This window comes from Microbacterium endophyticum (assembly GCF_011047135.1).
In the GTDB taxonomy this organism is placed as follows: domain Bacteria; phylum Actinomycetota; class Actinomycetes; order Actinomycetales; family Microbacteriaceae; genus Microbacterium; species Microbacterium endophyticum.
The window spans coordinates 633997-1095369 of the sequence record NZ_CP049255.1 but is presented as its reverse complement, the minus strand read 5'-3'; the positions used below and the strand labels follow the sequence as shown (position 1 = coordinate 1095369).

410 protein-coding genes, 1 tRNA gene, 2 pseudogenes and 2 riboswitches (1 of these 415 only partly in view) are annotated in these 461373 nt (G+C 62.5%); of the genes and pseudogenes, 255 read left to right on the top strand and 158 right to left on the bottom strand.

What is annotated here, in order from left to right:
* Both G6N83_RS05075 and G6N83_RS05070 read left to right on the top strand, forming a co-directional pair.
* Nucleotides 1–508 carry the 3' portion of an NUDIX hydrolase family protein gene (locus G6N83_RS05075; RefSeq protein ID WP_165139967.1) on the top strand. 119 nt of this gene lie to the left of the window's left edge, so the window shows 508 of its 627 coding nt (coding positions 120–627); its start codon lies off the left edge, out of view; its stop codon occupies nt 506–508.
* A 12-nt stretch (nt 509–520) separates the two neighbouring features.
* Nucleotides 521–1345, top strand: a complete 825-nt coding sequence (locus tag G6N83_RS05070) for an AlbA family DNA-binding domain-containing protein (protein ID WP_165139965.1) — start codon at nt 521–523, stop codon at nt 1343–1345.
* Here the strand turns inward: G6N83_RS05070 and G6N83_RS05065 are convergent.
* Complete coding sequence (locus G6N83_RS05065) at nt 1319–2122, bottom strand: class II glutamine amidotransferase (protein WP_165139963.1); 804 nt, start codon at nt 2120–2122, stop codon at nt 1319–1321. The genes G6N83_RS05070 and G6N83_RS05065 overlap by 27 nt on opposite strands.
* A gap of 82 nt (nt 2123–2204) precedes the next feature.
* Between G6N83_RS05065 and G6N83_RS05060 the strand changes: the two genes are divergently transcribed.
* Genes G6N83_RS05060 through G6N83_RS05040 form a run of 5 tightly spaced genes read left to right on the top strand, consistent with a single transcriptional unit; the run spans nt 2205 to nt 8570 of the window.
* Nucleotides 2205–3464 (top strand): aminotransferase class V-fold PLP-dependent enzyme, encoded by a 1260-nt coding sequence (locus G6N83_RS05060; RefSeq protein ID WP_165139961.1) that lies wholly within the window; start codon nt 2205–2207, stop codon nt 3462–3464.
* Nucleotides 3461–4561, top strand: a complete 1101-nt coding sequence (solA, locus tag G6N83_RS05055) for an N-methyl-L-tryptophan oxidase (RefSeq protein WP_165139959.1) — start codon at nt 3461–3463, stop codon at nt 4559–4561. Before G6N83_RS05060 ends, solA begins: the two co-directional genes overlap by 4 nt.
* A 1-nt stretch (nt 4562) precedes the next feature.
* Nucleotides 4563–6092 carry a gamma-glutamyltransferase gene (locus G6N83_RS05050; RefSeq protein WP_165139957.1) on the top strand — a complete coding sequence of 510 codons (1530 nt, stop codon included), beginning with the start codon at nt 4563–4565 and terminating at the stop codon, nt 6090–6092.
* A complete protein-coding gene (locus G6N83_RS05045; protein WP_165139955.1) occupies nt 6089–8035 on the top strand; it encodes a primary-amine oxidase in 1947 nt (648 codons plus the stop codon). Before G6N83_RS05050 ends, G6N83_RS05045 begins: the two co-directional genes overlap by 4 nt.
* Nucleotide 8036: 1 nt before the next feature.
* Nucleotides 8037–8570 (top strand): DUF5134 domain-containing protein, encoded by a 534-nt coding sequence (locus G6N83_RS05040; protein WP_165139953.1) that lies wholly within the window; start codon nt 8037–8039, stop codon nt 8568–8570.
* A 245-nt stretch (nt 8571–8815) separates the two neighbouring features.
* On the opposite strand, the gene G6N83_RS05035 is transcribed toward G6N83_RS05040, so the two are convergent.
* Nucleotides 8816–9532 carry a GntR family transcriptional regulator gene (locus G6N83_RS05035; protein WP_165139951.1) on the bottom strand — a complete coding sequence of 239 codons (717 nt, stop codon included), beginning with the start codon at nt 9530–9532 and terminating at the stop codon, nt 8816–8818.
* 137 nt (nt 9533–9669) lie between these two features.
* Between G6N83_RS05035 and G6N83_RS05030 the strand changes: the two genes are divergently transcribed.
* The 16 genes from G6N83_RS05030 to G6N83_RS04955 all read left to right on the top strand — a co-directional run bounded on the left by G6N83_RS05030 (nt 9670) and on the right by G6N83_RS04955 (nt 28511).
* Complete coding sequence (locus tag G6N83_RS05030) at nt 9670–10614, top strand: PDR/VanB family oxidoreductase (RefSeq protein ID WP_241246289.1); 945 nt, start codon at nt 9670–9672, stop codon at nt 10612–10614.
* Nucleotides 10615–10672: 58 nt separating this feature from the next.
* Nucleotides 10673–12010: an aromatic ring-hydroxylating oxygenase subunit alpha gene (locus G6N83_RS05025; protein WP_165139949.1), complete on the top strand. Its 1338-nt coding sequence runs from the start codon at nt 10673–10675 to the stop codon at nt 12008–12010.
* A complete protein-coding gene (locus tag G6N83_RS05020) occupies nt 12003–13532 on the top strand; it encodes a glutamine synthetase family protein (protein WP_206535826.1) in 1530 nt (509 codons plus the stop codon). Before G6N83_RS05025 ends, G6N83_RS05020 begins: the two co-directional genes overlap by 8 nt.
* Before the next feature lie 15 nt (nt 13533–13547).
* A complete protein-coding gene (locus G6N83_RS05015; RefSeq protein WP_165139947.1) occupies nt 13548–15008 on the top strand; it encodes an aldehyde dehydrogenase family protein in 1461 nt (486 codons plus the stop codon).
* Between the two features lie 48 nt (nt 15009–15056).
* On the top strand, nt 15057–16049 hold the full coding sequence (locus G6N83_RS05010; RefSeq protein WP_165139945.1) for a phosphotriesterase family protein: 993 nt from the start codon (nt 15057–15059) through the stop codon (nt 16047–16049).
* A gap of 18 nt (nt 16050–16067) precedes the next feature.
* Nucleotides 16068–17084: a phosphotriesterase family protein gene (locus G6N83_RS05005; protein WP_165139943.1), complete on the top strand. Its 1017-nt coding sequence runs from the start codon at nt 16068–16070 to the stop codon at nt 17082–17084.
* A gap of 2 nt (nt 17085–17086) precedes the next feature.
* Nucleotides 17087–17713, top strand: a complete 627-nt coding sequence (locus G6N83_RS05000; protein WP_165139941.1) for a cysteine hydrolase family protein — start codon at nt 17087–17089, stop codon at nt 17711–17713.
* A complete protein-coding gene (locus G6N83_RS04995; protein WP_165139939.1) occupies nt 17710–19233 on the top strand; it encodes a GMC family oxidoreductase in 1524 nt (507 codons plus the stop codon). The genes G6N83_RS05000 and G6N83_RS04995 overlap by 4 nt, the downstream gene beginning before the upstream one ends.
* Nucleotides 19230–20651, top strand: a complete 1422-nt coding sequence (locus G6N83_RS04990; protein WP_165139937.1) for an amidase — start codon at nt 19230–19232, stop codon at nt 20649–20651. The genes G6N83_RS04995 and G6N83_RS04990 overlap by 4 nt, the downstream gene beginning before the upstream one ends.
* Nucleotides 20651–22000 (top strand): amidohydrolase, encoded by a 1350-nt coding sequence (locus G6N83_RS04985; RefSeq protein ID WP_165139935.1) that lies wholly within the window; start codon nt 20651–20653, stop codon nt 21998–22000. The genes G6N83_RS04990 and G6N83_RS04985 overlap by 1 nt, the downstream gene beginning before the upstream one ends.
* Nucleotides 21997–23022 carry a phosphotriesterase family protein gene (locus G6N83_RS04980; RefSeq protein WP_165139933.1) on the top strand — a complete coding sequence of 342 codons (1026 nt, stop codon included), beginning with the start codon at nt 21997–21999 and terminating at the stop codon, nt 23020–23022. The genes G6N83_RS04985 and G6N83_RS04980 overlap by 4 nt, the downstream gene beginning before the upstream one ends.
* On the top strand, nt 23012–24433 hold the full coding sequence (locus G6N83_RS04975) for an amidase (RefSeq protein ID WP_165139931.1): 1422 nt from the start codon (nt 23012–23014) through the stop codon (nt 24431–24433). The genes G6N83_RS04980 and G6N83_RS04975 overlap by 11 nt, the downstream gene beginning before the upstream one ends.
* 120 nt (nt 24434–24553) lie before the next feature.
* Nucleotides 24554–25624 (top strand): extracellular solute-binding protein, encoded by a 1071-nt coding sequence (locus G6N83_RS04970; RefSeq protein WP_165139929.1) that lies wholly within the window; start codon nt 24554–24556, stop codon nt 25622–25624.
* Nucleotides 25625–25714: 90 nt separating this feature from the next.
* Nucleotides 25715–26587 (top strand): ABC transporter permease, encoded by an 873-nt coding sequence (locus G6N83_RS04965; protein ID WP_165139927.1) that lies wholly within the window; start codon nt 25715–25717, stop codon nt 26585–26587.
* Nucleotides 26588–26589: 2 nt separating this feature from the next.
* Nucleotides 26590–27456: an ABC transporter permease gene (locus G6N83_RS04960; RefSeq protein WP_165139925.1), complete on the top strand. Its 867-nt coding sequence runs from the start codon at nt 26590–26592 to the stop codon at nt 27454–27456.
* Complete coding sequence (locus tag G6N83_RS04955) at nt 27453–28511, top strand: ABC transporter ATP-binding protein (RefSeq protein ID WP_165139923.1); 1059 nt, start codon at nt 27453–27455, stop codon at nt 28509–28511. The genes G6N83_RS04960 and G6N83_RS04955 overlap by 4 nt, the downstream gene beginning before the upstream one ends.
* Before the next feature lie 26 nt (nt 28512–28537).
* Here G6N83_RS04955 and G6N83_RS04950 read toward each other — a convergent pair whose 3' ends face one another.
* Nucleotides 28538–29029, bottom strand: coding sequence for a RidA family protein (locus G6N83_RS04950; RefSeq protein WP_165139921.1), 492 nt, complete (start codon nt 29027–29029; stop codon nt 28538–28540).
* A gap of 113 nt (nt 29030–29142) precedes the next feature.
* Here G6N83_RS04950 and G6N83_RS04945 point away from each other — a divergent pair, with 113 nt between their 5' ends.
* Genes G6N83_RS04945 through G6N83_RS04935 form a run of 3 tightly spaced genes read left to right on the top strand, consistent with a single transcriptional unit; the run spans nt 29143 to nt 31058 of the window.
* Nucleotides 29143–29919 carry an amidohydrolase family protein gene (locus tag G6N83_RS04945; protein WP_165139919.1) on the top strand — a complete coding sequence of 259 codons (777 nt, stop codon included), beginning with the start codon at nt 29143–29145 and terminating at the stop codon, nt 29917–29919.
* Complete coding sequence (locus tag G6N83_RS04940) at nt 29916–30374, top strand: cytidine/deoxycytidylate deaminase family protein (protein WP_206535825.1); 459 nt, start codon at nt 29916–29918, stop codon at nt 30372–30374. Before G6N83_RS04945 ends, G6N83_RS04940 begins: the two co-directional genes overlap by 4 nt.
* A 3-nt stretch (nt 30375–30377) precedes the next feature.
* Entirely contained in the window at nt 30378–31058 is a 681-nt protein-coding gene (locus G6N83_RS04935) for an alpha/beta fold hydrolase (RefSeq protein ID WP_165139917.1), read from the top strand.
* On the opposite strand, the gene G6N83_RS04930 is transcribed toward G6N83_RS04935, so the two are convergent.
* The 8 genes from G6N83_RS04930 to G6N83_RS04895 all read right to left on the bottom strand — a co-directional run bounded on the left by G6N83_RS04930 (nt 31051) and on the right by G6N83_RS04895 (nt 41806).
* A complete protein-coding gene (locus G6N83_RS04930; RefSeq protein WP_165139915.1) occupies nt 31051–32319 on the bottom strand; it encodes an amidohydrolase family protein in 1269 nt (422 codons plus the stop codon). The two genes, G6N83_RS04935 and G6N83_RS04930, sit on opposite strands and share 8 nt — an antisense overlap.
* Nucleotides 32320–32321: 2 nt before the next feature.
* Nucleotides 32322–33095, bottom strand: coding sequence for an ABC transporter ATP-binding protein (locus G6N83_RS04925; RefSeq protein ID WP_165139913.1), 774 nt, complete (start codon nt 33093–33095; stop codon nt 32322–32324).
* Nucleotides 33092–34813 carry a dipeptide/oligopeptide/nickel ABC transporter permease/ATP-binding protein gene (locus tag G6N83_RS04920; RefSeq protein ID WP_241246288.1) on the bottom strand — a complete coding sequence of 574 codons (1722 nt, stop codon included), beginning with the start codon at nt 34811–34813 and terminating at the stop codon, nt 33092–33094. Before G6N83_RS04920 ends, G6N83_RS04925 begins: the two co-directional genes overlap by 4 nt.
* On the bottom strand, nt 34806–35873 hold the full coding sequence (locus G6N83_RS04915; protein WP_241246287.1) for an ABC transporter permease: 1068 nt from the start codon (nt 35871–35873) through the stop codon (nt 34806–34808). Before G6N83_RS04915 ends, G6N83_RS04920 begins: the two co-directional genes overlap by 8 nt.
* A gap of 38 nt (nt 35874–35911) precedes the next feature.
* Nucleotides 35912–37480: an ABC transporter substrate-binding protein gene (locus G6N83_RS04910; protein WP_165139911.1), complete on the bottom strand. Its 1569-nt coding sequence runs from the start codon at nt 37478–37480 to the stop codon at nt 35912–35914.
* A 541-nt stretch (nt 37481–38021) separates the two neighbouring features.
* Nucleotides 38022–40058: an APC family permease gene (locus tag G6N83_RS04905; protein WP_241246286.1), complete on the bottom strand. Its 2037-nt coding sequence runs from the start codon at nt 40056–40058 to the stop codon at nt 38022–38024.
* Nucleotides 40059–40146: 88 nt separating this feature from the next.
* A complete protein-coding gene (locus G6N83_RS04900) occupies nt 40147–40440 on the bottom strand; it encodes a DUF4287 domain-containing protein (protein ID WP_165139909.1) in 294 nt (97 codons plus the stop codon).
* Between the two features lie 76 nt (nt 40441–40516).
* Nucleotides 40517–41806, bottom strand: coding sequence for an MFS transporter (locus tag G6N83_RS04895; protein ID WP_165139907.1), 1290 nt, complete (start codon nt 41804–41806; stop codon nt 40517–40519).
* A gap of 63 nt (nt 41807–41869) precedes the next feature.
* Here G6N83_RS04895 and G6N83_RS04890 point away from each other — a divergent pair, with 63 nt between their 5' ends.
* The 3 genes from G6N83_RS04890 to G6N83_RS04880 all read left to right on the top strand — a co-directional run bounded on the left by G6N83_RS04890 (nt 41870) and on the right by G6N83_RS04880 (nt 44765).
* Nucleotides 41870–42373 (top strand): RidA family protein, encoded by a 504-nt coding sequence (locus G6N83_RS04890; protein WP_165139905.1) that lies wholly within the window; start codon nt 41870–41872, stop codon nt 42371–42373.
* Nucleotides 42366–43289 carry an amidohydrolase family protein gene (locus tag G6N83_RS04885; RefSeq protein ID WP_165139903.1) on the top strand — a complete coding sequence of 308 codons (924 nt, stop codon included), beginning with the start codon at nt 42366–42368 and terminating at the stop codon, nt 43287–43289. Before G6N83_RS04890 ends, G6N83_RS04885 begins: the two co-directional genes overlap by 8 nt.
* A 138-nt stretch (nt 43290–43427) precedes the next feature.
* Nucleotides 43428–44765, top strand: a complete 1338-nt coding sequence (locus G6N83_RS04880; protein WP_165139901.1) for an HNH endonuclease signature motif containing protein — start codon at nt 43428–43430, stop codon at nt 44763–44765.
* A gap of 86 nt (nt 44766–44851) precedes the next feature.
* Here the strand turns inward: G6N83_RS04880 and G6N83_RS04875 are convergent, their stop codons facing one another.
* Both G6N83_RS04875 and G6N83_RS04870 read right to left on the bottom strand, forming a co-directional pair.
* Nucleotides 44852–45667 carry an MBL fold metallo-hydrolase gene (locus tag G6N83_RS04875; protein ID WP_165139899.1) on the bottom strand — a complete coding sequence of 272 codons (816 nt, stop codon included), beginning with the start codon at nt 45665–45667 and terminating at the stop codon, nt 44852–44854.
* 31 nt (nt 45668–45698) lie between these two features.
* Nucleotides 45699–46304: a TetR/AcrR family transcriptional regulator gene (locus G6N83_RS04870; protein ID WP_165139897.1), complete on the bottom strand. Its 606-nt coding sequence runs from the start codon at nt 46302–46304 to the stop codon at nt 45699–45701.
* 71 nt (nt 46305–46375) lie between these two features.
* Between G6N83_RS04870 and G6N83_RS04865 the strand changes: the two genes are divergently transcribed.
* Nucleotides 46376–46966, top strand: a complete 591-nt coding sequence (locus tag G6N83_RS04865; protein WP_165139895.1) for a biotin transporter BioY — start codon at nt 46376–46378, stop codon at nt 46964–46966.
* Nucleotides 46967–47054: 88 nt separating this feature from the next.
* Here G6N83_RS04865 and G6N83_RS04860 read toward each other — a convergent pair whose 3' ends face one another.
* Both G6N83_RS04860 and G6N83_RS04855 read right to left on the bottom strand, forming a co-directional pair.
* The gene (locus G6N83_RS04860) at nt 47055–48140 is read right to left on the bottom strand and encodes an LLM class flavin-dependent oxidoreductase (protein ID WP_165139893.1); all 1086 of its coding nucleotides are present in this window, start codon (nt 48138–48140) and stop codon (nt 47055–47057) included.
* Between the two features lie 6 nt (nt 48141–48146).
* Nucleotides 48147–48506 carry a cupin domain-containing protein gene (locus tag G6N83_RS04855; protein ID WP_165139891.1) on the bottom strand — a complete coding sequence of 120 codons (360 nt, stop codon included), beginning with the start codon at nt 48504–48506 and terminating at the stop codon, nt 48147–48149.
* Between the two features lie 55 nt (nt 48507–48561).
* On the opposite strand from G6N83_RS04855, the gene G6N83_RS04850 reads away from it, so the two are divergent.
* The 6 genes from G6N83_RS04850 to G6N83_RS04825 are packed head-to-tail and all read left to right on the top strand — an operon-like array spanning nt 48562 to nt 57365.
* Nucleotides 48562–49599, top strand: a complete 1038-nt coding sequence (locus G6N83_RS04850; protein ID WP_165139889.1) for a phosphotriesterase family protein — start codon at nt 48562–48564, stop codon at nt 49597–49599.
* Complete coding sequence (locus G6N83_RS04845; protein WP_165139887.1) at nt 49583–50425, top strand: urea amidolyase associated protein UAAP1; 843 nt, start codon at nt 49583–49585, stop codon at nt 50423–50425. The genes G6N83_RS04850 and G6N83_RS04845 overlap by 17 nt, the downstream gene beginning before the upstream one ends.
* Nucleotides 50426–50435: 10 nt before the next feature.
* Complete coding sequence (locus tag G6N83_RS04840) at nt 50436–51122, top strand: urea amidolyase associated protein UAAP2 (protein WP_165139885.1); 687 nt, start codon at nt 50436–50438, stop codon at nt 51120–51122.
* Nucleotides 51119–54745, top strand: coding sequence for an urea carboxylase (gene uca, locus G6N83_RS04835; protein WP_165139883.1), 3627 nt, complete (start codon nt 51119–51121; stop codon nt 54743–54745). The genes G6N83_RS04840 and uca overlap by 4 nt, the downstream gene beginning before the upstream one ends.
* The gene (locus tag G6N83_RS04830; protein ID WP_241246285.1) at nt 54742–56505 is read left to right on the top strand and encodes an allophanate hydrolase; all 1764 of its coding nucleotides are present in this window, start codon (nt 54742–54744) and stop codon (nt 56503–56505) included. The genes uca and G6N83_RS04830 overlap by 4 nt, the downstream gene beginning before the upstream one ends.
* Entirely contained in the window at nt 56502–57365 is an 864-nt protein-coding gene (locus tag G6N83_RS04825; RefSeq protein ID WP_165139881.1) for an MBL fold metallo-hydrolase, read from the top strand. Before G6N83_RS04830 ends, G6N83_RS04825 begins: the two co-directional genes overlap by 4 nt.
* 2 nt (nt 57366–57367) lie before the next feature.
* Here the strand turns inward: G6N83_RS04825 and G6N83_RS04820 are convergent, their stop codons facing one another.
* Nucleotides 57368–58435: a threonine aldolase family protein gene (locus G6N83_RS04820; protein ID WP_165139880.1), complete on the bottom strand. Its 1068-nt coding sequence runs from the start codon at nt 58433–58435 to the stop codon at nt 57368–57370.
* Nucleotides 58436–58446: 11 nt separating this feature from the next.
* Nucleotides 58447–59874, bottom strand: a complete 1428-nt coding sequence (locus tag G6N83_RS04815) for a DUF6421 family protein (RefSeq protein WP_165139879.1) — start codon at nt 59872–59874, stop codon at nt 58447–58449.
* A 184-nt stretch (nt 59875–60058) separates the two neighbouring features.
* Between G6N83_RS04815 and G6N83_RS04810 the strand changes: the two genes are divergently transcribed.
* Nucleotides 60059–60484, top strand: coding sequence for an Lrp/AsnC family transcriptional regulator (locus G6N83_RS04810; protein WP_420901767.1), 426 nt, complete (start codon nt 60059–60061; stop codon nt 60482–60484).
* Here G6N83_RS04810 and G6N83_RS04805 read toward each other — a convergent pair whose 3' ends face one another.
* The 8 genes from G6N83_RS04805 to G6N83_RS04770 form a co-directional block, all read right to left on the bottom strand.
* The gene (locus tag G6N83_RS04805; protein WP_165139877.1) at nt 60485–61795 is read right to left on the bottom strand and encodes an aspartate aminotransferase family protein; all 1311 of its coding nucleotides are present in this window, start codon (nt 61793–61795) and stop codon (nt 60485–60487) included.
* Between the two features lie 123 nt (nt 61796–61918).
* Nucleotides 61919–63094, bottom strand: a complete 1176-nt coding sequence (locus tag G6N83_RS04800) for an ABC transporter substrate-binding protein (RefSeq protein ID WP_165139876.1) — start codon at nt 63092–63094, stop codon at nt 61919–61921.
* Nucleotides 63095–63151: 57 nt separating this feature from the next.
* Nucleotides 63152–63925 carry an ABC transporter permease gene (locus G6N83_RS04795; protein WP_165139875.1) on the bottom strand — a complete coding sequence of 258 codons (774 nt, stop codon included), beginning with the start codon at nt 63923–63925 and terminating at the stop codon, nt 63152–63154.
* Entirely contained in the window at nt 63922–64734 is an 813-nt protein-coding gene (locus G6N83_RS04790; protein ID WP_165139874.1) for an ABC transporter ATP-binding protein, read from the bottom strand. Before G6N83_RS04790 ends, G6N83_RS04795 begins: the two co-directional genes overlap by 4 nt.
* Nucleotides 64731–65612, bottom strand: a complete 882-nt coding sequence (locus G6N83_RS04785; protein WP_165139872.1) for an ABC transporter permease — start codon at nt 65610–65612, stop codon at nt 64731–64733. Before G6N83_RS04785 ends, G6N83_RS04790 begins: the two co-directional genes overlap by 4 nt.
* Nucleotides 65609–66625: a TIGR03842 family LLM class F420-dependent oxidoreductase gene (locus G6N83_RS04780; RefSeq protein WP_165139870.1), complete on the bottom strand. Its 1017-nt coding sequence runs from the start codon at nt 66623–66625 to the stop codon at nt 65609–65611. Before G6N83_RS04780 ends, G6N83_RS04785 begins: the two co-directional genes overlap by 4 nt.
* A gap of 8 nt (nt 66626–66633) precedes the next feature.
* The gene (hydA, locus tag G6N83_RS04775; protein ID WP_165139868.1) at nt 66634–68070 is read right to left on the bottom strand and encodes a dihydropyrimidinase; all 1437 of its coding nucleotides are present in this window, start codon (nt 68068–68070) and stop codon (nt 66634–66636) included.
* A gap of 29 nt (nt 68071–68099) precedes the next feature.
* A complete protein-coding gene (locus G6N83_RS04770; protein WP_165139866.1) occupies nt 68100–68948 on the bottom strand; it encodes a nitrilase-related carbon-nitrogen hydrolase in 849 nt (282 codons plus the stop codon).
* A 162-nt stretch (nt 68949–69110) separates the two neighbouring features.
* Here G6N83_RS04770 and G6N83_RS04765 point away from each other — a divergent pair, with 162 nt between their 5' ends.
* Nucleotides 69111–70448 carry an aminotransferase-like domain-containing protein gene (locus G6N83_RS04765; protein ID WP_241246284.1) on the top strand — a complete coding sequence of 446 codons (1338 nt, stop codon included), beginning with the start codon at nt 69111–69113 and terminating at the stop codon, nt 70446–70448.
* 4 nt (nt 70449–70452) lie between these two features.
* Here the strand turns inward: G6N83_RS04765 and G6N83_RS04760 are convergent, their stop codons facing one another.
* Nucleotides 70453–70941 carry a hypothetical protein gene (locus G6N83_RS04760; protein WP_165139864.1) on the bottom strand — a complete coding sequence of 163 codons (489 nt, stop codon included), beginning with the start codon at nt 70939–70941 and terminating at the stop codon, nt 70453–70455.
* A 295-nt stretch (nt 70942–71236) separates the two neighbouring features.
* Between G6N83_RS04760 and G6N83_RS04755 the strand changes: the two genes are divergently transcribed.
* A complete protein-coding gene (locus G6N83_RS04755; RefSeq protein ID WP_165139862.1) occupies nt 71237–72781 on the top strand; it encodes an Ig-like domain-containing protein in 1545 nt (514 codons plus the stop codon).
* Between the two features lie 51 nt (nt 72782–72832).
* Nucleotides 72833–75652 carry a LamG-like jellyroll fold domain-containing protein gene (locus G6N83_RS04750; RefSeq protein WP_165139860.1) on the top strand — a complete coding sequence of 940 codons (2820 nt, stop codon included), beginning with the start codon at nt 72833–72835 and terminating at the stop codon, nt 75650–75652.
* A gap of 170 nt (nt 75653–75822) precedes the next feature.
* Here G6N83_RS04750 and G6N83_RS04745 read toward each other — a convergent pair whose 3' ends face one another.
* The 3 genes from G6N83_RS04745 to G6N83_RS04735 form a co-directional block, all read right to left on the bottom strand.
* On the bottom strand, nt 75823–76311 hold the full coding sequence (locus tag G6N83_RS04745; protein ID WP_165139858.1) for a SprT-like domain-containing protein: 489 nt from the start codon (nt 76309–76311) through the stop codon (nt 75823–75825).
* 29 nt (nt 76312–76340) lie between these two features.
* Nucleotides 76341–76868, bottom strand: coding sequence for a hypothetical protein (locus tag G6N83_RS04740; RefSeq protein WP_165139856.1), 528 nt, complete (start codon nt 76866–76868; stop codon nt 76341–76343).
* Between the two features lie 103 nt (nt 76869–76971).
* A complete protein-coding gene (locus G6N83_RS04735) occupies nt 76972–77832 on the bottom strand; it encodes a spermidine synthase (RefSeq protein ID WP_165139854.1) in 861 nt (286 codons plus the stop codon).
* Between the two features lie 224 nt (nt 77833–78056).
* Here G6N83_RS04735 and G6N83_RS04730 point away from each other — a divergent pair, with 224 nt between their 5' ends.
* The 5 genes from G6N83_RS04730 to G6N83_RS04710 all read left to right on the top strand — a co-directional run bounded on the left by G6N83_RS04730 (nt 78057) and on the right by G6N83_RS04710 (nt 88938).
* Nucleotides 78057–78812, top strand: a complete 756-nt coding sequence (locus G6N83_RS04730; protein ID WP_165139852.1) for a 5-oxoprolinase subunit PxpA — start codon at nt 78057–78059, stop codon at nt 78810–78812.
* A 17-nt stretch (nt 78813–78829) separates the two neighbouring features.
* Nucleotides 78830–80413 carry a 5-oxoprolinase subunit B/C family protein gene (locus G6N83_RS04725; RefSeq protein WP_241246318.1) on the top strand — a complete coding sequence of 528 codons (1584 nt, stop codon included), beginning with the start codon at nt 78830–78832 and terminating at the stop codon, nt 80411–80413.
* Between the two features lie 318 nt (nt 80414–80731).
* Nucleotides 80732–84229, top strand: a complete 3498-nt coding sequence (rpoB, locus tag G6N83_RS04720) for a DNA-directed RNA polymerase subunit beta (protein WP_165139850.1) — start codon at nt 80732–80734, stop codon at nt 84227–84229.
* 40 nt (nt 84230–84269) lie between these two features.
* Nucleotides 84270–88145 carry a DNA-directed RNA polymerase subunit beta' gene (rpoC, locus tag G6N83_RS04715; RefSeq protein ID WP_165139848.1) on the top strand — a complete coding sequence of 1292 codons (3876 nt, stop codon included), beginning with the start codon at nt 84270–84272 and terminating at the stop codon, nt 88143–88145.
* Between the two features lie 145 nt (nt 88146–88290).
* Nucleotides 88291–88938, top strand: a complete 648-nt coding sequence (locus tag G6N83_RS04710; protein ID WP_165139846.1) for a hypothetical protein — start codon at nt 88291–88293, stop codon at nt 88936–88938.
* Nucleotides 88939–88947: 9 nt separating this feature from the next.
* Here the strand turns inward: G6N83_RS04710 and G6N83_RS04705 are convergent, their stop codons facing one another.
* Complete coding sequence (locus G6N83_RS04705; protein ID WP_165139844.1) at nt 88948–89544, bottom strand: hypothetical protein; 597 nt, start codon at nt 89542–89544, stop codon at nt 88948–88950.
* 128 nt (nt 89545–89672) lie between these two features.
* Between G6N83_RS04705 and G6N83_RS04700 the strand changes: the two genes are divergently transcribed.
* From G6N83_RS04700 to G6N83_RS04470, 47 genes are all read left to right on the top strand, one after another.
* The gene (locus tag G6N83_RS04700; protein WP_165139842.1) at nt 89673–90665 is read left to right on the top strand and encodes an ABC transporter; all 993 of its coding nucleotides are present in this window, start codon (nt 89673–89675) and stop codon (nt 90663–90665) included.
* Nucleotides 90666–91139 carry a hypothetical protein gene (locus G6N83_RS04695; protein ID WP_165139840.1) on the top strand — a complete coding sequence of 158 codons (474 nt, stop codon included), beginning with the start codon at nt 90666–90668 and terminating at the stop codon, nt 91137–91139.
* Between the two features lie 20 nt (nt 91140–91159).
* Complete coding sequence (locus G6N83_RS04690) at nt 91160–91831, top strand: spermidine/putrescine ABC transporter substrate-binding protein (RefSeq protein ID WP_165143122.1); 672 nt, start codon at nt 91160–91162, stop codon at nt 91829–91831.
* A gap of 145 nt (nt 91832–91976) precedes the next feature.
* Nucleotides 91977–93116, top strand: coding sequence for a serine/threonine-protein kinase (locus tag G6N83_RS04685; protein ID WP_165139838.1), 1140 nt, complete (start codon nt 91977–91979; stop codon nt 93114–93116).
* Entirely contained in the window at nt 93116–99034 is a 5919-nt protein-coding gene (locus tag G6N83_RS04680; RefSeq protein ID WP_165139836.1) for an Ig-like domain-containing protein, read from the top strand. The genes G6N83_RS04685 and G6N83_RS04680 overlap by 1 nt, the downstream gene beginning before the upstream one ends.
* 34 nt (nt 99035–99068) lie before the next feature.
* Complete coding sequence (locus G6N83_RS04675) at nt 99069–100034, top strand: AAA family ATPase (protein ID WP_165139834.1); 966 nt, start codon at nt 99069–99071, stop codon at nt 100032–100034.
* On the top strand, nt 100031–101398 hold the full coding sequence (locus tag G6N83_RS04670) for a DUF58 domain-containing protein (protein WP_165139832.1): 1368 nt from the start codon (nt 100031–100033) through the stop codon (nt 101396–101398). The genes G6N83_RS04675 and G6N83_RS04670 overlap by 4 nt, the downstream gene beginning before the upstream one ends.
* Entirely contained in the window at nt 101395–103863 is a 2469-nt protein-coding gene (locus tag G6N83_RS04665; RefSeq protein ID WP_165139830.1) for a transglutaminase TgpA family protein, read from the top strand. The genes G6N83_RS04670 and G6N83_RS04665 overlap by 4 nt, the downstream gene beginning before the upstream one ends.
* Nucleotides 103860–105449 (top strand): DUF5684 domain-containing protein, encoded by a 1590-nt coding sequence (locus tag G6N83_RS04660; RefSeq protein WP_165139828.1) that lies wholly within the window; start codon nt 103860–103862, stop codon nt 105447–105449. Before G6N83_RS04665 ends, G6N83_RS04660 begins: the two co-directional genes overlap by 4 nt.
* Complete coding sequence (locus G6N83_RS04655) at nt 105446–105982, top strand: hypothetical protein (RefSeq protein WP_165139826.1); 537 nt, start codon at nt 105446–105448, stop codon at nt 105980–105982. The genes G6N83_RS04660 and G6N83_RS04655 overlap by 4 nt, the downstream gene beginning before the upstream one ends.
* A gap of 271 nt (nt 105983–106253) precedes the next feature.
* On the top strand, nt 106254–106622 hold the full coding sequence (rpsL, locus tag G6N83_RS04650) for a 30S ribosomal protein S12 (protein ID WP_013584051.1): 369 nt from the start codon (nt 106254–106256) through the stop codon (nt 106620–106622).
* 5 nt (nt 106623–106627) lie between these two features.
* Entirely contained in the window at nt 106628–107098 is a 471-nt protein-coding gene (gene rpsG / locus G6N83_RS04645; protein ID WP_165139824.1) for a 30S ribosomal protein S7, read from the top strand.
* Between the two features lie 90 nt (nt 107099–107188).
* Nucleotides 107189–109303, top strand: a complete 2115-nt coding sequence (fusA, locus tag G6N83_RS04640) for an elongation factor G (RefSeq protein WP_165139822.1) — start codon at nt 107189–107191, stop codon at nt 109301–109303.
* Between the two features lie 167 nt (nt 109304–109470).
* Nucleotides 109471–110664, top strand: coding sequence for an elongation factor Tu (gene tuf / locus G6N83_RS04635; RefSeq protein WP_165139820.1), 1194 nt, complete (start codon nt 109471–109473; stop codon nt 110662–110664).
* 277 nt (nt 110665–110941) lie between these two features.
* Nucleotides 110942–111469 carry a hypothetical protein gene (locus tag G6N83_RS04630; RefSeq protein WP_165139818.1) on the top strand — a complete coding sequence of 176 codons (528 nt, stop codon included), beginning with the start codon at nt 110942–110944 and terminating at the stop codon, nt 111467–111469.
* Between the two features lie 436 nt (nt 111470–111905).
* Complete coding sequence (gene rpsJ, locus G6N83_RS04625; protein ID WP_045246810.1) at nt 111906–112214, top strand: 30S ribosomal protein S10; 309 nt, start codon at nt 111906–111908, stop codon at nt 112212–112214.
* An 8-nt stretch (nt 112215–112222) separates the two neighbouring features.
* On the top strand, nt 112223–112882 hold the full coding sequence (rplC, locus tag G6N83_RS04620) for a 50S ribosomal protein L3 (RefSeq protein ID WP_165139816.1): 660 nt from the start codon (nt 112223–112225) through the stop codon (nt 112880–112882).
* Between the two features lie 4 nt (nt 112883–112886).
* Nucleotides 112887–113549, top strand: a complete 663-nt coding sequence (gene rplD / locus G6N83_RS04615) for a 50S ribosomal protein L4 (protein ID WP_165139814.1) — start codon at nt 112887–112889, stop codon at nt 113547–113549.
* Complete coding sequence (rplW, locus tag G6N83_RS04610) at nt 113546–113845, top strand: 50S ribosomal protein L23 (protein WP_165139812.1); 300 nt, start codon at nt 113546–113548, stop codon at nt 113843–113845. Before rplD ends, rplW begins: the two co-directional genes overlap by 4 nt.
* Before the next feature lie 24 nt (nt 113846–113869).
* Nucleotides 113870–114709 (top strand): 50S ribosomal protein L2, encoded by an 840-nt coding sequence (rplB, locus tag G6N83_RS04605; RefSeq protein ID WP_165139810.1) that lies wholly within the window; start codon nt 113870–113872, stop codon nt 114707–114709.
* 13 nt (nt 114710–114722) lie between these two features.
* The gene (rpsS, locus tag G6N83_RS04600; protein WP_141929808.1) at nt 114723–115004 is read left to right on the top strand and encodes a 30S ribosomal protein S19; all 282 of its coding nucleotides are present in this window, start codon (nt 114723–114725) and stop codon (nt 115002–115004) included.
* A 39-nt stretch (nt 115005–115043) separates the two neighbouring features.
* Nucleotides 115044–115442 (top strand): 50S ribosomal protein L22, encoded by a 399-nt coding sequence (gene rplV / locus G6N83_RS04595; RefSeq protein ID WP_165139808.1) that lies wholly within the window; start codon nt 115044–115046, stop codon nt 115440–115442.
* Nucleotides 115442–116191: a 30S ribosomal protein S3 gene (rpsC, locus tag G6N83_RS04590; protein ID WP_165139806.1), complete on the top strand. Its 750-nt coding sequence runs from the start codon at nt 115442–115444 to the stop codon at nt 116189–116191. The genes rplV and rpsC overlap by 1 nt, the downstream gene beginning before the upstream one ends.
* A complete protein-coding gene (gene rplP, locus G6N83_RS04585; RefSeq protein WP_165139804.1) occupies nt 116191–116610 on the top strand; it encodes a 50S ribosomal protein L16 in 420 nt (139 codons plus the stop codon). Before rpsC ends, rplP begins: the two co-directional genes overlap by 1 nt.
* Nucleotides 116610–116930: a 50S ribosomal protein L29 gene (gene rpmC / locus G6N83_RS13910; protein WP_165139802.1), complete on the top strand. Its 321-nt coding sequence runs from the start codon at nt 116610–116612 to the stop codon at nt 116928–116930. The genes rplP and rpmC overlap by 1 nt, the downstream gene beginning before the upstream one ends.
* Complete coding sequence (rpsQ, locus tag G6N83_RS04575; protein ID WP_208379728.1) at nt 116930–117289, top strand: 30S ribosomal protein S17; 360 nt, start codon at nt 116930–116932, stop codon at nt 117287–117289. Before rpmC ends, rpsQ begins: the two co-directional genes overlap by 1 nt.
* A 32-nt stretch (nt 117290–117321) precedes the next feature.
* Entirely contained in the window at nt 117322–117690 is a 369-nt protein-coding gene (gene rplN / locus G6N83_RS04570; RefSeq protein WP_165139800.1) for a 50S ribosomal protein L14, read from the top strand.
* 2 nt (nt 117691–117692) lie between these two features.
* Complete coding sequence (gene rplX / locus G6N83_RS04565) at nt 117693–118052, top strand: 50S ribosomal protein L24 (RefSeq protein WP_165139798.1); 360 nt, start codon at nt 117693–117695, stop codon at nt 118050–118052.
* 2 nt (nt 118053–118054) lie between these two features.
* Nucleotides 118055–118642 (top strand): 50S ribosomal protein L5, encoded by a 588-nt coding sequence (gene rplE, locus G6N83_RS04560; RefSeq protein WP_165139796.1) that lies wholly within the window; start codon nt 118055–118057, stop codon nt 118640–118642.
* Nucleotides 118643–118733: 91 nt separating this feature from the next.
* On the top strand, nt 118734–119132 hold the full coding sequence (gene rpsH / locus G6N83_RS04555; protein ID WP_165139794.1) for a 30S ribosomal protein S8: 399 nt from the start codon (nt 118734–118736) through the stop codon (nt 119130–119132).
* A 6-nt stretch (nt 119133–119138) separates the two neighbouring features.
* Nucleotides 119139–119675 carry a 50S ribosomal protein L6 gene (gene rplF / locus G6N83_RS04550; protein ID WP_165139792.1) on the top strand — a complete coding sequence of 179 codons (537 nt, stop codon included), beginning with the start codon at nt 119139–119141 and terminating at the stop codon, nt 119673–119675.
* A 2-nt stretch (nt 119676–119677) separates the two neighbouring features.
* Nucleotides 119678–120037: a 50S ribosomal protein L18 gene (gene rplR / locus G6N83_RS04545; RefSeq protein ID WP_165139790.1), complete on the top strand. Its 360-nt coding sequence runs from the start codon at nt 119678–119680 to the stop codon at nt 120035–120037.
* Nucleotides 120034–120744, top strand: coding sequence for a 30S ribosomal protein S5 (gene rpsE / locus G6N83_RS04540; RefSeq protein ID WP_165139788.1), 711 nt, complete (start codon nt 120034–120036; stop codon nt 120742–120744). Before rplR ends, rpsE begins: the two co-directional genes overlap by 4 nt.
* Entirely contained in the window at nt 120744–120929 is a 186-nt protein-coding gene (gene rpmD / locus G6N83_RS04535; RefSeq protein ID WP_165139786.1) for a 50S ribosomal protein L30, read from the top strand. Before rpsE ends, rpmD begins: the two co-directional genes overlap by 1 nt.
* Nucleotides 120929–121492 carry a 50S ribosomal protein L15 gene (gene rplO / locus G6N83_RS04530; RefSeq protein WP_165139784.1) on the top strand — a complete coding sequence of 188 codons (564 nt, stop codon included), beginning with the start codon at nt 120929–120931 and terminating at the stop codon, nt 121490–121492. The genes rpmD and rplO overlap by 1 nt, the downstream gene beginning before the upstream one ends.
* A gap of 112 nt (nt 121493–121604) precedes the next feature.
* On the top strand, nt 121605–122930 hold the full coding sequence (gene secY, locus G6N83_RS04525) for a preprotein translocase subunit SecY (protein ID WP_165139782.1): 1326 nt from the start codon (nt 121605–121607) through the stop codon (nt 122928–122930).
* Nucleotides 122927–123532: an adenylate kinase gene (locus G6N83_RS04520; protein ID WP_165139780.1), complete on the top strand. Its 606-nt coding sequence runs from the start codon at nt 122927–122929 to the stop codon at nt 123530–123532. Before secY ends, G6N83_RS04520 begins: the two co-directional genes overlap by 4 nt.
* A gap of 14 nt (nt 123533–123546) precedes the next feature.
* Nucleotides 123547–124377, top strand: a complete 831-nt coding sequence (gene map / locus G6N83_RS04515; protein WP_165139777.1) for a type I methionyl aminopeptidase — start codon at nt 123547–123549, stop codon at nt 124375–124377.
* A 9-nt stretch (nt 124378–124386) separates the two neighbouring features.
* The gene (locus G6N83_RS04510) at nt 124387–125061 is read left to right on the top strand and encodes a DsbA family protein (RefSeq protein ID WP_165139774.1); all 675 of its coding nucleotides are present in this window, start codon (nt 124387–124389) and stop codon (nt 125059–125061) included.
* 175 nt (nt 125062–125236) lie between these two features.
* On the top strand, nt 125237–125458 hold the full coding sequence (gene infA, locus G6N83_RS04505) for a translation initiation factor IF-1 (protein WP_047544504.1): 222 nt from the start codon (nt 125237–125239) through the stop codon (nt 125456–125458).
* 61 nt (nt 125459–125519) lie between these two features.
* Nucleotides 125520–125636, top strand: coding sequence for a 50S ribosomal protein L36 (gene rpmJ / locus G6N83_RS04500; RefSeq protein ID WP_165139771.1), 117 nt, complete (start codon nt 125520–125522; stop codon nt 125634–125636).
* Between the two features lie 157 nt (nt 125637–125793).
* On the top strand, nt 125794–126168 hold the full coding sequence (gene rpsM / locus G6N83_RS04495) for a 30S ribosomal protein S13 (RefSeq protein ID WP_165139768.1): 375 nt from the start codon (nt 125794–125796) through the stop codon (nt 126166–126168).
* 39 nt (nt 126169–126207) lie between these two features.
* Nucleotides 126208–126606, top strand: coding sequence for a 30S ribosomal protein S11 (gene rpsK / locus G6N83_RS04490; protein ID WP_165139765.1), 399 nt, complete (start codon nt 126208–126210; stop codon nt 126604–126606).
* 118 nt (nt 126607–126724) lie between these two features.
* Nucleotides 126725–127714 (top strand): DNA-directed RNA polymerase subunit alpha, encoded by a 990-nt coding sequence (locus G6N83_RS04485; protein ID WP_165139762.1) that lies wholly within the window; start codon nt 126725–126727, stop codon nt 127712–127714.
* Nucleotides 127715–127762: 48 nt separating this feature from the next.
* On the top strand, nt 127763–128314 hold the full coding sequence (gene rplQ, locus G6N83_RS04480; protein WP_165139759.1) for a 50S ribosomal protein L17: 552 nt from the start codon (nt 127763–127765) through the stop codon (nt 128312–128314).
* A gap of 274 nt (nt 128315–128588) precedes the next feature.
* Nucleotides 128589–130964: a glycosyltransferase family 2 protein gene (locus tag G6N83_RS04475; RefSeq protein WP_165139756.1), complete on the top strand. Its 2376-nt coding sequence runs from the start codon at nt 128589–128591 to the stop codon at nt 130962–130964.
* The gene (locus G6N83_RS04470; protein WP_165139753.1) at nt 130961–132538 is read left to right on the top strand and encodes a chitinase; all 1578 of its coding nucleotides are present in this window, start codon (nt 130961–130963) and stop codon (nt 132536–132538) included. Before G6N83_RS04475 ends, G6N83_RS04470 begins: the two co-directional genes overlap by 4 nt.
* Here G6N83_RS04470 and G6N83_RS04465 read toward each other — a convergent pair.
* Nucleotides 132535–134406, bottom strand: a complete 1872-nt coding sequence (locus G6N83_RS04465) for an acyltransferase family protein (protein ID WP_165139750.1) — start codon at nt 134404–134406, stop codon at nt 132535–132537. The genes G6N83_RS04470 and G6N83_RS04465 overlap by 4 nt on opposite strands.
* 67 nt (nt 134407–134473) lie before the next feature.
* Between G6N83_RS04465 and truA the strand changes: the two genes are divergently transcribed.
* Entirely contained in the window at nt 134474–135340 is an 867-nt protein-coding gene (truA, locus tag G6N83_RS04460; RefSeq protein WP_165139747.1) for a tRNA pseudouridine(38-40) synthase TruA, read from the top strand.
* 87 nt (nt 135341–135427) lie between these two features.
* Nucleotides 135428–136117 carry an endonuclease/exonuclease/phosphatase family protein gene (locus tag G6N83_RS04455; protein ID WP_165139744.1) on the top strand — a complete coding sequence of 230 codons (690 nt, stop codon included), beginning with the start codon at nt 135428–135430 and terminating at the stop codon, nt 136115–136117.
* Nucleotides 136118–136135: 18 nt separating this feature from the next.
* Here G6N83_RS04455 and G6N83_RS04450 read toward each other — a convergent pair whose 3' ends face one another.
* Both G6N83_RS04450 and G6N83_RS04445 read right to left on the bottom strand, forming a co-directional pair.
* Nucleotides 136136–136705, bottom strand: a complete 570-nt coding sequence (locus tag G6N83_RS04450) for a cell wall protein (protein ID WP_165139741.1) — start codon at nt 136703–136705, stop codon at nt 136136–136138.
* Nucleotides 136706–136803: 98 nt separating this feature from the next.
* Complete coding sequence (locus G6N83_RS04445) at nt 136804–138582, bottom strand: DUF4012 domain-containing protein (RefSeq protein ID WP_165139738.1); 1779 nt, start codon at nt 138580–138582, stop codon at nt 136804–136806.
* Between the two features lie 106 nt (nt 138583–138688).
* Here G6N83_RS04445 and G6N83_RS04440 point away from each other — a divergent pair, with 106 nt between their 5' ends.
* Nucleotides 138689–139312 carry a hypothetical protein gene (locus tag G6N83_RS04440; RefSeq protein WP_165139735.1) on the top strand — a complete coding sequence of 208 codons (624 nt, stop codon included), beginning with the start codon at nt 138689–138691 and terminating at the stop codon, nt 139310–139312.
* Here the strand turns inward: G6N83_RS04440 and G6N83_RS04435 are convergent.
* Together G6N83_RS04435 and G6N83_RS04430 are read right to left on the bottom strand one after the other, a co-directional pair.
* Entirely contained in the window at nt 139309–140424 is a 1116-nt protein-coding gene (locus G6N83_RS04435; RefSeq protein WP_165139732.1) for a GGDEF domain-containing protein, read from the bottom strand. The genes G6N83_RS04440 and G6N83_RS04435 overlap by 4 nt on opposite strands.
* The gene (locus tag G6N83_RS04430) at nt 140424–142094 is read right to left on the bottom strand and encodes a sensor histidine kinase (protein ID WP_165139708.1); all 1671 of its coding nucleotides are present in this window, start codon (nt 142092–142094) and stop codon (nt 140424–140426) included. The genes G6N83_RS04435 and G6N83_RS04430 overlap by 1 nt, the downstream gene beginning before the upstream one ends.
* Nucleotides 142095–142269: 175 nt before the next feature.
* Here G6N83_RS04430 and G6N83_RS04425 point away from each other — a divergent pair, with 175 nt between their 5' ends.
* The gene (locus G6N83_RS04425; protein WP_241246283.1) at nt 142270–142953 is read left to right on the top strand and encodes a fructose 1,6-bisphosphatase; all 684 of its coding nucleotides are present in this window, start codon (nt 142270–142272) and stop codon (nt 142951–142953) included.
* Here the strand turns inward: G6N83_RS04425 and G6N83_RS04420 are convergent.
* The gene (locus G6N83_RS04420) at nt 142928–143959 is read right to left on the bottom strand and encodes a hypothetical protein (protein ID WP_165139702.1); all 1032 of its coding nucleotides are present in this window, start codon (nt 143957–143959) and stop codon (nt 142928–142930) included. The two genes, G6N83_RS04425 and G6N83_RS04420, sit on opposite strands and share 26 nt — an antisense overlap.
* 256 nt (nt 143960–144215) lie before the next feature.
* Between G6N83_RS04420 and G6N83_RS04415 the strand changes: the two genes are divergently transcribed.
* Nucleotides 144216–145622, top strand: a complete 1407-nt coding sequence (locus G6N83_RS04415; protein ID WP_241246316.1) for a glycosyltransferase family 2 protein — start codon at nt 144216–144218, stop codon at nt 145620–145622.
* 7 nt (nt 145623–145629) lie between these two features.
* Here the strand turns inward: G6N83_RS04415 and G6N83_RS04410 are convergent, their stop codons facing one another.
* The 3 genes from G6N83_RS04410 to G6N83_RS04400 form a co-directional block, all read right to left on the bottom strand.
* Nucleotides 145630–146097, bottom strand: coding sequence for a GNAT family N-acetyltransferase (locus G6N83_RS04410; protein ID WP_165139696.1), 468 nt, complete (start codon nt 146095–146097; stop codon nt 145630–145632).
* A gap of 57 nt (nt 146098–146154) precedes the next feature.
* Nucleotides 146155–147153: a response regulator transcription factor gene (locus G6N83_RS04405; protein WP_183408415.1), complete on the bottom strand. Its 999-nt coding sequence runs from the start codon at nt 147151–147153 to the stop codon at nt 146155–146157.
* Nucleotides 147154–147228: 75 nt separating this feature from the next.
* Nucleotides 147229–148269 carry a glycoside hydrolase family 6 protein gene (locus tag G6N83_RS04400; protein ID WP_241246282.1) on the bottom strand — a complete coding sequence of 347 codons (1041 nt, stop codon included), beginning with the start codon at nt 148267–148269 and terminating at the stop codon, nt 147229–147231.
* A gap of 103 nt (nt 148270–148372) precedes the next feature.
* Between G6N83_RS04400 and G6N83_RS04395 the strand changes: the two genes are divergently transcribed.
* Together G6N83_RS04395 and G6N83_RS04390 are read left to right on the top strand one after the other, a co-directional pair.
* Nucleotides 148373–148801 carry a VanZ family protein gene (locus tag G6N83_RS04395; protein ID WP_165139693.1) on the top strand — a complete coding sequence of 143 codons (429 nt, stop codon included), beginning with the start codon at nt 148373–148375 and terminating at the stop codon, nt 148799–148801.
* Between the two features lie 241 nt (nt 148802–149042).
* Nucleotides 149043–149894, top strand: coding sequence for a universal stress protein (locus G6N83_RS04390; protein WP_165139690.1), 852 nt, complete (start codon nt 149043–149045; stop codon nt 149892–149894).
* Between the two features lie 73 nt (nt 149895–149967).
* Here the strand turns inward: G6N83_RS04390 and G6N83_RS04385 are convergent, their stop codons facing one another.
* Together G6N83_RS04385 and G6N83_RS04380 are read right to left on the bottom strand one after the other, a co-directional pair.
* Nucleotides 149968–151785 (bottom strand): amidase family protein, encoded by a 1818-nt coding sequence (locus tag G6N83_RS04385; RefSeq protein WP_241246281.1) that lies wholly within the window; start codon nt 151783–151785, stop codon nt 149968–149970.
* Between the two features lie 56 nt (nt 151786–151841).
* Nucleotides 151842–152585 carry a cohesin domain-containing protein gene (locus G6N83_RS04380; RefSeq protein ID WP_165139687.1) on the bottom strand — a complete coding sequence of 248 codons (744 nt, stop codon included), beginning with the start codon at nt 152583–152585 and terminating at the stop codon, nt 151842–151844.
* A gap of 249 nt (nt 152586–152834) precedes the next feature.
* Between G6N83_RS04380 and G6N83_RS04375 the strand changes: the two genes are divergently transcribed.
* Nucleotides 152835–153845 (top strand): adenosine deaminase, encoded by a 1011-nt coding sequence (locus G6N83_RS04375; protein ID WP_165139683.1) that lies wholly within the window; start codon nt 152835–152837, stop codon nt 153843–153845.
* On the opposite strand, the gene G6N83_RS04370 is transcribed toward G6N83_RS04375, so the two are convergent.
* Entirely contained in the window at nt 153842–155503 is a 1662-nt protein-coding gene (locus tag G6N83_RS04370) for a sensor histidine kinase (RefSeq protein WP_165139680.1), read from the bottom strand. The genes G6N83_RS04375 and G6N83_RS04370 overlap by 4 nt on opposite strands.
* Before the next feature lie 9 nt (nt 155504–155512).
* Nucleotides 155513–157498, bottom strand: a complete 1986-nt coding sequence (locus G6N83_RS04365; protein ID WP_165139677.1) for a sensor histidine kinase — start codon at nt 157496–157498, stop codon at nt 155513–155515.
* 72 nt (nt 157499–157570) lie between these two features.
* On the opposite strand from G6N83_RS04365, the gene G6N83_RS04360 reads away from it, so the two are divergent.
* A complete protein-coding gene (locus G6N83_RS04360; RefSeq protein ID WP_165139674.1) occupies nt 157571–157933 on the top strand; it encodes a response regulator transcription factor in 363 nt (120 codons plus the stop codon).
* Here G6N83_RS04360 and G6N83_RS04355 read toward each other — a convergent pair.
* Nucleotides 157923–158533, bottom strand: a pseudogene (locus G6N83_RS04355) (shikimate 5-dehydrogenase). The gene G6N83_RS04360 and the pseudogene G6N83_RS04355 overlap by 11 nt on opposite strands.
* A 30-nt stretch (nt 158534–158563) precedes the next feature.
* On the bottom strand, nt 158564–159304 hold the full coding sequence (locus G6N83_RS04350; protein ID WP_165139672.1) for a ZIP family metal transporter: 741 nt from the start codon (nt 159302–159304) through the stop codon (nt 158564–158566).
* Nucleotides 159305–159575: 271 nt separating this feature from the next.
* Here G6N83_RS04350 and G6N83_RS04345 point away from each other — a divergent pair, with 271 nt between their 5' ends.
* Complete coding sequence (locus G6N83_RS04345) at nt 159576–160133, top strand: flavin reductase family protein (protein ID WP_165139669.1); 558 nt, start codon at nt 159576–159578, stop codon at nt 160131–160133.
* Nucleotides 160134–160242: 109 nt separating this feature from the next.
* Nucleotides 160243–161880 carry a sensor histidine kinase gene (locus G6N83_RS04340; RefSeq protein WP_165139666.1) on the top strand — a complete coding sequence of 546 codons (1638 nt, stop codon included), beginning with the start codon at nt 160243–160245 and terminating at the stop codon, nt 161878–161880.
* Here the strand turns inward: G6N83_RS04340 and G6N83_RS04335 are convergent.
* On the bottom strand, nt 161848–162366 hold the full coding sequence (locus tag G6N83_RS04335; protein ID WP_165139663.1) for a hypothetical protein: 519 nt from the start codon (nt 162364–162366) through the stop codon (nt 161848–161850). The genes G6N83_RS04340 and G6N83_RS04335 overlap by 33 nt on opposite strands.
* A 123-nt stretch (nt 162367–162489) precedes the next feature.
* Between G6N83_RS04335 and G6N83_RS04330 the strand changes: the two genes are divergently transcribed.
* Nucleotides 162490–162894: a hypothetical protein gene (locus G6N83_RS04330; RefSeq protein ID WP_165139660.1), complete on the top strand. Its 405-nt coding sequence runs from the start codon at nt 162490–162492 to the stop codon at nt 162892–162894.
* Nucleotides 162895–162897: 3 nt separating this feature from the next.
* Here the strand turns inward: G6N83_RS04330 and G6N83_RS04325 are convergent, their stop codons facing one another.
* On the bottom strand, nt 162898–163359 hold the full coding sequence (locus G6N83_RS04325; protein WP_208379725.1) for a pyridoxamine 5'-phosphate oxidase family protein: 462 nt from the start codon (nt 163357–163359) through the stop codon (nt 162898–162900).
* A gap of 162 nt (nt 163360–163521) precedes the next feature.
* Here G6N83_RS04325 and G6N83_RS04320 point away from each other — a divergent pair, with 162 nt between their 5' ends.
* Entirely contained in the window at nt 163522–163890 is a 369-nt protein-coding gene (locus tag G6N83_RS04320) for a DoxX family protein (protein ID WP_165139657.1), read from the top strand.
* Here G6N83_RS04320 and G6N83_RS04315 read toward each other — a convergent pair.
* The 6 genes from G6N83_RS04315 to G6N83_RS04290 all read right to left on the bottom strand — a co-directional run bounded on the left by G6N83_RS04315 (nt 163887) and on the right by G6N83_RS04290 (nt 171171).
* Nucleotides 163887–165293, bottom strand: a complete 1407-nt coding sequence (locus G6N83_RS04315; RefSeq protein ID WP_165139654.1) for a CoA transferase — start codon at nt 165291–165293, stop codon at nt 163887–163889. The genes G6N83_RS04320 and G6N83_RS04315 overlap by 4 nt on opposite strands.
* A 73-nt stretch (nt 165294–165366) precedes the next feature.
* On the bottom strand, nt 165367–167652 hold the full coding sequence (locus G6N83_RS04310) for a right-handed parallel beta-helix repeat-containing protein (protein ID WP_165139651.1): 2286 nt from the start codon (nt 167650–167652) through the stop codon (nt 165367–165369).
* Entirely contained in the window at nt 167649–168884 is a 1236-nt protein-coding gene (locus tag G6N83_RS04305; protein ID WP_165139648.1) for a glycosyltransferase, read from the bottom strand. The genes G6N83_RS04310 and G6N83_RS04305 overlap by 4 nt, the downstream gene beginning before the upstream one ends.
* A gap of 59 nt (nt 168885–168943) precedes the next feature.
* A complete protein-coding gene (locus G6N83_RS04300; RefSeq protein WP_165139645.1) occupies nt 168944–169984 on the bottom strand; it encodes a right-handed parallel beta-helix repeat-containing protein in 1041 nt (346 codons plus the stop codon).
* 15 nt (nt 169985–169999) lie between these two features.
* Nucleotides 170000–170605 (bottom strand): hypothetical protein, encoded by a 606-nt coding sequence (locus G6N83_RS04295; RefSeq protein ID WP_165139642.1) that lies wholly within the window; start codon nt 170603–170605, stop codon nt 170000–170002.
* Nucleotides 170606–170991: 386 nt separating this feature from the next.
* On the bottom strand, nt 170992–171171 hold the full coding sequence (locus G6N83_RS04290; protein WP_165139639.1) for a hypothetical protein: 180 nt from the start codon (nt 171169–171171) through the stop codon (nt 170992–170994).
* A gap of 17 nt (nt 171172–171188) precedes the next feature.
* Here G6N83_RS04290 and G6N83_RS04285 point away from each other — a divergent pair, with 17 nt between their 5' ends.
* The gene (locus G6N83_RS04285) at nt 171189–172622 is read left to right on the top strand and encodes an amidase family protein (protein ID WP_165139636.1); all 1434 of its coding nucleotides are present in this window, start codon (nt 171189–171191) and stop codon (nt 172620–172622) included.
* 32 nt (nt 172623–172654) lie between these two features.
* Here the strand turns inward: G6N83_RS04285 and G6N83_RS04280 are convergent, their stop codons facing one another.
* From G6N83_RS04280 to G6N83_RS04265, 4 genes are all read right to left on the bottom strand, one after another.
* The gene (locus G6N83_RS04280) at nt 172655–174004 is read right to left on the bottom strand and encodes an HNH endonuclease signature motif containing protein (protein ID WP_165139633.1); all 1350 of its coding nucleotides are present in this window, start codon (nt 174002–174004) and stop codon (nt 172655–172657) included.
* A gap of 121 nt (nt 174005–174125) precedes the next feature.
* Nucleotides 174126–174956 (bottom strand): formate/nitrite transporter family protein, encoded by an 831-nt coding sequence (locus G6N83_RS04275; RefSeq protein ID WP_165139630.1) that lies wholly within the window; start codon nt 174954–174956, stop codon nt 174126–174128.
* The gene (locus tag G6N83_RS04270; RefSeq protein ID WP_165139627.1) at nt 174953–176173 is read right to left on the bottom strand and encodes an MFS transporter; all 1221 of its coding nucleotides are present in this window, start codon (nt 176171–176173) and stop codon (nt 174953–174955) included. Before G6N83_RS04270 ends, G6N83_RS04275 begins: the two co-directional genes overlap by 4 nt.
* A gap of 122 nt (nt 176174–176295) precedes the next feature.
* The gene (locus tag G6N83_RS04265) at nt 176296–177054 is read right to left on the bottom strand and encodes a peptidase M23 (protein WP_165139624.1); all 759 of its coding nucleotides are present in this window, start codon (nt 177052–177054) and stop codon (nt 176296–176298) included.
* Nucleotides 177055–177224: 170 nt separating this feature from the next.
* On the opposite strand from G6N83_RS04265, the gene G6N83_RS04260 reads away from it, so the two are divergent.
* The 3 genes from G6N83_RS04260 (at nt 177225) to G6N83_RS04250 (ending at nt 182243) form a co-directional block, all read left to right on the top strand.
* On the top strand, nt 177225–180371 hold the full coding sequence (locus tag G6N83_RS04260) for a lamin tail domain-containing protein (RefSeq protein WP_165139621.1): 3147 nt from the start codon (nt 177225–177227) through the stop codon (nt 180369–180371).
* Between the two features lie 127 nt (nt 180372–180498).
* Complete coding sequence (locus G6N83_RS04255; RefSeq protein WP_165139618.1) at nt 180499–181098, top strand: TetR/AcrR family transcriptional regulator; 600 nt, start codon at nt 180499–180501, stop codon at nt 181096–181098.
* Complete coding sequence (locus tag G6N83_RS04250) at nt 181095–182243, top strand: GDSL-type esterase/lipase family protein (RefSeq protein ID WP_165139615.1); 1149 nt, start codon at nt 181095–181097, stop codon at nt 182241–182243. Before G6N83_RS04255 ends, G6N83_RS04250 begins: the two co-directional genes overlap by 4 nt.
* Here G6N83_RS04250 and G6N83_RS04245 read toward each other — a convergent pair.
* Both G6N83_RS04245 and G6N83_RS04240 read right to left on the bottom strand, forming a co-directional pair.
* On the bottom strand, nt 182233–182757 hold the full coding sequence (locus G6N83_RS04245) for a GNAT family N-acetyltransferase (protein ID WP_241246280.1): 525 nt from the start codon (nt 182755–182757) through the stop codon (nt 182233–182235). The genes G6N83_RS04250 and G6N83_RS04245 overlap by 11 nt on opposite strands.
* Nucleotides 182754–184040, bottom strand: a complete 1287-nt coding sequence (locus G6N83_RS04240) for an NAD(P)-binding domain-containing protein (protein WP_165139613.1) — start codon at nt 184038–184040, stop codon at nt 182754–182756. The genes G6N83_RS04245 and G6N83_RS04240 overlap by 4 nt, the downstream gene beginning before the upstream one ends.
* Nucleotides 184041–184124: 84 nt before the next feature.
* Between G6N83_RS04240 and G6N83_RS04235 the strand changes: the two genes are divergently transcribed.
* The gene (locus G6N83_RS04235; RefSeq protein WP_165139610.1) at nt 184125–184493 is read left to right on the top strand and encodes an ArsR/SmtB family transcription factor; all 369 of its coding nucleotides are present in this window, start codon (nt 184125–184127) and stop codon (nt 184491–184493) included.
* Here the strand turns inward: G6N83_RS04235 and G6N83_RS04230 are convergent.
* A complete protein-coding gene (locus G6N83_RS04230) occupies nt 184484–185119 on the bottom strand; it encodes a bifunctional 4-hydroxy-2-oxoglutarate aldolase/2-dehydro-3-deoxy-phosphogluconate aldolase (RefSeq protein ID WP_165139607.1) in 636 nt (211 codons plus the stop codon). The genes G6N83_RS04235 and G6N83_RS04230 overlap by 10 nt on opposite strands.
* 91 nt (nt 185120–185210) lie before the next feature.
* Here G6N83_RS04230 and G6N83_RS04225 point away from each other — a divergent pair, with 91 nt between their 5' ends.
* A complete protein-coding gene (locus tag G6N83_RS04225; RefSeq protein ID WP_165139604.1) occupies nt 185211–186647 on the top strand; it encodes a gluconokinase in 1437 nt (478 codons plus the stop codon).
* A gap of 5 nt (nt 186648–186652) precedes the next feature.
* Nucleotides 186653–187624, top strand: a complete 972-nt coding sequence (locus G6N83_RS04220) for a phosphoglycerate dehydrogenase (protein ID WP_165139601.1) — start codon at nt 186653–186655, stop codon at nt 187622–187624.
* Nucleotides 187625–187668: 44 nt separating this feature from the next.
* Here the strand turns inward: G6N83_RS04220 and G6N83_RS04215 are convergent, their stop codons facing one another.
* Nucleotides 187669–188367, bottom strand: a complete 699-nt coding sequence (locus G6N83_RS04215; protein WP_165139598.1) for a FadR/GntR family transcriptional regulator — start codon at nt 188365–188367, stop codon at nt 187669–187671.
* A 158-nt stretch (nt 188368–188525) separates the two neighbouring features.
* Here G6N83_RS04215 and G6N83_RS04210 point away from each other — a divergent pair, with 158 nt between their 5' ends.
* From G6N83_RS04210 to G6N83_RS04175, 8 genes are all read left to right on the top strand, one after another.
* On the top strand, nt 188526–189914 hold the full coding sequence (locus tag G6N83_RS04210) for a GntP family permease (RefSeq protein WP_165139596.1): 1389 nt from the start codon (nt 188526–188528) through the stop codon (nt 189912–189914).
* Between the two features lie 31 nt (nt 189915–189945).
* Nucleotides 189946–190713 (top strand): SDR family NAD(P)-dependent oxidoreductase, encoded by a 768-nt coding sequence (locus tag G6N83_RS04205; RefSeq protein WP_165139594.1) that lies wholly within the window; start codon nt 189946–189948, stop codon nt 190711–190713.
* Between the two features lie 53 nt (nt 190714–190766).
* Nucleotides 190767–191783, top strand: coding sequence for a zinc-binding dehydrogenase (locus G6N83_RS04200; protein ID WP_165143108.1), 1017 nt, complete (start codon nt 190767–190769; stop codon nt 191781–191783).
* An 86-nt stretch (nt 191784–191869) separates the two neighbouring features.
* A complete protein-coding gene (locus G6N83_RS04195; RefSeq protein WP_165139591.1) occupies nt 191870–192928 on the top strand; it encodes an iron-siderophore ABC transporter substrate-binding protein in 1059 nt (352 codons plus the stop codon).
* Nucleotides 192888–193952, top strand: a complete 1065-nt coding sequence (locus G6N83_RS04190; protein WP_165139588.1) for a FecCD family ABC transporter permease — start codon at nt 192888–192890, stop codon at nt 193950–193952. Before G6N83_RS04195 ends, G6N83_RS04190 begins: the two co-directional genes overlap by 41 nt.
* Nucleotides 193949–195013, top strand: a complete 1065-nt coding sequence (locus G6N83_RS04185) for a FecCD family ABC transporter permease (RefSeq protein WP_166769985.1) — start codon at nt 193949–193951, stop codon at nt 195011–195013. The genes G6N83_RS04190 and G6N83_RS04185 overlap by 4 nt, the downstream gene beginning before the upstream one ends.
* Nucleotides 195010–195822 (top strand): ABC transporter ATP-binding protein, encoded by an 813-nt coding sequence (locus tag G6N83_RS04180; protein WP_165139582.1) that lies wholly within the window; start codon nt 195010–195012, stop codon nt 195820–195822. The genes G6N83_RS04185 and G6N83_RS04180 overlap by 4 nt, the downstream gene beginning before the upstream one ends.
* Nucleotides 195823–196361: 539 nt before the next feature.
* Entirely contained in the window at nt 196362–200453 is a 4092-nt protein-coding gene (locus tag G6N83_RS04175; RefSeq protein ID WP_165139580.1) for a LamG-like jellyroll fold domain-containing protein, read from the top strand.
* 152 nt (nt 200454–200605) lie between these two features.
* Here the strand turns inward: G6N83_RS04175 and G6N83_RS04170 are convergent, their stop codons facing one another.
* Complete coding sequence (locus G6N83_RS04170) at nt 200606–201991, bottom strand: HNH endonuclease signature motif containing protein (protein ID WP_165139578.1); 1386 nt, start codon at nt 201989–201991, stop codon at nt 200606–200608.
* A gap of 137 nt (nt 201992–202128) precedes the next feature.
* Between G6N83_RS04170 and G6N83_RS04165 the strand changes: the two genes are divergently transcribed.
* Nucleotides 202129–202437, top strand: a complete 309-nt coding sequence (locus G6N83_RS04165; RefSeq protein ID WP_165139576.1) for a hypothetical protein — start codon at nt 202129–202131, stop codon at nt 202435–202437.
* Nucleotides 202438–202462: 25 nt separating this feature from the next.
* Here G6N83_RS04165 and G6N83_RS04160 read toward each other — a convergent pair whose 3' ends face one another.
* The 5 genes from G6N83_RS04160 to gmd form a co-directional block, all read right to left on the bottom strand.
* Entirely contained in the window at nt 202463–203773 is a 1311-nt protein-coding gene (locus G6N83_RS04160; RefSeq protein ID WP_165139574.1) for a UDP-glucose dehydrogenase family protein, read from the bottom strand.
* Between the two features lie 87 nt (nt 203774–203860).
* Nucleotides 203861–204724, bottom strand: coding sequence for a hypothetical protein (locus G6N83_RS04155; protein ID WP_165139572.1), 864 nt, complete (start codon nt 204722–204724; stop codon nt 203861–203863).
* A gap of 174 nt (nt 204725–204898) precedes the next feature.
* Nucleotides 204899–205186 (bottom strand): Dabb family protein, encoded by a 288-nt coding sequence (locus G6N83_RS04150; RefSeq protein ID WP_165139570.1) that lies wholly within the window; start codon nt 205184–205186, stop codon nt 204899–204901.
* Nucleotides 205187–205189: 3 nt separating this feature from the next.
* On the bottom strand, nt 205190–206170 hold the full coding sequence (locus G6N83_RS04145; protein WP_165139567.1) for a GDP-L-fucose synthase family protein: 981 nt from the start codon (nt 206168–206170) through the stop codon (nt 205190–205192).
* Entirely contained in the window at nt 206167–207195 is a 1029-nt protein-coding gene (gene gmd, locus G6N83_RS04140) for a GDP-mannose 4,6-dehydratase (RefSeq protein WP_165139565.1), read from the bottom strand. The genes G6N83_RS04145 and gmd overlap by 4 nt, the downstream gene beginning before the upstream one ends.
* A 795-nt stretch (nt 207196–207990) precedes the next feature.
* Here gmd and G6N83_RS04135 point away from each other — a divergent pair.
* The 3 genes from G6N83_RS04135 to G6N83_RS04125 all read left to right on the top strand — a co-directional run bounded on the left by G6N83_RS04135 (nt 207991) and on the right by G6N83_RS04125 (nt 211014).
* The gene (locus tag G6N83_RS04135; RefSeq protein ID WP_165139562.1) at nt 207991–208407 is read left to right on the top strand and encodes a hypothetical protein; all 417 of its coding nucleotides are present in this window, start codon (nt 207991–207993) and stop codon (nt 208405–208407) included.
* A gap of 292 nt (nt 208408–208699) precedes the next feature.
* The gene (locus tag G6N83_RS04130; RefSeq protein ID WP_165139560.1) at nt 208700–209569 is read left to right on the top strand and encodes a glycosyltransferase; all 870 of its coding nucleotides are present in this window, start codon (nt 208700–208702) and stop codon (nt 209567–209569) included.
* A complete protein-coding gene (locus G6N83_RS04125; RefSeq protein WP_165139558.1) occupies nt 209569–211014 on the top strand; it encodes an oligosaccharide flippase family protein in 1446 nt (481 codons plus the stop codon). Before G6N83_RS04130 ends, G6N83_RS04125 begins: the two co-directional genes overlap by 1 nt.
* A gap of 2 nt (nt 211015–211016) precedes the next feature.
* Here the strand turns inward: G6N83_RS04125 and G6N83_RS13905 are convergent, their stop codons facing one another.
* The gene (locus G6N83_RS13905) at nt 211017–211337 is read right to left on the bottom strand and encodes an acyltransferase (RefSeq protein ID WP_165139556.1); all 321 of its coding nucleotides are present in this window, start codon (nt 211335–211337) and stop codon (nt 211017–211019) included.
* A 271-nt stretch (nt 211338–211608) separates the two neighbouring features.
* Nucleotides 211609–211959 carry a DapH/DapD/GlmU-related protein gene (locus G6N83_RS04115; protein WP_241246315.1) on the bottom strand — a complete coding sequence of 117 codons (351 nt, stop codon included), beginning with the start codon at nt 211957–211959 and terminating at the stop codon, nt 211609–211611.
* On the opposite strand from G6N83_RS04115, the gene G6N83_RS13850 reads away from it, so the two are divergent.
* Nucleotides 211918–212145 (top strand): hypothetical protein, encoded by a 228-nt coding sequence (locus G6N83_RS13850; RefSeq protein ID WP_241246355.1) that lies wholly within the window; start codon nt 211918–211920, stop codon nt 212143–212145. The two genes, G6N83_RS04115 and G6N83_RS13850, sit on opposite strands and share 42 nt — an antisense overlap.
* An 11-nt stretch (nt 212146–212156) precedes the next feature.
* On the opposite strand, the gene G6N83_RS04110 is transcribed toward G6N83_RS13850, so the two are convergent.
* The 5 genes from G6N83_RS04110 to G6N83_RS04090 are packed head-to-tail and all read right to left on the bottom strand — an operon-like array spanning nt 212157 to nt 217365.
* Nucleotides 212157–213500, bottom strand: a complete 1344-nt coding sequence (locus G6N83_RS04110; RefSeq protein ID WP_165139550.1) for a hypothetical protein — start codon at nt 213498–213500, stop codon at nt 212157–212159.
* A gap of 3 nt (nt 213501–213503) precedes the next feature.
* Nucleotides 213504–214343, bottom strand: coding sequence for a glycosyltransferase family 2 protein (locus tag G6N83_RS04105; RefSeq protein WP_165139549.1), 840 nt, complete (start codon nt 214341–214343; stop codon nt 213504–213506).
* A 33-nt stretch (nt 214344–214376) separates the two neighbouring features.
* Nucleotides 214377–215465 carry a glycosyltransferase gene (locus G6N83_RS04100; RefSeq protein WP_165139548.1) on the bottom strand — a complete coding sequence of 363 codons (1089 nt, stop codon included), beginning with the start codon at nt 215463–215465 and terminating at the stop codon, nt 214377–214379.
* Nucleotides 215466–215488: 23 nt separating this feature from the next.
* Nucleotides 215489–216628: a glycosyltransferase family 4 protein gene (locus G6N83_RS13970; RefSeq protein ID WP_165139546.1), complete on the bottom strand. Its 1140-nt coding sequence runs from the start codon at nt 216626–216628 to the stop codon at nt 215489–215491.
* Entirely contained in the window at nt 216625–217365 is a 741-nt protein-coding gene (locus G6N83_RS04090) for a WecB/TagA/CpsF family glycosyltransferase (RefSeq protein WP_165139543.1), read from the bottom strand. Before G6N83_RS04090 ends, G6N83_RS13970 begins: the two co-directional genes overlap by 4 nt.
* A 448-nt stretch (nt 217366–217813) precedes the next feature.
* Between G6N83_RS04090 and G6N83_RS13900 the strand changes: the two genes are divergently transcribed.
* Entirely contained in the window at nt 217814–217939 is a 126-nt protein-coding gene (locus tag G6N83_RS13900) for a hypothetical protein (protein ID WP_260149075.1), read from the top strand.
* A gap of 441 nt (nt 217940–218380) precedes the next feature.
* Here the strand turns inward: G6N83_RS13900 and G6N83_RS04085 are convergent, their stop codons facing one another.
* Entirely contained in the window at nt 218381–218620 is a 240-nt protein-coding gene (locus G6N83_RS04085) for a hypothetical protein (RefSeq protein ID WP_165139541.1), read from the bottom strand.
* Between the two features lie 1537 nt (nt 218621–220157).
* Nucleotides 220158–221525 (bottom strand): tyrosine-protein kinase domain-containing protein, encoded by a 1368-nt coding sequence (locus G6N83_RS04080; RefSeq protein ID WP_165139538.1) that lies wholly within the window; start codon nt 221523–221525, stop codon nt 220158–220160.
* A gap of 167 nt (nt 221526–221692) precedes the next feature.
* On the opposite strand from G6N83_RS04080, the gene G6N83_RS04075 reads away from it, so the two are divergent.
* Entirely contained in the window at nt 221693–223192 is a 1500-nt protein-coding gene (locus tag G6N83_RS04075) for a sugar transferase (RefSeq protein ID WP_208379790.1), read from the top strand.
* Nucleotides 223193–223219: 27 nt separating this feature from the next.
* Here G6N83_RS04075 and G6N83_RS04070 read toward each other — a convergent pair whose 3' ends face one another.
* From G6N83_RS04070 to G6N83_RS04060, 3 genes are all read right to left on the bottom strand, one after another.
* Nucleotides 223220–223393, bottom strand: a complete 174-nt coding sequence (locus G6N83_RS04070; RefSeq protein ID WP_165139534.1) for a hypothetical protein — start codon at nt 223391–223393, stop codon at nt 223220–223222.
* A gap of 76 nt (nt 223394–223469) precedes the next feature.
* Nucleotides 223470–223718, bottom strand: a complete 249-nt coding sequence (locus tag G6N83_RS04065) for a hypothetical protein (RefSeq protein ID WP_241246278.1) — start codon at nt 223716–223718, stop codon at nt 223470–223472.
* A 145-nt stretch (nt 223719–223863) separates the two neighbouring features.
* Nucleotides 223864–224562 carry a TetR/AcrR family transcriptional regulator gene (locus tag G6N83_RS04060; RefSeq protein WP_165139530.1) on the bottom strand — a complete coding sequence of 233 codons (699 nt, stop codon included), beginning with the start codon at nt 224560–224562 and terminating at the stop codon, nt 223864–223866.
* Nucleotides 224563–224774: 212 nt separating this feature from the next.
* Here G6N83_RS04060 and G6N83_RS04055 point away from each other — a divergent pair, with 212 nt between their 5' ends.
* From G6N83_RS04055 to G6N83_RS04020, 8 genes are all read left to right on the top strand, one after another.
* Nucleotides 224775–225851, top strand: a complete 1077-nt coding sequence (locus tag G6N83_RS04055; RefSeq protein WP_165139527.1) for a FecCD family ABC transporter permease — start codon at nt 224775–224777, stop codon at nt 225849–225851.
* Between the two features lie 38 nt (nt 225852–225889).
* Entirely contained in the window at nt 225890–226882 is a 993-nt protein-coding gene (locus G6N83_RS04050) for an ABC transporter substrate-binding protein (protein ID WP_165139525.1), read from the top strand.
* Nucleotides 226879–227664, top strand: coding sequence for an ABC transporter ATP-binding protein (locus tag G6N83_RS04045; protein ID WP_165139522.1), 786 nt, complete (start codon nt 226879–226881; stop codon nt 227662–227664). The genes G6N83_RS04050 and G6N83_RS04045 overlap by 4 nt, the downstream gene beginning before the upstream one ends.
* Nucleotides 227664–228458: a class I SAM-dependent methyltransferase gene (locus tag G6N83_RS04040; protein WP_165139519.1), complete on the top strand. Its 795-nt coding sequence runs from the start codon at nt 227664–227666 to the stop codon at nt 228456–228458. The genes G6N83_RS04045 and G6N83_RS04040 overlap by 1 nt, the downstream gene beginning before the upstream one ends.
* A 133-nt stretch (nt 228459–228591) precedes the next feature.
* Nucleotides 228592–229026 carry an Hsp20/alpha crystallin family protein gene (locus G6N83_RS04035; RefSeq protein ID WP_165139516.1) on the top strand — a complete coding sequence of 145 codons (435 nt, stop codon included), beginning with the start codon at nt 228592–228594 and terminating at the stop codon, nt 229024–229026.
* A gap of 218 nt (nt 229027–229244) precedes the next feature.
* Nucleotides 229245–230072, top strand: a complete 828-nt coding sequence (locus tag G6N83_RS04030) for a nucleotidyltransferase family protein (RefSeq protein WP_165139514.1) — start codon at nt 229245–229247, stop codon at nt 230070–230072.
* Between the two features lie 4 nt (nt 230073–230076).
* Nucleotides 230077–230298 carry a hypothetical protein gene (locus tag G6N83_RS04025; RefSeq protein ID WP_165139511.1) on the top strand — a complete coding sequence of 74 codons (222 nt, stop codon included), beginning with the start codon at nt 230077–230079 and terminating at the stop codon, nt 230296–230298.
* A gap of 99 nt (nt 230299–230397) precedes the next feature.
* Entirely contained in the window at nt 230398–231738 is a 1341-nt protein-coding gene (locus G6N83_RS04020) for an amidohydrolase family protein (protein WP_165139509.1), read from the top strand.
* A gap of 1 nt (nt 231739) precedes the next feature.
* On the opposite strand, the gene G6N83_RS04015 is transcribed toward G6N83_RS04020, so the two are convergent.
* Nucleotides 231740–232411 (bottom strand): hypothetical protein, encoded by a 672-nt coding sequence (locus tag G6N83_RS04015; RefSeq protein ID WP_221188176.1) that lies wholly within the window; start codon nt 232409–232411, stop codon nt 231740–231742.
* Nucleotides 232412–232474: 63 nt separating this feature from the next.
* Here G6N83_RS04015 and G6N83_RS04010 point away from each other — a divergent pair, with 63 nt between their 5' ends.
* Nucleotides 232475–233068: a helix-turn-helix domain-containing protein gene (locus tag G6N83_RS04010; RefSeq protein ID WP_165139505.1), complete on the top strand. Its 594-nt coding sequence runs from the start codon at nt 232475–232477 to the stop codon at nt 233066–233068.
* Here the strand turns inward: G6N83_RS04010 and G6N83_RS04005 are convergent.
* Nucleotides 233049–233714 carry a DUF1028 domain-containing protein gene (locus tag G6N83_RS04005; RefSeq protein ID WP_165139503.1) on the bottom strand — a complete coding sequence of 222 codons (666 nt, stop codon included), beginning with the start codon at nt 233712–233714 and terminating at the stop codon, nt 233049–233051. The genes G6N83_RS04010 and G6N83_RS04005 overlap by 20 nt on opposite strands.
* 162 nt (nt 233715–233876) lie before the next feature.
* On the opposite strand from G6N83_RS04005, the gene G6N83_RS04000 reads away from it, so the two are divergent.
* Genes G6N83_RS04000 through G6N83_RS03985 form a run of 4 tightly spaced genes read left to right on the top strand, consistent with a single transcriptional unit; the run spans nt 233877 to nt 238951 of the window.
* A complete protein-coding gene (locus G6N83_RS04000; protein WP_165139501.1) occupies nt 233877–235403 on the top strand; it encodes an ABC transporter substrate-binding protein in 1527 nt (508 codons plus the stop codon).
* Nucleotides 235404–235446: 43 nt separating this feature from the next.
* Nucleotides 235447–236412: an ABC transporter permease gene (locus G6N83_RS03995; protein ID WP_241246277.1), complete on the top strand. Its 966-nt coding sequence runs from the start codon at nt 235447–235449 to the stop codon at nt 236410–236412.
* On the top strand, nt 236409–237329 hold the full coding sequence (locus G6N83_RS03990) for an ABC transporter permease (RefSeq protein ID WP_165139498.1): 921 nt from the start codon (nt 236409–236411) through the stop codon (nt 237327–237329). The genes G6N83_RS03995 and G6N83_RS03990 overlap by 4 nt, the downstream gene beginning before the upstream one ends.
* Complete coding sequence (locus G6N83_RS03985; protein WP_165139496.1) at nt 237326–238951, top strand: dipeptide ABC transporter ATP-binding protein; 1626 nt, start codon at nt 237326–237328, stop codon at nt 238949–238951. The genes G6N83_RS03990 and G6N83_RS03985 overlap by 4 nt, the downstream gene beginning before the upstream one ends.
* On the opposite strand, the gene G6N83_RS03980 is transcribed toward G6N83_RS03985, so the two are convergent.
* Entirely contained in the window at nt 238938–239888 is a 951-nt protein-coding gene (locus tag G6N83_RS03980; protein ID WP_165139494.1) for a hypothetical protein, read from the bottom strand. The two genes, G6N83_RS03985 and G6N83_RS03980, sit on opposite strands and share 14 nt — an antisense overlap.
* 203 nt (nt 239889–240091) lie before the next feature.
* On the opposite strand from G6N83_RS03980, the gene G6N83_RS03975 reads away from it, so the two are divergent.
* Nucleotides 240092–240670, top strand: a complete 579-nt coding sequence (locus G6N83_RS03975; protein WP_165139492.1) for a phosphoribosyltransferase family protein — start codon at nt 240092–240094, stop codon at nt 240668–240670.
* Between the two features lie 144 nt (nt 240671–240814).
* On the opposite strand, the gene G6N83_RS03970 is transcribed toward G6N83_RS03975, so the two are convergent.
* Complete coding sequence (locus tag G6N83_RS03970; protein ID WP_183408417.1) at nt 240815–244006, bottom strand: carbohydrate-binding protein; 3192 nt, start codon at nt 244004–244006, stop codon at nt 240815–240817.
* Between the two features lie 198 nt (nt 244007–244204).
* Between G6N83_RS03970 and G6N83_RS03965 the strand changes: the two genes are divergently transcribed.
* From G6N83_RS03965 to G6N83_RS03890, 14 genes are all read left to right on the top strand, one after another.
* A complete protein-coding gene (locus G6N83_RS03965) occupies nt 244205–246337 on the top strand; it encodes a glycoside hydrolase family 36 protein (RefSeq protein ID WP_165139490.1) in 2133 nt (710 codons plus the stop codon).
* 47 nt (nt 246338–246384) lie between these two features.
* Entirely contained in the window at nt 246385–247701 is a 1317-nt protein-coding gene (locus tag G6N83_RS03960) for an ABC transporter substrate-binding protein (RefSeq protein ID WP_165139488.1), read from the top strand.
* Between the two features lie 60 nt (nt 247702–247761).
* Nucleotides 247762–248700 (top strand): carbohydrate ABC transporter permease, encoded by a 939-nt coding sequence (locus G6N83_RS03955; protein ID WP_183408418.1) that lies wholly within the window; start codon nt 247762–247764, stop codon nt 248698–248700.
* Nucleotides 248697–249572: a carbohydrate ABC transporter permease gene (locus G6N83_RS03950; RefSeq protein WP_241246276.1), complete on the top strand. Its 876-nt coding sequence runs from the start codon at nt 248697–248699 to the stop codon at nt 249570–249572. Before G6N83_RS03955 ends, G6N83_RS03950 begins: the two co-directional genes overlap by 4 nt.
* Nucleotides 249572–250615, top strand: a complete 1044-nt coding sequence (locus G6N83_RS03945) for a LacI family DNA-binding transcriptional regulator (RefSeq protein ID WP_165139486.1) — start codon at nt 249572–249574, stop codon at nt 250613–250615. The genes G6N83_RS03950 and G6N83_RS03945 overlap by 1 nt, the downstream gene beginning before the upstream one ends.
* Nucleotides 250616–250950: 335 nt before the next feature.
* Nucleotides 250951–258342 carry a family 43 glycosylhydrolase gene (locus G6N83_RS13840; RefSeq protein ID WP_241246275.1) on the top strand — a complete coding sequence of 2464 codons (7392 nt, stop codon included), beginning with the start codon at nt 250951–250953 and terminating at the stop codon, nt 258340–258342.
* A 168-nt stretch (nt 258343–258510) separates the two neighbouring features.
* Entirely contained in the window at nt 258511–259485 is a 975-nt protein-coding gene (locus G6N83_RS03925) for a LacI family DNA-binding transcriptional regulator (RefSeq protein ID WP_241246274.1), read from the top strand.
* 110 nt (nt 259486–259595) lie between these two features.
* Nucleotides 259596–261110 (top strand): sugar ABC transporter ATP-binding protein, encoded by a 1515-nt coding sequence (locus tag G6N83_RS03920; RefSeq protein ID WP_183408419.1) that lies wholly within the window; start codon nt 259596–259598, stop codon nt 261108–261110.
* Nucleotides 261111–261275: 165 nt separating this feature from the next.
* Nucleotides 261276–262277, top strand: a complete 1002-nt coding sequence (locus tag G6N83_RS03915) for an ABC transporter substrate-binding protein (RefSeq protein ID WP_165139480.1) — start codon at nt 261276–261278, stop codon at nt 262275–262277.
* Between the two features lie 147 nt (nt 262278–262424).
* Nucleotides 262425–264020, top strand: coding sequence for a sugar ABC transporter ATP-binding protein (locus tag G6N83_RS03910; RefSeq protein WP_165139478.1), 1596 nt, complete (start codon nt 262425–262427; stop codon nt 264018–264020).
* Nucleotides 264017–265114, top strand: a complete 1098-nt coding sequence (locus tag G6N83_RS03905; protein WP_165139476.1) for an ABC transporter permease — start codon at nt 264017–264019, stop codon at nt 265112–265114. The genes G6N83_RS03910 and G6N83_RS03905 overlap by 4 nt, the downstream gene beginning before the upstream one ends.
* The gene (locus tag G6N83_RS03900) at nt 265111–266163 is read left to right on the top strand and encodes an ABC transporter permease subunit (RefSeq protein ID WP_165139474.1); all 1053 of its coding nucleotides are present in this window, start codon (nt 265111–265113) and stop codon (nt 266161–266163) included. The genes G6N83_RS03905 and G6N83_RS03900 overlap by 4 nt, the downstream gene beginning before the upstream one ends.
* 127 nt (nt 266164–266290) lie before the next feature.
* Nucleotides 266291–268138 (top strand): S8/S53 family peptidase, encoded by a 1848-nt coding sequence (locus G6N83_RS03895; protein ID WP_165139472.1) that lies wholly within the window; start codon nt 266291–266293, stop codon nt 268136–268138.
* Nucleotides 268139–268334: 196 nt separating this feature from the next.
* Entirely contained in the window at nt 268335–269312 is a 978-nt protein-coding gene (locus G6N83_RS03890; protein WP_165139470.1) for a zinc-binding dehydrogenase, read from the top strand.
* A 205-nt stretch (nt 269313–269517) separates the two neighbouring features.
* Here G6N83_RS03890 and G6N83_RS03885 read toward each other — a convergent pair whose 3' ends face one another.
* From G6N83_RS03885 to efeU, 8 genes are all read right to left on the bottom strand, one after another.
* Nucleotides 269518–271719 carry a heavy metal translocating P-type ATPase gene (locus G6N83_RS03885; RefSeq protein ID WP_165139468.1) on the bottom strand — a complete coding sequence of 734 codons (2202 nt, stop codon included), beginning with the start codon at nt 271717–271719 and terminating at the stop codon, nt 269518–269520.
* Nucleotides 271720–271723: 4 nt separating this feature from the next.
* On the bottom strand, nt 271724–271942 hold the full coding sequence (locus G6N83_RS03880; protein WP_165139466.1) for a heavy-metal-associated domain-containing protein: 219 nt from the start codon (nt 271940–271942) through the stop codon (nt 271724–271726).
* A gap of 28 nt (nt 271943–271970) precedes the next feature.
* Nucleotides 271971–272252 (bottom strand): metal-sensitive transcriptional regulator, encoded by a 282-nt coding sequence (locus G6N83_RS03875; RefSeq protein ID WP_165139464.1) that lies wholly within the window; start codon nt 272250–272252, stop codon nt 271971–271973.
* A 99-nt stretch (nt 272253–272351) separates the two neighbouring features.
* Nucleotides 272352–272522 carry a CsbD family protein gene (locus G6N83_RS03870; RefSeq protein WP_165139462.1) on the bottom strand — a complete coding sequence of 57 codons (171 nt, stop codon included), beginning with the start codon at nt 272520–272522 and terminating at the stop codon, nt 272352–272354.
* Nucleotides 272523–272634: 112 nt separating this feature from the next.
* Nucleotides 272635–273231: an arsenate reductase/protein-tyrosine-phosphatase family protein gene (locus G6N83_RS03865; protein ID WP_165139460.1), complete on the bottom strand. Its 597-nt coding sequence runs from the start codon at nt 273229–273231 to the stop codon at nt 272635–272637.
* 568 nt (nt 273232–273799) lie between these two features.
* On the bottom strand, nt 273800–275074 hold the full coding sequence (gene efeB, locus G6N83_RS03860) for an iron uptake transporter deferrochelatase/peroxidase subunit (RefSeq protein WP_165139458.1): 1275 nt from the start codon (nt 275072–275074) through the stop codon (nt 273800–273802).
* On the bottom strand, nt 275071–276303 hold the full coding sequence (gene efeO / locus G6N83_RS03855) for an iron uptake system protein EfeO (RefSeq protein WP_165139456.1): 1233 nt from the start codon (nt 276301–276303) through the stop codon (nt 275071–275073). Before efeO ends, efeB begins: the two co-directional genes overlap by 4 nt.
* Nucleotides 276300–277271 carry an iron uptake transporter permease EfeU gene (gene efeU, locus G6N83_RS03850; RefSeq protein ID WP_165139454.1) on the bottom strand — a complete coding sequence of 324 codons (972 nt, stop codon included), beginning with the start codon at nt 277269–277271 and terminating at the stop codon, nt 276300–276302. Before efeU ends, efeO begins: the two co-directional genes overlap by 4 nt.
* Nucleotides 277272–277403: 132 nt before the next feature.
* Between efeU and G6N83_RS03845 the strand changes: the two genes are divergently transcribed.
* The 3 genes from G6N83_RS03845 to G6N83_RS03835 all read left to right on the top strand — a co-directional run bounded on the left by G6N83_RS03845 (nt 277404) and on the right by G6N83_RS03835 (nt 279836).
* The gene (locus G6N83_RS03845) at nt 277404–278243 is read left to right on the top strand and encodes a CPBP family intramembrane glutamic endopeptidase (protein ID WP_165139452.1); all 840 of its coding nucleotides are present in this window, start codon (nt 277404–277406) and stop codon (nt 278241–278243) included.
* A gap of 139 nt (nt 278244–278382) precedes the next feature.
* Nucleotides 278383–279450 (top strand): lactate/malate family dehydrogenase, encoded by a 1068-nt coding sequence (locus G6N83_RS03840; protein ID WP_165139450.1) that lies wholly within the window; start codon nt 278383–278385, stop codon nt 279448–279450.
* Nucleotides 279447–279836, top strand: coding sequence for an ACT domain-containing protein (locus G6N83_RS03835; RefSeq protein ID WP_165139448.1), 390 nt, complete (start codon nt 279447–279449; stop codon nt 279834–279836). The genes G6N83_RS03840 and G6N83_RS03835 overlap by 4 nt, the downstream gene beginning before the upstream one ends.
* A 23-nt stretch (nt 279837–279859) precedes the next feature.
* On the opposite strand, the gene G6N83_RS03830 is transcribed toward G6N83_RS03835, so the two are convergent.
* Complete coding sequence (locus G6N83_RS03830; protein WP_165139446.1) at nt 279860–281233, bottom strand: FAD-dependent oxidoreductase; 1374 nt, start codon at nt 281231–281233, stop codon at nt 279860–279862.
* 1 nt (nt 281234) lies between these two features.
* Nucleotides 281235–281909 (bottom strand): aquaporin, encoded by a 675-nt coding sequence (locus G6N83_RS03825; protein ID WP_165143096.1) that lies wholly within the window; start codon nt 281907–281909, stop codon nt 281235–281237.
* Nucleotides 281910–282014: 105 nt separating this feature from the next.
* Here G6N83_RS03825 and G6N83_RS03820 point away from each other — a divergent pair, with 105 nt between their 5' ends.
* Nucleotides 282015–282695 carry a metalloregulator ArsR/SmtB family transcription factor gene (locus tag G6N83_RS03820; RefSeq protein ID WP_165139444.1) on the top strand — a complete coding sequence of 227 codons (681 nt, stop codon included), beginning with the start codon at nt 282015–282017 and terminating at the stop codon, nt 282693–282695.
* Between the two features lie 13 nt (nt 282696–282708).
* On the opposite strand, the gene G6N83_RS03815 is transcribed toward G6N83_RS03820, so the two are convergent.
* Entirely contained in the window at nt 282709–283047 is a 339-nt protein-coding gene (locus tag G6N83_RS03815; RefSeq protein WP_165138064.1) for a hypothetical protein, read from the bottom strand.
* Between the two features lie 266 nt (nt 283048–283313).
* Here G6N83_RS03815 and G6N83_RS03810 point away from each other — a divergent pair, with 266 nt between their 5' ends.
* The 6 genes from G6N83_RS03810 (at nt 283314) to G6N83_RS03785 (ending at nt 287909) form a co-directional block, all read left to right on the top strand.
* On the top strand, nt 283314–283754 hold the full coding sequence (locus tag G6N83_RS03810; protein WP_165139442.1) for a hypothetical protein: 441 nt from the start codon (nt 283314–283316) through the stop codon (nt 283752–283754).
* Nucleotides 283755–283834: 80 nt separating this feature from the next.
* Nucleotides 283835–284680, top strand: coding sequence for an NAD-dependent epimerase/dehydratase family protein (locus tag G6N83_RS03805; RefSeq protein WP_165139440.1), 846 nt, complete (start codon nt 283835–283837; stop codon nt 284678–284680).
* A 162-nt stretch (nt 284681–284842) separates the two neighbouring features.
* The gene (gene rplM, locus G6N83_RS03800) at nt 284843–285289 is read left to right on the top strand and encodes a 50S ribosomal protein L13 (RefSeq protein ID WP_165139438.1); all 447 of its coding nucleotides are present in this window, start codon (nt 284843–284845) and stop codon (nt 285287–285289) included.
* 29 nt (nt 285290–285318) lie between these two features.
* Nucleotides 285319–285801: a 30S ribosomal protein S9 gene (gene rpsI / locus G6N83_RS03795; RefSeq protein WP_165139436.1), complete on the top strand. Its 483-nt coding sequence runs from the start codon at nt 285319–285321 to the stop codon at nt 285799–285801.
* 14 nt (nt 285802–285815) lie between these two features.
* Nucleotides 285816–287171 (top strand): phosphoglucosamine mutase, encoded by a 1356-nt coding sequence (gene glmM, locus G6N83_RS03790; protein ID WP_165139434.1) that lies wholly within the window; start codon nt 285816–285818, stop codon nt 287169–287171.
* 216 nt (nt 287172–287387) lie between these two features.
* Nucleotides 287388–287909 carry an NADPH-dependent FMN reductase gene (locus G6N83_RS03785; protein ID WP_165139432.1) on the top strand — a complete coding sequence of 174 codons (522 nt, stop codon included), beginning with the start codon at nt 287388–287390 and terminating at the stop codon, nt 287907–287909.
* A gap of 74 nt (nt 287910–287983) precedes the next feature.
* Here the strand turns inward: G6N83_RS03785 and G6N83_RS03780 are convergent, their stop codons facing one another.
* Entirely contained in the window at nt 287984–288910 is a 927-nt protein-coding gene (locus G6N83_RS03780; protein WP_165139430.1) for a Ppx/GppA family phosphatase, read from the bottom strand.
* Nucleotides 288911–289022: 112 nt separating this feature from the next.
* Between G6N83_RS03780 and coaA the strand changes: the two genes are divergently transcribed.
* The 5 genes from coaA (at nt 289023) to tsaE (ending at nt 294181) form a co-directional block, all read left to right on the top strand.
* Complete coding sequence (gene coaA / locus G6N83_RS03775; RefSeq protein WP_165139428.1) at nt 289023–290009, top strand: type I pantothenate kinase; 987 nt, start codon at nt 289023–289025, stop codon at nt 290007–290009.
* Nucleotides 290010–290280: 271 nt separating this feature from the next.
* Nucleotides 290281–292134 carry a glutamine--fructose-6-phosphate transaminase (isomerizing) gene (glmS, locus tag G6N83_RS03770; RefSeq protein ID WP_165139426.1) on the top strand — a complete coding sequence of 618 codons (1854 nt, stop codon included), beginning with the start codon at nt 290281–290283 and terminating at the stop codon, nt 292132–292134.
* A 51-nt stretch (nt 292135–292185) separates the two neighbouring features.
* Complete coding sequence (locus tag G6N83_RS03765; RefSeq protein WP_165139424.1) at nt 292186–292560, top strand: holo-ACP synthase; 375 nt, start codon at nt 292186–292188, stop codon at nt 292558–292560.
* The gene (gene alr / locus G6N83_RS03760; protein ID WP_183408420.1) at nt 292557–293681 is read left to right on the top strand and encodes an alanine racemase; all 1125 of its coding nucleotides are present in this window, start codon (nt 292557–292559) and stop codon (nt 293679–293681) included. Before G6N83_RS03765 ends, alr begins: the two co-directional genes overlap by 4 nt.
* On the top strand, nt 293678–294181 hold the full coding sequence (gene tsaE / locus G6N83_RS13835; protein ID WP_241246273.1) for a tRNA (adenosine(37)-N6)-threonylcarbamoyltransferase complex ATPase subunit type 1 TsaE: 504 nt from the start codon (nt 293678–293680) through the stop codon (nt 294179–294181). The genes alr and tsaE overlap by 4 nt, the downstream gene beginning before the upstream one ends.
* Nucleotides 294182–294277: 96 nt before the next feature.
* On the opposite strand, the pseudogene G6N83_RS03750 reads toward tsaE, so the two are convergent.
* Nucleotides 294278–295099 (bottom strand): annotated as a pseudogene (locus G6N83_RS03750) (alpha/beta fold hydrolase); the annotation flags it as partial.
* Between the two features lie 75 nt (nt 295100–295174).
* On the opposite strand from G6N83_RS03750, the gene tsaB reads away from it, so the two are divergent.
* Genes tsaB through G6N83_RS03730 form a run of 4 tightly spaced genes read left to right on the top strand, consistent with a single transcriptional unit; the run spans nt 295175 to nt 297877 of the window.
* Nucleotides 295175–295870, top strand: a complete 696-nt coding sequence (gene tsaB / locus G6N83_RS03745; protein WP_165139420.1) for a tRNA (adenosine(37)-N6)-threonylcarbamoyltransferase complex dimerization subunit type 1 TsaB — start codon at nt 295175–295177, stop codon at nt 295868–295870.
* On the top strand, nt 295867–296376 hold the full coding sequence (gene rimI, locus G6N83_RS03740; protein WP_165139418.1) for a ribosomal protein S18-alanine N-acetyltransferase: 510 nt from the start codon (nt 295867–295869) through the stop codon (nt 296374–296376). The genes tsaB and rimI overlap by 4 nt, the downstream gene beginning before the upstream one ends.
* Complete coding sequence (gene tsaD, locus G6N83_RS03735) at nt 296373–297440, top strand: tRNA (adenosine(37)-N6)-threonylcarbamoyltransferase complex transferase subunit TsaD (protein ID WP_165139416.1); 1068 nt, start codon at nt 296373–296375, stop codon at nt 297438–297440. The genes rimI and tsaD overlap by 4 nt, the downstream gene beginning before the upstream one ends.
* The gene (locus G6N83_RS03730; RefSeq protein WP_165139414.1) at nt 297437–297877 is read left to right on the top strand and encodes a hypothetical protein; all 441 of its coding nucleotides are present in this window, start codon (nt 297437–297439) and stop codon (nt 297875–297877) included. The genes tsaD and G6N83_RS03730 overlap by 4 nt, the downstream gene beginning before the upstream one ends.
* An 11-nt stretch (nt 297878–297888) precedes the next feature.
* Here the strand turns inward: G6N83_RS03730 and G6N83_RS03725 are convergent, their stop codons facing one another.
* A complete protein-coding gene (locus G6N83_RS03725) occupies nt 297889–299079 on the bottom strand; it encodes a class I SAM-dependent methyltransferase (RefSeq protein ID WP_165139412.1) in 1191 nt (396 codons plus the stop codon).
* A 156-nt stretch (nt 299080–299235) separates the two neighbouring features.
* Here G6N83_RS03725 and groES point away from each other — a divergent pair, with 156 nt between their 5' ends.
* The 3 genes from groES to G6N83_RS03710 all read left to right on the top strand — a co-directional run bounded on the left by groES (nt 299236) and on the right by G6N83_RS03710 (nt 302082).
* Complete coding sequence (groES, locus tag G6N83_RS03720; RefSeq protein ID WP_165139410.1) at nt 299236–299532, top strand: co-chaperone GroES; 297 nt, start codon at nt 299236–299238, stop codon at nt 299530–299532.
* Between the two features lie 158 nt (nt 299533–299690).
* Entirely contained in the window at nt 299691–300650 is a 960-nt protein-coding gene (gene rarD, locus G6N83_RS03715) for an EamA family transporter RarD (RefSeq protein WP_165139408.1), read from the top strand.
* 160 nt (nt 300651–300810) lie between these two features.
* Nucleotides 300811–302082, top strand: coding sequence for an ABC transporter substrate-binding protein (locus G6N83_RS03710; protein WP_165139406.1), 1272 nt, complete (start codon nt 300811–300813; stop codon nt 302080–302082).
* Nucleotides 302083–302211: 129 nt separating this feature from the next.
* On the opposite strand, the gene G6N83_RS03705 is transcribed toward G6N83_RS03710, so the two are convergent.
* The 4 genes from G6N83_RS03705 to G6N83_RS03690 are packed head-to-tail and all read right to left on the bottom strand — an operon-like array spanning nt 302212 to nt 306225.
* On the bottom strand, nt 302212–302952 hold the full coding sequence (locus tag G6N83_RS03705; RefSeq protein WP_165139404.1) for an ABC transporter ATP-binding protein: 741 nt from the start codon (nt 302950–302952) through the stop codon (nt 302212–302214).
* Nucleotides 302949–303926: an ABC transporter ATP-binding protein gene (locus tag G6N83_RS03700; RefSeq protein ID WP_241246272.1), complete on the bottom strand. Its 978-nt coding sequence runs from the start codon at nt 303924–303926 to the stop codon at nt 302949–302951. Before G6N83_RS03700 ends, G6N83_RS03705 begins: the two co-directional genes overlap by 4 nt.
* Before the next feature lie 34 nt (nt 303927–303960).
* Nucleotides 303961–304941 carry a branched-chain amino acid ABC transporter permease gene (locus tag G6N83_RS03695; RefSeq protein ID WP_165139402.1) on the bottom strand — a complete coding sequence of 327 codons (981 nt, stop codon included), beginning with the start codon at nt 304939–304941 and terminating at the stop codon, nt 303961–303963.
* A gap of 9 nt (nt 304942–304950) precedes the next feature.
* The gene (locus G6N83_RS03690) at nt 304951–306225 is read right to left on the bottom strand and encodes a branched-chain amino acid ABC transporter permease (protein ID WP_165139400.1); all 1275 of its coding nucleotides are present in this window, start codon (nt 306223–306225) and stop codon (nt 304951–304953) included.
* 330 nt (nt 306226–306555) lie between these two features.
* On the opposite strand from G6N83_RS03690, the gene guaB reads away from it, so the two are divergent.
* The 7 genes from guaB (at nt 306556) to G6N83_RS03655 (ending at nt 314169) form a co-directional block, all read left to right on the top strand.
* Nucleotides 306556–308058, top strand: a complete 1503-nt coding sequence (guaB, locus tag G6N83_RS03685; RefSeq protein WP_165139399.1) for an IMP dehydrogenase — start codon at nt 306556–306558, stop codon at nt 308056–308058.
* A gap of 193 nt (nt 308059–308251) precedes the next feature.
* On the top strand, nt 308252–309367 hold the full coding sequence (locus G6N83_RS03680; protein ID WP_165139397.1) for a GuaB3 family IMP dehydrogenase-related protein: 1116 nt from the start codon (nt 308252–308254) through the stop codon (nt 309365–309367).
* A gap of 7 nt (nt 309368–309374) precedes the next feature.
* A complete protein-coding gene (locus tag G6N83_RS03675; protein WP_241246271.1) occupies nt 309375–310205 on the top strand; it encodes an SURF1 family protein in 831 nt (276 codons plus the stop codon).
* Between the two features lie 45 nt (nt 310206–310250).
* Nucleotides 310251–310730 carry a DUF3817 domain-containing protein gene (locus G6N83_RS03670; protein ID WP_165139395.1) on the top strand — a complete coding sequence of 160 codons (480 nt, stop codon included), beginning with the start codon at nt 310251–310253 and terminating at the stop codon, nt 310728–310730.
* Complete coding sequence (gene guaA, locus G6N83_RS03665; RefSeq protein ID WP_165139393.1) at nt 310727–312307, top strand: glutamine-hydrolyzing GMP synthase; 1581 nt, start codon at nt 310727–310729, stop codon at nt 312305–312307. The genes G6N83_RS03670 and guaA overlap by 4 nt, the downstream gene beginning before the upstream one ends.
* 46 nt (nt 312308–312353) lie before the next feature.
* Complete coding sequence (locus tag G6N83_RS03660; protein ID WP_165139391.1) at nt 312354–312815, top strand: nitroreductase family deazaflavin-dependent oxidoreductase; 462 nt, start codon at nt 312354–312356, stop codon at nt 312813–312815.
* Complete coding sequence (locus G6N83_RS03655; protein ID WP_165139389.1) at nt 312808–314169, top strand: glycosyltransferase; 1362 nt, start codon at nt 312808–312810, stop codon at nt 314167–314169. Before G6N83_RS03660 ends, G6N83_RS03655 begins: the two co-directional genes overlap by 8 nt.
* 47 nt (nt 314170–314216) lie before the next feature.
* Here G6N83_RS03655 and G6N83_RS03650 read toward each other — a convergent pair whose 3' ends face one another.
* A complete protein-coding gene (locus G6N83_RS03650; RefSeq protein ID WP_165139387.1) occupies nt 314217–315143 on the bottom strand; it encodes an ROK family protein in 927 nt (308 codons plus the stop codon).
* A gap of 94 nt (nt 315144–315237) precedes the next feature.
* Entirely contained in the window at nt 315238–316143 is a 906-nt protein-coding gene (locus tag G6N83_RS03645; RefSeq protein WP_165139385.1) for a Bax inhibitor-1/YccA family protein, read from the bottom strand.
* Between the two features lie 167 nt (nt 316144–316310).
* Between G6N83_RS03645 and G6N83_RS03640 the strand changes: the two genes are divergently transcribed.
* The 3 genes from G6N83_RS03640 (at nt 316311) to G6N83_RS03630 (ending at nt 319357) form a co-directional block, all read left to right on the top strand.
* Nucleotides 316311–317321 (top strand): glycerophosphodiester phosphodiesterase family protein, encoded by a 1011-nt coding sequence (locus G6N83_RS03640; protein ID WP_165139383.1) that lies wholly within the window; start codon nt 316311–316313, stop codon nt 317319–317321.
* 63 nt (nt 317322–317384) lie between these two features.
* The gene (locus G6N83_RS03635; RefSeq protein ID WP_165139381.1) at nt 317385–318320 is read left to right on the top strand and encodes an ABC transporter ATP-binding protein; all 936 of its coding nucleotides are present in this window, start codon (nt 317385–317387) and stop codon (nt 318318–318320) included.
* Complete coding sequence (locus G6N83_RS03630) at nt 318317–319357, top strand: ABC transporter permease (RefSeq protein ID WP_165139379.1); 1041 nt, start codon at nt 318317–318319, stop codon at nt 319355–319357. The genes G6N83_RS03635 and G6N83_RS03630 overlap by 4 nt, the downstream gene beginning before the upstream one ends.
* Nucleotides 319358–319665: 308 nt before the next feature.
* Here G6N83_RS03630 and G6N83_RS03625 read toward each other — a convergent pair.
* The 3 genes from G6N83_RS03625 to G6N83_RS03615 all read right to left on the bottom strand — a co-directional run bounded on the left by G6N83_RS03625 (nt 319666) and on the right by G6N83_RS03615 (nt 321715).
* Nucleotides 319666–319741, bottom strand: a tRNA-Met gene (locus G6N83_RS03625).
* Between the two features lie 112 nt (nt 319742–319853).
* A complete protein-coding gene (locus G6N83_RS03620; RefSeq protein ID WP_165139377.1) occupies nt 319854–320162 on the bottom strand; it encodes a hypothetical protein in 309 nt (102 codons plus the stop codon).
* Nucleotides 320159–321715, bottom strand: coding sequence for a PspC domain-containing protein (locus tag G6N83_RS03615; RefSeq protein ID WP_165139375.1), 1557 nt, complete (start codon nt 321713–321715; stop codon nt 320159–320161). Before G6N83_RS03615 ends, G6N83_RS03620 begins: the two co-directional genes overlap by 4 nt.
* Nucleotides 321716–321829: 114 nt before the next feature.
* Here G6N83_RS03615 and G6N83_RS03610 point away from each other — a divergent pair, with 114 nt between their 5' ends.
* From G6N83_RS03610 to ligD, 5 genes are read left to right on the top strand one after another with little or no spacing between them, the layout of a single operon-like run.
* The gene (locus G6N83_RS03610) at nt 321830–323035 is read left to right on the top strand and encodes an ATP-binding protein (RefSeq protein ID WP_165139373.1); all 1206 of its coding nucleotides are present in this window, start codon (nt 321830–321832) and stop codon (nt 323033–323035) included.
* Nucleotides 323029–323700, top strand: a complete 672-nt coding sequence (locus G6N83_RS03605) for a LuxR C-terminal-related transcriptional regulator (RefSeq protein ID WP_165143088.1) — start codon at nt 323029–323031, stop codon at nt 323698–323700. The genes G6N83_RS03610 and G6N83_RS03605 overlap by 7 nt, the downstream gene beginning before the upstream one ends.
* A gap of 55 nt (nt 323701–323755) precedes the next feature.
* Entirely contained in the window at nt 323756–326182 is a 2427-nt protein-coding gene (locus G6N83_RS03600; protein WP_165139371.1) for an ATP-dependent helicase, read from the top strand.
* A 53-nt stretch (nt 326183–326235) separates the two neighbouring features.
* Entirely contained in the window at nt 326236–327291 is a 1056-nt protein-coding gene (locus tag G6N83_RS03595; protein ID WP_165139369.1) for an SseB family protein, read from the top strand.
* 52 nt (nt 327292–327343) lie between these two features.
* Nucleotides 327344–328366 (top strand): non-homologous end-joining DNA ligase, encoded by a 1023-nt coding sequence (gene ligD / locus G6N83_RS03590; RefSeq protein ID WP_165139367.1) that lies wholly within the window; start codon nt 327344–327346, stop codon nt 328364–328366.
* Here ligD and G6N83_RS03585 read toward each other — a convergent pair.
* From G6N83_RS03585 to G6N83_RS03570, 4 genes are all read right to left on the bottom strand, one after another.
* Nucleotides 328363–329388 carry an ATP-dependent DNA ligase gene (locus G6N83_RS03585; RefSeq protein ID WP_241246270.1) on the bottom strand — a complete coding sequence of 342 codons (1026 nt, stop codon included), beginning with the start codon at nt 329386–329388 and terminating at the stop codon, nt 328363–328365. The genes ligD and G6N83_RS03585 overlap by 4 nt on opposite strands.
* A gap of 54 nt (nt 329389–329442) precedes the next feature.
* A complete protein-coding gene (locus G6N83_RS03580) occupies nt 329443–330591 on the bottom strand; it encodes an AI-2E family transporter (protein WP_165139365.1) in 1149 nt (382 codons plus the stop codon).
* 71 nt (nt 330592–330662) lie between these two features.
* Nucleotides 330663–331898, bottom strand: a complete 1236-nt coding sequence (locus G6N83_RS03575) for an acyl-CoA dehydrogenase family protein (RefSeq protein WP_165139363.1) — start codon at nt 331896–331898, stop codon at nt 330663–330665.
* 88 nt (nt 331899–331986) lie between these two features.
* Nucleotides 331987–332652 (bottom strand): TetR family transcriptional regulator, encoded by a 666-nt coding sequence (locus G6N83_RS03570; protein ID WP_165139361.1) that lies wholly within the window; start codon nt 332650–332652, stop codon nt 331987–331989.
* 136 nt (nt 332653–332788) lie between these two features.
* On the opposite strand from G6N83_RS03570, the gene sucC reads away from it, so the two are divergent.
* The 6 genes from sucC to purH all read left to right on the top strand — a co-directional run bounded on the left by sucC (nt 332789) and on the right by purH (nt 339248).
* Nucleotides 332789–333952 carry an ADP-forming succinate--CoA ligase subunit beta gene (sucC, locus tag G6N83_RS03565; protein WP_165139359.1) on the top strand — a complete coding sequence of 388 codons (1164 nt, stop codon included), beginning with the start codon at nt 332789–332791 and terminating at the stop codon, nt 333950–333952.
* Nucleotides 333953–333981: 29 nt separating this feature from the next.
* The gene (gene sucD / locus G6N83_RS03560; protein ID WP_165139357.1) at nt 333982–334884 is read left to right on the top strand and encodes a succinate--CoA ligase subunit alpha; all 903 of its coding nucleotides are present in this window, start codon (nt 333982–333984) and stop codon (nt 334882–334884) included.
* Between the two features lie 198 nt (nt 334885–335082).
* On the top strand, nt 335083–335523 hold the full coding sequence (locus G6N83_RS03555; RefSeq protein ID WP_165139355.1) for a nitroreductase family deazaflavin-dependent oxidoreductase: 441 nt from the start codon (nt 335083–335085) through the stop codon (nt 335521–335523).
* Nucleotides 335524–335600: 77 nt separating this feature from the next.
* Nucleotides 335601–337022 carry a cell division protein PerM gene (locus tag G6N83_RS03550; RefSeq protein ID WP_183408421.1) on the top strand — a complete coding sequence of 474 codons (1422 nt, stop codon included), beginning with the start codon at nt 335601–335603 and terminating at the stop codon, nt 337020–337022.
* A 4-nt stretch (nt 337023–337026) separates the two neighbouring features.
* Complete coding sequence (gene purN / locus G6N83_RS03545) at nt 337027–337620, top strand: phosphoribosylglycinamide formyltransferase (RefSeq protein WP_165139353.1); 594 nt, start codon at nt 337027–337029, stop codon at nt 337618–337620.
* A 20-nt stretch (nt 337621–337640) separates the two neighbouring features.
* Entirely contained in the window at nt 337641–339248 is a 1608-nt protein-coding gene (gene purH / locus G6N83_RS03540) for a bifunctional phosphoribosylaminoimidazolecarboxamide formyltransferase/IMP cyclohydrolase (RefSeq protein ID WP_165139351.1), read from the top strand.
* A 136-nt stretch (nt 339249–339384) separates the two neighbouring features.
* Here the strand turns inward: purH and G6N83_RS03535 are convergent, their stop codons facing one another.
* Nucleotides 339385–340809 carry a dihydrolipoyl dehydrogenase family protein gene (locus G6N83_RS03535; RefSeq protein WP_165139349.1) on the bottom strand — a complete coding sequence of 475 codons (1425 nt, stop codon included), beginning with the start codon at nt 340807–340809 and terminating at the stop codon, nt 339385–339387.
* A gap of 132 nt (nt 340810–340941) precedes the next feature.
* Between G6N83_RS03535 and G6N83_RS03530 the strand changes: the two genes are divergently transcribed.
* From G6N83_RS03530 to G6N83_RS03515, 4 genes are all read left to right on the top strand, one after another.
* On the top strand, nt 340942–342507 hold the full coding sequence (locus tag G6N83_RS03530) for an AlkA N-terminal domain-containing protein (RefSeq protein WP_165139347.1): 1566 nt from the start codon (nt 340942–340944) through the stop codon (nt 342505–342507).
* Entirely contained in the window at nt 342504–343010 is a 507-nt protein-coding gene (locus G6N83_RS03525; RefSeq protein ID WP_165139345.1) for a methylated-DNA--[protein]-cysteine S-methyltransferase, read from the top strand. Before G6N83_RS03530 ends, G6N83_RS03525 begins: the two co-directional genes overlap by 4 nt.
* 277 nt (nt 343011–343287) lie before the next feature.
* A complete protein-coding gene (locus G6N83_RS03520; protein WP_165139343.1) occupies nt 343288–345069 on the top strand; it encodes an ABC transporter ATP-binding protein in 1782 nt (593 codons plus the stop codon).
* Nucleotides 345066–346877 carry an ABC transporter ATP-binding protein gene (locus tag G6N83_RS03515; RefSeq protein ID WP_165139341.1) on the top strand — a complete coding sequence of 604 codons (1812 nt, stop codon included), beginning with the start codon at nt 345066–345068 and terminating at the stop codon, nt 346875–346877. The genes G6N83_RS03520 and G6N83_RS03515 overlap by 4 nt, the downstream gene beginning before the upstream one ends.
* A gap of 32 nt (nt 346878–346909) precedes the next feature.
* On the opposite strand, the gene G6N83_RS03510 is transcribed toward G6N83_RS03515, so the two are convergent.
* Nucleotides 346910–347362 carry a GNAT family N-acetyltransferase gene (locus G6N83_RS03510; protein ID WP_165139339.1) on the bottom strand — a complete coding sequence of 151 codons (453 nt, stop codon included), beginning with the start codon at nt 347360–347362 and terminating at the stop codon, nt 346910–346912.
* A 130-nt stretch (nt 347363–347492) separates the two neighbouring features.
* Between G6N83_RS03510 and G6N83_RS03505 the strand changes: the two genes are divergently transcribed.
* The gene (locus tag G6N83_RS03505) at nt 347493–349709 is read left to right on the top strand and encodes an NADP-dependent isocitrate dehydrogenase (RefSeq protein WP_165139337.1); all 2217 of its coding nucleotides are present in this window, start codon (nt 347493–347495) and stop codon (nt 349707–349709) included.
* A 73-nt stretch (nt 349710–349782) separates the two neighbouring features.
* Here G6N83_RS03505 and G6N83_RS03500 read toward each other — a convergent pair whose 3' ends face one another.
* On the bottom strand, nt 349783–351279 hold the full coding sequence (locus G6N83_RS03500; RefSeq protein ID WP_165139335.1) for a L,D-transpeptidase: 1497 nt from the start codon (nt 351277–351279) through the stop codon (nt 349783–349785).
* Nucleotides 351280–351465: 186 nt separating this feature from the next.
* Between G6N83_RS03500 and G6N83_RS03495 the strand changes: the two genes are divergently transcribed.
* The 6 genes from G6N83_RS03495 (at nt 351466) to G6N83_RS03470 (ending at nt 357631) form a co-directional block, all read left to right on the top strand.
* The gene (locus G6N83_RS03495; RefSeq protein ID WP_165139333.1) at nt 351466–352656 is read left to right on the top strand and encodes an ROK family transcriptional regulator; all 1191 of its coding nucleotides are present in this window, start codon (nt 351466–351468) and stop codon (nt 352654–352656) included.
* A 74-nt stretch (nt 352657–352730) separates the two neighbouring features.
* Nucleotides 352731–353999: an extracellular solute-binding protein gene (locus tag G6N83_RS03490; RefSeq protein ID WP_165139331.1), complete on the top strand. Its 1269-nt coding sequence runs from the start codon at nt 352731–352733 to the stop codon at nt 353997–353999.
* An 81-nt stretch (nt 354000–354080) separates the two neighbouring features.
* Entirely contained in the window at nt 354081–355040 is a 960-nt protein-coding gene (locus G6N83_RS03485) for a carbohydrate ABC transporter permease (protein ID WP_165139329.1), read from the top strand.
* Complete coding sequence (locus G6N83_RS03480) at nt 355037–355879, top strand: carbohydrate ABC transporter permease (RefSeq protein WP_165139327.1); 843 nt, start codon at nt 355037–355039, stop codon at nt 355877–355879. Before G6N83_RS03485 ends, G6N83_RS03480 begins: the two co-directional genes overlap by 4 nt.
* 8 nt (nt 355880–355887) lie before the next feature.
* Nucleotides 355888–356859 carry an ROK family protein gene (locus G6N83_RS03475; RefSeq protein WP_165139325.1) on the top strand — a complete coding sequence of 324 codons (972 nt, stop codon included), beginning with the start codon at nt 355888–355890 and terminating at the stop codon, nt 356857–356859.
* Nucleotides 356852–357631, top strand: a complete 780-nt coding sequence (locus tag G6N83_RS03470) for a glucosamine-6-phosphate deaminase (RefSeq protein WP_165139323.1) — start codon at nt 356852–356854, stop codon at nt 357629–357631. The genes G6N83_RS03475 and G6N83_RS03470 overlap by 8 nt, the downstream gene beginning before the upstream one ends.
* A gap of 7 nt (nt 357632–357638) precedes the next feature.
* On the opposite strand, the gene G6N83_RS03465 is transcribed toward G6N83_RS03470, so the two are convergent.
* Together G6N83_RS03465 and G6N83_RS03460 are read right to left on the bottom strand one after the other, a co-directional pair.
* Entirely contained in the window at nt 357639–359000 is a 1362-nt protein-coding gene (locus tag G6N83_RS03465; protein WP_165143083.1) for an FAD-binding oxidoreductase, read from the bottom strand.
* 14 nt (nt 359001–359014) lie between these two features.
* Nucleotides 359015–359383, bottom strand: coding sequence for a YrdB family protein (locus G6N83_RS03460; protein ID WP_375782607.1), 369 nt, complete (start codon nt 359381–359383; stop codon nt 359015–359017).
* A 194-nt stretch (nt 359384–359577) separates the two neighbouring features.
* Here G6N83_RS03460 and G6N83_RS03455 point away from each other — a divergent pair, with 194 nt between their 5' ends.
* Complete coding sequence (locus G6N83_RS03455; protein WP_165139321.1) at nt 359578–360285, top strand: helix-turn-helix transcriptional regulator; 708 nt, start codon at nt 359578–359580, stop codon at nt 360283–360285.
* 75 nt (nt 360286–360360) lie between these two features.
* Nucleotides 360361–360735 (top strand): VOC family protein, encoded by a 375-nt coding sequence (locus G6N83_RS03450; protein ID WP_165139319.1) that lies wholly within the window; start codon nt 360361–360363, stop codon nt 360733–360735.
* Nucleotides 360736–360801: 66 nt separating this feature from the next.
* Here G6N83_RS03450 and nagA read toward each other — a convergent pair whose 3' ends face one another.
* Together nagA and G6N83_RS03440 are read right to left on the bottom strand one after the other, a co-directional pair.
* On the bottom strand, nt 360802–361959 hold the full coding sequence (gene nagA / locus G6N83_RS03445) for an N-acetylglucosamine-6-phosphate deacetylase (RefSeq protein ID WP_165139317.1): 1158 nt from the start codon (nt 361957–361959) through the stop codon (nt 360802–360804).
* The gene (locus G6N83_RS03440) at nt 361946–363451 is read right to left on the bottom strand and encodes a beta-N-acetylhexosaminidase (protein WP_165139315.1); all 1506 of its coding nucleotides are present in this window, start codon (nt 363449–363451) and stop codon (nt 361946–361948) included. The genes nagA and G6N83_RS03440 overlap by 14 nt, the downstream gene beginning before the upstream one ends.
* Before the next feature lie 89 nt (nt 363452–363540).
* Nucleotides 363541–363625, top strand: a riboswitch (ZMP/ZTP riboswitch).
* 39 nt (nt 363626–363664) lie between these two features.
* Here G6N83_RS03440 and glyA point away from each other — a divergent pair.
* The 4 genes from glyA to G6N83_RS03420 are packed head-to-tail and all read left to right on the top strand — an operon-like array spanning nt 363665 to nt 367543.
* A complete protein-coding gene (gene glyA, locus G6N83_RS03435) occupies nt 363665–364939 on the top strand; it encodes a serine hydroxymethyltransferase (protein ID WP_165139313.1) in 1275 nt (424 codons plus the stop codon).
* Nucleotides 364940–364995: 56 nt separating this feature from the next.
* Nucleotides 364996–365883, top strand: a complete 888-nt coding sequence (locus G6N83_RS03430) for a bifunctional methylenetetrahydrofolate dehydrogenase/methenyltetrahydrofolate cyclohydrolase (protein ID WP_165139311.1) — start codon at nt 364996–364998, stop codon at nt 365881–365883.
* A gap of 4 nt (nt 365884–365887) precedes the next feature.
* On the top strand, nt 365888–367204 hold the full coding sequence (locus tag G6N83_RS03425; RefSeq protein WP_165139309.1) for an amidohydrolase family protein: 1317 nt from the start codon (nt 365888–365890) through the stop codon (nt 367202–367204).
* A 51-nt stretch (nt 367205–367255) separates the two neighbouring features.
* Nucleotides 367256–367543, top strand: a complete 288-nt coding sequence (locus G6N83_RS03420; protein WP_165139307.1) for a hypothetical protein — start codon at nt 367256–367258, stop codon at nt 367541–367543.
* A gap of 18 nt (nt 367544–367561) precedes the next feature.
* Here G6N83_RS03420 and G6N83_RS03415 read toward each other — a convergent pair whose 3' ends face one another.
* Nucleotides 367562–368548 carry a PDR/VanB family oxidoreductase gene (locus tag G6N83_RS03415; protein ID WP_165139305.1) on the bottom strand — a complete coding sequence of 329 codons (987 nt, stop codon included), beginning with the start codon at nt 368546–368548 and terminating at the stop codon, nt 367562–367564.
* 191 nt (nt 368549–368739) lie between these two features.
* On the opposite strand from G6N83_RS03415, the gene G6N83_RS03410 reads away from it, so the two are divergent.
* Nucleotides 368740–369996, top strand: coding sequence for an amidohydrolase family protein (locus G6N83_RS03410; RefSeq protein ID WP_165139303.1), 1257 nt, complete (start codon nt 368740–368742; stop codon nt 369994–369996).
* A 20-nt stretch (nt 369997–370016) separates the two neighbouring features.
* Here the strand turns inward: G6N83_RS03410 and G6N83_RS03405 are convergent, their stop codons facing one another.
* A complete protein-coding gene (locus G6N83_RS03405; RefSeq protein WP_165139301.1) occupies nt 370017–370628 on the bottom strand; it encodes a helix-turn-helix domain-containing protein in 612 nt (203 codons plus the stop codon).
* A 40-nt stretch (nt 370629–370668) separates the two neighbouring features.
* Here G6N83_RS03405 and G6N83_RS03400 point away from each other — a divergent pair, with 40 nt between their 5' ends.
* The 4 genes from G6N83_RS03400 to G6N83_RS03385 all read left to right on the top strand — a co-directional run bounded on the left by G6N83_RS03400 (nt 370669) and on the right by G6N83_RS03385 (nt 374972).
* Nucleotides 370669–371991: an FAD-binding oxidoreductase gene (locus G6N83_RS03400; RefSeq protein ID WP_165139299.1), complete on the top strand. Its 1323-nt coding sequence runs from the start codon at nt 370669–370671 to the stop codon at nt 371989–371991.
* Nucleotides 371988–372785: a creatininase family protein gene (locus G6N83_RS03395; protein WP_165139297.1), complete on the top strand. Its 798-nt coding sequence runs from the start codon at nt 371988–371990 to the stop codon at nt 372783–372785. The genes G6N83_RS03400 and G6N83_RS03395 overlap by 4 nt, the downstream gene beginning before the upstream one ends.
* An 11-nt stretch (nt 372786–372796) precedes the next feature.
* Nucleotides 372797–373432: a pyridoxamine 5'-phosphate oxidase family protein gene (locus G6N83_RS03390; protein ID WP_165139295.1), complete on the top strand. Its 636-nt coding sequence runs from the start codon at nt 372797–372799 to the stop codon at nt 373430–373432.
* 67 nt (nt 373433–373499) lie between these two features.
* A complete protein-coding gene (locus G6N83_RS03385; RefSeq protein WP_165139293.1) occupies nt 373500–374972 on the top strand; it encodes an NAD-dependent succinate-semialdehyde dehydrogenase in 1473 nt (490 codons plus the stop codon).
* Between the two features lie 37 nt (nt 374973–375009).
* Here G6N83_RS03385 and G6N83_RS03380 read toward each other — a convergent pair whose 3' ends face one another.
* A complete protein-coding gene (locus tag G6N83_RS03380; RefSeq protein WP_165139291.1) occupies nt 375010–375585 on the bottom strand; it encodes a dihydrofolate reductase family protein in 576 nt (191 codons plus the stop codon).
* Nucleotides 375586–375611: 26 nt separating this feature from the next.
* Nucleotides 375612–377054, bottom strand: a complete 1443-nt coding sequence (locus G6N83_RS03375) for a helix-turn-helix transcriptional regulator (RefSeq protein ID WP_165139289.1) — start codon at nt 377052–377054, stop codon at nt 375612–375614.
* Nucleotides 377055–377175: 121 nt separating this feature from the next.
* On the opposite strand from G6N83_RS03375, the gene G6N83_RS03370 reads away from it, so the two are divergent.
* Nucleotides 377176–379032 carry a phosphoenolpyruvate carboxykinase (GTP) gene (locus G6N83_RS03370; protein ID WP_165139287.1) on the top strand — a complete coding sequence of 619 codons (1857 nt, stop codon included), beginning with the start codon at nt 377176–377178 and terminating at the stop codon, nt 379030–379032.
* Here G6N83_RS03370 and G6N83_RS03365 read toward each other — a convergent pair.
* Nucleotides 379001–379339 carry a hypothetical protein gene (locus G6N83_RS03365; RefSeq protein ID WP_165139285.1) on the bottom strand — a complete coding sequence of 113 codons (339 nt, stop codon included), beginning with the start codon at nt 379337–379339 and terminating at the stop codon, nt 379001–379003. The genes G6N83_RS03370 and G6N83_RS03365 overlap by 32 nt on opposite strands.
* Before the next feature lie 128 nt (nt 379340–379467).
* Here G6N83_RS03365 and G6N83_RS03360 point away from each other — a divergent pair, with 128 nt between their 5' ends.
* Nucleotides 379468–380436, top strand: a complete 969-nt coding sequence (locus G6N83_RS03360) for a DNA topoisomerase IB (RefSeq protein WP_165139283.1) — start codon at nt 379468–379470, stop codon at nt 380434–380436.
* An 8-nt stretch (nt 380437–380444) separates the two neighbouring features.
* Here G6N83_RS03360 and G6N83_RS03355 read toward each other — a convergent pair whose 3' ends face one another.
* The 8 genes from G6N83_RS03355 to G6N83_RS03320 all read right to left on the bottom strand — a co-directional run bounded on the left by G6N83_RS03355 (nt 380445) and on the right by G6N83_RS03320 (nt 389200).
* Nucleotides 380445–382334: an ABC transporter ATP-binding protein gene (locus G6N83_RS03355; protein ID WP_165139281.1), complete on the bottom strand. Its 1890-nt coding sequence runs from the start codon at nt 382332–382334 to the stop codon at nt 380445–380447.
* A gap of 68 nt (nt 382335–382402) precedes the next feature.
* Nucleotides 382403–383893: an MFS transporter gene (locus G6N83_RS03350; RefSeq protein WP_165139279.1), complete on the bottom strand. Its 1491-nt coding sequence runs from the start codon at nt 383891–383893 to the stop codon at nt 382403–382405.
* A 171-nt stretch (nt 383894–384064) separates the two neighbouring features.
* On the bottom strand, nt 384065–384418 hold the full coding sequence (locus G6N83_RS03345; protein ID WP_165139277.1) for a Fe-S protein: 354 nt from the start codon (nt 384416–384418) through the stop codon (nt 384065–384067).
* A 62-nt stretch (nt 384419–384480) separates the two neighbouring features.
* On the bottom strand, nt 384481–384954 hold the full coding sequence (gene ribH / locus G6N83_RS03340) for a 6,7-dimethyl-8-ribityllumazine synthase (RefSeq protein ID WP_165139275.1): 474 nt from the start codon (nt 384952–384954) through the stop codon (nt 384481–384483).
* The gene (gene ribA, locus G6N83_RS03335; protein WP_165139273.1) at nt 384951–386231 is read right to left on the bottom strand and encodes a GTP cyclohydrolase II; all 1281 of its coding nucleotides are present in this window, start codon (nt 386229–386231) and stop codon (nt 384951–384953) included. The genes ribH and ribA overlap by 4 nt, the downstream gene beginning before the upstream one ends.
* A complete protein-coding gene (locus G6N83_RS03330) occupies nt 386228–386878 on the bottom strand; it encodes a riboflavin synthase (RefSeq protein WP_165139271.1) in 651 nt (216 codons plus the stop codon). Before G6N83_RS03330 ends, ribA begins: the two co-directional genes overlap by 4 nt.
* Complete coding sequence (gene ribD / locus G6N83_RS03325; RefSeq protein WP_241246269.1) at nt 386878–387921, bottom strand: bifunctional diaminohydroxyphosphoribosylaminopyrimidine deaminase/5-amino-6-(5-phosphoribosylamino)uracil reductase RibD; 1044 nt, start codon at nt 387919–387921, stop codon at nt 386878–386880. The genes G6N83_RS03330 and ribD overlap by 1 nt, the downstream gene beginning before the upstream one ends.
* Nucleotides 387922–387977: 56 nt before the next feature.
* Nucleotides 387978–388135, bottom strand: a riboswitch (FMN riboswitch).
* A gap of 45 nt (nt 388136–388180) precedes the next feature.
* Nucleotides 388181–389200 carry a LacI family DNA-binding transcriptional regulator gene (locus G6N83_RS03320; RefSeq protein ID WP_241246268.1) on the bottom strand — a complete coding sequence of 340 codons (1020 nt, stop codon included), beginning with the start codon at nt 389198–389200 and terminating at the stop codon, nt 388181–388183.
* 147 nt (nt 389201–389347) lie between these two features.
* Between G6N83_RS03320 and G6N83_RS03315 the strand changes: the two genes are divergently transcribed.
* From G6N83_RS03315 to glpK, 7 genes are all read left to right on the top strand, one after another.
* The gene (locus G6N83_RS03315; protein WP_165139267.1) at nt 389348–391411 is read left to right on the top strand and encodes a beta-galactosidase; all 2064 of its coding nucleotides are present in this window, start codon (nt 389348–389350) and stop codon (nt 391409–391411) included.
* Nucleotides 391408–392340, top strand: coding sequence for a carbohydrate ABC transporter permease (locus G6N83_RS03310; RefSeq protein ID WP_165139265.1), 933 nt, complete (start codon nt 391408–391410; stop codon nt 392338–392340). Before G6N83_RS03315 ends, G6N83_RS03310 begins: the two co-directional genes overlap by 4 nt.
* A complete protein-coding gene (locus G6N83_RS03305) occupies nt 392340–393239 on the top strand; it encodes a carbohydrate ABC transporter permease (RefSeq protein WP_165139263.1) in 900 nt (299 codons plus the stop codon). Before G6N83_RS03310 ends, G6N83_RS03305 begins: the two co-directional genes overlap by 1 nt.
* Nucleotides 393240–393311: 72 nt before the next feature.
* Nucleotides 393312–394634, top strand: a complete 1323-nt coding sequence (locus G6N83_RS03300) for an ABC transporter substrate-binding protein (RefSeq protein WP_165139261.1) — start codon at nt 393312–393314, stop codon at nt 394632–394634.
* Nucleotides 394635–394639: 5 nt separating this feature from the next.
* A complete protein-coding gene (locus G6N83_RS03295; RefSeq protein WP_165139259.1) occupies nt 394640–396703 on the top strand; it encodes an alpha-galactosidase in 2064 nt (687 codons plus the stop codon).
* A gap of 109 nt (nt 396704–396812) precedes the next feature.
* Nucleotides 396813–398543, top strand: a complete 1731-nt coding sequence (locus tag G6N83_RS03290; RefSeq protein ID WP_165139257.1) for a glycerol-3-phosphate dehydrogenase/oxidase — start codon at nt 396813–396815, stop codon at nt 398541–398543.
* Between the two features lie 84 nt (nt 398544–398627).
* Nucleotides 398628–400166 carry a glycerol kinase GlpK gene (gene glpK / locus G6N83_RS03285; RefSeq protein WP_165139255.1) on the top strand — a complete coding sequence of 513 codons (1539 nt, stop codon included), beginning with the start codon at nt 398628–398630 and terminating at the stop codon, nt 400164–400166.
* Nucleotides 400167–400189: 23 nt separating this feature from the next.
* On the opposite strand, the gene G6N83_RS03280 is transcribed toward glpK, so the two are convergent.
* The 3 genes from G6N83_RS03280 to G6N83_RS03270 are packed head-to-tail and all read right to left on the bottom strand — an operon-like array spanning nt 400190 to nt 403493.
* Entirely contained in the window at nt 400190–401977 is a 1788-nt protein-coding gene (locus G6N83_RS03280; protein WP_165139253.1) for a hypothetical protein, read from the bottom strand.
* A 59-nt stretch (nt 401978–402036) separates the two neighbouring features.
* Nucleotides 402037–402900 carry an Fpg/Nei family DNA glycosylase gene (locus G6N83_RS03275; protein WP_165139251.1) on the bottom strand — a complete coding sequence of 288 codons (864 nt, stop codon included), beginning with the start codon at nt 402898–402900 and terminating at the stop codon, nt 402037–402039.
* A 29-nt stretch (nt 402901–402929) separates the two neighbouring features.
* The gene (locus tag G6N83_RS03270) at nt 402930–403493 is read right to left on the bottom strand and encodes a GNAT family N-acetyltransferase (RefSeq protein ID WP_165139249.1); all 564 of its coding nucleotides are present in this window, start codon (nt 403491–403493) and stop codon (nt 402930–402932) included.
* 828 nt (nt 403494–404321) lie between these two features.
* On the opposite strand from G6N83_RS03270, the gene G6N83_RS13830 reads away from it, so the two are divergent.
* Nucleotides 404322–404807: an endonuclease domain-containing protein gene (locus tag G6N83_RS13830; protein ID WP_241246267.1), complete on the top strand. Its 486-nt coding sequence runs from the start codon at nt 404322–404324 to the stop codon at nt 404805–404807.
* A gap of 154 nt (nt 404808–404961) precedes the next feature.
* On the opposite strand, the gene trpS is transcribed toward G6N83_RS13830, so the two are convergent.
* The 7 genes from trpS to sdhC form a co-directional block, all read right to left on the bottom strand.
* Entirely contained in the window at nt 404962–405939 is a 978-nt protein-coding gene (trpS, locus tag G6N83_RS03260) for a tryptophan--tRNA ligase (protein WP_208379776.1), read from the bottom strand.
* A 76-nt stretch (nt 405940–406015) separates the two neighbouring features.
* Nucleotides 406016–406864, bottom strand: coding sequence for an exodeoxyribonuclease III (locus tag G6N83_RS03255; RefSeq protein ID WP_165139245.1), 849 nt, complete (start codon nt 406862–406864; stop codon nt 406016–406018).
* Between the two features lie 39 nt (nt 406865–406903).
* Nucleotides 406904–408121 (bottom strand): YihY/virulence factor BrkB family protein, encoded by a 1218-nt coding sequence (locus G6N83_RS03250; protein WP_165139243.1) that lies wholly within the window; start codon nt 408119–408121, stop codon nt 406904–406906.
* Between the two features lie 61 nt (nt 408122–408182).
* Entirely contained in the window at nt 408183–408962 is a 780-nt protein-coding gene (locus tag G6N83_RS03245; RefSeq protein WP_165139241.1) for a succinate dehydrogenase iron-sulfur subunit, read from the bottom strand.
* Complete coding sequence (gene sdhA, locus G6N83_RS03240) at nt 408962–410767, bottom strand: succinate dehydrogenase flavoprotein subunit (RefSeq protein WP_165139239.1); 1806 nt, start codon at nt 410765–410767, stop codon at nt 408962–408964. The genes G6N83_RS03245 and sdhA overlap by 1 nt, the downstream gene beginning before the upstream one ends.
* A gap of 42 nt (nt 410768–410809) precedes the next feature.
* Entirely contained in the window at nt 410810–411259 is a 450-nt protein-coding gene (locus G6N83_RS03235; protein ID WP_165139237.1) for a succinate dehydrogenase hydrophobic membrane anchor subunit, read from the bottom strand.
* Nucleotides 411259–411693, bottom strand: coding sequence for a succinate dehydrogenase, cytochrome b556 subunit (gene sdhC / locus G6N83_RS03230; RefSeq protein ID WP_167046838.1), 435 nt, complete (start codon nt 411691–411693; stop codon nt 411259–411261). Before sdhC ends, G6N83_RS03235 begins: the two co-directional genes overlap by 1 nt.
* A gap of 217 nt (nt 411694–411910) precedes the next feature.
* Between sdhC and G6N83_RS03225 the strand changes: the two genes are divergently transcribed.
* The 10 genes from G6N83_RS03225 (at nt 411911) to G6N83_RS03180 (ending at nt 423508) form a co-directional block, all read left to right on the top strand.
* Entirely contained in the window at nt 411911–413023 is a 1113-nt protein-coding gene (locus G6N83_RS03225; RefSeq protein WP_165139233.1) for a mannose-1-phosphate guanylyltransferase, read from the top strand.
* The gene (locus G6N83_RS03220) at nt 413020–414009 is read left to right on the top strand and encodes a nucleoside hydrolase (protein WP_165139231.1); all 990 of its coding nucleotides are present in this window, start codon (nt 413020–413022) and stop codon (nt 414007–414009) included. The genes G6N83_RS03225 and G6N83_RS03220 overlap by 4 nt, the downstream gene beginning before the upstream one ends.
* 196 nt (nt 414010–414205) lie before the next feature.
* Complete coding sequence (locus G6N83_RS03215) at nt 414206–415303, top strand: BMP family lipoprotein (protein ID WP_165139229.1); 1098 nt, start codon at nt 414206–414208, stop codon at nt 415301–415303.
* 74 nt (nt 415304–415377) lie between these two features.
* A complete protein-coding gene (locus G6N83_RS03210) occupies nt 415378–416898 on the top strand; it encodes an ABC transporter ATP-binding protein (protein WP_165139227.1) in 1521 nt (506 codons plus the stop codon).
* A complete protein-coding gene (locus G6N83_RS03205) occupies nt 416895–418205 on the top strand; it encodes an ABC transporter permease (protein ID WP_165139225.1) in 1311 nt (436 codons plus the stop codon). Before G6N83_RS03210 ends, G6N83_RS03205 begins: the two co-directional genes overlap by 4 nt.
* On the top strand, nt 418202–419500 hold the full coding sequence (locus tag G6N83_RS03200) for an ABC transporter permease (RefSeq protein ID WP_165139223.1): 1299 nt from the start codon (nt 418202–418204) through the stop codon (nt 419498–419500). The genes G6N83_RS03205 and G6N83_RS03200 overlap by 4 nt, the downstream gene beginning before the upstream one ends.
* Nucleotides 419501–419526: 26 nt before the next feature.
* Nucleotides 419527–419928, top strand: a complete 402-nt coding sequence (locus G6N83_RS03195) for a cytidine deaminase (protein ID WP_165139221.1) — start codon at nt 419527–419529, stop codon at nt 419926–419928.
* On the top strand, nt 419925–421217 hold the full coding sequence (locus tag G6N83_RS03190) for a thymidine phosphorylase (RefSeq protein ID WP_165139219.1): 1293 nt from the start codon (nt 419925–419927) through the stop codon (nt 421215–421217). The genes G6N83_RS03195 and G6N83_RS03190 overlap by 4 nt, the downstream gene beginning before the upstream one ends.
* A gap of 48 nt (nt 421218–421265) precedes the next feature.
* Nucleotides 421266–422381 carry an adenosine deaminase gene (locus G6N83_RS03185; RefSeq protein ID WP_165139217.1) on the top strand — a complete coding sequence of 372 codons (1116 nt, stop codon included), beginning with the start codon at nt 421266–421268 and terminating at the stop codon, nt 422379–422381.
* A 233-nt stretch (nt 422382–422614) separates the two neighbouring features.
* Entirely contained in the window at nt 422615–423508 is an 894-nt protein-coding gene (locus G6N83_RS03180; RefSeq protein ID WP_165139215.1) for a hypothetical protein, read from the top strand.
* A gap of 133 nt (nt 423509–423641) precedes the next feature.
* Here the strand turns inward: G6N83_RS03180 and G6N83_RS03175 are convergent, their stop codons facing one another.
* From G6N83_RS03175 to G6N83_RS03150, 6 genes are all read right to left on the bottom strand, one after another.
* Complete coding sequence (locus G6N83_RS03175) at nt 423642–424793, bottom strand: mannitol-1-phosphate 5-dehydrogenase (protein WP_165139213.1); 1152 nt, start codon at nt 424791–424793, stop codon at nt 423642–423644.
* A 5-nt stretch (nt 424794–424798) separates the two neighbouring features.
* Entirely contained in the window at nt 424799–425236 is a 438-nt protein-coding gene (locus G6N83_RS03170) for a PTS mannitol transporter subunit IIA (RefSeq protein WP_165139211.1), read from the bottom strand.
* Nucleotides 425237–425321: 85 nt separating this feature from the next.
* Nucleotides 425322–427004: a PTS mannitol transporter subunit IIBC gene (locus G6N83_RS03165; protein WP_165139209.1), complete on the bottom strand. Its 1683-nt coding sequence runs from the start codon at nt 427002–427004 to the stop codon at nt 425322–425324.
* A 31-nt stretch (nt 427005–427035) separates the two neighbouring features.
* On the bottom strand, nt 427036–428691 hold the full coding sequence (ptsP, locus tag G6N83_RS03160; protein WP_165139207.1) for a phosphoenolpyruvate--protein phosphotransferase: 1656 nt from the start codon (nt 428689–428691) through the stop codon (nt 427036–427038).
* Nucleotides 428692–428735: 44 nt separating this feature from the next.
* Nucleotides 428736–429011 carry an HPr family phosphocarrier protein gene (locus G6N83_RS03155; RefSeq protein ID WP_165139205.1) on the bottom strand — a complete coding sequence of 92 codons (276 nt, stop codon included), beginning with the start codon at nt 429009–429011 and terminating at the stop codon, nt 428736–428738.
* On the bottom strand, nt 429008–429364 hold the full coding sequence (locus G6N83_RS03150) for a PTS sugar transporter subunit IIB (protein WP_165139203.1): 357 nt from the start codon (nt 429362–429364) through the stop codon (nt 429008–429010). The genes G6N83_RS03155 and G6N83_RS03150 overlap by 4 nt, the downstream gene beginning before the upstream one ends.
* Before the next feature lie 174 nt (nt 429365–429538).
* Between G6N83_RS03150 and G6N83_RS03145 the strand changes: the two genes are divergently transcribed.
* A complete protein-coding gene (locus G6N83_RS03145) occupies nt 429539–431467 on the top strand; it encodes a BglG family transcription antiterminator (protein ID WP_165139201.1) in 1929 nt (642 codons plus the stop codon).
* Nucleotides 431468–431488: 21 nt separating this feature from the next.
* On the opposite strand, the gene G6N83_RS03140 is transcribed toward G6N83_RS03145, so the two are convergent.
* The 3 genes from G6N83_RS03140 to G6N83_RS03130 are packed head-to-tail and all read right to left on the bottom strand — an operon-like array spanning nt 431489 to nt 434644.
* Entirely contained in the window at nt 431489–432073 is a 585-nt protein-coding gene (locus tag G6N83_RS03140) for a GNAT family N-acetyltransferase (RefSeq protein ID WP_165139199.1), read from the bottom strand.
* Between the two features lie 22 nt (nt 432074–432095).
* A complete protein-coding gene (locus tag G6N83_RS03135) occupies nt 432096–433790 on the bottom strand; it encodes a phospho-sugar mutase (RefSeq protein ID WP_165143075.1) in 1695 nt (564 codons plus the stop codon).
* A gap of 20 nt (nt 433791–433810) precedes the next feature.
* Nucleotides 433811–434644, bottom strand: a complete 834-nt coding sequence (locus G6N83_RS03130; protein ID WP_165139197.1) for a purine-nucleoside phosphorylase — start codon at nt 434642–434644, stop codon at nt 433811–433813.
* A gap of 100 nt (nt 434645–434744) precedes the next feature.
* Here G6N83_RS03130 and G6N83_RS03125 point away from each other — a divergent pair, with 100 nt between their 5' ends.
* Nucleotides 434745–436196, top strand: a complete 1452-nt coding sequence (locus G6N83_RS03125) for an NAD(P)H-quinone dehydrogenase (RefSeq protein WP_375782618.1) — start codon at nt 434745–434747, stop codon at nt 436194–436196.
* 39 nt (nt 436197–436235) lie between these two features.
* On the opposite strand, the gene G6N83_RS03120 is transcribed toward G6N83_RS03125, so the two are convergent.
* Both G6N83_RS03120 and G6N83_RS03115 read right to left on the bottom strand, forming a co-directional pair.
* Nucleotides 436236–438002 (bottom strand): acetyl/propionyl/methylcrotonyl-CoA carboxylase subunit alpha, encoded by a 1767-nt coding sequence (locus tag G6N83_RS03120; protein WP_165139193.1) that lies wholly within the window; start codon nt 438000–438002, stop codon nt 436236–436238.
* Between the two features lie 98 nt (nt 438003–438100).
* Nucleotides 438101–438748 carry a Maf family protein gene (locus tag G6N83_RS03115; protein ID WP_165139191.1) on the bottom strand — a complete coding sequence of 216 codons (648 nt, stop codon included), beginning with the start codon at nt 438746–438748 and terminating at the stop codon, nt 438101–438103.
* A gap of 56 nt (nt 438749–438804) precedes the next feature.
* Between G6N83_RS03115 and G6N83_RS03110 the strand changes: the two genes are divergently transcribed.
* Genes G6N83_RS03110 through G6N83_RS03095 form a run of 4 tightly spaced genes read left to right on the top strand, consistent with a single transcriptional unit; the run spans nt 438805 to nt 443072 of the window.
* Nucleotides 438805–440124, top strand: a complete 1320-nt coding sequence (locus G6N83_RS03110) for a class I SAM-dependent RNA methyltransferase (protein ID WP_165139189.1) — start codon at nt 438805–438807, stop codon at nt 440122–440124.
* A gap of 23 nt (nt 440125–440147) precedes the next feature.
* A complete protein-coding gene (locus tag G6N83_RS03105) occupies nt 440148–440813 on the top strand; it encodes a response regulator transcription factor (RefSeq protein WP_165139187.1) in 666 nt (221 codons plus the stop codon).
* Entirely contained in the window at nt 440806–442056 is a 1251-nt protein-coding gene (locus G6N83_RS03100) for a sensor histidine kinase (protein WP_241246266.1), read from the top strand. Before G6N83_RS03105 ends, G6N83_RS03100 begins: the two co-directional genes overlap by 8 nt.
* 8 nt (nt 442057–442064) lie before the next feature.
* Nucleotides 442065–443072 carry a hypothetical protein gene (locus G6N83_RS03095; protein WP_241246265.1) on the top strand — a complete coding sequence of 336 codons (1008 nt, stop codon included), beginning with the start codon at nt 442065–442067 and terminating at the stop codon, nt 443070–443072.
* A 257-nt stretch (nt 443073–443329) separates the two neighbouring features.
* Here the strand turns inward: G6N83_RS03095 and G6N83_RS03090 are convergent, their stop codons facing one another.
* Both G6N83_RS03090 and G6N83_RS03085 read right to left on the bottom strand, forming a co-directional pair.
* On the bottom strand, nt 443330–443563 hold the full coding sequence (locus tag G6N83_RS03090) for an acyl-CoA carboxylase subunit epsilon (protein WP_165139183.1): 234 nt from the start codon (nt 443561–443563) through the stop codon (nt 443330–443332).
* The gene (locus G6N83_RS03085; RefSeq protein WP_165139181.1) at nt 443560–445149 is read right to left on the bottom strand and encodes an acyl-CoA carboxylase subunit beta; all 1590 of its coding nucleotides are present in this window, start codon (nt 445147–445149) and stop codon (nt 443560–443562) included. Before G6N83_RS03085 ends, G6N83_RS03090 begins: the two co-directional genes overlap by 4 nt.
* Before the next feature lie 153 nt (nt 445150–445302).
* Between G6N83_RS03085 and G6N83_RS03080 the strand changes: the two genes are divergently transcribed.
* The 9 genes from G6N83_RS03080 to G6N83_RS03040 all read left to right on the top strand — a co-directional run bounded on the left by G6N83_RS03080 (nt 445303) and on the right by G6N83_RS03040 (nt 456035).
* Nucleotides 445303–446109 carry a biotin--[acetyl-CoA-carboxylase] ligase gene (locus tag G6N83_RS03080; protein ID WP_165139179.1) on the top strand — a complete coding sequence of 269 codons (807 nt, stop codon included), beginning with the start codon at nt 445303–445305 and terminating at the stop codon, nt 446107–446109.
* A 60-nt stretch (nt 446110–446169) separates the two neighbouring features.
* Nucleotides 446170–446748 (top strand): PH domain-containing protein, encoded by a 579-nt coding sequence (locus tag G6N83_RS03075; protein ID WP_165139177.1) that lies wholly within the window; start codon nt 446170–446172, stop codon nt 446746–446748.
* 36 nt (nt 446749–446784) lie between these two features.
* The gene (locus G6N83_RS03070; RefSeq protein WP_165139175.1) at nt 446785–447945 is read left to right on the top strand and encodes a 5-(carboxyamino)imidazole ribonucleotide synthase; all 1161 of its coding nucleotides are present in this window, start codon (nt 446785–446787) and stop codon (nt 447943–447945) included.
* Nucleotides 447946–448079: 134 nt separating this feature from the next.
* On the top strand, nt 448080–448547 hold the full coding sequence (gene purE, locus G6N83_RS03065; RefSeq protein WP_165143071.1) for a 5-(carboxyamino)imidazole ribonucleotide mutase: 468 nt from the start codon (nt 448080–448082) through the stop codon (nt 448545–448547).
* Nucleotides 448544–449989 carry an LCP family protein gene (locus G6N83_RS03060; protein WP_165139173.1) on the top strand — a complete coding sequence of 482 codons (1446 nt, stop codon included), beginning with the start codon at nt 448544–448546 and terminating at the stop codon, nt 449987–449989. The genes purE and G6N83_RS03060 overlap by 4 nt, the downstream gene beginning before the upstream one ends.
* Before the next feature lie 66 nt (nt 449990–450055).
* Nucleotides 450056–451159: a glycosyltransferase gene (locus G6N83_RS03055; RefSeq protein WP_165139171.1), complete on the top strand. Its 1104-nt coding sequence runs from the start codon at nt 450056–450058 to the stop codon at nt 451157–451159.
* Between the two features lie 121 nt (nt 451160–451280).
* On the top strand, nt 451281–454325 hold the full coding sequence (locus G6N83_RS03050) for a hypothetical protein (RefSeq protein WP_165139169.1): 3045 nt from the start codon (nt 451281–451283) through the stop codon (nt 454323–454325).
* A gap of 94 nt (nt 454326–454419) precedes the next feature.
* Nucleotides 454420–455280, top strand: coding sequence for an ABC transporter permease (locus G6N83_RS03045; RefSeq protein WP_183408447.1), 861 nt, complete (start codon nt 454420–454422; stop codon nt 455278–455280).
* 20 nt (nt 455281–455300) lie between these two features.
* Nucleotides 455301–456035, top strand: a complete 735-nt coding sequence (locus G6N83_RS03040; RefSeq protein ID WP_241246263.1) for an ABC transporter ATP-binding protein — start codon at nt 455301–455303, stop codon at nt 456033–456035.
* Between the two features lie 31 nt (nt 456036–456066).
* On the opposite strand, the gene G6N83_RS03035 is transcribed toward G6N83_RS03040, so the two are convergent.
* The 5 genes from G6N83_RS03035 to G6N83_RS03015 are packed head-to-tail and all read right to left on the bottom strand — an operon-like array spanning nt 456067 to nt 461275.
* Nucleotides 456067–456957 carry a glycosyltransferase family 2 protein gene (locus tag G6N83_RS03035; protein ID WP_165139165.1) on the bottom strand — a complete coding sequence of 297 codons (891 nt, stop codon included), beginning with the start codon at nt 456955–456957 and terminating at the stop codon, nt 456067–456069.
* Nucleotides 456954–458384 (bottom strand): sugar nucleotide-binding protein, encoded by a 1431-nt coding sequence (locus G6N83_RS03030; protein WP_165139163.1) that lies wholly within the window; start codon nt 458382–458384, stop codon nt 456954–456956. Before G6N83_RS03030 ends, G6N83_RS03035 begins: the two co-directional genes overlap by 4 nt.
* A gap of 5 nt (nt 458385–458389) precedes the next feature.
* Complete coding sequence (rfbB, locus tag G6N83_RS03025; RefSeq protein ID WP_165139161.1) at nt 458390–459391, bottom strand: dTDP-glucose 4,6-dehydratase; 1002 nt, start codon at nt 459389–459391, stop codon at nt 458390–458392.
* Nucleotides 459391–460263: a glucose-1-phosphate thymidylyltransferase RfbA gene (gene rfbA / locus G6N83_RS03020; RefSeq protein ID WP_165139159.1), complete on the bottom strand. Its 873-nt coding sequence runs from the start codon at nt 460261–460263 to the stop codon at nt 459391–459393. Before rfbA ends, rfbB begins: the two co-directional genes overlap by 1 nt.
* Before the next feature lie 4 nt (nt 460264–460267).
* Nucleotides 460268–461275: a glycosyltransferase family 2 protein gene (locus G6N83_RS03015; RefSeq protein WP_165139157.1), complete on the bottom strand. Its 1008-nt coding sequence runs from the start codon at nt 461273–461275 to the stop codon at nt 460268–460270.
* Between the last annotated feature and the right edge of the window lie 98 nt (nt 461276–461373).

The following is a 461373-nucleotide window of genomic DNA, read 5'->3' as shown; positions in this document are numbered from 1 at the left end:
TTGGCTCACCGATGTCGAACTCGCCGAAGCGCGTCGGCGTATGCCGATGCTGTATGTCGAGGCCATTCCGGTGCGCACCGACGGCATGGGCGCGGTCACCCAGGTGGGCATTCTGCTGCGTGCGACCCCCCTCGGCGAAATGGTTCGGACTATCGTGTCTGGCCGAGTCCGGTACGGCGAGACCGTGCGCGACGCGCTCTTCCGCCACCTCGAAAACGATCTGGGCCCGATGGCATTTCCCATGCTTCCGCCGCAGCCGTTGCCGTTCACCGTGGCTGAGTACTTCCCCATTCCTGGAGTGAGCGCGTTCCACGATGACCGCCAGCACGCGGTCTCGCTCGCGTTTGTCGTGCCCGTCACGGGTACGTGCGAGCCGCGCCAGGATGCCCTCGAAGTGACGTGGATGGCACCGCAAGAGGCGGCATCCGATGCGCTCGCCGCTGAAATGGAAGGTGGCCGTGGCACGCTCGTGCGCTTGGCGCTTGCAAGCGTCGGCGCTCTGCGCTGAGGAAGATCTCGGATGCCTCAGAACACCGTCATGGTCGAGTTTGCGCTCGCCATCCCAGGTTCTTTACTCATTGCGGCCCTGATCGCTCTGCTGATCAGGTGGATTTTCGGCCGACGCCTGTCGCTCTCTTTGCCCGTCATGATGCTGACGTCGCTGCTCGGGTTGAGTCTCGGACTTCTCGCAGCGGGATGGTTCATTGCGGGAGTTCGTATCTGGACTCCGGTTCCGTTGCTCCTCGCTTTTGGCTTCAGTGTGGCGATCTCGTTTATCGTCGCGGCGCTCTTTGCGGCGTCACGGCGGGCTCGGGATCGCGTTGACGTCGATGCCGTACTCTCGGCAGGCGAGTCCGATCGCGTCGAATTCAAAGAGACGGCGCGCTGGAATGTGCGAGAGTCCAAGCGTGATTCGCGCATGGAGCTCGCTATTGCGAAAACCGTGGCCGCATTCTTGAACAGCGGCGGCGGAGTGCTGGTCATCGGCGCCAATGATGACGGCGAGGCGCTGGGTCTGGATCGGGATCTGTCAACGTTGCGAGTTTCTGACGCCGACAGGTTCGAACTCTGGCTGCGCGACCTTTTTTCGACGCTTCTGGGCCGAAATGCCGCCGCCCTCCCGCGCGTGCAGTTCGACCATGCGGCGAACGGCGCGCTCGTGTGCTGTGTGGCGTGTCCATCGTCACCGAGACCGGTTTACGTCACGCAGTCGAAAGACGGCGCATCGACCGACCTTTGGGTGCGTGTGGGTAACTCGACACGCTCATTCGCGATCGATGAGGCCGTCGAGTACGTCGGCCGGCACTGGCGACAACGTTCACTGCTCAGAGGGCGCTCCGGATAGTCGGATTGTGGTGTGCCAGCCCGCGCGAAAGTGCGTGACGGTGTCTTCAGCGAGCGGATGCCACCCGGCCTGATCCACTCCGGTGGTCGAAACGATCGTTTTGCCCGCCGCCGTGCGGAAAGATATCTGGTTGTAGCTCCCGTCGTGGCCGGGCGGAAGCGTGTCGAGAGTGAACCCGCGGCGCTCGAATGCCGCGATCGGTGTCGGCGCGGCGCCTCGGGATTGCACGACAAACAGCTCGCCCGCGTGCAGAACAAACGCGTTGAGGCAGGCCTCCGGAAAGCTCTGTCGAAGCAGGCGCACCGCGCTGGCAACGTTCTCGGCGGGTGTGCCCGCCCCGGTCTCGAGCATGCGCTTCACAAGCGCGAAGTACGCCTCGCTGTCGGTTGTGCTCGTGAGCTCGCGGCGTTCGACCGGTGAAAGGAGCGCCAGCACATCTTCGCGCGGCGAGAGTGCGCCATTGTGGCAGAACGCCACCGACCCGCGCAGGAACGGCTGCACATCCGCGATGTGATGTCCGGATTCTGCGCTCGCGAACCGCAGATAGACCAACCGTGCTGAGGCGGTTTCGGCGCCTGCGGCTGCGATTTCACCGGCGCTAGCGGGCGCGTTGTTCGATCGACTTCCGCTGAGCGAACCATCGCTGCCGGCCCACGCTGTGCCCCATCCATCGGAATGCACGCGGGCAAGCACTGCGCACTGATCGAGCAGTTCTCCACTCACTGCGTCATGCAGCGTCGCGGGTGTAGCAGCAATAACCGCGAGCATTCGAGACATCCTGTCGCCCTTCCATAGTCCACGCTGAAGTTGGATCCATATATGTTACGTTTGGATCCGAACGGGAGGTACTGCAAAACTCATGAGCTCACACCACGCCGCAGACTCGAGCGCCAGACCCGGCTTCGATGCCCGGCTCACGATCGATGTCGCTCATGAGCGCCGCCTGACTACCGGCGTTGCCCACTCCGCGCACTTCAACTCCGCGGGGTCGTCGCTCCCGTCGCACGCCGTCGTGCAGACAGTTGTCGGTCATCTACGGCGAGAAGAAGAGCTCGGCGGGTACGAAGCCGCCAACGAAGTGCGCCCCCGCATCGAGAGCGTCTACGACTCCGCCGCGCAGCTGATCGGCGCGCGTCGCCATGAAATCGCGTTGTTCGACAGCGCATCGACAGGTCTTCGAGTACTGCTCGATGCACTGCGACTGTCTTCGGTGCAGCGCATCGTGGCGTCGACCAGTACATATGTCAGCCACGCGCTCCACCTCATGAGCATCGCTCGCGAAAACGGTGTTGAACTCGTCATCGCACCGGCCGATGCAACGCGCCGGGTAGATCTCGCGGCTCTGGATGCGCTCCTGAGCGACGGCAAGCCCACTGTGCTCACGGTCGCACATGTGCCGACGTCATCCGGTCTTGTCGAACCTGTCGTCGAAATCGGTGTCATCGCGGGTCGCTACAACGCGACGTACATTCTCGATGCGACTCAATCGGTCGGTCAGCTCGAGAGCGATGTCTCGGCGATCGGATGCCACGTGCTCGTCACAACGGGGCGGAAATTCTTGCGGGCACCGCGTGGCACGGGCTTCGCCTACGTCAGCGAAGAGCTCTGTCGCACACTCCTACCACTTGCCCCCGATGTGCGCGGTGCGCACTGGACATCATTGATGGACTGGGACCTTGATGCGTCTGCGCGACGGTTCGAGAGCTGGGAAGCCTATATCGCGGGCCGACTCGGACTCGGAACCGCTATCGATGAGGCGATTGGCCGTGGCATCCGCGAAACTGATCTTTGGATGCGAAAGACAGGTGCGGTCGTGCGAGAGTCGCTGGAAAGCATCACCGGTGTCACGATCGTTGACCCAGAGGGTGCCGACTCAGCCATCATCACGTTCGCGATCGATGGCGTGAAGCCCGCCGACGCCGTGCGCGGACTTGCCGAACGCGGCCTGCGCGTTGTTTCGGTGCCGGCAACGCACGGGCAGTGGGACCTCGGCGATCGCGGAGTGTCATCCGTGATCCGTGCCTCGGCCCATGTCTACAACGACGATGCCGATCTCGCGCTGCTCGCGGAAGGTGTCGGGGAGATTGCCGCGGGAAAGCTTGCTGGGAGTGCCGCGTGAGTTCTCTGGTCACGACCGCCGATGTCATCATCATCGGGCTCGGTGTACACGGCAGCGCGAGTGCGGCGAGCCTCGCGCGTCGAGGTAAGCGTGTTGTCGCGATCGAACAGTTCGGCGAGAGGCATACGCGCGGCTCCTCGCACGGACGCACTCGCATGATCCGTCGGGCGTACCCGAACCCGGTGTGGAACGACTTCGTCGCTCAGGCGTATGACGCATGGGGTGCGCTGGAGCGAGAGACCGGCCACACGCTGTTCCATCGCACGGGCGGGCTCTACGCTCACCGCGGCGAGAGCCAACTGCAGAGCCCGCGAAGTGAAGTTGTTCATGACCCGGCACGCATGGCAGAACTCATGCCTGCACTGCGGGTCCCCGCGGGTTACGGCGCCGTCTACGACCCCGATGCGGGTGTTCTCGAAGCAGAATACGCGCTGGGTGCACTGCGTTCCGTTGCCCGCCGACACGGGGCCGAGCTGCGGTTCGACGAGCCGGTCATCGGCTGGGATTCCACGGCGCACGGAGTCGAAGTCAGAACAGCAACGGGCATCTTCCGCGCCCCGCGCATCGTGGTGTCTGTCGGTTCATGGGCGGCACAGACCTTTTCGCAACTCGCACCGCTGCTCGAAGTGTGGCGCATCCTCACACTTTCGGTGGCGCCTGGGCAAAGGGCCGGGATGCCTCCGCAACTCGGCGCATTCTCGATCGACCGACCCGAGGGGCTCATGTTCGGCATTCCCGATGCCGCGGGGAACGGCCTGAAGATCGGCGTTGACGCCAGCGACGTGTGGGACCCGAACGTTCCGGTCGCTCCGCCCCGTGCTGACGAAATCGCGATGATGCGAGACCTCATGGCGACCCGCGTGCCGGGAATCGATACGACGCCGGCCGAGGCGACAGCCTGCCTCTACACGATGACGGAAGACAAGCGTTTCATCATCGGCCCCCTCGCGGATGCTCCCGACGTCGTCGTCGTGTCGGCATGCTCGGGGCACGGGTTCAAGTTCGGAGGGGCCGTCGGTAACGCTGTCGCCGACATCGTCGAGGGCACACCTCGCGAGGACCTCGATTTCATTTCCACAAGCCGCCGGGGTATCTGACATGGCAATTGCACTCGCCGCTCCTCACCGCGCCGCCGTTTCGGCGGGCGAACGCGCGATCGCGTCGGGCGGTAACGCGCTCGATGCGGCACTCGCCGCGGCCGTCATGCTCACCGTGGTCTACCCGCACCAGTGCGCGATCGGTGGCGACCTCATCGCGCTCGTGCGAAACCCGAACGGTGAGACAAAGGCGGTTCTCGCAGCGGGCACGGCACCTGCGGCAATCGACGAAGTCTCCTCGGGGTGGGAGATCGTGCCACGCCAGGGTGCGCATTCCGTCACGGTTCCGGGGATGGTCGCCGGTTGGCAGCAGATCGCCGGCATGGGTGCGCGTCTAGAGCTCAGCTCGGCATTTGCCGGCGCCGCCGACACTGCGGAGGAAGGCTTCCCGGTGAGCGCGGGTCTTGAGCGCGCCATCACTTCTCGCGCCGAGGCAATCGCCGCAGACGTCGGCTTGCGTGGTGTGTTCATGGCAGCGGGCAGAGCCCTCGCCGAGGGAGACCTCGTGCGCCAACCTCAGCTGGCGAAAACTTTTCGGCGCCTGCAGCACGACCCGTCCGACATCTACTCCGGCGAAACCGCCCTGGCACTCGTCCGCGCGCTCCGGAAGCACGGCGGTACGCATCAGCTGAGCGACTTCGAGAACTACCGGGTCGAGCTCGCCGATCCCGTCACAGCAACTGTCGATGGCAGAAAGTGGCTCGCCGCCCCACCGCCCTCGGTCGGTGCGCTCACACTCGGCGTTGCCGCATACGCGCACGGCGGCGGCGAGGAGCTTGCACCCGCGCTCGTGGCTGCGAGCGTCCGAGCGGTCACGACCCGCAGACTGCACCTCGGTGACCCCGCCCGAAGCGCCGTCAGCAACGATGCACTGCTCCACCTCGACGTGACGACATCCGATCGTGTTCACAATGAGGCACCGGCGCACGGAGACACCGCCGCAGTCGTCGCGATCGACGATGAAGGCTGGGCCGTCACGATCGTGCAGAGTGTCTATCAAACCTTCGGTGCGGGCCTGCTCGACCCGGAGACCGGCATCGTTCTACACAACCGCGGCAGCGCCTTCACCGTCGACCCCGAGTTGCCATCGTGTATCGCCCCAGGCGCTCGACCGCCTCACACGCTCGCGCCCCTCATGATCGACTCTGGCGACGAACTGATCGTGGCCGGATGCCAGGGCGGTCGTGCCCAGCCATGGATACTCGCGCAATTGCTCTCCGATCGCACCGCGACCGCGGGCCCGCTTGCCGACCTTCTCGAGCGGCCGCGATGGGTGATCGGCGATGTCGACCTCGGCTTCGACACCCTGACCCTCGCGTCTGAACCCGGTGTGCCCGAAACGATCATTGCCGAGGCGCGGCGCTTGCACATCGCTCAACACGATTTTTCCGGCCCGTCGGACTCGGCTGGCCACGTACAGCTCGCTCGGCACCGGCGCATTCGCGGCGACATTGAAGCCGCAAGCGACCCCCGAGCCGACGGCCATGGCGCCGTCTTTGCACGCCTGCCACACCGAGGAGAACCATCATGACTGTGACGCGCCACTGGAGTAGCCCTATCACTCCCGCAGAGATCGACGAGATTTCCAACCTGGTCAAGGCCGACACCCGCATCGGCGAGAAGCCACGGTTCTGGGGGATCGCGGTCGAAGAGGGCCTCGCGCGCGCGCTCGCCGACGGTCAGGGGCGCCCCGTGCGGCTCGTCGTGATGAATCCCGATGAGCACGCGGCATGGGAGATCACAGGCTGGTCGTCTGGGATAGACCGTGAAGCATCGCTGTCGGGCTGGAACCCGGTTGACGCAAAGCGCCCCGGTGTCTCCTCGGACGAAGCGCGCATGGTCTCGATCGCTGCTCGCAACAGCCCGATCTTAAAAGAGGCGCTGGCCAAGCGTGGCATCCTCGACTCGTCTCTCGTCTGGGTCGACCCGGAATCGATCACTGGTTTCGAGCCCGAAGACCTGGCTGATCGTCGCCTGTCGTGGGGAACCGTCTGGCACCGCGAGTCTGAGGACGACAATGGCTACGCGCGCCCCGTCGCCGGCCTCGTGCCGATCATCGACCTGGAAACGCTCGAAGTCGTGCGCCTCGAAGACCACGGTGTGCTGCCGATGGCGAGCGAGACAGGCAACTACCGCTCCGGAACGTGGGGACCAGACCGCGAGGTCGCTCCCCTTGAAATCACCCAGCCGGAGGGGCCCGGCTTCAAAGTCGATGGGCACTCGGTTACTTGGCAGAACTGGTCGTTCCGTATCGGCTTCACACACCGTGAAGGTCTCGTGCTGCACGACATCGGCTACCAGGATGGCGACACCCTCCGTCCCATTCTTCGCCGCGCCGCAATCAACGAAATGTATGTGCCGTATCTCGATTCTGACCCGACTGCTTACCGAAAGAACTTCTTCGACTGGGGTGAGTACGGAGCCGGCCCCCTCACCGCGTCCCTCGAGCTCGGTTGCGACTGCCTCGGCGAGATCCAGTACTTCGATTCGCACTACATCGATGGTCAGGGTGATGCGAAGACGATCGTCAACGGCATCTGCATGCACGAAGAAGACGATTCGATTCTCTGGAAGCACGTCAATACCCGCATCGGAGAATCCGAAGTACGTCGCCAGCGCCGCCTCGTGATCTCGTTCTTCGCGACGGTCGCGAACTACGACTACGGCTTCTACTGGTCGCTGTATCAGGACGGCGCGATCGAACTCGAAGTGAAGCTCACCGGCATCCTGTCTGTGTCAGGAATCGACGACGGCGACGAACCCGCCTACGGGCGTATGGTCGCGCCCAACGTCCAGGCGCCGACGCACCAGCACTACTTCGCGATCCGCATGGACACGGCAATCGATGGGCCGAAGAACCGTCTTGTCGAGGTGCACGCCGAGGTCGAAGAAGACGAGACCCTGAACCCCTACGGCAACGCTGTGAAGATGGTGCCGACAACAATCGCTTCTGAAAAAGAGGCGGCACGCGTCAACGATCCATCGCGGGCTGTGCATTGGCGAATCGAGAGCACCGACCGCACCAACCGATACGGGGATGCCACCTCTTTCCGTCTCGTGCTGCCCAATACGACGCGGCTCTTCGCGCGTCCCGGCAGCGTTGTCGAGCGAAAGGCCCCCTTCATCTCGAAGCACCTGTGGGCAACCGCCTACGACGCGTCGGAGCGTTTTATTGCGGGCGAATATCCCAACCAGGCGCCGCTCGGCGAAGAGGGCATCACGGCGTGGCAAGAGGCTGACCGGCCCCTCGACGGCGCTGAGCTTGTCGTGTGGCCCATCGTGGGTGTGCACCACTACGTGCGCCCCGAGGACTGGCCCATCATGCCGTTGCAGCGCATCGGGTTGCGCATGGAGCCCGACGGCTTCTTCGACCGGAACCCGGCTCTGGACGTGCCGTCGTCTGCCGCAGCGCACTGCCACGCGCCTGCTCCGAAGGAATCTGCGCACGGCTCGACCGAGTGCCACTGCCACTGAGATGGCATCGGCCCTTCACGCGCTCGGGCTGATCGCCATGATCGCGGGCGGGTGCTGCCTCGTTGCCGATCGAACGCATCGTCGCACGAGCGGAGTCATTTCGGCAGTTGTGATGATCGCCGCGATGCTCGATGTTTCGCGCGAGACCCCCGCGATCGCACCGATTTTTTGGGCAGGAGCGCTCATTGCATGCGCCGTGGCCGTGACTGTCGTCTCCGGTCGAAACAGCTCACGGAGCGATCGAGGCATCCGTTCGCTCGTTGCCGATGGCGCACTCGGATGCCTCAGCATGGTGCCGATGGTCGCGCTTATGGGCAGTGGCATCCACGACGCGACTGTGAGTAGTGCAAGCGCTATTGGCGGCGGCCACCACGGGGGCACCGGATCGGGGTCGGCGGCGCTGCTTCTGCTTCTTCCTGCCATCTACGGAGCGGTCACTCTCGTGCGCGCCCACCGCGGCGGCTGGACGGCCCGAGCGCAGCACATCACGATGGGGTCGGGCACGCTTCTGATGACAGCGGCGATGCTGCTCTAGCTCCCCTCCGCACCGTCGCCCACCGCTCCCCTCCGCACGGCTCCCCGCCGCACGGCTCCCCTCCGCACGGCTCCCCTCCGCACGGCTCCCCACTGCTCCCCTCCCGCCGCACCGTCGCCCATGTCTCACTTATTCACCTCGCCGAGCCCCCAGAGCTGAATAAGTGAGACATGGGTGGGGGTAAGGGGCTCGGGCGGCGGGGATGCTGCGGGCTCGGGTGGAGGGGGATGCTGCGGGTTGCGGGGTCAGCCCCGGAAGACTGTGGACGAGCGGCGCTCGTACCACCGCGCAAGTTGCTCGCCGGCCTTTAGTACGTGCTCGCGCATTTCGCGCGCTGCGGCCTCTTCGTCGCCCCGCTCGAGCGCGTCGATGATGCGGCCGTGCTCGTGAAAGTTCTCTTCGCGGTGGCGGGCATCGTTCGTGAGGAGTTGTGCTGAGACATTTCGCGGAAAGTTCTCGTTGATCTCATCGATCGACCTGGCCAGCCGAGCATTGCTCGACACGCTCGTGATCGTGGTGTGAAAAACGTCATTGTCGCGGCGTGTTGAGGGGTCTGCAGAAGCATCGCTCTCGGCGGCGGATCGGTCGAACATCTCCTGATTCGCTGTGCGAAGTCGCTCGATTTCGCCGCGGGAGATACGGCTCACAGCGCGTGAGGCGGCGAGAGCTTCGAGCTCGGCACGCACTTCATACGCTTCGCGCACTTCCCATGGGGAAGGAACCCGCACAACGGCGCCACGATTGGGGACGACGTCAATGAGGCCACCCGTTTGCAGCTGGCGGAGTGCTTCGCGAATCGGTGTGCGGCTGACGCCAAAATCGGTCGCAAGTTCTGCCTGTCGCAGTTGCGATCCGATCGGGATGTCACCTGACATGATGCGCGCCCGAATCTTGGCAGCGATCTCGTCAACGAGCGCGTGCCCGCTGGCGTCAGTGACGTCTAGTTGCTCGGTCGACGGCATGGATTCCTCTCCGCAACGCGGCCCACTACCGCGCGTTTCGAACGGTATCAGAGCCTTTCTGCACCATCTTGCACTCGACGGTGTGGCGTCCACAATTCAATTAATTGGATCCAGAGTACTGATGTTAGGATCCAAGAATGACGACGCAAGAAGAGGCTGCTGATCTTCCCGCCCGCGTCCGCACGATGACGCGCGAAGCGGACGGCGTGCTTTCGCTCGAGCTCGAGCCGCTCTCGGGGCACTTTCCGGCGTGGTCACCTGGTGCCCACATTGACCTTGTACTCGCCGGCGCGCCCGTTCGTCAGTATTCGTTGTGTGGTGATCCGGCATCCGAGCGCCTCCGTATCGCGGTTCTCCGTGAGAGCGATAGCCGTGGTGGCTCGAAGGCCATTCACGAAAGCGTTCGCGTGGGTGATGAAGTGACGGTGCGCGGCCCGCGCAATCACTTCGCGCTGACGGATGCTACCGACTACATTTTCATCGCCGGCGGAATTGGTATCACTCCGATCCTTCCGATGATTGCGAGTGTGGCGGCAACCGATGTGGAGTGGCGTCTGCTCTACCTCGGCGCGACACGTGACCGGATGGCCTTCACTGACGAGCTGAAGGCGTATGGCGATCGCGTTGACATCGTTGCGCGCGACGAGAGCGAGCGCGCAGATCTTGCCGCTGTCATCGCCGCGCATCCGACTGCGCACATCTACGTGTGTGGGCCCGAAGTGCTCATGTCTTCGGTTTCGCAGCTGCTGCCTGAAGCGAGTGAGCGCCTTCACCTCGAGTATTTCTCGGCTCCCGAAGTGGAGTACGAGCCGGGTGGTGCATTCACTGTGCGGCTCGCAAGCACGGGCTTAGACCTAGACGTTCAGCCCGAACAGAGCGTGCTCGAAGTCATTCGTGCGGCTGGCGTTGACGTGCTCACTGACTGCGAAGAGGGTATTTGCGGCAGTTGCGAGACGAAGGTGCTCGACGGCGAAGTCGAGCACCGTGACTTCGTGCTGACGCCGCAAGAACGGGCGCAGAACGACTGCATGATGGTCTGCGTTTCACGCGCTAACTGCGCACTGCTTGTGCTCGACGCATAGACTCACCACACAAAGTGGATACAATTACTTACATATCGGATACCGAAGGGCTTAGCTCATGCTGAAACAGGAAGATAACGAGAAGATCACCCGTTCCGGCCCGGGCACGCCGCTCGGCAACCTGCTGCGCTCGTACTGGCAGCCGGCGGCACTCGTTTCCGAAATGCCCGGCGATCGCCCGGTCAAAGCGCTCCGCATCATGAGCGAAGACCTCGTGCTGTTCAAAAAGCGCCAGGGCTGGGGTCTTATCAGCCGGTTCTGTGCACACCGCGGCGTCGACCTCTCGTACGGTCGCCTCGAAGAAGGCGGCATCCGCTGCCTGTATCACGGGTGGCTCTATAACGGTGAGGGCAAGTGCATCGAGCAGCCCGCCGAACCCGATCACAGCCAGTTCCTCGGAAAGATCCGCATCGCCAACTATCCGTGTGTCGAAAAAAACGGCATCATCTTCACGTACATGGGTGCGGGCGACCCGCCCCCATTCCCTGACTACGACTGCTTCGTGGCCCCCGAGGAGTACACGTTCGCCTTCAAGGGACTCTGGGAGTGCAACTGGTTGCAGGGGCTCGAGGGCGGAATCGACCCGAGTCACGTTTCTTTCCTGCACAAGTTCATTCAGGAAGACCCGCGGGAGATGTACGGCCAGCAGTTCGCCGAAGAAGTCGAGGGCACCGGCAAAAAGCTCTCGATGCTCGTGGGCGAGAGCAACCGTCCCGACATCGAGGTCGAAACCGCCGACCACGGCCTGCGCGTATTCGCACTTCGCCAGCTCACGGAAGACATCAAGCACGTTCGCGTGACCAACCTGATGTTCCCGAATGCCTTCGTCGTGCCGTTCGGTAATACCAAGGTCTTCACGCAGTGGCATGTGCCGATCGACGACGACCACCACTACTGGTTCATGATTTGGTACGACTTCGCCGACAAGACCGACAAAGACACCCTCCTGCAGCAGCGGCTCGAGGGGGTCACGCTTCCTGACTATCGCCCCGTGCGAAACCGCAGCAACAACTGGGGCTTCGACCCGCAAGAGCAGAAAGACCTCACCTACACGGGCATGGGTCTCGACATCAACGTGCACGATCAGTGGGCCGTCGAGAGCATGGGCCCGATCCAAGACCGCACGGTTGAGCGACTGGGCGTGTCAGATCGAGCGGTGACGGCCAACAGGCGGATGCTGCTGCGCGCTATCGATTCATTCGCCGCTGGTGGGCAGACCCCCTCTCACCCGGTCAGTGCCGAAGAAGCCGCAGCGCTCACGGGGCCACTCGCGATGGACACGATCTCGGCCAACGAAGCCTGGCAGACGCGCTGGGTTGAACGTGAAAACGAGCGCCGCGCGCAATCGCCGTGGGCAGCGCCGAAGGAGCATGCTGAGGTCACCGTCGATGCATGAGCGGAACGTAGACGAGCGCCCGATCGCTGAAGGCGGCGGCGGAGTGTCGGCACGACCGATGCTCGCAAAAGACCGCGAAGGCTTCATCGGTCGCCATGAGCTCTGGAGCGAAGCGCAGTATGCAGCCGCTGGCCAGATGCGACGAGTCATGGACGAACTCGGCATCGAAATGGTGCGATTCTCGTTCGTTGACCAGCACGGCATACTTCGGGGCAAGACCCTCGCACGCGCGGCGGTTGCGACAGCGCTCCGGTCCGGCGTCACGGCGCCGAGCTCGCTGCTGTTGAAAGACACCTCTGGTCAGTCGGTTTTCTCGGTCTTCTCCGAAGAGACCGGTGTCGGGGTCACCGGCTTCAGCGGAGCTGGTGACATCGTGCTCGTGCCCGACCCCGAAACCTTCCGGGTGCTGCCGTGGACCGAGCGCACCGCCTGGGTACTGTGCTCGCTCAGATTCCCCGATGGGTCGCCCGTGCCGTTTTGCACGCGCACGATTTTGCACAACGAACTCGATGCGCTCGCCGCCCGTGGGTTCGGAATGACGGTCGGGGCAGAACTCGAATTTCATGTCTTTCGTGACGCCGGTGAAGAACTCACTCCTGCGCACGTCGGCGCTCCGGGGCGGCCCGGAAACGTGGTTGAGGCGCACCCCACCACTCGTGGCGCGCAGCTTCTCCACGAAGAGGGGCTCGACGAACTGCAGCCGCTCGTTGATGCGCTGTATCGCGGCCTTACGCTGCTCGATCTGCCGTTGCGTTCGATCGAACTCGAGTTCGGCCCGAGCCAGCTCGAAATCACGATGGAAGCTGGGGATGCGGCGCGCATCGCCGATGCGATCGTGCTGTGTCGCTCAGCCGTCCGGCGGATTTGCGCCGCCAACGGTTATCACGCCACTTTCATGTCGCGACCGCAGGGCGCCGAGGGCGCGTCGACCGGATGGCACTTGCACCAGTCGCTCTACGAACTCGCCACGGGTGCGCACGCTTTTGTACCGGATGCTGCCGGTACGACACTGTCGCTCACGGCTTCGGCGTATCTCGGCGGACTACTCGCGCATGCTGCGGCCGCGGCATCGTTCACAACTCCTACCGTCAACGGCTACAAGCGCTACCAGCCGTTCTCACTTGCTCCCGACCGCATCGCGTGGGGGATCGACAACAAGGGCGCGATGATTCGGGCTGTCGGTGGTGCCGGCGATCCGGCAACACGACTAGAGAACCGTTCGGGTGAGCCCGCCGCGAACCCTTACCTCTACATCGCATCTCAGATCATTAGTGGTCTCGACGGCATGGAGCGTGGGCTCATTCCGCCCGCGCCGACGACCGACCCCTATATGACTGACGCCACACCGTTGCCCGCCTCGCTCTCGGAAGCTGTCGATGCGCTCGTTGTCGATGATGTCTTCCGCGCAGCGCTTGGTGACACCGTGGTGGACTGGTACGCAACCATCAAGCGCGCAGAGTATGCGCGATACATGCGCCACGTTTCTGACTGGGAACAGCGCGAATATTTCGGCATCTTTTGAGCTGAGGAGCACCATATGAGCATTCGCACTGACGCCACGACCCTGCCCGAGTACGAGCCGTTCTTGATCGCTGGTGAGTGGACTGCGCTCGGAGAGCGCGATGTGCGCCAGGTCATTGACCCGGCGACTCAAGAAGTCATCACGACTGTTGCCGACGCGACAGTCGCTGATGTCGATGCCGCCGTCACGGCCGCTGTCGCCGCTCACGAAGATCGCCGGTGGCGGGGACTCGCACCACTTGAGCGCACCCGCATCCTGAACCGCGTGGCTGATTTGATCGAAGAGAACCTCGAAGAGCTCGCGGTGCTCGAAACTCGCGACAACGGCAAACCGATCGAGCGCTCTCGCGCCGACACGGCAACCGCCGCGCGCACCTTCCGGCACTTCGCCGGAGCACCCAGTCGCCTCACGGGATCGGTCATTCCGATCGATGACGGCGGCCACCACGTCTACACCGTCATGGACCCGGTGGGCCCGGTCGCGATCATCCTGCCGTGGAACTTCCCGATCATGACGGCGGCGTTCAAACTGGCTCCGGCGCTTGCCGCGGGATGCCCCGTCGTCGCTAAGCCGGCCGAGGACACCCCGCTCACCCTGTTGCGACTCGGCCGACTGATGGAGCAGGCCGGAGTTCCTGCCGGTGTGGTCAGTATTCTGACCGGCGATGGCCGCGTGGGCGAAGCGCTCACTGTGCATCCCGGAATCGCAAAGGTGACATTCACCGGTTCGACAGAAGTCGGGCGGATGGTGATGCACAGTGCCGCTGATGACTTCAAGCGTTTGACGCTCGAGCTCGGTGGAAAGAGCCCCAACATCGTGTTCGAAGACGCCGACCTCGATGCCGCTGTGCTGACAGCGATGCGGGCATCGTTCGGGCACTCTGGCCAGATGTGCACGGCAGGGAGTCGCCTGCTCGTGCAGCGATCGATTCTGGAGGAAATGACGGCGCGGTTGAGCGCTGCCGTCAAGAAGGTGCCCGTCGGCGACGGCCTAGACGGTGGCATCACGGTCGGCCCACTCGTATCGGCAGAACAGCAGGAGCGCGTGCTCGGCTACATCCAGGTCGGTATCGATGAGGGTGCGACGTTGATCTCGGGCGGCGGCACGCGTGGGCCGGGCTTTTACGTCGAACCCACGCTGTTCAGCAACGTGACGAACGACATGCGCATCGCGCAGGAAGAGATCTTCGGCCCCGTCGTTGGGATCATTCCGTTCGACGATGAAGCCGATGCGCTCCGGATCGCGAACCAGACTGCGTACGGACTCGCTGCAGGAGTGTGGACGCGCGATCTTTCGCGTGCACACCGGATGGCCGCAGGCATCAACGCCGGAACCGTATGGATCAACACATACAACATCTTCGACCCGGCATTGCCGTTTGGCGGCGTCGGCGTATCGGGCGTCGGGCGCGAACTCGGAGACGAGGGCCTGCGCGGATTCCTCGAGCCGAAGAGCATCGTTATGGCGATTTCGTAGCCCGGAGCACACACCGTTATGGATTCTTCGAACAGCAGCGTGAACACGGTGACCGGTCCGATCGGGCCCGATCAGCTCGGCGTCACGCTTCCGCATGAGCACGTCTACATCAACATGACGTTGACGACACCGGCGGATGGCTATCTCAGCGTTGCTGCCGAGATGTCCGAAGAACTGCAGCAGTTTCGAGCGGTGGGAGGCTCGACGCTCATCGATCTCACGAACGGCGAGCTGAGCGACTATGCGGCCCCCATTGGATGGAGTGATGATCTCGCCGTCATGCAGCAGAATCCGCTCACGGGGTCTCGATCGATCGCCAACGTCTTGGCGACGAAAGAGCTGAGCGAGCAGACCGGTGTGCAGATCATCTTGGGTACCGGCCACTACTACGGCACGTACCTCGACAAGAGTTGGTTCGATCGAAATTCCACCAACAAAATCGCCGACTATTTAATCGCTGATCTTCAGGACGAGATTCCCGGTACCGGAGTGCGCGCGGGTGTGATCGGGGAGATTGCATCCGACCTCTCTCACATCAGCACTGCGGAAGAGCGCTCCTTCCGGGCGGCAGCGCGCGCAAGCCGTGAGACGGGGGTGATGGTCTCAACCCACGCCGCCACTTTCCCGACCGGCCTCGCGCAGCTGGAGATCATGACCGAAGAGGGTGTTGATCCGTCGCGTGTGGTGATCGGTCACTCAGACACCGTTAAAAGCGTGGACTACTCACTTGAACTTCTACGCCGTGGTGCGTTCGTGCAGTTCGACTGCCTCATGACGTGCCGCGTAGACGGCATGCTCGTTCGCTCGCAGCTCGATCGACGCATCGACTACCTCCAGACGATGATCGACGCCGGGTACACCGACAAGATCCTTCTCTCGCACCATGTCTGCCAGCGCTCGCACCTTCACGTACTCGGTGGGCCCGGCTACACGTTCTTGTTCACGGAGTTTCGCGACTACGCGATCGCTGCGGGCATCTCGCCCGAGATCCTCGACACGATTCACCTCGACAATCCGCGCCGCGCACTCTTCGGCGCCTAGCGGGGGAGAAAGTACCCGATGCCTATCCACACCGTCCTGGGGCCGATTGCGGCATCCGATCTCGGCCAGACGTCTATTCACGAACACGTGTTGAGCGACTTGCGGCTCTGGGCCAAGCCCGCGCAAGAACCGCGGCCCGTGGGTGTGGAGATGGGGCCGGAGCTTCGGGCGTACCTCGCGTGGAATGCGCTCTCGATCCCCGAAAATCTTGTGCTCGACGACATCGATGTTGCTGTGGCAGAGCTCGCTACCATCACCTCTGCGGGGGGTTCGGCCGTTGTCGAGCTCACTCTCGGCGGCATGGGGCGAAGGCTTACCGACCTGATCGAGGTATCTCGGCGCTCGGGTGTGCACATCTGCGTCGGCGGGGGTACCTACGTCGAAGAAACCTTGACCGACGAGGTCCGCGCCCTGAGCGTCGACGGACTCACCGAACGGTTTCTCTCAGAGCTCCGCGACGGAATCGACGGCACCGGCATCCGGCCGGCGCTTTTGGGCGAGATCGGCACGAGTTGGCCGATCACCGAAGTCGAGTGGCGAGCTGTTCGTGCCGCCGGCCGTGCCGGTTCGCTCACCGGTACCACCGTTTACACCCACCAGTCGTTCCGCGGGGCGGGTGGTGTGCCGGTGCTCGAAGTGCTTCTCGACGAGGGAATGCCGGCTGATCGCGTGATCATCGGCCACCTCGACGAGCTTTGGGACAAAAACTACCACCGCGACATCGCGCAGTCGGGGGCGATGCTCGCCTACGACACGTTCGGCTCCGACTTTTATTACGGCTCGACAGCAATGCGAAACCCGACGGATGCCGAGCGCCTGGCGATGGTGGAGTGGTTGCTGTCAGAGGGGTACGGCTCGCAGCTTGTCATCGGCGCCGACCTTTGGACGCAGGCAAACCTTCACCGCAATGGCGGCAACGGCTACGACCATCTCTTCCGTCGCATCGGACCGGCCATTTCTGCGCTCGCCGGCGACGAAGCGATGGCCGAGCAGATTCTGATTCATAACCCGCGACGACTTCTGGAGCGACCATGACCATGCCTGATTCTGCACGCGCACATATCGTTGGTCGGCCCGTGCTTATCGTCGTCGACATTCAGGGCGGCTCGACCTCCGCGGACTTCGGCGATGGCGGCATACCTTCCATGTCGGGTCGTCAAGAGCGAGCAGCGCGCGTTCGCACTCTTATCGCTAACGCGCGCGCCGCAGATGTACCGGTCGTCTTCATTCAAGAAGTCCACAAGCGATCGCTTGTTGATATCGGCCGTGAACTTGATGGCGCTGAGGGAATTCACTGTCTCGAGGGCGATGCCGAGACCGAGCTAGCCTCATGGCTCGAGCCTCAGCCCGACGAGTTCGTGATCCGAAAGCGTCGCTATTCGGCGTTTTTTGGCACTGAGCTGGAGATCGCGCTCAAGGCGTATCGTGCCGATACCGTCGTGCTCGTGGGAGGTTTGACAGACGTCTGCATCCACTACACGGCGGTCGACGCTCACCAGCACGACTACCACGTGCGGGTGGTGAGCGACGGTGTTGGTGGATCTACCCCGCGGGCTCACGACTACGCACTCGAAGCGATCCGATACCTGCAACGTGATGCTCTTATCGACTCACGGGATATGAACGCGTGGTTCACCTCGCGTTCGAACGGCAGTATCGAATGACGGACACCTTGCCGCGGGAGGCTGAATACGTTGTCGTTGGTGGCGGTACGGCCGGAAATGTTGTTGCTGCGCGGCTCGCCGAAGCCGGCCTCGACGTTCTCGTGCTGGAAGCTGGGCCTGATTTCGGTGCGGAAGGATCGGAGGCGTGGCCTGCCGATCTGATCGACGCGACGCGATTGGGTCGTTCTCACGACTGGGGTTACGACTCCGGTAGCACCTACCCGTGGCCGGTGCGATTCGAACGCGCCAGGGCGATCGGCGGGTCGAGTGACTTCAACGGCTGCACCCAGACGTGGGGCCACCGTCGTGATTACGACTCGTGGGCGGAGCGGGGGCTCGCCGGGTGGTCTGCCGACGAACTTTCTCCCCTGTTTGATGAGGGCACGCGCCGCATGCGGGTGCGTCAGTACCGACCTGACGAGCTAACGCCCTGGCAGAACGCGTGGTACGAAGCGGCACCGTTCGTCGGGATTCCACAGGTACCCGACCTCAATAACCTCGATGAAGCTGTCGGGTTCGCGCCTGAAGCCGTCAACATTCAAGACGGTGTGCGGGTAAATTCTGCTTTTGCCTATCTCGATCCTGCGCGGGGCCTGCATAACCTGACGGTGGTTGGCGATGCGCTCGTAGATCGAGTCATGATCGACAACGGGCGTGCGACGGGAGTTGTCGTTCGACACCATGGCGCGGTGCACACCGTTTACGCCCATACCGTGATTCTTGCTGGCGGTACATATAACTCCCCCACGATCTTGTTGCGCTCGGGGATCGGTCCGTATTCGCAGCTCGCGCCGCTCGACATCGACGTCGTAGAGCATCTTCCTGGTGTCGGTGAGAACTTGCACGATCAGCCGTTCTTGCTCATGAGCTGGGAAGGATCAGATGAGATGACTCGCGCCATGGCCGCAGCTCGCGCTGCGGGATGGGCACCCGATGAACAGGCGATGGGCAAGGCGGCATCGAGCTTTGAGCATGAGGCCTTCGACCTTCATTTCCTTCCGTATAGCCCCACACATCGGGGAGATGCGAAGCGCTGGAGCATCGGCACCTCTGCACTGCAACCGCGATCACGAGGCTTCGTCAGAGTGCAGAGCGCTGACCCGGAGGCGAAGCCGGTCATCGACCATCGGTTCTTGTCAGATAGCGAAGGGGTCGATGTTGCCATGCTGGTTGAAGGAGCCGAAATTCTGCGTGAGCTCGCGGCTTCACCGGCACTCGCACCGCTCGTCGGACCTGAGATTCACCCCGGCCCCGAGAGCTTCTCTCGCGAAGCTCTCGTTGCGCATATCTACCGGCATCCCGATAACTACTGGCACCCCGTAGGCACGTGTGCGATGGGGGTCGCGTCAGACCGGTCTGCCGTTGTCGACGCACGTGCGCGGGTACACGGCATCGAGGGGCTTCGTGTTGCTGACTGCTCGATCATGCCGCAGATCCCACGTGCAACGACCGCGATGCCCGCCATCGTTGTTGGCGAACGAGTCGCCGGTTTTCTCTTGGAAGAGGCAATGTCCAGATGACTCAGCTCACTGAAATGGATGCCGGCGCTCTCGCCGATGCAATTCGCACGAGGGTCACGTCAGCGACAGAAGTCGTGGACGCACATCTGCGTCGCATCGAGCGATTGAACCCGGTGATCAATGCGATCGTGTCACTGCGCGCTCAGGAAGCTCTCGACGATGCTCGCGAATGCGATCGCCTGACCGCACGTGGACTTTCGCGAGGCGCATTCCATGGTGTCCCCATGGCGGTCAAAGACCTCATGGATGTCACGGGGCTTCGTACTACCTACGGATCGCGCATCTATGCCGACAACATTGCGCGCGCGGATAGTGTGATTACCGGAAAGCTCCGTGCTGCGGGGACTGTGTTTGTCGGCAAGACGAACACTCCGGAATTCGGTGTTGGCTCTCACACCTTCAATGACGTCTTCGGCGTCACTCGAAATCCCTACGATCTTTCTCGTTCTGCGGGAGGTTCGAGCGGCGGGGCCGCGGCCGCCGTGACGAGCGGCATGCTCCCTATCGCCGATGGTTCTGATCTTGGCGGGAGCATTCGTAACCCTGCTTCGTTTGGAAATCTCGTCGGGCTGCGTCCGACTGCGGGACGGGTCGCGTCGGCACGACCCGGTAATGCGTGGGATCCGGGTTCTGTTCTCGGCCCCATTGCGCGGAGCGTGCGGGACGCAGCACTGTTCATGTCGGTGGTATCGGCACCAGAGCGTCGAGCGCCGCTGTCCATCGACGAAGACCCATCGCTTTTTCTCTCGCTTCAGCCTCGATCTTTCGAGGGCAAGCGAATCGCCTTTAGCGCTGACCTTGGCGGCTTGCCTCTCGACACCGAGGTCCGCGCGGCGACCGAGGAGGCGGCTCGACTTGCCGAGCGGCTGGGAGCAGAGGTTGTTCCCGTCGACATAGATATGCGCGAGGCCGATTTCGTCTTCGAGACCTTCCGCTCCCTCGAACTGCTCGATGCGCATGACGAAGATGCGCGACTTCGACCGAACCTGGTCAAGCAGACGGTGAAAGACGATATCTCGTGGGCTGATGACTTCACAGCAGACACAATTGTGCGCGCCGCATCCGCGCGTACTCAGCTGTTCCGGCGGTTCCAAGCACTGTTCGAAGAGTTCGATCTCTTGCTTGCACCCTGCGTGCAAGTGCTGCCGTTCCCCGTCGATTGGGAGTACCCGGCTGAGATTGATGGCGTAGCGATGGACAAGTACTACTCGTGGCAGCGGTCCTGCAGTCGTATCACCGCGACAGCGATGCCCGCACTCTCGATGCCGATGCGGTTTTCGGAAGCGGGGCTACCCATCGGTGTGCAGTTCGTCGGGCCATACCGAGGAGATCGGCTACTCCTGGAGTACGCCCTGACCTGGGAGGGCGCCGTCAGCGATGTGATTTCGCGCAGGCCCTTCCCGATTGAGGAGAGCTGATGGATTGTCAAGAGCGTATTGTGATCGCTCCCGTTCTCACGATGGACCCTGAATGTCCACGCGCGGAGGCCATGGGGATCATCGGCGACCGAATCAAGATCGTTGGCACCTATGACGAGGTGCGAGCGGCCATGCCCGACGATGCCGATGAAGTGCACCACGAGGGTGTCGTACTCCCCGGACTCATCGACGCACATTTGCATATGGAGCGCGGCGGACTGAAGGCGCTTGGATATGCGCCCGGCATCGCGAGCGTCGATGAATTGATAAGCGAGATGGCCGAGCGTTTCGATGATGATGATTGGCCCGGCGAGGATGAGCCGACGCTGGAACAGCGTGTTGATGGCCTCCGCCTCGTGCAACCGTTTTTTCATGCTCTCGGGATCACAGGCGTGGTCGATCCTGCGACGACTCCAGACGAAATGCGCGGCTACCAGGAGGCCCACCGGAGCGGCTATCTCACGATGCGTACCGTCGCGATGCCCTATCTAGAAGTCGGCTCTGACGACACACCCGATGTGGACGCCGTCATTGCGCGGCTTTCTGGAACCGGGGTATCGACCGGGTTCGGCGACGACATGCTCCGAATCGGGCCGATCAAGGTCTATGCCGACGGAGAAGCGCTCAAAGGACAAGCGTTCCTGGAGGAGCCGTGGGATGACGGCGGATATGTCGGGCTGCAACGAATCAGCGATGACGATCTCGCTCGGCTGGTCTCGTGGTGCGGAGAGCACGATTGGGGCGTGGGAACCCATGCCGTTGGGGGTGCCGCCGTCGCCGCTGTCATCGCGGCTTACCGCAAAGCCGGCAGTGCCATAACTGATCGACGTTTCCAACTCATCCATGCTTACCTCGAGCCGAGCGCGCAGTCCATAGCAGCAGCCGCCGAGCTCGGGATCGTCGCGTCGCTGCAGCCCTCGATCATCTGGCACAACGGCCGCGGACTCAGGAAAACGCTGGGCGACCGTGCTGAAGTCGCGAACCCGGTGCGCAGCTGGCTAGACGCCGGTGCAATCGTCGCGTTCGGATCCGACGGACCATTTTTTGCCTTCGACCCGCGCCATCTGATGTGGCAGACGGTCACTCGTCGTGTCGCGAATGAGGATCAGCCGCTGAGCGCGACGGAGGCGATCACGATGGGAGAAGCGCTCGCTGCCTACACGACTGGTGCCGCGTACGCGAGCTTCGCAGAGCACTCCAGAGGAATGTTGCGTGCGGGAATGTACGCAGACTGGGCGCTGTGGTCAGACGATCCGACAGCGGTATCGGTAGACGCAGTCCGAGAACTTCGCGTTCTCCACACCGAAGTTGGCGGTCGTTGCGTCTACAGCGAGCGGAGTGCCAAATGATTGAGACAGTCCTTGGCCCGATTCGCCCCGACGAACTTGGTGCTGTTTCGACCAATGAGCACGTGCTCACCGACTCCCGCCACCTTCAGCGCGCTGCGCGTGATGGTTCACGCTTGGACGGGCCGCTGACCATCGACATGCTCGGCGATCTGCGCTGGAACTGGCTGGGTTCTTCCGACAACTTGACTCTCGATGATCGGGACCTCGCCGCTGCGGAACTTGCGAGGGCAGGCGCCGTTGGCCTCACGGGAATCGTCGAAGCTACGTCGTGGGGAATGGGCCCGCGCCACGCCGACCTTCCGGACGTTGCGAAAAGTGCCGGCATACACATCATTTCCGCGTACGGGAGCTACATCGACAAGACGCTTCCCGAGTGGTGGAGGGATCAGACCGAGAGCGAGATGGAGCACGCATTCCGCGTTGCTTTGACCCAGGGCGTACCTGGCACAAACTTTCGCGCCGGAGCGCTTGGACTCTTGGGTACTAGCGCGACTCCATTGGAACCCGAGCAACGTGCGCTCCGGGCCGCGGCCCGGGTGGCGGTTGAAACCGGATGTGCCATCAGCATCCGGCTGGACGCGGCTGCCCGGCGTGCGGGCGAGATCATCGACACGCTTACGGCAGAAGGGGTCGCCGCCGACAAAGTGCTGCTGTGCAATATGGATAAGGTTCTTGACCTCTCCTACATTTTGAGCGCTGTCGACCGTGGCGCAGTGATCGAGTTCGCCTTCGGCAGCGAGAGTAACTTTGCCGACCGCGCTCGCGACGCGACCGATGTCGAACGCCTTGACGCGCTCGTGGCGATCTTGGACCGGCGGCCCGATGCTGCTGTCACTCTCTCGTGCTCGGTCTGGACTAAGGGGCAACTCGCACGCTACGGCGGCATGGGTTACTCGCACGTGGTTCAGCGCGTCGCTCCGACTCTCGAACGGCTCGGCGTGTCGCGCGATCGCGTCCACACGATGCTCGTCGATCGACCCGCACTGCTTTTAGATCGAAAGGACAACAACGATGACAAATGATGAGCCGTTGCACTACTGGTCGGCGACCCGGCTCGCAGCTGGTGTCCGCACGCGCGAAATCTCTGCCGAAGAGGTTATGCGTGCTCACCTGGCGCGAATAGAACAGCACAACGAGGACATTCGCGCGATCGTCGCGATGATCCCAGAATCGGAAGCCCTCGCGGCTGCACGCGATGCTGACCGCGCGGTCGCTCGCGGCGATGAGGTTGGGCCCCTGCACGGGTTACCCACCGGAGTGAAAGACCTCATGGATGCCGCTGGGCTCCCGACGACTCACGGCTCCGCAGCGCACAAGCACGCCGCTGCGGCTACGAGCGATGCAATGGTTGTCGCTCGCATGCGCGCTGCTGGCGCAATCGTCATCGCCAAAACGAATACGCCGGAAGCTGGACTCGGGACGTTGACCTTCAACCCGATTCACGGTGTGTGTGTAAATCCCTACGACACCTCACGCCACGCCGGTGGATCCAGCGGAGGTGCAGCTGCCGCGCTCGCCGCTGGGATGCTTCCGATTGCCGATGGTTCTGACAGCGGCGGCAGCTTGCGCTATCCCGCAGCATTTTGCAATGTCGTCGGAGTACGCCCATCCCCGGGGCGCGTGGCGAGCGGTCGACTAGATAACGGTTGGACCGCGCACGGGGTGCTCGGGCCGATGGCTCGTTCGAGCGAAGATGCGGCTCTCGGTCTCGCGGCGATGGCAGGACCCGACCCGCTGGCACCAATGTCGATCGCAGAGGACCCGAGGCAGTTCCTTTCGGTCGCTGCGTCGCGTCCAGAGACTGTCACTATCGGCTGGAGCAGCGACGCTGGGGGTGTTCCCATCAGCGATGAGATTGCTCGCACTCATGCGCAAGCGCGCGCTGACCTTGAAGCTGCGGGATATCGGATTGTCGACCTCGAACCCGACCTGTCTGGCGCGGAGAGCGCGTGGCAAACGATAGAGCTGTTCAATTTCTTCGCCGCCTATCGCGAAGAAGCGGCGCGGCATCCTGAGTTGATGCGGCCGGATCTGGTTCGCAATATTCGCGAGGGCGAACAGATCACCGCCGCCCAGCTCGCAGACGCGCTCAGTGTGAGAACTGCCATCTTCCGGCGCACCGAGCGCCTCTTCGACGACGTCGACCTACTCGTGTTTCCGGCGACGCCAGTGGTCGCCCCACCCGCCGAGGTCGAGTGGGTAGACCGTGTAGGAGATGAGGTTTTTGAGCGCTACTTCCGGTGGCAGATGCTTGCCAACCGCATAACGGTGACAGCGCATCCGGTCGTGGTTACACCGGCAGGTTTCCACGCAGGCATCCCCGTTGGGATGCAGGTCGTTGGGCGCCATCGTTCCGAAGCTCGCTTGCTGGGCCACACCGCGGGCATAGAGCAGGCGCTGGGGCACATTACCCGTCGCCCACAGCTCGCGTAAGGGTGCGGTTCGGCGGCGTATTTACGTGACCGTAACGTGGTGGATATCGAAAGAGGATCCACAGCAGCAAAGATTGGATCCACTGCACCACTTCCCGACTCTCATCAAGGAGTGCACCACATGCCACGAAAATCACGGATTCGCCGCGTCGCAGCGGTTGGAATTGCCGCCACTGCTGTTCTCACGCTCGTTGCGGGATGCTCAGCTGACGCAGGCTCGACGGAGTCGTCGGCTTCATCGGACCTCAGCGGAAACATCATCTGGGCGGACTATGGCGGTCCGACCAACGAGAGTCGCCAGGTCGCATACTTTGACAGCTTCTACGACGAGACCGGCGTTGAGGTTGTGTCGACTTCGATTGAGGATGCGATCTACCTCGGCATCCTCGACGGCGATTCCCCGGACTACGACATTTTCCAGGCCGGTGCATCCGATGTGTTGCCTGACACCTCCAACGTTCTCGAGATCCCGGAGAGCGCCCAGGGAGACCTGTTGCCCGAAAATATGCAGCCGTACTACATCGGTGGGTTCATCTTCGGCGAGGCCCAGGGGTGGTTGACTGACACGTTCCCCGATGGTGGACCGCAGGATTGGGTCGACTTCTTCGACACCGACAAATTCCCCGGAAAGCGCGCGTGGCCAGGATCGCCGGGAAGCTTTGATGCGTCCTACGAGATTGCCCTCCTCGCAGACGGTGTTGCGGCAGAAGACCTCTATCCGCTCGACATCGAGCGCGCGACGGCAAAGCTCGACACGATCCGTGATGACCTCGTTTTCTATCAGTCATACCCTGAGGCTCAGCAGTTGTTGACGAGTGGTAGCGTCGCGATCGCGGTGACGGTTACTGGGCAGTTCCAGGCGCTCATCAACGCTGGCGAGGATGTCACCGTTCAGTGGAATGAGGCGTTCGCCGTGCCGTCGGGCTTTGTGGCATCGAATCAGGTAGAGAACACCGATGAGGTCATCGCGCTCGCAGAGTGGATGAACGACCCCGAGCGCCAGGCCGTCTTCACTGAGCGCACTGGGTATGGTCCATCGAACTCGGCAGTCTTCGACTACCTGTCGGAGGACGTTCAGGGGAACATCGTCAACTCGCCCGACCACACCAACCTGATCTATTGGGACGACGAGTGGCGCGGCGCGAACTACGAAGACCTCGTCAACTCTTACACCGACTGGCTCGCAGGCTAAAACAGGCCAGTCAACGTGAGGGGTGGTCGTCTTCTGGCGCCACCCCTCACATCCACATAAGCTCTCCCTTCAATCCAGGAGCCTGAACCTGTGACTACGACACCCGTGACCGTGGCAGTGCGAACTGCGTCACGGTCAGCGCGCGCGGCCGGCAGCGCTACAGAGTCGAGATGGTTGCTCTGGCCACCGCTCGTCTTTTTTGCGCTCGCCCTAGGAGCGCCACTTGTGATGCTCCTCATCCAGTCCTTCGAAACTGGTGGTAGCGCATATATGGAGATGTTCGATGTCGCGGCGTTCCCCGCGGCACTCGTGCGCACAGTGGTTATGGCCGCAGTTGTCATGCTCCTCACTATGGTGTTCGGAGCCTTTTACGCGCTCGCGATCATGGGTTCGCCCCTATGGCTCCGACTGACGCTGCTTGCCGCTCTCCTGCTTTCGCTCTGGACCTCAGTTATGGTGCGATCATTCGGCTGGGTGCTCTTGGAACTGCCGAAAGGTGCCCTGTACTGGTTCCTGAACCTGCTGGGCTTGCGTGATGAGCCGCTGGACTTCTATCAGACGACGATCGGCATGTATCCGGCGATGATCGCGGTCATGCTCCCGTTTGCGGTGCTTCCCATGATGTCGGCGCTGCAATCGATCGATCATGAGCAACTCAACGCGGCGCGCGTGTTCGGCGCCGGCGAATTGCTTACGTTCCGAACAGTCACTTGGCCGCAAATTATTCCCGCGATGATTAGCGGCGGCGTCTTGGTGTTCGTCATGTCTCTTGGTTTCTACGTCACTCCGTTGCTTCTGGGGGGTCCATCGAACTTGACGGTTTCGGGTGTCATCAACGCGCAAATCAACCAGGCCAACCGACCTGATCTTGGTGCTGCCATGAGCATTTTGCTGGTCGGCGGCACAATGCTCGTCTACCTGATTGCCGATCGACTCTTCAAAGTCAGTGAGAAGTGGGGCTGATCGTGGCTACGACTATTGGACGCTCGTTGGGTTGGTATCGCTGGCCTATCGCATTCATCGCGGCGCTCACGAGCCTCCTGCTCATCGTCCCCTTCCTGATTTTGGTATCGACATCGTGGACCGAAGGCAGCTTCATCAACTTCCCGCCGGAGGGGTTCTCGCTGCAGTGGTACGCGGAGGTGCTGACTGATAAAGGCTGGATGGGATCGTTCGTTCTCTCGCTGTGGACAGCTTCGCTTTCGACGGCTATCGCCACTGTTCTGGGAGTTGCCGGGGCTGTAGGCATCACCCGAGTAAAGAGCAGGGCGACTCAGCGGTGGCTTCGCACAATGTTCATTGTTCCGATAGCGCTGCCGCCTATCGCATACGCGGTCGGCCTCTACGGCGTGAATTCGAGCCTTGATTTTCTGCGGGGCACCCTCGTTTCGCTCATACTCGGCCACGCCCTGATCGCACTCCCGTACGTGTTTGTCATCGTTTCCGGTGGTGTTGCCCGCATCGACCCCTCCCTGCGGCCGGCAGCCGCGACACTTGGTGCCCGCTGGCCGCTCATCCTCTGGAAAGTCGAGCTGCCATCCTTGCTGCCCTACGTGTTGTCGGGGATGCTGTTTGCCTTCATCGTCGTGTTCGACGAAGTGGTCCTCGCAGTCTTCCTCCTTCCGCCGGGCATGCAGACCCTCCCTTTGCGGATGCTGCACGCGTCGCAAGAGGCGTTTTCGCCTGAGCTCACCGCTGCATCGACACTCGTGTCATTGCTCGCCATCGTGGTGTTGGCGATCATTCCGCTGACGAACGCGGCGCGGGCGCGCAGGCGACGTCGGCCCCGCGCACGACCCAACCAACCTCACCTCGAAGGAGTCGTCGAATGACGATCGCGCTCTCGATTTCAGACATCAATGTGACGCTTGGGCACAATCATGTGCTCAAAGGGGTCACTCTTGACGTGCGCCCAGGCGAATTTGTCACGCTCTTGGGCGCGAGTGGCTCGGGTAAGTCGACCTTGCTCAACGTGATTGCAGGGCTGCAACGTGCCGATTCCGGGCATGTTCTCTTCGATGGCCTCAATGTGGAAGACATGCCGCCGCAGAAACGCAATGTCGGGGTGGTTTTTCAGTCCTACGCGCTTTTTCCGCACATGTCGATCGGTGAAAACGTTGCATTCCCACTGCGGGCCGCACGGCGCCCGCGAAAGGCACGCCAAGATGTTGCGAACGAGATGCTGTCGCTTGTTCAGCTTTCAGACATGAGCGATCGATCGCCCGCATCGCTTTCGGGCGGTCAACGACAGCGGGTCGCACTTGCTCGCGCGCTCGCGGCCGATCCAGGCATCCTTCTGCTCGATGAGCCGATGGCCGCTCTCGATAAACAGCTTCGTGAACAGATGCAGGTTGAGATCACGCGCATTCAGCGAAAAGTTGGCATTACAACAGTCTCAGTGACCCATGATCAGACCGAAGCTTTGACGATGTCTGACCGTGTAGCGATTATGCGAGACGGGCTTCTCGTACAGGTTGACTCACCCGAAGCGCTTTATCGGCGCCCCGTGGATGAATATGTCGCGAGCTTTCTTGGCGAGGCAAATCTTCTGCCGACGGTGGATGGCAAACTCATCGACGAGACGCCCTCGGGCGCCCACGATATCGCGGTGATTCGTCCCGAAGACCTTGCCCTCGTGACTTCTGATCTGCCCGCCCCGGCCTGGTCTATCGAGGGCATCGTGCGATTGGTGAGTTTCCAGGGCACGCGATACCGCCTCGAACTTCTGACCTCAGCGGGGCGCAAGATCGTCTGTTCGCTACCGACCACGATCGACCCAGCTTCTCTCAGCGCTGGAGCCGTTGTACGCGTCGCCTGCAGCGATGCATCGCACGTGCACGTCATCAAAGCAGCATCATCAACCGAGAGCGCTGTCCGCGCGGCCTAGCCGCGCGGACAGCGCTCTCGGTGACGTCAAGATGTAGGAGTCGCCTCGAGGCTCAGCCACAGTTCGAAGCAGTTGTTGCGTGACAGCGCGGTTGCGCCGATCGATGCGCGTCCGACGCTGCCCACTTCGTCACCGAAGACGTCGAGCAGTAGATCGGTCGCTCCGTTCGACACAAGATGCAGGTCCTCGAATCCCGGCGGGCAGACGACGAAACACAGGGCGCGCGACAAGCTCACGACGTTGTTCAACGAGCCAACGGCCAAACGGATCATGCCCAAGGTATGAATTGCGGTGAGGCGCGCCGCAGCGTAGCCCTCCTCGATCGAGACATCGACGCTGACCACGCCGGGATTCAGCCGGTCGCCGACCCGGTTCTCCGGGGTGAGGCCCGCGAGTTCAATGAGCGAACCAATGCGATGGAACGGCTTCATCCGTCCGTATCGTCGCCCGAATGGCGGGTCGGAGTAATCGGGGATATCAAGCCCTAGTTCTTTTACGCGATCTTCTGGTGTCGTCATGAGCTCTCCAAAATATGTATACGATTAAGGCTACTATGGATCCATTCCGGGATGTGGCAGGGTCTTCGCATGGCCTTCTCCGCTACGAAAAGACATCAGAAAGGTGACTGATCGTGATCATTGACGCGTACAACACAACACAGGATGTTCGGGGACGCTCTGACTACCTCACGGGTGCGCGACCCGGCCAGCAGCCTCCCGAGTACGTGCCCTTTGATCCACAGCGGATTCTCGACCGGATGGACGCCGCGAACGTTGACATGGCGATGGTGTGCTCGCTTGCGCAACGTATCGAGAATGAATTCATTATCGGTCTGCAGTCATCCCATCCGGAACGCTTCATCGGATTCGGGCAGGTTCTACCGCAGGCAGATGATGCGATCGACCAGATTCGCCGCCTCGCGGAGGCAGGCATTCGAGGACTGAAGCTTCACCCGAGTATGCACGGGTATCACGTCGCTGATCACGGACTCTTGGATCCAGTGTTCGACGCGTGTGCAGAACACGGCATGGTCGTGCTCGTGAACGCTTTGGACGACGCGTTTTGTGCACCACTCGCTATTGAGGAGATCGCGAAAGGCCACCCAGACGTCCCGACGATCATCGCCCATATGGGCGCTGTCTGGAACGTTCCCGAAGCGATCATCGTTGCGGAGCGCCAACCGCACGTGTATCTAGAGACGTCGGCGACGCTGATGGCTGACGTCAAGCGTGCGTATGCGCGACTAGGCCCGTCGAAGATCCTTATGGGCTCGGAATGGCCAGGGTCTGACTTCGACCTCGAGCGGTTCAAGATTGCGAAGGCAGTGCCGGATGAGGCCGACCGCGCGCTCATCGAAGGCGAAAACTTCGCTCGTATCCTCGGTATCGAGACCGGTCAAGACCAGTGACTCGTCCACTCGCATCAACACCGCCCACCATGCTTCCCGAAGATGCGGAGCTGATGATCGTCGCGCGTGAGCTACTTGACGCTGTCTACGTGCCCGGGCGTCACGAAGTGGCATCTGCGATGCGCACGCGCGACGGCCGAATTGAGACGGGCGTGCACGTGGATGGGTCTGCGCGTCGAAGTACCGTGTGCGCGGAAGGCGTTGCGGCAGGCAACACAATCGCGCACGGCGGTGAAGTTGTGAGTATCGTCAGTTTGCTACGACGGCAGGGCGGCACCACGCACGTCATCGAACCGTGTGGAGTGTGTGCCGACCTGTTAGCAGACTATTGGCCCCGCGCGAGGGTTTGGGTGACGCAGGGTGACGAGATCGTCGAGATGACGGTGAGTGATCTGCTCCCCGCGAAGCGCACGCGCGTATGGAGCGGCGCGTCAAAGCCGCACCGACAGGAGTAAGAAATGCACGTTGTTCTCGTTCACGGCGCCGGCGGCAGCCCCGCAAGCTGGTCACTCGTCACTCCGCTGCTCGAAGCGGAGGGTCTTACTTTTTCTGTTGCCGATAATCCCTCACAGTCCCTCCGAGACGATGTCGAGCGGGTCATCGAGATCATTGAAGCGGCAGGAGACGACATTCTTTTGGTGGGGCACTCTTATGGAGGGGCTGTCATTAGCAACGCTGGCCGCCACGAGAGAGTGCGCGGGCTGGTTTACATCGCCGCTTTCGCTCCCGATCAAGGGGAGTCAGTTCAAGATATCGTCACACGCTATCCGGCAGCTGAAGTCGAATCCTTCATGACCCGCGGGCCAAACGGCGAGTGGCTTTGGGGCGATAGTCCCGCTGCTCGAGAGGCGCTCGCATGGGACGTCCCCGCTGAAGTGTGGGATCGACGGGAAGAAGACCACCGGGAGTCGGCAGACGCCATCTTTACTGATCTCACCGGCGAACCTGCATGGCGTGATCTACCGGCGTGGTACCTGTTGGCGACGAGAGACAAGCACATTCGCGTCGAGGCTCAACGTGACATGGCGGCACGTGCCGGTGCGTACGTCATCGAGGTTGAATCGAGCCACGCTGTTCCCCACGCGGCTCCCGCACGTGTGCTCGACGTCATAGTGCGTGCGCTTGCCGCATCTACGTGAGCGCATCAAAACTCGGGTAGAGATCATCCACGTCTTTTACCGCTCGTCCGGCCTGCACGACTAGTCGAATTGATCTCGGGTCACCGAGGGCCGCGATGTCCGACATCGGATCTGTCTTGATGAGGACGAGGTCGGCCACTTTTCCGACCTCGATTGATCCCACGTCGCCATCGAGTCCCATGAGTTCGGCGCCGCCCAGCGTTCCGGCGCGGAGGGCCTCTAGGGGACTCAACCCGGCCCGAACGAGATGACTGAGCTCAACCAGATTTCTCCCGTGCGTGTGGATGCCAGCATCCGTCCCGAGGGCAACTCGCACCCCTGCGCTGAGCGCATCCCGAATCGACGTGATGGCGCGTGCGCGTCGCGGGTCTTCTTCTGCCGCGCTCCATCCGGTCCGCAGAAGCGTGCTGAGTGTCGGTACGAGGAATGTGCCGCGTTCGATCATGCTCGCCACGGTGCTCTCGGACAGGTCGTATCCGTGTTCGATGCTCGTCGCGCCGCCGAGGACAGCTGCCTGCGCACCCGCGTCATTCTGCGCGTGCGCCGCAACCGGTTGACCTTGGCGACCGCCGAGTTCGGCCACGATCGCTGCAACGTGCTCTAGGGGGAGTCCTCGATCGGCCGGATCATCATGAGGAGAGCTCATTCCGCCGGATGTGCATACTTTTATGACGTCTGCACCAGTGCGCACGAGCGCGCGCACTGACTTCACGACATCGTCGATCGTGTCCACGACGGCCCAACCCGGAGTAGTGGCCCGTTCTGCCCAGAGCGGGAGCGAACCATTCGCCATCACTGGATCGGCATGGCCTCCCGTCGGCGAGAGCATAGCGATGGCGAGGTGCAGGCGGGGCCCGATAATACTGCCCGCAGCGATACTCGAGCGGTAGCCCGGAGTGAGCCCACTCAAATCTCGTGCAGTCGTGACACCCGCATCGACCGTGGCATGAAGATTTCCCAGCGCTGCGATGACGTGCTCTTCGGGGAACCACGATCGTTGCTGCTCGGTGGGAACGTCCGTGCTCATGCTGAGGTGCACATGAGTGTCGATAAACCCAGGCGTAAGATAGCCGCCGCTGACATCGATCGCGGTGACACCAGCCGGGTCGCGGCGGCGGCGCCTGCCGACGTAGACAATTCGTCCGCGGGCGACCTCGACCTCGGCATCAGCGAGTGGGTCGGCTGACGTGCCATCGAAGAGTGTGGCCCCGACGAGACGATAGTGACTATCAGCGCGAGGACTCGTGGGTAGGCGGGCCATCGCTAGAGCCGGAAACCTGGCGCGCCAGGATCGGCATCGAGCAGCTTTCGCGTGTACCAGTGCTGTGGAGCAGCGTAAACCTGCTCGACGGGGCCGGCCTCGACGATCTCACCGCGGTAGAGCACGATGACCTCATCGCTGACATTTTGCACAACCGCCAGGTTGTGCGAGATGAACATCATCGTCAACCCCATGTCTTCCTTGATCTCGGCAATCATGTCGAGAATCTGGGCCTGCACTGATACGTCAAGTGCCGAGGTGATCTCGTCTGCGATGACGAACGAGGGCTCTAGGATCAAGCTTCGAGCGATCGCGACACGCTGGCGTTGCCCGCCAGAGAACTCATGCGGATACCGACTCATCATTTCTGCTGAGAGTCCGACTCTCTCGAGCCAAAACGCAATCTGATCGTTGAATCGCTTGACGCTCGCGTGGATCGGGTCGAGGGCTTCGGCCAGGGTCTGTCCGATGGTGCGACGCGGCGAAAGCGAAGAAAATGGATCCTGAGGGATCATTTGTACGCGGCGCCGGTAGGCGAACGCACCCCGCTGGGTGCGACTTATGTGGTTAACGTCGATCGAATCGACCGACACTTCGCCGCCTTCGGGCGTGACGGTGCCAACAAGTACCTTGGCAAGTGTCGACTTGCCCGAACCGGACTCCCCGACAACTCCGACGGTTCTCCCGCGAGCGACATCAAAAGACAGCTTGTGGAGAACTTGCGTCGAACCGAACGAGACGTCGAGCTCGCGGACACTCACCATGGCATCGGTCATGAGCCCACCTCCCGCGTCATCGGAGCCGATGACGGAACATGAACCACCGGCGTCGCAGCGAGCAGCTGGCGCGTGTACGGGTGCGAAACGGTATCGGTCGAGAGCTGGGCGACGTTGTCGATGCGCTCTACGACTTTGCCGTCTTTCATGACGAGCACGCGGTCGCAGAGGGCGCGAACCACTCCGAGATCGTGGGAGATGAAAAGCACGGCGGTACCGCGCTCGGAATTCATGCGTTTGATGAGCGAGAGCACTTCGCGCTGCACTGTCACGTCGAGCGCCGTCGTCGGTTCGTCGGCCACTAGCAGCTGAGCATTGGTACTCATCGCCGACGCGATCATGGCGCGTTGCTTCATACCGCCCGAGAGCTGGTGAGGGTACTGGCGCATCCGTCCTTCGGGATCGGTCAGCAACACATCAGAAAAACGTTGAGTGAGATTAGTGCGTGCGTCTCTGCGCTTGTACCCGAGCGCTTTCACTAGAACATCAGAGAGCTGCGAGCCGATGGTCAACGCGGGGTTGAGAGCGGTACCGGGGTCTTGGTAGACGAGTGCGACGCGACGCGCCAGTTCTTTGTCCGACACGTTTGTGAAGACGTCGGTTCCCCCCAGGCGCAGTGTGTCTGCAGAGGCGGTGAGTCCTTCGGCCAACAATTTCGACACAACGGATGCCGTTACTGACTTTCCGGACCCCGATTCGCCGACGATGCCGACCACTTCGCCCCGACCGATTGTGAAGGAAACGTCAGAGACAAGCTCTTTCCCCGTTTCATTGTGAGTGACTGTCAGATTGTCAACGACGAGTACGTCGTCTTTGTCTGCGGAGGTGGGCAGGGGTGGGTTGTTCCGCCTCATCCTGGCCCGGCTTACGTTCGATCGCGGGTTGGAAGCGGCTGCTAGGCCATCGCCAATAAATAGGGCGGCAAGGGAAGCGAAGATCAACGCAGCGGCCGGCGCGACAACGAGGATGGGGTTCGTGTAGAGCTTTTTGACGCCCTCGTTCAAGAGCGTCCCCCAGTCGAAGGCGGGGCTCTGTGCGCCCAGCCCGATGAACGAGAGGCCGGAGAGCTCCACCAGGGTGCCTGCGAATGCTTGCGCGATGAGAATGAGCAGCGGCTCTGACATATTGGGGATCACATGGCGTGTCGCGATGCGACCTGACGGCACGCCCATCAATCGCGCTGTGACCACATAGTCGCGGGATGCGATGCCGGCAGCCAGGTTGGCGGTCAACCGTGCGAACCCGGCGGTGTTTGCGACAGCGATCGCGAGCACCGCTGAGACGATGCCGCGACCAAGGATCGCCGCGACAACGATCGCGACGAGCATTGCCGGATAAGACACCCAGAATTCGATGGCGCGCAGTGACAGCTCACGAATGCGGCGGGGCGAGAGCCAGACGGCCACGCCGATCGTGATTCCGGCGACTGCGGCCAGCGCTGTTGCAATCCCCGCAGCGCCCATAGTCACTCGAGTGGCGACAAGCGTGCGGGAAAGCATGTCTCGCCCGAGACTGTCGGTCCCGAAGGGGTACGCGGCTGTCGAGCCCGAGTTCGGATCGTTCGTCATCGTGGTCGCCGACTCTGAGTAAAACAGGGGCGCGAAGATAGCGATCACGATCAGAATCGTGAACATTCCGTAGCCGACGTAGAGCATCGGCGAATCGCGAAAGCGTCGATAGAGTCGTGGCGCGAGTGCGACCTTCTTGGGGTTAGCCACGCGTTTCTCCCAGGGTTCGGGGGTCGATCAGGCCGAGGACTATGTCGATGACCAGTGTGAAAACGAGCGAGATCGTGCCGATGACGAAGACGGCGGCGCGAATGACGGGGTAGTCCTTGTACTCGGAGATGGCCTGCACGACGACGCTGCCGAGTCCGGGCCATGCGAACACGGCTTCAACGATCAGCGTCGAGCCGAGGAGCGCGGTGAGGATGATGCCCGAGAGAGTTAGTGCCGTTGTGAGCAGGTTCGGCAACATGTGCTTCGCATAGAGCGTGGCGGAGGGAAGACGCCAGCCCCGTGCCGTGCGCATGTAGTCCTGCTCCAGGATTACGGATGCTTCGCGCCGCACGATTCGCGCAACGCTTGCGATTCCGCCGATACTCAGGGCAGCAATCGGTAGCACAGCAGACTCGATCGGGCTATAGGCGGGGGAGTAGGCAGGCGGGAGGAGCGCCAGCCATACCGCGAAGACGGCAACGAGGATGGTCGCCTGCACGTATGCCGGAATCGACGAAACCGTTCCCGCTCCGATATTGAAGGTGTGATCGAGCCAGCGATGTCTATCGCCCCTGGTGATGATTCCGACTGTCATTCCGAGTGCGAGCCCGAGTGTCAGAAAGACGATGAGTGCGATGAAGGCGATCGAAATTGTGTACGGTGCGGCTGCACCGACAATTGTCGTCGCGGGCACACCGTACTGAAAAGAGATCCCGAAGTCACCCTGCGCCACCTGAGCGAGGTAATTCCCCAGCTGCACGAGTATTGGTTGGTCGAGACCAAGCTCGACACGGATCTGGTCCACTTCGACCTGGCTCGCGTCTTCACCTGCGATCGCAGACGCGGGATCGCCGGGGATGAGCTGGACGATGAAGAAAGTGACGAATACCAACAGCACGATGTTCGTCACGAGCCCGATGAGGCGGCGGACTAGGAAATTCCGCCATGCGCCTCCGAGGCCGCTGGCTTTGACCGGCTGTGAGCCGACCATTTCTGGTCGGCTCACAGCGTCGTTGGAACTGGGCGACGAGTCGTCACTCTTGTCGACGATGGTGCTCACGTCATTCTCCTCGATCAGCCAGTTCCTAAAGGGTTGAATCAGCCCGTGATCCGCATAGCTGACATGTCCCAGTAACCGGAGAACACACTGGACGCGAAGCCATCACGCGCGATGATGAAGTGCGTGTCGGTGATCAGTGGTGTCATGTCCATGTCCGTGAGGATCGTGGTCTGCGCATCTTCGAAATTTGCACACTGTTCGTCGGTATCTGTCGAAGCGAGTGCGGCCTGCAGATAGTCGTAGCCTTCAGCGTTGTCAGCTCCGCTGATGTTGCGGCCACCGTCTGAGGAGCTTGGCCCGACATATGTCGAGATCGCCTGGCTGAGCGGGTTCGCTGTGTTGGTGGCGTTGAGCGCAAGGTCCCATTTTTCTGGTTCTGTGCGCATTTCTGCTTGCCAGTCGGCTGGATCGAGTACTGAAAGCTCGACGGTAGCTCCGGCCGCGCGCAGCGATTCGGCGATGAAGTCGATCGCGGAGTCCCAGTTGGTCATGGCCAGAAGGCGAATGGTCTCCCCTGACAGCACGGTTGTTGCCGCTTCGACATCGTATGCAGGCAGCAGATCACTGCCGTCGATCGTGCAGGCGACTGTAGACGCCGTGACTGTGGTCAATTCCGTGCCGAGACCGTCGAGGCCCGCCGCGTTGAATCCTTCTTTGTCGATGGCCTGCGAAACAGCAGTGCGGAGGTCAAGCCGGTCGAGGAATACCGACCCGGTGCCCTCATTCTGGTTGAAGATGAGCGTGTACGCCGAGCTCGGCATTGTGACGTATGAATACGCGTCGTCGTCAACGAAGCGGTCTGCGTTGGAGTCGTAGAAACGCGTGATGTCGATTCCGCCCGAGCTGAGCAGGTTCGCGCTGGTATTCGAATCCGACGAAACCGAAATATTGATCGTCGAAGCCGGGTTTCCTGTGACAGATGTCCAGGCGGGCCATGCGTCGTAGTCTTCGCGAAGCGTGTAGGTGGCGCTGACGCCTGCTGAGAAGTCCTCGAGCGTATAGGGGCCCGACCAGGCGCCTCCGACGGTACCGGCGGCAAGGCCATCGAGATCGTCGAGACCCGCGGGGCAAATAATTCCGGTCGGCTCGGTCGTCAGCCCGCTGATGACCTCTGAGTAAGGCTCACTGAGTCCGATCACGACGGTGTTGGCGTCGTCATCTGCGGTGAAAGTGGGGGTACCCGAGCCGAAGACCGTAGCCTTTGAGGCCTGCGCTGCGGAGTCTTCTGACGTCGTGAAGTACTCGAGGGATGCAGCAACGACCGAGGGTGTGATCACTGTTCCATCGGAGCACGTGGCGTCGTCACGGATTGTAAATGTGTACTCGGTGTCTGATGTAGCTTCCCAGTCGGTAGCGAGGCCACCGATGATCCCGTCTTCGCCCTCACGCAGCAAGGTGTCGAAGCCGAGGCGTGCCACGCTGACGTCGGCGGAGCCGGATGCGGTCGCTGGGTTGAAATTGGTTGGGGCGTACCAAAGCTCAGCGTTGATGGTTCCGCCTGCAGCGGAGGTCGCGTCGGATGACGAATCCCCACTCGAACAGGCTGTCAACGCCAGGCTGACAACGCTCACGAGCGCTGCGGCCGCAATGACCTGCTTCTTAATCACTTGATCTCCTCCGGGGGGCGGGTGGGATGGTGCATGTGTTGCTGGAACGTCGCAGCTAAATCGGGGACCGCGGATCCAATCTTCTTGATTATGCATCCATTTATGTTTCAAATGGATTACACGTCCCTTCGCTGGGTTTTCGCCTTCTTCGTATGCCCCGTCGTTGCGGCATCCTCCGGCGAGATGGAGATCTGCTCTCAGGCTGCGCACTTCGTCTCGGATGCTCACTGGCTCAACTTGGCTACGCGACACCTCGCGCAAGCCTGCCGAGCGGGACCGACCTGCGGTTCGGCGCTTGTCGCCACCCGGCTCCGCATGGTGCCGAAGTCGCGAGCGGGGTGGTGTTCGCACGTCGGGTTTGACCAATAGTGGAAGGCTAATTGAGTCGTGTTTCTGGAACGTGTCGCAGCTACCGTCTCGAAGGATCGACAAATCAGCGCGCCGATTCGACGTGTAATTCTCCGGTTGATTCGTGCGTGTTCGCTTATGACCCCGCCGCCCTCGCCGTCACCTCGTGAAAGGACGACCGGGTGCGGCGATTTCACTCGTCGGTGTTTCGCCGCGGCATCCGTTGTGTTGTTTGCACTGGGAGCCCGGTGCGTTCGCCGCCGAGCAGCGGGCGTGACCGTCGCCCGTAAACCATCTCGGTCGAATCGAGCAGCCACGGCACGAGCGTAATTGTCACCCCGTGCACGAGCATGAGGTTGTGGGCGATGCGGCTCGCACGTCGGTTGTGCAAGAAGTTCTCCCACCAGTGCCCCACGATGTACTGCGGCAGGTAGACAGTGATCACAGCCGACCCGTGCTTCTCGCGGTAGGCGTGAATGAATTCCGACACCGGATGCGCGAAGGTGCGATACGGCGAGTCGACGATGACGAGGGGCACCGGCATCCGGTGATCGCGCCAGTCGGCCTGCAGTCGATCGGTCGACTCGGGATCGACCGACACGTGCACGGCAATGGTTTTATCGTGATTGGCCGCGAGCGCGTAGTCGATCGCTTTTACGACCGGCTTCTGCAGGCGGCCGACAAGAACGAGCGCGACGTCGCCCTGCGAACCGAAGTGGGTCGTGTCGTCGATCTCGATTTCGTGTTCGACGTCGCGGTAGTAGCGATTTACGCCGATCATAAGCGTTGCGAGGATCGGAATGAGAAGGAATACGATCCACGCCCCGTGGGTGAACTTCGTGATCGTCACGATGATGAGCACGAACACCGTGAGGCCGGCTCCGGCGCCGTTGATGGCGAGACCCACGCGTGCGGCTCGAAGCGCAGGACCACTTGCACCGCTTCGGATGGCTCGACGCCAGTGCCGGATCATCCCAATCTGACCGAGCGAGAACGACACGAAGACACCGATGATGTAGAGCTGGATGAGGCTCGTGAGACTCGCCTGGTACAGCACCAGAATCACGATCGCGGCGAGCCCCAGTGCGATCATGCCGTTCGAGAAAACGAGGCGGTCGCCGCGGGTGTTGAGCGACTTCGGTGCATAACCGTCGCGCGCGAGCACTGCACCAAGCAGCGGAAAGCCGTTGAACGCTGTGTTGGCTGCCAGGAGCAAGACGCAGGCCGTTGCCGTCTGAATGATGAAGAACGGGATGCTTCCCATGCCGAACGTCGCGCTCGCGACCTGAGCCATGAGGCTCGGTTGCGGGTTCGTCGAACAGGCGAAACCCACGAGATCGCAGGGGTTTTCGGCGTAGTGCACCTGCGCGAATAGCGCGAGGGCGGTGAGCCCCGCGAAGAGCAGAATGGCGATGCCGCCCATCAGCGTCAGCGTCGCCTGAGCGTTTCGCACCTTGGGCTGGCGAAAAGCTGGCACACCGTTCGAGACGGCCTCGACGCCCGTGAGGGCGGAGCAGCCGCTTGAGAATGCGCGCAGCACGAGCAGAATGACAGCCGCCTGCGACAAGTCCTGGGCCTTGACCGCGTACTCGGCGCTCGATGCGACCGGTGGGTCTCCCAGCGCTACGCGCACGAGCCCGACGACGATCATGACCGCGACCGAGCCGATGAAGATGTACGTGGGTATTGCGAAAGCTTTGCTCGACTCTCGCACGCCGCGAAGGTTCACGGCCATGATCATCACGACGAACCCGACCGCAAACTCGACGCGCCAGGGGTTCAGTTCGGGAATCGCCGAAATGATGTTGTCGACACCCGAGGCGATAGACACAGCGACCGTCAGGATGTAGTCCACGAGAAGCGCGGATGCCACCACCACCGCCGCGGGTTCTCCCAGGTTCTTCGACGCGACTTCATAGTCGCCCCCACCCGACGGGTACGCCTTGATGAGCTGCCGATAACTCACAACGACGACGATCAACAGCACCACGACAGCTGCGGCGACGGCCGGACTGAAGGCGAGAAACGCCAGCCCGCCCGTTAGAAGAATCATGAGGAGCTCTTGTGGCGCGTATGCGACAGACGACAGCGCGTCGGAGGCGAATATGGGCAAAGCCCGACGCTTCGGAAGCAGCTGACCATCGAGCTGTTCGGTATGGAGGGGTTCGCCGAGTATCCAGCGTTTCACGGCCGGAGAGCTAGCGCTCTCGCCGCGGCTGTCGTTTTGCACGAGCGGTAACAGTACGCCTGCGAGGGCCAGCAGGGCAAGCGGTCAGGGTAAAGGGTGCTGAGGCGGTAAGGGCTGTGCGTGCGCGGTGCTAGTTTTCGCGTGCGGCGATGCCATCGAGGCGCAGCACGGCCGAGACATCGCTATGGCTGCTGCCGGAGCCGACGTACTTTTCGGGCACAGCCCCCGCAGCACCCTTTTTCATTACGCCGAACAGCGCCATCGCATGTCCGCGTCCCACTCCATACTCGGCTGAAAGCCACTCCACGACAACGGATGCCTTGGTCTCCGGGCCGTATCCGCGCGACGATGCCTCACCGAGCAACTGCTGGGGCGTCTTTCCGGTCTTCTTTTCGATGGCATCGAGGTAGGCCTGGTACGACATGTCTCTCCCACTGCGTCGATAACTGCGCGGACGTGATGAGCATATCCAGGCGAGTCGTGCCGCGATAGCACGCGAATCAGGCTGCAGGATCGCGCTGTTCGTCGGTTTCTTCGGCACGCTGGCGGGGTGAGTCGTCGTGCGTGAAGATCGCGAGCACCGCGAGGGCGACGACCTGAAGAGCAGCGACAAGAAGGAAAGCCCACATCGAGTTGGCGATGGCGATCACGAATCCGCCGATGAGCGCGCCGCCGCCATAGCCGATACTCGTGAAGCTCGAGAACATTCCGAGCCCCAGTGCACGATTGCGGGTGCGGAGGTCGCGCGTTGCCAGCATCGTGAGTGAAGGGTAGAGCGGCGAGAAGCCCACGCCGATGAGCACGGCACCGCCCGATGCGACCCAAAAGTCCTGGGCGAGCCCCAGCGTGGTGAGGCCTGCTGTGAGAGCGACAAGCGACAGCGCCGCGGCGCGGCGCGGGCCGATGCGGTCGGGGAGAGACGCGAGCACCATGCGGGCACCAATGACGCTCACGGCGAAGACGCCGAAGACGGATGCCGCCCCCAGCAGTCCGCTCGCGGCGACACCGACCCCGCCGAGGTGCACGATGAGAAAACCGAGCATTAAACCTTCGCCGCACCATGCGGCCGCGGCGACAACCCCGGGAACCCATACGGCGCGAAACGCCGCCCAAGCCGATCGGACCCCACTGTGCGGGAGTGTGATGGATTGCGTCACCGGGGGGAGAACTGGTCGTGGCAGCATCAGAATGACGGCAACTGTCACGATCTCTAGTCCGGCGCAGACGAGAAACACGGTCTGCGGACCAGTGGCGTCGTTGATCGCGGCGCTCAGCTGGGGCCCGAGTGCCAGACCGATCCACACGCTGAGTCCGTAGATGCTCAGGGCCTTGCCCCGCTGCGCGGGGGCCGCCATCGCAATGAGCCACGCCATGATGAGCGTCATCGCGGCGGCATTGCCGAGGCCAAACATGATGCGCCCGATGCTTGCACCCCAGAGCGTCGGCACGAGCGCGAAGATCAACATAGCTGCGACGGCCAATGCGCTGCCGAACAGCGCAATAGTGCGGTATCCCTTTTTGTCGCCGAGCATTCCGGCAATCGGCATCGCAATCATTGATGCGACAGCCGCAAGGGCGATTATCGTTCCCGAAAGCTCCGACCCGCCACCGAGCGTCTCTTCTACATAGATAGGAATGATCGGCGTGCTCGCCGAATTGGTCATTCCGCCCAGCGCAGATGCGATGAAAATCAGCCAAAACGGAACTGTGCGGGTGATGTCTGCGGCGGAACTCGTCGCCAGGCGACGTTGGATGCTGGACCACATCCGAGGCTTAACCAAGATTCGCACCCAATCGCACTATGTATCCGAAAACTACTACAATGGATCCATTGTAGTCACGAGGAGGATGCCATGGTGTGGAGCGCCGAACAGCGTGTGAAAGAGATGGGACTCGTCATCCCTGATTACGCGAACCCGCCGTACGGTGAGCGCTACGCCACCATGAAGGCATTCCATCGCACCGGTCGCACCCTGACCATCAGCGGCATCACTCCCGAAGACCGACAAGGCAACAAAGTGCACCCGGGCCGCGTCGGCGACACCGTGACGCTCGAAGAGGGCTACGCGGCAGCGCGCTACGCCGCGATCAACGTGCTGGGCCTCATCCGGTTCGCTGTGGGATCGCTCGATGAGGTGTCGGCGTTTGTGCGCACCCTCACGTTCGTCGTGGTCACGCCGGAGTTCAGTGATGTCAACCTCGTCACCAACGGTGCTGCAGATCTCTTCGTCGAGGTGTTCGGTGACACGATAGGGCGCTCGACATCTGCCGGCATCGGGGTGATGAATCTCTCGGGCGGTAACGTCTTCGAGATGGTGACCGTCGTTGAAACCAAGACGAGCGTCGACGATGAGTAAGCCGATTCGCGTCGACACGCACCTGCACGCCTACGCGGATGCCTCCGAGGGTCTCTACGACATCAATACTTACCCGATCGACGAGTACGGCGACAAAGACGATGTTGCGTTCGCGGGTGTCGCCGGAACCGTCGATGATGCGCTGGCCGCTCTCGACTCGGCAGGCTTCGACTACGCGGCTCTTCTCGGCAGCTTCGAGCTGCCAGAGCTCCCGCATCCACCCGAAGACGCACGTCACTGGCCGGGTGCCCCCGACTACGCGCACCTGAGCGATGACCTCATCGCGTACAACCGGTGGTTGTGCGATCAGGGTGCAGCGCATTCGCAACTGTTGCCTTTCATCACATCGAACCCTGCAGTCATGACTTCTCAGCAGTCCGAAGACCACCTGAGTGAGGCGTTCGGCGACTGGGGTGCGCGGGGGGTCAAACTGCATCCGATTGCCATTCGTACCTTCCCTGATGACCCGGGACTTGCGGGCGTCTACAACGCGTGCGAGCAAGCGCAGGCGCCGATCGTGTTTCACACCGGCCCCGATCGGCGCGGGTTTGGGTGGTCTGAGCCGCGTGAATTCGTGAGGCTTGCGGCAGACCGACCCCGGCTGCCGCTGATTCTGGCTCACCTCGGTGGGGCATCGTGGCGGGACGTGCCGGCGCTCGCCGAGGCAAGCCCGCACCTCATGTTCGACCTCTCTGAGGTCGTCAACTGGATGGGCGCACCGCTGGCCCCGAAGGCTGCGGATGTGGTTGGTCTCATCCGGGCCATTGGCGTGGAGCGCATTACGCTCGGCTCCGACTTTCCCTGGTACGCACCGGGCGAGACGGCTCGAATCGTGCAGGAGCTTCCGGGGCTCTCGCCGGAAGAGTGCGACCTGATTCTGGGGGAGAACGCGGCGCGTCTGCTTCGCCTCCGCTGACGGGTGCTGGGCCGCGCGGCCGGGGTTGTGTCGTGCTTCTTCTTCTCCCCAAAAGTTTTTCAAGAAAGTTATCCACATCGGGGCTTTTCGGGCTGATTCGGCGGGGTCAATGTCGGAGGTATGTTCGATACTTGTGTCATGTCAGAGAACGAAACCGAGCAACAAGAAGCAGAAGCGCACGAGCTGTCTGAGTCTGTGGCGACGTTGATTTCGTTCGATGAACAGATCGCTCAGATGCACGCGGCGCGGGCTGAGGTTCTCGCGAACATGGGACGCATTGCGCTCGACCAGATGCGGCGGATGACATCGCGAGACTCACGTGATCGAGAGATTCCGATGCGGGCCGTCGCGGCAGAAGTTGGGGCGGCGTTGCGGTTGTCGGACCGCACCGCGCAAATACGGATCGATGATGCGATCGAAGTCACCGGGTCGTATCCGGAGACGTTTGCGTCGTGGAGTGCCGGTCGCATCTCGGAACGGCATGTGCAAGAGATATTGCGGGCAGGCGTGAACCTCACGGATGCCGCAGCCAAAGCCCGGTACGACCACGAAGTAGTGGCGGTCGCTGAAGCCGAGACACCGGGCAGGTTGCGAGGGTTTGCTGCCGCGTTGGCTGAGAAAGCGCAGCCGCGGACTCTGGAAGAGCGTTTTGAAGACGCGAACGCGACGCGGACGGTGCGACTGTTTGATCTTGCGGATGGGATGAGTTCGATCAACGCCGTGTTGCCATCGGTGCAAGCACATGGGATCTTCAACCGGCTCACGCAGCAGGCACGGGCGTTGAAGGATTTCCAGAGCGGCCGGTCGGATTACGGTACGAAGCTTCACGCAGAAGATGAACCCGTAGATGATCGGCGGACGACGGATCAGATCCGTGCCGATCTGTTCTCCGACATGTTGTTGACCTCGGTTCCGAGTCTCGACCCGCTCGCGGGTGACGATTGCGGTGGGCTGGGTGCGATCCGGGCGATTGTGCAGGTCACGGTTCCCGCAACCACGCTCGCGGGCACGGCGTCGACCCCCGCGGATCTGTCGGGGCTCAGCCTCGTTGATCCCGAGAGCGCACGGCGCCTCGCAGGCACCGCACCGGGGTGGGATCGGGTGTTCACCCGGCCTGTGACGGGAACGGTGGTGGCTGTTGATCGGTACCGGCCCAGTGATCAACTCAAACGGCAACTCAGGGCGCGAGATCAACACTGCAGATTCATCGGATGTCGCATGCCCGCCCACCGGTGCGATATCGACCACACGATCGACGCCGCGTTCGGCGGGCCGACACATCAGCACAATCTCGCGCATCTGTGTCGAAGACATCACAGCTTGAAACACGCGAGCCGGTGGACGGTGAAACAACTTGGGGATGGTGTTCTGGAATGGACATCACCGACCGGGCGCAACTACACGGATAAACCACTCGGCGTCGCATTTGAACCCGATCCTCACCCACCTGGCGAGCCCCACCTCATTCGTCGATGAAGCGTGCGTTCTCCGCTGCGTGCGCGTCGCAATCTCTGAGTGGGGCCCGGGAGTGGGATCCGGGATTCGGGAGTGGGATCCGGGGACTACTCAGGGATCTCGTCGCGCAGCCAGCTGATGTATCGACGCAGGGAACGTTCCGTGATGTCGTGAGCCTGCCCAGTTACGACCCCGAACGCGCTATACAGGCGGTCGAAGTTCAATGCGAGCGTGGTATCCATGATGCGGCGCACTGCGCGCTCTGGCAGAGGGATGCGATTGACGAAGCTTCGCATCACGTTGACAGAGACGCGGTCGGCGCCAATCGCGATCGTGTCTCCCGTCAAGAGAACTCCGCGCCCTTCGGCGCCGGCCGGCCAGTGCACGACACTGCTGCCTGCGAAGTGGCCGCCACACTCGATCATCGAGATGCCCGGAAGTAGTTCGACCCTGTCGTTCCACAGCTCTATGACGGAGTCCGGCCTTCTGATCCACGCTTCGTCTTTCTGGGAGACGAAGACCGGCACGCGGTCAAACGCGTGACTCCACTGGATCGATGCCCCAGTGAGATGCGGGTGGCTGGATGCAATCACCGCGACGCCTCCGAGGCGGCGTATCGCGTCGACAGAGGCTTCGTCGATGAAGCCCGGGGGTTCAAAAAGGAGATTGCCGACTGGCGTCTGAACGAGAAAACCCCGCTGGCCGATACCAAGCTCGGGTTCTGTCGTGATTCCGTGCAGCCCGGGCTCTACCTCGACGACAACCACGCGATAACCCGCGTCGGCCAGTCGCTCGCGGGTCGTCCACTTCTGCCCATCTTCCGGAACGAATTGGCGGTCGTCTGAGCAAATTTCGCAGCGCGAGGGCGGGGTATCTGAGTCAGAATGCTCAATGGCGCAGGTCGCGCAGATCCAGATCGTCATTCGGCGGCTCCTATGTTGCGCAGATCGCAGCTCAGAGGAATTTTACCGTGGCGTGAATCCCCGCCGTGATAAGTCTTAGGCCCGACCGAAAGTCATCGGCCTCTGCCCCGATGTCTGCGACTGTCATGGTCGCAGCCTCGTGGATCACGACTCCCGCAGAATCGGCGTTCATTCGCTGCTGCTCGTGAAAAGTGAACCCAATGACGAAGTGAACGATCGTGTCGGCAGCGATCGTTGCTCCCCGGTCATCGAGGCCCGCGCGCACCGCGGCATCGTGGATCAGCGGGCGTGCCGGAAGCGTGATCAGCCCTAGGGCGAGGGAGCTCGACACGAGCTCGGCGGCATCCCGATAGGCAAGCAGGCGCTCGTGGAAGTCCACGGCGATTGACTCGATGTCACCATCAGCATCGCTATCGATTGTTGAGTTTCCAAGCAGCCGTTCACTGACACGGGCGAGGAGCGTCTGCTTGTTCGGAAAGTGCCAATACAGCGCGCTGACTTGGACTCCAATACTGTCCGCGATCGCTCGCATGGAGAGGTTCGGCAACCCCTGGTCGTCGAGCAACGAGAGGGCGGCTCCCACAATATCCGCCTGGGAGTGTCGCCGAATCTTTGTTTTGGAGTCCGGATCTTTCATCTACCCACTCTACTGAACGCTGTTAAGGTGAACACTGTTCAGGTGGCGATGATTTCGTGAAAGGCCCAGCAATGACGACAGCAACTTTTTCTCCACGGCACACCCGGGTGCTCGCAGACCTCATTCCGGGTGCCCGAGTCAGAGATGTCGCGCTAGTTCTGAGCGGCACATTCTTCATCGCCCTGTCAGGTTTCATCGCCATTCCGCTGCCATTCACCCCGGTGCCGATATCGCTCGCGACGTTTGCCGTTCTTCTTACCGGCGCTGCGCTCGGCCCGGCTCGCGGAGTAAGTAGCGCTGGGTTGTACCTACTTCTCGGCGTCGCCGGGGCACCGATCTTCGGCGACGGACGCTCGGGATGGGCCTTCGCATCGTTCGGCTACATCATCGGGTATGTGCTGGCCACCCTTGTTGTCGGCACCCTTGCGCGCCGCAAGGCTGATCGAAACGTTTGGGCAACCCTTGGTCTTGCCGCTCTCGGCTCGTTGACGATCTACGCATTCGGTGTGCCCTGGCTCGCCGTGTTCTTGGGCGTCGACTTCGCAACCGCCCTCGCCTACGGGGTCATTCCGTTTCTTATCGGCGATGCCCTCAAAATCGCGGCGATGGCCGCACTTCTCCCGACGACGTGGCGCCTACTGAGCCGCACCAATCGTTCGTAGTTCGACCACGGGCCGCGTTGCTGCCGCGCGGGCGTGGAGCGCCCTCCCGAAAACCCCGGGGGTAGTTCTCGGGAGGGCGGTCTTGGGGCTAGTGCGAAACGCGGATGCCGCGATCCACAAGCAGCGGTAGAACTCGCTCTGAGAAGCGAGTCATTCCTTCTTCCCAGAGCGGCCAGCCGAGAAGGCACCCGTCAACGCCGGTATCGCTGACCCACTCGAGCCCGTCAGCAACCTGTGCGGGTGTTCCGACGAACGGCACTCCGCCGTCGCCCGCGACCCAGTTGAACCGTCGCGCGGCCGTCGTGTTGTCTCCGGCGACCTCAGCCTCGACACCCATGATCTTCAGGGCGTTGACCGCGGCATCGTGCATGCCGTGGGTTCCGGCGTAGTCCTGCAAGAAATCCCGCGCCGCACTTTCGGTGTCGGCATCGACGACGTAACCGAACGTCCAGACTTCGATGTCGCGGTCATATTTCTCCCGCGCTTGACGCTTGATGTCGGCAACCTGTGCGGCCGCGGCATCCCGATCGTCGTTGAGCTTGATGTAAATCTGATCGGCATTCTGCAGCGCGAACTCGAGACCGCGTCCAGACATCGCCGCATTCATGATGCGGGGGCGCTCAGAGAGAGGTTTTGGCATGGAGAAGACACCACTGAGATCGAAAAACTCGCCGTGCATGTCGAACTCTTCGGGGTCGCTCCACGCCTGCTTCACCACAGCGAGCCACTCGTCGGCCATGTCGTAGCGGCGGTCGTGCGGGAGTAGGTCGGTGCCGAACATCCCCATTTCGGGTCGGAACCAGCCTGCGAGCACATTGATGCCGCTCCGCCCGCCAGTGACGTGGTCGATTGTGGCCATCTGCTTCGCGGCGATGACAGGGTGCACAACCGGCATCGACACCGTCGCGAATATGCGCGCGCTCGTGGTCACTGCTCCCACCGCTGCCGCCCACGTCAGCGTCTCGTAGGCATCGGAATGCGGATTGTGCTCGCCGCCGTAGCCCTTCCAGCGAGAGATCGGCACAATCGCTTCGAAGTCCATGGCTTCGGCGCGAAGCGCGAGGTCTTTCACGCGCGACCATTCCGTGGTGAGTGCGCCCGGGATCGTCGTAAAGGTAATGCCCGGGGCAAGGTTGGTGCCGAAAGTGCCCAGCTGTAGACGTTGCGTATTCATGTCGGCCTACTTGTAGACGACGTAAAACTTGCGAACGACCTCGGTGACGGTCCAGATACCCGTCCAGCCGATCGGGAAGAACGCGGCGCTCCCGGCGGTGAGCTCAACTGGCTCTTCGCCATCGCGCTGTACAGTCATCGCGCCTGAGACTATGTGAATGATCTCGCCTCGCGTAAGGAACTCCCAGCGTGACGTGCCGAGGTCGCTTTCCCACACTCCCGAGATGACGGTGCGTTCCTCATTAGTGAACTCAACTCGTGAACGCACCTCGATCGCGCCGGAAAGAGGCTCAGCGCTCGGCGGGGCCAAGGGCTTGGCATCAAGAGTTGTGGCGTCGATGTCGAGCGGGCGAAGAGTCTGCGTCATGATTGGATCCTAAGTCGGCTATTGTGGATCCGCAAGCGACGAAGAGGGAGGCGCCGTGATCGAAACGGTCCTCGGTCCCGTGCCCGCCAGCACGTGGGGGCCGACCTCCATGCACGATCACCTTGTGAGTGACTCGTCGCGACTCGCTCGACCCGGCACGGAGCCGGCTCCTGAACTCGACAGAGTCACCGCACGAAACATCCGGTACCTGCGCCGCAATATGCTCGCCTCCGCCGACAACCTCCGACTCGACGACCCGGCTCTCATCGCGCGCGAGCTCGGAGCGACAGCTCGCGCCGGTCAACACGGCGTTGTCGAGGCATCCTCATGGGGACTTGGGCCGCACCACACACACCTGCCCGACATTTCGCGTGCTTCTGGAGTGGCTGTCGTCAGCGCGTACGGCGCATACATTCCTCGCACGCTGCCGAGCTGGATCGCGCGCATGTCCGAATCGGAGCTACGACAGCACCTTTCCGACGCACTCACCGTCGCGATCCCTGGCACCACCTTTCGCGCCGGCATTCTCGGAATCATGGGCACCACCGCCGACTTTCCACCGCGCGAGCAGGCAATGCTGCGCGCCGCGGCACGGGCGGCACTGTCGGCCGGCGCTGCCGTCACCGTGCGGCTAGAAGAGACAGCTCGCCGTGGACTCGATGTGCTGGCAGTGGTGACCACCGAGGGTCTTCCGGCCGACCGCGTCGTCTTCACAAACGCAGATGAGTACATGGACGCCAGCTATTGGGACGACCTCGCTGATGCGGGCGCCGTGCTCGAAATGTGTTTTGGAACCGAAGCTGTGCACGAAGGCCGAATCGACAACCCGCAGGATGCCGACCGGCTCGACTTCTTCGTCGACTTCGTTATGACGCATTCCCATTCGCGGCACGTACTCGGGCAATCCATCTGGACGAAAACGCAGCTCGCTGTTTTCGGCGGACGCGGCTACGGGTACCTTGCCGCCGAGATCGTGCCCGAACTTCACCGACGCGGCATCGCTGGCGCCCGCATCGATGAGATGTGGATCGACGAGCCGCGACGACTTCTCGACCGCCAGCACGTAAGGAATTCCTATGTCGACGCGAACTGAATCAGCTCTCCAAAATGTGGCCACGGCCCGCGAAAACGCGCGTTCCCGCGCGACGCAGTCGGAATGGATGCCGTATCTTCCCCCAAGCCGCGCCCCATTCGCGCCGAGCGATGTCGGCTCCGATGCGCTGCTCTGGGCCGAGACCGTCGCGCCGGGCGGGTACACCCACCTCCGCGTCGCGCGCGGAACCCGTGTTCGTCTGCACGATCCGTCGGGCGATGCCTGCGCGCACCTGGTTGCCCTGAACGCTGTCGAGACCGGCGAACGGCTGAACGTCGCCGACACTCAAAAGATCCCGTGGCAGGCCTATCTCGGCGTGAACCACCCGCTGCTCTCGGGTGATGGGCGTGTGCTCGCAACGATCGTGGCCGACACCTCGACTCAACACGATGCCTTTTGCGGCACGACGAGTGACGCCTGGAACATCGAGAAATACGGCGATGCCGCGCCCGAAGGTTCGTCTCCGTCGGGCCAGTCGCTCCTCGCGCTCGCCGCTTCAAAGCACGGCCTGACTTCGCGCGACATTCCGCCATCGGTGTCGTTCTTTCAGGGCGTCCATGTTGACGATGACGGTTCGCTGCAGTGGCGGGGCTCAGCGGGAGCCGGCCACACTGTCGAGCTCGTGGCTGAGTTGCCGCTCATCCTGCTGCTCGCCAACGTGCCGCATCCGCGTGACCCGCGTGGCGACTACATCGTGGGGCCGCTGCAGATCACAGCGTGGCGCGGAACACCGACAGCTCCCGGAGACGCCGCGTTCACGGCATCCCCCGAACGCGAACGTGCCTACCGCAACACGATCACGTACGCCGAACTCGCCGGGATTTGAGGAAAGCACAATGACCATCTCAACAACTGTTCCCCCGCGCCCGGTTTACGCCGAGGGCAGCCCGCTCGACTGGAGTGAGCCGCTCGTCGGGGGCACTATCGTGCTCGATGAGCGGGTCGAACCCCGCGCACCGTGGTCGGGAATCGTTCGCGCCGGCGACGCCTTGACGATCGTCGATGTCGGCGGCAACCAGTCCGCCGACTGTCTCATCTACGACGCACACGACACCGATGTGCGCTACAGCGCATCTGACACTCTCGCGTGGCAGGGGAACGCCTACCTTCGTACCGGCTCGGTTTTGCGGAGCAACCAGGGCACGCCCCTCATGACGGTGGTCGACAACGAGATCGACCGGCAAGACACGATCGGTGGCGCGTGCAGCAAAGAGTCGAACACGCTCCGCTACGGACACCACACGCTGTATCAGCACGGATGCCGCGAAAACTTCCTCGCCGAAGCAGCACGCTACGGCCTCGGCGCACGCGACCTCGTCTCGAACATCAACTGGTTCATGAACGTGCCGGTCGAGCCCGACGGCAGCCTCGGCATCGTCGATGGCATGTCGGCTCCGGGTAAGCGGGTGGCGATCCGCGCCGAGCGCGATGTACTCGTGATCGTCTCCAACTGCCCGCAGATGAACAACCCGTGCAACGACTTCAACTGCACGCCGCTCCGGATGATTGTGACTCGACCATGACCGGATTCGATACTGTTCTCGTCGCCAACCGCGGCGAAATCGCCCGCCGCATCATTCGTTCTGTCCAGGCGCAGGGACTCCGCGCGATCGCGGTCTATTCCGACGCCGATCGCGCAGCGCCCCATGTACGCGAAGCCGATGAGGCCGTGCGGATTGGGCCGCCGGCGGCATCCGAGTCGTATCTGCTGATCGATGCGATCATCGCGGCCGCTCAAAAAACCGGCGCCGGCGCCATCCACCCCGGCTACGGGTTTCTCGCTGAAAGCGCACCGGCTGCCCGAGCCGTCGCCGCTGCGGGACTCAAGTGGCTTGGCCCAACCCCCGAACAGATCGAAACGTTCGGCCTCAAGCACACCGCGCGAGAGCTCGCCGAAGCCGCCGGTGTTCCCCTTCTTCCCGGCTCCGGAGTTCTCGATGACGTCGCGCACGCCGAGCGCGAGGCATCGCGCATCGGCTACCCCGTGATGCTGAAAGCGACCGGCGGCGGTGGCGGAATCGGAATGCAGGTGTGCGCGGATGCCGCAGCTCTCCGTTCAGCATTCGACACCGTGTCGCGCCAAGCGGCGGCGAGTTTCGGCGCCGCCGGAATCTTCCTCGAAAAGCTCGTGCGCCCCGCCCGCCACATCGAAGTGCAGATCTTCGGTGACGGCGAAGGCCGGATCGCTGTGTTCGGCGACCGCGACTGCACCCTGCAGCGACGTAATCAGAAGGTCATGGAAGAAGCACCGGCGCCGCACCTTCCCGACGAGGTGCGCCGTCACATCCACGCCGCGGCGCGGCGACTCGCCGAATCGATCAACTACCGCTCGGCCGGAACCGTCGAGTTCGTCTACGACCCGTCGTCGGAGCAGGCCTTCTTCCTCGAGGTCAATACGCGCCTCCAGGTGGAGCACCCGGTTACCGAGGCAGTGTTCGGTATCGATTTGGTCGCGCTCATGGTGACGCTCGCACGCGAGGGCGCCGAAGCGATCCCGTCGCACCTGTTCTCGACGACGCTCTCGCCGAACGGCCACGCGGTCGAGGCCCGCATCTACGCGGAAGACCCCGACCGCGGGCACACGCCGTCAACCGGCCTCATCACCGCGGTGCGGTTTCCGGGCGAAAACAGTGACCCTATGCCGGGCGTGCGGATCGATGGGTGGATCGAAAACGGCACCGAGGTGACCGCATCGTACGATCCGCTGTTGGCCAAAGTGATCACGTTCGCACCCGATCGAGACGCCGCCTTCGACCTCATGCACGAGGCGATTTCGGCAAGCCGGATCGATGGCATCGCGACAGGCCTCGGGTTGCTACGCGAGCTGAGCATCGATCCTCGGGTTCGCGCCATGACGCACGACACCACGATGCTCGCCGACGTGCACGACCCCGATGACCGCGTCGACGTGCTCGCCCCCGGAATCATGACAACGGTGCAAGACCTGCCGGGCCGCCTCGGCTACTGGGACGTCGGGGTGCCGCCCTCGGGGCCAATGGACGCACTGTCATTTCGCGAGGCGAACCGCGCGGTCGGAAACCTCGACGATGCACCCGGCCTTGAAATCACGCTGCAGGGCCCGACACTGCGGTTCAGTACGGCGGCGGTTGTCTGTGTGGCAGGGGCCGAAGCGCCTGTCACTCTTGACGGCGCTCCGGTCGCGCTCTGGGAGCCGATCGAGATCCCGGCCGGGGGCATGCTCGCGATCGGCCAGGCACCCGGACCCGGAATTCGCCTCGCGCTCGCCGTCCGCGGCGGAATCGACGTGCCGAGCTACCTCGGGAGCGCATCGACTTTCACCCTCGGCGGTTTCGGCGGCCATGGCGGACGGGCGCTCGTCGCCGGCGACGTCTTGCGCGTACGTTCGAATGCCGACCTCGCGGCGCCCGCGGCTACACCCATCGCCGACCGACCGCACTTCACCACGACATGGCGAATCGGCGTCACCGAGGGGCCGCACGCCGCCCCCGAGTTCTTCACTCGCGAAGACATCGACACGCTCTACGCCACCGACTACGGGGTGCAGATCAATTCCGCGCGCACCGGTGTGCGCCTGACCGGTCCCCGGCCGCAGTGGGCCCGCGTCGATGGGGGAGAAGCCGGCCTTCACCCCTCCAACATCCACGACACCCCCTACGCCGTCGGCGCGCTCGACTTCACGGGCGACACCCCGATCATCCTCGGCCCCGACGGGCCGAGCCTCGGTGGTTTTGTCTGCCCCGCCGTCGTCGCAAGCGGCGAGCTCTGGAAAGTCGGCCAGCTCCGCCCCGGCGACACCGTGCGGTTCGTGCCGGTGCGCGAAGCGGATGCCGCGTCTCTCGACGCCGAGCGTTCGCTCACTGGCCCGTCGCTCATCGGTGGCGACGGAGACGACGGCGTCATGGGCCGCATCGAAGCGATCACCGAGGGCGACCGCGTACTGCGTCCGGATGTGACGTATCGCCGCGATGGCGACGACAACCTGCTCGTGGAATACGGCGACAACGTGCTCGATCTCGGGCTCCGCATGCGGGTGCATGCCCTGCAAACACGCCTTGCCGAGGTGGCGCCGGGCGGCATCGTGGACGTGACCCCGGGCATCCGGTCGTTGCAGATCCACACCGACGCACATCAGCTGCGGGCATCTCAACTCGTCGGGATGCTGCGCGAAATCGAAGAGGACCTGCCTCCGACGAGCGAGCTCGTCGTGCCTTCGCGTACCGTCAATCTGCCGTTGTCGTGGGATGACCCGGCCACGCGTCTTGCGATCGAACGGTACATGGCGGGCGTTCGAAACGATGCCCCCTGGACGCCGTGGAACATCGAGTTCATTCGCCGCATCAACGGGCTCGACACCGTCGAAGACGTGCAGCGCACAGTGTTCGACGCCGAGTACCTCGTGCTGGGCCTCGGCGACGTTTACCTGGGGGCTCCTGTTGCGACGCCTCTTGACCCACGGCACCGGCTGGTCACCACGAAATACAACCCGGCACGCACGTGGACGGCCGAGAACTCCGTCGGCATCGGCGGCGCCTACATGTGCATTTACGGCATGGAAGGCCCCGGCGGCTACCAATTCGTTGGCCGCACGGTGCAAATCTGGAACCGTTTTCGACAGGGTGGAATGTTTGCCGAGAACCCGTGGGCGTTGCGGTTTTTCGACCGCATCAATTGGTATCCGGTCTCGGCCGAAGAGCTGCTTGACCTCCGCGCCGATACCGACGCGGGGCGTGCGAACTTCGAAACGCGCGAGGGTACTTTCGCTCTCGGCGATTACGAAAAATTCCTCGCTGCCAATTCAACCGACATCGAAAAGTTCCGGGAGCGCCAGCGCACGGCATTCGATGAAGAACGCGAGCGGTGGCGGGCCGCGGGCGAGTTCGATCGAACGAACGACGAACCCGTTGCCGCGGCATCCGTCGATACGATCGTGGTGCCGCCCGGGGCGACTGCCGTCACTGCGCCATTCGCCGCAACCGTATGGAAAGTCGACCAACAAGAAGGCGCTCAGGTCACTGCTGGTGACGGAGTGATCGTCCTCGAGGCAATGAAGATGGAGACAACAGTGAGCGCACCAGCATCCGGACCGGTCACAGCGGTATACGTGCGATCGGGTGAGCAGGTTTCCGCCGGCCAAGTACTTGCCGTCATCGGAGGAGCACAGTGATTTCTCAGAGCACAGTGATTTCTACAAGCACGGTGATTTCTACAAGCACGGTGATTTCTACAAGCACGGTGTTTTTTGCAAGCACAGTGAGCGCGCTTACTCGCGTCGCAGACGCGTACGAACGGATGCGGGCGGTCGATCGCCCCGAAGTGTGGATCACCGTGCGTGACGAAGCCGAGGTGCGTGCTGAAGCCGAAGCGCTCGATGCGCGCGTTGCTGCAGGAGAGCACCTCCCGCTTTATGGGGTCGTCGCCGCGGTGAAAGACAACATCGATGTCGCGGGTGTACCAACGACCGCTGGATCCCGCGCCTACTCGTACAACCCCGTGGAAGATGCCCCGGCCGTTGCGCGGCTGCGAAAAGCGGGCGTCATCGTCATCGGCAAAACCAACCTCGACCAGTTCGCAACGGGCCTCGTCGGCACGCGGAGCCCCTTCGGCGCCGTTCGCGGCGCGTGGGACCCCACGCGAATTTCGGGTGGCTCAAGCTCTGGATCGGCCGTGGCAACGGCCCTCGGCATCGTCGATATCGCCCTCGGCACCGACACCGCGGGCTCCGGGCGCGTGCCAGCCGCTCTCTGCGGCATCGTCGGAGTGAAGCCGACAGTGGGTCTCGTTCCCACCACGGGAGTCGTGCCGGCATGCCGCACGTTGGATTGCGTGACTGTGTTCGCTCGCGAGCTGCGCCTTGCCCGGCAGGCCGCCGAAGTCATGGGCGGCCCCGACGGTGTCGACCCGCTCGGACGCATCGACCAGCCTGCTGCTCCGCTCGATGCCGCTCCCGTGGTTGCGATCCCCACGCCCGAGCACCTCGAAGGTCTCGCCGAAGGATGGGCGGATGCCTTCGCTCGCGTTGTCGCATCGCTCGCAGCGAGCGGGGTACAGATCGTCGAGGTCGACATTGCGCCGCTCCTTGAAGCTGCGTCCCTGCTCTACGGTGGCGCATTCGTCGCGGAGCGAACGGCGGCTGTCGGCGACTTCATCGACACGCACCGCGACCTCATCGGCACCGACATCGACTCAACTGTCGCCCAGATCGTTCTCGGCGGCGCCGAGGCGAAGGCATCCGAGTATTTCCGTGATCGTGAGCGCCTCGAACGCCTGGGCCTTGAGGGCCTCCGGCGGTTGGAAGGCACAGTTGCACTGCTGACTCCTACGACCACGTGGCATCCGACGCTCGACGAGGTCGCGGCCGATCCGATCGGTGCCAACAGCAAGATGGGCAAGTATACGAACTTCGCCAATCTGCTGGATCGGAGCGCGCTCGCGGTGCCCGCTGGAGTCGTCGGCGGTCTGCCGTTCGGCGTGATGCTCACGGGAGCCCCGTTCGCTGACCGCACCCTCGCACAGTTGGCCGAGCGCATCATCGCGCCCGACGTCGATCTGCTCGTCGTCGGCGCGCACCTTCGGGGTCAGCCGCTCAACCACCAGCTGATCGCTGCCGGCGGCAGCTTCATGGCCGAGGTCAAGACCGCTCCCGACTATCGGCTCTATGCACTCGCGACAACTCCGCCGAAGCCGGGGCTCGCGCGGGTTGCTGAGGGCGGCGCCGCTATCGCCGGTGAAGTATGGCGCCTGCCTGCGGCAGGCTTCGGGCGTTTCGTCGCGTCACTTCCGGCCCCCATGGGGATCGGCTCCACAGTCCTCGATGACGGCCACACCGTGTCGGGCTTCATGTGCGAGACCGTCGCACTGCAGGGCGCCGAGGACATCACCGCTCACGGCGGATGGCGCGCCTACCGACAGTCCCTCGCGTCATGAGCTTTCCCGAGCCGCGCAGTTGGCGCGAGGGCGACAGGCTTGCTGTGAATGGCGCACCGCAGCGCATCGTGCCGTTCGTTGTCGGGTTCGAGGTGATTGCCGAGGCCATCTCGGTGGCCGGCGGCAGCCGATTCCGCCACCTTCTCGAGCCCGTCACCGCGGTCGCCGTCGTCTTCGACGAGGGCTGGGTATTGATCGACGGCGGTTTTGACCCAGCGCGCATTCGCGACCGTGAGCGTCGCATCGCAAGCTTCGACTACGAAAACTACACAGCGGTTGTGCCAGCCGGTGACCCGTTGGTTGACCAGGTCGCCGCTGCCGGGCTCGAATGGTCAGCGCTCGCCGCGGCACTGCTCACCCACGCGCACTTCGACCACACGGGTGCCGCCCGAATGCTGGCACCGCACCAACCGCTCATCATGCAGCGGCGGGAGTGGCAACACGTTGTCACGACGACCGACCCCCGCATGGACTTCTTGTTCGTCGACGACGTCGTGCGGCCAGGCCTCGACGTCATCGTGCTCGACGGTGACGTCGAGCTCGCACCTGGGCTCGCTGCTCTCGATACCGCCGGGCACACGCCCGGCCATCAGTCGTTTGCTGTGACGCTGCCAGATCGCACTGTCGTGCTGGCAGGAGACGCCGCCGATCTCCGCATCAACATCGACAGCATTCTGCCTACCGGGGCGACAGTCGGCGCGGATGGCGACGCTCTTGCCGTCCGCGCGATCGAGCGGCTCGCAGCGCTCGATGCTCATCACGCCACCGAAGTGTGGCCAGCGCACGACCCTGACTGGGAGCCGTGGCAGCGAGCGCTCGACGCAGCCGTCGCGCAAGCGAAAGAGAGCTCAGACAGCTGAGGTCAGACTGACGTCTCCCGGGCGATCGCCGCAACAAAAGCGTCGACGTCTTCTTCAGACGTATCGAACGAGCACATCCACCGCACTTCGCCGCGCGCGGCATCCCAATCGTAGAAACGAAAGCCGGTACGCAAACGCTCGGCAACTCCCGCGGGGAGAGTTGCGAACAGCCCATTGGCTTCGGTCGGCTGCGTAAAAGCAACGCCACGAATCGAACCGTCGGCGATGCCCGCTTCGACGCCGTGACGCAGTCGCTGCGCCATCGCGTTCGAGTGCTGCGCGTTTCGCAGCCAGAGGTCGCCCTCGAGCAGCGCGATCAACTGGGCTGAGATGAAGCGCATCTTCGACGAAAGCTGCATATTGAGCTTTCGCAGGTACGTCAGACCATCGGATGCCGCCGGGTTCAACACCACGATCGCTTCACCGATCATGGCGCCATTCTTCGTTCCGCCGAAGCTCACGACGTCGACGCCGACGTCGGTCGTGAAGGCGCGAAGCGGCAGGTCGAGTGCCGCTGCAGCATTCGACATACGAGCACCGTCGACGTGCAGGCGCATGCCGCGTGCGTGAGCGTGCGACGCGAGAGCCGCGATCTCATCCGGCGTGTACACGGTTCCAAGCTCGCTCGACTGCGTGATCGACACGACGAGCGGCTGGGCGCGGTGTTCATCACCCCACCCCCAGGCCTCGCGTTCGACGAGCTCGGGCGTGAGCTTTCCGTTGTCGGTCGGCACGTTGAGGATCTTCACGCCGCCGATCTTTTCGGGCGCTCCGCCCTCGTCGACGTTGATGTGAGCCGACATGGCCGCGATTACAGCGCCCCAGCGCGGCAGCATCGACTGCAGCGCTGTGACGTTCGCTCCTGTCCCATTGAAAACCGGGAAAGCCGCAGCTGCGTCACCGAAGTGCGAAGCGAAGACCTGCTGCAGACGAGCCGTGTACGTATCAGCGCCGTAAGCGCTTTCGTGCCCGCCGTTGGCATCAGCGATCGCCGTGAGAATTTCGGGGTGAATACCGGAGTAGTTATCGGACGCAAAGCCGCGTACGGCCACGTCGTGCAAAGTCGTCATCGAGATTCAGCCTATGCCGCCTCAGCTATGTCGTTTGCGCGAATACCCGCGGTTGAGGCAATCACCTGGCGCATCTTCTTTTCGAGGGCCTCGTAAAACATCGACAGTGGAAACTCGTCGTCGCGGACGGCGTCCGTGTATCCCGAAAGTGGGCCCGCGAGCACATCTTCGGGCAGCCCTTTCGCCCAGACAGATGCGGGGTGCGGGGTCAGTACGCCAGCAACGAGATCGTAGGCCGCGAGCCAGTGGGCGCTCTTTGGCCGGTCGATCGATTCCCAATAGAGCCGGTCGATCGCGTCGGCGAGAGCGATGACGGTGTCGGCGACACGATCCCACTCGATGCGAAGCGCGGTATCGGTCCAGTGCAGCACACCCTGCTTGTGCAGCCACGTGAAAAGGAGCTGCCCGCCGAGCCCGTCGTAGTTTCGCACCCGCGACCCGGTGATCGCGAAGCGGAAGATGCGGTCGAACACGACGGCGTACTGCACGAGCTGGGCCTGATCGAGCAGTTCCGTCTCGATGGCATCGAGTTCTGCTCCCGCAGCGACGCGCTCACTGAGCCCTGTCGCGATCTTCACGCACTCGCGGAAGGCCGTCAGGTCACAGCGCAGTTCTTCGAGGGCATAGAGAAAGTACGGCATCCGCTGTTTGATCATGAACGGATCAAACGGAAGGTCGCCGCGCATGTGAGTGCGGTCGTGGATGAGATCCCACATGACAAAGGTGCGCTCGGTCAGTTGCTGGTCGGCGAGCATGCGCCGGGCAGCGTCGGGAAGCTGAAGCTTTGTGATCTCGGTTGCCGCGGCCACAACCCGTCGGTATCGCGCTGCTTCGCGATCCTGGAAGATCGCACCCCAGGTGAACGTCGGCACTTCGCGCATCGCGACGGTTTCCGGAAAAAGCACGGCCGAGTTCGTGTCGTAGCCGGGTGTGAAATCGATAAGGCGAAGCGAAACGAAGAGTGAGTTGGTGTACTCGGTCTCAAGCTGCGCGATGACCTCTGGCCAGATCGCTTCGACGATGAGGGCCTCAACGAAGCGGTTTCGTGAGCCGTTCTGCGTGTACATCGGGAAGACCACGAGGTGACGCGCACCGTGCACGCGGGTGTCTTGCGGGCGAAAGGCGACGAGCGAATCGAGAAAGTCGGGCACGCCGAATCCTGCGTCGCGCCAGCGCGTGAAGTCGCTCACCAGTGCGGTCAAATATTCGGCATCATGCGGAAAACGGGGTGCGAGTTCGATGATCGAGGTGGTGATCACCTCGACGAGGGCGCGCGCTGAATCTATATTCGCCGCCGCGGCCAGTGATCCGTCCGGCGCTTGAAGCCCCTGCAGGGCGGTCGTGGCTGACTTGAGAGTGATCCACCCCTGCTGGTGTTCCACAGCGTGCGCCGCGTCGACGTGTGAAGAAGAGGTGTCAGAAACCGAGCTGAGTGGCATGGGAGCCTCCGAGGTGCGACAGGGGAGGTGGGCGTGGGGTGCCGTCAGTATAGGAAAAACGTGACTCGTGGTAGCGATGAACAGGAAAAGTTCCGGTTTGGGCGTCTTTCGTTGATAATCTCGCGTCATGCCAGCCCCTGACAGTTCAGCTCCCACAGGTCGCGTCGAGGACAGCGTCGACCTCATGATCGTGCGCGAGATCGCAGCAGACGCACACGCCACCCTCGCGCTCATCTCGGAACGCGTGGGGCTCTCGGTGTCGGCGGTGCAAGCGCGCGTCCGCCGTCTCGAAACCCGTGGCGTGATCGCCGGATATCGCGCGGTCCTCAACCCCGAAGCCCTCGGAAAGCCGCTCTCGGCGTTCGTGGAGATCACCCCGCTCGACCCGGCTCAGCCCGACGATGCCCCCGAGCTTCTCGAACACCTCGTCGCGATTGAGGCGTGCCACTCGATCGCGGGGAATGCCAGCTACATGCTGTTCGTCCGCGTTGCGACTCCTCGCGACCTTGAAGCCCTCATCCGCGAAATCAGGATTACGGCATCCGTCAATACCCGCACCACTGTCGTGCTGCAGACGTTCTACGAAAACCGCCCGATCGCGGCTGTCTAGCTAGTCGAGCGAGCTGAGCGCCCGGTCGTAGATGTCGATGGCTTCGGCGACCTCGTCGTCGGTGACGACGCAGGGCGGCACAACATGAATGCGGTTGTCTTGCACGAACGGCAAGAGCCCCGCCTGCAGCATCGTCTTTTTGAGCGCTGCCATCTGTGCGGCAGGTAGCGGTTCGCGAGTTTCTGCGTCGGCCACGAGCTCGAGAGCCCAGAAGACGCCCTCGCCGCGCACGTCGCCGATCACCGCGTGCTTTTCGGCGAGCTCGGTGAGCGCGGGCGCCAACAAGTCGCGCCCGATTCGCGCCGCGTTGTCGACGACGCCCTCCGCGGCCATCGCGTCGAGAGCTCCGACGATGGATGCCGCAGCGAGCGGATGCCCCGAATAGGTGAGCCCGCCGGGGAACACCTGATCGTCGAACTGCTTTGCGATCGCGTCCGAGATGATCACGCCACCGACGGGTACGTAGCCGGAGTTCACGCCCTTGGCGAAAGTGATGAGATCAGGCGTGACGTCATATCCATCGAATGCAAACCAGCGCCCCGTGCGGCCGAAGCCCGCCATGACCTCATCGAGGATGAGCACGATCCCGTATGTGTCGCAGATCGCGCGGACCCCGGCCAGATATCCGGGGGGAGGTACGAGCACTCCGGCGGTGCCAGGAATCGTCTCGAGCAGCACTCCCGCAATTGACCCCGGGCCCTCGGCTTGAATAACGCGCTCCAGGTGATGCAGGGCACGCTCTGATTCTTGCTCGGGCGTCGTCGCCCAAAACTCACTGCGGTAAAAGTAGGGACCGAACACGTGAACGTGCCCGCGAGCGTATTCGTTCGGAATGCGCCGCCAGTCGCCCGTTGAGACGATGGCCGCTCCGGTGTTGCCGTGGTACGAGCGATACGTCGACACGATTTTGTCGCGACCCGTGTGCAGGCGTGCGAGCCGGATCGCGTTTTCGTTGGCGTCAGCCCCGCCGTTGGTGAAGAAGACCTTCTCGAAACCGTCAGGCGCGTGCTCCACGATCCGTCGCGCCGCTTCGCCGCGCGTGAGGTTGGCCGTTGCCGGCCCGATCGTGCTGAGGAGGCCTGCTTGCTCGGTGATTGCGGCAACGACAGCGGGGTGCTGATGCCCAATATTGACGTTCACCAGCTGGCTCGAAAAATCCAGATAGGTGGTGCCGGCGTGGTCCCACACCCGGGAACCCAGCCCGCCCGCGATGACGAGCGGCGAGAGCGCCCCTTGTGCCGACCACGAATGAAAGACGTGTGCGCTGTCGAGCGCGAGAGTGCGAGCGTCGAGAGAGTTGTCGAAGGTCATGCGGATGCCTCGCATCTGTGTGTGTGAGTGTTGCCGGCCGAGCAGGAATCTGCCCGGCCGGCAACATTCTTTTGCGTCAGGACGCGGTGGTGGTTGACGCGGTGGTCATTGACGCGGTGATGCTTATTTTCCGCCCTCGGTGAGGGTGACGTCGATCGGCGTGTAGCTACCGTCGACCGTGACGCCTTCATCCTGCAACGCAGCGATTGCTTCATCGAGGTACTCGCTGGAGTACACCGACTCCGGCGGGTCTGTCGTGATGAGGTGCTGGTCATCTTGGTTGACAGCGGCAAGTGCTCCCGCAATCGTCTTGTCCCAGGCGTCCGGGTCGATCTCGCCGAACGTGCCGCCGTCCCAGATGAGCTTGTTGACCTCATTCATCTGCCACAGCTGGTGCGTGGGGCCGACGGGGTAGGCAAGCTCAGCGTTTGATGCAACGTCCCATACGAGAGAAGCGGCATCCTCTGGGTTGTCACGTGCGTATACCCAGCCCTTGATGATGGCCTTCAAAAAGCGCACTGAAGCATCGGCGTACGCGGGGTCGTCAGCGAGACGCTCGGTGTCAGCCCAGATCGCATCCTGCAGCATTGCACCCTCGGTGTCTTCGTACGAGATCACATCGAGGTCGTCCATCGTGTAGAGCTCACCGGTGTCGGGGTTGACCGTTTCGAGCACCATGGCCAGTTCGTTGTACGTCATCGCCTGTGCCGCATCGACGTCGCCATCAAGTAGGGCGTTCATCGAGAAGTCCTGAGTCGTGACCGACACCGAAGAGGCGTCGAGGTCGTCCGCGGCCATCGCGGCGAAAATCTCCCACTCGTTACCGAAGCCCCACGAGCCGATTCGTTTGTCTTCGAAGTCGGCTACCGACGTGATGCCGGAATCTGCCCACGAAACCTGGGTCGTGCCAGAGAGTTGATAAACCTGCGCGATATCGGTGAGTTCCACACCGCTCGATTCGATTGTGCCGAGCACCTTCGGTACCCACGCAATAGCGAAGTCGACGTCGCCGGCGGCGAGAGCATCCTGCGGCACGATGTCGCCACCCGAGGGAATGATTTCGACGTTGTCGAAGCCCTCGTCTTCGAAGTAGCCCATCTCTTGTGCCACGTAGTATCCGGCGAACTGCGCCTGCGGCAACCACTGCAGTTGCAGGCTGATATCGGTTATCGGTTCGAAGTCTCCCGATGCCGAGTCGCTTGACGTGTCAGAGGTGATGCCCGAGCAGGCAGTCAACGTGAGCGCTGCCACGGTGGCTGCCGATGCGAATGTCAGGATGCGTTTTGTGCTGTGTCGCATGGTGTTCCTTTCGATTTCGGGTGGTGCAGGTTGGTGCGGGACTGTGGTGCGCTGGGATCAGCGCGGTTTTCGCTTCACCACGAGCTGCTCGAGCAGCACCGTGAGGAAGAAAAAGAGAAGGCCGACGATGATCGACGCGCCAACATAGGCGAAAGCGAGCGCTGAGTTTCCTGATTTGGAGTAGGTGGCTATCGCCGTTCCTAACCCATCGGCGGGGCCGCCGAAGTACTCAGCAACCAGTGCCGAGATGACAGCGAGCGAACTTGCAATGCGAATACCGGTGGACAGATACGGCATCGCTGTGGGAAGAGTGAGCTTTCGAAACCGCTGCCCACCAGACGCCCCGTATGCGGTGAAGAGGTCTCGCTCCACCTGCCGCGCCTGTCGAAGCCCTCGCAGCACATTGATGAAGACGGGAACGAAAGCCGCAACGCCCGCCACGATCTGGCGACCGAACTGGCTGGACGCTCCGAACATCGTGTTGAGCAGGGGAGTCAGCGCAACAATGGGAACGACCGCGATGGCGGCAACCAGGGGCGCCGTCATCTGATCGATCGGCCGAAGCCAGACAGCGAGCCCCGCGAGAGCGACCGCGATCACCGTGCCAGCGATCAAACCCACGAGCGCGTTGCCGCCGGTGACGAACGCGTCTTCGGTGATGATTCCGAAGTTCTCCACGAACGATGCGATCACCTCAACCGGACTCGGAATCAGCTGAGTGCGGCCGAGCGGAATACCCGATGCCACCCACCACGTCGCAAGGAGGGCGATACCGACGACGACGGGGGCCGCCACCCGGGCAAAACGCTCGGTAGCGATGGCGGAGGTCATCGCTCGTTCGCTCTCGCCGTGGGAGCGCCGTGGAGTGCCTCGCGCACGGCCGTGACTCGCTCGAAGTACGCGGGAGATTCGCGAAGCCCCTCGCCACGGTCGAGCCCGAACGGAATATCGATGACGTCGGTGATGCGCCCCGGTCGCGGCGACATCACGACGACGCGATCGGAGAGATAGACGGCTTCGGGAATGGAGTGGGTGACAAAGACGACAGCGGCGCCGGTCTCCGCCGCGATTCGGATGAGTTCGGTCTGCATCCGCTCACGCGTCATCTCATCGAGAGCGCCGAACGGCTCGTCCATCAAAAGCAGGCGTGGTTTCGTCGCGAGCGCGCGTGCGATGGCAACTCGCTGCTGCATGCCGCCCGAAAGCTCATCCGGGTAGCGCCCGCCGAAGTCGCTGAGGCTCACCATCTCGGCCAGGTCTTTCGCTCGCGCGAGGCGCTCGGCTGCCGGAACGCCATGCAGTTCGAGCGGCAGCGCGATATTTTGCAGCACTGTTCGCCAGGGCAGAAGGCCCGCCTGCTGAAAAGCGATGCCGTAGTCCTGGTCTATGCGGGCACCGCTCGGGGTCTTGCCGAACACTTCGAGGGTTCCCGCAGTGGGGGCATCGAGGTCAGCGATCAAACGCATGAGGGTCGACTTGCCGCATCCGGACGGACCGATGAGCGAGACGAATTCGCCGGCACCAACCGTCATGTCGATCTCGCTCAGCGCGTGCACGGGACTGTCTTTTGCCCCGAATACTCTCTCGAGTCCGCTTGCGTGAACAGCGGGAGTGGAGCTGGGTTGGGGGGAATCGGTCATGCTGTGGCCTCTCCGCGGCGGTATTTCGTGAGGGTGGCGCCAAGGAGCGCAACCGAACCCGCGGCCACGAGCCCGAGCACGACGGCGCCAAATATTGGAGCCCAGGGGAGGGCCGGGTCAGCAGAGGCAGACTGGGCCATCTGCAGCAGCATGCGCCCGAGCCCGCCCCGCATGCCGATAGACACTTCGGCAACGACAGCGCCAACAACGGCGTTTGCCGCGGCGAGCCGAAGGGCTGGCAACAGATAGGGAACGGCGGCCGGGAGCCGCAATTGGCGAAGCGTCTGGAGGTAGCTTGCGCCGTAGCTTCGCATCAGGTCGCTGTGGATTGCATCCGGGGAGCTGAGTCCTCGAAGGGCTCCGACTGCAACGGGGAAGAACGCGAGGTACGAGGCGATGATCGCCACCGACAGCCAGTCTGGCCATGGCATGACGTTTCGATCGATCTGTGAGCCGATTCGCGACACGAGCGGCGCGAAAGCGATGAGCGGCACTGTTTGCGAGACGACGATCCAGGGCAGAAGCCCCCACTCCGCAAGACGCCACCGCTGCATGAGAAGCGCGAACAGCATCCCGACCACCACACCGATGAGCCAGCCGACCGCCGCGATGCCGAGGGTCGTGACCATGCCACCGACGACAGTCAGCCAGAGCGGTGGTGTCGAAGCGCCGCTCGTCGCTTCGAACAGGCGAGCGACCATGACCCACACATGGGGCATCGCCCGGTCATGCGTTCGGGGCAGGATTCGTAACCCATCGCGCTCGCTGCCGATCACGACGCCATCGGCCGGACCCGCCCACTTGTACAGCTCCCACAGCGCGACGACGGCGATGACGCCGAGCGCGCCCCACACCACTGCTCGCCAACGCGATGTCATGACGTAGCCGTCACGCTTTCACCGAGGGCGGGAATGACGGTCTCACCGTAGACGCGCATGGTTTCTTCTTTGTTGTCGTGCTGCAGGTATCCGGCGAACTGCGTGACACCGATTGCGCGAAGCTTCTCGAGCTTTTCGATGTGCTCTTCGGCGGTGCCGAGCAGGCAGAAGCGGTCGATGATGTCGTCGGGTACGAAATCGACGTGGTCGTTGTCGGCTTTGCCGTGGCTGTTGTAGTCGTAGCCCTGACGCCCAGCGATGTAGTCGGTGAGGGCCTGCGGAACATCGCTGTCGGTGCCGTATTTGGCCACGATGTCGGCGACGTGGTTGCCCACCATGCCACCGAACCAGCGGCACTGGTCCCGCATGTGCTGCCGGTCGTTGCCGATGTACATCGGGGCGGCAACGCAGAACGCGATCGATTCGGGGTCACGTCCGGCGGCGGCCGCGGCATCCTTCACGACCTTGATCATCCACTCCGCGATGTCGAGATCGGCAAGCTGCAAGATGAATCCGTCACCGACTTCGCCGGTGAGTTTCAGCGCCATGGGGCCGTAGGCCGCCACCCACACGTCGAGTTCGGAGCCGTGGCTCCAGGGAAACTGCACCGTCGCACCGTTGTATTCGACGGCGCGCGAGTTTCCGAGTTCGCGAATGACGTGCACCGACTCGCGAAGCTCCCGCATCGTGACGGGCTTGCCGTTCGTCACGCGCACGGCAGAGTCGCCCCGACCGATTCCGCAGATCGTGCGGTTGCCATACATCTCATTGAGCGTGGCGAAAACGGATGCCGTCACTGTCCAATCGCGAGTCGCCGGGTTCGTCACGAACGGGCCGACGGTGATGCGGCGAGTGGCGGCGAGAATCGCGGAGTGGATGACGTAGGGCTCTTCCCACAACAGGTGCGAGTCGAAGGTCCACACGTGACTGAAACCGTGCGCTTCGGCGAGAGTTGCGAGCTGGATTGTCCGCGCTGCCGGCGGGTTGGTTTGAAGAACGACTCCGAAGTCCATGGGGTTCCTTAAATCAGGTACTGGCTGAGGCCGCGCTTGATGAACGCGCCATCGCCCTTGGCGCCGAGGTACTCGTTGTTATCCACGATGACCTTGCCTTTGGAGATCACGGTGTCGACGTGTCCATCGATTTCGAACCCCTCCCAGGCGGAGTGATCCATGTTCATGTGGTGCGTCTTGTCGTAACCGATCGACGTGTGCCCGTTGGGGTCGTAGATCACGACGTCGCCATCGGCGCCGGGCTGGATAACGCCCTTTTTGCCGTACATCCCGAACATGCGCGCGGGCGTGGTCGAGGTGAGTTCGACCCAGCGCTCGAGGGTGATTTCGCCCGTGACGACCCCTTGATACATGAGGTCGAGGCGGTGTTCGACAGAACCGATGCCGTTCGGAATCTTTCGGAAGTCTCCGAGACCGAGTTCTTTTTGCCCCTTCATGCAGAACGGGCAGTGGTCGGTCGACACCATTTGTAGGTCGTTGGTGCGAAGAGCTCGCCACATGTGGTCTTGGTGGCCCTCGGCACGAGAGCGCAGCGGCGTGGAACAGACCCACTTCGCGCCCTCGAACGAGCCCCATTCCTCGCTCGACGCGCCCAGCTGCTCTTCGAGCGACAAATACAGGTACTGCGGGCACGTTTCGCCGAAGACGTTCTGCCCTCGGTCTCGAGCGAGCGCCAACTGCTCAACGGCCTGTCTTGCGCTCACGTGCACGATGTAGAGCGGGGCGCCGGTGATGTTGCCGAGCATGATCGCGCGATGAGTTGCTTCTTCTTCGGCCTGCCAGACGCGCGCGAGTCCGTGGTTGTACGGGTCGGTCTTGCCCGCCGCGATCAGTTGTTCGGCCAAAACGTCGATGACCGGACCATTTTCGGCGTGCATCATCGTGAGAAGCCCGGTGTCGGCGGCGACCTGCATGGCCTTCAGGATCTTCGCGTCATCGGAGTAGAAGACACCGGGATAGGCCATGAACATTTTGAAGCTCGTGATGCCCTCATCGATCAGCTTCGGCATCATTGCGAGCGAGTTGTCATCGACGCCGCCGATGATCTGGTGAAAGCCGTAGTCGATGGCGCAGTTGCCCGCCGCGAGCTCATGCCATTTCGCGAGGCCCTCTTCGACGCGCTCGCCGTAGGTCTGGACAGCGAAGTCGACGATCGTGGTCGTGCCGCCCCACGCGGCTGCGCGCGTGCCCGTCTCGAACGTGTCGCTTGCGGCGGTCCCGCCAAATGGCAACTGCATGTGAGTGTGCGCATCGATGCCGCCGGGAATGACGTACTTGCCGCTCGCATCGATCACTCGATCAACGGATGCCAGCAGGTCGGTGCCGAGCAGTTCTGAACCTGGGCGCAGCACCGCCGCGATCTTGTCTCCGTCAAGCAGCACATCGGCGTGCGAACGTCCCGTTGCCGAGACAACGGTTCCGCCGGTAATGAGGGTCGTAGTCATGATTGCTCCTCTGGGTGCTTTCTGGGGGCTTACGGTGCGGTGATTTCGCCGTAGGAGTCCGGCCGGCGGTCACGGTAGAACTGCCAGTCGTCACGCATCTCCTGAACGAGGTCCATGTTGAGATCGCGGATGATGATCTCTTCGTCGGTGCCCGAGCCAAGGTCGCCCACATAGTTGCCGCGCGGGTCAACAATCTGACTCGTGCCGTAGAAAGTCACAGCCTCATCGCCGTATTCGTTGTCTTCGCGGCCCACGCGGTTGGGGGCAAGAACGAAATATCCGTTCGCCACAGCGGCCGCTGGCTGCTCCACTTCCCACAGGCGGTTGGAGAGGCCGGGCTTTGTAGCATTCGGGTTGAAAGCGAGGTGTGCGCCGTTCAACCCGAGCTCGCGCCACGCTTCGGGGAAGTGGCGGTCGTAGCAAATAATGACGCCCACCTTGCCGACGGCGGTGTCGAAGACCGGGTACCCGATGTTGCCAGGGCGAAAGTAGAACTTTTCCCAGAACTTCTCCACGTGCGGAATGTGGTGCTTACGGTACGACCCGAGAATCGTGCCGTCGGCATCGACGACGACCGCGGTGTTGTAGTAAACGCCGGTCTGCTCTTCTTCGTAGATCGGCAAAATCATGACCATGTGCAGCTCTTTTGCAAGAGCGGCGAACCGCTGCACGATGGGCCCATCGGCCGGCTCGGCGTATCGGTAGTACTTCTTATCTTGCGTAATACCGAAATACGGGCCGTAAAAGAGCTCTTGAAAACAGATGATCTCGGCACCTGCCGCCGCGGCATCCCGAGCGAATTGCTCGTGCTTGTCGAGCATCGACTCTTTGTCGCCAGTCCAGGTCGTCTGCGTGATTGCTGCGCGTACCGTCGTCATGGTTGCCTCCGTCAGTGTGGGGAGAACCCTTGCTGAGACGGGGACCGGTGTGCGAACCGGTAGGTCGGCCCCGTTCTGTTATCTTTCTCTCTGAACATTTCTCTTCGGTTTCGGCCTGTGACGCGGTGGTAAAGCCTGGCGCGCACTGAGAGGCAGGTGTGCGTGGCAATCGACGTCGAGTTTTCGGACCGCACTCCCCAGGGAATCGCGGGGGTGCTGGCCCGCCTCATCAGCGAAGGGGTGCTTGCGCCGGGTGACCGCCTGCCGACCGTTCGCGATATCGCGGCTGACCTCGCCGTGAGCCCGGCGACCGTAAGCGCTGCATGGCAGGCGCTTACCCGCACTGGTCTGATCGTGTCTCGTGGGCGAGCCGGCACCTTCGTGAGAACGACGCGCCGCGACTGGTTGACGCCCCGCGTACAGGGGCTGAGCGCACGCGGCGAGAGCACAGGGTTCGATCTTTCGCTCGGCACCCCCGACCCCCTGCTACTGCCGCCTCTTGGACCGGTGTTTGCGCGGGTAACGCCGCGCGCTGAGACCGGTAGGTATCACGATCTGCCGGTGCTGCCGGAGCTCGCAGCTGTTCTGCAAGGGACATGGCCCGTTCCCGCTGAAAGCATCACCGTGGTTGATGGCGCGCTCGACGGGATTTCGCGCGTGCTCGAACAGATAGTGAAATTCGGCGACCGTGTCGTCGTTGAATCTCCAGGATTTCCCTACTTTTTTGATCTCGTTGAAGCTCTCGGTGGCGAGGCGGTCACTGTGGAACTCGACGAAGAGGGGATTGTGCCCCGCTCCTTGGCACATTCGCTCGCGCTCCGCCCGGCCGCAGTGATCATCCAGCCTCGGGCGCAGAACCCCACCGGCGCATCGATGACCGCGGAGCGTGCCGGCGCGCTCGCCGACGTCATCGGAGCCGCCCGCGATGGTGAACGAATCGTCATTGTCGAAGATGACCACTCGGGTGCGATTTCGATGGCGCCCGATGTGACGCTCGCCACCTGGCTACCCGAGCAGGTTGTGCATGTTCGCAGCTATTCGAAGTCGCACGGGCCCGACCTTCGAATCGCGGCGGTCGGCGGACCAACGTGGCTCATCGAACGGGTCATCGCTCGCCGCATGCTCGGGCCCGGCTGGACATCACGCCTGCTGCAAAACGTGCTCTGGGAACTGCTCACCGACGATGACTCGGCGCGGGCTGTCGCTCGCGCGCGCCTCACCTACCGTGACCGGGTTGCTGCCGTCGTGCGCGCCCTCGCACGACAAGGAATCGATGTGCCCACTCCTGACGGCGTCAACCTGTGGCTCCCCGTTCTGCAAGAAAGAGCGGCCCTTGTGCACTTGGCGGCGGCGGGCATCGCCGTTGCGGGTGGCTCATCCTTCGTGGCCGCGCGGGGGAGCAGCGGAGACTTCGTGCGTGTCACCGCCGGCCTCGTCGCCGAAGGAGCGGATGCGGTCGCAGCAGAGCTGGCCGCGGCATCCCGTGCAGTACCGGTGTAGGTGACTACTCGGTGCGATCGCGCCACGTCGGGGCAAGCGCGCGAATGCGAATGGAGCGCCACTGCCACGCGGCCCACATGACCGGCCACATGAGTGGTGCGATAGCGCCGCGAATCACGAGGCGGTCGCGCCAGATGCTCTTCGACGGGTCGCCGGGAACGGCTGAGATCGCCATTTGGTGATCCCACACGTCGAGGGTTGCGAGGGGGCCGGTGAGCGGCATCCCGCTGTCTCGAAAAATGCGGACGGGGCCGTTTGCGTCTTCGGTTTCGCGGTCGCTGATCGCAATGAGCTGCCGGCCCATGGGGATGAGCCCACCGAGGTAAAGGCCGACACCCGCACTGTCGCCGGAGACCCAGCTCGTGGGGAGCGGGGCAAGCGGCTGCATGTCGACGAACGGCCCATAGAGCTCGGCGACGGCCCTGGGTGAGTGCAGCGCGCGCCATGCCGCGTCGGCGTCGCAGTCGATGACGAACTTCAGCACAATGCGCATGCCCCCAGTGTCGCACCCGGCTGCTTCTTTCCCTCTCGCCCATTCCCTCTCGCCGAAACGCTGCTCTTGTCGCCCAACACGCCGGCCCGTGTGTGGTGGCCCGGCGTGTCGGCCCGAGCAGCAGCGTTTCGGCGAACAAGAAGGGGGTCGCTGAGGGGTGCTGCCCAGATTCATATGAATGATTTCTGGCGTTCACCGAGTGTTCCGCAACACTCCCAGCTGGCGCATTTCGTCTCGATAGGTTCTTCGCGGCGCGCTCCCCCCGGTGCGCCGTGTGAAAGGAGTTCTCACCCGAATGAGACACAACATCCGCCGGAAAATCCGGAACATTCTTGCTGCGACCGGCATCGTAGCCCTGGCTCTTGCGGTGGCAGCGCCCGCATCCGCCGAAGCTGAGTCCGAACTCGTTGGTGCGCCAGAGCACTACGTGATCGAGAACGTGCACGCCTCCGGCAAAGTGCTCGAGATCGGCAACGACGGTGCGCAAGCAACCGGCCCGGATGCCGCGTGGACCGCTGCCGCCGCGATCTTCGCGCGTGCCGAAACCGCTGCCGACATCACGGCACAGGCCGTTGTCGCCTATCCCGTCACGGGTGCTGACCGCACGTACGTGTTCACGAACGATGCGGGCGAGGTTCTCATCCGCCGGGCCAACGACGACGAGTACTACCGCTATCTGGACCTGTCGAGTATGACTGTCGATGAGGCGGCGGCGGACCCCTACGCGCAGTGGAAAGCAGTCGATGCTGGCAACGGCGCTGTCTACCTCCAGAACGTGCAGCGCGACAAGAACGGTATGACTGCCGCCCTCGACATGTACAACTGGAAGACCGACAACGGCTCAGAGATCCAGACGTACGATGCGGGCACCGCCGCGGTGCAGAAGTGGGTCATGCGTTCGTTGACGCCCGTCGTCGATACTTTCACCGCACGTACCGAAAGTGGCGTGGCCCCCACTCTTCCCACGTCGGCGACAGCCCGCTACAGCTGGGGTCTGAACCAGACGCTCGCACCCATCGAGTGGCAAGCAATCGATGAAACGGTATGGGATGCCGACGGCACAGTCGTCGTCAACGGCACAGCGACCGGTTACTTCGGCGAGGCGGTTCCCGTCACCGCCGAGTATCTCGTCGGCTCGGTCGGGGACGCGCGCGACACCGTGCTTTCGAGCTACGTCGGCGTCACGCTGAAGGAACTCCGGATGGCAGCGCCAAAAACTGTCGAACGCACGATTTCTGGGTCTGACGTCACCGTCACATCTCCCGTCGCGTGGGACTGGTCGGCTGTTCCGACCGACGCCACCGCTCGAGAGGGCACCTTCACTGTGCCGGCGACTGGGGGCACTGGTTTCACCGCCAACCTCGTGGTCACGATTACCGCTGCCGAGCAGGTCAACATCCTCCGCACCGGTGGCGTCCACGTTGCCTACACGTTCAAAGATGGCACCACGTTCGCGCTCACCGACGGTGTGCGTAATGTCACGGGCTTCGCCGACTGGCGAAGCGGCGGGGCCGCCAACCGGGTCAACCCCAACAGTGTGTCCTTCTACTTCGATCAGCCGCGTCAGGTGACCGGTGCTGCCGTGTTCGATATCGCAGGCAAGCAGAACATCGGCTCGGTCACTGTGCAGTACCGCGACCTCATCGGTGGGTGGGTCGACCTGCCAGCAAGTACCACCGAATGGCCCTATGCCAATACGGCATCCGATCTCAGCATGACCGTCGACAGCGAACCCGTACTCGCGAGCGGCATGCGAGTGGTCTTCAGCAACAAGACCAGCGACACCTGGATGACCCTCTCCGAAATCGAGGTCTACGGACCCGCAGCGGCAGGCAAGTAACCGATGGCTCGCTTCTTTTCTTCTCGCAACCCTGATCTTCAAGGAACCTCGATGCATTCGCATTCCTGTCGCCGCCGTACCTGGCGAGCGTCGGCTTTCACTTCCCTCGCGGTCGTCGCGGGGCTCGTTCTCACCACGGGTGGTGCGGCCAGCGCCGCATCGTCGGCAGCGAACCCCGCCAACGATGCCCCGAAAGACGAAGACACGCGTTCTAGCTTCGTGCTTCCGGTGCTTCCCGACACGCAGTTCTACTCTCGCTACAGCGAATCGCAGTTCTACCCGAAATACGGCACGAACCCGTTCGAGGTACAGACGCAGTGGCTCGTCGACAACCAAGAAGAGCTCAATATTCCGTTTGTCGTACATGTCGGCGATGTCGTTGACCAACAGTGGGTGACGGGCGAGTGGGATGCCGCAGCGAAAGCCATGGACATTCTCACCGATGGCGGACTCGCCTATTCGGTGCTCCCCGGTAATCACGACACCGAAGACCAGAACGCGCGGTCGTCCGCGGCGAATGCCGACAACTACCGCGCTCGCTTCGGCGCGGACGCTCTCGCGGCTCAGGGGGGAAGCGCTCTCGTCGGCACCTTCCAGGACGGACTCTCGTCGGCGTACCTCTTCGAGGCCGAGGGGCACCAGTGGATGTCGCTCGCGTTGGCGTGGAACGCCTCCGACGACACCTTTGCATGGGCCCAGGGCATCCTGAATCAGTACCCGAATGTGCCTGTCGTGCTGTCGTCTCACGCCATCATCAACATCGCCGAAGATCAGGTTTCTCCGGCGTCGTGGTGGTGGGGAGATGTGCTCTGGGACCAATTGATTTCGAAGAACGACCAGATCATCGTGACGGTCAATGGCCACTTCCACGGCGCCACGATGCAGACCCGCACGAACGATTTCGGGCACCCGGTGTACCAGGTACTCACCGACTATCAGATGGCGGCAGACGGTGGCAACGGCTATATGACGCTGTTCGAATTCGATCTCACCAACAGCAGCATCGATGTTGAGTCGGTTTCGCCATGGATCACGAAGAAAGACCCCGAATCTCTGACCTCCTCAGATACCCCGGCCCTCGACGGCACGTGGCAGTCATTCAGCATTGACTTCGATTTCGAAGAGCGTTTCGGATGGGCGCTTGATCCAGCAGACGAAGACAACGGCGATCTGTCTGAGCGCGCCGTCGAGATCGTGTCGGAAGGCTGGGATGACTCCGCAGCAGGTGAAGCGCTCGAAGCTGCCGGGCGAGCTGATGACTACATCGAGGTCGATGGCACGATCGCGCACTGGCGCTTCGGTTCGGTTGCTGAGGGTGTTGTCGATGAAGAGACGATGATTCCGGATGTCGCGGGCGATAGCCCCATGTATCGAAATGCGATCGAGAACACGGATGCCGCCGAAGAACTCGATGACGTCACGGTGACGCACGAAAACACTGCGTACTATTCGGCCGATGACGGGGCGATCTGTTTCGATAACGTCCATCGTGAATCGAGCGGACCCGATCGGCTCTCGTACATTTCGACCGAGTACGGCGCGCCCGCAACGTTCGCTGACCTCGATGCCGATGCGGGGTACACGATCGAAACCTTCCTGCAGCTCGATGAGGAATGGACCGAGACCGCGAACCGGTGGGGCGCGGCGATTACACGTGGCGGCTCACGCGAGTGGACCGGTATCAACGACTCGGCAGATGCGGGCGCCGGTGTTGCATGGCTCGGTATATCCAATCTGCGCGAATACCAGTACTCGGCAGCGGATGTGCAGACGGGTAACTCGTACACACTGTGGTCGGGCGAAATCATGCAGGGTGCGTGGCACCACGTCGCGATCGTCAACGACCCTGCGGCAGATACCGCGATCATGTACGTCGACGGCGTGCCGGTGCTCCGGAACGCGTCGGGCGTCGGCGGAATGATGGCAGCAGATTTCATGCCGTGGATCATCGGCACATCGACCTGGGATTCCGAACCCGACCACGGCTGGTTCGGGTGCGTCGGCGAAACCCGGGTTGTCGACCACGCGCTGTCATCGACAGAGTTCCTCTACAACCGCGTAGATATCGACGGCGACGGTGCTCACTTCGACCTCGCGACTGATCTCGGCACGGTGTATGCCCCCGACGCGAAGGTGTCTTCGTTCACCGGTACCGGGTATCCGGGCGCCGTTGTTCGAGTGGAACTCGCTGGCAAGAGCATCGGAACGGCCGAGGTTGGCGGCGACGGCACCTGGACGATTGAACTCGCGGATGCGTTGGGCGGGTCCGGATCGTACGGGCTTTCGTTCGTGCAGTCCCTCGGTGAGCGAGACGGCAGCGCGCGCGATGCAACTCTGGTGATTGGCGAAAGCTCGGATTGGACGCCCGTTGAATCCGATCTCACCGCGGACTTCGAGGGGCTCATCACAGTGAACCCCAACCCGTTCGCCGCGGGATCAACCGTTGAGGTTGCACTGCCGTTGGGCTCCGTGGGCGACACCGTGTACGCATTCGCGTTCTCATCTCCCACGTCGTTCGGCCAGGCAACCGTCGGGGCCGATTCGACTGTGCGCCTTACGACGTCAGCATCACTCCCGGTTGGAGAACACCGCGTCGCGCTCTACACGGCAGATGGGGATTTGATCGGGTGGGATGCCGTCTCGGTGCTGGCTGCGGAGAGTGACTCTGGGTCCGGCTCAGAACCCGGAACGGGGGACGCCGCCGACGGTGATGCTGCGGGAACTCCAGCCGGTGCGGCCTCGGACGCCCCCGGTGGCCTCGCTGTCACAGGGGCATCGCTGACGGGCCTGTTCCTGCTGGCGGCAGCGGCCATCGCCGCGGTGATCGCCGGAGTGGCGCTGCGGGCACGCCGCATCCGTCGGATCAGATAACCCTCCGAGCTTTCCACCTGCCGAAACGCTGCTCTCGAGGGGCAACACGCCGTCAGGCACCCTGTGTGCCCGGTGCGTTGCTTGCGGGGGCAGCGTTTCGGCGCAGGTGGGACGAGACGTGTGGGACGAGACGTGGTGGGACGAGGCGGGGTGGGGAGCCCGTGCGTGAGCTACTTTGGCGTCAGGGCGGCGAGCCGCGTCGCCGGGGTGATTTCACGGTGCGTCCAGGTGAAAAGGTAGCGGTTATCGAACCGGGGGGCGCATAAAACGCAGGATGCCGCGCGCGTCGGGCGGCGGTGTCGATACGCCGTGTGCCCGGCTGGGCAGCGGCCCACCCAGGGTGCGAGTTCTTCCGCGGTTTCGCCGCGATGAGTTGTGCCGCCCACATAGCCGAGGTCTCGAGCGATGCGTTTCCACTTCGCGCCATGGCCAGATTCCGGCCCTGCGAGAGCATGAGCGACTTCGTGCAGCAGCGTCTGATGATTGGTGTCGTCGTCGTAGCGCGCCGTCAGGTACTTCGAGACAGTGATGCGCTTTCGCGTGTAGTCGCACAGGCCCGCGCGGCGCTTTGCGTTGTCGAAACCAAAACTCCACGACGAATCGAGGTGGAGGGCGAGAAGCGCCTCAGCCCAGTGGCGTACACGATCGAGTTCTGACATAAGAAAAAGCTAGAACGTACCTACGACACTCAAATGGCGACGTCAACCCGTGCGCGGTGTCGATCAATCGCATCGATCAGGAGAAGCGTCGATTGAAGCTCGGTTTCCGACGCTCCCGCTTCTTGCCGCAGAAACAGGGTGCGCTTGAAATCGACCCGTGCGCCCTCGAGGTCGTCGCCATCGAACCGCACTTTCGCCCGGTGCTGGTACGCGAAGGCGGCGATGCCTGCCCAGTTCTGGCCCTCGGCTTCGTCGGCGCACATGGTGAGTTCGTGGTCGGCGGCTCCCAGCGCACCGCGCCAGTGCAGCACCGTGGCGTGCAGAATGCGCGCGCGCAAAAGATCTTTTCGCGTGCCCGCCATGCGTGCTACCCGTACTGACTGCTCCGATACCGCCAGGGCGTCGTCAAGCTCATCGAGCACTTTGAGCAGCCATACCCGTTCCAAAAGAGCTGGCAGGCTGCGCTGTGGCCCGATTTCGTCGAGTCGCTCTCGGCACTCGCCAAGATTCACGATTTCGCGCAGGGTGTCGGTGTCGTAACCCTCGATGTAGCTCACGTCGATATCCTTCCCGCACGAGAACTGTTCCAGTGTGCCTCGGCGTGCAATGTGCGCGCGGATGGCGCGCCGACCATCCAGCGACGCCTCAGCTTTGGACAGGTCAGCGTTCGAACAGGGATGCCGCGGGCTTCGGCGATGCGACGGCATCCGCATCTGTGACGATGCGTGCGCTGCGGGCGAATTCGCGCACTTCGCTGCCCTCGGCCACCTTTGCGGGGTGGGGGCCGGCGGCCATCAACCGTGGCAGCCACTCGGTCGGAAGGTTCGCTCGGGACGCGGCCACCACGAGGTTGCCGAATCGGCGACCTTTGAGGGTTTGCACTTCGGCGAGCACGATGACGTGGTCGAGCACGGCGCTTACTGTCGCGACCTGACGGCGCGCGAACGCGAGCCCCGCGCCATCGGCGACGTTGATGAGCAGCACACCGTCGGGTGCGAGTAGGGCTGCGGCTTCGCGGTAGAACTCGAGGGTCGTGAGGTGCGCGGGTGTCTGCGCACCGGCGTACACGTCGGAAACGAGCAGATCGACGTTTCCGGTGATCGCGGGCGGAAGCCGCGAAAGTCCCGCCCGTGCATCACCGATGCGCATTCGGATCGAAGCGCCCTTCGGTAGCGGCAGGTTCTCACGCACCAGGTCGACGAGTGGTTGCTCGAGTTCGATGACCTGCTGACGGGAGCCCGGCCGGGTCGCCGCGATGTAGCGGGGGATGGTGAGGGCGCCGGCCCCGAGGTGCACGGCCGTAAGGGGTTGCCCCGGCATCCTGAGCTGGTCGATCACGGCGCCCATACGTGCCACGTATTCGAAGTGCAGGTGCGTGGGATCGTCGAGGTCCACGTGCGACTGCGGCGTGCCGTCGACTTCGAGTTCGTAACCGCCGGTGTACGCCGATGGCACTACGCGCGCGATTGTGCCGTCGCCGAGCCGCGTCTGTGGCGGCTCTTCTACATGTGCCCGGGCCATCCCTCAACCGTAGGCCCCACCTGCCGAGGGGGCGCAACATGCCGTATTGCGCCACGCGGTGCGCGGGCTTTGCGGCATGTTGCGACCCTTCGGCGGGTGGTGGGGAGAGGACAGGGCGAGGGGTGAGGGCAGGGCGAGCGGAGAGGGCAGGGCGAGGGGGAGAGCGCGGGGCGAGGGGGAGAGCGCAGGGTGAGGCGAGGGCCGCGCGGCGCTAGCGTTGTGGCATGGCGACGATCGATCTCAATGCCGACCTTGGCGAGACGATCGACGGCGTGCCCACAGCCGACGACGAAGCGATGTTTTCGCTGATTTCGAGTGCAAATATCGCCTGCGGTGGCCACGCGGGCGACGCGGACTCCATGCGCCAGGCCGTCGAGCGCGCCGTGCGATTCGGTGTCGCCGTCGGTGCCCACCCCTCGTACCCCGATCGTGCAGGCTTCGGTCGTGTTGTGGTTTCGATGAGCGCAGTCGATCTGCGGCTCGAAGTGACACGTCAGCTATTGGCGCTTCGCGCAGAGGGCGCCGACATCCGGTACGTCAAACCCCACGGCGCGCTCTACCACGCTGCGGGCCGTGACTCACAGCAGGCGGCGGCTGTCGTGGCGGCCGTCACGGATCTGTCGGAGACGCTCGGTCGTGCGCTTCCGATCCTGGCTCTGGGTGAGGCGCTTCGAAGCGCAGCGCTCGCCGCCGGCTTGCCGTTCGTACGTGAGGCGTTTCTTGACCGCGCATATTCGCCGGACGGTTCGCTCGTGCCGCGATCGACGTCCGGGGCTGTGCTCGATGCCCCCGCAGTCGTCGCCGAGCGCGCTGTGCAACTCGTGCGGGACCGCACCGTGACCGCCGTCGACGGCACGACGATCAGGGTTGACGCGGCATCGTTCTGTGTGCACGGAGACACCCCCGCGGCGATCGAGTTGGCCCGCGCTGTGCGCCGAGCTTTGTCAGAGTCGGCAGTCGATGTCGCATCACCATGGTGACTGGCGCGGTGACTGGCATGGTGACTGGCATGGTGGCTGACATGGTGGCTGACACCCCGCGGCCGCTTCGCGTGCTGCCCTTCGGCGCCGCCGCACTTCTGGTCGAAGTGGCAACCCTTGGCGAGGTGCTCGATCTCCACGCAGCTCTCGCCGCGACTCGCCCCGCGGGCGTCGTCGATCTCGTGCCGGCGGCCCGTACCGTGCTGGTGCGAATCGACCCGCGCCAGCTGACACTCGCGGCGGCCCGCACCTGGATTACAGCAGCCAAAGCGGATGCCGCCCCCACACGCGCCGAAGCGACACCCGTCATCGAGCTCGCCGTCGCCTATAACGGCCCCGACCTCCTCGATGCCGCAGCGCGACTCGGCACCACGCCCGATGGGCTCATCTCGGCCCATCAGAATGCGCACTGGAGAGTTGCATTCACCGGGTTCGCTCCGGGGTTCGGCTACCTCGTGAGCGACGACTGGCACTTCGACGTGCCGCGGCTCGATAGTCCCCGCACGCGCGTCCCGCCCGGCTCGGTCGGTATCGCGGGCGAATTCACCGGCGCCTATCCGCGTGCAACTCCCGGCGGGTGGCGACTGATCGGGCAGACCGACGCGCCGCTTTTCGACCCGGATGCCGCATCCCCGGTTCTCCTCGCCCCAGGAAGCCGCGTGCGCTTCGTCGCGGCAGGCCCCACTCGTGATGTCGTGAGCGTCGCGGGGGCATCGCCCATCACGCATCCCGAGGCACCCGTCGCGTTCACCATCATCACCGCCGGCTGGCAATCGACAGTGCAAGATCGCGGGAGGCCCGGTTCCGCATCCCTCGGAATCGCCCCATCGGGCGCCCTCGATCGTGACGCGCTTGCAGTTGCGAATCGACTCGTCGGCAACCGCCCGGACGCGGCGGCAATAGAGATCACCGGCGGTGGTTTTCGTGCCGTCGCGGAGCGCGACCTCTGGATCGCGCTCACGGGCGCTCGGGGACCCGGCCACATCGGGCCAGCCTTTCTTGATGCTGTAACCGCGACGCTCTGGCCAGCCGGTGAAGAGCTCGATATTGCGGTATTTGAGCACGGCATCCGCGGGTATCTTGCCGTGCGTGGGGGAGTCGAGGGGGCGGTGAGCGCGGGGTCGCGTTCCGCCGATGTGCTCGCGGGTATCGGCCCGGCGGCTCTCATCGCGGGCGACGTCGTGCGTTTGGCAGGCGATGTGCGGGGGCCGGTGCCACCGCTCGATATCGCGCCCTGGACCGCACCGACCGACGACGTGATCGAGCTGAACGTGGATGACGGTCCCCGCGGTGATTGGTTTGCGGCATCCGCACAGGAGGCGCTTTTCGATGCCATCTGGACGGTGTCTGCTGATGCGAATCGCGTGGGCGTGCGCTTGGAAGGACCCGAGCTGGCGCGCGTGCACGAGGGGGAGCTGCCGAGTGAAGGGATGGTCCCCGGAGCGCTGCAGGTTCCGCCGTCGGGTCGCCCCACGATTTTGCTTGCGGACGGCCCGGTCACGGGAGGGTATCCGGTGATCGCAGTGGTGTCGGATGCCTCACTCGATGCTCTGGCGCAGGCGCGCCCCGGTATGCGCATACGGTTTCATCGCAGCTCGTAGCGGGGAGACTTCGGACTGTGAGCATACTCACAGTGAGCTGAATTTCCGCGGATTATCAGCAGGCTCTCGCGGGATGAAGCCGGTTTATACCTCACGATTCACACCGGGTCAAGGATCTAGTAGACACGGCGCGTCACGCGGGATATAGTTGTTCCTTGCGCTCTTGGATTCTCCCTGCCCTCATATGGTGGTCGGCTGGGCCTCCACGTCCCCGTGCTGTCACGGTGCGTGACGTGAAGGCTAAATGGGGGACGACTGAGCAGTTCACCTGACGACAAAGGATCACGAGCCCTCATCCGGGCTCACGGAGGTTATCCCTTGGCTGCTGCGCCCAACGCATCCAACCCCACCACCCCCAAGAACGGTCGCGATGCGTCGCGGCTTTCGTTCGCCAAGATCTCCGACACGCTGACGGTCCCCGACCTTCTCGCGTTGCAGACGGAGTCGTTCGACTGGCTCGTCGGTAACGACGCCTGGAAGACGCGTCTTGCTGAGGCACAGGCACAGGGGCGCACTGACATCGCGCTCCACAGCGGCCTGGAAGAGATCTTCGAGGAGATCTCGCCTATCGAGGACCTGAGCGAGACGATGCAACTCTCGTTCACGAACCCGTACCTCGAGCCGGAGAAGTACTCGATCGACGAGTGCAAGGAACGCGGCAAGACGTACGCGGCTCCGCTCTACGTCGAGGCTGAGTTCATGAATCACCAGACCGGTGAGATCAAGACTCAGACCGTCTTCATGGGCGACTTCCCGTTGCAGACCAACAAGGGAACGTTCATCATCAACGGCACCGAGCGTGTCGTTGTGTCGCAGCTCGTCCGTTCGCCCGGTGTCTACTTCGACAAGACCGCCGACAAGACGAGTGACAAAGACATCGTCTCGGCACGCGTCATCCCGAGCCGTGGTGCATGGCTCGAGTTCGAGGTCGACAAGCGCGATCAGGTCGGTGTTCGTATCGACCGCAAGCGCAAGCAGTCGGTCACCGTCTTCCTGAAGGCCCTCGGCCTCACGAGCGAAGACATCCTCAACGAGTTCGCCGGCTTCACGTCGATCGAAGAGACCCTCGCCAAGGACACGATCCTCACCAAGGAAGACGCGCTTCGCGACATCTACCGCAAGCTCCGTCCGGGCGAGCAGGTTGCTGCTGAAGCCGCCCGTGCGCTGCTCGACAACTTCTACTTCAGTGCAAAGCGCTACGACCTCGCAAAGGTTGGTCGCTACAAGATCAACCAGAAGCTCGGTATCGACAAGCCGCTGAGCGACTCGGTTCTTTCCGTTGAAGACGTCGTTGCGACGATCAAGTACCTCGTGCGTTTGCACCGTGGCGACGCGTCGTACGACGGCGTCCGCTCGGGCAAGCCCGCCGAGATCCGTATCGACGTTGACGACATCGACAACTTCGGTAACCGTCGTATCCGCGCCGTCGGTGAGCTCATCCAGAACCAGGTGCGCACCGGACTTTCGCGCATGGAGCGTGTCGTGCGTGAGCGCATGACGACGCAGGACATCGAAGCGATCACGCCGCAGACCCTGATCAACGTGCGCCCCGTCGTCGCCGCGATCAAGGAGTTCTTCGGAACCAGCCAGCTGTCGCAGTTCATGGACCAGAACAACCCGCTCGCGGGTCTGACCCACAAGCGTCGCCTTTCGGCGCTTGGACCCGGTGGTCTGTCGCGTGAGCGTGCAGGCGTCGAGGTTCGTGACGTTCACCCGTCCCACTACGGCCGCATGTGCCCGATTGAGACGCCTGAAGGCCCCAACATTGGTCTGATCGGTTCGCTCGCATCGTTCGCTCGTATCAACGCGTTCGGTTTCATCGAGACGCCGTACCGCCGTGTCGAAAACGGCAAGGTCTCCAAGACCATCGACTACCTGACCGCCAGCGAAGAGAACGACTTCACTGTTGCTGGTGCCGGTGCTGAACTTGCCGCAGACGGCTCGTTCGCTACCGACCGCGTGCTCGCACGTCGCGGTAAGGGTGGCGAGGTTGACCTCTACCCCGCCGAAGAAATCGGCTACATGGATGTCTCGCCGCGCCAGATGGTGTCGGTAGCGACCTCGCTCATCCCCTTCCTCGAGCACGACGATGCAAACCGCGCGCTCATGGGTGCCAACATGCAGCGTCAGGCTGTGCCGCTCGTGCGCAGCGAATCGCCCGTGGTCGGCACCGGTATGGAGGGCTATGCAGCCATCGACGCCGGTGACGTTGTCACGGCTCAGAAGGCCGGTGTAGTTCGCGAGGTTTCGGCTGACGTCGTTACCATCCAGCTCGATGAGGGTGGCACGCAGGACTACTTCCTGCGTAAGTTCGACCGCTCCAACCAGGGCACGAGCTACAACCAGCGTGTGATCGTCTCCGAAGGTGAGCGCATCGAAGTCGGCGAGGTTATCGCCGACGGACCCGCCACCGAAGACGGCGAACTCGCCCTCGGTAAGAACCTCCTCGTAGCGTTCATGACGTGGGAGGGTCACAACTTCGAAGACGCGATCATCCTCAGCCAGGACCTCGTGAAGAACGACACGCTCTCCTCGATTCACATCGAAGAGTACGAAGTCGACTCGCGCGACACGAAGCTCGGTAAAGAAGAGATCACTCGCGATCTTCCGAACGTGAGCCCCGACCTGCTGAAGGACCTCGACGAGCGCGGCATCATCCGCATCGGCGCCGAGGTTCGTCCCGGTGACATCCTCGTCGGCAAGGTCACGCCCAAGGGCGAGACCGAGCTCAGCGCGGAAGAGCGTCTGCTTCGTGCGATCTTCAACGAGAAGAGCCGCGAAGTTCGCGACACTTCACTGAAGGTTCCCCACGGCGAGCAGGGCACGATCATCGCCGTCAAGGAGTTCAACGCCGAAGATGGTGACGACGAGCTCGGCTCGGGCGTCAACCGTCGCGTTGTCGTCTACATCGCCCAGAAGCGCAAGATCACCGAAGGTGACAAGCTCGCTGGTCGTCACGGAAACAAGGGCGTCATTGCGAAGATTCTGCCCGTCGAGGACATGCCGTTCCTCTCGGACGGTACTCCCGTTGACATCGTGTTGAACCCGCTCGGTATCCCCGGTCGAATGAACTTCGGTCAGGTGCTCGAGACCCACCTCGGGTGGATCGCGAAGCAGGGCTGGAAGGTCGAGGGTAACCCCGAGTGGGCTGGCCGTCTTCCCGACAACGCACGTGAAGCTGCCCCCGGCACGAAGGTTGCAACCCCCGTGTTCGACGGTGCAGCCGAGACGGAGATCGCGGGTCTGCTCGACTCGACTCTCCCGACGCGTGACGGTGTACGCCTCATCGACTCCAGCGGTAAGACGCAGCTGTTCGATGGTCGTTCGGGTGAGCCTTTCCCGGCGCCGATCTCGGTTGGCTACATGTACATCCTGAAGCTCCACCACCTCGTCGACGACAAGATCCACGCGCGTTCGACGGGCCCGTACTCCATGATCACCCAGCAGCCGCTCGGTGGTAAGGCACAGTTCGGTGGTCAGCGCTTCGGTGAGATGGAAGTGTGGGCGCTCGAGGCTTACGGTGCGGCTTACGCACTGCAGGAGCTCCTCACGATCAAGTCCGACGACATCCTCGGCCGCGTCAAGGTGTACGAGGCAATCGTCAAGGGCGAGAACATCCAGGAACCGGGTATCCCCGAGTCCTTCAAGGTGCTCATGAAAGAAATGCAGTCGCTCTGCCTGAACGTCGAGGTCCTCTCGGCCGATGGCACCGTCGTCAACTTGCGTGACACGGATGACGACGCTTTCCGCGCAGCGGAAGAGCTCGGCATCAACATCTCCAGCCGATTCGAGTCCTCGTCAATCGACGAGATCTGATCCGGCCCCCAGCGACAGAATTTCCGACACAGGAGAACCAGTGCTCGAATCCACCACCTTCGATCAGCTTCGCATCGGCCTTGCGACCGCCGACGACATCCGTCGTTGGTCCTTTGGCGAGGTAAAGAAGCCCGAAACCATCAACTACCGCACCCTCAAGCCCGAGAAGGACGGTCTGTTCGGCGAGCAGATCTTCGGACCTTCCCGTGACTGGGAGTGCGCCTGCGGTAAGTACAAGCGCGTCCGATTCAAAGGCATCGTCTGCGAGCGTTGCGGCGTGGAGGTCACCAAGTCCTCCGTGCGCCGTGAGCGCATGGGCCACATTGAGCTCGCCGCACCCGTCACCCACATCTGGTACTTCAAGGGCGTTCCCTCGCGCTTGGGCTACCTGCTCGACATGGCACCGAAGGACCTCGAAAAGGTCATCTACTTCGCCGCCTACATGGTGATCTCAGTCGACGAGGACGCACGCCACCGCGACCTCCCGACGCACGAGAACAACCTGCGCCTCGAGATGAAGACGATCGGAGACCGTCGCGACGCGAAGGTTGCTGACCGCCTCCAGAAGCTGGAAGAGGAGCTTGCTGCTCTCGAAGCCGAGGGCGCGAAGGCCGACGCTAAGAAGAAGGTCAAGGACGCCGCTGAGAAGGAGATGTCGTCGACGCGTAAGAACGCCGACGAGCAGATCTCCAAGCTCGAGCGCGTGTGGGAAGACTTCCGCACGCTCGATGTCGGTGCTCTTAAGCCCGAGGATGACGTCTTCCACGAGCTCCAGGACCGCTTCGGTCAGTACTTCGAAGCCCACATGGGTGCCGAGTCGATCCAGCGTCGCCTTGCAGCGTTCGACCTGCAGTCGGAGGCGGACAGCCTTCACCTGCAGATCTCAGAGGGTAAGGGTCAGCGGAAGATCCGCGCGATCAAGCGCCTCAAGGTCGTCAACTCGTTCCTTCAGACCGGCATGAGCCCGGCGTCGATGGTGCTCGATGTTGTTCCTGTCATCCCGCCGGAGCTGCGCCCGATGGTGCAGCTCGACGGTGGTCGCTTCGCGACCAGCGACTTGAACGACCTCTACCGCCGCGTCATCAACCGCAACAACCGTCTGCGTCGTCTGCTTGACCTCGGCGCCCCCGAGATCATCGTCAACAACGAGAAGCGCATGCTTCAAGAGGCTGTTGACGCACTGTTCGACAACGGTCGTCGTGGTCGCCCCGTTACCGGAACCGGTAACCGTGCCCTCAAGTCGCTGTCTGACATGCTCAAGGGTAAGCAGGGTCGTTTCCGTCAGAACCTGCTCGGCAAGCGCGTTGACTACTCGGGTCGTTCCGTCATCATCGTCGGACCTCAGCTGAAGCTCCACCAGTGTGGTCTGCCCAAGCAGATGGCACTCGAGCTGTTCAAGCCGTTCGTCATCAAGCGTCTGATCGACCTCGGTCACTCGCAGAACATCAAGGCAGCAAAGCGTGCCGTTGAGCGCACGCGCCCCGAGGTGTGGGACGTGCTCGAGGAGATCATCCGCGAGCGCCCCGTGCTCCTCAACCGTGCTCCCACGCTCCACCGTTTGGGTATCCAGGCGTTCGAGCCTCAGCTCGTTGAGGGTAAGGCCATCCAGCTTCACCCCCTCGTCTGTGCTGCGTTCAACGCCGACTTCGACGGTGACCAGATGGCTGTTCACCTTCCGCTGTCGGTCGAGGCTCAGGCCGAAGCTCGCATCCTGATGCTCGCTTCGAACAACATCCTGAAGCCTTCGGACGGCCGCCCCGTGACCCTGCCTTCGCAGGACATGATCATCGGTCTCCACCACCTGACCACGGTCAAGGTTGGCGGCGCCGGTGAGGGTCGCGTCTTCGGTTCTGTGGGAGAAGCGATTCTCGCAAAGGATGAGGGCACGCTCGACCTGCAGTCCAAGGTCCGCATCCGCGTTCCCGGTCTCTCGTTCCTCGAGGGCGAAGCCCCCGAGGGATACGAGCGCCACGGTCTGCTCGACGCATCTCTCGGTCAGGCGATCTTCAACGACACTCTTCCCAAGGGCTACCCGTTCGTTCGCGAACAGGCAGACAAGGGCAAGCTGTCGCAGATCGTCAACAAGCTCGCTGAGGAATATCCGAAGGTGGAGGTCGCTGCATCGCTCGACCGCATCAAGGATGCCGGTTTCTACTGGGCTACCCGCTCGGGCGTTACCGTCGCACTGAGCGACATTCTTACCCCTCCCGGTAAGAAGGACATCATCGCTCGCTACGAGAAGCTGGCCGCGAAGGTTCAGGCCCAGTACGAGAAGGGCCTCACGACCGACGCCGAGCGTCGCCAGGAGCTCATCAAGATCTGGACCGAGGCAACCGACGAGGTCCAGGTCGCGATGCGCGCGAACTTCCCGGAAGACAACACCATCAACCGCATGGTGTCGTCGGGTGCTCGTGGTAACTGGCTGCAGATCCGAAACATCGCCGGTATGCGAGGCCTGGTGAACAACCCGAAGGGTGAGATCATCGCCCGCCCGATCATCTCCTCCTACCGCGAGGGTCTGTCGGTCGCCGAGTACTTCATCGCAACGCACGGTGCTCGTAAGGGTCTGGCTGACACGGCGCTTCGTACCGCCGACTCGGGATACCTCACGCGTCGACTCGTCGACGTCTCGCAGGATGTCATCATCCGCGAAGAGGACTGCGCAACGTCGAAGGGTCTCGCATTCACGATCGCGGCTCCCGGAGCCGATGGCGTGCTGGTCAAGGATGCAAACGTTGAGAACTCCGTGTTCGCTCGTACGCTTTCCGCTGACGTCGTCGACGACAAGGGCGAGATTCTCGCTGAGTCGGGCGCTGACGTCGGAGACATCCTCATCAACAAGCTGGTCGAAGCCGGCGTCACCTCGATCAAGGTGCGCTCGGTCCTGACCTGCGAGTCGGCTGTTGGTGTCTGTGCGAAGTGCTACGGCCGTTCGCTCGCCACCGGCAAGGTCGTCGACATCGGTGAGGCAGTCGGTATCATCGCGGCACAGTCGATCGGTGAGCCCGGTACCCAGCTGACGATGCGTACCTTCCACACCGGTGGTTCGGCGTCGGCAGATGACATCACGCAGGGTCTGCCCCGCGTGCAGGAACTGTTCGAGGCGCGCACGCCTAAGGGCTCTTCGCCGATCGCTGAGGCCGATGGTCGCATCACGATCGAAGAGACCGACAAATCGAAGAAGGTCATCCTCACGCCCGACAACGGCGACGAGCCGCACGTTTACCCCGTGCTGAAGCGCGCGACTCTGCTGGTCGAAGATGGCCAGCATGTCACCGTGGGTGAGCCCCTGCAGGTCGGAACTCTCGACCCCAAGGAGATCATGCGTGTTTTGGGCGCTCGCGAGGTGCAGAAGTACCTCGTGAACGGTGTCCAGGGCGTTTACCGCTCACAGGGTGTGCCGATCCACGACAAGCACATTGAGGTCATCGTTCGCCAGATGCTGCGGAAGGTTACCGTGGTTGACCACGGTGACACGACACTGCTTCCGGGTGAGCTCATCGACTCGCGTCGCTTCGTTGACGTCAACCGCCAGACGGTCGGCGAAGGCAAGCGTCCCGCATCCGGCCGTTCGGAGCTCATGGGTATCACGAAGGCGTCGCTTGCGACCGAGTCGTGGTTGTCTGCGGCTTCGTTCCAGGAGACGACCCGCGTTCTTACGCAGGCCGCCATGGAAGGCAAGAGCGACCCGCTGATGGGTTTGAAAGAGAACGTCATCATCGGAAAGCTCATCCCGGCCGGAACAGGGCTTGCGAAGTACCGCGACGTCACCGTGGAAGCAACCGAAGAGGCAAAGAGCGAGCGTTATCCCAATCGCATCTTCGCGTCCGACGGCGCTTACAGCGATGCCGACCTGAGCTACGTCGACTTCGACAGCTTCTCGACGGACGACTTCACGCCCGGTACGTACAACTAAGCAGTACGGATGCCACGGCGAGCCGTGGCATCCGTACCCGCTCGAAAGGGCCTCAGCTTCGGCTGGGGCCCTTTCGTGGTTCTGCCCGCGCGTCGTGCCGGGGCGCCGTCGCCGCGCGCACGTAGCGTTGAGGAGGAGGTCGCACATGGCGAAAACTGGCGGACGAAACAACTGGCTCGCATGGCCGGTAGGTCTGCTCTGTGCCGCCGTCATCGGCGTTCTCGTCGTTGTCGCGTTACCGATGATCGGACCCTCGATCGACTGGGTGGGCAATGCCCTGCGCGGACCTACTGTGGCGCCACGTCTGGTCGTCGAGCCGGAAGATGCGCGATTGGGAACAGATACCGCACCCGTCGATGCGGTTGACCCTTCGGAGTCAGTCGATGAGTGCCGAGCGCTCTACACCGACGTGCTGTGGGAAGAGTTGAGTTCGCGCACCGGTGGTGAGCCGATCCAAGATGCCTCCGCTCCGATAACCCACGCGTCGAGTCTCGCCGCGGCGCTGAAGCCTGACGTCCAAGAGACCTGCGCTTGGAACGCGACGACGACAGGAAAGATCGTCACGACGGTGTCGAAAGTGGCGGGCAGCGCGCAAGCGATCGCCCAGGCCAGCCTTGGCAGCCAGGGATATGTGTGCTCGGAGTTTGGGGACGGCATTCGGTGCACAAAGAACATCGAGAACACGCGTGAAGACCACGTGTTCCGTGACGGGTTATGGGTTGCAACGCAGTTCAGTGCCTGGGAGCCTTCGCTTTATACCGAGCGGGTCGCTGAACGTTTGTGGCTCAAATAGCCCACGCGATCAGCCGAAAACCCCGCTGATGACGGCATCGGTGTAGCCAGACGGCGCAAGGTTCGAATACTGCGTATCGATGAGGATGTCGTCGCGCCAGAAGAGTGTCCGACCGTCGTTGACCGGGTAGGTATCGTTCATCCAGACCTTTTCGCAACGGGTGCCGTCATCTGGGGTGTAGCACGAGAATCCGTCGTCGGTGCGTAGTTCGTTCATGAGATCGAGAGCCGGTCCCCGATTCATCGCTGACACGGTCGTTTGCAGATAAGTGGTGTCGGCAGCGGTGTCACGCCACAGGCACACGAGTGATCCGTCCGCTTGAACGCCGGTTGAAACGCCGGCTGCGGGGTCATTGAGTGGAGTCTGGCCAAGTTCGTCCAGAACCGACTGGGTGAGGATCGCACGGCAGTCCGTCGGAAGTGACACAGCAGTGACGCTCGGACTGGGCGTAGGCGTTGCTGAGTGGGTCACACTCGGAGTCTCGGTCGCAGCCGTCGGTGTCGTGGTCGTCTCCGAAGGCTCGGGCAGGCAGGCAGCCAGCGAGAGCATCAGCGTCAGTATCGCCGTGACGGCCGTTCCGCGACGGAGCTGCTGAGTGAAGTGCATAATCCTCACGATAGGTCTCGATTCGGGCACGCACGTGAAGACACGACGGCACGCCTGCGCGTCGCACAGACTCGCGCGTATTAGCCTCGCAGGAGTGGGGAGGTGTCCCGCAGGAGGAGCAGCATCCGATGAGCGATTCGAAATCATCGTACGGCGAACCGGTCGACGAGCCGAAAAACGTCGATGACGTTGTAGGCGAGGCGCAGGCGGGTCTCGCAGACGCCGATGCCGCGGGGCGCGAAGCGACCGTCGGCGCAGACACCGTCGAGCCGACGACAGCGGCGGACGCGGCCCAAGAAGACGCCATCGCGTCTTCCGCGCGAGTCGAATCTGGCCCCGCGCCGGAGCCTGCCTCTTCGGTAGACGCCACGAACGAGGCCGATGCTGCGAGTGGTGCGGCCTGGTATGACCGCCCGCTTGATGAGACCCCAGGCGCGGCTGCGCCGGTCTCGGCCGATTCTTCTGTGGGCGAATCCGTTGTTACGCCCAGCGAACCGGCGACCGCTGCTGGCGAATACACCGAAGAGGTCTCGTACGTCGCGCCTTCGGCCCCTCAGCCCATCTTCGTGCAGGCACCTGAGGCTCCGCGTCCACGCGGCAATCGCGGCGCGGCTGGCGCAATCGGCCTCCTCGCGGCTCTCGGTTTCGCCGTATTGCTGCTTGCGGCTGTGCTCATTATCGGCTGGAGTGCCGGTCGAATCAGCGTCGACTCGCTCGTGGATACGATCGTTGAGACCGTCACGACGTGGAACTTCTGGATGCCCGTCGTCGTCTTCTACTTGGCCTTCTGGCTGCTTGGCGCCGTCATCAACCGGGGTCGCTGGGGCCACTGGGTGGTCTGGGGCGTGCTCGTCGGCGTGGCATCGTATTTCGGTTACCTGCTAGGAGCACTTTTTCAAGCTCCCTTTTGGTTGCTCACCGCGAGTGACGGTATTGCACTTCTCGGTCGTGAAGCGCTTTCGCCCTACGCCATCATTTCCTTCGTTCTCGGTCGTGAACTCACGATTTGGTTCGGCGCTTGGGTGTCGCGACGTGGAAAGCGCATGAGCGAACTCAATGATGAAGCGCAGCGCGAGTACGAGCGCACGCTCGAAGCCGGCCCGCAGCTCTACCGCGGTTAAGTGTCACAGGGGGCGAACTCCGGTAGCAGCGGCGTCAGCCCTGCCACGGCGCTTGCCTTTGCGGGCACGGGGTTCATTGCGCTCGCGATTTGTGGACTAGGCCTCGCCAGTCTCGTCACGAACACCGATGTGATTGTCACGACCGGGCTCGGGCAGGTTCCCGGAGTTGTCGGCTTTCTCGCTGCGACAGCTGCCTGGGCGGCGGTTGTGTGGGTGGGCGTGAGGCGCTCCCACCCCTCATTCTTCACCGCTGGTTGGGCTTGCGCTGCCTCCTACGTCGCGTACGTGGCTGTCACCGGGATCGCAGCGGCGGTAGCCGTAAGCGATCTCGCCGTTGGCACGTCGGTGTCTGCCGCCCTGGCCGTGGGATGGCCCGGTGGGATTATCGCGCTGTCCGCCTTCACCGCGGCATGGTCGGCAGTCGCTCTCGTTCGAACACGCGCGCGGCCGCCGCAGTGGCCGTGGGAGGGTTGAGGGGGCTACCGTAGATGTCTGTGGAGCGTTCGCTCGAAACGCAGGTCAGCCAGGCAGTCGACGCCTGGCTGCGTTGGGTGCCGCGGTGGGAGCCTGCAACGCATCGCGGGAGAATGGCTCCGTGTCGCCGCTGCATCGGATCTCCCGTGCTTTCCGCGGCCGGACTCGGTGCTGATGTGCCACACGGCGTGCAGCACGGGCTTTCCACTCGGGTGAAGTCAATTGTCGATCATGCCGTCGCTGAGTACACCGCGCGGAACCTTCCGATGCTGCAGAGCGAACTCGACCAACAAGCGGCTCGCAATAGAGCGCGCAGCTACCGTCCGGCCGAGGGCCTCGAGCCGGAGTTCGAAGGATTGCCGCTCGATCCGGAGCCCGCGCCGGGCGCACCGTTTCTCTTCACACTCTCGGGCATGGCTCACCAGGACGACGCCGAAGTGCCGGCGCTTCCGCCACTGAGCGACGAAGCGAAAGCTGCACTGCGCCAAGAAGTTGCTCTCGCCGATGATTACGCCAATCTCGTGGGGCGCGAAGTCTGCGCCGTTCTGCTCCACCACCGTCAGCGCATCAACGACGCAGTCACGGCATACGTCGAACCGCAGATTGAGGCGCTTCTCGCGGATCTCTCGCTTTCGCTCGACGACCCGTTCGGGAGCACCCATGCTCCGCGCGATAACGGCACCTCGTACTGAGTGCCGGGGGCTCGACTCTTCGCTAACGCAGTTTCGCCGGCAAGAGGAACAGAATTCACCAGGGCTTTTGTTAGCATGATCGAGCTTCATCAGCCAGTTCACTGGGTACTGAGAGCGAACGGACAGCGGTGATGAAAGGGGCGACGTGTCTCAGCGACTGCCCTCAGCGCCACCGGTCATCCCCGGACTCGTCTACGTGCGCCCGCTCGGCTCCGGTGGATTCGCCGACGTTTTTCTGTACGCGCAAGACATGCCGCGCCGCCAGGTGGCTGTCAAAGTGCTCCCGAGCGACGTCCGTGACCCGGGGCTCTTGCGCATGTTCAACTCCGAAGCCGACGTGCTCGCCCACCTGTCCGCGCACCCGTCGATCGTCACTGTCTATCAAGCAGGAGTATCCGCCGACGGACGCCCTTACATTGTCATGGAGTACTGCCCTGGCTCATTCGCACAGCGCTACCGGGTAGAGCGACTGCCGATCGCCGATGTCTTGGCAACCGGCGTGCGCATGGCGAGCGCCCTCGAATCGGCGCACCGCGCTGGGCTGATTCATCGTGATGTCAAGCCGAGCAATATTCTCATCACGACGTTCGGAACTCCCGTCCTCGCTGACTTCGGAATCGCATCCTCTCTCGCACTTGATCCCTCCGACGAGGTGCTCGCGATGTCTATTCCGTGGAGCGCGCCGGAGGTCATCGCGGAAGACACCGCGGGCACGGTCTCGACCGAGGTGTGGAGCCTCGGAGCGACCATCTATTCGCTGCTGGCTGGGCACAGTCCGTTCGAGCGTCGCGATCGCGGCGAGAACTCCCGAGAGCAGTTGAAGCGGCGTATTTCTCGTGCGAGTTACACGCCGATCGCGCGCACGGATGTTCCCGGTGCGCTCCAGGACGTGCTTGCACGTGCGATGAGTCGTAATCCCGACCACAGGTATGGCTCTGCGCGAGAAGTGGCTGAAGCGCTACGCACAGTGCAGGCCGAGCTGGCTCTTCCCATGACGCCGATCGAGGTTGCTACCGAAGAATGGGCGGAATCCGGCCCGACACTCGATTTCTCAGACGGCTCGCTGCGCGGCCCGGTTCGAACGACGATCGAACGCGAGAGTCACCGCAAGCCCCGGTCGCGAACCGGAATGTCTTCTCACGTGCGAGACGAAGACACCGACATCACCGCCCCGGGTAGACGCCCCACGATGCGGACAGCCTTTCCGTGGCTGATTGCGGTCGGCGGACTTGTTCTGGTGGTCGCCACCGCGGTGACGGTCTTGCTGATTGCTGGCGTGCTCTGATGCGCCGTCGGACGATAGTGACGACGGTCGCCTCTATCGCGTCATTGGCGCTTGTCGCCACGATTGCGGCTGTCTGGCCGGGTCTGGACGCGCACGATACGCCGCTCGCTGATACGTCAGTATGGGCAATGCAAACTGGCGATGGCCGGCGGTACGCGCGTGTGAATACGACGGTTGGTGAGCTCGACACTGTGCGTGCTGTGAGTAATCCCAGCCAGATTGTGCAGACGTCGGATGCTGCCTACCTTTTTTCGGATAGCTACAGCAAGGTCACAGCGATTGACGAATCGCTGCCGACAGACCTTGATGAAGAGACGCTAAAGGCGTCGCCATCGACGCCGCCGGGAACTGTTGATGTCGAGACGGCGGGAGACTACGTCGCGTATCGCACCGATGCCGGTGCTGTGTACGTCGGCTTGCTCTCGCAGGGTACGCCGCAAATGGTCGAGCCCTTCCCCGCTGATGATGACGAAGAAGACACCGTCAGTTACACAGCCGACGCTATCGCAGTCAATGGCGAAGGAACGCTCTTCGCCTACTCTTCGCAAGACGCTTCGGTTTTGACTTACGACATCGCTGACGCCTCTGTGCGCGAGCGTGACGACCTCACAGCGGATCTGGGTGCGCCGGCGGTGAGTGCCGCTGGCGATGAGTGGGTTGTCGTGGATACGGAGGACGGCGAGCTGTGGCGCCGCGGCTCGGATGCCGCGACCTCAGCGGGAACCACGGGCAGCGTCGTGATGGGCGCCGCTGACGCCGACTCTGACGCTGTGTATCTTGCCGACGAAACGATGCTCGTGCGCGTGCCCGCTGACGGGTCCGATGTGTCGGTCTCGTTCGGGGGCAGTGCGTCTGTTCTGGGTACACCGGCCGCGCCTATCGTGCGGGACGGCGTGGTGTACGCCGCCTGGGTTGCCGCCGAAACGGTCGGTGGCGTCCTGTGGACGTCCGACGGGGGTCAGGTGGCTCTCGACTACAACGGCGAAAGCCTCGGCGACGTGCGTCGTCCGGTGTTTGTTGCGACAGACGAGGCCGTCATCCTCAACGAAATGCGAAGCGGCTGGGTCTGGACAGTTCCCGACGGTGCACTTGTCGCATCGAGTCAGGATTGGTCGCTGGATGATCGTACGGACCCAGAATCCGTACCGAGCGACGAGCAACTGGCTGTTGTCATCGACCCCAAACCGCCGATCGCTGAACCTGACTCGTTCGGTGTGCGGCCGGGCGCTCTGGTTTCGCTCGCTGTGCTCTTAAACGATCACGACCCGAACGAGGACGTTCTCAGCATCGATCCGACATCGGTAACGGGCCTCGATCCGGGTTTCGGCACTCTCTCACTCACCGAAGATCAACAGCAACTCGCGATCAGGGTGAGCCCCGATGCCACGGGCACCGCCACTTTCTCGTACGCCGTCACCGATGGCACAACTGACGACGGTTTGGTTTCGAACTCGACCACCGTCACGCTCACCACCGTCGGTACTGAGAGTTCGGCACCGGTATGGTGTGGAGTCGATTCATGTCTGGCTGAGTGGCCGACGCCAGAGGTTGCGATCGGCGGAACCGTCACAGTTCCGGTCTTGAACGGATGGGTCGACCCCGAGGGGGATCCGCTCTTTTTGCTCAGTGTCGAGAACACGTCGGACATTGGCAGCGTCGCCGCATCACCGTCGGGCGAGGTCGTCTTTCAGCACAGCGATGCTGGCACAGGGGGCGAGCAAGTCGTGCAGTTGGACGTCACAGTCTCGGACTCGACGGGGCAGACGGCTACGAAGCCGCTGATTGTGCGGATATCCTCTCAGCCCCAGCTTTCGGTGCAGTCTTTCGCTCTTGTGGACACGATCGACGCGAGTCTTACCGTAGATGTGGCCCCGCACGTCACCGGCACGGCCGGCACGCTCGCTGTCACGTCGGTGCGTGTCCTCGATGATGCCGACGCTTCGGCGACGATCATCGAGGGCGCGACGACATTCGACTTCGCGCCGAATGCTCCCGGCATTTACCGCGTCGATTTCACTGTCACGGACGGCCAGTCTGAAGCGTCCGGTACTGCGCGGATCACCGTGCTCGACGCATCCGCGCCGGCGCAGTTGGCCACTGCTCCCGTCGTCGCGTTCGTCCGGCCACAGGAAGACGCGACAATTGACGTCTTCAGTGCGGTATCAAACCCGACGCGGCGCGTGCTGCTGCTCAGCGACGTCACGGCTCGCGCGGCGGATGGCTCAAGCCTTTCGGTGGATTCCGTTGCGCAGAACTATCTGCGGGTAACTGGTACGACCGAGACCGGCGAGAGCGGTCTGCTCGGCACTGTGGATTACACCGTGAGCGACGGAACCGACGACACCGGAGCGCGCGTTGAGGGAGAAGCGGTCGTTTACCTCCTGCCCGAAGCGCCGGACCTCGCCCCTATTGCCGTAGACGACAGTGTTGTCGTACGAGCTGGTGAACAGATCGACATCCCGGTGCGAGAAAACGATCTTTCGCCAGCGGGCGGGTTGCCCATCCTTGATCCCTCTGCCGTGATTTCTTCCACCCCGGATGCACTGGCCTTCGCTTCCGGTGGGGTATTGCGTTACCTCGCCCCGGAAGAACCCGGCGATTACACGATCGACTATTCCGTGTACACACAGGGCGCGCCATCGCTCGCGGATACCGCGAAAGTGCGCGTTCGCGTTGTGCCAAGCGACGTCAATCGAGCACCGCGTCCGGAAACACTCGAGGGCAGAGTGCTCGCTGGGCAATCGACGGCGATCAGCTTCGATGGTTTCGGTATGGACCCCGACGGCGATGTCGTGACGTTGAAGTCGATCGTGACCCAGCCCGAGTCGGGGGTTGCGGCCATCTCCGCCGACGGCGAATCTATCGAATACTCCAGCGTTGCCGGATTCCGCGGTCAGGTGAGCTTCCGTTACCGCGTAACGGATGCCGCTGGCTCGACGGGGGAGGGCACGGTGCGAATCGGCGTGCTCGATGGGGAGTCCAATCCAAGCCCGATCACCTTCACGGACTACGTGCAAGTTCAGGTAGGTGGAAACAGCACGATCCGAGTGAGCCCTTTGGCGAACGATATCGATCCCACGATGAAACGTCTCTCACTCACGTCCGTGCGACCGGACCTGCCGGAAAAATTGAGTGACGGCAGCGACAACGTGGAATACGGGCGACGTGACGCTCACATCGGCACGCTCACCGACACGACCGTCGTCATCGAGGCAGGGACGGAACCTGGCACGATGTCGTTCCTCTACGACGTCGAATCGGCCTCAGGTAACACCGGGCGGGGACTCATCGTCGTCAAAGTGGTCAGGGAAAACGTTCCGGACTATCCGGTCGTGGCCGATACCGTGCTGACGGTGCAAAACCGTGACGACTTCATCGACGGCGTCGATGTGATCGATGGCCGCGCAACGTGGTCGAGCGGAGATCTGGACGACGCGACCGTTTCGCTCTGGCGGGACGCGGACAGCGACGTGACTGTCGATGGCGCCCAGCTGAGTGGAGAACTACCAGCCCACACCCGGATCATTCCATTTGCGGTTACTGCAGAGACTGCAACCGGTGAAGTGCAGACATACGCATTCCTGCGAGTTCCAGGCGACGATGACCTGTCGCTGTCGCTGAAATCTTCGGTGCCGCCGCAAGAAGTGAACGAGCTCGAGTCCGTGAGTTTTGACATGACGGATCTGATTGCCATACCCGCGCAACAAGAAATCGAAGTCGGCACGGACATTGCCGCGTCCGGTGCGCGCACCGAAGCATCCTGTGAAGCTGATGGTGGGAGTTCTGTGCGGTACGACGCTGGTGCCGGCGGTCCCTGGACCGACGCCTGCCAGGTCGCGGTGCGCCTGGTGGGACAAGAGGACTGGACATATGTGTCGGTGCCGATATCGGTCATCGCCCTCGATCCGCAGCCGGTGCTTTCCCCGGCATCCATAACCGCTGGACCCGGTGAGACAGTCACTTTCGACCTCAAGAACATGACAACGTGGCAGCTTCGCGATGACTGGGCCGGTATCGAGTACGCCATCTCTGGTGGCAGCGCGCAGTTCGAGGTGACGCTCGATGGCTCGGTAGTCACGATTACGGGCGCCGATGACGCTGTACCAGGTTCGGAAGCTGCGGTGGTTGTCACAGTGCCGAGCCACGAGGGAGTAGCGCCAGCTCGCCTGCTGCTGCGGGTGGGAGCCGCGCCTTCCACACTTCCGCAGGGTGGGTCCCTGACGCAAACGTGCTCCCAGTCGTCGGGATCGTCGTGCACGATCTCGGTGATCGGTGCATCCGGTGAGGTGAACCCACTACCGGGCACTCCGCTCGAGGTCGTTGGCGTCCGCACCACGGGGGCATGTGTCGGCGTGAGCTTCACCGTGTCCTCGACATCAGCCGTGACGGCCTCGTGGGCGCAGGATGCTCCGGGCGCGACCTGTTCGGCAGCGTTCACCGTGCGTGATGCTCAGGGTCGCCAGACGAGCGCCGAACGCGATGGGCGAATTCTGCTTGACCTGCAGGGATACCCGAAGACTCCCGCGAGCGTGCGTCAGGCCGCGTACGACAGTGGCTCCCTGACGCTCGCCGTCGATCCGGGTGCTTCTCGCGAGGCCTACCCCGCACTCACCGGGTTCACGATCCGATCCAACGGTCAGGTAGTTGCGCAGTGTTCGGCATCCGGAGTGTGCCCGACGATCTCTGCGCCCAATGGGGAGCGCCGCACGTATGAAGCCTGGGCGGTGAACAGCGTCGGTGAGTCCAAGTCGAGCGTGCAGACCACGGCGTGGGCGTATAAGACCCCAGCGACTCCCAGCCAGATCAGCGCATCACCCGTCGTCACACCCGACGGAACCGGTGGAGTCGTGTCGCTGACGATCGGTCAGGTTGAATCCGCTGAGACCGGGTCACTTGTAATCTCAAGTGCCGCAGGCGATACCATCACCGTCAACGTAGGGGCGAACCAGCGCAGCGTGCAGGTGTCGTCATTCCGTGTGGGCGCGAACGTATCCACCGCGATCACCGTGACCCCGGTGTCTCGGTTCGATCTGCCGCCGGGGCTTGACGGCGCAACGTCCGGCGCTGCTGCCACCGCTTATGGCAATGGCGTCGGTGCGCCTACAAATCCGAGGCTGAGCCTGTCCTCGTCCTCGAACGGCGACGGCACGTCGAAAGTCTCTGCCGAAGTCCTCGGAGACTCCGGTGGAGACGGATCGACGATGCGCTATGGCATCGTGCAGGAAGGTCAGGAGTGTCGCCCGAATTCGGGGGGCAACACAGCTTCGTTCGACAGGTTGGAAGACGGGCGCGAATACACGTTCGTCGCGTGTATCGCCTCCATCGTCGACGGGCGCTCGTACGGTACGGCACAGACGAAAAATTCTGTGCGTGCCCTCCAAAGCGGCTTCGCCCCGACCGGATACACGTTCGCCGTCAACAGCGCACCGCAGGTAACCGACAACACCGCACGCTGGACAATCACCGAGCAGCCGACGTCAAACGAGGCTGTGCCGCGCAACAACCGTGTCGAGTTCAGCGGGTGGCCAAACAACAGCACGTTCGATCGCAACCCGGGCATTCAAGTCCGCTACGTTCACACGTTCTGGAACACGGCAACGCCGTACTCGAACGTGTCGGCGCGGTCCGGCAGCGCGCCGTATCAGACACAAGCCTCGTGGGGCGCGACGTGTACTCAGGGCGCCCCGCTCGCCCGCACCTCACAGTCTTCAAACGGTCTGGCCGCCATTACATTCGACCCGGCAGGGCTTGTCTATTACGACGCGGACAACGCGGTCGTGCCACACGAGGCGGGTACCTGGGATGTACCCGTCGGCGCGGTGAGGGTCGATGGCATCCGTGTGACAGTTGACTGGAGCGCGCAGGGGTGGAACCTTTCGCCTGCTTCTCAGAATTTCTCCGCGACGTGTGCTCCTTGAGCCACCCCAGCACTCTCCGCACAGAAAGATGCACATGACGATCACTCAAGAGCAGGCGACCTGGTTCTCGCAGACGTTCTCGCAGATCTCCGACAACGTGGAGCGCGCGATCCTCGGTAAGCGTCAAGTGGTCGAATTGGTGGTCACTGCGATGCTCAGCGACGGCCATGTTTTGCTCGAAGACGTGCCAGGCACCGGAAAGACGTCGCTCGCACGCGCTGTCGCGCAATCCGTTCAGGGGACGAACACTCGCATTCAGTTCACGCCCGACCTGTTGCCGGGTGACATCACGGGAATCACCGTGTACGACCAGAAGAGTGGCACGTTCGAATTCCACTCGGGCCCGATCTTCGCCAACATCGTGCTCGCTGACGAGATCAACCGTGCGAGCCCGAAGACGCAGTCGGCGCTGCTCGAAGTCATGGAAGAAAAACGGGTCACGATTGACGGAGTCACCCGTCCGGTCGGTGAGCCGTTTCTCGTGTTGGCAACGCAAAACCCCGTTGAGCAGGCAGGCACCTACCGCCTCCCCGAAGCGCAGCTCGACCGTTTCATGATGCGCACATCGCTCGGATACCCCGACCATGCGGCGACGGTGCGTATTCTCGACGGCGGCTCGGTCGCGACCGCTGAACTCTCACCTGTCATCACCCCGCAGGCCTTGGCAGGCATGGCCGATCTCGCAGCGACCGTGTACGTCGATGCCCTCGTGCTCGACTACATCGCGCGTCTCGTGGATGCCACACGATCGGCCGACGAGGTACGGCTGGGCGTCAGCATCCGTGGTGCGCTTGCCCTCACTCGATCCGTTCGCACGCGTGCAGCGTCGCAAGGGCGCACCTACGTCACACCGGACGATGTGAAGTCACTAGCGGTCTCGGTGCTCTCGCACCGGCTCATCTTGCACGCGGCGGCAGAGTTCGACGGGGTCACTCAGGAGGCGGTCATCGGCCAGGTCTTGCTTGATGTCGCACCGCCCTCGCAGCGTGAGGCCGGATGAGCCCGACCGAACCTCGAATCGCACGGACGTCGACATCGACGTCCGCTCACACGGGCCAGACCACTCGTACCCAAACGAGTGTGCGCCGTGGCCGACGGGTTGTCGCGGCTGTCGTTTGGACGTCGACGGCATGGCGGGCTGTCCGTCGCGCCGCGAGAATTGCGCTCGTCTGGAGTGCACGGACAGTTCGACCGGCCGGCGCGATCGTGGTGGCGACGGCGACGGTCGGGCTGGCGCTGGGGCTCCTCTTCGGCTGGGTCGAGTCCATCGTTGCGGCCGTTGTTGCGCTGGTACTTGTCGCCCTGAGCGTTCCCTTTCTCTTCGGCGCTCGTTCGTACGCGGTTGATCTCACGCTTGGTCATGATCGCGTGACGGCCGGAGACAGTGCGGGGGGAGAGATTACCGTGCGGGCTGTCGGCAGCCGAGTGGTGCTGCCCGGGCGGCTCGATGTGCCGGTTGGTGCTGGTCTCGTCGAAGTGGGCGTTCCGCTCCTTCGTCCGGGGCGTTCCGTAGCGCAACCGTTGGATTTGCCGGCACTTCGCCGTGGTGTTGTCACGGTGGGACCGGCTACAACGGTCCGCTCGGACCCCATCGGATTGCTGCGGCGGGAACATACCTTTGATGACGTACACGAGCTTTTCGTGCACCCACGCACGGTGGCGCTGCCGTCGACGAGTGCGGGCCTTATCCGCGATCTCGAGGGCAATCCCACCCGGCGTCTCGTCGATGCGGACATGTCTTTTCACGCCATCCGCGAATACGCACCCGGTGATTCCCAGCGACAGATCCACTGGAAGTCGACCGCCAAGACCGGTCGACTCATGGTTCGTCAGTATGAGGAGTCACGACGCTCTCGGATGGCAGTCGTGCTGGCGGCATCGCGGGACGAATATTTGGATGCCGACGAGTACGAACTTGCGGTGGCGTGCGCGGCATCCCTCGGGCTACGAGCGCTGCGCGATGCGCGTGATCTCGACATCATGACGGGATCAGAGATACCTCGAGTCGTGCGTGGGCGTATTCGGGCTCTGGAACGAGTGCCCGTTGCAACCCCCCGCGCGATGCTCGACGGATTCAGTCGAGTCGAACTGCACGACACGACAATGCCCGTTGGCGACGTTGTGCGCTTTGCGGTTGATGCGGGTGACCGACTGTCAGTCGCGTTCGTCGTGGTCGGCTCGACGCTTTCGCTCACGCAATTGCGAAGAATTGCACTCCATTTTCCTGCGGATGTCGCGGTGTTCGTCATCGTGTGCGATGAACGAGCTCATCCGAGGATGCAGGCGATTTCTGGTCTGACCGTGCTTACCGTCGGTGTCGTCGAAGACCTCGCGGGTCTGCTTCTCAAAGGGGCAGGCTCATGAGTGTCGCTCCAACTGTCGCAAGGGTGGTGTCGGGATCGGTCTACGTCGGCGTCATCGTCACGCTCGCAGCGATCGCGGCGTGGCCGGTATACCGTAACGCCCAGTTCGTGCTGTTGGTAGCTGTCACCGTTGTGGCGGCCGCAGGAATCGCCTGGCTCGCCGTGTGGCGAAAACTTTCCGCCTGGCTCATCGCTCTGTGTCTTACCGGCGCGATCATCGTGCTCGGGGTGCCGCTGGCGGTGCCTTCTCGTATGACCAGCGTGCCCGCGGTCGCCGCGGGCCTTGGCGATGTGCTCGCCGGCACAGTCCTGGGGTGGAAAGACCTGCTGACAGTGGAACTGCCGGTCGGGAACTATCGAAACCTTCTCGTGCCTGCACTCCTCGTCTTTCTCGTGGGCACATGTGTGGCGCTCCTTCTTGCATGGAGGTCTGATCGGATCGGTGCCGGCGCGGTCATCGTCGGCATCGCAATGCCCTTCTTCGGGCTACTCTTCGGGCGCACGAGCGTCAGTGATTCTGTGAGCCTCGGCGCTCTAGAAATTGTGGCACCGGTAGAAACTCTCATCGGAGCCGCGACGCTGCTCGCGTCGGTTCTCTGGCTGTCCTGGCGCAGTCGCGACGAGCGTCAGCGTGCGCTGCAGCGCGTCACCATCGCGAGCGGGGCGCGAAGCGCGGTTCGCGGTTCCCGTTTTGATCGATCGCGCGCGGCGCTTGCCGCGGCGATGGTGGTGTGCTCTCTTGTCGTAGCCATCGCCGTCGTGCCGTGGGCGAGTAGCGCCCTGTCGCGTGACGTACTGCGCTCAGCCGTCGGTCCTGACCTGAATCTCACGGCCGAGATAAGCCCGCTCGCCGAGTATCGGCTGCAGTTCGCGGATTCCCGCGCCGAAGAGGTGCTGTTCACCGTGACATCGACGGGGGAGATGCCCGACCGCATCCGAGTGGCGACGTTGGACAACTACGACGGCGAGGTCTACCGCGCGGGGGGAGAGTCGGGGTCAGCGACATTCGTGCGCGTCCCATCAGCGCTCGATGCGGGCAGCGGCACACAGTTCGACCTCGACGTCGAAATCAACGGTCTCCGTGGTGTCTGGGTTCCGACTGCCGGGAACCTCGTCGAAGTTTCTTTTTCCGGTGATCGCGCGGCGGCCCTCGCCGATGCTTTCTATTACAGCCAAGATGCTGCGGCCGGTATCGAGACTGCCGATGGTGGGCTCGAAACGGGGGATGCGTACCGCATCACATCCGTAACGCCGACAACGAGCGACCTGACCCAGATCGAGGCTCCCGGCACCAGCGACATGACTGTCGAGCTGCCAGCAAACCTGGAGTCTTGGATCGAGGAACACGTCTCGGGTTCGGGTGGCGAGGCCCTCGACGGGCTCGTGAAGCTTCTGCGTGAACGTGGCTATCTCAGCCATGCGCTTTCTGCGGGCGACGAAACGCCTGTCTGGGCGCAATCATTGGGCGACTACAGTTTTCAGCCGAGCGCGTCGGGCCACTCGCTCGCACGGATCGACACGCTATTTTCGCGATTGCTCGAGCGAGAGAGCGACCCTCGAGCGAAGAAGTCCGAAAACTATGTTGCCGCAGTGGGTGACGATGAGCAGTTCGCCGTCGCTGTCGCGCTGATGGCCGAGAGTCTGGGATTCTCGGCTCGCGTTGTCGTTGGCGCACGTTTGAGTACTACGGATGCCACACTCTCAACGTGCGACGAAGGAGCCTGTCGCGCGGCGGACCTTGCCGCCTGGACCGAAGTGCTCTCTGCTGACGGTCAATGGATACCCATCGACGTGACACCGCAGTACGCGCAGTCTCCGAGCTTGGAGGTCACCGAACAGCGCGATCCTGAAAACGTGACCGAGGTGCGTCCGGACTCTGTCGAAGAAGTCGTTCCCCCGAACCCGGTGCAAGACGACACAACACGCGACGAAAACAGCGAGAATGACGACGCCGATTTGTCATGGCTTTGGGTGAGTCTTCGCATAGCAGGCTTCTCGCTACTCGTCATTCTGGTGCTGTTCGGCCCGCTTTTTCTGGTAGCAGCCGCACGGGCACTCCGTCGGCGTGGGAGGCGCTCTCGTTCCGAGCCGGTCGGGCAGATCGCTGGAGGGTGGGACGAACTCATTGACTCAGCTGTTGACGCGGGCCACAGCGTACCGCGACTTTCGACCCGGTCCGAGCTTGCCGTAGCACTAGAAACACGCACCGCTGCCGCGCTTGCGCTCGACGCGGACAGGGCCATCTTCTCGGCCGACGGCGCATCTGAGGCTGAGGCTGATGCCTTCTGGGCCGCTGTGGAACAGGAACGACGCGCCTACGCGAGAGAGGGCAGTCTCTGGCATCGGGTGAGAACGGCTCTATCGTTGAGATCGTTCATTCGTTTTAGCGCGTCGCAACCCGAACGCCGTGCCGCAGGAAGCCTTGAGAGGAGGAAGCGTCGCAATAGCCGTCGCACCACATCATGAACGATTCCGCTCCCGTCATCGGGGTACTGATCTCCCTCTTTGTCCTGCTGCTGCTCTACATCTGGCTGGCCATCGCCCTGTCCGCGGTCTTCCGAAAAGCTGGCGCGGCGCCCTGGAAAGGCTGGGTGCCCATCGTCAACACGGTCACCCTGCTGCAGCTGGGCGGGTTTTCAGGGTGGCTCGTCTTGCTGGGGCTCATCCCGATTTTCGGTGTTATTCTGCTGCCGGTCACGATCATCGTGGCCTGCTACCAAATCAACCGATCCTTTGGTCTCGGTCCCGGGATGACAGTGCTTGCCGCATTTCTCTTGCCGGTGTGGGCCACGGTGCTCGGATTCGGGTCGGCTCGTTGGCTCGGAACCGACAACGCCACGGAGTCGCCGCACGCGGGGGTCGCTCCTGATTCGTACGGTCAAGAGCCGCGGCCCTCTCTCGTGCTGCCGCCGATTCTCACTGAGCCGTTGCCCGACCAGAAGGGCGAGGAGTATCCGGACCCGGTGCGAAACGGACCGACCGTTTCATCGTGGTTCGGCTCCAGCATCGTGCCGCCGGTCGAACCCGAGCAGACGCCGAACACCACAGAAAATGCCGACACGGCAGACCTCAAGCTCCTCTTCGGGGACGTCACGCCTACGCGGGCCGACGTGCCAGCGGCGCCGGTCGCCGAACGCGAGCCGCAGCCCGAGTCCGTGTCGGCACAGCCCGAGCCGAATGTCGCGCCCGATCCTGAACCAACGCCTGAACCAACGCCTGAACCAACGCCTGAGCCAGCTGCCCCGGTGATGTCAGCTCCGGACTGGTGGAGCCCCCTTCCTCATGAGGAATCACCGGCGCCCGAGTCAGAGCCCATCGACGACATCGCGCGCACCACGGGCGGCAGCGTCATCTCCGAAGTGCCGTCGGCACCCGCTGCTGTGGGAAGTCGTTTTAGCGACGGTCTGGCCGCTGACGATGCAATCGACAGCGATGATCTCGATGAGTCCAACGTCATCGTCCCCCCACCGGCCGTGACGCGCCCGCCGGCTCCAGAGTCCGCAGGCGCGCTCTGGGCGAGGCGTACTCCGGCTCCTCCTGAGAACGAACCCGAGAATGATGGATTCCCCGAGGCATCCGGTGCGGTATCAGCCGTGGTCGGCGTCCCGGATGCCGGCGCCCCACGCTCAGCGCTCTCCTCAGTCTCGGCGCTCTACGCGAAGAGCGGGTCCGATGAGGACGAGAGTTTCGACGAGACGATCATTGCCCGACGCCGTCGTGTGCTCTGGCGACTCATACCGCCGAAGGGCGCGCCCATTGATCTGACCGCGGATGCCATCATTCTCGGACGCCGACCGAGTGCAGATCCGGCGCACCCGGGGGCTCAGCTCGTTGCGATCTCTGACGACACACGCACGGTGTCGAAAACGCACGCACTGCTGGTCCGCCGCTCCGACACCTGGTTCATCACCGACCTCGGCTCAACCAATGGCGTGACGTTCGCCACGCTGATGGGTACCGATGTCGACATCGACCCGGGAGTCGAAACCGAAGCTGGTGACCGATTCTTCCTCGGTGATGCGGAAGTGCGGCTGGCCCGGAGCGAGGGATGACCCGGCCCAACGGTGCTGAAAACAGTGCTAACAACGGCGCTGAAAACGGTCTGGAGGCGGGAGTCGACGACACCGTCGTGTCAGCGCGGAAGACTTCCCCGAGTGTCGACGCGGATGCTGGGTTAGATGATGACACGGTTGTCGCCGCGCGAAGAGTGGCGGCAGGTGTCCGGCACGACACAGACGACGAGACTTTCATCGCGTCGCGCAAGTCCCGGGTCGACGACGACGACACCTTCATAGCCGAGCGCGGCGACAAGAACCGCTCGGCGCCGAGCACGCCGGCAGAACCCGTTGTTTCTCCGGAGACCCGCTCCGCTGCTTCCCGGGAGATCTATCGCCCGCGCGCGGCAAATCCCGCGATGGTTACGCGCGCGGCCCCAGCCCCCGCAAGGCCCCAGGCTCCAGCGAGCGGAACGAGCGCGCTCCGGCAGGCGCAGCGAGGTGCTCGGTGGCGCGCGGTCGCGGTTGTTGTGGGCGCCAGCATCCTGATCGTTGCTGTGATCGTGCTGACCGTTGCGCTCGTCGTTTGACCAGCGTCTCTAAACGCGCGTATCATTGACCGGGTGTGCGCCTAGCGCGCCCTGTGTCGTGCTCCGGTACGAAATAGGTCAGCTTGGCACATCATCTCAGGGAAGGGCCTGCGAACAGGCCACCCCCACGGCATATCCACCACAACACACGGCAGTCATTCTGTCGCGTTGGTGGATACATGTGAGCCTCCGGCGACACGGAACGTAAAGATCCGCGAAGCCCGAGGGGAGACACGAAGCTGTCACCGTGCAGCACAATCAAGGAGAGAACGTGCCAACCATTCAGCAGTTGGTTCGCAAGGGCCGCTCGCCGAAGGTCTCAAAGACCAAGGCTCCGGCGCTGAAGTCGAACCCGCAGCAGGCGGGCGTATGCACTCGCGTGTACACGACCACCCCTAAGAAGCCGAACTCGGCGATGCGCAAGGTCGCTCGTGTGAAGCTCCGTAACGGTACCGAGGTCACCGCTTACATTCCCGGCGAGGGCCACAACCTACAGGAGCACTCGCTCGTGCTGGTTCGCGGCGGCCGTGTGAAGGACCTTCCCGGTGTGCGTTACAAGATCGTCCGCGGCGCCCTGGACACCCAGGCTGTCAAGAACCGTAAGCAGGCTCGCAGCCGCTACGGCGCCAAGAAGGGTTGAGTTAGATGCCTCGTAAAGGTCCAGCACCTCGTCGGGTCGTTGTCAACGACCCGGTATACGGCGCCCCGATCGTCACCCAGCTCGTCAACAAGATCCTCGTTGACGGCAAGAAGTCCATCGCTGAAGCGATCGTCTACAACGCACTGCGCGGTGTCGAAGCAAAGAACAGCCAGGATGCTGTCGCAACGCTGAAAAAGGCGCTCGACAACGTTCGTCCGACCCTCGAGGTCAAGAGCCGCCGCGTCGGTGGCTCGACCTACCAGGTGCCGGTTGAAGTCAAGCCGCACCGCGCGAACACTCTCGCGCTTCGTTGGCTCGTCAGCTACGCGAAGGGTCGTCGTGAAAAGACGATGACTGAGCGCCTCCAGAACGAAATTCTGGATGCCTCTAACGGCCTCGGTGCCGCGGTCAAGCGCCGCGAAGACACTCACAAGATGGCCGAGTCGAACCGCGCGTTCGCTCACTACCGCTGGTAACAGCTCTCGGGGCGGACCGCTATTGGTCCGCCCCACCATCCGCCTGATCGCCACCCGCGATCTCTCGGCTTCCGACAGTAAGGAACCCCCGTGGCACAAGACGTGCTCACCGACCTGACCAAGGTCCGCAACATCGGCATCATGGCGCACATCGATGCCGGCAAGACGACGACGACCGAGCGCATCCTGTTCTACACGGGCGTCAACCACAAGATCGGCGAAACGCACGATGGTGCGGCGACGACCGACTGGATGGAGCAGGAGCAGGAGCGTGGCATCACGATCACCTCTGCTGCCGTGACGTGCTTCTGGGACAAGAACCAGATCAACATCATCGACACCCCTGGTCACGTTGACTTCACCGTCGAGGTCGAGCGCTCACTTCGCGTGCTCGATGGCGCGGTTGCTGTCTTCGATGGCAAAGAGGGCGTTGAGCCCCAGTCCGAGACCGTGTGGCGTCAGGCTGACAAGTACGACGTTCCCCGCATCTGCTTCGTCAACAAGATGGACAAGCTCGGCGCTGACTTCTACTTCACTGTCGACACGATCGTGAACCGCCTGAAGGCCAAGCCGCTCGTGCTGCAGCTCCCGATCGGTGCCGAAAACGACTTCGTTGGCGTTATCGACCTCGTTGAGATGCGCGCGCTCGTGTGGCCCGGTGACTCCAAGGGTGACGTCACGATGGGCGCCAAGTACGAGATCCAAGAGATCCCGGCTGACCTCGCCGACAAGGCTGCGGAATACCGCGAAATGCTTCTCGAGACGGTTGCCGAGTCAGACGAAGAGCTTCTTGAGAAGCACTTCGGCGGCGAGGCACTGACTGTTGCTGAGATCAAGGCTGCGATTCGCAAGATGACGATCAACAGCGAGCTCTACCCGGTTCTCTGCGGTTCTGCGTTCAAGAACCGCGGTGTGCAGCCGATGCTCGACGCTGTTGTCGACTACCTCCCGTCGCCCCTCGACGTGCCCGCCATCGAGGCGCACGACCCGAAGGACGAAGAAGTCGTCATCCCTCGCCACGCTGACCGTGAGGAGCCCTTCGCGGCTCTTGCGTTCAAGATCGTGACGCACCCCTTCTTCGGTCGCTTGACGTACATTCGCGTCTACTCGGGTCACCTCGACTCGGGTGCGCAGGTCGTCAACTCCACCAAGGGCAAGAAAGAGCGCATCGGCAAGATCTTCCAGATGCACGCCAACAAGGAGATGCCGGTCGACGCCGTCACCGCCGGTCACATCTACGCGGTCATTGGCCTCAAGGACACGACCACGGGTGACACCCTGTCGGACTCGCAGCACCAGGTAGTGCTCGAGTCGATGACGTTCCCGGAGCCCGTTATCGAGGTTGCGATCGAGCCGAAGACCAAGGCTGACCAGGAGAAGCTGGGTCTCGCGATCCAGAAGCTCGCCGAGGAAGACCCGACGTTCCGCGTCGAGCAGAACTCGGAGACTGGCCAGACGGTCATCAAGGGTATGGGTGAGCTTCACCTCGACATCCTCGTTGACCGTATGAAGCGCGAATTCCGCGTGGAGGCCAACGTTGGTAAGCCCCAGGTCGCGTACCGCGAGACGATCCGCAAGGCTGTCGAGCGTCACGACTACACCCACAAGAAGCAGACGGGTGGATCCGGTCAGTTCGCAAAGATCCAGTTCGCCATCGAGCCGCTCGAAGTCACAGCAGAAACGACGTACGAGTTCTCGAACAAGGTCACTGGTGGACGCATCCCGCGTGAGTACATCGGTCCCGTCGACCAGGGCTTCCAGGATGCAATGAACGTCGGTGTGTTGGCCGGATACCCCATGGTGGGCATCAAGGCGACCCTGATGGATGGCGCATCGCACGATGTCGACTCATCAGAAATGGCGTTCAAGATCGCCGGCTCGATGGGTTTCAAGGAAGCCGTCCGTAAGGCAAGCCCCGTCATCCTCGAGCCGATCATGTCGGTCGAGGTGCGTACTCCGGAGGAGTACATGGGTGATGTCATCGGTGACCTCAACTCGCGTCGTGGACAGATTCAGTCAATGGAAGACGCCGCTGGCGTCAAGGTTGTGCGTGCCAACGTGCCGCTTTCCGAGATGTTCGGATACATTGGCGACTTGCGATCGAAGACGTCGGGCCGCGCTGTGTACTCCATGGAGTTCGACAGCTACGCCGAGGTCCCGCGCGCTGTCGCGGACGAGATCGTCCAAAAGGTCAAGGGCGAATAGGTCCTTGTGTGGTCTCGGTCGCTGAGCTTCGCGACGTGATCGAGACCACCTATACAACTTCACAGCAATACTTACTCCCTCTCTACTAAACTGAGAACCATCCCCGTAGTGAGCCGGCCGCATCCAGCGGCCAGAACACTACACACGACCGTCCTGAGGAGGACCCAGTGGCTAAGGCCAAGTTCGAGCGGACCAAGCCGCACGTGAACATCGGAACGATCGGTCACGTCGACCACGGCAAGACCACGCTCACCGCGGCGATCTCTAAGGTGCTCGCAGACAAGTACCCGTCAGACGTCAACAAGCAGCGTGACTTCGCGTCGATCGACTCGGCTCCCGAGGAGCGTCAGCGCGGCATTACGATCAACATCTCGCACGTCGAGTACGAGACGCCCAAGCGTCACTACGCGCACGTCGATGCTCCCGGTCACGCTGACTACATCAAGAACATGATCACCGGTGCAGCCCAGATGGATGGCGCAATCCTGGTTGTCGCGGCCACTGACGGCCCGATGGCACAGACGCGCGAGCACGTGCTGCTGGCCAAGCAGGTTGGTGTTCCCTACCTGCTCGTCGCACTCAACAAGAGCGACATGGTCGACGACGAGGAGATCCTGGAGCTCGTTGAGCTCGAGGTTCGTGAGCTTCTGTCGAGCCAGGACTTCGATGGCGACAACGCCCCCGTCGTTCGCGTCTCGGGTCTCAAGGCTCTCGAGGGTGACCCCGAGTGGACCGAAAAGATCGTTGAGCTCATGGCAGCTGTCGACGACTCGATCCCCGACCCGGTGCGCGACAAGGACAAGCCGTTCCTTATGCCCGTTGAGGACGTCTTCACGATCACTGGTCGTGGCACCGTCGTTACGGGTCGCGCCGAGCGTGGCACGTTGGCCATCAACTCCGAGGTCGAGATCGTTGGTCTGCGCCCGACGCAGAAGACGACCGTCACCGGTATCGAGATGTTCCACAAGCAGCTCGACGAGGCATGGGCCGGCGAGAACTGTGGTCTTCTTCTTCGCGGTACCAAGCGTGAAGACGTCGAGCGCGGCCAGGTCGTCGTGAAGCCCGGTTCGGTTACGCCGCACACCAACTTCGAGGGCACGGCGTACATCCTGTCCAAGGACGAGGGTGGGCGTCACAACCCCTTCTACACGAACTACCGCCCGCAGTTCTACTTCCGCACCACCGACGTCACCGGCGTCATCTCGCTGCCCGAGGGCACCGAGATGGTTATGCCTGGTGACACCACCGACATGACCGTTGAGCTGATCCAGCCCATCGCCATGGAAGAGGGCCTCGGCTACGCGATCCGTGAGGGTGGCCGCACCGTCGGCGCCGGAACGGTGACCAAGATCATCAAGTAGTCGTTTCGACTGCGGCAAAAGGGGTCGGGCCTTCGGGCTCGGCCCCTTTTGCTGTGCCTGACGCGAAGGTTCGCGTATGTTTCGTTTAGGTGAAGTTCGCTGTCCGGACACATCTGAACTTGTGAGTTTGACCAGAGTGCGGTTATCGTGAGAGCGGGGGAAGGTCGAAGGAAGTTCTTTTCAGAACGTCCTGTGTTGTCACCAGGCTCTTCTCTTTCAGTACAGCGCGATTGACAACGCCCAGACATAATCTGCTTCGTCAGTATCGGAGAAAAAAATGAAGAACCTTCGCACCAAGATTGCTGCGGTTGCTATCGCGGTCGTGGCTCTCATTGCCGCACCCGCCGCAGCCAACGCCTACACGCCCAGCACCCCCGACGGCACAGTTACGATCACTCCTGGTGGCACCGTGACAGTACCGTTCTCGGGTTTCGAGCCTGAAGAGTCGGTCACGTTCACCCTCACGGGTGAGAACGGCGCGGGTGCAACGCTTGCCGCCGTCAAGTTCGTCGTCAACAGCGCGTCGACCACGAAGGCCGCCTCAGCTGATGGTTCGGCAAGTGTCGCCGTGACGCTTCCCGCTAACGCTTCGGGTTCGTACTCACTCGCCGCAGTCGGCGGGTCGTCCGGCGCCTCATCGGCTGTCACCATCGATAGTGGTGTCGCGGCAGGCGGCAGCGCTCTCCCGGCAACTGGATTCGACACCGCGTCGATGACCGGCATCTGGGTCGGAGGTGGCGTACTCCTCATGGGTGGTATCGCCGTCACCGTTATCGCCCTGATGCGTCGCCGTCAGACCGCGTAACTAGATTCAAAAGAAAGCCCCGCGTCTTCGGACGCGGGGCTTTCTTGCTGCCCACACGATGTCGTGAACATCGCGACACGCCCGGGTTTGCGGGCAGCGGAATCCACACGTACACTAGTGAAGTTCCACATTTCGGTGCCCGCATTGCGAGTGCGCCGAATCACTGTCAGGGCAGTGCATAGGTAGCGTGAAAGCGCAGAGTCCTAGGCCGCGGACAGAAGAACATCCAATCCAACTATCTCCACCGGGAAACCGGGTTTCACCTGTGCGTGCAGCGAGAAGTTGGATCCGGCGCGAAAGCGCTGGATTGACATGAAAATAGCGGTGCAGTATCCCCGTGAAAACGGTGTGAAGTGCCGTGGCGCAAAAGCGTCACCGTGCGTCCTATGCCCCCGAACCCGGTGTGGTAAGACGCGAGACAGAGAGTGAGCAGACAATGGCGGGACAGAAGATCCGCATTCGCCTGAAGTCGTATGACCACGCGGGCCTCGATTCGTCGGCGCGCAAGATCGTCGACACCGTGACCCGAGCCGGCGCGACAGTTGTGGGCCCGGTGCCCCTTCCGACAGAGAAGAACGTCGTCGTCGTCATCCGGTCGCCCCACAAGTACAAGGACAGTCGCGAGCACTTCGAGATGCGCACCCACAAGCGTTTGATCGACATCATCGATCCCACGCCCAAGGCTGTCGACTCGCTCATGCGACTTGACCTTCCGGCCGATGTCAACATCGAGATCAAGCTCTGAGGCTCGGCATGGTTGACATCAACTCAAAGATTTCCAAGGGCCTTCTCGGCACGAAGCTCGGCATGACTCAGGTGTGGGACGAGCAGGGAAAGCTCATCCCCGTTACAGTTATCGAGATCTCGCCGAACGTCGTGACTCAGATCCGCACCGACGAGAAGGATGGCTACAAGGCCGTTCAGATCGCCGCCGGACAGATCGACCCCCGCAAGGTGAACAAGCCCCTCGAAGGACACTTCGACGTCGCAGGCGTAACGCCGCGACGCAACGTGACCGAGGTCCGCACCGCTGACGCCGCCGACTACACACTCGGTCAGGAGCTGACCGTTGATGGTGTATTCGACGCAGGCCAGCTGGTCGACGTCGTCGGTACGAGCAAGGGTAAGGGCACCGCAGGTGTCATGAAGCGCCACAACTTCAAGGGCGTTTCGGCATCTCACGGTTCGCACCGTAACCACCGCAAGCCCGGTTCGATCGGCGCTTCGTCGACTCCGAGCCGTGTCTTCAAGGGAATGCGCATGGCCGGCCGTATGGGTGGCGAGCGCGTAACCGTACTTAACCTCACGGTGCACGCCGTCGACGCTGAGAAGGGTCTGCTGCTCGTCAAGGGCGCAGTGCCCGGCGCACGTGGCCGCATCGTTTACGTCCGCAACGCAGTGAAGGGGGCTTGAGCACATGGCTGACTCGACTCTCGCGCTCGACGTCCACAAGGCTGACGGCAAGAAGGCAGGCTCCGTAGAGCTGCCCGCCGCCATCTTTGACGTCAAGACGAACATTCCGCTGATCCACCAGGTCGTCGTCGCGCAGCGCGCGGCAGCACGCCAGGGTACTCACTCGACCAAGCGTCGTGGCGAGGTTTCCGGTGCCGGTCGCAAGCCCTTCAAGCAGAAGGGCACGGGTAACGCCCGTCAGGGTTCAATCCGCGCACCGCACATGACCGGTGGTGGCATCGTCCACGGACCGAAGCCCCGCGACTACTCGCAGCGCACCCCCAAGAAAATGATTGCTGGTGCACTCCTCGGAGCGCTCAGCGACCGTGCTCGCGGTGAGCGTCTGCACATCGTTGACACGTTCGCGATCAACGACGCACCTTCGACGAAGGCAGCTGCCACGGTTCTCACCGCGCTGGCTCCCACCAAGAAGGTTCTCGTTGTCATCGAACGCGGCGATGAGATCACCGTCAAGAGCGTTCGCAACCTGTCTTACGTGCACGTCCTGACGTTCGACCAGCTGAACGCCTACGACGTGATCGTTTCTGACGACATCGTCTTCACCAAGGCCGCATACGATGCCTTCGTCGCGTCGAAGTCCGGCGAAACCTCGGAGGTATCGGCATGACCGCCGTCAACAAGGACCCGCGCGACATCATTTTGAAGCCGGTCGTCTCGGAGAAGAGCTACAGCCTGATCGACGAGGGAAAGTACACGTTCTTCGTGGACCCTCGCGCGAACAAGACTGAAATCAAGCTCGCTGTCGAGAAGATCTTCGGCGTCAAGGTTGCTTCGGTTAACACGCTCAACCGCGTCGGCAAGGCCCGTCGCACCCGCTTCGGACTCGGAAAGCGTAAAGACACCAAGCGTGCCATCGTGACCCTGAAGTCGGGCACCATCGACATCTTCACGGCAGTCGGCTGACGGTCGGGATAGAGGACAACAGACATGGCTATTCGTAAGTACAAGCCCACGACCCCGGGTCGCCGCGGCTCGTCAGTGGCTGACTTCGCCGAGATCACGCGATCGACGCCTGAGAAGTCACTCCTGCGCCCGCTCGCCAAGACCGGCGGCCGCAACAACCAGGGTCGCATCACCACCCGTCACATCGGTGGTGGACACAAGCGCCAGTACCGCGTCATCGACTTCCGTCGTAATGACAAGGACGGCGTGAACGCCAAGGTTGCTCACATCGAGTACGACCCCAACCGCACTGCGCGCATTGCGCTCCTGCACTACTTCGACGGCGAGAAGCGCTACATCATCGCGCCGAACAAGCTCAAGCAGGGCGACATCATCGAGTCAGGTGCATCGGCTGACATCAAGCCCGGCAACAACCTGCCCCTTCGCAACATCCCCACCGGTACCGTGATCCACGCGATCGAGCTGCGTCCCGGCGGCGGAGCAAAGATGGCACGTTCGGCTGGTGCTTCGGTGCGTCTGGTCGCGAAGGACGGTCCTTACGCGCAGCTTCGTCTGCCGTCGGGCGAGATCCGCAACGTCGACGTGCGCTGCCGCGCAACGATCGGCGAGGTCGGTAACGCCGAGCAGTCGAACATCAACTGGGGTAAGGCCGGCCGCATGCGCTGGAAGGGCGTCCGCCCGACAGTTCGTGGTGTCGCGATGAACCCGGTCGACCACCCGCACGGTGGTGGCGAGGGCAAGACGTCCGGTGGACGTCACCCAGTGTCGCCGTGGGGCCAGTCCGAGGGCCGCACGCGTCACGCCAACAAGGAAAGCGACAAGCTGATCGTCCGCCGTCGTACGGCCGGCAAGAAGCGTAAGTAGGTAGGAAGAGAAGATGCCACGTAGTCTCAAAAAGGGCCCCTTCGTCGACGAGCACCTGCTTCGCAAGGTCGTCGTTCAGAACGAAGCTGGATCCAAAAACGTCATCAAGACCTGGTCACGTCGATCGATGATTGTGCCGGCCATGCTGGGCCACACAATTGCGGTTCACGACGGTCGCAAGCACATCCCCGTGTTTGTGAGCGAGACCATGGTCGGTCACAAACTGGGCGAATTTGCCCCCACCCGAACCTTCCGCGGCCACGTGAAGGACGACAAGAAGGGTCGCCGCCGCTAACGCGGGGCGCTCTTTAGAGAGGACAGAGGAGGAGAACTAATGGTGGAATCCATCGCACGTGTGAAGCACATCCGCGTGACCCCTCAGAAGGCTCGTCGTGTCGTCGCGTTGATCAAGGGGAAGCAGGCGCAGGAAGCGCTTGCCATCTTGAAGTTCGCGCCGCAGGGTGCAAGTGAGCCGATTTACAAGCTCGTCGCCTCGGCAATCGCGAACGCTCGCGTTACTGCTGACAAGACGAACGAGTACCTGGACGAGCAGGACCTGTACGTGGCTAACGCGTATGTCGACGAGGGCACAACGCTCAAGCGTTTCCGTCCCCGCGCCCAGGGTCGTGCCTTCCAGATCAAGAAGCGCACGAGCCACATCACGGTTCTACTTTCGACCCCCGTGGTCGAAGAGACTGTGGCCGCTGCATCGACGAAGAAGGCGAGCAAGTAATGGGACAGAAAGTAAACCCGTACGGCTTCCGCCTCGGTATCACCACGGACCACGTGTCGCGTTGGTTCTCGGACTCCACAAAGCCCGGCCAGCGTTACGCCGACTACGTGGCCGAGGACATCAAGATTCGTAAGCTCTTGCTGTCGAACCTCGACCGTGCCGGCGTAAGCAACATTGAGATCGAGCGCACCCGTGATCGCGTCCGTGTCGACATCCACACTGCCCGCCCGGGCATCGTGATTGGCCGTCGTGGCGCGGAAGCCGAGCGCATCCGTACCGACCTCGAAAAGCTCACTGGCAAGCAGATCCAGCTCAACATCCTTGAGGTCAAGAACCCCGAGGCTGACGCGCAGCTGGTTGCTCAGGGAGTGGCCGAGCAGCTCTCCGCACGTGTGGCTTTCCGCCGTGCAATGCGTAAGGGTATGCAGGGTGCCGAGCGTGCGGGCGCCAAAGGTGTTCGTATTCAGGTTTCGGGCCGTCTCGGTGGCGCGGAAATGAGCCGTTCGGAGTTCTACCGTTCGGGTCGAGTTCCGTTGCACACGCTTCGTGCCAATATCGACTACGGCTTCTACGAGGCTCGTACCACCTTCGGCCGTATCGGCGTGAAGGTGTGGATCTACAAGGGCGACCTCACCAACAAGGAACTCGCCCGCGAGCAGGCTAACCAAAAGCCTTCCCGCGATCGTGGCGACCGTCCGCGTCGCGCGCCTCGCAATGAGGCCCCTGTCGCAGAAGGAGCATCGGCGTAATGCTTATTCCCCGCAAAGTTAAGTTCCGCAAGCAGCACCACCCTGGACGGTCCGGTCAGGCGACCGGTGGTACCGAGGTGAGCTTCGGAGACTTCGGCATCCAGGCACTTACCCCCGCGTATGTGACGAACCGTCAGATCGAGTCCGCTCGTATTGCTATGACGCGTCACATCAAGCGTGGTGGAAAGGTGTGGATCAACATCTATCCCGACCGCCCGCTCACGAAAAAGCCTGCCGAGACCCGCATGGGTTCCGGTAAGGGTTCGCCCGAGTGGTGGGTCGCGAACGTCAAGCCGGGTCGCGTCCTCTTCGAGGTCGCTGGCGTCGACGAGCAGCTCGCTCGCGAAGCTTTGACCCGTGCCATTCACAAGCTGCCGCTCAAGGCACGCATCATCAAGCGCGAGGGGGGCGACGCATAATGGCGATCGGAACCAAGCAGCTCGCTCCGAGCGAGCTCGACACGTTCGAAGACCAGCGCCTCGTCGAGGAGCTGCGTAAGGCCAAGGAAGAGCTGTTTAACCTGCGCTTCCAGTCGGCTACAGGCCAGCTTGAGAGCCACGGTCGCATTCGTGCGGTCAAGCGCGACATCGCGCGGCTCTACACCGTCATCCGTGAGCGCGAGCTCGGCATTCGTGCCACTCCCGCCCCGGTTGCGGCGACAAGCAAGGCAAAGAAGACCAAGGCGAAGAAGTCCGAGGAAACCCCGGACACCGCCGCAGCTACGGAGGAGGCTGAGTAATGGCCACCGCACAAAAGAAGGCGCCCGCCACCAAGAAGGCAGAAGAGACCCCTGTGGTCGATGCTGCTGGTCACGCGGGTAGCGAGCACGACGTTCGCGACGCGAGCGCACGTGGTTACCGCAAGGCCCGTCGTGGCTACGTCACGAGCGACAAGATGGATAAGACCATCGTCGTCGAGGTCGAAGACCGCGTTAAGCACCCCCTGTACGGCAAGGTCATCCGCCGTACGTCGAAGGTCAAGGTCCACGATGAGGGCAACACCGCTGGTATCGGCGACCTGGTGCTCATCAACGAGACCCGCCCGCTGAGCGCCACGAAGCGCTGGCGCCTCATCGAGATCCTCGAGAAGGCCAAGTAGGCCTCGGCCTCTTGGAACCCAAGGAGTAAGAAGTGATTCAGACTGAGTCCCGCCTCAAGGTGGCCGACAACACTGGTGCTAAGCAGCTGCTGACCATCCGCGTGCTCGGCGGCTCGAACCGTCGTTACGCAGGCCTGGGCGACATCATTGTCGCCACGGTCAAGGATGCAATTCCTGGCGGAAACGTAAAGAAGGGTGACGTCGTCAAAGCCGTCATCGTTCGCACCGTGAAAGAGACCCGTCGTTCCGATGGGTCCTACATCAAATTCGACGAGAACGCCGCCGTCATCCTGAAGAGCGACGGGGAGCCCCGCGGCACCCGCATCTTCGGACCGGTTGGTCGTGAACTTCGTGACAAGAAGTTCATGAAGATCGTCTCCCTGGCCCCGGAGGTCATTTGATCATGGCGAAAATTAAGAAGGGCGACCTGGTTCAGGTCATCTCGGGCGCCAAGCCCGAGCGCGGCGGAGACCGTGGCAAGCAGGGTAAGGTCCTCGAGGTCCTCACCGAGCGCAACCGCGTCATCGTCGAAGGCGTGAACTACGTCACCAAGCACACGCGCGTGGGTCAGACCCAGCGCGGCACCAAGACCGGTGGCATCGAAACTTTCGAGGCCCCCATTCACATCTCCAACGTTGCGATCGTTGACCCCGAGACGAAAAAGCCGACCCGTGTCGGCCGTCGCGTCGAGGAACAGGTCAAGGATGGCAACAAGCGCATCGTTCGCGTGCGCTTCGCTAAGAAGTCAGGCAAGGACCTCTGAATATGAGCACCGTGACTGCCGCGGAGGCTGGCAAGATCCAGCCTCGCCTCAAGCAGACGTACAAGTCGGAGATTCTTCAGAAGCTCCAGGACGAGTTCGGCTACAAGAACGTCAACCAGATCCCCGGCCTCGTCAAGGTCGTCGTCAACACCGGTGTCGGTGAAGCGGCGCGTGACAGCAAGGTGATCGATGGTGCTGTCGCTGACCTCACCAAGATCACCGGTCAGAAGCCGGTTGTGACGAAGGCACGCAAGTCCATCGCGCAGTTCAAGCTTCGCGAAGGTCAGGCCATCGGCGCACACGTCACCCTTCGCGGTGACCGTGCGTGGGAGTTCATCGATCGTCTCGTGAACCTCGCTCTGCCCCGCATCCGCGACTTCCGCGGATTGTCACCCAAGCAGTTCGATGGGCACGGCAACTACACCTTCGGTCTCCAGGAGCAGTCCGTGTTCCACGAGATCGATCAGGACAAGATCGACCGCGTTCGCGGATTCGACATCACGATTGTGACGTCGGCTTCGACGGATGATGAGGGTCGCTCATTGCTGCGTCACCTCGGATTCCCGTTCCGCGCTGACGGCGACAAGTAAGCTCTTCATTTGGGCATCTTGCCCACCACCACCACAGGTCGGCCGTCGTGTACCGGCGTACGAAACCTGGTGAACAAAGGAAACCAAACATATGACGATGACAGACCCGGTCGCAGACTTGCTGACCCGTCTGCGCAACGCGAACTCGGCACACCACGATTCGGTGTCGCTGCCGAGCTCCAAGCTCAAGACCCACATCGCTGAGATCCTCCAGAAGGAGGGTTACATCTCCGGTTGGGAGACCGCCGACGCTCGCGTTGGTCAGACCCTTACCCTCACGCTTAAGTACGGTCCGAACCGTGAGCGCTCGATTGCGGGCATCAAGCGCGTATCGAAGCCCGGTTTGCGTGTATACGCAAAGTCGACCGAGATCCCCACCGTTCTCGGTGGCCTCGGTGTTGCCATCCTGTCCACCTCCTCCGGTCTGCTGACAGACCGCCAGGCTGAGCAGAAGGGCGTGGGCGGAGAAGTTCTCGCCTACGTGTGGTGATCTGACATGTCACGTATTGGACGTCTTCCTATTGACATTCCCACCGGTGTCACCGTTTCGGTGTCAGGTCGGGATGTGCTCGTAAAGGGCCCCAAGGGTGAGCTGACGATATCGGTGGCTATGCCCATCGAGGTCAGCGTTAACGAGGGGCAGGTCGTTGTGACCCGTCCCGATGACGAGCGCGAATCGCGTTCGTTGCACGGTTTGACGCGCACGCTCATCAACAACAACATCGTCGGTGTCACGACGGGTTACACCAAGGGCCTCGAGGTCGTTGGTACGGGTTACCGTGTTGCTCAGAAGGGCGGCTCAGTCGAGTTCGCGCTCGGCTTCTCGCACCCGGTACTCGTTGAACCCCCCGCGGGGATCACCTTCACGGTAGAGGGCAACAACAAGCTCACCGTGAGCGGCATCGACAAGCAGGCCGTCGGCGAGGCGGCTGCGAACATCCGCAAGATTCGCAAGCCCGAACCCTATAAGGGTAAGGGTGTGCGTTACGCCGGCGAGGTCGTTCGGCGCAAGGCCGGAAAGGCTGGTAAGTAACCATGGCTGTGAAGACGAAGTCCGACGCCCGCGCGCGTCGTCACACCCGCCTTCGCAAGAAGGTTGTCGGCTCCGAGCTGCGTCCGCGTCTGGTCGTGACCCGTTCCGCCCGTCACGTATTCGTGCAGGTCGTGGACGACACCAAGGGTCACACTGTCGCATCGGCATCTACGCTCGAGACCGACCTTCGCTCGCTCGACGGTGACAAGACCGCTAAGGCCCGCAAGGTCGGCGAACTTGTTGCAGAGCGCGCAAAGGCAGCCGGCGTCGTCGACGTCGTGTTCGACCGTGGCGGCAACCGCTACGCGGGACGTGTCGCGGCTATCGCCGACGGCGCCCGCGAAGGGGGTTTGAACCTGTGAGCGAAAACAAGGAGAACAACGTGACCGCCGAGACCGAGGCTCCGGCCGCCGCGTCAGCCGAGGCCACCGCGCCTGCTGAGGGCGCGACGACTGAAGCTGCGACGACCACCGAGCGGGAGCCCCGCCGTGGTGGCCGGGAGCGCAATCCCAACCGTGACCGTAACTCACGCGACCGTGGTGACAACCAGTTCCTCGAGCGCGTCGTCACGATCAACCGTGTATCGAAGGTTGTGAAGGGTGGACGTCGCTTCAGCTTCACCGCCCTCGTCGTCGTCGGAGACGGCAACGGGGTAGTGGGCGTCGGCTACGGCAAGGCGCGCGAAGTCCCTCTCGCCATCTCAAAGGGTGTCGAAGAGGCTAAGCGCAACTTCTTCCGCGTACCGCGCGTTGGCTCGACCATCCCGCACCCGGTACAGGGCGAAGCAGCTGCCGGCGTTGTATTGCTGCGTCCGGCATCCGCCGGTACCGGTGTTATCGCTGGTGGCCCGGTGCGCGCCGTACTCGAGTGTGCTGGTATTCACGACGTCCTTTCGAAGTCGCTGGGTTCGTCGAACACGATCAACATCGTGCACGCGACGGTCGCGGCTCTGAAGCAGCTCGAAGAGCCTCGCTCAGTCGCCGCTCGTCGTGGACTCGACTTCGACCAGGTTGCCCCCGCACGTTTCATCCGTGCCGAGGCAGAAGCTGCGCAGAAGGTAGGTTCCTGATGGCTGAACGTCTGAAGGTGACGCAGATCAAGTCCAAGGTGAGCGAGAAGCAGAACCAGCGCGACACGCTGCGTTCGCTCGGTCTGAAGCGGATCGGCGACTCTGTCGTTCGTCCGGACGACGCGCAGACGCGCGGTTACGTCAAGACCGTTGCTCACCTCGTAAAGGTTGAGGAGATCAACTAATGGCTGAGAAGAAGGACGAGACGGCTAAGGCCGTCGCGACGGAGAAGCCGAAGGCTGCTCGCAAGCCCGCTGCCAAGAAGGCTCCGGCTAAGGCGGCAGCGCCCAAGGCTGCACCGGTCACCCGTCCGGGCGTGTTGAAGGTACACCACCTTCGCCCCGTCCCGGGTGCCAACACCGCTAAGACCCGTGTCGGTCGTGGTGAGGGCTCGAAGGGTAAGACCGCTGGCCGCGGTACCAAGGGAACGAAGGCACGCTACTCAGTGCGCCCCGGTTTCGAAGGTGGCCAGATGCCGCTCCACATGCGTACGCCGAAGCTGCGCGGGTTCAAGAACCCGTTCCGCGTCGAGTACCAGGTGGTAAACCTCGAGAAGCTCGCGGAGCTCTACCCGACCGGCGGTGACGTCACCATCGGTGATCTCGTCGCAAAGGGTGCGGTCCGTAAGAACGAAAAAGTTAAGGTGCTGGGCACCGGAGACATCGATGTTGCGATCAACGTGACGGTCGACAAGGTCTCTGGATCTGCCGAGCAGAAGATTGTCGCTGCCGGCGGCACAGTTAAGTAATCGACTTGAGGGGTCGGAGGATATCCTCCGGCCCCTCTTGTCTTTCCGGCTGGGATAGTCTGTTCCTCGGTGCGCCTCGTGGGGCATCGACACCCGTTCTGGAGGAATCCACTTGTTCAGCGCCATTGCGCGGGTTTTCCGCACACCTGACCTGCGGCGGAAAATCGCCTTTACCTTGGGCATCATCGCCCTGTACCGCCTCGGTGCTCACGTGCCGTCGCCGTTCGTCGACTTTTCCAACGTGCAAGAGTGCCTCGCCGATTCCGGTGGAGCCGAGGGGCTGCTGTCCCTCGTTAACCTCTTCGCGGGCGGAGCGCTGCTACAGCTTTCGGTATTCGCGCTCGGAGTGATGCCGTACATCACGGCGACGATCATCGTGCAGCTCCTGCGCGTTGTGATCCCGCACTTCGAGACTCTCTACAAAGAGGGCCAGGCCGGCCAGGCTCGTCTCACCCAGTACACGCGTTACCTGACGATCGCGCTAGCGCTTCTGCAGTCGACGACACTCGTCACTGTTGCGCGAAGCGGTCAGCTCTTCGGAACGACCGATGTGGCGTCGTGCTCGCAGGTTCTCACCAATGACGCATGGTGGGCTCAGCTCCTCATGATCATCACGATGACAGCCGGTACCGGTCTCATCATGTGGTTCGCCGAACTCGTTACCGAAAAGGGCATCGGCAACGGCATGTCGATCCTCATCTTCACCTCGATTGCGGCGTCGTTCCCCTCCGCCATGTGGCAGATCTTCGAGGCCAATGGCTTCGAGGTGTTCCTCCTGGTACTGGCCGTCAGCGTGGTCGTGGTCGCACTGGTGGTGTTCGTCGAACAATCTCAACGTCGAGTTCCAGTGCAGTATGCGAAACGAATGGTGGGGCGTCGTACCTACGGCGGAACGAACACCTACATTCCCATTAAGGTGAATATGGCCGGTGTAGTGCCCGTCATCTTCGCGTCGTCTCTCCTGTACATCCCCGCGCTCATCGCGCAGTTCAACGTGACCCCCGATGCGGATGGCAACATCCCGGATTGGGTCACCTGGGTGCAGACGAACCTCACGACCGGCGACAGCCCGATTTATATGGCTGTGTACTTCTTGCTCATCGTTGGGTTCACGTACTTCTATGTCGCGATCACCTTCAACCCCGTTGAGGTCGCCGACAACATGAAGAAGTACGGCGGCTTCATTCCCGGCATCCGTGCGGGGCGTCCGACCGCCGAGTACCTGGACTACGTGCTTACGCGTATTACGCTTCCCGGTTCGTTGTACCTCGGTCTGATCGCGCTCATCCCTCTGATCGCTCTCGCGACCGTTGGCGCGAACCAGAACTTCCCGTTCGGTGGCGCGTCAATCCTCATCATCGTCGGTGTGGGACTCGAGACCGTAAAGCAGATTGATGCGCAGCTTCAGCAGCGTCACTACGAAGGGCTTTTGCGATGACAACGCCTTCCGCTCGTTTGCTGATCGTCGGGCCCCAAGGGTCAGGAAAGGGAACTCAGGGCGCACGCATCGCGGCAGCACTCGGCATCCCCGCCATTTCTACCGGCGACATGTTTCGGGCTGCGATTGCGGGTAAAACTCCCCTCGGTCTCCAGGTTCAGGAGGTCATCGATGCTGGTGATCTCGTGCCGGACGAACTGACGAGCGCGGTTGTACGGGAGCGTCTCAGCGAGACAGATGCCGCTGGCGGTTTCTTGCTCGACGGGTACCCTCGAAACCTCGGTCAGGTGAGCGACCTCGACGCATTCCTCACCGATCGGGACGAAGAACTCACATCTGTCATCGAGCTCAGTGTTCCGCGCGACGAAAGCATCGCCCGCTTGACGCTCCGTGCCCAACAGCAGGGGCGAACTGACGACACCGAAGAGATCATTGCGAATCGCTTGCGTATCTACGAACGGGAGACGGCGCCGATTCTCGATGTCTACCGGGAACGCAACATCGTCGACGCGATCGACGGGGTCGGCACTTTGGACGACATCACATCCCGTGTGATCTCGGCGCTGCAAGCTCGTGGCTTGTCTGCCGACGCCGTTCGCTGACCTGCGAGTACCACGTGCTACGACGCTCGATATATAAATCCCCGGCTCAGCTTCGCCTGATGCGAGAACCGGGTCTCATCACCGCTGCCGCTCTCGACGCGGTTCGCGGGTTGATCGCACCCGGGGTGACAACGCTCGAGTTGGATGCGGCGGCATCCGCTGTGATCACCTCCGCCGGCGCCGAATCCAACTTTCAGATGGTGCGTGGCTATCGCCACACAATCTGTGTTTCCGTGAACGAGCAGGTCGTACACGGTATCCCCGGCGAACGTGTTCTCGAGCCTGGCGACATCGTTTCGGTAGACGCAGGAGCTGAGCTCCGCGGCTGGAACGGTGACTCCGCGTTCACCGTCGTCGTACCAGACGCTGACCGACCCGACGTTGTTGCTGACCGGGAAGAGCTTTCCCGCGTGACAGAAGGATCCCTGTGGGCAGGTATCGCATCGCTCGCGCGTGCGTCGCACATCGGTGAAATCGGCGCAGCGGTTCAGGACTACATCGAAGGTTCCGGGCACGAGTACGGAATTCTTCGCGACTACGTGGGTCACGGTATCGGGCGGAAGATGCACGAATCCCCTTCCGTGTTCAACTATCGCGTGAGTGATCCGGGTGCCGAGATACGTTCGGGGCTCGTGCTCGCAATCGAGCCGATGGTGGTAGCGGGTTCTGAAGAGACCTTCATCGAAGAGGATGACTGGACGGTATCAACCGTCGACGGTTCAGCTGGTTCACACTGGGAACATAGCGTCGCCGTGCATGATGACGGTATCTGGGTGCTCACAGCGCCCGATGGAGGCAAAGCTGGGCTTGCGCCTTTCGGCGTGGTTCCGCAAGAGATTCGATAGGAAAGTTTCGTGGCTGCAGCTGCACGTAAGGTCAATACGTTCGTCATTGGTGTCACCATCGCGGTGGTCGTTGTTCTCGGTGGCGTGACAGCGCTCGTCGTGTGGATGAACAATGCAGCTAGCGACCCCGGTGTAGCTCCCGAAGCATCCAACGTGAACACCGACACCGGTGCGATCGTCTTCGGCGATGGGCCCGACGTGGTCGACACGTATATCGACTTCATGTGCCCGTATTGCAATCAGTTCGAGCAGAGCGAGGGCGAGACGATTCAGGGGCTGATCGAGTCCGGCGACATCACGCTGAATGTGCACCCGGTTTCGATTCTTGATCGGCTCTCGAACGGCACTGAATACTCGAGTCGCTCCGCCGGTGCCATGTACGCGGTAGCCGCGGCAGACCCGGACAACGCATACGCGTTCCTCGAGGCGATGTACGAGAACCAGCCGGCGGAGAACTCAGACGGCTTGAGCGATGATCAGATTATTCAGATCGCCAAAGATGCGGGCGTCAACGTGACAAGCGACCTCGAAGACGCGATCACTTCGGGGGAGTACACGAAGTACGCGCAGTCCCAGTCTCTGCCTGATGGTGAGACCGGAACTCCCACGCTGGTCGTGAACGACGAGATCATTTCGATCACGTACGACCCGCAGGCGGATATCCTGGCGAACCTCAGCAGCTAATCCAGGTGATGGCGCCGTTTCACGGTGCCATCACCTGACGTCATCGTGTTGCCGAGGTTGGTTTTATCACGTATGATCGTTCTTTGGTGCGTTGCGCCTTTATTGGCGTGTCGTAGCACCACACAACCCTTACCCAACGCAGATCGACCGGTCTGCACCAAGCGCGAGCGAGGATATGGCGAAAAAAGACGGTGTCATCGAGATCGAGGGCACAATATCCGAGGCGCTGCCGAACGCGATGTTTCGCGTAGAGCTCAGCAACGGACACAAGGTGCTGGCAACGATCTCAGGAAAGATGCGGCAGAACTACATCCGTATCATTCCCGAAGACCGCGTCGTCGTAGAGCTTTCGCCCTACGACCTCACGCGTGGTCGCATCGTTTACCGCTACCGCTAAACCGGTCGAGAAGTAACGGCTGCCCTCACCAGGCAGCACGAAGACAGCGAATAGGAACATCATGAAGGTCAAGCCCTCAGTTCGGCCCATCTGCGATCACTGCAAAGTGATCCGTCGTCACGGCCGCGTCATGGTTATCTGCAAGGCGAACCCTCGCCACAAGCAGCGCCAGGGCTAAGAAGGATGCCGCTCACACGCGGCACTCACTCATAACTGAATACACATCTAAACGGCAGTATCAGAACCCCACCTCTACTGAGGCGGGGGGGACACCTCGGGCGGAGGCCCGAGCACCGATTCTGCTCCACACCTCCACATACTCCTAGGAGAGTCGCATGGCACGTCTTGCTGGCGTCGACATCCCGCGCGATAAGCGCGTGGTCATCGCCCTGACTTACATCTACGGCGTTGGCCGTACCCGTTCCGTCGAGATCTTGAAAGCTACCGAGATCGACGAGAGCATCCGCGTGAAGGATCTCACCGACGAGCAGCTCGTCGTGCTTCGCGATCACATCGAAGGCACCTACAAGGTGGAGGGTGACCTTCGCCGTGAGGTTGCCGCCGACATTCGCCGCAAGGTTGAGATCGGCTCCTACGAAGGCGTGCGCCACCGCCGCGGCCTTCCGGTGCGCGGACAGCGCACCAAGACCAACGCGCGTACCCGCAAGGGCCCCAAGCGCACCGTCGCCGGCAAGAAGAAGGCGCGCTAGGCCTCGCCAGCGCACCAGGATTTCTAGGAGATCAAAGCAATGGCACAGGCCAAAACCGCCGCGCGCAAGCCGCGCCGCAAAGAGAAGAAGAACATCGCGCTGGGTCACGCCCACATCAAGTCGACGTTCAACAACACAATCGTTTCGATCACCGACCCCTCAGGTGCCGTCATCAGCTGGGCTTCGTCCGGCGGCGTCGGCTTCAAGGGCTCGCGCAAGTCGACACCGTATGCCGCTGGCATGGCAGCTGAATCGGCTGCTCGTCAGGCCGCTGAGCACGGTGTAAAAAAGGTCGACGTTTTCGTCAAGGGTCCGGGTTCAGGTCGCGAGACCGCAATCCGCTCGCTGACGTCAGCGGGTCTTGAGGTCGGTTCTATTCAGGACGTGACCCCACAGGCCCACAACGGCTGCCGTCCCCCCAAGCGCCGCCGCGTCTGATGTTCCGGAGCCGGGGCGCCCTCTCCGGCGCTCCGGCATCCGTGTGTCTTAAAACAACTCCATATCTCACCCACTGCACGTGTCATATAGCGGACATGTCGCACGAAAGGAACACATAGTGCTCATCGCACAGCGTCCCACCCTCACCGAGGAGAAGATCGGCGAATTCCGTAGCCGATTCATCATCGAGCCGCTGGAGCCCGGTTTCGGGTACACGATCGGTAACGCGCTGCGTCGCAGCCTTCTCTCTTCTATCCCGGGTGCTGCCGTAACCAGCATCCGCATCGACGGCGTGCTGCACGAGTTCAGCACGATCCCCGGTGTGAAAGAGGATGTCACCGAGATCATCCTGAACATCAAGCAGCTTGTCGTTTCGAGCGAGCGTGACGAGCCGATCACTGCGTACCTGCGCAAGACCGGTGCGGGCGAGGTTACTGCTGCAGATATTTCGGCTCCTGCCGGTGTCGAGGTACACAACCCCGAACTCGTCATCGCGACGCTCAACGACACCGCGCGTTTCGAACTCGAGCTAACGATCGAGCGTGGCCGCGGCTACGTGTCTGCAACGCAGAACCGCAACGAGTACGCAGAGGCCGGTCAGGTTCCGATCGACTCGATCTACTCGCCCGTGCTCAAGGTCAGCTACCGCGTTGACGCAACACGTGCCGGTGAGCGCACCGACTTCGACAAGCTCATCCTCGATGTTGAGTCGAAGTCGTCGATGGCTCCCCGTGACGCCGTCGCCTCCGCCGGTCGCACCCTCACCGAACTGTTCGGACTCGCTCGCGAGCTGAACGTCGAGGCCGAGGGCATCGAGATCGGCCCGCCGCCGGTCGAGACGGTGCACACGAACGAACTGTCGATGCCCATCGAGGACCTCGATCTTTCGGTTCGCTCTTACAACTGCCTCAAGCGCGAGGGGATCAACACAGTTTCCGAACTGGTTGCCCTCTCGGAGACGCAGCTGATGAACATCCGCAACTTCGGTCAGAAGTCGGTCGACGAGGTGCGCGACAAGCTCATCTCGCTCGGACTGTCGCTCAAGGATTCGGTGCCCGGTTTCGATGGCGCTCAGTTCTTCGGCGGTTACGACGAAGAGAACGTTTGACCTTCGGGCCAGACACCGACCGACTTTTCACTCTGGAGTATTTGAGACATGCCTAAGCCCACGAAGGGTCCCCGCCTCGGAGGCGGCCCCGCACACGAGCGTCTGCTGCTTGCGAACCTCGCGGCTGCCCTCTACACGCACAAGTCCATCAAGACCACCGAGACCAAGGCAAAGCGTCTTCGTCCGCTCGCCGAGCGTCTGATCACGTTCGCAAAGCGGGGCGACCTGCACGCTCGTCGTCGGGTTCTCTCGGTCATCGGTGACAAAGAAGTGGTTCACACTCTCTTCACCGAGATCGCGCCGCTGGTTGCCGAGCGTGAGGGCGGCTACACCCGCATCACCAAGGTCGGAAACCGCAAGGGCGATAACGCGCCCATGGCCGTCATCGAACTGGTTCTCGAGCCCGTTACGAAGAAGGCTTCGAAGGTCACCAAGAAGGATGCAGCCGCTCCCGCCGCCGAAGAGGCTCCGGTTGAGGAAGCACCCGTCGAAGAGTCCGCGGCCGACGCTGGTGCCGAATCGTCTGAAGAGGGCGAAGCGGCTGAGACTGCAGCGGAGGAAGCCGTAGAGGCTCCCGCCGAAGACACAGACAAGGCGTAATACGGCTGGGCATACGCCCACCCCATGCACGCAACGAAGAACCGTGGGTCCGATACGGACCCACGGTTCTTCGTTGTCTATGGGGATGCTGAGTGGCTTCCGCAACGCTACCGCAAGAAAAGCGCAAGATGCCACGAAGAAGCGCGAAAACCCGGCCTTCGCGGGCACGATTCAAAGCTGAACGTGCTTGTCTGCAAACGGTGCGGCGGCAGTCGCGGCACCTTGGGGAGACTTGTGTCGGAGACGACGCTGCCGGAATTTGGGGCCAGGTTAGATGTCGAAAGCACGCTCGACGCCGACACGTCGTCGGCAGTGGGGTACTGAGCGCTCGTGGATGCCGCTACCGGCGATGCATCCCGCACCGTCGACCGCGAAGCTCATCTGGGGCAACATCGCGATCTGGTCGACGATCGTGATCTGGGTGCTCTATGTCGTGAGCGTCGTGTTCGCACAGCTCGTCGGCGGTGCGTTCGATACAACGCTGCGAATTGTGGAAGCCGTGTCCTACGTACTGGTCGTGACCTTCCTCATGTTCTCGGCTCTCATGTACCTCGTCGCGCGCCAGGGCGCGTACGGGCGCTTTCTGCACCACGAGCGGGTGCCGCGCGCCGAACTCGACGACCATTTCGGCAGCACGCACGAGCCGCTTACGGTACTCGTGCCTTCGTACGCGGAGGAGCCGGCTGTCGTCAGAAAGACGTTGTGGTCGGCGGCGCTTCAGGAGTATCCCTCGTTGCGCGTCGTGCTGCTGCTTGACGACAACCCCGAGCCCGCAGACGAGAGCGATGCGGAGCGTCTCGCTACGACACGTGCGGTTCCTGCAGAGATCGAAGCGGCACTGCGAGAGCCTGCGGAGCGTTTCTCTGACGCGTGGCTGGAGTGTTCTCACCAGTTGATGATCGACGGTGTGCCCGTCGAGACCGTCATGCCGGGTCTTGCCGCGGAATACCGTGCTGGCGTCGAATGGCTTCGCGCTATGGCGGACGCCGAGCGCGACGAAGACCACGTGGACGACTTCTTCATCGGCGAAGTGCTCGAAGGCCTCGCCGACGACCTCGAAGAAACAGCGATCGCCGTCGAGGCCGCGATTGCGGCAGAGCACGCTCTCAAACCGGAGCGAATTCAGCAGTTGCTGCGTCGCCTTGCCTGGATCTTCTCCGCCGAGGTGACGTCGTTCGAGCGAAAGCGGTACGCATCGCTGTCGCACGAAGCCAACAAGGCCATGAACCTCAATTCGTACATCGGTCTCATCGGCGGACGTTACCAAGAGCACGAGACACCCGACGGACGGATGCTTCGTTATGTTCCGGGCACTGAACCCGCCGACTTCGTGATCCCCAACTCCGAGTTCATCCTGACGCTAGACGCCGACTCGCTCCTGCTTCGCGACTACTGCCTACGGCTCGTCTACTTTCTCGAACAACCTGAGAACTCGCGCGTGGCCGTGACGCAGACCCCGTACTCATCGTTTCGCGGCGCGCCCTCCCGTATCGAGCGACTGGCGGGGGCGACGACTGACGTGCAGCACATTCTGCACCAGGGGATGACGGCCCACAACGCCACTTTCTGGGTGGGCGCAAACGCGGTAATCCGTATGGAAGCGCTCGATGACATCCTCGAGATCGAGTCGTCGGGGGGCCTCGATGTGCGGCGCTACGTTCAAGACCGCACCGTCATCGAAGACACCGAATCCAGCGTTGATCTCGGTGAGCACCGGTGGACCCTCGTTAACTATCCCGAGCGCTTGAGCTACAGTGCGACGCCGCCTGATTTCGGCTCCCTCGTCGTGCAACGTCGGCGGTGGGCAAACGGCGGGCTGGTCATCTTGCCGAAGCTCTGGCAGCAGATGCGAGAGCGTCGTCGTGATGGAATGCCCATGAAGGCGATGGAAGTGGCGCTTCGCGCCAACTATCTCGCGTCCATCATGTGGGCAAGCTTCGGTCTGGTTTTTCTGCTGATCTATCCGTACGACAGCAGGCTCGTGAGTCCCCTTGTCTTCCTGGGCGCTGTCCCGTACTTCGCCGCGATGGCCAGCGACCTCCATTACACCGGTTACAAGCGCACCGACATCTTTCGCATCTACGGCTTCAACCTCATCCTGCTACCGGTCAACCTCGCGGGTGTTCTGAAGTCGATTCAACAGGCCATCACGGCGAAGAAGATTCCGTTCGCGCGCACACCGAAGGTGAGGGACCGCACTGCTGCACCCTTTGTCTTCGTCGTCGTGCCCTACATCATCGTCGGATTCTCGGCATACATAGCATGGCAGAGCTTCTTTCAAGAAAACTGGTGGTTGTTCGGGTTCGCGTCTTTCAACACCGTGTGCGCGATGGGGGCGATCATCGCGTACATCGGTATCTGGAACTCAGTTGTTGACGTGTGGCTCGGCCTCACCGATTGGATGTGGGTCGAAGCATCCAAAGGCAAGCACGCCAATTCGGATGCGGCGACGCTTGACTGGCAGGCGGCGCTCTATCGCGGAGCGGCAGCGCCCGGCGAAAATACCCGCGGCACACGTCGTGAGCGCCCTATCGCCGAGACTCCACAGCAGCAGAGTGAATCTCCTGACCCCGCGCTGATAGACGACCGGCCGACTGGAGATGCGCCGGCAACTGGTGAGCACTCAGCTGACTCGGCGCACGCGGTATGAGCTCGGGTGAGTCGCGTGCCGGCCGGCACGGCGGCAGACGTCTGTCATGGTGGCGGCTCTTGCTCGCGCTCGCTGTGGTCGCCGTGGTCGCTGTGGGTGCAGTGTTTCTGGTGCGTGCGGCGGTTGCTCCGGTCATGGCGGAGGGCGATGGCGAGGCGGCTACAGCGCCGTGGTTCGGGGGCTACCTCGATGTAACTCTCGCCGACGACTACACACTCCCGACGACTGTCGACGCCAGCACCTCGACGACTGTGCTTGCTTTCGTTGTCGCCGATCCTGACGATGAGTGCACGCCTACGTGGGGCGGCGCGTATGACCTCGATGAGGCATCCGCGAATCTCGATGTTGATCGCAATATCGCTCGTTACCGTGACGCAGGCGGCGATGTCGTCGTTTCGTTCGGTGGCATGGCGAACTCCGAATTGTCTACTGTCTGCAGCGACCGAGATGCTCTTAGCGATGCGTATATGGCGGTGGTAGATCGATACGATCTCGACACGATCGATCTCGACATCGAGGGTGATGATCTTTCGGACACTGTAGCCGGCGCGCTGCGGGCTGATGCCATCGCAAAGGTGCAAGCCGAGCGTGCAGCAGACGGAAGCGACCTCGCCGTGTGGATGACGTTGCCGGTGTCACCGGATGGTCTCACCGACGACGGAGTGCGGGCGGTGCAACAGATGCTGCAAGCGGGAGTGACGCTGGCCGGTGTGAACCTCATGACGATGGACTACGGTGTCGATCTCGGTGGGGCAACGATGGCTGAGGCATCCGAATCTGCGATCGAGGGAGCGAACGCTCAGCTCGTGCGTGTGTTTACGGACGCTGACATTGCGCTTTCCCACGGCGAAGCCTGGAGCATCTTGGGTACCACTGCGATGATCGGGCAGAACGATATCTCGGGCGAGGTCTTCACGATGAAGGATGCTGCGGACCTCAACGCCTATGCACTCGACAAGGGCCTCGGACGCATGTCGATGTGGTCGCTCAACCGAGACCGAACGTGTGGCGAGAACTATCCGAACACCGCAGTGGTCTCCAACGAGTGCAGCGGTGTGGATCAGGATGGCGACACATTCGCTGGTCTGCTCAGTGCAGGCTTTGACGGATTGATTGAGACATCGCCGACGACCACGTCGTCGCCGACACCGACGCGCGGGGCTACTGCGATCGTCGATGACCCCGACACGAGCCCATTTCCGGTCTGGTCGTCGAAGCAGTCGTATTCAGCCGGGGTAAAGGTCGTGCGCCAGGGGTACGTATACGTTGCTAAGTGGTGGACTGACGGTGAGTACGATCCCGCTGATCCCACAGTGAGCGCTGCTGATTCGCCCTGGCTGTATGTGGGCCCTGTGTTGCCCTCGGACAAACCATTCACGCTGCCGACAGTGCCTGCCGGTACCTACCCGGAATGGGACGAAAAAACGAACTATGCGGCGGGCGAGCATGTCGTCGTCGACGACGTTCCGTTCGTCTCTAAGTGGTGGACGCAGGGAGACGACCCGATGGATGCCGTGACCGACCAGACCCAGAGCGCATGGCAGCTCCTCGACTCAGATTCCGCGAGCCGCTAGGGCAACAGATCTTGCCCGGCTCGCGCGAGTTGCGAACGCTGTAGGTCCTTCATCGCTCGGTCGATCGTGTCGCAGAATATACGTCCACCTGATTCGCTGGGGTGGATTTGATCGCCGGCCAGCAGATCGACGTGCGGCGAAATCGCGCCTGACCAGTCTGCGAGTTCGACATTTCGATGCACGGCGGAGAATCGTGCCAGCTCGGAGTTGACGCCTTCGATCCAGTCGCGTGGGGCGAACGCATTCACGAGGATGAGCTGTCGGGACGGCCCGACGATGCTTTCGATGCTGTCGAGCGCCTCGGAATCGATCGCGCCGTTAGTTCCGAGTGCCACGATGACGTGATCGCGAAGTTGTCCGGACTGTGCGAGGTCTTGCAGCACGCTGACTCCCTGCCACATCGAGCGGGATACCGCTGCGTCGATGGCGATACCCGGGTATCGCTCGATCAAGGCTGGCGCCGATGCGAGCATGACAGAGTCGCCGACAGCGGTGATCTGGTCGCCTTCGATGGGCGCAAGCGCGGGGAGCGGTTTCGGAAACAGCGAGATGGGGGCAGGAGGCACTTTCTTGGCAGCTCGGTCAAGCGCTGCCGCACCGGCAGCGACGACAGCCTCGCTCGAGGTCGCGGCGGGCGCTGCCGCGATAGCCGCAGAAGTGCCGCCAAGTGCGATCACACACGCTGTGATCGCCGTGATCGCGCCGAATCGGGTGGTCGGCTTGCCTCGGAGGCGTCCGAAGAATCGAGAAAGGCTCATCCGGAAGCCATATCTCCGAATCGGCACCTCGAGGTAGCGGTACGAGAGTGCTGCGCACGCGAGAGTGAGAACCGCGGTCGATATTCCGACCGTCACTGGGACATCCGATGCCGCCGTGTGCCCCACAGTGGCTGCTGTCAGCAGCACGAGGAGCGGCCAATGCCAGAGATACAGCCCGTACGACCTGCGCCCGATCCAGCGGAACGCTGGCGCGTCGAGAGCGCTCCCGATTCGTGAACCAGGCCAGGTGCCGGCGATGAGCGCGATGCCGGTCAGGATGCTGGCCGCGACGAGGACACCGGGGAAAGAGGCGATGCCGTCTACCTCCGGTAGGAGCGCGACGCCAATGAGCGCCGCAGTCGCGATGCCCCCCACGACTTCGACGCTCGTTCGAATCCGTGGCGCGTGCATCCACTGTCGTGGGGTCGCCAAGACATGCTGTAACCCGAATGCGAGCGCGACACCGATCAGCAGCCCGAAGCCGTGGGACTCCGTACCGAAGTACGCGCGGGTGAGGTCTCCTCCGGTGGCGACAAGAACAGCCATCCACGCCGCCGATGCCACCGCAAGCGTCGCGGCGAGGAGTACACGTGCACGAGTGCGGGGGAGCAGCAGGAAGAGCGGAAGGGCGAGCGGCCACAATACATAGAACTGTTCTTCAACCGCGAGCGACCAGAGGTTCCGGAAAAGCTCCGGCGTAGTCGCGTTGAAGTACGAGGCGCCTTCGGCGATCGACGCCCAGTTGTAGCTGAACGTGACTGCTGACAACAGCTGTTGGCCAAGACGGACGAGGACGTCACCGCCGACGAGCCAGGCCAATGACGAGCAGACGGTGAGAAGCAGAGCAAGTGCCGGCAGGAGGCGTCGCGCTCGTCGCCGCCAAAAGGAGAACAGCGCGATGCGGCCGGTACTTGCGCGTTCGCGGAGAAGGAGGGACGTGATCAGAAATCCACTGATCACGAAAAAGACATCGACGCCAACAAAGCCGCTGCGAAAGATCCACCCCGGAAACAGGTGGTAAAGCACAACGAGGATGACGGCAAGAGCGCGCAGCCCATCAAGGCCCGCGTAGTACGCGGTCCTGGGAGGGGTGCTGGAAGAAGATGTCATCGGGTGGTCGGCGCGGGAAAGCGAATCCGTCGACGATTGATTCTACGTGCCCGGATACGCTGGTTCGATGCGCATTCGGCTCGACATCGCTTACGACGGTTCGCACTTTCGCGGCTGGGCGACTCAACCTGGTCTTCGTACCGTCCAAGGCAGCCTCGAAGGCGCGCTGGAACGTATTCTCGGTGGCCAAGTCAGGCTTGTCGTCGCAGGCCGCACCGATGCTGGCGTTCACGCCACCGGTCAGGTCGCCCACTTCGATGTGGACGACACGCAGGCTGGACGTCTACGCCAGCGTCGTGGCAACCAGGGGGAGCCGGCCGATGCTGTCACTGAACTCGGATACCGAGTGCGCGGCATCCTCGGCAGTTATTCCGACGTCACCGTCACGCGGGCAAGTATCGCGCCCGTGGGATTCGACGCCCGCTTCTCCGCGATCTGGCGGCGCTATCGGTATCGCATCTCCGACTATGAAACGGGCTACGATCCGCTCCTCCGGCACGACAGAACGACCGTCAAAGGTGTCCTCGATCTTGACGCCATGAATGCTGCGGCAAGTTCGCTCATCGGATTGCATGACTTCGCGGCATATTGCAAGCCGCGAGAGCGTGCGACCACTGTGCGAACCCTCCTCGACTTCCAATGGGAACGCGACACCGAGGGCGTCGTCACAGCCAAGGTGCGAGCTGATGCCTTCTGTCACAGCATGGTTCGTGCGCTCGCCGGTGCGTGCGTTGCGGTGGGGCTTGGCCGGATGGACGTCGGCGACGCAGCTGCGCTGCGAGACGCAAGAGCGCGGACAAGTGTTTTTCCGGTAATCGCCGCGCGCGGACTGACCCTCACCGAGGTCGGATACCCGTCCGACGAGTTGCTGGCAGTGAGAGCCGAACAGACGAGAGCGCGCAGGCGGCTAGAAGAAGAGCGCGACGAAGAGTGACGCTGCGCCTCACGTTGGGCCGCATTTCTTTGTGTCTGTCAAGAGATCGCGCCGCGTGGTCAGCGCGGGCCTAGGCTTAGCAGCACCATGAAGGTCATTTCGTACAACCTGCGCAAGCATCGTGCCGTCGGCGAGATTGCTGATCTCGTCGAAAGCCATGCCGCGGACGTGCTCTGCCTACAGGAAGCAGACACGACCGATATTCCAGCCCAGTTCGGGGGACTGCGATTGGCAGACGCTACCCGCCGTAATCGCCTCGGGCTCGCCGTCTACTATCGCGAAAGCACGTTCCGCTTAGAAGAAGTGTGCTCGATGGCTTTGAAGAAGTCGCTCCACGATCGCCTTCTCAAGCCCGCCGAGGAGCGGATGCTCGGGGTGCGCTTGCACGACATCGATCATGGTCGTGATCTCATTGTGGGGTCGTTCCACGCCGCCCCACTCACCGCATTGAACTCGCTACGCCGCCACCAGATTCGCAGCGCTCTTGCGCAGTTGCACTCGCTGGGAACAGACCTACCGGTGCTCATGGTGGGCGACTACAACTACCCGGTCTTCAAAGAGAATTTGGGTATCAAAGTACGTGACCAGGGCTATCAACTGACGTTGAGCGACGCGCGCACTTACACGCGATATCGCTTCTTTCGAGGTCACTACGATTTTGCAACGTCGACGGGGTTCGATATCTCTCGCATTCGGACGCTGCCCCAGGGGCTGAGCGATCACTTGCCGATTCTCGTGGACGCCGAACTCGACGCCGCAGCAGCGAAACTCGCCTAACCTCAGCGAGTAGGACTGTTACGCGTTGGCCTTGCGCTGGCGATGAACTGTCGCAGCTACCGCGATTGCTCCACCAGCGAGGACCAGGGCTCCGCCGCCGACCCAGAAGCCCAGCAGGCTCGCTGACTGGAATCCTGTTGTCGGCAATGAACCCACCGTGACAGTAACCGTGTCGCCGGGAGAAGAAGATGAAAACACAGCGATGTTATAGGCGCCGTTGGCGTTGTCGGGGAAGTGGATCGAGACCGCGTCGAGTCCGCCAGCAGCGTTAGCCGTGGCGCCCGAATAGGTCTTTGTCTCGACGGCAAACCGAACCATGCCGAAGGTAATACCGTTGGCGTTCTGACCTGTCACAGTGATCGTAACCGTCTCGCCAGGAACGAAGGTGCCGTCAGCAACGCTGAGGTCGACAGCACCGCCCTGCTCGATCGTGGCCGACGACACCTGTGCCGAATCGCTTGCCGGATAGGCACTTGCGCTCGCGACAAGCGGAGAAGCGACGATCGCGGCGGCGGCCAGCACCAGCGCGGCAACCGTCTTCGCGAGAGCAGCCTTCGCTCGTGAAGCTTTCGTGAAGATGAGCTTCATTGTGCGCTGCGCTTTCTGACAAGAGTGTGGTGGTGATGACCCCCTAAAACGGGGAAAGGATTGCCATCGTGGTTCTCGACGACGAATCCCTAAGTCGATTATCCCGAAATTTCACACGATACCGCAAGGTCATCTGTAGCTGCGATGTTAATTGTTGGTGTCGACTGAACGTTCAAGGAGGGCGTGTGGGGAGTGCGTACCCTCACGACAGCTGTCGATTCCTCGCCGGGAGTGAGGTCGCTGCTCCACGTGAGCACGCGCCTGCCCTCGTGTTCTCCGCCGCCGAAACCGGGTGTCGTGACAGTGCCGGTCGTGCCGGCGCTGACCACCTCGGCCCCCTCCGGTAGGTAGAGGTAGATGACGGTGCGAGTGACCCCCGGAGTCACTCCGAAGCCACCGCCCCCGGTGATGTAGGAGGGCAGATTCGCCGCGTCTTCCGGCGCGTTGTCGCGCAGTCGCACCGTCAGCGCAGCGTCGGAGGAATCTCCGCCGTCGGTGCACCAACCGACGGCGGAATCGAGCTGCATGTAGTAGTCCATCTTGGAGCCCGTGCCATCGTTCGCGTAGACCCCGAACGTCGTCTGGGTGTCGTCAGTGGCCGGTAGATCTCCCTGCAGCGTGGTGCCGTCGAGGACCGACTGGTCGGCAGCATTAGCGTTCCAAATGAGCAGGCGACTTTCGGAGCCGGCGCGTGAGAGAGCCGAGATCAACGCGGCCGGATCTGCCTGACCTGACGCGAGCTTCTCGAAGACAGCGGCTGTCGCTGCGGCGAAAAAGGCGTCTTGCTCCGCAGGCACTTCGTACCGTTGATAGACCTCGTTGAGAAGAAGGGAGACCGCATTGTCGCTCGAGAGCACGTCGCCGGTCGGTAGCGTGACCGGTCCTGTTGCCTCCAGCACATAAGAGAGCGTTACGGGGTCAATTGAAATGACGCCGTCAACGGTCTGCCCGGTTTCTTGTAGCCACATCGCCTGTGCCAGCTCTCCGCTGAGGGTGAAGTCCGGCACTTGAGTGACATTCTGTATGTAGCGCGCCGGCTTGTCTTCGTAGATCGCGAGGAGATCATCGCTCAGGGGAATCACGCCACCGTCATAGCGTGAAAAGTCACCCGAAGATGCCTGCGCACCGAGCGAAATCGCGCCGCCATCGGTATGAATCACAGCGGTTGCGCCAACGATTCCGCCGAGGGAGCGCCACTCCGCGTTGTTCTGAAAGATGACGAGGTAGTCGCGTGGACTGTCGGAGCCGAGCATCGCCGGCATCAGGACGGCAGCTTTTGCTACGGCGTCAACCGCGGTGTGCGTCTCGTCAAGCAAATCTCCGACCTCTGAAACAGCGGACTGCAGCGGCGGGAGGAGCGCTGATTCATCAATGGCATGTACGGATGCTGCAGCCTCACCGACGTCCGTCGCGCTCGTTCCCGCGGCATCCGCGACCGCCTCGAGGGGCGCAGTGTCAAAAGCGCCATCGACCGGACGCAATGTGTCGAGCGAGAAGGACGTTCCGACCTCGACGAGCGGGCTCAGCGCTTCAGAAGCGACCTGATCCACTGCGGCAGCGACAGTTGAAACGGCGTTCAGCTGCGGTCCGATCCACGGAAAAGTTTCGACGAGCCGCCACACCGGGTCTGAAGTGAGCGCGCGTGCCGCGGCCGTGTCGTCTGCGATTTGGGGCACGGCACTCGTCGCGATTGCCGGGTCGCTGAGGTCGGCCGCCACTTCGCGGGCCGTTTCCTGAGCGGCGGTGAGGTGGCCATAAGCGAGATATGCGCGCACGCCGATCCATGCGAAGACAGCGAGGCACACGGCGAGAATGATGACCAGGGCCCACGCGGCGACCTGGCCAGCGCGGGATTTCATCGTGGGAGCAGAGGTCACCCCCATACTTTAGGCGCTGCAAACGCTGGCGCGAATAGACTGAGCCTCGAGTCGGAATGAGAAGTCGCCGCGCGGTGGCAGTCGGCTCGGGTGCAGAGAGGAAATCATGCAGTCAGTCCGGAGAGGCGCCGCTGTCATTCTTGCGAGCGGCATGCTTGTCGTGGGGTTGAGTGCGTGCGGTCCCGCGCCCTGGAACCAGGCCAGCACTGCGTCACCGTCGCCGACATCGACCGCTACGGTTGTGCCCGCCCCCGTGGAGAACGATCTCTCGTCTGGATCGACCGAGCGTGAAGTCACCGCCGGCGCCGTGTCGGCGAAGATCAACTACTGGTCGACGCTGTCGATGGATCAGTGGACGGCAACGGCACTGAAGCCCATCAGTCTTTCAATGTCGACGACAGTCACGCCCAACGACGGCCAAAAGGTATATCTCCAGCGTGCTGTGATGGTGGCAGTGCCTGCCAATGCGACCGAAACGTTCGCGGCTCTCGAACCGCAGACCGACAAATCGAGTGTGAATCCGGGCTATCTCGTGCTCGACCCGTACAGCTACTCGCAAACCTTCAATATGGGAGAAGTGCCCGCCGGTGCGACGTTCGTCACAGTGCAGTTCACCTACGACTTCCTGGTGCAGGCGGCACCCGATTCAACCGAGTTCGCGAAGCAGACGGCTACCGACTCGTTGACGATCGCTATTGCCGGATCTCCCGTTTCAGGGACCGACGGCTAGATCCGGTCGCGATGCCAGCGGTCACCGCCTTCGCCCGCGGCGATGTCGAGGCCAGCGCGCGCTGCGCGCTCGAGATCACCGAAGTCGTAGCCAGCGGTCTCCACTGAAGTCCAGCCCACGCTTGCTGAAACCTGAAGAGAGCCATCGGTCGGTGGAATCGATAGCTCGGCGAGAAGCTTCCGAACATGCTCTCGGGTGACAGGAACAGTTCGCGGGAGCAAGACAACCACTGTACCTGCGGAGCGGCGCCCGATGTCCGCATCAGCGGGGAACATCTCCCGCACGAGCGACTCGAATCTGGCGGCGATGCGTGAAAAGCCGATCTCTCCAGCAGCATCACGAATATCGGCGATGTCGTCGACGCGCAGCATGAGAAGAGCCCACGCGTGTTCCTGTCGATCGCGGGCACGCACAAGACGTTCTGACGCGGTTGCCCGAAAGCGGGCCCACCCGGATACCTCGCGCACCTGTCCGGCCGATGTTCCTTGCGCAAGCCACAGCAGGCTCACCACGACGCAGATCATATAGCCGAGAATTCCAAGCCCATTCACCGACCTCGCCAAGGCCAACGGGTCGCTCGACGACGAAGGAAAGAGCCCACTGACTAGCCCGCTGATCGCGAAACCGATGAATGTGATCGAAGCCACTGTGAGCGGCAGCAGCATGCGCTCACGACGCTCGGGAATTCGGCGCGTTTCGACGATCGTGAAACCACAGAACACCGCGACGACCGCGAACGAAAGCCGAAAGGCGAGGGCGTATTCATCGACGCCCAGCGGGAGCGAAAACGTGAATGCGAACACGACCGCGACAGGGATGACCGCCCACATGTACGCGCGCGCACCGCGCCAGGAGCGCAGCCCCGACCAGATCAGGATCGGCGGGCCCAATAACAGCGCGAGTCCGATGCGGCGAAGCGTCTCGGCGCCCGCTGCTTGCGCGCCTACGGTGAGGTACGCCGAAGACAGGGCGACGAAGAATGCCAACGCCCAGGCGAGCGTCGCTCGGCTGGGTCGAGGAATGAATCCGAGTCCCACGATGAGCACGGTGCACAGCGAAACGACAACGAGCTGAGCGGAGCCGATCCCGCCGTCGCTTCCGAGCGAGATCATCAGCCCTCTTCTTCTTTATCCGCGAGCGGCAGTCGCAAGGTAATTGTGGTGCCAGCGCCCGGTTCGCTCTCGATATCGAGTGCTCCGTCATGCTCTGTGATGATGTCGCGGGCGATGCCCATACCGAGTCCAGTTCCGGGAGTCGAGCTTTCTCGAGCAGTCTCAGCTCGAAAGTAGGGCTCGAATACGTGCGGGAGATCGCTGCGAGAAATCCCGATACCGCTATCGACGATCATCATCACGGCCGCGCCATCATCGACGCTGCCTGAGATTGTTACTGTGCCCTCTCGTGGGGTGTATTTGATGGCATTGCTCAGAAGATTATCGATCACCTGACGAAGTCGGAATCCGTCTCCGTGCACCGGAAGAGGCTCCGGAATCGAGATACTTACACGCACCCCCTGCGCGACGGCCGCAGGTTGGAAAGACTCGAGAGAACTTTCGAGGATGCGGCGAGCGTCAACACGTGCGTAACCACTCTCGACTCGGCGTGTTTGCGTCCTGGTGAGAATTTCACCGATCAACGTTTGCATGCGCTGGCTGGCATGGTCGATGACCTCCAGCTGTTCCCTTGTGCTGGGTGCGAGGCTGTCGTCTTCGAGCGCGAGCTCGGCGTGCCCGATGATGGCGGTGAGCGGATTGCGGAGTTCGTGAGATACGACGGTCGCGATGTGCTCGCGTGCACGTTCTGCCTCGATGAGGTCTGTGATGTCATGCACGATCAAGAGCGTGGAGAGGGGTTCGCTGCCCAAGCTGTCGAGTATGCGGGTCGATGCTGACAGTGCGTGCCACTTACCGTTGCCGTCGAAAAGCCACACTCGCTCGTCTTCGAAGACTTCGCCTCGTATCGCGCGCGCGAGCGGTCTGCGGAACTCGGAAAGAGCTTCGCCGCGAAGGGATGCGTACTCGACCGCACGGCCGGGCTGCGTCGGATCATCGCGATTCAAGCTGTACAGGTCGGCGTACGTGTCGTTGACGGCCAGGATGTCACCGTCGAGAGCCAACCGCGCAATCCCGACATCCAACGCGTTCAGCATCTGCGTGACGCGGCGTTCCTGAGAGCTCACGCGCTGGATCGTGCCCTGCTGACGAGAGGACTGTCGTCGCAAGAGCTGCTTGAAAGCCCGGGTTTGCCGGGCAGACTGCCACGAGGTCAGCCCGATGAAGGTGAGCGAGAGGATCACGATCACCAGCTGAAGTGTCAGATTTCCGTTGGGAGGCGAAATCGCAGCTTCGCCCACAATGAGACCCGCAACTCCTAGTAGCGCTGCGATCAAAGCGGGAAGCGCGAAGTGGGTTGCGATCCAGAAAATCGGGAATACCCACAAAAAGCCGAACTGCAGGTCGTTTGCCGCCACCAGCAGACCGATGCCGATGATGTCGCCGTAGGGCAGCACGAGTACCGCATCGCGTGGAACACGAGTCCAGGGCACGATCAGAGCCGCCGCCGTCAACCCGATGATGATCGCGAGGCCGGCGGCGTACATCCAGCTCGAGAAGTCGTTGGGGCTGAATATCTGCACGACGGCTGTGATGCAGACCACACTTCCCGTCAAAACGAGCTGAGTGAGCCAGATGGAACGCGTGCGTGCAGTCGGTCCGGGAGAAGGAACAGCAGGCACGCCTGTCGGATGCGCCTTGCGCACTGTCTCACCCCCGCTGGCAGCCATAGTGTCGAGTCTAGTGAAGCTGACGTATACTTCCCTCGCCGCCCTCTGCCCCGTGCACCCTGCAGGATGACGGTGTGCCCAGCCCGTCTTGAGGTAACCCGAACACCTCACCACTGAGGAGTGGATTCTTTTGAACCGTACCCCGTCTTTCCGTTACGCTCGCCGCAGTGTCGCCGTGGCATCCCTTGCTCTGGTGGGAGTGCTCTCCCTCAGCGGATGCTCCCAGGTAGTCGATGCATTCAACCAAATTGGTGGCTCATCGACCGAGGCCAACGCAGCGGCTACCGTGAGTACGCCGGCCCCCAGTCCATCGGCGTCGATGACATTTAACTCGCAATTTACGTATGACGGATCGGTTTCACTGTCGACCGACGTTGCGAACGACCTCACGCTCACTCTCGATGTGTGGGCGGCGAACCCGAAACGCACCCGGGAATGGTGGCCCACGAACGATAAGACCTTCGGTTTTGCGCTCAATGTGCATGACAACCTCGTCGACGAGAAGTCTGTGCTGACGGAGAAGCGTCGCGTCTACATTTCGTCGATCTCGATCACGTCGCAGACTGCACAGACTTCAGGTCAGGTGCAAAGCCCGTTCCAGTTTTCAGCTGACCCGCGCACGCTCGTGCCGAGCGACACCCTGCGCAGTAGCCGGGGGCTCTTGCTCAACAGCTTCCAGGGTGGGCTGTATGTGCCCGAGACGACGATTCATCAGCTGCCAGAAGACACCTACGGTCTCACGCTCGAGTTCGCCATCGAGATTTCGGTGGAGGGCACAGCCGATGATGACTCGAGCTTCACTCAGCAGACCGTGTACCAATACCTGCCGATCGCTATTTTCCCCGACGGTACCGAGTAGCTGTCTCGCGCCGGACGAACGTCACCACATCGGCCGCGGTAGCGAGCTCCGTTCGCTCGGTGATGAGCGGCAGCGGCTCTGAGTACGTGCCGTTCGCTTTGTCGTTCGCGGCGATCTTGCGCTGAAATTCGCGACGTACATCCGTTTCGCAGACATCGCTCGTGTTTCGGGGAATGAGTGCGATGACCCGGCCGTCATCATAAGAAGACGCTCGAGCGGCACCAGCGAGATGATCTTCGACGGCATTGAAAAGCGCGTTTTGAGCGGTGCGCGCGTAGTTCGATCCGTAGCTGATGCGCACGAGTGGAAAATTTTCGATCGAGAACACCACCGCGCTCGAACCCACATGTGGCGTCACTGCTCGAGCAGATTCGAGCGAAGGTTCCGCGAGTGTGCGTAGGAGTCGGAACATGGCTACTGTGACCAAGACGAAAACGATCGTTCCCGCCGCAGTGATCCGACGAGTAGCGAAGAGGTCGGCGCCCTCCGTCCCTCGGAACACCTCTATGACGAGCCGGAGTCCGAGCAGCGTCGTGAAGACAACCGCCGTGATCGCAAGCGTTTTGGCCCCGGAAAGAGTCGACAGCGGGGTCTGTCTCGCCTCGAAGAAGATAGCGATGCAAAACGCTGCGATCGCAAGAAGCTTCACCCCCGCTGCAGGTGGCAGCGGTATCAGAAGCCCCAGCACGCACACGCTCGCTGCCGCCGCTACCGCGGCAACCATGCCGGTCCAGTTGCGCAAATTCACGATTCGGAGTGCGACCCAGACAAGTCCCGGCGCGAGCACCATGAGGGCATCGCCGACCGAAACGGCGAGGTTAGAACGGGTGATGTCGTTGAGGGTGTACAGCAACGTGGAGATAATCCACGCGACTGCCGCAATCACGGCGAACTCGGCTATCGACCGGTGCTCTGAGATCGTGTTTCGGGAACGTCGGAGAGTGACAAGAAGTACGCTCGTGATCGTTCCGAGCGCGACGAGGGCAGAGAAAAGTACGGTGAGCACGAACAGGGGGTCCTCCGACGGGCATCGGGAGTATCAATCTTGCGGGAAAATTGCGCTTTCGTACAGCCAAGCCTGCGCCATCGCTGCGGGGGGTGTAGCAGGCTGTTCTTAGCCGGAAAGATTCGTCTCCGGCACGGGACACCAAAGAGGTGCTGCCCTTCTGTACGCGAGGTGAAGATCTATGTCGAATGTGCACAACCGCATTGAAGCCCCCACAAGGGCATATGAGGCTCCGCTGCACGCTCAGCAGGTCGCTATGTCTTTCGGGGGTGAGTTCCCCGAAGACTTCGCCGCCGTGCTCGAAAACTCCACAGGGCACCGCTCGACCATCGGCTGTGTCATCCCGGCATACAACGAAGAAGAATCGATTGCGGATGTGATCGAGGCGCTGTTGAAGCAGACGCGCGTACCCGACGTCATCCACGTGGTCGTCAATAACACGTCGGACAACACCGTCAAGATCGCGTCCGAATTCGCCGGTCCCCATGAGCTTCAAGGTGAAGACGGCGAGCAGTTCACCGAGGTCTTCGTCCACGACATCGGTAAGAACCCCGACAAGAAGGTCGGCGCGCTGAACTACGGGTACTCGCTCGTTGAGGGCTGCGACTACCTTCTCGGCGTCGATGGCGACACGATTGCAGACTCACGTGCTGTCGAATATCTCGAGACTGAAGCTGTTGGCGATTCCCGTATCGGCGGTATTTCCGCCATCTTCACGATCGATGACCGACCCATCAAGGGCGGAATCGCGAAGTTCTTGATTGCCGGTCAGCGTACTCAGTTCGCCGCCTTCAATCTGCAGAACCTCCTGCGCGGTCGCAACATGGCTGTGCTCGGCGGGCAGTTCTCGATCTTTTCGACGAACGCTCTGCGCGATGCAATGAAGCAGAATCATCAGACGACGCCCTGGGTGAAGGACAGCGAGGTCGAAGACTCGCTGCTCTCGCTTCAGATCAAGAGCGCCGGATATCTCACGAAAATCAGCCCTTACGCCCGCGCGAACGTCGGCGGTATGACCACGCTGAAGGGATACGACGCTCAGCAGGTCAAGTGGACCTACGGTGCGATCGAGTTGATGTGGCCCGGACAGCGCGGCGACACAAAAGGTCAGCCTTTTCACCCCAACCTGCGCCTGCGGTGGTTCGAGAACTTCGGCATGCTCACCAACCTGTTCGTCCGTGTAGCGTTCGTCGTCTTGCTTGCCGGATCACTTTCGATCGATGCGTTTATTTTCTCGGCCTGGTGGCTCATCCCACCGCTCGTCGCCATGGCGCTCAACCTTCGGATCGCTCGCACGATGACGCACTGCGATAACCGCGATGTGATGTTTGCCGTTCTGCTTTTTCCGGCCGAGCTTTTCATGTGGGTACGGCTTGGCCACTTCCTTCGCTCCTGGTCGCGCTTCCTCTCGAAGAAGAAGGTCGACAACTGGGCGGCTCAAGCCAAGGCCGAAAGCGGCGGTGGTTCGCTCGGGCACTGGGCACCGCTCCTGTTGCTTGCTGCGGTACTGGTCGCGATGGCCGTCGTGTGGACCTTGATCGGTCCGGTGGCTCAGTCGACAATTCTGTGGGTCGGCTGGCCAATCGTGGGTGTCGTGACAGTTCTTCAGACCGTGGGTATGTTTGCGAAGCTTTTGCGTCGCCACCACGGCTACAAGGTCTGAGGCTCGTTCAGAGCTGCTTTCGCATCTTCACGGTCGTGGTTTCAAACCCGAGGGACTCGTACAGCGCTCGAGCGGCCCCGTTGTGGCCGAATACGCTCAGTCCGAGCGAGCGGGCGCCTTCCCCGCGGGCATGCCCTTCAGCGAGCCGGATCGCCGCCCGCCCGTAGCCTTTTCCGCGATATTCGGGCTCGACGAGGATGTCCCAAACCCACCATGCTGTGGGATCGCCCGAAGTGTCGCGACCTATCCAGAGGTAACCGACCCTGTCATGCGTGTCATGGACGAGGTTGAAGACAGCGTTATCTGCCGTGGGGGCACCTATCGGGAACGCTCGCTCAAGAGAATCGGCGGCGTGCTGATCTGCAACAGGCGGTGCCTCGCCAGCCGCGATCAGGTCTGCGGCGTATTCCGCGTAGCACTGCTTCCGCCATGACGGAAATTGTTGTGCGCTGATCGGGACGAGGGTGATCTCCATGCGACCAGTCTGGCAGCGCTGTCGCCGCCCACTTTGCCGTTTAGGGACGTGCTCTCTCTAAACACCGGACATGACTTCAGCGGTCAGGCGGTAGCCCACACCCCGCACGGTTTCGATGTAGCGCGGATTAGTCGGGCTGTCGCCGAGTTTGCGGCGGAGGTTCGTCATATGCGCCTCGACAGCGCGTTTGTCTGCTTCGCCGACAAAATATGACGTGACGTAGGATTCTCCGCGCAGGACGAGAGTGAGGTCGGCCTTGCTACGGACACGACGCTTCGACTCCATGAGCGTTGCGAGCAGGTCGAACTCAGTGCGGGTGAGTTCGACTTCGTCGTTACCGACAACAGCGATGCGCGTCTCGGGGTTAACTTTCAAGTCGCGATGAGACATCCAGGAGCCGCGATGCGCGTGCGCGAGCTCGACGTCGGTCCTGCTATTCACCGGCTGCGACTGCTGTACAACCGCGGAGCCCGACACCTGCTGCGACACCGCGACCGTCTGATGAAACGGCTGAGCCGTCGGAATTTCGTATACCGGCTGCTCATACTGCCCAGAATCGAACTCGGTGAGCTGAGGGGAAACTTCGGCTGGCGCTTGAGCGGGCGCCTGCGGGCGAGCACCGGGGAATGACGGGCCCACGCTATCTTGGCGCGGCGCCTGGGAGGTCTGGGTTGGGCGCGGCCGTCGCATGAGAGCTTCAACCCGCGCGCGGAACTCGCGCGGGCGGAAAGGCTTGATGATGTACTCGTCGGCACCGGCCCCGAGACCGAGAACAACGTCGGCTTCGTCGGTGAGTCCGGTGAGCATGATGATGAACGTGTCGCTCTTCGCTCGAATGCGCCGAGCGGCTTCGAAGCCATCGATCCCGGGCATATTGACGTCGAGAGTGGTCAAGAACGGCTGATAAGCGAGGACGGCGCGAACACCGTCGATTCCGTTGCCCACTGAGACCGTGGAGAAACCCGCCGCCTCCAGCACCTCGACAAGCAGGTGGCGCACATCGGGGTCGTCTTCGACGATCACCGCCGTCTTTTGCACCGCTGCTTCGTCGGTCATCTGGGCCTCACCTAGGGTCGATTGATCTTCGTCATTGTTCCACACCGTCACCGGTGCCGCGTGCTGCAACGGGCGTTATTGCAGCAGATCGGATGTGAGCTGTACGGCGCTCTCGGACCACCACGCCCCGGCAACGGGCCCACCATTGCACTCGCCGTCGCTCTCGCCCGGAGGCTTTATCCATAGATTCGTGTCGACAACGTCGTCGCCGTAGGTGCCGCCGGCGGCTCCCACCAGTTGTCCCGCGGGGTTGCACCACTCGGACTCTGCCTGCTCGGCGCCGTTTCGCGATGTGTCGACGATAGCGTGACTGCCGCCGAGCGCATCGGAAACCTGGTGTGCATATTCGAACTCAGCATAGGTCGGCTGATAGTTCGAGACATTGGTGGCGAAACCTCTGATGGTGTCGGAGACACCGACCTGCTGGATAAGACTTGCCATCTCAGATGCTGCGAGCCAATTGGAGTGGCCCCCGTCGAGGTAGATCCACACGTTCGTGCCAGCAAGTCGCTCGACGGCATCGTGGAGCTGGGTCATACGGGCATCGACGTTGTCGCACTGGGGAGCAAGTGCCAAGCTGTCGGGTTCGAGAATGATGATCTTCTGGAGGTCTGCTGCGCTGGCGCTCGAGAGTGCAGCACCGATCTCAGAGGTCCACGTGTCGTAGTCCGCGTCGTCGAGTCCGCCTGCGGAGTACTGACCGCAGTCGCGTTCTGGGAGTCCGTACACGACGACAGCGAGTGCGGCGTCCTGCTCGCGTGCCTCGTTTACGAGATTAAGGACGCGCGTGCCCACTTCGCCGATCGGGTCAAGCTCCGGTGTCAGCCAGTACGCGGTGGGTGCCGCGGCGAGGTATTCGGCCGCTGCCTGCTCAGCGGCGCCCTCGGATTCGGATGCGGCGGCGATGGCAGCTTTTGATTCCTCGGGAGCAACGATGGTTGTTCCGACACTGGGGGGTTCGGCGCTCAAGAGGCTGAGTCCTGTGGTCACGGTCCATCCGATCGCGGCGATGATGGCAAGAAGTGCGACAAGCACTGCGGCGACGATGGTTATCCACGCCCATCGCGGCAGGCTGCGGCGTCGTCGGCGGCGCGGAGCCGCGGGAGCAGTGGTCACTGTGAGACTCGATCCGGAAGGCTCTAGGCGGGGAAGGGGATGAGGCTAGGATAGCTCCCCACGCTCGTGCTGGCTCAGCACGGCGGGCGAGACCGGGAGTCCGATGAGTGAGAACCCGACCCCACGGCACGGGAAAACGGCATCCGTCTTGCTGGCGTTTTATCTCGTAGCGCTCACCGCGATTGCTGTCTGGCCGGTTCCCGTCGACTCTGCCGCCGGTCCGCTGCTGAGCTTGGTGCAGCGCCACGTGCCGTGGGCGACGTACAGCCGGATCGAAGAGGGCGCCAACGTGCTGCTGTTTGTGCCCTTCGGCATCCTCCTGATGCTGATCTTGCGCCATTCTCGCTACCTCATCATGCCGATCTGCATCCTCGCGACGGTGGCGATCGAAAGCGTGCAAGCCGTGCTGCTCGACCAGCGCACGGCGAGCATTGTGGACATCGTGGCGAACACGGCGGGGGCGTGCCTCGGGATGCTCCTGATCGCTTTCGTCGAGCGGGCATCGGTGGGCCGACCACCGAACGATGCCTGAAAGTGAGGGCGACCCCCTCAAGCTGATGAAGGGGGGGTGAGCTTGAGAGGGTCGCGAACACGCCGCGCGGATCGTGGGTTGCGCAAGGGGGTGCAGGGTCAACCTCTCGCCCAACGTGGGATCGTCGGGCAACGATCCCTCGGCAACGGCATGCAGGGTAAAGAATAGGGGTTGTCGCTAAGCGTCCGCAACGCCGTACGCTGATCTCGACAACGCGCCCCGCGAGAAAAGGAACCCGCACATGAGCGAGACAATCATCGTCGGTGTGACTGAGTCACCGGCATCTCAACGCGCCCTCGATTGGGCCGCGCACCGCGCCGCTGCCGATGGAGCTGATCTCTTGCTGTCATGCATCGTGGGCGGCGCCGTCGGGGCAGTGGGAGAAGACGACATCTTGGCGCGCGCGATGGATGCTGCAGCGGTGCTGCTGGACGCTGAGATCACCCGAATCTCAGCCCTGATTCCCGGTCTATCCATTTCGACGCACGTGGGGAGCGGTAACCCCACCGAGGAGCTCATCGAGGGCTCCGCCGATGCCGGACTGCTGGTGATCGGCATCGAACCCGGTGCACGAGGTCGTGCAGGACACCACGGCGCGCGGATCGCCGCGGGTGCGCACTGCCCCGTCGTGGTCGTTCCGGGTGCGGTGGATGGTGAAGACCGCCCGGTTGCTCGCCGCGGTGTGGTGGTCGGCGTCGACGGCTCTGATGTTGCGGCATCCGCGCTTGCGTTCGCGGCTGCCGAAGCATCGCGCCTGAACGAACCGCTCATTGCGGTCTCGGCGTGGATGCCTGTGTTCGTTTCGGGAGACTTCGGAATGTACCCCGACATGTACACGACGAACCTGCAGGGAATCACCGAGTCGCTCGTGGCAGACATGGTTGAGAAGGTGCGTGAAGCTCACCCGGATCTGGTCGTGGAAACACGTATCGAAGAGGGGGACCCCGCGACGGTCATCAACGCGGCTGCCGAGACAGCGCTCATGACGGTGATCGGTACGCACGGGCGTTCCGGGATCGCGCGCTTCTTGCTGGGATCGGTCAGCGAAGAGGTGCTCTTACACTTGAAAGCTCCCACTGCGGTCGTCCGCTGAAAATACCGAGACAACACACTGTGGGACCCGAGTCGGGATGCTCGGGTCCCACAGTGTTTTTGGCGAACTGCTGCTACTGCGTGAGTGCCGGGTAGAGCGCAGGTGTGGTGCGGGCGTGCGTCGCCTGCTCGAAGGAGTACGTCAGACCCAGCAGCGTGCCCTCGTCGAAGTCGCGCCCGAGGAACTCGAGGTTGACGCCAGCGCCGGTGATGGTGGCATCCGACTCGATCGCCTGACCCATCGGCACGGTGACTGACGGCATGCCCGTGTTCGGGCTCAAACGCAGGTTGGTGCTCTGCGTGCCATACGGCGTACCACTCGGGTAGATGAGCGAGTCGAGGTCATTGTCGTCGAGCATCGCTGTCACGAGATCTTTACCCTTGGCGAGCTGGATCGTATGGGTGCCTTCGGCGCCCGCCCAACTCTGGTACTTATCTTCAGTTACAGCCTCGCGGGTCTGGTACGTGCTCTTGCGGGAAATTACGTAGTTGCCGGTTTCGAGGATGTCGGTAATCGATCGTGCGGTGACGTTTTCAGCGAGGTGGTTCTCGATGTACGACGCGAGGTCGTGCTTGAACTCGTTGGTGCTACCGCTGCCTTCGCTAAGCACCGCGCTGAAGCCGGTCGGCGCCGCGATCTCGACGACAGTGGCTCCCTGCGCTTCGAGGGTTGCCTTTGCCTCAGCGAACAAGCGTGCCGTGGTTTTATTGCTTCCGACCATCGACGCGACGTAGCCGATGCGCGCACCGTCGAGAGCGTCCGAATCGAGGTACTCGGTGTACGACTCCGGAACGAGCCCTTCCTGTGCACTCGTGGCCGGGTCTGCTTCGTCGACTCCGACAACAGCGTCAAGGGCGACTGCCGCGTCGAGGACGCTGCGAGCCATCGGTCCGCCGGTGTCTTGAGAGAGCGCGAGCGGAATGATGCCGTCGCGGCTCGTCAGACCGACGGTGGGACGGATGCCGACGAGCTGGTTGTAGCTGGAAGGTACGCGAATCGAGCCACCCGTGTCGGTACCGAAGCCGATGCCCGCGAGGTTCGCCGAGATTGCAGCGCCCGTGCCGCCCGAAGAACCACCGGCTGACTGCGCCGTGTTGTAGGGGCTGGCAACCTTGAGCGTCGAACCGGGATCCTGGAACGAAGAGAACTCCGAAACGAACCCGTACGCGAACTCGTCGAGGCTCGCTTTGGCGAGGATCACGGCGCCGTCGGCGCGCAGGCCTTCGACCATGGCGGCATCCGAGTCGGTCTGGTTCTCATTCCAGCAACCACAGCCACCGGTGGTGACCATGTCGACGGTGTCGTAGTTGTCTTTCACAGCGATCGGCACGCCGAGCAGCATGCTCGTCATGCCCTCTGATGCGCGTTCGGCGTCGGCGTCGGCAGCTGCTGCCAGGGCGACGTCGCTCACCGTGATGATCGAGTTGAGCGGACGCTCGCCTTCGGCAACCGCCGTGCGGTCGTAGGCTTCGATGCGGTCGATATAGCTCTGTGTGATTTCGACCGACGTCGTCACGCCCGCGTTCATCGCAGCCTGCATGTCGATGACGGATGCTTCGATCAGCTCGAAGGGGCCATCGTCGTAGATCATGCGCTGCGAGAGTGCTGCGATGTCGGCAACCGTGATGACGCCGTCGGTGTCGGTGTCGATGACCGCGATGCTGTCCCACCCGGCATCCGTCGAGGTCGTGCCGAGCGCACTCGCGGCGACACTCAAATCGTCAACCGTGACCTGCTCGTCGCCGGTGAGATCGAGTTCGGTGTAGTAGGGCGTGAGGATGGGCGCCGTCGTTTCGGGCTCTGCTGCGACCGCTGGCAGAGCGACGAAGCTTGCCGCCACCGTGCCGACGACCGCCAGGCCGGCGAGGACTCGCCGAGAAGGGGATGTCAACGAAATTCTCCTATTCGAAGGAAGAGCGATCGAGCGGGGGGTGAGGTGCATGTCGTTCATTCGGTCACCGCCCGGCGACGAATGAAGAGAACGACGCCGAGAGCGATGAGCGCGACCGCGACAGCGCCGAGGATGATCCACGGGGTCGCACTTGCGCCCGTTGTGGCTAGCGGGTCGGTGTCGGATGCTGCGGCGGGAGTGGCGCTCGCCACCGGCTCGGCTGTGGGGGCTGATGTCGCGGAAACAGATGCCGAGGGGCTCGGCGTCGCCGAAGGAGCCGCCGCGATAGCGACGGACGCTGTAGCAACGTCGGTCGTTGTGGCGCTGTCGCTCGTGGAGCTGACGAACGTTGCCGAGCTCAGTGAGAGATCCGTCGTGGCTGCACTCAGGGCGGTGAATTCAAACGACACCAGCGTCAGGTCGGTGTCGGTGAGTCCGGGGGATGTGCCGAGCCGCGTGTAGGTGAACGTCACAGATCCGGTGTCTTCGCTGACGGAGGAGAAACCACCGTCGGGGAACGTCGCTGAGACGTACTCGAGGGCCGCCGGATCGTAAGTAAGGGTCAGCGTGGCGGCGTAGAGGTCGTCCACCGTTGCCGCCGCGATTGTTCCGCTCACTGTGTCGCCGACGGTGACCGATGTCGGTGCGGTCACGGTGATCGTGTCGACCACGGGTGTTGCAGCTTGTGCCGCGGGAACCAGGATCAGCGAGCTGCCGATCGCGGCGCTGAGCGCGAGAAGCAGGGCGGCGCCGCGTGCGCGAGCGCGCCGCATCCGTCCTCTGGGCTGTGTTTCGGGCATAGGTGCAGTCCTCTCGGGAGGGGTGGGGGGAAACGCCGCGGGGGCGCCACGATTACCCCGCTTCGGCGCGTGCTGTTTCGCCGTCGCGGGGGCAGGGAGCACACCGTCAGTGCGGCTGGAAATGGGGGGATCGATCGCTGGTGTGCTTGCTGCGAATGTAGCGCTTTGTTCTTCGTGAATTGGGCGGTTCAACGAGATAGAAATCTGCCGAAACAGAGATTTAACGTGAGTCGTGATGGGGTAGGAATCATGGCTCGAACTCTCGCTGCACTCCCCAAGGCCGAACTTCACATTCATGTGGAGGGCACTCTCGAGCCAGACCTCGCATTCGAGATCGCGCAGCGGAACGGTATTTCGTTGCCGTATCGGAGCCCAGACGAACTGCGGGATGCCTACGACTTCGTCGATCTGCAGAGCTTTCTCGACGTGTACTTCGTCGCGGGAGGTGCGCTTCGCACGCCGAGGGACTTCCATGACCTCGCATGGGCCTACCTTGAGCGGGCCCACCGGGATGCTGTCGCCCACGTTGAGCTCTTCTTCGACCCCCAGGCACACCTCGCTCGTGGCATTGCGCTCGATGAGATCGTGGGCGGGCTTTCGGCCGCGCTCGCCGAAGCGCGGGAGACATGGGACATGAGCGGGAGCCTCATCGCCTGCTTTCTGAGAGACCGCCCCGCGGCCGATGCGATGGCAGTTCTGGAAGAAATCATCGAGCTTGACTCACCCGATATCGTGGGCGTCGGGCTTGACTCAACAGAGGTCGGCTACCCGCCTGCGCTCTTTCGCGACGTCTTCGCTCGAGCCTTCGAGGCTGGCCTTCATCGTGTTTCGCACGCGGGTGAAGAAGCGCCCCACACCTACATCGTCGAAGCGCTCGATGCCCTGCGAATCGAAAGAGTCGACCACGGCGTGCGCGCAATCGACTCCCCTGAACTCATCGAGCGGCTCGCGCGCGACGGAGTTGCGCTCACGATGTGCCCGCTGTCGAACAAGCGCCTCCATGTGACCCCGGATCTCAGGGATCATCCGATTCGCGCCCTGGTCGACCAGGGGGTGAAGGTGACGATCAATTCCGACGATCCTTCGTACTTCGGCGGTTACATCGCCGACAACTATGCGGCCGTGCGCGAAGTGTTGGGGCTCACCGACGACGAAGCGGCGCAGTTCGCGCGCACCTCGATCGATGTGTCTTTCGCCCCGCCCGTGCGAAAAGCGCAGCTGCACGCCCTCGTGGACGGCTGGCTCGCAGACGAAGGCTAGATGCGCACCGGCACTTCGAGAGTAACCGTCGTTCCGGCGCCCTTTCGCCCGCTCACCCGGATTCGTCCGCCATGGGCCGAGATGATCGCGCGCGCCGCGGAAAGGCCCAGCCCTAAGCCTTGGATCGCGTTCTTGTGCGCGTGCTCAGTGCGGTAGAAGCGCTCGAAGACGCGCTCTCGTTCCGCCATTCGGATGCCGGGACCTCGGTCGTGTACAGATATTTCAACGCCGCCGGGCACCCTTCGGCACTCGACCTCGATGATGCCGTCCTCGGGGGAGAACTTGATCGCATTGTCGATCACATGTCCGATCGCCTGTGTGAGCTGCACCTCGTCGACGGCGCCTACAGCCGGTTCGGGCACGTGAAGCGCGATATCGATGCCGCGACCCGCCGCTTTCGGTGCGTGCCCCGCAGCAGCTTTTGCCGTGACGTCGGCGATGTCGGCGGGCGCGACAGTGAGCGTCGGCTCAACATCGGACGCATGGAGGAGCTCGGTGACGCGGTCGACGAGGCGCTCCACACTCTCTTGCACAATCCCGAGACGTTCCTTGGCCTGCGGCGACAGCGATTCTTCGCTTTCTTCTGCCAGCAGATCGAGATGTCCGACGAGTGGCGTCAGAGGACCACGCAGTTCATGCGAGGCAATACGGAGGAAGTCATCGCGCATTTGACGAGAGCGCACGATGTCGCTGACGTCGTGCGCCACCACGAGAACGCCCAGTAGCGACCCGTCCGGCCGGCGAACGCGTCGTGAAAATGCGAGATACGCAGACTGCTCCTCGTCGAGACCAACCCATGTGACGTGGGGTGCCATCTCTTGACCGTCCCAGGCGGCCAGCAGCACATGCTCGGTCTCGTCGAGCGGTTCGCGTCCCCGTTCATCGAGCACGACAGCATCCGGATGGAATCGCGGATCGTTGAGATCGACGAGTTGGCGTTCAGCGAATACCTGTGCATTGGTGTTGGCGAAAACGAGGCTTTGACCGCTGTCGTAGAAGACAACAGCCGAATCAATCACACTCAGAATCGTGCTGTGGATTGTGCTGTCGTCGCGTTGCAGTCGATGGGCGAGGTTACGCTCTCGGGTGAGGCGCAGATTGTCGGCTCTTTGGCGATCGCGGGTTGCTGCTCCCATTCGCGTGGCGAGAACGACGAGCACGATTGCTCCCACGGGCAAAAGCGAGTCCAGAAGCTGCGTGAGGGTGGGTGGCCACGCATCTGTCAGAGCGAGCGGTATCGCCCAGATAGCGAGGGTCGTGGCGGTTGCCATTATCGCGCTGTAACTGTAGTTGGCGGCCATCAGCACAACGGGCAGCGTGATGAACACCGTCGTTGACGGAAGCTGGGTGACCGTGACAGTACGAAGAACGACGATCGCGGCGGCATCGGCGGCGAGGATGGCGATCGCCCACGTGGAACTGCACCGCTCTTGCTGTGCGGCTATCGACACGATGCCCGCGGAAAAAAACACGGCGGTCACGGCGATAATCACCGCGATGGTTGCGGGGTCGGTACCGAGAGTGCACATCGCCACCGTGACCGCGAGGCCCCCAGTTCCGATGATGAACTGCGTGGCAGAGAGAGCGGGTCCAGGAAGGCGGGAATACAAAGCGTTGACGCCAGAGTCGACGGCGGTGACATCCGTCGCAGTTCTCACCCGCCGATGTTATCGTTCGCCCGCCGCGGAGGGAAAACGAAGGACGGCGGTGACGCCGGCCCCGGCGGAAGATTCGACGGTGACCGTCCCGCGGTTTCGGTGAGCTAGTTCTGCTGTGATGGAGAGACCGAGACCCGTGCCCGGCGTGCTGCTTCTTTCTGCATCGGGGGCGCGATAGAAACGCTCGAAAATATGGGCCATGGCATCCTCGGGAATACCGGGACCGGTGTCAACTATGGTGATCGTTGTCTCGCCGTCCGCTGTCGACGTCGTCACCCTCACCGTTCCGTTGGCGGGGGTGAATTTCACAGCGTTGGATACAAGATTCGCAACGGCGCGACTCACATCGTGGGCGACCGCGTAGACAGTGGACTCTTCGTCAGCGTCGAATGTTTCGACGCTGAGGGTGACGTTTTTAATGTTCGCGAGCGGGCAGTGCATCGAAACGACATCCTCGACGATTTCGCGCGCTCTCAGCACCTCGGCAGGTGAATGTAAATCGGGAGCGGCCGACGCGCGGCCCAGCGTCAACAGGCTCTCGACGAGAGCCGTCAGTCGATCGGCATTGCGAGAGATGGCTTCCAGCCAGTCGCTTTCTGGCGCTTGCAGAGCTGGCGACTCCTTCAGCAGTTCGGTGTAACCCGCAATACTCATAATGGGTGTGCGTAGCTCGTGGCTTGTTGTCGCGATGAAATCGTCACGCTGCCGCTCGAGTTCGAGGCGCGTCGCCAGAGCTCGGGCGTGCTCGCCTTCCGCCTCGAGTCGCTTCTCTCCAACGAGCACCGAAGACGTCACGTCGACGATTTGCACGGCGATGCGTTTTTCGTCGCTTTCGACGTGGTTTGCGACAACATTCACCGTCGAACCCGAATCGATGACGCAGTGCGAGACAGCCCCATCGAGTTTGAGGGCAGCTCGCGCTTCTGTCGCGAGCTGCCCCTGCCACTGGCCCTCCAACGACACTTCCGCGGCGATGAATTCACGAGCTGTGCGGTTGGCCCACCGAATCCTCCAGGAGGTGTCGTCATCGTCCACCAGAATGAGACCGACCTGTGAATCAACGAACCCGCTCGAGAGGATCTGTGCCGACTCCGCAGCGGCACGAGACGAAAGATTCACTTCGTTTCGCGCCGTGACGAGGAGCGCCGTCGCCATCGCGAGAGCCAGGAGAAAAATCGAGACGATCGTGACCTGCGTGTCGAGAGTCAGCGGAGTTGCGGCATAGGGTCCCAAGCCAGCCAGTGTGAAAATGAGCACTGCAGCGCCGGTGGCGATTGATTGGGCGAGCGCAATGTTCACGGGAAAACGGAAAGCAGCCCACCCGAGCAGCGTCAGCGGAATGAAGGCGAGTGGCACCTCGCCCGAAGTGCCGAAGATCGTGATGATCGCGACCGCAAGAAGCACGGTCTGCAGCGCGATCTCCGCCGTTCGCGGCGTCTCTTTGAGTCGCGGAGGAAGAACCGCAAAGGGAGCTATGAGCACGATTGCGCTCGCGTGAAAGGCGGCCGTGTGCACAGCGAGGGGAAGAAACTCATCTCCACTGCGAGTGGAGATGAGGATGGCGAGAGCTACCCCCGTCACAGCGCTCGCCGTGATCGCGGCGAGAATGAGGCGGGTCGCGTCCGACACCGTTTGCAGGACGAAGGTCCGCTGTCGCCCCTCGAGGAGTAGGACGAATAGCACCACCTCGATTGCATCGGTGAGGCCAACCGCCAGCGAAAGATCTGCTCGGCCAACGCCCACGAATGTGCCGGCTGTCATGGCGATTGCGACAACGATGGCGGCGCCCACCAGCTGGCGCCGTGCAGTTGCCAGCACAAACCAGGCTGAAGCGCCTGCCGCTGGCCACCACGCGGCGACATCCGTGTCATCAAAGCGGAAGACGGCACCGAACATAGCAAGTAGGAAGATGATCACAGCGGACAGCACCCAAACTACCGATGCTCGAAACTGGGTACGGCTCGTCTGCGCAAGGCGGGCGCCAGCAGAGTTCATAATGTGAACTTAAGCGCTTTTGCGCAAAGATGAAGCGTACGCGGTGCAGTAATTCAGCTTTTAGGGAGCAAGATGGCGGCGATCCTTGTCGTTGAAGACGACGTCGATGTTGCTCATTTGCTGCGGTTACGGCTGGAGAAATCCGGCCACGGAGTGGTGACGGCTGCCGATGGAGTGCTGGGAATCGCCGCGGCGTACGCACACACTCCCGATCTGATCGTGCTCGATTGGATGATGCCGAACAAGAACGGGATCGACGTGTGCCGTGAACTTCGGGCTCACGATGAGTTCGTTCGCACGAAGATTCTGATGCTGAGCGCCCGCGCCGCAGCGACAGACCGGGAACAGGCGTTCGCTGCCGGTGCCGACGATTACGTGACGAAGCCGTTTTCACCGCGAGCGCTTGTCGGCCGCGTCGAATCTCTTATCGCGTAGCGCGTGAGAACGCGGATGCCTCGGCCACCTGCTCGGCCGTGAGCGATACGCCCGTGTAGCGCTCGAACTGGCGCGCGGCCTGGAGGGCGATCACGTCGGCGCCCGTGATGATGGGCAGACCGCGCTGCCTTTTTCTATGTTCCGTGCGATGACGGTGACGTCATCGAAACCGGCACCGCGGAAAGCTGCGACGACAGCTTTTGCCATCCCACCGGAGCCGCGCACGAGTACGGGCAAGGACGGGTCGACCGAGTGGGCCGCCAGGAGGCTCGCTACCGCCTCGTAGTCGGTGTTGGACGCCGTCAGAACTCCGTTGTCATTCACGATCGTGTTTACCGACTCGATCGCGGCGGCGGACTGTTCGATCTCATCGACGAGCTCGATCACGGCTTCTTTGAATGGCATCGAGACGGAGCATCCGCGATTCCCAAGGCCTCGCACGCCCGCGATAGCCGCTGCGATGTCGTGGGTTGTGAAGGCTTTGTAAACGAAGTTGAGGCCGAGTGCCTCGTACAGGTAGTTGTGAAAGCGGGTGCCGATGTTGGAAGGTCGCCCCGACAGGGAGATGCACAACGACATGTCTTCGTTGAGAATCGGCATGGTGCTATTCTCGCGCGCCTATCGTGAAAACTAGCCTCCGACGACGTGAAGCGCGTAGCCAGTGAAGAAGCCGCATACGGCGATGAGACCGGTGAAAGCTTTGGTCTCGGCGAAAGCTTCCGGGAGCATCGTGTCGGCGATCATCGCGAGAATTGCCCCAGCGGCGATGGCAGTGACAAAGCTCGTGGTGCTTTCCGAGGCGCCGCCGAGCAGGGCGAAGCCGCCGACTGCTGAAAGCATGCAGATCACCGCGATCGATCCCCAAATACCGAAGACGTACTTCGCGCTTCGCCCGTTTTGCTTCATATCCGAGGTGCTCGAGAGTCCCTCGGGAAAGTTGGAGATGATGACAGCGGCAACGACAGCGAGCGACAGAGATCCGGTAGCAGCGAGGCCAAGGCCCTGCACTGCGGTCTCGGGTACGCCGTCGAGAAGCGAGCCCAGCGCGATGCCAAGCCCGGTACCCGAGGAAGCTGTTTTGCTGCGCGCGCGTTTTTTTCGAGAACCGATCTTCTCTAGGAGAAGATCGAGCCCGACATAAACGATCGCGCCCGTGAAGAACCCGGTCATGGCCGAGGTGAAGGAGCCCGTCTGCGTGGCTTCTTCGACGAGGTCGAATGCCAGGGCCGAGATGAGAACGCCCGCCCCGAACGCCATGATCGTTGCAACGAGCCAACGCGGTACGTTGACGAACCAGGCGACTGCGGCTCCGATGACGAGAGTCAGTCCAGATGCGAGCCCGGCAATTGCGGCGAGAAAGACGGGTGCCATGCTGCCCACGATATCGAGGTATGGGGCGCGTAACGGGCTGGTTACATCGGCGACACTGTCGAGAAACGAGACGAGGGGCATACTGGAGGGGCAGCGTGAGCCGCTGCATCCCCATCCGAGACACAAAACCTCGGGGGCATCCTCAGCCCGGCGACCATCGCGGCGTAGGCGCCTCTTGTGAAGTCTCGTATTTCTGCAGTGTGCTTTTGTCTCGACCGCTGGGTTCCAGTGCCGTCTTCTGACGGCGAACCACGGAAGGGGCACGCCCACAATGAGCGCCACAACAACAGTTTTTCCGCCGGAAGTTCAGACGCCGCCGCTGCGTTCGCTCACCCCGGTGAGCGACGAGCCCGCACACGTGCGAGGAGCATTCGGCCGATTTCCGTCGGGAGTTGCCGCACTGTGCGCGACGATCAATGGCCAAAAGGTCGGGATGGTCGCCACCTCTTTCTCGGTAGGGGTGTCTTATAGCCCAGCCATGGTCATGTTTTCGGTGCAGAACTCTTCGGCAACCTGGCCAGTGCTCGCGACGGCCGATCGGATTGGCGTGAGCGTGCTCGGCGGCACACATGCCGATGCGTGCATGCAATTGGCATCTCGTCGGGGTGACCGCTTCGCGGGGCTCGATGTGACAGCGACGGATGCTGGCGCTCTCTTCATCGGCGGTTCGACGATGTGGCTCGAATGCGAGGTCGTCTCAACGACTCCCGCCGGCGACCATCAGATCGTCGTCATGCAGGTGCACGCAATGAGCGTTGATCACGAAACGCATCCGCTCGTCTATCAGCAGCAGCGGTTCCATCACTTGGCAACACTCGCAGCTGTCTAACTTTTTTTGATCGATGGGTCAATAAACGTCCTTCCGTCGACAAGAGACAATATGCTCGAATCGGCACAGGGTTGTGCCGTGTTCACAGGTGCCGGGGGAGAGTCGTCTCATGCCAATGTTCGAGCTTGAGTTGACCCCGACGGGGCGGCGCCGAGTGTTTCTTCGTGGCCAGTTTCCGTTCTTCGTGGGGGCGCTGTTCGTCGGCGTCGTGGTCGCGCTTGTCTACCCGCAGGCATATGAAACGTGGCCGGTCATCACCGCCTACGTGCTGGTGTTCGCTACAACACTCGCGGCGTTTTTCATTCCGTGGGAGCGGTTTAAACCGATGTGGATGCTGCCGCTACCGATCATCGACATGATCGCTGTCGGCTTTCTTCGTGCAGAGCTGTACACAGTCTTGGCAGCAGCGGCGATGCTGGCGATCTTTCCCATTCTTTGGCTCGCGTACGGCTTTTTCAAGTACGCCGTATGGACAGCCGCGCTCGGCGCGGCGTTCATCACATCGTTCACTTTTTTCTACAACCAAGCGTGGCCCGCGACGGCACTCGCTTGGGCCAATGTCATTACGCTGCCCATCATCATCATCGTCGTCGCCAGGGTCGTGCAGGTGGCTGCCCGCCAGCTCAGCCGTCGTGGTGAACAGCTCTACCGCGCGAACGAGAAGCAGGCGGCGGCCCTGCGTGAAGCGTTGGACAACCAGATTTTGGCGCGCAGCATCCTGAACACCGTGAACGCGGGCGTCGCGTTCTACGACTCCCGGGGTCGTCTGGCGCTGGCGAATAACCTGGCGTCGCAGATGACGGAAGCTGTGGGGTTTCGGATCGACACCCCACCGTATGCCGGAGAGCAAGTGCGGGCAGCTGATCGCGTTACGCCGATCCCGTTCGATGAGCAGATCATTCCGCGCGCACTGCGCGGTGAAGAGATGGCCGAGCACATGGAGTGGTTGGGGCCGCCCGATCAACAGGCAGCGATCATCGCATCGACTCGACGAGTGCTGCGTGAAGATGGCGAATTGCTCGGCACCGTGATCGTCGCGTACGACGTGACCGAGCTTGCGACTGCCATCGACGTACGCGAGCAGTTTCTCAAGACTGTTTCGCACGAGCTGCGTACCCCGATGACGAGCATCATGGGTTTTCTCGACCTCATCGATGACGCTGTGGACCCGCGTGAAAAAAAGGTCCACGAGTATCTGGCCGTCGTGAGTCGCAAATCGCAAGACCTGATGGATCGCATCGGCGAGCTGTTGGCCGCGGCTGACAGAGAAGACCCGCTGCAGATTTTGACAACCGACGTGGATCGCGTGATTGAGCTTGCTGTCGAATCAGTGCGAGAGCGCGCGGCAGCACGAGGCATCACGCTTGAGCGGGTGGGGAACCGCGACCTCGACGCTCGGATCGATGGACGCAGAATTCGCCAGGTTGTCAGCGAGCTGCTGGTCAATGCGATCAAGTTCGGTCGCGAGCATTCCGCGATAACGGTCGCACAGGAACTTCGCGGCGACCGAGTCAGAATTTCTGTGACCAATCTGGGCCCCGGCCTCGGGCGCGGAGAGCAGGGGCTCATATTCGATCGCTTCTACCGCACAGACGACGCACGTCGACGCGCAATCCAAGGATTCGGTATCGGCCTGACCTTCGTGAAGAATGCGGTCGCGGCCCACGACGGTCGAGTACTGATCAACAGCGATGTCGACCGTGGTGACGAGGGTTTAACGACCTTCGCTATCGACCTTCCGGCCTGAACTCGGCTTTCGCGCAGGCTTGGGGTACGCGGCGCGAAGATAGTCGCTCTGAAGGTAGTCAGAGATTCCGATCAGCAAGATCGCGAAGATGATCTGTTCGGTCGTGACCCACAGGGGGTAAAGACCGGGGATAGCAGCTAACACGAGAGCGATGATCGGGAAAATGCGGCTGAACAGCTGGAGGCGACGGATCGCCCAGTACCAGCCGAGGCGCGCACGCCACAAAAAGTAGAAGAGCGTCGTCGTGATGCCGAGAACGACGAGACATCGCATCCAGACGGCGAATCCCACATCGTCGCCGTTGACCGTCAAGACGACCGAGGCGATGACAGTTCCGATGCCGAGAAGAAAGCAGGCGATGAGCATCCATGTGATGACTCGGAAAGCACGCGCGACGCGCGGATCGTCCGATGGCGCGACGCGGTGATCAGCCATGCTGCCGCCAGCGATCTTGTCGAGTTTTCGGAGCAGAGATTCGGCGGTCACGCACACACCTTAGCTCGCGTAGCGTTATCGCGTGGCAAAACTCAAACGCCCTCTGCCTCCTCGCGTGAGTGCACCCGATCTGCCCGATGAGCTCGGCATCGGGGTGCTAGCCGCGCGATCGAAATGACAGCACGTACCGGGCGTTGGCGGAATGTGCGCATCGTGGGAGGTCGGGTCGGCACCCTTGACCTTTCGGACAGCGACATCGACAGCGTCGAACTGCGCGGGATCCGCATCGACTATTTGACGATCGCCGGGTCGACAGCATCCGATCTTCTGATCGTCGATTGCATCATCGGGACACTCGACATGCCGCAAGCGCGTGTTAAGCGCGCCGCATTCGAGGGCTGCCGCGCCGATGATGTGGATAACCGGCTCTGGCGCATCGAGAGCGTCGACCTGCGCGGTTTGGATGCCTCAAGCTACCTTGATCCGACTGCTCTGCGCGGAGCAACGATGAGTTCGCGTCAGGTCGACGTTCTCGCCGTCGACTTCGCCCGTGCGTTGGGCGTCGACGTACAGAGCTGAAGGTTAGAGATCAACCTTTTCGTTAGTGCCCGCGGGCCGGTTTCCAGAAAGAAGCTTGGCCGCACGAACGATCGAGCTGCCGTCGCTCGTCCAGTACTCGGCGCCTTCAGCATCGAACTTCAGGAGGGTGATGTTCGGGTCTTCTGGGCCTTCGGGGAACCAGGCTTCCGTAGAAGAGCTCCACAGCTCCTTCAACTTCGTTTCGTCGTCAACGAGAGTTGCCGAGCCGGTGAGCGACACCCAGGTGTCTTTGGAGCTCATCGATACGCCAACGTGCGAGTTGATGTGAAGGTGGGATGCGACGGGTGAGTCTTTTGCAACGATGAACCACAGGTCGCCGTCGAATTCGCTCTCTTGCACAGTGAGTGGGTGGGCAACCAGCGCGCCGTCGGCCTGGATGCTCGTGAGCATGGCGAAGCGGAATCCGTCGATGAGCTTTGCGAGAGTCTTCTGATCGTCTGACATCGTGATCTCCTCTGTCGTGGTGCTGGCGTCAAGTGCCAGGAGAACCAAGCTTTTCAGGCAGCACCGCGCACGCCGGGAGGGTTGCGTGTGAGGCGATCATGTGTCACGTGGCCTGCAGGAGATGTGCGAAGCTGGCGTTTCGTTCGTATGAGAGGAACCCCTGTGATCGTTGCCGTGTGGATCATCAATGCGCTGCTCGCACTCGCTTTTCTTGGCGCCGGCGGTGTCAAAGTTCTGCGGTCGAAGCCTGCACTACAGAGCATCGGTATGACCTGGGTCAACGGGTTTCCCGCGGGGGCCGTGAAACTCATCGGAGCCGCGGAGGTGATTGGTGCACTGGGGTTGATTCTGCCGTTGTTGACGAACATCGCACCCGTTCTGACGCCGATTGCGGCGGCCGCCCTCGCCGTACTCATGGTGGGAGGGATCATCGTGCACATGCGTCTCGACGAGCCGTTTGTTCCCACGATCGTGCTCGCGATACTCAGCATTATCAGCGCCGTGCTCGGCTTTATGGTGATCGCGAGCTAGCGCTCCCACCGCGCGGCGTCGGTGCCCCAGGCGCGGCCCACTGTTGGGTATCGATCCGGGAGCTCTGGGTGGGTGAAAACGGATGCCGCGCACACCATGTCCCCGGATCTCGTCTGCGCGGGTACCGTCTGATCGTTCAGCGACACAGCACTCTCGGAGCCGCCCGTGTGTGCCACGACGCCGGCGCCGATGAGTTCTTGTGCGATGCGTGCGAGGCTTACGGTGACGCTGGTTCCGGCTCTCGAAGCGACGCGTCGTCGGAGCGCCGACAGCACCCCTGCGGCAAGAAGGTAACCCGCTGTGTGGTCGAGCGCTTGAGCGGGTAGAGCGCCGGGACGGATGCCATCGGGCGAGCTGATCGCGGCGATTCCCGAGACAGCCTGCACGATGCTGTCGAAACCGCGTCGGTGTGCCCAGGGGCCGGTGGTTCCCCAGGCGCTGACGTACCCGCGGATGAGTCCTGGATGCCTCACTGAAAGCTCATCGTCATCGAGTCCGAAACGCGATAGGGCCCCCGGCCGGTAGCCGGTGATGAGCACATCGGCACGGGCGAGGAGTTCGTGAAAGGTGCCGAGATCGCTGCTCGTAGCACGATCGAAGTCGAGGAGAGCCGAGCGTTTTCCCTGCCCGGTATCGAGGTGTTGCCAGGAAATTTCGGGTCGGCGCGGATTATCGATACGGAGGACATCGGCGCCGAGGAGCGCGAGGGTGCGTGTAGCAACGGGCCCCGCGATGACGCGCGTGAGGTCGATCACCCTGATGCCCCGAAGCGGTGCCGGAAGCTCAGCCGTGGCCGGTCGCGCGTCGCCAGCCATGGTGTCGATTTTCACCTCGATGAGCGCAGTCGCAGCGACGGCTCTTGCCTGCTGCTCGTCTGCCCAGGATTCGGCGTTGCGATACGCGCCGACGATCGCACCGGTTTCTGCGGCTCGGGTTTCGAGGTCGACCGAATTCCATGTAGCCACCGCTCGAGCGATGTCACCGGGTGTCGCGTCGCCGTCGAGATTCAGCATGCGGCAGAGAGCCTCGGCATGGTGGGGATAGTTCGAGTGGGTTCGTACCCATCCATCGGCCGTCTCGAAGAAGCCGGAAAGCGACGCCCACGCGGCAGGTGGCTCACCCCGCAACCGAAACAGCTGGTCGCTTCGGTAGCAGGCGGCGATGCGGCGGGGTGACAGCACGGCGTCTGAGCTCTTGCTCTCGCCGAGAGCGAGCGCCATCAGAGTCGCGGTCGCGACGGCGTCGTGAGCGAGCGCGCCGATCGCGAGAGGCGATGTCAGCGGCACAGCTTCGCGCTGGTCGCTGACACGCGATGCGAGCGCTGCATCTTCGCCGAGCGCACTCAAGATTGCGGGGAGAAATGCATCGGATGCCACAGCTAGAAGCCACCCATTCGCATCCACGAATTTTGTCTAGCTGCGAGCAGGACGAGCATGGCGCCGAGTCTACGACTGTATGAACCGGCAAGTATGGTTCTTAGCGGCGTCCCCGAGGCATCGGCCGTGCTGGCGCATCGGGTTCCGATGCGCCCTGCGTGATCCACTCCTGAAGTCGCCACGCTGGTACTCGAAAGAGCGAGGCAACGGTGCCGATCGGGTACCCGGCCTCGAGTACCGCAGCAATTGCGAATTGCTGCATGTTCGCGAACTCGCGGCCTCCGAGTTCACGATTGCGTAGCTCGGCGAGCGATCGCGGACGTTCGTGCTCTGAGGCTGTTGCTTGGGCGTCCAGAGCAACGGCTGGTCTGGGAGACCGTGTCAGAGCCGCAGTGCCCATCGCGGCCGTATTCACCGCCGCAGTGCCCATCGCGGCCGTATTCACAGCCGCAGTGCTCACGACGCCCGTGACCGTGCGTTTTGGGACGTAGTTTCGTCGCGGCACGGCAACATCGGGCGGCGTGGGTGAGGGCGCCGGTGTGGGTTCTGGCACGGGCTCGGGTTCTGGCGTCGGCTCGGGTTGTTTTCCATGGCGCGCGATTTGATCAGCGCCGTAGCGAATCATTGCGTCCTGTAGTAGCTGGCGGAGCTCGTTGTGTTTTGTGCGGCGGCGCGCGATAAGGGGAAGACCGACGATGGGAATGACGAGAACGAGGCCCCATAGCCACGCCATCGGGTGGGCGTTGAGCCAGGTGATGGCATCGAGCTGAAAGCGCCACTCGGAGGCGTCGTTGCCGGTTTCCGCTGCCTGCGCGGTGTCGAGAACAGCCACTGCGCCCTGGCCGGTACCGGAGAACGTGTTGTCGGAGACATCCGCCCGCGCATCACCGCTGAGCTCGATGGCGTGGCCCAAATCGGCGGTGATGCTGTTATCGCTGAGGGTGGCATGCGCGTCGACGAGCAGGGCACCAACGGCGACGCCGGATATTTCGTTTCCTGAAAGCGTCGCGGCCGTGATGCTGCCGGTGAGGGCGACTCCTTCACTCGATGTAGACACGAAGCGCGAGTTGGTCACCGAGTTGGTTTCTGCTGGGCCGGTGAGTAGGAGCGCCCGGCCTTCGGCGGTGACGACGCTGTCGTCGAGGGTGAGATCGTCGGTGGAATTCGCCTCGATGCCTCCCGAGCCTGCTCCCACGATGGTCGTGCCGGTGACAGTGAACCCCGACGCCCGTTCGGTGCCGTATCCGGCGCTGTTCGGCCCGCTGGCCAGGGCGGAGCCGTCAATGCGCAGGCCCCACTGCGCGGCATCGGTGAGCGTTGCGTCGACAACCGCCACCGTGCTGCTCGATCGTGTGATCGCGATCGCGTCACGGCCAGCCTCGGTGACGGTGATCGAGTCAAGAGTGACGTCTTGCGAGGCCCCTGTGACCGTGATGCCGTTTCGGATCGATGAGTCGACCGTCGCTGAGGTGACTGTCGCATCCGCCACGGTAGAAAGGAATAGGCCGGTGGCGAGGCTCAGATGTTGAGTGTTGGTCAGCGTGGCGTGGGCAAGTCCCGGCTCGGTGGCGGTGACGGCGATACCGCCTGTGCGTCCGCTCCAGTATCCGAGGTGGTCGAAAGTGACGTTCTCGGCTGTGAGCGTGCCGTTTCGGACGCGCACATACGCACGACCGTCTGTCGTGTCATTGTCCGCGGCCTCGGTGGTTTCGTCCCAGCCGATGATCGTCAGCGGGGACTTTTCCGACCCACGAAGAACGAGATCTCCGCCCCACGAAACCAGATTGACGGAGCCCTCGGACGAACTCTGCACGCGGAGGGTTGCGCCGGGCGCCTCGATGGTGAGCGTTGCGCCCGGACGCACCATGATGTCGCGCGTTTCGGTATACACGGATGCTTCGTCTTGCCGAACCGCGCCGAGCGAGATGAGATCGCTGAGCGTATATGGCTCCGCACGCGCCGCAAGCACGGTCGTAGCGAAATCATCGACTGCGCGGGGGTCATCGGGGCTGAGGCGCGAAACAGCGGCGAGTCGGGTGTCATCAGCTTGCACGAGCGCAGCGGCATCGGGCGTAATGACGGATTGCGCATCGGCGGCGCCCGAATCAGCTGACACCGAAGGAATCGGCGACGGGCGGTCGCTCACGACACTCGATGCTGCGGGAGTGGCAGCGACCCAGGGGAGGAGACCGCCGTCACTCAGCGCGCGGCCGGCGATGACGACGCCAGCGACGAGGAGGAACAGCGATCCGAGCACAATGAGCCGTGCGAGTCCCCGGCGTGCGAATCCGGTGTCACCACGCTCCTCTTTTGTGAGAACTCCGCTCGGCAGGACGGGTACGCCGGCCGGCGGGTTCTGCTGCTCGGGTGCGGATTCGTGAGTCATGCGCTTGCGGCATCCGTCGGGGCGAGGCTCGCTTCGGTCTGGCCTTCTCCGCCCTGCTGTGTAGCCGATCTGGTGAGCCACCCCTGCTTATTCATCGTGAAGAGCGAATAGACCTTGATGGGCAGCGCGACGAGGATGATGACGACCGCCACCAGCGGGAGCAGAACGATGTCTTCTGGTCGCCGCCACAGGTGTGAGATCCCGCGGATGCCACGACCCACCAGCAGCCACAGGATTGCGAGTGACAGGCTCAGTATCGGGTGAGCCGATCGCAGCGCCAGAAAGACATAGAGAACAGCGACGAACATGGTGAACGGGGTCAGCATGATCTGCATCATCGTGAGTTGCGAGATGAAAGGTGCTTTGAAGACCCAACCTCGGCCGATCGCGGTGAGGTAGCAGCGGTAGGAGTTGCGGTTCCACCGCACACGCTGCTTAACGAATGCGCGAAAGGTGTCGGGAAACATCGAGAGCGCTCGCGCGCTGTCTTGGTGAGTGACACGGAAACCCTTGGAGAGGACGAGCCAGGTCATGCGACCGTCGTCGCCGGCGACGCACTCGCGCCCAAAGAAGATCTCGTGCTCGAGATCTTCGACCTGTGGCTGGATAACGCTTCGTCGATACGCGGCCGTGCGCCCGGAGGCGCAGATGATTCCGCCGTATCGACCCATTGCAGGCGCGTAGTCGCTGTAGCGCAGGTCGATAATCCAGTCGGCGACCCGCCGCCAGATGCTGGAGCGCGGACGATAGACATTCTGGCGAGTGCTGACGGCTCCGACCGCCGGATCGATGAACGGCATTTGCACGGCCTCGAGCATGCCCTCTTCCCACGCCGTATCGGAGTCGACGAAGATGATGAGTTCGGTATCGACCATGCGGATGCCGACTCCCAACGCCGAACGTTTGCCGTGATGCTTGAACATCACGACTTCGACGGAGGGGTCGCGGAGAGCCTCGATGCGTTCTTGAGCTTCGAGGTCGGCGACATCGAGCACGATGATGATGCGTGTTGGTCTCTGGCGAATCCAGGTAGCGAGACAACGCAGAAGCACATCCGGGTCTTCGTGGTACGAGGGCACGACGACCGTTGTTGTCGTTCGGAAGTCGTTGACGACCGGCCGGGTGATTGTGGAGAGAAACTTGCGGACACCCCAAAAGCTCCACGAGATGATGCCGAGCAGCCCGAAAGGCAGTGCCCACAACACATACTCGATGGGTGTTTCGGGTGTCACCGGTGCCCCCAAAGCGTTGGTGTCAGCTGTAATTTGCGCGCTAGTAAGTTGGGGAGATCTTACCGATTCGGCGAGCACGCGATGTTACTGGGTGCCGATGCGGTGCTGTCGACGATGGCGTTGTCGCACGTAACAGTGTTTCCGGCCGACTGTGCGGCACCCGCTATTTCGATCGCGTACTGCGACGCCGCGACATCGAAAGTGTTGGCGGTGATGACGTTTTGCGCGCCAGAGTCGGCATTCACTCTGTGCACTTGGATGCCTGCACCCAGCGCTGCGCTGATACGGTTTTCGCGCGCCGTCCACCCGCTGCCTTTGATGTCGACAACCGAGTCGACGGTGGTGGTTTCTGGGGTTGAAAGGGTGTTTTCGGAGATCGTTCCGTCGCCTGTTCCTTCTTTTATATCGATGGCTTCAGCTGCGACGTCGTAGACGTGGTTGCGCGTGAGGACGTTGCGGTCGCTTCGATCTGGCTGGCATTCGGTGTAGCGGCACCAGTTCGATTCAGCGCTGCCGACGTAGATGCCTTCGCCGAATTCGGGGTTGCTGAGACCGGTGTCGTGGATCGTGCTGGACGAAACAATGTTGTCGGAACTGTGGGTACGCAAATGGATGCCCTCCTCTCCGGTGCCGGACACTTTGAGATTCGTGAGCTCGTTGTGTGAGGAAGCATCGAGCATGATGCCCTTTTTGCCGCCGGTGATTGAAAAGCCGTCAAGCTTCCAGTAATCGGCGTGATCGAGGTGCAGTCCGTAGCCGGTCGAGGTGCTCTGTGGGCTTATCGTCGCGTCATTCGAGCTGCAGAGCGTGATGGGCGCAGATGCCGTGCCGGACGTCGTGACGGTGAACTCCCCGGAGTAGGTCGTGGCCGACAACTGTAAGACGTCACCCGGTAAGGCCTCGTCGAGGGCCTGCTGCAGGTCTGAGGCACTTGCGCCAATGAGCGTTGCCCCTGGTGCGCATTCCGTCGACGGTGCGGCGCTTTCATCGAAGACGACGCCGCAGCCGCTCAGACCTATCGCGAGAGCTGCGACTGCGGCGAGTTGAAACACTGCCGTGAATCGCGTTGCGCGCCGGGGGGCGTGGGCTTGCGTCGGCACGGGCACTCTCTTAATCTACGGGCCTTTCGCAACGACAACGGGGTACCGCCTCACGATGTGAGACAGCACCCCGTTGTCGGATCGGAGGAGTTTTAAGCCTCCATATGTTCTGTGATGCGCTCTGCGCTTCGACGCTGACGCGTGTACAACAGCGTTCCACCGGTGATCATGAGGAGCGCGGTCAGCATGAGCGACCGTGCTGTCGGTCGCGTGTCCACCGACGTCCGCTGTCAGGGTGATTGCGTCGCCCTCCGCATATTCGGTGTCGTCGATCTCAAGCGCCGTGACGGTCGGGGCGAGCACGGGCACCGAGGTGATGAGTACTCGTGCCGAACCTGCTCCAACAGCTGTGGTGTCTGATGCCCCGAGCTTCGCGTCGCCAGCGATCGCCAGCGATGCGGTCGCTACGCCATCGGAATCGGCGATAACCGGCTCGAATTCATCGTCGTCTTCACGCACCGTGAGACGAGTGAAGGCGTTCGCGCCCATGACGACATCAGTCGTGTTGGTGACGCTCCCCTTGAACCATGCCGACGCGGAGGCTGATGGCGCATCGTTCCCGAGGGTGGGCACTGTGACCGATGTGCAGACCTCACCGGGAGCGAATGTGACCTTCTGCATGCGCCTATTCCCACGCTGCCGGTTGCCGAGCCGAGCACACTGACATATCCGGTGACGGTCGACGATTCGGCACGATTGAGGTACACAGCGACGTTCGCCGTCGCACTGCGGCAGGAACATTGCAGTGGGTACATCGACCCTTGAGCGACGCTGCGGTGACGTCGGAAGCGGCGGCCGGCTGATCTGTCCGGCTCGTCGAGAGCGAGCTGGTTGTCGTTTGAGTTGACGGCATTCGCTGCGATCGACAGCACGTTGTAGCCGTGAGATGCGAGCGCGCTCGCGCCCGTGAGGACAGACGAGTGTTCCCAGTTCTCCGAACATTGGGGGAAGGAAAGGGAGGAAAAGACCCGAGGAGCTGGTCCCAATGAGGAGGCTACGGTGCAGCCTCAGCGCATTGCAGCGGCGTACTGCAGGAACGCTGCGATACAGAGCACAACGACACCGGTCGCGAGCATCGCGACGCCGACGTATATCATCCAGTGCGTACCGCGGTTCGGATCTTTCAGCTCAGCGCCCATGGCACCACAGGTTACCGGAACCTCGAGGAACCCGAGGTCGAGCCGCACATGACGGGAGTCTCGCAATGACAGAAGCACTTCCGGCCATGGATGCCACAACGATGCGTGCCCTCCTTGCGGCACGAGAGATCTCTGCCGTTGAACTGTGGCAGGCGCATCAGTTTCGCCTTGATGACGGCGGCGACAGCTTCGGCGCGATTGTCGACACTGACCTCGCCGGTGCAGCAGCCACGGCCGCGGCGATTGATGCTCGCTATTCGCGGGGCGAGGCGCTCGGCGCGCTCGCCGGTGTGCCGATGACAATCAAGGATTCTTTCGATGTCGCTGGAATGCGCACCTCTCACGGTCGCCTCTCGGATTCGCATCAGGCCACGCGTGATGCTCCCGCGGTGGCGCGTGCGCGTGCAGCTGACGCCCTGATTTTCGGCAAGACCAACGTTCCGGTGTTGCTTTTGGGCTATCAAACTGTGAACGACGATTTTGGACGGACCCTGAACGCATGGGACTCGAATCGCGCTTCGGGTGGTTCTTCGGGTGGGGCCGCTGTGGCTGTGGCGACGGGGCTCAGTGCTCTTGAGCTCGGCAGTGATCTTGCTGGCTCGATTCGGGTGCCGGCGGCGTGGAACGGGATTTTCGGACACCGGCCAAGCAACGGCGTCGTCTCGAAGCGTGGCCATCTTCCGTGGCACGTTGACAGCCGCATCGAGCCGCCGGTATCTGTGTCGGGTCCCCTCGCCCGCTCAGCGCGTGACCTGGAACTCGTGTTTTCGGTTGTCGCGGGAGCGGCGCCATCCGAGGCCATCGGGTGGCGGCTAGATTTGCCGCGCTTAACTCGCAAAAGCCTCGCGGGGACTCGAGTGGGTATCTGGACTGACTGCGTGAGTGCGCCCATTGATGACGAGATGCGTCGGGCGATTGCGGCACTTGCGTCGGCGCTGACCGAAGCTGGATGCCATGTGCTCGAAATTGTCGAGCCGCCGGGTGCTGATGAGGCGGGTCTTCAGCTGTTCAACCGGATGCAGCAGGCAGAGATCGCTCACAGTATCGATGGCGCAACATTCGGGGCTGCGGTCGATGTTGAAGGTGACCTGGCACAGCGAGTGCATGATGCATGGCGGGATGCTGAGGAGCAGCGCGAGATACGTGATGAGTGGAACGAGCGCGTGTTCGATCACGTCGATGTCGTCATTGCGCCGGCCGTTCCGGGAGCGGCTCCTGTATATGACGGGCAGCCCGAGCCCGAGCCGGAGCGGAGCCTTGAGATTTCGGGCCGGGTGTATTCGGCGCCCGAGGCAGTCGCTGCGTGGAGCAACATCGCGAACCTCGCAATGCTGCCGTGCACAGTAATTCCGCTGGGGCTAGGGGCGACGTCTCGGATGCCGCTCGGCGCGCAGGTGATGGGGCCTTATCTTCACGACCTCACGACGATCGGCTTTGCGCGACTGCTCGAAGACGCAGGGCTCGTGCAGTTCGTAGCCCCTTCGGTCTCGGCAGTGTAGGCAGACTTCAAGAACTAAAGCTGGCTTTTCGACTAAAACGATGGGCGCATTGCATCCGGTGGATTGGTGAGCCCCGGCGGATCGGGTTCGAATGCGACCCCGGGTGGCTTGTCGGTGTAGTTGCGCCCGGTCGGCGATGTCCACTCCAGAACACCATCACCGCGCTGCTTCACCGACCACTTGCTCGCGTGTTTCAGACTGTGATGTCGTCGACACAGATGCGCGAGATTGTGCTGATGGGTCGGACCGCCAAGCGCGGCATCCACCGTGTGGTCAATATCGCACCGGTGGGTGGGCATGCGGCATCCGATGAATCTGCAGTGTTGATCTCGCGCCCTGAGTTGCCGTTTGAGTTGATCACTGGGCCGGTATCGATCGACCGCAACCACCGCGCCCGTGACCGGACGAGTGAACACCCGATCCCACCCCGGTGCAGTACCGGCGAGCCGTCGTGCGCTCTCAGGATCAACCAGGCTCAAGCCGGACAGGTCCGCCGGTGTCGATGAGGTTCCCGCAAGCGTGGTGGCGGGAACCGTGACCTGCACGATCGCCCGGATCGCACCCAGCCCACCGCAATCGTCACCCGCGAGCGGGTCGAGACTCGGAACCGAGGTCAACAACATGTCGGAGAACAGATCGGCACGGATCTGGTCCGTCGTCCGCCGATCATCCACCACGGGCTCATCCTCGGCGCGAAGTTTCGTGCCGTAGTCCGACCGCCCAGTCTGGAAGTCTTTCAACGCCCGCGCCTGCTGGGTGAGCCGGTTGAAGATCCCATGCGCCTGCACTGAAGGCAACACTGCGTTGAGAGAACTCATCCCATCGGCCAGGTCGAACAGGCGCACCGTGCGGGTCGCGTTCGCATCATCGAAGCGTTCCTGAAGCGTCCGCGGTTGTGCTTTCTCGGCCAGGGCCGCAGCGAACCCCCGCAACCTCCCCGGGGTTTCCACTTCAGCGACCGCCACCACCTCGTGGTCGTACTGGGCTTTGGCTGCGGCATCCGTCAGGTTTTCACCCGCCCGCAACACGGCTTGCACGTGCCGTTCCGAAACGCGCCCCGCGCTCCATGACGCGAACGTCTCGGGATAGTGCTCGGTGATTTCCATTGCGTCGTCGATGCGGTTTTGCGCGGTGCGATCCGACATCCGCAATGCTGCCCCGAGTTCGGCTGCCATGGAGCGCATCGGAATCTCTCGTTCCCGCGACTCACGAGACGCGATCAAGCGCATCTCAGCGAGTGCCATACGCCCGGCTTCGGCGAGGTCCGCTGCCAGCGCGGCTTCGAGCTGCGCGATCTGCGCCAGGCGAGATTCTGCCGACAACACAACCTCAGCCCGGGTACGAGCCCCGGGCGAGTGGTGTGTGGTCGTGTTCTCTGACATGACTCAAGTATCGAACATACCTCCGACATCGACCACCCCAAAGCACCCCAAGAAGCCCCGATGTGGATAACTTTCTCAAAAAACTTTGGGGGAGAGGGCGGGCTCTGAGAAGTCCCCGGGACTACACGTCGAGGTTGTGGCGTCGCAGCGAGAAAAGTTCGCCGGTGCGCACGATTCGGAGCACAGTGACGAGCAGCAGTCCGCCGAGAAGGTTGAGCCCGAGAACCGGGAGGAACCACAACAGCCAGTCGAGGTAGGTGATGTCTGCGCCGCTCAAGATCGCGCCGAACGCGAAGAGCGAATCGAGGATCGAGTGAAACAGCTGGAAACCGGCGAGCACAAAACCACCCGCGATGGCTGCGACGATCTTGGCGGGCTCGGAGTCGGTGCCCTCCTGCATCCGGGTCATGAGGGTGATGACCGCGCCACCGAGCAGGGCGAGCGCGACGAGTTGCCACGACATCGGGGTGTCGATGAAGTGGTGCGCGGTCTCAGAGAGGAGTTCATGCCAATCGGGGAATGCGACGACGACGATGCCCATCATGAGCCAGCCACCGGCGAGGTTGGCGACGAGAGTTCCGCCCCACAGTCGCGCGAGCTGACCGAGCGTGCCTTCACGTGCGACGAGCGCCGCGATCGGCATAAGGAAGTTCTCGGTGAACAGCTCGCTGTGTGCCATGAGAAGCGCGATGAGCCCGATGCTGAACGCGAGCCCCGCGAGTAGATGGCTATCGGTTGCGTACAACACCCCGAGGTAGGCGAGCACGCCGACGCCCACTTCGATGCCCCCGAGAAAACCGGTGACGAGCGTGCCGCGGAACGTGCGGTGCAGGCGCTCCGCGCCCTCACCGACGATGTCTTCGAACTCGGCTTCGAACTCTTTCTCGACGGGGCCGTCGTTGTCGCCGTCGGCGCGGCGTTCGTCGGCGCGGCTTTCGTGGTCGTCTCTCATTTCATGATCTTCGCAGACGTGCTCGCCGGTCGGGCCAGGATCCCGCTCAGTGCGATAATCAGTACCCCCGCGACCGCCGTACCGATGATCGCCGTTGGTACACCACCCTGTTGGATGAGCACTCCAGCCGCAGCACTTCCGGCAGCACCGCCGAGGTTATGGCTCGTGTTTACCCAGGTTGTCGCCGCGTTCTGTTGCCGCTCGCCTCCCGCGGCGTGAGCTGCGACGTACGCCACGATCATGACGGGTGAGAAGAACAGCCCCGCGCTCGCGAGAACGACGCTGACGGCCACCGCTCCCGAAACGACGGCAACGAATGAGGATGCCACGAGCAACCCCGCCGAGACCACCACAAGCTGTCGGGCGAGCGACCCCCGCACCTTGAGTGCGCCGTAGACGAGTCCGCCGAGTGCGCTGCCGCCGGCGAAAAGTCCGAGGGCAACACCTGCGGCGGCGGGTCCGCCGTTGCCCTCAAGTGATGCGGGAACTGCGACGCTGAGCGTGCCCGACATTGCACCCGCAACGAGCGCCGGCAACAAGACACCGACGAACCGTCGATCGAGAAGAAGTGACCTGCTCTTCGTATGAACGTCGGTCGTACGCACTCGACGTGACATGTCGCCGACGGCTGAGGTAGCGACGAAACAGAGCCCACCGACGGTGACGAGCGCGGCAGGAACGTAGAGCGCCAGCCCGGGCGCGATGAAGGCGAGCGCGATGCCGGCAAGAGCTGGCCCCGCAAGGTACAGCAGCTCTTCGGCCACGGCGTCAAGGCTGAGCGCTTTCCGGAGTTGTGCGCTGCTCGGCGCAAGTGCGCCCCAAGCGACGCGCATTGTCGGCCCGAGCGGTGGTGCAACAGCGCCAGCCACACCCGCCAACACGATGAGTGTTGCGCCAACGCTGCCGACAAGGGATGCTGTCGCGATCGCTGCCAGCGCTCCGCCGAACATGACGGTGAGGAGCGCGAGTACGGGTCGAGCGCCGAACCGATCGATCAGCCAGGCGCGAACCGGGGAGAGAAAACTGGCCGTTGCCCCGTAGGTCGCGACAGCTGCGCCGCCGAGCGCAATGGATCCGGCGGCGTCGGTGACGGCGTAGAGCAGGGGAAGAAAAACGAGCGCGTATGCGGCACGGCCAATGAGTGCTGAGCCGAACGTGAGCGGGACTCGAGGGAGGGTGAGCACGTCAATATAACGTGCCGTCGGTGAAGACTGCATGCGGGAAAAACTCCAGGAAAAAGAGCACGCCGTGTGGCATGCGGGAGAGAAATGATCAGTGCGAAGGCGCGCAGAAGCGTCGCGATGGCTGATCAGTCACAAGCGTGGAGCATGCTCAAATCTTATGCGGCGCACGCCGGGATGCCATCAAGGCTGTCGCCGTCGGCCGGTGAACCCCCGAGAGCTGCCGTCACGCGGGTTGCGGCATCCCAGTAGCGGGCGTAGTGATTCGCGTCGAGGTTGATCTGGGTGCGGTGCGCAACTATCGTCGGATCGATGCTTTCGCGGTCGGGAACTCGCGCTGCCATCGCCCGATAAAACAGTGTCGCGGCCGTGTAGGGGTCGAGGCGTTCATCTCGACTGCCCCAGTTGTCTTGCTGTTGAAACAGGCCTATCGAGGTCGTTCGGCTGCCGTCGGGGTTGGTGATGCCGCTCGTTTCCCAGTCGCCGTAGTCGATGTTGCGAAGTGAGGATTCGCCCATCGCAGTCATGACGGCGATGGTCTGGTCGCGATCATCGAAGCCCAAATCGCTCCCGGCGGCGATAATCGTGCAGGCGTTGCCGAGTTGCTCCACCCCGTAACCGGCGATGTTCGGCGCGGCCTCGATACTCGGCCCCGATTCGAAAGTGAACGAGTTGTCATCGAACGAGGTCGAGAACGCGTTGACGGCAAAGATGATCAGCAGGGTGAAGCCGCCAAGAGCGAGCAAGGGCAACGCAACGAGAACCGAGATGAGCCAAGCGCGTCGCACTCGTGCCTGCTTGCGCCGCCGCTGGGCCGCCGTCGGCTTTCGTCGGCGAGCGGATGCCGCGGGTCGCCGCTGCGCGCGCGACTGTGTGCGCGGCTTCGTGCGCGGCTTTGCGGGCGAGCGGGCATTCATCTTCTGAATCGTAAGCGTCGAGGCCGAGCATTCGCCGCGCACGCGTCTCGCCGGCCCCAGTTTTACCGAGGGCCAGGAGCCGTTTACCGGAACGACACCGAGAGGCCACGCGACGTCTTCTCGTGCCCGATGGTGTGGACACACCCGCGCCAATTCTCCTTAGGAGCTCCATGCCTCGCTTGTTCTCTGGGCTCGCTGCAACGGTGGTGTGCGCCCTCGGCGCAGCCGTTGTCGTTGCTGTGCCCACCGCCGCAATCGCTGCCGATTCTGGCATCCGTATCAACGAAATCGAGTCGTCTGGCGGAACGCCTGGTGACTGGGTTGAGCTCTACAACCCAACCAGTGCGGCTATCGCGCTCGATGGCTACCAGCTGAAAGACTCCGACGACGCTCACGTGTACACGCTGCCGGTGGGTACGACGATTGAGCCCGGTGCATACCTCGTGCTCAACGAGGTGAACGGCGGGGTCGGTGACTTCGACTTCGGCCTCGGTAAAGCAGACTCTGCGCGCCTCTTCGACGCGTCGAACAACCTTGTCGACGGGTACGAATGGTCGGCACACGCCGACGTCACCTGGGGCATCAACGCCTCGGGCGAGTGGGCGCAGACGCTCGAGGCGACAAAAGGTGCCGCGAACGTTTTCGACGCACCGACCGAGCCGACCGAGCCGAGCGAGCCCGGTGAGATCGTGATCAATGAGATCGACTCGCAGCCGGCCGACTGGGTGGAGTTCTACAACCCCAGCACCGAAGCGCTCGACATTTCGGGTTACGAGATCCGTGACAACTCCGACGATCACCGCTGGCAGTTTCCGGCCGGATCGAGCATCGCGGCCGGCGAGTACCTCGTTGTCGATGAAGCAACGATGGGGCTTTCGGGCGGCGTCGAGAGCCGCTTCAGTGCCGCGATCGGTATTGGTAGTGCCGACCGCATCCGTCTATATGACGCCGAGCTCACCATGATCGATGACTCGCTACCGTGGTCGGGTCACGCTGCAATCGATGGGGATGCCGCGGCGGCAACGCTCGCGCGCTGCCCCGATGGTGAGGGCGACTTTGTGCTCGCCTACCCAACGCCTGGCGAATCGAACTCGTGCGTGCTGCCTGACGTTGTGATCAACGAGGTCGAGTCGAACGGTGACGCGACGGACTGGATCGAGGTCATCAACATGGGTTCGACGACGGTTGACCTGTCGGGTTGGAGCGTAATGGACAGCGACCCGGTCAAGCACTCGTCAGAGACCACTCCGCTGCCCGAGGGTACGACGCTCGCGCCGGGTGCGCTCTTCGTCTTCGACCAGCCGACGAACTTCACGTTCGGTCTCGGTAACGGCGACACCGCGACCGTGCGAAATGCACGGGGCGCAACAGTCGACGAGTACGTCTATACCGCGCACGCCAATGGTGTGTGGGCGCGCTGCGCCGACGGTACCGGTGACTTCATCGACGTTGCGGTGTCGACGAAGGGCGAGCGGAACGCGTGCGGCAACCCCGTGCGCATCAACGAGGTCGAATCGGACGGCGGCGACCCGGGCGACTGGGTCGAACTCGTCAACCCGACGGAGTCAAGCCTCGACGTGAGTGGCCTCATCGTGAAAGACGACGATGACACGCACTCGTACGTCGTTCCTGAGGGCACCGTGATCGCGGCGGGCGCCTACCTCGTGATCGAAGGCGACCAGCTCGGCTTCGGGCTCGGCAAGGCTGACAGCGTGCGTGTCTTCGAGGGGGACGCGCTGCGGGACTCCACGACATGGGGCCCCGATCACGCTGCCACCACATGGGGTCGGTGCCCCGATGCATCCGGTTCGTTCGCTGTGACCGCGGAATCGACCAAGGGCGCGGCGAACATCTGCGTCGGCGAGATTGCCGTGGAAGACTGGCCGGGTTCGGCGGAGGTAACCGTGGTCGATGAGACCTCGATGTTCCTCAGCGACAGCTCGGGCCTCGATACGCAGGTGACAGACGAAGGCACGTTCCTCTGGGCAGTCGACAACGGTACCGGTACGTTCTGGAAGCTCGACGTTGCCGCGGACGGAACCACGACGTTTGCCGACGGCTGGGAGAGCGGCAAGCGCGCGCGTTTTCAAAAGGATGCCGCAGACGCTTCAGCCGCAGGCCCCGACACTGAGGGCATCACCGTTGACGGCAACGGCTGGGTATACGTCGCATCGGAACGCGACAACAGCGCCAAGGGCGTGAACCAGAACAAGGTGCTGAAGCTTGACCCGAACGCGGCCGGCCCGGATGTCGTGGCAACCCAAGAGTGGGACCTCACCTCGTTGCTGCCAGCTGTGGGTGCGAACCTCGGCGCGGAAGCCGTCGAGTGGGTTTCGGACGCAGACCTTTCGGGTCTGGTCGACGACAACACCGGCAAGGCGTATGACCCGGCGAGCTACTCGGGTCACGGTGACGGTCTGTTCTTCGTCGCTCTCGAAGACAACGGTCACGTGTACGCGTTCGCGCTGAACGCCGACGGGTCGGCTCAGATCGTGTCTGAGATCGATGCTGGCTTGCCGGCAGCGATGTCACTCGACTACGACACGGCGCTGGATGTGCTGTGGGTCGTCTGCGACAACGGATGCGACGGTACCTCGGCGCAGGTGACGTTCAACGGTACGGCGAACCCGACGGTTGCACACTTTGCGCGGGCCGCGGGCCTGCCGAACGACAACAACGAGGGCTTCGCGACGTCGCCGACGGCGCTCGCCGATGGTTCGGGTCGTCCCGTCTGGTGGTTCACCGACGGTGTGACCACCGGCGCGATGCACCAGGGCACGCTCCCCGGCGGCACGGTTGCGCCGACCGACCCGACGGATCCGACCGATCCGACGAACCCGACCGACCCGACAGTTCCGGTTGATCCGGAGTTGCCGACGACGGGGCCCGACGTGTTCACGCCGCTCGACGGCGATGCGCTCGTCGAGGGCAACCGTGGCACGGTGACCGCTCCGGCGTCCGCTCAGCCTGGAAGTGCTGTGACGATCAATGTGGGCGTGCAGCACGCTGGCACCGGGGTGAAGGTGTGGATGTATTCGACGCCGCAGCAGATCGGTGCGGGAACGCTCGATGCGCTCGGCAACATCACGGTGACGATTCCGTCGGATGCCCCGATCGGTATGCACCGCCTCGCTGTGTATTCGAATGACGGTGAGCTGCTCGGTTGGACGAGCATCAACATCGTTTCGGGTGGCAAGCTTGCCGTAACCGGTGCCGACAGTGCCGCGATCGCGGGCGCCGGCGGCATAGCGGCGCTGATGATGTTGATCGCCGGTGCGGCGCTGCTGGTTGCGCGTCGCCGGGCTCGCACCGAGTAGCTCTCGCAGCAAATAACCAACGAGTGCGCCATGCGTGGGGGAGACCCGGCGCATGGCGCACTCGCGTTTCGATGTGATCTAAAACTATGGGCAGTAGGTTAAAACCTATCTGTGTTAGTTTATCGACATGAGGACATCTACTTTGTCGGCGGCCGTGGTCATCGAACGTGGCGCTGCGTTAGCGGACGAGAACGGCTTTTCAGCCCTCACCCTCGCTGAGGTTGCTCGCTCTTTGAAGATTCAGGCCCCGAGTCTCTATACACACGTTGAGAGTCTCGACGCGCTGCGGGATGGAATCGCGATTCTCGCGCTGCGGGAGCTATCGGAGCGGATCACAGATGCGATCATGGGGCGCTCCAGCACGTCGGCGCTCACTGGCTTCGCGGATGCGCATCGTGACTACGCGCGCGAGCGTCCCGGATGTTGGGAGTCGCTCCAGCGGCCGCAGAACGAACGGGTTGCACGAGCTGACGCTGCGCGCCGACTCGTGCAGGCAACGAACGCTGTCTTGCACGGATACGGCATCACGGCGCCCGCTGACCATGTGCACGCGACGCGCATCATGGGCAGCGCAATCAACGGCTTCGTGCACTTGGAGCGTGTGGGCAGCTTTTCTTACAGCGAGCCCGACGCTGATTCCACGTGGCCTGAGCTCATCGATGCACTCGACACGATACTTCGGACCTGGGCGACGCGGGCCACCGAACAGATGGAGGAGATTTCATGATCGCCACACAGATCACCGCCGAGCTGGTTCGCGGCGCAACCGAGCTCGAGACGACAGCGCGGGGCGTGAAGCCTCACCGGTTGCCGCTGTCGGTGCGGAAACGCGACGCCGACGCGCAACTCGCGATGGTCGAAGCGCAACCGTCGGGTGTGCGACTCGAGTTCGTGACGGAAGCGCGTTCGATTGTCATCGGGGTGCACTCGACGCGTATGTCCTACGTGGGAGTGGACCGTGCGCGAGGTGCCGTTGACGTCGTTGTGAACGGCGCTGCGTGGTTGTCGCACGTGCTTGCGGCAGGTGACAGCATCGAAATCGACATGCAGTCGGGCAACTCCGCACTTGTGGCTGGCGACACCGACCGGATCGTCATCGATGGTCTCGCCGGTGGAGAAAAGCTCGTCGAGGTGTGGTTGCCGCACAACGAGACAGTCGAGCTGGTATCGCTCGAGTCGGACCTGCCGCTTGTGCCGCGCGACGAAAATCGACGCGTGTGGTTGCACCACGGCAGCTCGATCAGTCATGGCTCGAATGCGACGAGTCCCACGCGCATCTGGCCGGCCGTTGCGGCACAGCAGGCCGGGGTCAGTCTGCAGAATCTCGGGTTCGGCGGCAGTGCTCTGGTGGACCCGGTTATGGCACGCGTCATCCGCGATACGCCAGCTGACGTCATCAGCCTCAAGCTCGGAATCAATGTCGTGAATTTCGACGCGATGAGGCTTCGGAGCTTCGTGCCCGCGGTGCACGGCTTTCTCGACGCGATTCGTGACGGCCACCCGACGACGCCGATTCTCTTGGTGTCGCCGATCTATTGCGGAATTCACGAAGACACTCCGGGACCGGGCGTCATCGATCCCGCATCGTTCGCTTCGGGGAATATGCGGTTCGTCGCCGACGGGCAGGCCGGCGACACTGCACAGGGACGGCTGACGTTGCAGGTGATCAGGGCAGCGCTGGCTGACATCGTCGCGGCGCGCTCTGACGACGCCCACCTGTCGTACCTCGACGGCTTGGAGCTTTACGGCGAACAGGATGCCGAGACGCTTCCCCTGCCAGACGCGCTCCACCCCGACACCGAAACCCATGAGCTCATCGGTGAGCGTTTTGCCGCGGCCGCTTTCGGTGCGAACGGTGCTTTCAGCGGCTGAGGGAGCGGCGCTCAATCAAGACAGTGTCGCGCCACTGCCCGGCATGTGGGCCGAGCTCGGAGCGCGCGATGCGCTCCCGTGTGCCGACGATGCGAAAGCCAACGGCCTGGTGTAGACGGATGCTGGCGGTATTCTCCGGAAAAATGCTCGATTGAATTGTCCAGTAGCCGGCGGTTTCGGCAGCTGCGATGAACGCGTCGAGCAGGAGGCGTCCGATGCCCTCGCCGCGCCGACCAGAATCGACATACACAGAGTGTTCGATCACACCCTGGTACGCGGCTCTGGCCGAGACCCGTGACGCGGCTGCCCACCCGAGGACCACCTCGGTGGTGGCATGTTCTGCGACGGCAACGATGCGAGGTACCGGAATTTTGCCCGCATCGAATTGATGCCATGTGGGTGTTGTCGTCTCGAACGTCGCTTCGCCGCCCGCAATCCCGGCAGCAAAGATGCGCTCCACCTGGGGCCAGTCTGCGCGGGCCATCTGACGAATGCTGATCGGGGGCGTGCTCATGAGCAGCAGGAGGCTTCGATCGTGAGGTTGGTTGAGCATACGCCCGTCGCTGGCAACGTCAGCTGGACCTTGGTTGCCGCGAGCATGTCGCCCGCAAGCCATGCGGCTATTGAGCGCACCTGCTCGTACCCCGTCGCGAGCAGGAACGTGGGTGCGCGTCCGTAAGACTTCATGCCGACGAGAAAGAACCCCGGATCGGGATGCGTGAGTTCCCGAAATCCGTGGGGCTCGACAGTGCCACATGAGTGCATATTCGGGTCGATGAGGGGGGCGAGGAGCCTCGGAGCTTCAACGACGTCGTCGAGGTCGAGCCGTATTTCGCGCAGGATGTCGAGGTCGGGGCGAAAGCCGGTCGCGTTGACGACAAGGTCGGTGTCGTGTCGGGCAGGCACGCCATTGCGGGTGCCGCGAAGGCTGATTGCGGCGCCGTCGGGCGTGACGGATGAGATTTCAAAACCGTCGACGAGTTCGATACGTCCTTCAGTCGCCAGGCCGTCGACACGCGAACCGAGGCGTGCTCGTGCGGAAAGCTGATCGTTCGAAGACGAGGTCACCCGCACAGCAGACGCAGTGCGAATCAGCCAGGTGACGCGTGTGCCGGGTTCCGTTTCGGCGAGTTGCGTCAGCGCGATGAGGGTGTTCGCGGCGGAGTGACCCGCCCCGACGACAGTCGTGTGGCGCCCGGAGAAGCGTGCGCGATCGGCGCCGAGCACGTCGGGAAGAGCGGGGAGGATGCTGGTGGCTACGGCATCCGAACCGATCGGTGGCAGTCCCGACGAACCGAGCGGGTTGGGGGTTGCGTAGGTACCCGATGCGTCGATGACAGATCTGGCGGTGAACTCCTCGACAGCGCCGTCGGTGCGTTGGGTGCGCAGGAGGAAGGGTGCGGCTCCGCGACCGGCGCTGCGGGTGCGGTCCATGCGTTCCCGCGAGACCCCGACGACTCGGGTGTCCAGTTGGAGGCGTGATGCGATCTCTGCGAGGCTCGCGAGCGGCTCGAGGTACTCTTCGACGAACTCCAGGCCCGTGGGGGTGGCGTCTTGATCGGGTGTCGTCCACCCCGCGTTTTCGAGAAGACGGGCTGCAGCCGGATCGACGAGGTGCCGCCACGGCGTGAACAAACGAATGTGGCCCCAGAGGCGGACCGAAGAGGCAATCTTCGAACCCTTCTCCAAAACCACGAAATCGATGTCACGCTCGATGAGCTCTGCCGCCGCCGCGAGGCCGACGGGACCGGCGCCGATGATCGCGACCGGGAGCCGTGTGAGGTCGAGCATCGTCATGGCGTGCCTCCAAATATCGATGAGTATCGATGTTTAGTATTCGCGCATATATCGATGATTGTCAATATCGACTATTGTCGATGTATGAGAGCAGCGACAAGCCTGGCATTAGAGGCGGCGACCAATAGTGAGGTGTGCTGCCAGCCGTTGGCCCAGGATGCGCTCGGTCAGTCGGATGCTGAGCGGCTCGCGCAGACGCTGAAGGCGCTCGCCGACCCGGCCCGGCTTCGGCTGCTGTCGATCGTCGCGACGAGCGCAGATCAAGAAGCGTGCGTCTGTGATCTCACCGACCCGGTGGGGCTCTCGCAACCGACGGTGTCGCACCATTTGAAGGTGCTGACCGAGGCGGGATTTTTGAGCCGCTCGAAGCGCGGAACGTGGGCTTACTACCGGCTGCAGCCCGGAGCGCTCAATGAGGTCGCGTCGTTACTTGCAATCCACGCTCAGGCGTGAGTCGTGGTCTCGCTGCCGACGGCGAGCGAGGTAAGGCTCGTGATCGTCTTCCAGTCGCCCTCGGCGATCGCGGTGCGGGGGAGCATCCAGGAGCCCCCGACGGCCGCAACGCACGGTTCGGCAAGGTAGTCGCTCGCGTTACCGGCGCCGATGCCGCCGGTCGGCACGAACGAGACGTCGCCGAACGGTGCAGCGAGCGCGCGGACGGCAGCGATGCTGCCAGACGATTCGGCGGGGAAGAACTTGAGGGTCGTGAAACCGTGCGCGATCGCGTTTTGCACTTCGGTGGCGGTGACAGCGCCGGGGATGAGGGGGATGCCGTGTTCACGGGCGCGATCAGCGACGGCCATCGACAGGCCGGGTGAGACGAGAAAGCGTGCGCCGACGGCGGCGGCGATGTCTACCTGCTCTGCCGTGGTGACAGTGCCGGCGCCCACGAGTACTTCGCCACGTTCGACGAGGGCTGCCATGACGTCGGCGGCGACGGGCGTGCGAAACGTGACTTCGGCGATCGGGATGCCTCCGGCGGCGAGCGCCGAGCCGATGCCGATACCCTCGCTGAGGGAGTTGGCGACGACGACCGGGACGATGCGGTGCGGGCGGAAAATTTCGACGACGTTGTTCATTTTTGCTCCATCCGTGACACGATTGAATAAATCATATTATTGAGTGCGAGGCGAGCGATGCCTCGAAAGTCACAGACGACGGACCTGGATCATGATTATTCTCGCGTTGGAATCAAGTACGACTTCGGCCAAAACGCTGCTCTTCGACTCGGAAACGGGTGATACGAGCGTTCGCGATCGGCGCTTCGAGGTAGCGGGACCCGACGCGTCGGTGCGAGACGCCGATGCCATCTATACGCAGCTCATGGCGCTCGGGCGCGAGGCTGCTGCGGGTGTCAAAGTCGATCTCATTGTGCTCAGCGGCACGTGGCACGGGCTCACCCTGGTCGATGAAGACCTGCGGACCGTCACGAAGGTGCGGGAGTGGCCCGACACCAGTGCGCAAGATCTATGTGCGCGCGAGCGTGCCAACGAAGACTTCACCTGGTGGTTCTACGAGCGCACGGGGTGCATGGTGAACGCGGTCTATCCCGCGTTCAAGCTGGCATGGTTGCAGGAACAGGGGCTTTCGCTCGACGGAAAACTCGCCCTTGACCAACCCACGATCAACTTCGCTCGCCTGACGGGTGAGGCGGCGACGAACGCGTCGCTCGCTTCGGGGACGGGACTGCTCGGCGCTGAGAGCCTCGAGTGGGATGCCGAGATCGTCAAGCACCTGGGCATCGGCACTGTGCGGTTGCCCGAACTTCGTGAGTCGACCTATACCGCGCCGCTCACGCGGGACGCGGCGATCCTCCTTGGCCTCACGCCCGGAATTCCCGTGCTCACGCCCGGCCCCGACGGCGGTCTCAGCCAAGTGGGGGACCGTGCGACAGAGCCGGGAGACATGACGTTTTCGATGGGAACGAGCGGTGCGCTGCGGTTTGCGACGCGGCATCCGTCGTTTTCTCCGGCGATGAGTACGTGGTCGTACCGTTCGCCGCTTGGCGCGCTGAGCGGCGCGGCGACGTCGGGGTGTGGCAACTGTGTGGACTGGGCGCGCGAGCGTCTGTTCGGCCTCACGACCGACTACTCCGAGATCGAACCGCTGTTGTCGGCGGACAAGACTGATCTGCCGATGTTTTTGCCGTTTCTTTTCGGCGAGCGAAGCCCCGGTTGGCAAGACCAGCGTCGCGGTGGCTTTCTCGACCTGAAGCCCAATCACGGTCGCGCCGACATGTATCAGGGTGTGCTCGAGGGCATCGTCTTTTCGCTTTATCACTGCTTCAAGGAGCTCACGGCGCTCAACGGGATGCCGCGGCGCATTGTCTTGTCGGGTGGAGTGTTGTCGTCGCCGTTTTGGACGCAGCTGGTGGCCGACGTGTTCGGCACCCAGATGGAAGTGTCGACGCTGCAGCACAGTTCGGTGGTGGGCGCCGCTCGCATGGGGTTGCTCGCGAGCGGACTGCCGAGCGCGCACCCCGCTTTTGACGGTGGCACTCCGCGGCTCGTGCAGCCGCGGGCTGAGCGCAAGGCGCACTACGACGGCGAGTTCGCACGCTACCTCGAGCACTATTCGCAGACGCGCCCCGAGGCAGTGAGCGCCTGATGGGAATGCGCGAAATGAAGGTGCTCGTGACCCCGACGTCGCTCTGCCAGAACCCCGATGGCGAGGCGCTGCGGGCGCTGCGTGCAGAGGTGGCCGAGGTCGTGCTCAATCCGTTCCATCGCCCACTGACCCAGGCGGAGCTCGCAGAGCTGCTCCCCGGGGTCGACGGTGTCGTGGCGGGTCTCGATGAGTACGGCGAGACGGCGCTCGCCGTAGCAGACCGGCTCAAGGTGATCGCTCGCTACGGGGTGGGCGTCGACCGCGTAGACCTCGATGCTGCGGCGGCACGAGGAATCACCGTGACGCGGACGCCCGGGGCCAACTCGCTGTCGGTTGCTGAGCTGGCGATCGGGCTCGCCTTCGCTGTCGCCCGCGGTATCGCGTATGCCGATGCCGGCGTGAGAGCGGGAGAGTGGCCGCGCATCAATGGGCGAGAGCTCACTGGCGGTGTCTTCGGCGTGGTCGGGTTCGGGGCGATTGGGCGGCTCGTTGCCGAGCGTGCGCGCGGTATCGGCATGACGCCGGTCGCCTACGATCCGTTCTTGCCCGACGAGGCATTTGCTGCCGCCGGCGTTGAGCGGGTCGATGTCGATGAGCTGTGTCGCCGGTCGGACGTCGTGAGCCTGCACGTGCCGATGACGCCCGAGACGCGTCACCTGATCGATGAGCGAAGGCTCCGGATGCTGCCGCCCGATGCGATCGTGATCAACACTGCTCGCGGGGGGCTGCTCGATGAAGCTGCCGCTCTTCGGGCACTCGATGAGGGAACGCTCTTCGGTGTTGCTGTTGATGCGTACGAGACGGAGCCGCCATCGGCGTCGCCGCTCGTCGGGCACCCACGTGTCGCCTCGACCCCGCACAGTGGCGGGCACACTCGTGAAGCCGTGCAGCGGATGACCGAGCAGTCGATCGCTGATTTGCTGACGGTGCTGCGGGGCGAAATCTCACCGAACGCAATTAGCCGGACAAGCATTTAGCCGGACACGCAGTTAGCCAGGCACGAAGTTAGCCAGGCAAGCAGTCAGTTAGACGAGCCTCGTACTTCGCCGAGGACGGCGTCGACGTAGCGGCGGGTGTGGAGCTCGGCGGCTTCGGCGTCGCCGCGCGCAATCGCGGCGGCTGTGAGCATGTGGTTGTGGAGTGCTTCGTGTACCGGCACCGACGGGGTGAGGCCGACGCGTGAGCGCCCAGCGATGACTTCGGCGATGGGGCGCTTGACGGCGGCGAGCATGAGGTTGCCGCTCGCGTCGAGAATGAGGTCGTGAAATGCGATGTCGGCGGCGAGGTATTCGTCGCTGTCGCCGAGGCCCTGTTCGCCGAGCTTTTCGAGGACGCCCGACAGGCGCAGAATTTCGGAGCGCTGCAGGTCGGTGGCCCGCGTGGCGGCAAGGCGTGCCGCGATTGGTTCGATGCCGGCGCGTAGCTCGGTGACGACGACAAGCTGTTGCGCGCGGCGGGGGCCAGCGAGCTGCCATGCGATGAGGCGCGTGTCGAGAGCGCTCCACGAAGCGGCAGGTTGCACAGTGACGCCGACGCGGCGTCGGGAGGCGAGCATGCCCATGGCTTCGAGCACGCGGACGGCTTCGCGGATGACGGTACGTGAGACGCCGTAGTCAGCTTCGAGACCGGCGGCAGTCAGTACTTGGCCCGCGGTGAGGTCGCCCGAGGCGATTCGGATGCCGAGGTCGTCGAGCACGTTGGTGTGCGAGGCTTTGGCCAAGGCGACTCCAATAAATACGATTTTCTAGTGGCACAAATACGATCTTTGTGTAAAGATCGGTTGTCTTCCCACTGTAGGCCGGGGAGACATACGCATAGTACGCGCGGACATCGCGGCGAAGCCGCTGGTGCCCTCGGCACATCAATGGAGATATTCCGATGGAAGATTGGTCTCAGACCCTAGGGACGGTTCCGCTTCTGCTCATTGCAGCAGGCGCGATCGCTCTCATCCTGTTGCTCATCATCGTCTTTAAGGTGCACGCCTTTTTGACGCTGATTATCGTCTCGCTGCTCACGGCTTTCGCCGCGCAGATCCCGGTCAGCGCTATTGCGTCGACTCTCACCGGGGGACTGGGAGGGACGCTCGGCACAGTCGCGCTGCTTGTCGCGCTCGGAGCGATGCTCGGGCGTTTGATCGAGCACTCCGGTGGCGCGAAGGCGCTCGCCGACAAGTTCGTCGATATCTTCGGCGAGAAGCGTGCGCCGTTTGCTCTCGGTATCGCGTCGCTGATTCTCGGATTCCCGATGTTCTTCGACGCGGGGCTCGTCATGATGCTCCCCATCGTGTTCGCCGTGGCGCGTCGCGTTTCGAAGAACAACGTGCTGCTGTTCGGAATCCCCGCCGCTGCCGCCTTTTCGGTGATGCACGTCTTCTTGCCGCCGCACCCCGGCCCCGTCACCGCGACGGAGCTCTATGGCGCAAACCTCGGCATCGTGCTGATCGTGGGTCTCATCATCGTCTTCCCGACGTGGTACCTCTCGGGTTACCTCTGGGGCAAGTTCGTTGCAAAGCGCATTCCGCTGCCGGTGCCGACCCTCTTCGGCGAGATCGACGACGACCAGCCCACCAACCCGCCGAAGCCTGGCACCATCGTTGCGCTGTTGCTGCTGCCGATGTTCCTCATCTTCATGAACACCGGACTCACGACTCTGACGAGCATCGGCGCTGTGAACGGCGACGACCTCTGGGTGCAGGTGCTCGTGCTGCTCGGCACGTCGCCCGTCGCCCTTTTGATCACGGTGCTCGTTGCCATGGTCGTGCTCGGTACTCGTCGCGGCGAGAAGGGCACAGCGATCGAGAAGCTCGTTGACTCGGCCCTGGGCCCGGTAGCTTCGGTCATTCTCATCACGGGTGCCGGTGGCATGTTCGGTGCAGTGCTTCGCGCTTCGGGCATCGGTGAAGCTCTTGCTGACACGCTCAGCGATCTGGGGTTGCCGGTCATCATCGCGGCCTACCTGATCGCCGTGGTTATTCGTCTCGCGCAGGGTTCGGCGACGGTCGCGCTCGTCACCGCTGCGGGCCTTGCGGCTCCCGCTGTGCTCGCTGGCGACTACAACCCGCTACAGGTTGCGGCGATCGTGCTCGCGACGGGTGCGGGTTCGGTGTTCGCCGGTCACGTGAACGACTCGGGCTTCTGGCTCGTCGGTCGCCTCATGGGTATGGACGTGAAGACGACGCTGAAGACCTGGACGGTGCAGCAGGCGATCGAGTCGGTGACGGCTTTCGTGTTCGTGCTGGGTGTGTTCGGCGTCGCGTCGCTGATCTAACCTTTCTCGCTCAACTCTTTGGAGGTACTCCATGTCTGACATCTTCGACATTTCGGGCCAGCTCGCGCTGGTGACTGGTTCAACGCGAGGGCTTGGGCGTTCGCTCGCGACGGGCTTGGCGAAAGCTGGGGCGCGCGTGATCGTGCACGGCCGGAGCGCCGACGCGGCAGCGCAGGCCGCCGCTGAGATTTCAGAAGAGTCGGGCACGCCCGCCGCATCGGTCGCGTTCGACGTGACCGATGCGGCGGGCGTGGAGGCCGGGGTTGCTGAGCTGATTGCCGCTCACGGGGTGCCTGGCATCCTGGTGAACAACGCGGGTGTGCAGCGGCGTGCGCCGATTGCGGAGTTCGCCGTCTCTGACTGGGATGACATCATCGCGGCGAACCTCAACGGTGTGTTCTACGTGTCGCGCTTTGTTGCTCCCGCGATGATCGAGCGCGGTTCGGGCAAGATCGTGAACGTGGCGTCGGTGCAGTCGCTGCTTGCTCGTCAGACGATTGCTCCGTACTCGGCATCTAAGGGTGGCGTGGTGCAGCTGACGAAGGGGATGGCGGCTGATCTTGCGCGCCACGGCATCCAGGTGAACGCGCTTTCTCCCGGATACTTTGCGACCGAGATGAACCGTGACTTGGTTGATGACCCGGAGTTCAGCGGGTGGCTCACGCAGCGGACTCCCGCGCAGCGCTGGGGAGACTTCGCCGAGCTCGATGGTGCGTTGCGCTTTCTGGTGTCGGATGCCTCGAGCTTCGTTTCGGGTCAGAACATTTTTGTCGACGGCGGCATGACCGCTGTCGTCTAACGCAGCGGTCGTCTGACCCCGGAAGAGATCTGAGCACATAAGAGATGAGTGACATGCGCGCGGCTTTTATCGACGGCAAAGATTCGCTTCGGATCGGAACGCTTGACGTTCCGGTGCCGACGAATGACCAGGTGCGCGTGCGCATCGAGTACGTGGGGATTTGCGGGAGCGACCTGCACTACTACTTCGAGGGTGCCAACGGCGCTTTCGTGGTGAAGGAGCCGTTGATTCCCGGTCACGAAGTGTCGGGGCGCATTGATCTTGACCCGGCAGGGGAGTGGAGTGCGGGTACGGCGGTGACGGTGCACCCGGCGACGTTCGGTGAGCCGCGCGAAGACCTCGCGGATGCTCCGCACCTGTGGCCGGGAGGGGCCTATCTCGGTAGCGCTTCAACGTGGCCGCACACGCAGGGTGGGCTGGTGGAGTACCTGCTGGTGGATCGCGAAATGGTGCGATTGCTGCCCGAGTCGTTGCACGTGCGTCGGGCCGTGCTTGCCGAGCCGCTCGCGGTGGCGATGCATGGCCTCGGCAAGGCGGGAGATGTGCGGGGCAAGAGGGTGCTCGTGACGGGTGTTGGGCCCATTGGTCTGCTCGCTGTTGCGGCCGCGGTTGCTGCGGGGGCAGCTGAGGTGACCGCAACCGACGTGTTTGCTGAGCCGCTCGAGCGTGCTCGCGCTTTAGGTGCGACCGTGGCACTGAACGTGACGCAGGATGCCGTGCCGGAGAGCGCCTACGACGTGGTGCTGGAGTGTTCGGGTGTTGCTGCGTCGATCAATACCGCGGTGAAGGCTGCGGCGATCGGCGGGACTGTCGTGCAGGTAGGCATGGTGCCGAATGCGGAGCGGCCGCTGAATATCGCGCCGTTCATTTCGAAAGAGCTGAGCTGGTTCGGCACTTTTCGGTTCAACGATGAGATCGACCAGGCGATCGCGCTGCTCGATGCGAACCCAGGTATCGAGGATGTCATTACGCACGTCGTGCCCGCCGACGACGCCGTTTCGGCATTCAACGTCGCTCGTGACTCTCGGGCCTCGGGCAAGGTCGTTGTCGAGGTGTGGCCGGCGCGGTAATGGGCGACGGTTCGATCATGAAGCCTTAGTAAGGGTAGGGTTACCTATGTTTGCTAACCGGTGACACCGTCTTCTCGAGGAGTTTCATGATCCCCCCACAATCTCGCCTGTCTATCCGCAAGCGAGCGGTCGTCGCCGCGGCCACCGTTGTCGCCGCGGCGCTCGCGCTGTCTGGCTGTGCGGCGGCGGATGAAGCCACGACCACCAGCGACGCGACTGCGGCAAGCGATGCATTTCCGGTGACGATCGAAAGCGCTCTTGGATCGGTGACGATCGAGGAGGAACCAACGCGTGTCGCGACGTGGGGTTGGTCGTCGCAGGATGCCGTGCTTGCGCTCGGGATCGTGCCCGTAGCGATGCCCTACAACTCTTACGGCGGAAACGACGAGGGCGTATTGCCGTGGGATGCCGATGCGATCGCCGATCTTGGTGGCGAGACGCCGATGCTGCTGAGCGGTTCGGATACCGGTGAAGTGCCGGTTGAAGAGTTCATCGAAGCCGACCCCGACATCATCCTGGCCCCCTATTCCGGCATCACACAGGAGGAATACGACACGTTGAGCAAGATCGCTCCGGTCGTTGCCTACCCCGACGAGCCATGGTCGCTGGGGTGGCAGGATCAGCTGACGACGATCGGCGAGGCTCTCGGCAAATCAGCAGAGGCAGCGGAGCTAGAGGCAAACGTCGCGTCGCAGATTTCTGACCTCGCAGCCAGTGCTCCGGTGCTGGAGGGAAAGACGTTCGTCTACGTCTCGGCACTCGAAGCGGATCAGCTGAACATCTTTCGCGCCAGTGACCCGCGCGTTGACCTGCTGACACAGTTAGGGATGGTCGTTAGCCCGAACGTTGCTGACCTCGACGCCGACCCGACAGCGGGCAGCTACTTTTACCAGCTGAGCTACGAGAATCTCGGTGAAATCAACGCTGACTTGATCGTCGGATACTTCGACAGTCAGGCCTCGGTGGATGCTTTTCTCGCTGACCCGTTGGTCGCTGCCATGCCTGCCATCAAAGAGGATCGGTTCGCGCCGGTCGTTGGTGAGTCGTTTGTGATGGCGAGCAGTGCCCCGACGGTACTGTCGATCCCGTGGATGCTCGACTCTTATGTTCCGGAGCTTGCTGCGGCTGCAGACAACGTCGGTTGATTCTTTGGCGATAGGTCAGCGGCGCGTTCACGGGCGCGTCGTGATTGCGCATACGGTCGCGGTGATCGCTCTTGTGTTGGTGGGGCTTGCCAGTATTCTGGTCGGCGCATCGGGGCTCGACCCGGTCACCGTGATCGGCGCGATTTTCCATTACGACCCGCAGAGCACCGCTGACCTGATCGTCGTGCAAAAGCGTTTGCCACGAACCCTTGTCGGGTTGCTTGTGGGATGTGCCCTTGGGCTCGCGGGTGCTGTTGCTCAAGGGCTGACGCGTAACCCGATCGCAGACCCGGGGCTCTTGGGCGTGAGCTATGGGGCATCGCTCGCTGTTGTGCTCGGCACGTCGATAACGGGCGCGATGGCACTCAGTGGCTACGTATGGTTTGCGTTTTTGGGTGCCGCGATCGCTTCGGTTGTCGTGTTCGCTATCGCCTCGCTTGGGCGTGAGGGGGCGACCCCGGTGAAGCTCGTGCTGGTCGGAGCGGCCGTTTCGGCGGCGTGTGGCTCGATCATCACGGCGATACTACTGACGAGCCGAGCGGCGCTCGACACCATGCGTTTTTGGCAGGTAGGGGCGATCGCTGGACGCGGCTACGACGTGTTCTGGCAGATGCTGCCGGCCGTCGTTCTGGGTGTTGTTCTTGCGCTCTTGCTCGGACGGCAACTCAATGGGCTTTCGCTCGGAGATGACGTCGCGCGCGGGTTGGGGCAGCGTGTCGGGCTCACTCGCGTGATCGGGGCAACGGCAATCGTGTTGCTGTGCGGTGCGGCGACAGCTGCCGCCGGACCGATCGTTTTTGTGGGCCTTGCCGTGCCGCACATTGCGCGCGCGTTTGTCGGCCCGGACTATCGGCGAGTGATCACGTTTTCTGCGCTCGTCGGACCGATCGTGATTCTCGGATGCGACATCATCGGTCGCCTTGTTGCGGCTCCGGGCGAGCTCGAAGTCGGGATCGTCACGGCGTTTGTCGGTGCGCCGTTCTTTATCGCCATGGTGCGACGACGGAAGTTGCCAAGCCTGTGACCCGCACGGATGTCTCGCTCATCACGACTGCGGCCGCGCGGCGGCGCTTAACGCGACGGTCGGCGTGGCGCAAGAAGACTGTCGTGCTCGCGGCGCTCATCGCGTTGATCGTCATTTTTGCTCTTCTTTCGCTCACACTCGGAAAAGCATCGGTGAGCGTCAGTGAAGTCTTTGCCACGATGGTCGGGCAGGGCACAGCGATGACGGAGCTTGTGGTCGTAGAGCTGCGACTACCGCGTATCTTGACCGCGATCGTGGTCGGTGCGTGCCTTGGAATGTCGGGCTCCGTTTTTCAGAGCACGTTGCGAAACCCGCTGGCAAGCCCCGACATCATCGGTATTACGGCTAGCGCGAGCGTTGTCGGGGTCGTCTGCATCGTGTCGTTCGGGATGAGAGGCTACCTGTTGACGCTGACCGTGATCGTGGGCACCTTGCTGGCTGCGGTGCTGATGTATGTGCTGGCGTGGCGCGAAGGGCTCAATGCGTTTCGGCTCGTGCTTGTCGGTATCGGTGTGGCAGCGTTTTGCGCCGGATTCGTGTCGTTCATTCTGAGTCGGAGTGACATCAGAGACGCGCAGTCTGCTCTCGTGTGGGTGACCGGGAGCCTGAGCGGCGCTAGCTGGCAGGCACTGTGGCCGATGACGGTGTGTGCTGTGATCATCGTGGGGTTGGTGGCCATGCTCAGCCGCCCCGCGCGCATTCTTGAGTTGGGCGATGACACTGCGGCGGGGCTCGGCATCCCGGTAGAGAAAATTCGGCTTGCGACGCTCGGCTGCGCCGTGGCGCTGGCTGCCATCGCGGTGTCGACCGTTGGTCCGCTGGCGTTCGTGGCGCTCGCAGCAGGTCAGATAAGTCGGCGGCTGTTGGGCGCCGGATCGTCGGGGGTCGCGGCTGCGGCGTGCGTGGGAGGTGCGCTGTTGCTGGGTGCTGACATCATCGCTCAGCATGCGTTGCCCGCTACGCCGTTGCCGACCGGTGTGGTGACGGGATTGGTCGGTGCACCCTTTTTGATCTGGCTGCTTGTGAGAGCGAGCCGAACCGGCAACGAAAGCGGACAATGACAGACTCTTCTGCGCACTCACTCGCCGCGGCACATTTGGCTCTCGGATATCGCGACCGCCGCATCATCGACGGACTTGATGTCAAGATACCGGCGGGCGCGATTACGGCGATCGTCGGCCCGAACGCGTGTGGCAAGTCGACGTTGCTGCGGGGGCTTTCGCGGTTGCTTGCCCCGACTGAGGGCAAGGTGCTGCTCGACGGCAAAGACATTCACTCGATGCACACTCGGGAGGTTGCGACCGTGCTTGGTCTGCTGCCGCAAGCGCCGCAGGCACCGGACGGAATCAGTGTTGCAGACCTCGTGGGGCGCGGTCGTTACCCGCATCAGGGGTGGTTTCGAAAGTGGAGCGCTGAAGACGACGAGATCGTGCACGCGGCGATGGAAGCGACCTCGGTCGTGTCGCTTGCGGCGCGCAATGTGGATGAGTTGTCGGGAGGTCAGCGTCAACGAGTGTGGATTGCGATGGCGCTTGCACAGCGTGCGGAGGTGCTGCTGCTGGATGAGCCGACGACGTATCTAGACATCACACATCAGATCGAAGTGCTGGATCTGCTCGTCGATGTCAACAGAGACTCGGGGGCCACTGTCGTGATGGTGCTGCACGACCTCAACCTCGCGAGCCGGTACGCCGACCATCTCATCGCGATGCGCGATGGTCGAATCGTGGCGCAGGGGGCCCCGACCGATATCGTGACGGCAGACTTGGTGCGCGAAGTGTTCGACCTCGATTCAGTCGTTCTGCCTGATCCCGTGGGTGGAACTCCCAGGGTGAGCGCGATCGGGCGTCACCACCGCTTAACGCCCTAGGGCTTTCGGTACCTCTTCGCCTCTGCGGCAAAGTCGGGCCTGCGCCATCTGCGATGTGCAGCGATTCTGCCGGCAGGGGTTCATGGAAGATCTGTCGAGGAATATATCGCTACGAAATTTTGCGAAACGTATCCGAATTTTGCACGTCGAGAGAATGCCGTTTTTATTTCGAGATCAGGCTCTTCGGTGATTCGGCACGCATGGGGCAGCGTTCAGACCGCATACACGTACATTTTAAGAGACAGTTTTGAAACGCTTCAGAAACACAGTCGCTTTAACGTCTAGCCGTTCCCCGTTGACGGCGCCGCAGGTGCAGGGAGTACCCCTATGCCTGCATACGTCCGCCGGCGAGGCAACGTCCCTATTCACCCGAAAGGACTGTCTTGGCTCGTCGATCAATTCCCTTAACTCTCGCGCTCATATGTGCGCTTGTGGTGGCTCCCGCGCTGTCAGCCGCGGCTTTCACACCACCCCCAGAAGATCCGCCTAGTGCGAGCGTGGCCGATGAAGCGGTGGCGTCCGGTGATCATTGGCGAGTCATGCCTACGGAAAGTGGGTATCTGGTAACGCTCGATCTTGACGAGCGGCTCCCCATCAAATCGGATGCTCCGACGCTTTATGCGGATCATCAATTGCTTGGCATCGCAACCGAGTCGGAAGATGGATTGTCGCTGTCTTTCCTGAGCGACGACGAGGCTCTGGTCAAAATTACGTCGGTGACGCGGGGGTGGAGCGCGAGCGGTGAAATTAGCGCCACCAGCAGCCACAGCGCAAGCCGAATGATGAGCCTTTTTTCGACGGTGGCTGATGAGTCGTCGGCGAGCGTGTCAGCGAAGACGCAGGTGACAGTTGTCTCTGACGATGGGGAAGACCCCGGCGCTCCAGGTCCTTACAGCGTCGATGAGGTCGAATACGACTTCGGAAACGCGGCGATAGACCTGGAAGGGATGACGAATTCGCGCGGAGAGATGACGGGCAAGCTTTATCTTTCATCGGCAGAGGGGGAGCGCCCGGTTGTGCTGTTGCTGCATGGCCGTCATTCTTGGTGTCACGGAAGCGACTGGCCCTGCGCAGATGGCGTCGCCAACGTTCGCAGCTATCTCGGATACGAAGGCACTGCCCGTGCTTTGGCTTCGCATGGTTACAACGTGATCTCTATCGCGGCAAACGCGATCAACGCGTGGGACAACCCGCGCTCTAGTGATCTCGGAGCACAGGCTCGCGGAGCGCTTGTTCTCGAGTCTTTGGGCATGCTCCGATCGCTCGATGGGGGTGACACCGTCAGCTACGAGGACACGCTCCTCGATCGGACGCTGGATTTCGATCAAGCGATCGAGTACGCGTCGACCCGAGCCGATCAACCGGCGCCCGCATCCAAAATTACGGCAGCAGATTTGCGCGGACGGTTTGATCTCACAAGAGTGGGTTTGATGGGTCACTCACGTGGTGGCGAAGGTGTCGCGGCGGCTGCGGAACTGAACGAAGAATTGGCTCAGCCGTTCGGCCTTAAAGGTGTGCTGCCATTGGCTCCCGTTGATTTTGGTCGACGCACGATCGCCGACATCCCAACTGCCGTGGTGCTTCCGTACTGTGACGGCGACGTCTCAAACCAGCAGGGGCAGAAGATCATCGACGGCTCAAGGCGTGCCTTCGATGACGATGCTCTGCGTTCGGCCGTATGGGTGATGGGCGCTGATCACAATTTCTTTAACAGTGTCTGGACTCCGGGAAAATATGACTACGGCTGGCCGGGAGACGACTGGGGCGCTTCGGACAGTCCCACTTGCGGTTCGAACGCGCCCACCCGCCTCAGTGCTGACGAGCAGTATCAGGTCGGGGTGTCGTACATGTCTGCCTTTTTCCGGTTGACAGTTGGTGGCGAATCTCAGTTCCAGTCGATTTTTGATGGATCCGTGAAGCCTGCAACTCCTGCAACCAAGGACTTTGCGGATGTACGCATCATCGCGACGCAGCCGCACTCCGCAGAGACACTTGTTAATGATTTGGCTGCGCCAGCTGATTCCGTGTCCACAACGGGCGGTGGCGATGCGACGGTCTGTGCAAGCGTTTCTTCGCGGGCCACACCGCAGCAGTTTGACCCGTGTGCACCGGCTTCATCGACCTCGCGCTTTCCGCACTGGTCTCCAGCCTCGCGTGCTCCCAACGTGGAGGCATACCCGGTGACCACGTTTTCGTGGGCTCAGGCGGGAGACGCGATGCGCGTCGAGCTCCCAGAGAGTGCGCGTGACGTCTCTTCGCGAACGCAGTTGTCTTTCAAAATGTCGCCGCACGAATCGGTCGCTGACTCGATCGATTTGCGTGTCGTCGTGACTGATGGCGGCGGGCACAGCGCGTCGGTTTTGGCGTCCGAGATTAATCCTCTTGCCACTACGCGCATGCCGACTTCTGACTGGTCTTCGGAGACGTGGGCTTTGAAGAAGATCGTGCTGCAGGAGGTTGTTGTACCGGTTTCGGATCTGAGCGGCATTGACTTGAGCGACGTACGGTCGGTGACGTTCGAGAGTGTCGCAGACGCACAGGCGAGCTCGGGACGCGATGCGGCCTACCTGTCGGATGTTGCATTCGAGACGCCTGCGCTGGGAACGGCCACGCCCGGATCACGCTCGACAGTTAACGTCGCGACCCTCGCGACCGACGAGGGCGACGATACCCACCAGCAGTCGATCGCGGTGTATCTCGACGAGCCGTCGAGCGAACCCGTTACTGCCGCATTGAGCTTGCTCAATACGAGCGGACTCAAGGCGGGGCCCGAGGCACTGCGAGTTACGATTCCCGCGGGTGAAACGTGCCTTGCGGTCTCGGTGCCGCTGCGCGGTGACACGGCTGCAGATGGCGGAACCCAGTGGATAATGACGAACGTGACGGCGACGACGGGCGCCGTTGCTGGGTCTAAGTCCTTCGGCTGGCTGAGCATTCGCGACGACGAGAAGGCGGTTTCGCCTGCGCCGCAGACAAACCCATACGGAATTGCGGGTGATGCTTGTGCGGAGCACGCACTTGTTGTAGCACCGCCGACTCTAGAGTTGAGTTCCTCGGACGTTCAGCCCGGTGTGGCGGTTGCGGCGACGGGTCGTGGCTACCGCCCTGGCGAGCTGGTGACGTTCTCGTACGCGGGAGCGGTGACGGCGTCGGCTGTCGCCGATAGTGACGGTGCAGCCAGTGCTGAGATCACGGTTCCGGAGAACGCAACGCTCGGGGCGGCTACTGTGAGCGCTCGTGGTTGGGGGAGCACGATCGTTGAGAAGGCAGACGTTCAAGTTGCCTACGAGACGACAGTCGATCTCGATGTCGCATCGAGTGAGCTCGATACCGAAGACGCTCTCACCGCATCGGCCCGGGTGACGGTGGCGGACCCGATCGACACTGTGGATCTGGATGGCGGATTGATTGCGGAGTACGCACTTGATCAGACGTCTGGTTCGACTGTGCCCAACACTGCCCCCGACACCAAATTCGGTGCAGCGCAGGTGCAGGGCGCGGCGTCGTGGCTTGACGGCGAGGGGCTCAGTCTCGACGGATCGGATGACTGGGTTCAATTGCCTGACAATCTGATAACGGGTTTGGATGCCTTGTCGGTAAGTATTCAGGTGAAGCTGACCCCGGGTGTCGGAGGAAACTCGTGGCTGTGGGGCTTCGGCAATAGCGTCAACGGGGCTGGTGACGGATACGTCTTCGTGCAAGACAAGCCCAACCTGCTCGCTGGAGCGACCATCGGACCCTGGTGGACGTTGCAGTCTGTGCAGGGGCCGGGGCCGTTGGAACGCGGCGAATGGAAAACCGTCACCTATACACAAGGCGGCGGCATAGCCGAGATCTACGTTGATGGCGAACTCGTGTCACAGAGCGCCGAAGTCACGCCTGAACCCGGGCAGGTCGGTGGGGGCCGAACCACCAATAACGCCATTGGAAAATCGGTGTGGGGATCTGACGTGCTGCTGCAAGGCGCGGTCCGAGACTTCCGGGTTTACGATCGCGTACTCGCCCCCGCAGAGATTGGTCGGTTGGCAGGTGAACAGGCCGCGTCGGCGCCAGAAGCAACGGGCACGCTTGCACTGTTCGATGGTGACACGAAGCTCGCAGAAGTGGCGTCTGAGACGGCGGCGCGCTCGTCGTTGCCTACCGATGGCGCGGCATCGGCCATGACCGTGCAGACGGCGATGTTCACCACGACGCGCGCGGCCGAGGCGGCACCCGCCGCTACGGCACGTGTTCCGATGCGCGCTCGCACAGCAGTAGGTACGGGATGGGTGTCGTTCGACCCGGTCGTAGGTCTGGCTGATGGAAAGCACGAGCTGAGAGCGGTCTACACGGGTGATGGGGCGACGTTCGCCGCACAGTCTGCTATGACCAGTGTGACTGTGGTGGACGCAGCAGTGATCGTACCGGGTGTAGAACCTACACCGCCTTCAACATCGCCTGGTGATGGTGACAGCGGTGGCGGGAGCCCTGATGCGGCGGGTGCGCCGCAAGCAGCAACCGGTGCACTAGCGGTCACTGGCGGATTCATCGGGGTGGGGGTTGTGGGGGTCGCGTTCGCGCTCACGGCTCTCGGGCTCTGGCTGACGGTAGTGCGGCGCCGCCGCGCGGAGTCGGAGTTGCTTGACGACTGATCTGTAACGATTACGGTGGCGGGGTGCGTTGGCACCTCGCCACCGTAATCGTCGGTCGCGGTGGAACCACCACAGGATTGCAAGAGGGTTTGCCGTCGCGTGACATCGATCAGCGCGCGTTGCTGAGAAATAACAAGTGCTAGTCGGGCGTTTCAGAAGGGCGGTCGGACCTCATCTGATGCGCTCGCAGATACGGCGGACACCGGCGGGTCTGATATCGACGGATGTTTCTCCGGTAGGACTGGGTCGGGTTCGAATGCGACGCCGGGTGGTTTGTCGGTGTAGCTTCGCCCGGTCGGTGATGTCCACTCGAGGACTCCGTCGCCTTTTTGCTTCACCGTCCACCTGCTCGCGTGCTTCAAACTGTGATGCCGTCGACACAGATGCGCGAGGTTGTGCTGATGTGTTGGTCCGCCGAGCGCTGCATCGACTGTGTGATCAATGTCGCATCGGTGGGTGGGCATGCGGCATCCGACGAACCGGCAGTGCTGATCCCTAGCCCTAAGTTGCCTTTTGAGTTGATCGTTGGGTCGGTATCGGTCAACCGAGACCACGGTTCCGGTGACGGGATGCGTGAACACGCGATCCCACCCCGGCGCAGCTCCCGCGAGCCGCCGGGCACTCTCGGGATCAACCAGACTCAAGCCGGACAGATCCGCGGGTGTCGATGCAGTGCCCGCAAGCGTCGTCGCCGGCACCGTGACCTGCACAATCGCGCGGATCGCTCCCAACCCGCCACAGTCGTCACCCGCGAGCGGGTCAAGGCTTGGCACTGACGTGAGCAGCATGTCGGAGAACAGGTCGGCCCGGATCTGATCGGTCGTCCGCCGATCATCCACAGGCTGCTCGTGTTCCCGTGTGCCGTAGTCCGACCGCCCCGCTCGGAAGTCTTTCAACGCCCGCGCCTGCTGGGTGAGCCGGTTGAAGATCCCATGCGCTTGCACTGACGGCAGTACCGCGTTGAGTGAACTCATCCCATCGGCCAGGTCGAACAGGCGCACCGTGCGGGTCGCGTTCGCATCATCGAAACGTTCCTGCAGCGTCCGCGGCTGCGCTTTCTCCGCAAGGGCCGCAGCGAACCCGCGCAACCGGCCCGGGGTCTCCACTTCAGCGACCGCGACAACTTCGTGGTCGTACTGGGCTTTGGCTGCGGCATCCGTTAGGTTTTCGCCCGCCCGCAAGACGGCTTGTACGTGCCGTTCCGAGACACGCCCCGCGCTCCATGACGCGAACGTCTCGGGGTAGTGCTCGGTGATTTCCATCGCGTCGTCGATGCGGTTTTGCGCGGTGCGATCCGACATCCGTAGCGCCGCCCCGAGTTCTGCTGCCATGGAGCGCATCGGAATCTCTCGTTCCCGCGACTCACGAGACGCGATCAAGCGCATCTCAGCGAGTGCCATCCGCCCGGCTTCGGCGAGGTCCGCTGCCAGCGCAGCTTCGAGCTGCGCGATCTGCGCCACGCGAGATTCTGCCGACAACACAACCTCAGCCCGGGTACGAGCCCCGGGCGAGTGGTGTGTGGTCGTGTTCTCTGACATGACTCAAGTATCGAACATACCTCCGACATTGACCACCCCAAAGCACCCCAAAAAGCCCCGATGTGAATAACTTTCTCAAAAGAAATTTGGGGAGAAGAGGATGGCCCGAAACCACCCGAAAAAGCTATCGTGGCCGCATGAGCGAAACACCAGTGACCTCAGCCAGCACATACGGCATCGTCGTCGCCTGGGCCTCAGGCCTGGCGCTCGGGCTGCTGATGGGCCTCGGGCTGAGCGCCGTGATTCAAGACCTCTGGTGGGGCCTCGGCCTCGGCCTCGCTTCCGGCCTCGTGCTCGCGCTGTCGATGCTGCGCTGGGCACGCGGCGTCAATAGCGGGCAACCCAGCCGCACCGAGCGTCGAATCAACGACACCGACTACGGCCCGATGGGCCCTGGCGTCTATGGCGCGGGCCACGCGGGTCGCGACGGCGGAACTGGCCGCTAAGCCCGCCCCACCCCAAAGCTAAGCCTTACGGGCGGCCCATGCCGTAGTAGGTCCAGCCGGCGGCGCGCCACGCGGCGGCGTCGAGGCAGTTGCGTCCGTCGACGATGACGGTGCCGGCCGTGAGGGATGCCGCGTGCTCGGGCGAGAGCTGGCGACGGTATTCGTCCCATTCGGTGACGACGATGACGGCATCCGCACCGGTGAGAGCTTCGTCGCGGTCGAGCACGTACCCGAGCTGGGGGTGCACGCGCTGGGCGTTTTCGATGGCGGCGGGGTCGGTGACGGTGACCTTGGCGCCGAGTCCGTGCAGGCGCACGGCGACGTCGAGGGCGGGGGAGTCGCGGATGTCGTCGCTGTGAGGCTTGAACGCCGCGCCAAGTACGGTGATCTTCTTTTCGTAGACCTGGCCTCCGAGGCCTTCAACGACGAGCTGCACGGCGCGTTCGCGGCGGCGCATGTTGATTTCGTCCATTTCGCGCAGGAACGCGACCGATTCGCCGCGGCCGAGTTCTTCGGCGCGTGCTGAGAATGCGCGGATGTCTTTGGGGAGGCATCCGCCACCAAAACCGATGCCGGCGCCCAAGAACTTGCGGCCGATGCGGTCGTCGTGCCCGATGGCGTCGGCGAGCTGGGTGACGTCGGCTCCGGTGGCTTCGGCGATCTCGGCCATCGCGTTGATGAACGAGATCTTGGTGGCCAAGAACGCGTTGGCGGATACCTTGACCAGCTCTGCCGTTGCATAGTCGGTGACGATGAACGGCGTGCCCTTGTCGATGGAGGGGTAGTAGATTTCGCGCAGGATGTCGGCTGCGCGCTCGCCCTCGGCGCCCGCGGGTATGCCAGCTACGAGGCGGTCGGGGTCGATGGTGTCTTGCACGGCCCAGCCTTCGCGCAAGAACTCGGGGTTCCAAACGAGGGTTGCGCCGGTGGTCGTGACCTTTTTGGCGAGGTCTGCCGCGGTGCCGACGGGAACCGTCGACTTGCCCGCAACGAGGTCGCCCTCAGATAGGTAGGGGAGCAGGCCCTCGACAGCGGCGTTGACGTAGGTGAGGTCTGCCGCGTAGCCGTCTTTTTGCTGCGGGGTGCCGACGCCGACGAAGTGCACCTTGGAGCCCTGTGCCTCGGCCATGTCGGTGGTGAAGCGAAGCTTGCCCGACTCGATGCCGGCCGTGAGGATCTCTTGCAACCCAGGCTCAAAGAAGGGAGCCTTGCCCTGCGAGAGGGTATCGATCTTGTGCTGGTCGACATCGATGCCGACAACGTCGTGACCGATGGATGCCATGGCTGCCGCGTGAACGGCACCCAAATAGCCACAACCAATGACCGAAAGCTTCATGAGACTCCCCGAGCGCACGTTTGCTGCCAGTGGGCAGCACGTTCTATTACATCAGAGTGACGTTTCTTGCGGGGACGACGATCGCACTTAGGCGCGTCCGAGCCTTTCGACCGCTTGCCGTACTGCTTTCGGCTCGACTTTGTCTGCAGCGTAAATTTTGATGCGTTGGCTTAGCTCATCACTTACCGAACGGAACTCCCGCTCTATTTTTTCGAGAGCCTCCGGAGGAGAGACCACGACGGCAAAACTCACATCTGTGCCTTCTGCCAATACTCGTTCTATGCGTGCCCGGAGTAGGCCCAAGCTCGTCGGACTCCAGGCACGCGGTGTCTGAACCACGACTCCGACACCGCCCACCGTTAGTTTGAAATCTACAATCGGGGGATTGCCTCGCCCCGCACCTCGAACTGGCTCGGATCGGCCTACCTGATTGCCGTCTGCAAGCTCTGAAATCCACTTGGGGATTCCCGTCGATTCAGCGCCGGACTGTGCTTGGCCAGAATCGTCGACGTACTCGTCGCCGTCGGGTTCGCTCATTCGGGTCGAGTCATCGGACGAGGTCTTGTTGGATTGGTTTTTCGCTTTCCGGAATGTCCGCTTGTCTCGGCTCATTGCGGAAAGCTGTTTGAGTAGCGCGTCTTCAGTGTCTTGCTCGATACCCGAACCGCGCAGCGTGGAGATGAAGTCTGCCATCTCGTCTTGCTCGTATTCGAGAGTCATTCCAGCCACTTCGAAGCTTTTAGGAAGTCTCCCAACCAACGCCAGTAACCACGCAACGCCGGTAATAACGAGGATTGTGCTTGCCGCGAGATCGGAGGGGTGCTCTTTGGTCAGCACAAGTACTGCTCCGAATGCGGAGATAATGCCGAGCAGACCCAAGAGCCAGCGAACCCAGGTGGGTAATGTGTACGCTCCCGAGCGAGCTGACGGCTCCGTCGTTTCTTCTGTCACGAGGGCGAGCCTAGCGACTTGCTACGACACGAGCTCGAATCGGGCTACATCGAACGCGTGTCATGCTGTGCTTGCTGTGTCCCCAGCTGCATCACCGCAAGTAGCGTGGCGGAAAGTATGAGACGGCCTTGAATCGCAAGGCGCCGGGCTCAGCCGACCTCTTGAGCCGAATGCTCACTCAATGACGTAGTCGCCGATCCGCCAATCGGCGATGTGCGACATCTCTTCGGCAGCTGCGCGATGTTCAGCGCAGTCCCGAAACGCAATAAAGCTCTCTTGATCAACAAACGTCGAGTCTTCGACCACAACGCGGCCTTTACGCTCATCGAGAGACATCTCGATCCGCCAAGACGAAACACCGGGGAGAACAGCTAGCCCACGCAGAGTGTGCAGCGCGTGGGCCAGTCGTTCTTCGGGCACGTCTTTATACACATCGAACAGAACGATGTGCCGATACGGCATGAGCTACTCGCGGATCGAGTCGACGTGGTCGTGGTACCAAGCGACAGTGCGTTCCAGACCCTCTTGCAGCGAAATCTTCGAGTTCCACCCGGCATCAGCAAGCTTCGACACGTCGAGCAACTTCTGCGGTGTGCCGTCGGGCTTTGTCGTGTCCCAGTCGGTCTCGCCGCTGAAGCCGGTGACGCCAGCAATCGTCTCCGCGATCTCGCGGATGGTCACATCGCTACCGGTGCCGACGTTGACTTGATCGGGCCCGTCGTAGTGCTCCATGAGGTGCAAGCAGGCATCGGCCATGTCGTCGGCGTGCAAGAACTCGCGGCGCGGAGTGCCCGTGCCCCAGTTGGTGACTGTGCCCGAGCCGCTCTTCGCCGCGTCGTCGTAGCGACGAATCAGCGCTGGCAGCACGTGCGAACCCTTGGGTGAGAAGTTGTCGTTCGGCCCGTAGAGGTTTGTGGGCATCGCCGAGATCCACGGCAGCCCGTATTGGCGGCGAACCGCCTGCGTCTGCAAGATGCCCGCGATCTTGGCGATCGCATAGGCGTCGTTCGTGGGCTCGAGGTGCCCGGTAAGCAGCGAATCTTCGCGAATGGGCTGCTCGGCAAACTTGGGATAGATGCACGATGAGCCGAGAAACAGCACGCGCTCCACGTCGTTTGCGAGAGCTGCATCAAGCACGTTCACCTGAATGCGCATGTTGTCGCTCAAGAAATCGACGGGGTACGTGCTGTTAGCGAGGATGCCACCCACCTTTGCCGCAGCAAGCACAACGTACTTGGGCTTGGCTTCAGCCATGTAGCTGAAGACCTGATCACGATCTTTCAGATCGAGCTCAGATGACGTCTTGCCGACGATGTTCTCAAAGCCCGACGACTCAAGCTTTCGAACAATGGCAGACCCAACGAGCCCGCGGTGCCCGGCGACGTAGAACGTGGCGTCGCGGTCGAGTTCTTGCGGTGTGTATTCGACGCCGTCGACAGCGGTCACGCGGTGCCCCACGAAGCGAGCTTGACGGGGTCAATCCACTCAGGGCCTACTTCAAGTGCTTTCACATCCGCATCAACCATGAGCTTGGCCAGCTGATTCCCGTCGATGGTGGCCTTCCATCCGAGCTTCGCCTGAGCTTTTGAAGGGTCACCGATGAGAGCATCAACTTCGGTGGGGCGCAAGTAGCGCTCGTCGAACTTGACGAAGTCGTGCCAGTCGAGACCGACGTGCTCGAACGACGCATCGAGAAACTCACGGATCGTGTAGCCAACGCCGGTCGCGAGCACAAAGTCGTCGGGTTCGTCGGCCTGCAGCATGCGCCACATGCCTTCGACGTACTCAGCGGCATAACCCCAGTCGCGAACGGAGTCGAGGTTACCGAGGTAGAGGTCTTTCTGACGCCCGGCCTTGATACGAGCAACAGCACGCGTGATCTTGCGCGTGACGAATGTCTCACCGCGGCGCGGAGATTCGTGGTTGAACAGGATGCCGTTGACGGCAAACATGTCGTAGGCCTCGCGGTAGTTCTTGGTAATCCAGTAGCTGTAGAGCTTTGCAGCGGCGTAGGGCGAGCGAGGGTAGAACGGCGTCTCTTCGTTCTGCGGCGGGGGAGTCGCGCCATAAAGCTCGGAAGACGATGCCTGGTAGAAGCGTGGGCGAATGCCAGCCATGCGCACGGCCTCGAGAAGGCGAACGGTGCCGGTGCCGGTCGTGTCTGCGGTGTGCTCGGGCTCATCGAACGAAACGCGCACGTGCGACTGTGCCGCGAGGTTGTAGACCTCATCAGGATTGATCTCGGCGAGCAGCGTGACGAGTCGTGCGCCATCGCTCAGGTCGCCGTAGTGGAGAAAGAGCATTGCCGCGGGGTCATGCGAGTCGACATAGAGATGGTCGATTCGCGAGGTGTTGAAGGTCGAAGCGCGCCGGATTAGCCCGTGCACTTCGTATCCCTTCGAAAGCAAGAGTTCTGCTAGATAAGAGCCGTCTTGGCCGGTGATTCCGGTGATAAGTGCGCGTTTCGTCAAGAGCGTTGTCCCAATCGATCTAGCTGGCCGGATGCGTCACCACATTGGTTCTGGGTAACGCTTGATTTTAGCGGCACCTTGCTTCCGGATTGTGTCCGTCGGCTCCGAAGCAGCGACTTCCCTGTGACTTCAAATGGTTAAGCTAGCCTGAGTCAAGTCCGCCGCCACTACCTTTCGCTCGGTACAGGAGCCTCAGTGACACTTCGCCCCCTGTCGACCCTTCCGCTGCGGGTCGGCTTGAAGCTGCGCCTGAGAAGGGCCAAGCGAGAACGAGATGCTCAACAGAGTTCCCTGCGGGAGACGCTCAGACAAATATCACGACGCCCTCCCCGACCTGCCGGAGCCACCGTCGATGACGTTCTATTCGTCGATATTCATCCGTATGCTCTGGTCGGGCATCAGCTCTCCGCATGGATGAGCGGCTATCTTTGGGCTCGGGACCTCCAACTGGAGCTTGAATCAGCACAGTTCTCCAAGGATCCTCAGGGTACGTATGCGGTTGGGACGAAATCAGCGCCTAAGGTCGGGGCTCGGAGGATTCTTTTACCATCCGTAAACGATGAACGGGACCCGACTTCGATTCAGCTCCTTGCTGCACGAGTGGAGTTGGCGCGTCGCAGATGGCCCGAGGAACGGCTGCGTTTTGAATTGGCGCTGGATCAGCCCAGATGGGACCTTACCCCAGCGTCCGAAGCGCTGAGGATTGCCGTACTGAGAGGACCGCTGGGCGATCGGCTTCGCGAACTCGAGGCCACGGCGCCGTACGTCGCAATCCACATAAGAAGGCCAGCGTCGGTGGGAGAGATCTCTCCGCAAGCGCACCCAGATCGATGGATCGACGCCTCTTGGTACGTCAGAGTGATTTCAGAAATTCGGTCTGTCAAGGAACTGCGTGAAATACCCATTCGCATCATCTCGCTAGGTGGAGCGTCAGAGTTTGAGCAGCTGGCTCGATTGGAAGGAGTCGAGCTCTGCCTCAATGGCGATCGGGACGACGATTTTCTTCGGCTTGCGGCGGCGCGCGTGCTTGTGTTCGCACCGAGCTCATTTAGCTATAACGCCGCCCTTGTCTCCAAGCAAGCGGTCATCGGCCGGGCGCCATGGTGGCATGAAATCCCTTCGTCGGGGCGCTGGGTCCGCCTTGGGCCAGATGGCGAGCTCGACAGGGCGCTACTTGAGCGTGCGCTGGTACCGCGGTTGCACTCAAGCTAAGAGTGACCGGAAGTATCGTTCAAGTGCACGGAGCGTTGTACCGGGGCTCCGCCGGAGAGGTGCAGGAGACTTGAGGAAGATACGCGTCTTTTACGTTCCAAATGAGCAGGGAAGCTTCCGGCAGGTTGGGTTGAGGCGCCCCCTGCTGAACCTTCAACAAGCTGGTCTAATCCAAGCAACCCGAGTATTCAGCCTAAAATGGAGGCAGGAAACGGGGGCGCGGCAAGAGCGAGAAGAGTCAAGGAAAGATCTTGTCCGTGCGGTTCGAGATTTCCGGCCGACACACGTTGTTATGCAGCACCTCGGCGGAACGGGGCTGAAACGCACGCACTTCAGAGACATGCGCGAAGCTTCTGACTTTGATTTCATATACCACGAGGCCGACCCCTACCTTGCTCCTTTGCATCCTTTGCCCAAGGAAGCCGCGATCGCCGGTAGCTTTGCTGACGTCGTCTTCACAGTTGGAAGTGGGCGATTCTCGAATGCCTTTCGCCGCGCCGGTGCAAATGACGTGCGCTGGGAGCCGAGCCCATTTGACCCCGAGCGCTACCCGGTACCAAAACTCAGTGGCCGCAAGCCGCAGCACGACGTGGTGATAATTGCGAATCGAAACCGTCCGCGCCTCAGAGGTTTACCCAACTGGCGGGACCGAATCAGGTTCGTGGGACTTATGCAGGAAGCATTTGGGGAGCGCTTGGCCATATACGGGAACGGTTGGAACGGAGTGGGCGCTCTCGGCCCCGTGCCTTTTGAACTGCAGACACAGGCAATTGCGAGCGGTTTGATTAGCGCGAACTGGGACCACTTTGCCCGCGAACCTAAGTACTTCTCGAACCGCCTGCCCATTTCTCTTCTGGCCGGAGGGGTGCACGCCACTACTTTGCACGACGGATACGGTGAGATATTCGGTCGAGGCACAGAACAGTTCCTAATCACTGCAAGGACGCCCGAGGCACTAGTTGAGAGAATAGAGAGGCGTCTCCAGAGCGGGGACCGCGCAGATTGGCATGAGGCGGCGGTCGCTGGGCGTTCCTTCGCGTTGGAACACTTCCGACAGGATGATCAGTTGGTTCGATTTCTGAACTTTCGACACGAGATTGTGGATCCCATTGCGGCTCGTCGAGCGTGGGATCTCTCCTCTACTCCCCTCGAGGAGATGTAGTGTCGACCGGCGGTCGCCTCTTTCGCGGCGCGGCTTGGTTGTATGGCGCGCAACTATTTTCAATCATGCTTCAAGTTGCGTACGCAGCAATCACTTCTCGAATTGCCGCACCAGCGGCATTCGGCGACTACAGCGTTGCATTAACCGCAACGGGGTTAATAACTGTTTTAGCATCCGGCGGCCTTGCACAATCCGTGGGACGCATGCAATCTCTGCCGAAGAGCGAATTGGGATCGATCGCATCTTTCGCTGGATGTCTGGGGCTGATCAGCGGGCTCGCCACTCTTCTGCTGTCAGCACCGCTTAGCTGGATTTGGGCCGCACCGGGCTCTGCTCCAGTCATCGCACTTCTTTCAATTAACGCGCTCACCGCTCCGATGTTTGGATTCCTTCTCGGGCTGCTACGCCGCACGGGTAGGTTCAGAAAACTTGCGATCTACACACTTGCAAGCAACTTATGCGGAATGACAATTGGTGCTGTTCTCGTGGGGATATTCCAGAATGCTGAGGCGCTAGTAGCTTCAACGATTCTTTCTCAGACGATGCTTCTGGCTATTATTTGGGTAACGGTGAGGCGAGAGTTCACGTTTTCGAAGATTTCATGGTCGAGTGAGGAGGTCGCGTTCAGCGGGCGTATCACCATCGCGAGCGCCATTCAGTATGCCTCGGGAAACGTTGTTCGATTAGCGGCGGCTCGAACGCTAGGCGCCCCGATGATCGGTCAGTGGAATCGCGCGGAAGTCCTAGCAACTCTGCCTTTTCAGCAGATACAAGCGGTGATGGTTCAGGTCGTTTACCCAGAGTTCCGCCACCATCGTGACTCAACATTACGGGCCCACAATGTCTGGTCGGATTTGTTGGCAATGGTCGCTTGGGTAACGTGGCCCCTCGGCGCGATAGCAGCAACAACGCTACCCTTTGTGATTCCAGTTGTCTTTGGTAAAGGGTGGGAGCCGGCAGCAGATTTCTCGAGGCTGCTCGCGTTAGCTGGAGGAATTCAGCCGGTCCATATGATGCTGTTGGCTGCCGTTGAGGCGCTGGCTTTATTCCGCATCGTGTGGACTGTAAGCGCCGTCCAACTCGTTACACAAGTGCTCCTGGTTGTGGGCTTAGTCGCTTGGGGAGACCCCAGACTTGCCGTTAGCTCCTTGCTATTTGCCAATGTCGTCGGCCATGTCGTGACCATCTGGATGGCTTCGCGCAGAGGACTCCTTAACTTACGAGCGCTCTCCGTTCAGTATCTTATGGTTGCTGTCGCATCGATGTTTGTAGCCGCCCTCGTGTACACGACTATTTACGCGCTATTTCTAAATCCAACTCCGGCGGGTGCGATCGCCATCGCTATAGTTTGGCTTGTAGTATTCGCGGCAGCCATTCGTTTCCGCGAATCCCTGCCCCCCGTTCGGTTCGCGCGCAGATTTGGCCTGTTTGGGCCCAAAGCCTAACCTCAGAGTTGACTCACTATTCGCGCAGGAGAACCGGCGACAATCGAGTTCGGAGGCACATCCTTGGTGACAACGCTGCGAGCGCCAACCACGGATCCGGAACCGATGGTCACTCCTTTTAGCACCAATGAGCCGTACCCGATGAACACATCATCGCCGATAACGATGCGGTCAGTACTGTTCGGCTCGGGCATGCGGGCATGTCTTCGCCCTGCGGCTTCTAGCGGGTGAAAATCGGTATCCGCGATCGTGGTGTCTGCGCCAAAAAGGCATCGGTCGCCTATCACGATCGAGAGCGCTGAGCAAATGGTAGTTCCGCTCATTCCCACTTCGTCACCGATTTCGATCGACGCACCGCTGAGTAGAGTGCGAAGGATGACTGGCTTGGATACTCCCAGCGCCGTATACCGGGAGTCGCTACAAAAAACCACGTCGCTACCGACCCTGATAGTCGAACCTGCCGTTCTCGTGACGATAGGAATACCATAGAAACGAGCCCGCGGCCCTGACAGCGCCCCCTCACCGCGCAATACTAGCCGACCTTTTTGCGACCAGTAAATCTTTATCAGTGCCATTCGCGCACGGCCCACGATGTTAGCTCCCATGTAACCTCACCCCGCTTCTCATCAGTTCAGTCCGGTGCGCAACTAGTGCTTCGTCGGAGAATCTTGACTTAATGACTTGGGCGGGGTTTCCTGCCGCAATTGAGTTCGGTGGAATATCGTCACGCACGACTGAACCAGCTGCGACAATGGAGTGGTCACCAATTGAAACCCCTGAGAGGAGTACCGCTCCGAATCCAATCCAGCAGTCAGACCCAATCGTTAGCGTGAGGCTGAGCCGCGTGGGCGCGTCCCTTACCCCAGCCGCCTGCCGAACCGTGCTCCCAACCTCGTAGATGTCGTGATCTTTGCGACCGATGACACCTACATTGTTGGCAATCAAGACATGATCTCCGATCGATCCGTCGACTTCAATGGTCGAATTTCGGCCGATATATACGTCGTTCCCAATGGTCATGCGTCGTGGAGCCCATACCGTTACATTTGGACCTGCGGCGAAGCGTTCGCCGACTACCACGTTGGCGCGGAAGACCCTTCGGTGAATGCGCCAGGTGCGGAACGCGTGTAAAAATCGACTCATTATCTCCCCGAGTTCAGTCTGTAGTGCGCGCACACATTCGCGGTATTTGCATGCGCGCGCATTAATTTTCGGTCGACTGCAGTCGACGACAGATCCGATTCAGCAGACCGCTGCGCTAGCGCCCACCCCAAGAAGAGACAGACGTACCAAGGCCACGAATAGCTCCAGCCGTAAACCATCACGATCACGATTATGGCGGCTGGAGTGATCCCGATCTGTGCTCTCCTATTGATCGCGACTATAAGTGCAATAGCGCAAAATCCGAGTAAAAGTGCTAGCCCTAGTAGGCCCGCTCTCAAGAATACGGTCAGGTACCAATTGTGTGGAGCAAACTCGACCCATCTGCCCGCGCCTTCGTATCGGCCGTACCCGGAGCCAAACGGTTGTCCGAAGAGTACATCGATAGGACCTCGCTCGATTGCCTGATTCGCTAGTGCTAGCCAACTCACTACCCTCGCGTCGTAGGTTCCTGTGTCGGTGGATGATCTTTGAAGAACTCCAAGCGCTGTGTCCAGGACGCCAGATGCCACCAACAGCAGCCCGACGAATCCCGCGCCGATAGCTCCGATGAGCAGCCTTAGCTTCACTCTTGCCGTCGACAGTGCAACGCAAAGTAGCAGTCCTAGGATCGCAGCAACCCAAACTGTGCGTTGCTGAACGAGAAGAACAGTGAGCGTAAAAGCGCCCACCGTCGCAAGGCGTCCGAGCCTGCGAGTACTTGGGCGATGGACGACTAGCAGAAGGCAAAGCACCAAAGTCAGCGCCTGCCCCGAGGCGAGTGGACGTAGTGTCTGCCCTACGTCGCCGCCCGCGGTGACGATGAAGTCTTCAGCTGTCCCGAGGCCGTATTTGGCTACGTGATACGCCGCCACTACGACGAGGCCCCAACCCAGCCGAAGTGCGAAGCGATACATTTGCTCCGCTAGCGTTCGCCAATCTTGACAAAATGACCAGATGAGGATCGATGCCGGGTACAAGAACGCGCGGTACTCGTTGACGACCTCACCCGTGTCAAAGAGAAGTAGACCTCTAATGAAGCTGACTAGCAGGACCAGCACCAGAAAATACCACGCAAATGAGGCCCTAGGTCTGTGCTTCGAAAGAAGCTTCGATGCGCTCAGGCCGATCAGGGCAAAGCTGAACAAGTCGAGGAAGTATATGCTCATTCCTGCAACCGTAAATAATGGTGCTGGGTTTGGGACTTCCCACGAAATCAGCACTATTGCGCCCGTGACGTACGCGCCGCTTATTGGCCACCGCTTCAAGACATAGAGAACGCCGGTGGCGATGAGTAAAGCAGCCAGAGCTTGCATGCCGTACCAAATAAAGTCGATGAAGATCATCCTTTAGCTACGACGCCCTCTCGTGAGCAGGCGAAGCCACCATAGCGCGTAGGTGGCGCCCAGGAAGGCTGACCATGTGAGAGGGTTGCGCTTTCGCAGGATCCGGCGCGATGATGCAAAGTTTCCTCCACCCTTCACCCCGGTAAATTGCCGCCACTCTCTAAGCACTGAAGTCGGGGGAGATGGCGGGTTGCGCGGACATTCGCCGAAAGTACCCGGCGCTAGGTAAACGTCAACACCCGCAGCATGACATCTGAACCCGTAGTCGATGTCGGCAAGTGCATGAGAAAATTCTCCGTCAATACCGCCTACAGAACGCGCAACGATCTCAGGCACAATGACAAAGTTCCCGTTAAATGTGTCGATCGGCACCGGTGAGTTGGGTAATGGCTCGATAACTCTCAGGGAGAGCGGGTGCAGCCCGTGCCTGTTGAACCCGGCGTACGACACACTGCCTGTGGCTGGCTCACGTGTCCCGCACACGATCACAGACTGAAGACCATTGGCACGAACGAATGGAAGCGCCCGCACAAACGCATCTGCGTCAACCTTGACGTCATCGTTGAGCCAGACGATCAAGTCTTCAGCGCTCGCCTCGGAAAGCGCCACTCGCTCGATGTCAGACATGCTTTTCGCCCAGAAGTAGGTGCCATCCCCATGGACGATTCTCGCAGTCGGTGCGATTTCGCGCACGGCGTCGGATGTTCCATCCGACGATCCATCGTCAAGGAGATAGATGATCGCCGGGACATTTGAGACCTCCGCTGCGTGGAGAGCGGTTCTGACAACGCGCGTGGTGAGCGTGCGACGATTGTGGCATGCCACCAATATTCGCAGGTGCATCGGAGTAGTTCCTTTCCGCATCCCGACCACGGCTTAGCGCGTCCCCGACAATGCTGCGCGTATCCCCGCCATGAATCGGCGGGCCATTCCTTCGATAGTGAAGAGCTCCGCTGAAGCCGTTGCGCCGGATCGTAGTCGTTCGTTCGAGAGGGCATGGTAGATCGTATTCTCAAGCGCATCGGCGTAATCTTCGACTGTATTCGCTGATGAGACTGAGTTGGTCGAATCCAGGTACTCGTACTCTGGAGCGTGGTAAGCCCAGTCAACGGTCACAATCGGGACGCTCGAAACAAGCGAATCAACAGCGATGAGGCCTACCCGCCCAGGCATTGCGATTGCGTCAGCGCTCGATAGCGCAACTGCTAGGCTTCGCCCGGTCACGGCTGGCCGAACCTGCAACCAGTCATACTGACGCTCAAGTTCACGCACTTGGTCACTCTCCGGCCCATCTCCACAAATTGTCAGGCGGAAGCCCGGTCGTCGGGCGGCTATCCTCGCCGCAGCGGCCACGAGGAAATCCAGTCGCTTGGATTTATCGAGGGCGCCTACAAAAACGGCCATCCCAGTGGATTCTCCCCGAAACGACGCCTTCTCGCTCTCTGTAACCTGATTCAAGTTGCCGCGCAAAGCACTTGTGTCGGTGGTATTCCAGAGCACGGTAGTACGTTGCGGTGGGAATCCTTTTGCAACGACTGCATTAACGGACGTGGGGGTGTAGCCGAAGAACCAAGCGGCTCTGTTGGTGATTGTCGTCAGCAGCCATGTCTCCAGCCGTCCCGCCGATTGAATGTAGTCCGAGCCATGTCCCCAAACGGCGACGCGGCTCGGCCGTATCAGTAGATCGAAGTAGACGTCCAAGTTTCGACGTGCTTGCTCGACTATTACAAGGGCCGCGCCCCGTGTGGACCAGCCCGCATCCCTGAAAGTCACTCTTCGACCAAGTAGCCCAAACTCGGTTTGCCTCATCTGAATATGGGGATGAAATCGGCCGGCATCGCGACGCGTCGCTTGTTTTCGTTGGGGGGTTCCGGCAACGACTTTAAGGTCAATTCCTTCAGACTCTGCGAGCTCAACCATTCTCTTGAAGAGCGGCACACGATAATGCGGCACGTACTCCTGCACGATGTAGACCGTTGATCTGCGACTCAAGGTACCAACTCCTTGTACACCTGGGTGATGCGGAGAAGCCATGCCTCTTTCGAGAATGCGTGTTCGAATCGCTGCCGCGCATGCGCCCCCCAATGCTGCACCTCGTCTTCGCGACTCAGCCAATCGTTTACCTGCGCCAGATCGCTGACGACGACGCCAGTTTCGTGGGCCGCTACATCGTCCGCCACCGCGTTGCCCTCCAGTGCAATGGTAGGCACGCCAGCCGACAGCGCCTGGAGGTAGCTCATGGCTGGCGCTGGTTCTTCCCAGAGGCTTGGGAAGACCAAGCCCTTTGCCCCAGCGATGAGTCTGCCTGCTTCGAGAGGGGAGACCCCCCCCAGGACCCGAATGTTTTTTCCTGCGGCAGCTCGCTCGATCCGAAGGCGGTCTGGCCCATCGCCGATTATGTCGAGCCTCTGCCCGCTGGCCCACGCTTCGACCAATTCTGATGCCCCCTTCTCGGGAGACAATCGACCGCAGTAGACCCAGGACTCGCCAGGGCGGCGGTCGAGGGGGCTTTCTGGTTGCACGCCAACAAAGTTAGGCACAATCTCAGAAGATCCAGACGCGATGCTTGGCTGCATTCCAGACAACTTGCTACGTGCGCGTGCTGATAGAAAAATGAGTTTGTCAGCGCGGCGAAGCACCGCGTTGCGAGACCCGCGTGAGCGAGTCGCCACTGCCAAGGGCAATGTCGCGATCGCACTGTTTCGGTAGCAACGATGGCGAACAGCTTCCTGCGTTCCGTGCATGAAGCAACTGTCGCATTCACGCCCGTCGCGAAAGAGTGACCCGGCAGCGCATACGGTTCGGTAGTTGTGAATAGTCGCTACAACTGGGCCTTGCCAACCGAGCAGCCAGTTTTGGGAAAAGTTTGGAAACAGATTGTGCACGTGAACAACATCGGGAGAGAAGCGTGTGAGTGCTCGCGAGGGATTCCTGCCGAAGCCGGTTGCAACTCGGGTAGCGGTACGCGCCAGTTCCCACGCGTCACCAATCTCATCATCGGAAGTTACCGAGAAAAGTTCGACCTGGTGGCCCGCTTGCCGAAGGGCTTCGGCCTGGAGATCGACCGCAAAGTTCTCGCCGCTAGGTTGCGTCGACGAGTAGTAGCTGTGAACTATTGCGATCCTCATGGTTGACGCGTGATTGATATGAATCTGAGGTTGCCTAGGAGATACCGCTTCCAAAGCCGTCGAGGCTCCGTCAGCAGTCGATATAACCATTCGAAACCAACGGTTTGGACCCACCTCGGTGCTTCGCGTACGGTGCCTGCCATGAAGTCGAACGCTGCCCCTACGCCAACGCAAGGAAGTCCGGCCGCGCTTGCTAGTCGCGATGAAAGAAAGTCCTGCTTTGGAGTGCCAAGGCCGATCCATACGATGTCTGGGCTTGTACTTTGGATTCGCTTGAGGCTGGCGGAGACAGTTTCGTCGTCCACGGGCGCGAACGGCGGCGCCCAGTACCCAGCGACTTTGAGCTCTGGATAGTCCAAGTTTGCTTTGTCGAGCATGGCCGTGAGCGTCTCCGGTGTTCCTCCGATAAAGAAATGGCTGAGATTCTTGCGCTGGCTGGCGCCCAGTACAGCACGAAAAAAGGACGGCCCGCGAACTCGTTCAATGCGTAGATCGGGCCGTTGTCGTTTCATGATGGCGGCAACAGGCTTGCCATCAGGGAGGGTCATGCCCGGACCATTCAGCACATTTGAGTACTCCGCAGAATCCTGAGCGAGCACAACACACCACGCGTTCGAGAGTCGAACGGGTAGTGCAATGTGGGCTTCGGCCGCGTCGAGAACGGCCTCGACGGCACCCTCGAAAGTAGTTGCATGCAAGTTAACGTTGCCGACTGGCACTCGTTGCAAAGCCGTCATATTCCCTCCCAGGAAGCAATTCAAGGTTCGGCCGGTAATTAGCCCGCACCTGCCTGCGGTTCCGCCGTTTAGTGAAGGTTGTGGGGATCGGCAAGAGGCGACCAATTCTCAACATGCGAAAGGTTGAGACGCATGGTCTTCTCTCAATAGAGACTCGATTTCTCCCGGTGCTGCCATAACCCCGAGAACGTCGAGCTCCGCCAAGAATCGGCGGCGTGCGTGCGTGGCGTGATGCTCAATTAGTCTAGGCAACGGCGGGCTGAGGTGTTACTGCATCATCATTCTCCGGAGGGCAACGCGCAGCGCTGACAACTCTTCGAGGCTTCACCTGCTGATGGCTCGGCCACGCGATGTGACAGTGGGTCGTTCTTTGTCCTGCAGATGGCCGCGTTTCCTGAGGGCGCCATTCCCCTGAAGCGAGCGCAATAGCTTACCTAGATGCTCGCTCGTGCAGGTCATCATCGAGCAGTACCTGATCCGTGTGGACTTTCGACCGCTGGGTGCGATGCTCTTCGGGTGGAGCCGCACCGGGCTCTCTGGTGATACGCGAGCGCTTGTCGCCAGGCTGTTTTGAAAGCGGCGAATATAGTCGCCTTCAGCGGAAACTGGGCAAATCGTAGGAACGATGCCTGCGTAGATCGTTCGATAGATGCAAAGATTTTCAGGTGCTCCACCAAAATCAGTCAAGTTGTGAGGAGACTCCGGCGTCGCATCGACCTCAAGCTCGGCCGACACTTCGGCACCCTCCCTCTGGCTCGTCTGGCTTCGACGTTGGGGAGACTGCCAGCCGGATGCGTCGAGCGTCTATCGCGCGATTCGCCCGCAACAAGCTCTATGCCACGACTCGATTTTTGGGATCGACGAACTGCCTCGAATCGAGTTCAGGTCGAATTAGCGAGTTCAGGCTGATGTATGCAGCTAGCGGGCGCCGCCCGTCATCTTAGAACACGAGATCGATATACCTTCCGTCATGACGTTTCACGTCGTTTTCCGTCATGACGTTTCACGTCGTTGACTAGGGATATTTGTTTTCAATAGACGCTGCAGCGCCCGAACTCTCGTCGTCACCTTCGGCCAACTTGCCGGCCGCAGCGTATTTGTCTACTTGCGGTGCCCAATATCCCAGCACGGGTGACCTGATTTCTTTTCGCCCACCTCGCATCGACAAGAAAGCAAGAGGGTCGTCATAGTTGAGGTCGTGCTCAGAGGCGACGGTCGTGCGCGCCAGTATTGCTCCTTCTGTTTTTCCAGGCACGATGCCCGGATACCCCACAGATGCTTACATCTGAATTGTCGCTGACTATGGCGGGGCTTGCCGGAGCTTCGGTGGAGCGCCGAATGGGAGCGTGGCCGTCCCCGAGCTGAACTGGGGCTAGGGCCAGAACTACTACATCACCTTCCGGCCGTGTATCGGGTGCACAGCCCACAACGCTCGGCCCTGGCTATCGTAGAGATCGAAAGTGAAGGTGCCGCAAATGATTGAATCATCTCCTCCTTTTCTGCAGAGGGTGACCCGAATCTGTTGAAAGTTTGCTGCGCTTCAACCGGAGAGATTGTCCGAGACTGGATCGCGGCTGCCAGGACTTGCCAGTTGGTAAATATAGTGAGATCTCCTTTATTCATGACAAGAGATCAGATCTATAGCTCAAAGTGACAACGTCATTCTCTCGAAAGCCAGGTCGCGTCGTTTCGATGCACACCGTCATCGCAGACGGTTCGGATATGCGGATCGTGTCCCCGACCCTTTCGCCTGCTTTCCGCGCTACGCAACGAGGGTGGCACGATGTTCAATGTGGCCCCTTCGCGCTAAAGGTGACAGCGGGGGGTTGGCCGCGCTATCGTCTTTTCACACCCAACTGCCCGCGCTGCATCACGCGACTGATGGCGGGTAGATTCCAGACTATTCGGGTGTCTGACTTCTCGTTGAAGTGCCCGGAGTAGATGTCGAAGGATGCGGCGGCTAGGGGTCAGGCTATAGAAACGCCCCCCTGTGACTGTCTGCGTATGTGATTGAGCGACCACCTGCCGCGTAGAAGAGGAATGGCGAGCGGGCTGGCCGCTCTGCGTTCGCGCATTAACCACGAACGCTGGGAGGCTCAATTCCACGTGGCCCGCCACGCGCGCGTCCAAATATCGAGCCCCGGACCCTAAATCACCAAATGTATATCCGACGATCGTGAGGTGGGACGGGGGTTGAGGAGTAACCACGGCGGCTGTCTTGCCGGTGGGGGTGGGGAGGCGCTTAAATGATGAGTCGAGCTCAACGCGCAACGCCGCCAGATCCCACGTCGGGTCTTCGTCTGCGGACCACTGTGACTCAACGTCTTCGTACCTAAGACGGTAAGTTTGGAGGGCTCATGACCGTCTGACATCGTGGTTGCTGACCGGGCTTGAAGCTGGAGGGGGACGACGCGCCCCTCCTTGTCTAGATGGTCCGCGTCAAACGGTCGGATTCTTCTCGCCACGGGTCGGTTCGTCTGGAAGACTGGTGCCGTCGTCCCGGATAACTACGCGAGAAAGCCGATTTCGATTCCCAAAGTCTGCCCAGCGCCCGCGGTCTGCGTTAGATCTAGCAAAGTCAGCGAAACCGTGGCTGCGTCGCAAATCAGAGTCTAGCGACGCGTAACCACAACGTATTGCGATGATTCTTCTACTGCACTACTCAGCCCCCGTGTGACCTCCACAAGTCTAGAGTCGTGCCGCGATCGGTCGCTCTTTGGGGTCACGAGGCTCTGACCTTTGAAAAAAGCAGCGACCTCACACCAGCGGCGCCCTCTATTGAGCGACTTGCGTCACTTGCCTTGCGAGTATGCGCCGTACCCGTATTCGTATCCATAGCCGTAGGCATCTGCGCCTCGCGTCGGCACCATTGTCAGCACGATCCCACCGACTTTCGCTCCGACGGTTGCCAAGGCTTCAAGAGCGCCTTCAAACTGATGTGTCGAAGTGCGACCTGCGGCTACGACAACAATCGCACCTGTTGTGCCCTTAGCGAGGATCGCGGCATCCGTTACTGGCAACAGTGGTGGTGCGTCGAGAAGTACTACGTCAAAGTCGCGGCTAAATCCCTCGAGCAGCTGAGCCATCTGTTTCGAGCCTAGAAGCTCGCTCGGGTTGGGCGGCACTTTTCCTGCAGGTAAAACGTATAGAGGGCGATTGCCCCATGGCAGCATCACATCGCTTACTCGGGCACGCCCTATTAGCACGTCTGTAAGCCCTACGCCTCCCTCAATGCCGAGGTACTCGCTAGTTTTCGGCTTTCGAAGATCGGTATCGATAAGAGCCACGCGCTTCCCAGCATCTGCAAGCGCAATCGCTAGGTTCACCGTCGTGGTCGACTTTCCCTCGCTGGGCATACTTGATGTCACGACGAAGCTGTGCCCGCCATCCATTTCGAGAAACTGGAGGTTCGTCCTAAACGCTCTGAATGCTTCGGCTCTCGGGTTCTGTGGGTCCGCATGGATTATCAGCGGTCGCTCCGATGCCTTTGAGTCGAACGGAATTGCTCCGATGATTGGCCGGTCCGTAAGCTGTTCCACGTCGCGCGCGTTCCGCACCTTGTTGTCCAGCGCCGTCCTAAGGATGGCGAATCCGAGCCCTAAAGCCAATCCGACGAGTGCGCCAAGCGCGAGGTTGAGCGGGACGTCGGGGCTGGAGGGGCCGTTGGGGGATATCGCGTCTTGAACACGGGTGAGTTTGACGGGGCTCGCAGTCCCGTCAGCGGGTGTTTCGACCGTCTCTACGGCGGTTGTGAGACTTGCGCTCACTGCATTCGCGATGTCTGCAGCCATGATCGGATCTGCGTCGGTGACCGTGATCGTTATTAGCAGAGTATTTAGGGCGTTCGTTGCCGAGACCTTCTGAGCGAGGTCGCTGGCGGTGCCTTCGAGCCTAAGATCGGCAATCACCTGGTTGAGCACGATTGGCTTAGTGGCGAGGCTTGTGTAGGTGGAAACTCGCGCCTGAGTGAATGTGTTGCCCTGCTGCAACTCGGAAATGCTGGCGCCGCCCTGCGCTGAAACGAAAACTGTGCTCGACGCCTCGTACATAGGCGTTCGGGTGAGCGAATAACCGGCGGCGGCGCCGATGCCCACTAACGTGGCGATCACAATGATCAGCCAGTTCTTGCGCAGGATACGGATGTAGTCAGTGAGCTCCATGACGCCTCTCGGTGTGGGTTCTGAATCATCCTGCCACACGGTGTGTTCCGTGCCTGTTTCCGTAACCTGACCGTCTCGTCGCTGGTACGCCGCCGCTGATAAGCTCGCGCGCAGAAACATGCACGTATCTCGTGCGCATCATCGCGGTGGAAGGATGTGGGGTGACTTTGAGCGCGCCACTGAATGACCATCGCCAAGCCGAGGAAGCGCCGGCAACAGCACTGCCTCGACAGCGATGGCGGAAGGCTTACGCGCGTCGCCTGATCGTCACGGATTTTCTCGTACTCATCTGGGTCGTCTACGGCACCCAAATTGCGTGGTTCGGAAGCGGAAGCGCTCAAGTTGCGATGAGCTACGACATCCGCATTACGGCCCCTTCGTACTGGGTCGCCTCTGCCGTGCTAATTGTCGCGTGGATGCTTGCCCTCGCGGCGAACGATACCCGCGGTGACCGCGTCTTTGGATCAGGCAACGCGGAGTACGTGCGTCTGACGATGGCGAGCCTCAACCTCTTCGGGGTCGTTGCGATTGTGGCGTTTCTCGCGAAGATCGACATCGCGCGTGGCTACCTTCTTATTGCGCTACCCGCAGGGATCTTGATGCTTCTGGTGTCGCGCTGGTTGTGGCGGCAGTGGCTCGTCGCGAAGCGCCTTGGCGGGGAGTTCAGCGCCCGCGTGCTTCTGGTCGGATCGAGCGCTTCCGTGTCCACTATCGCTCTTGAGCTTGGGCGCTCGCGCAGCTCAGGATATATCGTGGTCGGGGCCTGCATGCCTGCGCAGCAGCTTTCCTCAGCTGTGCCGGAAACCGACATTCCCGTACTTGGCACAGTTGATGATGTGCGCGAAGCGATGGCTGCCGTGGGCGCCGACACGGTCGCGGTCACAAGCACTGACGACTTGCCTCCCAACAAGGTCAAGGAAATTTCGTGGGGCCTTGAAGCGGGCCGTCAGCACCTAGTGATTGCGCCGAGTATGCTCGACATCGCAGGCCCCCGTATTCACACTCGACCGGTCGCCGGCCTCCCGCTTATCCACGTGGAGACGCCGCGGTTCTCTGCCGGTCAGCGCTTCTTGAAGCGAAGCGTCGATCTTGTCGCAAGCGTGCTTGGCGTAATCATCTTGTCGCCGCTGCTGCTGCTGCTCACGATATTGGTCTCGGCGACGAGCATCGGCCCCGTGTTCTTCTTGCAGACGCGTGTTGGCTATCACGGCCGCGAATTTAAGATGATCAAGTTTCGATCCATGGTGGTCAACGCCGAAGAGCTCCTTGCTGAGCTGCGCGAGAAGCAACGCGATTCGGGTAACGAAGTGCTCTTCAAGATGAAAGACGATCCGCGCATCACGCGAGTTGGTCGATTCATGCGCAAATACAGCCTCGATGAGCTTCCTCAGCTGTTCAATGTCATCGGTGGCTCGATGTCGCTGGTCGGACCTCGACCGCCGCTGCCGAGCGAAGTGGCGTTGTACGCGAAGCACGTGCACCGACGCTTCTTGGCGAAGCCCGGGATCACCGGGCTGTGGCAGGTCAGCGGTCGATCGTCGCTCTCGTGGGAAGAATCTGTGCGGCTCGACCTCTCGTACGTCGAGAACTGGAGCATGGCCAGTGACGTCATGATCATCATGAAGACGGCCAAAGCCGCACTTGCCCCGGGCGACACCGCCCACTGACAATCGCTGTGTGCCAAAAGGCATCCGCTAAATGATCGTGATGATCTCGATGACGATGCGGTAGTTCGTCGCGAACACCAGCACGCTCAGGCCGATAGCCACGAGGGCGACCCCGACGAGGATGACGTACGCCCACCACGGGTATCCAGGGCGACGAGGTGGCCTGCGGGTGCGGCGCCGAATTCGCCTGATACGACGCATGCGTGCTCGAGAGACGCGCGAGCGTCTCGTTGGAGTAGCAATAACAGCGTTAATGAGAAAACTCTAACGTTGTTAGTCACCGATCGAGAACAAGTTTCGCTACTTTTCCGTCGACCGGAGTGATGGCGAGCGTATGAGTGCCGGTGAGACGTAGGTCAGGTGGCGCGGACGCGCTCCACTCAATAGTTGCCGTGACGACCTCGGCACACTCAGCGATCTCGCTGACCGTGACGTGTATCTCGAAGACATTGAGCATGTCTTGCAGCCAGCGGCGCACCTCGACTGTGCCCTCGAACGAGTTGCCAGTGGAGCTGAGTGCAGACATGTCTGGATGACACGCGGCCAGCAGCGCTGGGATATCTCTTGCGTTGAAGGCCGACACGCACGAATGGAGGAGTGAGACCTGTGTAGCGCTGCTCACGAAGCGGCCCGCACATGGTTGGGCGCGTTGGGGGTGAACCGAGCTGAGGCTAGCTCGACTGCGCGAGTCGCGCGAGCCACTTGAGAAAAAGTGCCCGCTCTTCGGGCTCTAGTGCCTCGGGCGATGTATGAATGGCTGAAAGCAGTGCGCCGGCGTGCTCCGGGACTTGATCGCTCGGTTGAATTGGCTGCGAACGCGCCCGCAGAATCGACGCCAACACCGCTTCGCAGACGGCTTCGGCCTGTTGTGAATTGGGTGCATCGGCCCGAATCATGTACAACGCGCCACCCACCGCTGCGGCGTGCAGCCGCGTCGCACCATCGAGGGCCGAGACGGAGAGCTCGCCGGCTGCGGCCGCGGCCTCGAAGAGATCGGTGACGGGAATCGTGGCGTCGAGATAAGCCTGACGCACCCCACCGGAGTGTGCTCGCCCGTACATGAGGCAAAACAACGGTGCGTGCGTCGATGCGAACTCGATCTGCGTGCGAAACGCGGCCCTCATCCTGTCGGACGACTTGGGGCCGTTCGATGCGATCGCGGTTGTGAGTGCCGCGGAAAGTGTGCGAAAGCCGTCGATTGCGATGGCCTCGATGAGGCCCCGCTTGCTCTCGAAGAAGTGATACAGCGTGGGGAGTTGCACGTCGGCCTCGGCGCAAATTGCCCGCACCGACACGCTCTCGACGTCGAACTCGAGAAGGCGCGAAGCTGCCTTCAGTAGACGCTGCTTGGAGTCCTCTCTGGACGACATGCCACCAGAGTACGCGTTCCATAGAAGGCCTCTTCACGATTAGCGCCTGTGCGCACGCATAGCGCGCCGAACGGCGTTGGTACAAAGTCTTCTCACGACGTGATGCCCCATGCCTCTGTCGAGAAACGTTCTACTGAAACCTATAACAGCGATATGGGCTCGTAAAGGGTGGTTGGTTTCGTGAGCCTTATGAGAATGGTTATCATTAACGCATGGCCATCGTTCTTGCTGATCCCCGAGCGGTGGCACACCAGTTGCGGCGTGATCGGCGGCGGAATGTATTGCGGATCGGTGTTCTGGTGGCATCCGCTCTGGTCATTGCGCTAGTTGCGATGGGGATTGGCCCGGTCGCGATCGACCCGGCCACGGTCGTGAACGTGCTGGCTCACCACCTCTTTGGGGTGCCGCTGCCAGCGGACGTCGACGACATTGCGCAGCAGATCGTATGGGGCACTCGTGCACCGCGCGTGGCGATGGCAGTCGTCGCTGGTGCGGGGCTCGCGATGGCGGGTGCCGTGCTGCAGTCACTCGTACGCAACGACCTTGCCGACCCGTATCTGATGGGCGTGAACGCGGGCGCTTCGACGGGCGTTGCGCTTGTCGCGCTCGTGATCGGCGGGGCCAGTGGGCTGTTGCTCTCGGGAGCAGCGCTCGTCGGCGCTGTTGCTGCGACAGCGCTTGTGGTGTTGATCGCCGGAACCGCCCGCACTCGAGGCCCGTTTCGGCTCGTGCTGGCGGGGCTCGCCGTGGGCTACGCGCTAAATGCGGCCACGAGCTTTTTGCTGTTCTGGTCGGATTCGCCCGAGGCCGCGCGGTCGGTGCTCTTCTGGCTGCTCGGGTCTATTGCGACGGTGCAGCCCACCGTGCTGATCGCGGCCTTCGTGACCGTCGCTGCGGCAGCGATCTTTTTCACCAGCCTCGGCCCGCGCATCGACGCCCTCGCCTCGGGTGACGACTCGGCGCTCGCAGCCGGGCTCGACCCGGAGAAGTGGCGGTTCGGGTTGATGGCTGCGGCATCCGCTCTGGTGGGTGTCGTTGTTGCGGGAGTGGGCGGGGTCGGCTTTATCGGCCTTGTCGTGCCGCACCTCGCCCGCGCGATCGTCGGTGGTCGCGGCCGACTCGTGCTGCCCGCGAGCGCCGCCCTCGGTGCCGGGCTGCTCGTACTTGCCGACAGCGTGGCGCGAACAGCGCTCTCTCCGCAAGAGATTCCCGTGGGCGTTGTGACCGGCGTGATCGGCGCGCCCTTCTTGCTGTTTCTGCTGCGCCGCTCGGGCCGCGCGGGCGACTGAACTTTTTTCACCCTGTTTCACCTGAAAGGAAACACCACATGATGACCCCTGCCCGCCCCTGGGCCGCTCTGGCCCTCGCGACCGGCGCCGTGCTTATGCTCGCCGGTTGCTCCACAGCGGCTGATGCCTCTGGCTCTTCGTCGGCTTCTGCTGCCATCACTCTCGACAACTGCGGATCGCAGGTGACGCTCGATGGGCCCGCGAAACGCATCGTGCTCGTAAACAATGACGCGCTCGCCGACATCGAAGCGCTCGATGCGATTGATCGCGTGGTCGCTGTCACTTCAACACCGCAAGAAGGCCTCTACGACGACACCACCTACACGGCGCTGGCGAACCTCGACGTGCTCTCGACCGAGAAGAACGCCACCGGCGGTTCGGTCGTGTCGCAAGAAGCCATCATCGGTGCAGACCCAGACCTCGTGATCGCACCCGAAAACGCCGTCGATCGTGATGCACTGGCGGCCGCCGGCATCGCGCTGTACACACCGACCGCGTACTGCTCCGACCCGCCGCCGGAGCTGCTCGAAACTGCCACGTTCGACCGCGTGTGGAACGAGATCACCACCTGCGGCGAGCTGCTGGGAGAGCAGGACCAGGCGGCCGACGTGATCGCCGGGGCGAAAGCCGACCTCGCATCGGTGCCGTCGACATCGGTCGGTACCGCGGCTGCGCTCTACGTCTCATCGGGTGGCACAGTTCTCTCGCCCTACGGTGGGCCCAGCATGGTGACCCCGGTGTTCGCTGCGGCGGGCCTTGAGAACGTCTACGCCGACCAAGACGAGCGCGTCTTCGACGTGAACATCGAAGACGTCATCTCGCGAGACCCCGAAACGATCGTGCTGCTCTCCTCGGCTGCCGACCCCAACGAGACGAAGGATGCCTTTCTCTCCTCTCCCGGCGTCGACTCGCTCTCGGCAGTGAAGAACGATCGCGTGATCGTGCTGGCGTTTCCCTACACAGACCCGCCCAGCATCCTGTCGACTCGCGGGCCCGCAGTGCTCGCTGACGCGCTAGCCGACCTGTCGTGATCACGGCAGGCGGCGTGGCGGTACGGTTCGGTCGCCGCGAGGTGCTGAGCGGTATCGACCTCGCCGTCTGCCCCGGCACCGTGACCGGAATCGTGGGGCCGAACGGCAGCGGCAAGTCGACGCTGCTGCGCGCCATGCTTGGGGCGGTGCCCGTGAGCGCTGGCCGGGTGCTGCTGGACGGCCGTGACCTGCGGCGAGTGCCCCGGCGCTCGATCGCACAACGGGTGGCGTTTGTCGGCCAGAACGTAGGCGGCGACCCCGCCCTGCGAGTGGCCGACGAAGTGGCGCTCGCCGGGATCGCACGCGGCCGGGGTGGCGCTTCGTTCGACCTCGACGTGGCGCAGGCACTCGATGCCGTCGGGCTCGGCGACCGTGCGCAGTCGGCGCTCGGAACCCTGTCTGGCGGAGAACGCCAGCGCGTGTCTATCGCCCGCGCGATCGCACAAAACGCTGAGATCGTGCTGCTGGATGAGCCCACCAACCACCTCGATGTGCGCCACCGCCTCGAGCTCGCCGCAATGCTGCGAGACATCGCGCCCACGGTGGTGATCGTGCTGCACGATCTCGACCTGGCAGCCCACGTGTGCGACCACGTGGTTGTGCTCAACGAGGGGCGAGTGGCGGCGGCGGGCAGCGCCGACGAGGTGCTCGTGCCCGCGGTGCTCGATGAGGTCTATGGCGTCGAGGTGGTGACGACACAGGGCGAGGGCGGTGTGCGGTCGCTGACGTTTCGGTTGCCGGCTGATGTTGTTGATGAATTTATGGGAAAGAAGGAACTTTGATGAGTGAGAACACAACGGTTGATCGGGCTTTGGTTGCCCGCGAGGTGATCGCGCGCTGGGATGCGCAACAGACCGGATACATTCGTCGGCGCGCTGAGCGCTTTGACACGATCGGGCGCACTGTGGCCCACGTGTGCGCCGGGGTGGCCGAGCCGCGCGTGTTGGATCTTGCGGGCGGGGCCGGGTCTCTCGGGGCAGCGGTGCTCGAACACGTGCCGACGGCACATGTGGTGATCGCAGACAAAGACCCCGCCCTGTTGGCGCTCGCGCGCGACGCATGGGCTGGAGACGCCCGCGTTGAGGTGGCACAGATCGACCTCGACTCGGATGTGTGGGTGAGGCATCCGGCGATTGTTGCGGGTGAGTTCGATGCTGTTGTGAGCTCGACGGCACTGCACTGGCTGAGCCCCGATGCGCTGGTGCGCGTGTACTTCGCGCTTTCGGGTCTCGCGCGACCGGGCGGAATCGTGCTGAACGGCGACCACCTGAGCTACGACGCCGTGAGCGAGCCGGCCATGCGCGCCTTCGCGCTGAGCGACGACGCCGATATGCAGCGCGACACGTTTGGCGCGGGTGTCGACACGTGGGACGAATGGTGGGATGCCGTGGCGGCATCGGGTGCGTACGGCACGGAGCTTGCCGCGCGCGATGCCGTGTGGGGGAGTGAACTCCACGAACCGCCACTGAAAGTGACGCTGGGCTTTCACCTGGAGACGCTGCGGAGTGCCGGCTTTGCGCAGGTAGGTACCGTGTGGCAGTACCTCGATGACCATGTTTTGTATGGGGTGCGGTAGCCCGGAATTCCGGCGTAAAACTCAGGAAATTTTGAGCTTTTGGCACTTAGCACTCTAATGGTGAGAGTGCTAAATTATTCGTACTTGAGTGATGAGCACTCAAGTCTTCGATTCGGAAGGAGATTGATTCATCATGGCTATGTCTTTTGATCCTTTCAGCGAGCTGGACCGCCTCGCGTCTGGCCTGCTTCAGGCACGTTCGGGGCCCCGAGTGATGCCCGTGGATCTCTACCGAGACCAGGATCACTATGTGCTGAACGCGGATCTGCCAGGCGTCGACCCGGGCTCGGTCGACGTTGACGTTGACGGTCAGCTGCTCACCATCCGCGCGCAGCGGACGGTCGGTTCGGCCGACGGCGCCAAGTGGCTTGCGCAGGAGCGACCCGCTGGCAGCTACCTGCGTCAGTTCAGCATCGGCGAGGGCGTCGACACCGCCGGCATCTCAGCGTCGTATGACAACGGGGTGCTCAGCGTGATCATTCCGGTGAGCGAGAAAGCAAAGCCGCGAAAGATCGCTGTGCACTCGCAGAACGCCGGGGCTGAGAAGCAGAAAACCATCGCAAGTTAACCCAGTGCTCATCCCGCGTGGGGTGGAGTCCGTTCGTCGGGCTTCACCCCACGCCTTTTTGCGGCACGGCGTGCAGGGCGCTGCGGTAACCGCGGTGAAACGGGGAGCGCGTAGCGTGCGGTGAATGAGCGACGACGAACGCGGACTTCAGAACGTGAATAGGCTGATCGGGTTTCCGGCGAACTAATGCGAAGGGCTGTCTTCGGTACGCTTCGGTCATGGAGCCGCTGCCGTGGTCAAAGAATCAGCTGAAACGGCTGAGTCGACACATTCGCGACGGCACGACGCCGGAGCAGGGACTCCCCTCGTATGGTGCCGTCATGCTTTGGTACAACGATCTGGCTGAGCACGTTCAATTCGTAGTCTCGACGCTGGACTGGACCCCAATCCTTGGTGAGCGACCCTTTGAAGTCACTTCGCGACCTAAGACCCTCGACACGCTTCGTCAGAAGCTCAATAGAGACACCGACACCCCGTTGCCAAGTGTGCAGGACGTTGCTGGCGTTCGCTTTGAAGCGGAAATGACTCTTGACGAACAAGACGCGGTAGTAAACGCGATCACGGGTCGTTTCGAACACAAGCTCGATGACTGCGTACGAGACATGCGCGCCACGCCACACAGCGGGTATCGAGCGGTTCACATCTGGCTGAAGCTCGAAGCGCGGGTAGAAGTACAGGTACGCACACACCTCCAGGGTGACTGGGCGAACATGTACGAGGTGGCCGCCGACCTCTACGGTCGACAGATTCGGTACGACGCACTTCCCGCAGACCCAATTGAAAAGAAAATCGTGCGCTCTTTGCGAGCCGTCTCGGAGCTGCGCATTTCTCAAATCGAAAAAGACCGGAACGAAATTTCCCTGCTTGAGTTGAACTTAGAAGAAACGCCCATCATCGTGAGAACCCGCGCACAGTACCGTGACGTAGCCCGTAGAGTAGAAACGTTGAAGGCACGAAATTTGAGAAATGAGCAAGAACTCCAGAATGGGCTGGAGATGTTGCGCAAGACATTTCGTGAAGGACAACGAGGCTCGGAAGGAGTCTGAAGTCGTGGCCGGATTTGTTATCGAGTACAACCGTTTGAGTGGCGAACGTCACGTTCACAGTTTTGCCGGGCCGGATGGTCACCGCGAAGCACTGCGCTACCGCCTTCAGCTGGAACAGAACCGAGCGGATGATGGCTGGGAAATCGTGTCTCTCAACAGCGACTCGATCGAAACTGTGCACCGCACCCACGCGCGCTATTTCGAGCGTGATCGCTTAAGCGCGTAAAAGCCGGTTTGCTCGGAGCGCTCTTCAGCGGGCGCACCACCTGGGCTAGCTACTTCTGCGGTAACCGTGGCGAAACGGGGAGCGCGTAGCGTGCGGTGAATGAGCGACGAGCTGGGCATCCGTAGGGTTTTCGACACCGTTATTGCTGACGCGACGGTCGTAACCATGAACCCCGCGCGCGACGTCGTGTCGGGGTGGATCGGGATTTCGGACGGGCTCATCGCTGCGGTTGCTGCGGGGCCTGTGCCCGATGGTGTACACGCGGAACAGTGGGTCTCGGCCGGTGGGGGGATCGTGCATCCGGGGTTTGTGAGCGTGCACCAGCACACAGCGGATACCCTCGCGCGCGGTGAGGCAGGCGAAGCCCGGGAGTTCTTCGACTGGCTGTTTCGTGTGTACTACGAGAGCGTGCTCGGGCTGTCGAACGACGATGTGGGAACAGCTGCGACCCTCGCCGCGGGCGACCTGCGGCGGGCCGGAATCACGACGGTGCTCGACTGCTGGGGTGTGGGAGATGCCGGGTCTGCGCGTTCGCGCGCGGCGCTCGAGACCACACTCGCGGTCGCCGAACAGAGCGGGTTGCGGTGGATCGTGGCTCCGATGGTGTCGGATGCCGTGCCCTCCGCCTGGGGTCCTGCCCTTGCTGCGGCTGCGGAGTCGTTGCGGGTGGGGTTTGCTGCCGAGCGGCTCTATGGCGCAACAGCCGACGTGCTCGAGTTCGCCCGGTGGGCTACGTCGCTGTCGAGCTCTCGGGTTCCGGTGTGGACGAGCGCCGAACTGCCCGAAATGGCAAGTGACGAGCTGTTGCGCGGGCTCGCTGCCATCGCGGCGAACGTGGGCCAGGGTTTCACGACGCACCTGTGCGCTTCGGAGCCGGGAGATGCCGGCGTCGATGGCGAGCGGGCGATCGCGCGCCTCGAACGGCTTGGGGTTTATGCGGGGCGCACGGTGGGTGCGCACCTGACGTTTACTGACTCGGCTGAGCGTGATGCGCTCGCCGCGGGGGGAGTCGGAGCTGCGCACTGCGCTGCATCGACGATGTTCGGCGGCGGGTCACACAGTGCCCTGGGGGAGCTGCGCGCCTCGGGCGTGACTGTCGGCTTCGGGCTCGACAACGCGTCGCTCAACACGACGACCGACATGGTCGGCGAGATGCGGCACGCGCTCGCGTTCGACCGGTCGGCGGGTAGTGGCTCATCACGCCTCACGGCAGCGGATGCCTTGGCCGTCGCCACCGTCGAAGGTGCACGCGTGCTCGGGCTCGACGACAGCATCGGCTCGATCGAAGTCGGCAAAGACGCCGACCTCGTGCTCGTCGACACTTCGGGCCCGTGGTGGCGGCCCGGGGTCGACGCGGCAACGGGGATTGTGTTGCGGTCGCGGGCAGACGACATCCGTATGGTCTTCGCGCGTGGCGCGGTCGTGCACGCGCGGGGTTAGCTCAGCCGGCACGCCTCTTGCGCGCCGACGGCAGGAGCACGGCGGCGGCGATGAAGAAGCAGAGTGCGCCGATAAAAGTTGAGTTGCCCGCAAGCGTGGCGTTTCGCACGCCGCCCGTTGACGTGACGATCGCAGCGACAGCCGAGACGCCGAAGGCCACCGACCCGCCCAGGTTGAGGAGAGTGCTCCACCATGCGGTGTCACGCGGCGCCCACAGCTCGCGCTCGCGCACAAGCGGCACCAGGGCCAGCAGGCTGCTGAGAAGGAAGGCCAGCGAGCCCGCGGCATCCGGAGCCCACACGTAGTCGCGTTCGGCGGTGACCGTTGAAGCTTGGAGGGCAGCGCCCGTGCTGGCGTTGAACAACACTGTGCCGATGAGCTGCACCGCGGCCGACAACCACATCGCGCGCACAACGATGCCGGCGGCTGTGGGCTGCTCATCTTGCGCCGCACGGTTAGGCGAGCCGGTGAGAAGAAGCTGCATGCCGGCCGCAACCGTGAAAAAGATCGCGCCGACAAAGTACGACGAATTGGCAAGTGCCGACGGCATCCATGCGGCGAAAAACGGTGCCGAACCGAACGCGAAAAACGCCGAACCGATCATGAAAGACCAGCTCTGCGCGCGAAGAGACGGGCGCAGTGAAATTCTGCTGCCGGTATGAATCGTGCTCACTAGTGCGCCTCTGATGGGGTGGGTGAACCTCCACCATACTGACGCGCCGATAGGGTGAAGCACGTGTCTGAACGTGACGAGAGCGAGGACGGCCGGGCGGTTGAAGCCCTCGGGGCCGCTGTTCGTGCGGCCCGGAAGCGCCTCGAACTCTCGGTTGACGCCCTCTCGAAACGTGCCGGTGTGAGCTTCGGCCTCATCAGCCAACTCGAACGAGGCCTCGGCAATCCGTCGCTGCAATCGCTGCAGCGACTAGCCGGTGCACTCGGTGTGCCCGCAAGCCAACTGCTCGACGAACCCGCCGCCGACCTCGCCGTGGTACCCGCGGCCCGCCGTCACCTGCTGCCCGTGCCACCCGACACCCCAGCCGCCCAGCGCGTGGTGCGTGAACTACTTACTCCGCGCGGCGAATCGATGCTGCAGCTCATCAAATCGACGCTGCCCGCCGGATTCTCGAACGAAGAACAACCCTTTCGCCACATCGGCACTGAATGCGTGACGGTGGAATTGGGCGTGCTCATCGTCGTGCACGGCGACCAACGCGTCGAACTGCACGCCGGCGATACCGTGAGCTACAGCTGCTCTACCTCGCACTGGTGGGCCAATGGCCACGACAGCGAGACTGTCGTACTCGGCGCCGTCACTCCGTTCGAGCGCTGACACGCTCCATCAGGTCAGTGGCGCGAAGCGAGACCAGACGATCAAGCTCTGTCATGGGGTCGGCGTGGTCGTCGACTCGTAAATCAATGCTGATCGGCCCCGCATCGGCCTGGCGTGCAACGAGCACCGCAGCGCTCTGCCGGCCGCGTACATCGCCACCGGCCGCATCGGCGGCGACCAGCGCACGCACGAGACGCCGTGCAAATGCCGCCGCATCATCTTCGCCACCGTCAGCGGGCCAGGGGCGGGCCATCTCGGCCGACATCGCGCCGAGAACTGTGGCCGAGGCCAAGAGATTGCCGACGACAACAACGTCGCCAACGGCGGCGTGCCCGGCCCACGCGGTCGTGGCATCGCCAGTGGCGGCGGCGGGCACCGATGTCCAGTCGAGGGCGGCCACCTGGCGAAACTCGGGGGAGGCATCCCATTCGTGCACGCGCGCAACCGCCTCGCTGGCCGAATCGCCCGCGGCCATCGCATCGAGCATCTGCCCGCGCAGTGCGGCGTTGGTCCAGGCCTGGCTCGCGACGGCACCTACGCCCGGGCGCAGCGCAATGACCGCGTTGCCCACGGCCAAGGATTTGCTGGCCGTTGCGGCCCCGATGAGTCCATGGACTCGATCGCGAGCGAGCACGGTGAATGTCACGAATATCCTCTCGACGGATGCCGGTGGCGAATGTGACGATCGTGTTTCATCTTCGCCGGTGACTTGTCAGGTGCGTCAATAGTTGCACATACTGATCGAATCATCAGCAAAATGATGGTTGCGACATACTGAACCTGTGATCACAGACCCGATTGGCTCATCATGAACAAGCGCATCACCTGGAGCATCGCCGCCGGAGCGGCAACGATGCTCGCTCTTGCCGGGTGCTCGGCCGGCGAAAGCGTCGACATCAACGGCTCGTCGTCAGACGGCTCGACGCTCATCGCCGCGATCGGCGGCGAACCCGACCAGCTCGACCCGCAGCGTACAAGCTCGTACTTTTCGTTCGAAGTACTCGAGAATGTCTTCGACACGCTCGTCGAGCCCGACGAGAACCTCGAAATGCAGCCCGCGCTCGCCGAGAGCTGGGAAGTGAGCGATGACCAACTCACCTGGACCTTCGACCTGCGCGACGGCGTGACATTTCACGACGGATCGGACTTCACCAGCGCCGACGTCGTCTACTCGTACAACCGCATCATCGATGAACAACTCGCCAACGCCTGGCGCTTCTCGGCCATCACCGACATCTCTGCCCCCGACGACGACACCGTCGTGATCACCGTGGGGCAGCCAAGCCCCAACCTGCTCTCGAACCTCGGCGGGTTCAAGGGCATGGCGATCGTCAGCCAAGACAACGTCGAGTCGGGAGACATCACCACCGACCCGATCGGTACCGGACCGTTCTCGCTCGAGGACTACGTGACCGGAGACCACATCACGCTCACGGCAAACCCCGACTACTGGGGCGGTGCCCCCGAACTCGCCGGTGTCGAGTACCGCTTCATCTCGGAGCCGTCCACGGCACTCGCAGCCCTGCAGGCCGGCGATATCGACTGGACCGACGTCGTGCCCACGCAGCAGGTCACCGACCTCGAAAGCTCCGACGAGCTCACCCTCGGAATGACGCCATCGAACGACTACTGGTACCTCGCCCTCAACGAGGCGCGCGAGCCGTGGAACGATGTACGGGTGCGCCAAGCGATCGCGTATGCAATCGACCGCGACGCGATCGTGCAGGCCGTGAGCTTCGGTACCGCCGCTGAAAACCAGCTCGCGATTCCCGAGCAGAGCATTTGGTACACCGAGTACGACCAGTACTCCACCGACCTCGACAAGGCCCAGTCGCTGCTCGACGAAGCCGGCTTCACCGGTGGCACGCTCGAAATGCTCGCGACGAGCGACTACCCCGAAACGGTGACAGCCGCTCAGATCATCGCCGCGAACCTCGAGCCCCTCGGCATCGACGTGACGATCAGCCAGCCCGACTTCTCGACCTGGCTCGACGAGCAGAACTCCGGCAACTTCGACATGTTGATGATGGGATGGCTCGGCAACATCGACCCCGATGACTTCTACTACGCACAGCACCACACCGACGGTGTGAGCAACGCGCAGAAGTACTCGAACACCGAGGTCGATTCGCTGCTGGACGCCGGTCGCACCGAAACCGACCAGGCAGCGCGCGCTGAGCTCTATGCTGACGCGGCGACGATCATCGCTGACGAAGTGAGCTACATCTACCTCTACAACCCGTCGGTTATTCAGTCATGGTCGCCCTCGGTGACCGGCTACGAAACGCGCGCGGATGCCGCTATTCGCTTCCGCGACACGTCGCTGACCGACTGAGCCACACCACACCAGACGACCACCGAGTGAGAGGAGACGCGACGTGAACATCGCACCCGCGAGAGTGATGAGGTTCGTAGGAACGCGTCTTCTCTCCTCGGCGATCGTGCTGCTGGGGGTGATCATCGTGGTCTTCGTACTGATTCAGCTCGTACCCGGAGACCCCGTGCGTTTGGCCCTGGGTACCCGCTACACCCCCGAAGCGTACGAGGCGTTGCGCGCAGCATCCGGGCTCGATCGCCCCGTGCTCGAGCAGTTCTTCTCGTACCTCGGGGGAGCCATCACAGGTGACCTCGGCGTGAGCTTTCGAAACGGGCAACCCGTTACCGAGATCTTGCTCGAACGGTTGCCCGCAACCATCTCGCTCGCTGTCGCTGGCTTGTTGATCGCGCTCGTGTTGTCGGTTCCCGCGGGAATCTGGTCGGCCCTGCACGAAGGCAAAGTGAGTGACATCATCGTGCGCATCACGAGCCAGATCGGTGTTTCGGTGCCGGACTTCTGGCTCGGGATGCTGCTGATCTCGCTGTTCTCGGTGACCCTCGGGCTGCTCCCTTCCAGTGGGTACACGCCCCTGACCGAAGACCCCATCGGGTGGTTAAGGCAGGTCACGCTGCCGGCGGTGACCGTCGGAATCGTCGCGGGCGCCATCATGACCCGCTACATTCGCGCCGCCGTGTTGGACGTTGCAACCGCTGGCTACATTCGCACGGCGATTTCGAAAGGCCTCGCACCGCACATCGTGACCTTTCGACACATCGTGCGGAGCGCCCTTGTTCCGGTGCTGACGATTGCCGGCATCCAACTCGCCACGATCCTCGGTGGAGTCATCGTGGTCGAAGTGGTCTTCGCCTGGCCGGGACTCGGGCGCCTCGTTTACGACGCCGTGGCCTCACGTGACTACCCGCTGATTCAGGGTGCCGTGCTCTTGATCGCCGTGATGTTCATCGCGGTGAACCTGCTTGTCGACGTGCTCTACGCCGTCGTCGACCCGAGGATTCGTGTCGCATGAGTTCTGATCAGCCCCTCGTCGAAGACCTCAGCGGCAACGAGCCGCGCGACGTCAACCGCCCCCGCCTCTCATCGTGGCGACTGCTGGCGCGAAACCCGCTCACGGTTGTGAGTGCCAGCATCCTGCTCGTCATCATCGCGGTCGCGGTGCTCGCGCAGTGGATCGCGCCTTTCGGTGTCAACGACATCGACGTTGCAAACCAACTGCAACCGCCGAGTGCCGCCCACTGGTTCGGTACCGACGAACTCGGCCGCGATGTGCTCTCCCGGGTGATGTACGCGGCAACCCCGTCGCTGTTGATCGCCCTCGTCGCTGTCACCTTCGCGCTCGTACTCGGAGTGACCTCGGGAGTCGTCGCCGGCTACACGGGCGGCTTCGTCGACTCGGCGCTCATGCGGGTGGTCGACGTGATGTTTGCCTTTCCGGTGTTGCTGCTCGCGCTCGCGATCGTCGCGATTTTCGAGCCCGGAATGCTCACCACGATGATCGCGATCGGCATCGTCTACACGCCCATATTCGCTCGCGTCACACGCGCCAGCACCCTATCGGTGCGCGTCTCACCCTTCGTGCAGGTGTCGCAGACGATGGGAACACCGGCGCCCCTCATCCTGTGGCGCCACGTGCTGCCCAACATCACCGGCCCCATCGTGGTGCAGGCGTCGCTCTCGCTGGCCTTCGCGATTTTGTCTGAAGCAGCCCTCTCGTTCTTGGGCCTCGGTATTCAGCCGCCCGAGCCCTCATGGGGAGGGATGCTGTTCACCGCTCAAGGCTTTTTGAGCCAGGCCTGGTGGATGAGCGTCTTCCCGGGAGCTGCCATTTTCGTCACCGCCCTCGCCTTCAACCTCGTCGGAGACGGCTTACGTGACGTACTCGACCCCAGACAGCGCTCGCTGATTGAAGCGCGGAGGAACCGATGAGTGTGCCTGTTTTGAAAGTGGACGACCTACGCGTCTCAATCGGCAAAGCCGAAATCGTGCGCGGACTCGGCTTTGCCGTCGAGCCCGAACAGACCCTCGGAATCGTGGGGGAGTCGGGGTCTGGAAAATCGATGACGGTGCTCGCCGCCACGGGACTCATCGACGCGCCGGGCGCCGTCGTGACCGGGTCGAGCATTATGCAACGCCCGGGTGATGTCGCGCGCGAACTTGTTGGCGCAACGCCCACGATGCTCCGCCGTGTGCACGGCGACGCCGTGGGGTTCGTGTTCCAAGACCCGAGCACATCGCTCAACCCGCTCCTCACCATCGGGCGGCAAATCACCGAGTCGCTGCAAGCGCACCGGGGCCTTACGCCGAAAGCCGCTCGCACTCGAGCAATCGAACTGCTGGAGGCCGTCGGCATCCCACAGCCCTCAGAGCGCGTCGATTCGTATGCGCACCAACTCTCGGGCGGACAACGCCAGCGCGTGATGATCGCTATTGCCCTCGCGTGCGACCCCGCGCTGCTCGTCGCAGACGAACCAACAACAGCACTCGATGTGACGACCCAGGCGCAGATCATCGACCTCGTCAGTACGCTGCAGCGTGACCGCGGCACCGCGGTCGTGTGGATCAGCCACGACCTCGGCGTGATCGGGCAAGTAGCCGACGACGTGCTCGTGCTGCGCCGCGGTGAAGCCGTTGAGCAACGCTCGGTGCTCGACGTCTACGACGACCCGCAGCATGCCTACACGCGTGAGCTGCTCGTTGCGCGCCCTGCAATTCGCGCGGGTGCCGGACCCACAGCCCCCATCGCGCACGCACCCGCGAGCGCCCGGCTCGAAGTGTCGGGGCTCGACGTGCGGTTCTCGGTGTCGACCCCGGCCGGAAAACGTGTCGTGCATGCCGTGAACGACGTGTCGTTCACAGTGCGACCCGGCACAACTCTCGCCCTCGTGGGCGAATCTGGCTCGGGTAAATCAACCATCGCGAATGCCCTCACCGGGCTCGTCAAAACCCGCGCCGGCACAGCCACGCTCGGCGGCGCCGACGTACTGAAGTCAAAGCGCGCCAAACGGCGACGGATCGCCATGGTGTTTCAAGACCCGTTCTCGTCTCTTGACCCTCGCCGCACCGTCGCTGATGCGATTCTCGAGCCGCTCCGCGTGCACAAGCTCGGCGGCGCGACAGACCGGGAGCGGCGCGAGCGGGTCGCGGAACTGCTGGCGCTCGTCGACCTCGACGAGCAGTTCGGTGGGCGCTACCCGCACGAGCTCTCGGGCGGTCAACGCCAACGCGTGTCAATCGCCCGCGCGCTGGCACTCGAACCCGAGCTCATCATCTTCGACGAGGCCACGGCGTCGCTCGATGTCTCAGTGCAAGCGCGCGTGCTCGCGCTGCTGCGGCGGCTGCAGCAAGAAGTGGGACTCACCTACCTCTTTATCGCGCACGACCTGGCCATCGTGCAAGAGATGAGCCACGACGTCGTCGTGCTCAAAAACGGCACCATCGCCGAATCCGGACCCGCCGCAGAACTGTTTGCCAACCCGAAAGACCCCTACACCCGCGAACTACTGGCTGCCGTGCCGCCCGACCGGCCGCGGGGCGCTAGCCGAGAGTGACGAGTGCGTCGCCGGCCCACACGAGAGTGGCGGCGCCGTCGGGTGCTACCGCGACGGGCTGAGCGGGGTCGGTGCCCTCGGCGCACTGGGTCGCCTCAGGCGTCGAAAGGTCGCCGGTAGCAAAGCGCGTGACCACGATGCCCGAGCACGAGGCATCCGTTGTCGCCACTGCGAGCGTGTCGGATGTGAGGCCGACTGTCAACGCTGCCGACACCGGTAGCTGCGACCACGTTTGGTCGGCGCCGAGCACCGATGCTGTGCCGTCGTCGCAGGTGACGGCGACAGTGCCGTTGACGCTTCGAAGCGCGGTCGGCGACGCGCAGGGAGCGGCAACATCGCCGGTGGGAGTCACCACCTGGCCCGGGTTCTCTGGGTCGAGATAGGTGGAAGCGGCAAGAATCTCGGGGTAGAAGTCCCAGAATCGACCCTGTGTGAAGGTGCGAAGCGCCTGCGGGGTGCAGTCGGTGTCGTCGTCTTCAACAGAGGCGGTGGCAACGATCTCGGCCTCGGTGCCGGCAAAGCCGTCGAGTGACAAAATCTGCGTTACGCCGCGGTAGAGCGGCGTGATGTCGGCAAAAGTGGCGCCGCCATCGGTGGACTTTTCAAGCAGTGGGTCGGCGCCCGTGCACGACCCCGCGACAGCGCGCCAAATGGCGTCGTCGCCGACCGCGAGAAAGCGCGCCGTCGACGGGTCGTTCTCTACTGCGGCCGGTGCTTCGGCCGACGGCGATGAATCGGGCGTTGACGTCGACTGCGGAGCGAACGTGGGAACCGGGGCGACGGTCTCACCCGCGTACGGATCTTCTCTGGACTGTTGCAACGCGAATATCGACAGCGCGCCCACACCGACCGCGAGTACCGCAACGATGACCCATGCCACCCACCTGCGTGCTTCGTGCGGGGGTCGCGGCGTGCGGCGGCTGCGGCGGGTGCTCATACGGCGTCCTCGGAATCGTGCGGCGAACTCAAACGTGAGGTGCGGTGCTCGTGCGCACACGCGGCAACGTGTCGCCAGGCGTCTGCGCGAAAGGTACGAAGCCAGACTAGTGCGTCACGCAACGCGACCCGGGCTGAGACCGGCGCGAAGACAGGATGCCGCGGCGAAACAGTCCCGAAACCGACAGGGCATAGCGTCAGATCATGGTTCCAGAAACGTTCGATGCGCAGGTCGGTAGCCAACGCATCACACTCCCGGTCATCCCTGTGGGATCAGACCTCTCGATCGCGCTCATGATGGTGATCGACCACGGCGTCTCGTTCGTTGACACCGCAGGCCGGGAGCTTGCCCAACACTTCGACGAGATGCGACCAGAGATCGTGGTGGCGCCAGCGACCCTCGGCATCCCGATCGCCATCGCTGTCACGCGTGCCCTCGGCCTCGACGACTACCTCATCTTGCAGAAGACCCGCAAAGTGCACCTCGGTGATGCGCTCGAAGAGCCCGTGCATGCGATTACATCGACGAATTCACAGTCGCTTTTGCTCGACCGGGCACGCCTCGCGTCGGTCGCCGCGCGCCGCGTGCTGTTCGTCGACGACGTGATTTCGTCGGGGTCTTCGGTCAAGGCAGCGCTCACGCTGCTGCAACGCGCCGGCGCCGACATCGTGGGGGTGGGTTCGCTGCTCGTCGAGGGTGACGGGTGGCCCGACGTGCTCGACGACTACAGCGACAGGTTGTATGCCCTCGGGCGCATACCGTTGTTTCCGCACGACTCGTAGCCTTTCGCGGCGGCCTTCGGTCGGAGAATCGCGTTCAGTCGGACGGATGCTGGGGGCAGCATCCGACGGAGGGCGATTTTCCGACGCTTCGGAGTGCGAAATCACTGAGGACCGGGCCGCAAACGACCCGGTCCTCAGCATGATTCAGGAGCGGCGCGCTCGCCGGGCTGAAACGATCAGTCCGCCTATGGCGATGGCGCCGACGCCTATCAGGAACGCCCAAGGGCCGATCGCTGCGCCTGTGACTGCGAGCGGGCTCTGCGAGCTCGCCCTGTTCGGGCCAGCAACGGCTGCGGCTCCGGCGTCGGTACTACCGCCTGCGCTGCTGCCGCCGCTGCCGCCGCCGCCGCTACCGCTGCCGCCGCCTCCCGCAGCGGCAGCTACCGAAAGCGACGCTTCGGCTTGCGTCCCCGAGGGGTCAGCAACGGCGCGAAGCGTGTGGTTGCCGGCGGGGACGTCGACCGGAAGCATCGCATCGAGGGCGAATGTGCCGTCGGCACCAGCTGTTACCGAGCCGAGCTCGATCGGATCGCTGTAGAGCGTCAGGGTGACCACATCGCCCGCGGAGAATTCGCTGCCCGACACCGATACCTCTTCGCCCGCTGTCGTCTGGTTTTTCGAGAGCGTCAGCACACCCGACGGTGTAGCCAGGGCGTCCGTCGTCGGGGCGCCGAGCACGCGCGGCGACACAACAATACGGTCAATGTTGGGAGCGTATGCAGACGCGTTTCCCAACACGAGCGGTTGATCGCCAGTCTGCAACGTAACTGCAACGCTTCGCTGCCAGAAACTCTCCCACGCGTAGGTGTAGCGGAAGTAGCCCTGTCCCACAGGACTGCCGGCCTCTGCCAGATCGATGCGTCGATCGACAACCTGTGGGTTGTAATCATGTCTGCCCGAAACCTCGGCATTTGAGTAGTGCACCGTCACGTCGTAGTCGCCCGGCTGGTCAATGCCTGTCGTGCGGTTGATCGCGATCGTGTTGGCCGCGCCGTTGCCGACGTACCCGACGTACTTGCCGCCAGACGCATTGCTGCCGGCTGCGGCAGACGACACAGATGCCGTACCTCCAAGAGTGGCGGCTTCGGCCTCAACCGACACCTGTGCATCGTCGGCTTCGCGCGCACGCTGCGTCGAAACTTTTCCGATGGATGCCGCGTCTGAATGCAACTCGACTTCGTTGATGCCTTCGACAAGGTGCACGCGGGCCGTTGACGCCCAGCGCCCAGCCTCGGTTGACGTCACCAACGTCGACACTTGGCCATTGACCGAGACCGTGACGTTGCCAGCATCGCTGCTCGCCCAGTCGATGCCAAGGTCGTAGTAGCCCGTGTCCATCGCGGTCAGGTAAACATCGGCATGCTGATCGGCAGAAATGCTCGCCCAGCCGCGCTGCAGTGACGTGTCCCAATCGAGCGCAGCGCCGTCAACCAGGCGGAACGTCGACGCGGGATATGTGATCTTTTCGCCCTCGTCAACGCGCGTCAACGAAACCTTATCGAGTGAAATATCGGCATTTGGCAACACGCTCGAGCCGTTTTCGCTCGCACGAAACGACAATGCGTGACTGCCCGCCGTGAGCTCGACCAACTTTTCGGCGCTGCCACGGTACTGCCAACGGCTCGTGTCGTTGAGCGCGAGATCTGCCGTGTACTGAATGATTCCTGCGCTCTCGCCGTCGACGAATATCGCATGCTGGCCAGGCTTTCCAGGGGTTGAACCGATCACTTGCAATCGATATGTGCCATCAGCGGGCACGTCGACACTCCAGTCAGCTTTCGACGATGCCCTGTTGAATGAGCCAACATCGCGACCTCCCGAGGCGAGAAATTTCCACCCACCAGAGGCCGTGGGATTTTGCGTGTACGCCTGCGCTGACGTGAGCTGCAGCGCCTCGGCCTCGCTCGACGCGTTCCACGCTTGGCTTGCAGCCTCCGCCTGCACATCGCGCGTTTGTGCGGGAGTGATGACGAGCTGATAGCCGGCGTAGCGGTCGTATGTGGGCACCGTGAGCGATGTTGCGCCATCGGTGATTGATACCCCATCGAAGGCCTCGACAACGCGGGGAGTGTTTGCGAGACCTTCTGCACCTGCCAGTGTGGTTTCGCGCACCTCGACATCAACACGTGAACCGAAGACCTCGGGGTCGAGCCCCGAAAGCTCGAGCGTGACGTCGTCGCCTGTTCCGCCCCACAAGACAGTTGCCTTCCTATTGTCGGCGTCGATAGCACCAATGCCCTGAAGGGTGTCGGCTGCATTGAGCTGTGGCGGAGTGACAGCAACTGTCTGGCTGCCGGCAAGATTGCCGTACCAATTGAACATCCACCACCCGGCGTTCGCTCCGTTGGGGCGTGCACTGTTGTCGGATAGATTGCCTGCGTAGTTCCAGTACGCCACCTGTGCGTCGACCTTGGTGTCTTCGAACATCGCGAACCACTGCACCAGCTGCCCGGGTACGCCCATATCGCGCAGCATCCCGTACTCAGTGATGTTGATCGGAATGGGGTCGATCCCGAGAGAGACTTCGAGTGCCCGATAATCGGCGAAGTGCTGACGATATGTTGCGAGATTATCGATGCCTAGTTCGTGCCAGATGAATACGTCGGGCAACGAGTCGTTTGCCTTGGCGAACGAGAGAATGTCGGCACTTCGCTCGGGCTGCCAGCGAGTATCGCCCCCACCACCTATGCGAGCGTGCCCGAGGCCTGCGTCGCTCCACACGCGCTGGATCGTGTCGTAGATCGATTGCCAATCTGCAAGGAACTGATCTTGCTGCGCTCCCCAGTTGGGGTACCAATTGCCACCGTCGGGCTCATTGAACGGGATGAACACGTAGCTCTCGGGATATGACGAATCGGATGCGACAGCGTCGGCGACGAACTCCGTAACCTCGAGGAAGTCCCAGATGCCGTTGCCGCCATTGGTGTAACTGCCGTCGCTGAGGTTGTATGTGCGGTCATCACCGGGCCGCGCGCCGCCGTTATAGGGCCAATCGGGGTAGTAATCCTGCACGTAGATGTACATGTCTTCGCCGTGCTTCTGGAAGAAACCATCTTCGACCTTCAGCGCGTCACCTGACGGGTGCTGAGTGCCGTACGGTGCTTTCTGCGACACATTAGTGATCGCGGCACCGTTCAAGAGCGCCTCGGTTGGTGCACCTTCGTCGCCGAGACCGTAGAGAGCGCCGCTTGCGCCTCCCCGGAAGTCTCCCGTCGTGTGCGAAAAGTCGACGGAAAGCGTCTGCGTGTCTGCCGCGGATGCTGGAAGCGCCGCGAGGGGGGTGAGGACGAGCGCCGCTACGACGCCGCACGCTGTTATCGGCTGAGATTTCACCATTGACCTGTTCTCTTCGTTGAGGCGGCGCGTGTGCGCCGTTGGGCACGTTAGCAACAGCGATGGGCTCATGACAAGCAAATAGTGATAACGCTTTCAGATTGAATGATAACGCTTTCATCACAAACTTGATAGCGCTTTCAAATTCGCATACAGTCCTCGGTGATCCCGTAATTCGATGGAGAAGCGATGAGTGCACTGATGACAACGAAGACAACGGCCGCCGAGACTGCGGACCGTCTTGTCTGGGGTGACAGCGGCTTCGCAGTCATCTTGGAATGGGATGCCGAAACCCCTGTGCACGTGGCTGGATATGTCCTCGATTCCCGAGAGATCGCCGTGCACCGTGTGCCTGTAATCGAGGTGAACTCGGTGACAGGAGGCCATCAGCCAGCCTCATCCCGCATCGCGCACACAACTCTCGGCACTCAGTTTCGATATGTCTCTCACTCTGAAGGCATCTCAAAAAGTGGACGCCCGGAGCTTCGGATTTGTCAGCGTGCCGGGCAGATCCGTTCGGAACTTCGGCTGGAGAGCTACGCGGTCACGCGCACTGTGCGTTCCTGCGTCGCTGTGCAGAACGACAGTGAACGCCCGCTCGCGCTGATGTCTGTTGCATCATGGAATGCTGGTTTCACTCGTATGGCAGATGGAGCCGATCCGCTCGACGGGTGGCAGCTTCTACGAGGAAAAAGCGACTGGCTCGGCGAAGGCCGCTGGGCGCGGAATGCGCTGCGAGGTATTGATTTTCCGAGGCTGTCTGAACACCTCACCGGTCACAATCCGCGCGGAAGCCTCACCGCAACGTCGCAAGGTACCTGGTCGACGGGGCATCACCTGCCCACTGCGGCCATTGTTTCGGCCGAAGCTCAACTCGGGTTCGCGTGGCAGATTGAGCACAACGGTGCCTGGCGCTGGGAAGTTGGTGAAGACACCTCTGGTGGGTATCTTGCGCTCTCGGGCCCAACAGATGCTGATTCTTCTTGGCTACACGTTCTGGGACCCGACCAGGAGTTTGTCTCGGTGCCGGTTGCCATCACCGTTGGCGTTGACGGCGACGCGCTGTTGGCCCAGCTCACGGGATACCGGCGCGAGTTGCGTCGAATCCACGTCGACAATAAGCGGATGCCGGTCGTTTTCAACGACTACATGAACACTCTCGACGGAGACCCGACGACGGAGAAGCTGCTTCCGCTCATTGCTGCCGCAGCTGAATCAGGATGCGAGGTGTTTTGCATCGATGCTGGCTGGTACGACGAATCTGGCGACTGGTGGGACTCTGTCGGTGAATGGAAGCCATCCGAAAGTCGATTTCCGGGTGGTCTCCGTGAAGTGATTGATGCGATCCTGGCTGCCGGAATGGCACCCGGACTCTGGCTCGAACCAGAGGTCGTAGGCATACGAAGCCCTCTCGCGGACACACTCCCGACCGAAGCCTTCTTGCAGCGACGCGGGGTACGCGTTGTAGAGCACGACCGATTCCACCTCGACTTTCGGCATCCCGCGGCTGTAGCCCACCTCGACGCTGTCGTGGATCGATTGATCGCTGATTTCAGCGTCGAGTTCTTCAAATTCGACTACAACATCAACCCGGGTGTGGGAACCGATCTCGGTGCAGACAGCCCGGGTGACGGACTGCTCCAGCACAACCGTGCTCATCTTGCGTGGCTCGATAGGCTACTTGACCGGCATCCGGATCTCATCATCGAAAACTGTAGTTCGGGTGCGATGCGCATGGACTACGCGATGCTTTCGCGCATGGCGATGCAGTCGACGTCAGATCAGCAGGATTTCGTGAGCTATCCGCCGATTGCTGCTGCGGCACCGCTGTCGATGGTTCCCGAGCAGGCCGCGAGCTGGGCCTACCCGCAACCGGATATGAATGATGAAGAGATCGCATTCTGTCTCGTGACCGGTCTCCTCGGCCGCTACTACGTCTCTGGTTACCTCAATCGCATGAGTGGGCCACAGCGTGCGCTCGTGAGCGAAGCGATTGGGATGGCGAAGCAATTGCGCCAGCACATCATTGTGAGCACGCCGTATTGGCCGCTTGGCCTTCCGGGCTGGACAGACGAATGGATCTCGCTCGGTCTCGCCGCCGATGGGCACGATCTCGTATCGGTGTGGCACCGCGGAGGATCCTCCACCTCAACAGAACTATCGCTTCCCCATCTCGCGGGTCGCACCGTGAGCGTCGAGACGATCTTCCCCTCACACCTTCCGGCGTGGCCCACCGTGTGGGACGCCACAACCGGAACCTTAACCGTGCACGCGAGCGATACCACGATTGCCGCGCGCACCTTTCGCCTCATTGTCAGCCCGCTCGGGCAATGAGCACCCACGTATCACGTCAAACTGTAAACACATTAAGGAGCAATTCGATGAAGAAGCGTTTCGCCGCAGCTGTGGCACTCACCGCAACAGCTGCACTTGCCCTCGCTGGCTGCTCAGACCCCGGCAATGGTGAAGGATCCTCTTCGCCTGCCGACTGGCCAGCCCAAGATAGCGACCTGACCGACACGACTCTCACTATTTGGGCCGCGCAGAACTCCAACACGGTGCCCGACAGCGTCGTGGCGGGGTTTGAGAAGCTCACCGGAGCAAAGGTGGATGTCGTCACTATTCCCGACCCGTACGAGCAGAGCGTGCAGACCAAAGTCGCGACCGGCGATATGCCTGACCTCGCGTTTTGGCAGCCCACGGCGTCGCAGCTCACGGCGCTCAACGCGTCGAAGAACCTGTTACCGCTCGATGATGCTCCCTGGCTTGACTCATACAAGCCCGGAATTCGTGACATCACCGGAATTCTTGACGACACCCGCTACGCGGCGCTCATCACCACGCCTGCTGTCGAAGGCGTCTATTACAACAAAGAGGTCTTCGCGAAGGCGGGTATCACTGAGACTCCCACGGACTGGGACGATTTCCTCAAGGATGCTCGCAGCCTGAAGAGCAGCGGAGTGACACCGTTCTTCGACTTCGGTGGCGGAACACCCTGGGCGACGCAGTGGTGGGTGCAGGTGCAGCTTGCTGACGCCGCAGCCGACGGTCTGTGGGAGCGCGTCAACACGGGCAAAGAGAAGTTCACCGATCCGACGATCCAAGGTGCCATCGACACCTACCAGGATTTGATCGACGAGGGACTCTTCAACAGCAACCTCAAGACGGCAACGTTCGAAGATCAGGGTCCCGCGCTGTTGTCGGGAGATGCCGCTATGGCGGTACAAGTCAACTCATTCTTCGGCCAGCTGCAGTCCCTTGCTGACACTGCCGAGCTTGACCAGAAGATTGGATTCTTCCCGATCTCGCCCACGGGTAACGTCGGTACGTTCATTCCCGACCAGTCGAACGCGCTTGTGGCTTTCAACACGGGAGATGACAAGCGCGAGGCGGCCGCACGCCAGTTGCTTTCGTACTGGATGGGTGACGGCTACGCAGACTTCGTTGCCGCGCAGTCCACTGTGTCGCTGCAAGACGGTGTCAAGACACCATCCGACGTGCCTGCGGCACTGCTCGCCGTCAGCGACTCTCTCACCGACTCGGTCGGATCCATGCAGGCGCTCGCGATCGCGAACCCCGACCTGTACCTCAACCTCGGCGACATGATCCAGGGCACCCAAACCCCGGTTCAGGTAGCGGAGACAACACAGTCGCAGTTCGATGAGCTTGCGAAGGCTATCGGAGCCCCCGGCTTCTAAGGCCCCCGCGGGATGCCGGAGCGTGGCTTCGGCATCCCGCACCCACGACCGCGAGGAATCATGACTTCCACACTCGGACTATCCAAAGGTGCGGCGCGCGCTCAAGGAATCAAAGAGTTCTCTCCCACGCGCCGCGCGAATCAGAATCACCCCCTCTGGTTTCTGCTGCCAGCTATGGCGGTACTCATTGTCTTCTTCGTGATACCTACGCTCTTCAACTTCGTGTACGCATTCACGAACTGGTCGAGCTTCAAGTCTTCGATCGGCTTCGTCGGTTTCGCGAACTTCGAGGCGCTGTTCTCCGACGGCACTCTCGTCAACGCTCTCGTCGTCACGCTCATCTATGCCGTGCTTGTCGCCATTTTCCAAAATGTGTTCGGGTTCACTCTCGCTCTTCTCCTCGAGCGGGATACGCGAGTCAACCGTGCCGTGCGGGTCGCATTCTTCGTGCCGGTGATCATGTCGGCGCTCGCGGTCGGCTACATCTTCCAAGCGATGCTGAAGCCCGACGGTGCGCTCAACGCAATCCTCGGCTTCTTCACCGGCCAGCCCATCGAAATCGCATGGCTCGGCAGCACAACCTGGACAATCGTTGTTGTCGCTCTGATCCACTCGTGGAAGTGGATGGGGCTTTCGATGCTGATTTATCTCGCCGGGCTCAAAACGATCAGCGGCGATGTGCTCGAAGCAGCTCGCATTGACGGTGCCGGGTGGTGGATGACGCTGCGAAAGATCCGCTTCCCTTTGCTCGCGCCGGCTGTCACCTTCAACGTCGCTACTGCGCTCCTCGGCTCGATGAACGGCTTCGACATCGTGCAGGCCACCACTGCCGGTGGACCGGGCGGCACGACAGAACTGCTCAACATCTTCATTTTCCGGACCTTCGGACAGGGACTCTTTGCCCAGGCCACGACGATGAGCCTCATTCTCTTCCTCGTCGTTGGACTGCTCGCTTTCCCCGTTATTCGCACGCTGCGCAAGCGAGAGGACGTACTGTGAGCGCCACCATGACCCTCGTGACCGGCAAGAAGTCGACGTCACCGCAGCAACACCGACACCGAGCGCACTGGGTTCAGCCAGTCGCGGCGATTCTCTCGGCCGTTCTGCTGTTGGGTGTTCCCTTTTATCTGGTGATTGTGACTGCCGCAAAAGACCAGGCTGAAGCACTCAATCCCAACCTCGCGCTGCCTTCGAACTTTCAGCTTTTCGACAATTTCGCCACGGTCATCAGCGACGGCAAGATGGCGGCAGCGTTCGGCGGCAGCGTGCTGGTGATGGTTCCCGCGGTCCTCGGAGTGCTCATCCTCGGGTCGATGGCAGCCTGGGTGCTCGGCCGCAGATCATCTCGACCCCTCGCCATCGTCTACGCGTTTGCAATCAGCGGGATCGTGTTGCCACCAGCGGTTGTTACCGTAGTGCTCCTCTTGCGCCAACTCGGGCTTGCCGGAACCGCAATCGGAATGATCTGCGTGTACATGGGCATGTATCTGTCGACCGTTATTTTCTTTGTCACTGGGTTTGTTCGAACAATTCCGGTAGAACTCGAAGAAGCTGCCCGTATGGATGGGGCATCGCCGATTCGCGTGTTCACCCGCATCATCCTGCCGCTGCTCATGCCGGTTCTTGCCACCGCGACGATATTGATCTGTCTCTATATCTGGAACGATGTTTTTTACGCACTGTTCGTCGTCGGAGGCCGCTTAGATACACTTCCCTTGAACCTGTACCAGGTCGCAAGTTCAGGACTGTACCTGCAAAACTGGCACTTGATCTTCTCGTACATCATTTTGATGAGCCTGCCGCTACTGATCATCTTCATGATCGCGCAGCGAAAGATCATCTCGGGAATCACCAGTGGAGCCGTGAAGTAATGACGCACATCGAAGTTCGCAATGATGCCGCGGCGAATCGTGTCACCATTGCGGACGTCGCGGCCCTGGCCGATGTATCGGTGCCCACGGTTTCTCGGGTGCTGACGGGCGCCGCCAAAGTGAGCCGCGTGCGCCGGGAGCGCGTCGAGCGGGCCATCGCAGAACTGAGCTTTCGCCCATCGGCCGCAGCTCGCGCTCTCGCGTCGCGGCGGCCGCAGGTCATTGCGATTATCGCGGGGGACACCTCACAATATGGGTACGCTGAGGCGATTCGCGGAGTTGAAGAATCTGCCCGGGCAAGCGGCTACACCGTCATGATCACGGTGGTCGAGAGCAATGATGATGCAGTCGTTGAAAAAGCGATTGCTGCAACCCTCTCTCAGTCGCTTGCAGGGATCATCGTGCTGAAGTTCGACCCGCCCGGAGTTGCTGCCCTGGCACAAATGCCGCACGAGGTACCGATCGTCGCACTGTCGGGGGTGCGGGACACCTCGGTGCCACAGGCCGTTATCGATGAAACTCGCGCGGCAGAAGAACTCACCAACTACCTGCTCGATCTCGGGCACGCGACGGTGCACCATGTTCGGGTGCCGGCTTCACGTCGAGAAGACGGGCGAACGACCGGGTGGCGGCGTGCTCTGCGCACAGCGGGGCGTGATGTGCCGGTGATCCTCGACGCGACGTGGGACCCGCACAGCGGCGTGGCTGTCGGTGCGGGCATTGCGGCATCCCGCGATGTCACCGCGGTGTTCTGCGGTAACGACGAAATTGCGATGGGCGTCATCCGTGGTATCACCGACGCGGGACTTAGCGTTCCCGAAGACATCTCGGTTGTCGGATTCGACGACCATCCGTTAGCAGCGCTTTGGTCACCTCCGCTCACCACCGTCGATCAAGATTTCGCTCGACTCGGCCGCCGCGGCTTCAGTCTGATGCTCGCCGAGATTGCGGGTGAAGCGACACGTAAATATTCGTCGGAGCGACCGCCCGTTGTGGTGCGCCAGAGTGCCGCCGCGCCCAGCCGCACCCGAGGCGGCGCGTAGCTTCGAGGTGTTGTATGCCCTCGGGCGCATACCGTTGTTTCCGCACGACTCGTAGCCTTTCGCGGCGGCCTTCGGTCGGAGAATCGCGTTCAGTCGGACGGATGCTGGGGGCAGCATCCGACGTGGTGCGATTCTCCGACGTTACGAGGCGCGCGTCGGGTGCGTGCCCGAAAATTTTCGAGCGACTTTCGCACGCGACGTTGACACCGCGGTTTCGTGGCCTCTATGCTCGGCAACAGATTGTTACCGGTAACAGAACCGGCCGGCGACGATCGTGACACCCCTGTCGCACGCCCGAGCAATGCAGCCCGAGAGATCCCCGAAGGACAGCAAAGATGCACCGTTCTCGCACGCCTTTAGCGCGCCCATTTTCCCGAAATAGGGCTCTGAGATTCACCGCGGGGGCGGCAATCGCCACCCTCGCCCTGTCGGGCATCGTGCCCGCCGCCGCAGTCGCAGCGGACGATGGCCTCGTCGCGCATTACGCGCTCGATGAGACCGAAGGCACCGTCGCGCACGACAGCTCGGGCGCCGGAAAAGACGGCACGATCGTCGGTAGCCCGGCGCTGGCCGCGGGTGAAGGCATTCGCCTCGATGGCGTCGATGACTACGTGAAACTGCCGAACAACCTGCTCGAAGGCCTCGACTCGATCACGATCAGCATGGACGTGCTGATCGCGAGCGACCAGGCAACCCCGTACTTCATTTATGGGCTCGGTACCCCGGCCACGAGCGACTCGGGCGACGGCTACCTGTTCGCCACCGGAAACAACTACCGCACCACGATTTCTCCCAATAACTGGCGCGGTGAAAAGAACACCACCAATTCGACAGCTCTCGCACGCGGCGTGTGGAAGAGCATCGCCTACACGCTCGACAGCGCAACGCAGACGGGCACCCTGTACCTCGACGGCGTGCAGGTTGGCCAGACAACAGGCATCGAGACGACACCCGCAAGCCTCGGCGGTGGTGTGACGACCTCGAACAACATCGGCAAGTCGAACTACGCCGCCGACAAACTGCTCAAGGGCAACGTGCGCGACTTCCGCATTTACGACTCGGCACTCGCCGCCGCCGATGTCTCGGCACTCGCGCTGACACCTGCTGAACGCGTTGCCGGTGATCTCAGCCTCATCGACCTCGGCGACCTGTCGAACGTTACGAGCAACCTGACGCTTCCGACGTCGAGCCGCTACGGCTCCACGGTCACCTGGAGCTCAAGCAACGACGTCGTCGTGAGTAACACCGGCCGCGTCGCACGCCCGAGCCGCGGTGACGGTGATGCCACCGTCACGCTGACGGCGACCGCAAAATCGGGGGATGTCACCGACACCCGCACATTCGAGGTGACGGTGCCTGAAAATCGGGACGCCACCGAAGGGGAGCGCCAAGCCGATCTCGACGCGCTCGCGATTGCGAACGCTGACGATATCCGTGGCAACATCACCCTCGTTGACACCGGAGCTGTCAATGGCACGGAAATCACGTGGACGGCAAACCCCGAGAACATCATCTCCACCAGCGCCAACGGCGACATCGCCGCCGGTGTGGTCACGCGCGGCGGGAGCGACCAGGCTGTCGCGCTCACCGCTCACAGCGGCACACTCTCGCGCACGTTCGACGTGACGGTACGTGCAGCGCAGGGTGCCGACGAAAACGCCGCGTACCTCTTCACCTACTTCAACGGTGAGGGTGGGCCGGCCGGCGAATCAGTACGACTCGCTGTCAGCGAAGGAACCGACGCTCTCGACTGGCATGACCTCAAGGACGGCGCCGCAGTACTGTCGTCTGATAAAGGCACCGGAGGAGTACGCGACCCGTTCATCATCCGCTCGGCTGAGGGCGACCGCTTCTACCTGCTCGCCACGGACCTCAACACCGAGAGCGTCAACTTCGCGCAAGCGCAGACGAACGGCAGCCGTTACCTCGAAATCTGGGAATCCACCGACCTCGTGAACTGGTCTGATCAGCGTCACGTCGAGGTATCGAGCGAATTCGCCGGGAACACCTGGGCCCCTGAAGCGTTCTACGACGAATCACGCGGCGAATACCTCGTTTACTGGGCCTCTAACCTGTACGAATCAGCCAGCGTCGACGGCCGCAACAACACCGATTCGTATAACCGCATCATGTACGCAACGACGCGTGACTTCGTCTCGTTCAGCGAGCCCCAGGTTTGGATCGACTCCGAGCGTCGCGAAGGCGGCTACGGCATGATCGACTCGTCGGTCATCAAGAGTGGCGACACCTACTTCCGCTTCACGAAGGAAGAAGGGCCGATGAACGTGCTGCTACAGAAGTCGAACGACCTGCGCGCCACGATCATCCACGACGGCATCGGGACGGCATTCAGCACGACCGATGATGTGAACCAGTGGAGCCTCGTTACCGAGAATATTGGTGTCGGACAGTCGTACGCCAACCCCACCGGTGCGATCTCGACCTACACGAACGGTGAAGGCCCCACAGTCTTCCCCTCGATCGACAACCCCGACCAGTGGTACCTCTTTATCGACCAGCCGAGCTACCACGGTGGTCAGGGTTACGCAGCGATGACCTCCGCCGACCAGGGGAAAACCTGGACTGTAATGGACTCCTCGGGGCTCCCCGACTCGCCGCGTCACGGCACAGTGATGCCTATCACGCGTGCCGAATACGACCGGCTCGCTACCGCCTACCAGCCCGAGTTGCTCGTCACAGCTGTTGAAAACAGCACGGTCGAAGTTCCCGTCGGTGGCCCCGCAGCCGTATCGCTTCCCGAAACCGTGACAGCAACATTCGGAAACGACGGCGGCCGCACCGAAGAGGTCGAGGTCTCATGGGAAACCCCCGACTTCTCGGCCCTTGGCGCTGTCGGCGACATCGTCACGGTGCAGGGCTGGATGGACAACGGCTCAGCTACCCCCGCCACGGTGACCTTCGTTGCAGCGGCTGACCCCGCGGCATCCGACTTCAGCATCGACACCGCACGCGCCGGCATTCGCCCGGGCGAGACCGAGCAGGTGGCGTTCACAGTCGCCGGCTCCGGTGCGATCCCGGCGGTCGAATGGACGACCTCAGACGACACCGTCGCGACAGTCTCAAACTCGGGGCTCGTCACGGCAGTCGCCGAGGGCGACGTGACGATCACCGCCACGGCAGGCCTCGCACGCGAGACCACCACGCTTCGCGTCGCAGCGACTCCCGCTGACCTGCAGCTCTGGTACGACTTCGACAGCGTGCCCGAAACCGGTAACGGCGCAACAGTGGCCGATCTTTCGGGTAACGGCCGCGACGGCACCATCAACGGTGCGGGAGCAGCGACAGTGACCGGATCGAACGGTGACGGACGCGCACTCGACCTGCCCGGTGGCACCTCAACGTCAGGTGCGGCATGGGTGGGGCTGCCGACCGGTATCATCGACGCCGATCAGGAAGACATCACGTACTCGGCCTGGTTGAAGCCCGACAACGCACGAAACTGCGAGTGGAACATCTCACTCGGCGAATCGCGTTCGCGAAACTCCTACCTGTTCGACAGCGGACTCTGCGGCGGTGACTCTCGAGCCGGCGTGAAAGCCGGAGCGACCGAGACACTCGCGCGCTCAGCGAAACTGGCCACGGGTAACTGGACGCACCTGGCCATCGTGCTCGACGGCGGATCGAAGATTACCGCGTACGTCAACGGCACCGCGGTATCTTCGGCCAACACCGCTGTCGTGGCTTCGGCGCTCGCCGCAGTCGCCTCGCCCAACGGCGGTGCAATCGGCCGTTCACCTTACAACGGCGACCCGTTCTACGGCGGTGCAGTCGACGATGTGCGCGTCTACGGCTCAGCGCTGACGGCAACTCAGGTCGCATCGGTCATGGAGGGCGTACTCGACCCGACAGCTGCCGACGCCGACACCGAGTGGGTCACCCGAACTGCTGCGGCAGTGAAGGGATTGCCCTTCGCAGGTGAGAACAGCGACGTCACCGGCAACATCCTGCTGCCCGAGACGCTCGCCGAAATTCAGGGTCTCGATGCCGAAGACGGCGCCGAGACCGTGAAGATCGAATGGTCGTCATCTGACACAGCTGCCATCTCGGAAACCGACATGCCCTCGGGGACGTCGACGGGTGGCGAACCCGATGTGATCGCCAAGGGACGCGTCACGCGGGCCTCGGCCGATAAGAACGTGACTCTCACCGCCACCATCACGCGTGGCGGCGCCACCGAGGTGGTCGAGATTCCCGTCACGGTAAAGGCCAAGCTCGCCGACCAGGAATACGAGGGCTACGCCTTCGCGTACTTCACCGGCAACACCCTCGCGGGTGAGAAGATCTACATGGCTGCCAGTGACGGAAACGACGCTCTCTCTTGGAGCGAACTCAACGACGGGCAGCCCGTACTCGAGTCCGAATACGGCACCAAGGGCCTCCGTGACCCGTTCGTCATCCGTTCTCCTGAGGGCGACAAGTTCTACCTGATCGCCACCGACCTCTCGATCGGTGGGGGAACGTCATGGGATGCCTCGCAGCGAAGTGGCTCGCGCTACCTCGAGGTGTGGGAATCCACCGACCTCATCAACTGGTCTGAGCAGCGTCACGTACGTGTCTCGCCCGATGAGGCCGGAAACACGTGGGCGCCGGAGGCCTACTACGATGAATCCATCGGTGAGTACGTCGTGTTCTGGGCATCGAAGCTGTATGACTCAGCCGACACGAACCACACCGGAAGCACCTACAACCGGATGATGTACGCCACGACTCGTGACTTCGTGACGTTCAGCGAACCGCAGATCTGGCAGGACGGTACGAGCCGCATCGACTCGACAGTGCTCGAAGTCGACGATGTCTACTACCGCTTCACGAAGGACGAGGGCGCCGGAACCACCGGTTGCAGCGACATCATCCAGGAGTCGTCAGAAAGCCTGCGAGCACCGCTCAACGAATGGACGATGACCGACTCTTGCATTGGTCGCGATGCCGGAACTCAGGCAGTTGAAGGTCCCTCGATCTTCAAGGCCAACGAGGGCGACGTAAACGGCGACGGTTACTACCTCTTCGTCGACGAGTACGGCGGACGCGGCTACATTCCGCTGCACTCCGACGACATCGCCAACCCGGACTGGAAGGTTCCTGCAAGCTTCGATCTACCCGCAAGCCCCCGCCACGGCACGGTAGTCCCGGTCACCGCCGCGGAGCTTGAGGCACTGTCGGAGCTCAAGGCTCAGGGCCCCGATCCCGTCGAGTCGAACGAAGACGGCGAGATTCTGCGCTATGACTTCACCGACGGTGAGGGCACGACGCTTCACGACAGTTCGGGCAACGGATACGACGCCACGATCGCTGGTGGAACCTGGACGGCTGACGACTCGCTCAGCCTGAACGGTACGTCGGGTCAGTACGTCGATCTGCCCGACAACATCCTCAGCGGCGTCGAAGACGTCACCGTGGAGACCGAAGTCTGGATCGACCCGACGCAGTCCGGCAACTACTTCATCTACAACGTGGGTAACACCGACTCCGGCGGCGTCGGAAACGGCTACTTCTTCGCAACGGGAGACAGCACATACCGATCGAGTATCGCGTCGGGTAACTGGTCCACTGAGCAAACCGTCAACTCAGGCACAAAACTCGAGCGCGGCCGGTGGGCACACCTGACGTACACGCTCGAAGGCACCACCGCACGTCTATACCTCGACGGCATCCAGGTCGCGGAAAAGACCGGGGTCACTCTCGACCCGGGCGACATCGGTGGCGGCGCGACCACGGCGAACTACCTCGGTCGCTCGGCGTACAACGCCGACAACCGCTTGAAGGGTCAGTTGCGAGAGTTCGCGATCTACGATCGGGCGCTCAGCGCAGGCGAGGTGCTGGCGCAGTCGGGTAACGCCTCGGCGCTCGTCGACATCACGCTCGAAGATGCCGATGCCCTCAAGGTCGCACCGATCATCGACAGCACGGCCCACACGGTCGTCTTCCCCGTGAAGCCGGGAACCGACGTGACGGCACTGACCCCGGTGTTCGCATCGGGCGATGGCGCAACGGTTGCTCCGGCATCCGGTACGACTGTCGACCTCTCTTCTCCCGTGACGTACACGCTCACGGCAGAAGGTGGCGAAGTAACCGAGTGGACGATGTCGGCACTGGTCATGGCAAGCCCCGTCTTGCCTGGCTACTACGCCGACCCGAACATCGCGGTCTTCGGTGGCACGTACTACATCTACGCAACAACCGACGGTTACTCCGGCTGGGGCGGAAAGGACTTCTATGTGTGGAGTTCGACCGACCTCGTCGAGTGGACACGCTCCGCAGCGCCGATCCTGACGCTCGACAGCGAAGACGGCAACGTGCCGTGGGCCAGCGGCAACGCGTGGGCGCCGACGATCACTGAAAAAGATGGAAAGTACTACTTCTACTTCAGCGGTCACAACGACGACTACGGCCGGAAGACGATCGGTGTTGCCATCGCCGATAGCCCCGATGGTCCGTTCACGGCGCAGCCAGAGGCGATGGTTCTCAACAACGAGACGGTCACGTCGGGTCAAGCAATTGATCCTGCTGCCTTCCTCGACCCGGTATCGGGCGACTACTACCTCTTCTGGGGCAACGGTTCGCCCGTGTACGCCAAGCTCAGCGACGACATGACGTCGCTCGAGCCCGGCACGATCTCACGGATCAACGGTCTGACCGACTTCCGTGAGGGTGCTTTCGTCAACTACCGAGATGGTCTGTACCACTTGACCTACTCGATCGATGACACCGGTTCGGAGAACTACCGAGTGGGCTACGCGACAGCGACAAGCATCGACGGCCCCTGGACCTATCGCGGAGTGATCTTGCAGAAAGACCTCTCGCTCGGCATCAAGGGCACCGGTCACAGCTCGATCATCAACGTGCCGGGAACCGACGACTGGTACATCGCGTACCACCGCTTCGGAATGCCCGGTGGCGATGGCACCCACCGTGAGACGACGATCGACAAGCTGACGATCGGCGAAGACGGACTCTTCCAGACGGTGACCCCGACGCTCACGAGCGTTGCGGCACAGACAGTGGAAGACACCAATCCGCTCACGGTTGCCATCACTGGTGACACCAAGGTCGGCGAGACGCTCAGCATCGACATCAACGAGGAATGGACGGCAGCCGGCATCCAGTGGACCCGCAACGGATCCGCCGTAGCGGGCGCAACAGCTGCCACCTACGAACTCACTGACGCCGATGTCGACGCCACGATCGGTGTGCAGGTGACGGGTGCGAAGGCACTCTGGCCCGGTATGACCGTCGAAGCCGAGGTCGGACCGATCGTCGGCAGCGGCACAGTCACTCCGGAGCCGACGACAGAGCCGACGGATCCAACCGACGCGGGAGCTGACTGGGCTGATGTGTCGCTGTCTGGTGGCGGTTCTGTCGAACAGGGCGGAACGCTGCGGGTCTCGGTGACGGGTCTTGCTCCTGGCCAGCAGATTGGCGCAACTCTTCGGAGTGAGCCGATCGTGGTCACGGGTATTCCGGCAGCGGATGCCTCGGGCTCGGTGTACTTCGAGGTACCGATTCCGTCGGACTTCGCCCTCGGCGCGCACCGTTTGATCATCACGTCGCCCGGTTATGACGACCTGGTCATCGGGGTGTCGGTCGTGGCCCCGGGCGTGCTGGCAGTCACCGGTGCGCAGGTGCCGCTCGGCATTCTGTTGGCAGCCATCATGCTGCTCGTGATCGGCGGAATGATCGCCGTGACCCGCAGGCGTCGTATGGTCTAGCCCGCACGCTCATCTGGTGTGGCCTCCGGGGTTGTCTACCGGAGGCCACACCGCATTTGCGGGTCATAGTTCAGGTGCTGCAGCGTATGCTGATCGAATCCGGGCTCACCGGCGAGTGGAGATCGAGTGGCGGGAATCGCGGGGTCAGACAAACCCAATATCCGGCAAGTGGCAGATATTGCGGGCGTCTCTCACATGACCGTGTCGCGCGTGCTCAACAACTACCCGAACATTCGGGAGTCGACCCGCACTCGCGTTCTCGAGGTGATCGAAGAACTCAACTATCGCCCCAACAGCGCTGCGCGAGCTCTCGCGTCGCAGCGCTCGCGTCGTATCGGCGTAATCGTCGACAGCTCAAGCGAAAACGGGCCAGCCTCGACACTCCGCTCGGTAGAACTCGCCGCGCGCCAGGCAGGCTATTCGGTGAGCTCCATCGCTCTCGGTAGCGATGTGATGAGTCCACAAGAAGCGTTGGAACACCTCACAGCACTCGGTATCGATGCCCTTTGCGTGATTGCGCCACGCTCGTCGTCGGTCTCAACGCTTCGGACACTGGCAATCGGTGTGCCCGTGCTCGTCATCAAAGCCGATCGTGACCCCACTTTTCTCACCGTCGCGGTCGACCAGCAGCAGGGCACTCGGCTCGCCGTCGACCATCTCGCCTCGCTCGGTCATCGTGATGTGCTGCACGTGGCGGGGCCCCTCGACTGGCTCGACGCGCGTGCGCGCGAGCGCGCCTTCCACTCACGAGCACGCTCATGGGGAATCCACGAGCGTGCCATCGTCATCGGCGACTGGACAGCCGACTTCGGTTACGACTTCGCCCGCACTCTCACGACGCTCCCTGATTACACCGCCATGTTCGTCGCCAACGACGAGATGGCGTTCGGGGTGATTCACGGGCTGCACGAGAACGGCTTCTCGGTTCCGCGCGACATCAGCATCGTTGGGTTCGATGACCTCGCCGTCTCACGTCACTTCTTACCGCCGTTGACGACCGTGCGCCAAGACTTCGCAGCTCTCGGGGAGCGCGTGGTCGAAGCACTCCGAGCCGCTGTCGAGGGAAACGAAGTGCCCCAGCGCACCGCGATTCCCGCCGAGCTTCTCGTGCGGCAGTCCACCGGGCCGCCGCGCACCACGTAGTTACGCGCGAGAGGCGACAAGTCGTGTCGTCGCGCCAGCGCCTGGCGTATGCTCAGGTCGCACGAGAACCCCGTCACCCTGTCACCCCACCGGATTCAATGAGGACATCCATGCACACGCGACCTCTCGTCGAGATGGAGAGCATTCGGGTCGAGTACCCCGGGGGCGTCGCCGTCGACGGTGTGGACCTGCGCCTCTTTCCCGGCGAAGTGCACGCTCTCATGGGCGAAAACGGTGCGGGCAAGTCGACGATTGTGAAAGCGCTCACGGGAGCCGTACGGATGCAGTCCGGCACCATCCGCATCGACGGTGAAGAGTTGAAGACCGGTTCGACCGCCGACAGTCTCGCCGCGGGAATCGTGCCGGTTTATCAAGATCGCTTTCTCTCGCCGACGCTCAGCATCGCTGAGAACGTGATGCTCGGTAGCGAAGTCAAAGGTCATTTCGGAATCAACTGGCGCGCAACCCGGACGCGTGCCGTCGAAGCCCTGGGGGAGTTGGGGCTTGACCTTGACCCCTACGCGCTGCCGTCATCGCTGCCACCGGCGACGCAGCAGCTCGTCTCGATTGCGCGCGCCATGGTGGGGCGACCGCGTGTCGTGGCACTCGACGAGCCGACATCGAGCCTTGACGCGCAAGAAGTGTCGCTGCTGTTCTCGGTCATCGAACGGCTACGAGCGCGCGGTGTCGCGATCCTGTTCATCTCACACTTTCTCGAGCAGGTGTATGCGATCAGCGACCGCATGACGGTGCTGCGTGACGGTCGTCGAGAGGGTGAATACCTCACCCGCTCGATCGATCGTGCCGACCTGATCTCGAAGATGATCGGTTCTGACATCACTTCGCTGCAGGCTCTCGGTTCGCAGCGACAAGAGCACCGCCACGAGCCCACCGGCAAAGCGGTGTTGCGTGCCGAAGACCTCGGTAAACGCGGCGCTCTCGGCTCGACAAACCTCGAGCTGTTTTCGGGTGAGATCGTCGGGCTCGCCGGTCTTCGCGGCTCGGGCAGGTCGGAACTCGCCGACCTGATCAGCGGGGTCGAGCGTCCAGACGCGGGAAAGATCTGGATCGACGAGCGGCTGGCGCACCTTACTGACCCGCGGGCGGGCCTCACTCATCGCATTGCGCGATCGGGTGAGCACCTGAGCGACGATGGACTTATCGGTGAGATGACCGTCGCCGAGAACATCACCCTCGCGCTCCAAGCAATGCGAGGGTGGACGCATCCGCTCTCGTCGCGAGAAGCAGCAGAGCTCGTCGACTCGTATATAGAGGCGTTTCGGATCAAAACCCCGTCGGCGCGCACTCCCGTGCGGGAACTCTCCGGTGGAACGCAGCAGAAGGTGCTGTTGGCAAGGTGGATGGCGACACGGCCACGCGTGCTCGTGCTCGATGAGCCCACCAGCGGAATCGATATCTCGGCGAAGACCGATATTCAGCAGCGGATCGCGGCTCTCGCAACCAGCGGCGTCTCGATCGTCTTCATCTCTTCGGAACTCGCAGAGATCGTGCGTCTCAGCGACCGCATCGTGGTGTTGAAAGACCGCGAGAAGATCGGCGAAGTGGCGAACGGGCCCGGCCTCACCGTCGACACGATCGTCGAGATGATCGCCGCGGATGAGTGAACTTGTGCCGCGTGTGCTGCTGTAAAAAGCCTGTGACCGAAATGAGATAGAAGAATCTTGTTACCGGTAACAGTTACCGCTAACATTATGAACGTCAGCACAAAGAGTGTGTCGTCGTTCGCATAGCGGCCCTGTCCGCGCGAGCGATCTCAAGGAGGAGATTTCATGGCTATCAAGAAGAAAATGCTCGGCATTTTGGGGTTCGTCGGCGCTGGAGCGCTCGCCCTCAGCCTGGCAGGTTGCTCGTCTAACGGCGACGACGCAGGCGGAGACGCCGGCAGCGGCGACCTGACCACAGTCGGCTTCGTCGCAGTGGGCCCCGAGGGTGCATGGCGTCAGGCAAACGAGACGAACATCCAAGACACGTTTACCGAGTCGGCTGGGTTCGACCTCAAGTACGCGCCCGCAACCAACCTCGACCAGAAGTCGCAGATCGACGCGTTCACATCGTTCGTCGATGAGGGTGTCGACGTCATCCTGCTCTCGGCAACCGAAGGTTCCGGCTGGGAAGACTCGCTCTCACGTGCTCAGGAAGCCGAGATTCCGGTCATCCTGATCGACCGCGGCATCGAGCCCGACGACACGAGCCTCTACGTCACCCGCATCGCGCCCGACAACTTCGAGGTTTCGAAAGAGTCGGCCGAATGGGCTGTTTCCGAATTCCCCGACGGTGCGAACTACGTGACCCTCGAAGGCCCCGCTGGTGTCTCGGTTGTCAACGAGCGCAACGAGGGCTGGGACTCCGTCATGGACAGCGAATCGCAGTTCGTTCAGGTTGACGCTCAGACGGCAAACTGGTCCGCCGAAGAGGGCAAGAGCGTCATGGAGACGATGCTGAAGGCCAACAACAACGACATCCAGCTCGTGTTCGCACAGAACGACGAAATGGGTCTCGGCGCCGCGCAGGCTGTTGAAGAAGCTGGTCTGGTTCCCGGAGAAGACGTCAAGATCATCACGATCGACGGCACGAAGGCAGCCATGGAAGCTCTCGCCGATGGTCAGCTGAGCTACGTGCACGAGTACAACCCGCTCTTCGGACCGACTGCACTCGACGTTGTGCAGAAGGTACTCGATGGCGACACCGTTGACTCGTACATCATCGTTCCGAGCGAGGCGTTCGACTCCGCTGAGGCGGCTCAGGCAGTTCTCGCGGACCGTCAGTACTGATTCCTCAGGTAACAAGCGGCCTCGTTAAGCAACGACCTCTTAACCACCGATAACGGCGCGGTGCGGAGCTACTCACCCGAGTACTCCGCACCGCGTCGCGGCCGCACCGTGTGCGATAGCTGCTTGGAAAGAAAACAGGAACACCACATGACTGGAACACTGCCGATCGTCGAGATGCACCACATCTCGATTGAATTTCCCGGCGTAAAGGCGCTCGACGACGTCGACTTCCGCCTCTTTCCCGGCGAGGTGCACGCCCTCATGGGCGAGAACGGTGCGGGAAAATCCACCCTCATCAAGGCCTTGACCGGTGTCTACAAAATCTCGTCGGGTTCGATTGTCGTCGCGGGACAGACGCGTGAGCTCCACGGCACCGCTGACGCGCAAGCGGCGGGCGTATCGACCGTGTACCAAGAGGTCAACCTGTGTGCGAATCTCTCCATCGGTGAGAACGTCATGCTCGGCCACGAAGTGCGCGGCGTGTTCGGGGTGAACTGGCGTGCCACTCACCAGGCAGCGCGCTCGGCGCTCGCACGTCTCGGCCTCGACTATCTCGACACGCATCAGTCGCTGTCGACGCTGTCGATCGCCATGCAGCAGCTCGTCGCCATCAGCCGCGCAATGGCCATCAAAGCCAAGGTGCTCATTCTCGATGAGCCCACCTCAAGCCTCGACGCCAAAGAAGTCGAGGGATTGTTCACAGTCATCCGCTCGCTTCGCGACGAAGGCGTCGCCATTCTCTTCGTCTCCCACTTTCTCGATCAGATCTACGCCATCAGCGACCGCTTGACGGTGCTCCGCAACGGCCAGTACGTCGGCGAATATATGACACGTGAACTCGACCGCGGCGAGCTCATCTCGAAGATGATCGGTAAAGACCTCGAGTCACTCGCAGCCCTCGGTGGCAATCGTCAGGTCGGCGAACGCGACCGCGAGACGGCACCGCTCGTGCGCGCCGAAGGATTCGGCAAGCGCGGCAGCATGGGTGCCACCGACCTCGACATTCACCGTGGTGAAATCGTCGGCTTCGCAGGGCTCCTGGGTGCCGGACGCACCGAGCTTGCCCGCATCCTTTACGGGGCAGACAAAGCCGACTCCGGAACGCTCACCATCAAGGGCGAAAAGATCACGCTGTCGTCTCCCGTCGACGGGCTCGACCACCGCATCGCGTACTCCACCGAGAACCGTCGTGACGAAGGAATCGTTGCCGACCTCACGGTGCGCGAAAACCTCGTGCTGGCCGTGCAAGCCAAGCGCGGATGGGCGCGACCGATGTCGCGCCGCGAAAAAGACGAAATCGTCGACACCTACATCAAGGCCCTCAACGTGCGCCCGGCAGACCCGTCGCGCTTGATCAGCGAGCTCTCGGGCGGAAACCAGCAGAAAGTACTGCTCGGCCGGTGGCTCGCCACCGAACCGGAGCTACTGATTCTCGACGAGCCCACCCGCGGAATCGACGTTGGAGCGAAAGCCGAAATCCAAGAGGCCGTGGCAAAGCTCGCCGAAGGCGGCGTCTCGGTCATCTTCATCTCTTCGGAGCTAGAAGAGGTCGTGCGGCTGAGCGAAAAGATCGTGGTCTTGAAGGACCACCAGAAGATTGGTGAGATCATCAACGAGCCGGGAGTAACAGCTCAAAAGATTGTCGATGTGATCGCCGCGCACGGAGTGGGCGAGGCGAAGGCCGAAGAACGCGAGATCGAAGCGGAAACGTACGCCGCAGCAAGCGGTGAGGAGCACCAATGAGCGGGCAGACCAGTGGCGCAGCATCGGTGCTGCGCGACATCATCCGAAAGCCCTACTTCTGGGGCATCATCGCGATCGTGGCATTGCTGCTACTGAACGTCTTGAAAGACCCGAGCTACCTCGCCATCAGCGTGAGCCCATCGACGGGATACCTCGTGGGCAACCTGATCGACATCATGCGGTACTCGGCGCCGATCCTCATGATCGCCATCGGCATGTCCCTCGTGATCGCAACAGGGGGAATCGACCTCTCCGTCGGCTCGATCATGGCGGTCTCCGGTGCTGTCTCGATGCAGCTACTGAGTAACGTGGATGCCTCCACTTCGGTCGCCGCAGCGCTCGGTGCCGTGGGGCTCGCCATTCTCATCAGCGCCGTACTCGGAGCTGTGAACGGTGCGTTGGTCGCCTACATCGGCTTGCAACCGTTCATCAGCACACTGATCATGATGCTCGCCGGCCGTGGCATCGCCAAAGTGATCACCTCGGGGCAGAACACCGCGGCATCCAATGAACCGTTCCGTTGGATCGCGAACGGATTCATCTTCGGTCTGCCGGTCGTTTTCTTGCTCGCGATCATCATCGTGATCATCGTGAGCCTCGTCGTTCGGCGAAGCGCTCTCGGCCTCATGATCGAAGCGATCGGAATCAACCCCAAGGCGAGCCGCATGGCGGGAATCAAGCCGCGCGGGCTCCTGATGACGGTCTACATCGCCAGCGCGTCTCTTGCCGGAGTCGCCGGAATCTTCTCGGTGGGAACCGTCATGACGGTCGACATCTCGCGCACCGGATACCAAATGGAACTCGACGCTATCCTCGCCGTCGTCATCGGCGGGGCCTCTCTCGCCGGCGGTAAATTCTCACTCGGAGGTGCCGTCGTCGGAGCCTTGCTGATCGCAACCCTCGACAAGACGGTGCTGTTCCTCGGCATCTCGTCGTCGGCGACACCCGCTTTCAAAGCGATCGTGATCGTGGCCCTCTGCCTCTTGCAGTCTCGCCGAGTGCGCGCCTGGTTCATGACACGAAGAAAGCCGCCGCTTTCTTCGCCGCCTCCGCAACAGAAGACCCCCGCGCCCGTGCAGGAGGTATCGGCATGACTACGATCGACGCACCCACGAACAAGACCGACACGCCACGCGGCGTGACGTCGGGAATCTGGCAGCGCATCGTGCGCGTCGTCACGACAAACCCGGCAGCTCTGCCGACGATGGCAGCTGTGGTGATCTTCGCCTCGATGGTGATCTTCGGCGAAGTGGCCTACGGTCGCATCGTGCAGTACAGCACCCTGTCGAACCTGTTGGTCAACAATGCACACCTCATCATCATGGCCGTCGGCATGACGTTCGTGATTCTGACCGGTGGCATCGATCTTTCAGTCGGCGCCGTCATCGCCTTCTCGAGCGTCGCCGGCGTCATGCTCTCGAACGCCGGGTGGAACCCGCTCGTCGTCATCGCCATGATGATCGTCTCAGGCACCGTCTTCGGCTTAATCGCGGGCGTGCTGATCCAATACTTCAACGTGCAACCGTTCATCGCGACGCTCGCCATGATGTTCTTGGCACGGGGCCTTGCCTCAGTACTGAGCACGACACCCGAGCGCCTTGGCGACGACTCGCCGATTCGAGCTCTTGGCACACAGTTCAAGATCATCGATGGGCCGAAGGTGAACGACCTCGTCATCACCCCCGGCGTGATCATCGCCATCGTGGTCGTGCTGATCGCGTTCTTCGTTCTACACCGCACGCGCACGGGCCGCACGGTCTACGCGATCGGTGGATCGGAATCGTCTGCGAGCCTCATGGGGCTCTCGGTGTTCCGCACGAAGCTGCTCGTCTACGTGATCTCGGGAACACTCTCGGGTGTTGCCGCTGTCGTTTACACCTCACGCCTCGGTATCGCGCAGAACATCACCGGCGTCGGCTGGGAGCTTGACGCGATCGCCGCCACCGTCATCGGCGGCACACTCCTCACGGGTGGTGCGGGTTACGTACTCGGGTCGGTTATCGGCGCACTGGTGCTCGGCCTCATGAACGTACTCATCACGAGAGATGGCAGCATCGCACCGGAGATGACGACGATTATTACCGGCGGCATCCTGCTGGTCTTCGTCTTGCTGCAGCGCGCAGTGAGCCGAAGGCGAACCTAGCGAGCGGTCGTTCGGTCGGAGAATCGCGTTCCGTCGGAGGGTTTAGAGCCCAGGCATCCGACGGAACGCGATTCTCCGTTTTTGTGGTCGATGGCGGTTTACCTCACCGCAGCAGGAATCTGCCACGATGAGCCCCAATATTCTCGGAGTTCGTGGGGAGACGGCAGGAATGTTCGTTGCAGCTTTGGTGTCGAAGAACCCACGGATGTTGGCGACCGCCGCCTCGGCAGTGCTCGCGGGGATCTGCCTCGCGCTTTTTTCGGCACCACCTGTGACGGAGGCGGCCGAATGTAGCTCGGCACCAACTGACGCCGTCGTCGACGAGCTCGGCATCGACGCGCTCCATGACATTGGTCTTGACGGATTGGGCATTGCGATCGGGGTGATTTCGACCTCGTTCGACAATGCCGCCTCACCCGTCGCGACGGATGCCGCAGCGGACGTGGCGAGTGGTGCACTGCCGGGTGCGAAAAATCCCTGTGGGTGGACCGAGCCCGTGGGGGTCTTGCACGATGACGTTCCCGCAGATGACGAAGGGCGCGCGATGCTGCAGATCGTGCACTCGATCGCGCCCGCGGCATCCCTCGTTTTCACGACCGGCGGCTCCCCGACCTCGGCGGTCACCGGCGATCAAGTGCTTGCCGATGCGATCGACGACATGATCGCGGCGGGCGTCGACATCATCATCGATGACATGCTCCTAGATCTCGACACCGCCTACACTGCTGGGCTCTCAGCTCAGGCGGCCGAACGCGCCGCAGCCACCGGTATCGCGTATGTCGTCGCGGCAGGCAACTACAACTACGTCGGAGAAGAAAACGTCGATGGTGCGCCGCAACCAAGCGCGGGTGCACTCATCGGAAGCTGGCAGACGTCGTCGTACCAAGCGACCACCTGCCCCGCGGCTGTCGCGGCGTCGTACGCGCCACGTGCAGTGGAATGCCTCGATTTCGACCCGGGAATTGGCGAGGACCCCACGCTTCGATACACGCTGTGGGTCGATCCCACATCCGAACCCGACACCACCGTCACCTTGCAGTGGTCCGACCCTCCCTACGCCGTCGAATCCGAACTGATCGCTTTCACGCTCGACGACAGCGGGGCCATTCACGATGAGACATACTTCGGCTTTCCGTCGGTAGCCGGGCTACCAATGTCTGTCGGCGAAATGTTCTTCGACGTTCCGGACAGCACAGCGACTACGCGTGATCTCGTCATCGCTCGCACGGGGCCTGCGCTCACAGAACCCCTCGCGGTGCGCTTCGCCTTCATGAGTGACGACATGCCACGCCCCGTCGTTGCCGCCGAATATTACCTGTCCGAAGGTGATGTGACCTCGGGCAGCAGCCTCATCGGTCGAGCCGCGAACAGCAGCTCGATCGCCGTTGCTGCCCAGCCGATGAGCGACCCCGAGTACACACTCTGCGACAACTGGATCGTGGAGTGCTTCAGCACGACAGGGCCTTCGGTGCGGTACTTCGAGCCGTACCCCGCGGTCGGAGTCGTGCCTGATCGGCTTTCAGAACCGCAGCGGAAAACCGGGCCGAATATTACCGGGCTCGACGGAATCCCAACGACGTTCTTCGGGGATGAAGTCGGTGACTCGTGGCTGTACTACGGAACGTCTGCGGCGACACCTGTCATCGGTGCCGTTTTGGCGCTCGGGATGCAGGCGGCACCGGATGTCGCTATTGATCGCTTGGTAGGTGCTCTCACAAGCACCGCCGAGCCGCTGAGCTCGCCATGGGTCGGGCCCACCGACGCCGAAGTAGTCGGTGCGGGGCTCGTGCAGCCCGCCGCTTTCATCGAGAGTCTCGTGCCGACACCCGCACCGAGCTCCACCCCGACAGCGAGCTCTTCGGTCATGCTCGCTGAAAGTGGCAGCGCTCCCATACCGGGGTGGGTCGGAGGCGGAGCGCTGATCGTGATGTTGGCGGGCGTATGGCTGTTGTTCGGCCGCCCTCGCCGGGCATAGCCGGGCGATCGTTCGGTCGGAGAATCGCGTTCCGTCGGAGGGTTTGGAGCCCAGGCATCCGACTGAATGCGATTTTCCGTTTTTGTGGTGTGTGGCATAGCGGGCACACAGGGTGGGGGAGGAACATGCGAAGTGGAATATCGCGCGGCGATACGCCGTTGTGTTCCTGGTACCTCACAAAGGAAGAAGGAAAAATATGCGTGCTGTGATCCATCACGAATTCGGAGAACCGTCGGACGTTTTGACGGTGGAAGATGTAGCAACCCCCGAGCCCTCAGTCGGCGAGGTGCGCGTGCGCACACTGATGTCTCCGGTTCACAACCACGACCTGTGGACGATCCGCGGCACATATGGCTTCAAGCCCGAACTTCCTGCCCGCGCCGGAACCGAAGCAGTCGGCGTGATCGACGCGCTCGGTGAGGGCGTCGATCACCTCACCGTCGGTCAGCGCGTTGCCACCGGCGGCACATTCGGCGTGTGGGCCGAGTACTTCATCGCCAAGGCTGCGGGCCTGATCCCCGTCGACGATGCAGCGCCCGACGAGGTTGCCTCGCAGCTCGTCTCGATGCCCTTCTCAGCGCTTGCGCTGCTCGACTGGCTCGACCTGAGCGAAGGTGACTGGATCATCCAAACCGCCGCGAACGGTGCTGTCGGCCGTCTGCTCGCACAGCTCGCGCCCACCCGTGGCGTCAAGGTCGTCGGCCTCGTGCGTCGCGATGCCGGTGTTGCTGAACTTGCCGCGCAGGGCATCGATGGTGTCGTCTCGACCGAGAGCGAAGGCTGGGAAGACCGCGTCGCAGAGATCACCGGTGGCGCCAAGATCGTCGTAGGTATCGACTCGGTCGGCGGCGACGCCAGCAACGACGTCGTCTCGCAGCTCGGCGAAGACGGCACCCTCATTGTGTTCGGTGCGATGGGCGCGCCCACGATGACGATCAGCTCAGGCTCGATCATCTTCAAAAACATCACCGTGAAGGGCTTCTGGGGGAGCCGCGTCATGGGCTCACTCGACCCGAAGCGCCGGGGCGAGCTCTTCACCGAACTTCTTACGCGCGTAGGAGACGGCACCATCTCGTTGCCGACCGAGGCTGTGTACTCGTTGGACCAGGTGCGTGACGCTGCTGCTGCAAACTTTGTCGCCGGTCGTGCGGGCAAGGTCATGCTCAAGCCGTAGCTTCGGCCCTCAGCGCCCGCTCCTTCTTCGGAAGGGGCGGGCGTTTTTGCATGGGCGCAGTGTTGTGCCCGCGGCATTCGGGCGGAGAATCACGTTCAGTCGGAGGGAATTGGGGCGGGGCATCCGACTGAATGCGATTCTCCGACGTTGCGTGCAGGTGGGGCCTCGTGCGGGTGGGACCGCCTTGGGGTGCGTGCGGCTTTGGCTACGTGAAGCGGCGCAGGCGCAGGCTGTTCGTGACCACGAACACCGACGAGAGCGCCATGGCCGCTCCCGCGATCAGTGGGTTGAGGAGGCCGAGCATCGCCAACGGGATTGCCGCCGCGTTGTAGGCGAACGCCCAAAACAGATTGCCTTTGATCGTGCCGAGAGTGCGGCGAGACAGACGGATGCCGTCAGCCACAACCCGCAGATCGCCCGAGACGATCGTGATGTCGCTTGCGGCGATGGCCGCGTCTGTTCCCCCGCCCATCGCAAGCCCGAGGTCTGCGGCAGCGAGCGCAGCGGCATCGTTCACACCGTCACCGACCATTGCCACCGTGCGGCCATCGGCCTGTAGTGCGCGGACGGTATCGAGCTTTCCCGCGGGCGTGACGCCCGCTCGCACATCGTCGATGCCCACTGCGGCGGCTACGTGCGCTGCGGCGCCGGGGTTGTCGCCCGTTGAGAGCACGGGGGTGAGCCCGAGGGCCTTCAGCCGTGCCACGGCGTCAGCACTCGTGGGCTTCACCGTGTCGGCGACGGCAATGAGCCCGAGGAAAGCGCCGTCGCGACCGACGGCGATGACCGTGGCTCCCTGTGGCTCGTAAACGGCGGCGGCCGCGGCATCCGTCTCGATCGCCCACTGCTCATGCAGCCACGAGGCACGGCCAGCAACGACGAGGCTGCCATCGACAATGGCCTGCACACCGAAACCCGGGTGTGAAAGAAAGTCGCCGCTGGTCGCGAGGTCGGTATTCGCTGCGGCAACGATCGCGCGAGCAACCGGATGCTCCGACCCGGCCTCGACGGCGGCAGCAATACGCAGCAGTTCATCACGGGCCATACCCGCTGCGGGAAGCACCTCGGTGACGCTCATGGTGCCGGTCGTGATGGTGCCAGTCTTGTCGAGCACGATCGTATCAACGGTGCGCGTCTGCTCGAGCACTTGCGGTCCGCGGATCAAAATCCCGAGTTGCGAACCGCGGCCCGTGCCGACGAGGAGAGCGGTCGGGGTGGCGAGCCCGAGCGCGCACGGGCACGCAATGATGAGGGTCGCGACGGCAGCGGTGAAGGCCTGATCGAGTTCGCCACCGATCAGCAGCCAGCCGACAAAAGTGGCGACTGCGAGGCTGATAACGACCGGCACGAAGATCGCAGATACGCGATCGGCGAGGCGCTGCACCTGGGCTTTTCCGGTCTGTGCTTCGGAGAGAAGACGCCCCATTCGTGCGAGCTCTGTGTCGGAGCCGACGCGGGTGATGTTGATCGTGAGGCGACCGCTCACATTGAGGGTCGCCCCAACGACGCGAGAGCCCTCTGTGACCTCGACCGGGGTAGATTCGCCGGTCAGCATGCTGGCGTCAACCGCGGATGCTCCCTCAACGACTAAGCCGTCGGACGGGATCTTTTCGCCCGGACGCACCACAACGGTGTCGCCGACAGCGAGTTGCGCGACCGGAACGGGGCGTTCGACGCCGTCAACGATCACGTTGGCGGTCTTGGCTCCGAGGTGAAGCAGCGACTGCAGGGCCTCGGCCGACGACTTCTTGGCCCGCGCCTCAACGTAGCGACCGGCGAGAAGAAAGACCGTCACGAGCGCTGCGACTTCAAGGTAGATCTCTTCGGTGCCGTGCGAATTGCCGAACAGCGAAAAGCTCATCGTCATGCCGGGCTCGCCCGCCGAGCCGAAGAACAGCGCATAGAGCGACCACGTGAACGCCGCGATCACCCCGAGGCTCACGAGGGTGTCCATCGTGACGCCGCCGTGCCGCGCATTGACCGCCGCAGCGCGATGGAACGGCCACGCGCCCCACACGGCGACGGGGGCCGCCAGAGTCAGCGCCAACCACTGCCAGTTAGTGAACTGCCACGCCGGCACCATCGACAGCACAGCGACGGGCAGGGCAAGGGCCGCGCTGATGAGAAGCCGTCGGCCGAGGGCCGCGGTCTCGGTTTCGCGCGGCACCTCTTGTGCCGTCTCTTCGGCAGCTGGTGGCGCGGGGACTTGGGCCGCGTAACCGGCGGCCTCGACCGCGGCGATGAGGGCTGCGGCATCCGCTGATTCTGTTTTGACCTGGGCCTTTTCGGTGGCGTAATTGACGCTCGCTGTGACCCCCGGCACCCTGTTGAGCTTGCGCTCGATGCGCGTGGCACATGATGCGCACGTCATACCGGTGATGTCGAGTTCGACCTCGGTGGTGCTCACGACGTCACGCCTTCGCGATGACGTAGCCCGCTTCGGTGACGGCCTGATCAATGGTGGCGTCGTCGAGCTCGGATGCCGCGCTGATCGTGACGTGCGATGTGCCGCCCGGGTTCAAGTCGACCGCGACAGCCGTGACGCCGTCGATTTCGCTGAGCTCTTCGGTGACGCTCGAGACGCAGTGGCCGCACGTCATTCCCTGCACGGGAACGGTGATGGTGCTCATGATGTCTTCCTCCGTGAGTTTGTGCGAGCTAGGAACGGACGAGGCGTGCGATCGCTTCGTTCGCCTCGCGGATCTTCTCTTCGGCGACGGGGCCGCCCTGAGCGCTCGCCTCGGCGACGCAATGGCTGAGGTGGTCGCCGAGCAGCGACAGTGCAACTGCCTCAAGAGCCTTCGTCGCCGCAGACACCTGAGTCAGGATGTCCATGCAATAAGTGTCTTCTTCGACCATGCGGGCGATGCCGCGCACCTGGCCCTCGGCGCGCTTGAGGCGTGCCATGAGCTGATCTTTATTGTTCGCGTACCCGTTCATGAGCTATAGCCTACCCCCCTAGGGTATTAATTAGCGTAAGAATGCAAAAAAGGGATCCTCGAGCCTGAGCCCGAGAATCCCTTTTCGAGTGATACTGGCTTACTTGAAGGCATCCTTCACGTTTTCGCCAGCCTTCTTGAGGTCAGCTTTGGCCTGGTCGCCCTTGCCTTCGGCCTCAAGCTCTTCGTTGTTGGTCGCCTTACCGGTGGCCTCTTTGGCCTTGCCCGAGACGTCTTCTGCGGCGTTCTTGATCTTGTCGTCGAGTCCCATGAGGATTCCCTTCACTCGTCTGGGCTTCCTGATCGGAAGTTTTTTCAGACTATGACTGAGGCTCTTCGGCGGGCAGGGGGTCGCGTTTTCAGCGCGACAGGCGTATAAAGAGCTACTTCTTGCCCGCGGCGATCCTCGTGAGGCGGATGACCTGTGCAAGCGCGGGATCGAGCTGCGCGGCCGAGAGCTCATAGGTATCGATCGAGCGGCGGTACGGGTCGACCACGTCATCGTCGGTCGGGTCCGCCGGGGGAGCCACGAGGCCGCGACGCCCGGCGAGGTGCTGCAACACGGCGGCGAACCTCTCGTGCGGATCGGAGCCGGCAGCATCCGCGGCGGCGATGAGCGAGGCATCCGTTGCGCGTTCGGCGAGGCGCTCGAACTCGCGCGCGGTGAAAGCGGAGCGGATGCGGGACGGCGACAGCTCCACAACAGCGCGGCGGTGCTCGCGCGCCATAGCCAGCACCAGGTCGGGGGACTTGAGGTGCGACTCGTTGAGCCATCGCGCGCGGTGCTGCGCGATATCGGACGCAGGCACGCCACGCTTCGCGGCGAGCTCGGCAGCTTCGTCGGGCATACCTTCGCCGACCATGGCGCGAACCCCCGCGCTGGAAACTGTGGCAATGCCATCGAGCTGCTGGCGGAGCAGAAGCTCGGCAAGGGGGGACCGGCAAATATTGCCGGTGCAAACGGTGAGGATTTCGAGCACCGAGGCGCCTTCCCATGTGGATCGGTCGCGGAAGCAAGTGGGGTGCCCGCTGAGGGGCACGAGGGCGAGCCTACCGGGTCGGCGTGGGTGTGGCGGTGGTGCGGTGCTGCGGTTTGCCGCGGTGCGGTGTATCCCGGGGCTGTGCACTAACTCAGGCAATCCGTCGCGGGTGGCTGGCGGGACGCGGGCGTTCTGTGGAGACAGCTGTAGTGCGTAAGAATTCTGCCTGAGTTAGTGCAGGTGTGTGAGTGGGCCGGCGGGGGCACAGCCGCGCGGTGCACGGCGCGAGGTGCACGGCGAAGCGACGCAGCGTGGGGTGGCGGCAACCCTGGGCTTGTGCACTAACTCAGGCAATCCGCCGCAGAGGAACCTTCGAAACTGCGGATCTGCGCGGATGACGTCGGATACGCGCGCAGCCCTGCCTGAGTTAGTGCAGGCGAGGGACTGGATGCGCGCGGCTAGCTGCGGCGGCGTGGAGATAGGTGGCGGCGTGGAGATAGGTGGCGGCGGGGAGATAGGTGGCGGCGTGGAGATATGCGGCGGCGTGGAGATATGCGGCGGCGTGGAGCTAGGAGAAGAGGCCGGCGCCGATGTAGGAGCCGCTGGAAGCGCCCGGCGGTACCGCCCACACGCCGGAGCCGACGTGCGAGAGGTACTCACCCATCACGTCGGTCGAGAGCTTCTTCTGGATCGCGATGAACTGCTCCGGCGATCGCTGGTACGACAGAAAGAACAGTCCGGCGTTGAGCGAACCGAGCTGGTCGTTGCCGTCGACGAAGTTATATCCCCGCCGAAGAATGCGGATGCCGTTGTTCATATCCGGGTGCGCAAGCCGCACGTGTGAGTTCGCATCAATCGCTGTCGACTCCGAGGCGCCGGTCGCCTCGAAGTCGGGCTCGGCGAACTCGTCGCCACCCGAGAGTGGGGCGCCGTGGGCCTTGTCGCGGCCAACCGAGCGTTCCTGCTCTTCGAGCCGCACGCGGTCCCACGTTTCGATCGTCTGCCGAATGCGTCGCGCGACGAGGTAGCTGCCGCCCGCAAGCCACGCGGGACTTTCGGCGGATGCCGCCCACACATGCTTCTTCAGAGCTGACGTGTCGTCGGCCAAAATGTTGGCGGTGCCGTCTTTGAAGCCGAATAGGTTGCGGGGCGTTGCCTGAGCGCTCGTGGTCTTGGAGGTTCGTCCGAATCCGAGTTGCGACCAGCGCAACCGCGCTCGACCGAAAGCAATACGCGTAAGGTTTCGGACCGCATGGAATGCGACCTGCGGATCGTCGGCACACGCCTGGATGCACAGGTCACCGCCGGATGACAGCGGGTCGAGGGCATCGCCGACGAAGGCCGGCAGGTCTTCGAGCAGCGCGGGCTTCTTCGACGCGAGGCCGAAGCGCGAGTCGAAGACCGCAGGCCCCACACCGAAGGTGAGCGTGAGGGCGCTCGCTGGCAGCCCCAGTGCCTCACCGGTATCGTCGGGCGGCGCAAGCGGTGACCCGCCGACCGCGCCCGAGGCGCTGACGTCGAGTCCCTGTGTCATGCGCGACGCAGCATATGACCAGTCCTGTAGCAGCGACTGGAGGTCTTCGGCCGTCGCGTCGTCAGCGAGATCGAACGAGGCGAACTGCATGTGGTCTTGCACCGGCGTCGTGATGCCCGCCTGGTGGGCGCCGTAAAACGGGTGGACCGTGGCATCCGCCTGCTGCTTTGAGACGGCGGTCGCTGTGAGAGCACCACCCGTCGCACCGATCGCGAGGCCCGCGGCTCCCGCACCGAGGAGGCCGATGAGGCCACGGCGGCTGAGGCCGCCGGTGGGAGTCGCGGGCTCGCGTTCGATGTTTTCGCTCATGAAAGTACTGTCACCGTGAGCTGCGAAAGCGGCTCGGCCAGGGTGTTGATGAGGTCGGTGAGGTCGCGCTTGTTGGCTTCGGTGAGTTCTGAGTAGTTCACGAAGCCATCTTCGAGGCTGCCGTACTGCGCGAGGTCTGCCTCGAGGTTGGCGTAGCCCTCATCGATCTGGGCGACCAGGGCTTCGCCATCGTCACCCTTTGACTCGGCCAGATCGCGGACGAGCGAGTACGCCATCTTCGAGCCTTCGACGTTGGCGGCGAAGTCGTACAGATCCGTGCCGCTCCACCAGTCTTCTTCACCCGAGATCTTGCCGGTTGCGACTTCATCGAGCAGTGCGATCGCACCGTTTGAGATGCCGGCGATGCCCTGGGTGTCGAGCGCGGTCTGGAAATCGTCGGAGTGCACGTAGGTGTTGAGCTCTGCGACGTCGGCTACGAGCAAGGCTGCATAGTCAGCGCGCTCGGCTTCGGTCGACGGCGCCCAGTTCTCGTAGGCCGATGTTTCACCGTCGGAGTTGAGAGCATCGTCGGCCGGCACCCACAGGTCCTTTTCGAGGCGGTGGAAACCGGTCCAGTCGAGGCCCTCAGCGACAGCGTCGACCTCGCGGTAGTCGATGCGCGGGTCGAGGTCTCCGAGCGATTCGGCAACGGGCTCGATGCGCTCGTAGTAGGCGCGCGCCTGCGGGAACAGCTCGCGTGCCTTCTCGTCATCGCCCGCGATGTACGCGGCAGTCAGCTCGTCAACGGCCGGAACCAGCTTCTCCACCTGGTCTTTCACGAACGAGCCATAAAGATCGACAGCCTGCTGCATCTGCTCGGCGTCGTCACCCGTCGCCTCGACCTTGTCACCCGTCACCGAGAAGCTCGCACGTCCCACGCCGTCGCCGACCATGCCCGGCTTGCAGAGCGTGTAGTAGTCACCCGGCTGAGCGGTCACGGTGAGCGTGCGGGATGCCCCGGGCGCGATGTTTTCGACTTCTCCGACGATCCGCAGCCCGTCGTCGGCGAGCAGGTAGAACTCCGTCGTGTCGGATCCGGAGTTCGTGATCTCGAATGTCACGTTGCCACTCGTGGCAGTTGCGGCAGAGACCTCGCAGCTATCTGCGGTGCTGGTCACTGTGAGCGTGTCGGTGGATGCGGCATCCGTCTTGGCGACACAGCCGGCGAGAACCAGTGACAGTGCGCCTACGGCTGCGACTCCTGCGAGGGTACGGGTCGTGCGGGTCATGATGCTCCTTGCTGTGGAGTAATGGCGTGATCGGGGGTTGCAGGTGATGAAGATTCGGATGCCGGGGCTGATTCGGATGCCGGGACTGACACGGATGCCGGGCGACGCATGTTTCGGAAAAACACTGTGCCGACGATGGCGACGTAGAGCACCCAAGCGATGACCTGGAGCCAGCTCATCTCGGGCATGAAGCCGACGGTGGCCTGCAGGATGGCGGCGAGTGCGCTCCCCGGCGCGATGGAGGAGGTGACGTCGAAGGCCCAGCCGAAGGGGAATGCGCCCCAGCCGACAGCAACCGCGCCGGTGAGGGCATCGAGGGGAGCCGCCGCAGTGAAGGGGCCCGGGAAGACGCCCGCCTCCTGCAAGTCATGGATCGCGTAGGCGAGAACACCTGCGGCGACGAGTATGAGAAAGGCGCCGGTCCACGCGAAGAAGACGCGGAGGTTGAGGCGCACAGCCCCGCGAGCGATGAGCCAGCCGAGACCCGCCGCGGTGAGGAGGCCGAGGAGCGCGCCGAGTAGGGCGAGGGGCGCATCGCCGAACGACTGCACCATCGACCACAGGAGCAGCGTGGTCTCGATGCCCTCACGAGCGACCGAGACGAAACCGATGATGACGAGGCCCCAGAGCGCGCCCGAGGCGAGGGCTCGATCGACTTCACCCTCTAATGTGCGCTTCATGGTGCGGGCTGCCCGCTGCATCCAGAAGATCATCCAGGTGACCATGCCGACAGCGACGAGTGACAGTGTGCCGCCGATGATCTCTTGCGCTTCGAACGTGAGACTGTAGGCGCCGAACGTAAGCACCGCGCCGATGACGAGCGACAGCACGATCGCGGCTGCGACTCCGATCCACAGTCGCGGCAGCACATCGCGTCGGCCGAGGCGTGCGAGATATGCCGCAAGAATGCCGACGACCAGAGCGGCCTCGAGGCCCTCGCGGAGGCCGATCAGAAAGGTGGCGAGCACGGAACAACTGCCTTCAGTGGGGTAGGTAGGCTTACTGAGGTTAGGCAAGCCTTAGCGAGAATACCTCCTCTTGCGGCTGGTCTACAACGTGACGTTGCACTGGGCGAGTCGCGGCGCGGTACTCTGACAGCGATGTCTGACACCGATGCACCCGCAGCAGAAGCCCCTCTCGAGGGCACGGATGCGGCCCCCGACCGCGATCGCGAGAAGCGGCGCGCCCGGCGGCGGTCACGCCGAGGCTCGGGGCGGAACGGTTGGCGCGACGGCGGAAGATCGGTCGTCGGCTGGGGCTGGGAGATCGTCGGCTGGGTCGTCATCGCACTCGGCGTCGGCGTTCTCGTCGGTACCGCGGCCAACCAGTTCATCGGCGGAGTAGGAGGCGCCATCCTCGGTACTGCCGCCATCTGGGTGAGCATGTTCGTGCCGATTGCGCTCGCTTTCACCCGATCTGTACCCCGGGGATTGCTGAAGTTTCGACCCGTCGATGTGCTCTACGGCGTCGTGCTCGGCGGTGCGCTCCGCCTCGCCCAAGGTTTTCTCGAGATGGCAGCCGGCGGCAACGGCGCCTTCCCGTCGTACGGTTCGCTCTCGGGGAGCTGGTGGCTCACCGAACTGCTCGGTCCGGTCGTCATTTCGCCGCTGCTCGAAGAGTTCTTCTTCCATGCTGTGCTGCTCGTCGCGCTCTACAGTGCGCTGCGGCGGCTGATGGAATCACGCATTTTGGCGGGCGTGTTCGCTGTGGTGATGGCATCCGGTGTGTTTGTTCTGGCGCACGCACTCACCGCCACTCTCACGTGGGATGCCGTCGTCGCGCTGCTGCTCGTCGGCCTTGTGAACGGCACCCTCGTCGTGCTGACCGGCCGCATCTGGGGTGCTGTGCTCGTGCACGTTATGTTCAACGCGTCGTTCGTGGCGCTCGCGCTCGTCGGTACTGTTCTCGGCGCCAGCGGCGGCGGCGTCGTGCTGCAGTAGCTGTCGCGCCTCTTTCGTCTGCTGACTCGCCTATCTTTGTGGGTGTTTTGCGCTCCGCACCCACAAAAACGGGCACGTCGCGAGGGGTTTCGCGGATGCCGTGGCTCGGAGCGCCGCGCCCGCCCGGTAGCGTCGAACCATGGATGTTGCGGTACTGGGAGCAACGGGCGATATCGGGCGGGCGATCTGCGCTGAGCTCATCGAAAGACGGGTGCTTCGCCCCACATCGCGGTTGCAACTCGTGGGTCGCGCGGGCGGCGCATCCGGGCGCGCCGCCCATGGGCTGCGCGTCGACCTGATCGACGCGCATGACGAGCACGCCCCGCTGATCGACGTTGCTACGTCGCCCGACGAAGTCGTCGCCGACGTGATCGTGCTCGCGGCTGGCCAGACGATTCCGACAGGCGGGGGTCGCGTCGTCGACCGCGACGGACTCGCAGCCCACAACCTCTCGATCTTTCAGGACTACGCGGCCGCTATCGCCGAAAACGGCAGCGGACACGAAGTCGTCGTCGTGGTCTCGAACCCCGTCGAACTCGGAGTGGCCGTCGTGGCCGAGCAGATCGGGCGGCACCGGGTCATCGGCATGGGTGCGTGGCTCGATACGCTCCGCTTTCGCCGAGAGATCGCATCGGCCCTCGGCATCCGTCGTCAACGCGTGAGCGGATTCGTCGGCGGCCAGCACGGCGACGGAGCCGTGCCGCTGTGGTCGAGCGTGCACCTGCGTGGGCTCGACGTGGCGGAGCGCCGCGACGTGATCGCGGGGCTGCGCGGACCACGCACACTCGCAAGTTTCGGCGCTGAAATAGCCGACGCGAAAGCGCAGCTCGCAGCGGTGGAGGCCGACGATATCGCGGGCGCGTTCGCGTTGACCGACTCGTGGGCGCCCGACCTGCAGGCGGTCGTGCGGCCCTACTTGACGCATCAGTCCGGCGCGAAGACCGCTTTCGGTACGGCCAGTGCGACGGTCGATCTTGTTGACACCGTGCTCGATGGGCGTGAGATCGTCGTTGCCGGTCAGGTCATGCTCGACGGCGAAATTTCGCTGCAGGGGTCGCCCTGGTGTGGCCCCATGGGTGTGCCCGTCGTGTTGGGACCCGACGGCTGGCGAAATGTGCTGCTCGAAGACCTGGCCGAAGACGAAGAAGAACGTTTGGCCGCGGTCGGGCACCACATCAACAGCGCGATCGAGGGGTGGACGCGATGACGACCGACATCAACGACCGTTGGGTGGCCTTCGTCACGGTCGCTGACCGCAGCGGCACAGTGACAGCGCTCGCCAACATGTTTTCTACCCGCGGGGTGAGCTTCGAATCGTTCCACACCCTCTCGGTACGCGACGGAGTCGGCCGAATGTCGATCACCTTTCGCGGCAGCGAGCGGCTTTCGCGCGTGCTCGTGCGGACGCTTGAGCGACTCGACGTTGTGCGCTCGGTACAACTCGAAAACACCGGTGACGAGCGCGTGCGCGCGATCGCCGTGCTCGGAAGCTCTGTGATCATCGGGCCGTTCGCCGACGTGGAATCGCAACTCGACGACGCGCTCGCCGAGGGCGAGACGCTCGTGGCCTTCACCGTATTGCCCCCGGAATAGGTCGCTTCCGCGCCGGCCGCGGCTCAGCGAGCGGCGGCGGCGCGGGACCAGGCTTGGGTTGCGACCTGTACGGCGTCCCAGGGGGATCCGAGGGGCGGGGTGTACGACAGGTCGAGGTCGCTCACCTGCTCGACGGTGAGTCCGGCAAAGAGCGCCGTCGCGTACGTGTCGACGCGCTTTGCGGTTTCCGTTCCGAGGCGACCGACAAGCTGTGCACCGAGCAGCTGACCGGAGCCCGCATCGCCAGTGATGCGAATGCTGATGGGCTGCGCGCCGGGGTAATAGCGCTTGTGATCGTCGGCGATTGCCTGGGTCGTCAGCGGGGTGAAGCCGGCCGCGGCCGCCTCGTCGTGTCGCAAACCGGTGCGGGATGCGACCAGGTCGAAGACCTTGACCACCTGCGTTCCGACCGACCCCGCGAACTGCGCCTGGCCGCCCAGCGCGTTTTCGCCCGCAACGCGCCCCTGCTTATGTGCCGTCGTGCCGAGGGGGAGATACGTGAGCCCGAGCAACCTGTGGTGTGTGGCGACGCCGTCACCGGCGGCGAACACATGGGGGAGTCCGGTGCGCATCTGTGCGTCGACGGACACGGCACCTGCCGGCCCGAGGGTGGCCCCGGCATCCGCCAGCAGCGTCGTGTTGGGGCGAACGCCGACCACCGCGAGTATGACCTCGGCAGAATGAGTGACCCGGATGCCACCGCGCTCGGCGTGCACGGTCAGCCCACTGTCGCTCTTTTCGACTCCGTGCACCACCGTGTCGGTGTGTACCTCGACGCCGTGGTCGGTGAGTTCAGAATGCACGAGCGCGCCGAGTTCGGGGTCGAGGGTCGAGAGCACCTCAGGCCCGCGCTGGAGCTGGGTAACGCGGATGCCACGGGCGGTGAAGCCCTCGGCCATTTCGAGCCCGACGTAGCCGGCGCCGATGATGATCGCCGTCTTCGGCCCGCGCTCGGTGAGAAAGCGTTCGAGCGCGAAGGTGTCACCCATCGAGTGGATGACGTGCACGCCGTCTTCGGGGGTGAGTTCGTCGAGCCCCATGATGCCCGCATATGACGGCAGGGCTCCGGTGCCGACGATCAGCTCGTCGTACGCGATGTTCGACAGCTGGCCGGTCTCATCGCGCACGGCCAACTGCTGGCCGGCGACATCGATCGACGTCGCGAACGTGTTGAGGCGCAGGTTCATCCCGGTGGCTTCGAGGTCTGCGTGCGTGCGGTGTGCGAGCGACTGCCAGGGCGCAACTTCTCCCGAGAAGTAATACGGGATGCCGCAGATCGAAAAGTTCGGATACGCATCCGCCACGACAACCGTGACGTCGACGGAGGGGTCAAGTTCGCGGGCGCGAAGCGCGGCGGAGATGCCGGCGTCACTGCCGCCGATGGCGACGAGGTGCATGTCAGTCCTTTGGTTCGGGTTCGTGGGGGATCACCATGTCGTCCGCGGCGCGGTCGGCATGAGGGAAGAGGGCAATGGCAAGGAGCGCGCCAACGGCCCCGCCGATGAGCTGCGCGGCGATGAACAGCAGTACCGATGCGGGGGCGATGCCGGCGAACGAATCGCTGAAGATGCGCCCGATCGTCACGGCAGGGTTGGCAAACGATGTTGAGCTCGTGAACCAATATGCAGCGCCGATGTAGGCACCGATCGCCGGGGCTGCGGCTGATGTTTGGCCGGTGCGCGCAAGAGCGATGATGAGCAAAATGAGGCCCGCTGTCGCGACGATTTCGGCGAGGAATGTTGCTGGCGTTGCACGATCGGTTGTCGAAAGCGACGTCGGCAGCGCGAACATCGCGTTGGCAAGAACCGCGCCTGTAATGCCGCCCGCGAATTGCGCGACGAGATAGATCGCTGTCATCGGAAGCGACAGCCCGGTGTGGTGTCGCCGCCCGAGAGCTGCGTCAACAAGAGACACCACGGGATTGAAGTGCGCGCCCGAGATGCGCCCGAACATGAGAATCAGCACGGCGAGTCCGAGTGCCGTGGCGATGCTGTTCGCGAGAAGCTGCACTCCGGGGTCATCTGATAGTCGCTCGGCGGCGATGCCCGAACCCACCACAATCGTCACCAGCATGCCGGTGCCGAGAAACTCGGCCACCGCGCGGCGGATCGTCGGTACGAAATTCACTGGGGCTCCTCGGCTTGACGCACTCACATTACCTCAACGATGATTGAGGTAATGAACGAACAGGTGAATTCTCTTGCGGCGCGAGCGGCACGCCACGCGGCTCTCGGCGAGCCCGCGCGGCTGCGCCTCCTCGACCTGCTCACGCTCGGTGACCTGTCACCCACCGAAGTGCGTGAGCGCCTCGGCATGACCTCAAACCTCGTCTCGCACCACCTCGGCGTGCTCGAAAACGCTGGCCTCATCACGCGCACCAGGTCTGAAGGCGATGCGCGGCGCAGCTACGTGTCGCTCCGCCGCGAAGCACTCGCGCACCTCGCGCCATCAGCGGATGCCGCCGCTCGCCGCGTCGTTTTCGTCTGCACCGCGAACTCGGCACGGTCGCAGCTGGCCGAAATGCTGTGGCGCACGCAAAGCAGTGTGCCCACGGCATCCGCCGGCACGCATCCGGCACCCGCCGTTGCTGCCGGGGCCGTGCGTGCAGCGCGCCGCCACGGCATGAACCTCGGCGACGCGAAACCTCGCAGCGTCACCGACGTCGTGCGCGACACCGACCTCGTCATCACTGTGTGCGACAGTGCTTACGAGGAGCGTGCGCCACGCAGCGCGCCGGCACCGCTGCACTGGTCGGTGCCCGACCCGGTACCTGTCGGAAGCGACGCTGCCTTCGATGCCGCGTTCGACGACCTGATGCACCGCGTCGCGGAGTTTGCGCCCCGCATCCGAATCTCGTAAACGCGCTACGGGCCTACAAGCTGAGCTGGGTGAGAGCCGCGCTCAGCGCGTCGGCGCCGGTGTCTTGCAACAGCGCCATGTAGACGAGAACAGCAGCGCCAGCGGCGATCATCACGAGCCCCGCGAAGGCCCACCAGGGAGTTCCCGGGCGCCGCGGCGGCTTGCGAGATGACTTATGTCGACGCGGAGCCGACGGTGCCGGTGCGGCCGCAGCAGTAGAGCGTGCGCGCGAGCGGTAGAAGATGTGCGACGTCGAGAGAGCTGACTCAACAGCAAGCATGATCTCATTTCCAAAAGAGTTCCGGTGCAGCTGTGGCGATGCTTCGGCGACGAGAGGATGCCGTCGTGACATGTATAGCAGCGTCAGGTTTATCCCGTGTTTCACCTATGTGAGCACTTTTAGTCGTGCGCGTTAAGCCCGCGTCGGCAGAACCGATTGCGCCGCCCTTTGGGTCCCAAAACCCCGCTGACCTGCCCGATTTTGTGCGTTGCGCGGCGCGCGACGTTCCCCCGACTGTTTCCCGATGCTTTCTGTTCACCTCTTGGACCCGAAGTCGATAGGCCAACGCGGACATGATCCCTGCAGACCATGGACGTTCGAGGGGCGGGCGGTGTGTGATGGGGGCGACGAAGATCACATTCGCGACGTTTAGCGGACTCGACGAGCGAAGGCTCGCTTCTTGGTGCCTCGCCGCGAGCACTGTGCGTCGCGCGCACGGGATGGAGCCAGCATTCGAAGCAACTGGTGTGCTGACTCCGGGCGCAACCTATTGGCGACTGCACGCGTTGAACTCGCGTGAACTTGGCCGCTCCGTGCGTGTGTACCCGAGTCGCGAACATGCGTTTGCTCACGTCGCTGAGATCCGCGCGCGACGCGATGAATTAGTCGCGTATGCCTACGCGTATTCGGCCGCGCGCCGCACCATCGGCTGGTATCTCACCCTGGACGCCGAGCCTGTTGTGATGAGCGCACGTCCATATGACAGCGCAAAGTGCGCCGAGCGCATCGCATCGGCCACTCCAGCGCTCTTGTGCGAGCTCGCACAGCGTCAGGGGTAGGCCGTCTCACGCAAGTCGCGAGTTGGTGGTGGGGCACGTACGCTCGAAGAACGCACGCTCACCGTCGAGAGGAACCACGCATGAGAATCGCTGTTACGGGATCGTCCGGAAAACTCGGCGCCGTTGTCGTCCGAGAGCTCCGCGCCGCAGGGCACACCGTCATCGGGATGGATGTCGTCGGCACCCGTGGCCCGGGATTCGTGCAGGTCGATCTCACCGACTACGGCCAAGTCGTCGACGCGCTCACCGCGGTCGGTGACCAGCACGATGGTGTCGACGCTGTTGTGCACCTCGCTGCAATTCCGGCCCCCGGCATCCGCCCCGACGTTGCGACGTTCCACAACAACATGCCGGGCACGTTCAACGTGTTCTGGGCTGCAGCGCGCCTGGGGATCACCAAGATCGTCTACGCCTCGAGTGAGACTGTGCTCGGTCTTCCGTTCGATGTGCCACCTCCGTACGCGCCGGTCGATGAGGAATACCCCGCCCGCCCCGAGTCGGTCTACTCGCTCGTCAAGCACCTCGAAGAGCAGATGGCCATCGAACTCGTGCGGTGGAACCCGGAGCTTTCGATCACGGCGCTTCGTTTTTCGAACGTCATGGTCCCCGAGGACTACGCCGAGTTTCCCTCGTTCGATGCCGACGCGATGATCCGCAAGTGGAACCTCTGGGGCTACATCGACGCCCGCGACGGAGCGCAGGCAGTGGAGCGTGCTCTCGAGGTTGCGCCGGCCGGATTCGAGCGCTTCATCATCGCCGCCGCCGACACCGTCATGACGCGATCCAACGAAGAGCTGCTCGCCGAAGTGTTCCCTGATGTGCCGCTTCTGCGCGAAGTGGGCGTGAACGACACGCTGCTCTCAATCGACAAAGCACGCCGGATGCTCGGCTACGCTCCGCAGCATAGTTGGCGCGATCACGTCTAAGCGCCGCAGCGTGGTATCGTAGATCTTTGGTGCCTGTGCCCGCTAGCCAGGTACTACGAACGTGAGCCCTCCACTGGCGTCTTGTAGAGACATCCGTCATTTGCAAGCACCCCGGAGCGGGATTCACGAACTTCTCCGTTCGACAAAGAAAGCAGCACTACAGTGACGCGCACTTATACCCCCAAGACTGGTGAGATCCAGCGCGATTGGATCGTGATTGACGCAACCGACGTCGTTCTCGGTCGCCTGGCATCGCACGCTGCCACGATCCTTCGTGGCAAGCACAAGCCGACCTTCGCCAACCACGTCGACGTCGGTGACTTCGTCATCGTCATCAACGCTGGCGCTGTTGCACTCACCGGCCAGAAGCTCGAGAAGAAGAAGGCTTACCGTCACTCCGGTTACCCGGGTGGACTCAAGTCGATCACCTACGCCGAGCTGCTCGAGAAGAACCCCGTGCGCGCCATTGAAAAGGCCGTGCGCGGAATGCTCCCCAAGAACAGCCTGGGTGCCCAGCAGCTGTCGAAGCTGAAGGTTTACGCCGGTGCCGAGCACCCGCACGCCGCTCAGCAGCCCACGACGTACACCTTCGACCAGGTCGCCCAGTAGGCGTTCCTTAAAGGATTCAGGACATCACCATGGCGCAGATCTCTGAGACGATCGATACCTCCAACTACTCCACCGAGTCCGCAGCCGAACCGGCCGCCGTTGCTGCAGAGCGCCCCGTGCTCTCGGTTCCCGGCGCAGCCGTCGGCCGCCGCAAGCAGGCAATTGCCCGCGTGCGGTTGGTACCCGGCTCCGGCGTGATCACGGTCAACGGCCGCACGTTCGAGGACTACTTCCCCAACAAGCTGCACCAGCAGCTGATCAACGACCCCTTCACCGTGCTGAGCCTCGAAGGCGGCTACGACGTGATCGCTCGCATCTCTGGTGGTGGCCCTTCGGGTCAGGCCGGCGCGCTGCGTCTCGGCATTGCCCGCTCGCTCAACCAGATCGACGAAGAGAACAACCGCGCCACCTTGAAGAAGGCCGGATTCCTTTCGCGTGACGCTCGTGTGAAAGAGCGCAAGAAGGCTGGTCTCAAGAAGGCCCGCAAGGCTCCTCAGTACTCGAAGCGCTAAGCGCTCCGGTACTTATGGCGCTGTTCGGTACGGACGGTGTGCGGGGTCTTGCAAATGGCTCCCTCACCGCCGACCTCGCGCTCACCCTGGCCCAGGCGACTGCTGTCGTTTTGGGCCAGGGCCGCACGGCAGAAGCACGCAAGGCCGAAGGTCGGCGTCTGACAGCCGTGGTTGCCCGCGATCCGCGGGTCTCCGGTGAATTCCTTGCCGCAGCTGTGTCTGCCGGTTTGGCCTCATCGGGTGTCGACGTGTTCGACGCTGGGGTTCTTCCCACCCCCGCGGCGGCGTTTTTGGTAGCCGACATCGACGCTGACTTCGGCGTGATGGTTTCGGCATCCCATAACCCCGCCCCCGACAACGGGATCAAGATTTTCGCACGCGGCGGCGTGAAGCTCCCCGATGAGGTTGAGCAACGCATCGAGGCGGCGCTCACCGCCCCCAAGTTCCAACCGACGGGCGCCGGCGTCGGCCGCATCCGCCGATTCGCTGATGCTGAAGACCGCTACGTGCTGCACCTGCTGAAGTCACTGCCGCACCGACTCGATGGCCTTCACGTCGTGCTCGATTGCGCGCACGGCGCAGCATCCGGGGTGTCGCCCGAGACATTCAAGGATGCCGGAGCCCAAGTCACCGTCATCGGTGCCGACCCCGACGGACTCAACATCAACGACGGCGTGGGTTCGACCCACCTCGACGTCCTCGCCGAAACTGTCGTGCGGCTCGGTGCCGACCTCGGAATCGCGCACGACGGTGATGCGGACCGCTGCCTCGCTGTCGACGCGCTGGGTAACACGGTGGATGGCGACCAGATCATGGCGATCCTCGCGGTCGCCATGAAGGAACGTGGGGTGCTGGCATCCGACACGCTCGTCACGACCGTCATGAGTAACCTCGGGCTCCACCGCGCGATGGCCGATCACGGCATCAACGTGTTGTCGACTGCCGTCGGCGACCGCTACGTTCTCGAAGAGATGAACCGGGGCAAGTATTCCCTCGGCGGCGAGCAGTCGGGTCACGTCATCATGAGCGCATTCGCGACGACCGGAGACGGCCTGTTGAGCGGTCTGCACATCATGGCCGAGATGGCCCGCCAGAAACGCTCGCTTGCTGATCTCGCGACCGTGATGACGGTGTATCCGCAGGTGCTCATCAACGTCGACGGGGTGGATCGCACCCGGGTCGCCGACTCGGGGCTCGCTCGGGCCGTGGCCGACGCGGAGCGCGAGCTCGGCGACGAGGGGCGCGTTTTGCTTCGAGCTTCGGGCACCGAACCGCTTGTCCGAGTGATGGTTGAGGCATCCGAGGCTTCTGTCGCGGAGCGCATCGCTCAGAACCTCGCAGCAGTGGTGCGCGAACGCCTCGCGCTCTAGCCGCGCACGCAGCGCGGTAACTTCTTCGAAACACTCGCTTCGTAGAATCGACGGGCAACGTAAGCCGTTGCGGGCCACCGGGCCACAAAATCTCGGTGGAAAAGTGAGAGACGCGGGCATCAGCCGATGCCCCTCTACGCGACCGCCACAGCTTCACGTGTGCACGTCGCGAGCGTCTCAACTCCTGTAGACCGGTGGAAGTGTGAGAGTTCAAACATGACAGTGAAAGTTTCGGTTGTCGTAGGCAACCCCAAACCCCAATCGCGCACGCTCAAAGTCGCAACCACTCTGGTTGAGCATTTGTTTGCCGATGGCACGTACGACCTCAAAGTCATCGACCTGGCTGACCACCAGAGCGAAATCTTTGCGTGGCCGTCTGAAGAGATGAGCGCGCTCAACTCCCACGTCGCTGAGAGTGATCTGGTCGTTTTCGCGTCTCCGACGTATAAAGCCACCTACACCGGACTGCTCAAGGCGTTCCTCGATCGGTACCCCGCGAACGGACTTGCCGGCGTTGTCGCAATTCCAGTGCTGACAGGTGCTGACCTGACGCACTCGATGGGTCCGACTGTGAATCTTGCACCCCTGCTCGTGGAACTTGGAGCAATCGTGCCTGGTCGTGGCTTCTACTTCGTGGCGAGTCAGATGGACAAGATTGACGAGCTCGTTGCGGCTGCGGCATCCGAGTATCGATCGAATTTCGCCAAGTTTGCCTCGCTCGCAGGCCACGGGGAGTAGTCCCAGGTCTGGCGCTAGTTCCCTCGGGCTGCCGGCGGTGTTCCTCATCCCGCTGCCGGTAGCCTGAGGCATCGTCAATCGACGGTTTCGAGGTAGCGCAGCAGTACGCCCTCGCGAAGAGCCCAGGGGCTCACTTCGAGTTCGTCGACGCCAAGTGCTTTCATCGTCGCGTGCAGCACAACGGCACCGCCGACAATCTGAAAGGTGCGTTCCGGGGTGATTCCGGGCAGCTGTTGGCGTGCCTCGGCCGGCATCGCCGCCATCCGCGGAATCCAGCTCTTCAAGGCTGAACGCGTAAGAATCAGACGGTCCTCTTCAGCCCAACCGGGTTGAGTCGTGCCCGCCAGGCGAGCCAACGAGCGGATGGTTTTCGACGAACCGACGATGTGATCGGGCTGCGGGCGGTCCGCGAGCGCATCACGGATGGGAGCCAACTGCTCGCGAACGTGATCGCGAAGACGACGGATGTCGGCCGCCTGCGGCGGATCTTCGGGCAAGAATTCAACTGTCACGCGCCCGGCGCCGAGCGGCACCGACAGTGCAACATCGGGCAGTTCATCGGCTCCTGCCGCCACCTCGAGTGAACCGCCACCGATGTCGAGCATGAGGATGTTGCCGGCTGACCAACCGAACCAGCGCCGGATCGCCAGGAACGTGTAGCGCGCTTCGCCGGGTCCATCGAGAACCTGCAGCGGCACACCCGTGATGGCCTCAACGCGAGCGATCGTTTCGGGGCCGTTCGTCGCTTCGCGCAGCGCTGAGGTTGCGATCGTGAGAAACGCCTCGACACCTTCGCGTTCAGCGGCCTGCCGCGCAAGAGTTGCGGCCTCTTCGAGCGCTGCGACCCCATCGGGGTTTATGGCACCGGTGGCATCCAGAAAGCGCATGAGGCGCAACACCTGACGAAAAGACGTCGATGTGACGGGCCGAACGCCGGTTCTAGCGTCGGCAACGAGCAGGTTGACAGTGTTCGATCCGATATCGAGGACCCCGAGGCGCACCTGTACACAGTAGCGGTGCGCCGAGTCTGCGGAGTTCAGTCGGAGAATCGTGTTCCGTCGGACGGTTTGGGGCCGTGGCATCCGACTGAACGCGATTCTCCGACGGTATGGAATGCACAATCGCACTGTCGTAACCGACGAGCGTGGCTACGATGGTGCGGTGCCCGAACCTTTGGAGACCGCGGCGTTGTACCGCGAGATCGCCCGCGACGAATGGTCGCGGATGGCAGCCGACATGCCGCAGCCGCTGACGCAGAGCGAAATCGTGCAGCTGCGGGGTATTGGTGACCGCCTCGACCTCGACGAAGTGCGCGAGGTATACGCGCCACTCAGCCGGCTGCTGTCGTTGTATGCAAAGTCAACGAAGCGACTCGGCGCCGACACGAGCGCGTTTCTCGGCGAAGCCGATACGACAACGCCGTTTGTCGTCGGAGTTGCTGGCTCTGTTGCCGTCGGCAAATCCACGATCGCCAGGCTTTTGCGCGAACTTATGAGCCGGTGGGCTGACACCCCTCGCGTCGAACTCGTCACGACTGACGGTTTTCTCTACCCCAACGCTGAGCTTGAGCGTCGCGGCCTGATGGACCGTAAAGGGTTTCCCGAGTCCTACGATCGCCGCGCGCTCGTCGAGTTTCTCACTGAGGTGAAGTCGGGTGCGCCCGAGGTGCGTGCGCCGTTTTATTCGCACATGCGTTACGACATCGTGCCCGACGCACACGTCACGGTCCGTCGCCCGGATGTCGTGATCGTGGAGGGGCTCACGGTGCTGCAGCCCCCGCCGGCGCCCAACGATATTGCCGTATCTGACCTGTTCGACTTCTCCATCTATGTCGACGCAGACACCGCTCATATCGAGAAATGGTACGTCGACCGCTTCCTCGCCCTGCGTGAGTCAGCCTTCAGCGACCCGAACTCTTTTTTTCGCGTCTTCGCTGAACTTTCTGACGAGGATGCCGTGGCCCAAGCACTGCAGTTCTGGAACGAGATCAACCTCCCGAACCTCGATGAGAACGTGCTGCCGACACGTCACCGCGCTTCATTGGTGCTGCAGAAAGGCGCTAGCCACGCCGTAGATCGCGTGTTGCTTCGCAAGCTCTAGGCTTCGCGGCCCTGCCTGCCCACCCCGTGCCGACCGCCGCCCTGCACTAACTCAGGCAAAGAGTCAGAATAGGCCGGCAGGAAGCGGCCCGCGGCCGTGTCCTGCCTGAGTTAGTGCAGGGGCGTGTGGTGTGAGGATGCCGGATGCCGGGTGCCGGGTGCCGGATGCCGGGTGCCGGGTGCCGGGTGCCGGATGCCGGGTGCCGGCGTCGCGGACGACTCATGTCGTGCCGCGCGGCGGGTGTACAGCCTGGCCCGCCTAGCATGGAGGTATGTGCGGAATCGTTGGGTACGTGGGCCCTCAGCAGAGCCAGGCCATTCTTCTTGCAGGTCTTGCTCGCCTCGAATATCGCGGGTATGACTCCGCAGGCATCGCCGTTATCGATGCCGATGGTGAGCTCGGTATGCGTAAGCGCGCCGGCAAGCTCAAGGTGCTGCGTGATGACCTTCTCGAAGAACCCATGCGCAACGGCACGACAGGCATCGGTCACACTCGTTGGGCAACGCACGGTCGACCGACCGACGAGAACGCCCACCCTCACCTGGCTGACAACGACAAGCTCGCCGTCATCCACAACGGCATCATCGAGAATTTCGGTGCTCTCAAAGCCGAACTCGTCGCCGAGGGTTTCACCTTCTTGAGCGAAACCGACACCGAGGTGGCCGCGGTGCTGCTCGGGCGTGCCTACCGCACCAACGGTGGAGACCTGGTTGCCGCTTTTCGTGCCACTGCCGCGCGCCTCGAAGGAGCATTCACGCTCCTGGCCATGCACGAAGACCACCCCGGGCTGGTCGTCGGCGCTCGCCGTAACTCGCCGCTCGTCATCGGTCTCGGCGAGGGTGAGAACTTTCTCGGTTCCGACGTTGCGGCTTTCGTCGAGTACACCCGCAAAGCTTTGGCGATCGGTCAGGATCAGATCGTCGCAATCACGCCTGGCGGCGTCGTCGTGACCGACTTCGATGGCAACGAGGTTGAGGTTGAGCCTTTCGATGTGACCTGGGATGCCGCGGCCGCTGAGAAGGGCGGATGGCCCTCGTTCATGTCGAAAGAGGTGTCCGAAGAGCCCGAGGCCATCGCGAACACGCTTCGAGGACGCATCAACAATGGCGCCGTCGAGATCCCCGAACTCGACGGCCTCGACGAACTCTTCGAAGGCATCTCCCGCGTCGTCGTGATCGCCTGCGGCACCGCGGCCTACGCAGGCCAGGTGGGAAAGTATGCGATCGAGCAGTGGGCGCGCATTCCTGTCGATGTCGAGCTCGCCCACGAATTCCGCTACCGCGATCCCGTGATCGGGCCCGACACTCTCGTTGTGTCGATCAGCCAGTCGGGCGAGACGATGGACACGCTCATGGCGGTCAAATTCGCCCGCGAGCGCGGAGCTCGCACCCTCTCGATCTGCAACACTCAGGGCGCGACCATCCCGCGTGAATCGGATGCCGTCGTCTACACGCACGCGGGACCCGAAGTTGCCGTGGCATCCACAAAGGCCTTTGTCGCTCAGATCGCCGCCCTGTATTTGCTTGCGCTGCACGTGGCTCGCGTTCGCGGCACGATGTCGGCGCAGGCTATCGCCGAGCAGGTGGGCGAACTCGAAGAGGTACCCGCCAAGATTCAGCGGATTCTCGACACCGAATCGCCACGCATTGCGGAGCTGGCGCACTGGATGGCCGACACCCGCTCGGTGCTGTTCCTCGGCCGCCACGTTGGCTTCCCCATTGCACTCGAGGGCGCTCTCAAGCTCAAAGAGATCTCGTACATTCACGCGGAGGGCTTTGCCGCAGGTGAGCTCAAGCACGGTCCGATTGCGCTGATCGAGCCGGGCCAGCCCGTCTTCGTCATCGTGCCCTCGCCTCGCGCTTCCGCGCTGCTGCACTCCAAGGTGGTCTCAACCATTGAAGAGATCCGCGCGCGCGGTGCCCGAGTGATCGCGATCGCCGAAGAGGGCGACGCAGCGGTTTTGCCGACGGCCGACGAAGTGTTGCGAATCCCGCTGGCCGCGCCCCTGATCGAGCCGTTGCTCGCTGTGGTGCCGCTGCACCTGTTCGCGATGGGGCTTTCGACGGCGAAGGGTCTCGATGTCGACCAGCCGCGCAACCTGGCGAAGTCGGTAACCGTCGAATAGACGCGCGCGATAAGGTTGCGGATGCCGTGAGTCGCGGCGTCGGGAGAGCAGATGATCGTCGGAATTGGCATCGACCTCGTTGATATTCCTCGATTCGAGGCTCACATTTCTCGCACGCCCAAGCTGCTCGAGCGACTCTTTTCCCCCGCCGAACGTGTGCTCAAGCCCCGGTCCTTGGCAGCGCGATACGCGGCGAAAGAGGCACTCATCAAAGCCCTCGGCGGGTCTGACGGTGTGCACTGGACCGAAATCGAAGTCACACCGGAGGCGTCGGGTCGGCCGTGGTTCACCTTGACGGGATCGACCGCCGAAGTGGTAGCTGCCCGTGGAATTAGTACGCTCCACCTCTCGATGAGTCATGATGTGGGCTTCGCCGTCGCTTACGTGGTCGCCGAGTCGGCAACCGAACAGGAGACACACTCATGAGCCGATTGCCCGCGGGGGTCATGCGCGAGGCGACAGTCGATGTCGGCGCGATCGAGGCGAATGTCCGCCATCTCAGACGTCTCACAGATGTTGAGGTCATCGCCGTCGTTAAAGCCGACGGCTACGGTCACGGAGCGGCGCGAAGCGCAACGGCCGCACTCGATGGCGGAGCAACCCGTCTGGGGGTTGCCGATATTGGCGAGGCGCTCGCCCTCCGACGAGCCGGCATCATGGCGCCCATCGTTGCGTGGCTGCACGCGCCCGGAACGTCGTTCGCCGAGGCCGCGGCGGCCCATATCGAATTGGGAATCTCAAGTTTCGATCAGCTGCAACAGGCCGCAGCGGCAGCATCGTTTGACGGCCCAGTGAGCGTCCACCTCAAGCTCGAAACCGGCCTCAGTCGAAACGGCATTGCGCCAGAGGATTACCGGGTGGTCTTCGCCGAAGCCGCGCGACTTGAGCGCATCGGCAAGCTCCGCGTCATTGGAATTTTCAGTCACCTCTCGAATGCGTCTGCCGACGAAGATCGGGCAGCTCTCGCGCGATTCAACACGGGCCTCGGTGTCGCGGCAGCCGCGGGAATCGCCCCACCGCTTCGACACATCGCAGCAACGCACGCCGCGATTGCGCTTCCGGAGAGCCGGCTGAACTGTGTGCGTCTCGGCATCGGCATCTACGGTCTCTCGCCTTTCGCCGACCAGACCTCCGCCGAGCTGGGGCTTCGGCCCGCGATGACACTCCGCGCATCCGTCGCGGCAGTGCGTCGCGTGCCAACGGGCACCGGGGTTTCGTACGGCTATACGCACCGCACCGAATCCGAGACCACGCTTGCCCTCGTGCCTCTCGGCTACGCCGACGGTGTGCCGCGCGCAGCATCGAGCGCTGGCCCGGTGCAGATTGGCGGCTCGACCTTCCGTGTTGCTGGCCGAATCGCTATGGACCAGCTTGTTGTCGATGTCGGCGACAGTCCCGTCGCGGTCGGCGACGAAGCGGTTCTCTTCGGCGATTCAACACTCGGTGTTCCCTCGGCCGACACCTGGGCGGATGCCGCAGGCACCATCAATTACGAGATCGTCACTCGAATCGGACCTCGGGTGCCACGCAGACAGGTTTCATCATGAGTGTTCCCGCAGAGCTTCTCGGTCAACGCGAGATCTCATCTCCCGAAGAAATGCACCAACTCGGCAAGATGCTGGGCGAGGCACTCGTCGCGGGCGACCTGATCGTGCTCACTGGGGCACTTGGTGCGGGCAAAACAACGCTGACGCGCGGTATCGCTGAGGGTCTCGGCGTTCGTGGCCCCATCCAGAGCCCCACCTTCGTCATCGCCCGCACTCACCCGTCGCTGGTCGGTGGTCCGCCGTTGGTTCACGCTGACGCGTACCGGCTTTCGTCAGCTCTTGAGCTTGACGATGTCGACATCGACGCTGCGGGCTCGGTCGTCATTGTTGAGTGGGGTCGCGACATGGTCGAAGGCATTCGCGACAGCTGGTGGGAGATTGAGATCGAGCGCGAGACCGGAGGACGCGGTGCCGACACGATGTGCGGTGACCTTTCCCGCGTCTCGATGGAGCTTGATGCCGATTCGCCCCGCATTGTCGAGATTTCTCGCCGCCCGTAGCACCGGAGCTGACGCTGAGAACACATCAGCGAGGGCTGCACGCACCTCACCTGGGCGCTCGACGGCCGCATAGTGGCCAGCACCCGGCAGCCCTACGTCGTCGAAATCGCGGATGCGGCGTCGCATTGCCGCGCTATCGCCCGCACCGACGAACACATCGTGTTCGCCGTGCACTGAGCGCACAGGCACCGAAATGCGGTTCCATAGCGACGTCTCGTAGGTTCGGGCCTGCTCGGCCGCGGCGAGAAAAGCCTGTGGGCGAATTTCGTCTGCGAGCGCGTCGCTCACCGACGGATCGATGGCGTGCGGGTGTCGAAACAGTGGACGCGCGAGCACTCGAAGTGCGCCGCTTCGGCGGAGGAAGTTCAGGAAGGGAACCGCCGCGGATCCGAGACCGCGGAGCATCCGCATTGCCAGGAGCATTCCGCTGAATGCAGGGAGCGCTGCCGCACCAAGGATCGGGTTCCGTAAGACTCTCTGGATTGCGCTGCCACTCGGCGACACGAGTCCAACCGCAACCGTGTTCTGCGGAAAACGGGCAGCAACGTCGAGAGCGATAAACCCGCCGAGCGAATGACCAATGAGCCGCCACTGGCGGTAACCCAGCGATCTTGCAACAGCGGCAATCGCGCACGAGACCACAGCGATATCGGGCACGGGACCCGCGCTCCCGCCCCACCCGGGTAGATCGATTGCAATCACGTCGGTCAGCGGCTCACGGCGACCACCATCGCTCGCGGCATCACCTTCAGCGATCAGCGGTGTCCATGTCGTCCATGATGCTGCAGCGCCGTGCAGCAGGATCGTTGCCACGTCACCACCTTCACGGCCGTGGTGAACGACGATGTGTCCCGCAGCCGTCGGCACAACACTTCGTTGCAGCCCGAGCGTTGCACCGTCGGTGCGAAGTGCTGACATGTGCCTGTTCATGCCAGGTATTCGGTGCCGGAGCGAGATCGGATGCCTCGCCCACGCGCGCATTACCCTGGAAGAGTGATCCTTGGCATCGATACTTCTCTCGGCACGGAGCTTGCTCTCGTCGACCCCGACGGTGTTGTGCGCGCGGAAGCGGCCAGTCGCGATGCTCTGGGGCACGCCGAAGTCATCGGCACACTGCTCGTGAGCGTGCTCGCCGACGCCACCACAGCGGCCGCCGTCGGAAGCCCCGTTCCCGCGGGTTCAGATAATGCGGGTTCGGAGATTGCCGTGACGCACGTGGCTTCTGGAATGGGGCCGGGGCCCTTCACTGGTCTTCGCATCGGCATTGCGGCCGCTCGGGCTTTCGCGCTTGCGCGCGGCATCCCGGTCATTCCCGTGCCGAGCCACGATGCTGTTGCCCTCGAAGCACTCATGGCTGCGGCTCTTACCGGTTCGGAGCCGGAGCGCTTTGCCGTCGTCACCGACGCGCGGCGACGTGAGTTCGCATATACCGTCTATGACGGCATCGACGACGATGGTCTTCCGCTGCGGGTTGCGGGCCCCGCTCTCGTGCCACGCGACGATATTGACGCAACTGTCGCGGCGCTCGGCGCGCGGCGCCTCGATGCCACGCGGGTGCCGGCGGCATTCATCGGCCTCGTTGCCGCACGCGCAATCGCGGCGGGTCGCGAGGTCGCCGATGCTGAACCGCTCTACCTTCGCTCGCCCGATGTGACCCTCGGTCATATTCCGAAGAAGGTCGGGGTATGACTCGGATGCGCCGCGCGACCGTCGCCGACCTCGACGCCATCATGGCGCTCGAAGAGGCGAGTTTTCCGACGGATGCCTGGAGCTCACCCATGATGCGCGAAGAGCTTTCATCGCCGCATAGTTTCTACCTCGTGCTCGAAGAAGAAGTACACACGGGGCTCGCGGGCTACGCGGGTCTTCGCGCGCTTTCGGGTTCGCACGATGCCGACGTTCAGACAATCACGGTTGCTGCGGCATCCCGAGGGAAAGGCCTCGGCCGCACACTCCTGAGAGCTTTGCTCGATGAAGCTACCCAGCGAGGCATCCGCGACGTCTTTCTCGAGGTGCGCGCCGACAATCCGGTCGCACAGGCGCTGTACGTATCGGAAGGCTTTGTCGACATCGGCCGTCGCCCCGGCTATTACCAGCCCGACGATGTGGATGCGATCGTTATGAAGTGCGAGATGTCTCATTGGCACCGATCGGTTCTTCGTGTCGACGCCGAACCGGGGACAATAGTCACGTGAACCGCAGTGAACCTCTTGTGCTGGGCATCGAAACCAGCTGCGACGAAACCGGCATCGGGATCGTCCGGGGTCGTGCGCTCCTGAGTAATACCATCGCATCGAGCATGGACGAGCACGCCCGCTTTGGGGGCGTCGTACCGGAGGTCGCTGCCCGCGCGCACCTCGAGGCTCTGCAGCCGAGCATCGAAGCAGCGCTCGCCGAGGCTGAGGTGTCGCTGAATGAAATCGACGCCGTCGCCGTGACATCCGGCCCGGGGCTTGCCGGCGCGCTCATGGTCGGCGTTGGTGCGGCGAAAGCACTCGCGGTGGGCCTGAATAAGCCGCTCTATGCCGTCAACCATCTCGTCGGGCATATCGCTGCCGACATCCTCGACGTCACTGCTGCGCCGCTCGAATATCCCACTGTGGCGCTCCTGGTCAGTGGCGGACACACCTCGCTTCTGCTCGTCCACGACCTCACGGGCGATGTCGAGTTGCTCGGTGAGACTGTCGATGACGCCGCAGGCGAAGCGTTCGACAAGGTCGCGCGTATTCTTGGCCTGCCGTACCCGGGCGGACCCGAAATCGACCGCGCCGCTGCCACCGGAAACCCTGATGCAATCCGGTTCCCGCGAGGTCTCTCTCGCGCTTCGGATCGGGAAAAGCACCGGTACGACTTCTCCTTTTCTGGGCTCAAAACTGCGGTCGCACGGTGGATCGAGCAGCGGGAGGCCGCGGGGCAGCCTGTCCCCGTCGCCGATGTCGCCGCATCATTTCGTGAAGCAGTCGTCGACGTGCTCGTAACGAAAGCTCTCGATGCGTGCCAACAGTACGGGGTGCCGCGACTGCTGCTGGGCGGGGGAGTCATCGCCAATCGGCGCCTCCGCGACGTCGCCACGGCGCGCGGCGAGGCCGCCGGCGTCACTGTGCGCATCCCGCCGCTCAGTCTCTGCACCGATAATGGCGCCATGATCGCAGCACTCGCCGCCGAACTCATCATGTCGGGACGAGAACCATCGACGCTTGCGTTCGGGGCTGACTCCACTCTTCCCGTCACCGAGATTCACGTGGCGGCGAGCACATGACCGAGCCAAACCCGCCGAGCTCCGCGTCGCCGCCGGCATCGCCGCTGCCGGCAGCTCCGCCAGCACTGCCCGGTGCGCACCGCGGCGGCTATCAGCGCGAGTTCACGGCTCCTCTCGACATCGTCGTAGCGACGCAAACCGAATACCCCTCGGTGCCGTGGCAACCGCCCGTTGCGGCCCCGATCGCACCACCGGTGCAGGGAGCATTTTCTGGCTGGGCACTCGGTTTCGCCGTTGCCGGACTCGTGTTCTCGTTCTTTGTCGGCTGGGCGTTCCCCCTGGGATTCGTCGCTATCGTGACGGCGATTATTGCGCTGCGGCGACCGCTCGAAAGTCGCCGTGTCGCAGTGTGGTCCATTGTGTTGGCCGCACTTTCTATCGCCTACAGCGCGCTGTGGTTGGTGTCTTCCGCGCAACAGGCCGGCGTGATCAACTAGCGGACTCCACCTCAGTCGACACGGTCAACGAGCAACGCGCGGCGGCGTTCGCCAACGCGGGTCACGATGAGAGTTGCGGATGCCGCTCCCGAGAGCTTCAGCTTGGTGCGAAGCACTGCAGGGTCGATGTCGACGCCGCGCTTTTTGATCTCCAGGGTGCCGATGTCGCGGGCGCGAAGTGCCTTAGCGAGCGACTTCACGTCGAAGGGAAGTTCTTCGCGCACGCGAAAAGAGCGGACGAAGGGGCTCGTGAGTGCGGCATCCGACGTGAGGTAGGCGATGCCGTCAGAGATCATCCCGGCCTGCAGGCGACGGGCCACGTCACCGATGAGGCGGGCGCGAATGACGGCGCCCTCGGGCTCATGCACGAACTCGCCGAGTTCGCGCGTCTCGACGTCATCGGCATCGGCCTCCGATGTGATTTCGTGGGTTTCATCGCCTCGGACAACAAGAGCGGAGCGATAGATTCCGGGTCGAGCGAGCGCGCCCGACCACAGCACGAGCTCGACCGTCGCGCCATCCACGCTGATCCACTGCGCTTCGATCTCGGGCGGAATCGCGTCGCGTTCGAATCCTGGTCCGAGCTTGATGCCCGTCGGCATCGTACGTGCCAGCCCAAAAACCCAGTCGAGATTCGGCGAGTAGTCGGTGGGACGCACGCGCCGTGTCTCGGTGTGGCCGGCGGTTCGTCGAGCGGGGTCGAGCCATGCTCCTCGCACCTGGGAGAGATCGGATGCCTCGGCAATGCTGTGCCGCACGCTCACTGCGTCGCCGAAGGGCGCGAGGTTGTACGCGGCGATAGCTGCTGTGACTTCATCGGCATCGCACGCTTCGACATCGAGCCCGAGGCCCGCGAAACCAAGCGCGTCACCACCGATGCCGCAACCGAGATCTGCGATGCGCGTGAGGCCCGCGTCGCGAAACCGGCCTGCGTGCCGAGCGGCGACGGATAGTCGCGTCGCCTGTTCGAGGCCGGCACGTGTGAAAAGCATGCCGGATGCAAAGTCGCCGAATTTCGCGCGTGCCCGTACTCGCAAGCGTGCCTGACCTACAACGGCGGAGACAAGATCGGGGGAGTTACCCGCGGCACGCAACCGTGACACGGCAGACGCGACATCCGCTGTGGATTCGAGCGGACCGACCTCGTCGAGTAGCCGGAGCCCCTCCGGGGTGAGTAGTGCGGTGAGCTCTGCCATCTCCATGCCACCACCCTACGTGTGGCGCCAATTGCGAGGGAGAGAAATTGGCACTCGCGTTGCGTGAGTGCCAGCACTTCCCTAAACTTGCTCTTAGCACTCTCGGCCCGAGGGTGCTAACGAGTCTTCCGTTCACGAAGCGCAAGAAAGAAGAGGTAGACCGTGTCGGTTTCCATCAAGCCGCTCGAGGACCGCATCGTCATCAAGCAGGTCGAGGCAGAGCAGACCACCGCGAGTGGTCTCGTCATCCCCGATACCGCCAAGGAAAAGCCCCAGGAGGGTGAAGTTGTTGCTGTCGGCCCCGGCCGCATCGACGACAACGGCAACCGTGTTCCGCTCGACGTAGCCGTCGGCGACCGCGTGATCTACAGCAAGTACGGTGGCACCGAAGTGAAGTTCGGCGCTGACGAGTACTTGGTGCTCTCGGCACGCGACGTGCTGGCGGTCGTCGTTCGCTAAGACGACCACCCCGCAAAAGGCCCGGAGCGATGCTCCGGGCCTTTTGCTTTTCTGCCGCACGTTTCGGCGATGCGCGGTGGCAGAAATGAGCGCATGATCGGCAGTCCGCAGAGCCGCCTTGGCTTCCTGCCCGTCGCGCGCAGATCTAGGCTGAGTAAGTGACGCAGTCGAACGCCCCAGAAGACCCCACGGATGCTGCGCGCACGCGCCTTGTGGGAACGAGCTATGCCTTCCTCGCCTATCTTTTGTGGGGATTTCTTCCGCTCTACTTTCTGCTCTTGAAGCCCACCGGTGCGTGGGAGGTCGTGGCGTGGCGCATCCTGCTGTCGCTCGTGTTCTGCGCATTCCTCATCGCGGTCACACGCTCATGGCAGCGCTTCAGAGCGATCATTGCTCAGAAGCGATTGCTGATGTGGACAGCGGTGGCTGGCGCCTTGATCTATGTCAACTGGCAGGTCTTTTTGCTGGCGACGCTCACCGGTCACGTCATCGAAACGAGCCTCGGCTACTTCATCAACCCGATCGTGACGGTGTTGTTGGGAGTGCTGGTGCTGCGGGAACGTCTACGTGTGACGCAGTGGGTGGCGATCAGCCTCGCCGCCGTCGCGGTCATCGTCATCATGGTCGGGTATGGAACCTTCCCGTGGATCGCGCTTCTCCTCGCCTTTTCGTTCGGCTTCTACAGCCTGGTGAAAAAGCGGATCGGCCCCGCAGTGGATGCTGTCAGCGGCCTCACCCTCGAGTCGTTTTGGCTCGCACCTGTTGCCATCGTGCAACTCATCGTCGTGGGAGCGACCACGGGAATCACGATCGCGAGCGCGGGACTCGGCCACGGCATCCTGCTTGCCCTCGCCGGTGTCGCAACCGCCGTGCCGTTGCTGCTCTTTGCCTCGGGTGCTCGCCGAGTCTCCCTGACGACGCTCGGCATCATGCAGTTCATCGCTCCGATCATGCAGTTCATGATCGGAGCGTGGCTCCTGGGAGAGCCAATGCCGCTCGAGCGCTGGATCGGCTTCGGTATCGTCTGGGTGGCGCTCATCGTGCTGACCATCGACTCGGTGCGCGCGGCGCGGCGCGGGCGTCGGATGGTTGTGAGCGATGTGACAGAACTCACCTAAATCGAGACGCATCTGACAGGCGCTGTTATGCGTCTGTGACCTGGTTGTTTCACATCGTTAACGCACCGCAACACTGAGGTGCGCTCCCGCTCGTTACTGTGAAGGACATCGAGTCCGGTTCTGTGAGCCGGACGCCTGTATGTACACAGCAAGGAGCACTATGAACGTCTTTACTCGTTCGCGTTCGAGCAAGGCCATCAGCGGTATCGCTGTGGTCGGAATCAGCGCGCTCTTCCTCGCCGGCTGCTCAAGCACCGGTGACGGCGGATCATCGTCAGCCCCCGAAGCCGGCGAAGAGATGACCCTCAAGATCGGAACGGCGCTGCCGCAGACCGGTAACCTCGCATTCCTCGGCCCGCCCGAAGAAGCCGGTGTTGCTTACGCCGCATCGCAGGTCAACGAAGTATCTGCCGACACTGGTCTCTCGATGGACGTCGTCTACGGTGACTCGGGTGACACCGACAACAAGGCATATGAGACCGAGATCCCGCGTCTTCTCAACGAAGACGTCTCGGCCATCATCGGCGCTGCATCATCGGGTGTCTCGCTGCAGTTCATCGACCAGGTGACGGGTGCTGGCGTCATCCAGTTCTCGCCCGCCAACACGTCTGACGCATTCACGACCTACGACGACAACGGCCTCTACTTCCGCACCGCGCCCTCGGACGTGCTGCAGGGTGAGGTTCTCGGAAACCTGATCGCTGAAGATGGCAACCAGACTCTGGGCATGATCGTCCTCAACGACTCGTACGGAACCGGACTCGCCAAGTACGTGACCGACGCGTTCGAGGCCGCTGGCGGCGAGGTTGTCGCATCGACCACCTACAACACCGGTGACACCACGTTCGACGCCCAGGTGAGCGAAGTTCTCGCGGCCGACCCTGACGCGATCGCGCTGATCACGTTCGAAGAGGTCACCACGATTCTTCCGAGCCTCTTCGGACAGTTCCCGTCCGACAAGCTCTACTTCGTCGACGGCAACCTGTCGAACTTCGGTGATGAGTTCCCCGAGGGCTCGTTGACCGGCGCCAAGGGCACGCTTCCCGGCCTGTCGATCGACTCGATCGGTGACTTCACTGGCGCGCTCGACGAGTTCGTTGCGTCGGAGGGCGAAGACCCGCTGGAAGAGTACAGCTACGCTGCCGAGTCGTTCGACTCGGTCATCCTGCTCGCTCTTGCTAGCCTCGCTGCTGGTTCTACCGACAGTGACGCTATCGCTGAGAAGCTCATCGAGGTTTCAGGTGGCAGCGGCGACGGTGAGAAGTGCACCACGTACTCCGACTGCGCCGACATCATCTTGGGCGGCGGAACAGCCGACTACGACGGTGTCTCCGGCCCGATCACGTTCGACGATGTGGGAGACCCGACCGAAGCTTCGGTGGGTATCTACCAGTTCGGCTACGACAACAACTACTCGGCATACGAGGGCTAAGCCCCTCACGCACGAGAGCAGCGGCCCCGGTCTTCGGACCGGGGCCGCTGTGCTGTGCGCTGTAGGACGCAGCAAAAAGCTCCGCCACACGATGATGACCGTGTGGCGGAGCTTAAGCTTCTGGCGGGCTTATGCGCCGAGCGAGCCGAGGTAGAGCTCGGTGACCTTCGAGTCGTTGAGGAGCTCACGGCCGGTACCGGTGTACGCGTCGCGTCCCTGATCGAGCACATAGCCGCGGTCGCAGATCTGTAGGCAGCGGCGAGCATTCTGCTCGACCATGATGCAGGTCACACCAGCCTTGTTGATCTCCGAAACGCGGATGAACGCTTCATCCTGACGAACCGGGGAAAGCCCCGCAGAGGGCTCATCGAGGAGCAGAACCTTCGGATCCATCATGAGCGCCCGGCTCATGGCGACCATCTGGCGCTCACCACCAGACAGTGAACCCGCACGCTGTTTCAAGCGCTTGCCGAGTTCTGCGAAGATGCCCGTCACGAACTCAAGTCGTTCCTTGTACGCCGAGGGATTCTGATAGAGCCCCATCTGCAGGTTTTCCTCGATCGTGAGGGTAGGAAAGACGTTGTTGGTCTGGGGAATGAAACCGACTCCACGCCCAACGAGCTTGTTTGCCGGTAGTCCCGTGATGTCATCGCCCCCCAGCGTGACGACACCCGAGCGAACATTGACCTGGCCGAATATTGCCTTCAGCAGTGTCGACTTTCCGGCACCGTTCGGACCGATGATGCCGATGAGCTCACCCTGGTATGCCGTGAGAGAGCAACCGTTGAGGATGTTGACCCCGGGTAAGTAGCCGGCGTGCACGTCGTCGACGTGTACAACAGGAGTGGCGGTGGCCGTAGATGTGCTCACTTGTTGTTCTCCTCTTCGGCCTGTCCCTCGGCCACGATCGCGGCTGCCGTGATACCCGAGCTACCTGGCAAGCCCGAGGTGCCGTTCGCTTCTGCTTCTGTGACGCGTCCGGTGAGTACTCCGAGGTCCACCTCTTGGTGAGCGCCGAGGTACGCATCGACAACGGCTGGGTTCTTCATCACCGAAACTGGGTCACCCTCGGCAACGATCCGGCCCTCTGCCATGACGACGACCCAGTCAGCAATATGGCGCACCATGTGCATGTCGTGCTCGACGAAGAGCACTGTCATGCCCTCTTCTTTCAAATCGAGGATGTGATCGAGGAGCGACTCGGTGAGTGCCGGGTTGACGCCGGCCATCGGCTCGTCGAGCATCACGAGTTCTGGCTGGGTCATGAGCGAGCGTGCCATCTCGAGGAGCTTTCGCTGCCCACCCGAGAGACTGGCCGCGTAGTCCTGAGCTTTCGTGTCGAGCTTGAACTTGGCGAGCAGAACCATTGCGCGTTCTTCGATGGCTTGATCTTGCTTGCGCCAGATCCATGGAACCATGCTGGCCCAGAACTTCTCACCCTTTTGGCCCGTGGCGCCGAGCTTCATGTTGTCGAGGACCGTAAGGAGCCCCAACGCTTTCGTGAGCTGGAAAGTGCGGACCAGGCCCATCCGTGCAACCTTGAATGCCGCCACGTTTCCGAGCGGCTTGCCATCGAAGCTCCACTTACCGGCGTTCGGCTTGTCGAAACCCGTGAGCAGGTTGAACAGCGTAGTTTTACCCGCACCGTTCGGTCCGATCAGGGCGGTGATGGCGCCGCGGGGGATTTCGAGATGATCGACGTCGACGGCGGTCACGCCGCCGAACGAGCGAACAACGCCGTCAGCGATGATGATCGGATCGGTTTTCGCCACCCCCGGCACCGCATCGCCGACGTGCAGCCCGGTCGTTTTCGGACGTGCAATCAGGCCGGTGGTCGTCGGCACTTTTTCACTTGACACATCTTCACTTGACACATCTTCACTTGACAAAGGTCAGCTCCTTCTTGTTGCCGAGGATGCCCTGCGGCATGAAGATCACGAGCAACATCAAGGCAACGCCTACCAGGATGAAGCGCAAGGTGCTCGCCTGAATCTGTGACATGAACGGCAGGATGCCGGCCGCCACCATCGCGGGAAGCACGTTCGAGAGGAACGTCTGCAGTACCCAGAAGATCAGCGAACCGAGTAGCGGGCCGAACACTGTTGCGGCGCCTCCGAGTAGAAGAGCTGTCCACACGAAGAACGTCAGCGATGTCACGTAGACACCGGGGCTCACGGCCGAAGGCATTGCGTAGATGATTCCACCCGCGGCAGCGATCACACCACCGAGCACGAGCGACTGCATCTTGTACGCGTACACGTTCTTGCCGAGTGAGCGAACCGCATCCTCGTCTTCACGAATGCCCTTCATCGCTCGACCCCAGGGGCTCCGCATCAGCATCCAGACCACGAGGGCTGCGATAGCGAGCGTCAGGAGGCCGACGATTCGCACCCACCACTGGTTTTCGTTATAGGTCCAGGGGCCGAAGCCGTACGTGCCATCGGGAATCGGATTCATCGCCCGAAAGCTCGAGTGATACCCGCTGAGCCCGTCTGCCGATCCGGTGACATCATCGAAAGCTGTCGTGAGGAACAACAAGCGCACAACTTCTGCGGCAGCAATAGTCACGATAGCCAGATAGTCCCCGCGCAGTCGGAGCGTGGGAATACCGAGGATCAGGGCGAAGATGGCCGCAGCTCCGAGTCCGACGAGAGCTGCCAGCCACCACGGAAAGTTGAACGACAGGATCGAAATGGCGTAGCCATAGGCACCCATCGCCATGAAGCCGGCGATACCCATGTTGATGAGGCCGGCGTAGCCGAAGTGCACGGCCAGGCCGAGGGCTGCGAGCGCGTAGGCGATTGTTGCCGGGCTCAGAATCGAGGAGCCGGTATTCGAGAGGATTTGAAGCCAGTCCATGAGTTTCGCCTAACCTATTCTCTCGCGACGGCCGAGGATGCCCTGTGGTCTGAACAGCAGGATGACGATGAGCACGAACAGGGCGCTTGCATATTTGAGGTCAGCAGGTATCCAAAGACTCGATACCTCAACGAGGAGTCCGACGATGATGGCTCCGACGAGCGCTCCCATCGCGGTTCCGAGGCCACCGAGAATCACCGCGGCGAACATCAGCAGCAAGAGCTGTGCACCCATGTCCCATTTGATACCCGGTCGGTAGTACGCGTACAGAATCCCGGCGAGGCCGGCGAGAGCACCCGAGACGATCCAGACCACTCGTACGACGAAGTCGACATCGATACCGGATGCCGCCGCGAGCGAGGGGTTGTCAGAGATGGCGCGCGTCGCCTTGCCGAGACGAGACCGGGTAAGCCACACGCCGAAGGCGCCGATGACAACAATCGAGATCCCGATCGAGACCATATCGATCACGCTCATTTGAACGACGCCGAAGAGGGCGATCTTGGGTGCCGACGAATATGGCAACTGCAGAGTCCCACCACCGATGAAGAACTGGAAGATATAACGCAGCGCAAGCGACAAACCAATGCTCACGATCATGAGCTGGACGACGCCGACTCGCCTTCTTCGTAGCGGGCGCCAAATTATGACGTCGAGAATCAGCCCGAGAATCGCACTCAGCACAATGGCAAGTGGGTAACCCAACCACCATGGAAGGGCAAGGCTTGCCGGCCCAACCAAGAAGAGGCCAGCGATCGCTCCAAAAGTCACCATCTCGCCCTGCGCGAAGTTCGAGATCCCGGTCGTGCCGTAGACGAGCGTCAGACCGACGGCAGCGAGGCCGAGCATGAGGCCGAAACTCAGCCCTTGCACGATGCGCTGAACAAGCTGGTCCGTGAAGCTCGTCACGTTTCGCTCGCCCTCACCGATGAAGAAGTTGACGGTCACACGACCGCCGGCTCCCATCTCGACCTCTTTTTCGTTGGGAGCGTCCGTGTCGTCGACAACAGCTATGCCCTCAGGCAGGGTGTCCTCATCGAGGACGACAGAGTACGTCTCGCCCCGATCCGGAACCTGGACCGACCATTGACCGTTTTCATCGGTCTCGACTTCTTGCGCACCCCCTGGGCCGTCGATGGTAAGAGCGACGCCTTCAAGAGGCTCGCCGTCGAGTTGAACGTTGCCGCTGATGCGATACGGGTCATCTTCTGCTGCCATCGCGGTCGATGGGAGCGCGAGGAGTGCAAGCAATATCGCGGCGACGACGCCAAAGAGCGCTGTCATAACTGGGCGTCGCCAAAGGCGATGCGCGGTTGTCGTGGGCCTCACTGATCCTCCAGGTGGCTCGGCCACCGTTTAGCGACGGTTTTCGTCGACTTTGACGAAAACAGTATGAGCGTAATGTGTCCGCGGTGTTTCCGTCGTGGAACCGCTGCCACCGATTGTGGAATCGATATTGGACTGAGTTCTAAAAGACCGGCCGGGTACCCCGAAAAGACGCGGCTAACTCGGGAATTAACACGCGTCGCAGGCGCTTAGAATTAGCACGTCGGTTTTTTTGCGGCGGACCCTCGTTGCCGTCAAAAACGTCAGCGCGCTGGCAGAAGGAGAATTATGGAGCACCACGACCCCTTCGGTTTCGTCGGGCTGACCTATGACGACGTGCTGTTGTTGCCGGGCCACACTGACGTCATTCCCAGTGAGGCTGACACCTCTTCGCGGGTGACGCGCCGCATCACTGTGGCAACCCCTCTGATTTCGAGCGCGATGGACACCGTCACCGAGGCGAGGATGGCAATCGCTATTGCTCGCGAGGGCGGGTTGGGCATCATTCACCGGAACCTCTCCATTGCCGATCAGGCAGCCATGGTTGACCGGGTGAAGCGCAGCGAGTCGGGCATGATCTCCGACCCCATCACGACAACACCGGACGCGACGATCGAAGAGGTTAACGACCTCTGCGCGACATACCGCATCTCAGGCCTTCCCGTCGTCGATGATGAGGGGCACCTTCTGGGCATCGTGACCAATCGCGATATGCGCTTCGTGTCGGGCTTCGAACGTCAGTCGACTCTCGTGAAAGACGTCATGACGAGCGAAGGTCTCGTGACAGGAAAAGTCGGCATCGGAGCCAACGACGTCATCGCCACATTCGCCAAACACCGCGTCGAGAAGCTCCCGCTCCTCGACGATGACGGCAAGCTTGCAGGCCTCATCACGATCAAAGACTTCGACAAGAGCGAAAAGTACCCGCTCGCGACAAAAGACGACGTGGGGCGCCTGCGTGTCGGTGCTGCTATTGGTTTCTTCGGTGACGCGTGGCAGCGCGCTGAAGCGCTGCGAGACGCGGGAGTCGACGTGCTCGTCGTTGACACTGCCAACGGTCAGTCTGCCGGTGTCATCGATATCGTGTGCCGTATCAAGGCTGACGAGTCTTTCGATCACATCGATGTCATCGGTGGAAACGTCGCCACCCGTGAGGGTGCTCAAGCGCTCATCGATGCGGGTGTGGATGCTGTCAAGGTTGGCGTGGGCCCCGGCTCTATCTGCACGACTCGCGTCGTTGCGGGCGTCGGTGTGCCCCAGGTGACTGCCGTGTATGAGGCATCCCTCGCCGCGCGTGAGGCAGGAATCCCGATCATCGCCGACGGCGGCCTGCAGTATTCGGGCGACATCGCCAAGGCCCTCGTCGCCGGTGCCGACGCTGTCATGCTCGGGTCGTTGCTTGCTGGAACAGACGAGTCACCGGGGGAGATCGTGTTCCAGGGTGGTAAGCAGTTCAAGCAGTACCGCGGCATGGGTTCGCTTGGCGCTCTCCAGACGCGCGGCAAAAAGACGTCGTACTCCAAGGACCGCTACTTCCAGGCCGACGTCCCCACCGACGACAAGCTCATTCCCGAGGGCATCGAGGGTCAGGTCGCTTACCGCGGACCGGTCGGTGCCGTCGCGTACCAGTTGGTTGGCGGCCTGCGCCAGTCGATGTTTTACGTCGGCGCCCGCACGATCGAAGAGCTGAAGGCGAAGGGCAAGTTCGTTCGTATTACGTCGGCGGGTCTCAAAGAGTCACACCCGCACGACGTGCAGATCGTCGTCGAGGCCCCGAACTACAAGCGCTAAACCGCCCCCCGCCCGCCTCGTCCCCGCGGAGCGACCCTCTTTACCTACCCGCGAGGGGTCGCAACACGCCGCAATGAAACCGCTCGCGGTGATCGCATGCGGCGTGTTGTGACCCCTCGGCGGGGGGAGATTTCCGTCGGAGAGCGTGGACGCGAGGGCGGATGCCGGTGGCGGCTAGGCTGGAAGGGTGAACATGGAGATCGAAATCGGCCGCGCCAAGCGCGCTCGGCGGGCATACACGTTCGACGACCTCGCGGTGGTGCCCTCAAGGCGTACCCGCAACCCCGAAGACGTGTCGACGGCGTGGACGATTGACGCGTTCCAGTTCGACATCCCGGTGCTCGGTGCGCCGATGGACTCCGTTGTGAGCCCAAAGACAGCGATCATGCTCGGTCAACTCGGCGGACTCGGGGTGCTTGATCTCGAAGGTCTCTGGACGCGCTATGACGACCCAGAGCCGCTCCTTGCCGAGATTGCTTCGCTACCCGACACCGAAGCGACGAGACGGATGCAGGAGCTTTACTCCGAACCGATCAAACCTGAGCTTGTCCGCGACCGTCTCGCCGAGATTCGCGCTGCCGGCGTTACCGTTGCGGGGGCGTTGACGCCTCAGCGCACACAGGATCTGTACGAGACCGTGGTGGCTGCCGGTGTCGACCTCTTCGTCATTCGGGGCACGACGGTTTCGGCTGAGCACGTGTCATCCGTGCATGCACCTCTCAACCTCAAGAAGTTCATCTACGACCTCGACGTTCCGGTCATCGTAGGTGGTGCTGCAACCTACACCGCGGCTCTGCACCTCATGCGGACGGGTGCCGCCGGTGTGCTCGTCGGGTTCGGCGGGGGAGCCGCGTCGACAACACGCGCTGTTCTCGGTCTGCACGCGCCCATGGCAACGGCTGTCGCCGAGGTCGCGGGTGCTCGCCGTGACTACCTCGATGAGTCGGGCGGACGCTACGTGCACGTCATCGCTGATGGCGGCGTTGGGACATCGGGTGACATCGTGAAGGCGCTCGCTATGGGCGCCGATGCCGTCATGCTCGGCGTCGCGCTGGCGCGAGCCACCGACGCGCCGGGCCAGGGCTACCACTGGGGTCCCGAGGCCCACCACCCCAAGCTTCCCCGCGGGCACCGCGTGAAGGTCGACCGTGTCGGAACACTCGAAGCCGTGCTGTACGGACCGGCTCCCGTGGCAGATGGGACGGCGAACCTCATTGGTGCGCTCCGCAAGTCGATGGCAACCACCGGGTACTCCGATCTCAAAGAGTTTCAGCGGGTCGACGTGGTCGTAGCGCCCTACGACTTGTGAGTGCTGCATGACCATTACCGAGTCTGAGGTATTTCCGCCGACGCTGCGCGAAGTGATGCTGCGCGCACGCTGGATCGGAATGCTCGTGCTGTGCCTGGTTGTCGCGGGCATTTTCGCGTGGTTAGGGCAGTGGCAGCTTTCGCGCGCGATCGACGTCAACCCGCGCGAAGAGGGGGCCACCGAACAGGTGCTCCCCATCGACGAAGTCGTGCAGCCGGGTGAGTATCTTCCCGAGCCGCTCGTTGGTCAGCGCGTTGCGGTATCAGGTTCGTGGATTCCCGAAGATTTTCTCGTCGTATCGTCGCGCTACAACGATGGTGCCGAGGGATATTGGGTGACCGGTCAGCTGAGACTCACCGAAGAAACCACCGGACTCGTCGACCAGCCGGTGTCTATCGCGGCGGCGGTCGGGTGGGCGGAAACGCTCCAAGAAGCTGAGGATGCGGCATCCGCGCTCTCCGCCGAGGCGGCCGCGAACCCGAACGCGATTGCTGACTTCACCGGACGCATCATTTCCGATGAGGGGCAATTGTTGCCACCGGCAGATGACCCGCAGGTGATGGAACGGATGTCTCCTGCCGTGCTGCTCGGGCGTTGGCACGATGTAGCCGACCTCGACGTTTACCGACCGTATTTCACGCTGGACGAGCCGCTGGGCGACCTGACCGACATCTCATCTCCGGCACCCGATCAGGGATCCAGCGTCAACTGGCTGAACATCTTCTACGCGGTCGAGTGGGCTGTGTTTGCGGGCTTTGCTTTCTACCTCTGGTATCGCCTCGCGAAAGACGCGTGGGAGAAAGAAGTCGAAGACCTCGAAGAGGCCGAGAGCGCCTAGGTCGACGGCCCGGGCAGTGCCGTGGTCGCGGGTAGGATGGACGACATGGCTGCCCCCAAACTCGCCTCGTTTCCGGCGATTCGCAGCGCGCTGAAGTTCTACCAGATCTGCTCGGTCATCACCGGTATCGGCCTGCTGCTGCTCGTCACCGAGATGATCCTGAAGTACACCCCGCTGCGCGTGGAAGTTTTCGCCGGTGGCTCGGGTGGGTTCCTTTGGCTCGCGCCCGTCATCCCCGGCATCGACGGGGAACTCGTCTCAACAGGTGATGGTGTGAACCTCTCGCTCGGCATCCTGATCGTGCACGGCTGGTTCTACGTCGTGTACCTCTTCGCGTGCTTCCGGATTTGGAGCCTCATGCGCTGGTCGCTGTGGCGGTTCTTGATCCTCGCCGCCGGCGGTGTCGTTCCTTTCCTGTCCTTCGTGATGGAAGCGATCGTTGCGCGCGACATCAAAAATTACCTCGCGACCCGTGAAGCGGCCGCAGCATCCGACCCTGTCATTTCAACAGAGAGCACCCGGTGACCGAACAGAACTCGACAAGTCAGCGACCCGTTCTCGTCGTCGACTTCGGCGCACAGTACGCTCAGCTGATTGCGCGGCGCGTCCGCGAAGCAGGCGTCTACAGCGAGATCGTGCCGCACACGGCCACTGCGGCAGAAATTGCGGCTAAAGCGCCGGTGGGAATCATCCTTTCGGGCGGACCCTCCTCCGTGTACGAACCGGGTGCACCCACCCTCGACGTCGGTGTGTTCGAACTCGGTGTTCCCACCCTCGGCATTTGCTACGGCTTCCAGGTGATGGCGCAGGCCCTCGGCGGCGAAGTCGCAAACACCGGTTTGCGTGAATACGGTGCGACGGATGCCACGATCGTCACCGACAGTGTGCTGCTTTCCGGCCAGCCCGCTGAGCAGAACGTCTGGATGAGCCACGGCGACCTCGTCTCGCAGGCCCCCGCGGGCTTCGATGTGCTCGCGCGCACGGGCGCCACCCCGGTGGCAGCTTTCGCGAGCGACAGCCGCAAGATGTATGGGGTGCAGTGGCATCCTGAAGTGAAGCACTCAGACTACGGTCAGGGCGTTCTCGAGAACTTCTTGCATGATGCAGCGGGCATCCCCGCTGACTGGAACAGCGGCAATGTCATCGCTGAGCAGGTCGAGCGTATTCGCGCGCAGATCGGCAACGCGAGAGTCATCTCAGCGCTGTCGGGCGGCGTCGACTCGGCCGTGTCGACCGCCCTCGTGCACGAGGCGGTGGGAGACCAGCTCACGGCGATTTTCGTCGACCACGGGCTGCTCCGTAAGGGCGAGCGCGAGCAGGTCGAGAACGACTACGTCGCATCGACTGGCGTCCGCCTCATCACGATCGATGCACGCGAGCAGTTTCTCACTGCCCTCGAAGGCGTGAGCGACCCCGAGCAGAAGCGCAAGATCATCGGGCGCGAATTCATCCGCTCGTTCGAAGCCGCTCAACTGGAGCTGGTCGCCGAAGCAAAAGAAGACGGCGAACCCATCCGTTTCCTCGTGCAGGGCACGCTCTACCCCGACGTCGTCGAGTCGGGTGGGGGAACAGGCGCGGCCAACATCAAGAGCCACCACAACGTGGGTGGTCTTCCCGAAGACCTGCAGTTCGAGCTCGTCGAGCCGCTGCGCACTCTCTTCAAAGACGAGGTGCGCCAGATCGGTCGTGACCTGGGTCTTCCGGAAGCAATCGTGGGTCGCCAGCCCTTTCCGGGGCCGGGTCTTGGCATCCGGATCGTCGGTGAGGTTACCGCTGACCGCCTCGAAATCCTGCGTGATGCCGACGCGATCGCCCGCGCCGAGCTGACTGCTGCTGGCCTCGACAACGAAATCTGGCAGTGCCCCGTCGTGCTGCTCGCTGACGTTCGTTCGGTCGGCGTGCAGGGTGACGGTCGCACGTACGGGCACCCGATCGTTCTTCGCCCGGTATCGAGTGAAGATGCCATGACTGCCGACTGGACGCGTCTGCCGTATGACGTGCTTTCTAAGATCTCGAACCGCATCACCAACGAGGTGCGTGACGTCAACCGCGTCGTACTCGACGTGACATCGAAGCCCCCGGGGACCATCGAGTGGGAGTGAGGCACTCAGCCTCGTAAGTTGATGGTCGGTGCGGGAGGATGACGACATGAGCGATTCGAGATTCATCCGGCCTGGCCGTGCAGATGCCGCTTTCAACGGGGTCGTCGGTTGGCTGACTCGCATCGGCATACCGCTCGCTGGTTCTCGTGTGCTCGCAGTTCGCGGTCGGTCGAGTGGTGAGTGGCGTACTACCCCCGTCAACCCCTTGCGGGTGGGTGGGACGCGTTACCTCGTGGCGCCTCGCGGAAATGCGCAGTGGGTGCGCAATCTGCGAGCGGCCGGGACGGGAGAATTGCGCCACGGCCGTCGCGTGGAACGGTTTTCGGCGATCGAAGTAGACGACGCCGAAAAGCCACCAATTTTGCGGGCGTATTTGAAGGCTTGGGCGTGGGAGGTGGGCCGTTTCTTCGAGGGCGTCGATGCGCACTCACCCGAGGAGCGGCTCCACGAAATCGCGCCGGGCTTTCCCGTGTTTCGAATCGTTTCGGCGGCCCCGGCGCATGAGTGACGCCGCCGTTCCGGCCGCAAACTATCTGATCGTTGCAAGCCGGCTGGTGCCGGACCTCGACGGCGGCTTCACGGTTTCGGTGACCCGTCGCGCCCGCGATATTGCGGCAGCGACGGATGGGCCATCACCCCTGCTGCTCACAGTAGATCCGGGGGAGCGCGCCACACACGATGCGCATCGCGCAGAGTGGACGCGACGTGGAATTCTGAACGATGACACGCGCCTTCGAAACCTCTTCGACGACGTGCGAGTCGACGCAGACTGGGCACGAGCGGCCGCAGAAGCGTTACCGGTGCCCGCGGCTGACGACGTTCCGTATCGTGCGATCACCGACGGCCTCGGCCGCACTGTGCTCGAGATTCCCTACGGCATCGGCGGGTCCGAGTGGCACCTCACCGACGCGCCAGTGCGGGTATGGGATGCCGCTGGCACCGCGCCCATCGGATGGCTTCGCGGCTATGGCGGTCTTTACCGGGCATGGATCGCCAGCGTTGCTGCTTCGGAGAAGGCCCGCACTGGACTCGAATCGGTCGTGGTGTGTGAAGCACGCCAGATCGGTGAACTCCTTGCCGCGGGCATCGGGATTCCTGTTGTGCACACCACGCACGCAGCCCACGTGCGCGCACCGTTCTCGTGGGACTCGCCCATCGACCCGGCTTGGCAGCGGTGGTTTGCCGTCGCTGATCGGTTCGACGCCGTGCTATGGCTGACCGCGGCGCAGCAGCGTGATGTGCAACGGCGTGTGGGCGACGGCATCCGTTCTTTTGTCGTTCCGCACCCCGCACCCGCCGTGACCGCGCCGGCGGAGCCGGTTCCGGGGCGCATTGTCATGCTCAACTCGTTGATTCCTCGAAAGCGCATCGACCATGCCCTTCATGCTCTCGCGCGAGTGCGGGAAGGAGTGCCGCACGCGCACCTCGAGGTGTACGGCGCGGGCGGCTCGCTCGACGCGCTCAGTGACCTAGCTGGAGAGTTGGGAATCACTGGCGCCGTGACCTGGCATGGCCATTCGTCGACCCCGGAGGAGGCATGGGGAGGCGCCGATGCGTTCCTCTTCACGAGCGAAAACGAGGGCCAGGGTCTTGTACTGCTCGAAGCGCTTTCGCACGGTGTTCCGGTGGTGGCGTACGACGCACCGTACGGCCCGGCAGATGCGCTCGCAGATGGTGGCGGAGTCCTTGTGCCGTCGGGCGATCTGGCCGCGCTCACCGGGGCGCTTCAGAGCGTGCTCGCCCGACGCGAGCTGCGCGCGGAACTGTCGTTGCTGGCTCAGCGTGCTGCTGCGAGGCGGGATGCCGCGGCATCCATGAATGCCTTCGGTCAGGTCATTTCGGCCGTGCTCGGCCGGGTGTGACCTGCTGCCTGTGCCTCCGGCGGGCAGGGGAACTGCTCGATGGCGAACTAGATTCCCTGCCACACGAGGGCTGCAGCGCCGATGAGCGGTCCATCGCCGTCGAGCGCTGACGGGCTGATGCGTACAGCGCGGGCATACGGATGCAGCGCCGCACTGTGAGCTGAAGCGCGGACGTGATCGAGGTAGTCGTCGGCGACCTGCACAAAGCCTCCGGCTACCGCGACGGCCTCGAGGTCGTAGAGGGTCGCAGCTGTCGCGATCGCTTCGCCCACCGCGGTGGCTGACCGAATTACGGCGCTGCGCGCAATCTCGTCTCCCGCTCGATACGCCTTACCGAGCTCTTCGCCCGTTGTGCCCTGCCAGCCCTGTGTACGCGCCCATGCGACTGTGCCGGGTCCGGCAGCTATCGCTTCGAGGCTGGACGCGGCGGGGTCGCTGGCGTCGAGAGTGCGCACACGGATCTGCCCGATATGCCCGGCATTTCCACTCGTGCCGGTGACAGCCCGGCCGTGCGCGATGAAGCCCCCGCCGACCCCGGTGGATACAACCATCGCAAGCGCTGTTTTACACCCGACCAGGGCGCCGCGTGAGTGTTCTGCGAGCGCAATACAGGTGCCATCGAGCGCAAGAGTGACGGGAGCGTCAGCGACGAGGCCCGCAAGAACGTCGGCAATCACCAGCCCGTGCGCGGTAGGCAAATTGAGCGGTGAAATACTCCCGTGGGGGAGATCAACCGGGCCAGCCGAACCGACACCGATGCCAGATACGGTGTGAGACGCGGGCAGATGTGAGAGAGCGGATGCCGCGGCATCCCGAATCGCCCGGGCGATCTCGTCACGTGATGATGCGCGACCCGTAGGGCGGCGAGATACCGAAGCGCGCTGCACGACACCGTCGGTATCGACAAGGGCGGCATCCACCTTCGTGCCGCCGATGTCGATGGCCAAAGCGAGGGGTGTGTCGAGCGTGCTCATCCCTCGATCCTGACACAAGCCGCCGACCCCCTGACGCACAAAACGAAGAAGGGGCCGCCCGTAGGCGACCCCTTCTCGTCGTGGACTGCGAGAGCTAGTTGCTGCCGCGAAGAATCGCGATCATGCGGAGGATCTCGAGGTAGAGCCAGACGACCGTCACCATGATGCCGAAAGCACCCATCCACGCGTAGACGCGCGGTGCACGGTTTTTTACACCCTGTTGGATCGAGTCGAAGTCAAGCACGAGCGAGTACGCCGCCATGATGACGACGAGCACACCGATGATGAGCCCCATCGGAATCCCGAAAATCTTCATGCTGTAGAGGCCGAACGCGCCACCTGCCATCGGTACGTTGAACATCATCAGCAGGATGTTGACGACGCCGAACACGAGGTAACCGATCATCGCGATCATGAAGACCTTGGTGGCCTTCTTCGAGGCGCGGATCTTGCCGCTCGCAAACAGGGCGAGCGTGACGCCGACAACACAGAGCGTGGCGATCGTGGCCTGAACCACGATGCCGGGGTAGATGTACTCGAAGAATGCCGAGATCGCGCCTACGAACAGACCTTCAAAAGCTGCGTACGCGAAGATGAGCGGCGGGCGCACCTTCTTGCGCGAAGTGAAGATGATCACCATGGCGAGCACGAATCCACCGAGAGCGCCAATGATCCACGGCACCATGGAGGGCATGTCGCCGGCGACCTGAACGCTCGACATCGACCAGACCCAGCCGACAACTGCTGTCGCGAGAAGAATCGCGAAGAGGCCGATCGTCTTGATGACGGTGTCTTCGACCGTCATACGGTCGGTCTCGATAGCGCCGGCGGTGGGCGCGGCATACATGCCTTCGAGGCGGGCCTGGGTTGCGGCATCCGTCGTGCCGGCCTGCGCGTTAGCGCCACCCAGTCGAGCAGCGTTCGCGCCACCCGGGTACGTTCTGACCGCCTTCGGATCCTGGAAGGCGGAGTTGTTGAATGCAGGATTCGTCGAGGCCATTGCTCGGCTCACACTCCCGTTACGTCTGTGACAGCAAGGTGCTGTAGATCAACGATATCGAACACGACAGACACGGCAACCGAACGGGCCTGTGAGTGCTCTTTGAGCGTGCGTTGAAGGCGCTCGACCGGAGCTTGCGAGGAGGTACTCCGGGCTAGCCTGAAAGGGTGTCGCATACTCCTCCGCTCATCATCGGACATCGAGGAGCGCCGGGCTATCGACCCGAGCACACGAGGGCGTCCTACGAACTCGCAATTGAGTTGGGCGCTGGGGCTGTCGAACCCGACGTGGTCATCACGCGCGATGGTGTGCTCGTTGTGCGTCACGAAAACGAGATATCAACGACGACCGACGTTGCCGAGCGTCCCGAGTTTTCCGATCGCCGAACGTCAAAGCTGATCGACGGAGAAGAAGTCACGGGATGGTTCACCGAAGACTTCACCTGGGAAGAGCTGTCGCGCCTCGGGGCGCGTGAACGGTTGCCTGAGCTGCGCCCCGGCAGCGCGCGATTCGACCGGCAGCAGCCAATACTTCGTCTCGACGAACTGCTCGCTCTTGTCGATGCGGCATCCGCTCGATCAGAGACGCAGATCGGCGTAGTCGTCGAACTCAAACACCCGACCTACTTCGGCTCGCTCGGCTGGAACATGGCTGAGTTGGTCGCCACCGAACTGCGCGATGCCGGCTGGGCCGGGGGTGACCGGGGACTCGTGATCGAGTCATTCGAGCAGAGTGTGCTCAACGAACTGAAGAGCGCGGGCCTCGTCGCAACGTACGTGTACCTCGTAGAGGCCAAAGGTGCTCCATTCGACCTCATCGCGCGCGATGGATCGAAGGCCGCAAAGTATTCAGCGGCGCTGAGCGGAGCCGGGCTCGACCGTCTCGCGAGCGAAGTCGACGGCATCAGCCTCAACAAGCGGTTGATTCTCGCGCCCGATGTGTTAGGGCACGCCACGGGTCCCTCCGCCGTGGTATCGCAAGCGCGCGAGCGTGGCTTGAAGGTTTTCACCTGGACATGCCGCCCAGAGAATACGTTCTTGCTCCGGCAGTATCGCCGCGGATCGGATGCTGCAGCTCACGGCGATTGGCGGTCCGAATGGGCTGTGCTCAAAGACGCCAAGCTCGACGGCGTTTTTGCCGACCAGCCGGATCTCGCGGTGTCATTCTTCGCCTCGTGATTCGCGCCGCGGTCGCAAGAATTTATCTTTCGGACCTCGTAGCTGACCCATAGGGTGGAGTTCATGGCTTCACCCGGCATTGTCGTTCAAGATGTTCGCCGCTCGTTCGGACCCGTAACGGCAGTCAAAGGAGCAACGCTCCAGGCCGATTTTGGCCGGATCACGGGCCTCGTTGGGCCGAACGGTGCAGGCAAAACCACGCTTCTGCTGATGCTCGCCTCCCTTCTCGCTCCCGATGCGGGCGAAATCCGCATCGACGGCGTCGACCCCCTCGAAGACCCGCAGGCGGCGCGCGGTGCGCTCGGCTGGATGCCCGATGCGCTGGGCGCATGGGGCTCGCTCACCCCGCGCGAAATCGTGCGCGTGACCGGCAGGCTCTACGGAATGCCCGCCCCCGCAGCCGCTTCGCGCACGGCCAACTTGCTGGATCGTGTGGGCCTGAACGATCTCGCCGACCGGCCCGCTCGCGTGCTCTCGCGCGGCCAGAAACAGCGGCTGGGCTTAGCACGCGCCCTCGTGCACGATCCGCGCGTGCTGCTACTCGATGAGCCTGCATCTGGCCTCGATCCCCAGGCCCGCGTCGACCTGCGCTTGCTCTTGCGTGAACTCGCGGCGGAGGGCCGCTGCATCCTGATTTCCAGCCATGTGCTCAATGAGCTCGAAGAAGTCGTCGATGACGCTGTCTTCATGGTTGCGGGTGCCACGATGGCCGCTGACGATGTGGCGCTCGCCCAGCGCAGGTCGCGCCCGTGGCGGATGCGGGTTGCCGGCCTTGATGCCGCCCAAGCGCGTACCCGCACCGCCGAGGCTCTCGCGCTCGACGCAAATGCCGTCACCACAGATCGCCGAGACATCCTGCTGGCGTTCGAGTCCGAGACGGAGGCTGTGACAGCGCTTCGCGCACTCATCGACGCGGGTCTGCCGGTCGCGGAGTTCGCCGCGGCGACCGGTGACCTCGAACACACCTTCCTCGGAGCAGCAAACGGAGGTGCACGATGAACGCCGCTCGCCTTTGCACCTTGATCGCGCTCGAACTCACTCAGCGTGTGCGGAGTATTGCCTGGTACGTGCTGCTCGGGGTCTTCGCGGCAGTCCTCATCGTCGTAACGGTGCTGTCGTTTCTCGTCTTCGGCATGCAGGACTATTCCGGCCCCGGCATCTACTCGGCCATCGTCTACATCGTGCTGTTGCTGGTCGTCCTGGTGTCACCGACGCTCAGCGGAAATGCGATCAACGGCGACCGGGATGCGGCAACCCTCGCACCGGTGCAGATCACGCTCGCCACGACCGGCGAGATCATCATCGCGAAGTTTCTTGCAGCATGGGTGACCGGTCTCGCCTTCGTCGTTGTCGGTGTGCCGTTCCTCCTGATTGCGATGGCCGCCGGCGGGGTAAATGCTCCGACAGTGGTTGTCTCGCTGCTCGTGCTGATCTTCGAAATCGGAATCGTCTCGGCGATCGGTGTGGGCCTCAGCGGGCTGATCGCGAAGCCCCTCTTTTCCGTGACGTCGACGTACCTTGTCGTGGCTGCATTGACGATCGGCACGCTCATCATCTTCGGATTGGCGGGCGCCAGCATCCGTTCGACCGTGACCTCGGAGTATCGCTACGGCGTTTACCAAGAGACCGAGTCGAGCACGCTCGAGTGCGGATCGTGGGAGACCTCGACCTACGAGACACCGCGTTTTGACTACGTTTGGTGGACGCTGGCCGCGAATCCGTTTGTGATTCTTGCCGACGCGACGCCCACCACGTACGACCCGAACGGCTACCCCGATGATGTGTTTGGGCAGATCAAGTACAGCCTGCGGAGCGCCCAGATTCCGCCGCAGCTCGAGACGACGTATGACGACTGCAACCCAGATTCGACGCAGTGGGATTCCCCGGATTACCGCGAGGTGATCGACAGCACCGTGCCAAGCTGGTTCGTCGGCATGGGGTTGCAGACTGTGCTCGCGGCCGCTCTTCTCTACGGCGCATACCGGCGCACCCGCACTCCCGCGCGGCATCTGCCGCCGGGCACCCGCATCGCGTAGCACCCGCATCCTGTAGCACCCGACCAGTACTCACTCCGGAGTGTGGCCCTTCACTCTGCACTAATTCAGGCAATACCGGGGTAGCAGGGTACTTGCCGCGCACGGGCGGGCGCTTCTGCCTGAGTTCGTGCAGGGGAGTGCCGTGCAGGTAGCAGGTAGCAGGTAGCAGGTAGCAGGTAGCAGGTAGCAGGTAGCAGGTGCCGGGCAAGCGGGTGCCCGGCCAGAGCTGCCGGGCACCCGGAGGGCGAAGCCGGGCGGATTCGTCTGAACGCTGCAGGGGTGGGAGGTGCAAGGGCCCATTCGACAAGTGGACGCGACGGCGGGAGTCGAACCCGCAGCGCTACCGGATATGAGCCGGAGCCCGGGACCGCCCGGATCGCCGCGATAGCCCCACGTTAGCCGGATGCCGAAAGCGCGTCGAGAAACATCACGCTGTGTAACGGAGTGTGACCCCGCATGACGTCACGTCCCACAGTTCTTTGCGACACACCGGAACTCAACTCGCGCTGCGCCGGTGTTGCGAACGCCGAAGCTGCGCACGTCGGAAGATGCCGGCGAGGCCCGCAACGAACATGAGCGCGCCGATACTGAGGATCACAATAGCGGTCGCCACGAGCGGATCGATGGTGATGGTCCACTCGGCGATCTGGCTTCTCATCGCCGGATCGATCAAGAGCGTGAGCGCCCAGAGCGCCGCTATCGAGAACGCCATGAAGAAGAGCCCCCAGATGATGCCCGCCCATCGAACGCGCGGGGCGGCGGGTGTCGGGAGAGTAGTGAAGTCGATACGTTCTGTCGTGGTCACGGTGTCACCTCGGGTGTGGGAGTGGCTGCTTTTGTCTCGGTGGAGCTGGAAGTCACCGTCGTATCGGTGAGAGGAACGCCCTCGTCGGTGGCGAAAGTGATCCACACGCTTCCGCTTTCCTGCGTGAGGGTGAGCACTTGAGTGGTCTGTACCGCAGCGTCAGAGAAGGCGAAGGTTCGGTTGATCCTCTGCGCCCCGCCGATAGCCGAGCTGTCGACGGGAATCTTGACCGCTCTGCCCTCACCGCTCGCGTAATCGACGATGTCGCCGGAGAGAACAACGTCGCTGCCAAGCGTCATGTCGAGTTCGAGTTCGACGCCCTCTTGAACTTCGATCGTCGTGCTGCCATCACGTTTGCTCACCTCGATCGGAGCTGGCCGTGGCTCAACTACCGACACGTAGATCGAGAGATTTCCCTTGTCTTGAGAAGCCGTCCACGGACCCACGGTGTTGTCGACATACTGATTTTGCGCATTGACCTCGGAGATCGTGACGGGCGCAACTGTTGCGATTGCACCCGAGAAGAGCATCGCGACTGTCAAAAACGCGAGAAACCCGCTGCGTCGGCGCAGCGCTCCTGCCACGACCATCGACGTGGCAAGCGTGAGGGCCGCCGCGAAGAGTCCGAAGGCTGCCACAAGATCGCTCCCGTCCGGGGTGATTGCGGCCGACCACAGCGAGACAGCGGCGCCAATGACGAGTGCCCCGCCTGTCGCGATGGCAAGGAACGTGCCACTTGTGCGCGGATTTTCCCACCGTTGTATTCGCCGACGTTCGTTTGCTTCTGCCGCGAAAGCTGTGGCGGCAGCGTCTCGTTCGCGTCGGGCTTCTTCGCGCGCCGCCTGCTCCGCGTCGATCTGGTCACGACGCCACTGATCGTGCTGCATGCGCCAGTGTTCATGTTGTGTGCGCCATGCAGCGAGGTCGTCGGCCGATTCGGTTGCGGGTGCGGGGGGCTCTGCGGGTGCGGCGAGCATCGAGGTGCCGGATGCCGGCGCGACGTGCGTCTCGAATGTTTCTTTCGCCGGCCGAGTGCGCGATGGTGAGCGTCGCGACCCTCGCACGATGAAATACACGATGGCACCGAGTACGACGAGGCTGGCAAGTGTGCCGAGTGCGCGCAGCGGAGAGGCGTCGAACCAGCTATATGAGGCCGAACCCGTGAAGACGATCGTGAACCACGGAAAAATCGGGATAAGACCGACGAGCGTCAGGATGCCGATGCCCACCATCGCCGGGTCGAAACCGCCGCGCATCAACTCCCGAAGATGAATCGTGCCGGTGGCATCGGGAAGGAGTGCCCAGGCCATTGCGTAGAGCACCAGCATGGGAAAGCCGAAGAGCGCTGTGACAACGACGATGCCGCGCACGATCGCGGGGTCGATGCCGATACGAGTCGCGATCCCGGCGCAGACTCCGCCTAACCAACCGTCAGTGCGAGAGATGCCGAAGCCACGCACCCACGAAAAGAATCGCTCGCTTCGCGGAGCGCGGGGCGAGGGGCGCAGCGGTTCCGGCGCGGGTGGGGGCGGAGGTGTGCTGGTGTCACTCATAGCCTGATCCTCCCAACGGCCCGGTGGCTGCCGCTATCGGGGGATTCCCTGACCGCACCCTGAAGTGCGGGCGCGGACACCCCTAGGACCGGCGTCGAGTGATTGGATGGCCACATGTCCACAGCTGTCCCGATCTCGCGGCCACCCCTTCGGCGTCCGCGAGAGTGCCTGATCTCAGGCACGTGCGAGGGCCTTGCCGCCCACCTGGGATGGAGCGTCGCGTGGACACGCATGCTCTTCGTCACGCTCGTGCTGCTTTCGGGTGCAGGCATCTTGCTTTACGTCTGGATCTGGGCGTTCACAAAGTGGGACGAGACGTTGTCGGGATCGCCTTCTCGCAGAGCGCCGGTGGCATGGATTTTCGCCAGTGCCGCGTCGGCGGGGCTTCTCGTAATGGTCGTCTGGGCGCTTACCCGTGGCGCTGGCGGCATCGGCTTCGTAGTCACCGCCGACTGGAACCTGCTGCTGGCCGTAACAGCAGCGTCAGCCGTTGCAGCAGGCATTTGGGCGACGTTCATCGATGGCGCCGATACCGCCCGCGGCCCAAAACATGTGCTGTCTGTGCGACTGACTGTCACTGCGTTACTCGCAGTACTCTTCCTCGTTGAGGTGGCACTGCTCCGGCAGGGCGGGCTGTATGCCTTCGCGGGTGCGCTCATCGCGCTCGCGGGCGTCGTGCTCGTCTATTCCTCGGTGTTCATCGAGAAGATCCGGGAACTCTCCGGCGAACGAGTCAAACGCATCCGGGAAGAACAACGCAGCGAAATGGCGGCTCATCTGCACGACTCCGTGCTCCAGACACTCGCGCTCATTCAAAACCGCGCGGGCGCATCGAGCGAGGCTGCGCGCCTCGCGCGTGCGCAAGAGCGAGAGCTGCGCGCGTGGCTCTACGACGGCGATGCCCCCGCCGACAGTGACTTGCCCACCGATCTGCGGGACTATGCTGCGGCGCTTGAAATCGACTTCGCCGTGCGCATCGATGTCGTCTCTACGGGTGCCTCAGCCGAGCGGGCGAGCGGCGAACTCGCCGCGGCAGCGAGAGAAGCGATGCTCAACGCCGCGCGCCACGCCGGCGGAGAAGTCTCGGTCTACATCGAAGGCACTTCCGACTACGTCGAGGTATTCGTGCGTGACCGCGGCCCCGGCTTCGATCTCGATGCGGTGCCCGACGACCGTCTGGGTGTGCGGCAATCGATCCTCGGCCGCATTCGCCGTACCGGCGGCGCAGCGACCGTGCATGCAGGAAGCGGTGGCATCGGCGTCGATGTACATTTGCGCACGATGAACGACAACAGCAAGAGTTCGAGCGGTGCATCGTGAGCGGCATCCGAGTTGTCATCGTCGACGACCACTCGATCTTCAGATCGGGTTTGCGGGCTGACCTCGACGTCACCGTCGATGTCGTGGGCGAAGCCGCCGACGTGGCTTCCGCGATCGGGGTGATCGTCGAGACGCAGCCTGATGTCGTGCTGCTCGACGTGCACCTGCCCGGATCTGCGGGCGGGGAGACCGTGGCGACCGGGGGTGAAGCAGTGCTGCGCGCTGCGCTGCCACAGTCACCACACACGAAGTTTCTCGCATTGAGCGTGTCGGATGCCGCCGAAGATGTGGTTCGAGTCATTCGTGCTGGTGCTCGTGGCTACATCACAAAGGGCTCGTCCGGCATCGAAGTTAGTCGCGCAGCGCTCGCTGTCGCCGGCGGAGACGCCGTATTCTCGCCGCGGCTCGCTGGATTCGTGCTCGACGCGTTCGGCGCTGTAGGCGGTGAAACAGCGACAGGATCCGATGAACTCGACCGACTTTCTGCGCGCGAGCAAGAAGTGATGCGTCTCATCGCGCGCGGCTATTCCTATAAAGAAGTCGCAGCAGAGCTCTTCATCTCCACGAAAACTGTCGAGACGCACGTGTCGGCGGTGCTGCGCAAACTGCAGCTCTCGTCGCGCTACGAACTCACGGCCTGGGCAACAGAGCGGCGTCTTCTCTGACGGCGTTGTCTTCTCCGACGGTGCTGTCGGAGCCGCCGCCTACACTTGAAGAGCCATGACAGACGCCTCCGCACCCCTCGTTGTGGGGGACACCTCGCAACGCTCCGACGACGACCTACTCGCGGGCCTCAATCCGCCCCAGCTCGAAGCGGTGACATATCGCGGACAGGCGCTGCTCATCGTGGCCGGTGCCGGTTCCGGCAAGACGAGCGTGCTCACGCGGCGTATTGCATCGCTGCTGCGCTCGCGTGAAGCCTGGCCAAGCCAGATCCTCGCGATCACGTTCACCAATAAAGCCGCCGGTGAGATGCGTGAACGCGTCGGCCAGCTCGTGGGCGAAGCCGCTCGCGGCATGTGGATCTCGACGTTCCACTCCGCGTGCGTACGTATTCTGCGCCGTGAGGCGCAGCAGTTCGGCTTCACGAGCGCCTTCACGATTTACGACTCTGGCGATTCGCGCGCACTTTTGAAGCGCCTTGTGAAAGAACACGAAGCGGATGCCTTCGGCCTCACACCTGCGGCAGTGCAAGGCCGCATCTCCAAGCTCAAGAACGAGCTTGCCGACGCTGAATCGTACGCGCGGCAAGCCAACATGTCGGACCCCGCGGAGCGGATTTTCGTCGAGATATTCGGCGATTACCAACGCGCTCTGCAGCGGGCTAATGCCTTTGACTTTGACGACCTCATCGCCCAGACGGTTTACTTGTTCCGTGCGTTCCCGCAGGTCGCTGATGTCTATCGTCGGCGGTTCCGCCACATTCTGGTCGACGAATACCAGGACACCAACCATGCGCAGTACGCACTCATCCACGAATTGACGCGTCCGCCCGTAGGCGCAGCACCCGAGCCGTATGCCGACAGCGGCATGATGATTTTCGAGGCGCCGAAGCAAGACTCAGGCGGTGCCGATGCTGCCGGGGCTGCGCTGACCGTCGTGGGTGATTCCGACCAGTCGATCTACGCTTTTCGCGGAGCCGACATCCGCAACATCAGCGAGTTCGAGCGCGATTTCCCAGGCGCGAAGGTCGTGCTGCTCGAGCAGAACTACCGCTCGACGCAGAACATTCTCTCGGCAGCGAACGCCGTCATTGGCCACAACTTCGACCGCAAAGACAAGAAGCTGTGGACCGACAGCGGTGCCGGTGAGAAAATCGTGGGCTTCACAGGTTACTCGCAGCACGATGAGGCGCAGTTCGTCGCCGATGAGATCGAAGTGCTGCACAGGAAAAACGTGCCGTACTCCGAAATGGCCGTTTTCTACCGCACCAACTCGCAGTCTCGTGCGCTCGAAGAGATTTTCATTCGCTCGGCCGTTCCCTACAAGATCATGGGTGGCACGAAGTTCTACGAACGTGCCGAAATCAAGGACGCGCTCGCCTACCTCGTCGCCATCGCCAACCCGGTCGACGAGATGGCGATTCGCCGCATCTTGAACAAACCCAAGCGCGGTATCGGCGATGTGACCGAAACGGCCATTGCTCGATACGCCGAAGAGAACGAAATGTCGTTCCGCGATGCGCTGGCGAATCCGTCGGCGATGGGTTTCGGACCCAAGATCCAGAAGGCATTGCTGCACCTCGACGAGGTTTTAGTTGAGGCATCTGCTCTCATGCTTCCCGCCACCGGCGAGCTCGCCCCGCCGACTGCCGTTGCCGAGGGCCTCACTCTGCTCCTGAACAAGAGCGGATACCTCGACGCTTTGCGCGCGAGTCGTGACCCGCAAGACGAAGCCCGCCTCGAGAACGTCGATGAGCTCGTTGCTGTGACCCGGGAGTTCGCGAGAAACAATCCCGAAGGCACGATCATCGACTTCCTCACCGAGGTCGCTCTCGTGGCGGCAGCAGACGATCTCGACGACACCTCGGGCTCGGTGTCGCTCATGACGATGCACACGGCGAAGGGCCTCGAATACGACAGCGTGTTTCTCACCGGCGTCGAAGAAGACCTCATTCCGCACCGTATCTCGGCGAACGAACCGGGCGGTCCGTCAGAAGAGCGCCGGCTGTTCTACGTGGGTGTCACCCGCGCCCGCAAGCGGCTTTATTTGTCGCTTGCGATGACCCGGGCACAGTTCGGCGAGGTTACTGTCGCGATGCCGAGCCGTTTCTTGCAAGAGATTCCGGCGGAACTTATCGAATGGCGGCAGTCTCCGGGCGATGTCAACTCGCGCGGTGGAATGCAGTCTCGTGCTCTCAACGCGCGAAAGCCGGGCTCGTGGGGCGGTCGCCGTTCCGATGACCCGCCGGCATTGGCGCCGCGGTCGACCTCACTCGATAAGTTCCCGAACCGCGTGCCCGCCAAAGTGCGCGACAACGGCGAGATGGAATTGGCATCGGGCGACCGCATCCGTCACGACGATTTCGGTGAAGGACACGTCGACGCTGTCACTGGCGAGGGTGCGAAGCGTGTTGCTCACGTGCGTTTTGAAGCTGTCGGTGCGAAGAAGCTGCTGATCAAGATCGCTCCCATCGAAAAGCTCTAGACCTCTCGGCTGACTCACCAGCCCGCGCATGGGGCACGGACTACTCTGGGGCTATGGCATTGTTCTCGCGCCGCCCGAAGAAGTCTGATGAGCCCGCTGCTCCCGCCGAAGACCCGGCTATCGCCGATGAATCGACGGTGAACAGCACCGAAGCCGAACAGCAAGCGCCCGAAGAGGTAGTGCCGCAGGTCAACATTTCGATGTCGACGTACGGTAAATCTTCGGCACCGACTCCGCCTGCGTTGCCCGACAACGTCGCGAAGACGCCGCTATCTCGGCCCGATGCTGAAGCGCCGGCGCCGACCGAGTCAGTTCCTGGCCTTCGCGACAATGTGCTCGTGCGCCAGGCCTTGAGCGGCGTCAGCAAGCCGCCGGAGCCCACCGAGCTCTTAAATGTCGCGCGTCAGCTTTTGCAGGGGCATGTGTTCTTGCGTATCCAGGGCGACGCGAAGGAACTTCTCGCCGCGGGTAAAGACCTACCGCTCTCGGTAGCGAAGCTCAACGGCAAGCCGTATGTTCTCGCATTCTCTGGGGGTGCAGCGATTCAAGATGCGGTGCGCGCCGACGGTAACTCCTCGACCTCGGCCGTGGGCCAGCCAGTCTTGAACGTGCTGAAGCACGCGATCAGCGGAGATTTCGCTGGCCTCATCGTCGACCATGCGTCGTCACCGGCATCCGCGGTGCTGCCGCGAGCACTGCTGGAGCGCACTCTCGAGCAGGCCGACGACGACATCACCATCAAAGAACTTCTCGCCGCGGTCCGCACTCCCGATACGGGACGCGAGGTTGCGCGCGCGATGAGCACAGCGCCGCTGTGGCTTGCCGGAAAACGCACCGACGGTGGCAAGTTCGGTATCGCTGAATACCGTGCTGCAGACGGTACGCGCGCGCTTGAAGTCTTCACACACCCGCTGGAGTTGCTCGCCCTCGGCCGGGGTGATCAGCCCCTGCCGATCACGGCGGCGCAGCTGGCTACGGCGCTTCGGGGTAATGACCAGCTCACGGGTGTGTTCGTGAACCCGGCCGGCCCCTGGATCCGTCTTACACGCGACGAACTTGCGCCAATGTTCGAGATCACAGCACCCGACGAGCCCACTTCGTCTGAGTAAGAAGCGCACGTTGCCCCTCGCGCCGCGCGAGGGGCGGGCATAGGGTGAGCCCATGGCGTCGGAGCGCATCACCCTCTCGGTGCCCGGGCCCCACGGCGTCCGGGAAGTGTCACTCTCTAGCCCGAACCGTGTGCTCTGGCCGAAGCTCGGCATCACCAAGCACGAACTAGCCGAGTACCTCATCGCGGTATCGGGGCCGTTTCTCGAGGCGAACGGCTACCGACCGGTCTCGCTCGAACGCTTCCCCTCGGGCGTCGATGGTGAACGTTTCTACTCGAAGAACCCACCCAAAGGCGCGCCCGACTTTGTCGAAACCGTCACTGTGGCCTACAACAGCGGGCGACGGCATCCGCAACTGTTTTTCAGTGAGCCCGCTGCAGTGGTGTGGGCTGCACAAATGAACACCGTGGTCTTTCACCCGTGGGCTTCTCGTGTGAGCGACACGGATCATCCGATCGAGTTGCGCATCGACCTTGACCCGCAGACCGGTACCGATATTTCGGATGCCGCGGTTGTTGCCCTCGTGCTTCGCGCCGTGCTCCGTGAAGCGGGCCTCGACGCGTGGCTCAAAACCAGCGGCAATCGTGGTCTCCACGTGTTTTGCCCGATCGAGCCGACGTGTGAGTTTCTTGACGTACGCCACGCCGTGATCGCGGCCGGACGAGAGCTTGAGCGTCGAGTGCCCGAGTTCGCGACGATGGCATGGTGGAAAGAGGAGCGCGGTCAAAAAGTGTTCATCGACTTCAATCAGGCCAACCGTGATCGCACGATGGCCGGGGCATACAGTCCGAGAGCGCTGCCGGATGCTACGGTGTCGACCCCGATCACGTGGGATGAGCTTGAGGGTCTTGATCCGACCGGGTTCACGGTCCGCTCGATTGTGGAACGGCTCGAAACGATCGGCGACCCGTGGGCCGGATTCAGCGCGTTGCCTGGCCGCGTCGACACACTGCTCGAGTGGTGGCAGCGTGATGTCGACTCCGGGCTTGGTGAGCTTTCGTTTCCGCCAGACTTCCCGAAGATGCCGGGTGAGCCACCCCGGGTGCAGCCGAGTAGGGCAAAAGCTTCGTCTTAGCCGAGCACGCTCCGAAGGTCGTACGCGGCGACCTGCTCGAGCTGCGAAAACGTGCACGAGCGGGGATCGCGGTCGGGTCGCCACCGATCGAATTGCACAGTGTGGCGAAATCGCGCTCCTTCGAGCTGGTCGTAACGCACTTCTAGTACGCGCTCCGGGCGCAACGGCACAAACGAGACGTCTTTCGATCCTGTGAAGCGGGATCGCTCAGTTTCGCCGCTGGTCGGATTTCCCGCGACGTCGCGTTCGACGTAGGGGGCGAGTTCAGTAATGAGTTCCAACCGACGTTCGTTGCTGAAAGCAGAGACGCCACCGACGTTTCGCATCTGACCATCCGCGTCGTACAGGCCGACGAGCAGCGAACCGAGTCCCCGACCGCTCTTGTGGATGCGATATCCCACAGCAACGACGTCTGCGGTTCGGGTGTGCTTTATCTTCATCATCGTGCGTTTGCCGGGGGAATACGGAGCGTCAAGACTTTTGGCAACGACGCCGTCGAGTCCCGCGCCTTCGAACTCGGCGAACCAGCGTCGAGCTGTTGCTGGATCACTCGTGGCACGGGTCACATGAATCGGCGGCCGCATGCGCGCGACCAAGCTGACGAGTTCGGACCGCCGGGTGCGAAACGGTTCTGCCAGCAGCTCGTGGTCCCCGAGGCGCAGGAGATCAAACGCAACCAGCGAAGCTGGAGTCTGCTCAGCGAGCTGTTCCACCCGCGAGGCCGCGGGGTGAATGCGCTGGCTGAGAGCTTCCCAATCGAGCCGCTGAGCGCCACCGACCGGAACTACGATTTCGCCATCGATAATGCACGGCCCCGGCAACAGTCGGCGCAGCGCGGCGACGAGTTCGGGAAAATAGCGTGTCAGCGACTTCGCGCCGCGCGAGACGAGTTCGACATCGGTACCGTCGAACGCCGCGAGCACGCGAAACCCGTCCCACTTCGGCTCGAAACTCAAATTCGCGCCTTCGGGGATCGCGGGCACAGACTTCGCGAGCATCGGAGCCGGGATCTCGTATTTCACGCTCCTAACGTGCCCCCATCGTGCGTCTCGCACAAGAGGGCCACGCCACAGCTGCTACGTCGTGGGCGTCTTCGGTCGTGCCCAGCGTGCCGGCAGATTCGGGCCATCCCATACCTGAATGATGCCCCAGACGGTGGCTGTGATCGGCACGGCCAAGACGGCGCCGACAATGCCTCCGAGCGCGGTGCCCGCGGTCAGAGCGATCAAGATAACGAACGAATGCAGCTTCATCGAGCGCCCCATCAGTACCGGCTGCAAGAAGTTGCTCTCCAACTGGTTGACCAGCACGACGACTCCCACGACGAACAGCGCGTTGACCCAGCCGTTCGCGACAAGGGCCACGAGGGCGGCGAGTGCACCGGCGAGAGTCGCGCCGACGATGGGGATGAAAGCGAGCAAGAAGACGAGTACTGCCAGTGGTACTGCCAGCGGCACCTGCAGAATTAAAAGACCGATCAGGATGCCGATGGCATCCACGAACGCAACGGATGCCGTGCCGCGCACATAAGAGCCGAGCACGGTGACCGTCTTATCGCCGATGCGCTGTGTGCGCTCTTCTTGCTTTCCGTGAAACGGGCGCTGCAAGAATTCCCACATGCGTGGGCCATCTTTCAAAAAGAAGAACAGGATGACGATAAGCAACACGAAGCCAGTCGCGAAGTTTGCGAGCGCGCTCACTCCAGCGAGCGCGCCGGAACCGAACTGGGCACTCGTGAAGAAGTCAGTGAGGGTGTTCCCCCAGTCGTTCAGCTGACTCGATGTGGGTGCGATAGGCAGCGTCTTGATCCAGGCGATCAGCTCCTGTATTCCTGCCTGAGCCTGGGAATACAGGTCGTCCCATTGACTTTCCACCGCCCAGACAACGAGCCACGTCAGCCCGCCGAGGATCACGACGATCGTTATGAGTGTGATTGCTGTCGCGAGAAGCGATGGCACACTGTGTTTGCGCATCCAGCTCATCACCGGCGCGAACGCCGATGCAAAGATGAGGGCGAGCACGAGCGGGATCGTCACGAGAGTGAGCGACTGGATGCCGTAGATGATTCCGGCGGCAACGATCAAGACGACAATCACCTGCACGGCACGGATGGCGAGCTTGCCAAATGTGTCTGCCCACAGTGACACCGGAGGCGTGTCAGCGCTGATTTCGACCTCGGGCGTCAACGGTGATTTTGACGTGTGGTCGCGCCGGAAGAATCCCATGAGAAGAAGGTAGCTCGCTCACGGCGAGATCTGCGACTCTTGCGTTCGTTCAACTACTCGGGTAGGCGCTGCTACGCGAACGCTCCGACGCCGGTGATGTCGCGCCCGAGAAGAAGGGCCTGCACGCTCTCCGTGCCCTCGTAGGTATGGATCGACTCGATATCGGCCATGTGTCGAGCGATGCGGTGCTCGAGCAAGATGCCATTGCCGCCGAGCAAATCCCGCGCCGTCGCGGCGACGCGGCGGGCCGTGCGCGTGTTGTGATACTTCGCGAGCGATGCTTGGGTCGGGCGAAGACCGCCGGATGCCTCCAGGTCGGCGAGTCGGCGACAGTACAACTGCATTGACGTCAGGTCATCGAGCATCTGTGTGAGGCGTTCCTGCACCATCTGAAACGCCGCCAGGGGTTTCCCGAATTGCACGCGCTGGGTGGCGTAGCTGAGCGCGACTTCGTAGCACGCGGTCGCGTGGCCGAGCGCCGACCACGCGACTCCTGAGCGAGTGGCATACAGAACCCGCGAGGCGTCCTTGAAGCTCTTCGCCCCCGGCAGCACGGCGTCGGCTGGCAGGCGTACATCGGTGAGCGTGATGTGCGCCTGGTGAATGGCGCGTAGAGATGTCTTACCGAGGATCGGTCGGCCGAGGTATCCGGGCGTCTCTTGCGGCACGAGGAAACAACGAACCGAACCGTCGTCGTCGGAGCCGGCGGAGTCGACGCGGGCCCAGACGAAAGTTATGCCGCCCGATGCGCCGTTGCCGATCCACTTTTTGACACCGTTGAGCGTCCACGAACCATCGCCAAGGCGTGTGGCAGTGCTTTCGAGCGAGACGGAATCTGAACCGTGGTCGGGTTCGGTGAGGGCAAAAGCTCCGAGTACTTCGCCACGCGACAGCGCTGTGAGGTACTGCGCTTTTTGGGCTGCGCTACCAAAGAGCGCGAGCGTGCGGAGCGCGAGACCGCCCTGTACCGCAACAATCGTGCCCATCGAGCCGTCGCCGCGCGAGACCTCCATATTGACGAGACCGGCCGCGAGCGGGGAGAGCTCCGTGAGACCCTCATGCACGATACCGTCGGCGAAGAGGTCGAGTTCGCCGAGGCGGCGTGCGAATGCGACGTTGTACTCGGCGCGATCCCAGTAGTCACCGATAACGGGAATGATCTCGTCGGCGAAGGTTTTCGCTCGATCCCATGCAGCACGGTCTTCGCCGTCGACGTCGGTGAAGACAGCGTAGTAGTCGGTATCGAGCCGCGCATCGACGTCATAGCGTTCAACGCGCTGGCCGGGGTGAGGCGTGAAAGTACTCATGAGGCGCTCCGTTGCGAGTGGGGTAGGCCCACTCTAGCGAACCGCAATGCCGAGTCAGGTGAAACTCAGTGCCAGGCGTTGCTTCGCGCTAGTCGTCGAGCTTTGCGCGCAATTGGCGGGCGAGTTCTGCTTTCGGGATAGAACGGGGGAATACCGCGACGACGACATCCCGGGGGAGAGCAGCAGATTCTTCCACCCCAAACCTTTCCCTCGTTGTGGCAAGTGCCCCGCGAAGAGCCGTTGCCGAGGCATCCTCACCTCGAAGCAAGCGGCGGAGGACGTGATTGTGAACGGCGGTAACTGCTGCAGCAAAGCTCACCGAGTCGAGCGGGTCGAGCCCGGGAAGCGCGCGCCTGAGGTACTCGTCGAAGAGGCGTTCGTACCGGAATACCGTCGTGATCTCGCGATCTCGCAGCGACGGAACGCCCCGCACCACCGCGTAGCGGCGGCGAGCAAGCTCCGGAGCCGCCGCAAAATTCTCGAAGACGTGAAGGCATGCGTCACACACCGCGAGCCACGGATTCTCGTGCGGAGAGTCGAGAAATTCGCGCAACTGCGTGAGCAGTACCTCGTGGTCGGCGAATATGACGTCGTCTTTTCCGCCGAACTGGCGGAAAAATGTGGAGCGTGAAATACCGGCCGATTGCGCAATCTGATCAACCGAAGTGGCTTCGAACCCGCGCTCTGCGAATAACGCAAGGGCTGCGGCAACGACATCGGTGCGCGCGGGGGACGATGGAAGGTTCTCGCTCATGACGACAGCAGCCTAGACCTGTGTGCGGTGTCAGGATGCGTCGAACTCCGGTAGTAGGCTGATTCACGGTCGAAAATATCTCGACGTCAAGACGTTGAACGTCTCTCCATCCCGTTCGCCCAGCGAAGGATTGCACGTGGATCTGTACGAGTACCAGGCACGAGACCTTTTTGAAAAATACGAGGTGCCGGTTCTCCCCGGCATCATCGCCGACACCCCCGAGGACGTGAGAGCTGCCGCCGAAAAGCTCGGTGGCGTCGTCGTCGTGAAGGCTCAGGTGAAAACCGGTGGCCGTGGAAAAGCCGGCGGCGTAAAGGTCGCCAAGAACCCAGATGAGGCATATGAGGCGGCGAAAGCCATCCTCGGCCTCGACATTAAAGGCCACATCGTCAAGCGAGTGATGGTCGCCGGTGGTGCACGCATCGAGAAAGAGTTCTACTTCTCGGTGCTGCTTGACCGGGCCAACCGTTCCTACCTGTCGCTTGCGAGCGTCGAGGGCGGAATGGAGATTGAGCAGCTCGCTGTCGAAAAGCCCGAAGCTCTCGCTCGCATCGAAGTCGACCCCTTGGTCGGCATCGACGAAGCGAAAGCGCTCGAAATCGCCAAAGCCGGCGGATTCGATGACGAGCTCGCAGCGAAGGTCGCACCCGTTTTCGTCAAGCTGTACGACGTATACAAGGGCGAAGACGCCACCCTCGTTGAGGTAAACCCGCTCGTCCAGACCGTTGAAGGCGACATCATCGCCCTCGATGGCAAGGTGTCGATCGATGAGAACGCGGCATTCCGCCACCCCGAGCACGAAGCGCTCGAAGACAAAGATGCCGCCGACCCGCTCGAGGCGAAGGCCAAGGAGCACGACCTCAACTACGTCAAGCTCGACGGTGAAGTCGGAATCATCGGAAACGGTGCAGGCCTCGTCATGTCTACCCTTGACGTCGTCGCATACGCCGGCGAGGCACACGGTGGCGTAAAGCCCGCCAACTTCCTCGACATCGGTGGCGGAGCATCCGCCGAGGTCATGGCTGCAGGCCTTGACGTCATCCTCGGTGACCCTCAGGTCAAGAGCGTTTTCGTCAACGTCTTCGGTGGTATCACGGCGTGTGACGCAGTGGCCAACGGCATCAAGGGTGCGCTCGAAACGCTGGGGGATGCGGCATCCAAGCCCCTCATCGTGCGCCTCGACGGAAACCGCGTCGACGAAGGCCGCGCGATTCTGCGCGACTACAACCACCCGCTCGTGACGCTCGCCGACACGATGGACTCGGGAGCCGACAAGGCTGCCGAGCTCGCCGCCGTCTGATCGCCGCACCCGGATAAGGAACAGTAGAAATGTCGATCTTCCTCAACAAGGACTCCAAGGTCATCGTCCAGGGCATCACTGGCGGCGAAGGCACCAAGCACACGGCCCTCATGCTGAAAGCTGGCACGCAGGTGGTCGGCGGCGTCAACGCTCGCAAGGCCGGCACTGCCGTCTCGCACACCGACAAAGACGGCAACGCCGTCGAGTTGCCGGTGTTCGGCACTGTCGCTGAGGCCATGGAAAAGACCGGTGCTGACGTATCGATCGCTTTCGTGCCCGCAGCCTTCACCAAGGCCGCGATGGTCGAAGCCATCGACGCCGAGATTCCGCTCCTCGTCGTGATCACCGAGGGCGTACCCGTCGGCGACAGCGCCGAAGCGTGGGCGTACGCCCAGAGCAAGGGCAACACGACCCGCATCATCGGGCCCAACTGCCCCGGCATCATCACCCCCGGCGAGTCGCTCGTGGGCATCACGCCGGCGAACATCACCGGCAAGGGACCGATCGGCCTCGTGTCGAAGTCGGGCACCCTGACCTACCAGATGATGTTCGAACTGCGCGACCTCGGATTCTCGACCGCGATCGGTATCGGTGGCGACCCCATCATCGGGACGACCCACATCGACGCGCTTGCCGCGTTCGAAGCCGACCCCGAGACCAAGGCGATCGTCATGATCGGTGAGATCGGTGGCGACGCTGAAGAGCGCGCGGCCGACTACATCAAGGCTCACGTCACGAAGCCCGTCGTCGGTTACGTCGCAGGCTTCACAGCACCCGAGGGCAAGACCATGGGCCACGCCGGCGCCATCGTGTCGGGCTCCGCTGGTACCGCTCAGGCCAAGAAAGAAGCCCTCGAGGCCGCGGGCGTCAAGGTCGGCAAAACGCCGAGCGAGACCGCAGACCTCATGCGCGAGATCATCACGGCGCTCTAACAAGCTGCACCCGAGAGGGGCGGATGCCACGTGGCATCCGCCCCTCTCTCTTTTTGACCCCGCTCTGAACCACTGCCGAGGGGACGCAACACGCCGCAAAGATGCCCGGCGCCGGGTGCTTATGCGGCGTGTTGCGCCCCCTCGCGGAGGGGTCGCGTGATGAGGACCATGTGAGGGCAGCGGGTTTAGGCTGAGGGTATGCCGCTGACAGGGGAATACAAGCCGAGTACATCCGAGTGGGCCCGCACGCAGGCCGAGCAGTACGAAGCCTCGAACGGTGCCGAAGCGAACGAATTGCGCGGCGTGCCGATCATCGTGCTGACAAGCGTCGGTGCGAAGTCCGGGGGTCTGCGAAAGACGGCCCTGATGCGCGTCGAGCACGAGGGCAAGTACCTCGTTGTCGCATCTAAAGGTGGCGCCCCGGAAGCTCCGGCCTGGTACTGGAACGTTGTGAAGCATGCCCACGTCGAGCTCCAAGACGGCGCTGTCACACGCGACTATATGGCTCGCGAATTGTCCGGCGACGAGCGAGCACTCTGGTGGGAGCGTGCCGTCGCCGTATGGCCTGACTACAACGAGTACCAGAAGAAGACCGAGCGCGAGATTGCCATCTTCGTGCTCGAGCCCTTCGACTCCTGATTTGCCGTGAGCCGCACCGAGTTCTCGGTGCGGCGAGCAAGTCTCGCCGTCTTGCGTAGGTAGGGTCGATCAGGCATATGTACCGCCTTCTTGTCGCCCTTCTCGCCGCCGTCGACGCACTCGTCGCGGCGGCCGTTGGCATAACTGTCATTCTTGCTCCATTGACACTGCTTTGGGTCTTCGGAATAGGTGATCCCGACTGGGGATCGCTCTGGCCGGCGGCGGCCAGCGTCTGGCAGCTCGGGCACGCAGTGCCGCTCGCCATTACTCTGCCGGACACATACTTGGCCGCCACGGGAATCCCCACGGACGCGGCCTCGTTCACAATCAGCCTGGCGCCGCTCGCATTCGGCGTGTTCACGGCGATCTTCGCCGCTCGCTCAGGCCGTCGTGCAGCGCGCGCTGGCGCATCGGTTACCGGCGTGGTCGTGGGAGCCCTCGTTTTCGCGGCGCTTGCCGCGGGAATCGCGCTCACTTCGACGACATCGATCATCAGCGTCGGCCTCTGGCCCGCCATCGGGTTTCCTGCCCTGTTCTATCTGGTTCCCTCCTTACTCGGCGCGCTCGTTGCCGGCTGGACCGACTACGACGCGGGAATCATCGACCGGGCGCGCGAGCGCGTCGAAGCTTTTCCCGGCATCTGGTCGCTGGTTCCGGGGCTCGCCGCGCGCGGCACCGCCATCGTCGTGATGGGCCTCATCGGCCTTGGCGCCACGGCGCTCGTCGTTGCGGTCATCGTGCGCGGCTCAGAGATGCTCTCGCTCTACCAAGCCGGTAACTTCGATGCGATCGGCGCGGTTATCTTCGCGCTCGCTCAGCTTGCCTACCTGCCGACACTCGTGATCTGGGCTCTCGCATTTGTTGCCGGGCCGGGCTTTGCCGTGGGCACCGGCACCGCAGTGTCGCCCGCAGGCACACAACTCGGAGCCGTGCCCGGCATCCCGGTGCTGGGACTCCTTCCGGAGACCAGCTCCTCGTGGCTGCTCTTGCTCGCACTCCTCCCGGTCGCAGTCGGTGCGTTCGCCGGGTGGGCTGTGCGTTCACGGGTCGTCGCGGCAACTCCGAACGCCACAAGCGAGCCGGTCGGACCGATGCTCGCACTGACGGCCGCGATCACCGTGCTCTCAGCCTCGGTGATCGCGCTCGGCGCCACGCTCGCCTCGGGAGCCCTGGGTCCCGGCCGCTTGGTCGAGGTGGGCCCCGCGCCGGGGGCGATTGCCGTTGCCGTGGGCGTCGAAGTGGCGCTGGGATGCGGCATCCTGTTGCTCTCGCCCCGCCCGCGTAGCCGTGTGCGTTCGATTCCCGACGCTGATGATGCGCAGTGGCCGGAGCGTCCGGCCGAGGTGGCGCCGTTCTGGCGCGACAACGTGCCGTTCGACGGCGCGACGTTCACTCCAGACAGTGCTCGAGCCGAGTCGGTCGCTGAGAGCGATCAGGATGCCGCAGACTCTCCGCCGCGTGACGCCGACGAGACCAAGCCGCTGTCGCCGCTAGACTAACCGGGTGCTCAGAGTCGCGGTTCTTCTCTCCGGCGCCGGCTCCAACATGAGGGCCCTGCTGGAAGCGGCAGCACACCCCGATTTTCCCGCGCGAGTCGTTGCGATTGGGGCCGACCGTGAGGCCGATGGTCTCGCTCACGCCGAAGAGTTCGGCATCCCGAGTTTTGTTGTTCCGTGGCGTGGTGCCTCGGAACGCGACGCGTGGGGCGAAGAGCTTGCCGCACAGCTGAACGTCTGGCAGCCCGACCTGGTGGTTCTGAGTGGACTCATGCGGCTTCTTCCTGCTGGCGTTGTCGATGCCTGGACTCCTCGCATTATCAACACTCACCCCGCGTATCTGCCGGAGTTCCCCGGCGCCCACGGTGTGCGGCACGCACTCGACGCTGGCGCTACCGAGACCGGTGCCAGCGTTATCGTCGTCGACAGCGGTGTCGATAGCGGTCCGATCCTCGCGCAAGAGCGCGTCGCGATCGAGCCCGACGACACGGAACACTCACTGCACGAGCGCATCAAGCCCGTCGAAAGGCGCCTTTTGATCGACATCGTGCGCCGCATCGCTACCGGCGAGCTCGTACTCACCGCGGCATCCGCTTCCTGATCCACCAACGGAGGAGACCCATGGCAGGCCCCGCTCACGACCCGTCCCTGTACCGCGAACGCGACCTCGTGCCGGTGCGCCGCGCACTTGTCTCGGTTAGCGACAAGACCGACCTCATCCCGCTTGCGAGCGCACTTGCCGCGGCGGGCGTCGAGATCGTGTCCACCGGTTCGACCGCCAGCACGATCCGCGACGCTGGTTTTTCGGTGACGGATGTCTCGGCTGTCACGGGTTTTCCCGAGTCGCTCGATGGCCGCGTGAAGACGCTGCACCCGAGCGTTCACGCTGGGCTCCTCGCCGACCTTCGCCTTGAAGACCATGAGCGTCAGCTCGCGGAGCTCGGTATCGAGGCGTTCGAACTCGTTGTGGTCAATCTCTACCCGTTCGTCGAGACGGTTTCTTCTGGGGCCGTCGGCGACGATGTCGTCGAGCAAATCGACATCGGAGGCCCCGCGATGGTGCGCGCGTCGGCGAAGAACTTCGCAAACGTTGCGATCGTTGTCTCACCCGCGTCATACCCCGCCATCATCGCTGCAGCAGGCAACGGCGGCACTTCTCTCGCTCAGCGCCGCGAACTCGCAGCACGCGCCTTCGACCACACCGCGGGGTACGACCGGGCCGTTGCCACGTGGTTTGCCGAAGGCACCATCGCCACTGACACCGAGCTGCCGACCCACCTCACGATTCGCGCCGAGCGTATGGAGACCTTGCGCTACGGCGAGAATTCGCACCAGCGCGCGGCGATCTATACCCGCACCGGTGGCCACGGCATCGCGCAGGCCACGCAGCTGCAGGGCAAGGAGATGTCGTACAACAACTATGTGGACGCGGATGCCGCGCTTCGCGCCGCGTTTGACCTCATCAAACCGGCGGTCGCCATCATCAAGCATGCGAACCCGTGTGGGATCGCCGTTGCCGCACCCAACGCGCTCGACCCGATCGCGAGTGCTCACTTGCGTGCTCACGAGTGCGACCCGGTGTCGGCGTTCGGCGGCGTGATCGCGGCGAACCGCACCGTCACGCTGAAAATGGCTGAGAACCTGCGCGACATCTTCACCGAGGTGATCGTTGCCCCCGACTTCGAGCCCGAAGCGCTCGAGGTCTTCAAGCTGAAGAAGAACCTGCGGGTCTTGCAGTTGCCGACCGATTGGCGGCAGGAGCCAATGGACGTCCGCCTCGTGTCGGGTGGACTGTTGCTGCAGGACGCCGACCGCTTTCCGGACGACATCGAGTCAGTCGCGAAGGACTGGGAGCTGGTTTCTGGGGAACGCCCCGCCGACGACGAGATGACGAACCTCATCTTCGCGTGGAAGACGTGCCGCGCCGTGAAGTCCAACGCAATCGTGCTCGCCCAAGGCTCAGCCACAGTGGGCATCGGTATGGGACAGGTCAACCGCGTTGACTCGTGCCGACTTGCTGTCGAACGAGCAGGGGACCGCGCGAGAGGCTCGGTTGTGGCATCCGATGCGTTCTTCCCCTTCGCCGATGGCCCTCAGGTGCTGATCGACGCGGGAGTATCGGCGATCATTCAGCCCGGCGGTTCGGTGCGCGACTCCGAGGTTATCGAAGCTGCCCGCGCCGCCGGCGTGACCATGTTCTTCACCGGCGAGCGTCACTTCTACCACTGATCGCCCCCCCGGCCGCTTTTTCCCGTTCCGCATGTCTCACTTATTCAGGTTTTGCGCGGCGAAAAGCTGAATAAGTGAGACATGCAGGGTGGGGGCGGGAATGCGGGAATGCGGGAATGCGGGAATGCTGCGGGGGCTATTGGGCGGGGCGGCCGTAGGCCTCGAGCCAGCGCAGCCACACTTCGCTCACCGTCGGGTATGACGGCACGGCGTGCCAGAGCCTGGCCAGGGGCACCTCGCCGACAATCGCGATTGTCGCTGAGTGTAAGAGTTCCGCGACCTCGGGGCCGACAAACGTCGCGCCGATGAGCACGCCTCGGTCTTCATCGATGATCGCGCGCGAGAAGCCTTTGTAGTCGTCAGCGAAGGTGCTCGAACCCGCAATCCAAGCGAGGTCATAGTCAATGACCCGGATGCTATACCCAGCCGCGCGAGCAGCCTTCTCTGTGAGTCCGACCGACGCCGCCTCGGGGTCGGTGAAGGTCACCTGCGGAACGGAAGCATGATCGGCCGTTGCCACATGGGCGCCCCAGGGTGCATCGTCCACGGCGGAGCCCTGGGCCCGCGCGGCGATGACGCCGCCCGCGGCACGGGCCTGGTACTTGCCCTGGTGAGTCAGAAGCGCACGATGGTTGACGTCGCCCACGCCGTACAGCCAATTCGTTCCGGCAACGAGCATCGTGTCGTCGACGCTGAGCCAGCTGCCGGGTTCGAGATCGATGTTTTCGAGCCCGAGATCGGTGGTGCGAGGCGTGCGGCCGGTCGCGACGAGTACCTCGTCTGCGGTGACGGTCGTGCCATCAGTGAGATGCAACACGGCGGTGCCGTCGACGCGCTCGGCACGTTCCGGGCTGACACCTGTGTGAATGACAACGCCCGATTCGCGGAGTGACTCGGCGACAAGTTCGCCGGCGAAAGGTTCCATGCCGGAGAGCAGACCGCCTCGAATCACCATCGTGACTTTCGTGCCGAATTCGGAGTAGGCCGTGGCCATTTCGGCGGCGACAACGCCGCCGCCGACGATCGCGAGAGACTCGGGAACTCGGCGGACCGATGTGGCATCCCGGCTCGTCCATGGCTTGATGTCGGCAAGGCCGGGAATATCGGGCAGAAGCGCCGCAGAACCAGTCGATACGACGACGGCGTGACGCGCGACGAGCGGCGTGACCGTGCCGTCATCGGCTGTCACCTCGATGCGGCGTTCGTCCACGATGCGCCCGTGACCACGTACGAGATCGATCCCCGCTGATTGCAGCCATTCGACCTGCGAGGAGTCATTCCATTCGTGCGTCATCGTGTCACGGCGACGCAGAACGCCCGCGATGTCGAGGTCGCCGGTCACCGCCTGCTTCGCGCCGTCGACAGCGCGCGCGGCCCGAAGTGCGGCGCCGCTTCGAAGCAGTGCCTTCGAGGGCATGCACGCCCAGTAGGAGCATTCGCCGCCGACCAGTTCGCTTTCAACAATCACGGCTGACAACCCGCGCTGATGCGCTCGGTCGGCAACGTTCTCGCCGACGGGGCCGGCTCCGATCACGATCAGGTCATACTCGCGTTCACTCATGGGGCAACGCTACCGTTGCGGCGAGCGTCGCCAAAGGGGGTTGCCATCGACGCGTGAGAACGGGATGCCGTGGCCCACTGTGATGTCCGAAAACCGCGAGTGGTGGCATCCGTCGCATGTCAAGGTAGAAGTATGACCGGCTCATCGATACCCGTGGTGCAGACGTTCGACGAGCGCTACCGCGCGATCAGCGCACGCGACGCGCGGTTCGATGGGCAGTTTGTGACAGCCGTACGGACGACCGGCATTTACTGTCGACCAAGCTGCCCGGCCCGCACTCCCAAGCCCGCAAATGTGGATTTTTTCGCGACGAGCGCGGCAGCTCACGAGGCGGGTTTTCGCGCGTGCAAGCGCTGTCTTCCCGAGGCCGCGCCAGGATCGCCGCTCTGGGACGCGCGCGGTGATGTGGCCAGCCGCGCTATGCGGTTTATCGCGGATGGTGTTGTGGAGCGGGAGGGGGTGTCGGGTCTTGCCGCGCGGCTCGGGTATTCGTCTCGGCATCTTGTCCGCGTGTTGTCGACCGAACTGGGCGCAGGCCCCTTGGCGCTCGCACGCGCACACCGAGCGCACACAGCGCGGATGTTGCTCGTCGGCACCGATATGCCGGTTTCGGATGTCGCATTCTCGGCCGGATTCGCAAGTGTTCGTCAGTTCAACGACACGATCCGCGAGGTGTTCGCAATGACACCGGTGGATGTGCGCAGACGTCGCCGCGCGCACCCGCACGCCGAAGATCGCGCGCCAGGACGCATTACGCTTGCGCTGCCCTATCGTGCACCCATCGACCTCGACGGGCTCTTCGCTTGGATGGCCGCTCGTGCTGTCGCCGGCGTCGAAGAGGCAACAGGCGACTCGTTCGCCCGCACACTTCGTTTGCCGCAGGGCACTGCGTGGTTCCGCCTTCAACGTGACGGCGAACGGTTGGGCCTCGAAGCGCATCTGACCCACCTCGGCGACCTTCCGGCTCTGGTCGCGCGGGTGCGGCGACTGTTCGACCTCGACGCGGACCCTGCAGCGATCGATTCGGCGCTGTCGAGCTACTCGGAGCTTGCCCCGTTCGTGGCGGCGACCCGTGGCATCCGGGTTCCGGGAGCCGTCGACCCTCACGAGATGCTCATCCGGGCAATGGTCGGGCAGCAGATCAGCGTTCCCGCCGCTCGCACCGCGCTCACGCGCCTGGCGGACGTGCTCGGCGATGACGTGCCAGAAACGGCGGGTTTACAGCGACTCTTCCCGACGATGGCGGCGATTGCGGAGCACGGCGGTGATGTGTTGCGTGGGCCGGGAGCTCGCATTCGCGCGATCGTAGGAGCGGCGCAATCGGTGGTCGACGGCGCACTCGAACTCTCGAGCGGTGACGAAAGCGGCGCACAGCGCGCGGCGCTCCTGTCGCTTCCGGGCATAGGCCCGTGGACCGCTGACTACGTCAGAATGCGGGTCACCGGCGACCCCGACGTGTTTCTCCCTGGTGATGTCGCGGTGCGAGCGGGAGCTGGCCGCGTGGGAATTCCCGCCGAGGCCGTTCCTCTCACCGCGTGGGCCGCCCGCGTTGCGCCCTGGCGAAGCTACTTGACCGCTCACCTGTGGCGCGCCGTCGGCACTAACTCAGGAAATAAGTCCGTGCAGCCCGCCGCTGCGCCCGAATCGAAGCAATCTGCCTGCGTAAGTGCAGGTAGCAATGAGGAGACAGTGAAATGAACGAGCAATCCGCACACGCAATCGTCCAGACGCTCGACACTCCCGACGGGCCCTTCACTCTCATCGCCGACAGCCAGGGGCGAGTTCTCGCCTCGGGCTGGAGCGACGATGTCGCAATCGTGCTCGGCCGCATCCCGCTGCGGGTGCGCCCGGCGCAGCTTACCGAGGGTGAAACGGATGCCGCGGCCGCAGTCCGCGCGTACTACGACGGAGACCTCCTCGCCATCGACACCGTGCCCGTGGCGCAGCATGGCACTGAACTCCAGCTGCGCGGGTGGCGCGCGCTCCGCAGCATCCCGCTCGGGAGCCCGTTGACGTACACCGGATTCGCGGCGGTACTGGGGGAGCCCCGTGCTGTGCGGGCGGCCGCTTCCATTTGCGCTCGCAATGCGCCGGCACTTTTTGTGCCATGCCACCGTGTGTTGCGCACTGACGGTAGCCTCGGCGGTTTCGCGTGGGGCCTTGATGTGAAACAGGCGCTGCTGTCACGTGAGTCCAACTGAATACAGATCGCAGCTTGCGCTCAGCGAACTCTCAGGCATATTCTGAAGGGCTAGCCGGTATTCGTTCCGGCACCGTACATATTTGTCACTCCGAGGGGGAAGCCATGTTTCAGGCGATCATCACCATGAACCCGACCCTTCCCATTGCCTCGTTTCGCCGCGCCCGTCAGGGTTAGCTGCTTCTTGTAGCCTCCGGCATCCGCCGTTTTCGCCGCCGCTTTCGCCCCGGCCCCTTTTCCGCCATGCTTCGCGCTGGCTTCGTTCGCTCTCTAGGACTATGACTACTTCTGATCTCTCCACGCCGCGCGCGCTCGCGCGGTTGCTTCCCTTCGCGCGGCCGGTGTTGCCACGGCTGATTTGGGGCGCCGTAAGTGCCTTCGCCGCAAGCATCGTTTCGCTCGCTATTCCGCTCGTGCTCGAGGCTGTCGTCGCCGGACCCGTGAGTTCCGGCGACCTCATGCAGATCGCCTTCGGCGCTGGCATCATCCTGGCCCTGGGGCTCGCCGAAGCGGGCCTTGTGTGGCTCCGCCGCTGGTTCGTCCTCGGCCCATCGACCGAGGTCGAGTACAGCCTTCGCACCAAGTTTTACGAACGCCTCCAGCGTCTTCCTGTGTCGTTCCACGACCGTTGGCAGTCCGGGCAGTTACTTTCGCGCATGATGCAGGACATCAGCAGTGTGCGCCGGTGGCTCGCTTTCGGGCTGATCCTTCTCGTGGTGAACCTGCTGACTATCGTGATCGGCTCGGCGATCCTGTTCACGTGGCACTGGGTGCTGGGGGCGGTCTTCCTGGTGTGCTCGGCACCGCTTTGGTACACCGGCTACCGCTTCGAGAAGCAGTACGGGATGCTGACGCGTCAGAGCCAGGATCAAGCCGGCGACCTGGCAACCTCTGTCGAAGAGAGCGTTCACGGCATCCGAGTGCTCAAGGCTTTCGGCCGCGGGCGTCACGCTCTGCAGAAGTTCGTTCGTCAGGCAGAGACGCTGCAGACAACAGAGATTCGCAAGGCGCGGGCCGTCGGCAAGATCTGGTTCTGGCTGGTGCTGCTTCCCGACATTGCGTTCGCACTGTGCCTGGCTGCAGGAATCGTTCTCGTGCAGATGGGTGAGATTTCGGTGGCGCAGCTGTTCGCGTTCTTCGCGATGGCAACTGTGTTGCGTTGGCCGGTTGAATCCATTGGATTCCTCTTCTCGTTCTTGCTCGATGCCCGCACCGCGACGGACCGCATCATGGAAGTCTTCGACGCTGAAAACACGATCGTCGATCCCGAGAATCCGAGCACTCTGAGCACACCGCGGGGCGCACTGGTGTTCGAAGATGCACGCTTTCGCTACGCCGATGCACCCGAGGGGACACGCGATCAGCTCGATGGTATTGATTTGACGCTCGAGCCGGGTGAAACCATGGCTCTCGTGGGGCTGACGGGTTCAGGAAAGACCACATTGACGACCCTTCCGACGCGTCTGTACGACGTCACTGGTGGGCGCGTGCTCATCGACGGTATCGATGTGCGTGAACTGCGGCTCGAGGAGTTGCGTCGTCATATCGCGCTGGCATTCGAAGACGCCACACTGTTTTCGGCGTCGGTGCGACACAACGTGTTGCTCGGGCGGGATGACCTCGATGAGACCAGTCCTGAGGCAGAAGCCCTCATGCACGAAGCTCTCGATGTTGCGCAGGCGAGCTTCGTCGATGAGCTACCGAATGGCGTCGAAACCGTCATCGGCGAAGAAGGGATGAGTCTCTCGGGTGGCCAGCGTCAGCGCTTAGCGCTCGCGCGAGCTGTCGCAGCACGACCCGCTGTTCTCGTGCTCGATGACCCACTTTCCGCACTCGATGTCGATACCGAAGCCCGCGTGGAAGTCGGGCTTCGACGGGTACTGGCGTCGACCACGGCGCTGATCATCGCGCATCGTCCTTCGACTGTCGCGCTCGCCGATCGTGTTGCACTTCTCGAAGATGGGCGCATCACTGCAGTCGGCACCCACAGCGAGCTGCTGCGCGACAGCGCCCACTATCGTTACGTCATTTCGAGCCTCGAAGAGGAGTCAGCATCATGACTGACGTCACCGGCACCCGCGGCGAAGACCGCTCTGACTACACCGCCGAAGAAAGTCGCACCATCCGTCGGCGCTCTCTTCGCCTGCTCGGCACGCTCATGGGACCGCTGCGCGGGCACCTGATCCTTGCCGCCGTCGTTCTCGTGATCTCGACGGCGCTGCGTGTTGCGGGACCCACGCTGATCGCTTACGGCTTGAACAACGCGCTTCCCGCTGTCATCAACGATCTCAATTGGATGCCGACAATCGGTGTCGTTGCCGTGTACCTCGTCGCCGGTATCGGGGGTGCGGCTCTCATCGGGTGGTATGCGATCATCGCGGCACGCCTCACTCAGGCGATCATGTTGGAGCTTCGCACCAGGCTGTTCCGTCACACCCAACGTTTGAGCCTCGAGTTTCACGAGTCGTATACGTCAGGGCGCATCATTTCGCGCCAGACGAGCGACCTCGACTCGATCCGTGAGTTGCTTGACGGTGGGCTCAACGAGCTCGTATCGGGCGTACTCTACGGCGGCTTCACGCTCATCGCACTGCTTCTCCTTGACTGGCAGAGCGGTGTTGTGCTGGCCCTGATGGGTATTCCGCTCATGCTGCTCATGCGTTGGTTCTACGGGCGTTCTCAGGTGCTCTACCGGCGTTCGCGAGTCGTGAGCGCCAAGGTGATCGTGCACTTCGTCGAAACGATGACCGGTATTCGTGCTGTTAAGGCGTTCCGCACTGAACCGGCCGGTGACCGCGACTTCGGTGAAGTCTCGGATGACTATCGCAAGGTCAACATGGCTTCCATCCGCTTGTTCGGAACGTTCGAGCCCGCGCTGATGGCGATCTCGTCCGTGACGCTCGCTGTCATCGTGCTGTGGGGTGGCATTCGCGTCGCTGACGGCGCAATCGAGATCGGCATCCTGCTCGCGGCCGTGCTGTACGTGCGAAACTTCTTCTCGCCGCTGCAAGAAGTGGCGATGTTCCTCAACTCCTACCAGTCGGCCACGGCCGCTCTCGAAAAGGTGTCGGGCGTACTCGAAGAAGAGCTGAGTGTGCCGGACCCTGAGCGCCCGATCGACCTGTGGGAAGCCCGCGGTCAGGTGCGCTTCGACGATGTGCAATTCGGCTACGGCGAGGGACGCGTGATCTTGCCGGACTTCTCGCTCGATATTCCGGCCGGGCAGACAGTTGCGCTTGTCGGCACGACCGGTGCGGGAAAGTCGACTCTGGCGAAGCTGATTTCACGGTTCTACGACCCCACGCGCGGCGTCATCACTCTCGATGGCGTCGACCTTCGAGCGCTTCACCCGAAGGATCTCCGCCGGGCGATCGTCATGGTGACGCAGGAGGCGTACCTCTTCAGTGGAACCGTCGCCGACAACATCGCGCTCGGCAAGCCCGACGCGACGATGGATGAAGTGCGGGCTGCGGCAAAGGCTGTAGGGGCGGATGCCTTCATCTCGGCGCTACCTGATGGATACGGCACCGATGTGAACAAGCGAGGTGGCCGTGTCTCGGCCGGACAGCGTCAACTCATCTCGTTTGCGCGCGCGTTCCTCGCAGACCCGGCTGTGCTCATTCTCGATGAGGCGACAGCATCGCTCGATATTCCCTCGGAACGTGCGATTCAGGATGCTCTGCAGACTCTTCTCGCGCACCGCACGGCCATCATCATCGCGCACCGCCTGTCGACGGTCGCGATCGCTGACCGCGTTCTCGTGATGGAGCACGGGCGCATCATCGAGGATGATGTTCCCGCAACGTTGATCGCTGGAGACGGAAAGTTCGCTCAGCTGCATGCTGCGTGGAAGCAGTCCCTGGTCTAGGCCGAGTCACCGACTGTCGCCGGATGCCGCCACTACAGGCGATATTCGGCGACAGTCTCGCCGTATTCGTTTTCGCCGCGGGCGGTGAATCCGACGTTGTGGAAGAAGACCTCGGGCCCGTCGGGCCCCGCCTCGTAAATCACGGTGACGAATTCCATGCCGCGGGTGCGTGCTTCTTCGATGAGCTGCTCGATGAGAAACGTGCCGACGCCTTTTCCCTGCACGCCAGCGTCGACATTGATGCGCCAAAGCACGGAGCGGAAGTTCTCGTCGGGTTCATCAGCATCGAAGTTTGCGCTCACGAAGCCCACGACGTCGTCTCCCGTGAGAGCGACGCGTTGCCACGAAGAGACGGGGTTGACGACCGTTGCGGCAATACCGTAGCTGACCGGCGCCAGGAACTGTTCCTGCCCGGGCTTTAGCTCCATATTGTTGACGGCAACGATCGTCGAGGCGGACAGCTCTTCCAGTCGAAGCTCGGTCATATCCAAAGGTTAGCCCGCGACTCTATGTTTCGGCAGTGCCAAAGTTTTAGAGATATCTTGACGTCGAGATACTTCGGGCGGTGCGATAGTGTGAGATTTACACCCTCGACGCTGTACGGAGAGACGAAACGTGCCTGATTCGACCATCATTTACACGCACACCGACGAGGCGCCGGCCCTCGCGACCGCATCGTTCCTGCCGATTGTGCAGGCTTTCGCGGGCCAAGCGGGCGTCGATATCGAAACACGCGATATCTCGCTCGCCGCGCGTGTCCTCGCGAACTTCCCGCAACGCCTGACGCCTGAGCAGCAGCTCGGCGATGCGCTCGCCGAGCTCGGCGGCCTTGCCACGCTTCCCGAAGCGAACATCATCAAGCTGCCGAACATCTCGGCCTCGATTCCGCAGCTGAAGGCGGTCATCGCAGAGCTCCAGAGCCAGGGTTTCGACATTCCTGACTACCCGGACGACGCCACGACTGTCGAAGATAAAGACATCCGCGCTCGCTACGACCGCGTCAAGGGCTCGGCGGTCAACCCCGTGCTTCGCGAGGGAAACAGCGATCGTCGCGCACCGCTGTCGGTCAAGAACTACGCGCGCAAGCACCCGCACCGCAACAAGGCGTTCGCGAGCGGCTCGAAGACACGTGTGGCAACGCTGGGACACGACGATTTCCGCACCAATGAGAAGTCCTGGGTTGCCCCGAGCGACGATGTGCTCACCGTCAACCACATCGCGACGGATGGCGAAGTCACAGTGCTGAAGCCCTCCATCAAGGTTCTCCCGGGCGAAATCATCGATGCAACGTTCCTGTCAGCATCGGCTCTCGATGCTTTCCTTGCCGAGACGCTCAAGACCGCTGCCGCCGATGACGTGCTCTACTCGGTGCACCTCAAGGCCACAATGATGAAGGTCAGCGACCCCATCATTTTCGGTCACGTCGTGAAGGCGTACTTCTCGGATGTCTTCGCCACCTACGGAGACGCGATCGCCGCCGCCGGGCTCACCCCCAACAACGGTCTCGGCTCGATCTTGTCGGGGCTCTCAAAGGTTGAAGGCGGCGACAAGATTGCCGCAGCGATCACCGCCGACCTCGAGCGCGGACCCCGCTTGTCATATGTCAACTCCGACAAGGGCATCACCAACCTGCACGTGCCTTCTGACGTCATCGTCGATGCGTCCATGCCGGCGCTGGTACGCAACGGTGGCAAGCTCTGGGGCGTGGACGGCAGTGAAGACGACACTCTCGCCGTCATCCCCGATTCCTCCTACGCTGGCGTGTACCAAGCCACGATCGAGGACGTCATCGCTCATGGCCCACTTGACCCCGCCACGATCGGTACGGTTCCGAACGTCGGTCTCATGGCGCAGGCCGCTGAAGAATACGGCAGCCACGACAAGACTTTCGAGATCGCCGCTGACGGCGTCGTGCAGGTGGTGAATTCTGCGGGTGACGTGTTGCTTGAACACACGGTTCAGGCGGGCGACATTTGGCGCGCGACGCAGACGAAAGACGTCGCTGTGCGCGACTGGGTCAAGCTCGCTGTGACGCGCGCTCGCGCCACGGGTTCACCGGCCGTCTTCTGGCTCGACGAAACTCGCTCGCACGATGCTGAACTCATCGCCAAGGTAACGACATACCTCGCCGATCACGACACCGACGGCCTCGAGATCAAGGTTCTGCCTCCCGCAGAAGCGACGCTCTACTCGCTCGGACGCATGCGTGAGGGGCTCGACACGATTTCGGTCACCGGAAACGTCCTGCGTGACTACCTCACCGACCTCTTCCCCATTCTGGAAGTGGGAACGAGCGCCAAGATGCTTTCGATCGTGCCCCTGCTTGCGGGCGGCGGCTTGTTCGAGACTGGCGCCGGTGGTTCAGCTCCCAAGCATGTGCAGCAGCTCCTGTCGGACGACTTTCTCCGGTGGGACTCGCTGGGGGAGTTCTTTGCTCTCTCGGCGTCGCTCGAACACCTCGCAGAGACGACCGGTAACGCGCACGCCAAGGTGCTTGCCGACACGCTCGATGCGGCAACGGGTACCTATCTCGAAAACGACAGGTCACCGGGGCGCGCGCCCGGCTCGCTCGACAACCGCGGTAGCCACTTCTACGTTGGCCTGTACTGGGCCAAAGAGCTTGCCGCTCAGACATCCGACCCGGCACTCGCTGCGATCTTCGCTCCTGTCGCGGACGCACTGACGGAGAACGAAGACGCGATCGTCGCCGAGCTTCTCGCTGTGCAGGGTTCACCCGTCGACATCGGTGGTTACTACTACCCCGACATGGACCGAGTGAAGGCAGTCATGCGCCCATCGGCGACTCTGAACAAGATCATCGACGCGCTCTAAGCGGTCATGAAACGCCTGAGGGGCGGATGCCACGTGGCATCCGCCCCTCAGGCGTTTGTGTTGATGTTGTTGCTTAGTTGTGAATCCACACGTCGACGCCCTCGGGTGCCCAGCTGTAGATCTGCGCTGCGCGGTACTCGGGCATTCCGACGCAACCGTGGCTCATGGGCTGGCCGAAGTTGTTGTGCCAGTACACACCGTGGAATGCCTGATCACCGTTGAAGTACATGACCGACTTGATGTTCGGGGTCTCGTAGGTCGTTCCGTCGGCGTTGTTGCCACGCATCGTCTGGAGCGGCGTCTTCCAACCGATGTTGTAGCGACCCGTTTGCGTGGGGAATTCAAGTCCGCTCGAGATCAGCCACGAGTCGACAACGACGCCGTTCTCTTTGACGTAGAGGCGCTGTTCGCTGAGGTTCACTTCGAGCATGCGGGCAAGCGAAGTCGTGGTGAACTCGGTCTCGGTCACCGGGAGTTCGTATACCGAATTCCCGCTCGCGAGCTGGGCGGCGTAGCTGTCTGCGATTCCGTCAGTGGAGTCGAGTGCACGACCGGCGACCCCTTCGGTCTCGGTCCGCAGCACGTCGCCGGCTTCGTTGGTGATGACCGTTGCGTTCACGGCGTCGCGATCAACAGCCTTGGGAAGCGAGTCGATTACGTCTGCCATCGCGCTCGCATCGGCGGTGACTGTGACATCGCTCGCATCGACAGCGTCGGTTGTGTCGACGGTCAACCATGACGCGACGAGCGCGCGATCGAGAGGAACAGTGCGTTCTTCGCCGACGTAGAAGCCTGCCGAGTCGAGCATGGCGTTAAGAGACGTCACTGATTCTTCTGCGGTGGCCGTCGTGAACGTCGCATCGACGGGAACGACAGTGGCGTCGATCTCGACGCGCGTGGAGCCGTCGAGGAATGCCTGCTTGAGAGTGCTCTGGATGAGGTCGAGGTCGATCCCTGTGCCCTCAACGGCCGGGGTGACTGCGTAGCTCGCGGAATCAGCATCGAACGAAATCGTTGCGTTGACCGGTGCCAGGAAAGCGTCGGGAAAAGCTGCCGTGAGCGCAGCTTCTGCCGTGATGGGGTCGATCGCGACGTCGGGCGCCGAGCTATCGGCAAACCACTCGGTGACATTCCACATCGGGTGGGCCTCGAACGCTGCTTCAGCCGCGGCGCTGGCGTCGACGCTCGCACCGAGATCCGCTCCTGTGAGCGTTGCCGATCCATCCGGAGTCGAGATGGCGATTTCGGTCTCGGCAAGGCGCGAATTGACAGCACCTATTGCGCCACCGGGCGTCATCAAGCCAACCGAGACACCCGCAATTGCGGTGCCTGGGGCGATAAGCACGAGAGACGAAGCGACGATTGCTACCGCAATGACTGCTGCGGCTCCCGAGATCCACCATCCAAGGTGGCGTTTTTTGGGGGCCGGTTCGGTGGGCGCCCATTCGTAGTTCTTGTCGGCACCGTCGCCAGAGTCGCCCTCGACAATCGTGTTGTCGATGACTGTTGTTGCGGCGTCATCCGACGACGAGCCGTTGTTCGCTTCGTTTTTCGTTGCGATGTCGGTCACGTCACCACCCCCTCAGCGTGATCGTGAGATCTATGGTAGGCGACCATGTGCCTCAGAGGAACCGATTCCCCATCACGCTTTTATGACGTTCCGTGCTGATCACGCCATGTAACAAGTTTGTAAAGGGTCTGCACTAATTGGTAAAAACACTTGTGGAGCGAGGGTTCGTAAGTTGTACTAACAAACATGTCTGCATCGGAAGTGCAGCGCGGCTCTTCCACATTGGATTCCGCGCACCCATCGCACACTCATTCATTCGGCCCCGGCCGGGTTTTGCGCTCCGGCACGAAAGTACTGCCGGGTGAGGCGCGCGGGCACAACCGCTCGCTCGTGCTGCAAACGCTGTATCACGGTGGTGCTCAGAGCCGAGCTGACCTCGCTCGCGAAACCGGCCTCACCCGTGTGACGATCTCCGATCTCGTCGCTGACCTCATCGCCGACGGATTCGTCGCCGAGATTGGCATGCGAGAAGCCGCGGGGCCGGGAAAGCCCGCGATGCTCGTCGATATCGACCGCGCAGCGCACCGCATCGTCGGACTCGACCTCTCGGGTAGTGACAGTGTGATCGGTGCCGTGCTCACTCTCGACGGCGATATCGTTGCCCGCCGTGACGTTGCTCAGCCAGCCGAGGCAGTAGACGTCATTCCTGCGGTGGTCGCACTGGCACGTGAGCTTGTTGCCGATGCGCACGCGCCGGTGCTCGGCGTCGGAGTCGGAACCCCCGGTGTGATTGACGACGCAGGCGTCGTGCTGCGCGCACCGAACCTCGGCTGGGTGGGATTCGATCTTCGGGGAGTGCTCGAAAGCGCCCTCGATCTCCCCGTGATCGTCGCGAACGACGCGAACGCTGCTGTGCTGGCGGAATACACCTTCGGCGGCGCCGGCGACGACGTCATCCTCGTCAAGGTCGGTCGAGGTGTTGGTTCCGGCTTGCTGGCTGCAGGTCAGCCGATGCGCGGAAGCCGCTTCGCCGCCGGCGAGATCGGGCACGTGACGGTCGGCACCGACGGCGGTCCGCAGTGTGCCTGCGGCAAGGTGGGATGCCTCGAAGCCTGGCTTGCAGTGCCGGCCCTTGAAGAGCGGCTTGCCGCGGCATCCGCGTCGGAGCGCGAAAGCCTGCTGCGTGACGCAGGCGAACGTCTTGGCATCGCGTTGGCACCCGTGGTTGGTGCCCTCGATCTGTCAGAGATTGTGCTCTCTGGCCCCCCAGAACTCCTCGGCGGTGTGCTTGCGCAGGCTACCGCCGAGGCCCTCCGCACCCGAACGCTCGCTCCGTTCCATGAGGGCGTGCGTGTGCGGATGACGGCTCAGGGCCAGGACATCGTCCTGCGCGGTGCTGCCGTCATGGTCCTGTCATCGAGACTCGGCGTCTCTTAACCGGACCACAAGCCGCCGCCGGCAAGAGGTCTGCGGCATCCACCCTCACCACAGAGAAAATAGAAGGACAACACATGAAGAAGTCCCTCGGAGCCGTCGCCCTGCTCGGGGCCAGCGCTCTCACCCTCGCCGGTTGCGCAGGATCTGGCAGCGACACCGCCAGCGCTGATGGCGCAGAAATCCGTGTCTGGCTCGTTGGCACAGACACCCCACAAGATGCTCGTGACTATCTCGTTTCCACCTTCGAAGACGAGAACCCCGGCTCCACACTGGTCATCGAAGAGCAGCAGTGGACGGGTCTTGTCGACAAGCTCACGACGAGCCTTTCGTCCAACGATTCGCCCGACGTCGTCGAGATGGGAAACACCCAGGCGCCCGCGTTCACATCGAGCGGCGCGCTGCTGAGCCTCTATGACATCGAGGAAGATCTTGGCGGTTCAGATCTGCTGCCTGGTTTTGTCGAGATCGGCAGTTGGGACGACACACTGTACGCGGCGCCCTACTACTCGGGATCACGCGTTGTGTTCTACAACACGGCGATGTACGACGAGGCCGGCGTCTCGGTACCCGAGACGCTCGATGACTACGTCGCGAACGGTGTCACGCTTGCTGACGCACTGCCTGGAGTTTCTGGCGTCTACTTCCCCGGCAAGGACTGGTACAACGCGCTTCCGTTCGTCTGGGAGAACGGCGGCGAGATCGCCGTGGAGAATTCTGATGGCACGTGGGATGCGCAGCTGTCCAGTGACGAGTCGGTCGCTGGACTCTCGCAGGTGCAAGATCTCATGACGAACGCTTCGCTGGCGGCGAAAGACGGAGACGAAACCGAATCATGGGTTCCCTTCCGAACTGAGCAAGCAGCAACGCTTTCGGCACCCAGCTGGGCGTACTGGTCGATCGTCGCCGACGAAGACCAGAACGACACCGCGGTTGTCGACACGACGGGTTACTACGCTCTGCCCGGAATGGACGGCGGAGCCGCTCAGGTCTTTGCTGGTGGATCGAACGTGGGGATCGCCGCGAAGTCGGCTCACCCCGATCTTGCCAAGAGCGCGCTGAAGATCATGCTGAGCGACGAGTACCAGACGATTCTGGCGGAAGCCGGCCTCGTTCCGGCCAAAACATCACTCGGAGACAAGGTCGCCGCAGCGACGCCCGAGCTCGCTACGGTAATCGCCGACGCTGCAGCGAACGCCAAGCTCACGCCGGCATCGCCCAACTGGGCCGACGTCGAAGCGCAGGGTGTCATGCAAGACCTCTTCGTCAACATCGCCAACGGCGGTGACGTCGCTCAGCTCGCAGCCGACGCCGACGAGACGATCGAGTCAATTCTGAACGGCTAATCCAGCGGCGGGGGCATCTCGTTCACACGCGAGGTGCCCCCACCTGGCCCCGTTATTGACCCACCGTCGAAAGGAAGCGCGATGGCCAAGACCACGCTCGCGCCGCCCGTGGCATCCGCGCCGCCTGCCCCGGAGTCTCACCAAAAACCACGACATCGGCGGTCGCTGGCCCCGTTTGCTCTGATCGCGCCCGCGATCATCATGCTGGCGGTCTTCATCGGCTGGCCGCTCGTTCAGATGATCGTGATGTCGTTCCAAGAGTTTGGCCGCGCGCAGATCTTTGGCACGCCGGCTGAGTTCATCGGCATCGACAACTACATCGCGGTGCTGACGGACAGCGAATTCTGGATGGTGCTGGCGCGCAGCATCCTGCTGTGTCTCGCGTGTGTCACAGCCACCATGGTGCTCGGGGTACTGATCGCGCTCATGATGAAAAGCCTCGGCACGGTCATGCGCACGGCTCTTTCAATCTCGCTGCTGCTGGCGTGGGCGATGCCCGCCCTTACCGCCACGATCGTGTGGGGCTGGATTTTCGATACTCAGTACGGGCTCGTCAACTACTTTCTGACCCAGGTCACGGGTACCGACTGGACCGGGCACAGCTGGCTCATCGACCCGCTGAGTTTCTTTGCCGTCGCGGCGATCATCATCACGTGGGGCGCGATCCCATTTGTCGCCTTTACCGCGTATGCCGGCCTCACCCAGGTGCCCGACGAAGTGCTCGAAGCTGCCTCACTCGACGGTGCCGGACCCGCACAGCGATTCCGGCTCGTGACACTGCCCTACATTCGGTCGATTTTGATCGTGCTGCTGATTCTGCAGGTGATTTGGGATCTTCGGGTGTTCGCGCAGATCTATGCGCTGCAGACAATCGGCGGCGTACGCGCTGACACCAACACGATCGGCGTCTATATCTACAGCGTTTCGATGGCCTCTGGTGATCTCGGCGCGGGAGGTGCGATCTCGGTGATTCTCGTCGTGATCATGCTGCTGATCGCTGCCTACTACATTCGCTCGATGCTCAAGGAGGACCGCTCGTGAACCCTCGCGTACGTCGCCGCACCGGTCGAGTGTTGCTCAACGCCGCTGCCCTGGTCGTGATCGTCTGTTCGATCTTTCCCGTCTATTGGATGGTCAACACGTCGCTGTTGCCGGCCGCTGCGGTCCGCACCTCCACACCACACCTCTGGCCAGACCAGTTCACACTGAACAATTACGTCGACGCCTTCGTCGAGGGCGGTTTCGGTCCAGCGCTCTTCGTGTCGCTCAGTGTGACCGTCATCACGGTTGCTGTCGCACTCGTCTTTGCGTTTCTTGCCGCCGTCGCCGTCTCGCGGTTTCGGTTTCGCAGCCGCACGAGCTTCATCATCGCGATTCTCGTCATTCAAATGATCCCGGCAGAGTCGCTCATCATCTCAACCTTCCGGGTGCTCGACGGGTGGCAACTGCTCAACACGATCATTGGGCTGAGCTTCGTCTACATCGCGCTCGTGCTGCCGTTCACCATTTGGACTCTGCGAGGCTTCGTGAGTGGAGTGCCAGCCGAACTGGAAGAGGCCGCGATGATCGACGGATGCAGTCGCACCGGCGCCTTCTGGCGAGTAACTTTTCCACTTCTTGCTCCCGGTCTCGTTGCCACCGGCGTCTTCGCCTTCATCCAGGCCTGGAATGAGTTCGTGTTCGCGCTCGTCATCATGACGCGGCCTGAGTCGCAGACGCTGCCCATTTGGCTGCGAAGTTTTGTCCAGGCCACGAAGGCGACCGACTGGTCTGTTGTCATGGCGGCATCGACGCTCATGGCGATCCCGGTCATCATCTTCTTCTTGTTCGTGCAGGGCCGCATGACGAGCGGACTCGTGTCGGGAGCGGTAAAAGGCTGATGCGCGACATGGAATCAGCCGTTTCCTCGACCGGGAGACGGCCTCTCAAAGTGGGACTCGACGTTGGCGGTACGAAAACGGATGCTGTCGCAATCGATGCCCGAGGTGAGATCGTTGCGCTTCGGCGCCTGCGGACCGGTTGGGGCCCCGACGCCGTTGCCGACACTATCCTTGCGGCCGTCGAAGAGCTCCGTCTGGAACTTCGTGATGACGATGTCGAGTTCGTCTCTGTAGGGGTCGGCATGCCGGGGCAAGTTGTTCCCGGAACAGCGCGCATGCGTCACGCGGTGAATCTCGGCGTGACGGACTTCGACATGGCGACCGCGGTAGCCCCGCGGCTTGGCGGCGTGGCGGTCGCGGTGGAGAACGATGTGAAGGCCGCGGCCATTGGCGCGTACGCGCTGCACGGCAGCGTCGGCACTATCGCGTATTTGAACCTCGGCACTGGGATTGCCGCTGGAATCGTGTCAGACGGCACCCTGTGGCGAGGTGCGAGAGGCACGGCCGGCGAAATCGGCCACATCTCGGTTGATCCGCAGGGGCCGCTGTGTCGATGCGGTCAGCGCGGATGTATCGAAGCGCTCGCCGGTGGCGGCGCAGTCGCCGAGCGCTGGGGGCGGGGCGGGGAGCTGCCAATCCGAGACGTCTTCGATGCGGCAGACGGCGGAGATGAGCACGCGATGGCGCTTCGCGACGAACTCGTGAGCGGAGTGTCTGCAGCGATTCGCGTGCTCGTGCTCACAACCGATGCCGACGCGATCGTGCTCGGAGGTGGACTCACCGGGCTCGGCGACACGCTCATGACTCATGTCGAGCGCAGCCTTGCGCAGAGTGCTCGGGCATCCGCTTTCATGACGTCGTTGCGCCTACCCGAGCGCTTGCGCATGCTGCCGCAGGGATCAGCCGTTGCGGCAGTCGGCGCAGCTCTCATCGGCTCGACGGCTGGCCTTACCCCACTGGAGAATCATCATCATGGCTGAAGTTGTTATCGTTCCCGATGCCGCACATGCGGGTGTTCTCGTGGCCGACGAGATCATGCACCTGATTACTCGCCGACCAGACGCCGTCTTGGGAGTTGCCACCGGTTCGACCCCGTTGCCGGTGTACGAAGCGCTTCGCGAGCGAGTGAGAGACCTCGACGTTTCGCGACTACGAGCGTTCGCGCTCGATGAGTACGTCGGAATCGACCCGGACCACCCCGAGAGCTATCGCAACGTCATTCGCCGCGAAGTCGTCGAGCCGCTCGGGTTCGACCCCGCACGCGTGCGGGTGCCGTCGGGTGCGTTAGACGGCATTGAGACAGCGGGCGATGCCTACGAAGCAGCCATTGCGGCTGCTGGCGGCATCGACCTGCAGATCCTCGGGATCGGAACCGACGGACACATCGGGTTCAACGAGCCCGGTTCATCGTTTGCCTCGCGCACGCGCGTGAAAACCCTGACGCAACAGACCCGTGAAGACAATGCGCGGTTCTTCGACAGCATCGACGACGTTCCGGAGCACTGCATCACTCAGGGGCTCGGAACGATCCTTGCTGCGCGCCACCTTGTGCTGTTGGCGATCGGTGAGGGCAAAGCCGAGGCCGTGGCCGGGGCTGTCGAGGGGCCCGTCACCGCTTCGGTGCCGGGCTCGGCAATTCAGCTGCACCCGCATGTGACGGTCGTCGTGGATGAGGCTGCGGCATCCGCTCTGCGTTTTGCCGACTACTACCGTTATGCGTGGGCCCACAAGCCTGCGTGGCAGGGGTTGTAGCCAGGATTCAGCGTGCGAAGACTTTGCCGGGGTTCAGGATGCCGGTGGGGTCAAATACCGCTTTTATCTGCTGCTGCAGGTGCCACTGATCGTCGCCGAGTTCGTCGGCGAGCCACTGCCGCTTGAGCACTCCGATGCCGTGCTCGCCCGTCAGCGTGCCGCCGAGGCGGAGTGCCGAGCGAAACAGATCGCTTGCGGCATCCCAGATGACATCGGGAACCTCGTCGCCGCGGAACGTGAAGTTGGGGTGGAGATTACCATCGCCCGCGTGCGCGATGGTGGGGATAACGAGCCCGTACTGATTCTCGATGCGGGCGATCTCGTCGAACATGTCGGGGAGAGCCGACCTCGGTACCGAGACGTCTTCGACGAGTGACATCCCGAGCTTCTCGGTTGCCGGGTGCATCGAGCGGCGGATGCGGAGAAGCTCTTCGCCCTCTTCGGGCGTTGCCGCTACCCGCACGGTGCCGCCGGAATGCTGCAGTACGGCCGAGATCGACTCAGCCTCGGTGTGAGCGCTCGGACCATCGGTTTGCACGGTGAGTTGGGCGGCGCCCGGGGGAGGGGCCGGGAGCTCAAGGTAAGTGTGGACGTTCGCGAGACTCGTCGCGTCCATCAACTCCATGATTGCGGGCTGTATCCCCGAGGCAGTTACTGCCGCGGCGGCAACCGCTGCCGCGCGCACGTCGGCGAAGGTCGCGTTGAGCGTGCAGACTTCGCCAGGGATGAGTCGGCGAAGCTTGAGCGTTGCGCCGACGACGACGCCGAGGGTGCCTTCGGAACCGATCATGAGCGCCGTGAGGTCGTAGCCCGTGACACCTTTTACGCTCCGGTGACCGAGGTGCACGAGCCGCCCGTCAGCGAGCACGACGTCGAGTGCGAGTACGGCATCGCGAACGACTCCGTACTTGGCGCACAGCAGGCCGCCCGCGCCCGTGGCGATATTGCCGCCGACCGTCGAGATCTCGCGACTGGCGGGGTCAGGCGCCCACCACAGTCCGTGTTCGAAAAGGGCAGCGTTGAGGTCGGCATTGACGATGCCGGGTTCGACGACGGCGAGCAGGTCGTCGCTGCGCACCTCGAGGATGCCGTCCATCGCACGCACTGACAGTGCGATCTCACCCGTGCCGGCGTTTGCCCCGCCCGCAAGCCCGGTGCCCGCGCCGCGCGTGACGACGGGGGTACCGGAGGCGTGAGCGATGCGGAGCGTGGCTTGCACATCAGAAATGGATGCCGCGTGCACGACAGCGAGTGGGCGACCGGATGCGGCATGCCCCGACTTGTCAGCTCGAGCAGCGTCGAGCGCAGCATCCGTCGTGTCAACGCGCTCGCCGAGGGCTTGGCGCAACTGATCGAGCACGGAAGTCATGTCGATGTGCGCGCTCACGCCAAGCGGCGACGTCCCGCGAGGACTCCGACGGTGACGGCGATGACGGCGAAAGCGATTCCGGCCCAGGCAAGCCCGAGGCTCCACAGCACGATGGTTGCGGCGGCGTAGATGAGAAGCTCAGCGAACGCACGTACGAACGGGTGCACCGCGAGCACGGCACGGGGGGAGACGAAAAGTGCCCACACCAAGATTGCGATCGCGGGGGTCGCGATGCCAAACAGAATGTTCCACGCGAACGGCCACGCCAAGAAGCCCCACACGGCAAGCACGGCGAACGCCGCGAGCTCGACGATGAACGCGAGAATATCGATGACGCTCGGGCGCGCGCTCATTCCTGGGGTAGTTTCAACGCTCTGTGACACGCCCCCAGTCTACGGGCGGCGCGAGGTGCGCCCGGAGGGGTGCGCAGCTGAATCGGGTCGGGATCGTGCTCGGGCTTCCCTTCGGACCTGGCGCAAAAAATGCCGTTGATTCACAGCCGAGCGATTCGCTGACTGCGTCCGAAGCTGTTCGATGATCGATCCGATTCAGTACTCCCAATAGCCAGTGTCGGGGTGTGACTCGTACCGACCGGCTCTACGCGCTTGTGGAAGAACTTCGGGCTATCGCCCCGCGTCCGCGAAGTGCTCGGTGGCTTGCGGAAAAGTTCGACGTCAGCTCGCGAACGATCGAGCGTGATTTGTCGGCGCTGCAACAGAGCGGAGTCCCCATCTGGGCGGAACCTGGCCGCACCGGCGGCTACTGCCTCGACCCGGGTCACACGTTGGCGCCCCTCGGGTTCACTGTCGACGAAGCCCTTGCCGTGATGATTGCGCTGGGGGCACTCGATACCAGCCCGTTCCGTGATGCCGCGATGTCGGCTCTGCGCAAAGTCGTCGCCGTCACTGGCGAGCACAGCCTGACGGGGGCTGCGGACTTGGCCAACCGCATCCACCTGCTTGGCGATGACCGGCCGCAAGAAGGGTCGCGCGTGCTGGCTGATGCACTGCGAACCGGGCACGTCGTGCAGATTGCCTACAACGATCGCAGTGGAAATGCGACGCTACGAGACGTCGAACCCATGGGATTCGTCGGCAAGGGGGACGACTGGTATCTGATCGCTTGGTGCCGCCTCCGTGACGGCATTCGCGCGTTTCGAGGCGACCGGATTACTCACGCGACAACGCTGGGCGAGCGGCCACCGCGGCGCCCCCTCCGCGCAGAGGACCTCGGCATTGTCGAAGGGAAATTGCGGATGGTCGGTCTGAGCGAAAATTCGTCGTAAACGCCGACACGACGTTGTCGCGAGGCAGGGTGAAGCTAGACACGTCGCGCCGGACGGCTCGCCGAAAGGAAGATCATGAACCTCGCATCAATTCGCATCATCACGCGGGACCTCGACCGACTCGTTCGCTTCTATGAGGCAGTGACGGGAACAGTTGCCACACGTCCCGCCCCCGTCTTCGCCGAGTTCCGAACAGACTCAGGAACCCTCGCGATCGCAAGTACAGCGACTGTCGCGATGCTGGGCGACAACGCACCGAAGCCAGCCAGCAACGACACCATCATCATCGAATTTCTTGTGACGGATGTCGATGGCGAGTTCACGCGGTTGCAAGAGCAGCTTGACGACATCGTGCTCGAACCGACCACCATGCCCTGGGGGAACAGGTCGACGCTCTTTCGCGATCCAGATGGCAACCTCGTCAACCTTTTCTCACGGCCAGCATCCTGACGCACGTCCGCGCGTCGAAAGAACGCATAGCGAGATCGAGCGTGAGTGCACCCAGGCTCGGCCGCGTTATGTGACGGGTCGCCCGGCGCACCACACCGCGCGCACGGTGAGGTCGGCGTTCAGCAGCACGGCGTCGGCGAGGAATCCGGGTGTCAGTGCACCGAGCGAGTCGGCGTATCCGATGGCGCGCGCGGGCGTTGACGTCACGGCGGTGATGGCATCGACGAGCGGCACGCCGGCCGAAACAGCAGTGCGTACTGCGGCATCCTGCGTGAGGGTTGAACCGGCGATCGTGCCGTCTTCCAGCCGCGCGACCCCGTCTTCGACCGTGACCTCCAGCGACCCGAGCACGTACTGACCATCGGATGCCGCAGCCCCAGCCATCGCGTCAGTGACGAGTGCGATGCGACCCGGCGCCGCAGCGAACGCGAGGGCGACCATTTGCGGGTGCACATGCACACCGTCTGCGATCACCTCGAGGGTTATCCGCCGATCGGCCACCGCAGCGCCGATGGGGCCGGGCTCTCGGTGGTGGAGCCCGGGCATCGCGTTGAACGCGTGCGTGAGAATCGTTGCCCCGGCATCGAAGGCGGCTGCAGTCTGGGCGAGCGTCGCGCCGGTGTGGCCGACAGCCGCAGCGGCTCCGGCGGCCACGATCTGTCGCACAGCATCGAGGCCGCCGGTGAGCTCGGGGGCAAGCGTCACTTGGCGAACCGTGCCGCGCCCGGCGTCGAGAAATAGCGCAAGACGCTCTTCCGTGGCGTCGGTCAGGAGCGATGGGTCGTGCGCACCCTTATGGGCGTGCTCGAGAAACGGCCCCTCGAGGTGCGAGCCGAGAATGTCGTCATCTGTTGTCGACAGCGAAGCGACCAAAGCGACGCGTTCCGCGAGGAGATCCAGTGGCGCTGTCACAAGAGAGATGACTGCCCGTGTGGTGCCGTGGGCGCGGTGGGCGGTGCGTACCGCGCGGATTGCGTCCGCGCCGTCGTCGTAGGAGAATCCGCCGCCGCCGTGGCCATGAATGTCGATGAAGCCCGGTGTGAGTACGCCGCCGTGTGCGTCAGTCACCGTCGATGAGTCGCGAACATGCGCACGCCAGGTGTCACCCGTGCCGGTGCCGAGGATGCGTTCACCCTGCCATGCGACCCAGCCGTTCCGAGCCTCGATCCCGCCCGAGATTACCCGCGCCGAATGCACGACCGATACGTGCTCACTCTTCGTCATGTGCCCATTGGACCGCGGGGAGGGGTGTGAAAGCTATTCCCGCGCGCGTCCAGAGCGGGCCGAGCCGGCCCACGCGAACGACGAAGGACTCCCAGTCGCGCTGCTCCGGTTGCGACCACGCGGCCTCGGCGGCCGAGGCGATGCGCGGAAAAGCGGCTGCGTCGATGTCTGCGGCGTTGACGATCGTTTCGGTCCACAGCGGCGCTTCTACGCCGAGGATTGCGTCTTCGCCGATGCCATCGATGATGCTCGTCGGCTCCCACCGGTACGAGCGTTCGAGGCTCGTTGGGCCGTTCGCCCAGGTGAGTCCGAGGCGATCGCTGTCGTTCTCTTTCATGTCGAGGTACACGGCATCCGCGGGGGAGAGGATCAATCGCGAACCGTGCGTGACGAACGCACGCGCTTTCTCAGCGGAGTCAGCCGTGGGCGTGACGAACCCCCAGTACTGACCGACGGTGCTCGGCGCAATACCCGGTGCAGCTCCCGCCTCGTGCCACGCGATCGGAGTCTTGCCGAGCTGTGCCACGAGGGTTGTCACGCGGGCCATGAACGCGGCGAAATCGGCTGGCGGAGTGCCGAGTGCCTCATCGCCACCCACATGCAGGTACGGCCCGGGCGTCATCGTTGCGAGCTCCCCGAACACATCTGCGAGAAATTCGTCGGTCGCGGCACTGTCGATGATCAGGGAGGAGAACCCCACGGCGAGGCCGATGTAGGGAACTCCAGGCGTCGGCATGCCGCCGCCGAACTCGGCCACGGCATCGTCAACCGCTTCACTGGCGGCGGGCGGGGCGGCTAGCTCCGGATACCCGAGCCCCACGGCGTGAGTATGGCCGGGTACATCGAACTCTGGAACCACCGTCATATGGTGCGCCGCCGCATACGCGACGATGTCGCGGTAGTCGCCCGCGCTGAAGTATCCGCCGGGTTTGTCGCCGACGCTGGTTCCCGAGCCCGACCCGGTGAGCTCTGGGCGCGACGACAGCTCGAGTCGCCACCCCTGATCATCGGTCAAGTGCAGATGCAGCACATTGAACTTCAGCGCCGACGCACGATCAATGTAGCCCTTGACGGTATCGACGCCGTGAAAGTGGCGCGCGACGTCGAGCATCACGCCGCGGTATTCAAAGCGTGGCGCATCGGTGATCTCCACCGCCGGCAGAATCCATTCGCCGTCGTGCCGGGCAACGAGCTGAGCGAGAGTGTGCACACCGTAGAAGAGACCGGCGGCATCCGGGGCCTCCAGTCGCGCCCCTTCGGGGGTTACTCGCAGCCGGTACGACTCGGGCTCGCCATCATCGATGAGAGTGCAAGAAATCTGTGCATTCGCGCCGGCTTCAAGCGACAAGCCCGTGCGCTGTGCAAGCAACTCCGTGCAGAGAGCGGATGCCGCGGCCTCGCCACCGACGACAACTCCGGCGCCGAGCAGAAATGTTCCGTCGCCCGCGTGCATCATCGCTGGGGCGGGCACGACCGCGGGATGCCGAGTCATGGAAGAACCCTCACGCCGACAGAACACTTCATGTAAGGAACCCTAACTAATTGTGAACGCAGGCAACAGGGGGCAAAGATCCGATATGCTCACATCGTCGCAACTGGCGTTGAGGTGGGCTACCACCGGGAAGCGACTGATAACGGCATTCGATCGCTCGCCTGGGCCGATGCGGACACATCTATCCGAAAAGCCGTCGTCAGGGAGCCTGCCATGACCGATCAGTATTTCAACGCCCCACTTTCTGAGGTTGATCCCGAGATCGCCCAGGTGCTCGAGCGAGAGCTTGACCGCCAGCGCGGATTCCTCGAGATGATCGCCTCCGAGAACTTCGTTCCGGTGTCTGTCCTGCAGTCGCAGGGCTCGGTGCTCACCAATAAGTACGCCGAGGGCTACCCCGGCCGCCGCTATTACGGCGGATGCGAAGAAGTCGACGTCGCCGAAGAACTCGCAATCGAGCGCGCGAAGGCGCTCTTCGGCTCCGAGTTCGCGAACGTGCAGCCGCACTCTGGTGCGACAGCCAATGCTGCCGTGCTCCACGCCATTGCTCGTCCCGGCGACACACTTCTGGGCCTTGCGCTCGACCAGGGTGGGCACCTCACACACGGCATGAAGATCAACTTCTCGGGTCGTCTCTACAACATCGTCGCGTACGGCGTTGACCCCGAGACATCCCTCATCGACATGGATGAGGTGCGTCGCCTCGCGATCGAGAGCAAGCCCAAGGTCATCATCGCCGGGTGGTCGGCGTACCCGCGTCAGCTTGATTTCGCACGCTTCCGCGAGATCGCTGATGAGGTCGGCGCCTACCTGTGGGTCGACATGGCTCACTTCGCTGGTCTCGTGGCCGGCGGCGTCCACCCGAGCCCCGTGCCGCACGCCCACGTCGTATCGACCACGGTCCACAAGACCATCGGCGGCCCCCGCTCCGGAATCATCCTGACCAACGACGCTGATCTCGCGAAGAAGATCAACACTGCCGTCTTCCCCGGTCAGCAGGGCGGACCCCTCATGCACGTCATCGCGGCGAAGGCCACAGCGTTCAAGCTCGCGATGACTCCTGAATTCCGCGAGCGTCAGGAGCGCACCCTCCGCGGTGCCTCGATCCTTGCCGATCGCCTCTGCCAGAAAGACATCGCGGATGCCGGCATCTCAGTGCGCTCGGGCGGAACCGACGTGCACCTCGTGCTCGTTGATCTTCGAAATGCCGAGATCGACGGCAGGCAGGCCGAAGACCTGCTGCACGACATTCGCATCACTGTGAACCGCAACTCGGTGCCCAATGACCCGCGGCCGCCGATGGTGACATCGGGGCTTCGCATCGGTACACCGGCGCTCGCCACCCGCGGTTTCGGTGACGTTGAATTCACCGAGGTCGCCGACATCATCGCGCTCGCACTGCTGCCGAATGCCGACATCCCTGCGCTGCAGGCACGCGTTGCGGCCCTCACTGCAGCGTTCCCGCTCTACCCGGGGCTGCACCAGTAGAACTCAGTTCCGCACACACACGACTCGGGGCGATGATGCTTCGAAGAGGGAATGACATGACTGCACAGAAGCTTGATGGCGTCGCGACAGCGGCCACAATTAAAGAAGAACTGCGTCAGCGCGTGGTTGCACTCGAAGCGCGTGGCATCGTGCCGGGTCTTGGCACTTTGCTCGTCGGAGACGACCCCGGGTCGCGCTCGTACGTCACGGGCAAGCACCGCGACTGCGCCGAGGTGGGCGTTGCCTCGATCTCGAAAGAGCTACCGGCAACGGCGACTCAAGACGAAATCGAAGCAGCGGTTCGCGAGCTGAACGAAGACCCCGCAGTGACGGGATTCATCGTGCAGTTGCCGCTGCCGAAGGGCATCGACGAGAACCGCATCATCGAACTCATCGATCCGGCCAAAGACGCTGATGGGCTGCACCCGATGAACCTCGGTCGGCTCGTCTTGGGCGTCGACCCGGCGACAGCTGTTGCGGCGCCCCTGCCATGCACGCCCGCCGGCATCATTCAGCTGCTCGAGCGTCACGGTGTCGAAATCGCTGGAAAACACGTGACGGTGATCGGTCGTGGCATCACGGTCGGTCGCCCGCTCGGCCTTCTGCTTACCCGCAAGGGTACGGATGCCACGGTCACGCTGACACACTCGCGCACGAAAGATCTGGCCGCCGAAGTCCGCCGCGCCGATATCGTCGTGGCAGCTGTTGGTCAGCCTCACCTCGTGCAGGTGGACTGGATCAAGCCGGGCGCTGCCGTGCTCGATGTCGGCGTCACCCGCGTCGGCACGACCGAGTCGGGTCGGGCAAAGCTCGCCGGTGATATCGATCCGGCCGTTGCCGAGGTCGCCGGGTGGCTCTCGCCGAACCCCGGTGGTGTCGGTCCGATGACGCGCGCTCTGCTCGTGGCCAACGTCGTAGAGACCGCGGAGCGCCTGGCAAGCTAACAGGATGCTGACACTCTCCGGCGCTGAGCGCATCATGATCGATCCCGCCGACGAGCGGGACGGCGATCTTCATGTCGCCGACGACGGTCGTGTCGCCAGCTCTGGCGCGCCAGACGGCGAGATGTGGGATGTCACGGGCTGTGTCATCACGCCGGGGCTCGTTAACGCGCACCACCACCTCTTGCAGACCGGCTTTCGCACCCTGCCCGGCACGCGGGGCGTGCCGATGCGTGAGTGGCTCCCGGCGATGGCCGCGGCATATGCAGGAGCGGGAATAGACGCATCGCTCACCGGTGCTACAGCGGCTGTCGGTCTTGCCGAGTCTCTCCTGAGCGGGGTCACCACGACCGCCGACCACCAGCTCAACTGGCCAGATCCGAGAGGTTCGACCGATCCGGTCGCCGACACCGTCGCCATTGCGCGTGCCATCGCGGAATCGGCAACGGTTCTCGGCGCACGTCTCGTGTTCGTTCGCGGGTCTGCCCGTGACGACCCCGAGCAGGCGGCCGCGAGCGCCGAGGCGATCACGCAAGCCCTCCTCGCGGGCAGTCATGAAGGCGGCGTCACTCACGACGGAATGCTGCAGCTCGCCGTTGGGCCCGCCGGAGTGCACTCCGATAGCGAAGCAACGTTTCGGCTGCTCGGCGAGGTGGCTGCGCGCCATGGTCTTCGTCGTCGCACTCAGGCCAATGAGCAGGTCGATACCGAAATCGCTCTTGAGAAGTATGGGCGTCGCCCGCTCGACCTTCTTGAAGACTGGGGATGGCTGTCGTCGGATGTGACCATCGCGCATCTGTGCGACGTCACGCCGGCCGAAATCGCGCGCCTAGCCGAACGTGGTGTGACGGGTACCCACGCGCCCGGTTGCGATGTGCCGATGGGCTGGGGGATAGCGCCCGTGCACGCCCTTTTGGAGGCGGGTATCGAGCTCGGCCTCGGGACGTCTGGCGGCGGATCGAATGACGCAGGCCACCTTCTCGCCGACGCACGCCTCGCGATGCAGGTATCCGGGCTTATTGGTCCACAGCTGCCGGCGCGCACAGTTCTGGCAATGGCGACAACCGGTGGTGCTGCCGGGCTCGGTCGTACTGATATCGGGCACCTGCGCGAAGGCGCTCGCGGCGATCTGTGCGTCTGGGATGTGTCCGGCGTTTCGGATGCTGGGGTTGCCGACCCGATCGCCGGCTTGCTCTGGGCATCTCCCGGGCGAAAGCCCCGCCACGTGTTTGTTGACGGCCGCCCCGTCGTTCGCGACTACCAGCTGGTGTCAGCGCGCGAAGCCGACCTCGTGGCAAACCTGAAAGTGCGCATCACTTCGTAGTCGCTTATCAATATCGCGCCATTCCACTCCACGTGACCAAAGGAACTGAGCATGCAGTACAAACTGATGAACGCCTCCGGTGCTTCATGGCCGTTCTGGGCCGAAGACGGTGTGTGTGGGCACGGGGACCCGGTTTTGCCTCCGGAACTTGAGGTCGAGGCCACGAAGTGGGCGTTGCAGTTCGAGCAGCACTTCGACGAGCAACAGGGGTGGCCTGACGAGGAGACGGCAATCGCACACCGTGCTGAAGCGGAGCGTTTGCTGCGTGAGATCGATGATGTGCTCCCCGCCGACATCATCACGCTCGACTACTGGGAGACCGCATACCGCACGCCGTGACAGCCGGCCGCGCGGTGGCTACAGATCGAGAACGATTCGTGGGCAAGCCGCCCGCGAAACGCAGGGCATCATCACGAGGCTCTCTTCTCGCTCCACCGGGGTGAGGATCGAGTCGCGGTGTTCGATTTCGCCCTCGAGAACCGGCACTTCGCACGTGCCGCACGTGCCTCGGCGACAGCTCGACAGCACAATCGTGTCAGGGGCCTGCGCGGCGATGGCCTCGATGATGGTCTGCTCGGGTTCGACAGTGACCACGTCACCGCTGAGCGCGAGTTCTACCTCGAAAGCCTCCGACCAGAGCGGCTCACCAAACTCTTTCGCTTCGAACCTCTCAACGTGCAGCACGCTGTCGCCTGCTGTGGCCAATCCCGACTCCAAGGCCTCGATAAGCCGCGCGGGACCGCAGGAATAGATCGCTGTGCTTTCGTCCACGCTGTTGATCAGACCGTCAAGGCTCAGCCGCCTGCCTTCGTCCGCCGCGAAGACCCGCACGCGAGTTGGGTGCACAGATGCCAGCTCCGCAACGAAGGCCATGGTCTCGCGCGAGCGGCCAGCGTAGTCCAGGGTCCAGTCTGCGCCCGCGGCATCCGCTGCTTTCACCATCGACATGATCGGCGTGATGCCGATTCCGCCAGCGATGAAGCGGTAGGAGGTGCCGGGCGCGACCTCGAATGAGAAGTGATTTCGTGGTCCGCGGACGCGCAGGCGCTGGCCGACTGCTACCTCGTCGTGCACGCGCACCGATCCGCCGCGCCCGTCGTCTTCGCGCAAGACGGCGACCCGCCACGTTGAGCGGTCGCTCGCGTCGCCACACAGTGAGTACTGCCGCTCGACGGGTGCCCCGCCATTGACCGCAGGAAAGATGAGGTCGACGTGAGAGCCGGGCGTCCACGCAGGGAGGTCTCGACCGTTGTGGGAGACAAGGTCAAGAGCCACGACCCCGGATGCCACATCGGTTCGAGCCGCAACCACCAGGTCGCGCTCGACGTCACTGAAAAAGCTCACACTTGCTCCTGATCGATTCTGAAAACAACGTTAACTGTGCGTCGAGGCATCCTTGACGGAACCCCGGCACGTTTAACAGTGACGCAACAGCTGCCGCTGGTTACAGAAACACTTGTCACGTTGACTGAAACCTAATTGTTGGCCACGCCAACAGCACGATACTCTAAAGCACCGATGCGAAAGTGAGCAGCATGCCCCTGATCCGCCCGGAACATCTTGTTCCCCACCAGAACGTGAACGCTGTCTCGGGCGCGACGACGATCGATGGCGCCAGCAGCACATTCGCGATTGTCGATGGGCGGATTGCTGACCGAAATGCCGGTCACACAGAGGTGAGCATCGATGCGGCAGGCTGGATGGTGCTGAGTCCGCTGGCGGACCTGCACGCGCATCTCGATAAGGCCTACACCTGGAGTGCTTCGGGGAGTCCTGCCGGCTCTCTCGAGGATGCCGTGGCCTCGTGGCGGGCGTTCAGTCCGTCGCTCAGCTACGACGACATCAAGACAAACGCGCGTCGCCAACTCACCGCGGCTTTTCAATCGGGCGTCACCGCAATGCGCACTCATGTGAACTATCACGAGGGTGACGATTCGCTCCGAGGTATCCGTGCTGTCGTCGAGCTGCGGGCCGAGTTCCGAAATGTGCTCGATCTGCAGGTCGTCGCAATGCATGACCACACTCGGAGCGCCGAGCTGATTCGAAGCGCCATCGCTTTAGGCGTTGACCTGTTGGGAGCGGCTCCCCATCTTGCGCCCGATCCGCAGCTTGAGCTCGAGCGCACGCTGCGCCTCGCTGAAGAAGCGAACCTCGGTGTCGACCTCCATACCGACGAGAACCTCAATCCCGATTCGTTAGGCCTGCTGGAGCTTGCTCGACTGACCAAAACCTGGCCGAAAGAGCGCACACGCTCCGCCGGACACTGCGTGAGTCTCGCGATGCAAGACCCCGAAACCCTCGCGCTCGTGCTGAAAGAAGCTGCCACCGCTGATGTGAGCATCATCACGAATCCGCTCACCAACCTCTACCTACAGGGGTGGCAGCACCCCGTTGCTACCCCGCGTGCCCTGCCGCCCCTCGCTGCGATTCTCGCGGCCGGAGTAACTCTTGCTGCCGGTGGCGACAACGTCCAAGACCCCTTCAATCCCCTCGGCAACGGCGACATGATCGATGTCGTCGCGGCGATGGTGTTGGCGGGTCATCTGTCTCCGCGCGCAGCATGGGACATCGCTGCCGCTGGCCGCTCGCTCATGGGCCTTCAACCGGCCACGGGAGCGGTCGGCGATGCCGCCGACATGATTCTTGTGCGCGCGGCATCCGTTGCAGAAGCCGTTGCCGAACGCGCACCCGATCGCGTTGTCATCCGCGCGGGGCGCGTGATCTCAGTGCAAAGCCGGTCGTCCAGGGCCGTCACCGTGACACCACTGGCGCAGCCGGAGAACTCGGTATGACCTCTGCGGTAGCGGGTCGGCTACGTGTGATGCTGTTGTTCTTTCACCACAAGCACCTGGCAGGTCTCACCGGGTGCTGTGCGCCACTTGTGTCGCGAACCACCGCCGTAGTACGCAGCGTCCCCGCGCGCGAGAGTCACCTCTTCATCTTCCAAAACGATGACGATTTCGCCCTCGAGAACGTAGACGAATTCCTCTTCATCGTGCTGCCACCAGAGGCCATCGTCTTCGAAGCTGCCAGAAAAAATCATCGGCAGAAAACGTGCGCGTTGCTGGGCCAACACCGTCACAGCGCCCGAACCGGAGCCCGCATCGACGGGCGAATCCGACGTGGCGCGGTACACATGAAAGCCACCCGACGGAACACCCTCGGGTTCGTCAGTGAGCAGAGCCTGCTGTGTGGTGCCGAGTGCTCGTGCGATGCGAAACAGCGATGCCATGCTGAGTCTTTCGTGCCCGCGCTCCACCTGGCTCAAAAAAGAGTGCGAAAGGTCAGCGTCGGATGCTGCCTGCGTCAAAGTCAGACCGCGACGCTTTCTGAGCGCCCGAATACGCGCACCCAACGCCAGCGCAGAGGCATCGTGATCCGCAGGACCCGGCCCGGGATCGGCTGCCGCAGCAATTTCAGACATGTAAATACGGTAGCGGCCAGTGCCGCAGAGAAGAGCAACAATGACTGAACCCGACTACGCAGCTCTTGAGAACGATCTGAAAGAACTTCTGGGACCGCGCGGTGTGAGCCGCGACAGTCGGCAGCGCGAAAAGGCATCCGTCGATGGAGCACGGATGTCGCCCATCATCGCCGAACTCCTGCCACTGGGTATCGCAGACCTCGTGGCCTTTCCCACTACGGCCGAAGAGATCACCGGAGTCGTCGCGGCTGCCGTTCGCCACCGCGTCCCAGTGACTCCGCGCGGCAAAGGGACCGGCAATTACGGGCAAGCGATCCCGATGTCAGGTGGACTGGTGCTCGATATGTCACGGGCGCGCACTGTCATTGGTGTGTCGGGCGACACGATCACAGCAGACGCCGGAGTACCCATCACAGCTCTTGAGCAAGCCGCACGCGCGGCAGGAAGACAACTGTGGATGTACCCGTCGACGGTGCACTCCACGATCGGCGGCTTTCTGAGTGGCGGATCCGGTGGCACCGGAACGATCTTGCACGGCAGCAACGATGCCGGATTCGTGGCAGCTCTCGACGTCGTGACGCCAGAATCCGACGGCGAGCTGCTGCACGTTGAGGGAGACGAAGCGCAGGGCTTCGTGCACAATTACGGCACCGCAGGAATCATCGCACGCGCGACCGTGCGGCTTGAGCCCGCCCAAGACTGGCGTGGTCTATATGCCTCGTTCGCGGACTTTGCCGGCTCATTGTCGGTACTTCGCAAGCTGGGTCGCCTGCAGCCGGCTCCACGTCTGGTATCCGCAGACACCCCGCACATCACGGCTCAGCTACCGCCCGATGATGCTTTCCCCGCCGGACGAAGTTCGCTACGGATGATCGTCGACGCGAGCATTGTCGCCGAGGCAACCGCCATTATCGAGGGAGCAGGCGGTCGTATCGAAGACGTTCGCGAGGGGCCTTCGGTATCGGCCGCGCTCTCGGTACTGAGCTACAACCACCCAATCGAGTGGCTGCAGAAGTCGGAGCCCGGTGTGTACTTTCACGTGGAGGTCTCGGGCGACGCGCTCGTCGAACGCATCGATGAGGTCCACGCGGTCTACCCCGGAGGACTCCTTCACATCGAAGCCGGACATACTGTGCCGATCGGGATGCTCGCGGGCATCTATGAGAGTCCCGAGGCCGTGTACGCGGGAATCGAAAAGCTTGGCGAACTGGGAGTCGGAGTCCACAACCCTCACCAGTGGAACGTCGACTTCCGCCTGCAAGAGACACTCGAACTCGCGCAGACCACAGACCCACAGGGGCTACTCAACCCGGGGAAACTCAACCCCGAGTATGCCGGTCCCACGAAAGGAGCGATCCGTTGAGCACGGTTTTTCGTCCAAATTCTCGCGCGTGGGCTGATCTCTCTGGCCCATCCCTCATCGCCGCAACGTCGGAACGATCGATCGCGGTGGTTCCGATTGGTGCGATCGAACACCACGGCCCCCATCTGCCGCTTCGCACCGACGCGCTCGTTGCTGAATCTGTCGCGGCCGCTGCAGTGGAGCGTGTGGCGGCGGACGGAATAGATGCCTGGCTCCTCCCGACGATCTCGTACGCGAAGTCGGATGAACACTATTGGGCTCCGGGAACCCTGTGGATGGAGGGCACAACGCTGCTCGAACAGCTCATCGAAATTGGCCGTTCGATTGCGATGACCCCCGTAAAGACCGTCGTTTTCGTCAACGGCCACGGCGGAAACGTCATGCTCCTCGGCTGGGTGAATCGCGAGCTCCACCGCAGATTCGGCTTGCGCTCATTCTCGATGCCTTCGGGCATCGCTGCGGCCGGCGATGGCATCGATGGACGCCCAGACGAACTCGGCCAGGGCATCCATGCGGGCTTTGGTGAGACGTCGATCGTCATGCACCTCGCCCCTCACCTGGTCGCGCCAGAACTGCCACCGCGCAATGTTCCCGAAAAGATCGCGGGCCTCCAGTACATCGGGTTCAACAAGAAGCCGGTCATGTTCGGCTGGACGAGCGACGACTTCGGGCCGAGCGGCGTGATCGGTGACCCCACCGGGGCGAACGCAGAACACGGTGAGAGGTTGTTTACCGCAGGGGTCAACTTCGTCAGTGAAGCGCTCGCCGAGATCGATGGGTTCGTGTTCGGATGAGTGGCGGCGAAATGCAGCAGACAGCCACGACGGTTGTCGAGGTTCCTCTCATCGATCACACGACCGATCCGGTGCAGTCAGACGACCCGATGCACGACCCCGCAGCTCTTGCCGCCGAGTGGCTGCCGGCTGACGATGAGCCACGCGTGCTGATGACCCTCTCAACGATCGACGCCGAAGGATTCCCCCGAAGTCGCACCGTCATGCTGAGCGAGTTCGACGGGGAGAGCTTCTATTTTCACACCGACGCGCAGAGCCAAAAGGTGCAAGACCTGGCACAGAACTCCCGGGTTGCGCTGACTGTGTTGTGGCCAGGTTTCACGAGACAACTCGTCGTGCAGGGCACAGCATCGATTGCGCCGGCAGCTGAGGTATCAGATGCCTATGAGAAGCGCTCGCCGTATCTGCAACAGCTCGCGTGGCTCAACACGACAGAGTACGCACGGATGCCGCTGACCACGCGCGTCTCGGAATGGTCACACTATGCCGAGCGGGTACCCGCACCACAGCAGCCGCAGGGTTGGGTGGGATACGCCGTGAAACCGCATCGCATGCTGTTCTGGGTTTCTCACCCGAACGCTGCAAGTCGCCGTGTCGAATACACGCGCAATGGCAGCGAGTGGGAGCACCAATACTTGCCCGGATAGCCGCGCGTGAATCGCTGCTGGGTGTAAAGATGAACTGATCTATCTGCGCGTGCGAGTCGGGAGAAACATGACTGAGATCAGCGAGAGTGAACTGCTGGGGCGGGTACCCGCAGACCTTTTCATCGGTGGTGAGTGGCGGTCATCGAGCGACAACAGCACGCTCGATGTCACAGACCCATCAACCGGTGACGTGATCAAAACGATTGCCTCCGGAAACCCGGCAGATGCCAAAGCTGCGATGGATTCCGCATCCGCAGCGTTTCCGGAATGGTCAACGACACCTGCCCGAGTGAGAGGTGAAATCTTGCGCCGGGCGTTCGATCTGCTGCAAGAGCGCGCAGATGAATTTGCGCTACTGATGACCCTCGAGATGGGAAAGCCCGTCGCCGAGTCACGCGGTGAAGTGACCTACGGAGGCGAGTTCCTGCGGTGGTTCAGTGAAGAGGCCGTGCGAGTACAGGGACGCTATGGCGCGAACCCCGAAGGAACCGGACGCGTGATTGTGTCGCAGCATCCGGTCGGGCCCTGCTACCTCATCACGCCGTGGAACTTTCCGCTCGCGATGGCGACTCGAAAGATTGCGCCGGCGCTCGCTGCCGGGTGCACGCTCATCATCAAACCGGCTGAACTCACGCCGCTGACAACGCTGTACTTTGCAAAGCTGCTAGAAGAAGCGGGGGTTCCCGCGGGTGTCGTCAACGTGGTCACCACGAGTGACTCTGCCGGGGTATCAGAGCCCATCATCAGCGATTCGCGACTGCGCAAACTGTCGTTCACAGGATCTACCGCAGTCGGTCAGAAGCTCCTCGCGCAGGCCGCGGGTGGCGTGCTGCGAACATCGATGGAGCTCGGCGGAAATGCGCCGTTCGTCGTGTTCGATGATGCCGACCTCGATAAGGCCGTTGACGGCGCAATCGCAGCAAAGTTCCGGAACATCGGCCAGGCCTGCACCGCCGCAAACAGGTTCATCGTGCAGCGCGGCATTGCTGAGGAGTTTGCGCGGCGGGTCACCGATCGTGTGCAGCAATTCGGAGTCGGCCGCGGAACCGAATCAGGAGTGACGATCGGACCCCTGATCGATGATCGTGCCGTGGCGAAAGCCTCGAGACTCGTTGATGACGCGCTCGAGCGCGGCGCTCAGCTTCGAACCGGTGGAAGTGCGATCAACCGGGCGGGAACGTTTTACGAAGCGACAGTGATCTCTGACGTCGCCGACGGCAGCGAGATCCTGCGGGAAGAGATCTTCGGCCCAGTGCTGGCGATCGTGCCTTTCGATACCGAAGAAGATGCCGTTCGTATCGCGAATGACACCGAGTTCGGCCTCGTTTCGTACGTCTTCACACAAGACCTTGCCCGTGGCCAGCGCATGATCGAGAAGTTGGAGACCGGAATGATGGGCCTCAACGTCGGTGTCGTTTCAAACGCTGCGGCACCTTTTGGTGGCTGGAAGATGTCAGGGCTTGGACGTGAGGGTGGGGATGAAGGCATCCATGAATATCTTCAGACGAAATACACCCTCACGCCTAACCCGTTCAACTAGAACCTCGACCGGTCGGCTGTTCGAGACGTGTGATGAATCAGCGCCCGATGGGGTGGTGCTCCACCCGATAGGTGGAGTGCACCATGCCATCGTCCGTGGCGTGGCTTCCGAGCAGGGTGAGATAGACGTCGCGAGGCAGAGAATCGAACAGTCGACTTCCGGCGCCGAGAAGAATCGGAGCCCAGCTCGTCGTGATCTCATCGATGAAGTCTTTGCGTAGAAAGGCCTGGATGGTCTTGCCGCCATCGATATAGACGATACGAGCGTGAAGGTCGGTCAGCATAGCCGCCGCGTCTTCGACACTTCGAGCCACACGAATCCGGTCGTCTTTTTCGCTCAACGTTGTGGACAGGACGATGACGCCCTTGCCGTCGTATGGCCACTCGTCGAAGGCGGCGACCGTCTCGTAGGTGCCGCATCCCATCACGATGTGATCGATAGTAGGAAAGAAAGTGTCCCAGGACTCGGCTCGACGTGTGCTGCTGATGTGAGCGTGGGCCCGGCCCGCTGGTGGGTCAAGCAGCCAGGAGATATCACCGTTCGGTCGTGCGATGAAACCATCGAGACTGACGCCGATAGTAACTCGGCCCACCCAGGCTCGCTGCTGTTTCATGCCTCTATTCTTGTGTGATATCGCGGTCAGCTTGAGGCGTGCCGGTCGAGGAATGAGTACACCTCGTTGTCATCGACCCCGGGAAATGCGCCGCGGGGAAGAGGTGAGAACATCTGCATGTGCACGCGGGCGCTCGGCCATGCTTTTCCGCTCCATCGGGCCGCGGCATCCGCTGCGGGCTTCCGGCAGCACGACTCGTCAGGGCACGTCGACGTCGCACGCTTTGTGGTTTCGCGTCCACGGAACCACTTGGAGTCATCGAACGGGACGCCGACGGTGATGGAAAACTCTCCCTCGGACGTCGTGCCGGTTTGGGTTGCGCACCAGAACGTTCCGGAGGGAGTGTCGGTGTACTGGTAGTGCTCGGTAGTGCGGTTCTGCTCGCTGAACGCTGAGCGAGCGGAGAACCACTTGCAGGCAACCTGCCCCTCGACAGCACCCGTGACATCCATCGGCAGGGGGAGGTCATCATTTTCGTACACGCGGTTAATTGCCCCCGCGCTGTCGACCCGGAGAAAGTGGAGCGGGATGTCGAAATGCTGGGTCATGAGGTTTGTCATCCGCATGCCCGCGGCTTCGTGGGTGACTCCAAATGCATCTCTAAAGTCTTCGACAGCGATATCGCGATCACGCTTGGCTTGGTGCAGCATCGCGACCGCGTTGGTTTCGGGCATGAGGCAGCATGCCGCGAAGTAGTTGATCTCCAGCCGCTGCTGCAAGAAGTCCGCGTAGTCGGTGGGCTGAGTGTGCCCGAGTAGGCGATGCGCCATGGCCTGCAAAGCCATTGATCTCAGGCCGTGGCCGCCGGGAATCGACGCGGGTGGAAGGTAGATGCGGCCGTTTTCGAGATCTGTGACAGATCGTGCGGAGTGCGGCAAATCACTGACGTAGAGCAGTTCGAAACCGAGCTGCTCTGCCATCACGCTCACGCTGCGGTGAGTGAGCGCGCCCGACGTGTGCCCGACAGCTTTCAACTGTTTTTCTGCCAGAGCTTCGATTTCGGGCAGGTAGTTGTTCTTTTCGCGCATGCGATGACGAAGCTCGGTGTTGGCGCGACGAGCTTCTTCGGGAGTGGCGATTGCATCACGCTCACGGCGTTGGAGCTCATGATGGAGGCCGAGGACCGTCTCAATCGTTTCGTCCGGCGTTGACTTCGTAACCTTTACCGGCGCGATTCCTAGGCGCCGGAAGACTGTGCTCGACTGTGCGCGATTCAACTCGATTTCAAGGGCGGCACGCCGATTGGGCGGTTCTGTCGACAGCAGTTGGGAAAGATCAGTGTTCGTTACGCGGGAAATGGACTGCAGGAGCGAGAGCTTCGGCTCACGTTTTCCATTCTCGATCAGGCTGAGGTGGCTCCCCGCGACGCCGACGGCACTTCCGAGTTCGTCGAGCGTGAGTCCGGCCGCCTGCCGGTAGTGACGAATACGGTGTCCGAGTGTCGTCAATTCCATGCTGCGCTGCGCCATTCCTTGAGCATAGCGAAAGAAAGCCATAAATTTCCGACACTTTGGCTGTAAAACCCGCCGTGAAGCCCGCAAAGTGAAGAAAGCCCAACAATCTCTCACCACTTCCGGCAAAGGAGTCGTTATGGCAATCGCCGAAACCTACACCCGCTCAGCAACAGCCGAAACGGCTCTTGAAGAGTGGGTCGATGAGATCGCGAAGCTTACGCAGCCGGATCGAATTCATTGGGTCGACGGTTCTCGTCGTGAGAACGAGCTGCTGCTGCGCGAAATGGTGTCAGAGGGAAAACTGATCAAGCTGAACCCGGAATGGCGTCCCGGCTCATACCTTGCGCGATCGCACCCGAGCGACGTTGCTCGAACGGAGGCGCGCACATTCATCGCTTCTGAAAATGAGGCCGACGCCGGGCCAACCAACAACTGGGCTGACCCGGCTGAAATTCGAGGAACACTCAATCCGTTGTTCGCCGGTTCGATGCGGGGCCGCACAATGTACGTCGTTCCCTTCTCGATGGGGCCCGTGGGCGGCCCGCTATCGCAGTTGGGTGTGCAAATCACCGACAGTGCGTACGCAGTGGCATCCATCGGGATCATGACGCGTGTCGGTGACGACGTGCGTCAGCTCATCGCTGAGGGTGCGCCTTGGGTCAAAACAGTTCACTCCGTCGGCGCACCGCTTGCGCCGGGAGAACAGGATGTCGCGTGGCCATGCAACGATGAAAAGTACATCGTGCACTTTCCCGAGACGCTCGAGGTGTGGTCATACGGCTCGGGCTACGGCGGGAATGCGATCCTCGCAAAGAAGTGCTTCGCCCTCCGCATCGCATCGGTCATCGGTCGCGACGAGGGGTGGCTCGCGGAGCACATGTTGCTTATTCGGGTCATCAGCCCCGAGGGCAAGGCCTACCACGTCGCCGCAGCATTCCCCTCGGCGTGCGGCAAGACGAACCTTGCGATGCTGAGGCCGACGATCCCGGGTTGGCGGGTCGAGACGCTCGGCGATGACATCGCGTGGTTGCGTCCCGGCGACGATGGACGGCTGTGGGCGATCAACCCCGAGGCTGGTTTCTTCGGGGTTGCACCGGGGACCGGAGAAGAGACCAACGTCACCGCTGTCGAGACGCTGTGGGGCAACACCATCTTCACCAATGTGGCGCTCCGCCCCGATGGCGACGTGTGGTGGGAGGGTCTCACCCGTAACGCCCCTCCGCATCTCACCGATTGGGAGGGCAACCCTTGGACGCCCGAATCTGGTCGGCCAGCAGCGCACCCCAATTCTCGATTCACTGTTTCGGCATCCCAATGCCCTCAGATCGCCGAGGACTGGGACACTCCTGCCGGGGTTCCGATCGATGCGATTCTGTTCGGCGGACGCCGCGCTACGAACGTTCCGCTCGTTGTTGAAGCTGCCGACTGGAGTCAGGGAGTCTTCATGGGCTCGAACATCTCTTCAGAACGCACCGCTGCCGCCGAAGGCACCGTTGGCGAACTACGCCGTGACCCGTTCGCGATGTTGCCCTTTTGCGGATACAACATGGGCGACTACTTTGCGCATTGGCTCGATATCGGTCAGCAGCTGCGCTTTGACCGCGCGCCAAGGATCTTCCAGGTCAACTGGTTCCGGAAGGGTGATGATGGTCGCTTCCTGTGGCCAGGGTTCGGTGAGAATTCACGAGTCATCGACTGGATTATTCGCCGCGTCGAAGGAGAAGTCCCCGCCGTCGCGAGCGCGATTGGTCGCCTGCCCCGTATCGAAGACCTCAATCTCGACGGAATCGATGTTCCGCAGGCTGATCTTGACGCACTCTTTGCCATCGACACTGAGTCGTGGCAGCGCGAGAGCGATCTCACCGAGGAGTTTTACGACTCATTCAACGGAACCATTCCCGCAGCGCTCCGATCCGAGCTTGCAGCGCTCCGATACCGGCTCAAGCGGTCGGCAAGTGACGCTATGCCGCAAGCGCTCCGTACACCTCGATGATGAGCAGGAATGCCGCCGCGGCGAGGCAGAGGTAAGACAGCAAAAGCCCGATCTTCGCCGCGCGGTGCGGCCCTTCCCGGCGGCGGGCCAGCGTGCCAACCACGATGCCGGCGATCGGCAGAAGGTACTGGAATACTGTGGCGATGGCGATGGCGACGGTATTTCCTGGCAGGACCCACGAGAGAAGCGCTGTTCCCAGCACGTAGTTGAGTGCCGACAGCGCACCCAGCACGAACGCGCCCTTGCTTAGCGGCCCCGCGTTTGCCAGCAACGGCTGCTTCGGTGTAGTCGTGAATGGTTCGCTCATATGCCGAGCCTAGAAGGTGAGCTCGTCGAGCACACCCGCATGCGCTGTGTGTTGTCAACAACTGAGCACACATTCAGCCCAGTTGTCGAGGGGGTCGGCTCAGCTACCGCGCGTGAGAATATGACGACATGACACGGTTGCGTCGAAGCCAACCCGCAAAACCGGGGATCACGCGAGTGCGGCGAGGGCGCGGTTTCGGGTACGTCGATGTCAACGGGGGCGCGCTCCAAGATCGCGAGATACAGGAGCGAATTGCGTCGCTCGTCATCCCGCCAGCCTGGAGAGACGTGTGGATCGCGCCCCACGCAAACGGCCATATTCAGGCGCTGGGCTTTGACGAGGCCGGCCGCCGTCAGTACATCTACCACCCGGCCTGGCGTATCCAGCGCGATCGCGTGAAGTTCGATCGGATGCTGGAGCTCGCAGCGGCACTTCCGTCAGCCCGCCGGGGAGTAACTATCGACATCCGCCAAGACGGGATGACGCGGTTGCGGGTGCTCGCCGGCGCATTCCGCATGCTCGACACCGGCAGTCTCCGTGTCGGTTCGGAGCGGTATGCAGACGAACACGGAAGCTACGGACTATCCACCCTTCGAGGCGCGCACGCGAGTGTGCGTGCGGGTGAAATCGTTGAACTTCGATTTCCCGGTAAGAGCGGCCAAGCGTGGGAGTCGGACATCCACGATGTTGAGCTCGCAGAACTCGTGGCTCGACTCAAGCGTCGCGGTGGGCAGGCCCGGCTCCTCGCCTGGCAGGAAGAGGGCTCGTGGCATCCGCTTCAGCCCGAAGAAATCAACGATGATCTCCGTCGGCGGCTCCGGGGAGACTTCACCGCCAAAGACTTTCGTACCCTCCACGGCACCGGTGCTGCGGCTATCAGCCTCGCCAAGGCGGGTCCGCAAAAATCTGTCGCCGCGCAACGTCGTGCTGTTGCCGCTGCCATGCGGGACGCCGCAGACGTACTCGGAAATACCCCGTCGATTGCTCGCAGTAGCTACGTAGACCCACGGGTACTCGACCGCTACGAACGCGGCGAGACGATCGATGCTGCCACGTCGGGCTCGATCGAAGCGCAGCTCATCCAGTTACTGACCTAGCGCGCCGACTATACGAGCAACTGGTGTTTTGCGAGATCCCGGTACAGGGGAGTGGAAGTGACGAGCTCGGAGTGCGTTCCCTGGCCGACAACCTCTCCGTGGTCGAGGACGACGATGACGTCGCTGTCGACGACGGTGGAGAGACGGTGCGCAATCACTATGAGAGTGCGGCCGGTTGCCACGGCGTCGATTGCCTCGCGCATCCGCTGCTCGTTGAGTCCATCGAGGGATGACGTCGACTCGTCGAGGAGCAGGATCGGGGGAGCAGCCAGCAGCGCTCGCGCAATCGCGAGGCGCTGGCGCTCGCCCCCAGAGAGCATGACTCCTGACTCGCCAACGGGCGCGTCGATCCCGAGGGGACTGCGCTCGAGCACATCGCCGAGGTTCACCGCATGCAACACTTGCTCGCACTCGTGGTCGGTGGCGTCAGGTGAGGCGAGCCGCAGATTATCGGCTATCGTTCCGGCGAGAGTGGGCGCGTCCTGCTCGACGTATCCCAGCTGCGCACGAAGCTCTTCACGGTCGAGGTCACGGATGTCTCGCCCATCGAGCAAAATCGCGCCATCGGTCGGGTCGTAAAACCGCTCGATGAGCGACAGCGTTGTGCTTTTACCGGCGCCGGAGGGGCCGACCAGCGCAACGCGAGCTCCGCGTGGCACGTCGAACGACACTCCGCGCAGAACATCGCCGGGCTTCCGGCCCGCAGCTTCGGTGTCTATCGCTGAGGTATCGGCGTGCGCACCTTCTAAGAGCGTGAGCGCCTCAGTTTCGGCTTTCTTCCGCGCTGTGACGACGGCATCCGGATACCGAAAGTGCACATTCTGGAACGAGAGTGCGGCGCTCGATGCAACCGCTGCCGGCTTTGACACCGAGTCGGTCTTATCGTCTTGCGTCTCCGTTGGCAGGTCGAGCACTTCTTGGATTCGCCCGAGAGCACCGAGGGCTTGGCCCACCGACGTGATTGCGCCGAGGAATGAGCCCAGCGGCTGAATGAGCAAGAACAAGAAGATGACGAACGTCACCAGATTCGCGATCGTCAGGGCGCCCGACGCCACCCGGAACCCGCCGACGCCCAGAACGACGAGGAGCGAAACCTGCAGCGCAATTCCTGCGACCGGAACGACAAGAGCGGATGCCTTGGCCACCCGCACGCCGGCATCGTACGCGTCTTCGGCGACCGATGTGATCGTGCGTTGCTCGCGCTCGCTGGCGCCTGACGCGCGCACCGTCCGAATCGAACCAATCGCACGTTCAACGCCGGATGCGAGCTCGCCGACCTTCTCCTGCTGCACACGAGTTGCCGCACGGATGCGCCCGCTCAGCACGACAACAGCGGCAACGGATGCACCCACGACGACGAGAATCAGCACCAGCAGAATCGGGTCGAGGATCAGCATCGCGATGATCGCACCCACAAAAATGAGCACGTTTCCGATCGAATCGGCAAGACCCTGAGTGAGTACGGCGTAAAGCAGGGTCGTGTCGGTGCCGACGCGAGAGACAAGGTCACCGGTACGGCGGGCATCGAATTCGCGAATCGGAAGATGCAGGATTCGAGCGATCAATCGGCGACGGCTGGAGAACACCACCGCGGTGCCGGTGCGCTGCAAAAGATAGTGCTGAAACCCGGAGACGACCGAAGAAACGATGACGAGCGCGACGAGCGCCCAGACGAGCAGGCCCAGGCTCTCGTCTGCCTGCACGCGTTCGATGACGGAACCCACGAGGAGCGGTTGTCCGAGTGTCGCCGCCGCTGCCAACACACTGAGAACACCCACGACGACGAGCACGCTTTTGTGCTCGAACACGTACGGCAGAAGTTGTTTGATGCTGGCGCGCGGACCGTCGTCTTTGGTGGGGCGACGGAATCCGCGACGCGCAGGTGCGCTCGTAGACATGGATACCTCGGTTCAGGGTGACTACCTACGACGCTACTTCGTGTTTGTGTGGGGCGGCCACTCAGACGCTAAAGCGATGCGGTCGCTCCGACGCCTAGTGAACCGTCGTCGTCGTAGTCGACGTCTTTCGTTTCCTTCGACAGCAGCAGTGCGATGAGGGTCAGAACGCCCATCGCAGACAGGTACAGTCCGACAAGCCAGGGCTCGCCGTCGGCTGCGGCCCACAGCCACACCGCGATGAGGGGAGCCACGGCCGCGCCGAGGATCGACGACATGTTGTACGCGATCGCTGAGCCCGAATAGCGGACGTTCGTCGGAAACAGCTCCGGTAGCAACGCGCCCATCGGTCCGAATGTTGCACCCATCAATACGAAGCCGAAGACCAGGAACGCCTGCACGAGAGCGCCCGTGAATTTCGCATCTGCGTATGGCATGAGGAACAGGTTGAACGACAGCCCGAAGACGATGATGCCGACTGTGACCCAAATGAGGAGCTTCCGGCGACCGATCGCATCGGCAATCGGGCCAGAAAGCAACGTAAAGATACCGAAGAACACCACACCGATGATTTGCATGAGCACGAAGTCGATGTATCCGAATCCGAGACCGGGGTAGAACTGCTCTGCGAACGCTGTTGCATCGAAGGACTTGCCCGCGGCCTCCGCCGCAGCCTGAGCAGCCGCCGACGCTGTAGAAAGATCTGCCGCTTTCGTGCCGTAAGAGAGCGTGAAGTTTGTCATCAGGTAGAAGAGCACGTAGGTCGCAAGCATGATGAACGTGCCGAGGATGAGGTTCTTCCAGTGGCGACGGATCACAAACCCGAGCGGGAACTTGCGAATGGCGCCCTTCTTCTCCGCCTTCACGAAGGCTTCGGATTCAACGAGGCGTAACCGCACCCACAGCCCAATGAACACCATGACCGCCGAGAAGAGAAATGGGACGCGCCAGCCCCAGGCAAGGAATGCTTCTGAACGCTGCAGAGCCCCATCTGGGTGAGGGAGAGCCCAGTTGATCGTCAAGAACACCATGTTGGCGATGATGAAACCGATGGGTGCACCGAGCTGTGGGAACGTGCCGTACCACGCGCGCTTTCCCCTGGGTGCGTTCTCGGTCGCAACGAGCGCTGCTCCTGACCACTCTCCGCCCAGTGCGAACCCCTGCGCCAGTCGCAGCACGAGCAAGAGAAGAGCTGCCCACCAGCCGATGTCGGCAAATGTGGGAAGACATCCGATCAGGAATGTGGCGATTCCCATCGTGAGGAGCGAAACAACCAGGGTTGTTTTGCGTCCGACTCTGTCGCCGAAGTGACCGAACACGACGGCGCCAATGGGGCGGGCAACCATCGCCGCGCCAAAAACGGCGAACGACGAGAGCAGTGACGTGGTGTCATTCCCCGTCGGAAAGAACAGGACCGGAAAGACGAGGACTGCGGCTGTCGCATACGCATAGAAGTCGTAGAACTCGATCGTCGTGCCGACAAGACTGGCCGTGATGACGCGCGAGCGCGGATTGAGCGGGGCAGCAGTGGTGTTGGGCGCGGCAGGGGATGCAGATGACATATGAAGCCTGAAAAGAGAGAGAGCGGTGCGGTCCTTCTGGGACACAAACGGTGGCGCGGGCCCGAGGCGCTGTGGCGCATCAGGCGGCACTGCGCTGGGTCACCGGCGTCGCGGGCACTATCGCCGATGCGAACTCTCTATTGTAGGCCGCGTGGCGGCCCCGACACAGCTTTAGCGCCAGATAACGGCGATGGCAGCGTTGAGGGCTGTCAGCACGCCGACCGACCAGAACAGTGCTGACGGCATGCTGCCCGTCTTCCGCTGCTTGCTCTGCCCGATACCGAGGAAGGCACCGATGATCAACAACACGATGAGCTTCACGCCGATTTTGGTGTAGTTCAAGTCGTACTCAAGACCCCACGGAGCGGCCAATGCGAGTCCCGCAACTGCAGCGATGACCATGCCGATGTTCATGAGTGGCGTCACCCGGATACGGCGGTTGAAGGCCTCGACGGCCCACGCTCCGAAGAGCGTCGCGAAACCTATCAGGTGAACGAATACAACGACGTGGCGCAGGGTCTCCATGCAGCTAGATTATGCGCGCCGTTGCAGTCCCGCCAGCAAGGGATGCCTCACACCGGTCGTGCTCATTCGCGCAGTGCACGTAGCAGTAGCGCTGTGCGGACAGCAGCGTCGGCGGCCTCAGCGCCTTTATCTTCTTTCGAATCCGGGAGCCCCGCGCGATCAAGTCCCTGCTGCTCGTCATCGAGGGTAAGAAGACCGAAGCCGATGGGCTTTCCGGTATCGAGTGAGGCGCGGTTGAGCCCATCGGTCGCGGCGGACGCGACATATTCGAAGTGGGGAGTGCCGCCTCGAATGATGACACCCAGTGCGACGACAGCATCCGCGCCCGCTTCAAGCGCAACCTTGCTCGCAAGAGCAAGCTCAAACGAACCAGGTACACGCACAAGACGGTACGTTGCGCCCGAAGCCTCGAGAGTGCGCTCAGCTCCAGCGATGAGGCCGTCGGTGATCACATCGTGCCAGGTGCCAGCGACGATCGTGACCTTCAAACCCGATGCATCGGTGGGAACGATGACGGGTGCTCCTTTGCCGCTCATGCGCCGGTGCCTTCCTGCATCTTCGCGATCGCATCGCTCAGGTCTTGTTCGGCAATGATGTGTCCCATGCGGTCCCGTTTCGTCGAAAGGTACTGGTGATTGTTCGGGCCGACGCCCACGAGCAGCGGCACCTGCTCAACGATGTCGAGCCCCAGGTTCTGCAGCTGATTCACCTTGTCGGTGTTGTTCGTGAGCAGTCGAAGCTTGTCGACACCCAGATCGGTGAGAATACCGGCGGCCGCCGCGTAATCGCGGGCATCTGCTGGTAGACCGAGTGCGAGATTGGCGTCAACGGTGTCGAGACCGCGCTCTTGCAGGCTGTAGGCGCGAAGCTTGTTGATGAGACCGATACCGCGCCCCTCGTGTCCGCGCATATAGATGACGACTCCACCCTCTTGCTCGATCGTGTCGAGGGCAGCATCGAGCTGGGGGCCACATTCGCACTTGAGCGAGCCGAATGCTTCGCCGGTGAGGCACTCTGAGTGCACCCGCACCAGAGGGGCTTCGTCGGTGAGATCACCAGAAACGACGGCGATGTGGTCAGTTCCCGTCACACGGTCTTTGTACGCCAAAAAGCGGAAGACTCCGTGTGACGTCGGCACGAGCGATTCGGCACGCAAGCTCACCCGCCGGCTGTGCACCGGAGCCTCAGCCGGCTCGATGGGGTCGATGAGTTGCAAGTGAGCGATGAGCTGCTCGATCGTGATTACCGGCAACCCGTCGCGCTCTCCCAGATCGAGAAGGCCCGGCATCCGCATCATCGCGCCGTCTTCGGCCACGATCTCAGCGATGGCGCCCACCGGCTCGAGACCGGCAAGTTTCATGAGCTCGACGGCGGCTTCGGTGTGGCCGGGGCGCTCGCGCACGCCGCCATCCACTGCGCGAAGCGGAAGGACGTGGCCGGGGCGAAGCAGCGAGGAAGCGACGGAGGCTGGGTTCGCAAGCACGTTGAGGGTGTGGGCGCGGTCTGAGGCGCTGATGCCCGTGGAGTCACGGCGATCGGCCGCATCGACGCTCACTGTATATGCCGTCCCGCGCGCATCCTGGTTCACTTCGACCATGGGCGGCAGATCGAGGCGGTCTGCCCATTCGGCTGGCATCGGTGCGCAAATGAAACCGCTTGACCAGCGCACCGTCCACGCAATCCACTCGGGCGTCGCGAGCGCTGCCGACAGGATCGCGTCGCCCTCGTTCTCGCGGCTCTCGTCATCGGCGACGATCACGGGACGGCCCTCCCGCAGCGCGGTGAGGGCGTCTTCGATGGATGAAAGGCTCATCGCGAGCCTCCTTCTGTTGGGGCGTCGGAGGGCGCCGGGGGAGGTGAAAATGTCAAGAGGCGTTGCACATGTCGGGCGAGGATGTCGGTTTCGAGGTTGACCGCGTCGCCGACGGCGCGACGACCGAGAGTTGTCGCAGACAGCGTCTCGGGAATCAGTGAGACTTCTAACCACTGAGTCGCCTCGGTAGCGGCGCTCACTGAACTCACCGTGAGTGAGACGCCATCGATGCTGATCGATCCTTTGTCGACGACGAGGGCTGCGAGCGTGCGTGGCATGTCGATGCGGACTACCTGCCATTTGTCACCAGGCCGGACCTCGGCCACAGTTCCGGTGCCGTCAATGTGGCCCTGAACGATGTGTCCGCCGAGCCGGCCGTGTGCGGCGGTTGCGCGTTCGATATTGACTTCGGTGCCCGGCGCAACGCCGGTGAGGGTAGACATATCGAGTGTCTGGCGCATCACATCTGCGGTAAACCAGTCAGCGCCCTGCTCGATAACCGTGAGGCAAACGCCACTTACGGCGATCGAGTCGCCGTGGCTGGCATCCGATACCGCAAGCGGCGCGCGCACCGTCAGACGAACGCCGTCACCTGAGGATTCGACAGCTGTGACGGTGCCGACTTCTTCGATGATTCCGGTGAACACTAGAGGTCTCCTTGATCTGCGGGTGAAGCTGCAAGCGGGGCGCCGATCACGAGAAAATCGGCACCGAGCTGAGTGGTGTGGAGGATGTTTACGCGCATCGCATCGCCGATTGAATCGACCCCGATGTTTGTTGTGGCCAGGCGATCGCCTCCGAGAAGAAGCGGCGCCGTGTAGATGAGCACTTCGTCGACGAGTCCTCGGCTCAGAAACGCGCTCGCGAGGCTCGGCCCACCCTCGATAAAGACGCTGTGCACTCCGCGGCCGCGCAGCTCGCTCAGAACCTGAGCCAGGTCGTGAGTCGGAAAGAACCAGGGCGAGAGCGGATGCTGCTGAACTGCAGCATCGCTCGGAGTTTCTCGTTCGCCGATGATCACAGGTCGCGGCTGGTGGTCGTATAGATCGCCATCGGGTGTGCGCGCTGTCAGCGATGGGTCATCTGCCAAAACGGTTCCGGTTCCGACAACGATGGCATCGGCGCGGGATCTGCGCACGTGGACGTCGCTGCGCGCCTGCGCGCCGGTGATCCACTGGCTTGTGCCGTCAGCTGCGGCAGCGCGGCCATCAAGGCTTTGCGCCCATTTCACTGTGACGTGCGGGCGGCCGAGTACTTGCACAGTCAGCCACGAAGAGAGGAGGTCTCGCGCCTCATCCGCACACACCCCCGCTTCGACCTGAACTCCGGCCGCGCGCAACCTTTCGGCACCGCCACCGGATGCATCACCCGGGTCGGAGAGAGCGAAGACGACGCGTGCGATGCCTGCATCGAGTAACGCTTCGGTGCACGGCCCGGTTCTCCCGGTGTGGTTGCAAGGTTCGAGTGTGACAATCGCGGTTGCTCCCGCAGCATCGCCGGGCGAAAGGTGCGAAAGAGCATCGACTTCGGCATGCGCTGTTCCTGCTCCGCGGTGCCAGCCCTCGGCGAGAATTTCGCCCCCGGGCGAGAGGATGACGGCGCCGACTTGCGGGTTGATGCCCGCAGGGCCGCGTCGCGCGAGCGTGAGCGCGAGGAGCATGGCATCACGCTCAACCGGCTTCGTGGTCATTCCCGTTCCCTTTATTGCGGCGCCCCGGGAACGGCCGTGCCAACGCCTACGGCGTCTTGTGCTTCCTCTCATCCGGACTAGCAACACTGGTGTGTCGCATCACCGTCGGTGCTGGAGTTCCACCAGCTCAACCGTCGCACTCATCGTGAAATGTATTGCGTCGGGTCGCGGACTATCACCGCCGGTTCGGATTCTCACCGACCCCGGAGCACTTCTGCTCATCAGTGTACTCAACAGTTTTGGTGAAAATTCATTCCCGCTATGCGGAGTTGCGCCAGACGATCGGGCACTCGAGCATCTGAGCGTTCTGCAGGGGCTCTTCGCCACGAATCTGTCGCAACACAGCCTCGGCAGCTGCGCGCCCAAGGCTCGTGGCCGGCTGCTGCACTGTCGAAAGGGGCGGATCGCACCTCATCGCCCATGAGCTGTCGTCAAAACCCACGATGCCGATATCTTCAGGCACTCGGCGGCCAGCGAGATGAAGAACTTCGAGGGCGCCGGCGGCAACTGCATCGCTTGACGCGAACACGCCATCGATATCAGGTGCGCGTTGCAAGAGTGCTCGCATGCCTTCCTGGCCGTCTCGATACGAGTAGAGCGGCACAGATTCGACGAGCGCTGGGTCAAAATCATTCCCGAGTGCGGCTGTGAAGCCAGCAAGTCGGTCCGCACCAGAGTCTCGGTCCAAAGCGGAGGCGATCATGCCAATCCGTCGACGACCGGTTTCGGCCAACCGGCGCGTGATTGCGTGAGCCGCAGTCTGATTATCAATAGCGACGTAGGCAGCGTTGCCGATGTCACGTGGATGCCCAACGAAAGCGGTCGGAAGATCAAGTCGGCTGACGGCCCGTGTAATAGCGTCGCCTTCGCGAGCCGACACGATAATGACGCCGTCGATGAGGCCGCCACTCAAGTAGTTCGACAGGCGCGTTATGTCGCGCGATGAATCCGCGATGAGGCACGCCATCTGATAGTCGGCCTCTGAGAGCGCTTCATTGGCGCCCAAGAGGATCGAGCCGATGTTGGGATCTTCGATAAAAAGCGAACTGGGCTCGTGCACGATGAGTCCCACCGCTTGTGAACGTTGCATGACCAGACTGCGTGCGGCCCCGTTGGGGACGAATCCCACTTTGGCGATCGCTGCGTCTATCGCGGAACGTGCTTCGCTGGAAACATATCGCTTTCCATTCAGCACGCGGCTTACGGTTCCTCGCGAAACTCCAGCCTCGATGGCTACGTCATTTACCGTCGCACGACGACGTCGATCCTCGGAAGCCACGCACCCATCGTATGTGCCAAGCGTGCAACTTTTGTTCGTCGTTGTTGACATGTCTTTCGCGCTATCTATAGTGTGTGCACGTTCACACATTTTGCATCGATGAAGATTTTACGTTCTTCTGTGCACGTTCACAGATACGAGGAGACCATGGCGGCCCCCGCACACACGTTCACCCACGACGGCATTGCCTTCGGCGGTGACTACAACCCTGAGCAGTGGCATCCCTCTGTCTGGGAAGAGGATGTCGCGCTCATGCGCGAAGCGGGCGTGGACCTTGTCGCGATCAACATTTTCGGCTGGGCCGCCGTCGAGCCGCGTAGCGGCGAATTCACCTTCGCATCGCTTGACCGTGTCATCGAGCTTCTGCACGCCGCGGGCATTCGGGTGAATCTTGGGACGGGAACGGCCTCCCCGCCAGCATGGCTGACTCTTGCGCACCCCGAGATTCTGCCGATTGCTGAAGACGGCACCACGCGCTATCCGGGTGGCCGCCAAGCATGGTGCCCCAGCTCTCCAGCTTTTCGCACAGCAGCCCTATCGCTCGTTCGAGCTGTCGCTGAGCGCTTCGGATCTCACCCAGCTGTTGCCTTATGGCACGTATCGAATGAGCTCGGATGCCACAACGCGCTGTGCTACTGCGATCAGAGCGCAGCAGCGTTTCGCCGCTGGCTTCGGGCACGCTACAACTCAATTGATGCGCTGAATGCGGCCTGGGGCACCGCGTTTTGGTCTCAGACCTACAGCGATTGGGACGAGATTCTTCCTCCGCGTGCCGCCCTCTCAGCAAGGAATCCCGGACAGGCCCTCGACTTTCACCGCTTCAGCTCCGATGAGCTCCTTGACTACTACCGAGCAGAGGCGGCTGTCATCCGCGATTTGAGCGATGTGCCGGTGACCACGAACTTCATGGTCGCCGCCCACATCGAGAACATGGACTACTGGCAATGGGCGGGCGAGATGGACGTCGTTGCAAACGACCACTATCTCGACTACCGACTCGGTGACCCACGTACCGAGCTCTCCTTCGCCGCAGATTTGTCGCGCGGGTTGGCCCTTGGGTCCCCGTGGCTTCTGATGGAGCACTCGACGGGCGCTGTGAACTGGCAACCGATTAACTTCGCAAAGAGCCCCGGCCAAATGTTGCGTAACTCGCTTACTCACGTTGCGCGTGGTGCGGACGCCGTGTGCTTCTTTCAGTGGCGTGCTTCTTTGCAGGGCAGCGAAAAATTCCACTCCGCGATGCTGCCGCATGCGGGTACCGATTCGGAGCTCTGGCGTGAAGTCGTCGAACTCGGCGCCATCCTCAGCAAGCTCGACGAAGTGGCAGGATCCCGTGTTGTCGCTGACATCGCTCTTGTCTTCTCTTGGGAATCGTGGTGGGCAGCGGACGCCGAATCGAGGCCGAGCACGGCTATCGGATATCTCGATCAGGTGCACGCGGTCTACGCCGCGTTTGCGGCGCTCCACATGACAATGGATGTCGTCGCGCCCGGTGCTGACCTCTCCGAGTACAAACTGGTCGTCGTTCCTGGCCTCCATCTCGTTCGCAACGAAGAAGCGGCCATCATCAACGATTGGATCGCGGACGGCGGCACTGCGCTCGTGACGTTCTTCAGCGGAATCGTCGACGAAAATGATCGAGTGTGGGCGGGCGGCTACACCGGGCCCTTCCGCGACGCTCTCGGCGTCGCGGTGGAGGAATTCGCTCCGCTAGCCCCCGACTCCCGAGTTTCACTCGATAGTGGGGCCACCGGGACGAAGTGGTCGGAGCGCATGCGTGTCACGACCGCCGAGGTGGTGGATGCGTTCGCCGATGGGCCAGCCGCTGGCAGCCCAGCCATCACGCGAAACCGGTGGGGATCTGGAAACGCGTGGTATCTCTCCACACTGCTCGAACCCGAGGAATATCGGTCTCTCGCGCTGCAGCTTGCCGCCGAGGCGGGAGTGGACTCTCCGGTGCGCGTAAGCGGGGACGCCGAGGGCGCCGTCGAAGTAGTGCGCCGTCGAGGAGACCTCGCATCCTACGTATTCGCGATTAACCACAGCAATACCTCGGTTCAGCTGCAGGTGAGCGGTACCGAGTTGATCACCGGCGACAACAACGCCGGACACAACACTGCCGGCCACAACACTGCTGGCGACAACACTGTCGCAACCGTCGAGGTTCCACCTGGCGCGGTTCGAATTATCAGAGAGGAGTCTGCGTCATGACAACTGACGTCGTAGACCCGACTGCACAACGTTCTCGTAGGGGACGATCAGTGCAGAAACCGCGGCGCGGACAAACACACCGATCCGCGGTCGCATTCTTTGCCGCGCCTTTCGGTGTGCTATTCCTTCTCTTCTATCTCGTGCCGATCGGGTACGCGGTGTGGCAGTCACTGCTCGTCGTTGAGCGCGACGGCACATACGGGGCACCTCAAGAGGTGTTCGGATGGTTCGCGCAGTACGCACTCGTCTTGCAGAACGCACCCTTCTGGGAATCCGTGCTGCGCGTGCTGCTGTTCGGTGTTGTGCAAGTGCCGGTCATGCTCGGGCTTGCGCTGCTGTTCGCTCTGTTGCTTGACTCGCCAGTTCTCAAGGGCCGGAAGTTCTTCCGCCTCGCATTCTTTGCTCCCTATGCGGTTCCCGGAGTGATCGCGGCGATCATGTGGGGATTCCTCTACTCTCCGAATCTGTCACCGTTCACCGATGTGACGCGCGCCATCGATTTTCTCTCGCCGGAACTCGTGCTCTGGTCGATCGCAAACGTTGTGACCTGGGTGTTTGTCGGATACAACATGCTCATCATTTACTCGGCGCTCCTGGCGATTCCGAGCGAAGTGTATGAGGCCGCCCGACTCGACGGCGCGGGTCAAATCCGCATCGCATGGTCGATAAAGATCCCGATGGTGGCACCGGCGATCGTGCTGACCGCGATCTTCTCGATTATCGGAACTCTCCAGCTGCTCGCCGAGCCCCAGGTCTTCCGATCCTTTAGCTCCGCTGTGTCCAGCACATTCACACCCAACATGACTGTGTATGCGACCAACTCGATTCCCAACATCAACCTCGCCGCGGCGTTCTCGGTCGTTTTGGCCCTCGCAACGTTCGTTCTCTCGTTCACCTTCTTGAAGATCACCCAGCGGAAGGCCGACTGATGAGCTTCCTCACGCGCACCAAGGGTGCGACAGCCGACGATCTCGTCACCGGTAAAGGCCCTAAGGAGGGGATACTTTCCCGCGGGGCAGCACTGCTGATCATGTGCGTATTCACCCTGTACTTCTTGGTCCCAATCTGGTGGCTATTCATCGCCTCCACGAAAGACCGTGGCCAGCTCCTCACAACACCGTCGCTGTGGTTCGCCGATTTCAATCTGTTCAACAACATCAAAGACCTGCTCGACTACAACGACGGTATTTACGTGCGCTGGCTCGGTAACAGCCTCCTCTATGCCGGAGTTGGCGCTGTTCTCGCGACGATTCTTGCGTCGATGTGCGGGTATGCACTGGCGAAGTATTCCTTCCGCGGGCGGGAACTGTTGTTCAACGTCGTGCTCGGAGGAGTACTGGTACCGGCGACTGCTCTCGCGTTGCCGCTGTTCCTGCTCTTCAGCCAGGTCAACCTGACCAACACCATTTGGGCCGTACTGCTCCCGAGTATCGTGAGCCCGTTCGGTGTGTATCTCAGCCGCATTTATGCGGCATCGAGTGTGCCCGATGAGCTGATCGAAGCCGCACGACTCGATGGCGCGGGCGAGGTTCGCACCTTCTTCACCGTGTCGATCAGGCTCATGGTTCCAGCTCTCGTGACAGTGTTCCTGTTTCAATTCGTCACGATTTGGAACAACTTCTTCCTGCCGCTGATCATGCTCCGTTCACAGGAGCTCTTCCCCGTCACATACGGGCTCTACACCTGGAATACGCAGCTGAACCAGATCCCGGAGCTCCGCACCTACGTGCTCGTGGGCTCCCTCCTTTCGATCATCCCGTTGATCATCGCCTTCCTCTTACTTCAGCGCTTCTGGCGCGGCGGCCTTGGTGCCGGTTCCGTGAAGTAGGTTCCGCGCCGGAGGAGGTATCTCCGGCATCCGTAAAAGTCCCTTTCCCCACACAGAAAGCACTGAAAAATCATGCACAACACCAAGAAAGCAGTCGCCACAGGCGTCGTACTGCTGAGCGCGGTCGCGCTTGCAGGATGTACATCTGGAGACAGTGGCAGCACCGACGCTGCCGCCTGCACGCCCGCAGACGGTCCGGTTACCCTCGAATTCACCTCGTGGATCCCGGGAATTGAAGATGTCGTAGCGACCTGGAACGAAGCGAACCCCGATATCCAGGTCGAGGTCCAGACCGGTCCGAACGGTAACTCCGGCACCTACCAGAACTTCTTCAGCCAGCTCGAAGCAGGAAACGCACCTGACCTGGGTCAGATCGAGTACGACGCCCTCGCGAGCTTCCGCGTTCAGGACGGCCTCACTGACCTCTCGGCCTGCGACGACGTCGTTGCCGCGGAGTCTGAGTTCATCCCCTGGACGTGGTCGCAGGTCACGCTCGGTTCGGATGGCATCTACGCCATCCCGCAGGACTCGGGCCCGATGGCGCTTTTCTACCGCTCTGACCTGTTCGAACAGAACGGCATCGCTGTTCCGACAACGTGGGATGAGTACAAGACCGCTGCCGAGGAGATCCGTGCTCTCGGCGGATACATCACGAACTTCTCGACGGCCGATATCAACCAGTTTGCCGGCCTCGTCTGGCAAGCGGGCGGCGAGTGGTTCGGTAACGACGGCGACGAGTGGACTGTTGATCTCGCCAGCGGCGAATCAGAGACCGTTGCTGCGTACTGGCAGGACCTGATCGACAACGATCTCGTGTCCACCTACCCCGCGTGGACCGAAGAGTGGAACAACGCCTACAACTCCAGTGAAGTCTGGACGTGGGAGTCAGCGGTATGGGGTGCGAACTCGATCTCGAGTGGTGCCCCTGACACAGCAGGTCTGTGGTCCGTTGCAAGCTCGCCGCAGTGGGAAGCCGGACAGAACGCGGCTGGAAACTGGGGCGGATCGTCGACTGCGGTATTCAAGGGCAGCGAGCACCCTTACGAAGCGGCCAAGTTCGCGCTGTGGCTCAACACGTCGGAAGAAGCTCTGACAGCCCTCAACGAGAGCGCTAACATCTACCCCGCGACCACGGCGGGTCTCGACCTGCCCGTGCTCAAGGAGGGTGTCGACTTCTATGGTGGCCAGGCAATCTATGACGTGTTCGCCGCGGCTGCCGCTGAGGTCAACCCGGACTTCCTGTGGGGCCCGACGATGACGCAGACTTACGCGGATGTCTCTGACGGATTCCAGAAGGCTGTCACCGGACAGGGCACACTTGAAGATGCCTTGAAGTCAGCGCAGAGCTCGACGATCGACACGCTCGAGGCGCAGTCCATCCCGGTATCGGAGTAAAACGCATGATCCATCACCTCCGTGCTGCGGGAGTCTCTCTCGTAGTCGACTCCCGCGGCACGGAGGTGCCGGTGATCGTGCACTGGGGTCGCGACCTCGGCGCTCTTGCCGATAGCGATCTCCACAATCTGGTCGATGCGACAGTGGAGCTCAACCCGCCGAGTTCGATCGACCGACCGCCGCGTTTCAGTTTGATTGCGGGCCTCCATGAAGGCTGGTCCGGGCATCCGGTCGTTGCATTCACCGAGGCCGCAGGCACGCCGCGGCACCGCGAGACGGCACGACGTGAAAACGTCATCACCTCGATTAGCGAATGGCCTGAGTCATCCGTCACGACACGCCTTGAGCTCACGGTGCAGGGTCTATTGCTGGCCTCGCATGTCGTTCACAACGAGAGCGCGAGTGCGATCACACTGACTTCTGCGGCCATAGCGCTTCCGGTCCCGGATCGGGCCCGCGAGTTGCTCGACTTCACCGGCTTATGGTCGCGCGAGCGGCAACCTCAGCGACAGCAGCCTGGCTTGGGAGTCTGGCTCAGGGAGTCTCGACATGGCAGAGGCGGACACGACGACGCGTTTTTGATGGCGGCAGGCACTCCAGGTTTCGGCTTCTCTTCGGGCGAGGTGTGGGCGACACACGTCGCTTGGAGCGGTGACACGCAGCAGTGGTTCGAGCGCTCGGCGCTCGGAACCACAGTGCTCGGTGCGGGGGAGCGTCGGCCACCTGTCACGCTCGCACCGGGGCACTCAGTCGAAACCCCCACGGTCGTGGCGGCATGGTCTGATCAGGGGCTAGATGGCATTTCGTCAAGAGTTCACCCCTGGGTGCGGTCGTGGTCGACGCACGCGTCACCTCGACCGGTAACCCTCAACACGTGGGAAGCCGTCTACTTCGATCACTCGATCGATCGCCTGGCACCCCTCGTCGATCGCGCAGCAGATGTGGGCGTTGAACGGTTCGTTCTCGATGACGGCTGGTTTTCCGGCCGGAGCGACGACAAGCGCGCTCTCGGCGACTGGACGGTCGACACGACGACCTGGCCCGACGGTCTGTCACCGCTCATTGAGCGTGTCGAGGCGCGGGGCATGCAATTCGGGTTGTGGGTTGAGCCCGAGATGATCAGCTCTGATTCAGAACTCGCGCGGGCGCATCCGGAATGGATCATGTCGGGACAGGATGCCGTCACCTGGCGTTGGCAGCACGTACTGAACCTTGCGGCACCCGGCGCCGAGACACACGTGCGCGACGCGCTGGATGCTCTCTTACGGGAGTACCCGATCAAGTACCTCAAGTGGGACCACAACCGCGACCTCCTTGTCGACGAATCACACGAGCAGGTGCTCGCGTTGTACCGGATTCTCGATGAATTGCGGCGCTTGCACCCGCAGGTGGAAATCGAGTCGTGCGCCTCGGGGGGCGCGAGAATCGATCTCGGAATCCTGCCGCGAGTCGATCGTGTCTGGACCAGTGACACCAACGATCCGCTCGAGCGTCAGCGCATTCAGCGGTACACCGGCATCCTGATTCCACCCGAGTATCTCGGCTCGCATCTCGGTGATGCCCGCGCACACACATCAGGAAGAACTTCGTCGCTCGCGTTTCGCTTCGCGACTGCCTTCTTCGGTCACGCCGGAATCGAGTCCGACCTCACTCGTCTTGATCGCGATGACCTCGAGATCATCCGCCGGTGGATCGAGGTGCATCGTACTCACCGGGCACTTTTGCACAGCGGCAAGGTTGTGCACGTCGATGAGCCGGACCCGGCAGTGGTGGTCCACGGGGTCGTCGCGACCGACCTCTCCGAAGCCGTGTTCTCGTATGCCCTGATAGCGGCGGCTGAGACCGCTGTTCCACCGCGACTTCGGATGCCTCACCTCGATGCGAATCGGCGATACCGCGTTGAGCGGCTCGACATCGGTGCCTCACCGCATTCGTTGGCCGACGCACCTCCACCCTGGCTCGAGGGGGGAGTAGAGGCTACCGGCCGTGTGCTCGGCGAGGTGGGCCTTGCGATGCCGGGACTGCTTCCTGGAGAAGCACAATTGTTCGCCGTTCGCGCCATCCAATGACCGTTCGTACGCTCAGCGTCACAGCACCGCTGCACATTTGTGCAAACCCGTTGAGAGAAAACCCGTCCGGTTCGAAACTCTGTGAGGGTAGAAGCAGGAAAGGGAACTCATGACCAACACGAATGCCGAGAACGCGACAGCTCACTCGCTCACTGCTCGCCCCTCTGCCGAGGTGCTCATCATCGGTGGCGGAATCAACGGCCTCGCCACGTTTCGAGACCTGGCGCTTCAGGGCGTGGACGTCGCCCTCGTAGAGAAGAACGACTTCGTTAGCGGCGCATCCGCGGCGTCATCCCACATGATTCACGGTGGCGTCCGATACCTCGAAAATGGCGAGTTCCGACTTGTGCATGAGGCCGTGACCGAACGCAATGCGCTACTGCAAACCGCTCCCCACTACGTGCGTCCGCTTCAGACGACCATCCCGATCTTCTCGACATTTTCCGGAATCCTTGCGGCCCCCTTCCGCTTTCTGCGCCACGGTTCTGGAAAGCCCAGCGAACGCGGCGCGGTACTCATCAAGATCGGTCTCGTGATCTACGACTCGTTCTCGCGCGGTGGGGGACGCGTTCGCAGGCACGCATTCCACGGCAAGAAGCGATCACTCGAAATACTCCCGGACCTCAACCGTGGTGTGAAGTACACCGCCTCGTACTGGGACGCCTCGCTTCAAGATCCCGAACGACTCGCGGTAGACGTACTGAGAGACGGAATCTCGGCCGGTGCCGGAAACGCCCGGGCTGCGAACTACACCTCGGCAGTGGGGGCGCGCGACGGCAAAATCGTATTGCGCGATGAGCAAACCGGGGCAGAATACGACTTCGCGGCGCCCGTGGTCATCAACGCAGCGGGACCCTGGACCGATCTCACCAACGCGGCGATCGATGAGCCGACCCACTACATGGGGGGAACCAAAGGCTCACACATCGTGCTCGACAACCCGGAGCTGCTCGCGGCGACCGGTGGACGCGAGCTCTTCTTCGAGCACAAAGATGGTCGCATCGTCTTGATCTACCCGCTCAAGGGTCGTGTGCTGATCGGCACGAGTGATCTCGAGCACGACATGTCGCAGCCTGCGATCTGCACTGAGGCTGAGGTCGACTACTTCCTCGACCTGATAGGTCATGTCCTGCCCGACGTCGATGTCGACCGTTCCCAAATCGTGTATCGGTTCTCTGGCGTGCGACCGCTGCCCGGACACGGCGACATGGCGCCCGGTTTCGTTTCCCGCGACTACCGCATCGAAGAATCGTCGCTCACGGGCGCCGCTGGCGTCTCAGTATTCAGTCTCGTCGGTGGCAAATGGACGACATTCCGGGCATCGGCTGAGTCGCTCACGAATCGTGCCCTCGCCTCCCTCGGTCGTGACCGCCGTCGCTCCACGCTGGGGCTGGCCATCGGCGGTGGTGCGGGTTACCCCGCCACTGCCCGTGCTCGCCAGCAATGGATCACCGCGCACGACTCCGGAATCGGCCGCGTCCGCACGGCTGCGCTTCTGGAACGCTACGGGACCGTGGCATCCGACGTGATCGCGGCCATCAGCGCAGACGCAGACGACATGCAGCTCGCGACTCTTCCCGAGTACAGCACGGGTGAGCTTCGTCACATTGCTCGCACCGAACATGTCGTACACCTGGCCGATATTCTGCTGCGGCGCACGAGTGTCGCCTTCGTCGGAGATGCCGACGACGCATCCGCGGCCGAGATAGCTGTAGCGATCGCCCCGGTTCTCGGGTGGGATGCCGCTCGGATCGAAGCTGAAGTCAGCCTTGGCGTCGCAGCGGTTCACGCCGCAGAACCGGCCGCTGCGCATGCCGCGAGCGAGTCCGCGATAGCCTGACCGACGCAACCCGGTGCATGCGCGACACCGACGACGCTGCCCACATAGACGATGCCCGCATAGTTGCGGGCGGGAAGAAGTGCCATGGCCGAGCATGTCCTCGCCCTTGACCAGGGAACGACCTCGACGCGAGCGATCATTTTCGATGCGCGCGGGACGATAGTTGCGACAGCTCAGCGCGAGCATTCGCAACTGCTCCCCCGAGCGGGGTGGGTCGAACACGATCCGGTTGAGATTTGGACGAACACTGAGTGGGTCGTGTCCTCGGTCTTGGCGCGCGCTGGTCTCTCCGCCGCCGAAATAGCGGCTGTGGGCATTACCAATCAGCGCGAGACCGCGATCGTGTGGAATCGCCGCACGGGGCGGCCGGTGCACCCAGCGATCGTCTGGCAGGACACTCGCACTCAGCCGCGCATCGATCAGCTCATCGCTGATGGCGGGCGTGACCGATTTGCTGACGTGACGGGGCTGCCGCTTGCCACGTACTTCTCGGCATCGAAAATCGGTTGGATTCTCGACCACGTTCCGGGCGCTCGAGCCGCGGCGGAAGCTGGGGACTTGATGTTCGGAACCCCAGATTCGTGGCTGGTGTGGAACCTCACTGGCGGAACGCGGGGCGGCCGGCACATCACCGACGTGACAAACGCGAGCCGCACCCTTCTGATGGATTTGCAGTCACTCGAGTGGTCTGACGAGATGCTCGCGGTGTGGAACATTCCCCGCTCGATGATGCCGGAAATCCGATCCTCATCCGAGGTAGTCGGCGAAATCAGCGAACCGGGTGAGGCCGCGGGCATCCGTATCGCTGGAATCTTGGGGGACCAGCAGGCAGCGTCGTTCGGCCAGGCCGCGTTCGATATCGGCGAGTCCAAAAACACCTACGGCACCGGCAATTTCTTGCTCGTGAACACCGGCGAACAGATCGTGCGCTCGCGGCATGGCCTCCTGACGACCGTCGCATACCGCTGCGGCGACGAGCCCGCCAGGTACGCGCTCGAAGGCTCCATTGCCGTCACCGGCTCGCTCGTGCAGTGGCTTCGAGACAATCTCGGGCTCATCCAGCGATCAGAAGACATCGAAGAGCTCGCTAACTCGGTTGACGATAACGGCGGAGCGTATTTCGTTCCCGCGTTTTCCGGCCTGTTCGCGCCGCATTGGCGACCGGATGCTCGCGGCGCGCTCGTTGGGCTCACCCGCTACGTCAACAAGGCGCATATCGCACGTGCCGCACTTGAGTCGACGGCGTTCCAGAGCCTCGATGTCATCGAGGCAGTCGTGGCAGACGCGGGTCGCGAGCTTCAAGAGCTACGTGTCGATGGGGGCATGACCAAGAACGACCTTTTACTGCAGTTCCAGGCTGACATTCTCGGTATCCCGGTTGTGCGTCCCGCCGTCGTCGAAACCACTGCGCTCGGAGCGGCGTACGCCGCAGGTCTCGCGGTCGGCGTCTGGTCGACTCGCGATGAGCTGCGAGAGCACTGGCGTGAAGATCGACGCTTTGAACCGAAGATGGATGCCGATGAGCGCTCTCGTCGCATTCGTCTGTGGCGAAAGGCGCTCACGAAGTCGCTCGACTGGGTTGACGACGACGCGCGCACCCTGATGGGAACGACCGGACCCTGACCTCACCGCAGAAGTCTGCGGCGCTAGCTCGGCTGAGCCGCCTCAGCGCAGGGGACTCGTGCTTCGAGCACGACCCATCCGTCCCGTTCGAACAGGCGAGTGGGAACGCTGATATTGAGGAGCCCGCGACCCTGCGGTCCGCGGTGTTGAATGACACCCGGAGTCGACACATCCACCTGCAGCGTCGACGGCGAATCTGCAGCGACGGTGGCCGCCACCCGCGCGGTGCGAGCGTCGGAGTGTTTAATCGCGTTCACGAATGCTTCGGTAACGATCTCGACGACGTTTTGCGAAACCAACGGATCACGCATTGCGACATCCGCCTCTCTTTCGATCGCCGCGTCGATGCTGAGCACGTGGGACCACGTCGAGATGAGATCATCCAAGCGGGCAACATCGCGCACGCCGGGGCTCTCATCAAAGGCTGTCTCGACGGCGAGGCGCACCTCCGACTGGAAATCCGAGACTTCTTGGGGGAGCGCCGATCGTTCATCGAGTGTAGCGGCGAACATGACACAGCGCCCCTGCGCGCGTCCGTGGAGCCGTTCGCTGACGCGATGAAGCGCCGCGCGGATTTCGCTGGTGCGTGCACCAGCAGAACCTCGATATCCCGACAGGGACTGAGTGAGAAGCTTTTCTTGTATGCGCAACTCTGCAAATGAGTCGGTGCACAGCGCCGCGATTGCCGCGACCACCGGTATCCCGAGTAGCGGGATGAGTGGAGCAACGACTGGGGCCGTGGGAAGCGCGGTCGTCACCGCCGCGATAACCGCACCACACGCGATCCAGGCGCAGACGACGAGGGCGCCGCGCCGTCGTGCCGACAGCTTGTTTCTGCCGAGCCGGCAAAGCAGGTCAACGAGAAAGCTGACGCTGAAGACGATCGCGAGCAGAAAGATGCCCGCTTCACGTCCGAGAAAGTACAGCGTGTACGCTGCCGTCGCCACGCCATATACGCCCCCCACGAGCATGATTGGGGGAGTTGCTACTCGCGCCAAGACCGTCCGGCGAGGCACGCGATACGAGCGGGCTGCAGTCACGAGCTCACGCGGAGACCGCAACCGCTGCGTTGCGAATGACTCGAGAAGATGGCTCTGCGAGCGGATTGCTTCGGAGAGCTTCTTGACGCGCTCGAAATCCACTTCTCCGTATCGAGGATCACCGACCGCGTCGATCGCGCCGAGCAACTCACGGCGTGCTGTGTTGGTGGCCTCTGTTACCTCTGCCGCGAACTGGTCCACTTCCTGGTCGGCGGCGCGCATTGCGTTCAGCCCCGATGCAAGGCGACGAGCCATCGCCGAGGACGCCTCGTAACTCGTCGTTGCCACCGCGACCATCGTGAGCACGATCGTCCAGACGAGGAGGTTGAGGAGGCCACGTTGAGTCCAATGACCCGCATTGGCTACGTCTGGCGTGATCAACGACGACAACGCATCGTTCAGGGGGGCTCGCACGAGTGAAGCCGCAATGAGGGTGCCTACCGTGATCGTCGTCCGCAGCAGAGGGGATTCGAGACGCCGCTGCAGCAGAGCGAAAGGGACGACACAGATCGCCAGAATCGACCAGGTGACGGCAGACACAATAAAGCCGCGACCGTATTCGTTGAGGGTCGTAGGGCCGAGGTACGCACCAAAAACGGTGCTAGCGAAAACGAATGACACGAGGGCTGACCATCCGGTGTAAAACCGGCGACTGGTGAGCGCCGTCCGCACTGCGAGGGCAGGGGTGAGAGCCGCCTGTCTGCCAGAGTCAAAGACCGTCGGCACGGCGGTACGCGTGCGATGCACGTTGGCGATCGGGAATTCGCCCACGGCCTCACCCTAGCGATGCTGGCGGCGTCACGGGAGAAACTTTCCGAAAAGAAAAGCAGTTACTTCAGGATGCGTGAGAGCCTGCGGTCTGCGAGAAGTTTTCCGCCCGTTTGGCACGTAGGGCAGTACTCAAGACTGTTGTCGGCAAAAAAGACTGATCGTACTGTGTCACCGCACACAGGGCACACCTCACCGCGTCGGCCGTGCACCTGCATTCCGCGTCGCTTCGCATCTTTGAGGTCGGCGGGTGGCCGTCCCGCGCCAGCGGCCGAGGCATCCGTCAGCGTCTCGGTGATGGCGCGAAACAACACAGCTATTTCTTCGCTATTGAGCGACGACGCGAGTGCGTACGGAGACACGCGTGCGGCGTGCAGAATCTCATCCGAGTAGGCATTACCGATGCCAGCGATTATCGACTGATCCCGGAGCACGCCTTTTATCTGGGTACGACGTGCCGTGACGATCGCTTCGAGTACGTCGATGGTGAAGGCTGGATCCAGCGGGTCGGGTCCGAGCCGCGCGATCCCCGGAACATCTGTCGGTAGCCGGACTACCGATATCGCGAGAGATTTTTTGGTCCCGGCCTCGGTGAGGTCGAACCCGGATGCATCGTCGAAACCGACGCGGAGCGCAAGCGGCGAGCGTCCGCTCGGCTTGATGGGCGCGGTGGGCAACGATTCGTGCCAGCGCAGCCAGCCCGCCTTGGCTAGGTGAAAGATCAGATGCGCTTCGGTAGTGGCGATATCGATGAACTTGCCGTGGCGTGAAACGGAGACCACGGTTGCTTCTTCGAGATCCTCTACCGGAGGGTCGTAGGTTTTCAACGCAGCTATCGAGACCACGCGGGCTCGCGTGATGCTGAGGCCGACGATGCGATGGTTCAAGAAATCTACGAGCCCCTGAACCTCCGGCATCTCTGGCATGCGCACTATCCTGGCACGCGTCGCGGCGATCAGGGCAGAACAGGCCACGCTTGCGGTTGGCGGTCATCTTCGGCTAGCAGCGCCGCGGCCCAACCATCGTCGCGGTAGTCACCATGGACGAGAGCACGGCGTCGTGTTCCTTCATAACGAAAACCGACTGCCCGCGCCGCGCGAGCAGAGGCATTGTTTCCGACGACTGCGCGCCACTCGACACGTTGCAGCCCCAGCGTGTGCCGATCAAATGCCCAATCGAGCACCGCGGCGCTCGCTTCGGTGACGAAGCCCCGGCCACGCGTTTCGGGGTCGACCCAGTAACCAAGCTCCGCGCCGCCGTCTTTGTCTAGGCGATATAGCCCGATCATTCCGACGAGGCGATCGTTGTGGCGCATCGCCCACGTGAGGTGGGTCTTGGCGTCCCATTGCTCGGCGGTGTCGGAAATGAATTTCTCCGCGTGCTCGCGTAGATATGGCGATGGCACCGTCGTGTAACGCTGAATGTCCGGATCCTGGCAGGCGGCAAAAATCGCCGGAACATCGGCAGCTGTCGGAGCGGAGAGTACGAGACGTGCTGTATGCAAAACCACGGGTTCCATGGCGCCAGAATATCCGCCCGCCTAGCAGTGCCGTCGTCGTCCCTTCCCCGTACCGCCCCGGCGTCGAACACCAGCGCACACTCCGTATAACAACTTCCCCGACACGAACGCAGGCAATACAACAGCGACCAGCCGTTTCGGGTGTCTCAGGTGCGGTGCGGCCGCATTCTGCCTGCGTTAGTGCACGTGTGCTGCTCCGCGCCCCTGAAACGCGTGTCCCGTTCATTCGCACATGGCGGCAGCCCCGTCTCGTACCCGAACTCAGGCAGAACGGTGCCCGACCGGGGTCCTGAAACCGCTCGAACGGCATCCTGCCTGCGTTAGTGCAGGCTGTCCTCCCCAGCGAGGCAGGCAGTGACGTTCGACCCGGAGTCGAGTGCACTCATCCCGTCGACGCCGCGCAGTCGTGAGCGTGGGCGTATGCATGAGTTTGATCGATGGACCGATAGTCGCGAGATGGCGGCAAGCGCCAGGTCGGTGTCTCGCGCGCAACTCCGGAACGCAGGCTGGGGGAGAGGCGCGATTGCCAGGGCGGTGGCAAGCGGAGTGCTCCTGCGGGCGCGCCGCGATCACTATCTGCCGGGGGACGCGCCTGACGCTATCTCCCGCGCGGTGCGGGTGGGAGGCCAACTAACGTGCCTCTCGTTGCTGCAGCTGGCTGGAATATTCGTGCTGAACAACTCGAAGCTTCACGTCCGTGCCGCACACACTATGAGCCGATTGCGCTCTCCTCACGATCGCTGGCATCGGCTCGAGCATCGCTCTGTCCGTGGCACCCAAATGCACTGGGAAGTGCTGAGTGTCCCTTGCTCCCACGACGCGACCTGCGTGAGTATCGTCGATGGGCTCGCCGCCGCTGCTCGCTGCCAAGCGCCCCGTGCCACAGTCGCGACGTTCGACAGCGCCCTGCACCTCGGCTTTGTGGATGAACAGGGCCTTGACGACGTGTTTGCGGCTCTGCCGGCGCGGTACCGGCCGCTTCGTCTGCTTATCGACGGCCGAGCAGAATCAGGTGCCGAAACTTTGCTCCGTCTGATACTTCGTTCGCTCGGCTGCAAGGTGGAATTGCAAGTGGTGATCGACGGGGTCGGTCGCGTTGATCTACTGGTCGATGGTTGGTTGATCATCGAGTGCGATAGCGAAGAGTTTCACTCCGGTTGGCGGTACCAGGAGCGTGACCGGTTGCGGGATCTCGCCAGCGCAGAGCGGGGATACACGGTACTAAGGCCGACAGCGAAGCTGATTTTCACCGAGCCCGAACGGGTGCGGGCAGCCGTGCGCGGTCTACTCGCCGCGCGCGGCGCCAGCCGCTGACTGCACTAACTCAGGCATCCTTCGGCTGCGCATGCTGCAGAACTCGGCAACGACCGGGTTCTCCGCTGTCGAGTCGGATGGATTGCCTGAGTTCGTGCAGGGGAGGAGTGAGGGGAAGAAGGCAGAGGCAGGCCAGCGGGGAACGGAGTGTGCGTCAGCGGCGGCGAAGCAACCCGACCCGGTCGTAGACCTTCGAGAGTGTCTCGTCGGCGACGGATGCCGCGTGGTCGGCGTTTTTCGCCAGTACGCGGTCGAGCTCGCCCGGGTCCGAAAGGAGCTCGAGCGCGCGCTCGCGCACCGGACCGAACTCATTGACGACGACCTCAGCGAGTCCCTTTTTGAAGTCTCCGTAACCGCGTCCGGCGTACTCGTCTTCGAGCGAGGGAATCTGTCGGCCGGTGAGTGCCGCATAGATCACAAGGAGGTTCGAAACGCCTGGCTTCTCTTTGCGGTCGTAACGCACAACGCCCTCACTGTCAGTGACGGCCCGCATGATCTTCTTGGCGCTCGCCGACGGATCGTCAAGCAGCCACAACACGCCCGCCGTGGACTCCGCCGATTTCGACATCTTGGCTGTCGGGTTCTGAAGATCGTAAATGCGTGCCGTGTCCTGCTGGATCATCGGCACCGGCACGCGAAAGGTGTCGCCGTAGCGTGCGTTAAATCGCTCAGCCAGGTCACGGGTGAGTTCGACGTGCTGCTTCTGGTCATCGCCCACCGGAACGATGGCCGTTTGGTAAAGCAGAATATCGGCGGCCATCAGCACGGGGTACGTGAAAAGGCCCACGGAGGATGCCTCAGCCCCATACCGACTGGACTTGTCTTTGAACTGCGTCATGCGGCCGGCTTCGCCGAACCCTGTGATGGTTGACAGAATCCAGGCAAGCTCGGCGTGCGCCGACACGTGGGACTGCACGTAGAGCGTTGACTTCGCGGGCTCGATACCCGCGGCAATGTACTGCGCAGCCGTGCGGCGCGTCTTTTCGCGCAGTTCGGCCGGATCGTTCGGAACCGTCAGCGCGTGCAGGTCAACGACGGAGAAGAACGCGTCGTATGACTCTTGCAGGTCGCGCCACTGGAGGAGCGCTCCAATGTAGTTACCGATCTGGAGAGAGTCGGCGGAGGGTTGCATTCCGGAGTACAGGCGCGCTTTGCTCACTCCACGATTCTAGACGGGGCGCTAACGACCGTAGTGCCGGCGGCCGCGCTTAGCTGCCGAGTGTGTAGTCGGCGATGACGGGTGCGTGGTCGCTCCAGCGTGTGTCCCACGAGGGTGCGCGCACGATCGAGTAATCGGTCACCCGCCCGGCGAGCGGAGCGGAGGCGAGGTGATAATCGATTCGCCACCCGGTGTTGGTATCGAATGCCTGGCCACGATTGGACCACCATGAGTATGGCCCGTCGACGTCACCGTGGAAGGCGCGTCCGATGTCGGTCCATCCGAGACCCACGCCGGCTGAGTCGTCGATGCGGGTAATTGCTTCGCCTTCGGGGGCTAAGAAGCTGTCGAAGTAGGCACGTTCGCGGCGAAGGAACCCGGCCTTCTTGAGGTTGCCCCGCCAGTTCTTAATGTCGAGTTCGCGGTGGCCAACGTTCAGATCGCCGGTGATCAGGGCGAGAGAGCCATCGGCTGCGAGCTGCGGCATCCGCTCGGTCATCGCATCGAGAAATGCGTACTTCGCATCCTGTTTGGGTGTGCCGTCTTCGCCGGTGTAGACATATGCGCTCACGACCGTGAACTGTTCGCCCTCGATGGCAAAATCGGCTTCGATCCAGCGGCCCTTGGAATCGAAATCGTCGCCCCCGAGTTCTTTGCGGACCTCGACCGGGGGAGTCCGACTGGCGATTGCCACCCCCGCGCGACCCTTCTGCAGTGCCTCATCTTCTTCGATGTGCCAATCGGGGAGCGCGATCGACAGATGCTCTGCGGTGCCACGCACCTCCTGCAGCGTCAAAATGTCGACGCCGGCAGTCTCCAGCCAGGAGTTCATTCCCTTGCGGGCTGCGGCACGGATGCCGTTGACGTTGACGGAAGCAATGCGAACTGTACGAGACACGCTTTTCACCCTAACTGGCCCCGCCGACATGGTCGGACGCTAGTCCAGGAAGCGCGCTTTTCGCGGCGGAGGTGCCGACGCTTCGAGCTCATCCTGTGCCAGGAGCGCCCGGCGAAGATCACGCTCTGCACGCACGCGTTTCCACCAACGGGCACGCTCCGCTGCAGCACGAGCCTGTCGAACGCGAATCTCAGCGGCAATAGTAAGCGCTGCATGCTCACGCCGTTCCCGCTCCAACTCCGACTCTTCGATGAGGGGGAGATCTCGATCAGTCGTCGCGACGGCAATCCACGCGCCCGCGACCAAAATGACAACGCCGTTCAGCCGAAACCACAACAGAAATCCGACGAAGATGGCGAAGGTCGCCAGCAGTGGATTGCTGGGGGAGTAGCTGAGGAGGAGGCCCGCGCCGATCTGGAGAACGACGATGGCGCCGCCGCCGATCAATGATCCTGGCCAGATGCGACGCCACCGCAAGCTCGTTCCCGTCAGAAAACGAAAGAGCGCCGCGAGTGCCGCCGCGTTGATGATGAACGCGACGATGAGGGAGACTCCCCGCACACCTAGTTGGGACCACAGCGCCGCGGTGTCGATCCCGACGAGAGAAACCACCGCCCGCAACGCCCAGGTGGCGAGGTTGGCAAGGATCGCACCCGCAATGAGCGCGACGCCGAAGATGAGAGCCGCAAAGAGATCACGCGCTTTGAGGAGGAGGTAGCTGCGGTTGTCGTAGGGCAACCCGAACGTGTCACGAACTGCTCGCCGGGTGTAAGTGACGAACCCGATGGAGGTCCAGATGGCGACGACGAGCGCGATTCCACCCGTTGCAAGAAGAGTGCTGCCGCTGGTGGTGGCAATGGCCGAGACCTGGTCGGGGGTGGCGAGGCCGTTCTCGCTGATCAGATCGGGGATGTACCGGTTGATGAGATCGATGAGCCACTCGATGGAGTCCGGGCTCCCGCCCAGCCACAGCCCCGCGACGGCAAACGCGAGGTAGATGACCGCGAAGATCGTGAAGAGTGATTGATAGCTGACGCCGGCTGCGAGAAGAAAACCGTTGTGCTGGAGAAAATGTCGCCAGACCCGAATGGGGAACCATCCGAGAGTCTGTCTCGTTAATTCGGTGGCGCGCTCGATTGGCTCATCGAAACGTTCGCGAAGGCTCGCCTCCCAGCGGGCGCGCAAAGAATCCTCTGTCTCCTCATCGGGTGAGGTCCCCGATGAGGGGAGATCCGCGGGAGTTCGTCTTTGTGCCACGGTGCCAGGATATCCAGCACGGATGCCACACGCTCAGCGTGAGCCGAACGGCATCCGTGTCTCAGCGCTTGCCGCGCAGCACGGCCTGCTTGACCTCGGCGATGGCCTTCGTGACCTCGATGCCGCGGGGGCACGCCTCGGTGCAGTTGAAGGTGGTGCGGCAGCGCCACACACCCTCTTTGTCGTTGAGGATGTCGAGGCGCACATCTGCTGCGTCATCGCGGGAGTCGAAGATGAACCGGTGAGCGTTGACGATCGCTGCCGGGCCGAAGTACTGTCCGTCGGTCCAGAACACGGGGCATGACGAAGTGCACGCAGCGCACAGGATGCACTTTGTGGTGTCGTCGAAGATCTCACGGTTCGCGACCGACTGGATACGCTCTTTGCCCTTTTCCGGAGCCTGATTCGAGATCAGGAAGGGCTGCACCTCGCGGAATGACGCGAAGAACGGTTCCATGTCGACGACAAGGTCTTTTTCTAGCGGCAAGCCCTTGATCGCCTCGACATACACGGGCTTCGAGATGTCGAGGTCTTTGATGAGCGTCTTGCACGCGAGGCGGTTGCGTCCGTTGATGCGCATCGCATCGGAGCCGCAGATGCCGTGGGCGCACGAGCGACGGAACGTGAGGGAACCGTCGACCTCCCACTTGATTTTGTGCAACGCATCGAGCACGCGGTCGGTCGAGTAGACCTCGACGTCGTAGTCAACCCAGTGGGGCTCCGAGTCGAGTTCCGGGTTGAACCGGCGCACGATGAAGGTGACGAGGAACGACTGGATGCCGGTGTCTTCGGCGGCGTCGGGAGCTTTGGGGGCTTCCGGTTCTACGAGAGCTGCAGACATCAGTACTTCCTCTCCATTGGCTGGTACCGGGTGATAACGACCGGTTTCCAGTCCAACCTGATGTGGTCCTCGGGGTGTGACGAGTGCGGGTCACCCGAAAGATACGACATGGTGTGCTGCATGTAGTTCTCGTCGTCACGCGTGGGGTAGTCGTCGCGCATGTGGCCACCGCGACTTTCTTTGCGGTTGCGGGCAGCCACAACAACAACTTCGGCGATGTCGAGCAAGAAACCGAGCTCCACCGCCTCGAGTAGGTCGGTGTTGAACCGCTTGCCCTTGTCATCGACGCGTACGTTGAGGTAGCGCTCGCGCAACTCTTCAATTACGGTCATGACTTCACTCAAGGACTGGTCGGTGCGGAAGACCTGGGCCTTGCGGTCCATTTCTTCTTGAAGCGTCTTGCGAAGCACTGCGATGCGCTCGGTGCCCGCGTTGTTGCGCAAACCCTCGATGAGCTCACGCACTTCCTTGGCCGGGTCCTCTGGAAGCGGAACGAACTCGGCGGTCTTGACATATTCAACAGCGTTCTTGCCGGCACGCTTGCCGAAGACGTTGATGTCGAGGAGCGAGTTGGTGCCCAGGCGGTTTGAGCCGTGCACTGAAACGCACGCGCATTCGCCGGCTGCGTAAAGACCCGGCACGACGGTTGTGTTGCTGCTGAGTACTTCGGCATCGTTGTTGGTGGGGATTCCACCCATTGCGTAGTGCGCCGTCGGCATCACCGGCACCGGCTCAACGACGGGGTCAACGCCCAGGTAGGTGCGCGCGAACTCAGTGATATCGGGAAGCTTCGTCTCGAGAACCTCGGCGCCCAAGTGGGTGCAGTCGAGGAAGACATAGTCCTTGTGGGGGCCGCCGCCGCGACCCTCGGCGACTTCTTGCACCATGCAGCGGCTGACGATGTCACGGGGTGCAAGGTCTTTGATCGTGGGTGCGTAGCGTTCCATGAAGCGTTCACCGGAGGCGTTTCGCAAAATGGCACCTTCACCGCGTGCACCCTCAGTGAGCAGGATGCCGAGACCCGCAAGACCTGTCGGGTGGAACTGGAAAAACTCCATGTCTTCGAGCGGTAGCTTCTTGCGCCATACGATGCCGACGCCGTCGCCGGTGAGAGTGTGGGCATTCGACGTCGTCTTGAAGATCTTGCCGAAACCGCCGGTGGCGAAGATGATCGCCTTCGCCTGGAAAACGTGCAGATCGCCGGTGGCGAGCTCGTACGCCACGACGCCCGACACCTTGGTCGAGCCGTCGTCTTCGGTCGTCGTCAGAAGATCGAGGACGTAGAACTCGTTGAAGAAGTTGATGCCGAGTTTGACGCAGTTCTGAAAGAGCGTCTGCAAAATCATGTGGCCGGTGCGGTCCGCGGCGTAGCAGGCGCGGCGAACCGGAGTCTTACCGTGGTCGGCGGTGTGGCCACCGAAACGGCGCTGGTCGATCTTGCCGTCCGGAGTGCGGTTGAAGGGCAGCCCCATGTTCTCGAGGTCGATGACAGCATCGATCGCTTCGCGGGCAAGGATCTCGGCGGCATCCTGGTCGACCAGGTAGTCGCCACCCTTGACAGTGTCGAAGGTGTGCCACTCCCATGAGTCTTCCTCGACGTTCGCGAGGGCTGCTGCCATGCCGCCCTGTGCGGCTCCGGTGTGCGATCGGGTCGGGTAGAGCTTCGAAATGACCGCCGTCTTTGCGCCCGGGCCCGCTTCAATCGCGGCACGCATCCCAGCGCCTCCGGCGCCCACGATGACGATGTCGAACTGGTGGTAATGCACGCCGTCTTTCACGACGCTATCCGTGCTTTCGGTGCTCACGTGTTAGATGCTTTCGTTTCGTTGTCGCGGGCGCGCTCAGGCTCAGGCCTGGCAGGCTTCCCACAGGGTGCTGGTGTTGGTGACGCCGATGCAAGGGTCAAAGGTGAACACGACGAGGGTTCCGAGCAGAATCAGGAAACCAGCAGTGATCCAGATCGCCCAGATCAAAATGCGTCGCGGCGTGTTGTGCGTGACGTAGTCGTTCACGATGGTGCGCATGCCGTTGCCGCCGTGAATGAGCGCAAGCCACAGCATGAGGACGTCCCACCACTGCCAGAACGGCGATGCAAGTTTTCCTGCGACGAACGCGAAGTCGATGCCGTGGATGCCGTCACCGAGCATCAGGTTGACGAACAGGTGTCCAAAGATCAGCACCACGAGAATGATTCCCGAGCCGCGCATGTACAGCCAGCCGATTTTCTCGAGATTGCGGCTGCGCTTACGAGGGCCCGCGAAAGAGGAGCGGGGATCGGCGAGAGCGGGAGCAGTCATCAGTGACCTCCTCCCATCTCAGCGAAAACATTGATGAGATGGCGCGGGGCGAAGCCCAGCATGGTTACCGCCCAGACGGCGAGAACTCCCCACCACAACTGCCGTTGGTATCGAGCACCCTTCGCCCAGAAATCTACGACGATGATGCGCAGCCCGTTGTATGCGTGGTACGCAATCGCTGCGACAAGGAAGACCTCGCCAATGCCCATGATCGGATTCTTATAGGTGCCGATCACCGCGTTGTACGCCTCTGGCGATACGCGAATCAGCGCCGTGTCGAGGATGTGGACCAGCAGGAAGAAAAAAATCGCCACGCCGGTGATGCGGTGCAGAACCCACGACCACATGCCCTCGTTGCCGCGGTACAGGGTGCCACGAGGAACTTTCGACGTTGTGACGGAGACATCTGGTGTGACGCGTGCGGGTGCAGACACGATCGTCCTCCTTGAACGAAACAGGGGCGGGGCGAGCTTTGCCCCACAGGAGCCGAGGCTCCCGAGCGTCACTCGGGCGCTCCGGCAATCATATTCGCGCATAAGCCACCCGGCGAGGAAGGCGAGCCTTAGTATCTCGATGTCGAGATATCTCGGCTTCGGCCCCTCGTCATGTCGCCGTCATGGGTGCGTTACGCGACGGCGATACGCTGTCGGCATGGCACACCCAATCACGGACTTCTACGCGGTTATCCCCGCAGGCGGTATCGGCAGCAGACTCTGGCCGCTCTCGCGCGCGGACGCACCGAAATTCCTGCATGACCTCACCGGGTCCGGGCAGACGCTCTTGCGCGATACCTGGGATCGCCTGGCGCCGTTGAGTGGCGAGGACCGGATCGCGGTCGTCACGGGACGTGCCCACCGTGCCGCAGTAGAGCGTGAACTACCAGACATCGCCGATAAGAACGTCATCCTGGAATCAGAGCCGCGCGAATCCGCCGCTGCGATTGGACTTGCCGCCGCGATTTTGGTGCGACGAGAGCCTGACGTCATCATCGGTTCGTTCGCCGCAGACCACGTGATCCATGGCACGCGCACTTTCGAGTTCGCCGTGCAGCAGGCCGTCGACGTGGCACGCGCTGGTTATATCTGCACGATCGGTATCCAGCCGAGCGAGGCCTCGGTGGGTTTCGGCTACATCAAGAAGGGCAGCGAACTCGACGTCGATGGCGCGCCCGAGGCGGCGCTGGTTGAGCGGTTCGTCGAGAAGCCTGACTTCGAAACCGCACAAACCTACTTCGCAGACCGCTCCTATCTCTGGAACGCGGGGATGTTCATCGCTCGTGCTGATGTGCTGCTTGCCGAAATCGAAGCAAACAATCCCGCGCTCCACGCCGGGTTGATCGAGCTCGCCGCCGCGTGGGATGACCGCGATGCGCGTGGGCCCGCTGTCGACCGCATCTGGCCCACGCTCGAAAAGATCGCTATCGACTATGTCGTTGCGGAACCGGCAGCCGAGAAAGGGCGACTCGCCGTCATTCCTGGCCATTTCGACTGGGATGACGTCGGCGACTTCGCGAGCCTTGCAAAGCTCAACTCGCGCGGGCGTGGAGAGCTGGCCATTCTCGGAGGCAATGCGCGTGTCCTGGCAGATGCTTCGAGCGGCATCGTCGTCTCTCAGACGAGCCGAGTGATCAGCGTCATCGGCGTGCAAGACATTGTGGTCGTCGACACCGAGGATGCGCTTCTCGTCACAACGAGTGCTCACGCTCAGCGAGTAAAGGGCGTTGTTGACGCGCTCAAGCTCACCGGCCGCGGCGACGTTCTATGACCGGTTCGGTAGGTCGCGATCGCATTCCACTCGTCATCGACACCGACACGGCTCAAGACGACTGCGTCGCTCTACTCCTCGGGTTGCTCGACCCAGCAGCAGAGCTCAAAGCAATCACGATGGTTGCCGGGAACGTCGGCTTTGATCAGCAGACGACAAACGCGCAACTCACCCTGGCGATGGCAGGACGCTCCGGCGAGGTGCCGATTCATCTGGGATGCCGCCGGCCCCTCGTGCGGGAATGGATCTCGGCCGAAGAAGTGCACGGTGATGGCACCGGAGGCGTCGAGCTCCAGGACGAGGCGTCCACGATCGACGGTGAGCACGCTGTCGACGCGCTCATCAGGTTGGCAGCAGAGGCACCCGGCACACTGCGAATCGTGTGCATCGGGCCATTGACCAATATCGCGACAGCACTCGTGAAGGATCCTGACTTCGTAGGGAACGTCGGCGAGCTCTACATCATGGGCGGCTCCAACAACGGGCGCGGCAACATCACTGCTGCTGCGGAATACAACTTCTACGTTGACCCCGAGGCGGCAAAGGCAGTATTTGCGGCCGGGTTCGACGACATCACGGTGGTGCCGTGGCATCCGTTGTCTCTCGAAGATGCGGTGTTCTCGCGTGAACAGGCCGACGAAATCGAGCGAATCGGAACCCCGCTCGCACGCTTCTTTACGCGGATCATTGCGACGACGCGAGAGTTCGACGAGTCAGTCGGCATCGCGGGGTCGACGCACCCCGACTCGCTCACGGCGGCTGTGTTGCTGCATCCGGAACTGATCGTGTCGGCGAGTCAGTACGCGGTCGACGTCGAGACCGGCTCGGAGCTCACCCGGGGGTACTCAGCGATGTCGTGGGGAGTGCACGGATTGACGCCCAACGCGCGTGTGATCGAAAAAGCGGATGCCGCGGGCTTCTACCGCCTGATCGTGCAGATGCTCGCGCTCGATATTGCTCCCTCCGGTGCGGTCACAGGGCTCTAGCCTGGCTCCGGAGCGTGATACCGGGCGTCACTGCACGTAAACCTGGGTTTCGCCGTGAGGCAGCTATGCGACGGATTTGTAACCATTGCGTTGCGTACCTTCTTTGGGCACTGTTCACCAGCGCAACATTAGGTAACGTGACACCGTTCACTCCGAATTGGTCGGGGGACACAGCAGTTTTTACGGGAGGACTCCAGTGACGAAGACGACGAGAAAGGCCATTTTGGGTGGCCTGGCAATCGCCAGCGCGAGCGTACTGCTCGCAGGGTGCGGTTCCGCACCTGAGACATCGGCTAGCGGCGAAGCGAGCGCGAGCGATTACCTGCCCTGCATGGTTTCGGACTTCGGTGGGTTTGACGACAAGTCGTTCAACCAGCTCGGATACGACGGCCTGATGAAAGCGGCAGACGAGCTCGGCGTCGAGGCCAAGACTGTGGAGTCGGCGACAGAGACCGACTACGCATCGAACGTCCAGGGCTTGGTCGACCAGGGCTGCAACACGATCATTACGGTCGGGTTCGCACTCGCTGACGCGGCTGCTGAATCGGCAGCGGCTAACCCCGACATCGAGTACGTCTCGATCGACGACATCGTCGACATCGACGGCGACGGCGAGACCGACTCCTCGAACATCAAGCCCATCATCTTTGACACCGCTCAGGCCGCGTTCCTCGCGGGCTACCTGTCGGCTGGCGTCACGCAGACTGGCGTCGTCGGAACGTTCGGTGGAATGAACTTCCCGACCGTCACGATCTTCATGGACGGCTTCGCCCAGGGCGTGACGTACTACAACGATGAGAACTCCACTGACGTTCAGGTCATCGGTTGGGACAGCGCCGCTCAGGATGGATCGTTCACCGGCGGTTTCGAGGCCAACGACGGTGCACGCCAGATCGCGCAGGGTCTCATCGACCAGAACGCGGACGTCATCCTTCCCGTCGGAGGCCCGATCTACCAGTCGGCCGCAGCGGCGATCGAAGACTCGGGCAAGAACATCGCCCTCATCGGAACTGACGCTGACGTGTACGAGACCGACCCGTCGGTTGCCTCGCTCCTGTTGACGTCGATCCTCAAGGGCATCGACGTGGGTGTTTACGACACGATCACTGCCGCCGGCAACGGCGACTTCGACTCGACTCCGTTCATCGGAACGCTCGAAAACGAGGGCGTCGGAATTGCGCCCTTCCACGACTGGGAGGCCAACGTCCCGGCCGACCTGTCGAGCAAGCTCGACGAGCTGAAGCAGTCGATCATCGACGGAGACATCACCGTCGACTCGTACTTGGCTTCGTAGTCATATCTGAGGAGGGGAGGTCGGCGGAGCCGGCCTCCCCTCCTCTCATTCCGCGAGAACTAGAATCGGTAAACATGAAGCTCGAACTCCGCGGCATTACCAAGACTTTCGGATCTTTGGTTGCCAACGACCACATTGACCTCACTGTCGAGGCCGGTGAGATCCACTGCTTGCTTGGCGAAAATGGTGCCGGCAAGTCCACTCTCATGAACGTGCTTTACGGCCTGTATCAGGCTGACGGCGGCGATATCGTCCTCGATGACGAAGTGCAGCGTTTCGCCGGCCCCGGAGACGCAATGCGCTCGGGCATCGGCATGGTCCATCAGCACTTCATGCTGATCCCGGTCTTCACAGTTGCCGAGAACGTGATGCTGGGTCATGAAGAGACGCGTTTCGGTGGACGCCTTGATCTTCCCGCAGCGCGGGCGAAGGTTCGTGAAATTTCGGATCGGTTCGGGTTCGATGTCGATCCCGACGCGCTTGTGGATGATCTCCCGGTGGGAGTGCAGCAGCGAGTCGAAATCATCAAGGCGCTTGCTCGCGATGCGAAGGTGCTCGTTTTTGATGAGCCGACAGCGGTGCTGACGCCTCGCGAAACTGATGAACTCATGGCGATCATGCGCCAGCTCAAAGCGTCGGGCACCTCAATTGTCTTCATCACCCACAAGCTGCGTGAAGTACGCGAAGTGGCAGACCGAATCACCGTCATCCGACTCGGAAAGGTCGTGGGCGAGGCTGAGCCAACCGCCACGAATGCCGAGCTGGCATCGCTCATGGTGGGTCGTTCCGTCGAACTCACGGTGCAGAAGAAGCCGGCGACGCCGGGTGACGCAGCTCTCGTTGTCACCGGTCTCACCGTGATCGATCCAGCTGGGCAACTCGTCGTCAACGATGTCAACTTCGAGGTGCGCCGCGGCGAAATTCTCGCCGTAGCGGGCGTGCAGGGCAACGGTCAGACCGAACTCACCGAAGCCCTCGTAGGTTTGCAGGACCGCGTCGAGGGCAGCATCAAGCTCGACGGTGTCGACTTTCGTGGTCAAAGCGTGCGAAAGATCCTCGATGCTGGCGTCGGCTTCGTGCCTGAAGATCGCAAAGAAGACGGACTCGTTGGCGAGTTCAGCATCGCCGAGAACCTGATGCTCGATCGCGCCGATGGGGCTCCGTTCGTGAAGTCCGGAACTCTTCAGCTTTCCTATCTCGCCGATTTCGCACGCGAGAAGATCGCGGAATTCGATGTACGAACGCCATCCGCTGAGACTCCCGTCGGGCGGCTGTCAGGCGGAAATCAGCAAAAAGTGGTCTTGGCGCGCGAACTGAGTCGCGAACTGCGCCTCCTTGTGGCCGCGCAACCCACGCGAGGCGTGGACGTCGGCTCGATCGAATTCATCCACAAGCAGATCGTCGCTGAGCGCGACGCGGGGGTACCGGTTGTCGTCGTGTCGACAGAACTCGACGAGGTGCTGGCGCTCGCTGATCGCATTATGGTGATGTATCGCGGCAAGGTCGTCGGAATTGTCCCGGGTGACACGCCCAGAAACGTGCTCGGCCTCATGATGGCTGGCGAGACGCCGAACACCGAAGGGGCCGCGGCATGAGCGACCAGAGCAACAACGACGCCGACGTGGCCATCGAGTCACCCGCCAACGCCGCAGCCGTTTCTGGTGCGACTGGTTCGCGACCGGAAGTGCCGGAAGAGAGCCGTTGGGGCCGAGCTCTTCGTGAGATCACAACCGGAAACGTCGCTATTTCATTCCTCGCCGTTGTGCTGGCGCTGATTGTTGGTGCCGTCATGATCGCGGCGACCGACGAAAACGTGCAGGAGGCGGCGGGTTACTTCTTCGCTCGCCCCCTCGATACGCTCACCGCGATCTGGACATCTGTCGCCGGGGCTTACGGCGCGTTCTTCCGAGGCTCGATCTACAACGTGAACGCCGACACTTTCGCCGCCGGCATCCGGCCGCTAACCGAGACGCTGACGTTCGCCACACCGTTGATCGCCGCCGGACTCGGTGTCGCGCTCGCGTTCCGCGTAGGTATGTTCAACATCGGTGGCCGAGGTCAGATGCTCGTCGCTTCGGCCGCCGCCGGCTGGGTGGCGTTCGCCGTCGATCTTCCCTGGGGCGTCCACATGGTTGTGGCCCTTCTAGCCGGTCTCGTCGCGGGCGCCGCCTGGGCGGGTATTGCAGGTCTCCTGAAGGCACGCACCGGTGCACACGAGGTGATCGTGACGATCATGCTCAACTACATCGCGTTCTACCTCGTCAGCTGGATGCTTCGCACGCCGGGGCTCTTGCAAGCGCCGGGTTCGAGTAACCCGAAGACCCCGGCAATGGCAGACACTGCGGTTTTTCCGGAACTGCTCGGATCTTCGTACAGCCTGCACTTCGGCTTCATCCTCGCGCTCTTGAGCGTTGTCGTGGTCTGGTGGATTTTGAACCGTTCTTCGCTCGGCTTCCAGTTTCGGGCCGTCGGCGAGAACCCGAATGCCGCTCGGGTCGCCGGAATCAACGTGAAAGCGATGTACGTCTACGGCATGTTGATTTCTGGGGCTCTCGTCGGTCTTGCCGGAGTCAGCCAGGTGCTAGGCACGGTCACAACCGGTTTCTCGAGTGGGATTGATTCGGGTATCGGCTTCGATGCCATCACAGTGGCGCTCCTCGGGCGCTCAACCCCCATCGGTGTGTTGATCGCTGGGATCCTGTTCGGCGCCTTCAAAGCCGGCGGATTCGGGATGCAGGCAGCCGAGGGCGTGCCGATCGATATTGTGCTCGTGGTGCAGTCGCTCATCGTGCTATTCATCGCCGCGCCGCCTCTCGTCCGTGCGATCTTTCGCCTTCCGACCCCGGGCGCCGCACCGAAGAAACGACGTCGCGCTCTCACGAAAGGGGCGTCGGTGAAATGACGACCATCACCGCAGAACGAGAGAATCCCTCATCGAAGAATCGTCTCGCCACGACGATCGTTGTGAGTTGGAAGGCGCCGATTGCATTCGCCGCGATCACGGTCCTTGCCTTCGTACTCTTCATCCTTGCCGGAACAGACGGCGAAGCCGTATTTCGCATCTCTGACACCGCTGACATCGTTCAGCTGCCGTCGATCACACTGAACGGCCTGGTCACGGGCATCATCGTTGTCGTCGTTCTTGCTCTCATCACGGCAATCTCGGGGCTCCTCGTGCGGGAAAAACGCCGCGTACCGCTGTGGCTCATGGTCATTTTCGCGGTCTTCTTCCTCACCGGATTTCTCGCGTGGGCAGCGGCGGGAGCATCTATCCACGTCATCCCATTGCCGGGTTTGCTCACCGGTGCGCTCAGCCTCTCAGTACCGCTCATCTACGGTGCACTCTGTGGCGTTCTGAGCGAGCGGGTCGGTGTTGTCAACATTGCGATCGAGGGCCAGCTGCTTGCGGGTGCGTTCACTTCGGCAGTGGTCGCGACCGCGACCGGAAACCCCTATATCGGGCTGCTAGCCGCCGGAGTGGCGGGCGTGCTCGTGTCGTTCGTACTCGCGGCGTTCACCATCAAATACTTCGTGGAACAGGTGATCGTCGGTGTCGTGCTGAACGTGCTGGTCATCGGACTGACGAGCTTCTTGTTTTCGCAAGTGCTGGCTCCCAACGCTGAAACACTCAACTCGCCACCACGATTCGCGCGCATCGAGATTCCGATCCTCGGAGACATTCCGCTCATCGGCCCGATGTTCTTCCGGCAGACGATCATTGTTTATCTGATGTACGTCGCTGTCATTGCCGTGTACATCGGTCTGTTCCACACAAGATGGGGCTTGCGTCTTCGCGCAGTCGGAGAACACCCGCAAGCGGCCGATACCGTCGGAATCAATGTCGCACGCACCCGTTTCTGGAACGTCTCGCTTGCTGGCGCGATCGCCGGCGTCGGTGGCGCATTCTTCACGCTCGGATCCGTCGGTGCGTTCAATAAAGAGATGACAGCCGGCGCGGGATTCATCGCCTTGGCTGCCGTCATCTTTGGCCAATGGGACCCGATCAAAGCAACGCTTGCAGCACTTCTGTTCGGCTTCGCGTCGAACCTGCAAAACACGCTCGGGATCATCGGCTCCCCGGTGCCCAGCGAGTTCATGCTCATGCTGCCCTACGTGATCACCATTTTTGCGGTGGCAGGTCTCGTCGGAAAAGTGCGCGGTCCTGCGGCGGCCGGAACACCGTACATCAAGGGCTAACGCTCGCCAAGTGAAAGGGTGATCGCGTGACAGACATCGACTGGGATGAACTGCGGGTTGCAGCATCCGAGGCCATGCGGCGTGCTTATGCGCCGTACTCGCGCTACAAGGTGGGTGCCGCAGCTCTCGTGAGCGATGGACGCATCGTCTCAGGCTGCAACGTCGAGAACGCGTCGTACGGCGTGGGACTGTGTGCCGAGTGCGCGCTCGTCGGAGACCTGCACATGAGCGGTGGCGGCCAGCTGGTTGCGTTCGTGTGCGTCAACGGCGACGAGCAGACCATCATGCCGTGTGGCCGCTGCCGTCAGCTGCTCAACGAATTCGCCCTGCCGGGAATGCTGCTTGAGACAGTGTCCGGTATCCGCACCATCGACGAGGTGCTCCCGGATGCCTTCGGCCCGCGCGATCTCGAAGAGTATTCGCGGTGAGCGCAGTCGAGGCCTTTGACGCAGTAGATATCATTCGCGCCAAGCGCGATGGGGGCCCCGTCGCGGAAGACGCGCTCCGGTGGATGATCGATGCGTTCACCCGCGGTTACGTCTCCGATGCGCAGATGTCATCGTTTGCCATGGCGGTGCTCCTCAACGGTATGGGCCGCGACGAGATCCGCGTCATGACCGCGGCGATGATCGCTTCGGGGGAACGAATGAGTTTCGCCGGTCTCGGTAAACCAACCGTCGACAAGCACTCGACGGGGGGAGTGGGAGACAAGATCACCCTGCCGCTTGCGCCGCTGGTGGCATCCTTTGGAGTTGCTGTTCCTCAGCTCTCGGGACGTGGTCTCGGGCACACGGGGGGCACTCTCGACAAGCTCGAGTCAATTGCCGGATGGCGTGCCGCACTATCTAACGAAGAACTCACAGCGCAGTTGCGTGAGGTGGGCGCCGTAATCTGCGCCGCAGGCTCGGGCTTGGCACCCGCCGACAAGCGTCTCTACGCCCTGCGCGATGTGACGGGAACGGTGGAAGCGATCCCGCTGATCGCCTCCAGCATCATGTCGAAAAAGATCGCTGAAGGCACGTCGGCGCTCGTGCTCGATGTGAAGTTCGGTTCCGGTGCTTTCATGCGCGACGTCGAGAAGGCGCGTGAACTTGCACGCACCATGGTCGCACTCGGTACCGACTCGGGTGTTGCGACTACCGCGCTTCTCACCGACATGAATACGCCGCTTGGACGTGCGATTGGCAATGCTAATGAAGTGCGCGAGTCGGTCGAAGTGCTTGCCGGAGGCGGACCTGCAGACGTCATCGAGCTAACTATCGCGCTTGCGAGAGAAATGCTCGCACTTGCGGGTCAGCCTGATGCTGACGTCGAAGCAGCGCTCGCTGATGGGCGTGCAATGGACTCTTGGCGTGCCATGATCGCGGCGCAGGGCGGTGATCCGGATGCCGCTCTCCCTACTCCTCGAGAAACCCACACTGTCGTCGCATCAACCTCCGGTGTCATCACGAGAATGGACGCGCTGCCATTCGGAATCGCCGCATGGCGCCTCGGAGCTGGCCGTGCCCGTGCCGAAGACCCTGTCGTGCACGCTGCGGGAATCGACCTTCATGTTAAGCCCGGCGACGCAGTGGAAGAAGGATCCCCGCTGTTCACCTTGAGCGCGGATGATGGAGCGCGTTTCGAACGCGCATTGGCCGCAGTGGACGGAGCGTGGGATATTGGAGGGTCAGTTCCCGCGAACAGCCCGCTCGTTCTCGAACGCATCACGGCGTAGTTCGTCTCACCTCATCCCCGCCCCTCTCACATCACCCTGGAGGTTTTCATGCCCATCGATCAGTACGGTGATGCCCGAGTCCAAGGACTTTCGGTGCGGGGCCTTCCCAAGGTGTCGCTGCACGACCACCTCGACGGTGCTGTGCGCCCCGACACGATCGTGGAACTCGCAGAAGACGCCGGTGTTGAACTTCCAGAAGACAACGGCGATGCACTTTCCGATTGGTTTGCCGACGCGTGCGATTCGGGTTCCCTCCCTGAATACCTGAAGACGTTCGATCTGACGGTCGCTGTCATGCAGACCCCGGAGGCGCTGACACGCATCGCGCGGGAGTTCGTCGAGGATCTCGCCGACGATGGCGTGATCTACGGCGAAGTCAGGTGGGCTCCCGAGCAGCATCTTGCCGGTGGAATGAGTCTCGAAGAAGTGGTCGAAGCCGTACAAGAAGGCATCGAGGAAGGCGAAGACGCGGCCGAGGATGCTGGTCACGACATCCGCGTTGGTCAGATTCTGACCGCGATGCGTCACACCGACCGCTCGCTTGAGATCGCACATCTCGCCGTCGCATTCCGCGATTCTGGCGTCGTCGGGTTCGACATCGCCGGCGCTGAGGACGGCTACCTGCCTTCGCGTCATCGCGAGGCGTTCGACTACCTCGCAGAAAATTTCTTCCCCGTGACGGTGCACGCTGGTGAAGCGGCCGGACTCGAGTCGATTCGCTCGGCCCTTATCGACGGGCGTGCCGTGCGGCTCGGACATGGTGTCCGCATCGCGGAGGATCTCGATGTCGTCTCGCGTGCGGGCGAAGAGGTCACGGTTCAGTTCGGTGACGTGGCTCGATGGGTGCGTGACCGCGAGATTCCGCTTGAGCTCTCGCCCTCATCGAACCTCCAAACGGGAGCGATCTCGGCATGGGGGACCCAGCTGGAGGATCACCCGTTCGACCTTTTGTACCAGCTCGGGTTCTCGGTTACGGTCAACGTGGATAATCGCACCATGAGCCGCACGTCACTCACGCGCGAGCTCGTGTTGCTGGCGCAGACTTTCGACTACGACCTCGATGATCTTCAAGCATTTCAGCTCAATGCGGCTGCCGCTGCCTTCTTGCCTGTCGAAGAGCGTGAAGAGCTCATCGAGCTCATCGCGGAGGGCTTCGAGCGCTAAGCCCTCCGTCACCCCTGCCGCGCAGTACCGCTCCTATCGCTCTCTGCCGGTACCGCCGAGTTGTGCCCCCATCCGCACCCATGTCTCACCTATTCAGCTTTCCCGGGCGAAAAACCTGCACAACTGAGACCTTTGTGGGGTGGGTGGCGCTGCACAAGGGCGTCGTGAGGCGCGATATCCACAAAGTGTGATCGGATGCCGCGTGCTCGCAAGCCGTTCGGTTTGGTTGAGCCGTGGATACTTCCCAACCCTTTTCCTACCGCCAAGGCCTTGAGGGCGGAATCGGTCGAGGCGCACTCTTCGGTCCCAGGTTTGCCCGCCCATTCCATGGCGTTCGTACGCTGGCTCATGATCAGGCGGATGCCGTCGTCTCCGTGCCCGACGCACTGTTGCTGCTGTGTACCCAGCTGGCGCCACGGTTACGCGCGGGCCAATTCTTCAGTTCTGAGACCGCGCTCGCCCTCTACGGAGCCCCGACGCCTCGAGGCTGGCAGCCATGCGTGCACGTCGCCGTGCACCGACCGTCGTACCCACCGCGCACTCCTGGCGTCGTGAGGCACCGACTGCAGACGCGGATGCCGCTCACACGCGAGGTGCACGGCATCCCGGTGGAAGATCCGGTGCGCGCCTGGGTACAGGCTTCGCGGATTTGGCGAGCTGACGACCTGGTCGCGGCGGCCGACTTTCTCGTTTCGCCGCACCGGCGCCTTGTGTCGGTCGATGAGTTGCAACGTGAAGCATCGCGAATGCGAGGGAATCGGCTCGATGCTGTTTGCGGTGACATTCGTGAAGGATCCGAGTCTCCTCAAGAAACCCGACTGCGGCTCGCAATCGTCCGAGCTGGACTTCCGGAGCCAATTCTCAATCTCGAGATATTCGACGGCACGGGACGATTTGTTGCCCGCCTCGATGGCGCGTATCCACAGTATCGAGTTGCCGTCGAGTACGACGGGCGTCAGCACGCGGAGGATTCGGTCCAGTTTGCCCGCGATGCCGACCGCTGGGACGATGTGCGGAGTGAAGGCTGGGACCTAGTCCGCATCCTTCATCACCACATGCGTGACGGCGCTGCGCCCGCTGTCGAAAAGGTGCGCACGGCCCTTCGCCGTGCCGGCTGGCGCGGCTGAGTTCGCCCTCCGCCCCTACCCCATGTCTCACATATTCAGCCCGAGCGTTCGCTGAGCGTGAATAAGTGAGACATGGGTGCGGGAGACGGGGTGCCGCGCACGGGGCGCCCCGCAGGGGGTGCCGCCGTGTGGGTTAGGGCTGGGACTCCTGGTGTGCGGCGACCACGGCTCGCACGCGGGCGAAGAGCGGATGCCCCGGGTCAAGGCTCGTGACGGACTCGGTGAACGCGTCCGCGTCGTTGTCGGCGAGAAGCTGCTGCATCTCGACCGATTGGGCATCCTGATCGTCGTCGAACGACAGGGCCGCGGCCACAGCCGCCACGAGGGCGTCAACTGGAAGCCCTCGTTCGATCGCTTGCGAGGCTGGACCGATGAAGCGCTCGTGTCGAGAGAGCTTTCGCAACGGCTGTCGTCCCACCCGCCAAACTGTGTCAGGCAGCGCTGGGTTGCGGAACCTGTCAATGATTCGCGCGCGGTATCCCGCGAGGTCTTCGGGGTCGAGCTCGTGTTTCGCAACGAGCAGAGCCGAAGTTTCCTCGAGGACTGCCTCCACGCGTGCCCCGATGGTGGGGTCGGCGAGGGCATCCGAGATCTTCTCGATACCTGCCTGTGCGCCGAAATACGCTGTCGTCGCGTGCCCCGTGTTGACGGTGAACAGCTTTCGCTCGATGTACGGTGCGAGGTCGTCGACGAAGTGCGCGCCGGGGATGTTCGGCGGGTTGTCGCCAAACGCCGGGCGTTCGATCGCCCACTCGAAGAACGGCTCCACGGTGACATCGACACCGGCGCCCTCTGGTTGCCCCGGAACGATGCGGTCCACAGCGGTATTGGCAAACACCACGCGCTCGGCGAGTCCTGCCGCGTCGGTGCCAGCGGCATCCCACACGAGAGATTCGAGGACGTCGGTTGCGTTGATCGCGTTTTCACACGCCATGACCTGGAGCGGCAAAAGCTTCGCATCGCGTTCGCGAAGCCCCTGCACGAGCAGCGGCGCGACGAATCGAAGGATCGTCGGGCCTACAGCTGTTGTGACGACATCGGCCGTGGCGATTTCGGCCGCGACCTCGTCGGGGTGCTCGGCGCTGTTGATTGCGCGAAACCCGGTGACAGTTTTGTCGACGCCGCCGGCACCTACCTCGTGGACCGTGTATTCGTTGACGGCGTTGATCGCGTCGACAAGGGGAGCGGCCACATCAGAGAATACGAGCTCGTATCCACCCTCATGCAGAAGCAGACCTACGAAACCTCGACCGATGTTGCCTGCGCCGAAATGAACCGCCTTCATAGCGCTCACACGCCCGCGGCAGAGACCAGCGCGTACAGCTCTTCCTGGGTGGAGGCGGCCTTGAGCGCGGCCACCTCGTCATCGTCAGAGAAGAGAAGCGCGATCTGGGAGAGGATCTCGAGGTGTTCATCGCCCTTGCCGGCGATGCCGATGACGAACGTCACGGTCTCCCCGCCCCAATCCACTCCGCCGTCGTAGCGGACGACAGATAGTGCCGACTCGAGAATGGCCTCTTTTGTCTCGTTCGTTCCGTGGGGGATTGCGAGTTCGTTGCCCATGTAGGTCGAGACAGTTTGCTCACGCTGCTGCATCGCGTCGAAGTAGGCGCCAGTGACGGCGCCGACGGACTCGAGAATGTCGGCGGCCTCCTTCATCGCCTCTTCGCGCGATGCGCCTCCGGAGTGAATGCGAACCTGTCCAATTGCGAGCACGTCACGTGCCATGATTCAGCCTTTCTAGTTACGGATGCCGCAGCCCAAGCTGCGGGGCCACGCTCGCTTAGCCGTGACCCCGCATTCATGCTTATGCCTACGCACCATCCTGGTGCTGAGCGCGAACGAGGTCTACGACCTCTTCGTACCGCGGCGAGTTCATGAAGTTGTCTACCGAAACGTGTGTCGCGTTCGGCGTCTTTTGGCGTGCCCGGTCAGTGAGCTGGTTCTGCGTGATCACCAGATCAGCCGACTCGTCGAGGTTCGCGATGGCCTTATTGGTCACCGTCACACCTTCGATGCCGGCCTTCTTGATCTTGTTCCGCAGCACGCTGGCACCCATCGCTGACGACCCCATACCGGCGTCACAGGCGAACACGATGTTGTTGATGCGTGTTGTTTCGAGAACACCACCGGTGAGCCCGCCGTCTGTCGACCGTGCGGACTCGGCTTCGTCGTACGCCGCTTCAGCGTTCCGCTCGACGGCGCCATCAGCGGCCGAGCTTGCACGAAGACCAGCGAGGGCCGCAGATTCCTTGCCCTTGTTGGCTTCGGTTTGCGCGATTGCTGCGCTGAGGTCGCCGGTAAGGCCAGCCTCGAGGTCGCGCTTGCGTGTCGAGCGCAAGATGATTCCGGCGATGAGGAAGGTGACGAGTGCGGCGAGTGCGACCGACAGGTAGACCACCAGAAGGTTGCCGATGCCGCCAGCTGCGGGCCCGGCCGCGGCTGCCGTGATCGCGATGATGCTGCCGGGAGCTGCGGGGAAGGCAAGACCGCCATTGAGCAGCATGTTTGTCGCAACACCGGTTGCGCCACCAGCGATGAGAGCGAGGATCGTCATCGGCTTGCTGAGCGCATACGGGAAGTAGATCTCGTGGATGCCACCGAAGAACTGGATGATGATCGCACCAGGAGCCGAGGCCTTGGCCGCGCCGATACCGAAGAAGGTGAACGCGAGGAGCAGACCGAGACCCGGACCAGGGTTCGCTTCGATGAGGAAGAGGATCGATTTACCGGTCTCTGCAGCCTGCTCGATACCAAGCGGCGTGAAGACTCCGTGGTTGATCGCGTTGTTGAGGAAGAGCACCTTGGCCGGCTCGACGATGATCGAAACGAGCGGCAGCAGGTTCAGGTCAACGAGCCATCCCACGGCTGCACCGAGGACGGTGCTGATGCCAACCATGACGGGACCGAAGACAAAGAACCCGATGATCGCGAGAATCATGCCCAGGATGCCAGCGGAGAAGTTGTTGACCAGCATCTCGAAGCCGGGCTTCAACTTACCGTCCCAGAGCTTGTCCATCTGCTTGGTCAGCCACGCTGCGATCGGGCCCATGATCATGGCGCCGAGGAACATCGGGATGTCGGTACCAACAATGACACCCATGACGGCGATGGTTGCGACAACGCCACCTCGTTCGCCATAGATCATGCGACCGGCGGTGTTTGCAATCAGCAAAGGCAGTAGGTATGTCACCATCGGTGACACGAGGCCGACGTACTGCTGGAACGTGGTGCCGTCTTCAGCCTGTGCGAGGGTCGTCAGAGCGCCCTGCCAGCCAATTTGGCCGGCATCGCCGAACCCGCCCAACATATCGGCGACGGGGTACCACTGGCCCAGCCATCCGGCGGCGATGAAGAGCATCGTGATGAAGCCCCACGCGATGAAAGCGGCAATATTGGGCATGATCATGCCCGATAGGAATGTGCCGAATCGCTGTACTGCAACTTGCGCCCGCTTGCCGCCTGATGCGGGCGCTGCGGTTGACGTCGATGTCATTGCACTGTCTCTTTCTGTGTGATTGGTGCTTTTAGTGGGAAACGATCGCTTGCGCGTTCGCACGAGCCGTCGCCGCATCCGTTGCGGTGAGGGCAGCCTCGGCGACACGCTGTGCGTCGTCGAAGGTGTATTTGAGGAGCGTGGCGCGCACGTCAGCGAGCGCCGTCGGGGCCATCGACAAGCTCGTCGCTCCGAGACCGACGAGGACGACTGCCAGCAACGGATCCGCTGCGGCTTCGCCGCAGATGCCGACAGGCTTTCCAGTAGAGCGCCCGGCGGCACCCACCTCACGCACAAGGCGCAGCACGGCCGGGTGCCATGGATCCTGAAAACTCGACACCGAACCAAGTAGGCGGTCGGCAGCCAGTGTGTACTGCGTCAGGTCGTTTGTTCCGATCGACGCGAAGTCCGCTCGCTCGAGGATATGGTCAGCCAGAAGCGCTGATGAGGGAACTTCGACCATGACGCCCGCGGTCTTGATGTCGTATTCCTTGGCGAGCGCGACGAAGTACTCAGTTTCTTCGACCGTCGAAACCATGGGCGCCATCACCCAGAGGTCGGCCGACGTCGCGGCATCCGCTTCGGCAAGTGCCGTCAGTTGCTCGCGAAGAATGTCTTCGCTTGCGCGGAGTGCGCGCAGTCCCCGGAGCCCGAGAGCTGGGTTTTCCTCGTGAGCGTCGTTGAGGAAGGGGAGGGGCTTGTCAGCGCCGGCATCGAGGGCTCGCACCACGACCTTTTTGCCGGGGAAGGCCGCGAGGAGCTTTGTGTAAGACTCGCGCTGTTGCTCGACGGTCGGTGCTTGGCTGGCGCTGAGAAAGAGGAACTCGGTGCGAAAAAGTCCGACGCCTTCGGCTCCGAGCTCAACCGCGTCCGCGGCGCCGTCAGGATTTCCGAGGTTGGCGAGGAGCGGTATGGGCGTTCCGTCGGCCAGTGCGCCCGGGGTGATCGGGGCAGATGCTGCCTCTTCCCGGTCGGCGGCGCGGCGAGATGCGCGTTCACGCTCGTCGTCGGACGGGTGCGTTGTCACGACGCCGGCAGCCGCGTCGACGATGACCATTTCGCCTTCAGCCAGCTCTTTCGCGCCCGCGGCGCCGACGATCGCGACGATCGATTTTTCGCGAGCGAGAATGGCTGTGTGTGAAGTGGGGCCACCTTCGGTAGTCACGAGCGCGAGCACCTGCGACAAATCAAGGAGTGCTGTGTCGGCGGGGGCGAGATCTTTCGCAACGAGTACGAACGGGTGGCCGGGGTCGGGCACGCCGGGAGCTGCAACACCCTGAAGACGTGCGATGACGCGCTGCGCGACATCGTCGAGGTCGGCTGCGCGCTCTCCCAGGTAGCCGCCCATCGCGCTCAACGCGTCGCGGAATGTTGCAAAGGCGTCGAAGACTGCCCACTCCGCGGTCTTGCCGTTGGCAATGCGGGAGTCGATTTCTGTTTCAAGCGAGGGGTCTTCTGCCATCATCGCCTGCGCCTCGAGTACTTCTTTCGCGGCGCCACCGGCTTCGGAGCCGCGCGATTCGAGTTCGCGCGCAACAGCGGCGACAGCTTCACGGGCGCGGGCAGTCTCTTCTTCGCCGCTGATCTTGCTCGGCGAATCGGCGGGCGCGGGCAGTGGGTCTGCCATTCGAGCGACCGGTCCTTGGGCGATACCCAGTCCGATTCCGACCCCGCGTAGTTCCGCCATTGTGTTCTCCTTTGTGCTGCTCTGTGTCGTGCTCATGCGTGCCGTTATGCCTCGTCGTGGTCTGTTGACAACAACTCGGTGAGGTCGTCGATAACGGCCTCGGCCGTTGGCCCTGATGCGTTGAGGGTGACGTAATCGCCGTAGTTCAAACCAAGGGCGATGACGCCGAGAATGCTGGCGGCATTGACAGGGGCGCCAGCGTCTTTCGAGATCGTGATCGGGATGCCGGCATCCTTCGCCTTTTGCGCGAACATCTTCGCGGGGCGTGCGTGTAGACCGTGAGTTGATCCGATGCGTACCGTGCGCGTGACCTGGGTCATTCGGTTTCCTTCTTTTCAGACACGTGAGAGAGCGCTGGTTCGCCCTTGCTCAAGCCGATGGCGCTGTGAACCAGCGCGAGAGTACGCGAGCCGTCGAGGTCGCCGAAAATATCGTCGGGGAGCACAGCCACAGTCACGCCCTTAGATGCAGCGCTTGCTGCGATGTTGTCGAGCTCGGCCTTGAGGTGGGGCCCCAGGAGAAGTACGTCAGTGGCATCCAGGTCTATTTCAAGTGAGCGGAGGGTTCCTGCTGAGGAACTGTAAGAGAGGTCTCGTGCACGAGCGGCATGGCGAAGCCGCTGGGCGACGAAAGTGCTCGACGCGCCCGCGCCACACACCACTAAGATCCTCATTGACCTGCCTCCTCGTTATTTCATTGTTGTGAGAACGCTGGGAGCGCACAACCAGAGGTTTTTCCCACCCCGCGGAAAGCTTCTGCAGATTGCCGTGAGAACGGTACCGAGCGCCGATGACCGAGGCGTGATGAAATGGAGTGCTGGCGTTCGTGCCGGTGTAACCCGGAGGCGATGGTGACAAGAGCACGGCAAGACCGTTTGCTTGCACTTCTCCTACGTAACGGGGCGTGGGCAACGGCATCAGTCCTCGCCGACACGCTCGGCGTCACCCCGCGAAGCGTGCGGTCGTACGTCACAGCGCTCAATGCGCGCGTCGACAGCGGGGCGGTGGTGGAATCGGGCCCGCTCGGTTACCGCGCGGGCGCCGGAGCATCCGCTGCGTGGCGGCCGGGAGAATCGGATGCCTCAACTCCACGCGACCGACTTCACACTGTGGTGCGGGCGTTGCTCGACAGCTCCGACGGCATCGACGTCTTCGAGACGGCTGACCGTCTGCACGTGAGTCCAGCGACTCTCGAGGCTGACCTCGCGCGTGTCCGCGGGCTGCTCGGCGGCACAGCCCTTGTTCTGGAACGTTCCGCCGAGCGTGCTCGGCTCTCTGGCACCGAGGCCGCCCAGCGGCGGTTGCTTTCCACTCTGGCGCACGACGAGATGGATGCTGGTTCGTTCGATCTTGAAGCGCTCCGGCGCGCTCTCGGTGTCGGCTCCGCCGGAGCGGGCGCGTTTGGTCAGTTCAAAGTCGATCTCGTTCAAGCGCTCAGCGCCGAAGGGTACTTCGTCAACGAGATCGGTATTTCAGACGTTCTGATGCACATCGCTATCGCGGCAGATCGGGTATCGCACGGTCATCCCCTGGAGAGTGTGAGTGGGCATGTGCGTCCGGCAACAGATCAGATCGCCGGGATCCTCGGCGAACTCACCGAGCGCCATCTGGGTATCCGTCTCGGCGCGGGCGACCGTCGCCACTTAGCGACCCTGGTGTCCACTCGCGTCGTGGCACCGGGGGCGGCATCGGCGAGCGAAGAGGCGCGAGCTCCTCTCGACCCTGATGTCGAGGCATCCGTTCGTGCTGTCGTCACAGCGGCCGCGGCCGAATTCCTCGTGGACATCGCACACGAGGATTTCATCGTGAGGCTTGCCCTCCACGTGCAAAACCTGCGGTTGCGCGCGCAGGAGCAGGCGTGGTCGCGAAATCCCCTCACCCGGTCTTTGAAATCTACCTATCCGATGATGTTCGAAGTCGCGGTGTTCATCGCGAGCGGGCTGAATGAGCGGCTCGGCATTCCGATCCTCGATGACGAGATCGCCTACATAGCAATGCACGTGGGCGGGCGTCTGGAGCGCAGTCGTCGCGCAGACCACTTGCTGACGGCGACAATCGTGTGCCCTGGGTACTACGAACTTCATGAGCTTCTACGCTCCAGCGTGGATCGGTCTCTGGGTCAGGCCGTCGAGGTCGTAGGGGTCGAGACCCGCATCGACCCGGATTGGGATTCGATCACGACTGATCTTGTTCTAACGACCATCGACCCGCCAGCGCCGAACGACCGCGTAGTGCGAATTCAGCCCTTTCTCACGGATGCTGATGTGGAACGCGTGCAGAACGCGGCCGGTCGGGTGCGACGCGGACGCCGACTTGCCCGACTTCGTACCGAACTGGAACGTTACTTCGATGCCGAAGCATTCGTCCGCGGCGTCGATGCGAACGCCGGCGAAGATGGAGTCATCCGGCAGCTGGGAGAACGGCTCGTCGCACGTGGGGTGATAGACGAAAACTACATCGAGCGCACGATTGAACGTGAGCGGCTCTCTTCGACAGCTTTCACCGATGCGCTCGCCGTGCCGCACGCGATGGGAATGACGGCGTCCCGGACGGCAATCGCAATCGGTATCGCTGAACCCTCAATGACCTGGGGTGACGGGCGTGTGCAAGTCATCGCTCTCGTGGCTTTCTCGGAAAGCGACCGAGAGGCATTCCAAACGGTCTTTGAACAGTTCGTCGAGGTGTTCAGCGAACGAGACAGTGTGCAGCGCATTGTTCGCCGCGGTACTGATTTCCCCTCGTTCCTCGACGAACTCGTCGCCGTCATCGACGGCTAGGTCGCTAGGAAGACTGCTCAGTCACGACGACGCGAGGCGCGCTTCGAGGCCGCGGCGGACGCCTGGCCATTCGTGGGGGAGTATCGAATAGACGACGGTATCGCGGAGCATCCCGTCGGGGCTGACCTGATGGTTGCGCAAAACCCCATCGCGGCGTGCGCCAAGTCGTTCAATCGCCGCACGTGACTGACGGTTGTGCCAGTGGGTGCGAAACTCCACAGCGATGGCATCGCATTCATCGAACGCGTGTGAGAGCAAAAGGTGCTTGGCCGCGGTGTTCACCGCTGAACGCTGTGCACGTATGCCCAGCCAGGTATACCCAATCTCGACGTGTCGATTGGCCTGATCGATATTGCAAAACGTCGTCATCCCGACGGCTCGTCCCGAGCTCAGGTCGCGAACGGCCCAGGGATTCATGTCTCCGCGTTCGTGCAGCCCACGGCGTCGATCAATCTCGTGTTCTACCGTGTCGCCGGTCGGAACCGATGTGTACCAGGCGTGCTCAAGGCCGACTGTCGCATCGCGAAGGTCGTTGGCGTGTGCCTGTGCGAGCGGTTCAAGGCGAACATAGTCGTTCGCGAGGGTGACAGCGGTGGTGAGCAGCATCCTTAGATCGTAAACGGATGCCTCAGCTCAGCGAGTCGAGAACTTCCCGTGCGCCCGCGGTGAGTGCAGCGAGGCGCTCGGCAGCATCAGCCGCCGATGATCCGCGCACATCGAGATACAGCTTGAGTTTGGGTTCTGTGCCACTGGGGCGCACGATGATTCGCGAGCCGCCCTTCAACCAGAAACGAAGGACGTTGCCGGGTGGCAGATCGTCGATTCCGGTGAGGAGGTCGTCGACACGTTTGACTTTGACAGTCCCGAAGCGATCCGGCTGGTCTTTGCGCAGCAGCGTCATGATCGTGTCGATGACCGAGAGGTCCTCGACACGTATCGAAATCTGGTCGCTGGCGAAGTAGCCGAATGTCTGCTCGAATTCGGCGAGGAGCCCAGAGATCGTGGTCCCTCGGCCACGCGCATCGGCGGCAAGGCCGAGCATCGCAATCGCGGCCGAGATGCCGTCTTTGTCTCTGACAGTCTCGGGATTCACGAGGTAGCCGAGGGCCTCTTCGAACCCGAACGCCATTCCGGGTGCGCGGGAGATCCACTTGAAGCCGGTGAGGGTGGCAAAAAAGTCGAGTCCGTAGTGATCGGCGATCACCTCGAGACCGGGCGACGAGACGAGCGAGCAGGCGAGTGACACGTCAGTCGTCGTGGGTGTGCCCTGCTCTTCGCGGGACTCTGCGGCCCGGCGCGCGGCCCGCCATCCGAGCAAGAGGCCTACTTCGTTACCACTCAGCCGACGCCAGCCCCCATCGGCAGCGCCATCTGGCACCGCCACAGCAAGACGATCGGCATCGGGGTCGTTCGCGAGAACGAACTCGGCGTTCGAGGACCTTGCCGTCTCAAAAGCGAGGTCCATCGCGCCTGGTTCTTCCGGGTTAGGAAAAGAAACCGTGGGGAACGCCGGGTCGGGGTCAATTTGCTCCGATACAACTGTCGGAGCGGGAAATCCCGCGGCGCTGACGACGCGGGAGGTTGTTTCCCATCCCACACCGTGCATCGCGGTGTACACCCATTGCATTCCGGCTGCTGATTCGGGTGCGGGAGCGACAGCCGCGGTCGCGGCAATGTATGCCTCGACGACATCGTCGCCCGCGCGGACGTAGCCGAGGTGGCGAGGAATCCTCGTGATATCGCCGCCTGTGGCGACTCGATCGATGTGACGGGCAATCTCTCCGTCTGCGGGTGGCACGATTTGGGATCCCTGGTCATCGCCACCGAGATAGACCTTGTAGCCGTTGTCGTTGGGTGGGTTATGGCTCGCCGTCACCATTACTCCCGCTGAAGCATTGAAATAGCGCACAGCGAAGGCCAAGACCGGGGTTGGGAGCATGCGGGGCAACAGGATGGCGTGCAGACCAGCTCCCGCGAAAATTTCTGCCGAATCCAGAGCAAATCGCTGGGAGTTGCGTCGCCCGTCGTATCCGACTACGACAGAGGGCGTTTCGTCGTCGCTGCCGTTTTCTGCGAGATAGGCCGCGAGCCCCGCCGCTGCTTGGGCGACGAGCACGCGGTTCATCCGGTTGGTGCCTGCGCCGAGTTCACCGCGCAATCCGGCTGTTCCGAAAGCGAGCCGAGTGCCGAATCGATCTTCCAACTCAGCCTGGGCTTCTGGGTCATCTGAACTAGCGATAAGAGCCGTGAGCTCGTCGCGGGTTTCTGGATCAGGGTCTTGCGCCAGCCATGATCGCGCTGCGCTGAGGTTTCTCGGCTCCATTGCCGAGCTGCCAGTGTCGTTCACAGTTCTCCGATCACTCGAGCGAGCAGGTCTGAAATGACCGGCTCAGCAGCCTGCCCGGCCTCGATGACCTCGGCGTGGCTTAGCGGGGTCTTCTGAATACCGGCTGCGAGATTGGTGATCAGCGAGAAGCCGAGCACCTCCATGCCCGACTGGCGGGCGGCTATGGCTTCGAGCGCAGTCGACATGCCGACGATGTGACCGCCGAACGACTTCGCCATCTGCACTTCGGCGGGGGTTTCATACTGAGGACCACGGAACTGGCAGTAGACGCCCTCATCGAGCTCGGGGTCTACCGACCGGGCCACGGCGCGAAGGCGCGACGAGTAAAGGTCCGTCAGATCGATGAAGGTTGCACCCTCGAGTGGGCTCGCGCCGGTGAGGTTGATGTGGTCGCTGATCAGTACGGGTTGCCCTGGCGTCCAGTTCTCACAGATGCCGCCGGCGCCGTTCGTCAGCACCATTGTGCGAGCACCTGTCGCCGCAGCGGTCCGTACGCTGTGGACGACCCGGCGCGCACCGTGGCCCTCGTAAAAATGCGTGCGAGCACCGATGACAAGCACGTGCTTTCCACCGGGAGTGAGAACGCTTCGCAGCGTTCCGACGTGGCCTTCGAGTGCGGGCTTGCTGAAACCCGTGACGTCGGTCGCGGGGATCGTCGCGATGGTCTCGCCGAGAAGCTCGGCGGCTTTTCCCCAACCGCTCCCGAGCGTGAGTGCGATGTCGTGTGATTCAACGCCCGTGATGCGGGCGATGTCGTCCGCTGCCTGCTGCGCGATCTCGAAGGGATCAGTCGCACTGTCATCGAGCGGGTTGTGAGTGGGGGATACCATACCCCCCACTCTATGAAATCGGAGCCGTTTTACCGCAACGCAGGTTGTTTTAAGGTTGCTGTGTCAGTGGCACCACCGCGCTCGGGGCAGAATGGAAGTCATGTCTCTGAGCTTCGAAAGCAGTCAGCGCGTCGCCATCATCGGCGGCGGACCCGGCGGGTACGAAGCAGCTCTGGCCGCAGCCCAGCTCGGCACAGAGGTCACTCTGGTCGAACGTTTGGGCGTCGGTGGGTCGGCTGTGATCACTGACGTGGTGCCGTCGAAGACGCTCATCGCGACTTCCGATGCTGCTGTCGCTATCTCCCAGGCCAGTGAACTGGGCGTGCAATTGTTCGCACGCGGCGGCGATGGAAAACCGCTTCGCCCAGAAATCGCTATCAACCTCGCGGCGGTGAACCGCCGACTTCTGTCTCTTGCGCGGCAGCAATCGGACGACATGCGGGCTTCGCTCGCAGACGCCGGAGTTCGCATCATCTCGGGTCAAGGCCGACTCGAGGGGACCAACACCATTGTCGTCTCAACCGACGCTGGTGGCACTGACTTCGAGCGCGTCGAAGCCGACACGATCGTCGTTTCGGTCGGTGCGTCGCCGCGAGAGTTGCCGAGCGCGAAGCCAGACGGCGAACGAATCTTGACCTGGACGCAGCTCTACAACATGAAGACCGTGCCGTCGCACCTCATCGTTGTGGGATCAGGTGTGACCGGAGCCGAGTTCGCCTCGGCGTACATGAATCTCGGTGCGAAGGTCACGTTGATTTCGAGCCGCGATCAGGTACTGCCGGGAGAAGACGCGGATGCCGCGGCTGTGCTCGAGCGCGTGTTCACCCGAGGTGGAATGACCGTGCTCTCCAAATGTCGCGCCGACTCCGTTGTACGCAGCGATGACGGTGTCGTTGCCACTTTGAGCGACGGTCGAACCGTCGAGGGTAGTCATTGCCTGATGGCGGTCGGCTCGATTCCGAACACTGCGGGAATCGGTCTCGAGCAGGCAGGCGTGCAAATGACCGATTCAGGTCACATTCGCGTCAACCGTGTCGCACGAACATCGGTGCCGAATATCTACGCGGCGGGGGACTGCACGACATTTGTGCCGCTGGCATCCGTTGCCTCTATGCAGGGGAGAACAGGCGTTTTCCACGCCCTCGGCGATGTGGTCATTCCCCTCGAGCGTCGACGAATCGCCGCCAACATCTTCACAGCGCCCGAGATTGCGACGGTCGGCTGGCAGGAGAAGGACATCGCAGAAGGCAGGATCAACGGAATCGTGCACAAGCTGCCGCTCGCGGCGAATGCGCGCGCCAAGATGATGGGAATCAAAGACGGTTTCGTCAAGATCATTGCTCGCCAGGGGAGTGGCACGGTGATCGGTGGCGTCATCGTCGGGCCGCGCGCATCCGAGCTGATCTATCCCGTGGCAATCGCCGTCGAGCGTCGACTCACGGTTGACCAGGTTTCTCGTGTTTTCGCGGTCTTCCCGTCTCTTACGAGCAGCATTCAAGACGCGATGCGTGCCATGCACCTGGTGGACAACGGCCCTTCAGAAGAGGACTGACAACTCGGATAGTTCTGCGGCCGAGAAACCGCCGCAGAACTATGAGATCGTGAGCAGTTGGTGTCCCGCTGACACAGTCGTACCGGGCTGCGCGTCGATCGCGCCGACGACGCCGTCCTTGTGCGCTTGGATCGGCTGCTCCATCTTCATCGCCTCGAGAACGACCACCAGATCTCCCTTGACGACGCTCTGGCCGTGTTCAACAGCGAGCTTCACGATGGTTGCTTGCATGGGAGCCTTAACTACGTCGCCCGATGCTCCGGCCGAGGCACTTGCCGCGTGTGAGCGTCGCGCCGGTGGGGCAACTACTGGCCGGCCACTCGTGGCTGGAGCGCTCACGATGCGGTCCGGAAGGCTCACTTCGAGCCGCTTCCCCGCGACCTCGACGACGACCGTGTGGCGTCCCTCGGTAGGTGCGGGGTCGGACATTTCGCCATCCCACGCCGGAATGTCGTTGACGAACTCGGTTTCGATCCACCGCGTATAGACACCGAAGGTGCCGTCTTCTGCGACGAACGCTGGGTCTCGCACCACCTTGCGGTGGAAAGGAAGCACCGTCGGCATACCGGACACTTCGAACTCGTCAAGGGCTCGGCGCGCGCGTTCGAGCGCTTCGGCACGAGTGCGACCTGTCACGATGATCTTGCCGAGAAGCGAATCGAAAGCGCCGGAAACGATATCGCCGGCAGTCACGCCAGAATCGAGGCGGATGCCGGGGCCACCGAATGTTTTGAAAACGTGGATCGATCCCGGCTGGGGCAGAAATCCGCGACCAGCGTCTTCGCCGTTGATGCGGAACTCGATCGAGTGGCCGGTAGGTTCTGGGTCGGCGTATTCGAGAACGCCACCTTCTGCAAGGCGGAACTGCTCGCGAACGAGGTCAATGCCGGTGACCTCTTCCGAGACGGGGTGCTCAACCTGCAGGCGCGTGTTGACCTCGAGGAATGAAATCGTGCCGTCGGCCCCGATCAAGAACTCGCACGTGCCTGCTCCGACGTAGCCGACCTCGCGGAGAATCGCCTTTGACGATTCGTAAAGCGTGGTGTTCTGTTCCTCGCTGAGGAACGGGGCAGGTGCCTCTTCGACAAGTTTTTGGTGGCGGCGTTGGAGCGAGCAATCGCGCGTCGAGACGACGACGACATTGCCTGCGGCATCCGCGAGGCACTGCGTTTCGACGTGGCGCGGTCGGTCGAGATATTTCTCTACGAAGCACTCACCGCGGCCGAAAGCGGTGATGGCCTCGCGCGTTGCTGAGTCGAACATCTCGGGTACTTCTTCGAGAGTGCGAGCGACCTTGAGGCCGCGGCCGCCGCCGCCGTAGGCGGCTTTGATTGCAATTGGCAGCCCGAATTCTTCGGCAAAGGCGACGACCTCTTCGGCGCTGTTTACCGGGCCGGGGGTGCCTGGGGCCAGTGGTGCTCCAACCTTCTCCGCGACGTGGCGTGCTGTCACTTTGTCGCCGAGGGCCTCGATTGCGTCTGGGGATGGTCCGATCCAGATGAGACCTGCGCTGATCACGGCGCGAGCAAATTCGGCATTCTCGGCAAGAAAGCCATATCCGGGATGTACCGCATCGGCACCTGAGCGGCGGGCTATCGAGAGGATCTTCTCGATAGAAAGGTAGGTATCAGCGCCGGTGGCGCCGTCGAGTGCGTACGCCTCGTCCGCGAGGCGCGTGTGCAGAGCGTCGCGATCCTGATCTGCGTAGACGGCGACTGATGTCTTTCCGGAGTCACGTGCGGCACGAATGACGCGGACGGCGATCTCGCCGCGGTTTGCGATGAGGACCTTGGCGATATGAGGCATGATGGCCAGCCTACCGAGGTGTAGGAGGTCGTTTTTGACCGACTCCCACAAGAAAGCAAGCCGAACGTGTGCGGAAGCCTACGACGTGCAGGGCAGTTCTATATGCGATTCCACAGCGAGGGCCAGTCTGCGCCGAGCTCGCGGCACAGTCTTCGCAGCGTCGACAGTGACATTCCGACCACAGTAGAGGGGTCGCCCTCAACGCGGTCAATGAACGGTCCGCCCAAGCTGTCGACAGTAAAAGCACCAGCGACAGCAAGTGGTTCACCCGTTGCAACGTACGCGTCGATTTCGGAGTCTGTAACGTCAACGGCGAAAGTGACCGCGGCTTCGGCAACGGCGTGTGCTTCGCGCGGAGGGTGCCCAGGCTCAACCCGAACTACAGCGTGACCCGAATGCAGAACGCCGGTCTGGCCACGCATCTGATGCCAACGTGCTGTCGCAATCTCCGGCAAGTGCGGCTTGCCCAGTACTTCACCGTTGATTTCGAACATCGAATCGCCGCCGACGATCAACCCGTCGAAGCCCGGGTCGGAATCGCTCACGCGAGCGACGACGTCGGCGGCTTTTCGGCGCGCGAGCAACAGGACGTGCTCAGCAGGCGCCAGAGTTCGCTCTTCGGCGGCTTCCACCGCCGCGATAACAGCCTCTTCGTCGACTTCCGGTGACGATGTCTCTGGCTCGATTCCGGCCTGCCTCAGCAGCATCAAACGAGCGGGAGAAGTAGAAGCAAGCAACAGGCGCACGATTCCACGGTAGTGCGTGACGACGACCCCCGCTCTGGGTGTGGAAAGCTCAAAGCATGAACACCGGCGAGACGATCGAACTAAAAGTGACCGATGTTGCCCACGGCGGCGTATTCGTCGGACGCATCGGCGCCGAAGACGGGCGCGGTGGGCGCGTGATCTTCGTTCCCGATGCGATACCCGGTGAAACAGTTACCGTGCGTCTGAGCGACACCCGAAAGTCTTCATTCTGGCGGGGCGAGGTATTGGCCGTGACAGATGCCTCACCGCACCGTCAACCGCATGTCTGGACCGCAGCCGACCTCGACGTCGCTCCGGAAGATCGCCCCGGTGGCGCCGACTTCGGTCACATCGAGCTCTCCCACCAGCGCGAGTTGAAACTCCACGTGCTGCGCGACGCCCTGTCGCGCTTCGGCGGAATGGACGCGGAAGCGATCGCTGCAGCCACCCTGCAGCCGGCACCGGACGTGCGTGACGCTCATGGTGAGGTTGTGGCATCCGAGTCCGCTGACGGCACTGGATGGCGCACCCGTGTGAGTCTTCACGTCGATGAAGAGGGCCGTGTCGGACCATTCGCCGCACGCAGCCATCGCGTCATCAGGGTCGATTCTCTGCCTCTCGCGACGGCCGCGGTGCAGCGCGCTGCGGAGCGGCTCGAGGGTCGCACAGCGGGACGTCTAGATCTCGTGCAACCGGCGGACGACCGTGTGCGTGTGATCGCGCGCGCCGATGACGCGAAGCGCCGGCCGACAGTCGCTAAAGACCCTGCCCGTGAGGTCATCCGAGAGCGCGTCGGAGCCCGAGAATTTCTCGTGGATGCCGGTGGATTTTGGCAGGTGCATCGCCTCGCGGCATCTGCACTCGACGGACTCGTCGGTGATGCCATCGACACGCTCGCGCCGGGTGGGCTCGATCCCGAAGCGCAGCACCTTGATCTTTACGGTGGGGTGGGCTTGTTTGCAGCGGCCCTCGGTGATCGTGGTGCACGACGAATTGTGTCGGTGGAATCAGACCCACGCGCGACAGACAACGCGAGCGAGAACCTCGCGGAATGGTTGGGCGCACGGGCCGAGACCGCTCGAGTTGATCGTTGGTTGAACAACTGGAGCACCCGCGCGACGGATCGTGACCGGGAACGTGTGAACCGCGGAGTCGTTGTGCTCGATCCGCCACGCTCGGGCGCCGGTCGCGAGGTCGTCGACGCCCTAGTGTCTGCCGCACCCGCCGGAATCGTCTATGTCGCATGCGATCCGGTCGCGCTCGCGCGCGATATTTCGACCTTCCGGGCTGCCGGTTATGAACCCCGGAGCATCCGTGCAGTCGACCTCTTTCCGCACTCGCACCACATCGAGACGGTGGTCACGCTTTCGAGATAACAGCGACCGGCTAGCATGACCATATGACACGTGTCGCTCTCATCGACGACCACGAGTCGGTCCGCCTCGGTTTAGAAGCCGCAACTGCGCGTTCGGGGCTGAGCACTGTGGTTTTTTCGGGCAGCAGTGTGGCGGGGTATCTCTCGTGGCTTCGCGAGAATGAAGAGTCTCCCGCAGACGTCATCGTTCTGGATCTCACTCTCGGCGACGGTACGACCGTCACCGGAAATGTCTCTGATCTCACGGCCGCAGGATCAAGCATCATCATCCATAGCGTCGCCGATCGGCCGCATTCTGTGCGAGAAGCACTAGCCGCCGGAGCCGCCGGGATCGTGAGCAAAGCGGCACCGATCGACGACGTTGTTGCAGCGATCGGCATCGTGGGCCGCGGCCAACCGCTCGACAACGTCGAGTGGGCGAGCGCCGTCGAGGGCGACAGAGCGTTCGCGGACGCCCAGCTGTCGGCGCGAGAGCGCGATGTACTCCGCCTGTATGCGGCGGGTTTGCCTCTCAAAGCAGTGGCTGACCGGCTGGGAATTGCCTATTCGACGGCAAAAGAGAACATCACGCGCGTACGTGTGAAGTACGTCGAGGTCGGGCGTCCCGCGCCGACCAAAATCGATCTGCGACGACGCGCGATGGAAGATGGTCTGCTGCAGGAGACCGACGGGGCACCGCGCGATGAATGATCGCGACCAGGCTGTGCTCGCGGAGGCGTGGCGTTACATTCCGAGCGGAAAATCAAACGCGCCCGGTATCGGATCATTCTCACGCACACGCGTCGACCGAATGATCGCGTTTTTGATCGGTGCCACGTGCATCGTTCACGGCGCGCAAGCGTTCGGCGCTGCGATTTCGTTCATTGCACCGGTGCCGTCGATCGCCATTGTGATTAGTGTCGCCGGATTCGTGACACTACTCGCCATGATCATCGGATGCCTCGTCAACGTGCTGGCGCGCCCGCTCGCTGCAATCTTCGCCGTCACATATCTCGTGGGACTCATGTTCTGGCCGCTCTCATACACAGAACCGGTCTTGCCGAGTGCTGAGTCGCTCTGGCAGTTCTATCTCGTTGACATCTCTGTTGCTGCTGCCGTCGTTGCCTTCCGACTGTCATTGCAGTTCGTATGGGCGATTGCCGCTCCGATCATCTATGGTGCAGCTCGCATGATCATCGCAGGATTCGCACCTGAGGCTTGGCTGCCGGTCGGTTTCGAAGTCTCGTTCGCTCTCCTGCTCGGAGGCGCGCTGGTCGCCATGGCATGGGCGATTCGTTCTGCCGCCTCGAACGTCGATGCCGTACGCACCGACGCGGTTCGGTCGTATGCGGAGGCTGCGGCAGTGGACGCTGCGGAAAACGAGCGGGTAGCCGTGGCAGCGCTCATGCACGACAGCGTGTTGGGCGCGCTATTGGCCGCCGAACGTGCTGACACGCCCAGAGAACGCACACTCGCTGTCACGATGGCGCGTGAAGCGATGTCGGGGCTGGCGCACGCGGATTCGGATGATGCGGACAGTCATGATGAAAACACGACAGTAGGCGGTATCGCAGCTGAGATCGAAGGTGCCGCTCAAGAATTTGGCATTGGCATCCCGGTAGAGCGCGAGGGAGATACCGATATCGCGGTGACCGGCCGCGTGGCGCGCGTTCTAACTCTCGCGGCCATTCAGGCCGTCGCAAACGCGGTCCAGCATGCGGGTGGTGCGGGGCTGAGCGTGTCAGTTCGAGGGCGGGAAGACCCGACCGGCGTCTCTATCCTCATTACCGATGCGGGGCCGGGTTTCGACGTTGCGAAGGTTCCTGGCGATCGGCTCGGAGTGCGAGGCTCGATCATCGCGAGGGTTTCGTCGATCGGCGGGCACGCTGACATTCAGTCGAACGCCGACGGTACCGTTATCGCGATCGAATGGCAGGGTGGCGACCGGTGGTAAGCGTTCGGTTGATCCTGACCGTCATCGGGGTGGCCTTCACGGCGTACTTGGCGGCACGTGGCCTGTGGTGGACGGGAGGCGTTACTTCTCCGCCGTTGATCATTGCGTCCATCATCCTTTACGTCACGACTACGTGGTTGTGGATCTTCTGGGGAGCGCGCTCCGAGCGGGAGAGCGCCGCCGCCAGGGACGTACCTATCTGGGCAGCTGTGCTCGCCATGATCGTCGCAGTGGCTGTGCCGAACGCTTTGATGTTCGCGACTCCGGTATCAGGGCACTACGAGCCGTACGTAACGTGGGCAATCGGCGGCATCGGTGCCCTTATGACAATTCTGATGGTGCGTGGACGATGGATTTTGGCCTGGACCGGCATGGTGCTCATGGGCGGGTCCTACATGTTTTGGCTCGGACCGCTCGAGGCATTGGTCTATGGCCTCATCGGCTCGATTGTCTGGGTCGCCGTTGCCCAACTCGCCCTGATCTTTCTGGTTCGGGCGAGCCGCGACGCGCAGAAGCTCGCTGAACTTCAACAAGCAGCTTCCGCGTGGCAAGCCGCACACGCCGGTCGAGCGCAGGAGCGTCGTATGCACGTTCGTCGGGCCCTCGCTGAAGCGGGCCCGATTCTGAGCCGCACCATCGTCACGAGCGGGGAACTGACTCCGGAAGAACGGGCAGCGGCGAGGCTCGCCGAGTGGCGCTTGCGAGATGAGCTTCGCGCTGCCCGCCTCCTTGACAACGGCGTGCGAGATGCCGTCGATGATCTGCGAAAGCGCGGAGTGAACGTCATGCTGCTCGACGAGGGTGGACTCGACGGGCTGAATGATCAAGCGCTTGGCGCGATTCGCGCAGAGCTCGCCGACATCCTGCGCGGCGCGACTTCCCCCCGGCTCTACGTGCGCACCTCGCCCGACGAAACGATCGCAGTCACTGTCGTGGGGCGTGCGCCCGCGCCTCAGGGATCCGGCGACGAGGATGCCGTTGAACTGTGGCGGGAAATCCCGCACTTCCGCGAGTAACGCCCTTCGGCCTGGCGAGAGGAAGAAGGGGCGAGGGGCGGCGAAGCCGCCCGCCCCTCGCCATGTGGACAGTTACCCGAAAACCGTCCACGCCGTCGAAGTTGGCTCTACCCTGTGATGAGCAACTCGACGAGAACGCAAGAAAGCGTTCCAGCTCTTCCAGTATCCGTTGCTGTCAACGTTTGGTCTGTAGGTACTTTGGGGGACAAAGATGAGATTTTTCTCATCTTTGAATTTCTCCGCGTCAGCCGCGGGGTTCAGCCGGAGAAACGTCCCCAGCGCACGTCGCGGCGAAGCGGTTCGCGCAGAGCTCTCGCGGAAATCTCCCACGCTGAGCGCGCTGCCGCGTCATCCGCGATCGCTTCATCGGCCTCGACCGCATAGGCCTCACTGACGACAGCCATGACAGCCGCAAGTTCGGCGTCGGTTGGGTCGCCACGACGTACCTCGAGCGAGAAATCTCCGGGTGTTGTGGCATCCGCTTCGGTCATAGCGGGATGTTTCCATGCTTCTTGGGGGGAAGGCTTGCGCGCTTGCCGCGTAGAGCCCGCAGAGCCTTTGCGATCGACACGCGAGTTTGCGCTGGCTCGATGATGCTGTCGAGCTCGCCACGCTCCGCGGCAAGGAACGGGGATGCCACGTTGTACGTGTATTCGCTCGCGAGTTTGGCCCGCACGGCGGCGACGTCTTCACCTGCGGCTTCGGCGCGCTTGATTTCGCTGCGGTACAGGATGTTGACGGCGCCCTGGCCGCCCATGACCGCGATTTCGGCGGTGGGCCACGCCAGGTTGATGTCGGCCCCGAGTTGCTTCGAGCCCATGACGATGTACGCGCCACCGTACGCCTTACGCAGGATCACGGTAACGAGGGGCACAGTCGCCTCGGCGTAAGCGTAAAGAAGCTTCGCTCCGCGGCGAATGACGCCGGTCCACTCCTGGTCCGTGCCGGGCAGGTAGCCCGGCACGTCAACCAGGGTGACGATCGGAATGGAGAAAGCGTCACAGAACCGCACGAAACGGCTCGCTTTCTCGCCCGCCTCGATGTTGAGAGTTCCCGCCATCTGCGAGGGCTGGTTGGCGATGATTCCGACGCTTCGCCCTTCGATGCGACCAAAACCGATGACGATGTTCGGGGCAAAGAGCGGCTGCACTTCGATGAATTCACCGGAATCGACGATGTGCTCGATCACGGTGTGGATGTCATACGGCTGGTTTGGCGAGTCGGGAATCACCGTGTTGAGGAATCGATCAGAGTCTGTGGTTTCAAACTCAAAGCCGGACTCGTATGCGGGAATCTCCGCCATGTTGTTGTCGGGGAGATATCCGAGCAGTGTGCGCACGTAGTCGAGAGCATCGTCTTCGTCTTCAGCGAGATAGTGCGCGACACCCGACCGGGTGTTGTGCGTGTACGCACCGCCGAGCTCTTCCATGCCGACGTCTTCGCCGGTCACGGTTTTGATGACGTCGGGGCCGGTCACGAACATCTGGCTGGTCTTGTCAACCATGATGACGAAGTCCGTGAGAGCGGGAGAGTAGACCGCTCCGCCCGCCGCGGGTCCCATGATGATCGAGATCTGGGGGATGACGCCGGAAGCTGCTGTGTTGAGGCGGAAGATCTCGCCGTACTTGCCGAGGGCGACGACGCCCTCTTGGATACGTGCTCCACCTGAGTCGAGAATGCCGATGCACGGGATACCGCTTCGAAGCGCGAGCTCCATGACTTTGATGATTTTTTCGCCGGCTACTTCTCCGAGCGAGCCGCCGAAAGTCGAGAAGTCCTGAGAGTAGACAGCAACTGTGCGCCCGTGGATAGTGCCGGTTCCCGTCACGACAGAATCACCGTAGGGACGTGCCTTGTCCATGCCGAACGCGGTCGTACGATGGCGAACGTATTCATCCATCTCGACGAAAGAGCCGTGGTCGAGGAGTAGTTCGATGCGCTCGCGCGCAGTGAGCTTGCCTTTCGCGTGCTGCTTGTCGTGGGCCGTCGATTCGGCATCGACAACGGCCTCCTGGTAGCGCGCACGCAGGTCGGCGATTTTTCCGGCGGTGGTCGCGAGGTCGTAGCTGTCCGTCACGAATTCCACCCTAGCGGCGCACCGGGGCTGTGCGTTGGAGGGTACGCACAGCCATCTACATCATCCGCTGTTGGGTTCCTCCCGTGAGCTTCGAGAAGTCGGCCTTGTTGTCAACCGGATGCCGGGATCTCGAGGCGCGCGTAAGGTTTTCGCATGCCGATTCCTACCGAGGGTTATCCGCTCACCGCCGCTGTGAGCCCGCGTGTCCAGATCGTCGAAGCGACGGATTCAACAAATGCTGACGTTGTGGCCGCGGTATCCGCTGATCCTGATGCATGGCCCCACCTGTCGCTGCTCTTGACGACCGACCAGCGTGCTGGCAGAGGTCGCCTTGACCGCACGTGGACGGCTCCGGCCGGAACAGCTCTCGCCGTATCTGTCGTTCTGCGAGTGCCGGAGCTGCCGATACAGTTCCGTGGGTGGTTGCCATTGCTCTCCGGCGTCGCTATGACAACCGCAGTGCGCGCACAGCTCTCCGGCTCCGGGCACATTACGGGCCTCAAATGGCCGAACGATGTGCTTGTTGACGGCGGTAAGATCTCTGGAATTTTGGCTGAGGTCGTTCCCGGGCGCCCCGACATAGTCGTGGTCGGTGTGGGCACTAACACGAGCATGAGCGCCGTCGATCTGCCGGTCGCGACTGCAACTTCGTTCGCTGCGATGGGGGTGGACTGCAACGACGACGCGCTTCTTGCCACTTTCGTTCGGGAACTCGCGGATCACATCACACGGCTCATGGGTGCAGTCGACACCCAGGGTGCTCGCGCTGAAGTCGAATCGGTATGCACCACTATCGGTTCAGATGTTGTGGTGTCACTGCCCGATAGCACGCGGCTGTCGGGCCAGGCGACCGCGCTTGACGATGACGGCCGCCTTGTCGTGAAGACCACCGAAGGTGCCGAAGTTGCTGTTGCCGCAGGTGATGTTGTGCATGTTCGATCAACGCTTTCGGCGAGTTGACGCACCACGCTGTGGGCGTGGGAGCATCGCCTCTGGGCGTCGGCACGCCACAATAGGTGTGTGACGCAGCCGACCACCTACGGAGGGCGCCCTTTGACGCCCGCGCCCGGGGCGCCAACACCGGAGCTGAGGGTTGTTCGGGTGCGAGGGCACGCGCGTCGGCTGTTCTGGGCCGTACTCATTTTGTTCGCTGTTGCCGCAGCGACGGGGTATTTCTATAACAATCTCCCGGATCCCTACGAAAACTGGATGCTCCTCACCGCCGCAGCCGTCGTGATCTTCATCCTGGTGCTCTTGCCATTTCTTGTGTGGTGGTCGCACACATACACAGTGACGACGCGACGCGTGATTGAACGGTCGGGCATCGTCCGCCGGAAATATCGCGAGCTTATGCACGTGCGGGGTTACACCGTCACGCAGCGGCGCGGCATCCTGCAGCGTATGTGGCGCACCGGCACTCTTACTCTCGCGAACGGCGTCGACGATGCCATCGTCATCCGCAATATTCCGGGTGTGGCCCTCGTCCACGAAGCGCTCGTCGATCAGGTTGAGGTCAATCAGATTCTCGCTCACCGTGACGGTCAGCGTCTGGGAACCGGCGATGTGCCCTCGGCGGGCCCTCGCCCAGCACTGCCTTAGACCTTGCATAGGTCGTCACGCGCGGCATGCGAGAGAATGAGGCCGACGGAAGGAAAACCCATGTCTTTGCGAATCGGTGTTGTCGGCGGCGGGCAGCTGGCTCGGATGATGATCGCTCCGGCGTCCGAACTTGGTGTCGAGATCCGGGTGCTCGCAGAACAGACCGGAATGTCAGCTGAGCTCGCGGCATCTGCGGTCGGTGATTACCACGATGTTGAGACAGTGCTTGAATTCGCGCGCGATGTTGACGTTGTGACTTTCGATCATGAACACGTTCCGCAGTCGGTGCTTCACGCCCTGGTTGATGCTGGCGTCGCGGTGCATCCGGGGCCGGACGCTCTGCAGTTCGCGCAAGACAAATTGGTTATGCGCGCCCGCCTTGCCGAGCTCGGGATGCCGCAGCCCGAATGGGCAGCCGTGACGAATGCCGTCGAGCTGCAGGAGTTTCTCGATGCCAACGGTGGGCGCGCTGTCGTGAAGACTCCGCGCGGCGGGTACGACGGTAAAGGCGTGCGCGTCGTCAGCGCTGCGACCGAAGCTGAAGACTGGTTCACGGCTCTTGCAGAGGATGCGCGAGGTGGCGCTCTGCTTGCGGAGGAGCTCGTCGACTTTTCGCGCGAACTCGCCCAGCAGGTGGCACGTCGACCGTCGGGTGAAATGCGGGTATATCCGGTCGTCCAGACTGTGCAACAGGACGGCGTCTGCGCCGAGGTGATAGCCCCGGCGCCCGGCGCGAATGAAAGGCTGTTGGAGGCTGCAGCGCAGTTGGGTGTAGAGATCGCTGCCGGACTAGGGGTCACAGGGATGCTTGCCGTCGAGCTTTTTGAAACGGCGGATGAGCGCATCCTGGTCAACGAGCTCGCCATGCGTCCGCACAACAGCGGACACTGGAGCCAGGACGGTGCCGTCACAAGTCAGTTCGAGCAGCACGTGCGATCGGTGCTTGATCTGCCGCTCGGCGATACGTCACCGCGCGAGGAATGGTCCGTGATGGTGAATATTCTTGGCGGGCCGAAATCGGGCGGGCTCGAGGACCGGTTTGCACAGGTGATGACAGCTCATCCGGATGCCAAGATTCATACATACGGCAAGGCGCCGCGGCCCGGCCGGAAGGTCGGTCATGTGAACGTTGCTGGGTCTGACATCGATGACGCTGTCTACACCGCTCGCGCCGCGGCATCCCTTTTCACTGACTAGCGTCTGGGAGGGGATCGACCCGCCGTCGACGCCTGGTGCGCGTGCCGTTGCGGGGATCTTCCAGCCACGACCCCTAGCCTGGAGGAGTGACTGAGCCGCTGCACGCTTCCTCCGCCCCGCTCGTCGGCGTCGTAATGGGATCCGATTCCGATTGGCGAGTGATGAAGGCGGCATCCGAGGCTCTCACCGAACTTGCCATCGCGCACGAGGTTGAAGTCGTATCGGCGCATCGGACTCCAGACAAGCTTCTTCGTTATGGCCGCGATGCGCGATCACGCGGCATCCGAGTGATCATCGCGGGCGCCGGGGGAGCCGCGCACCTGCCGGGTATGCTCGCGTCGGTAACCTCGCTTCCGGTTATCGGAGTTCCCGTCCCGCTGGCGTATCTCGACGGCATGGATTCGCTTTTGAGTATCGTGCAGATGCCTGCAGGCATTCCCGTGGCAACGGTATCGATCGGCGGCGCGAAAAACGCAGGGCTTCTCGCGGCTCGCATTCTTGGCGTGAGCGACGACGAGCTCGGCGACCGAATCGAAGCGTACGCGCGCGAGCTCGAAGCGGCTGTCGAGGCGAAGAACACGCGCCTGAAAGGATCACTGTGAGCGTTGCGAGCCCCGCGCGTTCAACCTCGCGTGCGAGCACGCCCGATCTCGTAAATCCGTTTCCGATGCGCTATCCCAACTCATCGTCACGTCAAGTCATGACTCGACGCGGATGGTGGCTGGTTATTCTCAACTTCTTAATCCCAGGTTCTGCGCAGGCAGCGGCCGGTAGTCGGAAGCTCGCACGAATCGGTCTCTTCGCCACACTTCTGATGTGGGCGCTTGTCGTGCTCGTGGCGATTACAGCGCTGCTCTGGCGTTCAGTTTTGTTCACCCTTGGCACCAACTGGTTCGTTCTGCTGCTGGTGCAGGGCCTTTGTCTGGCCTACGCCGCGCTTTGGATTGTGCTCACTATCGACACGCTCAGGATTGTGCGCCTCGTAAAAGCAAAGCCCTTTGCCCGATTCGGAATCGTTGCCCTTGCGGCGATACTCGTTCTCGCGTCCAGCGGCGGCGCCGCATATGCAGCGAATGCTGCAGGGGCCACACGCGGTGCCATCGTCGACATTTTCGGATCATCAGCACCCGCCGTACCGCCGAGTGACGGCTACTACAACATTCTGGTTCTCGGCGCCGACAGCGGCGAAGGACGCGACTCGATGCGCTTTGACAGCATTTCGGTCGTCTCCGTGAACGCCGATACCGGGGCCGTCACGATCACGGGACTTCCGCGAGACATGGGACACTTTCCGTTCGCGGCCGGACCCATGCAAGACCTCTATCCCGACGGCCACACGGGTTACTCAGATCCGGTGTGCGGGTGGGGGAGCGGACTCAACCAGCTCCGTACTGAGGTTGAGGTATGCCGCGATGGTGCAGCGCTTTATCCGGATGCGAAAGACAACGGGTCGGAGCCCGGAGTCGAGGCAACCAAAGATGCTGCGGAAGGCATACTCGGCATCGAGATTCCGTATTACGTTTTCATCGACATGGATGGTTTCGCCGCGTTGATCGATGCTCTCGGCGGGGTCGACATCAATGTCACCGAGCGCCTCCCCGAAGGCGGCGGTCCCGCCTACGAGGGACAGCCCGCCGAGGACTGGGCAATCGGGTGGATCGAAGTCGGGCAGCAGCACATGGACGGCAATACGGCGCAGTGGTATGCGCGGTCACGCTATACGACGAGCGACTGGGACCGGATGCAGCGTCAGCGCGAGTTGCAAGAGGCCATGCTCGCTCAGTTCACCCCTGAGAACGTGCTCTCGAGGTTCCAAGACATCGTCGCCGCTGGTACACATCTCGTCGAGACAGATGTGCCACAGTCACTGCTGCCGACGCTCGCCGAGCTCGCTGTCGACGCCAAGTCGCAGCCCGTCACGACGATCGAGTTGACACCCGAAGCGAACAACATCGATCAGGATGACCCTGACATCGATCACATCCATGAGTTGATGCAAACAACGCTTCATCCGCCGTCGGCCACGCCAACTCCTTCAGACTGATAACGATCTCGCACCTGGCGTGGTGGCATCCGGGTTGCACCCATCTCGCGAGATTACGCTCGAAGGATGACCGCGACACTACGGGTCGTTCTCGACCAGCTCACCACCCCGACCGACGCTAATCTTGCGATGGCCGAGAGTGAACTTGCGCGCGCGCTCGTGGAGACAGCGCCTCGAGGATGCGTCGTTTCGGCGATCGTTCCTGCGAACCATGCCGACGAGGCAGAGCGCCTAATTCCCGGGTTGAAGGATGTGGCCCAGTCGACTCTTGCGCGTCGCGAGCTCACCGCCGCCTGGCAGCTCGGTGTCGCACCTCGCCTCGGTGGCGGGCTTATTCATGCCGCGTCGTTGGCTGCTCCTCTGGTCAAGCACGACCGCGTACACAACCATGATCAGACGGTTGTGACGCTGTGGGATCTCACTCCCTGGCTCGGTGGAGAGGGAATGTCGAAGCCCGCTCTCATGTGGCATCGCGCAATGCTCAAGCGCGCCGAACGACACGCGGATGCTGTCATCGTTCCCACTCACACGATGGCCGAGCAGTTGCGTGAACTGTCGCGCTTGGGATCCCGCGTGCGGGTGATCTCGGGAGCCGCACCCGAAGGATTCGCCGTGCCGACAGATGCGGTGGGTCGCCGCCGCACGCTTGAGCTTCCTGAAGAGCACATTCTCGTGGCTCCCGGTTCACCGGCAGAACTTCGCACCGCGTTCGCCGCGGTCGTGGATGCCGGTATCGAATTGCCGGTAGTAGTTCTCGATCAGGCAGAGGGCCGCGAACCAGCTGTAGTCGACATCGCGGTATCGGCGGGCCTTGTCGCCTCCCGCGTCCATGTGAGGTCGATGCTTGACGTTGCGGATCGGGCCGCTGCGCTGGCATCCGCGAGGGCCATGGTGGCGCCGTCGAGTGCCAGCGCATTCCCGTGGCGTGTTCTTGAGGCACTCCGACTTGGTGTGCCCGTTGTAGCTGCGGCATCCGAAGTGCATAAAGAGGTGCTGTTCGACGGCGGTTTGGTCGCCGAGGACGAGAACGCATTCGGTGAGTCACTCGCACAAGTCATGGGGTCGGATGCCTCGCACCGCCGCTTCGCCGTCATGGCTGCGGATCGCGGTCGCGGCTTCTCATGGCGCGTTGCTGCCGAGAGTGTGTGGGCCCTTCACGCTGAGCTTTAGGAGAGCGTCGCCTTCTGGATGGCGATATTTTTCCGGCTAGAACGCTCCGATTAGCGTCCTTATGGCGAACGTTTTCGCCGCATCGTTGGTGCTCACAGGCAACTTCAGTCACACTATTCACATGAGACGCTCATTGTTCTCCCGGTCGGGCGCGCGCGCCGGCGTGGCGAGCCTAGCCAGTTTGGCCGTTGTGGTCGGCATGTTAGTTGCCGTCGCGCAGCCAGCGACGGCCGCCGAAGTCGAGACAACAGCCGTCAACTCAACGGCCAGTTCGCTCGACGTCGAGGCGGGGACGGCTGTCTCAAGCGACATCACGAAGAGCGCAGATCTTTCCAAGTTCAACGCCGGAAACATCATCAGCGACGCCCAGTTCTTCGACTCGGGCACGATGACAGAAGCGCAGATCCAGTCGTTCTTGGAGAAGAAGGTTTCTTCTTGCCGGAGCGGCTACACCTGCCTCAAAGACTGGTATGACACGTCGCGAACGACCACAGCGAGTGCCATGTGCGGCGCCTACAGCGGAGGCGTGCGCGAGCGAGCATCGCGCATCATCTACAAGGTGGCGAAAGCCTGTGGCATCAACCCGCAGGTTCTGCTTGTGATGCTCGAAAAAGAACAGGGTCTTGTCAGCCACGTGTGGCCGAGCGAATTCCGCTACACAATCGCTATGGGGCAGGGTTGCCCGGATACCGCCGCGTGTGACACGCAGTACTACGGTTTTTTCAACCAGGTCTATGGTGCTGCTCGACAGATGAAGATCTACACCGTCTATCCGAATTCGTTCACATACCGAGCAGGTCAGACGAACACGATCTATTGGCACCCGAACGCGTCGTGTGGAACCTCGAACGTCTACATCGAGAACCAAGCGACCGCGAACCTTTACATTTACACGCCCTACCGCCCGAATGCCGCGGCATTGAACGCCGGCTACGGCACAGGCGACGGATGCTCGTCGTACGGCAACCGAAACTTCTATCAATACTTCACCGACTGGTTCGGGGCGCCGGTGGTGAGTGATCCGTGTGCGCAACCTGCGGCAGTGTCTTCGGCGAAGAAGGCCTACGTCGTAAGTGCTGGCACGTTGAATGCGCGAACCGCGCCGTCTACATTGTGCTCGAAGAACGCGACCGCGCTGTCATCGGGCACGATTGTGCAGGCCGTCGGGGCTGTCGATGGATGGCTGAAGATTCGCTGGCTAGACCAAGACCGTTGGATCTCACGCGACTATGTAAGGTACGCAACGCAAGACGAGAAGTACTGTGCTGTTCCCGGAAATGTCACCAGCGCAACGAAGGTGTACGTCGTTACGGAAGATTTCACGGGCCGTATCGTGCCCAATTCTTCCTGTGCAACAGATCCGCAGCCCCTCGAGAATGGTGCGATTCTCCAAGCGACTGATGTGAACTCAGATCGTGATTGGATCAATCTCTCTCTCGAAACTGGCGAAACCTGGGTGGCGCGGTCGTCCCTGCGCGCGGCTTCATCAGGTGAAGCCGCCTGTGCCGTCGCGACTGATGTGGGCAACGCCTCTCTGTCGTACGTTGTCAATGCGGGTGGTACGACGGCACGCAGCGCGCCGAATTCGAAGTGCAGTATTAACTCGACGGCGTTGACGGCGGGGATCGTGGTGACGGCCTCCGCGGTGAGTTCAGACCGCAAGTGGGTGCGTGTCAACGTCGGCGGTTCGTACGCGTGGATATTGCGTTCCGACACAACAAGGGCTTCGTCATCCGCAGTGTGTTCAATTCCTGCCGAAGCTTCATCGGCGTCGAAGGTCTATGTCCTGACTGAAACGGTTGTTGCGCGGGCGGCGCCCAATTCTGACTGCTCGATATCCCAAACGTCGTTGTCGGCGGGGACTGTTGTGCAGGCTGTGGGTGTTGTTGATGGCTGGTTGAAGGTTCAGCTTGAGGGCGGGGATGTGTGGATTCCGCGTTCTGGTACTGCGTATGCGACGTCTGCTCAGGCGGCGTGTGCGGTTCCTGGTGGCGTGGGTTCGGCGCGTCAGACGTATGTTGTGGGTGAGGCGGGGACGACGGGTCGTTCGGCGCCTAATTCCGGGTGTGCGTCGGGTGCGGTCGATGTATCTGCTGGGACGATCGTTACGGGTGTGGGTGTGAACTCGTCCCGTGATTGGTTGAAGGTTGAGATCGATGGGCGCGGGGTGTGGCTGAGCAGGTCAGACCTTACGGCTGCTACGACGACGGACCTCACCTGTAAGGAGCCGTCGGGCTATTCCGCTGCGAAGAAGGCATACGTCGTGCAGTCGGGCACGGTGCTTGGACGCACGGCGCCTTCGTTTGCGTGTGGTGAAGGTGCGGTCTCGTTGTCGGCGGGGACTGTTGTGCAGGCTGTGGGTGTTGTTGATGGCTGGTTGAAGGTTCAGCTTGAGGGCGGGGATGTGTGGATTCCGCGTTCTGGTACTGCGTATGCGACGTCTGCTCAGGCGGCGTGTGCGGTTCCTGGTGGCGTGGGTTCGGCGCGTCAGACGTATGTTGTGGGTGAGGCGGGGACGACGGGTCGTTCGGCGCCTAATTCCGGGTGTGCGTCGGGTGCGGTCGATGTATCTGCTGGGACGATCGTTACGGGTGTGGGTGTGAACTCGTCCCGTGATTGGTTGAAGGTTGAGATCGATGGGCGCGGGGTGTGGCTGAGCAGGTCAGACCTTACGGCTGCTACGACGACGGACCTCACCTGTAAGGAGCCGTCGGGCTATTCCGCTGCGAAGAAGGCATACGTCGTGCAGTCGGGCACGGTGCTTGGACGCACGGCGCCTTCGTTTGCGTGTGGTGAAGGTGCGGTCTCGTTGTCGGCGGGGACTGTTGTGCAGGCTGTGGGTGTTGTTGATGGCTGGTTGAAGGTTCAGCTTGAGGGCGGGGATGTGTGGATTCCGCGTTCTGGTACTGCGTATGCGACGTCTGCTCAGGCGGCGTGTGCGGTTCCTGGTGGCGTGGGTTCGGCGCGTCAGACGTATGTTGTGGGTGAGGCGGGGACGACGGGTCGTTCGGCGCCTAATTCCGGGTGTGCGTCGGGTGCGGTCGATGTATCTGCTGGGACGATCGTTACGGGTGTGGGTGTGAACTCGTCCCGTGATTGGTTGAAGGTTGAGATCGATGGGCGCGGGGTGTGGCTCGACCGAAGCGACCTGACGCGTAAACCCTGAGTCGGACCCAGGCTTCGGTGACTGATGCGGGATAAGATGAGCCGACCCCGGCACCTGTCATGGTGCAATCTTCACTCGTAAGGCAAGAACACCCGTGACTCTGCTTGATCTCAGCGATTACGACGTCCCCGGACGCGGTCGCGGCCTCGTCGATGTATTCCGCCGCGGGTTTCTCCTGCGTTTGCTTGTTCGAAAAGGCACTGCAACTCGATACCGCAACTCGGTGCTCGGCTGGACGTGGTCGTATGTCAAACCAGCATCACAGTTTCTCGTCTACTACTTCGTCATGGGGATCATCCTCGGGCTGCACGGCGACGTTCAGAATTTCCCGATCTATCTTTTTTCGGGCGTAGTGATAATCAACCTCTTCAACGAGGCCTTTGGTAACGCCACGTCGGCGATTGTCGACAATGGCTCGCTCGTGCGCAAGATATATCTGCCGCGCGAGATGTTTCCTGTCGCATCGATCATCGTGGCGCTGATTCACTTCCTGCCGCAGGTCGCCATCCTGTTAGCTGTGTGTCTTGCTGTCGGGTGGACCCCGACGCTTATGGGTCTCGTTGCCGTGCTGGCCGGTGCAGTTCTTGTCGTCGCATTTGCGCTTGGCATGGGATTGTTCTTCGCGGGCATCAACGTTCGCTTCCGAGATGCGCAGAACTTTGTCGAGATCATCCGCATGTTCTCGACGTGGACTTCACCCGTGCTTTACGTGTGGCCGCTCGTGCAGGCTGCGCTGCCGTCCTGGGCGTTCCATATCTTTATGTGTAACCCGCTAACGATTGCCGTTGAACTCTTCCACGTAGGGTTCTGGGGTGCCACCACGACGGACAGCCACGGGTTGCCTCCGCATTTTGCGGTTTACTCGGCCGTGGCCGTGTTCATCACCGTCGTGATGCTCGTGGTCGGCCAGTTCGCGTTCCGTCGCTTTGAACGATCTTTTGCTCAGGACCTGTGATGAAGAAAAATGCTTCCATCGTGGCAACAGTCACGCATCCCTCAATTGTTGTCGACCGAGTATCGAAGGTTTTCCTTAAACGAAACTCTCACTCGTTCAAAGAAGCGTTCATTGGATGGATCCGCGGCAAAAAGGTCAAAGCGGATGTCTTCACCGCCCTCGATGACGTCAGTTTTCAGGTCGGGGAGGGCGAGGCTGTGGCTGTTCTGGGTCTCAACGGATCCGGAAAGTCAACGACACTGAAACTGGTTTCGGGTGTACTTGAACCCGATGGCGGCAAGGTCTTAACACGGGGACGGATCGCTGGGCTCATCGAAGTGGGCGCTGGTTTCCACCCAGACCTATCGGGCCGAGAGAACGTCTACCTCAACGGTGCCATCCTCGGAATGGGTAAGCGAGAGATCGATGAGCGATTTGACGATATCGTCGCTTTCTCGGAGATCGGTGAATTCATCGATCAGGAGGTTAAGCATTACTCGTCAGGTATGTTTATGCGGCTTGCTTTTTCGGTTGCCATTCATGTCGACGCTGACATTTTGCTCGTCGACGAAGTGCTCTCAGTTGGGGACGCCCCGTTTCGCGCTAAGTGTGCTGCCAAAATCAAAGAGCTCATCGCCAGCGGAATTACGATGCTTGTCGTCAGCCACGACATGAATATGATTCAAGAGCTGTGTGCTCGTGGGATCGTGATTTCAAAGGGCAAGAAGATTTTTGACGGGCCTGCTGTCGAAGCCGTGGAGTTCTTGAAGAGCTAGCAGCGTTGCTCGCCGCGGCGAGTTGGCAAGGTTAGCGTCGTTTCAACCATTGTTTGAGGCGATTCCAGAACGAAGCGTCGACGATCTCGTGCCGGATTCCGGCCTCTACGTCGACGAAGCGTTGATCGATGAACTTCGTCAGGTAAAGCACTAGCCCGAGCCCTTCGTTCTCGGTGTACTTGCGCAACTCGGAATCGCGAATACGCGCATCAAATCGATCGTGGTCTCGGCCCGCGCCGGTCACGCTGTTGCTTTCGGCACCGCTCGTGTCGCTGCGCTGGTGCCAGTACGCAAGGGCTTGATCTGACAGGTATTCGAGAGGCCCGCGGGCCAGTACTCGCAGATTGAAAGCCCAGTCACCGATGACAGGCAACTTGTCGTCGTAGAGTCCTAATTCGGCGTGCAGCTCACGGCGGTAGAGGAACCCGATGGGAACGAACCTGTTGAAGAGCAGTGCGTCGGTAAGAAGAAGGTCTTGGAGGTGGCCTTGGAAAATCTCTCGACGTTCGACCGAGAACGAATCTCCGTCGCGGCTCTCCCACAGGATTTCCGTCCGCGCAACGACACCGTCGCGCTCAGTGTGCTGCGAGAGGTAGGAGGTCGCGCGGTCGAGGAACTCAGGATGCCACGAGTCGTCGTCGTCGTGCAGCACGAGCAGTGGAGCAGTCGTCCCGAGTACTCCCGCGTTTGCGCTCTTCCACCGTCCGCGTGATTCCTCGTGGTTGAGAATGCGAATGCGGGGATCATCTGAGGTAGCCGCTGAGGCGAGCACCAGCTCGACCTGCTTAATATCGCCACCGTCGTTGACGACTACACATTCCCAGTCAGTGAACGACTGCGACTGAATGCTGTTGATCGCGCGTCGCAAAAAATGCGGACGGTCTTTCGTGCGTACGACGATCGCAACTTGTGGGGTTGTCACGAAACATCCCGTCGCACGCTTTCGAGATAACCGACGAGGCTTTGGTGCGCGTCTGCAGTTCCGACACCGGCCGCCTGCGCTTTGGCCAAGCTCAGCACGCTATTGCGGGGTCGCTGCGCGACAGGTGCCGTCGAGTTCGCAAAATACTCTTCTGTTGAAACGGCGCTCACGCGCTCAGGGTCATGACCGTTCAGGCGATAGACATCGCGAGCGATGTCGTACCAAGAGCCAGGCGTGCCTGCCCCGGTCACGTTATAAATTCCGTAGGGTGCACCTGAGGCGCACAATTTGCTGATGGCGGACGCAATGTCGCTCGTGAAGGTGAGGCGTCCGACTTGGTCGTTGACGACTTTGGGGTCGATGCCTTTTTCGGCGAGGCGAGCCATTGTGCTGATGAAGTTGTTTCCGTCGCCGATAACCCAGCTTGTGCGGAGGATGTAGTGGCGGGGGACGGTCTGGGCGATCGCGTCGCCGGCTGCTTTGGTTTGCCCGTAGACGCCGAGGGGGGAGATGGGGTCTTCTTCGGTGTATTCACCGGTCTTTGTGCCGTCGAAGACGTAGTCGCTGGAGACGTGTACGAGGGTGATGCCGTGTCGGGTCGCGGTTTCTGCGAGGGCGGTGAGCCCTGTGACGTTCGCGGCCCACGCGTGGGTGCGCCCCTCGGGGGTTTCTGCGGTATCGACAGCGGTGTAGGCGGCGGCGTTGATGATGGTGTCGTAGTCCCGCCACCGGCGTGCTGCGGCAAGCCCCGGGGCGGTGATGTCGAGCGTGTCGCGGGTGGTGTATTCCACCGAGGGGTTCTCGCCGTATTCGGCTCGGAGTGCTCGGCCGAGTTGCCCATTCGCCCCGATGATGAGGGTTTTTTTCGGGGGTATCGGGGTGACGTCGCTCAGGCGGGGGTGGTTTTTATCTTTCGCGCTGATTTCTACCTGGTCGAGGGGGATGGGCCAGGTGATGCCCACTGTCTCGTCGGCGAGGTTCAGGAACGAGTACGACGCGGCGGGCGACCAGTGGTCGTTGACGAGGTACGTGTACGCGGTGTCGGGTTCCAGAGTCTGATAGGAGTTGCCTACGCCGCGGGGAACATAGATTGCTTTTGAGGGGTCGAGTTCTGTGGTGAACACGGCGCCGAAGGTGTCGCCTTCGCGGAGGTCGACCCACGCGCCGAAGATGCGTCCGGTGGCGACGGAGACGAATTTGTCCCACGGTTCCGCGTGGATGCCTCGGGTCGTGCCGACCGCGTCGTTGAAGGAGATGTTGTTCTGCACGGGCCCGAAATCTTCTAGGCCTGCCGCAGTCATCTTCTCGTGCTGCCAGTTCTCTTTGAACCACCCGCGACTGTCGCCGTGGACCGGGAGATCGAAGAGGAACAGCCCGGGGATCGTGGTTTCGGTCCGCGCGAGTGCTTTACCAAACTCCGTTGCCATCGACGTCACTGTCCCTGTGCGGCGTAGAACGCTTCGACGCCGTCTTTAGACGCAGCCCACCAGGCTTCGTTGGTGCGGTACCAGTCGATCGTTGCAGCAAGGCCTGTTTCGAAGTTTTGGTACGCGGGTGTCCAGCCGAGTTCGGTGCGGAGTTTGGTGGAATCGATCGCGTACCGCATGTCGTGTCCGGCACGGTCGGTGACGTGGTCGTATGCGTCGGGTTCTTGACCCATGTGGGTGAGGATCTGTTCGACGACATCTTTGTTGTTCTTTTCCCCATCGGCCCCGATGAGGTACGTCTCACCGATCGTGCCTTTATCAAGGATGGTGAGCACAGCGCTGGAATGGTCGTCGGCGTGGATCCAGTCGCGGACGTTCTCTCCTGCACCGTAGAGCTTGGGGCGGATGCCGCGGATCACATTCGTGATCTGACGGGGAATGAATTTCTCCACGTGCTGGTACGGCCCGTAGTTGTTGGAACAGTTGCTGATCGTGGCCTTTACCCCAAACGATCGCACCCATGCGCGCACGAGGAGGTCGCTGCCCGCTTTCGTGGAGCTGTAAGGGGAGGAGGGGTTGTAGGGGGTGTGCTCGGTAAACCGGGCCGGGTCATCCAACTCCAGGTCACCGTAGACCTCGTCGGTAGAGATGTGGTGAAAGCGACGGTCGTGCTTTCGGGCAGCTTCCAGGAGCGTGTACGTACCAATGATGTTGGTATCAAGGAATGGGCGCGGGTCGTGGAGACTGTTGTCGTTGTGAGACTCTGCCGCGTAATGCACGACAGCATCCACGTCACCGAAAAGCTCATCAACGAGCCCAGCATCGGCGATGTCGCCCTGAACGAACCGGAACCGGTCCGCCGGAAGGCCTTCAAGAGATGCGAGGTTTCCGGCGTAGGTGAGCTTATCGAGCACAGTGACATGATCGTCAGTATGCGCGAGGACATGGTGCACGAAGTTCGAACCGATGAAACCGGCACCACCGGTGACGAGGAGCTTTCGGGGCATTACTTTTCTCCTCGTTCGAGCAGTTCCATCAAATACGACCCGTACCCGGACTTCATCATCTTCCCGGCACGCTCAGTAAGTTGCTCGTCCGTGAGGAACCCTTGACGCCACGCGATCTCTTCCGGGCATCCGATCTTCATCCCGGTGCGGCGTTCGATCGTTCGGACGTAGTCCGCGGCATCCGTCATCTGATCAAACGTTCCCGTATCCAACCAGGCTGTTCCGCGGGGGAGGACCTCGACCTGCAGTTTCCCGCGCTCCAAATACGCCCGGTTCACATCAGTGATTTCGAGCTCACCACGGGGTGAGGGCTGCAAGTTTCGGGCGATCTCCACGACATCGTTGTCATAGAAATACAGACCCGGGATCGCATAATTCGACTTCGGTGCTGCGGGTTTCTCCTCCAACGAGATCGCACGCCCGCTCTTATCGAACTCGACAACACCGTACGCGGAGGGTTCCGCGACCCAGTACGCGAAGACGGCACCCCCATCAATATCGGTGTACCGCTTCAGCTGTGTACCAAGCCCCGGACCATACAGAAGGTTGTCTCCGAGAACGAGAGCAACCTTGTCATCACCGATGAAATCCGCACCGATCGTGAACGCCTGAGCCAGCCCATCAGGTGAGGGCTGCACGGCGAACTGGATACTGATTCCGAACTGCGATCCATCGCCCAACAACCGCTCGAACGCGTCAGCATCGTGTGGGGTTGTGATCACCAAAATCTCGGACACACCAGCCAACATCAACGTCGACAGCGGGTAATAGACCATCGGCTTGTCATACACCGGCACGAGCTGTTTCGAGACCCCAAGGGTCACGGGATGGAGTCGAGTACCTGAACCGCCCGCAAGAATAATGCCCTTCATGGAATCATTCTTTCATGCGGCCCCGTGGGGCCTGAGCACCTTGCTTAGCCAGGCTCTTCCAATAGTCGGGCGAGCGCATCTTCAACGAGAGGCGGAACCCAATGTTTGTGTCCAAGCCTGACGTGGGGAGCGCGCGTCGAGGTACCCGATAACCCTTCCTCCACCCGCTCAATCGCCCTTTGAGTGAGGCAAGATCACGCCGAAGGACCAGCCGGGCACCGGTAACGATTGCCTCGGTGACGATCGCGCGTGCGGCGTGCCTTCCTTGCAGCACGCCGTAAACCCGTAGCAAGTATCCGCGCCCAAAACCGGAAAGATACCGCTGGCGCTCCGACTCAGTGCCAGCAGAAGCGCCGCCTATGTGGGTGCCAGCGATGAAAGGCACAGCGAGCGCGCCCCAGCCACCCGTGCGAAGTCGAAGGGCGAGCTCAAGTTCTTCGCCGTACATGAAAATGTTCTCGTCTAAGAGGCCGACATCTTCGAGTGCCGCGCGCCGGTAGGCGGCCGCCGCGCCGTACGGGCCGAGCACGGGGGGCACGTGTGCGTGGATATCGTGAACCTGACTTCCATGGAATCTCACGAAGCCTGCGCCCGTCACGTCCGCAGTTATCCCGAACGAATCGATCGTGCCGTCGGGTGCGAGGAGCACGGAGGCGACGCTGCCGAGTGAATCTTCTGCCGCCGAGTCGAAACTGTCGAGAATTTGATCAACCATGCTCGGTACCGCGACGACATCGCTATTGAGCAGCAAGACAAATTCCGAGCTGCCGGAGCGCATGCCCACGTTGCAGGTGGCAGCAAATCCGAGATTTGTTGCGTTAGCAATAATCGTGAACTGCGGAAACCTTTCACGAATTCGAGCCAGTGTGTCATCGGGTGAGAGATCATCGACCACAATGATGCGTGCGCGAGACGTTTGAGTCTCGAGGGCAGCGAGGCAGTCGGCGACATGCGACCACCCGCCATGAACGGGCACAACGATGTCCAATCGCGTCGAACTCGCGGCATCCATATTCATTGAGTCTCCCTCAGTGGCACGGCGGTCGAGTCTAGTCGTGCTCGTGCCGTTGTGCGGCTTATGATCGGTCCGGTACCGGCTTCTCGCACATC

Bases quoted from the DNA above. Each gene is read 5' to 3' on its own strand.
- G6N83_RS05070 (WP_165139965.1), top strand. From the start codon at position 521: ATGCCTCAGAACACCGTCATGGTCGAGTTTGCGCTCGCCATCCCAGGT.
- G6N83_RS05065 (WP_165139963.1), bottom strand. From the start codon at position 2,122: ATGTCTCGAATGCTCGCGGTTATTGCTGCTACACCCGCGACGCTGCAT.
- G6N83_RS05060 (WP_165139961.1), top strand. From the start codon at position 2,205: ATGAGCTCACACCACGCCGCAGACTCGAGCGCCAGACCCGGCTTCGAT.
- G6N83_RS05050 (WP_165139957.1), top strand. From the start codon at position 4,563: ATGGCAATTGCACTCGCCGCTCCTCACCGCGCCGCCGTTTCGGCGGGC.
- G6N83_RS05045 (WP_165139955.1), top strand. From the start codon at position 6,089: ATGACTGTGACGCGCCACTGGAGTAGCCCTATCACTCCCGCAGAGATC.
- G6N83_RS05040 (WP_165139953.1), top strand. From the start codon at position 8,037: ATGGCATCGGCCCTTCACGCGCTCGGGCTGATCGCCATGATCGCGGGC.
- G6N83_RS05035 (WP_165139951.1), bottom strand. From the start codon at position 9,532: ATGCCGTCGACCGAGCAACTAGACGTCACTGACGCCAGCGGGCACGCG.
- G6N83_RS05030 (WP_241246289.1), top strand. From the start codon at position 9,670: ATGACGACGCAAGAAGAGGCTGCTGATCTTCCCGCCCGCGTCCGCACG.
- G6N83_RS05025 (WP_165139949.1), top strand. From the start codon at position 10,673: ATGCTGAAACAGGAAGATAACGAGAAGATCACCCGTTCCGGCCCGGGC.
- G6N83_RS05020 (WP_206535826.1), top strand. From the start codon at position 12,003: ATGCATGAGCGGAACGTAGACGAGCGCCCGATCGCTGAAGGCGGCGGC.
- G6N83_RS05015 (WP_165139947.1), top strand. From the start codon at position 13,548: ATGAGCATTCGCACTGACGCCACGACCCTGCCCGAGTACGAGCCGTTC.
- G6N83_RS05005 (WP_165139943.1), top strand. From the start codon at position 16,068: ATGCCTATCCACACCGTCCTGGGGCCGATTGCGGCATCCGATCTCGGC.
- G6N83_RS05000 (WP_165139941.1), top strand. From the start codon at position 17,087: ATGCCTGATTCTGCACGCGCACATATCGTTGGTCGGCCCGTGCTTATC.
- G6N83_RS04995 (WP_165139939.1), top strand. From the start codon at position 17,710: ATGACGGACACCTTGCCGCGGGAGGCTGAATACGTTGTCGTTGGTGGC.
- G6N83_RS04990 (WP_165139937.1), top strand. From the start codon at position 19,230: ATGACTCAGCTCACTGAAATGGATGCCGGCGCTCTCGCCGATGCAATT.
- G6N83_RS04985 (WP_165139935.1), top strand. From the start codon at position 20,651: ATGGATTGTCAAGAGCGTATTGTGATCGCTCCCGTTCTCACGATGGAC.
- G6N83_RS04980 (WP_165139933.1), top strand. From the start codon at position 21,997: ATGATTGAGACAGTCCTTGGCCCGATTCGCCCCGACGAACTTGGTGCT.
- G6N83_RS04975 (WP_165139931.1), top strand. From the start codon at position 23,012: ATGACAAATGATGAGCCGTTGCACTACTGGTCGGCGACCCGGCTCGCA.
- G6N83_RS04970 (WP_165139929.1), top strand. From the start codon at position 24,554: ATGCCACGAAAATCACGGATTCGCCGCGTCGCAGCGGTTGGAATTGCC.
- G6N83_RS04955 (WP_165139923.1), top strand. From the start codon at position 27,453: ATGACGATCGCGCTCTCGATTTCAGACATCAATGTGACGCTTGGGCAC.
- G6N83_RS04950 (WP_165139921.1), bottom strand. From the start codon at position 29,029: ATGACGACACCAGAAGATCGCGTAAAAGAACTAGGGCTTGATATCCCC.
- G6N83_RS04935 (WP_165139917.1), top strand. From the start codon at position 30,378: ATGCACGTTGTTCTCGTTCACGGCGCCGGCGGCAGCCCCGCAAGCTGG.
- G6N83_RS04930 (WP_165139915.1), bottom strand. From the start codon at position 32,319: ATGGCCCGCCTACCCACGAGTCCTCGCGCTGATAGTCACTATCGTCTC.
- G6N83_RS04925 (WP_165139913.1), bottom strand. From the start codon at position 33,095: ATGACCGATGCCATGGTGAGTGTCCGCGAGCTCGACGTCTCGTTCGGT.
- G6N83_RS04900 (WP_165139909.1), bottom strand. From the start codon at position 40,440: ATGTCGTACCAGGCCTACCTCGATGCCATCGAAAAGAAGACCGGAAAG.
- G6N83_RS04890 (WP_165139905.1), top strand. From the start codon at position 41,870: ATGGTGTGGAGCGCCGAACAGCGTGTGAAAGAGATGGGACTCGTCATC.
- G6N83_RS04885 (WP_165139903.1), top strand. From the start codon at position 42,366: ATGAGTAAGCCGATTCGCGTCGACACGCACCTGCACGCCTACGCGGAT.
- G6N83_RS04880 (WP_165139901.1), top strand. From the start codon at position 43,428: ATGTCAGAGAACGAAACCGAGCAACAAGAAGCAGAAGCGCACGAGCTG.
- G6N83_RS04875 (WP_165139899.1), bottom strand. From the start codon at position 45,667: ATGACGATCTGGATCTGCGCGACCTGCGCCATTGAGCATTCTGACTCA.
- G6N83_RS04870 (WP_165139897.1), bottom strand. From the start codon at position 46,304: ATGAAAGATCCGGACTCCAAAACAAAGATTCGGCGACACTCCCAGGCG.
- G6N83_RS04865 (WP_165139895.1), top strand. From the start codon at position 46,376: ATGACGACAGCAACTTTTTCTCCACGGCACACCCGGGTGCTCGCAGAC.
- G6N83_RS04860 (WP_165139893.1), bottom strand. From the start codon at position 48,140: ATGAATACGCAACGTCTACAGCTGGGCACTTTCGGCACCAACCTTGCC.
- G6N83_RS04855 (WP_165139891.1), bottom strand. From the start codon at position 48,506: ATGACGCAGACTCTTCGCCCGCTCGACATCGACGCCACAACTCTTGAT.
- G6N83_RS04845 (WP_165139887.1), top strand. From the start codon at position 49,583: ATGTCGACGCGAACTGAATCAGCTCTCCAAAATGTGGCCACGGCCCGC.
- G6N83_RS04840 (WP_165139885.1), top strand. From the start codon at position 50,436: ATGACCATCTCAACAACTGTTCCCCCGCGCCCGGTTTACGCCGAGGGC.
- uca (WP_165139883.1), top strand. From the start codon at position 51,119: ATGACCGGATTCGATACTGTTCTCGTCGCCAACCGCGGCGAAATCGCC.
- G6N83_RS04825 (WP_165139881.1), top strand. From the start codon at position 56,502: ATGAGCTTTCCCGAGCCGCGCAGTTGGCGCGAGGGCGACAGGCTTGCT.
- G6N83_RS04820 (WP_165139880.1), bottom strand. From the start codon at position 58,435: ATGACGACTTTGCACGACGTGGCCGTACGCGGCTTTGCGTCCGATAAC.
- G6N83_RS04815 (WP_165139879.1), bottom strand. From the start codon at position 59,874: ATGCCACTCAGCTCGGTTTCTGACACCTCTTCTTCACACGTCGACGCG.
- G6N83_RS04810 (WP_420901767.1), top strand. From the start codon at position 60,059: ATGATCGTGCGCGAGATCGCAGCAGACGCACACGCCACCCTCGCGCTC.
- G6N83_RS04805 (WP_165139877.1), bottom strand. From the start codon at position 61,795: ATGACCTTCGACAACTCTCTCGACGCTCGCACTCTCGCGCTCGACAGC.
- G6N83_RS04800 (WP_165139876.1), bottom strand. From the start codon at position 63,094: ATGCGACACAGCACAAAACGCATCCTGACATTCGCATCGGCAGCCACC.
- G6N83_RS04795 (WP_165139875.1), bottom strand. From the start codon at position 63,925: ATGACCTCCGCCATCGCTACCGAGCGTTTTGCCCGGGTGGCGGCCCCC.
- G6N83_RS04790 (WP_165139874.1), bottom strand. From the start codon at position 64,734: ATGACCGATTCCCCCCAACCCAGCTCCACTCCCGCTGTTCACGCAAGC.
- G6N83_RS04785 (WP_165139872.1), bottom strand. From the start codon at position 65,612: ATGACATCGCGTTGGCGAGCAGTGGTGTGGGGCGCGCTCGGCGTCATC.
- G6N83_RS04780 (WP_165139870.1), bottom strand. From the start codon at position 66,625: ATGGACTTCGGAGTCGTTCTTCAAACCAACCCGCCGGCAGCGCGGACA.
- hydA (WP_165139868.1), bottom strand. From the start codon at position 68,070: ATGACTACGACCCTCATTACCGGCGGAACCGTTGTCTCGGCAACGGGA.
- G6N83_RS04770 (WP_165139866.1), bottom strand. From the start codon at position 68,948: ATGACGACGGTACGCGCAGCAATCACGCAGACGACCTGGACTGGCGAC.
- G6N83_RS04760 (WP_165139864.1), bottom strand. From the start codon at position 70,941: ATGCGCATTGTGCTGAAGTTCGTCATCGACTGCGACGCCGACGCGGCA.
- G6N83_RS04755 (WP_165139862.1), top strand. From the start codon at position 71,237: ATGAGACACAACATCCGCCGGAAAATCCGGAACATTCTTGCTGCGACC.
- G6N83_RS04750 (WP_165139860.1), top strand. From the start codon at position 72,833: ATGCATTCGCATTCCTGTCGCCGCCGTACCTGGCGAGCGTCGGCTTTC.
- G6N83_RS04745 (WP_165139858.1), bottom strand. From the start codon at position 76,311: ATGTCAGAACTCGATCGTGTACGCCACTGGGCTGAGGCGCTTCTCGCC.
- G6N83_RS04735 (WP_165139854.1), bottom strand. From the start codon at position 77,832: ATGGCCCGGGCACATGTAGAAGAGCCGCCACAGACGCGGCTCGGCGAC.
- G6N83_RS04730 (WP_165139852.1), top strand. From the start codon at position 78,057: ATGGCGACGATCGATCTCAATGCCGACCTTGGCGAGACGATCGACGGC.
- G6N83_RS04725 (WP_241246318.1), top strand. From the start codon at position 78,830: ATGGTGACTGGCATGGTGGCTGACATGGTGGCTGACACCCCGCGGCCG.
- G6N83_RS04710 (WP_165139846.1), top strand. From the start codon at position 88,291: ATGGCGAAAACTGGCGGACGAAACAACTGGCTCGCATGGCCGGTAGGT.
- G6N83_RS04705 (WP_165139844.1), bottom strand. From the start codon at position 89,544: ATGCACTTCACTCAGCAGCTCCGTCGCGGAACGGCCGTCACGGCGATA.
- G6N83_RS04700 (WP_165139842.1), top strand. From the start codon at position 89,673: ATGAGCGATTCGAAATCATCGTACGGCGAACCGGTCGACGAGCCGAAA.
- G6N83_RS04680 (WP_165139836.1), top strand. From the start codon at position 93,116: ATGCGCCGTCGGACGATAGTGACGACGGTCGCCTCTATCGCGTCATTG.
- G6N83_RS04675 (WP_165139834.1), top strand. From the start codon at position 99,069: ATGACGATCACTCAAGAGCAGGCGACCTGGTTCTCGCAGACGTTCTCG.
- G6N83_RS04670 (WP_165139832.1), top strand. From the start codon at position 100,031: ATGAGCCCGACCGAACCTCGAATCGCACGGACGTCGACATCGACGTCC.
- G6N83_RS04665 (WP_165139830.1), top strand. From the start codon at position 101,395: ATGAGTGTCGCTCCAACTGTCGCAAGGGTGGTGTCGGGATCGGTCTAC.
- G6N83_RS04660 (WP_165139828.1), top strand. From the start codon at position 103,860: ATGAACGATTCCGCTCCCGTCATCGGGGTACTGATCTCCCTCTTTGTC.
- G6N83_RS04655 (WP_165139826.1), top strand. From the start codon at position 105,446: ATGACCCGGCCCAACGGTGCTGAAAACAGTGCTAACAACGGCGCTGAA.
- rpsG (WP_165139824.1), top strand. From the start codon at position 106,628: ATGCCTCGTAAAGGTCCAGCACCTCGTCGGGTCGTTGTCAACGACCCG.
- G6N83_RS04630 (WP_165139818.1), top strand. From the start codon at position 110,942: ATGAAGAACCTTCGCACCAAGATTGCTGCGGTTGCTATCGCGGTCGTG.
- rpsJ (WP_045246810.1), top strand. From the start codon at position 111,906: ATGGCGGGACAGAAGATCCGCATTCGCCTGAAGTCGTATGACCACGCG.
- rplC (WP_165139816.1), top strand. From the start codon at position 112,223: ATGGTTGACATCAACTCAAAGATTTCCAAGGGCCTTCTCGGCACGAAG.
- rplD (WP_165139814.1), top strand. From the start codon at position 112,887: ATGGCTGACTCGACTCTCGCGCTCGACGTCCACAAGGCTGACGGCAAG.
- rplW (WP_165139812.1), top strand. From the start codon at position 113,546: ATGACCGCCGTCAACAAGGACCCGCGCGACATCATTTTGAAGCCGGTC.
- rplB (WP_165139810.1), top strand. From the start codon at position 113,870: ATGGCTATTCGTAAGTACAAGCCCACGACCCCGGGTCGCCGCGGCTCG.
- rpsS (WP_141929808.1), top strand. From the start codon at position 114,723: ATGCCACGTAGTCTCAAAAAGGGCCCCTTCGTCGACGAGCACCTGCTT.
- rplV (WP_165139808.1), top strand. From the start codon at position 115,044: ATGGTGGAATCCATCGCACGTGTGAAGCACATCCGCGTGACCCCTCAG.
- rpsC (WP_165139806.1), top strand. From the start codon at position 115,442: ATGGGACAGAAAGTAAACCCGTACGGCTTCCGCCTCGGTATCACCACG.
- rplP (WP_165139804.1), top strand. From the start codon at position 116,191: ATGCTTATTCCCCGCAAAGTTAAGTTCCGCAAGCAGCACCACCCTGGA.
- rpmC (WP_165139802.1), top strand. From the start codon at position 116,610: ATGGCGATCGGAACCAAGCAGCTCGCTCCGAGCGAGCTCGACACGTTC.
- rpsQ (WP_208379728.1), top strand. From the start codon at position 116,930: ATGGCCACCGCACAAAAGAAGGCGCCCGCCACCAAGAAGGCAGAAGAG.
- rplX (WP_165139798.1), top strand. From the start codon at position 117,693: ATGGCGAAAATTAAGAAGGGCGACCTGGTTCAGGTCATCTCGGGCGCC.
- rplE (WP_165139796.1), top strand. From the start codon at position 118,055: ATGAGCACCGTGACTGCCGCGGAGGCTGGCAAGATCCAGCCTCGCCTC.
- rpsH (WP_165139794.1), top strand. From the start codon at position 118,734: ATGACGATGACAGACCCGGTCGCAGACTTGCTGACCCGTCTGCGCAAC.
- rplF (WP_165139792.1), top strand. From the start codon at position 119,139: ATGTCACGTATTGGACGTCTTCCTATTGACATTCCCACCGGTGTCACC.
- rplR (WP_165139790.1), top strand. From the start codon at position 119,678: ATGGCTGTGAAGACGAAGTCCGACGCCCGCGCGCGTCGTCACACCCGC.
- rpmD (WP_165139786.1), top strand. From the start codon at position 120,744: ATGGCTGAACGTCTGAAGGTGACGCAGATCAAGTCCAAGGTGAGCGAG.
- rplO (WP_165139784.1), top strand. From the start codon at position 120,929: ATGGCTGAGAAGAAGGACGAGACGGCTAAGGCCGTCGCGACGGAGAAG.
- G6N83_RS04520 (WP_165139780.1), top strand. From the start codon at position 122,927: ATGACAACGCCTTCCGCTCGTTTGCTGATCGTCGGGCCCCAAGGGTCA.
- infA (WP_047544504.1), top strand. From the start codon at position 125,237: ATGGCGAAAAAAGACGGTGTCATCGAGATCGAGGGCACAATATCCGAG.
- rpmJ (WP_165139771.1), top strand. From the start codon at position 125,520: ATGAAGGTCAAGCCCTCAGTTCGGCCCATCTGCGATCACTGCAAAGTG.
- rpsM (WP_165139768.1), top strand. From the start codon at position 125,794: ATGGCACGTCTTGCTGGCGTCGACATCCCGCGCGATAAGCGCGTGGTC.
- rpsK (WP_165139765.1), top strand. From the start codon at position 126,208: ATGGCACAGGCCAAAACCGCCGCGCGCAAGCCGCGCCGCAAAGAGAAG.
- rplQ (WP_165139759.1), top strand. From the start codon at position 127,763: ATGCCTAAGCCCACGAAGGGTCCCCGCCTCGGAGGCGGCCCCGCACAC.
- G6N83_RS04475 (WP_165139756.1), top strand. From the start codon at position 128,589: ATGTCGAAAGCACGCTCGACGCCGACACGTCGTCGGCAGTGGGGTACT.
- G6N83_RS04470 (WP_165139753.1), top strand. From the start codon at position 130,961: ATGAGCTCGGGTGAGTCGCGTGCCGGCCGGCACGGCGGCAGACGTCTG.
- G6N83_RS04465 (WP_165139750.1), bottom strand. From the start codon at position 134,406: ATGACATCTTCTTCCAGCACCCCTCCCAGGACCGCGTACTACGCGGGC.
- truA (WP_165139747.1), top strand. From the start codon at position 134,474: ATGCGCATTCGGCTCGACATCGCTTACGACGGTTCGCACTTTCGCGGC.
- G6N83_RS04455 (WP_165139744.1), top strand. From the start codon at position 135,428: ATGAAGGTCATTTCGTACAACCTGCGCAAGCATCGTGCCGTCGGCGAG.
- G6N83_RS04450 (WP_165139741.1), bottom strand. From the start codon at position 136,705: ATGAAGCTCATCTTCACGAAAGCTTCACGAGCGAAGGCTGCTCTCGCG.
- G6N83_RS04440 (WP_165139735.1), top strand. From the start codon at position 138,689: ATGCAGTCAGTCCGGAGAGGCGCCGCTGTCATTCTTGCGAGCGGCATG.
- G6N83_RS04435 (WP_165139732.1), bottom strand. From the start codon at position 140,424: ATGATCTCGCTCGGAAGCGACGGCGGGATCGGCTCCGCTCAGCTCGTT.
- G6N83_RS04430 (WP_165139708.1), bottom strand. From the start codon at position 142,094: ATGGCTGCCAGCGGGGGTGAGACAGTGCGCAAGGCGCATCCGACAGGC.
- G6N83_RS04415 (WP_241246316.1), top strand. From the start codon at position 144,216: ATGTCTTTCGGGGGTGAGTTCCCCGAAGACTTCGCCGCCGTGCTCGAA.
- G6N83_RS04410 (WP_165139696.1), bottom strand. From the start codon at position 146,097: ATGGAGATCACCCTCGTCCCGATCAGCGCACAACAATTTCCGTCATGG.
- G6N83_RS04405 (WP_183408415.1), bottom strand. From the start codon at position 147,153: ATGACCGACGAAGCAGCGGTGCAAAAGACGGCGGTGATCGTCGAAGAC.
- G6N83_RS04395 (WP_165139693.1), top strand. From the start codon at position 148,373: ATGAGTGAGAACCCGACCCCACGGCACGGGAAAACGGCATCCGTCTTG.
- G6N83_RS04390 (WP_165139690.1), top strand. From the start codon at position 149,043: ATGAGCGAGACAATCATCGTCGGTGTGACTGAGTCACCGGCATCTCAA.
- G6N83_RS04380 (WP_165139687.1), bottom strand. From the start codon at position 152,585: ATGCCCGAAACACAGCCCAGAGGACGGATGCGGCGCGCTCGCGCACGC.
- G6N83_RS04375 (WP_165139683.1), top strand. From the start codon at position 152,835: ATGGCTCGAACTCTCGCTGCACTCCCCAAGGCCGAACTTCACATTCAT.
- G6N83_RS04365 (WP_165139677.1), bottom strand. From the start codon at position 157,498: ATGAACTCTGCTGGCGCCCGCCTTGCGCAGACGAGCCGTACCCAGTTT.
- G6N83_RS04360 (WP_165139674.1), top strand. From the start codon at position 157,571: ATGGCGGCGATCCTTGTCGTTGAAGACGACGTCGATGTTGCTCATTTG.
- G6N83_RS04350 (WP_165139672.1), bottom strand. From the start codon at position 159,304: ATGGCACCCGTCTTTCTCGCCGCAATTGCCGGGCTCGCATCTGGACTG.
- G6N83_RS04345 (WP_165139669.1), top strand. From the start codon at position 159,576: ATGAGCGCCACAACAACAGTTTTTCCGCCGGAAGTTCAGACGCCGCCG.
- G6N83_RS04340 (WP_165139666.1), top strand. From the start codon at position 160,243: ATGCCAATGTTCGAGCTTGAGTTGACCCCGACGGGGCGGCGCCGAGTG.
- G6N83_RS04330 (WP_165139660.1), top strand. From the start codon at position 162,490: ATGACAGCACGTACCGGGCGTTGGCGGAATGTGCGCATCGTGGGAGGT.
- G6N83_RS04325 (WP_208379725.1), bottom strand. From the start codon at position 163,359: ATGTCAGACGATCAGAAGACTCTCGCAAAGCTCATCGACGGATTCCGC.
- G6N83_RS04310 (WP_165139651.1), bottom strand. From the start codon at position 167,652: ATGACTCACGAATCCGCACCCGAGCAGCAGAACCCGCCGGCCGGCGTA.
- G6N83_RS04295 (WP_165139642.1), bottom strand. From the start codon at position 170,605: ATGCAGAAGGTCACATTCGCTCCCGGTGAGGTCTGCACATCGGTCACA.
- G6N83_RS04285 (WP_165139636.1), top strand. From the start codon at position 171,189: ATGACAGAAGCACTTCCGGCCATGGATGCCACAACGATGCGTGCCCTC.
- G6N83_RS04280 (WP_165139633.1), bottom strand. From the start codon at position 174,004: ATGTCAGAGAACACGACCACACACCACTCGCCCGGGGCTCGTACCCGG.
- G6N83_RS04275 (WP_165139630.1), bottom strand. From the start codon at position 174,956: ATGAGAGACGACCACGAAAGCCGCGCCGACGAACGCCGCGCCGACGGC.
- G6N83_RS04270 (WP_165139627.1), bottom strand. From the start codon at position 176,173: ATGCAGTCTTCACCGACGGCACGTTATATTGACGTGCTCACCCTCCCT.
- G6N83_RS04265 (WP_165139624.1), bottom strand. From the start codon at position 177,054: ATGAATGCCCGCTCGCCCGCAAAGCCGCGCACGAAGCCGCGCACACAG.
- G6N83_RS04260 (WP_165139621.1), top strand. From the start codon at position 177,225: ATGCCTCGCTTGTTCTCTGGGCTCGCTGCAACGGTGGTGTGCGCCCTC.
- G6N83_RS04255 (WP_165139618.1), top strand. From the start codon at position 180,499: ATGAGGACATCTACTTTGTCGGCGGCCGTGGTCATCGAACGTGGCGCT.
- G6N83_RS04250 (WP_165139615.1), top strand. From the start codon at position 181,095: ATGATCGCCACACAGATCACCGCCGAGCTGGTTCGCGGCGCAACCGAG.
- G6N83_RS04245 (WP_241246280.1), bottom strand. From the start codon at position 182,757: ATGAGCACGCCCCCGATCAGCATTCGTCAGATGGCCCGCGCAGACTGG.
- G6N83_RS04240 (WP_165139613.1), bottom strand. From the start codon at position 184,040: ATGACGATGCTCGACCTCACACGGCTCCCGGTCGCGATCATCGGCGCC.
- G6N83_RS04235 (WP_165139610.1), top strand. From the start codon at position 184,125: ATGAGAGCAGCGACAAGCCTGGCATTAGAGGCGGCGACCAATAGTGAG.
- G6N83_RS04230 (WP_165139607.1), bottom strand. From the start codon at position 185,119: ATGAACAACGTCGTCGAAATTTTCCGCCCGCACCGCATCGTCCCGGTC.
- G6N83_RS04225 (WP_165139604.1), top strand. From the start codon at position 185,211: ATGATTATTCTCGCGTTGGAATCAAGTACGACTTCGGCCAAAACGCTG.
- G6N83_RS04220 (WP_165139601.1), top strand. From the start codon at position 186,653: ATGCGCGAAATGAAGGTGCTCGTGACCCCGACGTCGCTCTGCCAGAAC.
- G6N83_RS04210 (WP_165139596.1), top strand. From the start codon at position 188,526: ATGGAAGATTGGTCTCAGACCCTAGGGACGGTTCCGCTTCTGCTCATT.
- G6N83_RS04205 (WP_165139594.1), top strand. From the start codon at position 189,946: ATGTCTGACATCTTCGACATTTCGGGCCAGCTCGCGCTGGTGACTGGT.
- G6N83_RS04200 (WP_165143108.1), top strand. From the start codon at position 190,767: ATGCGCGCGGCTTTTATCGACGGCAAAGATTCGCTTCGGATCGGAACG.
- G6N83_RS04195 (WP_165139591.1), top strand. From the start codon at position 191,870: ATGATCCCCCCACAATCTCGCCTGTCTATCCGCAAGCGAGCGGTCGTC.
- G6N83_RS04190 (WP_165139588.1), top strand. From the start codon at position 192,888: ATGTTCCGGAGCTTGCTGCGGCTGCAGACAACGTCGGTTGATTCTTTG.
- G6N83_RS04180 (WP_165139582.1), top strand. From the start codon at position 195,010: ATGACAGACTCTTCTGCGCACTCACTCGCCGCGGCACATTTGGCTCTC.
- G6N83_RS04175 (WP_165139580.1), top strand. From the start codon at position 196,362: ATGCCTACGGAAAGTGGGTATCTGGTAACGCTCGATCTTGACGAGCGG.
- G6N83_RS04170 (WP_165139578.1), bottom strand. From the start codon at position 201,991: ATGTCAGAGAACACGACCACACACCACTCGCCCGGGGCTCGTACCCGG.
- G6N83_RS04165 (WP_165139576.1), top strand. From the start codon at position 202,129: ATGAGCGAAACACCAGTGACCTCAGCCAGCACATACGGCATCGTCGTC.
- G6N83_RS04160 (WP_165139574.1), bottom strand. From the start codon at position 203,773: ATGAAGCTTTCGGTCATTGGTTGTGGCTATTTGGGTGCCGTTCACGCG.
- G6N83_RS04150 (WP_165139570.1), bottom strand. From the start codon at position 205,186: ATGCCGTATCGGCACATCGTTCTGTTCGATGTGTATAAAGACGTGCCC.
- G6N83_RS04130 (WP_165139560.1), top strand. From the start codon at position 208,700: ATGCAGCACCTCGGCGGAACGGGGCTGAAACGCACGCACTTCAGAGAC.
- G6N83_RS13905 (WP_165139556.1), bottom strand. From the start codon at position 211,337: ATGAGCGGAACTACCATTTGCTCAGCGCTCTCGATCGTGATAGGCGAC.
- G6N83_RS04110 (WP_165139550.1), bottom strand. From the start codon at position 213,500: ATGATCTTCATCGACTTTATTTGGTACGGCATGCAAGCTCTGGCTGCT.
- G6N83_RS04105 (WP_165139549.1), bottom strand. From the start codon at position 214,343: ATGCACCTGCGAATATTGGTGGCATGCCACAATCGTCGCACGCTCACC.
- G6N83_RS13970 (WP_165139546.1), bottom strand. From the start codon at position 216,628: ATGAGGATCGCAATAGTTCACAGCTACTACTCGTCGACGCAACCTAGC.
- G6N83_RS04090 (WP_165139543.1), bottom strand. From the start codon at position 217,365: ATGACGGCTTTGCAACGAGTGCCAGTCGGCAACGTTAACTTGCATGCA.
- G6N83_RS04080 (WP_165139538.1), bottom strand. From the start codon at position 221,525: ATGGAGCTCACTGACTACATCCGTATCCTGCGCAAGAACTGGCTGATC.
- G6N83_RS04070 (WP_165139534.1), bottom strand. From the start codon at position 223,393: ATGCGTCGTATCAGGCGAATTCGGCGCCGCACCCGCAGGCCACCTCGT.
- G6N83_RS04065 (WP_241246278.1), bottom strand. From the start codon at position 223,718: ATGTCTGCACTCAGCTCCACTGGCAACTCGTTCGAGGGCACAGTCGAG.
- G6N83_RS04060 (WP_165139530.1), bottom strand. From the start codon at position 224,562: ATGTCGTCCAGAGAGGACTCCAAGCAGCGTCTACTGAAGGCAGCTTCG.
- G6N83_RS04055 (WP_165139527.1), top strand. From the start codon at position 224,775: ATGGCCATCGTTCTTGCTGATCCCCGAGCGGTGGCACACCAGTTGCGG.
- G6N83_RS04050 (WP_165139525.1), top strand. From the start codon at position 225,890: ATGATGACCCCTGCCCGCCCCTGGGCCGCTCTGGCCCTCGCGACCGGC.
- G6N83_RS04040 (WP_165139519.1), top strand. From the start codon at position 227,664: ATGAGTGAGAACACAACGGTTGATCGGGCTTTGGTTGCCCGCGAGGTG.
- G6N83_RS04035 (WP_165139516.1), top strand. From the start codon at position 228,592: ATGGCTATGTCTTTTGATCCTTTCAGCGAGCTGGACCGCCTCGCGTCT.
- G6N83_RS04030 (WP_165139514.1), top strand. From the start codon at position 229,245: ATGGAGCCGCTGCCGTGGTCAAAGAATCAGCTGAAACGGCTGAGTCGA.
- G6N83_RS04020 (WP_165139509.1), top strand. From the start codon at position 230,398: ATGAGCGACGAGCTGGGCATCCGTAGGGTTTTCGACACCGTTATTGCT.
- G6N83_RS04000 (WP_165139501.1), top strand. From the start codon at position 233,877: ATGAACAAGCGCATCACCTGGAGCATCGCCGCCGGAGCGGCAACGATG.
- G6N83_RS03990 (WP_165139498.1), top strand. From the start codon at position 236,409: ATGAGTTCTGATCAGCCCCTCGTCGAAGACCTCAGCGGCAACGAGCCG.
- G6N83_RS03985 (WP_165139496.1), top strand. From the start codon at position 237,326: ATGAGTGTGCCTGTTTTGAAAGTGGACGACCTACGCGTCTCAATCGGC.
- G6N83_RS03980 (WP_165139494.1), bottom strand. From the start codon at position 239,888: ATGAGCACCCGCCGCAGCCGCCGCACGCCGCGACCCCCGCACGAAGCA.
- G6N83_RS03975 (WP_165139492.1), top strand. From the start codon at position 240,092: ATGGTTCCAGAAACGTTCGATGCGCAGGTCGGTAGCCAACGCATCACA.
- G6N83_RS03970 (WP_183408417.1), bottom strand. From the start codon at position 244,006: ATGGTGAAATCTCAGCCGATAACAGCGTGCGGCGTCGTAGCGGCGCTC.
- G6N83_RS03965 (WP_165139490.1), top strand. From the start codon at position 244,205: ATGACAACGAAGACAACGGCCGCCGAGACTGCGGACCGTCTTGTCTGG.
- G6N83_RS03960 (WP_165139488.1), top strand. From the start codon at position 246,385: ATGAAGAAGCGTTTCGCCGCAGCTGTGGCACTCACCGCAACAGCTGCA.
- G6N83_RS03955 (WP_183408418.1), top strand. From the start codon at position 247,762: ATGACTTCCACACTCGGACTATCCAAAGGTGCGGCGCGCGCTCAAGGA.
- G6N83_RS03945 (WP_165139486.1), top strand. From the start codon at position 249,572: ATGACGCACATCGAAGTTCGCAATGATGCCGCGGCGAATCGTGTCACC.
- G6N83_RS13840 (WP_241246275.1), top strand. From the start codon at position 250,951: ATGCACCGTTCTCGCACGCCTTTAGCGCGCCCATTTTCCCGAAATAGG.
- G6N83_RS03920 (WP_183408419.1), top strand. From the start codon at position 259,596: ATGCACACGCGACCTCTCGTCGAGATGGAGAGCATTCGGGTCGAGTAC.
- G6N83_RS03915 (WP_165139480.1), top strand. From the start codon at position 261,276: ATGGCTATCAAGAAGAAAATGCTCGGCATTTTGGGGTTCGTCGGCGCT.
- G6N83_RS03910 (WP_165139478.1), top strand. From the start codon at position 262,425: ATGACTGGAACACTGCCGATCGTCGAGATGCACCACATCTCGATTGAA.
- G6N83_RS03905 (WP_165139476.1), top strand. From the start codon at position 264,017: ATGAGCGGGCAGACCAGTGGCGCAGCATCGGTGCTGCGCGACATCATC.
- G6N83_RS03900 (WP_165139474.1), top strand. From the start codon at position 265,111: ATGACTACGATCGACGCACCCACGAACAAGACCGACACGCCACGCGGC.
- G6N83_RS03895 (WP_165139472.1), top strand. From the start codon at position 266,291: ATGAGCCCCAATATTCTCGGAGTTCGTGGGGAGACGGCAGGAATGTTC.
- G6N83_RS03890 (WP_165139470.1), top strand. From the start codon at position 268,335: ATGCGTGCTGTGATCCATCACGAATTCGGAGAACCGTCGGACGTTTTG.
- G6N83_RS03880 (WP_165139466.1), bottom strand. From the start codon at position 271,942: ATGAGCACCATCACCGTTCCCGTGCAGGGAATGACGTGCGGCCACTGC.
- G6N83_RS03875 (WP_165139464.1), bottom strand. From the start codon at position 272,252: ATGAACGGGTACGCGAACAATAAAGATCAGCTCATGGCACGCCTCAAG.
- G6N83_RS03870 (WP_165139462.1), bottom strand. From the start codon at position 272,522: ATGGGACTCGACGACAAGATCAAGAACGCCGCAGAAGACGTCTCGGGC.
- efeB (WP_165139458.1), bottom strand. From the start codon at position 275,074: ATGAGCGAAAACATCGAACGCGAGCCCGCGACTCCCACCGGCGGCCTC.
- efeO (WP_165139456.1), bottom strand. From the start codon at position 276,303: ATGACCCGCACGACCCGTACCCTCGCAGGAGTCGCAGCCGTAGGCGCA.
- G6N83_RS03845 (WP_165139452.1), top strand. From the start codon at position 277,404: ATGTCTGACACCGATGCACCCGCAGCAGAAGCCCCTCTCGAGGGCACG.
- G6N83_RS03840 (WP_165139450.1), top strand. From the start codon at position 278,383: ATGGATGTTGCGGTACTGGGAGCAACGGGCGATATCGGGCGGGCGATC.
- G6N83_RS03835 (WP_165139448.1), top strand. From the start codon at position 279,447: ATGACGACCGACATCAACGACCGTTGGGTGGCCTTCGTCACGGTCGCT.
- G6N83_RS03830 (WP_165139446.1), bottom strand. From the start codon at position 281,233: ATGCACCTCGTCGCCATCGGCGGCAGTGACGCCGGCATCTCCGCCGCG.
- G6N83_RS03825 (WP_165143096.1), bottom strand. From the start codon at position 281,909: ATGCTGGTGACGATTGTGGTGGGTTCGGGCATCGCCGCCGAGCGACTA.
- G6N83_RS03820 (WP_165139444.1), top strand. From the start codon at position 282,015: ATGAACGAACAGGTGAATTCTCTTGCGGCGCGAGCGGCACGCCACGCG.
- G6N83_RS03815 (WP_165138064.1), bottom strand. From the start codon at position 283,047: ATGTCACGACGGCATCCTCTCGTCGCCGAAGCATCGCCACAGCTGCAC.
- G6N83_RS03810 (WP_165139442.1), top strand. From the start codon at position 283,314: ATGGGGGCGACGAAGATCACATTCGCGACGTTTAGCGGACTCGACGAG.
- G6N83_RS03805 (WP_165139440.1), top strand. From the start codon at position 283,835: ATGAGAATCGCTGTTACGGGATCGTCCGGAAAACTCGGCGCCGTTGTC.
- rpsI (WP_165139436.1), top strand. From the start codon at position 285,319: ATGGCGCAGATCTCTGAGACGATCGATACCTCCAACTACTCCACCGAG.
- glmM (WP_165139434.1), top strand. From the start codon at position 285,816: ATGGCGCTGTTCGGTACGGACGGTGTGCGGGGTCTTGCAAATGGCTCC.
- G6N83_RS03785 (WP_165139432.1), top strand. From the start codon at position 287,388: ATGACAGTGAAAGTTTCGGTTGTCGTAGGCAACCCCAAACCCCAATCG.
- coaA (WP_165139428.1), top strand. From the start codon at position 289,023: ATGCACAATCGCACTGTCGTAACCGACGAGCGTGGCTACGATGGTGCG.
- glmS (WP_165139426.1), top strand. From the start codon at position 290,281: ATGTGCGGAATCGTTGGGTACGTGGGCCCTCAGCAGAGCCAGGCCATT.
- G6N83_RS03765 (WP_165139424.1), top strand. From the start codon at position 292,186: ATGATCGTCGGAATTGGCATCGACCTCGTTGATATTCCTCGATTCGAG.
- alr (WP_183408420.1), top strand. From the start codon at position 292,557: ATGAGCCGATTGCCCGCGGGGGTCATGCGCGAGGCGACAGTCGATGTC.
- tsaE (WP_241246273.1), top strand. From the start codon at position 293,678: ATGAGTGTTCCCGCAGAGCTTCTCGGTCAACGCGAGATCTCATCTCCC.
- rimI (WP_165139418.1), top strand. From the start codon at position 295,867: ATGACTCGGATGCGCCGCGCGACCGTCGCCGACCTCGACGCCATCATG.
- G6N83_RS03730 (WP_165139414.1), top strand. From the start codon at position 297,437: ATGACCGAGCCAAACCCGCCGAGCTCCGCGTCGCCGCCGGCATCGCCG.
- G6N83_RS03725 (WP_165139412.1), bottom strand. From the start codon at position 299,079: ATGGAGATGGCAGAGCTCACCGCACTACTCACCCCGGAGGGGCTCCGG.
- G6N83_RS03710 (WP_165139406.1), top strand. From the start codon at position 300,811: ATGAACGTCTTTACTCGTTCGCGTTCGAGCAAGGCCATCAGCGGTATC.
- G6N83_RS03695 (WP_165139402.1), bottom strand. From the start codon at position 304,941: ATGGACTGGCTTCAAATCCTCTCGAATACCGGCTCCTCGATTCTGAGC.
- G6N83_RS03690 (WP_165139400.1), bottom strand. From the start codon at position 306,225: ATGACAGCGCTCTTTGGCGTCGTCGCCGCGATATTGCTTGCACTCCTC.
- guaB (WP_165139399.1), top strand. From the start codon at position 306,556: ATGGAGCACCACGACCCCTTCGGTTTCGTCGGGCTGACCTATGACGAC.
- G6N83_RS03680 (WP_165139397.1), top strand. From the start codon at position 308,252: ATGGAGATCGAAATCGGCCGCGCCAAGCGCGCTCGGCGGGCATACACG.
- G6N83_RS03675 (WP_241246271.1), top strand. From the start codon at position 309,375: ATGACCATTACCGAGTCTGAGGTATTTCCGCCGACGCTGCGCGAAGTG.
- G6N83_RS03670 (WP_165139395.1), top strand. From the start codon at position 310,251: ATGGCTGCCCCCAAACTCGCCTCGTTTCCGGCGATTCGCAGCGCGCTG.
- G6N83_RS03660 (WP_165139391.1), top strand. From the start codon at position 312,354: ATGAGCGATTCGAGATTCATCCGGCCTGGCCGTGCAGATGCCGCTTTC.
- G6N83_RS03655 (WP_165139389.1), top strand. From the start codon at position 312,808: ATGAGTGACGCCGCCGTTCCGGCCGCAAACTATCTGATCGTTGCAAGC.
- G6N83_RS03650 (WP_165139387.1), bottom strand. From the start codon at position 315,143: ATGAGCACGCTCGACACACCCCTCGCTTTGGCCATCGACATCGGCGGC.
- G6N83_RS03645 (WP_165139385.1), bottom strand. From the start codon at position 316,143: ATGGCCTCGACGAATCCTGCATTCAACAACTCCGCCTTCCAGGATCCG.
- G6N83_RS03635 (WP_165139381.1), top strand. From the start codon at position 317,385: ATGGCTTCACCCGGCATTGTCGTTCAAGATGTTCGCCGCTCGTTCGGA.
- G6N83_RS03630 (WP_165139379.1), top strand. From the start codon at position 318,317: ATGAACGCCGCTCGCCTTTGCACCTTGATCGCGCTCGAACTCACTCAG.
- G6N83_RS03615 (WP_165139375.1), bottom strand. From the start codon at position 321,715: ATGAGTGACACCAGCACACCTCCGCCCCCACCCGCGCCGGAACCGCTG.
- G6N83_RS03610 (WP_165139373.1), top strand. From the start codon at position 321,830: ATGTCCACAGCTGTCCCGATCTCGCGGCCACCCCTTCGGCGTCCGCGA.
- G6N83_RS03600 (WP_165139371.1), top strand. From the start codon at position 323,756: ATGACAGACGCCTCCGCACCCCTCGTTGTGGGGGACACCTCGCAACGC.
- G6N83_RS03595 (WP_165139369.1), top strand. From the start codon at position 326,236: ATGGCATTGTTCTCGCGCCGCCCGAAGAAGTCTGATGAGCCCGCTGCT.
- ligD (WP_165139367.1), top strand. From the start codon at position 327,344: ATGGCGTCGGAGCGCATCACCCTCTCGGTGCCCGGGCCCCACGGCGTC.
- G6N83_RS03580 (WP_165139365.1), bottom strand. From the start codon at position 330,591: ATGGGATTCTTCCGGCGCGACCACACGTCAAAATCACCGTTGACGCCC.
- G6N83_RS03575 (WP_165139363.1), bottom strand. From the start codon at position 331,898: ATGAGTACTTTCACGCCTCACCCCGGCCAGCGCGTTGAACGCTATGAC.
- G6N83_RS03570 (WP_165139361.1), bottom strand. From the start codon at position 332,652: ATGAGCGAGAACCTTCCATCGTCCCCCGCGCGCACCGATGTCGTTGCC.
- sucD (WP_165139357.1), top strand. From the start codon at position 333,982: ATGTCGATCTTCCTCAACAAGGACTCCAAGGTCATCGTCCAGGGCATC.
- G6N83_RS03555 (WP_165139355.1), top strand. From the start codon at position 335,083: ATGCCGCTGACAGGGGAATACAAGCCGAGTACATCCGAGTGGGCCCGC.
- G6N83_RS03550 (WP_183408421.1), top strand. From the start codon at position 335,601: ATGTACCGCCTTCTTGTCGCCCTTCTCGCCGCCGTCGACGCACTCGTC.
- purH (WP_165139351.1), top strand. From the start codon at position 337,641: ATGGCAGGCCCCGCTCACGACCCGTCCCTGTACCGCGAACGCGACCTC.
- G6N83_RS03535 (WP_165139349.1), bottom strand. From the start codon at position 340,809: ATGAGTGAACGCGAGTATGACCTGATCGTGATCGGAGCCGGCCCCGTC.
- G6N83_RS03530 (WP_165139347.1), top strand. From the start codon at position 340,942: ATGACCGGCTCATCGATACCCGTGGTGCAGACGTTCGACGAGCGCTAC.
- G6N83_RS03525 (WP_165139345.1), top strand. From the start codon at position 342,504: ATGAACGAGCAATCCGCACACGCAATCGTCCAGACGCTCGACACTCCC.
- G6N83_RS03520 (WP_165139343.1), top strand. From the start codon at position 343,288: ATGACTACTTCTGATCTCTCCACGCCGCGCGCGCTCGCGCGGTTGCTT.
- G6N83_RS03515 (WP_165139341.1), top strand. From the start codon at position 345,066: ATGACTGACGTCACCGGCACCCGCGGCGAAGACCGCTCTGACTACACC.
- G6N83_RS03510 (WP_165139339.1), bottom strand. From the start codon at position 347,362: ATGACCGAGCTTCGACTGGAAGAGCTGTCCGCCTCGACGATCGTTGCC.
- G6N83_RS03495 (WP_165139333.1), top strand. From the start codon at position 351,466: ATGTCTGCATCGGAAGTGCAGCGCGGCTCTTCCACATTGGATTCCGCG.
- G6N83_RS03490 (WP_165139331.1), top strand. From the start codon at position 352,731: ATGAAGAAGTCCCTCGGAGCCGTCGCCCTGCTCGGGGCCAGCGCTCTC.
- G6N83_RS03485 (WP_165139329.1), top strand. From the start codon at position 354,081: ATGGCCAAGACCACGCTCGCGCCGCCCGTGGCATCCGCGCCGCCTGCC.
- G6N83_RS03475 (WP_165139325.1), top strand. From the start codon at position 355,888: ATGGAATCAGCCGTTTCCTCGACCGGGAGACGGCCTCTCAAAGTGGGA.
- G6N83_RS03470 (WP_165139323.1), top strand. From the start codon at position 356,852: ATGGCTGAAGTTGTTATCGTTCCCGATGCCGCACATGCGGGTGTTCTC.
- G6N83_RS03465 (WP_165143083.1), bottom strand. From the start codon at position 359,000: ATGACTTCCGTGCTCGATCAGTTGCGCCAAGCCCTCGGCGAGCGCGTT.
- G6N83_RS03450 (WP_165139319.1), top strand. From the start codon at position 360,361: ATGAACCTCGCATCAATTCGCATCATCACGCGGGACCTCGACCGACTC.
- nagA (WP_165139317.1), bottom strand. From the start codon at position 361,959: ATGACGAAGAGTGAGCACGTATCGGTCGTGCATTCGGCGCGGGTAATC.
- G6N83_RS03440 (WP_165139315.1), bottom strand. From the start codon at position 363,451: ATGACTCGGCATCCCGCGGTCGTGCCCGCCCCAGCGATGATGCACGCG.
- glyA (WP_165139313.1), top strand. From the start codon at position 363,665: ATGACCGATCAGTATTTCAACGCCCCACTTTCTGAGGTTGATCCCGAG.
- G6N83_RS03430 (WP_165139311.1), top strand. From the start codon at position 364,996: ATGACTGCACAGAAGCTTGATGGCGTCGCGACAGCGGCCACAATTAAA.
- G6N83_RS03425 (WP_165139309.1), top strand. From the start codon at position 365,888: ATGCTGACACTCTCCGGCGCTGAGCGCATCATGATCGATCCCGCCGAC.
- G6N83_RS03420 (WP_165139307.1), top strand. From the start codon at position 367,256: ATGCAGTACAAACTGATGAACGCCTCCGGTGCTTCATGGCCGTTCTGG.
- G6N83_RS03410 (WP_165139303.1), top strand. From the start codon at position 368,740: ATGCCCCTGATCCGCCCGGAACATCTTGTTCCCCACCAGAACGTGAAC.
- G6N83_RS03405 (WP_165139301.1), bottom strand. From the start codon at position 370,628: ATGTCTGAAATTGCTGCGGCAGCCGATCCCGGGCCGGGTCCTGCGGAT.
- G6N83_RS03400 (WP_165139299.1), top strand. From the start codon at position 370,669: ATGACTGAACCCGACTACGCAGCTCTTGAGAACGATCTGAAAGAACTT.
- G6N83_RS03390 (WP_165139295.1), top strand. From the start codon at position 372,797: ATGCAGCAGACAGCCACGACGGTTGTCGAGGTTCCTCTCATCGATCAC.
- G6N83_RS03385 (WP_165139293.1), top strand. From the start codon at position 373,500: ATGACTGAGATCAGCGAGAGTGAACTGCTGGGGCGGGTACCCGCAGAC.
- G6N83_RS03380 (WP_165139291.1), bottom strand. From the start codon at position 375,585: ATGAAACAGCAGCGAGCCTGGGTGGGCCGAGTTACTATCGGCGTCAGT.
- G6N83_RS03375 (WP_165139289.1), bottom strand. From the start codon at position 377,054: ATGGCGCAGCGCAGCATGGAATTGACGACACTCGGACACCGTATTCGT.
- G6N83_RS03370 (WP_165139287.1), top strand. From the start codon at position 377,176: ATGGCAATCGCCGAAACCTACACCCGCTCAGCAACAGCCGAAACGGCT.
- G6N83_RS03365 (WP_165139285.1), bottom strand. From the start codon at position 379,339: ATGAGCGAACCATTCACGACTACACCGAAGCAGCCGTTGCTGGCAAAC.
- G6N83_RS03360 (WP_165139283.1), top strand. From the start codon at position 379,468: ATGACACGGTTGCGTCGAAGCCAACCCGCAAAACCGGGGATCACGCGA.
- G6N83_RS03355 (WP_165139281.1), bottom strand. From the start codon at position 382,334: ATGTCTACGAGCGCACCTGCGCGTCGCGGATTCCGTCGCCCCACCAAA.
- G6N83_RS03350 (WP_165139279.1), bottom strand. From the start codon at position 383,893: ATGTCATCTGCATCCCCTGCCGCGCCCAACACCACTGCTGCCCCGCTC.
- G6N83_RS03345 (WP_165139277.1), bottom strand. From the start codon at position 384,418: ATGGAGACCCTGCGCCACGTCGTTGTATTCGTTCACCTGATAGGTTTC.
- ribH (WP_165139275.1), bottom strand. From the start codon at position 384,954: ATGAGCGGCAAAGGAGCACCCGTCATCGTTCCCACCGATGCATCGGGT.
- ribA (WP_165139273.1), bottom strand. From the start codon at position 386,231: ATGAGCCTTTCATCCATCGAAGACGCCCTCACCGCGCTGCGGGAGGGC.
- ribD (WP_241246269.1), bottom strand. From the start codon at position 387,921: ATGACCACGAAGCCGGTTGAGCGTGATGCCATGCTCCTCGCGCTCACG.
- G6N83_RS03315 (WP_165139267.1), top strand. From the start codon at position 389,348: ATGGCGGCCCCCGCACACACGTTCACCCACGACGGCATTGCCTTCGGC.
- G6N83_RS03310 (WP_165139265.1), top strand. From the start codon at position 391,408: ATGACAACTGACGTCGTAGACCCGACTGCACAACGTTCTCGTAGGGGA.
- G6N83_RS03305 (WP_165139263.1), top strand. From the start codon at position 392,340: ATGAGCTTCCTCACGCGCACCAAGGGTGCGACAGCCGACGATCTCGTC.
- G6N83_RS03300 (WP_165139261.1), top strand. From the start codon at position 393,312: ATGCACAACACCAAGAAAGCAGTCGCCACAGGCGTCGTACTGCTGAGC.
- G6N83_RS03295 (WP_165139259.1), top strand. From the start codon at position 394,640: ATGATCCATCACCTCCGTGCTGCGGGAGTCTCTCTCGTAGTCGACTCC.
- G6N83_RS03290 (WP_165139257.1), top strand. From the start codon at position 396,813: ATGACCAACACGAATGCCGAGAACGCGACAGCTCACTCGCTCACTGCT.
- glpK (WP_165139255.1), top strand. From the start codon at position 398,628: ATGGCCGAGCATGTCCTCGCCCTTGACCAGGGAACGACCTCGACGCGA.
- G6N83_RS03275 (WP_165139251.1), bottom strand. From the start codon at position 402,900: ATGCCAGAGATGCCGGAGGTTCAGGGGCTCGTAGATTTCTTGAACCAT.
- G6N83_RS03270 (WP_165139249.1), bottom strand. From the start codon at position 403,493: ATGGAACCCGTGGTTTTGCATACAGCACGTCTCGTACTCTCCGCTCCG.
- trpS (WP_208379776.1), bottom strand. From the start codon at position 405,939: ATGCAACCCTCCGCCGACTCTCTCCAGATCGGTAACTACATTGGAGCG.
- G6N83_RS03245 (WP_165139241.1), bottom strand. From the start codon at position 408,962: ATGTCTGCAGCTCTCGTAGAACCGGAAGCCCCCAAAGCTCCCGACGCC.
- G6N83_RS03235 (WP_165139237.1), bottom strand. From the start codon at position 411,259: ATGACTGCTCCCGCTCTCGCCGATCCCCGCTCCTCTTTCGCGGGCCCT.
- G6N83_RS03225 (WP_165139233.1), top strand. From the start codon at position 411,911: ATGGCACACCCAATCACGGACTTCTACGCGGTTATCCCCGCAGGCGGT.
- G6N83_RS03220 (WP_165139231.1), top strand. From the start codon at position 413,020: ATGACCGGTTCGGTAGGTCGCGATCGCATTCCACTCGTCATCGACACC.
- G6N83_RS03210 (WP_165139227.1), top strand. From the start codon at position 415,378: ATGAAGCTCGAACTCCGCGGCATTACCAAGACTTTCGGATCTTTGGTT.
- G6N83_RS03205 (WP_165139225.1), top strand. From the start codon at position 416,895: ATGAGCGACCAGAGCAACAACGACGCCGACGTGGCCATCGAGTCACCC.
- G6N83_RS03200 (WP_165139223.1), top strand. From the start codon at position 418,202: ATGACGACCATCACCGCAGAACGAGAGAATCCCTCATCGAAGAATCGT.
- G6N83_RS03185 (WP_165139217.1), top strand. From the start codon at position 421,266: ATGCCCATCGATCAGTACGGTGATGCCCGAGTCCAAGGACTTTCGGTG.
- G6N83_RS03175 (WP_165139213.1), bottom strand. From the start codon at position 424,793: ATGAAGGCGGTTCATTTCGGCGCAGGCAACATCGGTCGAGGTTTCGTA.
- G6N83_RS03170 (WP_165139211.1), bottom strand. From the start codon at position 425,236: ATGGCACGTGACGTGCTCGCAATTGGACAGGTTCGCATTCACTCCGGA.
- G6N83_RS03165 (WP_165139209.1), bottom strand. From the start codon at position 427,004: ATGACATCGACGTCAACCGCAGCGCCCGCATCAGGCGGCAAGCGGGCG.
- ptsP (WP_165139207.1), bottom strand. From the start codon at position 428,691: ATGGCGGAACTACGCGGGGTCGGAATCGGACTGGGTATCGCCCAAGGA.
- G6N83_RS03155 (WP_165139205.1), bottom strand. From the start codon at position 429,011: ATGACCCAGGTCACGCGCACGGTACGCATCGGATCAACTCACGGTCTA.
- G6N83_RS03150 (WP_165139203.1), bottom strand. From the start codon at position 429,364: ATGAGGATCTTAGTGGTGTGTGGCGCGGGCGCGTCGAGCACTTTCGTC.
- G6N83_RS03145 (WP_165139201.1), top strand. From the start codon at position 429,539: ATGGTGACAAGAGCACGGCAAGACCGTTTGCTTGCACTTCTCCTACGT.
- G6N83_RS03140 (WP_165139199.1), bottom strand. From the start codon at position 432,073: ATGCTGCTCACCACCGCTGTCACCCTCGCGAACGACTATGTTCGCCTT.
- G6N83_RS03135 (WP_165143075.1), bottom strand. From the start codon at position 433,790: ATGGAGCCGAGAAACCTCAGCGCAGCGCGATCATGGCTGGCGCAAGAC.
- G6N83_RS03130 (WP_165139197.1), bottom strand. From the start codon at position 434,644: ATGGTATCCCCCACTCACAACCCGCTCGATGACAGTGCGACTGATCCC.
- G6N83_RS03125 (WP_375782618.1), top strand. From the start codon at position 434,745: ATGTCTCTGAGCTTCGAAAGCAGTCAGCGCGTCGCCATCATCGGCGGC.
- G6N83_RS03120 (WP_165139193.1), bottom strand. From the start codon at position 438,002: ATGCCTCATATCGCCAAGGTCCTCATCGCAAACCGCGGCGAGATCGCC.
- G6N83_RS03110 (WP_165139189.1), top strand. From the start codon at position 438,805: ATGAACACCGGCGAGACGATCGAACTAAAAGTGACCGATGTTGCCCAC.
- G6N83_RS03105 (WP_165139187.1), top strand. From the start codon at position 440,148: ATGACACGTGTCGCTCTCATCGACGACCACGAGTCGGTCCGCCTCGGT.
- G6N83_RS03100 (WP_241246266.1), top strand. From the start codon at position 440,806: ATGAATGATCGCGACCAGGCTGTGCTCGCGGAGGCGTGGCGTTACATT.
- G6N83_RS03090 (WP_165139183.1), bottom strand. From the start codon at position 443,563: ATGACCGAAGCGGATGCCACAACACCCGGAGATTTCTCGCTCGAGGTA.
- G6N83_RS03080 (WP_165139179.1), top strand. From the start codon at position 445,303: ATGCCGATTCCTACCGAGGGTTATCCGCTCACCGCCGCTGTGAGCCCG.
- G6N83_RS03070 (WP_165139175.1), top strand. From the start codon at position 446,785: ATGAGGCCGACGGAAGGAAAACCCATGTCTTTGCGAATCGGTGTTGTC.
- purE (WP_165143071.1), top strand. From the start codon at position 448,080: ATGGGATCCGATTCCGATTGGCGAGTGATGAAGGCGGCATCCGAGGCT.
- G6N83_RS03055 (WP_165139171.1), top strand. From the start codon at position 450,056: ATGACCGCGACACTACGGGTCGTTCTCGACCAGCTCACCACCCCGACC.
- G6N83_RS03050 (WP_165139169.1), top strand. From the start codon at position 451,281: ATGAGACGCTCATTGTTCTCCCGGTCGGGCGCGCGCGCCGGCGTGGCG.
- G6N83_RS03030 (WP_165139163.1), bottom strand. From the start codon at position 458,384: ATGGCAACGGAGTTTGGTAAAGCACTCGCGCGGACCGAAACCACGATC.
- rfbB (WP_165139161.1), bottom strand. From the start codon at position 459,391: ATGCCCCGAAAGCTCCTCGTCACCGGTGGTGCCGGTTTCATCGGTTCG.
- rfbA (WP_165139159.1), bottom strand. From the start codon at position 460,263: ATGAAGGGCATTATTCTTGCGGGCGGTTCAGGTACTCGACTCCATCCC.
- G6N83_RS03015 (WP_165139157.1), bottom strand. From the start codon at position 461,275: ATGGATGCCGCGAGTTCGACGCGATTGGACATCGTTGTGCCCGTTCAT.